The following is a 369,734-nucleotide window of genomic DNA, read 5'->3' on the forward strand; positions in this document are numbered from 1 at the left end:
CCTGTCCACCGACACCGCTCTGCCCAGCGGAGCCGCCGCGCTCGCCGACGGTCGGGGAGACCCGGTAGCCGGAGCCGACCACGGTGTCGATGACGCCGGGCTCGCCGAGCTTCTTGCGCAGGGTCATCACCGTGACCCGCACCGTCGTGGTGAACGGGTCGGCGTTCTCGTCCCAGACCCGCTCCAGCAGCTCCTCGCTGCTCACCACCGACCCGCGCGCGGCGAGCAGCACCTCCAGGACGCCGAACTCCTTGCGGGTCAGCTCCACCGGCTTGCCCGCCCGGGAGACCGTGCGGCGCGCCGGGTCCAGCTCCACATCGCCTGCGACCAGCACCGGCGGGGTCACCGGCGTGGCCCGCCTGGCCAGCGCGCGCACCCGCGCGACCAGCTCGGGGAACGCGAACGGCTTGGCCAGGTAGTCGTCCGCGCCCAGCGACAGCCCCTCCACCCGGTCGGCGACCGCGTCGCTGGCGGTGAGCATCAGCACCCTGGTCAGCGCGCCGGAGGCGACGATCTCGCGGCAGAGCTGGTCGCCGTGCATCCCGGGCAGGTCCCGGTCGAGCACCACGACGTCGTACCGGGTGATGGTGGCCTTCTCGTGCCCTTCGTCACCGTCCAGGGCGACGTCGACGGCCATGCCCTCCCGCCGCAGGCCGCGCGCGACGGCCTCGGCGAGGGCTTCCTCGTCCTCCACGATCAGAATCCGCACCACACAAAGGTGCCACACCCTCGGGGTGAGCGTCCCGATTGGGCATGATCGAGCCATGATGCTGCGCGCGTTGCGGGAACAGGTGGCCACCGCGTCCCGGCGGCTGGCGGCCGAGGGACTGGTCCTGGGCACGGCGGGAAACGTCAGCGCCCGCCAGGGCGACCTCATCGCGATCACCCCGACCGGCGCGCGCCTGGCCGACCTGCGCGCGGAGCTCATCACCGTGATCGACCCCGGCGGCGAGGTGGTGGAGGGCACGTTCGCGCCCACCTCCGAGCTGGACCTGCACCTGGGCGTCTACCGGCGCTACCGAGCCGGGGCCGTGGTGCACACGCACGCGCCGATGGCCACCGCGCTGTCGCTGGTCTTGGACGAGCTGCCGTGCGTGCACTACCAGCTCATGGAGCTGGGCGGCACCGTCCCGGTGGCCCCGTACCGGACGTTCGGGACCACCGAGCTCGCCGAGGCTGTGCTGGCCGCGCTGGACGGGCGGACCGCGGCGCTGATGGCCAACCACGGCGGCATCACCCACGGCCCGGACCTCGACGCGGCGCTGTCGCGCACGCTGCTGCTGGAGTGGGGCTGCGAGCTGTACTGGCGGGCCGCCACTCTCGGCGTGCCGCGCACCCTCGACCGCGCCCAGCGCGCCGACTACGAGCGCCAGGTCGCGGCCAAGGCCTACGGCACGGTCCGCAGGCTCCCCTGAGACGCCCGGCTCAGGTCGTGTAGTCGGCGTTGATCCGGATGTACCCGTCGGTCAGGTCGCAGCCGTAGACGGTGAACGCGCCGTCGGCGATGCCCAGGTCGACGGTGATGACCACCTCGTCGCCCTTGAGGTGCCTGGTCGCCGCGGCCAGGACCTCCTCTGTCGAGGGAACCGGGTAGGTCTCCACGTCGCCGAACCGGATCACGACCTTCGTCGGGTCGATGTCCAGGTCGTCCTCGCACTTGCCCACGGCCATGGCCACCCGGCCCCAGTTCGGGTCGGCGCCGTGGACAGCGGTCTTGACCAGCGGCGAGTTCACCACGGTCTTGCCGACCCGTTTGGCCTGCGCGTCGTCGCGCGCGCCGAGCACCCGGACCTCGATGAGCTTGCTGGCGCCCTCGCCGTCTGAGGCGATCAGCCGCACCAGGCTCAGCGCCACCTCGTGCAGCGCGGCCTCGAACTCGGCGACGTCGACCGGCCCGGCCGCGCCGTTGGCGAGGATGGCCGCGCTGTCGCTGGTGGAGGTGTCGGTGTCGATGCTCAGCGCGTTGAATGTGCGGTCCATCACCCGCCGGAACACCTGGTCCAGCACCGGCTGGTCCAGTTCGGCGTCGGTGAAGAAGAAGGTGAGCAGGGTCGCCATGTTCGGCTCGATCATGCCGACGCCCTTGGCGACCGCGGCGATGGTGGCCGCGCCGCAGCGCAGGACCGCGTGCTTGGCCACCGTGTCGGTGGTCATGATCGCGCGCGCGACCGCGGGCAGGTGGGCCTCCGGCAGCGGCCACGGCAGCCGGGTCAGCCCGGCCCGAACCCGGTCCATCGGGTACTGGCGGCCGATCACCCCGGTGGAGGCGATCAGCAGGTCGTCGGGGTCGAACCCGCCTGCCTCGGCGACTCGGGCGCGGACCTCACGCGCGTTGGCCAGCCCTTCGTCGCCGGTGGCGACGTTGGCGTTGCGGGAGATCACGACGACCCCGCGCGCGGCGCCCGACGCCGCGGCTTCCCGGCTGAGCAGGACGCTCGGGCCAGCGAACCGGGACCGGGTGAACACCGCCGACACCGCGGCGGGCGTCTCGGAGACCACGACCGCGAAGTCGTCGGCGTCGTCCTTGACGCCCAGGTTCGTCGTCCAAGCGCGAAAACCCTTCGGACCCGGTGACGCCACAGCAGGCTCCTTCCGCCGCACGCATGAATAGCCGAATACTTATTCAGCCGTACACATAATCATACCGTGCGGCGGAAGGGCCCCCGCTAGTTCAAATCCCGGTCTTGGGCGAGCACGCCCGCGGTCGGCTGGCTGATCAGGTCCGAGGCCCACCCGGTGACCCGCAGCGCCACATCCTGCGCGGTGAGCCCGAGCCGGACCAGGACCTCGTCGCGGGTGCCGTGGGTGTGGAACTCGTTGGGGATGCCCAGGTCGCGCAGCGGCACGTCGACGTTGGCGTCGCGCAGCAGCGCCGCGAGCGCCCAGCCGAACCCGCCGTGCCTGCCGCTGTCCTCGACCGTGACGACGAGCCGGTGGCCCGCGGCCAGCCCCGCCAGCTCGCCCGGGACCGGGGCCACCCAGCGCGGGTCGGCCACGGTGACCCCGATGCCCTGGTCGGCCAGCCGCTCCGCGGCCGCGAGCCCGAGGGCGGCGAACGAGCCGACCGTGACCAGCAGGACATCCGGGCTCTCGCCCTCGGCCGGGCGGCGCAGCACGTCGACCGAGCCGAGCCGCTCGACCGCGGCGATGTCCTCGCCCACGGTGGCCTTCGGGAACCGCAGGACCGACGGGCCGTCGTCGATGGCGACCGCCTCGCGCAGCTCCTCGCGCAGCGTCGCCGCGTCGCGCGGGGCGGCGATGTGGATGCCGGGGATCACCCCGAGGATCGACAGGTCCCACATGCCGTGGTGGCTGGGGCCGTCCGGGCCGGTGACACCAGCCCGGTCGAGCACCACGGTGACCGGCTGCTTGTGCAGGGCCACGTCCATCAGCAGCTGGTCGAAGGCGCGGTTGAGGAACGTCGAGTAGATCGCGACCACCGGGTGCAGGCCCGCCATCGCCATGCCCGCCGCCGAGGTGATGGCGTGCTGCTCGGCGATGCCCACGTCGAAGCAGCGGTCCGGGAACCGCTCGGCGAACGGGGCGAGGCCGGTGGAGCGCAGCATCGCCGCGGTGATCGCCACCACGTCCTCGCGCTCGGCGCCGATCTTGGCGAGCTCGTCGGCGAACACCGAGGTCCACACGGTGCCCTTGGACTTGCGGGGCTTGCCGGTGACCGGGTCGATCGGGTCGGTCTGGTGCATCTGGTCGAGCTCGTCGTTCTCGGCCAGCGGGTAGCCGTTGCCCTTGCGGGTGACCACGTGCACGATCACCGGCCCGCCGAAGTCCTTGGCCCGGCGCAGCGCGCCGTCGAGGACCTCGAAGTCGTGGCCGTCGACCGGGCCGAGGTACTTCAGGCCCAGGTCCTCGAACATCGCCTGCGGGCTCAGCGCGTCCTTGATGCCGCGCTTGGCGGCGTGCAGCGCGGCGTAGAGCGGCTTGCCGACCACGGGGGTGCCCTGCAGGACGCGCTTGCCGCCCTCCAGCGCGCGCTCGTAGCCGGGGCGCAGCCGCAGCGAGGCGAGGTGGTCGGCGAGGCCGCCGATCGTCGGGGAGTAGGAGCGGCCGTTGTCGTTGACCACGATGACGACCGACCGGTCGGTGCCTGCGGCGATGTTGTTCAGCGCCTCCCAGCACATGCCGCCGGTCAGCGCGCCGTCGCCGACCACGGCGACCACGCTGCGCCGCTCGCCGCGCAGCTCGAAGGCCTTGGCCAGGCCGTCGGCGTAGGACAGCGCGGTGGAGGCGTGGCTGTTCTCCACCAGGTCGTGCTCGCTCTCGTCGCGGCACGGGTACCCGGAGATGCCGCCCTGCTGGCGCAGGTCGTCGAACGCGTCGCGGCGGCCGGTGAGGATCTTGTGGACGTAGCCCTGGTGGCCCACGTCGTAGATCAGCGGGTCGTGTGGCGAGTCGAACACCCGGTGCAACGCGATCGTCAGCTCGACGACCCCGAGGTTGGGGCCGAGGTGGCCCCCGGTCCTGGTGACCTTGTCAACCAGGAACGACCGGATCTCGACGGCCAGCCGATCCAGCTCGTCGGCGGTCATCCGCCGCAGATCGGCCGGTCCGTGCACAGACTCCAGCAGGGTCACGCGTCGTCACCTCGTCCTGTGGTCAAACGGCTGGTCTCCTGCTCTGGGCCGAGTTCTCGCCACTAACCGGCTCGATCCAGACCTCGATCCAGTCTACGAGTGGCGGAAGGCCGCCACTCGGAGGCGTCGCCCACATCCGCACAATCGGCGCAATCCGCGCACAAGATCTCCCTATGCTCGGCCGGGTGCCCATCGCATTCGACACGACCGGCCTGCGCCAGACCGACCCGAGCACCTGGCAGGCCGCGGGCGGCGACGTCGTCCAGTTGCACTACTTCAACCTGGTCCCCGACCTGCCCGGCTCCCTGCGCGACCAGGCAGGCCTGCGCCGGGCGATGGCGGCGGCGTGCGCGGCCCAGGGCGCGGCCCTGGTCGAGGCGTGGGTGCTGGCGGTGGACTCGGTGCCCGCCCTGTTCCAGATCGTCAAGCTGCCGCAGCCGGGGCGACCGGCGGGGGTGACGTTCGTCGGCAGCTTCACGTTCCCGAAGGCCGCCTGCGGCGCGGTGCTCAAGCTGATCGCGGCCGAGGGGCCGGTCACCGGGACACGGGAGGCGGCGGTCATGGCCCAGGTGGGCCCGCAGGGCATGGTCATCGCGCACCCGTACGCCCCGGACCTGCCCGCGAGCGCCGCGGACGACCCGGCCTGGGACGCGCGCTTCCCGGACCACCCCCTCACCCGCGTCCGCGCCTGGGCGCACCGCACGGTCGCCACGGCCCGCGTCGACCCGGGCTTCGCCCAGCTGCCGGAGTTCGACCCGGCCCCACCGCCGCAGCGGGCGCACCCGGCCCCGCAGGCGGTCCCGGCTCCACCGGCTGCGCCCATGCCGCGGCCAGCACCCCTCCCACAGCGGGCACCCGTTCCGCAGCCAGCACCCCTTCCACCGGCCGCGCCCGTTCCACACGCCGCACCAGTTCCACAGCAGGCACCGGCCCCACCGGCACAGGAGGTCCCGCCGCGGACACAGCCTCCGCAGGTGCCCCCGCCGCAGGCGCAGTCCGCGCAGCCGCGCCCAGTCCAGCCCGATGCTCCGAAATCGCCCGCCGAGGTGGGCGACATGCTGGTGTCCGTGGCGCTCGGTCTGCCGCTGGCCGGGTATCTGCCGGTGTGGCACGACGGCGGGCTGGTGTCGTACTGGCGGATGAAGGACCCGGCCGCCACCCTGGCCCGGCTCGGCCGGGGCGTGGTCTCCCGCGCGGAGGTCGACACCCGCCGCTACCGGGAGTGCGCCATGCTCAACGCGGCCGGGGGCACGATGCTGCTCCTGGAGCGGTTCCGGTCCGAGGGCGGCGGCATCGCCGCGGAGAACCACGACCTGGAGCCTGCCACCGAGGAGCAGGCGCGGGCCGCGATCACCGATGCGGCGCTCGCCGAGCTGTACGAGTGGATCGGCGAGTGCGTGCTCGCCGCCGCCCAGCGCGGCGAGTTCCTCGCCGTCGAGTCCGGGGGCTGGACGGTTCCCCTGCGGCCGTGCCTGCTGTCCATGGTGCGCCCGCACCCGAACGGGCAGGAGGTGTTCTCCGTCGTGGAGGCGTCCCCGGTGCCGGTGGGCGCCCCGATCTGGGTGGACGACCAGCCGGTCGACGGCGACGGCCAACTGCTCGCGGCGCCGAGCGACGACGCCCGGCTGCGGGCCGTGGGCCACCTGACCAGGTTCGCGGTGGACGCGTGGGGCGTTCACCCGTTCGAGTTGGGACTGTCGTTCGGTCCCAACCCGACGATCTCCACGGCCGCCACCGGGTAGGGTTTCCCCGCGACACAGGGGGACGAACCGCGCACGGGGGGACAGCTATGACCGAGCCAGGCCCGGTGATGGAGCAGGCGGAACTCGCCAGGCTCACCAAGGAAGTCGGCCGCGCGCTGGTGCGCGCGGCGGGCCCGGACTGGCAGCGCATCCGCGCCGAATACCGTTCGGCGGGCAGACACATCGAGGTCGACGTGCTCGTCACCAGCGCGGGCGAGGACGCCCCGCACCCGGTGCGCCCGCCGATGGAGGTCGTGGAGGGCCTGGGCCGGATCCGGGCGGGCATGTACCGGCCGGGCCGGGGCACGTGGCTCAGCGCGGTGTACGAGATCGAGCCACCCGGCGCGTTCGCCTGCGAGTTCGAGCCGGACGTCGAACCCGCCTGGCGCCGCGTCCCGCCCCCGATCGGCTTCGCCGACGAGTTGCGGACCTTCCCCCGCTCGGAGGAGTTCATCCCGGACTGGTTCCGCGCCCGCGCGGGCCTGCCCCCCGCGGTGTCGAGCGAGACCCAGGCCGCCCACACCCCGCCCGGCGGCATCGAACTCCCCACCGCGGGCAAGCACGCCGCCGACGCTCCACAGCAAACCGACGGCCTCCCGACGGGCCAGCCGACCAGCGGTGGGCCCGGCAGCGGTCAACCAGGCAGTGGTCAACCAGTCGGTGGCCAGCACGGTCCCGGCCAGGCGGGCGGCGGCCACCCCGGCCCGGGCCAGCCGATCCCGGCTCACCACCGGAGCGGACAGCACGCGGGTGCCGGGCAGCCGGGCGGCTCGTGGCCCGGCGGTCCCGGCCGACCGCCCGCGGGTCAGCCGGGCCAGCACTCAGGCGGCCGCCCGCCCCAGGGACCGCCGAATCCCGGCGCGCCCAGCGGCCCCCCGCCCCGCCCGGACGGCGGCGGCAGGCACGCGAGCCCGCCGCACCCCGGCGGCAGGCCGCCACAGGGACCAGCGCCGACCCCCGGCCGCGGTTTTCCACCCCCGCAAGGGTTTCCGCCACCGGACGGCCCGCCCCAGCGGTTCACCCCGCCACCAGCCCAGTGACCTGACCACCTCGGTGGCCTGGGCAACCCAGTGACCAGACCAGCGCGGTGACTTGAGCAGCGCGGTGACCACCAGCACGGCGACTTGAGCAGCACGGCGACCCAACCAGTGCGGTGACCTGACCGGGGCTAATGACCGGCGAAGCCGCTGCCTGGCAAGTGCCTGCCGGGCGGTCTACCAGGGCAGCGGTTCCCCATGGCGGAAGAACCCGCCGGTGGGGCCGTTGTCGGGCAGGTCGGCCGCCCACAGGACGCTGGCGGCGCCGGACTCGACCGGGCCGCCGCCGGGGCCGCCCATGTCCGTGGCGACCCAGCCGGGGCAGACGGCGTTGACCAGGATGCCCTCCCCCGCCAGGTCCGCCGCGAAGGAACGGGTGATGGCGTTCAACGCGGCCTTGGTCACCGCGTAGGCGGGCGTCGACGCGCCCATGCCCGCCAGGGAGCCGCCCTCGCTGGAGACCATCACCACCCGGGCGGAGCGGGCGCGGCGCAGCAGGGGCAGGAACGCCTGGGTGCACGCCCAAGCGCCCAAAGCGTTGGTGCGCCAGGCTTCCTCGACGATCTCCAGGTCCGCTGTGGACGGTCGCTGGCCGGTGTCGTAGTGGATCGCGGCGTTGTTGACCAGCACGTCCACCCGGCCCACCTCGTCGGCGAGCTCAGCGACCAGGCCGCGCGGGTCGCCGGTGACGTCGAGCGCGCGGGGCAGCACCCGGCCCGTGATCCGGGCCGCAGCCGCCCGGCCGCGTTCGATGTCGCGGGAGCCCAGGACGACGGTGTCCCCGCGCGCGGCGAGGGCGCGCGCGACCGCGAAGCCGATGCCCCGGTTGGCCCCGGTGACGACCGCGACCCGGCTCACCGCCGCTCCAGCAGGGCGACGCATTCCACGTGGTGGGTCATCGGGAACGTGTCGAACGCGCGCAGGCGGGTCAGGCCGTAGCCGTGCTCGGCGAAGGAGGCCACGTCCCTGGCCAGGGCCGCCGGGTCGCACGCGACGTAGACGACCCGGTCGGGGGAGCGGGCGGCGATCGCCTCGACCACCTCGCGGCCCGCGCCCTTGCGGGGCGGGTCGAGCACGACCGTGCGGGGCGCGGGCAGGTCCGCGTCGGCGAGGACGTCCTCGACCTTGCCCGCGAATATCCGGGTCTGCGGCAGGTCTGCCAGGTTATCCGCGCCGTCTTCTGCCGCCCGGCGGGACGATTCCACCGCCACCACTGTCCCTTGTGGACCGACCTGTGCTGCCAGCACCGAGGCGAACAGGCCGACCCCGGCGTAGAGGTCCCACGCCGCGTCTCCCTCGCCCGCCCCGGACCACTCCCCGACGACCTCGGCCAGGACGTCGGCGGCGTCCGGGTGGACCTGCCAGAACCCGTGCGCGGACAGCCGCCACTCCCGGCGCGCCGCCCGCTCGACCACCGTGGCCGAGCCCAGCACCCGGTGCGGCGCCAGCACCGGCTTGCCGCTGCGCAGCCGCCCCTTGTCCGGCAGCAGCTCGCTGGCGTGGGTGCGGCCGGTGGCGTCCACCGCGACCTCCAGTTCCGCGCCCGGGGTCCACTCGCGGTTGGCCAGCACGTCGACCGTGCCCGGCGCGGCGATCACGCAGTCCAGCACCGGCACGACGCGGTGGCTGCGGTGCGCGCGGAACCCGACGCGGCCCCCGCGGTCGACGGCGAGCCGGGTGCGGGTGCGCCAGTGCGTCAGCCCGCCAGCCAGCTCCTCGACCTCGACGTCCCAGTCGAGCCCGGCGAGCCGCCGCAGCTGCTCTGCGACGACCGCCGCCTTGAGCCTGCGCTGCTCCGGCCCGGAGGCGTGCTGCCAGTCGCAGCCGCCGCAGCCGCCCGGCACGGCCACCGGGCACGGCGGGACCACCCGCTCGGGGGAGGGGGTCAGCACCTCGACCGCGTCGCCGCGGCAGAACGAGCCGCCCTTGTCCTCGGTGATCTCCACCACTACCCGCTCCCCGGGCAGCGCGTGCCGGACGAACACCACCCGCCCCTCGGCGCGGGCGACGCAGTGCCCGCCGTGGGCGACCGCGCCGACCTCGACCTCGAAGCGCTTGCCTGTCCAGTCCGTCACTTGTGTTTGTCCTTGTCGTCGTCCTTACTACTGCCATTGGCCTTGCTTCTATCCAAGGTGAATCCGCGACGGATGGCGCCGGGGGCGACCACCTCGCGGTCGGTGACCTTCTCCGACGACGCGAGCTGCCACGGCACGCTGGTCACCATGACCCCGGGCTGGAACAGCAGCCTGCCCTTGAGCCGCAGCGCGCTCTGGTTGTGCAGGAACTGCTCCCACCAGTGGCCCACGACGTACTCGGGGATGAACACGGTGACCACGTCGCGCGGGTTGTCGGTGCGCACCCGCTTCACATAGTCCAGCACGGGCTTGGTGATCTCGCGGTACGGCGACTCGATCACCTTGAGCGGCACGGAGAAGTTCTCCTTGTCCCACTCGGCGACCAGGCGCTTGGTGTCGACGTCGTCGACGTTGACGGTGATCGCCTCGATCACGTCCGGCCGGGTGGCGCGGGCGTAGGCCAGGGCGCGGCGGGTCGGCAGGTGCAGCTTGGACACCAGCACGATGGTGTGGATGCGCGAGGGCAGCACGAACACCCGCTCGCCCTCGGCGCGGGCAAGCTCCTCGTTGACCCGGTCGTAGTGCTTGCGGATCGCGGTCATCAGCGCGTAGATGGCGGCCATGGCCGCGATCGCGATCCACGCGCCGAGCAGGAACTTGGTGATCAGCACGACCACCAGGACCGAGCCGGTCATCGCCAGGCCGAAGCCGTTGATGGCCTGCGCGCGCCGCATCCGCCGCCGCTCCGCCGGGTCGGTCTCGGTGGCCAGCAGCCGGTTCCAGTGCCGGATCATGCCGGTCTGGCTCATCGTGAACGACACGAACACGCCAACGATGTAGAGCTGGATGAGCTTGGTGACCTCGGCGTCGAACGCGATGACCAGAACGATCGCGAACCCGGCGAGGCCGATGATGCCGTTGGAGAAGGCCAGCCGGTCGCCCCGGGTGTGCAGCTGCCGGGGCAGGTAGCGGTCCTGGGCGAGGATCGAGCCGAGGACCGGGAAGCCGTTGAACGCGGTGTTCGCGGCCAGCACGAGGATCAGCGCGGTCACGATGGTGATGAAGAAGAACCCGACCGGGAAGCCTTCGAACACCGCGCCCGCGATCTGGGCGACCATCGTCTTCTGCTCGTAGCCGGGGGGCGCGTTCACCAGCTGGGTGGCCGGGTCCTCGGCGACCCGCACGCCGGTGAGCTGGGCGAGCACGATCAGGCCCATCAGCATGACCACCGCGATGCCCCCCATCAGCAGCAGCGTCGTGGCCGCGTTCTTCGACTTGGGCTTGCGGAAGGCGGGGACGCCGTTGCTGATGGCCTCGACGCCGGTGAGCGCGGCGCAGCCGGAGGAGAACGCGCGCAGCACCAGGAAGACCAGGGCCAGGCCCATCAGGTCGCCGTTCTCCGCGTGCAGCTCCAGGTTCGCGCTCTCGGCTGGCATGTCCTCGTTGAGGACGAAACCGCGGAACAGGCCGTAGCCGATCATGCCCATGATCCCGACCATGAAGGCGTAGGTGGGGATCGCGAACGCGGCGCCGGACTCGCGGATGCCGCGCAGGTTGATCGCGGTGAGCACCGCGATCGCGAGGACCGCGAACTCGACCTTGTGGGTGGCCACGAACGGGACAGCCGAGCCGATGTTGGCCGCGGCCGAGGCGATGGACACCGCCACGGTGAGCACGTAGTCCACGAGCAGGGCGCTGGCGACGGTGAGCCCGGCTCGTCTGCCCAGGTTGACCGTGGCGACCTCGTAGTCACCGCCGCCGGAGGGGTAGGCGCGGACGTTCTGCCGGTAGCTGGCGACGACGGTGAGCATCACGACGACGACCACCACCCCGACCCACGGCGCGAACGCGTACGCCGACAGGCCCGCCACCGACAGCATCAGGAAGATCTCTTCCGGCGCGTAGGCCACCGACGACATCGCGTCGGAGGCGAACACCGGCAGCGCGATGCGCTTGGGCAGCAGCGTGTGCGCCAGTCGGTCGCTGCGGAACGGCCGTCCGACGAGCAGCCGTTTCGCCGCCGTTGAGAACTTGGACACGGAGGCACAGCGTAGGCGGTCCCGTCACCGTTTCGGAGCAGCCACCGGTAGGTTCCTCACTGTCACTCGGTGAGAGTGTCACTCGACGAGTGGACAGTGGACAGGAGGCTGGTCGTGCACGTGGTGATCATGGGCTGCGGCCGCGTGGGGGCCTCCATGGCCGCCGCGCTGGAGCGGCTGGACCACTCTGTGGCCGTGATCGACAAGGACGCCCAGGCTTTCCGCAGGCTCGGCGCCGACTTCCACGGCCAGCAGGTCGTCGGCACCGGGTTCGACCGGCAGGTGATGATCGAGGCGGGCATCGAGCGCGCGGGCGCGTTCGCCGCGGTCTCCAGCGGCGACAACTCCAACATCATCTCCGCCCGGGTGGCCCGGGAGACCTTCGGCGTCGAGCACGTCGTCGCGCGCATCTACGACCCCAAGCGCGCCGAGGTCTACGAGCGCCTGGGCATCCCCACGGTGGCGACGGTGCCGTGGACGACCGACCGCCTGCTGCGCACCCTGCTCCCCGACGGCGTCGCCTCGGCGTGGCGCGATCCGACGGGCAAGGTGGCGCTGCTGCAGGTCCCGCTGCACGAGGGCTGGGTCGGGCGCACGGTGAAGGAGTTCCAGGCCGCCACCGGCTGCCGGGTGGCGTTCGTGATGCGCTTCGGCACCGGCGTGCTGCCCGAGACCAAGACCGTGATCCAGGCCGACGACCAGCTCTACATCGCGGCGCTGTCGGGGACCCTCAGCGACGTCACGGCGGCCGCGGCGCAGGCGCCGGAGGAGGGACACTGATGCGGGTCGCGATCGCCGGGGCCGGGGCCGTGGGCCGCTCCATCGCCGCCGAGCTGGTCAGCGGCGACCACCAGGTCATGCTGATCGAGCGCGAGGCCAAGCAGTTCGAGCCGCACACCGTCGAGCAGGCCGAATGGGTCCTGGCCGACGCCTGCGAGCTGGCATCGCTGGAGGACGCGGGCTTGCAGCTGTGCGACTGCGTCATCGCGGCCACCGGCGACGACAAGGTCAACCTGGTCGTGTCCCTGCTGGCCAAGACCGTCTTCGCCGTCCGCCGCGTCGTCGCCCGGGTGAACGACCCGGCCAACGAGTGGCTGTTCACCGGAGCCTGGGGCGTCGACGTGGCCGTCTCCACCCCCCGGGTCCTGGCGGCCATGGTCGAGGAAGCGGTGAGCGTGGGCGGCCTGGTGCAGTTGCTGACCCTGCGCCAGGGCCAGGCGAACCTGGTCGAGATGACCCTGCCCGCGGACACGCCGTGGGCGGGCAGGCCCGTCCGCGAGGTCCACCTCCCCCGCGACGCCGCCCTGGTGACCATCCTGCGCGGCGGCCGGGTGATCGTCCCGCAGGCCGACGACCCGCTGGAGGGCGGCGACGAGCTGCTGTTCGTCGCCTCGGCGGACGTCGAGGGCGAGATCAGGAAAGCCTTGGGCCACTAACGGCGCGCGGTTAACGGCAAACAGTAAGAGACGCCTTCCGGCATCACGGAAGGCGGCCCTTACCTGTCAGCGGGTCAGCGGGTCACGCGGCGTCGACGCGCAGCTTGGCGATGCGCTCCTGGGTGGGCCAGCGGACGTTCCAGGCCCAGCCGAGCTTCTCGAACGCCCAGATGATCCGGGCGGAGATGTCGAGCTGGCCGCGCAGGACGCCGTGCCGGGCCGAGGTCGGGTCGGCGTGGTGGGAGTTGTGCCAGGACTCGCCGAAGCTCACCAGGGCCAGCGGCCAGAAGTTGGCTGCCTTGTCGCGGGACTTGAACGGGCGCTCGCCGATCATGTGGCAGATCGAGTTCACCGACCAGGTCACGTGGTGCAGCAGGGCGACACGGACGATCCCGGCCCAGAAGAACGCGGTCAGCGCGCCCCACCAGGACCAGGTGACCAGGCCGCCGATGGCCGCGGGGAGCAGCATCGACACGACGGTCAGCAGCGGGAACAGCTGGTCGACCTTGCGCAGGTCGGGGTCGGCGAGCAGGTCGGGGGCGAAGCGCTCGACGTTGGTGCGGTCGCGGTCGAACAGCCAGCCCATGTGCGCGTGCCAGAAGCCCTTGGCGACCGCGATCGGGCCGGTGCCGAACAGCCACGGGGAGTGCGGGTCGCCCTCTCGGTCGGAGAAGGCGTGGTGGCGGCGGTGGTCGGCGACCCATTCGGTGACCGAGCCCTGCGCGGACATCCCGCCCGCGACCGCGAGCAGCACCTTGAGCCACCGCTTCGCGCGGAACGAGCCGTGGGTGAAGAACCGGTGGTAGCCGATGGTGACGCCGAGGCCGGTGAACACGAAGAACGCGGCGCCGATGGCCACGTCCGACCAGCCGAGGCCCCAGCCCCAGGCGAACGGCACGGCCGCGGCCAGCGCCAGCAGCGGGATGGTCACGAACAGCTGGACGCCGAGCTGCTCCACGCCGCCGCGACGGCGGCCGAGCAGCGGTTTCGGACCCTGCGTGGGCGCGGGGGGAGTCTCAAGAGTGGTCGTCACTGGTTGGGTACCTCAACTTCTCCGGCGTCTCCCCCAAGACGTCCCTACGGTTACGTAACCGTAAGTCTACGCGACCGGGCTGGCCTTCGGGTGGCGGAAAAGTGACGGCCCCGAAACGGAACCGCGACCGGCGCGGACAGCACCGGCAGAGACAGCATCGGCGAGGACAGCACCGGAAAGGACAGCGCAGGAAAGGACAGCGCGGAGGCCGCCGCCCGGGTGGGCGGCGGCCTCAGGGAAGCGGTGCGGGAACGACCGCGCGGGAAGACCCAGGCGGTGAAGAACGGCGGAGCGGCCCCTCAGGCGGGCTCTCCGTACTTGGCGCGCAGGGCCGCCTCGACGGCCTCGTCGCTGTCCTCCGCGGACTCCTCAAGCTCGGCCATCCTGCGCTGCGCCCTGCGGACCGCCCACACGGTCACCGCCAGCGCGACGGCGAACAGCGGGTAGCCCATGGCGAGGCGGGCGAACGCGAGCCAGCCGGTGAGGTCTTCGTCGTAGAGCCACTTCTGCACGATGTAGCGCGCGGCGAAGACGGCCACGAAGGTCAGGGTGGCGATGTCGTACCCGAGGCGCGCGACCTTGTCCTGCCGCCAGCCCTGGCCGTAGCCGTTGAGGGCGGACCAGATGACGCCGACCAGCGGCCACCGCACCAGCACCGACAGGGCGAAGACGCCGCCGTAGACCAGGCTCGTCCAGATCCCGAAGAGGAAGAACCCCTTCGCCGACCCGGTCTGGTAGGCGATGAAGGCGGCGATGCCCACGCCGAAGAACCCGGAGATCGCCGGTTGCAGCGGCTCCTTGCGCACGATCCGCAGCACGGTGATCGCCATCGCCGCGCCCAGGGCGCTCCAGATGGCCGCCGTGAGCCCGAAGAACGCGTTCGTCAAGACGAACACCACGACCGGCACCGACGAGTAGATCAGGCCGCTGACGCCGCCCATCTGCTCCAGCAGCGTCGGCGCGCTCTCCGACGGCTCGACAGCGTCCGACTCGGCTGATTCGGCTGGTTCGGCGGAGTCTGGGCGGGCGGTCGCGGCAGCGTCGTCGCTGCCCGCGGGTTCGCCGGACTGGTTGACCTCAGCGGCCGGTTTCGTCATATGACCGGTTTCGTCATGGAGCCGTCTGCAGCTCGTAGTACGGGTTGTAGAGCACCTTGCGACCGTCGCGGACCGCGATCCGGCCGTGGGCCTTGACCGTGCGGCCGGGCTCGATGCCGGGTATCCGACGTCGCCCGAGCCAGACTAGTGTCACGCCCTCGGTCCCGTCGAACAACTCGGCCTCCAAGGTGGCCGCCGCGTCCCTCGGACACAACTCCACACTGCGTAAACGGCCGAACACGGTGACTTCTTCACCCGATCGGCAGTCGCACGCGCGCTGGGCGCCCTGCGCCTCGGCCCGCGTGGACAGGTCGTCCGCGTCAAGCTCTTCCACGTCCGTGGTGAGTTTCTTGACGAGACGGTGCCAGTATCCGTCCCCCTTGGTGCCGCCCATGCGCAGTCATCTCCTGTGGTGGGGGCCGGCCCCGACTACCGCCCCATGCACAATCAGCGTAACCGCGCGCCCCACTACCGGGACAAGGATCGGAACGTGAGTGTGACCCAGCCGCTGAACACCCGGCACACGGCCGTCCTCTTACCCGGAACGGGGTCGGACGACGTGTTCGTCCGGTCGGTTTTCAAGGCGCCGCTGGCCGTCGTGGGCGTGCCGGTCGTCACGCCTGTCCCGGTGCCCGGCCCGGACCTGGTGGGAGCCCATCTGGCGGCCCTGGACGAGGCAGCGGCGGCTGGCCCGATCATCGCGGGCGGCATCTCCCTCGGCGCCCACCTCGCGGCCTCATGGGCGGCCCGCAACCCGGCCCGGTGCGCGGGCCTGCTGCTGGCCCTCCCCGGCTGGTGCGGCGCCGCCGACGGCGCCCCCGCCGCGTTGGCCGCCACCTACAGCGCCGCCGACGTCCGCGCCCGCGGCACCACCGCCGCCCTCGCCTCGGCCGTGCGCGGCGTGGCCCCCTGGCTGGCCGAGGAGCTGACCCGAGCCTGGACCGCCTACGGCGACGGCCTGGCGGACTCCCTGGAGGCCGCGGCGGCCTGCCCCGCCCCGACCTCGGAACAACTGGCGGGCCTGGACGTCCCCACCGGCATCGCCGCCTGCACAGACGACCCGGTCCACCCGGCGGAAGTGGCCAGAACCTGGGCGGCGGCCCTCCCCACGGCGGAACTGTGCTCGACTCGCCTGGAAATCATCGGCGCGGACCCCGCCGCCCTGGGCCGCGCCGCCGTCCTCGGCTGGCTCCGCGCCCGCCTGCGCTACTGACCCACCGAACCCCGCGTGCCCGGGGAAGACGGTCGCGCCGCTCGGCCAGTTCGATCAGGGCGCGGGAACAGCCCCGCGTGCGCGGGGAAGACGACGGCGAGTTGCACCGGGTGCAGCACGCGTCCGGAACAGCCCCGCGTGCGCGGGGAAGACAGCTTTCGCACGGTCGGCCAGCAACAGCAACGCGGAACAGCCCCGCGTGCGCGGGGAAGACGGCCGGCGCGGCCGGCGGCAAGGGCGGCAGGCGGGAACAGCCCCGCGTGCGCGGGGAAGACACTTGTTGACCTGCGGGTTCACGAACCGAAACGGTGTTTCTCATTCACTTCTGTCGAGCCGAACGTCGCCACGGCTAGGGGAGCTACTGAACCTGGTTCTGGGCGGCGATGTGCTCGGCGATGGCCGGGGGCAGGTCGATCTGGAGTGGGGTGCGGACCGGCATCGGTGCCGAACCACGAACAACCACCGTGTTCCGCACCAGCTCACGCAAAGCTCTCGCGCTGGTCTCGGCGATCTCCGGGGGGCCCGCGACGACGCCGCGCAGCATCCAGCGGGGGCCGTCGACGCCGACGAAGCGCAGGGAGACCTCGCCGAGGCTGGCGATCAGCTCCTGGCCCCAGTCGCCCGCCGCGCTGCGGACCGTGGCGCCGTCGCCGCGCAGCTGCTCGGCGAGTTCCCCGCACACTTCGCGCCACAGGCCGCCGGAGCGGGGGGCGGCGTAGGCGTTGAGGGTGAGCTGGCCGACCCCGGTGAGCACGTGCACGGCGCGGACCGGGCCCGCGGGGTCCATCTCGACCTGGAGTTGGGCGCCGTCGGGGACCGGGATGCGGACCGAGCCCAGGTCCAGCCGGGGGAAGTCGTCGTCGGGGGCGTCGGCCTCGTCGTAGGGGCCGTCGGGGGCCTCGACCGCCGTCAGGTCGTCCTCGGCGTCGAAGTCGGCGTCCGCGTGCTCGGACACCCCCACCGGCTCTTCGGCCTCACGCTTGCGACGCCCGCGCCCGAACAGTGCCACTAGTCCTCCGTCCTGTGTCCCGACCCCGCCGATCCGGCGAGCGCATCGTGCCCGCCGGTCGACCCGTGTCCGCCCGCGCCGCGCTGGGTCTGTCCCAGTTCGGCCACCTCGCGGAAAACCGCGTGCTCGACCCGCTGGACCACCAGCTGCGCGACGCGGTCGCCGCGGCGCAGCGCGATGGGCTCACGCGGGTCATGGTTGATCAAACAGACTTTGATCTCGCCGCGGTAGCCCGCGTCGATCGTGCCCGGAGTGTTCACCACGCTGAGACCGAGCCGGGCGGCGAGCCCGGAGCGGGGGTGCACGAAGCCCGCATAGCCCTGGGGCAGCGCGATCGCGACGCCGGTGCCGACCAGCACGCGTTCCCCCGGGGCGAGCACGACGTCCTCGGTCGTCACCAGATCGGCCCCCGCGTCACCCGGTCGGGCATACGACGGGACGGGCACGTCCGGATCCAACCGGGTGAGCAGGACCTCCACGCTGGACACGAGCGGCGAGACTACCCTGGGTCCGTGACCGACACCTCAGGGACGGGCGCACCCACCGCGTCCGCGCCCACCGCGAAGGCGGGTCCGCGCTACGCCGAGCGGCTGCGGGTGACCTGGTACTGGTGGCCGCTGCCGCTGCTGGCCGCCGGGCTGCTCGCCGCCGAGATCCACATGGGCTACCCGGGCGTGCGGGCGTGGCTGCCCTACGCGCTGATCATGCCGCTGACCCTGCTGCTGCTGTGGCAGGCGGGCCGGACCACGGTGAAGGTGGAAGACGGCGAGCTGTGGGTGGCCGACGCGCACCTGCCGCTGGAGTTCGCGGGCGAGATGACGGCGTTCACCGCCAAGGACAAGCGCCACGCGCTGGGGGCGCACCTGGACCCGGCGGCGTTCGTGCAGCACCGCGGCTGGATCGGCCCGGTCGTGCGGGTGCGGGTGACCGATCCGGACGACCCGACGCCCTACTGGGTGTTCAGCGTCCGGGACCCGCAGCGGCTGGCCGCGGCGATGCGCGCGGAGCGCCAGAGCCGGGCTCAAGCGACAGAGCAGGCATAGGCGACAGGGCAGGCATAAGCAACAGCCGGGCGCCCGTTGTTCGGCCACCCGGCTGTCCCCCATGCGCGCGCTGGGCGCGCCTCGGCCGACGCCTGCGGTTGTGCGGCCGGTCGTCAGGCGAGTTTGTCAGGAGCAGTCGCGGCACACGTAGACGCCGCCGTTGTCCTCTGCCAGCCTGCTGCGGTGGTGCACCAGGAAGCACTTCGAGCAGGTGAACTCGTCAGCCTGCTTGGGCACCACGCGGACGGTGAGATCTTCACCGGACAGCGCGGACAGGTCCGCGCCGGGCAGTTCGAAGCTCTCCGCGGTGTCGGTCTCATCAACGTCGACGACGCCGGATTGAGTCTCGTTGCGCCGCGCCTTGAGCTCCTCAAGGGAGTCCTCAGCGAGATCGTCGGCCTCGCTGCGTCGTGGTGCGTCGTAGTCGGTCGCCATCTTCTTTCACCCCTGCGGTCCTTCAGGATGTGGTCGTGCCGCTGGTCAACGTTCCAGGGCCCCGGTTTGTGCCCGCCAATCACGTGACGGAGGTCTCGCTGGCCGCGTCAGGTTTGCAGACCCATCGGAATCGATTCGGCTGGGCGTCTTCGGCGACCGGAGCGGGCAGAGGGTAGCCCATGCGCGGCCCGCCCGTGCAGAGCATCACCCGGGAGGGTGTGTTTCGCCCGGCGCCCTCTCGGACAATCAGGGGATATGGCCTGGTCGGCGCGGGACGACCGCCCTCGCCCCGGACCCGCCCACGTGGTGCGATGCCGACGGCGACGACGGTTGGCGACCGCGCGGTCGCTATCCGCCGCGCTGGGCGGGGTCGCGTCCCGTCCCGGACCTTGTGCGGCACACCGGCCGGAAACGCATAGGCTGATCAGCAACGACAGTCGACGTCGGGGAGACCCGATCGGTGATGTCCACGGGGGTGGGGCATGGCGTCCGTAGGGAGGGCCCGCGCGTGGTGGCAGGAAACCTGAGCCGGGGCACGGCGAGATCACCCCAGCGGTACCGCAAACGGCGGCCGCTTCCCGCCATCGGCCTCGTCATCGTCCTCGGGGTGGCCGCCGCCGCCGTCTGGTACAACGTGATCCAGGCCGAGAAGGACGGCACCGAGGCGCTGGCGTGCGACCCGCCGCCCTCGATCGTCCCGGTCGAGGGCCAGTCGCTGCCCACCCTCGGCCAGGCCCTCACCCGCGACTCCCTCGACCGCACCCCGCCGACGCCCGCCGCCGACGCCCTGGTGCGGGTGGTCAACGCCAGCGGCCAGAACCGCCAGGCAGGCGCGGTCACCGAGACGCTGCGCGAGCTTGGCTTCACCCGCATCGCCCCGCCGGACAACGACGTGCTCTACCGCAACGGCTCGCTCAACTGCCGCGCGCAGATCCGCTTCGGCCAGCAGGGCATGAGTGCCGCGCGCACGCTGAGCCTGATCGAGCCGTGCGCGGAACTGGTCCGCGACGACCGGCAGGACGCCACGGTCGACCTGGCCATCGGGCGGATCTTCGACCACCTGCAGCCCCGGCCGGAGGCCCGCCGCGTCCTCGAACAGCTCAACGAGTGGACGATGACCAACCCCGGCGACCAGGGCGGCTTGGCGGCCGACGGCTCCACCGCGGCCCCGGTCGAGGCCTCCCTGCTGCAAGCGGCCCGCGCCGTCCGCTGCTGAGCGGCCATGCCCGACCTCGGAGTCGATGAGCCGCCCGACCGCCGATTAGCGGTCGGCTTGGAACTCGCCCGCGGCCCCGGTCAGGAACTCACCCTGGCACCCGGCCGCCGGGAACCCGCCTCGACTCTCGACCCCAGACTCTGTCCAGAACTCTGCCCAGCACCCCCCTGCCCAGCACCACCCCGCCCAGCACCACCCTGCCCAAGACCGCTCTGCCCAGCACCGGACACAGGACACGGCCCACCGCCCGGCGCGGAACCGTGTGTGGCACCCGGCTCAGAACGCGCCCATGCCGCAGTCGACCAGGGTCGCGCGCAGCGCGTCGGACACCGACGGCGCGCAGGCGAACACCGCGTCCGCGCCCAGGTCCGGCGCCTCGCCCGGCAGCGCGACCACCGCGCCCGCCTCGGCCGCGATCAGCGCGCCCGCCGCCCAGTCCCACCGGGACAGGCCGCGCTCGCAGTAGCCGTCGACCCAGCCCGCGGCGACCGCGCACAGGTCGAGCGCGGCCGAGCCGCAGCGGCGCACGTCCCGCACCTGCCCCAGCAGCGCGCCGACGGCCGCCGCCTGGGCCTTCCTGCGCTCGGACGAGTAGGCGAACCCGGTGGCCACCAGCGTCACGTCGAGCCCGGCGGGCTCGGACACCCGCAGCCGCTCGCCGTCGCGCCAGGCGCCCTGGCCCAGCGCGGCGGTCCACCGCCTGCCCGAGACCGGCTCCACCACCGCGCCCGCGACCGACACGCCGTCGACCTGGGCAGCCACCGACACCGCGTACCAGGGGTAGCCGTAGAGGTAGTTCACGGTGCCGTCGATCGGGTCGACGACCCAGGTCACCCCGGAGCCGGCCGCGCCGCCGTCCTCCTCGCCGAGCACGGCGTCGCCGGGGCGCGCCTGGGCCAGGCGGGCCCGGATCAGCCGCTCCGCGGCCCGGTCGGCCGCGGTGACCACGTCGGTGGCCGTGCTCTTGGTGTCGACGTCGCGGATGGCGCTGTTCCGGCTCGTCCTGGCCAGCTCGCCCGCCTCGGCCGCGACGGCGAGGGCGATGTCGGCCAGGGCCTGTTCGGTGGTGCTCACCCGGCCATACGACCACAAGTGAGCGGCTGCGGCTAATGTCTGCTGCGGACGCTACTGAATCGAGTAGGAAAGGACCCGGGGATGGGTGCAGCCCGCGGTTTCGGAGTGGACATCGGTGGTTCGGGCATCAAGGGATGCGTGGTGGACCTGGAGGCGGGGAAGCTCGTCGGGGAGCGCGTGCGCATCCCGACGCCGTCGCCGTCCACCCCTGACGCGGTGGCCGACGTCGTGGCCGAGATCGTGGAGCAGTTCGGCTGGACCGGCCCGGTGGGCGTGACGCTGCCCGCGGTCATCAAGCGCGGCGTCGCCTACTCCGCGGCCAACATCGACAAGTCCTGGCTGGGCGCCGACGCCGCCGCGCTGTTCACCAAGCGGCTGGGCAGGCAGGAGGGCGAGGTCGTGGTGCTCAACGACGCCGACGCCGCCGGAATGGCCGAAATCCGCTACGGCAGGCCGGACGACCAGGACGGCGTCGTGGTGCTGCTGACCTTCGGCACCGGCATCGGCAGCGCCCTGTTCCTCGACGGCAAGCTCGTGCCCAACACCGAGTTCGGCCACCTGGAGATCGACGGCCACGACGCGGAGACCCGGGCGGCCGCCTCGGTCAAGGAGGAGAACGACCTGTCCTGGGAGGAGTGGGCGCCCCGGGTCAGCCGCTACATCTCCGGCCTGGAGAACCTGATCTGGCCGGACCTGATCATCGCGGGCGGCGGGGTCAGCAAGAAGGCGGACAAGTGGCTCCCGCTGCTCGACGTGCGGACCCGGGTGGTGGCCGCCGAGTTGCGCAACGACGCGGGCATCGTCGGCGCGGCCGTCGCCGCCGAGTCCAACGTCGGGAGCTGACCGCCCGCCGGGTCGATCCGGCTGGTGAATCCCGCCCTGGCCCGGGGAAACTCCGCCCGGCCGACACTTCGACCTTGGCGTTTCCTCAGGCCACGCCGCGCGTCGCTACAATGGAACAGGTCCGCGGCTGAACAAGCCACCGGGCACTCCCCCGAACTCCGGCAGCGACCAGGCGTTTTCCACCTATCCGGGCCGCCGCCGTGATGGACAGTTGTGAAAGGGCGTACGTGGCAGCCGCACGAACCGCAACCCGACGCTCGAGCGCGTCGGCGAGCGCCGCCAAGACGACCAAGAGCGCGCAGCCCGAGGACGACGAGCTGACCGGCGCCAGCAAGACGACGGCGAAGAAGGCGCCCGGCGCCAAGTCCGCCGCGCGGGCTCCGAAGAAGGCCGCCGCCCCGAAGGGCGGCGCCAAGAAGGGCGACGGCCCCGAGGGCGACGAGCCGGACGACCCGGACAACCCCGACCTGTCCGACCTCGAAGAGGTCGAGGTCGAGCCGGTCGAGGAGGCCGTCGAGGAGCCCGAGGAGAAGGACCCCAAGGAGCCGGGCAAGGACGGCGACTTCGTCTGGGACGAGGAGGAGTCCGAGGCGCTGCGGCAGGCCCGCAAGGACGCGGAGCTGACCGCGTCGGCCGACTCCGTGCGCGCCTACCTCAAGCAGATCGGCAAGGTCGCCCTCCTCAACGCCGAGGAGGAGGTCGAGCTCGCCAAGCGGATCGAGGCTGGCCTCTACGCCGCGGAGCGGGTGCGCAAGTCCGAGGACGAGAACGAGAAGCTGCAGCCGCAGCTGCGCCGCGACCTGCGCTGGATCGTCCGCGACGGCGAGCGCGCCAAGAACCACCTGCTGGAGGCGAACCTGCGGCTCGTGGTGTCGCTGGCCAAGCGCTACACCGGCCGCGGCATGGCGTTCCTTGACCTGATCCAGGAGGGCAACCTCGGCCTGATCCGCGCGGTCGAGAAGTTCGACTACACCAAGGGCTACAAGTTCTCCACGTACGCCACCTGGTGGATCCGGCAGGCGATCACCCGCGCGATGGCCGACCAGGCCCGCACCATCCGCATCCCGGTGCACATGGTCGAGGTCATCAACAAGCTCGGGCGCATCCAGCGCGAGCTGCTCCAGGACCTGGGCCGCGAGCCCACCCCGGAGGAGCTGGCCAAGGAAATGGACATCACCCCGGAGAAGGTGCTGGAGATCCAGCAGTACGCCCGGGAGCCCATCTCGCTCGACCAGACCATCGGCGACGAGGGCGACAGCCAGCTCGGCGACTTCATCGAGGACTCCGAGGCCGTGGTGGCCGTGGACGCGGTGTCGTTCACGCTGCTTCAGGACCAGCTCCAGTCGGTCCTGGCGACGCTGTCCGAGCGGGAGGCGGGCGTGGTGCGGCTGCGCTTCGGCCTGACCGACGGCCAGCCGCGCACCCTGGACGAGATCGGCCAGGTCTACGGGGTCACCCGGGAGCGCATCCGCCAGATCGAGTCCAAGACCATGTCGAAGCTGCGGCACCCGTCGCGCTCGCAGGTCCTGCGCGACTACCTGGAATAAGACGAATCGGATTCATGAACACGGTCGGACGCCGCCCGCGGGACTCCCGCCGGGCGGCGTCTGTCGTCGCGGACGGGCGCCGGCGTCCCGCTGTGGCCGAAAACCGTGTTCGCCCGTGGTGAACACGGTCACCTGATCCACAGGTGTCTGATCGGTTTCCAGGCGGGGTATTCCCTGCGTAGACGCGGTTTCCAGCGGGTTTTCTGGGCCAACCGGGTTAATCAAGGGTTACGGAGTTTCACAGCAGGCGCGGGAACACTGCCAAAGGGCTCTGCGTCTGTAAGAGTAGGAAGTGCGAGCACGGCGGAGCTTCCCGCCTCCGTGACCCGCAGCCGATGAGGGCACCGGGCCATTCCGGTGCCGGGACGGAGGGAGAACTCCCATGACGACGACGACGCTCACCCGCCCCGAGCTGACCGCTGCCGACCGCTGTGACCGGTGCGGGGCCGCCGCACAGGTTCGCGCCGTACTTCCCTCCGGAGGAGAACTGCTGTTCTGCGGCCACCACGCTCGTGCGCACGAGGACCGGCTGCGCGAGCTGGCGGCCGAGCTCCAGAAGGGCTGATCTTCTGCCCTTGTCACTGCTGCTCGACGCAAGCGGGCGGGACCCCCAGCGGGGTCCCGCCCGCTTCGCGTTCCGCGCGTCCCGGGCAGTGGGTCAGACCATGTCGAGGACCGGCTCGAAGGCGAGTTCCGCCGCGCCGACCAGCTTCACGTCCGAGCCCATCGCCGAGGCCAGCACCCGGGTGCCGCCGATCGCGCGGCTGACCAGGCTGCGCCTGCCCACCTCGGCGCCGACCTCGGCCACCAGGGCCGGGGGGAGCGCGGTGAACAGGTCCCCGAGGACCACCAGTTCCGGGCCGAACGCGTTGACGATGTTGACCAGGCCCAGGGTCAGCCACTCGCGGAACTCGCCGAGCCGGGCGGCCGCCAGCTCCGGCCGCTGCGCCAGCGCCCGCAGCTCGGCGACGACCATGCCGCGCGGCGAGTGCTCCGGCAGGTCGAGCGCCCGGCACAGGGCCAGCTCCCCCACCTCGGTCTCCCAGCAGCCCCGGCTGCCGCAGTAGCAGGCGCGGCCCGCCGGGTTGACCACCATGTGGCCCAGCTCGCCGACGTAGCCCGCCGTGCCGCGCAGCGTCGAGCCGTCGGAGATGACACCGCCGCCGACCCCGATGTCGGCCGAGACGTACACCGCGTCCAGGGAGCCGCGCGCCGCGCCGCGCAGGTGCTCGGCGAGGGCGGCGATCTCGGCGTCGTTGGCGACCCGGACCGGGGCGGCCAGCGCCACCCCCAGCCGGTCGCCCAGCGGAATCCCGCTCCACCGCAGGTTGGGCGCCTCGTGCACGAAGCCGTCGCGGCGGCGGACCACGCCGGGCACGGACACCCCGACGCCGGTCATCCGCACGCCCAGGTCGTCGACCAGGACGCGGGTGGACTCGATGACGTGGGTGATCAGCTCGTCCGGGTCGCGGGCCCTGCCGTGCAGGTTCCAGCTGTTGCGGGCCAGCATCTCGCCGCCGAGGCCGACCAGCGCGATCGCCACCTGCTCGACCCGGATGTCCACCGCGAGCACCACCGCCGCGTGCGAGCGCGGCAGCACCAGCAGCGACGGCCTGCCCGCGCCGGAGCGCAGCCGGGGCACCCGCTCCTCCACCACGCCGGACTCGGCCAGCCCGTCGACCAGGGCTTTGATGGTGCTGCGGTTGAGGCCGAGCTCGGTGGCCAGCGCCGCGCGGGTGCACGGGCCGCCGACGTGCAGCCTGCGCAGCAGGGCGGTGCGGTTGTGCCTGCGCACCTCGTCGGGACGCGCTCCCGCCGTGGGTGAGCTGGTCACTGCCTCGCCTTTCCGGTCACTCCCCGCCTGCTCGCCCTACCGGCTCGCCGCCGAGGCCCGCCGCCGCGAGAGCGCGTCGACGGTCGCCGCGAGCAGCAGCACGAGCCCGGTGACGATGTTGACCACCGCGGCGGGCTGCTCCAGCAGGCCGAGCCCGTTCTCGACCACGGCGAGCACGAGCCCGCCGACCACGGCGTGGAAGACCTTGCCCCGGCCGCCGAACAGCGAGGTGCCGCCGATCACGGCCGCGCCGACGGCGAACAGCAGCGTATTGAGCCCACCCGCCTGCGGGTCGACCGACCCCACCTTGGACGAGTAGACGATCGCGCCCAGCGCGGCCACCGACGAGCACACCACGAACACGCTGGCGCGGATCTTGCCCACGTTGATGCCCGCCCGCCGGGCCGCCTCGGCGTTGCCGCCGACGGCGTAGATGTGGCGGCCGTAGCGGGTCCGGTTGAGCGTGTAGGTGCCGACGACGAGCAGCACCAGCACGATGGGCACCACATACGGCACGCCCCGGATCACGACGAAATCGTTGAGCGAGCGGTCGAGCGTAAGCGCGAACGTCGCGAGAGCGGCGAGCACGGCGACCGCGCCGACCTTGGCCAGCACGACCGGCGTCGGCGCGGTGACTAGCCCCCGGTTGAGCCTGCCGACGTGCTCGCCGAGGACCACCAGGGCGTACCCGCCCGCCCCGACGGCGAACAGCGCCCAGCTCCCGGCCACGGACATGGTGCCGTTGGCGACGGAGAACAAAACCGGCTGGGTGCCGATGCCGAACACCCCGCCCTCCCCGATGAACTGCAGGATCACCCCCTGCCAGGTGATGAACAGCGCCAGCGTCACCACGAACGACGGCATCCCGATCTTGGACACCAGGAACCCCGTGATCACCCCGATCGCCGTCCCCACACACACGGCGAGCAGCATCTCCACCCACGGGTTGGGCGCCACCCCCGACATGGCGACCCCCACCGCGACCAGCGACAGCGCCGCCCCCACCCAGATCCGCATCACCAGCGCCAGCACAGCCGCGACCACCAGACCGCCGACGAAGACAGAGAAGACGGTGCTGCCCATGCCGCCGAGGAGGTTGCCGGAGCGCACGTAGTGCATGGCCATCACCGCCGCGCACACCCCCGACGCCGTCCCCGCGGACAGGTCGATCTCCCCCAGCAGCAGGACGAACACCAGCCCCATCGCGATGATCATCTTGCCCGCGCCCTGGGCGAGCAGGTTGGCGGTGTTGTCCAAGGTCAGAAAGCTGTCCGAGAGCGCCCAGAACACCACCACCAACGCCCCAAGCCCCAACACGGCGGGCAGCGAGCCAAGGTCGCCACCCCGCAACCGGGCAAGGTAATCGCGGACGGCTTCCCCGGTGGACTGGGTGGTGGTGTCGATGCCGAAGTCGGAAATGGCGCCGCCCGGTTCGCTCCTGGGCAACGCGGCGGATGGTGTGTCGGTCATGTTCCCTCACGTGATGACGGCGAGTCGGCGGTCAGGCCCTCCGCGGTTATCCACAGGCAAGAGCTCGCGAGTTCGGCTGATCGCGGCGGACGTGTCCGGTGGCAATGACGCTTCCTGAGTTGTCCACAGGCAAGATCGTTCCCGCCTCGACTGTCGGTGCGCCCCGATAGACTGGAGCGGGGCGGCCCCCCGGGGAGGGTGGGGTTTGCCGTCGCGCGGGGGCGGGGTGAACGGTGGGGGGTGGAACGGTGCGGCGGGGTTGGGCGGGTTAGACGGTGGCGGTTTCGGGGCGGGCGAGGCCTAGGTCGCCGGAGCGGCCCGCGGTGATCAGTTCGACGATTTGGCCGTGGGTGACGTCGCGGGTGGCGACCTCGGCGACCATGCGACCCAGGTAGAGGGTGGCTATCCGGTCGGCGACCTCGAAGACGTCCGCCATGTTGTGGCTGATCAGGACCACGCCGAGGCCCTGTTCGGCGAGTCGGCGGACCAGGTCGAGGACCTGGCGGGTCTGGGCGACGCCGAGGGCGGCGGTGGGCTCGTCCAGCAGCACGACCTTGCTTTCCCACAGCACGGACTTGGCGATGGCCACGGTCTGGCGCTGGCCGCCGGACAGGGCCGAGACCGGGGTGCGGACCGACTTGACCGTGCGCACCGACAGCGACGCGAGGGTGTCCCGGGCGGCTTTCTCCATGGCCGCCTCGTCCAGGAGCCAGTCGCTGCCGCGTTCGCGGCCGAGGAACATGTTCTGGACGATGTCCAGGTTGTCGGCGAGCGCCAGGTCCTGGTAGACGACCTCGATGCCGAGGCGGGCCGCGTCGCGGGGGCCGCCGATCGACACCCGCTCCCCGGCGAAGCGCACCTGGCCCGAGTCCATCGGGTGGATGCCCGCGACGCATTTGACCAGGGTGGACTTGCCCGCGCCGTTGTCGCCGACGAGCGCGGTCACCTCACCCGCGCGCACGGTGAAGTCCACGTCGTGCAGCACGTGCACGGGGCCAAAACTCTTGTTGAGCCCGGTGAGTTCGAGAACAGGTTCGCTCATGGCGGCCTCCAGGGGCTGGGCCGGTCCGCGGACCCCGCGACCGCGGACCGGCGGGACGGGTCAGCTGATGCCAAGCCGCGCGCACACCGCGGCCAAGTCGCCGCCGCAGATGTCGCCCGCGGTGACGTAGCCCTCTTCCACAACCAACTTGGCGGTGTCCTTCGTGGTGAGCCGCGGTTCCAGCAGCACCGACTTGACCTTGCGGTTGCCCTTGGGGTCGTCGCTGGACTTGTCGGCGATCGAGTCGGCGGTCGCGGTGTCGTTCTTGGCCAGCGCCGCGGCGAGCCGGGCGGCGGCCTCGGCCTCCTGCTTGATCGGCTTGAACACGGTCATGTGCTGCTCGCCGCGCAGCACGGCCATCAGACCGTCCGGGGTGGCGTCCTGCCCGGTCACCGGGACCTTGCCCGCGAGGCCGTTCTTGCGCAGCACCGTGATCACCGCGCCCGCGAGCCCGTCGTTGGCGGCGACGACACCGTCGACCTTGCCCCCGTTGGCGGTGAGGATCTGCTCGAAGGTGACGCCGCCCTTCTGATTGTCCCACCCGTCGATGGGCTGCGACCGGACCAGTTTGAGCGCGCCGGAGTCGTAGAGCGGCTGGAGGACGTTGCGCTGCCCGGTGTGGAACAGGGTCGCGTTGTTGTCGGTCGGCGCGCCCTCGATCTCGATCACCTGCGCGCCCGGCTTGTCCTTGAGCGCGTCCGCGAGGCTGCGGCCCTGCACCTCGCCGACCTTCACGTTGTCGAAGGAGACGTAGTAGTCCGAGCCGCCGCCGAGGTTGAGCCGGTCGTAGTCGATGGTCGGGATGCCCCGCGCCTTGGCCTTGGCCGCGACCGCGCCGCCGACCTCGCTGTTGATCGAGGCGATCACCAGGACCTTCACGCCCTGGCTGATCATGCCGTCGGCGAGGGTGCTGAACTTCTGCACGTCGCCTTGCGCGTTCCGCACATCCGGGTCGAGGCCCTGCGCCCGCATCGCGGACTCGATCATGGGTTTGTCGAAGCCTTCCCAGCGGGCCGAGGTCGCGGTCTCGGGCAGGATGACGCCGACTTTGACGCCACCCGCCGCACCGGTGTCCTGGTTGTCAGCGGGTGGCGCGGCTTGGTTGGCGCCACAGGCGGTGAGAACGCCTAGTCCTGCGGCGAAGAGGGCCAGTTTCTTGCTGCGCATCAGTCGTCCCTTTCCAAGGCCGGGGGACGCGCCGCCTGGGCCCGGGCGACGGGTCGATATGTTGCGCCTCACAACATATGCGCCCTTGCCGGGTGACCGGAAGCACACTGGCTCGATTCAGATGCGGTCTTGCGGACACGTTTCGGCAACGGAGTCGACATCTGGGTGGCCTTGTTGCTCGATGGGGGCTTCTGCTGGGGCGTGGCTGTGGTGGTTGGCTCGATGGGCGCAGGTTCCGCCTGGCAGATGCTCGGGTTCGCTGCACCGCACCCATCGAGCACTGGGCGGGCCTCTGTTCGGCCTGGCAGGCGCTCGGGTGTGCTGCTCCGTCCCGTCGAGCACCTGGCAGGGCCGGGCTTGGTTGGCAGGGGGCGGATTTGCTTCTTGACCCCATCGAGCACCTGGCAGGGTCGGGTTCGGCCTGGCAGGAGGGCGGCTAGAGGGTGCGCCGCGCCTGTGGACAACTGGCGATCACGGGAGTGCGGAGGTCACCAGGAGCGGAGGGTGGCGATCCGCTCTTCCAGCTGTTCGACGGTGGCCATGGCGGTGGGTGGGCCGCCGCAGGCGCGGCGGAGTTCGCCATGGATGAGGCCGTGGGGTTTGCCGGTGCGGTGGTGGGCCATGCCGACCAGGGCGTTGAGTTCTTTTCGGAGGGCGGCCAGGCGTTCCTGGACCGACTGCGGCTGGGGCGGTTTGGGGGGTTCGGGTTTGCGCTCGGCCGCCGCCTTCGAGCGTTCGTCCAGTTGTTGGGACTGGCGTTGGCGGAGCAGTGCGCGGACCTGGTCTGGTTCCAGGAGGCCGGGCAGGCCCAGGTATTCCTCTTCCTCGGCCGAGCCCGCGAACGCGGCCGTGCCGAACGAGGAACCGTCGAAGATGACCTGGTCGAGTTCGGCTGAGGCACCCAGGGAGGTGTAGGCCTTCTCGTCCTCGCCGGGCTCGTCCTTGGTGCGGTTGGCGTCGGCGAGAAGTTGGTCGTCCCAGGCGTCGTTCTCCCGGTGGGGTTTGCCCAGGACGTGGTCGCGTTCGGCCTCCAGCTGGCTGGCCAGGTCGAGCAGGACCGGGACCGAGGGGAGGAAGACGCTGGCGGTTTCACCTGGGCGTCTGGCGCGGACGTAGCGGCCGATCGCCTGGGCGAAGAACAGGGGGGTGGACGCGCTGGTGGCGTAGACGCCGACCGCCAGGCGGGGGACGTCGACGCCCTCGCTGACCATGCGGACGGCGACGAGCCAGCGGGTGTCGGAGTCGGAGAACTCCTGGATGCGGCCCGACGCCTTCGGGTCGTCGGAGAGGACCAGGGTGGGCTCGTCGCCGGTCATCCGTTCGAGGATCTTGGCATAGGCCTTGGCCGTGGTGTGGTCGGAGGCGATGACCAGGCCGCCCGCGTCGGGGACGCCGCCGTTGCGCAGCTGGGTCAGGCGGGTGTCGGCCGCGCCGAGGACAGCGGGAATCCACTCCCCCGCCGGATCAAGAGCAGTGCGCCACGCGCGGGCTGTCTGTTCGGCGGTAAGCGGCTCTCCCAGGCGGGCGGTGAACTCTTCTCCCGCGCTCGTGCGCCAGCTTGCCTCGCCGGAGTAAGCCAGGAAGATCACCGGGCGGACCACGCCGTCGCGGAGGGCGTCGGCGTAGCCGTAGGTGTGGTCGGCCTTGCTGCGCAGGAAGCCGGCGCCGTCGGGCTCGTACTCGATGAACGGAATCGGCGAGTCGTCGCTGCGGAACGGGGTTCCGGTGAGCGAGAGCCTGCGGGTCGCCGGGGTGAACGCCTCCCGGACGGCTTCGCCCCAGCTCTTGGCGTCGCCGCCGTGGTGGATCTCGTCGAGGATCACCAGCGTCTTGCGCTGCTCGGTGCGGACCCGGTGCAGGCTGGGGTGGGCGGCGACCTGGGCGTAGGTGACGGCGACACCCCGGTAGTCGCGGGAGGTGGCGCCCATGGAGTTGGTGAAGTTCGGGTCGATGGGGATGCCCGCCAGGCTCGCCGACGCCGCCCACTGGTGCTTGAGGTGCTCGGTCGGCGCGACGATCGTCAGCGACTCGACGGTGCGGTCGGCCAGCAGCTCGGCGGCGACCCGCAGCCCGAAGACGGTCTTGCCCGCGCCGGGGGTCGCCACCGCGAGGAAGTCCTTGGGACGGCGGGTGAGGTACTTGGTCAACGCCCGGCGCTGCCAGTCACGCAGCGGGCGCGCCGCCGGGGCCTGCGCCTGGGAGTCGGGTTCCACCTCGGCCCGGGTCACGGGATGCCCCAGCTCCTTCCGCACGTCGTGAACGCTCTTGAACACACAGCTCGTCTTGACACAGTCGTCTTGCCACTGCCCGGCCCAAACAGACCGATGCCCCCAGCGGCTCCCGCCGGGCGGTCGGTGCGCGGCGGTTCGGACCCGGTGGAGGGCGATCGTGAGGATACCTTCCGGGGACCCATGATCGCCGCCGGTCGCGACACGTGGATAACGATCAGCACGTGGTCGCGCCGAACGGGCGGCCATGGACCATGCTTGTGACCGCGATGATCCCGCAGCCTGACCACCGGACCGGCCGCGACGGGACACCGGAGCGCCGCGCGCCGCGCCGGGGGCCGTCACGGCTGGTCGCGCGCACCCTGTCGAAGGCCTGGGACGGCAACCTGTTCTCCGAGGCCGCCGAGGCCGCGTTCTGGCAGGTGCTGTCGCTGCCGCCGCTGCTGCTCGGCCTGCTCGGCAGCCTCGGCTATGTGGCCGAGTGGTTCGGCCAGGACGTGATCGACGCGGTCAAGGCCGACATCATCGACATCTCGCGGACCGCGTTCAGTGGGAACGTGGTGACGCAGATCATCGAGCCGACCGTGAACGACGTGCTCACCGTGGGGCGCGGGGAGATCGTGTCGGTGGGCTTCCTGATCTCGCTGTGGGCGGGGTCCTCGGCGATGTCGTCGTTCGTGGACGCGATCACCGTCGCGCACGACCAGTACGGGGTGCGCAACGAGGTGTGGCAGCGGATCTTCGCGCTGCTGCTCTACGTGGCGAGCCTGGTCCTGCTGGTCGTCGGGCTGCCGGTGCTGGCGCTGGGCCCGGACCTGCTGCCGAACCTGCTGCCCTCGGCGTGGCGGCCGACGATCACCGCGTGGCTGGACATCGCCTACTACCCGATCATCGGCCTGCTGATCGTGCTGGCGCTGGCGACGCTCTACAAGCTGGCCCTGCCGCGCAAGCTGCCGTGGCACCGGGGGCTGCCGGGCGCCCTGCTGGCGATGGTGTTCTTCCTGCTCTCCAGCATCGGGCTGCGGCTCTACATCGGCTGGATCACCACCACCGGCTACACCTACGGCGCGCTGGCGACGCCGATCGCGTTCCTGCTGTTCGCGTTCTTCATCGGCCTCGCGGTGGTCATCGGGGCATACTTCAACGCCGCCATCCAGGAGATGTGGCCCGCCAGGATGACCCGGCGGCAGCGGCGGCGCTGGCGGCGGCTGGAGATGGAGCGCGCGGCGGAGAAGATCCGCACCAGCGAGAGCGAGCGCGCCTGGCGCGAGTCCGGGCGCCCGGCGGAGCCCGCCGACCAGGTGGGTTCGGCGGGCTCTGCCGATGGCACCGACTCGGTGCAGGCGCGCCAGGACCACAGCGGGTGACCACGGGCAGCAGAGGATGCCGAACACTCGAATCCCGCCTGCGACGCCTCGGCAGCACTCGTCGTCGCGCCGCAGCCGATCACCCTCTGTGAACCTGTCCGATTTGGACACTCGGCATCCGCTGACCGGGGTCATACTTTTGGTTGACGCGGAATAGATCAGGAAAGACGCCATGCCAAACGCGCCGCGAACCAGGAAGCCCAGTCGGACGAGCCAGAACTCCAACCCATCTGACTCACCTCTCCGGGAGGGCAGCGAGCACCCGCTCACTGCCCTCCCGGCACGTTTCCCCCACCGCGATCCTGCGCACACGCGGGGAGGCCACCTCAGCCACCCGCCCATCCTCGATCAAGGCCGAGTTCGACCACAGCACGGGCAACACCTCCTCGAAAACCGAGACAAGGGGGCTCACGCATTCGACAGAGAGATTGAGTACCGCCATCATCCCCAAACCGCTATGCCCGACGGTGATCTCCGCGAAATCCTCGATGACCCGATATTCAATCGGCCCACCATTCACACCCAAGGCGACCATAACTGCCCGCGGCAACGTCACACCCAATTCTCCTTGTCACACATCCACGATCGCACAATCACGCAACTCCCGAAACAGATTCGCCGCGACGGTCCACCGCACAGCGGGGTCTCCCCAAGGAACCAACTCCAGCGCGACCGGCACCGGAAACGGCCTCCCCGCCCGGTAGCGCACCCCCGAAACCCCCACGATCGGCGAACCACCCGCCCGAACAACAACATGCCCCCGCCGCAACGCGGGACACGCGCGCACAGAAACCCGAAGACAGGCTAGGCAAATCGGCGGTTCGGTGACCCCCATCCCCTCCGGCCACCCCGGCCAGTCACCCCGATGATCCTGGAGCACCCACAGCACACCATCGCCGGTCCGCTCGGCCGGACCCCCGCAAACCTGACACAGCAACTTCCGCATCGCCCGCCGCTGCCGCGCCGAATGAACCTTGCCGAACACCGGCCTGCCCCGCCCGGGACACAACGGCGTCCGAATCCACAACACCCCATTGCGGTCACGATCCCCGACAACTTCATCCGAATAAGCGACACCCACCCCACTGGAATGCGCCACGACCCGACTCGGCGGTGCTTCCTCCGCACTCCACATGGTGATGTAAGGAACGACAAGATCCCTCGACATCGCGTCGATTTCAGTGCCCATCACGGTCACCGCCGTCGCCCCCGCGCACCTCAACGGCGGCGAACTCCTTGTTCCGCCCACGCGGGCGAACACGAGTGCTTTCCTCGACCACACCAAGGATCGCGACCATCGCGACCACACCCAAGACAAGCATCACAACCATGCGTCACCTCCTGATCGAACGTGACGCTATGCACCAGCCGAGGTCGGTCCTTAACAAGCCGTTACGACCGGGGGAGCTTCACCCATTCGGGCTGATGCCCACGCGCCAGGCCAAGCCGCGCAACTCACGGCTTCCCGCGTTTCGCCGCGCGTTGGACAACAGGCTCCCGACCGCCTCACGCACGAACACGTTGTTCCTAACCATCTGCGGCGCCAACTTCTCGGCGCGGAGCAGCCCCGCCAACCCCTGCTCCTGAAACTTTCGCTCCGCCAGCAGACCACGGCCGTAGTCGATCCAGAACGCGGCCTGCCGTGACCTCGACACCCCGCCCGGGGTGAATCCGGACGCGATTTCGGCCACCTTGGCGCCCTCGCCCAACTCGACGCCGATCGCTACCCGCCAGATGCCGACATTCGTACGACCGAAGCTCATTTGCATCCAAGAACTCACGTCCGATTCGATCAGTTCGGCCAGAGCGGCCGCCTCAGCCATGTGTGTCAGCGCCTCGTCGGCTTGGCTCTCGACCGCGCAAGCAAGGGCAGCGGCGAGATGCGCCATCCCCTTCACCTCGACCCGGGCACCAGGCACATCGGCGGCGGCTACGGCGAGTTGGCGTTGCCTGGTCCGGTTGCCGCCAGTGAGCAGCTGCGCCCGCCGGTATGCGGCGTAGGCCAACCACACCGGGTCGTCCAACTGCTCCGCGACCTGCCGCATCCGCTCGACGGCGAGCATCGGCAAACCCGCCACCCCCAGATCGCGGGCCAAGGAGCCCGCTGCCCTGTAGGCGGACAACAACCCGACGAGGGCGTCGGTGCGGTGTTCCGTGCCGACCGCCGAAAGGAGATGCGCGATCAGGTCGGGCAGCAACTCAGCTTGCGCCGAGTAGTCCGCGTTCGGGTGCAGAGTCAGGTTCAACCTGTCCACATCAGCCTGCACCGCCTGCCAAGGGCGGTCGGGCACCTCGGGGAACTCCCCGACCGACCAACCGCTGAGCGCGTCACTCACCGCGGCCATCGCGGCGTGCGCGACCGCCGACGAAGCGTCCGAAGGCGCGTACGGCTTGCCCGTCAGCTCGGCAGGCGAGACCCGCAGCGCTTGCGCGATACCTTCGAGAACAGCCCGCTTCGTCACCGGGCGCACCCCACGCTCGATCATGCTGAGATAAGGACCGGTGATCCCAGCCAGCTCAGCGGCGGTCGTCTGACTCAGACCACGCCAAGTCCGCACCTCTCGTATACGCCGACCGATATGCGATTCCGACACGTCCATCAGCAAGCCTTTCACCAACGAGCCGTTACGACCGGGAGAGCGTCACCCATTCGGGCCGATGCCCACGCGCCAGGCCAACCCACGCAACTCACGGCTTCCCGCGCTCTGACGGGCGCTGGACAGCAGGCTCCCGACCGCCTCACGCACAAAGACGTTGTTCCGAACCTTCTGCGGCGCCAACTTCTCGGCGCGGAGCAGCGCCACCAACCCTTGCTCCTGAAACTTTCGCTCCGCCAGCAGACCACGGCCGTAGTCGATCCAGAACGCGGCCTGCCGCGACTTCGACACCCCGCCTGGGGTGAAACCGGACGCGAGTTCAGCGACCCTGGCGCCCTCGCCCAATTCGGTGCCGATGGTCACCCGCCAGATGCCGACGTTCGTCCGGCCGAAGTTGGTCTGCATCCACGGACTCACGTCCGGCTCGATCGACTCGGCGAGAGCGGCCGCCTCGGCCACGTGGGCCAGTGCCTCATCGGGTTGGCTCCTGGCCGCGCAGGCGAGGGCGGCGGTGAGATGGGCCAGCCCCTTCGTCTCGACCCGGGCACCGGGCGCTTCCGCGACAGCGACGGCGAGTTGGTGTTGCCGGGTCCGGTTGGCTCCGGTGAGCAGTTGCGCCCGCTGGTATGCGGCGTAGGCCAACCACACCGGGTCGTCCAACTGCTCCGCGACCTGCCGCATCCGCTCGACGGCGAGCATCGGCAGACCGGCCACCCCCAGATCATGGGCCAAATACGCCGCGGCCTTGTAGGCGGACAGCAACCCGACGAGGGCGTCGGTGCGGTGTTCCGTGCCGACCGCCGAAAGGAGTTGCGCGATCAGGTCGGGCAGCAACTCAGCTTGCGCCGAGTAGTCCGCGTTGGGGCGCAGGTTCGAGTTCAACCTGGCCACATCGGCCTGCACCGCCTGCCAAGGGCGGTCGGGCACCTCAGGGAACTCCCCGACCGACCAACCGCTGAGCGCGTCACTCACCGCGGCCATCGCGGCGTGCGCGACCGCCGACACAGCATCCGAAGGTGCGTAAGGCTTACCCGTCAGCTCAGCAGGCGAGACCCGCAGCGCTTGCGCGATACCTTCGAGAACAGCCCGCTTCGTCACCGGGCGCACCCCACGCTCGATCATGCTGAGATAAGGACCGGTGATCCCAGCCAGCTCAGCGGCGGTCGTCTGACTCAGACCACGCCAAGTCCGCACCTCTCGTATACGCCGACCGATATGCGATTCCGACACGTCCATCAGCGAGCCCTCCACCAAGGTGAAGACCCAGGGTAGCTGATCAATATGACAAGGCAGGGGACCAAACCCGCCATACTCTGAGATCCAAGTGAACGTCGACGGAAAGGGACAGCGATGTTCGATGACGCGGCCCACGTGGGCCGGACCATCGCCGCTCTCCGCAAGGCGTCGGGGCTCACCCAGCTCCAGCTTGCGAACAAGGTCAACGTGTCGCTCAGCCTGCTCCAGAAAGTGGAGGTGGGCGACCGGGCGGCGACGCATGGCCTGATGTCGGCCGTGGCTCGGGTCCTGCGGGTCCCTCTGGAGAGGTTGACGGGCCAGCCCTACACCGACGACCGCAAGGACGAGAAGACCCACCGGCACATCGACGCGCTGCGCGCCGTGCTCCGGCGCTACGACCTGCCGGACGAAGTGCCCGCCCGCACTGTCGCCGAGCTGGCGCGAGACGTCGACGGGATCGCGCGGCTTCGGCGGGACGCCGAGTACGCGAAGCTGGCGGCGCGGCTTCCTGCGCTGTTGGAGGAATTGGCCAGGGCGGCGCGCGAAAGTCCGGGGACCGACGTGTGGAGTCTGTTGGTCACGGCCTACCACGCCACCCACACATTGGTGTACCGCCTGGGATACGGGGACTTGGCCGAGGCCGTGGAGCACAAGCTCACCTGGGCCGCCGAGCAGACCGGCAATCCGCTCGCGGGGGCATTGGCGCAGCGGACTCGGTGTGTCAGTTTCCAGTCGGCAGGTGACTTCGCGGCGGGGCTGCGCCTGATGGACACAGCGCGGGATGAGCTAGACGACGAGTTGCGGAGCCGCCCGGCCGGTGACGTCATCACGGTTTACGGGAGTCTTCATCTCCGGTCGGTCACCCTGGCCTCACGCGCGGGCGACAGCGGGACCACCCGGGCGCACCTGGACGCCGCCCGGGAGTTGGCGGACCGGATCGACCAAGACCAGGTGCACTGGGGACTGACGTTCGGTTCGGCGAACTCGACCACCCACGAGGTGGCGGCGCACGTGGAACTCGGCGACGGGCCTGCCGCGATCGAGGCGGCGCACCGGTGGCGGGCTCCGCGTTCGATGCCGCGAACCCGGCGGGGCCACCACCATATCGACGTCGCTCGGGCGCACTTGGTCAACGACGACCGGGACGCCGCGCTGCGGTCGCTTCTGGAAGCGCGGCGGATCGCGCCGCAGTTGACTCGGCTGCACCCGATGGTGCGGGAGATGACGGCGGTCCTGGTCACCCTGCACCGCCGCTCGAACCCGGAGCTGACCAACTACGCGCACTGGCTCGGTCTCACCGGCTGACCACCCGCCCGCGCGACTCGGACCTATCGCGGCGGTCAGCGGCGAGGACGAGCCAGGAGGCCTCAGTCGTTCATCGACTCGAAGATCTTCTTGCACTCCGGGCAGACCGGGGAGCCGGGCTTGGGGCTCTTGGTGACCGGGAAGACCTCGCCGCAGAGTGCGACGACCATGTTGCCCATGACGGCGCTTTCGGCGATCTTGTTCTTCCGGACGTAGTGGAACATCTTCGGCGTGTCGTCGCCGGTGGTGTCTGTGCCCTCGGGGCGGGTGTCGACCTCGGGCAGTGTCTGGGTCGGTGCGCTCACCGTTCCATTGTGCAACATGCCCGGGCGATGCGACTCCGCAAGCCGGGGCGGCAGGCAGGATGCGCGCCATGCTGGGCGAAGCCTTGGCCAGCTTCGGCGCGGGTGGCGCGAAGGTCGACGCGCGCATCACTGATCGGGTGGTGCGGGCGGGGCGCGGGTCACGGTGCCGTTGGAGGTGCGGATGCCGTGGGAGACGACGGTCACGGCGGTGTTCGGCAAGCACCTGACCGGCATGGCCGTCGGGTTGCAGACGAACCTCGACCTGGCGGGCACTGGACGTCGTGAAGAAGTCCCGGGTCGCCAAGGGCGGCGGGCTGGGGCGCGCGGGCAGTCCTGTCTGGGCGAGTTCGCCGTGGAGTACGCCGCGATGGGGCAGACCAACTGGGAGCAGCGGATCGAGGGCCTGCCGCGGCAGGTGACCGCCCCGCGCGGCATCTTCGACTGACACGCGATGATGCCGGGGTGAGCGGACACCTGGTTCTGACCGAGGAAGTGGCCGACGCGCTGGCCGAGGGCCGCGGGGTCGTCGCGCTGGAGAGCACCCTGCTGGCCCACGGGCTGCCGCCTGGCCGCAACCACGAGGTCGGGCTGCGCCTGGAGCGCGTCGTCCGGGCGGCGGGGGCGGCGCCCGCGACGATCGCCGTGCTCGACGGGACGGCGCGGATCGGGCTGACCGGCAGCGAGTTGGAGCGGGTGTGCTCGCCGGAAGGCAGGCTGAACAAGCTGTCCCGCCGCGACCTCGGGCCCGCGTTCGCGCTCAACCGGGACGGCGCGACGACCGTGGCGGCCACCGCGGCGCTCGCCCACCAGGCCGGGATCGGGGTGTTCGCCACCGGCGGCCTCGGCGGCGTGCACCTGGCCGCGCCAGCGGGCGCGGCGTCCTGGGACGTGTCAGCCGACCTCGACGTGCTGGCCCACACGCCGGTGACGGTCGTGTGCTCCGGGGTGAAGTCCATCCTCGACATCGGGGCGACGGTCGAGGTGCTGGAGACCCGCTCGGTGCCGGTCATCGGCTTCGGCACGGACTCCTTCCCCGGCTTCTACCTGCGCGCTTCCGCCTACCGGGTGCCGTGGCGGGTGGACAGCGCCGCCGAGGCCGCCGCGGTCGTCGCCGCGCACCGCGACCGGGTGCCGGGCGGGGCGGGGGTGCTGCTGGTCAACCCGGTGCCCGTCGAGCACGAGCTCGACCGCGAGCTGCACGACCGGCTGCTGCGCGAGGGCATGGACCTGCTGCGCGAGCGCGACATCCGCGGCAAGGACGTCACCCCGGCGCTGCTCGCGCACTTCCACGACGGCAGCGGCGGCGCCAGCCTGACCGCGAACACCGAGCTGGTCGCCGACAACGCCCGGGTCGGCGCGGCGGTGGCCGTCGAGCTGGCCCACGCCTCGCGGCGATGAAGACGGGCGATCACGTCCACACCCCGCTCCCGGCAACGCCGGGGATCGCAGCAAGATAACCGTCGGGCCGGCTCACGCCTCGCGGCGATAAAGACGGGCGATCACGTCCACACCCCGCTCCCGGCAACGCCGGGGATCGCAGCAAGATAACCGTCGGGCTGGCTCACGCCTCGCGGCGGTAGAGGCGGGCGATGACGTCCTCGATCCCGGGCTCCTGCACGGACAGGTCGCGCAGCGGGACGGCGTGCGCGAGCGCGGCGACGACCTCGCCCGCGGCCACCCCGTCCAGGGCGAGGGTGACCCGGCGGCCGTCGGCCTCGACCGCGGTCACCACCGCGCCCGGCAGCGCCAGCCCGTCCGGCCACGGGGCGTCGAGGTCGGCGACGATGACGCGGCGGGAGCCGTAGCGGGCGTGCAGCTCGTCCAGGCCGCCGTCGTGCACGACGCGGCCGTGGTCGATGACGACCAGCCTGCGGCACAGCTTCTCGATGTCGGCGAGGTCGTGGGTGGTGAGCACGACCGTGGTGTCGCCCGCGGCGTCGAGTTCGGCCAGGAAGTCGCGCACGGCCTGCTTGCTGAGCACGTCGAGGCCGATGGTCGGCTCGTCGAGGAACAGCACCTCCGGGCCGTGCAGCAGGGCGGCGGTCAGCTCGCCGCGCATCCGCTGCCCCAGCGAAAGCTGCCGGACCGGGGTGGCCGCGAACTCGTCCACGCCGAGCAGGTCGACGCAGCGGGCGAGGCGGGCGGCGTGGTCGGCCGCGGGCACCCGGTAGATGTGGCGCAGCAGCTCGAAGGACTCCGCCAGCGGCAGGTCCCACCACAGCTGCGAGCGCTGCCCGAACACGACGCCGATGCGCCGGGCGAGCGTGGTGCGCCGCGCCACCGGCTCCAGCCCGCAGACCCGCACCTCGCCCGCGCTGGGGGTGAGCACGCCGGTGAGCATTTTGAGCGTGGTGGACTTGCCCGCGCCGTTGGGTCCGATGTAGCCGAGCAGCTCGCCGCGCTCGACGGACAGGTCCACACCGTCCACAGCGGACACCACATCCCGCTCCCTGCGGAACCGGCCGACCTTGCGGGAGACGGTGAAGTCCTTGCGCAGCCCCGACGCTGAAATGATCATGACCCTGTGCTCCGGTAGTGGCGGACGCCGGTGCGCCAGAACAGCGCGGCCAGCCCGGCGGCGATGGCGGCGGCCGCGGGCGAGCACCAGCGCAGCCAGTCCGGCACGCCCAGCGGGTCGGACCGGCCCAGCAGCGCCAGCGCGGGCAGGTAGGAGATGAACCCGAAGCCGAACGCCAGCGCGAACAGCTTGCGGAACCACTCGCCGTACATCGTGGACGGATAGCAGGCGAAATCCCGGCCGCCGTAGGTGAATCCGTTGGCGATCTCGCCGGACTCGACCCACCAGAACGCGACCGTGGCGCCCATGACGAACAGGCTGCCGAAGAACACCGCGCCCACCAGCGGCGCGGTCGCCGCGAGCAGCAGCCGCGCCGGGTCCCAGCCGATGTCGGCGACGAACAGGGCCACCAGGTAGAGCAGGAAACCCTGCACGACCCGCCCGATGCGGCGCAACGCGAAGTTGACCGCCAGCAGTTGGGCCAGCGACGACAAGGGGCGCAACAGAAGCGAGTCGAACAGGCCGGTGCGCACGTACTCCCGCAACCGGTCCGCGTTGCCCACGACGAGATCGGCGAGCGCGAACGACACGCCTGCCAACGCGGCGATCAGCAGCACCTCGGTCCCCCCGAACCCGCCCAGGCTGCCGGAAACGGAGAACAGCACGAACACCGTGCCGATATCGATGGCGAACACGGCCATGCTGCCGACCACATCGAGCGCGAAGGACGCCCGGTACTGCGTCTGACTGCGCACCTGCGCCCGGACCAGGTGCGCGTAGACCCGCGCCTTACCCACCCTGCACCACCAATCGCCGCACCGCGCGCGCCTGCACCCACCGGCACACCAGCAGCAGGCCCGCGCCCCACGCGGCCTGGCCCGCCAACAGCAGCAGAGAGTGCCCGACGCCGCCGCGCTCGACGGCGATATCGATCGGCGCTTGCAGCAACGCGGGCAGCGGGGTCCCGACCCACAGCGCGGTGGCCAGCCAATCCGGCAGAATCGCCAGCGGGAAAGCCAATCCGCTGCCGATGTTGGTGGCGAAACCCCAGAACATGGACACACCCCGGATGTCGAGCAGCCAGAACGCGGTCAGCCCGATCAGGTAGCGGCAGGCGAACCCGACGAGCACGGCGAGCCCGATGGAGACGGCGAACAACGGGTACGTGACCCAGTTTTGCGGAATATAGAAGGTGAAGGCCACGATTCCGACCACCAGCGGGGCGACGAACCGGGTCAGCATCGCGTACCCCGCGCGGCCGAACTCCGTCCACAGATACGTCCACAATGGATTGATCGGCCGCAGCAGGTCGGCCACCACATCGCCGGAGCGCACCCGCTCGGCCAGGTCGAGCATGGTCCACATGCTCACCACGGCCAGCAAACCCTGGCCCAGCCAGACAAAGGCGACCAGCTTCGGCCCGTCGTACCCGGCGACCGCGCCGCCGACCTCGGCGGCGACGGCCAGGAGGATGTAGCAGCGCAGGAACCCGAAGATCACATTGGTGAACGCGCCCGCGAAGGTGGCCTGCCGATAGGTGGCGTAGCGCCGGAAACCGGCCGCGGTCAACGCCCAGGGCACACGCGGCACAGCCTTCTCCTTCGGGGGACGTGGCCGGGGACAGGGCGGCCGAAGGAGGTTTCTACCCTAACCGCGGCGGGCGCGCGACCCGTTTACCGCGAAGGGAGCGACAGCGGCTGCCACCATGGCGACACCCACCTCATCCCCACACCTCCGCTGCTCGCCACAGTATCCAGGCGCGGGTTCCACAGACAGCGAATCCGGTTGTCGGATAATGAATTGACCTGTCCGGCGCGAAGGGAGCCCCATGGGCGCACGGCCGTCCGTCTTGGTCGTCGGCGACACCGCGCTCGATGTCGTCGCCCGGCACACCGGCCCGATCGCGCACGGCGGCGACTCCCGGGCGCGGATCACCTTCACCCCCGGCGGCGCGGCCGCCAACACCGCGGCCTGGCTGGCCCACCTCGGCGCCGATGTGGCGCTGGCGGCCAGGGTCGGCGCTGACGCGGCGAGCGCGCAGGTGCGGGCCGGGCTCACCGCGGCCGGGGTGCGCTGCGCGTTCACCGTCGACCCGGACGCCGCGACCGGCTGCGTCGTGGTCCTCGTGGACGAGACCGGCCAGCGCACGATGCTGCCCGACCGCGGGGCCAACGCGCGGCTGCGCGGCGCGGACGTGGACCCCGCGCTGCTCGCCGGGGCGCGGCACCTGCACCTGTCCGGGTATGTGCTGCTGGACGGGGCGTCGCGGCCCGCGGGGCTGGAGGTGCTGGCCGCGGCGCGGGCGGCCGGGCTCACCACCTCGGTCGACCCGCAGTCCGCCGAGTTGATCGACGACCCGGCCGCGTTCCTCGACGCCGTGCGCGGGGTGGACCTGCTGCTGCCCAACGCAGACGAGTCGCGCGTGCTGGCGGGCGCGGGAGACCCGCTGGACGTGGTCGGGGCGGTGGCGGTGACCGATGGGGCGGGCGGCGCGCGGTGGATCTCCCGGACGGAGACGGCGGCCGTGCCCGCTCACGCTGTGCGCTGCGTCGACTCGACCGGCGCGGGGGACGCCTTCGACGCGGGCCTGCTGGTGGCGTGGCTGTCCGGGGCCGGGCCGCGCGAGGCGCTGCTCGCGGGTGTGGCGGCGGGCGGCGCGGCGATCGGGCTGGTGGGCGCCCAGCCGTGAGTTCAGCCGTCGATCACGTGGCGTTCGGCGGGCTCGATCGCGGTCTTGTCGCGCTGGTAGCGGTTGACCCGCTCGGACTTGCGCGGCGGCCGGTCGTTGGCGATGAGGACCGCGATCCACGGCAGCGGAACCGACAGGGCGACGAAGCCCAGCGCCAGCCACCAGGTCTCGTGGAAGACACCGGCGAGCAGCAGGCACGGCAGCCGCAGGCCCATCATGATCATGTACTTGCGCTTGCGCGCGGCGAACTGCTCTTCGTACGACGGCGCGGCCTCGGTGATCAGAACCGGGGTGTCGTCCCGCTCGGAGCCCTTCACGACACCACCTCCACCGGCCATCCTCTCACCCCCACCGGCCAACTGCGCCATACGGGTAGAAGTCGGTAAAGAATTCACCTGACCCCGGTAGAAAGACCCCTATGACGGTCGAGGGGATCGACGCGCGCCCCGACGCGCTGACCCGCCTGCGGCACAGCCTGGCCGAGGCCAACCTCGTCCGCCACCTCCCCCGCGGCCGCCAGCGGATCCTCGACGTCGCGGGCGGCGGCGGCCGCGACAGCGTGCGGTTCGCCGAACGCGGCCACGAGGTCACCCTCCTCGACCCGGCGGGCGCCATGCTGGCAGGCGCCATGCGCCTGGCCGACGCGCACGGCGTCGCCGACCGCCTGCACGTGGTCCAGGCCACCGCCGAGGACACCCCGCACCTGTTCGCCCCGCACGAGTTCGACGTGGTGCTGTGCCACAACCTGCTCCACTTCACCGACGACCGCGAAGCGCTGCTGCGCGCCGTAACCGCGGCGCTGCGCCCCGGCGGCCTGCTGTCAGTCGTCAACCCCAACCCCGCCGCCGAGCCGTTACGCGCGGCCCGCCGCCTCGACCTGGACCAGGCCCTACGCGCCCTGGACTCCCCCACCACCCACGTTGCCCCCCTTGGCGTCGAGATCCCCGCCTGCGAAGCCGCAGCGGTCACCGCCGACCTGACCACCATCGGCGCCACCGTCCTGGCCCACTACGGCATCCGCTGCGTCGCCGACTACCTGGCCGAGGAAGCCGCGGCCGACCCGACCCTGCTGCCGGGCCTGGAACGCCTGGAACTCGCCCTGTCCGCCCGACTGCCGTACCTGCTGACCGCCCGGTACTTCCACCTCGTCGCCCGCATCACCGGGCCCGTTGGGTGACCTGGCCCGTCGGGTAACAAGGTCCCTTTGGCAACTCGTCCCCGCCGTCCCCGCCCGACCAAGTTCGCCGCGCCCAACCGCGCCACAAGCCAGCCGCCCCGCGACCACAAAGCCCACCCTCCCTGGGGTCCCTGGGGGCCACCCCGGGTCCAGTCTATCGGGGTGGGCCGACAATTCCGCGAGAACGATCTTGCCTGTGGATAACTCCCGACGGCCTCGGTGAAGTCCTGAAACCCTTTCCCCATCGGGGGAAGGAGTGGAGATGCCACGCAAGGTCGGAGAAGTCATCCGGCTCATCGAGTCTGACGGTTGGTACCTGGTGTGCACTTCTGGCAGTCACCGGCAATACAAACACCCGGTCAAACCCGGCAGAACGACCGTCGCGGGTAAGCCAAGCGAAACCTTGCACCCCCGGACCGAGAAGAGCATCCTGAGGCAGGCTGGGATCGAATGGAGGCTGCGGTGAATGGCTATGTGGTGGTCGTCGAACGAGACGAGACCGGTGGCTACAGCACATGGAGCCCCGACCTCCCCGGATGTGTCGCCGCCGCCGCCGAGTACGACGAGTGCGTCGCGTTGATGCGGGAAGCCGTCGCCATGCATGTGGCGGGGCTGCGTGAAGACGGGATGCCGGTGCCGGAACCCACCGCGGTGGCTTCGCTGATCCTTCCCGCGGCCTGAGCGGGTCCCGGTCGGACAGTTGATCTTGGGTCGGGTCATCCGACCGGTGTCGTGGGGGCGTGCGAGCATTCTCGCGTGCTTCCCCGACTCTCGAACGAGTTCTGCGACCGGCTGCGCGACGCCCTGCGGACCGTCGGCTACGACGCCGACGGGGTGGTCGCCGCGCTGGGCGACCAGGCGCACGCCGCGCTGGGGCGGGGGGAGCCGGAGCCCGCGCGGCGGGCCACCCGGGACGGGTCGCCGCTGTCCACGCTGGTGCGGCTGTTCCTCGTCGGCGACGGGCAGCCGGTGGAGCGGGTGCGGCGCGCGCTGGGCGGGGTCGACGTGGCCGAGGCCGCAGCGGCGGGGCTGCTGCGGGTCGACGGCGGGGAGGTGCGGGCGGGGCTCGACCTTCGCCCCTACGGCGACGACCAGGGGTCCTGGTGGGTGCTGGCCGACCTCGACGCGGAGCAGACCGGGCGGCCGGTCGGCGAGGACCATGTGCTCGGCATCGGGCACGCCTCGCTGAGTCTGGCGCGGGCGACGGTCCGCAGGCCGGTCGGGTCGGTGCTCGACCTGGGCACCGGGTGCGGGGTGCAGGCCCTGCACGCCAGCAGGCACGCCGACGCGGTCACCGCCACCGACCTGTCCGCGCGCTGCCTGGCGCTGGCCGAGGCGACGTTCCGGCTCAACGAGGTCACGGTGGAGACCGCGCGCGGGTCCTGGTTCGAGCCGGTCGCGGGCAGGCGGTTCGACCAGGTGGTGTGCAACCCGCCGTTCGTGGTGGGGCCGCCGAGGGTCGACTACGTCTACCGCGACTCGGGTCTGGCGGGCGACGACGCGAGCGCGCTGGTCGTGCGCGGCCTGCCGGGCGTGCTCGCCGACGGCGGCGTGGGGCAGCTGCTCGCCTCCTGGCTGCACCGCCGCGGCGAGGACTGGGCCGAGCGGGTGGCCGGGTGGCTGCCGGACGAGGGCGTCGACGCCTGGTTCGTGCAGCGCGACGTGGCCGAGCCCGCGCTCTACGTGGGCACCTGGCTGCGCGACGCGGGCATCGACCCGCGCTCGGCCGAGGGCTCGGCCAAGGCGTCGGCCTGGCTGGACTGGTTCGACGAGCACGACGTGGTCGGCGTCGGTTTCGGGTTCGTCACCCTGCGCGCGACCGGCGCGGACACCGAGGTCGCCTGTGAGGACCTGCGGCACGCCTACGACGACCCGCTGGGCCCCGAGGCGGGCGCGTGGCTGGACCGGGTGGCCTGGCTGCGCGCGCACCACGACCCGAAGCTGCTGCTGTCGGCGACGTTCGTCGTGCCGCCGACCGTGGCGCTGGAGCAGGTCAGCGAGCCGGGGCCGGAAGGCTGGCGGGAGGTGGTGCGCAGGCTGCACCGCACCGACGGCCCCGGCTGGCACCAGGAGACCGACGAGCTGGTCACCGCGCTGCTCGCGGGCTGCCGGGGGCACTTCCCGCTGGCCGACCTGCTGGCCCTGCTCGGCACGGCCCACGACGTCCCCGCGGATGCCCTGGTGGCCGCCGCACTGCCGGTCGTGGTCGACCTGGTCACGCACGGGATGCTGCTGCCCGTGGAGCTGTCGTGAGGGCTGTCGCGGCGCGGGTCACCCGCGCGTCGGTGGTGGTCGACGGCGAGACGGTGGGGCAGATCGCCGAGCCCGGGCTGCTGGTGCTGCTCGGTGTGCACGTGGACGACACGGCGGAGAAGGCAGCCGTCATGGCGCGCAAGTTGCACGAGATGCGGATCTTGCGTGACGAGCAGTCGTGCGCCACCTCGGGCGCACCGCTGCTTATAGTGAGCCAATTCACACTTTACGGTGAGACCCGCAAGGGCAGGCGGCCATCGTGGACGGCGGCCGCCCGACCTGAGCACGCCGAGCCGCTTGTCGAGGCGACCGTCGCCGCGCTGCGCGCCCGCGGCGCCCGGGTGGAGACCGGCCGGTTCGGCGCCATGATGGCCGTGGAGAGCGTCAACGACGGCCCTTTCACCGTATTGCTGGATATCTGAGCTCTACTCAGCGCCGCATTGTCGCCGTGGGACGGTCCTTTCACCCACTCGGCGGAAGCGGATCCCGTTCCCTGGTTGATCTAGCGGACTTCTCAGCTAAACCTCAGGTAAGCCTGAGCAACCGGACTTCCGACTGTGACGTCACACAGAGGGAAAGCGGGAACGAATCCACCGCCCGCCACGTTTTGACAATCAGAACCACCGCGACAGGGGGAGGGAGCACCATGACGGTCCCGCAACAGCGCGAGCCCGAGCAGCTCACCTACGAGGCCGACCTCGACGCACAGGGGCCTGCGGCCGACTTGGTGCGCGTCTACCTCAACGGCATCGGGCGCACCGCGCTGCTGACGGCGGCACAGGAGGTGGAGCTGGCCAAGCGCATCGAGGCGGGGGTCTTCGCGCAGCACATGCTCGACACCGCGCCCCAGCTCTCGCACGCCCGCCGCGCCGAGTTGCGCGCCCTCATCGCCGACGGCCACACCGCGAAGAACCACCTGCTTGAGGCCAACCTGCGGCTGGTGGTGTCGCTGGCCAAGCGCTACACCGGGCGCGGGATGCCGCTGCTGGACCTGATCCAGGAGGGCAACCTGGGCCTGATCCGCGCGGTCGAGAAGTTCGACTACACCAAGGGTTTCAAGTTCTCGACCTACGCGACGTGGTGGATCCGCCAGGCCATCACCCGCGGCATGGCCGACCAGGGCCGCACCATCCGCCTCCCCGTCCACCTGGTCGAGCAGGTGAACAAGCTGGCCCGGATCAAGCGCGACCTGCACCAGCAGCTTGGCCGCGAGGCCACCAAGGACGAGCTGGCCAAGGAGTCCGGCCTGTCCCCGCAGAAGGTCGCCGACCTGCTCGACCACGCCCGCGACCCGGTGAGCCTGGACATGCCGGTCGGCTCGGAGGAAGACGCCCCGCTGGGCGACTTCATCGAGGACGGCGAGGCCACCGACGCCGAGAGCGCCGTCATCTCCGGCCTCCTGCAGGACGACATGCGCCGCGTGCTGGCCACCCTGGACGACCGCGAGCAGTCGGTCATCCGCCTGCGCTACGGCCTCGACGACGGCCAGCCGCGCACCCTCGACCAGATCGGCAAGCGTTTCGGCCTGTCCCGCGAACGCGTCCGCCAGATCGAGCGCGAGGTCATGTCCAAGCTCCGCCAGGGCGAGCGGGCCGAGAAACTCCGCGCGTACGCCAGCTGAACCCCGGGAAAGCGGCGAGAGAACCCAGCCCACCAGGGCTTTCTCTCGCCGCTTTCCGACGTCACTCATATAGCGGAGTTGACATGTGATGGCAGTCACGGCAGCGTAGGGCCCGCGACACCACCACAGAACTTCGCGGCACGGAGGAGCTTCACACTCCGTGACCGCGCGCGACGGGAGGTCGGGGCGGCCGGGGGCCGCCCCGGCCTTCCGGCATTTCGGGGGTCACTCGCCCGTGCGGGGCGCGGTGACCTGCCGCGTCGGTCCCCGGATTCCCGAGAGGGCATGATGCGACCGTGCGCATCGGCGAGCTGGACAAGCTGTTAGTTGATCTCTTGAGCCAAGACCACCCGGAAATCACCGAGGTCGCCGCACTGGACAAGGGACACCGCCGCGTGCGCGTCGGGTTCGCCAGCGGGGCCGTGGCGACGATCATGGTCCGCGAGGTCCAGGGGCCGGGTGTGCCGTCGCACTCGCCGTATGACATTCCCAAGTCGGTGATCTGAGTGCGCCGAGACCGATTCGTGGACCACGTGCGGGACCTGCTGGCAGGCAGCGGCCACCCCGGTATCGCCAAGGTCGACCTGTACAAGATCGACAGCGGCGTGCGCGACATCGAGGTCACCTGCGCCGACGGCCGGGTCATCCGGCTGAACATCACCCGCATGTCGCCACCGGTCGGGGACAACTTCAGCGAGCCCGAGCCCGTGGTGACCAAGGCTGACGTGCAAAACGCTTGATCGGCCCGTCAGCGCCGGGTGTGCTTGCGGAGGACGTGCAGGTAGAAGGCCAGTGCCGCGGCGCCCAGGACGATGAGGATGACCGCGCCCACGGTCATCGTGGTGACCGAGTAGGTGCGGGTGCCGCTGTAGTCCGTGGCCAGCCAACCCAGGTCCATGGTGGCCGGGCGGGTCACGGCGATCAGACCGCCGACCAGCCAGGCCGCGCCCGGGAGCCAGCCGTAGAAGGGCCAGGCGGCCTCGCCGTGAGGTAGGGCGGCCAGGCCGATGAACAAGACGGGGGCGACGGTCAGGGCGAGCACCGCCGCGTAGGCGGGGTGGCCGTCGGCGCTGTCGAGGATGGCCGGGACGGCGAGCAGGGGGATGCCGAAGCCCAGCAGGCCCATGACCCACCGCAGGCCGCGGCCTTCCTTCTTCGTGCCCTCCTGGCCGGACGCCTTCGCCATGATCAACAGATTACCAAGGGGTGTCGGCCCGAGGGCGCCGCGGCGATGGTCTGGCATTTCTCGCGCGGCGGCGAAATACCACACATTCCGCCAGCGGTACATATAGCCTTCGTAAAGACACGGGGCCGAACGGTCGCACAGGCGTTGGGGCGAATGGCGTCCCAAACTGTGGCGCCTGGTTGACACCCCTCCGCGGCCTGGTAATCCTTACTGCTCATGAGCACCGGATTCGTCCTGGTTGGACGACTGCATGTGGACCTGCGCCAGCAGGCCAGCGCGCTCTGTACCGACCGCTGAGGTCTCTCTTATCAGCCCCCTGCGGGCCTTCTCTTCCCCTCCCCCCGGTTCCGGGGCATTCAGCGTGGCCTAGGGCCATTCGTCGCGGCGTGTGACGCCGGGGCGTTCTTTGGGCTGCGTATTCACGCACAACAGTGGAGTGTTTCATGCTGTGGAATTCGCCTTATCGGCGAAAAAGTCTGATAGGGGTGCTGGCGGCGGTCCTCGCTGTCGGGGCGGTGACGTACAGCGGTGAGAGCAACGCCGCGTACGCCGATGTCAAGACCTTCACCGACACGAAGACCGCCTCGGACGGCAAGTCGTACTGGGTCAAGAACCACCTGGTCACCGGGGTCGCCAACCGGGCGGCCGCGGCGGGGCAGCGCAAGAAGTGGCTGCTGGTGTGGGCCGGGGACGAGAACATCGCCGACACTCTCGTCAAGGACCTCAAGAACCTTCCCGGGTCGCTCACCGGCGGGCTGGGCAAGGTGACCAACGCGCTGCCGGGCCCGGACTTCCTCGCCGTCATCGACGCGACCGAGGGCTCCGACACCTACGGCAAGGTCGTCAACACCGCGACCGTGGGCCCGCTGGTGGAGAACGAGCCGCACCACATGCAGTACGTGTGGCACAAGGGCGACACCGTGTACGCGGGCGCGCTGTTCGCCGCGGCGACCTACGCCTTCGACGTGAGCGCGCTGCCGCAGTTGAAGCTCAAGGGCGTCAGCCTGCCCACGCAGACCCTGGGCGGGTCGGTCCCGGACGCGTACTGGACGCTCAAGGACGGCACCGCGTACGGCACCTACATGGGCGGCCCGGTGCTGCCCGGCCCGTACGTCTACCCCAACGGCCAGGTGGCCGTGGGCAACGGCTTCGCGGGCAGCCCCGGCGCGCTGATCCGGTTCGACCGGGACGGCAAGGTGCTCTCGCAGACCTCGGCGGCGACCCCGCAGGGCGACAACGAGAAGCTGTGCGCGAACCTGCCCCGGCTTGGCCAGGCCACCTGCGCCAACCCGCACGGCATCCAGGCCCGCGAGGACCTGAACACGCTGGTCACCAGTGACTACGCCGAGCCGCGCAACATCATTCTCGACCCGGTGAAGCAGCCGTCGCCGTACCTGCGCAGGCCGACCGTGCGGACCTGGGACATCACCGACCGCGACAACCCGAAGCTGCGCGCGGTGTCCTACCTGCAGGACGGCCCCCGAGCCGACCCGGCCGACCCGCTGCACAGCGAGAGCCGCGCGGTCATGGAGGTCACCGTGACCAACCTGCCCGGCCACAAGGGCGCCTTCGCCCAGACCATGCAGGGCGGCGCGGTGCACTACACCCCGGACATCACCGCTCCCGAGCCCAAGTGGGTCGAGGTCTTCGACGACGGCTCGGCCAACAAGGCGATCCACGCGGCCAACGACGACAACGGCGGCGGCTCCAACGGCGGCTGGATCCAGACCAGCCCGGACGACAAGTTCCTGTACCGGGCCATCTCCGGCCGCGCCAAGGGCGCGCTCGGGCCGAACGACCCCGGCACCACCGGCGGCGTCTACGTGCTCGACATCCAGAAGCTGGTCGCGGCGGGCACCGGCTTCACCTGCCGGGTGGACACCAAGGCCGAGGCGCGCAGCGGTGGTGCCGAGTCCGACTGCCCGACGGTGGCGGGCGCGCTGCCCATCAACCCGGGTCAGCCCGCGGCGGGTCCGCACTGGGGCGCGTACGACAACTTCGTCCTGGACTCCGACGGCCTCTACAAGGAGACCCTCTCGCCGGAGCGGATCGCGGTGTCGAACTACTTCGTCGCCCGGTCCGGCCTCGACGGTGACCACAAGGTGAACATCGTCAAGCTGAGCCCGGAGGGCAAGACCACCCTCGACACCGCGTTCAAGGACGAGTTCAGCGGGCAGGTCGGCATCAACTTCAACCGGCGCAGCTGGCCGCACGGCGACTTCGGCAACGCCAAGCCGCACTCGGAGCTGTTCGTCGTGGCCGACGCGGACGTGAAGTAGCCATGGAGCATCCCCACGGCGGTCTCGAAGCGGCCGATGTCTCGGCGTTGCCGCTGATCCTGCGCCTGGCCCTGCTGCTGGTGACGGCTTTCGTCGCCGGTGTCGGCCTGGTGCGGCCACGAGTGGCCACCCTGCCCCGTCACGTGACGGTCCTGACGGTGGCGCTCGCGGCGTCCTCGGCCGGGCTGGCGGCGCTGTCGGTCGCGGTGGCCGAGGTCAGCGTGCTCGGCGCGGCGGCGCACGTGGTGCTCGTCGCCGCGGTCGCGCTGCTGCTGGGCAAGCCGACGCCGGTTCGCTGGTTGTCGGTGGCGCTGGTGCTGTTGCTGGTGGTCGAGACCGCCGCGGGGCGCTCCGGGGTGGAGTTCGCGGCCGACACCGTCTACGTGGCCGCCGCGGTCGCGTGGTTCGGCGTCACCGTGCTCACCACCTCGGCGGTGAGCAGGCCGGGTCCGCTCTCGCTGACCCTGGGCGGCGTGCTCGTGGTCGCCGGGGCGGCGCGGCTGGCCACCTCCGGGATCGCGTTCGACCGCAGGGTCTACGAAACCGGGTTCGGGCTGGTGCTGCTGGCGGTGGTCGTCCTGCCGCTGGTGGCGACGGTGCTCGCGGCCGTGCTCAAGGGCACGGACCGGGCATACCGGTTCGGCGCGGCGGGCGTCGTCGCGGCGTTCGTCGGCTGGAGCGCGCTGGCCGCGATCCCGTCGCCCGCGGAGCTTCCCGAGCCCGGCGTGCCGGTCCTCGCGGAGGCTTCGCTTGCCGGACAACGGGTTCCGGTGCTGATCAGCCCGCACCGGCCCGGCCGCAACCTGGTGCACTTCCCGGCCAGCGCGGGCAACCGCGTCGAGGTGAGCGTGGCGGGCGGCCCGGCCGTCACCGCGACGCCGAGGGCCGGGGCCGAGGGCACCTGGGCCGAGGTCGACCTGCCCGCGGGCCGCGGTTCGGTCGTCGTCGGCCTCGGCGAGGCGCGCGACCAGGTCCGCATTGATACCGGCACTGACACCGGCTCCGACACTCGTGGCGCCGGTCCGGCGCTCGCCGCCGGGGCGGACGGGGCGGAGTGCGCGAGCGCCGCCCTGGGCGGCCTGCTCTCGGGCCGTCGCGACACGCTTACCGCGTGCCCGGCGGACACATTGTCCACTGAGGACGATCAGGCGCTGCGCAAACTGGTCGGTTTCCTGGCTTCGCGCGGGGTCGCGGGGATCACGGTGCGCGGCGACGAGTCGCCGCGCAGCACCCAGGCTGCCGAGACGATCCGCACGGCAGCCGCAGAGGCGAACGTGCGGGTCGACGCGGACCCGTTGCCCGACAACGCTCTCGTCGTGGTCTCGGGGTGGTCGGCGGCGCAGTCCGCGCTGACCACCGCCGCGGCCCAGCAGGCGGACAGCCCGGTGTACAGCTTCGGCCTGTACCTGGCGCCCTGGCTCCTGAACGCCCCGCTGGTGACCTCGGCGACCACCGTCTCGGTGCCGCTGCGGTTCGACCCCCGCGAACACCTCCCGGTGAGCTACGCCGTGGCGGTGGGCAACGGGTTCGGCGGGGAAAGCCCGACCGTGGCCGGTTTCCACGCCTGGCTCGGCGACCGGAAACCGTTGGCGGCGGGCGAAGTGCAGGTGTTCGCCGCCGCCCAGGTGACGGTCATGCCGATGGGGCCGGGCGAGGCGCACGCGCCGGGGATGCCGATGACCGAGGAACTGGCCGGGCAGTGGGTCCCGAAGGCGACCATTGTGCCGGTCAGTACGCCGCTGCTCAGCTAAAACCCTTACGCAACAACTTTTCTCAAGGAGACAACCGTGAAGACCTTCTCCAAGGCGGTCGCCACCGGACTCGCGGCGGCGGCGCTGACCGTGGCCGTGGGCGGCGTGGCGAGCGCGACAGAAGCCACCCCCGCCTCGGCGGACGCCGCCCCGATCTGGCTCGTGCCCGGCGTCGACCTCGGCGCGCTGCTCGCCCCGGCCACCGGGCTGCCCGGCGGGCTCGCCCCGGTGTTCGGCCTGCTCAACGCGATCGGCGCGTAAGCCCCTCCCCGAAAGGAAACTCCATGATCAAGAACCTCGCCCGCGCGGTCGTCGCCGCGGCCATGGCCGGACTGGCGTTCACCGGCGCGGCCGCCCCCGCGCTCGCCGACCCGGTGATCGTCGACGAGCCGGACACTAGCGACCTCAACGACACCTGGACCTTCGCGCCGCTGGGCGTGCCCGTCTTCGGCCTGATCCCGGTGATCCTGCGCGCGCCGAACGGCATCATCCCCGACTGACCACGAAGTCCATATCAGACTGTCCACTCAGGACGGGGCGCCGCCCGGCGGCGCTCCGTCCCTTTTCCCCGTCTGGAGTCCCCATGTCCACGTCGTCCCCGCCCAGATTACTCACTTTCCCGACTTCCCGACCCGCGCCTGCCGCGCCGAGCGAGGGGCCGGTGCGCGTGGTCCCGCTGACCATCGCGGCGCTGCTGGCCGCGGGGCTCACGTGGTACGTGTGGACCTCCTTCGGCGCGAAGTCCGGCACCCTGCTGGCCCTGGGCTTGGGCCTCGGCCTGGCGCTGTTCCACTCCCGGTTCGGCTTCACCTCGGCGTGGCGGCAGCTCATCGCCGTGGGCAACGGCACCGGCCTGCGCGCGCACACCCTGCTGCTGGGCACGGCGGCCACGCTGCTCGCGCTGATCATCTCCACCGGCGCGGGCCTGTTCGGCTCGGTCCCCAAGGCGACCGGCGGGCCGATCGGGCTGGCGCTGTTCGTCGGCGCGGTGCTGTTCGCCATCGGGATGCAGCTGGGCGGCGCGTGCGCGTCGGGCACGCTGTTCGCGGTCGGCGCGGGCCAGTCGGCGATCGTGCTGACGCTGGGCGGGTTCATCGCGGGCTCGGTGATCTACACCTGGGCCTTCCCGGTCTTCGACGGCTGGCCCGCGCTGGCCCCGGTCGTGCTGTCCGAGCACGTCGGCTGGTGGGGCTCCTGGCTGATCACGGTCGCCGCGCTGCTCGCGATCGTCGTGGTCACCCGGGCGGTGCAGGCCCGCCGCAACCCGCCGCCGGTCGACGCTGCGCCCACCGCGCGCGGCCTGGCCAGGATCGTGCGCGGCTCGTGGCCGGTGCTCGTCGGCGCTGCGGTGCTCGGCACGCTGGCCGCGGCGGTGTTCCTGGTCTCCGGCGGGATCTGGGGCGTGACGTTCGCGTTCGCGCTGTGGGGCGCGAAACTGCTGCAACTGGTCGGCCTGCACCCCGAGCTGTGGGACTTCTGGCAGACCCCCGCCAACGCCAAGGCGCTGGCGGCCTCGATCTGGACCGACAAGACCAGCCTCACCAACATCGGCATCATGATCGGCGCCGCGATCGCCGCCGCAGCGGCGGGCGTGTGGCGGCTGCACCGAAGCATCCCGTGGAAGACCGCGCTCGCGGCGGTGCTCGGCGGCATCCTGATGGGCGTCGGCGCACGCCTGGCCAACGGCTGCAACATCGGCGCCTACCTCGGCGGCATCTCCGTGGGCAGCCTGCACGGCTGGCTGTGGGGCGTGTTCGCGCTGGGCGGCACCTGGATCGGCCTGGCCCTGCGCCCCCTGTTCGGCCTGGCGAACCCCAAACCGAGCGACGGGGCCTGCTAGGTCTGAGACAGAACCGGAGACCGGAGACCAGCCCGGGTGGAAGGGGCGTGGCCAGGACCACGCGTGTAGCGGCAGATCCCGAGAGGCGTAAGGGGTACGTTTTGACCACCCCGGACGCGCGCAAGGGAGCCCGCTCATCGTGACCGCCACCACGAACTTCGACTACACCGACGTCCTGCCGCTCGCGCCGGACAACACCACCGAGTACCGGTTGGTGAGTCCGGACGGCGTGCGCGTCGTGGAAGCCGCCGGTCGGCGGTTCCTGGAGATCGACCCGGCAGCGCTGACCTTGCTGGCCAAAGAGGCGATCAAGGACATCCAGCACCTGCTGCGCCCCTCCCACCTGGCCCAGCTCCGCGCGATCGTGGACGACCCCGAGGCCAGCGGCAACGACCGGTTCGTGGCCATGGACCTGCTGCGCAACGCCTGCATCGCCGCGGGCGGGGTGCTGCCGATGTGCCAGGACACCGGCACCGCCATCGTGATGGGCAAGCGCACCGAGACCGTGCTCACCGGCGGGACCGACGAGCAGGCGATCGCGCGCGGGGTCTTCGAGGCCTACCAGGAGCTGAACCTGCGGTACTCGCAGATGGCCCCGGTGACCTTCTGGGACGAGAAGAACACCGGCACGAACCTGCCCGCGCAGATCGACATCCACACCAAGCCGGGCACCGACCCGAGCTACGAGTTCCTGTTCATGGCCAAGGGCGGCGGCTCGGCGAACAAGACCTTCCTCTACCAGGAGACCAAGGCCGTCCTGAACCCGACGCGGCTCGCGAAGTTCCTTGACGAGAAGCTGCGGAGCCTGGGCACCGCGGCCTGTCCGCCGTACCACCTCGCGATCGTGGTGGGCGGGCTCTCGGCCGAGCAGAACCTGAAGGTCGCCAAGCTGGCGTCGGCGCGCTACCTGGACAACCTGCCCACCGAGGGCTCCCCGCTCGGCCACGCGTTCCGCGACGTCGACCTGGAGCAGCAGGTGCTCGCGATGACCCGCGAGTTCGGCATCGGCGCCCAGTTCGGCGGAAAGTACTTCTGCCACGACGTCCGGGTGATCCGGCTGCCCCGGCACGGCGCGTCCTGCCCGGTCGGGCTGGCCGTGTCCTGCTCGGCCGACCGGCAGGCCAAGGCGAAGATCACCCCGGACGGCGTGTTCCTCGAACAGCTCGAACGCGACCCGGCGCATTTCCTGCCCGAGATCCACGGCGACGACCTCTCCGACGAGGTCGTCTCGATCGACCTGACCCGCCCGATGGCCGAGATCCGCGCGACGCTCTCGGCGCTGCCGGTGAAGACCCGCCTGTCGCTGACCGGGCCGCTGGTGGTGGCCCGCGACATCGCGCACGCCAAGGTCAAGGAGCGGCTGGACGCGGGCGAGCCGATGCCGCAATACCTCAAGGACCACCCGGTCTACTACGCCGGTCCCGCGAAGACGCCCGAGGGCTACGCGTCCGGCTCGTTCGGGCCGACGACCGCGGGCCGCATGGACTCCTACGTCGAGCAGTTCCAGGCCGCTGGCGGCTCGATGGTCATGCTGGCCAAGGGAAACCGCTCCAAGCAGGTCACCGAGGCCTGCCAGGCGCACGGCGGCTTCTACCTCGGCTCCATCGGCGGCCCGGCCGCTCGGCTGGCCCAGGACTGCATCAAGAAGGTCGAGGTCCTGGAATACCCGGAGCTGGGCATGGAAGCGGTCTGGAAGATCGAGGTCGAGGACTTCCCCGCGTTCGTCGTGGTCGACGACAAGGGCAACGACTTCTTCGCGGGCACATCGGCGCCGACACTACAGGTCACTTTCCGCCGGTAGACCGTCGCGAGTGGACACCACAAGGGGCCGCGCCTTGACGGGCACGGCCCCTTGGTGATGTGATCGTCGCGGTGTCGCGTGCGGTGACGGTTTCCGCCGCCGCATGGCGGCGCCGCGACCACTGGGGAATCACATCATGACAATTCAGCTCAACCACACGATAGTTCCGGCCAAGGACAAGCACGCCTCGGCCACTTTCCTCACCGAGATATTCGATTTGCCCGCGCCGGTCCCGGCCGGGTTCTTCCTCGCCGTCACGCTCGACAACGGCGTGACGCTCGACTACGCCGAGCCGCCGGTGGACTTCTCCCCGATGCACCTGGCCTTCCTGGTCAGCGAGGAGGAGTTCGACGGCGTCTACGGCCGGATCAAGGCCTGGGGCCTGGACCACTGGGCCGACCCCCGGCGGGAGCGGCCCGGCGAGATCAACACCAACGACGGCGGCCGCGGCGTCTACTTCACCGATCCGAACGGCCACTTCCTGGAAGCCATCACGGTGCCCTACGGCGGCTGGCCGAAGACCTGACCGCTACAGGGTGATCCCGCGGGCCCGCAGCCACGGCACCGGGTCGATCTTGCGGCTGCCGCCCTGCCACACCTCGAAGTGCAGGTGCGGGCCGGTGGACTGGCCGCGGTTGCCGATGGTGGCGATCTGCTGGCCAGCGCCGACGCGGGCGCCCTTGCTGGTGAGGATCTCGTTCATGTGGCCGTAGACGGTCACCGTGCCGTCGTCGTGGCGGATGCGGACCCACAGCCCGAAACCGCTGGCCGGGCCCGCGTCGATCACCACGCCGGAGGTGACGGCCAGGATCGGCGTGCCGATCTTGTTGGCGATGTCGACGCCGTAGTGGGTGCTGCCCCACCGGGCGCCGAAACCGGAGGTGAACCGGCCTTGGGCGGGCTTGACGAAGCCCGAGGCCGCTGGTTTCGCCGCGGCCGCAGTCGCCTGCCGCTTCTTGTCGGCGGCAGCCTTCTCGGCCGCGGCCTTCTCCGCTGCCGCTTTCTTGGCGGCGGCGGCCTTCTCGGCAGCCGCCTTCTCGGCGGCGGCCTTGTCCGCGGCGGCCTTCTCGGCGGCGGCCTTTTCCGCGGCGATCTTGTCCGCGGCGGCCTTCTCGGCGGCGGCCTTCTCCGCGGCGGCCTGCTGCTCCGCGGCGATGACCTGCTGGCGCGCCGCCTCGGCCGCGCGTGCCTGCTCGGCGCGCACGTCGTCGGCCCGCTGGAGCTTCCTGGCCTCGGCGATCGAGTCGCCGAGCGTGGCGCGGGGAGCGATGAGCGACAGCGCGGCCTCGGACTTGGGGGCCGCGGTGAGGGCCATCCGCAGAACGCCCTCGACGCCGTTGTCGGCCTCGGGAACGGCCATGGCGGTCAGGAGCGGGTGGCCGACGGCCACCACGGCGCTCGCGGCCATGACCGCGGCGACCCGGCGCTTGCGCGCGGATCGCGGTTTGCGGTGCCTGCCCCCGACGCCGGTGACCGGCGTCGGGCGGGCTGAGTCGCCCTGGGGTGATGCTGACATGGGGGAGTGCCTTCCGTCTCGGGGAGATCCGGTCGGGCACCGGGCGGGGGATCCCGGGTGAGCCAGTGCGGGATAAACCTGACTCGAGCCCTCGTAACCGAACCGTGACGTTCGCCGCGACGCTACCCTCAGCGACCAAAAAGGCAAACCTGATGTGATCTGGCTTAAAAATAGCCCGTCTTTAGGGTGATATACCCGGAGATCGACTACTCAGCGTGCTGACTAGATCGACTCGATGGTCATTTACCGCCTTGCACCAGCCATGACCTGCGCCATTGCCGTCCGATGCTTCCCCTGGCCAGCCGCCCGCGCTCCGCGCCCCTCGTCGCGCGGCAGGCGAACCGACGCGTTAAGGGGCAGTGACGGAGATCACTGTTTGTGCGGCGGCAGGGGCGCTGATCAGGGACCTTCGACCAGCACGACGGTGCGTGCGCCCAACTCGACCGCCAGCGGGACCGACACCGGCCGCTGGGTCAGCACCTGCGCGCACATCTGCCCGCCGTCGGGACCGCCCTGCGGCTGGGCCATCGGGTTGAGCGCGACGGTCACCGATGTGGTGCTCTCCTCGATCACCCGGCCCTCGACCAGGGTGCAGCTGTCGCGGGCGACCCCGAACAGGTGCAGGGACCGGCCGTCCGGGGCGACCCAGACCCTGCGGTCGGCGTAGGCGTCCGGCAGCGCCTTCGCGTCGACCTGCGCGGGCGGCAGCGGGCGGTAGTCGGGGCCTGCCTCGGTCGGGACCGGCGGCCCGCTCGGCAGGGGCTTGCCGGGCAGGGACTCGGTGGGCTCTGCCTGCTGGGGCTCGGTGGGCCGGGGCTGCGTGGACGACTCTTCCGGCCCGGTGGGACCGGCGGCGACCGGGGCCGCCCCGGCCGAGGTGGAGCCAAGAGCGCCCGATGTCGCCTCGTCGGCGCCCTGACCGCACGCGGCGAGGGCGAGCATGGCCAGGGCCGCGCCCGCCGTCAGCACTGAGGTCCTCATAGTGAGAGGACGGCGTCGAGGCCGTCCAGGTTGCACCCGGCCCCGGACCGTCCAGCTGACTGACCGGTCCTGGACAGGGCGGCGCCCCGGGCGGTGGAGCACAACCGCCCGGGGCACCCAGGGAAGGGTCCTTCTTATACCTCTTATATGGAGTACAACTTTTGGACGCGCGTTTGAGGTCTACCTCTAACACGAGAGCGCGGCTAAGAGGTGCGTTGCTCGCTCTTGAGCACGACCGTGCGCTCGCCCAGTGGCTGCTCCAACTCGACGGTCACCGTCGGGTAGCGAAGATCCATCGTGCACATCTCCGGTGTCGACGGCGTGGTCTCCACCAGCAGCAGCACGATCCGCCGCGGGGTCTGCTCGGCCACCTCGGCGCTCGCCTTGCCGCAGCCGCCCTCCTGGGCGACGACGCCGACGGTCTTGCCGTCGCCCTCGGTCCACACCTTCTTCGGATATCCCTCCGGCAGCGCGGTCGCGTCGATCTGCCCCGGCGGCACGGGCTTGTGGTCGCCGGGCGGTGTCCGGGCGGGCTGGCCCTCCGGCGCCTGCCCCGCGGCGGTCGGCGGGGGCTGCGCTGCCGGGTTCTGGGAATTGGGGGTCTCGTGGCCGGCGCAGGCGGTCAACACGGCGAGCAGAACGCCTGCGGCAGCGATGGTTCCTCGACGTGTCATGCCCAGGGGACGGATGGCGCGGACCTGGGGGTTGCACGCCCGGCGGGGAAAGGCTGGAAAGTCCCGCCCGGCTCAGACGGCTTCGATCTCGCGGCCAGCGAGCGGCGCGGAGCAGGCCGAGCACAGCAGCAGCACGGAGAAGGCGTGGTCGGCGCCCCGGTGGTGGAAGACGAGCGCCGGTCCCTCGGGAGCCAGGAACCAGCGCTGCCCCCACTCGATCGCGGACATGACAACCGGGAAGAACGCGCGGCCCTTGTCGGTGAGCCGGTAAGTGGAGCGGTCGGACCGGTCCGGGTCGCCGGAGACCTCCAGCACGCCGAGGTCGCGGAAGGTGCGCAGCCGGTCGGCGATCACCGTCGCGGGCGCGCTGAGGCGGCGCTGGAACTCCGAGAACCGGCGCGCGCCCAGGTAGGCCGCGCCCAGCATCGCCGCCGACCAGCGGTTGCCGATCAGCGCCCGGCTCTGCGGGAAGAACCCGGGGCCCAGGCTGGCCGAGCCGCTGGAGCGGCGGCGCATCGTGGTGTTCGGGGCGGTCCGGGGCCAGGACCCGCTTGGGCCGAACTCGCCGGTCACCTCCCGCGGCGGCACCGGCCGCCCGCACGTGCCGCACCCGAGCAGCGGGGCGAACAGCTCACCGCAGCCGCGGTGCCGCATCGCGGGCAGCCGCTCGGCCTGCCCGTCGGCCCATGTCGCCTCCCAGGCCCAGATGCTGACGATGATCGGCCACAGCGCGGTGCCCCGGCGGCTCAGGTGGTACTCGACGGCGTTCGGGTCGTGGCCAGGCCCGACCGGGACGAAGATGCCCACCTCGGTCATGCGGCGCAGCCGGGAGGTGAGCACGGCGGTGGAGACGGGCAGCACCGCCTGCCAGTCGTGGACACGGCGGGTGCCGTTCTGCAGCGCGTGCCGCAGGATGAGCAGGGTCCACTCGTCCGCGGCGACCCCGATGGCGAACGCGATGGCGTTGTCGCCGCCCGCGCCGAGCACGCTCGGCCGGTCGGGCGGGTGCATCATGAGGCACGCGGCCCGGCGGCGGGGCGCGCCGGGCAGTCGGGACCGGCGGCGTTCGTGTCGGTGGTCATGGTGATCAGGTAACCGTCGTCCTTGCTGCCGAACACCCCGGCGCCGTGGCGGTGGCGCCCTTCCCGGCCGGTCAGCAGGTCGTGCTTGACGACGCCGTCGAAGAGGAACCAGCCCGGCGCGCCGATGGCGGCATGGGTGTGCCGATACGGGCGACCAGCGAGCCGGGAGTTGATCATAGCGAGTTCCCGGCCCAGGCGGGCCCGGACGTTCCTCTGTGGCCGGTCCGGGCGCGCGGCATCGCCGCAGGCTGCGGCGGACTCGGTGCGGCAGAACGGTTTAGCGGCAGGGAGATTCGGGCGCCGGGGAACACGCCACGCTGTGGACCGTGCCGTCACTGGCGAGGACCCCCTTGCTCAGCCGTGCCGAGGCCGCCAGGCGCGCCCCCGTGCGACAGCCGGAAATTGAGAGTACAACTAGCGCCCCCGCCAGGCCAGACCGCCACGGCGCGCGCCCTCCCACATCGCGGAACCCGGCGGCCTGAGCACTCACCGGGATGCGCCTTTGCCGAAGGGCTTTTCCGGCCGAGATGACAAAAAACGAGAAGTTCGCCGAATGTCGGCATCTCGAGTTGCCGGGTCAGACATTAACGCACTACCGTCGAATTAGGTTGATCCGGGGCCTCGGTTCTCCACAGGAAAAGCCACTTAGTCCGCTTCAGTGTCGAGGAGGAATAAACGAATGGCGACAAGGACAACGGGAAAACGGCTGCCGTATCTCGCAGGCGGCGGCGTCGTCGCGGTGGTCGCGGCATTGTTCGCTCTCATGTTCGGTGTGGGATCGGCCGCCGCTGTTGACAAGGAACTGACCTACAAAGGCGCGTTTCCGCTGATCGGCGAGCAGACCGTGAGCACGGTCGTGCACGTCGACATTCCCGAGAAGGCCACCGCGGGCGAGACGCTGTCGGTGCCGTTCAGCATTGACGTCGACGCGGGCGAAGCCACCACCCAGGGCCTGCAACTGGTGGGCGCCAAGAAGCTCTCGGGCGGAATCAAAGCCTCGGTCACCCTGACCATCAGCGATGGCCAGTCGGTGCAGGTCCCGGTTGAACTCCCCATTCCGGAAACCGCGGTCCCCACTGAGGGCACGCTGAAGTTCACCGCCGAGGGCTCTGTCGATTTCACCGTTCCGGCAGGCGTCCCGGCCGGTGAGGCCACCACCAAGGTCGACCCGGAAGCGGTGACCCACGTGGTGACCGACAGCTCGCTCGGCGAGTTCGACGTGAACCTCTCGCTCGCCCCGCCGGAGCAGGACACCGTCCTGGGCAAGACCCAGGTCGGCTGACCCCGGGGTGATCCGCCGGGTGGGACACACCGTCGTGCCCCACCCGGCGGATCACCGCGTTTCCCGGCCGCGCGTTCCCCCGTCCGCCATGGTGACCAGCGCCGCTGGTCAGACGCCGCCTTTGTCCAGAAGCCGTTTGCCAGCCGCCGTTTCGTCAGAAGCCGTCCGGGATGGGCCGCAGGCGGCGCGGGCCGCTGTCGTGGCGCGACGGGGGCGGGCCGACCGTGATCCGGCCGCCGGTGACGAAGGCGCCCTCGGCGGAGGCCAGGATGGGCGCGACGGCCAGCGACCGCACCTCCGGCACGTCCTCGGCCAGCGCGGCCACCCGCAGCACCAACTGCTCCAGGGCGGCCAGGTCCGCCGGTTCGCCCCCGCCGTAGCCGACCAGCAGCGGCGCCGCCTTCGGCGCCCGCACCAGCGACGCGGCGTCGGCGTCGGTGAGCGGGACCGCGCGGTAGGCGCGGTCGCCGAGCAGGTCGCTGATCAACCCGGACAGGCCGAAGGACACCAGCGTGCCGAACGACGGGTCGTCCTGCAGCCCGATCGTGCACGAGTTTCCCTTGGGCGCCATCCGCTGCACGTACACTTCGTCCATTCCGGACACCGCGCGCAGGTCGGCGTACGCTGCCCGCACCGCGTCCTCCCCCGCCAGGTCGAGACGCACGCCGATCAGCTCGCTGCGGTGGCGGAACTGCTTGCTCGCGGTCTTCATCGCCACCGGCAGCCCGAGTTCCAGGCTCGCCGCGACCGCGCTGTCCGAATCGGACACAACGCGGAACGGCATGATGTGAATCCCGTAGCAGGACAGCACCCGCACCACTTGGTCGTCGGTCAGATCGATCTCGCCGCGCTCGCCACCGTCCTTTTGCGACAGTTCAGCTTCGCTGAGGGCGGCGGCGACAACGCCCGCCGCGCCTGCCGGGTCTAGGCCGTCCGGGCGGACGAAACTGCCCAGCGGCGCGGAGCGCCAGCGGGCGTAGCCGGTGGCGCGGGCCAGGGCGAGCGCGGCCCGCTCCGGGCTCGGATACGACGGAATCGACCCCCGGGTGGGGGCCCCGTCCGGGCCGGTCACCGCCAGCTCGGCCGGAATCCCTTCCGCGGCGAGGAAAGTGGACACGATCGGCTTCGTGCCCGCCTCGGCCAGGCCCGCGGCCGCCTCGCGCAGCGCCCGCGCGTACGCGGTGCCCGGGATGGCCAGCGGCGGCACGAACACCACGATCAGCGAGTCCACGTCCTCGCGGCGCAGCGCGTCGGCGACCGCGGCGGCGAAGTGGTCGGGCCCGGCCTGCGCGCCGACGTCGACCGGCTCGCCCGCGAGCGCGAGCCCCTGGGCGAGCGCGGCGTCGGCGGCGAGCAGCCCGATGGCCGAGGAGTTGCCGACCACCGCGACCCGCTCGCCGGGCGGCAGCGGCTGGTGCGCCAGCAGCAGCGCGGTGTCGAACAGCTGCGCGATCGACTCGACCCGGATGACGCCTGCCTGCTCGAACAGCGCCTGCACGCTGGCCTCGTCCACCGCCACCCCGGTCGCGGCGAGCGCGGGCAGCACCGTGTTGCGCCCGGACTTCACCGCCACCACCGGCTTGTTCCGCCCCAGCCGCCGGGCCAGCCGGGCGAACTTGCGCGGATTGCCGAACGACTCCAGGTACAGCAGCACGACATCGGTGTTCGGGTCGGTTTGCCAGTACTGCAACAGGTCGTTGCCCGAGACGTCGGCGCGGTTGCCCGCGGAGACGAACGTCGAGAGCCCCAGCCCGCGCGCGGCGGCGTCGGCGAGGATCGCCGTGCCCAGCGCGCCGGACTGGCAGAAGAAGCCGGTGCGCCCCGGGCCGGGCAGGGTCGGCGCGAGGGTCGCGTTGAGCCGCACCGCCGGGTCGAGGTTCACCACGCCCAGCGCGTTCGGGCCGACCACCCGCATCCCGTGCGCGCGGGCCTCGTCGACCAGCCGCCGCTCCGCGCCCCGGCCGTCCGGGCCGGTCTCGCCGAACCCGGAGGTCACCACCATCAGCGTCTTCACGCCCTTGGCCAGGCAGGCGTCCATGACCTCGTCCACGCTCGCCGCGGGCACGGTGACCACGGCCAGGTCCACCGGGTCCGGGATGTCGAGCACCGTCGGGTAGGCCCGCACCCCGCGCACCGACCGGTGCTCGGCGTTGACCGGGAACACCGGCCCGGCGAAGTCGGCGGCGAGCAGGTTCCCCAGCACCGCGTAGCCGATCTTGGTGTGGTCGGTGGACGCGCCGATAACCGCCACCGAGCGCGGGTGCAGCAGATTGTGCACGCTGCGCGCCTCGGCGGCCTGCTCCCGCGCCCAGGCGACCGCCATCGACGCCTCGGTGGGGTCGATGGCGAACTCCAGGTGCAGCACGCCCTCGTCAAACGCCCGGCTCACCTGGTACCCGGCGTCACGGAAGACGCGGACCATCTGCGCGTTGTCGGCCAGCACCTCGGCCTCGAACCGGCGCAGCCCGCGCTCGCGCGCGGCGGCGGCGAGGTGCTCCAGCAGGATCGAGCCGAGGCCGCGGCCCTGGTGGGCGTCCTCCACGACGAAGGCGACCTCGGCCGAGTCGGACTCGGCCAGCCGCTCGTAGCGGCCGACGGCGACGATGTCGTCCCCGAGCAGCGCGACGAACGCGACCCGGCTGTGGTGGTCGACGGTGCTGAAGCGGCGCAGGTCGCGGTCGGGGATGCGCGGATACGGGCCGAAGTAGCGCAGGTAGCGGGTGCGGGAGGAGAGCCTGCCGTGGAAGGCGCGCAGCGACTCGCCGTCGCTGGGCACGATCGGTCGCAAGTGGACTGTGCCGCCGTCGGCCAGCACGACGTCGGCCTCCCACCGGCGGGGGTAGTCGAACGGGTCGTGGGCGGCCATGTCGTCAGTCTCTCGGATCGTCCGGGTCGAGGCCGTGCAGCGGGAACACCGCGCGCCGCACGTCGCGGACCACGGTGTCCACCGCCTCGTCCAGCCCGCCGCCCCACGGCTCGAAGGAGGGGTCGCGCCCGTCGCCCATGGCCACCGGCAGCGTCGCGTTCGGCGCGACCGTGCGGACCGCGGCGGTCCACTCCGCCGGAACCAGCGTCTCGACCGGGACGTCGCGGTCGAGCACGGTCGCGATCAGGTGCGTCCACGAGCGGGGGACCACGCGCAGCAGCTGGTAGCCGCCGCCCCCGGTGGCCAGCCACTTCCCGCCCGCGTACCGGGTCGCGAGGTCGCGCAGGGCGCGGTAGGTCTCGCGGTGCCCGTCGACCGACAGCGACAGGTCGGCGAGCGGGTCTTCCTCGTGGGTGTCCACACCGCACTGGGTGACCAGGACCTGCGGCTGGAACGCGGCCAGCAGCGCGGGCACGGTGGCGTGGAAGGCGCGCAGCCAGGCGGGGTCGCGGGTGCCCGGCGGCAGCGGGACGTTGACCGAGGTGCCCTGCGCGCCGCGCCCGCCGAGCTCGGTGACGAACCCGGTGCCCGGCCACAGCGTCGCCGGGTGCTGGTGCAGCGAGACGGTCAGCACCCTGGGGTCGTCGTAGAACGCGGCCTGCACGCCGTCGCCGTGGTGGACGTCGACGTCGAGGTAGGCGACTCGGTCGAACCCGTTGTCCAGCAGCCAGGAGATCGCCACCGCGCAGTCGTTGTACACGCAGAACCCGGCGGCGTGGTCGCGCATCGCGTGGTGCAGCCCCCCGGCGATGCTCACCGCCCGGTCGACCTCCCCCGACGCGATCCGCCGCGCCGCCGCCAGCGTCCCGCCCACCACCAGCGCCGACGCGGCGTGCATCTGGTCGAAGACCGGGTTGTCCGCCGTCCCCAGCCCGTGCCCGACGTCCCAGGACGCCATCGGCGCCTCCCGGACGGCGGCCACGTAGGACACCTCGTGCGCCCGCGCCAGGTCGTCGTCGCCCGCGGCCTCGGGCGCCAGCGGGTCCACCCCGTCGAGCACGCCCAGCGCCCGCGCCAGGCGCATGGTCAGCTCAAGCCGGATCGGGTTGAACGGATGGTCCCCGCCCAGGTCGTAGCCGAGCAACGCGGAGTCCCACACGACGCTCGCGGTCGCGGCGCGATCACCCATGCCAGCACCCTAGTGGGCCGCCCGCTCCCCCGTCTCGACCGGACGGTCGGGATCGACGCACCAGTGTGACCAAGACCCCGCGTAGAGGGCGGCGGGCCGCTCGGCGGAGGTGACGCCCGCCACCTCAAGCGCCAGCACGACCGAGGCGGCGGTGACACCGGAGCCGCAGTAGGCCCCCACCGGCTCCCCCGTCCGCACACCCAGCCCGGCGAACCGCTCCGCCAGCCGCGCGGGCGGCAGCCAGCGCCCGTCCGCCCCCACATGCCCGGAGAACGGCGCGTTCACCGCCCGGGGGATGTGCCCGGCGCGCGGGTCGACCGGCTCGACGTCGCCCCGGTACCGCTCCGGCGCCCGCGCGTCCAGCAGCACCCCGACGTCGGCCATGGCAGACGCCCCATCGGCGTCGAGCACCGGCATACCACCCGGCCGCACCACGAAGTCGCCCGGTTCGGGAACCGGGGCGTCGGCGTCGACCGCGTGCCCCTCGGCCACCCAGGCCGCGTACCCGCCGTCGAGCACGGCGACGTCGCGGTGGCCCGCCCAGCGCAGCAGCCACCACGCCCGCGCGGCGACCGAGCCGTTGTCGGCGTCGTAGGCCACGACCGGCCGGTCCGCGCGCACCCCCGCCCGCCGCAGCACACGCTGGAGATCGGCCGGGTCGGGCAGCGGGTGCCTGCCGCCCGCCCCCGGCTCCGCGGCCAGGTCGGTGTCCAGGTCGAGGAAGACCGCGCCGGGGATGTGACCGGCCGCGTAGTCCGCCCGCCCGGGCGGACCGCCCAGCCGCCACCGCACGTCGAGCACGACCGGCCGCCGCGGCCCGTCGAGCGACGCCGCCAACTCCGCCGCCGACACCACAGGCCTGGGAAATACCGTCACCCCGCCATCCTGCCGGCTGCGCCCCTGGTCACTCGCTGCTACTGGCCGACTGCTCCGCCCAAGCGAGCGACTACCATACGAGGTGACGAAGGGGAACCGGCGTGAACGATCTCATTGACACCACAGAGATGTACCTCCGCACTATTTACGAACTCGAAGAGGAGGGCGTCGTCCCCCTGCGTGCCCGCATCGCCGAGCGCCTGGGGCAGAGCGGCCCCACGGTGAGCCAGACGGTCGGCCGCATGGAGCGCGACGGCCTGCTCGTCGTCGCGGGCGACCGGCACCTGGAGCTGACCGACCACGGCCGGTCCCTGGCCATCGCGGTCATGCGCAAGCACCGCCTCGCCGAGCGCCTGCTGGTCGACGTCATCGGCCTGGAGTGGGAGCACGTGCACAGCGAGGCGTGCCGCTGGGAGCACGTGATGAGCGAGGCCGTGGAGCGCAAGCTGGTCAAGCTCCTCGGCCACCCGACCACCTCGCCGTACGGCAACCCCATCCCCGGCCTGGACAAGCTGGGCGAGGGCGAGCCCGCCCCGCCGGTGGAGGCTGGCCTGGTGCGCGTGGACGAGGTCGCCCGGCGCGGCGGCGGCAAGGTCGAGATCCGCCGCATCGCCGAGCACGTGCAGCTTGACCCGGACCTGATGGCCGACCTCAAGGCCGTCGGCATCCTCCCCGGCAACGTCATCAGCGTCGGCCCGTCCAAGGGCGACGGCAACACGATCGAGATCACCGGCGCGGGCAACACAGCCGAGTTGGCGCCGACGGTCCTGCACGCGGTCCTGGCCCGCGGGCAGTGACTTCGGCCGACCGGGCCGCCAGCCAGTTCCGGCGGCTCCACGGCCGAGCCCCCGATGGGGTGTGGTCCGCCCCCGGACGGGTGAATCTCATCGGTGAGCACACCGACTACAACGACGGCTACGTCCTGCCGTTCGCCCTGCCGTTCCGCGTCGCCGTGGCCGCGTCGGCCCGCGCCGACGGCGTGCTGGCCGCGACGACCATCGGCGACGACGCCATCCCCCAGCGCGCCGCCCCGGTCCCGGTCGCGGACCTGGCGCCCGGGTCGGTCACCGGCTGGGCCGCGTTCCCGGCCGGGGTCGCCTGGGCGCTGCGCGGGCAGGGCTTCACCGGGGGCGCCGACCTGGTGGTCGTGGGCGACGTGCCCGCGGGCGCGGGTCTGTCGTCCTCCCACGCCCTGCAGTGCGCGGTGGCGCTGGCCCTGCTCGGCCTCGCCGGTGTCACGCCCGATGAGGACGGCTCCCCCACGCTCGCCGAGATCGCCCGGTGGGTGCAGCGCTCGGAGAACGACTTCGTCGGCGCCCCCACCGGTCTGCTCGACCAGACCGCCTCGCTGTGCTGCGTCGAGTCGCACGCGCTGTTCCTCGACGTCCGCTCCGGCGCCCGCGAGCAGGTGCCCTTCGACGCGGCCGCGGCGGGCCTGGAGGTGATCGTGGTCGACACCCGGGCCCGGCACTCGCTGGCGACCTCGGCCTACGGCGACCGCAGGCGCGGCTGCGAGCGGGCCGCGCGGCTGCTCGGCGTGCCCGCGCTGCGCGATGTGCCCCTCGACGGCCTCGCCGAGGCGTCCGCGGCGCTCCCGGAAGACCTTCGGCCGCTGGTGCGCCATGTGGTCAGCGAGAACGACCGGGTGCTGCGCGGCGTCGCGGCGCTGCGGGCGGGGTCGATCGCGGGCATCGGCGCCCATCTGAGCGCGTCGCACGCGAGTCTGCGCGAGGACTACCGAGTGTCCTGTCTGGAACTCGATGTCGCGGTGGACGCGGCTGTCGGGGCGGGCGCGCTGGGTGCCAGGATGACCGGGGGCGGCTTCGGCGGCTCCGCGATCGCGCTGGCGCCCACCGGTCGCCGGGACGATGTGCGCGCCGCTGTGCTCGCCGCCTACGCGGAACGGTCGCTGACTGCGCCGCGACTGTTCACGGCCGCGCCGTCGGCGGGCGCGGGCCGCGACCTCTGAAGCCGGGACCCCGCGAACCACAGTCGCAAGAACCACAGTCGCAAGAACCTCAACCACAAGAACCAGGACGAAGGCGAGGACCACGGTGAAGTTGCTCGTGACCGGCGGGGCGGGATATGTCGGCAGCGTCTGCGCGGCGCGGCTGATCGAGAGCGGCCACGAGGTCGTGGTCGTCGACGACCTGTCCACCGGCCACGCGGACGCGGTGCCCGATGGCGCCCGGTTCGTCCAGGCCGACATCGCCGATGCCGCTGGCTCGCTGCTCGCCGACGGCTTCGACGGCGTGCTGCACTTCGCGGCGAAGTCACTGGTGGGCGAGTCCATGCAGGACCCGGCCAAGTACTGGAACGGCAACGTCCTCACCTCCCTGCGGCTGCTCGACGCCATGCGGGACAACGGAACCCCGCGCCTGGTGTTCTCCTCCACCGCGGCCACCTACGGCGAGCCGGAGCAGGTGCCGATCCTCGAATCGGCCCCCACCCGCCCCACCAACACCTACGGCGCCACCAAACTCGCCATCGATCACGCGATCACCTCCTATGCCAAGGCCCACGGCCTCGCCGCGGTCAGCCTGCGGTACTTCAACGTGGCGGGCGCCTACGGCCGCTTCGGCGAGCGGCACACCACCGAGACCCACCTGATCCCGATCGTGCTGCAGGTGGCCCTGGGCGCCCGCCCTGCCATCTCCATCTACGGCGACGACTACCCCACCGCGGACGGCACCTGCGTCCGTGACTACATCCACGTCGCGGACCTCGCCGAGGCCCACCTGCTGGCACTCGCCCACACCGTCGAGGGCGAGCACCAGATCTACAACCTGGGCACCGGCACCGGCTTCTCCAACCGCGAGGTCGTCCAGACCTGCCGCGAAGTCACCGGCCACCCCATCCCCGCCGAGTTCGCCGCCCGCCGACCCGGCGACCCCGCCGTCCTGGTCGCCTCGGCCGACGCGGCCGCCAAACACCTCGGCTGGGAGCCCGAGCGCGCCGACCTGCGCACGATCATCGGCGACGCCTGGGAGTTCACCCGCGCCCGAGCCTGACGACCCGTCGCCTTCGCCCTGGCTCCTGGCGGGGAGCCGTGGTCGCCGGGCCGGCACGACTGCCAACCAGTCGCCCGGCCTGCGACCACGACGAACGACGGCATGGCGGATGCCCCGGCAGGCAAGCGGCCGCCCGACACGCCTTCACTCGCCACCGAACCGCGCGCTTCCATCCCCGTCCGCGCCTTGGCCGCTGATCCACGTGGCGGCACGGCCGCGCGGACCAGCCGCTCGTGCCTGACGCGGTGGCGATCGGCCTGGTGTCCAGGACCTGGGCACCGGCCAGCGGTCTGTTGTGGACGGCCGTCCGCCGTCCACAGACGCGCCCTGCCGGTGGGTTCAGCGGGACGCGGCTCCCGGGCCGACACCTAACCGGGCGCGCGGGTTCTGGCGCGGGCGGTGTGGGTGATGATGTGGCGGAGTTCCGCGGGCGGGATGGCGTGGTCCATCGACGCGCGCAGAAGCGCGGCGAGAGTGTGCCCGGGGTCCGCGTCGGCCGCGATGTCCAGGGCCATGCCTGCCAGCGCCCCATTCCCGCGTAGGTAAGCGCTGACCGCGAGCAGGCAGGCGGGTTCGGCGCGTTCCGGGGCGGGGATGGCCCGGACCAGGCGTGTCCAGAGCCGATCGGCCGCGCGGGCCCGGTCGGACAGGACGATGGCGAGGCAGGCGTCGCGGATGTCGTGGTGGCTCAGGGCAACCGCGAGCGCGGCCAGTTGGTCGTCGTCCAAGTCCGGATCGGTGGCGGCGGGGTCGGTGAGCACCCGCTCCTCGTGCGTGCGGTGGGCGGGGCCGGAATCCGCTGTGAGATCAGGAGATTCTCCGGCGGGCTCCGGGGCCGAGTGGAACGCGGCGAGGGTGGACTCGACCAGGGCCAGGTCTCGGATGAAGGCGGCCGGGTCTGCCGCGTCCGCGGCGAGTTCGGTGTCCACGATGGCGTCGATGAGCGCGGAGCGGCGGTTCAGGTCCGCCTCGGGGTCGGGAGCCAGCGTGTCGGCCAGGGCTTCGCGGGTCGGGTAGGTGACCAGGCCCGCGACGGTCAGGAAGGCCGCGATCGGAGAGGCCCCCGGGTCGGCGACCGTGCCCGAGCAGGTGGGATGGGTGTAGCAGCGCCAGTGTTCGCTCTCCGACGCCGTGGGCGTCCACAGCGCGTGGTCGACCGAGATGTCCTTGGTCGCGAAGGCCGCCGTCACCGCGTCGACCACATGTCTTTGGGGCGGGAAAGGCAGGTCTGGTGGCGCGTCGGCGTCCCCGCCGACGATCACGACGAACACCGAGCGGGCGCGGTGTTCGGTGATGACCGAGCTCAGGTGCTCGGCCAGCGATGCGGCGTCGGCTGCGGCCGGGAGGTCGGCGCGGATGATCGGGCCCAGGCACACGCTGTCTTCGCCGAGAAGCGTCACCAAGACAAGGGAGTCGGCCGGGTGGAAGCCCAGCAGGTGCGGGATGGCGGCGATGAGGTCGCCGCCGTCTTCGAGAGTGACTGTGGTGGTCGGTGGAGTCGTCATGAGTCCACTGTGCACAGGGCGGCTGGCTGGGAAAAGGTCTTCTCGTCCCCTGTGGATATATCCGGCCATTGTGGACAACCAGGCCCGACAGCGGGGAGAACTGTCGGGCCGGTGGGCTAGGTTGGGCGGCTCAGCCGCAATGCTCGAACGGGCTGGTGTAGCAGGCGGATCCCACCGAAGCGCCCCATTTCACGCACAGGTTCGCGGCGGACTTGGTCACCGGTCCCGCGTAGTAGGCGAACGACCCCGAGTCGGTCGTCCGGGTGCCGCCTTCGACCTCGGGGAACGCCGAGACCGGGGACGCCGTTCCGGTGGAGACGGACTTGATCGTGGCGACGCGGTTGCGGCCCGTCGCGCTGTCGTAGAGCAGGTAAGTGCGAGCGGACGTGCCAGCGCCGCGGAGTCGATCGCGTTTACCGGGCTGTGGTTAGTGCGAGGAACGTCGCCACGACCGCTGTTGTGCCCGCCAGCGATAAGAGGCCCGGAGTCCGCTCATCTGCCACGTCCGCGAACGTCGGAAACACCAGTGACCCGACCACGGAAAAGCGAGGAGTGAAGACTCCCGCCCCCCTGGAGAAGTGAACAAATCCGCAACCGCGAGTGAGCGTTCGACACCGCGCGACAGGACGATCGTCAGGAATCGACCGCGTCCACTGTGGACGTCTCGATCATGTCCAACGCCAAGCGGTAAGCCTCCGGCAAAGAGGCGCCTCGGTAGTCCGTCGCGGCGAGGCCGAGCAGCTGGTCGGTAGCGTTGACGGCCACCGTGTGCCGCAGCGTCTGAAACAGCGGGATATCGCTGCCGGAGTCGCCGAACGCCACGGTGTCCGCGTAGTCGAACCCGTGCTCGCGGCACAGCCGCTCGACGATGCGCGGCTTGGACTCCGGGGTGAGCACGTCCTCGTCGGCGACGGCGGCTTCCAGCGACAGCGGGTACGGGGTGGCGAAGATGTGGTCGAACTCGTGCTCGGCGAACAGGTTCGCGAAGAGATCCTGGGACATGGTGATCAGGCATGACACGCCGCCGCCCGCGCGGATGTCGTGCACGACCTCGCGGATGCCCGCCAGCTTCGCGCACGAGTCGTACGCCTGCCGGAACACCGACTCGGGCACCGGGCCCCACAGCCGCCGCACCTCCCGGGCGAACTCCAGCGTGCTGATCTCCTCGACGGCGAACCGCTCCTCCAGCGCGGTCAGCTCATCGACCGTGCCCAGCACCTCCGCGACGGCGAGCAGGCCGGAGGTCTCCGGCAGCAACGTGCCGTCCATGTCGAAGACGAACAAACGCCGCCGCACATCGGACATCGCACACCTCCACCGTCGATCGTAGGCGCGAACGTATTCCCTTGACGGGTCGTTTACCCCTCAGCCAAACTCCTCTGCGTGTCCGTGATCCTCGGCTGGCTGGTGCCGCTGCCCCTGTACGGGGAGGACCACGAGCGCGGCGACCTCGCCTGGTGACCACGCGGCCCGTCCGCGCCCGTCATCACACCCGAGAGGTCTGTTTTCATGCGCTCCTTCATTCGTGCCCTGCCCAAGGTCGAACTGCACCTGCACCTGGTCGGCGCCGCGTCCCTCGACACCGTCTTGGAACTGGCCCGCCGCCACCCCGAGCACGGCGTGCCGACTGACCGCGACGAACTTGCCCGGTTCTACGAGTTCACCGACTTCACCCACTTCATCACTGTCTACGGCTCGGTAGCGGGGCTGGTGAAGACCGGGGCCGACGTGACGACGCTGGTCTTGGGCATCGCGGCTGACCTGGCCGCGGTAAACACGCGCTACGCCGAGGTGACCGTGACCCCGCTCGGCCACCTGGTCACCGGAATCGATCCGGCCGAGCTTGCCGAAGCCCTCACCGAGGGGCGTAAGAGGGCGCTGTCAGAGCACGGCGTCGCGCTTGCCTGGGTCTACGACATCCCCGGCGGCCTGGAGACCGACGGCCAGGAAACGATCACCTGGGTGCTGCGGCACGCCCCCGAGGGCAGCGTCGGGTTCGGCGTCGGCGGGCTGGAGGTGGGCGTGCCGAGGGCGCGGTTCCGCCGGTCGTTCGAGCTGGCCGCAGGCGCGGGCCTGCACCTGGTGCCGCACGCGGGCGAGACGGTCGGCCCGGCGGAGATCTGGTCGGCGCTGCGGGACCTGCGCGCCGAGCGGATCGGCCACGGCGTCAGCGCGGTGGCCGACCCGGCGCTGCTGCGCCACCTCGCCGAGCACGGCATCCCGCTGGAGGTCTGCCCGACGTCGAACCTGCGCACCCGGGCCGTGCCGGACCTGGCCGACCACCCGCTGCCCCGCCTGCTGGCGGCGGGTGTGCCGGTCACGCTGGCCACCGACGACCCCGGCATGTTCCACACGGACCTGGACCGCGAGTACCTGCTCTGCCACGAGCGGTTCGGGCTCACCCGGGCGGAGTTGGCCGAAATCGCCCGAACGGGGGTGCGGGCGGCCTTCTGCGCGCCGGAGGTGAAGGCGGGGCTGCTGGCCGAGATCGACGCGGTGGCGCGCGCCGGTGAGTAGCCTCGCGACGTGACCAGTCGTGTGGATGCCCCGATCGTCGCCGTGACCGTCTATCCCGGACAGGCCAGGGTCACCCGGCGCGGCGCGCTGCGGGTGGCCGAGGGCGAGCAGCGGGTCGTGGTCGGCGGGCTCCCGCTGGGCCTGCACGCCGACTCCGTGCGGGTGAGCGGCCGGGGTCCGGCCACGGTCCTGGGCGTGGACGTCGCGCCCGAGCGCAACCCGCGCACGCCGGACGCCGCGCTGGCGGACCTGGCCGAGCGGCGGGACGCGCTGCGGGCCGAACTCGACGCGCTTACCGATCGGCAGACAGTGCTGGACGCGCGCGCCGAGCTGATCACGTCGCTGGCGCGGCGGTCGGGCGGCGCTTTCGCCCAGGCGCTGGCCAAGGGCGAGGCCGATCCGGCGCGGGTGGCCGGGGTGGGCGACGCGCTGGCGGGCCAGCTCGCCGACGTGCTCACCGAGCGCCGTGTGCTGGCCGAGGCGCGTCGGCGGACACAGGACGAGCACGACCAGGCGCAGCGGCGCGTCGACGACCGCGACGACGGCGCGCCCGACCGCACCGCGATCACCGCCGAGCTGGCGGTGTCCGAGCCGGGCGAGGTCGAGCTGGAGGTGTCCTACCTGGTCGACGCGGCGAGCTGGGAGTCGCGCTACGACGTGCGGCTAACCGGCGCCGCGTTGACGCTTACCTGGTACGGCCTGGTCACGCAGCACAGCGGCGAAGACTGGCCCGAGTGCGACCTACGCCTGTCGACCGCCCGTCCGGCGAACAGCGTCGACGTGCCGGAGCTGCGCCCCTGGTACCTCGACGTGCGACGGCCGCCGCCCGTCCAGCCCATGTCCGGCGGGTACGGCGGCACGCCCGAGATGGCCCGGGCCGCCGCGCCTGCCGCGTACGCGGCGACGGCGCCGATGGCCGAGTCGTTCGCCGTGGTCGAGCACGGGGTGGCGGCGGCGACCTACCGGCCCGCGCGTCCCGTCGCGGTGCCCGCCGACGGGACCTCGCACCGCACGACGGTCACCGTGGTCGAGCTGCCCGCCGAGGTCGGCCACGTGACCGTGCCGCTGCGCGGGCCCGAGGCGTACCTGCGGGCCACGGCGGTCAACACCTCCGAGCACACGCTGCGGCCCGGCCGGGCGTCGGTCTTCCACGACAGCGAGTTCGTCGGCGGCACCGACCTCGCGGCGTGGGCGCCGGGCGAGGAGGTCGAGCTGACGCTGGGCATCGACGACCGGGTCCGGGTGGAGCGCGAGCTGGTGCGGCGCTCGGCGGGCAAGGCCGTGCTCGGCGGCACCCGGCGCCAAGAGGCGAGCTACCGGGTCAAGGTAGGCAACTTCGGCCCGCGCGCGGCCAGGATCACCGTGGTGGACCAGGTCCCGGTCTCGCGCAGCGAGTCGGTGGTGGTCCGCGACGTCAGCCTGTCCCCGGAGCCCGCGGCGCGCACCGACCTGGGCGAGGTGACCTGGAAGCTGGATGTGGCGGCGGGCCAGACAGCCGAGATCCAGTTCGGGTTCCGGGTGGACATCGCCAAGGGGGCGGAGCTGTCCGGATGGCGTGAGTGACTCACAGTCGCAGGTAGCGCAGCACCGCCAAGACCCGTCGGTGGTCGCCCTGCGACGGCGGCAGGCCGAGCTTGGCGAAGACGTTGGTGACGTGCTTCTCGACGGACCCGAGGCTCAGCGACAGCGCGGTGGCGATGCCGCTGTTGGACCGGCCTTGCGCCATGAGGTCCAAGACCTCCCGTTCGCGCGACGTGAGCGTGGTGAGCGCGTCTGACCGTCGGCCGAACAACTGGGTGACGACCTCCGGGTCCAGCACGGTCTCCCCTGCCGCGACCCGGGTAAGCGCGGCCACGAAGTCGCCGACGTCGGCGACGCGGTCCTTGAGCAGGTAGCCGACGCCATCAGGGCGTCCGGCCAGCAGGTCGGCGGCGTGGCTGGTCTCCACGTACTGGGAGAACAGCAGGATCGGGCGGGACGGGTCCGCGCGCCGCAGCGCCACGGCCGCGCGCAGGCCCTCGTCGGTGTGCGTCGGCGGCATCCGGACGTCCACGACGGACACGTCGGGCGCGTGCTCGGCGACCGCGGCCGTGAGCGCATCGGCGTCGCCGACGGCCGCGACGACCTCGTGCCCGCGCAGGGTCAGCAGTTCCACGAGCCCGTCGCGCAGCAGCACGGAGTCCTCGGCGATCACGATCCTCATGCGCTGGTCCTCGGCAGGTCGACGCGAATCTCGGTGGGGCCGCCCACCGGGCTGGCGATGGCCAGCCGCCCGTCCACGGTGCGGACCCGCTCGGCCAGGCCAGCGAGGCCGGTGCCCGCGCCGATGGCCGCCCCGCCGGAGCCGTTGTCGCGCACCAGCAGCCGCAGGCCGTCGTCGCCCGCGTGGACGGACACCTCCGCCCGGGTCGCCCCGCTGTGCTTGGCGGCGTTGGTGAGCAGTTCGGCGGCGCAGAAGTACGCGATGGACTCGATGGCCGGGCTCGGCCGGTCCCCGATGTCGACGGTGAGGTCGACCGGGAGGGCGGATCGCGCGGTCAGCGTGGTCAGGGCGGGGGCGAGGCCGCTGTCGAGGGCGGGCGGGTGGATGCCCCTGGCCAGGTCGCGCAGCTCGACGAGGGCGTCCTTGGCGGTGGTGTGGGCCGAGGTGACCAGAGCGCGCAGGGTCTCGGTGTCGCCGCTGTCGATCGACTCCTTGGCGATGCCCAGCTTCATCGCGAGCGCGACCAGTTGGGCCTGCGCGCCGTCGTGCAGGTCCCGCTCGATCCGGCGCAGGCGCGCGGCCGAGTCCTCGACGGCGCTGGCCCGGGTCCGCTCCAGGTCGCGCACCCGGTCGGCCAGCGGCGGGCTGGTCAGCAGCGCGGTCATCAGCAGCCGGTCGAGGACGAGCGGGCCGCGCACCAGCCAGGGGGCGGCCAGCAGCAGTGCCACGCCGATCAGCCAGCGCACGACCGCCCACCCGTCGAAGGCGACCTCGGCGGGGAGGTCGAACACGGGCAGTCCCTCGGTGAACAGCGCCGCCCACACCGGCAGGGTCACCAGCGCGACCGCGTAGCCCCAGACGAAGACCGCGACGGCGGCGGTGAACACGGCCAACGGCAGCCGGATCACGCGATAGAGGACCGCGCGCCAGCCCGGGCCGTCGCGAAGCGCGTCGCCGAGCCAGCCGAAGAAACCTGCTCGGGGCTCGAATCGCGGCGGTGGGCGCAGCCTCGTGCCGAGGAGCGCGTTGGCGAGACCGCGATCGATCGCCCCGGACGCCCGGGCGGCCATGACGCCGAGGGCCAGCAGCGGCAGGCCGATGAAGGTCACCGACAGCGCCGTGCCCGCGACGAGGGCCACCAGGGTCAGCGCGAACCCGATGAGCGCGAGCGGCAGCCCGACCAGCGCGTAAGCCAGCTCTCCCATGGCCTGCCGGGTGAACGGGGCGCGGATGATGTGCATACGGTCAGCTTGCCTACCGCCGCTCGGCAGGACTATCCGGTGGGCCGCCGTCTCCATCTCGGGTTATCCCCCGCTACGGGGCGAACGCTTCCAGGGCGTCTTCCGCGCGGCGCATCGATTCGGCCGGGCCGGCGTCCGGGCTGCCGATTTCCGGGTCGAAGTTGAGGTCGACGAACAGCTCGGTGACGCCCTGCTCGGCCAGGTCCGCGAAGTCGGCGCGGATCTGCTCGAAAGTGCCGGTCAACGGCTGCCGGTCCGCGCGCGCGGACCGCACGCGCACCGCGCCCCGGCAGACCATGCGCAGCGCGGCCGGATCGCGACCCGCTTCCTCAGCGGCCGTGCGGATAGTGCGCACGGACTTACCGATGGAAGACAGGTCTGCCCGACTGCTGCTTACCCACCCATCGGCAAGCCGTCCTGCCCGTCGCAAGGCGGGTTCGGCGCCCGCGCCCACCAGGATCGGCGGCCCGCCCGCTTGGACCGGCTTGGGGTCCATTCGGGTCGGCGGGACGCGGTAGAACTCGCCGTCGTGGTCGACCACCTCGTCGGTCCAGAAGCGGCGCAGCAGCGGCAGGTACTCCTCCGCGCGCTTACCGCGATCCCTCTTGTCCACGCCGACGGCGGTGTACTCCTCATCGGACCAGCCGATGCCCAGGCCCGCGTCCAGCCTGCCCCCGGACAGCAGGTCCACCGTGGCGAGTTGCTTGGCGAGCAGCGGCGGGGCGAAGAACGGCAGGTTCAGCACCGCGACGCCGATCCGGATCCGGCTGGTGCGCGCGGCGAGGAAGCCCAGCGTGGCGACCGGGTCGAGCACGGCGCGATACGCCTCGCCCCAGCTCGCGTCCGGCGGCGACAGCAGCCGCTGGAACGTCCACAGCGAGTCGTAGCCCAACCCCTCGGCCTTGGCCGCGACCAGGGCCAGGTTGTCGACAGTGGCCCACGAACCGGACACGGGAGCGGCGAAACCGATCTTCACGGCGGCCACGCTAACCCACGGACGGACGGCTCGCCCGGAGTTCACCCGATGGCAGACTGGCCGCATGACCGAAGCCGCTGCCCCCGACCCGTATCTCTGGCTGGAAGACGTCACCGGGGAGGACGCCCTGGACTGGGTCCGGGCCCGCAACGCGGAGACCGCGGCCGAGCTGACCGGAAGTGAGCGGTTCGACACGATCCGAACTCGCCTGCGCGAGGTGCTCGACGCCGACGACCGCATCCCCTACCCGCGGCGGCGCGGGGAGTTCCTCTACAACTTCTGGCAGGACGCGACCCACCCGCGCGGCCTGTGGCGGCGCACGACCCTGGCCGAGTACCGCACCGGCGCTCCGGTCTGGACTGTCCTGCTCGACGTGGACGCGCTGGTCGAGCGGGAGGACGAGAACTGGGTCTGGAAGGGCGCCGCGGTGCTCAAGCCGGACTACCACCTGGCGTTGGTCGAGCTGTCCCGCGGCGGCGCGGACGCGACCGTGGTCCGCGAGTTCGACCTGCGCGGCGGCGAGTTCGTCGCCGACGGGTTCGTCCTGCCGGAGGCCAAGACCCGGGTCAACTGGATCGACGCCGACCAGATCTACGTCGGCACGGACTTCGGCGAGGACTCGCTGACCACCTCCGGCTATCCGCGGGTCGTCAAGCAGTGGCGGCGGGGGACGCCGCTGGCCGAGGCCGAGGTCGTCTTCGAGGGCAAGCCCGACGATGTCAGCGTCTACGCCTACCACGACTTCACCCCGGGCTTCGAGCGCGACTTCGTCGGCCGCTTCCCGGACTTCTTCAGCTCGGAGAAGTTCCTCCGCACCCCGTCCGGTGACCTGGTGCGCGTCGACGTGCCCGACGACGCGACCGCCGACATCCACCGCGAGTGGCTGCTGGTCAGCCTCCGGTCGGACTGGACGGTCGACGGGACCACCTTCCGGTCGGGGTCGCTGCTGGCGACCCGCTTCGACGACTTCCTCGCGGGCGGGCGGGACCTGGTCGCGCTGTTCGAGCCGGACGAGCGCACTTCGCTCAGCGGGTACTCCTGGACCCGCAACCACCTGCTGCTCAACGAGCTGTCCGACGTCAAGACCCGGCTGGAGGTCCTGACGCCCGGCCCGGACGGCTGGACGCGCGGCGAACTGCCCGGCGCGCCCGAGGTCGGCTCGGCCGAGGTGATCGACACCGACCCGGACCACAGCGACGAGTACCTGCTCAACGTCAGCGGCTACCTCCAGCCGTCGACCCTCTTGCGCGGAGAGGTCGGCGGAGAGGTGGAATTGCTGCGGCAGGCGCCCGCGTTCTTCGACGCCGAGGGCATGGCCGTCGAGCAGCACTTCGCGGTGTCCGACGACGGCACCCGGGTGCCCTACTTCGTGGTCGCTGGCCAGGACACCAGCGGCCCGACCCTGCTCTACGGCTACGGCGGGTTCGAGATCTCCCTCACCCCCGGTTACAGCGGCGGCCTCGGGCGGGGCTGGCTGGAGCACGGCGGCACCTATGTGGTCGCCAACATCCGCGGCGGCGGCGAGTACGGGCCCGCCTGGCACCGGGCGGCGCTGCGGGAGAACCGGCCGCGCGCCTACGAGGACTTCGCCGCGGTGGCCCGCGACCTGGTGGCCCGCGGGATCACCACGCCCGAGCGGCTGGGCGCGCAGGGCGGCAGCAACGGCGGCCTGCTCGCGGGCGTGATGCTGACCCGCTACCCGGAGCTGTTCGGCGCGGTGGTGAGCCAGGTGCCGCTGTTGGACCTGCGCCGCTACCACCTGCTGCTCGCGGGCGCGTCCTGGATGGCCGAGTGGGGCAACCCCGACGACCCGGACGACTGGTCTTACCTCAAGGAGTTCTCCCCGTACCACAACGTCAGCGACGCGGCGAAGTACCCGCCGGTGTTCTTCGTGACGTCCACCCGCGACGACCGGGTGCATCCGGGGCACGCGCGCAAGATGGCGGCCAAGATGATCGATCTCGGGTTCACGCCCCGGTACTACGAGAACATCGAGGGCGGGCACGGGGCGGCGGCGGACAACGCGCAGCGGGCGCACATGTCGGCGATCGTCTACGAGTTCCTCTTGCGCACTCTCGGCTGACGGCGGAAATCCGGTCGGTAGTGTCTACGCGGTGTTGGCGCTGCACTGTCTGGTCACTGCCGCCGGAGAGTTAGCGCTCTGGGCGGAGGATTCCGACCTGCCCACCCGCCGCGCGGGACGCGCGAGCCGAACTGTCGAAGAGCACCCGTTCGCCGTGCCCGCGTCCGTGCTGGCCGAGCGGGTCGCCGTCGCGGGCGCGGCGGACGAGTCGCGGGTGCTGCTGCCGTCGCGTCCCTCCGCGCCGGTCGCCTCACCCGAGCTGGTGCGCGATCCGCTGACCGCCCCGGCGACCCCGCGCGGCGCGGTGACGCTGCGGCCGTGGCGGGTGCCGACCGTGCGGCTGGCGCCTGCCGTGTTCGCCGCGAGCCCGGTGGCCGAGCGGGACGACGTGCGGGCGGGCGCGAGTGTGCGGTTCCTGTCCCAGGTGGCGGCCTTCGCCGAGGACCTGGTCACGCGAGGCCGGGTGCTGCCCTCGATCGTGAGCGAGAGCGGCAGGCCCGCCGCGCGCTGGCGGCCCACGCTGTCCGGGGTCGACTCGGCCCGGTACGCCCGGTTGCGCGACGCGCTGCCGCCGGTGCTGCGGGCGGTGCAGGTCGACCCTGAACTGCTCGACGGCAGGCCTGTCGACGACGTCTTGCATCCGGTGCTCGACGCGTTCGTCGACGCCGCGGCCCGAGCGCGGCTGACCGGTGTCCGGCTCGCCCCGCCGGGCCGGTTCACCGCGGCGGAGGCGGCCGCAGGCGCGCTGCTGCGGGGCCTGGTCGGCGACAACCCCCGGCTCGCCGTGCCGCCGGAGCGGGCCACGCGGCTGGCAAGCGCGGTGGACACCTGGCGGTCCGGCGCCGTGCACGACGGGCCGGTGCGGGCGTGCTTCCGGCTCCGCTCGCCCGACCAAGCCGAGGACCACCGCTCGGACGACTGGACGCTGGAGTTCCTGCTCCAGGCCGCGGACGACCCGAGCGTGCTGGTGTCGGCGGCGCAGGTGTGGAGCGGCGACCGCGACCAGGTGCTGCGGCGCTGGGTCGCCCGGCCCGCCGAGCTGCTGCTGGCCGACCTCGGCCGCGCGGGCCGGGTCTATCCCGACCTGGACGCCGCCCTGCGCGAGGCGCACCCGGTCGGGCTGCGGCTGGACACCGCGGGCGCGCACCGGTTCCTCTCCCGCGCGGCGGCGCTGGACCAGGCCGGGTTCGGGGTGCTGCTGCCGTCGTGGTGGCGGGCGTCGTCGCGGGTCGGGTTGAAGCTGACCACCACGAGCCGGGGCACGGCGGGAACGGTGACCCGCGACAGCGTTCTCGGCAAGGACGAGCTGGTCGACTACCGGTGGGATCTCGCCTTGGGCGACCTCACGCTCACCGAGGACGAGCTGCGGGAGCTGGCGGCGGCGAAGGTGCCGCTGGTGCGGGTGCGCGGGCAGTGGGTGCACGTCGACCAGCGACAGCTCGCGGCGGGCCTGGCGTTCCTCGAACGCTCGGGGGACGGCCGGATGTCGGTCGGCGAGGTGCTGGAGCTGGCCGGGATGCCCGCGGACGACGACGCGTTCCCCCTGCCGGTGGTCGACATCGGCGGCACGGGCTGGCTGGCCGACCTGCTCGGCGGCGCGGTCGAGACGACCCTGGAGCCGGTCGACACTCCCGAGGGCTTCACCGCCGACCTGCGCCCTTACCAGCGTCGCGGTCTGGCCTGGCTGGTCTTCCTGGACCGGCTTGGCCTCGGCGCGTGCCTGGCCGACGACATGGGGTTGGGCAAGACCGTCCAACTGCTCGCGTTGGAGGCATTGGCGCGGTCGGACACCGAGCGCCCGCCGACGCTGCTGGTCTGTCCCATGTCGGTGGTGGGCAACTGGCAACGGGAGGCGGAGCGGTTCACGCCGGGGCTGCGGGTGCACGTTCACCATGGCGCGGACAGGCTTACCGGCCCGCAGTTGGCCAAGGCCGTGTCGGATGCGGACCTGGTGATCACCACCTACGCCCTGGCCGCCCGCGACGCGGCGGCGCTGGGCAAGCTGACCTGGGACCGGATCGTGCTGGACGAGGCGCAGAACATCAAGAACAGCGCGGCCCGGCAGTCGCAGGCCGTGCGGTCGCTGCGCGCCCGGCACCGCGTCGCGCTTACCGGAACCCCGGTAGAGAACCGGCTCGCCGAGCTGTGGTCGATCATGGACTTCGCGAATCCCGGCCTGCTCGGCCCGCTGGCCAGGTTCCGCGCGCGGTTCGCGGTGCCCGTGGAGCGCCACAACGACGAAGACGCCGCCGCGCGGCTGCGCCGGATCACCGGGCCGTTTGTGCTGCGCAGGGTCAAGACCGACCCGGCGATCATCGATGACCTGCCAGACAAGCTGGAGATGAAGCAGCTCTGCAACCTGACCGCGGAGCAGGCGTCGCTCTACCGCGCGGTGGTCGACGACATGCTTGCCAAGATCGATGAGAGCGAGGGCGTGCAGCGCAAGGGCCTGGTGCTCGCCACCATGACCAAGCTCAAGCAGGTCTGCAACCACCCGGCGCAGTTCCTCGGCGACGGCTCCCGCATCGCGGGCCGCTCCGGCAAGCTCGCCCGGCTGGAGGACACGCTGGAGGAGGTGCTGGCCGACGGCGACCGCGCGCTGTGCTTCACCCAGTTCGCGGCGTTCGGCGGCATGTTGGTGCCCTATCTCGCCGCCCGGTTCGACACCGAGGTCGCTTTCCTGCACGGCGGCACCCCGAAGCGGCAGCGCGACACGCTGGTGGAGCGGTTCCAGTCCGGCGAGGGGCCGTCGATCTTCCTGCTGTCGCTCAAGGCGGGCGGCACCGGCCTGACGCTGACCGCGGCCAACCACGTCATCCACCTGGACCGCTGGTGGAACCCGGCCGTGGAGGACCAGGCGACCGACCGCGCGTTCCGAATCGGGCAGCGCCGGGACGTGCAGGTGCGCAAGTTCGTCTGCATCGGCACCCTGGAAGAGCGCATCGACAAGATGATCGAGCAGAAGAAGGCGCTCGCGCAGTTGGTCGTCGGCGCGGGCGAGAACTGGCTTACCGAGCTGTCGACAGCCGAGCTACGGGAACTGGTAACGCTGTCCTCGGAGGCTGTCGGTGAGTGAGTGGTGGCGCGAGAAGCCGACCAGGCCGATCCCGGTCGAGGGCGGGCTGCGGGCGCGGAGCCAGCGCGGCGACATCGCGCGGATGTGGTGGTCGCGGCGGTTCCTGGACGTGCTGGAGTCGCTGGGCATGGGCGGGCGCTTGGAACGCGGCAAGCGCTACGCGCGGGCCGGGCAGGTGCTGAGCCTGTCGCTGTCGACCAGCATCGCCGTCGCGCAGGTGCAGGGGTCGCGGCCGCGGCCCTACCGGGTGCGGATCGGGGTGAAGGCGTTCACCTCGGCGGACTGGGCCGAAGTGGAGCAGGCGCTCGCCGGGCAGGCGCTGTTCCTGGCGAAGCTGCTCGCCGGGGACATGCCGCAGGACATCGAGGCGGTGTTCGCCGATGTGGGGCTGCGGCTGTTCCCGGACAACTTCCAAGAGCTGTCGATGGACTGCTCTTGCCCGGACTGGGAAGTGCCGTGCAAACATCTTGCCGCTGCCTGTTACCTCTTGGCGGAGTCGTTCGACGCGGACCCGTTCCAGATCTTGGCTTGGCGCGGGCGCGGTAGGCAGGAACTGCTCGACAACCTGCGCGCGTTGCGGGACCGCGCGTCCGCCGCCGAGCCGGACGACGACGGCGAGCCGTTGTCCGCGCTGCTGGACACGTTCTGGGGCAGTGCTACCGCACCGTCGAGTATGCCGCCAGCGCCGATCGCCACGACTGCGCCGGACGCCCTGCTCGACGAGCTCGACCCGCTTCCGGTGACCATGCGCGGACGCCCCTTGGCCGAGTGGCTGCGGCCCGCTTACCGCGCGATGGCAAGCGAAGAGGAATCACCGTGAGTGGACGCCTCGACCGGCGGGTGGCCGCGGTCGCCGAAGAGTTGTTGCGCCGCAAGAAGGTCGTCGTTCCCCTCGATGTGCTCGCGGGTCTTGGCTGGCTGACCGCGCGAACCCTGCGGGAGTGGGAGTCGGGCAGCGCGCCGCACCTCGACCAGCTCGCCGCCGTGCCGCCGGAACGGCTCGCGGAGGCGGTGGCGCGTCTGCACGAGTGGGCGCGGGGCGAACGCCTTCCGGAGTCCGAAGTGGACTACGTGGCCGCCACCCGGGATCGGCGCGCCCTGCGATTCACCGCGTCGGGAGATCCGGTCGCCGAACGCGCTTACCGGACACAGTGGACCGATCCTGGTCTGTCCGCGGCCCGCAAGGCGAAACTAGCCGAACGCCAGGCCAAAGCGCCCGATCTCGCCGTGATCCTGCCCGACAAGCAGTGGTTCTGCGCGCAGTGCGGGGACACCGGGGACTTCCACTTCCTCGAAGACGGCGCGCCCCTGTGCCTGGACTGCGCCGACCTGGGCCACCTCGTCTACCTGCCTTCCGGTAATGCGGCGCTTACCCGGCGGGCGCACAAGGCGAGCGGCCTAGCGGCGATCGTGGTGCGGTGGAACAAGTCCCGCAAACGCTTCGACCGGCGCGGCCTGCTCGTGGACCGCGAAGCGCTGGAGGCCGCCGAGGACCAGTGCCTGGCCGACGAAGACGTCCGGGAGCGCCGCCGGGTCCGCGACCGCGAGCGCCGCGCCGCCCAGGACGTGGAGTTCCAGGCCGCGTTCGCCGCGCGCATCGGCGAACTGTTCCCCGGCCTGGCCGCCGACCGCGCGAAAGCAATCGCCGACCACGCGGGCACCCGCAGCAGCGGACGCGTCGGCCGGTCGGCGGCGGGCCGCGCGCTGGACGAGCACGCCGTCACCCTCGCCGTGGTCGCCGCCATCCGGCACGAGGAGACCGACTACGACGCCATGCTCATGGCGGGCGTGCCGCGCGCGGAGGCCCGCGAGCGCATCCGCGACGAGATCGACCGCGTCCTCACCCGGTGGCGCAGGCCCTGACCGCTACCCCACCTCACTGGCGGGCACGGACCACGTGTCACACGACGCGGTGGAGTTGCCGTCGAATCCGGCGCGCGCCCAGCGGGCCTGGTTGGCCGGTGTGCCGTGGCTGTCGGCGCCGCTGGTGTCCTCGAAGCTGCGCACCGACTCCTCGGCCAGGCCCGCGTCCACGCCACCCTGGCCCCCTACGGCGGCGAAGAACAGCCCGGCGAAGCAGTTCGCTTGCAGTTCCGCGCGCCGGGACAGCTCCAAGAACTCGTTCTCGTCCGCCCCCGCTTCCCGGTTCGCCGAGGCGCGCAGGATGCCGCTGAGCGCCTGCACGTGGTGGCCGTACTCGTGGGCCAGCACCGCCAAGTGGTACGCCGAGTCCTCACCCGCGTCCCGCAGCAGGCGTCCGCGGGGCAGGTAGATCGTGCGGTCGCGATCGCAGTAGAACGCGGTGGCCTCGTCCTCCGATGGGGTGAAGCCGCACTTCGCGCGCGGCTGGTCGTCGATGTTGAGCCGCGGGCTGGCGAACCGCAGGCCCGCCCCGGTCAGCACCGGCTCCCAGGCGCGGTCGAGGCAGCCGATGCCGATGCGGTAGTAGGCGTCCAGCTCGCCGGGATCGGTGCCCAACTCGGGCAGCGCGCAGTCGACCGCGGCCAGCGGGGCGCCCGGGGCCAGCAGCGGGTTGGCGGCGATGTCAGACAGGGAGACCGAGCCGGGGCGGGGATACTCCTCGGCCGTCTCACCGACCGCGAGCGCGGTGCCGGTCACCACCGATTCGCCGGACAGCACCCGGCCGAGCGCCGCGATCCAGAGCACCCCGACCAGCACGATGCCGAGCACGGCGACCAGAACGAGCGGCGAGTTCCGCCGCTCGGCCGCCACGACGACGACCTGGATCTCCGACATCCCGACCGGGCGCGGATCGTGCCGGGATTCGCTCATGCCCCACCCTCGCATCGCAGGCGAGGGCGATCGGTCCCCCCGAACCCACGCCCGGCCAGCATACTGGGCTCACCCAATGATCAGGACGACCTTTCCGCGCCCGTGCCCGGTCTCCACCTCGCGGTGCGCGTCCGCCGCCGCCGTCAACGGGTAGGTGGCGCGGACGTGCGCGCGCAAGAGGCCCCGGTCGTGGAGGTCGACCAGCGCGGCCAGGCGAGCGGCCGAGCGGACCCCCGTGATCCGCCGCGCGCCCAACTTCTCGGCCGACTCGAAGGCGACGATGGTCCCGTTGCGCTCGCCGCTGACCCCCAGTTCGGCCGACACCCGCGGCGCGTCGCCCCCGGCCGCGTCCAGCGACGCGTCGACACCCTGCGGCGCCGCCGCACGGACCCGTTCCAGCAGACCGTCGCCGTACGCCACCGGGATCGCGCCCAACGAGCGCAGGTAGTCGTGGTTCTCCGCGCGTGCGGTAGCCACCACCGTCACCCCACGCAACCGGGCGAGTTGCACCGCCATCGTGCCGACCGCGCCCGCGCCGCCGTGCACGAGCAGCGTCTCCCCCGCGCCGACCCGCAGGAAGTCCAGGGCGATGCTCGCTGTCTGCGCGCCCGCGGTGAACCCGCCCGCGACCTCCCACGGCATCCCCTCGGGTTTGCGCACGACCTGGTCGGCGGGCGCCACGCGGTACTCCGCGTAGCTGCCCAAGACCGCGAACCCCAGCACCTCGTCGCCCGCCGCGAGGTGGTCGACGCCCGCCCCCACGGCGTCGACCACACCCGCGAACTCGTTGCCCAGAATCTGCGGGAACACCACCGACGCGCCCGGCGGAGACCACCCGGTGCGCACGGCGACGTCGAAGGGCTGCACCCCCGCCGCCCTAATCCGCACTCGCACCTCGCCATGCCCTGGATTCGGGCGCGGCAGGGTCATCGGCCGCAAGACGCCTGCCGAGCCGTGTTCGATGATGGCCATCGCGGTCATCTGGTCGCTCATGGCACCATCGTGAAACCTCTAGCAATGCAGAGGTCAAGGGTGGGTGACCGCGGTCACGACGGCCTGCGGCACAGGCAGAACGGCTGCCCCGATGGGTCGAGCATGACGCGCCAGTTGCCCTCGCCGGGCTGGAAGTCCGGCTTCGTCGCGCCGAGTTCGACGCCGCGGGCCTCGGCCTGGTCGAAGTCGTCCACGTAGAGGTCCAGGTGGAACCGCTTGGGCGCGCCCTCGTCCGGCCACCGCGGCGGCGCGTAGCCCTCGATCCGGCCGAACCCGATCGAGGTGCCCTCACCGGTGATCATGGCGTAGTCGCCCTCGTTGTAGGTGATCTTCCAGCCCAGCAACTCGCTGTAGAACGCGGCGAGGCCCTGGGGGTCGTCGCAGTCGATGTTGACCATCATCAGGCTCGCGGTCATCGCGTCGCCTCCCTGTCCGGTGGATGAACGGCGCCGTCTTGGCACCGATGCGCCTTCGAGCATGGTTCAGCCGCCTAAATCGCGCACCCGCAGATCCGAGGCCACCGCGAACTCCCGCACCGCCTCGGCCACGAAGGCCCGCCGAGACACCCCCAGCACCCGCAACGCCCGGCCGTGATCGCCAACCACGACAAGGACAGCCCCGAGGAACAACCACCACCACACCACCCGCGCGGCCCGACTCACCGGCGCAGCCCTAAGACGATCGCGGTGAAAAGGCACGTGTCTTCGCTCATCCGCCAGAATCCGCCCCGCGACCTCACTGGTCAGCGCGTCACCCGCACCGTCCCGCAACACCCGGTAATACACCAACGCCACCACCTCCGCGATAGCCAAGACCATCAACTCCAACCGCAGCCCCAACCCCCGCCGCAACCATATGAACACCACATCACTCCAATGCGTTGCGATGGTCGACGCCCCCGCCGCCCGCAACAACTCCCCCAGCATCCGCGCGTGCTCGCGCTCCTCCTGCACAAACAACCGCACCGCCGCCGCGTAAGCCGCATCCCCCGCGCCCTCAGCCTTGCCGATCAGATTCCGCCCGTCCCCGTCCTCGCCGACCTGAAACCGCTGCACGCTCCGCACCACATCGGGATGCATCCGCACCCGCACAGCCCAGTCAGGCTCTGAACGACCCGCCCGCCGCTCAGCTTCCTCGGTGAACTCCCGCAGCCACTCCACATAGGTCATAAACCCGACAATGCCGGCACCGCACTGGCCAGAGCGTTGCCTTCACCCTTCCCTCACAGGTTCACTCCACGGTGACCGCAGAAGAACGGGCCGCGGGAACGCGAACGGGAACCGTTCAAACCCAGACCAAGCGAACCTCTCGGCAGACCACCATGACACCTCTTGCCGGAATACCGCGATACTCGATAAACCACGCCGAACCTGAGCGAACCGCCGACCACACCTTGGCGTTCTACCCAGAGCGCAAAGAGTTCACACCCTCCAACAATAACGCGAAGCGGCCCCATCGAATTCGCATGGGCTTTGAAACCAACCGAAGGCGGTTCCACTGAAATCACACACACTACTACCGCTGATCTCATTCGCCTGATCAAGGGGTATCAACCCGCCGGAAAGGATGCGGCAGATCAGGCGGGCCGGACGTTGTGCCGATCGTTGAGCGACACGGTAGTCCGGCACGAGTGGTTCAACCAGGCTACCCGACTGCTTCCCTTGAAGGCCAAACCGTCCTCATCCTGGACGACATTTACCACACTGGCTACACGATGGCAGGCGTGGCCAATGCCGCACGACTGGCCGGGGCCACAACGGTGCTCGGTCTCGTTGCGGCGAGAAATTCGCGCCACTAGCGCAACAGCACGACTTACCGCCGAAAAGCGGGGGCCTGCTGAACGCCGACCCCCGCCAACGGATGACTCGGTTATCGATCAGCTGCACCCGGAGGTGGAGCCGCAGCCTTCGCAGAGGTAGCAGGAGCCCGCGGGGCGCATCTTGGTGCCGCAGGTCATGCAGAGCGGGGCGTCGGCGGCTTTGCCGAGGTGCAGTTCGAGCAGTTCGGTGGAACTGTGGGCTTCGGTGATCTTGGGTTCGGGCTTGGTCTCGGTCGTGGTGGCGCGGGGGGCGGTGTCGATGGTCGTGCGCAGGGCTTCGAGGTCGACCTCGGTGGAGCCGTAGTCGGCGGCGACCTGGGCGGAGCGCTCGTCGGCGGTGAAGATGCCCAACTGGGCGCGCTTGTCGTAGGGCAGGTAGTCCAGGGCGAGCCTGCGGAACAGGTAGTCCAGCACGCTGGTCGCGATCCGCACGTCCGGGTCGTCGGTCATACCGGCGGGCTCGAAGCGCAGGTTCTGGAACTTCGAGACGTAGAACTCCAGCGGGATGCCGTACTGCAGCCCGACCGAGATCGACATCGAGAACGCGTCCATCACCCCGGCCAGGGTCGAGCCCTGCTTGCCCAGCTTCACGAAGATCTCGCCGAGACCGTCGTCCGGGTAGGAACCCGCGTGCAGGTAGCCCTCGGCGCCGCCCACGGTGAACGACACCGTCTGCGACGGGCGCTTCTTCGGCAGCCGCTTGCGCACCGGCCGGTACTCCACGACCTTCTCCGGCTCGGCCTTGCCGCCGTTGTTGGCGCCCTTGCCCGCCGACAGCGGCTGCCCGACCTTGCAGTTGTCCCGGTAGATCGCCAACGCCTTCAGGCCCAGCTTCCAGCCCTGGAAGTAGATCTCCTCGACCTCCTCCACGGTGGCCGCCTCCGGCATGTTCACCGTCTTGGAGATCGCCCCGGACAGGAACGGCTGCACCGCCGCCATCATCCGCACGTGCCCCGTCGGCGCGATCGACCGCTCACCCATCGCGCAGTCGAACACCTCGTAGTGCTCCCGGCGCAGACCCGGCGCGTCCACGACGTGCCCGTGCTCGGCGATGTGCTCGACGATCGCCTCGACCTGCTCGTCCTGGTAGCCCAGGGACTTGAGCGCGCGCGGCACGGTCTGGTTCACGATCTGCATCGAACCGCCGCCGACCAGCTTCTTGAACTTCACCAGGGCCAGGTCCGGCTCGATCCCGGTCGTGTCGCAGTCCATCATCAGGCCGATGGTGCCGGTGGGGGCGAGCACGCTGGCCTGCGCGTTGCGCCAGCCGTTGCGCGCGCCGATGGCCAGCGCGGCCTGCCACTCGCGGGTCGCCACCTTCTGCACGGCGGCGTCGTTGGCGTGGTACGTGCGGACCAGGTCGTTCGCCGCGGCGTGCTTGCGCATGACGCGCTGCTGCGACTCCGCGTTGCGGGCGTAGCCCTCGAACGGGCCGACGACGCCCGCCAGCTCAGCGGAGCGGCGGTAAGCGGTGCCGGTCATGAGCGAGGTGATCGACGCGGCCAGCGCCCGGCCGCCCTCGGAGTCGTAGGCGTGACCGGTGGCCATCAGCAGCGCGCCCAGGTTCGCGTACCCGATGCCCAGCTGGCGGAACTTGCGCGTGGTCTCCGCGATCGGCTCGGTCGGGAAGTCGGCGAAGCAGATCGAGATGTCCATCGCGGTGATGATGACCTCGACGGCCTTCGCGAACGTCTCCGCGTCGAACCGGCCGTCCTCACCCAGGAACTTCAACAGGTTCAACGACGCCAGGTTGCAGCTGGAGTTGTCCAGGTGCATGTACTCACTGCACGGGTTGGACGCGGTGATCCGCCCTGACTCCGGGCACGTGTGCCAGTCGTTGATCGTGTCGTCGTACTGGATGCCCGGGTCGGCGCACTCCCACGCCGCCTTCGCCAGCTTGCGGAACAGGTCCTTGGCCTCGACCTGCTCGATGACCTCGCCGGTCGTGCGCGAGCGCAGACCGAACCGGCCGCCGGTCTCCACCGCGCGCATGAACTCGTCCGAAACCCGGACCGAGTTGTTCGCGTTCTGGTACTGCACCGACGTGATGTCCGACCCGCCGAGGTCCATGTCGAAGCCCGCGTCCCGCAGAACCCGGATCTTCTCCTCCTCACGGGCCTTCGTCTCGATGAACTCCTCCACGTCGGGGTGGTCGACGTCGAGGACCACCATCTTCGCCGCCCGCCGAGTCGCCCCACCGGACTTGATCGTGCCCGCCGACGCGTCCGCCCCGCGCATGAACGACACCGGACCCGACGCCGTCCCGCCCGAGGACAGCAGCTCCTTCGACGAACGGATCCGCGACAGGTTCAGGCCCGCGCCGGAACCGCCCTTGAAGATCAGCCCCTCTTCCTTGTACCAGTTGAGGATCGAGTCCATCGTGTCGTCCACCGCGAGGATGAAGCACGCCGACACCTGCTGCGGCGAGGTCGTGCCCACGTTGAACCACACCGGCGAGTTGAAGCTGAACACCTGGTGCAGCAGCATCCAGGTCAGCTCGTGCTCGAAGATCTCCGCGTCGCCGGGCGTGGCGAAGTACTTGTGCTCGACACCGGCGGCCACATAGGACTTCACCACCCGGTCGATCAGCTGGCGCAGCGAGTGCTCACGCACCGCCGTGCCCACCGCGCCCCGGAAGTACTTGCTGGTCACGATGTTCGTCGCGTTGACCGACCAGAAATCGGGGAACTCCACCCCGCGCTGCTCGAAGTTCACCGAGCCATCGCGCCAGTTGGTCATCACCACGTCGCGGTGCTCCCACGTCACCTCGTCGTAGGGGTGCACCCCCTCGGTGGTGTAGATCCGTCGCATCCGCAGCCGACCCTGCGGCGAGCCGTTGCGCTCCGCCGCCTGGATCCCGACGGTCTCCGTCATGACCGTTCCCTCTCCCTCGTCACTGGCCTGTCCTGGTGCGGCCACGTCCGGGCTCCCCGTCCGATGCGGCCGAAGCTGCTGTTTCCGATCCCCGCCACGGGGATGGGACGACGCCGCGCGCCGCCGTGTCTGCCGTCTACTGCTCATCCTGTTGCGCCGCCTGGTCCGCCATGGCGGCCCGCAGGTCGGCGATCTCCTTCTCGAAGTCCTCGACTGAGGAGAACGACCGGTACACACTGGCGAACCGCAGGTAGGCGACTCCGTCGAGCTCCCGCAGCGGGCCGAGGATGGCCAACCCGACCTCGTGGCTGGGAACCTCGGCGCTCCCGCTGGCGCGAATGGTGTCCTCGACCTTCTGCGCCAACTGCTGGAGCTGGTCCTCATTGACCGGTCGCCCCTGACAGGCCCGCTGAACGCCGCGCACGACCTTGTCCCGGCTGAACGGCTCGGTCACACCGGAGCGCTTGACCACGGCGAGGATCGCTTCCTCAACCGTGGTGAACCTGCGGCTGCACTGCGAGCAGGAGCGCCTGCGGCGGATCACCTGTCCGTCGTCGACCTCCCGCGAGTCCACGACCCGCGAGTCGGAGTTGCGACAAAACGGACAGCGCACCGACTTCACCTCTCTCCGCTCGCCATCTTGGGCGACACCTCGCCCTCACCAGTCCGCGCGACCACCCATGGTGATCAATATGTGGATAACGCGTGGACAACCCACCCCAACTTGTGGAGTAACTACAGCGATGTAACCACAAGATGTTGGGGTCGACCGTATGCCTGGACCCCACATAACGCAAATCGGCGCGCGCCATGGAAACGCTTCGCGGTCACCACGCGACACAGCGACTCTGACCGCGAGGTGAACGGCGTCTTTCACTCGCCCGGGTGACCTAATCGCCGCTCAGACTCTCTTCCGGCCAGGGATGCCCACCGCACCGCCCGCACCCGCCCGCGACGGGTCCGTGGCCGAGGACCACACCCAGTCAGTGATCAATGACACCGCCGACGACATCGATCACCGCCCAGCGCCCCTCGCCACCAACGCTCCAACGATCAGGAGCCCTTCCCAGGGAACCGCTTTCGCCCTAGGACCCAGACACGCACGTCACGTGGAACACCGCCAACGAGAACCACTAGGCGCGCTATCGGGAGAACGGCACCGTCAGCGGCTGTCCCACCCGGACCGCGCCACCGTCTAAAGAGTTCAGTTCGCGGATGCGCTCGACCACGGCCGCCACATCGCTGCCCGGCGCCATCCGCTCGGCGACCTCGGACAGGCTCTCCCCCGGCCCGACCCGGACCACGGTCGTGGTTGGCGGGACCTCCGCGCCGCCTGTCATGGCCCCGGCGAACAGCCCGAGCCCGTACACGGCCGCCGCGACGACCACGGCGATCGCGACCAGCGCCGCGACCGAGAGCGGAGCCAGGCGCGGCGCGCAGTCGGGCGCCGCGACGACGTGCGCCGCGTTCGCCGCCCGCCCGCGCGTGGGCGGCCGGAGTCGCCCTTGACCCTCCCGGCGGACCGGGCGAAGAATCGGCCGCGCGAGGGCGGCCACGTGCGAAGACCGGCCCGCGGCCAGCTCGGCCGACTCGGATGCCAGCACCGCCGCCATCGCAACCTCCTCGAACTCCCGTTCGATCGAACGCTCGTGCGAATGTGTACCACTAGGCGGCGGCGAAAATCGATACCCCATCGGCGTGTCGCTCGAACAGGTGTTTGATCTCCGCAGGTCGGCGGACTACCGTCGAAGTCGGAGAAGATCGAAGTCGATCCACCACCGGGGCGCGATCGCGCTCCGGTACCGCAGGGAGGCAGTGCAGTGGCAGGCACGAGTGGTCGGAAGCCCCCGGGGGCGCCGAAGAGGAAGCCCTTGGCGAGCGGCAACGTGCGCGGTTTCCCCGACCTGGACCAGACGCCCGACGGCGCCGAGTTGCCGCTGCGCCAGCGCCAGGTGCTGGAGGTCATCCGCTCCTGGGTGCAGCGTTTCGGCTATCCGCCCAGCGTCCGGGAGATCGGCGAGGCGGTCGGCCTGACATCCACGTCGTCGGTCGCCTACCAGCTGCGCGCGCTGGAGGAGAAGGGCTATCTGCGGCGCGACCCGAATCGCCCGCGCGCCATCGGCGTGCTCCCGGTCGACGCGACGCCCGCCCAGCTGCGCGGCGAGCAGGTCGCCCCGGTGATCATCGAGCAGGTCGACCAGGGGCCCCAGCCGACCTACGTCCCGGTTCTCGGCCGGATCGCCGCGGGTGGGCCGATCCTGGCCGAGCAGGCGGTGGAGGAAGTGTTCCCGCTGCCCAAGGAGCTGGTCGGCGAGGGCTCGCTGTTCATGCTCAAGGTCGCGGGCGACTCGATGATCGACGCGGCCATCGCCGACGGCGACTGGGTCGTCGTGCGCCAGCAGCCCACGGCGGACAACGGCGAGATCGTCGCGGCGATGATCGATGGCGAGGCCACGGTGAAGACGTTCAAGCGCCGCGACGGGCATGTGTGGCTGCTGCCGCACAACGACGCCTACGAGCCGATTCCCGGCGACGAGGCCACCATCCTGGGCAAGGTCGTCGCGGTCCTGCGCAGGCTCTGACCGCGGGCACGCCGCGCGGCCGGGTCAGGACCTCCTGGCCGCGCGGCGGTGCATGACCAGCAGCACCGCGCCCACCGCGGCGACGGTGAATCCGATGGCGGGAAGCGTGGACAGGCCGCCCGCGTTGTCGGCGGCGGCAGGCGCGGCCGCGCCCCCGGGCCGTGCCGCGTCGTCGCGCGTGTCCTTGTGCGCCGCGGCAGGCGCCAGCAGCGCGGCCGCTCCCTTGACCACGCGGATCGGCGTCCCCACCCCCTCGGACGCGGAGACCAGCGTCCCGTCCGGTTCCAGCGCCACCGCTTCGCCCTGCGGCTCGTTGGGCAGCGGCACGCGCACGGCCTCCCGCTTGAGCGCCGCGACGACGTCTCCGTCGGGAGCCGAGTAGAGGTAGGCGTCGGTGTAGGTGCGCAGAGCGACGACTTTGCCGTCCGCGCTTACCGAGCCGCCGGTAACCACAACGGATCCGATCGCCGAGCTGATCGGGCCGCCTTGTGTGTCCGTGCTGCTGAACTGGATCGACGCGACGTTCTCCAACGCGGTCGGGCCCGGGGCGACCAGACCGGCGACCGGCCGGTACACGTCGGCTCTGCCGAACGGACTCTTGGTCACCAGGTAAGGCGTGCCATTCTTGTCGAGCAGCAACGCTTCGGTGTCGTGCGGACCGTCCGGGTAGGTCAACCGGAAGAGGGTGCTCTTTCCCGTCGGCGTGAGCGCGATAAGAGCGACTGTGGCCCGCTTCTTGTCGTTGTCGCCGGTGTCGGCGAGCCAGAATGTGCCGTCAGCGCCGCGCGCGAGGTCTTCGACGTCGAACGGGTCGGTGGGACCGTTGATCACCTTCTCCACCGCGCAGTCCTTGGTGAGGACGTAGACGCTGGATTTGGTGCCGCCGTCGTTGACCGCGTACCAGCGCTCCCCGTCCGCGACCAGCCCGGACAGCTCACCGAGCCGCTTGTCTGCCACCGTGCAGGCGTCGGAAGGTGCTTTCGGCTGCGCGGCCACCCCGGCCGCACCCACCAGACTCAGCCCGACGACGAGCGCCGCGGTCGCCAACGCTCGCACTGGCACCTTCCTTCCTCAGCCTTCTCCACCCACGGTAGCCGTACGAAGGCCGTCATGAGGGCAGACGTGTGCCAGCGCCTCGCGTTCACCCACAAGTGCCACAACGGCCCCGGTGAGACCGAGATCCCAACGGGGCCGTGCGTGGTCGTTCAGGTCAGGCGGAGGTGCCGTTGACGGCGAAGACCTCCAGCACGCCCGCCAGATCGGGGTTGACCCGGGCCCGCAGCTGCGTGCCCGCCTCGGTGTGCTCCTCGGTCAGGATCTCGCCCTCGCGGTGCACGCGGGCGACCAGTTCGCCGCGCGCGTAGGGCACGAGCACGTCGACCTCCTGTTCGGGCCGGGGCAGCAGCTCCCCGATCCGCTCGCGCAGCGCCTCGATGCCCGCTCCGGTGTGCGCGGAGACGAACACCGCGCCCGGCAGCAGATGGCGCAGCCGGGCCAGCGCGAGCTCGCTCGCCGCGTCGACCTTGTTGACCACCACCAGTTCGGGCGGCATCCGCACGTCGCGGCGGTGGCCGATCTCGTTGAGCACCTCGCGCACGGCCGTCACCTGCCACTCCGGCATCGGGTCGGCGCCGTCCACCACGTGCACCACCAGGTCGGCGTCGGCGACCTCGTCCAGGGTGGACCGGAACGCCTCGACGAGCTGGTGCGGAAGGTGCCGAACGAACCCGACCGTGTCGGTGAGGGTGTAGGTGTGGCCCTCCGGCGTCTCGCTGCGGCGGGTGGTGGCGTCCAGGGTCGCGAACAGCGCGTCCTCGACCAGCACACCCGCGCCCGTCAGCGCGTTGAGCAGGCTCGACTTCCCGGCGTTGGTGTAGCCCGCGATCGCGACGCTGGGCACCGAGTTCGTCACCCGGCGGCCGCGCTTGGTGTCGCGGACCGTGCCCATCCCCTTGATCTCCTTGCGGAGCTTGGAGATCTTCGCGCGGATACGCCTGCGGTCGGTCTCCAGCTTCGTCTCACCGGGACCACGCAGACCCACGCCGCCGTTGCCGCCGCCCGCCCGGCCACCGGCCTGCCGGGAGAGCGTCTCGCCCCAGCCGCGCAGGCGCGGCAGCAGGTACTGCAGCTGCGCCAGCTCGACCTGGGACTTGCCCTCCCTGGACCGCGCGTGCTGGGCGAAGATGTCCAGGATCAGCGCCGTCCGGTCGATGACCTTGACCTTGAGCCGGGCCTCCAGCTGCTGCAACTGCGAAGGCGACAGCTCGCCGTCGCAGATGACCGTGTCGGCGCCGGTCGCGCGCACGATGTCCAGCAGCTCGTTGACCTTGCCTGAGCCGATGTAGGTCGCCGGATCCGGCCGGTCCCGCCGCTGCACGAGGCCCTCCAGGACCTCGGAGCCCGCCGTCTCGGCCAGCCGCGCCAGCTCGGTGAGCGACGCCTCGGACTCCAGCGCGGACCCCTCGGTCCACACCCCGACCAAGACGACCCGCTCCAGCCGCAACCGGCGGTACTCGACCTCGGTGACGTCCTGGAGCTCAGTGGACAAACCTGCCACGCGGCGTAGGTACGACCGCTCTTCCAGCTCGAGTTCACCGAGGGAGAGCTCAGCCGGATCGGTCATCGCGCCGTGGTAACCCTGCTGAGTGTATTCCTCTGTCACCTGGTGAACCCGTCCTTCGTGTAGTTGCGAAATACTCGGCACCCCTTCGGTGTCCGGTGCTGCCATCGTCGCATGTTGTAGCGATCAATTCGACCCGGTTATTCCCCCGGATACCACGCGAGGTAGATGGCGGTGCGCTCGGCATCCGGTCGCGGCGGCCGCCGGGCGTACTCGTCGAGCAGGGCGCCCATCCGGTCGAGCAGCTCCGCCCGGCTCGCCTCGTCGACCTGCACGACCAGGCGCGACTGGTTCACCTTCGACAGGCCTGCCTCGGTCACATCGCTCAGGTAGGCCTGCAGCATCGCTTCGGCAAGCTCGATTCGCTCGCCGCGCCGGTAGTCCAATCCCCAGGACAACCCGGTCGAGCGATACGGAATCTCCTTCGCGCCCCGATTGCCCCGGCGTTCCGGTTCCGCGACCAGGAATCCGGCCGCGACCAGCTTGCGCACGTGGTGCAGCGTCGTCGCGGGGTCTTTCCCCAGGCGCTGGGCGATCTCCTTGTTCGTCAGGGGTCTCTGGTAGGTCAATCGGATGATCCTCAGCCGGATCGCGGATCCCAGCGCCTCCAACTCCACCTGGGTAGCGGGACGACCGTCGTCTCGGGCTTCGCTCACCCCTTCAGCCTAAGCCTGTGGACAAACTGATTGACAGTTTCCAATCACTGGGTGATCCTCGAGGGGTGACCACAGCACTGTGCTCCCATCCCGGCTTCCGCAAGCTCTGGGCTGGCGACACGATCGCCCAGTTCGGCACGGCGGTCGGCGCCATCGTGCTGCCGCTGCTCGCGGTGGCCGTCCTCGACGTGTCGTCGGGCGAGATGGGCCTGCTCATGGCGGCGGAGTCGGCCGCGTTCCTGCTGATCGGCCTGCCCGCGGGCGCCTGGGTCGACCGGGTGCGGCGCAGGCCGCTGATGATCCGGATGGACCTGGCGCGGGCGGCGCTGCTGCTCAGCCTCCCGATCGCGGGCTGGTTCGGTGTGCTGTCGCTGCCGCAGCTGGTGGTCGTGGCGCTGCTGGTCGGCGCGTGCACGGTGTTCTTCGACATCGGCTACCAGTCGTACCTGCCGTCCCTGGTCGGGCGGGAGCACCTGATGGAGGGCAACGCGAAGCTGCAAGCGAGCCACTCGGCGGCCCGGTTCGCGGGCCCGGCCATCGGCGGCGGGCTGACCCAACTCGTGGGCGCGGCGACAGCCCTGGTGAGCACGGGCGTGGGCTACCTGGCGTCGGCGCTGTTCCTGTCCCGCATCAGGGCAGAGGAACCGCCGCCCGTGCGCGCGGAGAAGCCGAACCTGCGCGCCGAGGTGACCGAGGGCCTGCGGTTCGTGTTCTCCGAGCGGAGCCTGCGGGCGATCGTGTCCTGCACCGCCACGTGGAACCTGTTCTTCGGCGTCCAGAGCGCGGTGTTCGTGCTGTTCCTGGTCCGCACGGTCGGCCTGACCGAAGCCGTTGTCGGCCTGGTCATGGCCCTGACAAGCGTGGGCGGCATCCTCGGCGCGGTCTTGTCAGCGCGGGTGATCCGCCTCGTGGGCCAAGCCCGGGCGATCTGGCTGGTCCCGTTGGCAGGCTCCCCCTTCGGCATCCTGATCCCGCTGGCCCGCCCGGGCTGGCCGGTCGGTCTCCTGGTCCTGGGCCTCCTGGTGTTCAGCTTCGCGAGCGTGGTCTACAACGTCGCCCAGGTCAGCTTCCGCCAGGCGATCTGCCCGGACCACCTGCTCGGCCGCATGAACGCCAACGTCCGCTTCATCGTCTTCGGCACCCTGCCCCTGGGCGCGCTCGCGGGCGGCGCGCTCGGCGAGTGGGTCGGCGTCCGCGCCACCTGTGGGTGTCCGTGGCGGGCTGGCTCGTGGCTTCCTTCTGGGTGGTGTTCTCGCCCTTGCGCACCATGCGAGACACCCCCACTCGATTAGGGACGGTCCCGCAGTCCTGACGAGACCGCACTCCTCGGAGCACGCTGCGCACGGCGATTGCCGGGCGGACGTGAGGCACAGCCGGACACGGGCGCCGGTCAGGCGTGGGCGTGCCACCAGTCCTGGTCGAGTTCGCCGCGTGCGACGAACACCGCTGGGCCGGTCAAGGTGCTGGTGTCCGGGCCGATGGTGACGCGCACGCTGCCGCCGGGCACGTGGACGACCGATTCCCCGGTGGTCGCGCCCTGGCTGGCGAGCGCACCCGCGACGGCGGCGACAGTGCCGGTCCCGCAGGAGCGGGTCTCGCCGACACCGCGCTCGTGGACGCGCATGCGAATCTCGGCGGGGGCGACGAGTTCGATGAACTCGATGTTGACGCCGTGGGGGAAGACAGCGGGGTCGTAGGCGGGCTGCTCGGTCAGGTCGAGGGCGTCGATCGGCGCCCCGGCCACGACGCAGGCCAGGTGCGGGTTGCCGACGTCGACGCCGAGGCCCTCGAACACCGCGCCCGCCACGGTCGTCGTGAAACGGCCGGTGCGGCGCACCTGGCCCATGTCCACGGTGACCGAGCCGTCCGGGCGCACCGTGACGGGCCGCACGCCCGCGCGGGTGCCGACCGGGAACTCCGCCGCCTCGACCAACCCTGCGTCGGAGAGGTACCGAGCGAAGACCCGCACTCCGTTGCCGCACATCTCCGCGATGGAGCCGTCAGCGTTTCGGTAGTCCATGAACCACACGTCGCCGTCGATATCGGCGGGCGCGTCGGGCAGCGCTTTGCTCCGCACGACCCGCAGCACCCCGTCGGCGCCGAGGCCCCGGCGCCGGTCGCACAGCGCGCGAACCCGCCCGTCGGTCAGATCCAGGTCACCATCCGGGTCGGGCAGCACCACGAAGTCGTTCTCCGTGCCATGCCCCTTGAGAAACGCGATCGCCACGCCCCAAGGCTACGGCCGCCCGACCCCGGCGACGCGGGCAGCCATTCCCAGCGCACATTCCCAGCGCACCGGGTTCCGACATCGTGTGCCGCCGGGGCTTGCCGGGCAGGCGGCTTCGCTCAGAAAGCCCGCGGATCATGTGGAGGCAGAGCAGGTCCTAGGCGCGGGCGAGGGCGAGAGCCGCGTCGACCAGGTCCTCGCGGCTCGCGTCGAGCCAGGTGACGCGGCGGTCGCGGCGGAACCAGGAGCGCTGCCTGCGGACGAAGCGGCGGGTGGCGCGGGCGGTCTCGGCCGCCGCGGCGGCGAAGTCGTGGTCGGTGTCGAGGGCGGCGAGCACCTGCTGGTAACCCAGCGCCCGGGAAGCGGTTCGGCCCTCGCGCAGGCCCTGGTCGGCCAAAGCCCGGACCTCGTCGACCAGGCCTGCCGCGAACATTCGCTCCACCCGGAGGTCCACCCGGGTGTCCAGTTCTGCGGGTTCGCGGTCGATGCCGATCAGCGCCATCCCGTAGCGGGCCGGGCCGGGGCGGGGCATGGTCGCCGAGAACGGCCTGCCGGTCAGCTCGATGACCTCCAGTGCCCGCACGATGCGGCGGCCGTTGCCGACCAGGACCGTTTCGGCGGCCACCGGGTCCAGCCTGGCCAAACGCTCGTGCAGCGGGCCGGTGCCGACCTCGGCCAGTTCGGCTTCCAGGCGGGCGCGCACGGCCGGGTCGGTGCCGGGGAACTCGAGTTCGTCGACGACGGCTTGGACATACAGTCCCGACCCGCCGACGAGGATCGGCGTCCGGCCGTGGGCGATCAGGTCTTCGATGACCTGGCGCGCGTGCCGCTGGTAGGCGGCGACCGAGGCGGTGTCGCGGACATCCAGCACATCGAGCAGGTGGTGCGGCACACCGCGCCGCTCGGCTTCGGTGATCTTCGCGGTGCCGATGTCCATACCTCGGTAAAGCTGCATGGCGTCGGCGTTGACCACCTCGCCGCCAAGCCGCTCGGCCAGGGCGACGCCGAGGTCGGACTTGCCGGTGGCGGTCGGGCCGACCACGGCGACCGGGCGGCTCACGCCGTCACCGGTTCCCACTCGGCGACGTGGTACGCCACGCCGAACGGCACGAGCAGCCGCGCTCCCGCGCAGCGCCACGGGCGGCCGTCGGCGCGGACGGCTCCCGCCAGCACCTGCCACGGCGCGCGGCCCGCCGCGCCGAGGTCGGCCGCGAGTCGCGCGTCGAGGCCGAGCAGGCCGTCGAGGTCGGCGGCGGCCAGCGCTTCGGCGACCCGGCCGTCGAACGCGACGGCGCGGTCGTCGGGCCTGCCGACGGAACGCTCGCCGTGCCGGTGCGAGCCGTCGCCCAGCACGAGCAGGCCGACGGGGGCCTCACCCGCCAGTTCGGCCGCGATGCGCGCGCCCGCCGCGGCGCAGTCCTCGGACGGCAGATCCGCCGGAACCACGCGGACCGTCGCACGCCGGGCCGCCGTCCGGCCGCGCAGCCACCCGGCGACAAGCGCGGGCAGCGGCAGCGCCGGATCGGGGGAGGCAGTGTCGGCGTCGGTGTCGGTGTCGGTGTCGGAGCCGAGGGTCACCCGCACGTCGACGCCGAAGCCGCGGAAGGTGCCCGCGGCGGGCGGTTCGATCCGGGCGTCCCGCTCACCCGCGCCGATGACGAACCAGTGGTCGGCCGCCGCGGTCAGCGACGTCGCCGCGGCGAGGCACGCGGCGCGCACCTCGGCCGCGTCCGGGTCGTCGCCGCCCACCAGTTCCGGCACCAGCAGGGGTGGGTGTGGCAGCACCGCGACACGGGAGATCACCGGGCTGAGATTACTGTCCGTCGAACAATCTTGGTTTTCACGACCCACGGATGGCGCTATTTACGGCACCATGATGACCATCGCGGCCCTCGGAGTACCGAGGCGGCTTCTGACCTGTTTGAATGCGCGCGGGTACCAGAAGCCGCACGGCCCGAGGGCTGTACGCACAGTGCTGGGCCCCGCGCGAGCGGGGCGCCCGTGGTGAACGCGGGCACGCAGGCAGGAGGAGCCGGCCATGACGGACAAGGACGAGAGCGCCAAGGCAGTGGCGGAGCACAACGGCGACGGCGTGGCTGAGCCCGCCGTGGACCAGGCCGAGGCGGCTGGCTCTCGCACCGACGCGGCGGCGACCGAGACCCCGGCGGCGGACACCGCGCCTACCGCCCCTTCGTCCGACGCCACGCCTGGGGAGACGCAAAACGGCAGCCCCGCCACCACCGGATCGGGTGAAGCCGCGGGCCCGGTCGCCATTCCCGACGCCACGCCCGCGGACACCGCGCGGGTGAGCGTCCCGCCGCCCGGCCCGGCCGCCGTGAGTCCCGCCGCGGTCGCGCCTGCCGCGGCCGCGCCAGAGGGAGCGCCGCCGCAGGTGGCGGTCGCGTCGTCGGACCCGGGCCGGTGGGGCCGGGTCGACGCCGACGGCGTGGTCTACGTGCGCACCGGCGACGGTGAGCGGGTCGTCGGGTCGTGGCAGGCGGGTGAGCCCGCCGAGGGGCTGGCTCACTTCGCGCGCCGGTTCGACGACATCCGCACCGAGGTCGAACTGCTGGAGGCGCGGCTGACCTCGGGGTCCGGCGACCCCAAGCAGGCGGCGACCAACGCCAAGCACATCAAGGACAGCCTCGCCGAGGCGAACGTCGTGGGCGACTTGGCCGCGTTGGAGGCGCGTATCGACTACGTGCTCGCGCACGCCGCGGTCGCGCTCGACAAGGCCAAGCACGCGCGTGAGGAGGCCAGGGCCGGGTCGGTCGCGCGCAAGCAGCAGCTGGTCGACGAGGCGGAGAAGCTGGCCGAGGAGTCGACGCAGTGGAAGGTCGCCGGTGACCGGCTGCGCGCGATCCTGGACGAGTGGAAGACGATCAAGGGTGTCGACCGCAAGACCGACGAGCAGCTGTGGCGGCGGTTCTCCAAGGCGCGGGACACGTTCAACCGCAGGCGTGGGTCGCACTTCGCGGACCTGGACCGGCAGCGGGCCACGGCCAAGAGCCGCAAGCAGGAGTTGGTCGAGGAAGCCGAGCGGCTTTCCGAGTCCGACGACTGGGGTCCCACCGCGGCCCGCTACAAGGAGCTGATGCTGGAGTGGAAGTCGGCCGGGCGCGCGCCCAAGGACGCCGACGACACCCTGTGGCAGCGGTTCCGGGCGGCGCAGGACGCGTTCTTCAGCCGTCGTTCCGCGGTGTTCGACGAGCGCGACGCCGAGTTCGCCGAGAACGCGAAGAAGAAGGAAGAGCTGCTCGCCGAGGCCGAGAAGATCAACCCCCAGGGCGATCTGGACGCCGCCCGGGCGCACCTGCACCGCATCCAGGAGCGCTGGGAAGAGATCGGCAAGGTCCCCCGGGAGCGCATCCGCGAGCTTGAGGGCCGGTTGCGCGCGGTCGAGGAGAAGGTCCGCACCGCGGCCGACGCCCAGTGGCGCCGCACCGACCCCGAGGCCGAGGCCCGCGCCGCCCAGTTCCGCGAGCGCGTCGCCCAGTTCGAGGCCCAGGCAGCCAAGGCCCGCGCCGCGGGCGACAAGCGCCGCGCAGAACAGGCCGAAGCCCAAGCCGCCCAGTGGCGCGAGTGGCTGGCCGCCGCCGAACAGGCAGTCGCCTCGCGCTGATCACCCGGCTCCACTGAGGCCACCTTTCCTCCGGGAAGGTGGCCTCAGTCGCGTTTTACGACGTCATCGCTTGGATCAGCGTGCGCAAACACAGCCCTGGCACGCATCCCGACACCCGCTTCATGCCAAAGCGCCGATTGCGCCCGCGCGCGGCATACCCCACCCTCCCCGGGGGGCCGCCCCGCTCCAGTCTATCGGGTCTGGGCGGCGACGGAAGGGGTACGCGAAACCTGTGGATGGAACGGGCCTATGTGGACAACCGGCACCGGGTCCGGGCGCACTTCTGGAATGGTGGAGCAGGCAGGTGTCGACTCAAGCGCCGAACCAAACCGGGAGTCAGGTGCGGGACGAAGCCGGGAGTCAGGCGCCGAACCAAGCCGGGCTCAGGCGCCGAACCGCACCGGGGGTCAAGTGTGGACCAAGCCGTTGCTCAAGCGCCGAACCAAACCGGATGTCAGGTGCGGGACCAGGCGGTGCGGAACCAGAGGACCGCCAAGACGACCATCGCGACCTCGGACACGACCATTCCGATGCCGGGGCCAGGGGAGGTCAGGCCTGCCGAGGACTGCCGGGACCAGATGGCCAACAGGCCGTCGACAGTGGCGAACCAGCCGCCCAGGGCGGAGGCCCAGGCCAGGGCCCAGCGGCGGGTGAGGAGGGTGAGGGTGGAGGCCGCGATGCCGAACAGCAGGGCGGTGGCGGCGAACAGGCGGGGGACCGCGCCCGCCTTTCCGGCGGCGTCTCCGGCGCCGAGCAGGACCTGCCAGCCTGCCGCGCTGCCCATCCAGGGCAGCAGGTAGCCCACGATCAGGACGAACACCGCGATCGACAGGACCACCGCGCGTCCGCCCAGTTCGACCTTGCGGGAGGAGGCGCGTTCGACGGCGTCGATCTCGTCGCGGAGGATGGCGAGGTTGGGGTCGTCTGGGTCGCTCATCCGACCGCACATCCTCCGGTTGGGGCGGGCAGCGGCGGTGGGGCGCCGAAGGCGGGCAGGCCGAGGCCGACGCCGGGGGTTTTGGGGCGGATGCCCGCTGCGAAGTGGTCGCCCGCGCGGGTGCGGCGATGCGACAGCACGGGGCCGTCGGCGACCAGGTGGTGCGGGGCGGCGTAGGTGACGACCGTTTCCACCACATCGCCGGGGCGGATGTCGTTGTCGCCGGGGGCGAAGTGGACGAGCCGGTTGTCGCGGGCGCGGCCGCTCATCCGGTGGGTGTCGGCGTCCTTGCGGCCCTCGCCGGTGGCCACGACGACCTCGACGGCGCGGCCGACCTGCTCCTTGTTCAGCTCCCAGGCGATGCCGTTCTGCAACTCCACGAGCCGGTCGTAGCGCTCCTGGACGATCTCCTTGGGCAGTTGCCCGGCCATGGACGCCGCCGGGGTGCCCGGGCGCTTGGAGTACTGGAAGGTGAACGCGCCGGTGAAGCGGGCCTGCCGCACGACGTCGAGGGTGGCCTGGAAGTCGTCCTCGGTCTCGCCGGGGAAGCCGACGATGATGTCGGTGGTGATCGCCGCGTCGGGCATGGCGGCCCGCACGCTGTCGATGATCGACAGGTACCGCGCCGACCGGTAGGAGCGGCGCATCTCCTTGAGCAGCCGGTCGGACCCCGACTGCAGCGGCATGTGCAGCTGGTGGCACACGTTGGGCGTCTCGGCCATGGCGGCGATGACGTCGTCGGTGAAGTCCTTGGGGTGCGGGGAGGTGAAGCGGACCCGCTCCAGGCCCTCGATGTCGCCGCAGGCGCGCAGCAGCTTGCCGAAGGCGTAGCGGTCGCCGAACTCGACGCCGTAGGAGTTGACGTTCTGCCCGAGCAGGGTCACCTCCAGCACGCCCTCGGCGGCCAGCGCGGCGACCTCGGCGAGCACGTCGCCGGGGCGGCGGTCCTTCTCCTTGCCGCGCAGCGCGGGGACGATGCAGAACGTGCAGGTGTTGTTGCAGCCCACCGAGATGGACACCCAGCCCGAGTGCGCCGAGTCGCGCCGCGCGGGCAGCGTGGAGGGGAAGACCTCCAGCGACTCCAGGATCTCCACCTCGGCGCGCCGGTTGTGCCGGGCGCGGTCGAGCAGCGCGGGCAGCGAGCCGATGTTGTGCGTGCCGAAGACGACGTCGACCCAGGGCGCCCGCTTGACGATCTCGCCGCGGTCCTTCTGCGCCAGGCAGCCGCCGACGGCGATCTGCATGTCCGGGTTGGCGGTCTTGGCCGGCGCGAGGTGGCCCAGGTTGCCGTAGAGCTTGTTGTCCGCGTTCTCCCGCACGGCGCAGGTGTTGAACACGACGACGTCGGCCTGCTCGCCCGCGGGCGCGGCGACGTAGCCCGCGTCCTCCAGCAGGCCGGACAGCCGCTCGGAGTCGTGGACGTTCATCTGGCACCCGTAGGTGCGGACTTGGTAGGTGCGCGCGCTCATCTCGGTTACCGAGGGTACGCCGGGCCCGCTCGCGCACGGCGAGGAGTCCCGATACCCATCGGTGACCATCCAACGATCGTTTTCCCCTGAATCGGTCCCCGCTGGTCTGGCACCATCAGCGAATGGCGCGCACCCGACGGTTCGACCGGCTCCGCGGAGCGCTGCTCGCGCTGCTTGCCGTGAGCGGGCTGCTGACGAGCTGCGACAGCCAGTTCGAGGGGGTGCGGCTGCGCGTCGCCGCTGGTTTCACCTCGGGCGTCTACAACAACCTGTCTCAGTCGCTGGCCACGAAGTGGCAGGAGCAGTTGGCCATAGACCGGCCGGAGGTCCTGGAGACCAGCGGCTCGCCGGACAACGTCAACAAGCTGCTCGCGGGCGAGGCGGACATCGCCTTCAGCGCGGCCGATGTGGCCGCGCAGCCGACGAATCGGGACCGCCAGCCCCGCGCGCTGGCCCGCATCTACGACGACTACCTGCACGTCGTGGTCCGCCGGGACGGCCCGATCCGGAACCTGGCCGATCTGCGCGGGATGCGGGTGGGCATCGGCTCGCCGGAGTCGGGGGTCGCGTTCATCGCCAAGCGCGTGCTCGCCATCAGCGGGCTGTCGGAGCCGGGCACGCTGACCCTGGAGAACCTGGGGCTCACCGCGTCGATCGAGGCGTTCAAGCTCGACAAGATCGACGCGTTCTTCTGGTCCGGCGGCCTGCCGACCAAGGGGATCACCGACCTGGCCGACGTGCTCCCGATCCGGCTGCTCGACCTGACCGACGACCTGCCCCCGCTGCGCGGCCGCTACCCGGTCTACAACTCCGCGTCGATCCCCGCGTCCACTTACCGCCTTCCCGGCGGCCCGGTGAACACGCTGGTCGTGTCGAACTTCCTGCTCGTCACCGACAAGATGTCCGACGATCTGGCTTACGCGCTTGTCCAGGGCCTTTTCGACGCCCGGCCCGAGTTGGCCAAGACCAATCCGGCAGCGCTATCGATAGACGTTCATTCCGCGATCGAGACGCACCCAGTCCCGTTGCACGCGGGCGCGGCCCGCTACTACCGAGACCACAAGATCTAAGAGGCCGCGGGCAGCTCTACCGTGACGCGCAGGCCGCCGCCATCGGGCAGGTCCAGCCGTAGGTCGCCCTCGGCGCGCGCCACGATCCGGCTCACGATGGCCAACCCCAGCCCGGAGCCGGGCACGTTCTGGTGCGTGGAACTGCGCCAGAACCGGTCGGTGGCCCGCTCCAGCTCGTCCGCGCGCAGCCCCGGCCCGTGGTCGCGGACCGAGAGCCGCACCCGCTCGTCGGCGACCGACACCGAGACCTCGACGGCGCTTCCCCGGCCGGTGAACTTGAGCGCGTTGTCCAGCAGCGCGTCGAGGATGCCGTCCAAGCCGCGCGCGGGCACGAGTGCCTTGGTCTCACCCGCGCTACCGGTGGTGCTTAGCGCTATCTCCCGCGAGTCAGCCACGACTCGCCAATCGGTGACGCGTTCGGCGACCACGTCGTCCACGTCGACGGGGACCAAATCGCCGCCCGCGTTCTCCGCGCGGGCCATGGACAGCAGCTCGTCGAGGATGCGGTTGAGCCGGTCGGCCTCGGCGGCGGCGGCGACCCGGTGGACCTCGGCCTCGCTGTCGACGTGGCCTTCCAGGTTGACCAGGCGCAGCTTGAGCGCGGTGAGCGGGTTGCGCAGCTGGTGGGACGCGTCGGCGACGAAGGCGCGCTGCGCGGCGAGGGTGTCGCCGACGCTGGCGGCCATCCGGTCGAACGAGCGGCCGAGCTTGCGCAGCTCCGGCGGCCCGCGTTCCTCGCCGACCGGCTCGACGTCGCGGCCGCTGACGACGGCGGCGACCAGCGCGCCGGTGGCCTCGTCCAGCCTGCGCACCGGGCGCAGAATCCACTGGACCACCGGCACGGCGAGCAGCAGCGCCAGCGCGAACGCCAGCACCCCGCCCGCGCCGATGATCAGCCACCACCACAGGATGCGGGTGCGGCTGCGGTCGGTGGGCGACACGGTCACCACCGCGCCCCGCACCTCGCCGTCGACCAGCACCGGGCCCGCCAGCACGAGCGGGCGGTCGTTCCAGGGCAGCAGCAGCGGCCCCGGCTCGGGACGCCGCCCGGCGAGGGCGGCCTGCACCCGGTCGCTGACATCCTCGCGGTTCAGGTCGATCGTCGCGGGCTCCCCCGCGCGTCCCGAGCCCACCGCCGGGACGCGCTCCTTGTCGACCACCAGCACGTCCACGCCATAGAGGCTCGAATAGGCCCGCAACTCCTCGCGCAACGACTCAGGCAGCCCATCGATCAGCGGGCGCTGCGCCAGGGAGGCGAACCGGGTCGTGTCGGTGAGCCGGTCGAGGAACAGCCGCTGCTGCTCCGCGCCCGCCACCGACAGCGCCAGCGGGACGCCGAGACCGAACACGAGCAACGCGACAAGGAACCAGACCATCCCCAACAGCCGTGACCGCATGACGCCTCTCCCCCGGTGCCGCCCCTCAGCCGAGTCTGCCTGGTTGCCCAGACAAGCGGTAGCCGACCCCGCGGACGGTCTCGATGAGCGCGGGCCTGCCGAGCTTGGTCCGCAGCGTGGCCACGTGGACATCGAGCGACCGGTTCTCCGCCGCGCCAGCGCGTCCCCAGACCTCGGCGAGGATCTGCTCCCGCCCGCACACCGCCCCCCGCGCGTCGACGATCATCGCGAAAACCTGGAACTCCTTGCGCGACAGCGCTACCGGCGCACCGTCCACAGTGACCTCGTGCCGGTCGAAGTCGACCCGCACGCCGCCGAGCTCGGCCACCCCGGTCGGCCCGCCGCGGTCGGCGCGGCGGCGGCGCACCGCGTGCACGCGCGCCACCAGCTCGTCCACGTCGTACGGCTTCACCAGGTAGTCGTCCGCACCCGCGCGCAGGCCCAGGATGCGGTCGTCCACCTCCCCGCGCGCCGAGACCACGATGACCGCGACGTCGCTGGCCGCCCGGATCTGTCGACACAGGACGATCCCGTCCACGTCGGGCAACCCGAGGTCGAGCAGCACCACGTCGACCTCGGACACCAGGTCGAGCACGCCCGCCCCACCGGCGAGCCGCTTGACGGTCAGACCGCGGCGCACCAGGGCCGGGGTCAGCGCGTCCGCGACCCGGTCGTCGTCCTCCACGAGCAGCACTCGCACGCGTGTCCCTCCGCTTCACCTGCGCCTGTGTGACAGAGTTGAGACCCTAAGTGTTGCTCAAGCGGCATGGACATCGGCGTGAGCCGGAGTAGGTTTCCGCCATCGCGTGCCAGCCGAATCGCCGCCAACCTGTGACGCAAGCGCTCGTGGAGGATTAGATGACCGCCTCTGACACCGCTCCGCTGATGATCCGAATGGAGGCGGTGGACAAGCACTTCGGCCAGCTGCACGTCCTCAAGGATGTCAACCTCCAGGTCCCGAAGGGGCAGGTCGTCGTCGTTCTCGGCCCGTCGGGGTCGGGCAAGTCCACGCTGTGCCGGGCGATCAACCGCCTGGAGCCGATCGACTCCGGCGTCATCGAGATCGACGGGAAGCCGCTGCCCGCCGAGGGCAAGGAACTGGCCCGGCTGCGCGCCGAGGTCGGCATGGTTTTCCAGTCGTTCAATCTTTTCGCGCACAAGACGATCGCGGAAAACGTGCTGCTGGCCCCGGTGAAGGTGCGCAAGCAGCCGGTGGCGGAGGCGCGCAAGACCGCGATGGAGCTGCTGGAGCGCGTCGGCATCGCCAACCAGGCGCAGAAGTACCCGGCGCAGCTCTCCGGCGGCCAGCAGCAGCGCGCCGCGATCGCCCGCGCGCTGGCGATGCGGCCCAAGGTGATGCTGTTCGACGAGCCCACCTCCGCGCTGGACCCCGAGATGGTCCAAGAGGTCCTCGACGTCATGACCACCCTCGCCAGCGAGGGCATGACCATGCTGGTCGTCACCCACGAGATGGGCTTCGCCCGCAAGGCAGCCAACCGCGTCATCTTCATGTCCGACGGCGAGATAGTCGAGGACAGCGCCCCGGACGAGTTCTTCACCGCGCCCAAGTCCGGGCGGGCGAAGGACTTCCTTGGCAAGATCCTGACGCACTGAGAAACATCCGATCGGCTGAACCGCAGCCGACGACATGAAGGAGCACACATGCGACTCCGGGGCCTTATGGTCGGCGCCGTGACCGCCGCTCTCGCCCTTTCGATGGCCGCGTGCGGTGAGTCGAACGACGCGGGCACAGCCAATCCGCCGGTCAACACCCAGGCGAACTTCGAGGCAGGCACGACGATGGCCAAGCTCAAGGACGCGGGCACGGTCACGATCGGCACCAAGGTCGACCAACCGCTGTTCGGCCTCAAGGAGCTCGACGGCACCTACACCGGCTTCGACGTCGAGATCGCGAAGCTCATCGCGGCGAAGCTGGGCATCCCCGCTGACAAGATCAAGTGGGAGGAAACCCCCTCGAAGGTCCGCGAAGAGGTCATCGAGCAGGGCAAAGTCGACTTCGTGGTGGCGACATACACGATCAACGACAAGCGCAAAGAGCGCATCTCCTTCGCGGGGCCGTACTACGAGGCAGGCCAAGACCTGATGGTCAAGAGCGACGACTCGGCCATCACCGGCCCGGAAGCGCTCAAGGCGGCCAACGCCAAGGTCTGCTCGGTCACCGGCTCCACCCCCGCCGAGAAGATCAAGCAGTATGTCGACCCGGCCAACCTGGTCCTGTTCGACGTGTACTCCAAGTGCGCCGACGCGCTGCGCACCGGCCAGGTGCAGGCCGTCACCACCGACAACGTGATCCTGCTCGGCCTGATCGCGGACTCCAACAGCGCGTTCAAGCTGGTCAACAAGCCCTTCACCAAGGAGCCCTACGGCATCGGCGTGAAGAAGGGCGACGTCAAGTTCTGCGAGTTCATCAACCAGACGCTCAAGGACGCCGCCGCCGACGGCAGCTACGCCAAGGCGTGGAAGGACACCGCGGGCAAGGTCGCGCCGGACGCCCCGGCGCTGCCCACTCTGGCCGCCTGCAGCTGATCGAGTGATCAAGGCTGGGGCGCTTGCCGAGTCGGCAGGCGCCCCACGCTCTAACCGGGCTCGGAGACCACGTGGACGTCATCTTCGACAACTTCTCGCTCTATCGCGACGGATTCCTGCAAACGCTCCGGATCTGCGCGCTCGCCGTGATCGGCTCGCTCATCCTGGGCACGGTCATCGCGGGATTCCGGGTGTCACCGGTCCCGCCACTGCGCTGGGTCGGCACCTCCTGGGTGAACGTGTTCCGCAACTGCCCGCTGACAGTGGTGCTGTTCTTCTGCGCCTTCGGGTTGCCTGAGATCGGCGTCAACGGGGCGTACTTCTGGTTCGGGATCACCGGCCTGGTGCTCTACACCTCCGCGTTCGTGTGCGAGGCGATCCGCAGCGGCATCAACTCGGTGCCCCCGGGCCAGGCCGAGGCGGCCCGCGCGGTCGGACTCACCTTCGGCCAGTCGCTGTCCACCGTGGTGCTGCCGCAGGCGCTGCGCACGGTCGTGCCGCCGCTGGGCAGCGTGCTCATCGCGATGATCAAAAACTCGGCTATCGTCGGCGCCTTCGGCGTGGGCGGGGACCTCTTCGCCGTCGGTGACACGCTCACCTCCGCCCGCGGGGAGGCCGCGCTGCCGGTGCTGATCGGCGTGGTGCTCGGCTACCTGCTGATCACGATTCCCGCCGGGGTGCTGCTCGGCTGGCTGGAGCGGAAGGTGGCGATCGCCCGATGATGAGCGAGCCTGCGAGCGAATCCATGACACAGCGCGCCAGCGAGCGAAGCCACCGAACCAGTGAGGTGGCCCGATGACCACGTCCGTCCTCTATGACGCCCCCGGACCGCGCAGCAAGCGCCGGGTGCTGATCAGCAGCCTGTTCGCCGGGGTCCTCTTCCTCGCCGTGCTCGTTCTCGTGGGCCTGCGCTTGGAAAAACAGGACCAGTTCGCAGGCGACAAGTGGGCGCCGCTGTTCGACCCAGGCCACCGGAGGTTCCAGCAGGTCTGGACGCTGCTCGGCGACGCGCTGGTGAACACGCTGACCGCCGCCGCGCTCGCGGTGGTGTTCTCCCTGATCATCGGCACGCTGCTGGCGGTCGCCCGGATCGCCGCCGGGAAGTCCTACCGGTGGCTCCTGGTCGGGTTCATCGAGCTGTTCCGCGGCATCCCCGTGGTCATCATGATCTTCTTCGCCGCCCGGGTGCTTCCCGAGTTGGGCGTCGACCTGCCGACCCTGTGGTTCCTGGTCATCGGCCTCACCGCGTACAACTCGGTCGTCATCGCCGAGATCGTCCGCGCCGGCGTGAACTCGCTGCCCAAGGGGCAGCGGGAGGCTGCGGAGTCGCTGGGCATGCGGCGCTCGCAGGTGCTGTCGCTGGTGCTGCTGCCGCAGGCGTTCCGGGCCATGCTGCCCGCGCTCATCAGCCAGTTGGTCGTGGTCCTCAAGGACACCTCGCTGGGCTTCATCATCAGCTACGACGAAACCGTGCGGACCGCCGGAATCATCATCCAGAACCTGAAGAACCCGATCCAGGTCTATCTGCTCGTCGCGGTCATCTTCATTTTGGTCAACTACGCGCTGAGCAGGCTGGCGATCTACGTCGAGCGCAGGCTGAGCCAGGGCAAGAAGGCCGTGGTGGTCGACGGCGAGACCGCGACCCTGCCCGCCAACGACGTCACCACCCCGGGGACCGGCGGCGGCTGACGCCTTTCCGCTCAGACTCACGGTGGCCGGTCCTCGCGAGGACCGGCCACCGTGGTCTTCTGGTCAGGTTTTCGAGCGCTTGAACAGCTTCGAGCCCAACCACACGATCGGGTCGTATTTGCGGTCGGCGACGCGTTCCTTCATCGGGATGAGCGCGTTGTCGGTGATCTGGATGTGCTCCGGGCACACCTCGGTGCAGCACTTGGTGATGTTGCAGTAGCCCAGGCCGTGCTCGTCCTGGGCCGCGGCCACCCGGTCGGCCACGTCCAGCGGGTGCATCTCCAACTCCGCGACCCGCATCAGGTAGCGCGGGCCCGCGAAGGCTTCCTTGTTGTCCTCGTGGTCGCGCACCACATGGCAGGTGTTCTGGCACAGGAAGCACTCGATGCACTTGCGGAACTCCTGCGAGCGCTCCACGTCGACCTGCCGCATCCGGTACTCGCCGGGGGCGAGGCCGGGAGGCGGGGTGAACGACGGGATCTCCCTGGCCTTGGTGTAGTTGAACGACACGTCGGTCACCAGATCGCGGATTACCGGGAAGGTGCGCATCGGCGTGACGGTGACTACCTCATCCTCGGTAAACGTCGACATCCGGGTCATGCACAGCAACTTCGGTTTACCGTTGATCTCCGCGGAGCACGACCCGCATTTGCCCGCCTTGCAGTTCCAGCGGACCGCCAGATCGGGCGCCTCGGTGGCCTGGAGGCGGTGGATGATGTCGAGGACGACCTCGCCCTCGTTCACCTCGACCAGGAAGTCGTGCAGTTCCCCGGCTTCCGCGTCGCCGCGCCAGACCTTGAACTTCGCCTTGTAGGCCACCTCAGGCCGTCCTTCCCGGGTGTGCGGCAAGTTCGCCGTCGGTGTAGTACTTCGCCAACTCGGGAAGCTCGAACAACTCCATCAGGTCCTGGCGCATCGGCTCCTGCTCCTTGCGCTCGATCCGGACGTCCGGCACTACCTGGTCGCCGTTAGCCGAACAAACCAGCAACGTGTTACGCCACTGCGAATCCATCTGCGGGTAGTCGTCGCGGGTATGGCCGCCGCGGCTCTCGGTCCTGGTCAGCGCTGCCCTGGCGACGCATTCGCTGACCAGCACCATATTGCGCAGGTCGATCGCCAGGTGCCAGCCCGGGTTGAACTGGCGGTGGCCTTCGACGGTGACGTTGGGAATGCGCGCCTTGATCTCGGCGAGGGTCGCCAGCGCCCGCTCGACCTCGTCGGCCTTGCGGATGATGCCGACCAGGTCGTTCATGGTTTGCTGCAACTCGTTCTGCAGCGTGTACGGGTTCTCTTCGACGCCGTCGACAGCCGGGTCGAACGGCGCCAGCGCCATCTTCGCCGCGGCGTCCACAGCGGACTGGTCGACCGTCGGCCTGCTGGACAGTGACTCCACATAGGACGCCGCGCCCAGTCCTGCCCGCCTGCCGAAGACGAGCAGGTCGGACAGGGAGTTGCCGCCAAGCCGGTTGGACCCGTGCATCCCGCCCGAGCACTCGCCCGCGGCGAACAACCCGGGCACGACCGACTGCGCGGTGTCCGGGTCGACCTCGATGCCGCCCATGACGTAGTGGCAGGTCGGGCCGACCTCCATCGGCTCGGCCGTGATGTCGACGTCGGCCAGTTCCTTGAACTGGTGGTACATCGACGGCAGCCGCCTGCGGATCTCCTCGGCGGGCAGCCTGCTCGCGATGTCGAGGAACACCCCGCCGTGCGGCGACCCCCGGCCCGCCTTCACCTCGGAGTTGATCGCCCGCGCCACCTCGTCGCGGGGCAGCAGGTCGGGCGTGCGGCGGTTGCTCTCCTGGTCGGCGTACCAGCGGTCGGCCTCCTGCTCGCCGTCCGCGTACTGGCCCTTGAACACCTCGGGGATGTACTCGAACATGAACCGCTTGCCGTCGGAGTTCTTGAGCACCCCGCCGTCGCCGCGCACGCCCTCGGTGACCAGGATTCCCTTGACGCTGGGCGGCCAGACCATGCCGGTCGGGTGGAACTGGACGAACTCCATGTTGATCAGCGTCGCGCCCGCGCGCAGTGCCAGCGCGTGTCCGTCGCCGGTGTACTCCCAGGAGTTCGAGGTCACCTTGAACGACTTGCCGATGCCCCCGGTCGCCAGGACGACGGCCGGTGTCTCGAACAGCACGAACCGGCCCGACTCGCGCCAGTACCCGAACGCGCCCGCGATCCGGTCGCCGTCCTTGATCAGCTCAGTGACCGTGCACTCGGCGAAGACCTTGATCCGCGCCTCGTAGTCGCCGGTCTCCGCGAAGTCCTCCTGCTGCAGCGAGACGATCTTCTGCTGCATGGTGCGGATCAGTTCCAGGCCGGTGCGGTCGCCGACGTGCGCGAGGCGCGGGTAGGTGTGGCCGCCGAAGTTGCGCTGGCTGATCCGGCCGTCCGCGGTGCGGTCGAACAGCGCGCCGTAGGTCTCCAGCTCCCAGACCCGGTCCGGGGCCTCCTTGGCGTGCAACTCGGCCATGCGCCAGTTGTTGAGGAACTTCCCGCCGCGCATGGTGTCGCGGAAGTGGACCTGCCAGTTGTCGTTGGCGTTGGCGTTGCCCATCGACGCGGCGCACCCGCCCTCGGCCATCACGGTGTGCGCCTTGCCGAACAGCGACTTGCACACCACGGCGACCCGCAGCCCGCGCTGGCGCGCCTCGATCACCGCGCGCAGCCCGGCGCCGCCCGCTCCGATGACCACCACGTCGTAGGAGTGGCGCTCGACCTCGGTCATTTCTTCCTCTCGCTGTCGGGGGATGGCGGTCTAGAAGAACCGCAGGTCGGAAATGGCGTCACTGGCGACGAGCATCACGTACAGGTCAGTGAGGACCAGGGTGCCCAGCGTCGTCCAGGCAAGCTGCATGTGGCGGACGTTGAGCTTGGAGATCAGCGTCCAGGCGCGGTAGCGCACGGGGTGCTTGGAGAAGTGCTTGAGCCGCCCGCCCGCGATGTGCCTGCACGAGTGGCAGGACAGGGTGTAGGCCCAGAGCAGGATCACGTTGCCGAGCAGGATGAAATTTCCCAGGCCGAGTCCGTGGGTGAAGGCCACGACCGCGTCGTAGGTGTTGACCACCGAGACGACCAGCGCGACGTAGAAGAAGTAGCGGTGCGCGTTCTGCACGACCAGCGGCAGCCGGGTCTCCCCCGAGTAGCCGCCGTGCGGCTCGGCCACCGCGCACGCGGGCGGCGACTGCCAGACCGAGCGGTAGTAGGCCTTGCGGTAGTAGTAGCAGGTCAGGCGGAAGCCCAGCAGGAACGGCAGGGCGATGAAGCCCAGCGGGATCCAGCCCGGCAGCTCCGGCAGCGGAGTGCCGAAGTGGCTGGATCCCGGCAGGCAGGAGTCGCTAAGACACGGTGAGTAGAACGGTGTCAGGTAGCCGTACTCGGCGGCCCAGTACCACTTCCCCATGAACGACCGGATGGTCGCGTAGACCACGAAGGCCAGTAACCCGAGGTTGGTGAGCAGGGGCGGGAGCCACCACCGGTCGGTCCGCAGGGTGCGCGCGGCGATCTTGGCCCGGTCGGGGGCGCCAACACCTGACGTCATCGTGTCCTCGTCGTTGAGAAGTGGGTGAGCCTGCTAACGCTGGTAGCCGCCGACTCCCTCGTCGTCGGCGCCCTGCCAGAGGGCCGGGTCGTACGGGGTGTCCGGAACGACCACGACCTCGGATTCCCGCGACCCGCGCGGCACCGGCGCGGTCGAGGTGGGCGAGAAGTCCCCCGCGTCGATGTCGATCCGCTCGATGTCGTTGTCGAGCCTGCGCACCGCCGGAATGTCGCCATACCGCGCGCGCAGGGCACCGACGCAGTGCCGCAGCTGGCCGATGGTCCGCTGCAGCTCGCTGATCTCCGTACTCGACATCTCGCACCTCCGTTACACCGGTCCGTTCGCCGCGCCGTGTCCGTACGCCTTCGTGAAGGACCGGACGCCGCTCGTCGCCGACTGTGCCTTGCAACGGCAGATGTGACAAGTACCACAAGCGGTGCGTCACCGGGTGATCGACCCACTACAGATCGGCATCGAGACATGTGATCTCACCCACACAAGATCCACGTCCACCCTCATCGGACCTGGTGGAAACCCTTGAACCACAACGATTACGGCGATTTTCGATCTACTGTGACACTGGCCACTGAGATCGACAGCGGAGCGCGCTATGGCGGGTGACGCGACGGCGAAAAAGACGGCACTTCAGTTCGGAACTTGTGCCCCAGGAACGCGCGCCGCCCGCCACCCCGGTACCGATCAAGTGCAGCCCCGGCCGGTTCGAGTGGCTGCCCTGGACGGTCGCCAACCGCCCTGCGACCTCAGCGCGGACGCGCTCCACCCAGAGCACGTAACGCGCACCCGTTGGACGCCCCTCGCCGTCCCCCCCGAGCCGACGCGGCTCATGGCACGAACTGGACCGTCGGCACACCTGCCGATGGCGCGAATGCCGTCCGGCGAGGCCGCGCAGTGCGCGCACCCGGCAAGCCCGCCGCGAGGCGACTGCCTGCCCCTGCCGCCGCGCACCTAACTCCGCGGTATGCGGGTGCGGCAGGCGCTGGGCGTGGTCATCTCCATCGACCCGGAGATCCTGCCGCTGGACGAGGGCATCGGCGCCAAGCGTCCGCAAGCCGCTCCTGGAAGGCAGGTGGGCCACCTGCCCGTCCCAGGTCCGCGCTCGGCCCGCCCCGCTCCCCCGGGGCCCTGCGCACACCCCGGGTTCCAGCCTCCCCCACCCTCGCGGCCCCGCCCGGACACTCGTGGCCTGCCCACCGTCCCGGCATCGCTGCTCGCTCCCGCGTGTGGGTCGGGCAGGGCGGTCGGGTCAGTCGGGGAAGGCGTCCAGAGTGGCGGTGTCGGCTCCCGCCGCGGCCAGTTCGGTGCGGACGACGCGGAAGGCCAGGCCCTCGGGGTAGCCGCGGCGGGCGAGCATGGCGACCAGGCGGCGGATCTTCACCTGGTCGTCCACGCCGCGCAGGCCGCCGAGCTTGCCGCGGACCAGTTGGGCGGCGCGGTCGGCCTCGGCGTCGCTGTCGACCGCCGAGACGGCCTCGGCCACGATGGCGTCGTCCACGCCCTTGCGGCGCAACTCCATGGCGAGAGCGCGGCGGCCGAGGCCGCGGTGCGTGTGCCGGGACCTGACCCAGGTCTCGGCGAACGCCTCGTCGTTGATCAACCCCGCCTTATCGAACTTGGCGAGGACCGACTGGGCGACGTCGTCGGGGATCTCCTTGCGGCGCAGCGCCTGCTCCAACTCCAACCGGGTCCGGTCGCGGGCGGCGAGCAGCCGGTAGCAGATGTCGCGGGCCTTGGCCGCCGGGTCGTCGGGATCGACGGCGCGGGCCGCGGACGATTCCCCGGGGGACGAGTCGGCATCGTCGCCCGACCCCCGGGTCCTGCGTGCGTACCTGCGATCGGACATTAGAACTCGACGGGCGCCGGAGCGGTCTCGTCGGCGTCGAGCTTGGCTCCGATGCCGAGCTTGTCCTTGATGCGCTTCTCGATCTCGTTGGCGACGTCCGGGTTCTCCAGCAGGAACTTGCGGGCGTTCTCCTTGCCCTGGCCCAGCTGGTCGCCCTCGTAGGTGTACCAGGCTCCGGACTTGCGCAGGATGCCCTGCTCGACGCCCATGTCGATCAGCGAGCCCTCGCGGCTGATGCCCTTGCCGTAGAGGATGTCGAACTCGGCCTGCTTGAACGGCGGCGCGACCTTGTTCTTCACCACCTTGACCCGGGTGCGGTTGCCGACCGGCTCGCCGCCGTCCTTGAGGGTCTCGATGCGCCGGACGTCGAGGCGGACCGAGGCGTAGAACTTCAGCGCCTTGCCGCCGGTCGTCGTCTCCGGGCTGCCGAACATCACGCCGATCTTCTCGCGGAGCTGGTTGATGAAGATCGCGGTGGTGCCGGAGTTGCTCATCGCGCCGGTCATCTTGCGCAGCGCCTGGCTCATCAGCCGGGCCTGGAGGCCGACGTGGCTGTCGCCCATCTCGCCCTCGATCTCCGCGCGCGGCACGAGCGCCGCGACCGAGTCGATGACCAGGATGTCGAGCGCGCCGGAGCGGACCAGCATGTCCGCGATCTCCAGCGCCTGCTCGCCGGTGTCCGGCTGGGAGACCAGCAGGGCGTCGGTGTCGACCCCGAGGTTCTTGGCGTAGTCGGGGTCGAGCGCGTGCTCGGCGTCGATGAACGCGGCGATCCCACCCGCGCGCTGCGCGTTGGCCACGGCGTGCAGGGCGACGGTCGTCTTACCGGAGGACTCTGGGCCGTAGATCTCGACCACTCGCCCGCGCGGCAGGCCACCGATGCCGAGCGCGACGTCGAGGGCGATCGCACCGGTCGGGATGACGGCGATGGGGGCTCGACCCTCGTCGCCGAGGCGCATCACCGAGCCTTTGCCGAAGTTCTTGTCGATCTGGGCCAGGGCGAGTTCGAGCGCCTTGTCCCTGTCGGGTGCTGGTGCCATCTTCGATCCACCTCGGTTGACTCGAGTCTGTTTCGTGCTCACGGGGCCGACGCTACGGGCAAGGGCCGACGATTCTCAGCAGGCGCCGCCGGTCTGTGGATGAACGGTGCCATTGTGGATGAACAATAGCGAACATCTGTTCGATCTGGGATACTGACCCGCCGGTGGTTCGGGAGGCGGTCAGCGGCGCTCGGCCGGGATCTCGAAGGCATCGCAGACGGCCTGCCAGATCTCTTTCGTGGGCAGTCCCGCCTCCAGCGCTTGATCGACGGTGCGTCCGCCCAGAGCGGCGAAGACGTGGTCACGGGCGATGGTGTCGGCGCGGGAGACGCCGAACTCCTCGGCGAGCATGGCTCGGAAAGCGGTGATGCGCATCGACGCCGAGTCTACGGACAGGCAGAATCATGGTGTGCTGCTGCTCGCGATCGACCCGCCCACCCCCGCGGAAGACCTCTGGCTGACCATCGGCGTGATCGGGGCCTGCGTCGCCGCGATCGTGGTCGGCCTGCGGGCGCTGCGGAACCGGAAGCGCTGACTCAGGTCCCCGGCCTGCTCAGGTCCCCGGCTGGACGTTGGCGGCGAAGAAGTCGGCCAGCGCGTCGGGGCTGACCCCGTCGCGCGTCCGCGAGAGCCAGCCGACCAGCGGCCGGTCCTTGACCGTGAAGACCAACACACCGCTGTCGCCGCTAACGCCTGCCCGGTAAGAACCGTCGAGGCCGTTGCCCCGCCAGTCGGCGAGGACGTGGTCGCCGTCGGTCTTCGCGCCCAGCTCCGCTTCGAGGATCCCCCGGGCCTCGTCCTGCGAGCCGACCTGGGCGTAGTCGACGCGGTACGACTCCGGCAGCGAGCAGGTGACGTCGGCCGGGCCGTCGCCGGGCGCGCACTGGCCGCCATCCGCGACATCGCCCGCGAGCTGGCGCAGGCACGGGGTGAAACCCTGGCCGTCCTTGGCGCCCTCGGTCCGGCACTCGGCGGCCGTCGGCAGGTCGTCGCCCGGTTTGATCAGGAAGAACCCGCCGACCGCTGCCAAGGCCACGACCACGATCGCGGCGACCACGAGCGGCACCTTCGATCGTCCGGGCTTGGCCGCCTGCTCCGGGCGCGGCGGGGTCGGGAAGTTGGCCTGCGGCGCCGGTTGCTGCTGCCGGGGCTGCTGATACGGCGGAAAACCCGGCGGCGGGGTGGGAAAACCGCCGGTGGGCAGCGGAGCCTGGCTGGGGAAACCGCCGGTGGGCGGTGGCTGGCTGGGGAAACCGCCGGTAGACGGGGCCTGGCTGGGGATGCCCCCGGTGGACGAGGGGACGTTGGCCGTGCGCAGGCTGATGCCCTCCTGGGTCACCTGGTGCGCGCCGAGGGCGACCGCGGTCTCTGGCTGGTCCAGACTGATCGGCACGACCCGCAACTGCTCGGCGATCAACGTCGCCACCAGCGGAATCCGGCTCGAACCACCGACCAGGTAAATGCCGACCAGACGGTCCGGGGTCGTGCCGGTCGCCCGGATGGTGCTCGCGAGCAGCTCGACGCTGCGCAGCATACTGGGCCGGATCAGCGCCTCCAGCTCGGCGCGGGTGACCAGCACGTCGTCGAACGGCTCCGGCATCGGCACCTCGGTCTGCGGGTGCCGCGACAGCGCCTCCTTGGCGGCCTTCACATCCTCCTGCAGCGCGCGGCGGGCCCGCCGGTCGCCGGTGGAGTCCGGGCGCAGCAGCCGCTGCCAGCCTCCCGGGTCGCGGTGCGAGACCGAGCGGCCGACGTGCTCGAGCAGCGTCTGGTCGACGTCCATGCCGCCGAGGTCGTGCAGGCCGTCTTCGGCGAGCACGGCGAACCCCGCTTGGGTGGCCGCGACAATCGCCACGTCGAAGGTGCCCGCGCCCAGGTCGTAGACGGCGAGCGCCTGGCCGGGCCCGAGCGGGTGGCCGAGGGAGGCGAAGTGCGCCGCGGCGGCGACCGGCTCGGGCACGAGCACCAGGTTCGAGCCCATGCCCGCTAGCCGAGCGGCGGATAGCAGGACATTCCGGCGAACAGGACCCCACTGGGCGGGATGGGTAAGACGGATCTCGTCAGGCATAGAGCCGCTGAGTTGGCGGGAGGTCTCTTCGACCACCCGGCGCAAGACCGCGGCGAACGCCTCGGTGACCGGGACGACCGCGTCACCGAGCAGCAGCGTGCCGTCGTCGACCCGCCGCTTCGGGTTCGGCTCGAACCGCGACGGGTCCAGCCGCGCCCGCCGCTCGGCGTCCCGGCCGACGACAAGCTTGCCGTCCTCGCCCGCGAACACCGCGGAGGGCATCGTGGCGGACCCGTCGACCTCGATGACCCGGGGCGGTCGCCCGTGGGCGGACAGGACCGCGACGGTGTTGGACGTGCCGAGATCGACCGACAGGACGCGCATCGCCTTATCTTCCTATCCGCTGCTGGCGGTCACGCGCGGGGCCGCGCGCCGACGGGTGGGTTGGCGCGGGTCCTCAGGAGGTCGCCTTCGGCTTCACGTAGTCCTCGAAGTAACTTTTGGCCTCGTCCGTGCCCGTGTTGGAACCGTCGAACTTGACCATGAAGCCGATGAGCGGACGGTCGTCGACGCTGAAGGCGAGCAAGCCGATACCGCCGATGTCGATCAGCCGGTACTCACCGCTCAGGCTTCCCCCGGTCCAGGTGGCCTTTTCCTGCTCCTTGACGGTGGAGGTCAGCGCTTCCATGAACTGCGGCACCTGGTCGGCCCCGCCGACCTGGTAGTAGATGACCGTCCAGTTGTCCTTGCTCGTGCAGGTGGAGGCCTGGATGCCGGGCAGAGTGGGCATCTGGCCGCTCCCGACGCTAGCCCCAGACTTGCACTTGCCCTCTTGGGCCACCACGCCCGCGATGTCGCGCATGCACTGCGTCATGCCCTGCTGGTCGGGGCTCTGTCCCTCGCAGTCGGCCGCGACTGCGGAGTTGCCCGAGGTGGCGATGATGACGCTGACGATGCCGATCACCAGCACGGCGACCACGGCGGTGGCGATGTACCAGGACTTGTTCGAGTTGGACCGGGGCTGGGCGGCGGCGGGACCCTGGTTCGCGAACCGCGGCGGGCGCTGCTGCGCGGGCGTGGGCCCCGAGGGCGGACCGGCGGGCACCGGGGCCGTTCGGGACGGCTGGCCCGGCATCGGCCGCTGGGGGCCGCTCGCGGGATACTGCTGCTGCACCGGGATCGCGCCGGACGGCGGGCCGGGGGGACCCTGCTGGGCGGGGAGCGCGCCGGACTGCGGGCCCTGCGGGGCGAAGCCGCCGGTGCGCGGCGGGACCATGGCGCGGGTGCGCTGGACGGCGTCGATGGTGCTGCTCATGTCGCCCGTGCGCATCGTGATGCCCTCTTGCGGCACGTGGTGCGCGCCGAGGGCGACCGCGGTCTCGGGCTGGTCCAGGCTGGTCGGCACGACCCGCAGCTGTTCCGCGATCAGCGTCGCCACCAGCGGAATCCGGCTCGAACCACCGACCAGGTAGATGCCGACCAGGCGATCCGGGGTCATGCCGGTGGAGCGGATCGTCGCGGCCAGCAGCTCGACGCTGCGCAGCATCCCGGGGCGGATCAGCGCCTCCAGCTCGACCCGGGTGACCAACACGTCGTCGAACGGCTCCGGCAGGGGGACCTCGGTCTGCGGGTGCCGGGAGAGGGCTTCCTTGGACGCCTTCACGTCCTCGCGGAGCGCGCGCTGGGCGCGGCGGTCGCCGGTGGACTCCGGGCGCAGCAGCCGCTGCCAGCCCGCCGGGTCGCGGTGCGAGATCTGGCGGCCGACGTGCTCGAGCAGCGCCTGGTCGACGTCGAGGCCGCCGAGGTCGGGCAGGCCCGCCTCGGCCAGGACCACGAAGCCCTTCTGGGTGGCCCCGACGATCGCGACGTCGAAGGTGCCCGCGCCGAGGTCGTAGACGGCGAGCGCCTGGCCGGAGGCCAGGGTCTGCCCGGGGAAGGACGCGAAGTGCGCCGCGGCGGCGACCGGCTCGGGCACGAGCACCAGGTTCGAGCCCATGCCCGCCTGCCGGGCGGCCGAGAGCAGCACGTTGCGGCGGACCGGACCCCACTGGGCGGGGTGGGTGAGGCGCACCTCGTCCGGCTTCTTGTTGCCGAGCTGGCGCGAGGTCTCGTCGGCGACGCGGCGCAGCACGCCCGCGAGGGCGTCGGTGACCGGGACGACGGTGTCGCCGAGCAGCAGGGTGCCCTCGTCGACGCGGCGCTTGGGGTTCGGCTCGAACCGGGCGGGGTCCAGGCGGGCGCGCCGCTCGGCGTCGCGGCCGACGACCAGGTTGCCGTCCTCGCCCGCGAACACCGCGGACGGCATCATCGACGATCCGTCGACGTCCACCACCCGAGGCGGGCGGCCGTGCGCGGACAGCACGGCGACCGTGTTGGACGTGCCGAGATCGACCGACAGGACGTTCACTGCTCTCCCCTCATCCCCGACCCGGATCGCGCTTAACCCCCAGGTTGCTGTGGCAGATGTTCCCATGAGCGGCACGCGCGGTGGGCCCGGTCTCCCAGATCCGCGCATGGCCGAGGTCACCCCGCCGTGCCGATTTCGCGGGCGCCGCGCTCGCCGCAGCTCAGGGCAGCCGGATGAATCCCTCCCGGACAAGCCAGTCCCGCGCGACCTCGACCGGGTCGGCGCCGTAAACGTCCACTTGGGCGCTCAGCCGCTGCATGGTGCCGTTGTCTAACCGCTCGGCGAGCGGCGCGAGCACGTCGCGCACACCGGGGTGCGCGGCGAGGAAATCGGTGCGCACTACCGGAGCCGCGTTGTACTGCGGGAAAAACTTGCGGTCGTCCACCAGCACGGTGAGGTCGAGCGCGAGCGTGCGACCGTCCGTGGACGTGATCTCACCGAAGGTGCACGCCCCGTTCGCCAGCGCCTGGTAGATCGCTCCCGCGCCGAAGATCTTCATGTTGGCAGGCGCGGCCCGGAACCCGTACGCCTGCTGCACTCCCGGGAAACCGTCGTCACGGCTGACGAACTCGGTCTCCACACAGAACACTCCCAGGGCCGGGTCCCGGGTGACGGCTTCGGCAAGCTGCGAGATCGTGGTGATGCCCAGTCGCTCGGCGACTTCCCGGCGCATCCCGAACGCATAGGTGTTGTTCAGCGGGGCGAAATCAAGCCACTCCAGGCCGTTGGCGCGGTCGAGTTCGCGGACGGCCTCGAATTGCAGGCGCTCGTCGGGAATCGGCTCGGTCTGGCCGAGGTAGCTGACCCAGGCCGTGCCGGTGTACTCCCACTGCACGTCGATGTCGCCGGTGAGCAGCGCTTGGCGGGCGCTGTTGGAGCCCTGGATGTTGGTCAGGTCGACCACGTCCGCCCCCGCCGCCGCGAGGGCGAACTCGGTGATGTGCCCCAAGACGATCTGCTCGGTGAAGTCCTTGGAGCCCACCACGATCCGCACACCGGCCAGGTCGGGCGGAGCCGGGAGCGATCCGGGCAGGACGTTCAGCGGCAGCGTGATGTTGCTGTCCAGCCCGCACCCCGCGAGCAGACCGCACACCGCGGCCAGGGCGGCGAGCCGGGTTCGCAGGCCGTTCATCGCAGCCCCTTCGGTCCGAGGCTGCGTTCGGCGAGCGCGCCGAGCCAGTCGACCAGCAGGGCCAGGCCCACCGCGAGGACCGCGCCGGTGATCAGGACGGTGGACCGGTTGAGCTTGTAGCCGGTGTCGATCAGCAGGCCGAGCCCGCCGCCGTTGACGAACGCGGCCAGCGTGGCGGTCCCGACCGCGAGCACCAGCGATGTCCGCAGGCCCGCCAGGATGAGCGGCACGGCGAGCGGCAACTCGATCCGCCGCAGCACCGCTCCCGCCGACATCCCGATGCCCCGGCCCGCCTCGACGAGGGCCGGATCGACACCGCGGATACCGACGACGGTGTTGCGCAGCACGGGAAGCAGCGAGTACAGCGCGATCGGCAGCACCGCCGCCCACAGTCCTTCCCACTCCGTCCACAGGAAGAACAACACCAGAACGCCCACCGAGGGTGCGGCTTGCCCGACCGTGGCCACGCCGAGCACGATCGGCGCCGCCCACCGCGCCCACCGCCGCGTGACCGCGATGCCGAGCGGCACGGCCACCACGACCACGAGCGCGGTCACCACGACCGAGATCACCAGGTGGTCCCAGGTGTCGCGGACGATCTTCGGTGGCGCCAGGTTGACCTTCTCGATGGAGTCGAGATCGCGGGTGGCCGCCCACAGCAGCACGCCGCCGACGAGCAGCAGCACGGCGACCGGTTGCCCGACCAGGCGCAGCCGGTCCGCCCGGCTCGCCTTGGCCCGCACCGCGGCGGTCACGACTCGACCTCCGCGTGCTCGTCCCGCAACCGAGCGATCACCGCGGTGACGGTCTCCAGGCCGATCGTGCCGAGGTATTCGCCGCGCGAACCGGTGACCACCGCGTTTCCGCCCTCGGTCAGGATCGCCTCCAACGCGTCCTGCAAAGTGCTCTTCAGGGACACCGAGTCGCCTACCGGTTTGCCGACAGCGGCAAGAGACGTGGCCGCGGCGAGATCGCGCGCGTGCACCCACCGCGACGGCCGGTTGCGCCGGTCGAGCACCAACGCCCACTGGGCGCCCCGACCCGTCATCCGAGTGCGAAGGTCGGCGACCGAATCGACCGCGCTCGCGGTGACCGCGCTGTCCCGATCGACCTCGACATCGCGCACCCGCAACAGGGTGAGCTGCTTGAGCGAGGCGCCCGCGCCGACGAAGCCCGCCACGGTGTCGTCCGCGGGATTGGCCAGGATCGCCTCGGGTGTGTCGTACTGCAACACCCGCGAGCGCGGCCCGAGCACGGCGATCCGGTCGCCGAGTTTGACGGCCTCGTCGAAATCGTGGGTGACGAACACGATCGTCTTGCCCAGTTCGGACTGCAGGTTGAGCAACTCGTCCTGGAGGTTGCCCCGGGTGATCGGGTCGACCGCGCCGAAGGGCTCGTCCATCAGCAGCACCGGCGGGTCGGCTGCGAGGGCGCGCGCCACCCCGACCCGCTGCTGCTGCCCGCCGGAAAGACTGCGCGGAAAGCGGCCAGCGAAGTCGTCGTCGAGTCCGACGAGGTCCAGCATCTCCCGGACGCGGTCAGCGACGCGGCTCTTGTCCCAGCCGAGCAGGCCGGGCACGACGCCGATGTTCTGCGCGACGGTCAGGTGCGGGAACAAACCGGCTTGCTGGATCGCGTATCCGATGCGCCTGCGCAGCTTGTCCGGGTCCATCGAGAGCACGTCCTCGCCGCCCATGGTGATGGTCCCGGAAGTCGGCTCGATCAACCGGTTGATCATCTTCATGGTCGTCGTCTTGCCGCACCCGGACGGTCCGACGAAGACCGTGATCCGACCGGCCGGAAGGGTCATGCTGACGTCGTCCACCGCCGGGGCTTCCTGGCCCGGGTAGCGCTTGGTGACGTGGTCGAGCCGGATCTCGACTCCAGTGTGCTCAGTCACGGATTCCCCTTGAGACGGTGAGTCGGGCGACGAGGACATAGAGGCCGTCGACGACGAGCGCGAGCACCACGATGCCGATCGTCCCCGCGAGCGCCTGGTTGGTCGCGTTGGCGCTGCCCGCGCGCGCCAAGCCGGAGAAGATCTCCGTGCCCAGGCCCGGTCCCTTCGCGTACGCCGCGATGGCCGCGATGCCCATCAGCAGCTGCGTGCTGACCCGGATGCCCGCCAGGATCGCGGGCCAGGCCAGCCGAAGCTCCACTCTGGTCAGCACGCGCAGCCGGTTCATCCCGATTCCCCGCGCCGCGTCGGTGATCGCGGGGTCGACCCCGGCGAGGCCGACGATCGTGTTGCGCACGATCGGAAGCAGCGCGTAGAGCACCAGCGCGACCACAGTCGGCGGCACGCCCAGCCCGAGCACGGGAATCAGCAAGCCCAGCAGAGCGAACGACGGGACGGTCAGGATGGCGCTGGTCAGCGCCGTCGCCAAGGCCGACCCGGTCGGGCTCCGATAGACCGCGACCCCCAGCGCCACACCCGCCACCGCGGCGATGGCCGTGCACTGGATCACCGCGCTCGCGTGCAGGGCCGCTTCGGGCAACAGCCGATCCCAGCGCTGCGCGATGAACTCCCACAGACTCATCCGGCCGCCTCCCCTCACTCGTCATCGGCAACCTTTCGTAGTCAAACGGACACGGACGCCACTCGTCCACCCAAACCGCCGCCGCCTGTGGATAACTTTGGCCTGTGGACAACTTCCGGCGAATGTCGGTGGAGTGGGTCACCATGGCTGCATGTCCACCGACGTGCTCGACCTGTTCACCCCGGCTACCAGGCAATGGTTCGCCGGGGCGTTCGCCGAGCCCACCAGCGCCCAGGCAGGCGCGTGGCGGGCCGCGGCGGCGGGCGAGCACGCCCTCGTGGTCGCGCCGACCGGCTCGGGCAAGACGCTCGCGGCGTTCCTCTGGGCGCTTGACCGTCTGGCCAAAGAGGGCGTGCCAGCCGATCCGAAGCGGCGCTGCCGTGTGCTGTATGTCTCACCGCTCAAGGCGCTCGCGGTGGACGTCCAGCGCAACCTGCGGGCCCCGCTGGCAGGCATCCGGCAAGCCGCCCACCGGCTCGACCTGCCCGAGCCGAGCATCACGGTGGGCATGCGCACCGGCGACACCCCGGCCGACGAGCGGCGCTCGTTCGCCCGGACACCGCCGGACGTCCTGGTCACCACCCCGGAGTCGTTGTTCCTGCTGCTGACTTCGGCGGCCCGCGAGTCGCTGCGCGGTGTCGAGACGGTGATCGTGGACGAAGTGCACGCGGTGGCGGCGGTGAAGCGCGGGTCGCACTTGGCGCTGTCGCTGGAGCGGTTGGACGCGGTGCTGGAGCGGCCTGCGCAACGTATCGGGCTCTCCGCGACCGTGCGGCCGGTGGCGGAGGTGAGCGCGTTCCTCGGCGGCGGGCGACCGGTGACCCTGGTGCAGCCGAAGATCGGCAAGACGGTGGAGGTGCGCGTCGAGGTCCCGGTCGAGGACATGGCGAGCCTGACCGAGGCCCCGGCCGAGCCGATCGACCCGGATTCGCCGGAGGCGCCGCTGCGTCCGTCGATCTGGCCGATGGTGGAGCGGCGCGTGCTGGACCTGGTGCGCGAGCACCGGTCCACGATCGTGTTCGCCAACTCGCGGCGGCTGGCCGAGCGGATGACCTCGCGGCTCAACGAGTTGGCGAGCGAGGAAGCGCAGGTCCTGGCGCGCTTTCCCGCCGAGGCGATCGGGCAGTCCGGGCTGGCCGCCGGGGCTGAGCCGGTGGTGGCGCGGGCGCACCACGGGTCCATGTCGCGCGAGCAGCGAACACTGGTCGAGGAAGACCTGAAGTCCGGTCGGCTGCCGTGCGTGGTGGCCACTTCCTCGTTGGAATTGGGCATCGACATGGGCGCGGTCGACCTGGTGGTGCAGATCGAGGCCCCGCCGACGGTGGCCGCCGGGCTGCAGCGCGTCGGCCGGGCCGGGCACCAGGTCGGCGCGGTCTCACGCGGGGTGATGTTCCCGAAGTTCCGCGGCGACCTCGTCTCCTGCGCGGTGGTCGCCGAGCGGATGGCCCAGGGCGCGATCGAGGCGGTGCGGTATCCGCGCAACCCGCTGGACGTGTTGGCCCAGCACATCGTCGCGATGGTGGCGTTGGAACCGTGGACGGTCGAGGAGTTGGCGACGGTGGTGCGGCGGGCGGCCCCGTACGCGTCGCTGCCGGACTCCGCGCTGCACTCGGTGCTGGACATGCTCGCCGGGCGGTATCCGAGCGAGGAGTTCGGCGAACTGCGGCCGCGGATTACCTGGGATCGGGTAAGTGGCGAACTCCGCGGTCGGCCGGGAGCGCAGCGGCTGGCGGTCACGTCGGGCGGCACGATTCCCGACCGAGGACTGTTCACCGTGATGACACCACCCGACGAACGCGGGTCGGGGTCACGGGTCGGCGAGTTGGACGAGGAAATGGTCTACGAGTCGCGGGTGGGCGACACGTTCCTGCTCGGCACGTCGTCCTGGCGCGTGCAGGACATCACCCACGACCGGGTGATCGTCACGCCCGCGCCGGGCCAGCCCGCGCGGATGCCGTTCTGGAAGGGCGACGCGCCGGGGCGCCCGCTCGAACTCGGCCGGGCACTGGGCAGATTCCTGCGCGAACTGTCCAGCGCGGACGCCGTGGCCGCGGGCGAGCGGACGGCGCGGGCCGGGTTGGACCAGTGGGCGAGCGACAATCTGCTGGCCTACCTGGCCGAGCAGCGCGAAGCGACCCGGCACGTGCCCGACGACCGCACGATCGTGGTGGAGCGGTTCCGCGACGAGTTGGGCGACTGGCGGCTGGTGGTGCACTCGCCTTTCGGCGCGCAGGTGAACGCGCCGTGGGCGCTGGCGATCGGGGCCCGGCTGCGGGAGCGGCGCGGGGTCGACGCGCAGATCGCGCACTCCGACGACGGGATCGTGGTCCGACTGCCGGACGCGGTCGACGACGCGGGGCAGGAAGTCGTGGCCGGAGTCGAGGACGTGCTGCTCGATCCGGACGAGGTGGAGCAGGTCATCGTCGCGGAGGTGGGCGGGTCGGCGCTGTTCGCGTCCCGCTTCCGCGAGTGCGCGGCGCGGTCGCTGCTGCTGCCCCGACGCGATCCCCGGCGGCGGACTCCGCTGTGGCAGCAGCGACAGCGGTCGGCGCAACTGCTGTCGGTGGCGGCGAAGTACGAGCGGTTCCCGGTTGTGCTGGAAGCGATGCGGGAGTGCCTGCAGGACGTCTACGACGTGGCGGGGCTGCGTGAGCTGATGTCGGACGTGCGGGCGCGGCGGGTGCGGATGGTCGAGGTGGAGACGCCGTCAGCGTCGCCGTTCGCGCGGAGCCTGCTGTTCGGCTACGTCGGGATGTTCCTTTACGGGGTGGACGTTCCGCTCGCTGAGCGGCGGGCGGCGGCGCTGTCGCTGGACAGCGCGCTGCTGGCCGAACTGCTGGGGTCGGAAGCGATCCGCGAGTTGCTCGACACCGACGTGCTCGACGAGGTGGAGCGGTCGCTGCAACGGCTTGATCCGCAGCGGCACGCCCGGCACGCCGAGGACGCCGCCGACCTGTTGCGCTTCCTGGGCGACCTGTCCGTCGAGGAAGCCGCGGCGCGTGGAGTCCGGCCGGAGTGGCTGGCGGAGTTGGAGTCCGCGCGGCGGGCGCTGCGGGTGCGGATTGCGGGCGACGAGCGGTACATCGCGATCGAAGACGCGGGGCGAGTGCGCGACGCACTGGGCACGGCGCTGCCCGTAGGGGTGCCCGAGGCGTTTACCGAGCCGGTAGCTGACCCAGTGGGCGACCTCTTGGCGCGGTACGCCCGCACCCATGGGCCGTTCCCCGCGGTCGAGGCGGCGGAGCGGTTCGGGTTGGGCGTGTCGGTGGTGACGGGCGTGCTCGAACGGCTGGCAGGCACTGGCAGGCTGGTGCGCGGCGAGTTGCGGCCGGGCGGCACGCACACCGAGTACTGCGACGCCGAAGTGCTGCGGCGGCTGCGGCGGACCTCGCTGGCGCGGCTGCGGGCCGAGGTCGAGCCGGTCGAGCCCGCCGCGCTGGGGCGTTTTCTCCCGACCTGGCACGGGATCGGGCGGCGGATGCGGACAGCGCCGACGGCCGACGACGTGCTGTCGGTGGTGGAGCAGCTGGCGGGTGCGCCGCTGCCCGCGAGCGCGCTGGAGTCGTTGGTGCTGCCGTCGCGGTTGCCGGGATACTCGCCCGCGCTGCTCGACGAGCTGACCGCGGCGGGCGAGGTGACCTGGTGCGGCACCGGGGCGCTGGCGGGCGGTGACGGGTGGGTCGCGCTGGCGCCGTCGGACGTGGCGGATCTGCTGCTGCCCGATGTCGAGGAAGCCGTGCCGGACACACCGCCGCACGGCGCCGTGCTGTCCGCTTTGGACGGTGGGGCGCTGTTCTTCCGGCAGGTGGCCGACCGAGCGGGCGCGGTGCTGCTCGACGGCGGGGCCGAGGCGCCCAGCGACCCGGATGTGATCGCGGCGCTGTGGGATCTGGTGTGGGGCGGGCTGGTCACCAACGACACGATCGCGCCGCTGCGGGCCCTGGTGTCCGGGAAGGGGGCCGCGCACAAGCCCCGGCGGACGGCGCCACGCGGTCGCTACGCCCGGCTGCGGACGGCCAGACCCGCCATGCCGAGCCGCACCGGGCCGCCGACCGTGGGCGGGCGGTGGTCGCTGGTCGTGCCGCGCGAGGAGGACCCGACCCGGCGGGCACACGCCCGAGCGGAGGCTTTCCTGGAGCGGCACGGGGTCCTGACCCGGGACGCGCTGGACACCGAGCGGGTGGCCGGCGGGTTCAGCGGGATCTACAAGGTGCTGCGGGCCATGGAGGAGTCCGGGCAGATCATCCGAGGGTATGTGGTCGAAGGGCTCGGCGCGTCCCAGTTCGCCGCACGGGGAGCCGTCGACCGGATGCGGGCGCTGTCCCGTTCGGACGGTGCCGATATGTCTACTGTGGACTTATCGGAGGCTGTGGTGCTCGCCGCTGCCGACCCGGCCCAACCGTACGGCGCGGCGCTGGACTGGCCGGAGCCCGTGGGCGTGGGAAAGCACCGCCCCGGGCGGAAGGCGGGCGCTCTGGCGGTCCTGGTCGACGGCGTGCCCGCGCTGTACGTCGAGCGGGGTGGGCGGACCCTGTTGTCGTTCACCGACGACGACAAGGTGCTCCGGTCGGCCGCCGAGGCACTTTCGCGAGCCGTGCGTGACGGCAGGCTGGGCGGCTTGTCCGTGCAGAAGGCCGATGGCGAGGTAGCCCTGACCTCGACCCTCGCCGAGGTTCTTCGCGACGCCGGATTCCGTGCCACACCGAAAGGACTACGACTACGAGCCTGATCACTCCACTATGGACACTGGTCGGCGAAGGCTGCCGTACCTGGCCTCGCTGGGCCGTACGGCCGTGAAGTCGCCCGCGCGGGAAGGGAAGGCTGGGGGTCGCCTTGGCGAGCCAAGCGACTCGACCGGCTGGTTCGGTGTGTCAGCGGGAGGTGAGGACGCAGAACTCGTTGCCCTCCGGGTCGGCGAGGACTACCCACGGGACGTCGCCTTGGCCGATGTCCCGGGGGACGGCGCCGAGCGCGCGCAGGCGGGCGACCTCGGCGGCCTGGTCCTCGCCCAGGTGGGTGGCGATGTCGAGGTAAACGCGATTCTTGACGGTCTTCTCGTCGTCCAGGCGGAGGAACTCCAGCCAGGGGCCGTGGCCGTCCATGGACCGCAGCGACGCGAGGGACAGGTCGTCGCGGACGATGAGCCAGTCGGTGGCGGCGGCCCAGAACGTCGCCAGGGCGGCGGGGTCGTGGGCGGCGACGACGATGGCGGCGATGGAACCGGTGTCCGCGTACTCCGGCCTGGGTTCGAGGACACAGAACTCGTTGCCCTCCGGGTCGGCCAGCACCGTCCACGGGACATCGCCCTGGCCGATGTCGACGGGGGTCGCGCCGAGGGTGCGGGCGCGGTTCACCAGGGCATCCTGATCAGCGGGCGAGGTGCTGGATAAATCCAGGTGCAGTCGGTTCTTGACTGTCTTGGGCTCCGGCACCGGCACGAACACCAAGTCCATGGCCCACCCATCCTCGGCGGGCGCCGCGACGTCGACCTCCTCCGCATCGGCGAAGCTGACCCGCCAGCCGAGGAGATCGGCCCAAAATCGGGCCAGGGCAGGCGGGTCGAGGGCATCGATCACGACGCTGACCATGCGGGTGGGCATGGCCGGACGCTAATACACCCAGCCAGCGCCGCGAAGGCGTCCACCGCACCTTTTCCCGGGCACCGAGGAAATCCAGCCGGTCAGCGACCAACACCCGGGGAAACGCAAGCGGTCACCGACTAACACTGCCGGGGATGACCAGCGCTAACACCTCCCGTTAGGCGATGCCGGAGCGGACAAGCGGCACACCCAGGCTTCCCGCACCCGCAATCCGATTCCGTCGACCGCGTCCCCGCCGGACGCTCCCACCCGCCAGTCAGGTGCCCGGTTTCGCCTCTCGACCAACCCAACAACCACCAGCCTGCTGTGTCGGCCGTGAGCGCCTGCATGAACAGGAATCCCGCCACCCAACGACTCCGCGCCTCACCAGCTAGCCCGCCCGCACTCCCCGCCACCTTCCTGAGCACCCTCCAAGACACCCCCCACGCCAAGGCGCACGTGGGCGGGGCGGGGCAGCCCCGGAGACGCCTGTCGTCCGGCCGTCGAAGTCGGACGAATCGCTGAACGGGCGCCTGTGGGAGACGGTCAGGTGCGGACGCGGGCGGGAAGAACGCGGAACTCGTTTCCCTCGGGGTCCAGCAGGACCGTGCCAGAACCGGTCGCCGGGAAGGAGTGCGGCCGGGCCGCGCCGAGGTCCAGGAGGCGGGTGACGGGGCTGTCGGCGTCGTCCGGGTCGGGGGCGATGTCGAAGCGGAGACGGTTCACGCCGCGTTTGGGCTCGGGGACGCGCAAGAACTCGATCCAGGGGCCGCTGGTCTCCGTCGAGCGGAGGGCGGCGGCGTTCTCGTCGGCGTGCAGGCGGGGCCAACCGGTGGCCGCGGTCCAGAACTCGGCCATGGCGGGCGGGTCGGCGGAGTCGACCACCAGCGCGGCCAGCGGGCCGGTGTGGTTGTAGAGGTCGCCGGGTTCGAGGATGCAGAACTCGTTGCCCTCGGGGTCGCGGAAAACCGTCCAGGGAACGCCGGGGCCTTGACCGACGTTGACCTCGCGGGCGCCGACGTCAACCGCCAGGGAGGTGAGCACCTGGTACTCGTGCGGGCTCTCCGTGGCGAGATCGATGTGGATGCGGTTCTTGCCCGTCTTGCGTCCGACGGCGGGGACGAACACCAGGTCGATACCGCATCCGCCCACGTCAGGGGCCACGAGGCGGTGGCTGCCGTCTCTTTCCGGCGTGGCCGTGCCGCCCAGCATGATGTACCAGAACTGGGCGGAGGTCGCCGGGTCGCTTGCGTCGATCACGAGGCTCGCCAGCCGGGTGGGCATACCAGACACCGTAGTCCTGTTTGCCCGCGGTCAGCCTCTCCACCTTCCCGCGCGTGCGCGAACCCACCACCGCGCACCCGACCCGGACCGTCCACACGGGACGGACGGGCCGGGTGCGCCGTCGGCTCACCGGGTCGCCAGGCGCAACAGCGCCCAGAGTTGGGCCAGCGCGTCCAGATCGCCCGAACGGGTGACGGCCGCGTCGAACACCGCTCTGCGCCCCCACAGCCACAGGTACAGCTCCTGCGGCTGCCCGCCGACCACGGCGTCGGCCGCGGCGGCCTCGGACACCTGCTCGGCGGAGGTGCGCTCCGTGGTCGCCTCCGCGAGCCAGGCGCGGCCCGCGGTGCGCACGGCCACCGTCGCGTCACGGGTCCCCGAGACACCCAGGGTGGCGAGCCGGTGGGTGAACCACGCGGTCAGCACCTCGTCCACGCCGTCGACCGCGACGTCCTCGGGCACGGGGACGATGAACCCGGCCACCGCGGCTTGGACGTCGACCCGGTGCACCGTGCTCTCGTGGGCCATGCGGCGGCGCCAGAAGCCGTAGCGCTGCTCCAGCGGATGCCAGGTGGCGCACGGCTCGTCGGGACCGTGCGCCGCCAGCTCGCCGAGCAGCGAGCGGAGACCGTCGCGCAGGTAGTCCTCCACGGACTCACCGCCGACCGGTTGACGCTGCCACCTGGTCGGGCGATCTCCGTCCCGAATCCAGGACACGACCATCCGGTAGACGCTGCCCACATGGCGCACCGTCTCCCCCAGCGTCAACCCGGGGCAGCCGGGGACCGGACGACCGTGGTCGGCGTTCTCCGCGGACTCGGCAAGCAGCATCCCCTCGGTTTCCAGCACGTCGAGCAGTCGGTCGGGATCGATCAGGGCCGTCATCGCCTGGCGCCGTGGACGGCGCGGTGGACCAGATCGACGAACTGCCCGGTCTGCCTGCACAGATCGTCGGCGGCGCGCGGGCCCACCCGGTTGGTGATGCCCGCCTGCACGGCGGCGCGCGTCGCCGAGCAGGAGGCGAAGAACGCCGCCCACTCGCGCATCTCGGGCGCCACCGTGGACATCAGCGTCCACACGCTCGTGGGCTTCGCGCGCCCGCGGTGCGGACGGCCGCGCAGGGCCAGCAGCGCCGCGGCGGCCCGCAACGCGCACAGGTAGGACTCGGCGAACCGCTGGGCCGGGTCGGCCTCGCGGGCTGCGGCGGCGAGCCCCTGCTCGGCCTGGTTGAGCAGGGACACGGCGGACGCCGGTGGGGCGGGGGTGACGGGGAAGTCCAGGGTGCTGGTCATCGGGGCCTCCTCGCGATCGGGACGTCACAGGTGACGCACGCGCCGTGGGGAAGCCGGCGGCGCCCGGTGGTGAGGCGCTTCCCCCGCCCCACCACCGGGCATTGTCGAACTAGTGTTCGACTTCTGTCAGCGTAACCCGTGGTGAGCAGGGGTTCAAGCGGGATAGGGGGTGGCCTGTGGACAATTCGCGGGCAGTGGTGGGATAAAGCGGTGAGCGAGCTAGCGAGCGAACGATCAACACAGTGCGTAGGCACCCGAGGCCACCGGCCTTGTGAGGTGGCCTGGTGAGCACACTCGAACACCCCGCCGTGGCCTACACGGCGGCCGCTCTGCGCGCGGCCGGGCTGCACGCGTCCGCCGACGGCATCCGCATCCTCGACGACAACGTGCGCACCGCCGCCCTGGCCGCCGAGGCGCTCGGCGTCGCGGTGGGCGCGATCGCCAACAGCCTGGTCTTCGCCGCCCGCCACGGCGCCGACGACCACCCCCTGCTCGCGCTCACCTCCGGCGCGCACCGCGCCGACACCCGGCGGCTGGCCGAACTCGTCGGCGCGGACGAGGTGCGCCGCGCCGACCCGGCGTTCGTGCGCAGGCACACCGGCCACGCCATCGGCGGCGTCGGCCCCGTCGGCCATCCCGCGCCGCTGCGCACCCTGGTCGACCGGCACCTGCGCCACTACGAGGTGGTCTGGGCCGCGGCCGGGCACCCGAAGTCGGTGTTCCCCACGACCTACGCCGATCTGGTGACGCTGACCGGGGGCGTGGCTGCGGATGTGTCCGGCGAGGAGGATGATCCCTCCTCGTGACCGCCGCTCCCTCACCCCAGGTCGCCCGCTTCGCCGAGCCGACGGCCGACGAGTTGCGGATCCGGCTGCGCGAAGCCCTGTCCCTCTACGTCACCGCGATGCGCTACCCCAAGGGCACCGCGGAGCAGCGCGCCCCCATGTGGCTCGCCCACATGCTGCGCACCGGCTGGCGCTGCGTGATCGCCTTCGACGAGGAAGACCGGATGGCGGGCGTCGCCTACGGCTACCAGGGCGCCCCCGGCCAGTGGTGGCACGAGCAGGTGCGGCGCGGGGTGACCGAGCACAGCGGCCCCGCGGTGGCCGACTCGTGGATGGCGGACTACTTCGAGCTGACCGAACTCCACGTCCGCCCCGACACCCAGGGCCAGGGCATCGGCGAAGAACTGGTGCGGCGGTTGCTCGCGGGCGCGGACAACACGCGGGTCCTGCTGTCGACGCCGGAAGGCCCGTCCCGCGCGTGGCGCCTTTACCGGCGACTCGGTTTCACCGACGTCCTGCGCGATTACCGCTTCGCCGGTGATCCCCGCCCGTTCGGCGTCTTGGGCCGCGACCTTCCCCTGTCGTAGCAGCGCGCCAGAAACCGCGACTGCCGATTTCGGCAATCAGAAAGCCGCCAGGCGCTCCCGCAGGGTGTCCAGGCCCATGGCGCCCATTTCCAGGGCCTGCTGGTGGAAGGTTTTGAGGTCGAAAGCGGCGCCCTGGCGGAGTCGGACGTCTTCGCGGGCCGCGAGCCACAGGCGTTCGCCCAGTTTGTAGGTGGGGGCCTGGCCTGGCCAGCCCAGGTAGCGGTCGATCTCGTCGTGGACGTGGGCTGGGTCGGTGATGGTGCGGGTGAGGAGGAACTCCAGGCCGAGGTCGGGGGTCCAGTGTTCGCCTTCGTGGAAGCCGTGGCCCCGGGGGATTTCCAGCTTGAGGTGCATCCCGATGTCGATGATCACGCGGGCGGCGCGGAAGAGGTGGGCGTCGAGCATACCCAGGAGGTTTCCGTCATCGGAGAGGTAGCCGAACTCGCGCATGAGGCGTTCGGCGTAGAGGGCCCAGCCTTCGCCGTAGGCGGGGACCCAGGCCAGGAGGCGTTGGAACTTGTTGAGGCTCGCGGCCTGCAGGACCGCCGTGGCGATCTGCAGGTGATGGCCGGGGACGCCCTCGTGGTAGACCGTGCTCACCTCGCGCCAGGTGGAGAAGTCTTCGCGGTCGGCGGGGACGGACCACCACATCCGGCCGGGCCTGCTCCAGTCGTCGGTGGGGCCGGTGTAGTAGGCGCCGACGCCGCCGCCGGGTGGGGCGATCTTGCATTCCAGGCGCATCAGGGGGTCGGGGATCTCGAAGTGGACGCCGCGCAGGTCGGTGAGGGCCTGGTCGGACAGGCGCTGCATCCACTCCTCAAGCGCCTTCTTGCCCTGGATGCGGTAGCGCGGGTCGTTGTCCAGCACCGCCGCGGCCTCGGCGATGGTGGCCCCGGGCGAGATGCGGTTCGCGACCTGTTTCATCTCGGCTTCCAGGCGGGAGAACTCGGCCCAGCCCCACTCGTACGCCTCGTGCAGGTCCAGGCGGGCGCCGGTGAACTCCCGCGACCAGAGCCGGTAGCGGGCCTCGCCGACCGCGTCTTCCTCGGGCGCCTGGGCGGCCAGTTCGTCGGTGAGGAACCTCGCCAGGTCCGCGTACGCCTCGGCGGCGGCGCGGGCGCCCGCGTCGAGGTCGGCGCGGAGGGCTCCGTCGGCGGTGGCGGAATCGGCGAGGGTGGTGAAGAACGACGAGCCGCCGTCGACGCCCGCCCAGGTGCGGCACTGCTCGGCGACCTTGGTGACCTGCCGCAGGGCGGCGACGTCGCCGCGGGCGGCTGCGGTGCGCAGCGACTCCTGGTAGCCGGTGAGGCAGTCCGGGACGGCGGCCATGCGGGCGGCGATGGCCGCCCAGTCGTCGGGGGTGTCGGTGGGCATCAGGTCGAACACCTGCCGCAGGTCCTGCGGGGGGCTGGTGATCACATTGAGCTGGGAGAGGTAGACGCCCGCGTCGTACAGCTCGGTCTGCAGGCCGACGCGCTCGACGAACACCGCCTTCGCGTTGGCCTCCGAGACGTCCGCCGGTTCGGCGCGCTCGACGGCGGCCAGCGCGTCGGCGGCGAGCACCCCGCGTTCGGCCACTCCATCGGGTGAGTAGTCGGGCAGCCGCCGATCATGCCCCGGCACGCCGAGATAGGTCGCGAGCAGCGGATCCGCCGCGGCGAGATCGTCGACGTAGGAATCGCTGATCTTGTGCACGCCGCCGTGCTGGGAGGACGCCATACACAGCACGCTACCCAACCTCCACCCAGACGCGGCAAGCGAATTGCCGCCGGACGCGAGCAAACCCGCACGCAGCCGGCAGGATGGCCCGGTGCACCAGGCCACCCGCAAGCCGATCCACCGTTTCCGCAGGTGGGCGGCGTTCCTCGCACTGAGTTCGCTCGCACTGCTGACCCTGTCGGGCTGCGTGCGGGTGCAAGCCGCGCTCGTGGTTTCGGACAACGACACGGTCTCCGGCCAGCTCGTCGTCGCCACGGTCGCCATCAAGCAGGACGACAGCGGCCCGGCCCTGACCATCCCGCCCGAGCTGCGCGGCAAGGTCCGCACCCAGGTCTACACCGCAGACGGCTACGTCGGGCAGACGATCTCGCTGCAGAGCCTGACCTTCCCCGAGGTGACCTTGCTCAGCGACGCCATCACCGTCGGCAAGCAGTACCGGGTGAGCTTCCGCCGCGCGGGCAACCTGGTGACGATGGCGGGGTCGGTCGACCTGAGCGAAGTGCCGAAGGACCGCGCGGACGTGCAGATCAAGGTGACGCTGCCGGGCACCGTCAAGCGCACCAACGGCGTCAACGACAACGGCACCGTCAGCTGGAAACCGAAGCCCGGCACCGTCACCGAGTTCAACGCCACGGTCGAGTACTCCGACCAGTCCGGCGTGTCGTGGACGAAGTGGGTGACCATCGTCGGCGCGTCCGCGATCGGGGTCGCGCTCCTGGTGCTGGCATTGGCGCTGTACAGCCACAAACGCAGCCTCCGCGCCGCGGCCGAGCCGCCGAAGTCGAGCCACTTCTGACGCTGGTCGGCACCGGTCAGCGCTTGCCGAGCTTGTACGCCCGGATGATCGTCTGCTCGACCGTTCCGCCCCGCGGGTCCTCCGCCGAGGCGGGCAGTGACACGGAATCCGCGCCCGGCGGGGGGTTAAGAGCGACGATGGAGCCGCCGATCAGCTCTGTCGGCTGCCAGGTAGTGCCCTCGTCGTAAGAGACTTCGACCGTCAATGACCGGGCTACGCCAGGGAAGCCGTCTTCGCGTTCGAGGGTCACGCCTAAGAGGTAGCGGTCTACGGAGACCGCGTTCTCGGCGTCCAGGAGGGCGTGGAAGCGGACTACCGACAACGGGACGCGTTCTTGGGCTGGGTCGGCGTGGAAGGCCCAGGCCGCCTTGACGTGGGTGGTGACGTCGAACAGGGGGTTTCGGGTCGCTTCTGTGGTGAGGCGGTAGTCGGCGGGGCCGGGGGAACCTTGAACAGGCCGCTGCCTGCGAAGGGACGTTCGCCGACCATCGCGCCGTCGCGGTGGAGGACGGTGGTGGCTGTCGTCACCGAAGAGAAGCCCGCGTTTCCGCCGCCGTCGCCGAAGAGGCCGATGTTGACGTTGCGGTGGTCTCGGGTGCGGGCTACCCAGGGGGCCTCGCCGCGCGGGAGGGCGGGGCCGAAGATGCCGACATTGACCACGTGCCCGTAAGTGCGGCCGGGACGCGGGCGCAGGGGCTCGGCGGCGAAGGTGGCGTTCAGGCGGGGACCGCCGGGGGCGACGGCCAGGAGCAGGACCGGGGACCAGAGAACGTTCTCCGTGTCAAGTACTCCGTGAGTTCGCCTTGGCGGGTCGCACGGCCGATGGACACGTCCGCGCGACGGCCCGCGGGGGACGCGGCGCTGGACAGGCGCATGGGGGTGGTGCCGGGGGCGTGGGCGCCGATGGAGGTGTGGGGGGGTGGCGACGTCCTCCCGACCCAAGGCATAACGGCGGGCTCAGCACCCTCCGGCACGAGCACACGGTCACCGGTAATGAGGGTGACCGTGTGGCCGGTGGGCTCGTCGGAAGGGCTTTCCGCGCCAGCGGTGGGCGTGGGCACGGCGCACAGCAGCGCCGCCGTCATCGTCACCGCGCGCAGCCGCATGAACGCCGGTACTCAGGGGCGGACTCGGCGAAAGACAAGCCCGTGCGGCGCGCGCCACACCCGCCGGACGGATCAGGCGCGGCTGGGAACCAGACCGAGCCTGCCGACGACCTCTTTGGTCGCCTTCGACCGGTTGAACGTGTAGAAGTGCACGCCCGGGACGCCCTCGGCCAGCAGGCGCTGGCTCATCTCGGTGACCAGGTCGATGCCCTCGGCGCGGAACGCCTCCGGGTCGTCGACGAGCGGGTCGAGCCGCGCGGCGATGCGCGGCGGCACCTGGGCTCCGGACAGCTCCACCGTCTTCGCCAGGATCTTCGGCGTGGTCAGCGGCATGACACCGGGCAGCAGGTGCGTCTCATGCCCCCGGGCGGCCACCCGGTCGCGCAGGCGCAGGAAGTCCTCCGGCTCGAAGAACAGCTGCGCGATGGCGAAGTCCGCGCCCGCGCGGAGCTTGCGGATCAGGTTGTCGGTGTCGAAGTCCAGGTCGGGCGAACGCGGGTGGCCGTAGGGGAACGCGGCCACCCCGACGCAGAAGTCGCCCAGCTCGCGCACCAGGCGGACCAGCTCGTCGGCGTAGTTGACGCCCTGCGGGTGCGGCACCCACTCGCCGTTGGGGTCGCCGGGCGGGTCGCCGCGCAGGGCCAGGATGTTCTTCACGCCCAGCGCCGCGTACCAGCCGATGACGTTGCGCAGCTCGGCGATGGAGTGGTCGACGGCGGTGAGGTGCGCCATGGACACCAGCGTCGTCTCGCGGGCGACGCGGCCGGTGGTGCGGATCGTGCGGTCGCGGCTGGAGCCGCCCGCGCCGTAGGTGATCGAGACGAAAGCCGGGTCGAGGCACTCCAGCTCGCGGATCGCGTTCCAGAGCAGCTGCTCGTCCGCCTCGTCTCTGGGCGGCATGAACTCGACCGAGAACACGGGCCTGCCGGTACGGATCCGCTCCACCACGGTCTTCATGACCCAAAGGGTAGCGAAGCGTCCGCTTGCCGGGATAGCTCTCCCAACCGCTGGGCAACCGCAGGCCCAGGTCACATTGCCGCCCCCCGACGCGGCGCACGAGGGTCTAACAGCGGACGATAGCGGGGTGCACGCAGCGCGGTTAACCCCGGTGATCGACAACTCCGGCGACTCCATCGGCCCGATCGATGACGCCCTGGCCGCTCACGTCGAGCGCGCCCTCGCCGACTACCTCGCCGAACGGCACGCGGGGATGGCCGAGGCCGCGCCGTCGTTCGGGTCCGCGGTGGAGTCGCTGGCCTCGTTCGTCCTCGGCGGCGGCAAACGGCTGCGCCCCACCTTCGCCTGGTGGGCATGGCGGGGCGCGGGCGGCGCTGGCAGCGGCGAGCAGGCGCACGCCGTGCTGCGGGCGGTGAGCGCGCTGGAGCTGATCCAGGCGTGCGCGCTGGTGCACGACGACCTGATGGACGCCTCCGCGATGCGCCGCGGCAAGCCGACGGTGCACGTCGAGTTCGCCGCGCGGCACCGGGCGCTGCGCTGGCTCGGCGAGCCGGAGCGCTTCGGCGCCGCCGCCGCGATCCTGCTCGGCGACCTGGCGCTGGCCTGGGCGGACGACATGTTCGCAGGCGCGGGCCTGGAACCGGTGCGGCAGGCCGCCGCGCTGTCGCCGTGGCAGGCGATGCGCGCGGAGATGCTGGCCGGGCAGTACCTCGACGTGCTCACCCAGGCCAAGGGCGACGAGTCCGCCGCGGCCGCGCTGAGCGTGGCCAGGATGAAGACCGCCGCGTACACCGTGGAGCGGCCGCTGCACATGGGGGCGGCGCTGGCGGGCGCGCCCGAGCACGTGATCGCCGCGCTGCGCGGCTTCGGCGCGGACATCGGGGTGGCGTTCCAGCTCCGCGACGACCTGCTGGGCATGTTCGGCGACACCGACGTCACCGGCAAACCCGCAGGCGACGACCTGCGCGAAGGCAAGCGCACCCTGCTCATGTCGGTCGGCCTGCGGCGCGCGGACGCAGCGGGCAGGCACGCGGACGCGAAGGTCATGCGCACCGCGCTGGGCGACGACGCGCTCGACGTCGACGCCGTCGAGCGGGTGCGCGGCCTGCTGGTCGAGGTGGGCGCGGTCGCCGAGGTGGAGAGCCGCATCGCGGACCTGGCCGACTCGGCGATGAGCGCCCTGCGCTCGGTGGACCTGGCCGATCCCGCGAGCGCGGTGCTCGACGGCTTGGCGGTCACCGCGACCAAGAGGACCAGCTAGTGCGCCGCCCGCACCCGCCCTGGGCCGGGGGTTGGCCCAGCCGGTTGGCTGACGGCGGCTTCCGGGAGCCGTGGCCAGGGGACAACGCGGCTCAAGGGCCGAACAGCGGCGATGCCACGGCCTTTTCACCAGCCCCCACCGCCCGCCCGACAAACCCCGCCCGCCCTGGGGGCCGACCCCTGCTCCAGTCTATCGGCGCTGGTCAGGACCGCATAGGGGCGCGGGAAACCTGTGGACAACCTCGGCCTATGTGGATAGCCGACACCGGCCGCGCGGCCGATTCCGGGACAATCAACGGCCCGCACGGGACGTTCGAGGTGATGCGGAGGGCCTGCTAGCGATGGGCGAGCGGCGAACCATTCCCGGCCGCACGGATCACGTGGTGATCGTCGGAGCCGGGTTGTCCGGGCTGTCCGCGGCGCTGCATCTGGCGGGGGCCGGGCGTGCGGTGACGGTGCTGGAGTCCGCCGACGGGCCGGGTGGGCGGGCCCGGCGGGAGAAGCTGGGCGGCTACTCGGTCGACACGGGCGCGACGGTGCTGACCATGCCGGAGTTGATCGACGAGGCGATGGCCGCGGTGGGCGCGTCGCTGGCCGCCGAGGTCGAGTTGGTCGATCTGCACCCCGCCTACCGGGCGCGCTTCGCCGACGGCAGCACTATCGCGGTGCACACCGACGCCGAGGCGATGGAGGCCGAGGTGCGCCGGGTCGCCGGTCCTGGGGACGCGGCGGGCTACCGGAAGCTGCGGAAGTGGCTGACCGCGCTGTACCGGGTGCAGCGCGACCAGTTCATCGGGGCGAACTTCGACTCGCCGTTCGACCTGCTCGGCGCGGACCTGGCGAAACTGGCCGCGCTCGGCGGATTCGGCAGGCTCGGGCCCGCGGTGGCCCGGCGGCTGTCGGACGAGCGGCTGCGCAGGCTGTTCTCGTTCCAGTCGCTGTACGCGGGCGTGGCGCCGAACCGGGCGCTGGCCGCCTACGCGGTGATCGCCTACATGGACACCGTCGCCGGGGTGTCGTTCCCGCGCGGCGGGGTCGGCGCGGTGGCCGAGGCGATGGCCGCGGCGGCGGGCCGCGCCGGGGTGCGGTTCCGCTACGGCACGAGCGCGGCGTGGCTGGAGCGCGTCGGGTCCCGGGCGCGGGCAGTGCGCACGACCGCCGGTGAGCGCGTCGAGTGCGACGCGGTAGTGCTGACCGCGGATCTACCCGCCGCTTACCGGCTGCTCGGTGTGGCGCCGCGCAGGCTGCTCCCGCTGCGCTTCTCGCCCTCGGCTGTCGTGCTGCACACCGGCACCGGCAAGACCTGGCCGGACCTGGGCCACCACACGATCTACTTCGGCGACGCCTGGGACGCCACGTTCGACGAGCTCACCCGCGAGGGCGTGCTCATGCGCGACCCGTCGCTGCTGGTCACCCGCCCGACCGCGACCGACCCGACGCTGGCCCCCGCGGGGCGCCAGCAGGTCTCGGTGCTGGCGCCGGTCCCGAACCTGCGCACCGGCCCGGTCGACTGGGCGCGCATCGGGCCGATCTACCGCGACGAGATAGTGCGCGTGCTCGAGGCGCGCGGGCTGACCGGGTTCGACGCGTCGATCGAGGTGCAGCGGCTGGTGACACCCGCCGACTGGGCCGCGGCGGGGCTGGCCGAGGGCACGCCGTTCTCGGTGGCGCACACCTTCGCCCAGACCGGCCCGTTCCGGCCGAGGAACCTGGTTCCGGGCGTGGACAACGTGGTGCTGGCGGGCAGCGGGACGACGCCGGGGGTCGGCATCCCGCCGGTGGTGATCTCGGGCAGGCTCGCCGCGCAGCGGATCGTGGGCCGTCTTCCGAGTGAGGGAAAGGTCCGACGGCGCGGCGAATCCGTCAGCGGACTGTGAGTTACCCCTGGGGTCTGTGACCCCTTACGGTGATAATTCACCCGACCGGGGACATGCGGGCGGTTTCCCTCCCAGCCCGGCACCGGGTGGGCGGCGACGGCGAGGCGGGGAGCGGCGAATGCGGCGACAGCGGCGGGCACGGCGGGTGGACGTGAAACGCGGCAGAGCGGGGGCCCTGGTGGCCTGCGCGGCGCTGCTGGCCACCGCGTGCAGCACCGCGGTCGACGGCACCCCGGTCGCGGCCGCGATCCCGCCGCTGACGGCCACCGAGGCGGTCGTCCAGTCGCTGCTCGACCTGGGCGAGGCGAGCCTGGTCCGCTACCAGGGCACGATGGACTCCGCCTCCGACGACGAGGTCACCTTCGACGTCACGGCCGCGGCCAGCGGCGAGGCCACCGGCTCGGTCACCCTCGGCGGCAAGCCCGCGACCGTAGTCGCGATCGACCGGTCCATCTACCTCAAGGCGGGCGCCGACTTCTGGGCCGCGCTGTCCGGGGTCGGCGGCGCCCAGGACAAGGGCACCGCGGTGGCCGACCGGTGGGTCAAGGTCCCCGGCGGCCTGATCGGCGTCGACTTCGCCGAGGTGTTCGCCCCCGAGTCGCTGTCCCAGGACGTGCGGGAGAGCCTGGGCGAGGGCGGTAGGCAGGCACTGTCGGATGCCGAGCGCGTGGACGTCAACGGTGCGCGAGCCATCAAGATAGCCACCGAGAGCGGCGCGGTTTACCTGGCCGAGAACGCTCCCCACGGCGTGGTGAAGATCGAGCAAGGCCGCGCGGGCAGCACAGACCCGACGACGGTGAAGAACCTGATCGCGACGGTGAGCGACGCCTCGCCGGAGGTGGCGAGGTTCTACCAGGACGTCACCAAGCAGGCCGGTGAGCTGACCGCGCCGGTCGACGTGCTGACCACCGTCGAGGAGGGCGCGCACACCTTCGAGGGCTGCGGGGCGGCGAGTTGCTCGATCGTCGTGCGGTTCACCAACACCAGCAAGGTCGCGGTGAAGGTGTCGGTGCGCGGGGCCTGGCAGGGCGACGGCGCGCCGCTGGGCGCGTGCGAGACCCAGGCCGGGCCGATCCCGCCCGGCCAGCCCGGGAACGCGACCTGCACGGTCAACTCCCCCGAATGGGTGCGGTTCTTCGAGCAGGCGAACTCGGTGCCCGGCAACCACCCCTACAGCGTCGAGTGGTCGACCGTGGTCCTCGCCGACGCGCCGGACCTGTCCCGGATCACCGCGCGGGCCGGGGCCAAGCCCGCCGACGCGAAGAACCCCAAGACCGAGGGCTCGCACGTCGTCTACTCGATCGGCTACTCGGGCGCGGGGATGCCGAAGGTGTGGAAGTACGGCGTGGCGTCGAGCAAGTTCTGGGCCGAGCACGCCGACGGGCAGCGTCGGGCGTGCCTGGGCAGCACCCAGTCGGTGTGCCGGGTGGACCTGGTCACCGCCACCGGCGACGCGGTGTCGGCGCACGGCCTGCTCAACGAACTGGTCGCGGGCTACCGGTCGTCCGATGGCGACTGCCCCGAGGGCCAGTGGGTGGGCTGTAAGCGCTGACACAGCGCCGCCCCGTCCAGCGGGGCGGCCCCAAGGGCGCGTGCGACGATCGCGACCGATGCGCGCCCACTCGACCATCCCCCAACGGGCTGACCCCCGCCCGGCCGACCCCAACCTGGCCGCCGATTACGCGGAGTGCCGACGAATCAACGCCCGGTACGGGCGCACCTATTTCCTCGCCACCCGGCTGCTGCCGCCGCCCCGCCGTCCCTCGATCCACGCCCTCTACGCGTTCGCGCGGGTGGCCGACGAAATCGTCGACACCCCCGGCCCGGACCCGACGACAGCGCTGACCGAACTGGACTTAGCGCTCAAAGGCGCGCTTACCGGCGAGCCGGTAAGCGACCCAGTGCTGCGCGCGCTCACCGACACCGTGCGCCGCCACGACCTGGACCCGGCGCTGTTCGCCGACTTCCTGGCGTCGATGCGGATGGACCTGACCGTCACCGATTACCCGGACTTCGCCGCCCTCGCCCGCTACACGCACGGCTCCGCCAGCGTCATCGGGCTGATGCTGCTGCCCGTGCTCGGCACCGTCGTGCCCCGCGCCGATGCCGCCCCGTACGCGAGCGCGCTGGGCACGGCGTACCAGCTCACGAACTTCCTGCGCGACGTCGGCGAAGACCTCGACCGCGGCCGGGTCTACCTGCCCGCCGACGAGCTGGCCGCCTTCGGCGTCGACCGGGAGCGGCTGGCGCGCGCAAGAGAAACCGGTACGCGCGATCCAGCCGTCCGACGCGCTATCGCGCACTTGGTGGCGCACGCGCGGTCGGTCTACCGGTTGGCCGAGCCGGGGACAGCCCTGCTGGACCCGGTGGCGCGGCCGTGCGTCGACACGGCTACCCGGCTCTACAGCGGCATCTTGGACGAGATCGCCGCCGCCGACTACGACGTGCTGAACCGGCGCGCCGTGGTCTCCGGCGCGCGACGGCTGTCGGTAGCGCTACCGGGCGCTGCCCGGTGCGTGGCGGCCCGGTTCGGCCTGCTCAGAAGGCGAGGGCCTGCGCGCGCCGCTTGACCTCCCGGCCGCGGTCGCCGCGCAGAGCGTCGACCGGTGTGCCGGGCAGGGTGTCGTCGGCGGTGAACAGCCAGCGCATCATCTCGTCCGGGCTGAACCCGGAGTCGTTGAGCACGGTGATCGTGCCGGTGAGGCCCTTGACGATGCCGTTCTCGTCGAGGAAGTCGGCGGGCACCATCAGCACGCCCTTGCGCCTGATGGCCAGCAGATGGTGGTCGCGCAGCGCCTGGTGCACGCGCGTGATGGGCTGGTCGAGACGGTCGGCCACGTCGGGCAGCGACAGCACCGGCACCTCGGGGTCGAGCACGTCGGCGGCCGCGGGAATGGAACTCACAGGACACAACGATGCCACACCCGCGCGCGGGAAGCAGTCCTCCGTCCACACGCACAAGCCCCTCCGCCCCCAGATTCCCGGGGGCACCCACACGCGGGCGTGACCCTCCGTACGATCCAGCACTGTGGAGGACAAGGGTCCGAGTCTCATCGGCGCGCTGCTCGAGCAGCGGTACCGCGTGGACGCGCCGCTCGCGCGCGGCGGCATGTCGGCGGTGTACCGCGGGCTCGACACCCGGCTCGACCGGCCGGTCGCGATCAAGGTGATGGACTCCCGGTTCGCCGACGACAAGACGTTCGTGGAGCGCTTCGAGCGGGAGGCGCGGTCCGCCGCGAAGATCCACCACCCGAACGTGGTGGCCGTGCACGACCAGGGCCTCGACGGCGCGCACGTCTACCTGGTGATGGAACTGGTCAGCGGCGGCACGCTGCGTGACCTGCTGGCCGAGCGCGGCACCCTGCCCGCGCCGCTGGCGGTGGCGATCATGGAGCCGGTGCTGTCCGCGCTGGCCGCGGCGCACCGGGCGGGCCTCATCCACCGCGACATCAAGCCGGAGAACGTGCTGATCGGCGCGGGCGGCATCGTCAAGGTCGCCGACTTCGGGCTGGTCCGGGCGGTGGAGAGCCCGGGCACCACGAAGAGCAGCGTCATCCTGGGCACCGTGTCCTACCTCTCGCCCGAGCAGGTCACCACCGGCGCGGCCACCTCGCAGGGCGATGTCTACTCCGCGGGCATCGTGCTCTACGAGGCGCTGACCGGAGCCCCGCCGTACTACGGCGACAGCGCGCTCTCGGTCGCGTACCGGCACGTCAACAACGACGTGCCCGCGCCGGGCTCGAAGGTGGCGGGCATCCCGCCGCTGCTCGACGAGCTGGTCGTCCGCGCGACCCGACGCGACCCGGCGGTCCGGCCTGCGGACGGCGCGGCGTTCCTGGCCGAGTTGCAGCAGGTCCGGGCGGCGCTGTCGCTGCCAAGGATGCGCGTCCCGGTGCCGACGCCCCCGCCGCCGGACGAGCCCGCGCCAAGGCCGTCCGCCCCCGCACCGGCTCCCGCACCCGCCACCCCACCGAGCCCGCCCGCGCCCGCCGCGGCGGTGCCCGCGGCCAGTGCGCCCGCGCCCGCCACCCCGCCCGCCGCCGCCGCCCCGCCCGCCGCCGCCGCGTCCAGGCAGGCCGCCGCGCCCCGGGCCGCCGCCGCGGAAGAGCCGACCGACGTCGTCCGCCCCGGCGACGAGCCGACGGAGACGGGCATGAGCCCGGTCGCGCCGCCCGAGGACCCCGAGGCCACGATCCGGGTGCGGATGTCCGACCTGCCCCCGGCGGTCTCCGGGCCGCAGCCCGCGACCGTGGTGCGGCCCGTGCCCACCGGGTTCAGCGCGGCGGGACCACAGGGCACCCGCGCGATGCTGCGCACCGACCTGGACAACGCGGCCGAGGCAGCCGCCAGGCAGCCGCAGACCGGCCCGCACTCGCGCCCGGTGCCCTCGGGGTACTTCCCGCTGCCCCCCGACCAGCGGCCCCCCACGCAGCCGCAGACCGGCCCGCAGCCCGTGCCGCCGGAGCCGCGCCCGCGCGGTCGGCGGCTGCTGGTGCTGGGGATCGTCGGCCTGCTGGTGCTCGGACTGCTCGGCGCGGGCGTCTGGTGGTTCTCCAGCGGCCGGTACACCGAGATCCCTGCGGTGGCGGGCAAGGACGCCACTACCGCCGAGGAGATGCTGCGCGCGGCCGACCTGGCCCCGCAGGTCACCACCATGCGGGACAACTCGGTCGACGCCGGGATCGTGATCAGCACCGACCCGGGCACGGGCGCGAAGGCGCTGCGCGGCGACCAGGTCAAGGTGCTCGTCTCGGCGGGCAAGCCGGTCGTGCCGGACGTGCAGGCAGGCGCCACCCGGGACGAGGCGGAACGCGCGATCATCGCCGCGCAGCTTCAGCCGCACATCGACGACGGCAACGACGTCTTCGACGAGAAGATCCCCGAGGGCAAGGTCGTCCGGCTCGACCCGGTCGCGGGCACGAAGCTCGACATCGGCCAGCGGGTCGTCGTGGTGCTGAGCAAGGGCCCCGGGCCCAGGACGGTGCCCGACGTGCGCGGCCGCGCCCGCGACGAGGCGTTCCAGGCGCTGCGCGACGCCGGGTTCGAGCCCTACGACGGCGCTCCCGAGTTCGCCGCGGACCTCGACGGCGGCCGGGTGATCCGCACCGACCCGCCCGCGACCACCAAGATCGACGCCAAGGCGAGCAAGCGGGTGGCCGTCGTGGTGTCCACGGCCGTCACCGTGCCCGACCTCAACGACAAGACCGCCGCCGAGGCGCAGGCGCTGCTGCAGCCGTTGGGCCTGACCATCGAGTTGCAGCCGTTCGCCAACCCCAACGGCAAGATCTTCACCCAGAGCCCGGCCGCGAACACCCGGGTCGCCAAGGGCACCAAGGTCTCGGTGTTCACCTCCCTGTTCTCCTTCTGACCTGTTCTCCTTCTGACCTGTTCTCCTTCTGGCCTGTTCTCCTTCTGACGCGGATCAGACGGATAAGACAGAACCGGCGAGCCCCCGAGGGGACTCGCCGGTTCTGTCTTATCCGCGTAAGAGGGGATTTACGAGCGCAGCATCTCGGCGACCAGGAAAGCGAGCTCCAGCGACTGCTGGGTGTTCAGCCGCGGGTCGCACGCGGTCTCGTAGCGGCCTGCCAGGTCGGCGTCGGAGATCTCCTGGGCGCCGCCGAGGCACTCGGTGACGTCCTCGCCGGTCAGCTCGACGTGGATGCCGCCGGGGTGGGTGCCGAGCCTGCGGTGGACCTCGAAGAAGCCCTGCACCTCGTCCACGATGCGGTCGAAGTGGCGGGTCTTGTAGCCGGTCGAGGACTCGTGGGTGTTGCCGTGCATCGGGTCGCACTGCCAGATGACCTGGTGCCCGGAGGCGGTCACCTTCTCCACGATCGCGGGCAGCACCTCGCGGACCTTGCTGTTGCCCATCCGGCTGATCAGCGTGAGCCTGCCCGCCTCGTTGCGCGGGTCGAGCCGGTGGACGTACTCCACGGCCATCTCGGGCGTGGTCGTCGGGCCGATCTTGAGGCCGATCGGGTTCGACAGCAGCTCGGCGAAGGCGATGTGCGCGCCGTCGAGCTGGCGGGTGCGCTCACCGATCCACAGGAAGTGCGCGGACAGGTCGTAGAGCTTGGGCTCCGGGCCGGACGAGTCCATCCGCAGCAGGGCCCGCTCGTAGTCGAGCAGCAGGGCCTCGTGGCTGGCGAAGACCTCGACGGTGTGCAGGGAGCTGTCCTCGACGCCGCAGGCCTGCATGAACCGCAGGCCGCGGTCGATCTCGGTGGCCAGCGCCTCGTACCGCTCGCCTGCGGGCGAGGTGCGCACGAAGTCGCGGTTCCAGTCGTGGACCTTGGTCAGGTCTGCCATGCCCGCCCCGGTGAGGGCGCGCAGCAGGTTCATCGCCGCGCCCGCGTTGGCGTAGGCGCGCAGCATCCGGCTCGGGTCGGGGACGCGGGCCTCCGGGGTGGCGACCAGCGAGTTGACGATGTCGCCGCGGTAGACGGGCAGGCCGAGCGCGTCGGTCTTGTTCGACCGGGGCTTGGCGTACTGGCCCGCGATGCGGCCGACCTTGACGACCGGCAGGCTCGCCCCGTAGGTCAGCACGACGGCCATCTGCAGCAGGGTGCGGATGTTGCCGCGGATATGCGGCTCGGTGTTGTCGACAAAGGTCTCGGCGCAGTCGCCGCCCTGCAGCAGGAACGCCTCGCCGCGGGCGACCTCGGCCAGCCGCTGCCCCAGGCGGTCGATCTCGGCGGGCACGGTGATCGGCGGCACGCTTTCGAGCAGGGTGCGCACCTTGCGCACCTGCTCGCCGTCCGGCCACTCCGGCTGCTGGGCAGCGGGGCGGGACAGGGCGTCGTCGAGTCGGGCGCGCAGCGCAGGAGGCAACGGTGGAAGCTCGGGCAGCGTGTCCACCGGCACATCCACAGTCCAGTTCACCCCCATAGCGTAAGAGGTGCGGCCAGTCCACCGGCAGCCGGGACACCTGTCCCACGTCGTGGACCAAGTGCCTGACAGGTGGTACGCGTTTGGGCGTAGGCACTTGCAGACGGCAGGATGCGCCGTGTGACCCCCGACACGGCCGAACGGCTGTTGGCGACCGCGGTGGACAACATCCGCCGGGATTACCCCGTCCACTGGATGCATTCGATCGACTCACCGGACGATCTGGTGCCGCAGCGGGTGCGCCATCCGGTCTTCGCGGGCTCGTTCGACTGGCACTCCTGCGTGCACCAGACGTGGCTCGCCGTGCGGCTGCTGCGCCTGTTCCCGGACCTCGACGGCGCCGCGGCGGCGCGGGCGGGCCTGGACGAGCTGATCACGCCGGAGGCCGCCGAGGTCGAGGCGGAGTTCTTCTGCGGGCCGGAGGGCGCGTTCTGGGAGCGCCCGTACGGCTGGGCGTGGCTGCTGCTGCTCGACGCCGAGTTGCGCGCGTGGCCGCAGGGCCTGCGGTGGGCGCGCGCCCTGCGGCCGCTGGTCAAGGTCGTGCGCGGCCGGTGGCTGACCTGGCTCGGCATGGCCCGCTGGCCGATGCGGGTGGGCACGCACACGAACTCGGCGTTCGCGCTGTCGCTGGGCGTCGACGCCGCCCGCGCGGTGGGCGACGCCGACCTGGCCTCGGCGTGCGAGGCCGCTGCGCTGCGCTTCTACTTATCCGACCGCGGCTACGGCGGCTTCGAGCCCAGCGCGGCCGACTTCCTCTCCCCCGCCCTGGCCGAGGCCGACCTGCTGCGCCGGGTCCTGCCCACGGCCGAGTTCGCCGACTGGTTCGACGCCTTCATCCCCGACCTGACCGCGCCGCGCTGGGCCGTGCTGCGCGACCCGGTCCCGGTGGACGACCCGGCCGACCCGCACGGCTCGCACCTGGCGGGCCTGGCGCTGTCGCGGACGTGGGCGTGGCGCGGCATCGCGGACGCGCTGCCCGAGGACCACCGCTACGTGCCGACCGCCCGAGCCGCGGAAGCCGCCCACCGCGCGGCGGGGTGGCGGTACGTGTTCGGCTTCGGCTACGCGGCCGAGCACTGGCTGGGCACTTTCGCCGCTTACCTCGACGTCGGTGCGCTGCGGTTTACCGAGCAGGCGGATAGCCGGGTTCCGGCAGCCCGCGTTCCAGCAGATCCCGCAGTGGGTTGAGCGCCGAGCGCCGATGCCGCTCGCCGCGCACGAACACCACTACCGCGACCGCGTTAAGCGCGGCGACGACGCCAAGAGCGACCGGCCAACCGAGATAAGACACGCCTGACGCCAGCAAGACAACGGTGGTGTTCGCGTATCCGGACAAGACAATGCAGACAAGCGCCACGTCCGCCCACCCCCGGACGCCGCCGTTGCGCATGGTCACCAGCACTAGGCGCAAGACCAGCGACGACAACAGGTGCTGCGCCAACTCGTTGACGTGGTTGCGCTTGTTCCAGCGCGGCGCCGCGGCCACAAACGCCAGGTAGCCCACGGAACCGAGCAGGTACGGCCAGGCGAACCACGGGTGCCAGCCGCCCGACCCGGCCAGGACCGCGCCGCCCGCGATCGCCGCGACGAGGGCGGCGACCGTGGCCACGGTGTTCGACCAGGCCAGGGCACTGGTCGAGGAGAAGTCCCCCACCGCGGCGCGGTGGACCTCGGCCCAGTCTCGCGCCCGCACCGGCTCCGCCGACCACAGCCGGGCCGCCAGAGCCAGGCGCAGACCGCGGTCGGTCGCCAAGTAGAGCCGCCGTTGCGTCTCCCAGCCACGACGAACGAAGGACTCGCCGATCGCCGCGTCGGTCTCCCACGGCTCCGCGACGCGCTCCCACCCCGGGAGCCGCCCCTGTTCGTCCCCGTTCCGCCAAGAGAGCCCTCTCGTCACCACGGAAGGCAGACCGCGGACCAGGCTCTGGAATCCCGCGCCGAATCCCAGGGCGAGCAGGGGAACCGCCAGCCGGGCATCGACACGGTCGATCGCCGCCGGAATCGACGCCGGGTGGGCGCGCTCCACCAGCATCGCCACCTGAGCGGCGATCCGGGCCACCGCGACCGACGACCGGCCGCGGAACGGCGCCCACACCCACTGGTGCGACGCCAGCGCTTCCGGGACGACGAGTTCGCCGAGGGCGGCCTCGATCTCGGCGTCGCCCAGCAGCCCGGCCAAGTGCCAGGCGGCCCGGGTCGCGCCCAGGTCGTGGTCCCAGATCCGCTCGGCGAGGACCACCGCGGCGGCCGGGGTGCCGATCGCGCCGAGCAGGTCGACCGCGGCCGGGTCGACCCGGGCGCGCGGCGCGGCGAGCGCGGGCACGGCCGCGTCGCCCATGGCGGCCAGCGCCGAGCGCGCCGCCGGGGCGGACAGGGATCCGGCCAGGATCTCCGCCGCGCGCGGCGAGTTGGTCGCGGCGAGCGCGGCCAAGACCCGGGGGTGCCCGGACCGCGCCTCGGCGGCCAGGAACTCGAAGACCGCCTTGCCCCGGGGTCGGGGGTCGGCCGCGACGATGCCGAACGCGAAGACGATGGCCGCGACGTCCGCGTCGTCGGCCAGCAGGCGGCGCTTGAAGTGGTCCAGGACCAGTCCGGTGACGGCGTCGGCCACCTCGTCGGCCACGACCCTGGCGTCGGCGAGGCACTCGAAGGCGAGCACCGGGTCCGAGTCGAACACCGCCTCGATCAGCGAACCGCTGTCGGTGGACACCGCGGCGCACCAGAGCTTCACGACCTCGCGCCAGCCGTCGGGGTCGGCGCGGTAGCGGTCCAGCAGGCCCGCGCTGTCGTGCTCGAAGGCGATAGCGGCCAGGTACTCCCGCAGACTCAGGTCGGCGAAGACGTAGCGGTCACCGCCGTCACCCCGCAGCAGCAGGCCGCTGTGGTCGACGATCTCGTCCAGCACCGCGCCCGCGGCGGCCGGGTCGAGGTCGACCTCGGCGGCGACGGCGGCGATCTCGGCGAGCACGTCCGCACGCGGCAGGCCGCGGTCGGCCGACTTGCCCTGCGCCAAGACCGCGAGCCGAGACATGACAGCCTTCTTGACCGCGCCCCGGAACACTGTGCGGTGGTCGGTAAGCCTGCCGAGCAGGAGATCCGTGGCCTCACGGTAGAAGTCCGCGCGCGAACGCGGCAGCACTGTCCTGGGATCGTTAGCGCCGCCGTAGAGGTAGGCGATCATCGTGAGCAGCAGCGGGTTCCGCGCCAGCGCCATGATCCGGGGCGCGGCCCGCAGCGCCGCCAGCAGCCCGTCCACTCCCCGCGCTCCCGGCCACTGGCTCAAGAACCGGCGGATGCGCCGGTCGCCGAGGTCGGCGATGTGGATCGTCGTGGCGAACTCCGGGAGCAACTGCCCGTGGTAAGTCGCCGTGCGGCTGGTCACCACGATCTGGCAGGAGGCGTGCCGGGCCGCGAATGCCCGCAACTCCCCGACGACCCGCCACCGCTCGTCGGACGGCACCGCGTCGAGGCCGTCGAACAGCAGGGCGAGCGCGCCGTCGGCCAGCGCGCGCCGCGCGAACCGGTCGGGCCTGCGGAAGCCGTCCCGCGCCAACTGGTCGGCGATGTGCTGCTCCAGGCTGAGAGCCGACCCCGCGCAGCGGCCCAGGTCGAGCAGAACCGGGGTCGGCGCCGCACTCCGCCCGGCCGGGTTCTTGGCCCAAGCGAGCATCGACTGCCGCAACAGCGTCGTCTTGCCCGAACCCGGTCGCCCCAGCACGACCGCGCGGTGCACGGACCTGACCAGGTCCGCGGCGTCGCGCGGCTCGGTCTCGCCGTTCTCGGTGGCCTGCGACGGCACAGAGACCGCCGCCGCGTCGAGCCCGCTGTCCGGGGCGAAGAGCACCGGCAGGCGCGCGTGCCTGGCCGCGATCCCCGCCCGGTACGCGCGCAGGGCGCGGCCGCGGGTCAGCCGGGTGCCCGCGAGCGCGTGGCCGACGCCCCGGAGCAGCCAGGGACCAGCGCGCTTGATCCCCTCCCAGAGCAGCACGAGCAGCGGCACGCCCACCACCCACGCCCACGCGTTGACTGTCATCGTGCCCAGTGCATCGCGGGCAGCGCCCGAACGCTACGGATCAGGCGGCTCGGCGCCGTCCCGGTCGGCCCACTCCAGCAGCGGCTCCAAGGAGAAGACGGCGTCATCGATGCCCGCGTGCAGATCGCCAACCTCGGCGACACGGGCAGGCACCGTGGCGATGGTGAGATCGCGCGGGTCGAGGTCGTCTATCTCAGCCCAGGTGACCGGCGTGGACACGGTTCCCTCCGGCACACCGCGCACCGAGTAGGCGCTGGCGATGGTGTGGTCGCGGGCATTCTGGTTGTAGTCCACGAACAGCGCGCGCGGATCACGGTCCTTGCGCCACCACGTCGTGGTCACCTCATCCGGCGCCCGACGCTCGACCTCCCGGGCAAAGGCCAGCGCGGCACGACGCACGTCGGCGAACCCCCACTCCGGCTTGATCCGGACATAGATGTGCAACCCCTTGCCGCCCGAGGTCTTCGGCCACCCGGTCGCGCCCAACTCGTCAAGCACCTCATGCGCCACCCGCGCGACCCGCCGCACAGTGCCGTAACCGCACTCGGGCATGGGATCGAGATCGATGCGCCACTCATCGGGCCGCTCGGTGTCCGCGCGGCGCGAGTTCCACGGGTGAAACTCCACAGTGGACATCTGCACCGCCCAGATGACATCGGCGAGCTTGGTGACCGCGAGTTCGTCGGCATGTCGGTTGTAGCGCGGGAAGCGCACCCGCACTGTCTCCAACCACGGCGGCGCGCCATGCGGAACGCGCTTCTGGTGCACTTTCTCACCGCTGACACCGTCAGGAAAGCGGTGCAGCATACACGGGCGGTCTCGCAGGGCGCGGACTATGCCGTCACCGACGCTGAGGTAGTACCAGGCGAGGTCGAGCTTGGTTTCCCCGCGAGCCGGGAAGTAGACCCGGTCCGGGTTGGAGATCCGCACGGTGTGGTCTCCGACTTCGAGTTCCACCGCTGGGGACTTGCCCGCCATGCCTCCCAACCTAGCTTCCACTTCCGACGGTTGTCGCGGTTGCCTGGCTCGACGGGGTGGTCCGGGGTCGGGTTTGCTCGATGCTTGGGTGCTGTGGGGGCTGGGTCCCGTGGGTTTGCTCGATGGGGTGGAGCCGGGTGCGTCCTTGTGGGGGGCGGGTGCCCTCCGCTGCCCTGCCGAGAACCTGGCAGGTCGGTAGGCCTGTCAGGTGGGTGGGTGTGCTCCTTTGGCCCATCGAGCACCTGCCAGGGTCGGGCTTGGTTGCCAGGCGGGCGCTCCCGCTCCCACCCGTCTGGCACCTGGCAGATTCGGGTGCCGATTGACGAGGGGCGGCAGTTTGCCTTGCGCGCAAGGGGTTGGCGGGCAGGCGCGGCAAGAAGAAACTGGCTTGACGAGGCGGGAAGGCTCGGCTGGCAGGCCCCAGCCCCACCCGGGCGCTCGACTGCCCCCACCGTGCCCTCAACGATCCACTTCGGCCGATTTCGCCGCCCCGCAGCCCCACCGCAAAGCCCACCCTCCCTGGGGGACCATCCCTGATCCATCCTATCGCCGCAGGTCAGCGCAGGGAAGAGAGTGCGCGGGGCCTGTGGATAACTCGCGATCATGGATACGAAGGCCGGGTCGTGGTGGCTAAGCGCGGGCGTAGGTGAGGACGGGGGCGAGTGGGAGGCCGCGGCGGAAGAAGCTGACGGCTACCAAGGGGGCCATGGCGCGGCACCAGCGGTCCAGGCGGTCGGGGTCGAGGGTGGTGGTCGCCAAGAGGGCGTCGCGGCGGGCCGGGATGTCGGGGGCCGACAGGACGTAGTCGACGGCGTCGAATTCGGGGTCGCCTAGGCAGGCTTTGGGGTCGAGGACGACCAGGCCGCGGGGGTCGCCCGCGTCCAGCAGGTTCTCTTGGTGCAGATCGCCGTGTAGGAGGACTGGTGGGCCCTGGGTGTCAAGCAGGTCGGCCAGGATGTGGGTCGCCCGGTCCATGTCCTGGGCGGTGACTGGGCCGGTCGGCGGGAAGCGGGGCAGGAACTCGGCGGTCGCGGAACGCAGGTCGCGGTGGGTGAGGTGTTCGGGGGCTGGGACGGCTGTGTGCAGGTCGTGGAGCAGGGCGCCGAATCGGGTGGGGGTGGGCCAGCCGACTGCGCCGGGGATCAGTTCCAGCAGCAGAGCGCCCACGGCGGTGTCGGCGGCGAGGATTTCGGGGACCCGGCCGCTGGGGGCGAACGCGCGCAGCACCTCGGCCTGTTCCGCGGCGAAGGCCGGGTCCGGGGACACCTTCAGCACCGCGGGCGTCCCGGCGCGGTGGACGCGCATCGTCACCGCTGACGCCCCTTCGGGGAACACCTCGCCTAGTTCCAGGTCCCAGGCCGCGGCCAGGTCGTTCAGCAGGTCCGGCAGCGCCGCCACCCAGGGCAGCACGGAATCGCCGAAGCGGCGGCGTAGTCGGTCCTCGATCAACGGGCGTTCCCCGGTCACACGGTGGGACGGTGGTCGGCCCACGGGTGCGCGCGTTCGTATTGGGCCGACAACGAAAGCAACCGCCGTTCTGAGTGCGCTGGGCCGACGAGTTGGACGCCGATCGGCATTCCCTTGGCGTCGCGGTCCACCGGCACGGCGGCGACGGGGAGGCCCAGCACGTTCCAGGTCGGGAAGTACGGGATGCGGGCGGAGACCTCGGCGAGGGTGCGGACGGCGCCCGCGTTGTGGAAGCGGCCGACCGCGGTGGGGGTGTGGGTCCAGGATGGCTGCAAGATCACGTCGTGGTCGGCGAAGAAGCCCGCCATGCGGTCCTGCAGGCCTGCCTCGGCCGCTCGTGCCCAGCGCAGCACACTGTCGGGCACGCGGCGGCCGAGGGCGGCGATTCGGCGGGTGCGCGGCTCCAGCCACTCCGGGTGCGGCAGGGCCGCGACGTCGTCGGCGACGCCGCGCAGGTAGCGGACGACGAACTGCGCTGAGGGCCGGGCGCCCAGGGGCGGGTCGACCACGGTGACGGTGTGCCCGAGGGCGCGCAGCCGGTCGGCGGTGTCGAGCACGGCGCGCCGCCAGACGGCGTTCATCGGCGGCTTTCCCAACGGTGTGCCCCACGCCAGCGCGATCCGCAGCGGCCCCGGGTCCAGGTCAACGGTCTCGCGGTAGCCGCCACCGTCCTCGGCCAGGACGTCGAGCATGGCCGCGGCGTCCGCGACCCGCCTGCCCAGTGGGCCGACGCCGCCCAACCCGTGCCAACTCTCGGCCGCCGGGGCCAGGGACACCAGCGCCCGAGTCGTCTTGAGCCCGAACACCCCCGTGGCGCTGGCGGGCATCCGGATCGAACCGCCGCCGTCGGACCCGGTGGCCGCCCCGACCATCCCCGCCGCGATCGCCGCGGCCGACCCGCCGGACGAGCCCGCCGGGGTGCGGTCGAGGTTCCACGGATTCCGGGTCGCACCGTAAGTCAGGGACTCGGTGAACGGCCACAGACACCGCTCGGGCGTCAACGTGCGGCCGACGAGCACCGCACCCGCGACCCGCAACCGGGCGATGGCGGCGCTGTCGTTCTCGGCGGGCGGGAACTGCGGCCTGCCGCCGAGCGTGGTCACGTCACCACTCACGTCCAGATCGTCCTTGACCGCGACCGGCACCCCGAGCAGCGGCGTGCGCTCCCCCGCCGCGATCCGGCGCTGCGCCTCCCGCGCCGCCGCCCGCGCGGGCTCGGCGTAGAGCACCCGAAACGCGTTGAGCGTCGGATTGAGTCGTTGCGCACGGTCCAGCACGGCCTCGGTCAGATCAGGCGCGGTGACCTCACCCGCACGCAGGGCACGCGCTTGGGCGTCCGCCCCGGCCCAGAGCAGTTCGTCCATGCTGGCACCTTACGTGGCAGCGAAAGCCTGCTTCCTGGCCTCGATGATGTGCACCACGTCCGGCCCCTGGTCGGTGGGGAAGATCCACTCACCGTCCTCGGGAAGACCTATTCGCACAGCCGGTCCACTATGGACAGTCATGGTCTGGTTGAAGACCCCGTGGACGTGCAGAGTGTGCGTGGCCGCGACGGTCGTCACCTCAGCCGAGGTGATATCCGCGAACGAGAACACCACGGAGAACCGGTCGCCACGGATGAATCGGTCCCGGCTCAGGGAGAGCGCCTTCGTTCCGACATTGAGCGTGAGCCGCCGGTCGTGCGTTGAGGCGAACGGCACCTCGATCGGCGAGTCCACGAGATCGCGGGTGTAGGGCTTGAGGACCTGATCCCGGCCGCGCGCCGCAATCCAGCGACAACAGAACCCGCCTGCTGCCGAACAGCCGATGAAGACAAGAGCGGCGGACCTCACGTCCCACATCATCAGCACGGTCAGATACACGCCGATGTGAAAACCCCCGACAGCGCCTGCCAACGCCGCGCCCGCGGTCCATGCCGCTGGGTCAAAGCGGGTTCGGGCGAAATAGATCGCGCATCCCACGAGCAGCAGACTCGGCGTGAACAACAGCCTGATCTCGAAACCGTCATCCTCGGCGAACCCGGCGACCAGCGCGGCGACGATCGGTGGCAAGGGCATGACCCATCGCAGGAAGACCACTGTGCCCCGACTCCGGCGCACCCGGTCGGCGACCTCGGCGGTCACCGGCCATGCCTTGTCCCGGGCCGCAGTCGCCCGACGCGCGGGGACGGCGAGGATCATGTTGTAGACGCCCCAGGCGGCGAAGACCAGCATGGCGATCGCCTCGATATAGGTGACGATCTGGTCAGTCGGCGCCATCGGCACCGGATCGGTCGACGTGCTCTCCCACGCCTCGTCGGTATGGGAAAGCGCGTAACCGCCCGTCACCGCCCCGCAAATCGTGGCGAACAGCCGAAGCGGTCCAACGAAAATATCCTCGTCACGCGCCGCGAGCCGCATCATGAGCCCGAGGAGACCCACGACGACCATGACGAACCCTGCGAAAGCCACCTGGATGCCGCTGTCATAGGAGTCCGACGGTCTGAACGCCCACAACCCGAGAATCACCACACCCGAGGCGAACACGCCCACATGGCTCGCCAACTTCAGTCTCCGCATGTCCCCCACCACTTCCACCCCGAACCGCCCTAACCGACGGACAGCCTATGCGACAGTCTCCCCGCGAACCGCTGATTCAAAGGAGGACGTATGGTCGATCCGTACGAGGTGCTGGACGGTATCGAGGAACGGGTCAACGCGATGCACCGGCAAGCACTGGCCGTGCGGGACGAGATGGCGACGGTGTCGGTCACCGAACGCAGCCGCGACGGCCAGATCACGGTGACCGTGAACCACATGGGGAACCTCACTGCGCTAGAGATCGGCTCGTCCGCGCGTTCGGACCCGTCGCTGGGACAGGACATCCTGCGCACCGTCCAGGCAGCGCAGAGCAAATTGGCCGACGCGATGCGCGAAGGCGTGCCGTCGGCCCAGGCGACGCCGGAAACCATGTCCTCGATCGTCGCGCAGATGCGCGAGATGTTCCCCGAGCCCGCACCAGACGAATACATGCGCGGTGGCGACCGGCCAGGAGACCAGGACACCTTCGCGTCCCGCTTCCTTCCGGACGACCCCGCGCCCGCCCCGCCGCCGCAGCCTCGACCCACCCGAGCCCGCTCGGATCAGGTATCCGATGACGACGACTACTACTCCAGTGGCGATTTCTTTCGCTAATCAAGGAAGGGACAAGAATGACCGACAGCGGAGGCTTTGATGTCAGCCCGGACGAGATCGCCGCACACGCGACAAAGGTCCAAGCCACTGCCGACCTTCTGGAAACGGCGCTCGATGCAGCACACAACCGAATGGCCAGCGAGTCCTGGGGTCTGTTCGGGATTCCACTCAGCTGGGTATGCAACGACGTCATGGAGTCCGCCACCAACGCCCTTTCCGAAGCCAGGGCCGCTGGCGACCGCCATGCGGCGGCAGTGCATGACTGGGCCAAGAGCCATCGGGTCAACGAAGAGTCGATAACCGCTCTGTTCAGGGGAAACCAATGACGGAAAACGACATCGTTCGCGATGCCAGGGCAGAGACGACGGCGGAGAAGACGCCTGTCAAGGCATTTCTGGAGGGCGCGGGCCTGCTCCAAGATGTCGTCGGCGGCGTCGAGACGATCGCCTCAGGCGACTGGGCCGGAGGACTCGCCGATTTCGCTGCGGGCTCGTTCGACATCAAGGGGGTGATGCAAGATCCGCTGGGTTCCGCGCTCAGCATGGGTTTCGGCTGGCTGCTGGAACACATTCCACTCCTCAAGGACCTTCTTGACCAGTTGGCGGGCAACCAGAACGAACTCGAACTGACAGTCAAGACCTGGGAGCAGATCAGCAAGCAAGTCCAAGCCACAGCGGAGGAACTCACTGACAGTCTGAACGGAAACTGCGCGAGTTGGGAGGGGCCTGCCGCCGACCAATACCGCGTGTGGGCGCAGGACCAGCTCAACGTCTACGTCGCGCTGTCCGACGCGGCGACCGGTGTGGCGTTCGCTGTCGACCTGAGCAAGGCGCTTCTCAACGCGGTGCGCGGCTTCGTTCGTGGGCTGATCGCCGACGTGCTCGCGAAACTGGTTTCCATCCTGTGCCGATACGTTCCACCCGCCTACCCCGTGGCAATGGCCGCCGAGGGGTTCCCGCTGATCATCAAGAACACCATGGCGGCCACCAAACTGGTGCGCGCACTGGTCGACGCGTTCGGGCGACTCGGCAAACACCTCGGCAAGCTCGGCGAACTGCTGACCAAGGCCACCAAGTACCTCAACCGCGGCATCCACGCTGTCGACATCGCGTGGCGGCGCGGGGTGCGACCGGAGGCGGCCAGGGTGCTCGGCCTGGGGCCGAAAAAAATCGCCACGGAGTTGGGTGTCCGACTTGGGACGGAGGTGGTCAAGGAGACCATCAAGTACGCGGGCCCGCGTACGGCCAACGACACCGTCGCGACGGCGGGCGAGAGCACCGACCCGGACAAGCAGGTCGACTGGGGTGAGACAGCGGCTAAGGAGCACCGTGACTACCAGGAGACCAGAGTCACCACCGAAACCGGGGGCCTGCGGATCACCGGCGAACTGTAGGCCGGTGATCCGCGGCGGCGGTGTCAGCCGAAGAACACCTCGGCCTCGGCGTAGCGCTCCAGGGGGACCGTCTTGAGTTCCGCGGTGGCCTCGGCCAGTTTCACCCGGACGATGTCGGTGCCGCGCAGGGCTACCATCACGCCGAAGTCGCTGTCGGCGACCGCGTCTACCGCGTGGAGGCCGAAGCGGGTGGCGAGGACGCGGTCGTAGGCGGTGGGCACGCCGCCGCGTTGGGTGTGGCCGAGGACGACGGCGCGGGACTCCTTGCCCGTCTTTTCCGCGATCTCCTCGGCGAGCCAGGTGCCGATGCCGCCGAGCCGGACGTGGCCGAAGGCGTCCTTCTCGCCGCTGGCGAGGACTTCGGCGCCGCCTTCCGGCAGGGCGCCCTCGGCGACGACGATGATCGGGGCGTACTGCCGCTCGAAGCGGCGCTGCACCCATTCGATCACCTTGTCGACGCTGAACTCGCGTTCGGGCACCAGGATCACGTTGGCGCCGCCCGCGAGCCCGGAGTGCAGCGCGATCCAGCCCGCGTGCCTGCCCATGACCTCGACCACGAGAGCGCGGTGGTGGGACTCGGCCGTGGTGCGCAGCCGGTCGATGGCCTCGGTCGCGATGTGCACCGCGGTGTCGAAGCCGAAGGTGTAGTCGGTGGCGCCGAGGTCGTTGTCGATCGTCTTGGGCACGCCGACGACGCCGACGCCGTCATCGGTGAGCCGCTTGGCCACGCCCAGCGTGTCCTCGCCCCCGATCGCGATGAGGGCGTCGATGCCCTGCTCGGCGAGCACGGCCTTGATTCGCTCCGCGCCGCCCTCGACCTTGTAGGGGTTGGTGCGCGACGAGCCGAGGATGGTGCCGCCCCTGGTGAGGATGTCCTCGACGTCATCGAGCCCGACCGGCCGGGAAATCCCCTCCAACGGCCCCTTCCAGCCGTTGCGGAACCCGACGATCTCCCAACCGTGCCCCTCGATGCCCTTGCGGACCACCGCCCGGATCACCGCGTTGAGACCTGGACAGTCACCGCCACCGGTGAGTACGCCGACCCGCATGAACGATCCTCCAACACCTCGCGACCGTGAGCGGCGTCACTACCGCCCACCGCCAGGGTGCCGGCAACTGAATCGGTGTAGCAAGGGGGGTCCCAGGAGATGGGCGCCGCGAAACGCTCATCCGGGTGAGCAACGACCGTCGCCACCGCCCGAAACGCCGCCGAAAATACGCGTTAGCACTTTCCGTCAAACTTGCACAGCTCGGTTTATTACGCCCGACAAAAGCTGCTCGCATTTTTCGACAGACCTTGTGGCGCACTTCCGGTACTGAGTAATTTCCGAACGATACCCATTTCAGGGGAAGGAGTCTCCGGTGCGCAGGAGTAAAATGGGGCGGAAAGCCCTGCTACTGGCCATGGCCGCCGTCACGGCAATGGGTGCGGCCACGGCGGCCTCGGGAAGCGCGGCCGCCCAGGACACCACGGCGCCACCGCCCGGCGCAGTCTCGCAATCGCAGGTCATCGGGACACGCCAGGCCCCAGACGGCTCGACCGTCACAACCGTCCGATTGGGACCGATCAAACTCGCCCCGCACACCGACGACGGCCCGGGCCACGGGCACCCCGAGGGCGAGTTCAGCCCGATGCACGGCCCGCACGAGCCGATGCACGGAACCCACACCCGGTCGCTGCAAATGATGCTTCCGCCGTGTGTCGCCTGCTTTGTCAACGGAATCAAACCCGACCTGGTTTACGCCGACGGCCGCCAAGCCAATTACGACACCAAGGCGATGCTGCACCACGCGGTGTTCTTCGACCGCTCACGTGCGGATGTCACCTGCTCCGGCGGCTGGGTCGCCCTGGCGGGCAGGCGGATCTTCGCCTCCGGCAACGAACGCACCGGCGGCACCCTGCCCGACGGCTACGGCGTCGCGCTCGGCGTGCTGCCGCTGACCTACGCCGCGCTGGAACTGATGAACCTCGACCACCATGAGCAGGAGGTGTTCCTGACCGTCGAGTTCAGCCACGTGCCGTGGTTCACGCCGGGTATGCGCGAGGTCACCCCGGTCTGGCTCGACAAGGACAACTGCCGCCTCTCCGAACACTCGGTCCCCGAGGGCGAGTCGCACACCAACTGGAAGTGGACCTCCACCGTCAAGGGGACCCTCAAGGGCGCGGGCGGCCACCTCCACGACGGCGGCGAGTCGGTCACCCTGACCAACAGCACCACCGGCAAGGTCCTGTGCGAGTCCCGGGCCGCCTACAACACGATCCCATCGTTCATGGGCCACATCGAGTCGATGAGCCGCTGCCTCGGCCAGGATCTGGGCACTATCGACAAGGGCGACGTGCTGGACATGGACAGCGTCTACCACACCCATTACGCCGACGACCACGCGATGACCATCATGATCGCGTACGTGCACGAACAGCGTTGACCCAGCCAGCGGACCGCCCTGCCCCTGCCAGAAGAACAGCCGCGAGCTACCGAGCGACGCGTTTGCGCCACTCGGCGTCGATGACCCGCCACCGGACGAGGTTGTGGCGGGCGTCGGCGAGGGCGTCGTGGGCGTCGTCCGGCGGCGGGGGCAGGGTGGGCTTGCCCGCGTCCTCCCAACGCTGGCGCAACTCCCGGGTGAACCGGGGAATCACCCGGGGCAGGGCGGGCATGGCGCCCCAGAGCTGGCCGAGGGCGACGTGGTCGTAGGCGGCGAACCAGGCCCACAGCTCGATCTTGTCCCGGGCGTGCGGCGGGGTCAGGAACTCCAGCAGCCGCCGCCGCATCTCGGCGCGGTCGCACCAGGCCTTGTCCGCCGGGGAGGGCAGCTTGCCCAGGACGTTGGCGCGGACCCAGGGGCCCGCCTTGGCCGGGTCGAACTCGGTGGACACGGCGTAGAACTCGCGGCCGTCCTCGTCGACGACACCGATCGACACCAGGTCGATGGTCAGCCCGTCCTCGATGAACTCGGTGTCGTAGAAGAAACGCACCGAGCAAGCCTAGGTCAGCCCGCCTCGGTGTCCGGGACGCGGTCGATGTCGCGCGCCGAGCGCCGCTCCCGCAGCGGCAGCGCGCCCTGCTCGTCGGCAGCCTGCGCCTCCTTGGCCTTGGCCGCGTAGATGTCGACGTACTCCTGTCCGGACAGTTCCATGAGGGCGTACATGATCTCGTCGGTGATGGAGCGCTCGACGAACCGGTCGCCGGAGAGGCCCTCGTAGCGGGAGAAGTCCAGCGGCTTGCCGACCTTGATCCGGATCGGGTACGGCTTCCACATCTTCGAGCCGATGGGGTTGGCCTTGTCGGTGCCGAACATGGCGACCGGGATCACCGGGACCCGCGCCTCCAGCGCGATCCTGGCCACGCCGGTCTTGCCCTTGTAGAGCCGCCCGTCCGGGGAGCGGGTGCCCTCGGGGTAGATGCCCATCAGGCGCCCCTCGCGCAGCAGCCGCACGCCGGTGTCCAGGGCGGCCTGCGCCGCGGACCCGCTGGAGCGGTCGATCGGGATCTGCCCGACCCCGGTGAAGAACCACTTCTTGAACCTGCCCTTGAGGCCGGGCGCGGTGAAGTACTCCATCTTCGCCGGGAACGTCACCCGCCGAGGCACCATCAGCGGCAGGAAGAACGAGTCGGACACCGCCAGGTGGTTGCTGGCGAGCAGCGCGCCGCCCTCGGCCGGGATGTTCTCCAGGCCCTCGATCCTCGGTCGGAAGAACACGTGCAGGAGCGGTCCCAGCAGGACCCTCTTCATCAGCCAATACAGCACTCGACAGCGCTCCCCGTTCGTCCGTGATCCGCACCCGAGCCTACGAACCCGCGACGGCCGCGCACAACGCCACGCGCGACACGTAACACCGCGCGACCGTAGCGAGATGCCGAAGTCATTCGGGTACACAACGACGAAACAAGGGGCGAAGACCCGCCGCACGACGGCTCGAGTTCGTGCGACGATGGCCACAACCCATGCTCGCCGGTGCTGATCATAGGAGGCGTCCGGTGCCCGCTATCGCAGGCGCGGAAAGCTACGCGCACGACGGGTCCACCGAGGTCGGTGTGCTGCTCAGCCACGGCTTCACCGGCTCGCCGTTCAGCATGCGCCCCTGGGCGGATCACCTGGTCGAACAGGGTTTCAGCGTGCGGGTGCCGCTGCTGCCCGGCCACGGGACGACCTGGCGGGAGATGAACCGCACCGCCTGGCCGCAGTGGTACGGGCAGGTCGAGGCGAGCCTGGCCGAACTGCGGGAGCGCTGCGAGACGGTGTTCGTCTTCGGCCTGTCGATGGGCGGGGCGCTGTGCCTGCGGCTGGCCCAGGAGCACGGCGACGAGATCGCCGGACTGGTGCTGGTGAACCCGTCGGTGATGACGCTGCGTAAAGAAGTGAGGTTCGTCCCGCTGCTGTCGCGGGTGGTGGCCTCGGTGGCTCCGATCAGCGACGACATCGCCAAGACCGGCGTGAGTGAGCACGCGTACGCGCGAACCCCGTTGCGCGCGCTCGCGAGCCTGGCCAAGCTGTGGGAGACGGTGCGCCGGGACCTGGCGAAGGTCACGCAACCGGTGCTGGTGCTGCACTCGGCGGTGGACCACGTCGTCGAGCCGGAGAACTCGGCCATCGTGCTGGCCGGGGTCTCCAGCGCCGACGTCACCGAGGTCGTGCTGGAGAACAGCTACCACGTGGCCACCCTGGACCACGACGCGCCGGTCATCTTCGACCGGAGTGTCGAGTTCGTACGGCGGGTGCGTGCCGAACGGGCAGGTGATCGGGTGTGAAAGGCCGTCCCGGCGACGGTCCCGAGGATGTGGACGCCGCCTTCGCGCAGATCGTCGCGGGCCTCGAACGCGACGGCGTCGGCAGGAACCTGCCATCCGAGGCCGAGGTCAAGCGCGACCACGCCGAGTCGCCCCGCCCCGGCGACGCCGACCAGCCCGCCGAGCCCCCCGGCCCACCGCCGCCGACGGCGTGGCGCGGCCACGACACCGAGATCGACTGGTCCGACGACAACGCCGACGAGCACTACGAGCCCCCGGAGCCGCCCCCGCTGCCCCGACTGCGGCCCGCGACGATCGTGGCGATCGCGCTGCTGGTCGCGGGCGTCGTCCTGCTGATCCTGCCCAGCGTCATCGGCCTCGGCGCGCGGATCGCCACCCCGATCGCGCTGCTGTCGCTGGCCTCGGGCATCGGCCTGCTCCTGCTGCGCGCCCGCAGGCATCCGCACGAGTACCCGGACGGCGACGACGGCGCCCAGGTCTGACCGGCAGTGACGGGCCGTGGGGCCCGTTGACCACATTGCCGGTGTGATTCACTCACTGACCGCACATGGTGACTTTGTGTATTAGCGGCTTTCGCTCGATCAGCGGATGATTCAGATTCTGTGAAATCAGCGCTCCACATCCGGGTACGTCATTATTGCCCCATTCACGACTGTGGAGGAACAATGCGACAGCCTACCCGTAAAATGATCTCCATCGCCGCTTCCGCGCTGGTTGGCATCGTGCTCGGCGCAGGCACCGCGCAGGCGCAGCCCAGTCCAGAGCAGCAGGTCATCCATCTGACCAACAAGCACCGGGCCGCTGTCGGCTGCGGCGCGCTCACCGCGAACCCGGCTCTGATGAGCGCGGCTAAACGGCACGCCGACCAGATGGCCAGGCACGATCATTTCAGCCACAACGGCGTACGCGGTGAAGATCCAGGGCACCGCATTTCGGCGGCCGGGTACCCAGCACAGAAGTGGGCGGAGAACATCGCTTACGCGCAGACGACACCGCGGGCCGTGGTGGCAGCGTGGATGAACAGTCCGGCGCACCGAGTCAACATGCTCGACTGCGCGTTGACCGACATCGGGGTGGGGCGGTCACTCAACAGCAAGAAACAGGTTTACTGGGCGCAGGATTTCGGCACGCCGATTGGGTGACCGCGTTTGCTGGGTGACAGGTGCGCCGGTTGGCTCGATTGGGCGCGGTGGTTTCTTCGGGCCCCTACGAAGGAAGATCTCTGCCGTGGAAAGACGGGTGGGTGCCTTCGGCTCCACGGCCACGGCAAGTTTAGGGATCTTCCTTCACCCCCGAAGCAACCACCGCACCCAATCGAGCACTTGGCGGGCGTACTGCGGCTTGGCAGGTGGGGCGACAGGCAAATTTGGGGCCCGCGAACACATCCCAACGCCCTTTTTCCGCCGCCCGAAACCCCACACGACAGACCCCACCCGCCCTGGGGGCTGACCCCGCTCCAGTCTATCGGAGTGGGCTGACAATCGGGGCGGGAACGATCTTGCCTGTGGATAACTCACGATCATGAGCGACATTCGCGGGCTGGGCGGGCACACTCCAGGTGGGCCTACGTCCGGAACCTACTCAGGTGAGCCCACGGGTCGGGAACCTTACTCAGGTGAGCCCACGAATCGGGAAACCTACTCAGGTGGGGCCTACGTCCGGGAACCCATCGTGCGCCCAGGTCCCTTGGGCTAAGGGGTGATCTCTCGGGATCTGGCGTGGGTCAGGCTGGCTGCCAGGGTGGCTGCGCCGACCATGCCCGCGTCGTCGCCGAGGTGGGCGGTGCGGAGGCGGGCCAGGGGGCGGTGGCCCGCGCCGGTGACGAGGGTTTGGAAGCGTTCTCGGGCTTCGTCCAGGAACAGGGGGGCCGACTCTGAGACGCCGCCGCCGAGGACGACGAGTTCGGGGTCGAAGGCGTCGGCGATCAGGGCCAGGCCTTCTGCCAGCCACTTCGCGAGTTCGGACATGGCAAGGCGGGCCACTGGGTCGCCGTCGCGGGCGGCCGCTGCGACCATGCGGCCGGTGATGGCGCCGGGGTCTCGTTCGGCCTCGCGGGCGAGGATGGTGGACCTTCCCTTGTGCCTGGCGAGCAGGCCGATGGCCGTGGCGCCGAGGGCGGTGCCGCTGCAGTAGCGCTCCCAGCAGCCGGACTTGCCGCATTCGCAGGGCCTGCCGCCCGGCACCAGCCGCACGTGGCCGAGTTCGAGGGCGACGCCGTGGGCGCCGCGGAAGACCTCGCCGTCGAGCAGGAGGGCGGCGCCGATGCCGGTGCCCAGGGCGACCAGCAGGCCGACCCGGGCCCCGCGCAGCGCGCCGAAGCGGTGTTCGGCTATGGCGGCGGCGTTCGCGTCGTGTTCGAGGACCACCGGCAGGCCGATCCGGGCGGTGATCCGGTCGGCCACTCTGGCGTCGCGCCAGGGCAGGTGGGGGGCGAACATGACCGACTGGCGGTCGGCGCCGACGAAACCGGCGACGGCGAGGCCGACGGCGCACACCCGGTGCCGGGACCGCAGCTCGCCGACCACCGCGCAGATGACGTCTTCCAGCTCAATCTCCCCCGGTGGGGTGGAGCCGCGGGCGGTGTCCAGCACGGACCCGTGGGCGTCGACCACCCCCGCCCGAACGCTGGTGCCGCCGATGTCGACACCGATCGTGATCACCGAGGTGTCACCGGGCTTTCCCTGCGGCGGACAGCGATGTGCTGCACGCGGGCCGAGGGCGGCGGCTCGGGCCGGAACCCGGGCATGTGCGGCTCCCCGGGCTCCCACCGGTCGGCGAGGACGGCGCGCAGGAGGGCGACGATGTCGGCGAGGCGGTCGATGCTCTTGGCGGCGAGGTCGTTCGACTCGCCGCGCAGCAGCGCGATGAACGCGCAAGTCGCACACGACTGGCACGCGCCGGGCTCCGCCTGCTCGTGCTCGGCGTGGGTGCTTCCGGCGACCCGGTCGAGCCACGGCCCGGCCCGCTCGGCGACGGCGGCGAGCAGCAGCACGAGTTCCTCGGCGAGCCGGGTCCCCGGGTCCTGAGAGGTGGTCACGGGCGGTCCTCCTCGCCGGGGGTGAAGCGCAGCAGCAGGCCCGCGCTGTCGGCCTCGGCGTCGGTCACGGTGTGGCGCCGCAGCATCAGCGGCAGGGCCACCAGTCTGCGCGTTCCGTCGACCGTGACGGCCAGATCGTCACCCACCCGGGCGAGATCCGGGTCGCTGCCGTCGGGCAGGGGGAGCGCGATGGCGAGCAGGTAGTCGTCCCCATCCTCGGTGACCGACAGCAGCGGCGCGCCAGGCGGCCTGCCGACGTCGAGGGGGTCGGTGTCGGCGTAAAGCTCGTCGGCGACGGCGAGCAGCGCGGCGGCGCCGACCGGCTCGGCGGCGCGGTGCTCGACCCGATGGACGGTGAGCGGCGTGGACGCGTCCAACTCGGCGAGCACCGCGTCCTGCTCGGCCCGGCGGGTCCGCAGCCACGCCGCGGCGGGCCCCTGCCAGCGGCGCGCGCGGGGCACGACGCGGTTGGCCACCAGGGCGTCCACGTGCACGCCGCGCAGCGCGAGGGCGGCCAGGGTGCGGCGGGTCTCGGCGACGGCGAGCCGCTCCGGGGTGAGCACGAGCCGCACGGTGGTCGTGTCGGCGTCGGTGAGCAGGGCGCGCAGGCCTGCCAGGTGCGTGGCGAGCGTGCCCACGGTGTCCGCGGCCGCGCGCACCTCGGCGACCAGCCGGGCGGCGCGCATCCGGTCGAGGTAGCCCGCGATGGCCTCGGGCAGGGCGAGCAGGCGCAGGGTCTCCGCGGTGGGTCCGCAGTCGACGACCACGACGTCCCAGGGGCCGGTCTCGGCCAGCCGCGCCACCTCGGTCAGCGCGAGCAGTTCGTCCACCCCGGGCAGAACGGTCAGCTCCTCGGCGTCGAGCGCGTCGAGCCCGATGCCCGCCACGACCCTGCGCAGGTGCTCGCGCAGGGTCGACCAGTGCCGGTCGACGAGGCCGCGCGCGTCGATGTGCGCGGCGTACAGCGAGGTGTCGACCTCGGCGGGCTCGGCGGCCAGCGCCATGCCGAACGCGTCGGCGAGGGAGTGCGCTGGATCGGTGGACACCACCAGCGCCTTGCGGCCGAACGCGGCCATGCGCGCCGCGGTCGCCGCGGCGAGGGTGGTCTTTCCGACCCCGCCCTTGCCGGTGAACAGGAGGATCCGCACAGTCCGGGCCCTCTCCGCCTCAGCCCTGCTCGACGCGGCGCTTGAGTTCCTTGAGCGCGGTGTCCATGATCACTTTCTCGGCCTTGCGGCGGAACAGCCCGATCATCGGCACCACCAGCTGCACGGACAGGGTGTAGGTCACCTTGGTGCTGTCGCCCTCCGGGGTCAGCGCGTAGCGGCCATGCTGCGCGCGCTGCATCTGGCCCTTGACCAGCTTCCAGTCGACGGCGAGGCCGTCGTCTGCCCACTCGTAGCGCAGCGTGTAGGTGTCCTTGAACGGGCCTGCGTCGAGGTTGAAGGTCACCTCTTCGCCGCGGCCCCGCGCGTCGCGGGAGGTCACTTCGGCCGAGGTGAACGCCTTGGCCCAGTCGGGGTACGCCGGGAAGTCCGCGATCACCGCCATGATCCGTTCCGGGGGCGCGTCGACGACGATGGACTGGGTGGACTCGTCGGCCATGCTCGGAGGCTACCCGCTCGCCGGGCCGGAGCCGGTACCAGCGCGGGCCGTGTCACCAGCGCAGGACGTACGGCCACCCGGTCCGCTGAAAATGCCCCACGTTCGCGCACTCGGTGCGCCCGACCCGCAGCCGCGCCGCCAGCGGCTGGTGCACGTGGCCGAACACCGACCACCGCGGCGCGTGCTCGCGGATCGCGCGCAGCAGCCCCGCCGACCCGATCTCCAGGCGGCGGGCCAGCACGTCGTAGGTCAGCTCCGGCACGTCCGGCGGGATGTGGCTGCACAGCACGTCGACCGGCCCCAGCGCGGCGGTCGCGGCGTCGAAGTCCGCCGCGGTGCGCAGGTACGGCCGGAACACCCCGCCCCGGCGCGGCCCGGCCCCCGGCGGCAGCAGCGCGCCGCCGACGAACCCGAACCGCAGCCCGCCGACCTCGGCGACCTCCCCGTCGAGCACCCGCACCCCGTCGCCCGCGAACTCCGCCCACAGGCCGGGCACGTCGACGTTGCCGGGCGTGGCGTAGGTGGGCGCGGTCATCGCCGCGAACAGCCGCTTGTACTGCTCGCGAACCGCCTCTTCGACCACGTCCGCTGCGTTCTCCAGGCCGGACCAGAGCCGCTTGGCGTACTCGGCGGCGTCGGTGTGCAGCCGCTCGCGGCGCAGCCGGGCGAACACGCTCACCTTCTCCGCGCCGAACACCTGGCCCATGATCCCGCCGCCGTGGTCGTGGTAGTCCACGAAGTCGATCAGGTCGCCGAGGACGACCAGGGCGTCTGCCCCCTCGCCCGACCGTGCCAGCGCCTCGGAATTGCCGTGCACGTCGGAGACCACATGAACCCGCACGGCAGCCAGGTTACGCCCGGGTAGGGGCGCAGCCGGGCGCTCTCCCGTCCTCCAAGACGGTCTTGAGCCGCAGCGCCAGCGCCTTCGCCGCGAGCTGGCGGCGGGTGCGCTCGCGGGCCATGGCCTTCGCGGGCAGCGGCTCCGGCGGATCGGCGCGCAGGAAGTAGTGCACGAGCGTGCCGTCGAGCACCGGCTCCAGCCAGACCTCCATGGTGCCGACCAGGGCGCCCCGGACCGTCCAGCGCAGGCCCTCGGCGCCGCGGTCCGCGTAGACCTCGGGCACCAGGTCCGGCCAGTACTCCCGCCAGGCCGACGGGTCGGCGAAGGCGGCGGCGACCACCGTGGGCGGCACGACGATGAAGGTCTCGTCGAAGACGTCGACTTCCGGCACCCGAGCAGCATGACACGGCCGTCGGGGGCCGTGTCCGCCCCGGGTCGGCACAGGTCTAGTTTCGTTGGTCAACTGGTGGGTAACACGCGGTATAAGAGCACGGAGGTTCGCGTGCGCGTGGTCAGTGTCGCGGCAAGCGCGACGGTAGCCGAGCAGGAAAGCCTCACTGACATGGTGTGGGCCAACGCGGACCGGTTCGCCGACGCCATCGCGTTCCGCCGCCGGGTCGACGGGTCGTGGATCGACGTGACCACCAAGGACTTCGCCGCGCACGTGCTCGCGGTGGCCAAGGGCCTGATCGCCAGCGGCCTCGAACCCGGCGACCGGGTCGCGCTGCTGGCCGCGACGCGCTACGAGTGGACGCTGGTCGACTTCGCGGTCTGGGCGGCGGGCTGCGTCACCGTGCCGGTGTACGAGACGTCCTCTGCCGAGCAGGTGGCGTGGATTCTCGCCGACTCCGGCGCGAAGGCCGTCGTGGTCTCCGACCCGGTGACCCGGGCCGTCGTGGACGGCGTGGTCGACCGGCTGGCCGAGGTCGTGAAGGTGTGGCAGCTGGACGTGCCCGGCGACATGACAGCGTCCGCGATCGACGAACTGGCCGCGTTGGGCGCGGAGTTGGACGACGAGGCAGCGCACGCGCGCAGGCTCGCGGTGCGCTCGTCGGACCTGGCGACCCTGGTCTACACCTCCGGCACCACCGGCCGCCCCAAGGGCGTCGAGCTGACCCACCGCAACCTGCTCGCCGAAGTCCGCGCCAACGTCGCCGCGTTCCCGCACCTGATGCGGCCGGGGAACTCGATGCTGGTGTTCCTGCCGCTGGCCAACATCCTCGCCCGCGCGATAGCCCTGACCTGCGTCTACACCCGCACCACCCTGGGCCACCTGCCGAACGTGCGGACCCTGGTCGCGGACCTGGCGGGCTTCCGGCCGACGTTCGTGGTCGCGGTGCCACGCGTGTTCGAGAAGGTCTACAACTCCGCCAAGCAGCGCGCGCACGGCGAGGGCCGCGGCTCGATCTTCGCCGCGGCCGAGGCGGTCGCCGTGGAGTACAGCGCGGCGATGGCCGGGTCGGGGCCGTCGACGGCGCTGCGGGCCAAGCACGCGGTGGCGAGCAGGCTGGTCTACGCGAAGCTGCGCAACGTCCTCGGCGGCCGGTGCGTCGCGGCGATCTCCGGCGGCGCCCCGCTCGGGGAGCACCTGGCGCACTTCTTCCGCGGCGTCGGCATCCCGGTCTACGAGGGCTACGGCCTGACCGAGACCTCGGCCGCGATCTGCGTGAACACCCGCGAGGACTTCCGGGTCGGCACGGTCGGCCGCCCGGTCGCCGGGGCCGCCGTGCGCGTCGCCGACGACGGCGAGATCGAACTGCGCGGCGACATGGTCTTCCGCGGCTACTGGCGCAACCCCGCGGCGACCGAAGAGGCGCTGCGGGACGGCTGGCTGCGCACCGGCGACCTCGGCTCCCTGGACGAGGACGGCTTCCTGCGGATCACCGGCCGCAAGAAGGAGATCATCGTGACCGCGGGCGGCAAGAACGTCGTCCCGGCCGTGTTGGAGGACCGGGTCCGCAAGCACCCGCTGGTCAGCCAGTGCCTGGTGGTCGGCGACCGGCAGCCGTTCATCGCCGCCCTGATCACCCTGGACGAGGATTTCCTGCCCGCGTGGGCGGCCGAGCACGGCAAGACCGCCAAGGACCTGACCGACGACCCCGACCTGCGCGCGGAAATCCAGACCGCTGTCGACGCGGCCAACGCCGCCGTCTCCCGCGCCGAGGCCATCCGCGAGTTCGTCGTCCTCCCCCGCGACTTCACCGAGGCGGCGGGCGAAGTCACCCCCAGCCTCAAACTCCGCAGGGACGCCATCCTCAAGACCCACGCCGACCAGATCGCCGCCATCTACGCCCGCTGACGCGCGGGCCGCTCGGTCAGTTGCCGCTGAACCGGTAAGTGGTCTCGCCGTCCAGCAGCTGAGCCAGGCGGGCGGCCCGGTCTTCCCAGCGCCAGGACTTCTCCATCCACAGCCTGCCCGCCGCGCCCATCTGGGCCGCGCGGTCCGGGTCGGCCAGGAGCCCGGTGATCCGGGCGGCGATCTCGGGGACGGCGCGGCCGTCGACCACGTGACCGGTCTCCCCGTCCAGGACGGTTTCCGGGGCGCCGCCGGAGTCACCGACGATCACCGGCAGACCGGTCGCGGCGGCTTCCAGGAACACGATCCCCAGGGCCTCCACGTCCAGCCCGCGACCGTGGGTCCGACACGGCATGGCGAACACGTCACCCGCCGCGTAGTGCGCGGGCAGTTCCTCCCACGGCACCGACCCGGTGAAGACCACATGCTCGGCGACTCCTGATTGCGCGGCCAACGCGGCCAGCCGAGCCCGGTACGGCCCACCGCCGACCAGCAACAACGCGGCGTCGGGCACCCGCTCGCGGATGGCGGGCAATGCGCGGATCAGGACGTCCTGGCCCTTGCGCGGCATCAACCGGGACACGCACACCACCACCGGCCGGTCCCCCAGCCCATGCCGCCCGCGAATCTCGGCCCGCGCCACCCGATCCGGCCTATACAGCTCCGTGTCGACCCCCGACGGCAGCAACTCCAACGCCGCCCGCCTCCCGAACGCGGCGGCGAACCGGCCACGGGTGTAGCGGCTGACATAGGTCACCACATCGGTGGTCCCCCCGATCCGCCGAACCGCCTGCCGCGCTCCCGGCAGCATGGACCAGCCGACCTCATGCCCATGGGTGCTGGCCACCACCCGCCGCGCCCCCGCCGCCCGCAGCGTCGGAGCAAGCAGGGCCAGCGGAGCGGCGGCGCCGAACCAGACGGAGTCGCACCCTTCCGAGCGCAGAATCTGCTTGGCCCGCCGGGCGACGTCGGGGGTGGGAAGCATCAGGCCACTGGTGTGCCGGACGACCTGGAACGGCTGAGCCGCGTCGAACTCCTGGTGGGAGCCGGAACGCGACTCCCACTTCGGGGCGTAGACGACCAGGTCTCGCGCCGGCAGCCGGGTGGCGAATGAGTGCAGGTATGTCTGGATTCCCCCGGGGCGGGGTGGGAAGTCGTTGGTGATGAGCAGGGTCCTCCGCACTGGGCCAACTTAGGCCCATGGTCGGTGGAGGCTGCTTGCGCCCCGTTGCTGCTCGGGCTTGGCTGCTGCCTGCTGGGTGGGGTGGGTGGCTTCGAGGTTGGATCTGGCTTCTGCGGGGGTTGGGTTGCGGGGTTGGCTCGATGGGGTGGAGTGGCAGATGCTCGGGTGTGCTCCTTGGCCCATCGAGCACCTGGCCGGTTAGGTGCGGCCCGCAGAGTGCCAGGCTTGCTCCGAACGGCCCCGCTTTGACCTATTTCGCCGCCCCGCCGCCCCCCACCGCAAAGCCCACCCTCCCTGGGGGACCATCCCTGATCCATCCTATCGCCGCAGGTCAGCGCAGGGAAGAGAGTGCGCGGGGCCTGTGGATAACTCGCGATCATCGCCCTCGTTCGGGTGATTTGCGGGCGCATTTTCGCGCTTGGGCAGCTTGTCCGAAAGCTGCTTCGGAATGTGGCAGGGTCAGCGGAAAGCGGCGCGCAGGTAGATCTGCCACTCGCGGAGGAGGACGGCGCGGTCCATGCCGATGGCGCGGCGCAGTAGGTCGTCGGTGTCCGCCGCCGACAGGGGGCCCGCGCCTGCCAGGTCTCGGTATAGGGCTACTAGGCGGGGTTCGCCTAGGCGGTCGGCGATGAAGCGGGAGAGGGACCACGCCTGTTGGTAGGCCAGGTCGAGGCTGCGGTCGCGGGCGCGGAACTCCCGGTCTTCGGGTAGGGCGGTGGGTGGGCCGGATTCGCGGACCTTGCGGGCCAGGTCTGGTGCGCCTTGGACCAGGCCTATTCCGCTGTCTCGGTATCCGACGTAGTCGGCGAAGCCCTCCAGGAGCCACATGGGAGAGCCGTCGACGGTGGCTACCCGGGCGGCGACGTGGGTGATCTCGTGGCGGAGGACGACGCGGAGGGAGGATACCGACAGGGCTCGGGAGCCTGCCGGGCTGAGGACGACCCGTTGGCCGGTCGCGGTGCCCTTGGCGGTGTCCACGCGGTCGGCGATGGCCACGGCGACCACCGCCTCCACCGGGAAGTCCGGGCCGACGAGGGAGCGCATCTCGGTGGGGCTGTCGGGCAGGATCAGGGCGACCCGCTGGGGCCAGGCCTGGCCCCAGACCTCGGTGACGGCCCGCACGGACGAGTCGAGTTCGCGGACGAGGCGGTCGACCATCGGTTTGCTGCCGGGGTGGGCCAGGACGATGCCGTTCGCGGTGCTGGTGACCTCGCAGGGGCCGAAGTCCCACGGGCCGCGCCAGCTGCGCCTGCCCAGGTCGTTGAGGGCGGTGTCCGACCGGAGGAACCAGCCGCCTGCGCGGCGGACGAACAGGTAGCCCATGGCGCGGGTGGTGGGGACCTGGTCGACGCCGCGCAGCGCGTAGCTCAGGTCAACCGCAGGCGCCCACAGTTCGGCTGCCGTCGGGTCGGCGGCGGGGGCGGGCAGGGTGGTCAGGTCGATGGTGTCGTCGGCGCGCACGGTGTAGGACCAGGCGTCGAGTGGGACGGTGGCCAGGTTGGCGAACAGGTCCAGCTGGGCCTGGAGGAACGCGGGGTCGGCCTGGGGGTCGAGGGTGGCCAGGAAGGCGGCCTCGTCGCGGCGGACCATGGCGCTGGCGCGGCGGTCGAGCAGCTTGACGATCGCGTCGGCGCGTTCGGCGTCGGCAGCGCCGACCGGCTGGGACGGCGGGGGCACCGCCCCCATGGGCTGGCCCTGGCCGGACTGCCCGCCGGGCGCGGAGGCGGGATCGGGCAGCGAGACCAGGGCGAGGCCGGTCAACGTGAGCACGGCGACGACCGCGCTCAACCACGTTCTCGCCCTCACCCCGATGGCCACCTGCGAATCCTAGGGCAGAAACGGCACTGGGACCGGGGTTATGCGACTCCGGTCCCAGTGCGGAAACACCCGCTCGCGTGACTACCCGACGATGCGCTTGGCGCCGAGGTAGTCGCGGCCGCCGCCGTCGATGGTGTCGGTCTTCACCGGGACACCCGTGGTGGAGGCGTGCACGATGCGCCCGTCGCCGATGTACATGGCGACGTGGTGGATCGTGCTGGCGCTGCCGCCGTAGAACAGCAGGTCGCCGGGGATGAGCTCGCTGCGCGAGACGGACTTGCCGTAGCCGAACTGCGCGCGGCTGGAGTGCGGCAGGCTCACGCCCGCGGCCCGGTACGCGTACAGGGTCAGGCCGGAGCAGTCGAACGAGCCCGGGCCCTCGGCGCCCCATACGTAGGGCTTGCCGCGCTGGGCCAGGGCGACGTCCATCGCGCGACCGGCCGCGCCGGGCGGGGCGAGGTAGACGCCGTCGTCCTTGGGACCGCCGAGGACGGCCAACTCCTTGACCGAAAGCCGGTTCTTGGCCTGCTCGACCTGCTTGATCTGTGCCTGGAGGTCATCGTGGGTCTTGGTGACGTCCGCGGTGAGCTTCTCCGCCGCCGCCTTGGCCTCGGCCGCGCGGCGCTGGCCGTCCTCGGCGAGCTTGCGGGCGTCGGTCGCGGTGGCCACGGCGCTGGTGTACTTCTCCAGCGCCTCCTGGTTGTCGGCGGCCAAGACGTTGAGCGCGGAGGCGCGCTCAAGGAAGTCGTCGGCGGAGGACCCGGTGAGCAGCGCGGAGATCTTGTTGAACCGCGCGCCCTGGAACGAGGCGCTGGCGAGCAGGTCGACCTGGCCGCGGAACTGCTCTTCGAGCGCCATGGCCTGCTTCTCGGTCTCGCCCGCGAGCGCGACGTCCGCGGTGGCCTTGTCGTACTCGGCGCGCTTGGCATCGAGGTCGGTCTTGGCCTTGAGGAGGTCCTCGTTGACCTTGCTGGCCTGTTCGCTGAGCTGCTGGAACTGCTGCAGGGCCTCGGATGCCGTGGTGGGTGGGGGAAGGGGGGCAGGAGGCTGTGCGAGTGCGGGCGTGGGCGAGAAGCTCACCACCGCGACGACGGCCGTGACACTCAGCGCACTACGCATTGCACGTTTGAGTCGATGCGACGACACGTCGCGCGTACTCCTTCGTCCGTCTTGCCGCCGACGGGGCGACCTTTCGCACCCGAGCGCCGCGTGCGGCGTACGGGTCCGAACCGGCGCGAGCGGGGTTGCCGCACGCTATCCGATCAAGGACGGCCCCACCGTGGGGGATCCGGTTCAGCCCCACGACAGGGCTGACTCGGCGGCGACCTCGCGTAGCCACCTCGGGGTGGGTGACTGCTGGCCGCGAGGTCTCGGACAGGTTACGAAAAGTGAGCCTCTCCGTCTACCAACCCCCTCGAAAATGGCTTGCGATTCGTACCGAAACACCAACGGAGCAGTCGCGACTCCACTCTGTGATGAGTACGACAGCGCAGTTCACTCGGGTGGTGAACCGCTCGGCGATCGAACCGACCACTCGTCGCCTCGTGGGATTCACCCGGGCGGATCACCCCCGATCAGGCGCTCTTCTCGATCGGAATCAGCCGCAATCGGGGCACCAGGCCCGCCCCCGCGAGCGCGTCGATCGCCCGCTGCTCGGACACGTCAAGCTCGATACTGGGCGGCGCGCCCAGCAGCACGGTGACCACGCACTCCTTGCACGCGTCGCCGCGAACCTCGCAGCTGTCGCAGTCGATGATCATTGCCCGGCTCCTTTCCGTGCCCGCCGATCTTCGTGATCCGCAGATTAGGAGAAGGCACCGACAATTTTCGCTCAGGCGTTCGAGACGGGTGTGCCCACCGGGCTGTCACGCCCCGACGAATTCCCAGTGCCACGGTTCCTCGCGGCCCCGGCCCGGTCGCGCCCACGGCGGATTCGACCACCCGAAAAAGCCCGCGTTGGCGACCATCCAGGCGTATTCCGGCGTGCCGAACGACTGCACTCCCCCGCACAGGTCGACCGCCATGCCCCAGCCGTGGTTGCTGGTGCCCGGCACCGCCGCCAGCGCGGGCTTGACCCCGTAGAGGCGCACCTGGGCGGCGAAGGTGCGGTACGAGTCGGTCATGCACAGCGGCTTGCCGAACGCCGAGGCGAACGCGGCCGACATCGCCCGGAACGCCTCGGCGGCGTCACAGCGCAGCAGGTGCGCGCCCTGCCCCGCCGGACACAGCGCGGCCAGCGGGATCAGCCCGTTCGGGTACCCGCCCCACGCCCCGGGCGCCTCGCCTGCCGCGCGCGGCGGCAGCTGCACGCCCCCGCACCGCCACGGCAGGCCGCCGTCAGTGGCCCGTGGCGGCTCCTGCGGCGGCCGCTGGGCGAGCGCGGGCCTGCCGATGCCCAGCACCGTGTCCCCGCCGGGCAGGTCCGTCACGACCACGCCCGCGAGCCGCGCGTCGGCGGCGAGCATCGTGCGCTCGTCCAGCACGATGCCCACGCCCTGGGCGCCGAGCCGCGCCGGGCCGAGGAAGACGATGTCGCCGGATCGCGCGTCGGCTGTCGGGACCGGGGTAAGCACGGCCATCTGTTCGCCGACAGACGGCGGCAACGGCACACCACCGGCCGCATAGACCGTGCGGACGAGGCCGTCGCAAGAGAACGCCGTAGGTCCCTCACCGCCCTTACCCGGCACATACGGTTTACCAAGAGCGCTTACCGCCGTGTCGACAGCCTTAACCGTCTCTTCCGGCAGCACTAACACTCGCTCACCGTCGGTCAGGATTACCTGTGCGACACCCGCCTGCGGCTTTCCGTCGGCCCCGGGCACCGATTGCAGACCAGGGGGCAGCCGCGTCGGATCGCGAAGCGCGGCCGCCTTGGGCGCGACGACGCCCACCGCGGCGAGCTTGTCGGTGTAGGCCTTCCAGTTGGCGGCCGTCTTCCGGTTGCGCTCGGCCTGCGCCTGCTGCTGGGCGACCACGGCCGCGTTGGTGTCGTCGACCTTGCCGCGCAGCTCGGAGGACACGGCCGCGGCCCGGTTCGACGCGTCTGCGGTGCGCCGGTCGAGGTCGGCCTTGCGTTCGGCGGCGGAGCGCTCAGCCCCGGTGGCGGCGTTCTCCGCTTCGATCGCCGCGCTCTGCCTGCGCACCGCGTCGGCGAGCCGGGCGTCCTGGTCGGCGCGCACCCGCCCGATCAGGCTGGTGCCCTGCAGGAAGTCCTCCGGACTGCCCGCGGTCAGCAGCACCTGCAGCGCGCTGGGCTGGGCCAGCGCGGAGTACAGCGCGGCCGAGTACTCGTCCACCTCGGTTTGCTGGGCAGCGACCACCCGGTCGGCGTCCGCGCGCGCGGACTTGGCCTCACCCACCCGCCCGGCCGCGGCCCGAAGCTCGTCCTCGGCGACCCGCACCCGGTCGGACAGGTCGGCGAGCTCACGCTGGACGTCGGTGGCGGTGCGCTGCAACTCGGCGACCTTGGGGTCGGCGAACGCCTCGCCCGGCCGCGTGTCAGGCGCCTGCGCGCCCGGCCCGACCCCGGCCTCGACCTGCGGCGGGTCGGTCGGCGGCTGCGTGGGCTGGCGGGCGCCCGCGACCGGCTGCCCGAGCAGAGTCGCGACCAAGACCAGTGCGGCTCCCGCCGCGATCGCGCCCCGTCCCCTCACCAGCACCCGCCCCTCCGCCACCGAAACGCCCGCCAAGGACCGCCCGCTCGATCAGATCCAGCTCATCTCAGATCCAGGCATGTGAAATCCCGGTTCATCTCAGATCCTGCCCAATCGGGCCAGCAGCACCGCGGAGGGAACCGGGTGCGCCCCGCGTCTGCGCACGGCGTCGGCGACCGCCCGGTCGGAAGTGACCACGACCACCGGCCGACCCTCCGGCTCCGCGGTGACCAGCGCCTTGATCACGTCGTCGGCGAGCACGCCCGGGTCGCTGAACAGCACCCGCACCCCGCGCGGCGCGGCCACCGGGACCGCGACCACGCCGGCACCGTCGAAGACCAGGGTGACCTCGGCCGAGGTGCGCGCCGACAGCGAGGCGAGCTGGCGGATCAGCCGGTCGCGCTGGTCGGCCAGGGACAGCTCCGGGTAGCCGGTCTTGGTGACGTTGTAGCCGTCGACCACCAGGTGCACCGCGGGCAGCGCCAGCAGCCGGTCGAGCGCGGCGGGGTCCTCGACCCGGCCCACGACGCCTTGGGCCGCGGTCGCGCCGCGGACCAGGTCGGCGGGCCGCGGCCCGCCGCCGCCGAGGGCCAGCTCGCGGCGCAGACCGGTGACGGCGCCGTCGAGGGTGTCGACCAGCAGCGCGAGCCGCACCTCGTCGGCCTGCCGGGCCTCGCGGGCGGACTGGCGGGCGATCTCGGCGTCGGCCTCGGCCCTGGCCGCGCGGGCGCGCTCGATCTCGGCGCGCTCGCGCTCGCGGTCGCGCTGCTCGGCGAGCGCGGCGAGCTCGACGCCCACCTCGGCGCGCAGCCGCTCGGCCTCGGCCTGGGCCGCGGCGGCGGCGTCCTTGGCCTCGCGCAGCCGGACCCCCTGCTCACGCAAGCGCTTGCGGAGCCGTTCCAGCTCGGCCTCGCCCTCTTCGCGGACCCGGTCGGCCAGGCCGGTGGACTCGGCGGCGAGCCCGCGCATCCGGTCGAGTTCGGCCTCGGCCTTGCGCAGCTTCGCGACCGCCATGTCCCGCTCGGCGCGCAGCGAGATATCCGACGCGCGCCGCGACACCAGCTCCAGGTAGTGCACCGCGGACTCCTCGCCCAGCAGCACCGCGGCCGCGGCCACCGCCACCGGGTCGTCGCCGCCGAGGTCGAGGCTGGCGGGCCGGTTCTCCCGGAACCACTCCACCACCGCCGTCCGGAAGCCGACGACGTCGCGCAGGCAGGCGATGATCGCCGACCCGCCCAGGCGGGCCCGCTTGGCCGGGGCGAACCGGGCCACCGCGCGCAGTTGCTGCGGCACGTCGACCTTGGGCAGCGCGCCCACGGCCTCCGCGCCCAGCTCCGCGAGCCGGGTGCGCACCTGGTCGGGCAGGGTCGCGAAGTCCACTCCGGATCCCGTTCGGGTGGCGGCCTCGTCCACCGGACCGTCCGCTGCGGACAGCTCGGGAATCGGGCCGGACTCATCCGGTCCGACCGGCAGGGACGACGGAGCCATTCTCTAAGGCTAGTCGCGGGCCCAAGAACCGCGGCGTCGATGCCCCTTCACCCGATCGAGCCCCCTCTCACCGCAACGGGTGAGCCCAACTGGAGCAGTCCGTGGCGCCGTTCGCGCGTCGGGGGAACTGTCGGTGGGGTGATCTAGCTTCGACGGTGATGAGCAGCGCACCAGAGCCCCGCGGCCAACTCGCGTTCGACGAGTTGGGCACGCCGCTTCGCGAGACGACCTTCGTGGTGTTCGACCTGGAGACCACCGGCGGCAGCGCGGAGGAGGACGCGATCACCGAGTTCGGCGCGGTCAAGATCCGCGGCGGCGAGGTGCTCGGCGAGTTCGCCACCCTGGTCGACCCCGGCCGGGGCATCCCGCCGGAGATCGTCGCGCTCACCGGCATCACCGACGCCATGGTCTACACGGCGCCGCGACTGGAGGCGGTGCTGCCCGCGTTCCTGGAGTTCGCCGCGGGCGCGGTGCTCGTCGCGCACAACGCAGGCTTCGACGTGGGGTTCGTCAAGGCGGCCTGCCGCCGGTTCGGATACCCGTGGCCCAAACCAGCGGTGGTCTGCACGGTCCGGTTAGGCAGGCGCGTGCTGAGCCGCGAAGAGGCGCCAAGCTGTCGGCTTTCCGCACTGGCAACGCTGTTCCGGGCCACCACCATGCCCACCCACCGCGCCCTGGACGACGCCCGGGCCACCGTCGACGTGCTGCACGCCCTGCTGGAACGGGTCGGCTCGCTGGGCGTGCGGTCGCTGGAGGAACTGCTCGACTACATCCCCGAGGTCACCGCGGAGCAGCGCCGCAAACGCACCCTGGCCGAAGGCCTGCCCAACGAGCCGGGCGTCTACCTGTTCCGCGGCCCCGCGGAGGAAGTCCTCTACGTCGGCACCGCCACCGACCTCCGGCGGCGCGTGCGCCAGTACTTCACCGCCAGCGAGACCCGGCGGCGGCTGCGCGAGATGGTCAGCCTCGCCGTCCGCGTCGACACGGTCACCTGCGCGCACCCCCTGGAGGCGGAAGTCCGCGAACTGCGTCTGCTGGCCGCCCACAAACCCGCGTACAACCGCCGCTCGAAGAACCCCCGCCACGCCTGGTGGATCACCCTCACCGACGAGCCGTTCCCCCGCCTGTCCCTGGTCCGCCGCCCGCGCGAGGGCGCGCTGGGCCCGTTCCGCAGCCGCGGCAGAGCCGAGGAGGCGATGCTGGCGCTGCAGGAGGCCACCGGCGTCCGCCCGTGCACCGTGCGCATCCCCGCCCAGTCCCCCAGCGCCCGCCCCTGCGCCCTGGCCGACCTCGACCGCTGCGGCGCGCCCTGCGCGGGCAAACAGAGCGCCGAGGACTACGAGCCTGCCGTCCACGCCGTCAACGCCCTGGTAGCAGGCCACGAACTCGACGCGCTGCACCGCCTGGAGCGCCGCATGACCGAGTTGTCAGCAGCCCAACGCTACGAACAAGCAGGCACCGACCGCGACCGCCTCCGCACCCTGATCCGCGCCCTCGACCGCGGCCAACGCCTCTCCGCCCTCGCCGCGATCGCCGAACTGGTCGCCGCCCGCCCAGACGCCGCGGGCGGCTGGGAGTTCGCGATCGTCCGCCACGGCCGCCTGGCCAGCGCAGGCGTCGCCCGCCGCGGCGTCCCCCCAATGCCGGTAGTGGACGCCTTGGCAGCCGCGGCCGAAACCGTCATCCCCGACGAAGGCCCCCTTTACGGCGCCCCAGCCGAAGAGGTCAGCGTCGTCCTCCGCTGGCTGGACAAACCCGGCACCCGATTGGTCCGCTGCTCCCACCCCTGGTCCGAACCCGCCCACTCCGCCGCCCGCTGGCGCACCTGGCTGGACCGCGCCGACCACGCGAAGAACACACTGACTCCACAGGACTGACACGATCGACGTGGAAACTACTCGCCTATCCACCGCTTGACAGGAGATCGGGAACGGCATAACGGAAAGTCAGCGGTGTGAGCAACGTACTGTCCACCTGCCACGGATGCGTCACGCGGAGAACACCAGCGGTGGCGGTCGGCGGTTCAGCTTTGCGATCCAGGGCGATGTCAGTCACGACGGCCAACATATTCTTCGGGTATTTCTCCAGGTGCAGTTCGACCTCCGCCTTGGTCAGCACTATTTCCGCACCGTTCGACGTGGTGCCCTTGACCTCGACGAACACGCGTTCGCCAGCCCGACGCGCATCGAGGTCGAATGAGTGCGTCGCGCCGACATCGGACACTTTGAAGCCCTGGGAGACCAGGTAATCAGTCGTCACGGAAACCGCGTGTTGCTCGATGGCACGGCGCTCCGCGGCGGTCAACCGATAGCCGAAGGATCGGTTACGACGACCGGCGGACTCATCCGCCGCTGTCAGCGCGTCAGCGATCTCCGCCGCAGGCTCGCCGGGGATGGCCAATGAACGATCCGCTTCGGCGTACAACTCTTGGAGTAGGTCCACAAGAAATGCGAGATCGTCGGCGAGGACTCCCTCGTCCGGCAACTCGTCCCGGTCATACGCGACCGCCGCGACGTTGCCGACCTCGTACGCGCGGCCCAGCCCCTTGTCCACGCCGAGGCTGATGGCCTCCGTCGACACGAAACCGTCGACGAGTCGATCGGCCAAGACCTGGCGCGCCCACCGCACCCGGCTCCGGAGTTCGGGCTCGGGGCGAGGAACGAAGGCTCCGTTCGTCCATTTCGTCGTGCCCTGGTTAAGCGAGAGGTATACGCGGTCGCCAGACGCACTGAACAGGTACACGACGTACCAACCGACCGTCGCTGACGGTGACCGGCTCTCCGAGTGCACCCGGACCCATGGGATGAAGGTTTTCTTTCCCGTTCCGTCACGGCCGCCGACCTTGAGGTCGTTGACGCCTCCACCTCGGAGCGAGATTCGTTCAGTGACCAGCGCGCGCAGGCGCTGGGGGATCTCGTGGCGAATCAGCCGCCCCCGCCGTGCCATCTCCGGCGTGTTGTCAGCGCTGTACTTCGACTGGAGGATCAGTACTTCGTGGAGAAAGTCGCGCATGGCGACCATAATGGCCGAACATCACTCGATCGAGTGGCGAAATCAACCGATCAGGTCACCAACTGACGTCGTCGTCCTTGTAAATGACCGGGGAATCAGCGAAGTCGTGGTCGTCCTCACCGGTCCCAGCCTGACGAGACCGCGTAGGCAGAGCAGGCTCAGCGACATCCTCAGCACCAGGAATCCGCTGCACCATCGCCCGATCTCCACCCAGCGGAACGAACGCCTCCGCGACACCGGAAGCCGCGCGCTGCCGAGCCTTACGGGTGGTAACCAGGATCTCGGCCGTCAAATCAGCAGCCGACTTGCGCATCGCGTCGTCGGTGAGGTGGAGGTCGGTCAGGGAGCCGTTGGGGGCGACGGTGACGGTGACCGTGCCGTCCGGAGATCGCTCGGTGGCTCCCGCTGACTCGATGTTCTTCTTGAACTCGGTGGCCTTCTGTTGCAGGTCGGCGACCTTGGCCTCGAAGTCCGCCAGCCACTCGTCCGGTGTCTGCACCTTGTGTCTCCTCAGCTCGCTCGGAGGGAGCGTAGCGCTCTACGCTGGCGCGGATAAGGAAGTCGAGCGGGAGGAAACTTGATGATCACGGCGATCGTGTTGATCCACGCCGCGACGGACAGTATTCCGGAGGCCGCGCAGGCGATCGCCGATATCGATGGGGTGGCGGAGGTGTACTCCTGCGCCGGTGGTGTCGACCTGGTGGCTGTGGTGCGGGTGGCTGAGCATGAGGAACTGGCCCGGTTGATCCCTGGGCGGATCAGCAAGGTCCCGGGGGTGTTGGACACCGACACCCACATCGCGTTCCGGTCCTACTCGCGGCGGGACACCGACGCGGCGTTCGACATCGGGGTCGACGAGGCCTGACCCTCGATGGGGTCTGATGTGGCGAAGACTGCGCGGACAGCGGTGTGGCCGTGGCCTGCCGCGAGCGACTGGTGGAGTAGGACGCGGGCTTTGAGGGGGTCGAGGAAACCGGCGGGGATCAGGCCACGGGCCAGCAGGTCGGACTCGGAGCCGGGGAACCCGTAGGTCCGGGCCAGCACTGGCCCCGCCCCGGTCCGCGAGGCCAGGACCACCGGCACGCGAGCGGCGAGGTCGGCCAAGGCTTCCACGGCCCGGGCCGGGACGTGGCCTGCGCCGAAGCCCGCGATGACCAGCCCGTCCACCTGCCCGGCGATGGCGGCCAAGGTCGCCCCGGTGTCGCCCAGGGTCATGGTGACCAGGGGAACCTCGACCGGCAGCGGGTTGTCCACGCGCACCAAAGGGGACCGGTGAGTCGGGCGGGCGAGGAATCGGGGCGTGCCTTCCACGACGTGGCCGAGGGGGCCGCTGTCGGGTGAGCGGAAGGTCGCGCCGCTGGTGGAGTGGGTCTTGCGGACGCGGGCGGCGGCGTGGATCTCGTCGGCGAAGACGACCAGGACCCCCAGGTCGGCGGCGGTGGGACTGGCGGCGGTCCGCACGGCGGCGAGCAGGTTCGCCGGGCCGTCCGGGCCCGCCAGGGTCGGGTTGCGCATCGCGCCGGTCACCACGATGGGGTTGGGGCGGGCGTGGCTCAGGTCGAGCAGGTAGGCGGTTTCCTCGATGGTGTCGGTGCCCTGGGTGACGACCACGCCGTCCGCCCCCGCGTCGAGCCGGTCCTCGATCGCGGCGGACAGCGCGGCCATGTCCTCGAAGGTCAGGGACGCGCCGGAAACGCGCCGGAAGTCCTCGACGTCGACGGTGATCCCGGAGTCGGCGAGACCGGGAACGGCCGCGACCAGTTGCGCCGCCGACAACGCGGGCACCACCCCCGCGTCGCCCGCCATGGCGATGGTGCCGCCGAGGGCGAACAGGACCACCCGGGCGGGCACGTCAGAACCGGCCCGCGAACAAGATCCGGGCGACCTCGGTGGTGGTCGCCTTGCCCTCGTCGTAGCCGCCCTGGCCGCGCAGGTTGTTCATGATCGCCAGGGTGTAGCGCTCGCCGGGGCCGACGAAGCCGACCGAGTTCATCACCCAGCCGCCGTCTTCCTCGGACCAGCCGTCCTTGTTGCCGGGCCTGCCGCCCGGTCCCGCGCCCCACACGCCCCACTGCTGGTTGGGCGCCACGGCGCGCATCTGGTCGAGGATGAACGCGCGGTCCTCGGCGGGCACGCGGTCCAGCACGTGGTTGATGAGCCGGTCCAGGTCGTCCGGGGTGCACTTCTGGAAGCCCCAGTACGGGAAGATCCGGCCGTAGCCGGGCTGCGGCCGCAGCGACGTCAGGCCGTACTGGGGGAAGGCCGCGTTGAACGTCAGGTGGTCCACGCCGCTGTACCGCAGCCACAGGGTCGTGGCCGCGTCGTCGTCCGACGAGTGCAGCATCGCGGTCATCAGCGCCCGGTCGACGGGGGTGAGCACGATCTTGCCCGCGCGCTGCCGGTGGAGCAGGTCGACGACCATGCCGAGCTTGATGGTCGACGCGGTCCAGGTCAGCTCGCCCGCGTGCTCGTTGCGCCACACCGCTCCGGTCGCCCGGTCGCGGACGACGACGCCCACCGTGCCGGGGCGTCCCGCCAGGTAGCGCTGGACCTCGGCGAACCGGCCGCGCAGGTCGCAGTCGAACCCTGAGCCGGGGTGCGCGCAGGCTTCCGCGGTGGTCAGCGGGGCGTCCGGCATGGCCGTCACAGGCGCCTCCCGGGGTGCGGCGAGCGGGGCGGTGCTGGACGGTGTCACCGACCCGGTCGGCTCGGACGCCCCGGCCCGCGCGGGCGCCGTGGACGACGTGGACGCCACCGCGGCTGGTGGTTCCGAGCCCGCGTCGGGCGTGCCGCAGCCCGCGGCGAGGGCGAGTGCCACCGCCAGCGCGCACACCGACCGGCGGTGTCTGATCACCGCCGCAGGCTACCGCGAACAGGGCATACGCGTCAGCGAACGAAAGTCGGAAAGGGGGCGGCGCCCGAACCGGGCGCCGCCCCCTTTCGGGACTGGCTCTTACAGCTTCTTCGTCGGGTCGTCGGTGGCGATGTGCTGACCGGTCTCCGTCGGCCCCGGCTCCAGCTCGGCGGGCGCGTGCCCGGCGTGCTGGGCGGCGCGGGCGCGGGCCAGCGCGGTCGTCTCATCGACCGGGTCGGGGGTGAGCCACGAGCCCTGCACCGGCTCGCCCGCGGAGCCGAGCTTGTTCATCTTCTTCGGCACCGGCGCGCCCTGGTACTCCAGCGGGATCGGGTGGCCGTGGTCGTCCACCGGGCCAAGCGGCTGGTGGATCTCGATGAACTCGCCGTGCGGCAGGCGCTTGATGATGCCGGTCTCGACGCCGTGCTCCAGCACCTCGCGGTCCGAGCGCTGGAGGCCCAGGCAGATCCGGTAGGTGATGAAGTACGCCAGCGGCGGCAGGACGAGCAGGCCGATGCGGCCCATCCAGGTCGTCGCGTTGAGGGAGATGAAGAACTTCTCCGCCAGCACGTCGTTGGCCGCCGAGAGCAGCGACACCATGAAGTAGGTGATCGCCATCACGCCGAGGCTGGTGCGGACCGGGACGTCACGCGGGCGCTGGAGCAGGTTGTGGTGCGCGTAGTCCTTGGTGAACTTCCGCTCGATCCACGGGTACGCGGCCGCGACGCCGGTCAGCAGCGGCAAGCCCAGCATGAACGGGAAGAACGGCGCCGGGATCGTGTAGTTCCCGAGGTAGACCTCCCACGCGGGCCACAGCCGGATCAGGCCGTCGGTCCAGCCCATGTACCAGTCGGGCACGGTGCCCGCGGAGATGTGCGCGGCGTTGAACGGGCCGAAGTTCCAAATCGGGTTGATCTGGAACAGCCCGCCCAGCGCGGCGGTGACACCGACGACGACGGCCATGAACGCGCCGCCCTTGACCGCGAACACCGGCATGATGCGCACGCCGACGACGTTGGTCTCCTTGCGCCGCACGCCCGGGAACTGGGTGTGCTTCTGGTACCAGACCAGCGCGAGGTGGACGCCGATCAGGGCGAGCAGGATGGCCGGGATCAGCAGGATGTGCACGGTGTAGAGGCGGGGCACGATGTCCTCGCCGGGGAACTCGCTGCCGAAGAGCAGCCAGTGCACCCAGGTGCCCAGCACCGGGATCGACAGGAGCAGGCCGGACATGATCCGCAGACCGGCGCCGGAGAGCAGGTCGTCGGGCAGCGAGTAGCCCGCGAAGCCCTCGGTGGCGCCGAGCAGGAACAGCAGGACGCCGATGACCCAGTTGACCTCACGCGGGCGGCGGAACGCGCCGGTGAAGAACACCCGGAACATGTGCACGACGAGCGACAGCATGAACAGCAGCGCCGACCAGTGGTGCATCTGCCGGGCGAACAGGCCGCCGCGCACGTCGAAGCTCAGGATCAGCGTCGACTCGTACGCCCGGGACATCTCCAGGCCGCGCAGGTTCACGAACGAGCCCTGGTAGACGACCTCCTGCATGGAGGGGTCGAAGAACAGCGCCAGGTACGTGCCGGTGAGCAGCAGGACGATGAAGCTGTAGAGCGCGATCTCGCCGAGCAGGAACGACCAGTGCGTCGGGAAGACCTTGTTCAGCTGGCGGCGCATCCCGCCCGCGAAGTGGTAGCGGTCGTCCGCCCACTTCGCCGCGCCGCCCGCGGCGCGGGTGGCGAGGTTGTTGGGCTTGGTGGGAGTTGTGATGGCGCTCATGACTTCCGCTCCCAGAAGGCGGGCCCGACCGGCTCGATGAAATCGTGCTTGGCGTAAAAGTAGCCAGTTTCCTCATCGACCGCGATGGGGAGCTGGGCCAGCTTGCGCGTCGCGGGGCCGAAGATGGGCTTGGCGTACTGCAGCGCGTCGAACTGCGACTGGTGGCACGGGCAGAGAATCCGGTTGGTCCGCTGCTCGTACAGCGAGGTCGGGCACCCGAGGTGGCTGCAGATCTTGGTGTAGGCGTAGTAGTCGCCGAAGTTGTAGTCTTCCTGGCCCTCGTGCTTGACGACCTTGGCCGCGTCCTCGGGGCGCAGCCGGATCAGCATGACCGGGTTGTCCGAGCGCTTGAGCGCCTTGGACAGGGCCACGTGGTCGCCGCGCTCGGAGTCGCGGAACGGGAACACCGTCTCCATGGCGCCCGTGTCCAGGTCGGACGGCTTGACCAGCACGACCTCCTCCGGGTCGCCGGTGGCCCGGCGCAGGAAGACCTTCTCGCCGTTCTCCGACTTCCAACCGGTGTGCCACAGCGAGTTCGGGCTGTCGGTCTGCGCCCACGGGTCGCGGACCAGGCCGCCGAGGGCGAACACGCCCACGCCCAGGCCCATCGCGCCCGCGCCCAGGCCCGCGCTGCGCTTGATCAGCGAGCGGCGGGCGATGGTGCTGCGGTTCCCCGCGTCGGCGAGTTCGGCCAGGATCGTGGCCTTGTCGACCTCGCTGGAGCCGCCGTCGTGGCGCTGCTGGACCGACACCTCGTGCGGGATGAACTTCTTGGTGTAGAGCAGCGCGCCGACGCCGACCGCGAAGACCGACAGGCCCAGCGTCACACCCAGCAGCGGGGTGTAGAACGAGTACAGGGTGTAGCCCGGGGTGCCCGGCGCGACGTAAGCCGAGGGCCAGAACAGGAACACGCCCGTGAAGGCCAGGCCCGACGCCGCGGCGATGAGGAACCACAGCGCGACGAGCCGCTCGGCCCGCTTCTCCGCGCGGGTGCCCTTGACCGGCCACGGGTCCGGGTACTCCACGATCTCGACGCCGTCGAGCTTCGCGCCGAGCTTGACCAAGTCCGCGCGCGACATCTCGGCCAGTTCGGCGTCGCTGGGCAGGTCGGGGTTGGTGGAACTCATGACTTAGCCCCAATCCAGAGGGTCATGCCGACCAGCGCGGCGATCCCCACGATGAATGCGATCAGGCCCTCGGACTGCGGTCCGAGTCCGCCGAGCGGGTTTCCGCCGGGGTTGTTGTTCCCGTCGGTCACCGACTTGACGTAGGCGATGATGTCCTTCTTCTCCTCCGGCGTGAGCTGCCGGTCGGAGAACTTGGGCATGTTCTGCGGTCCGGTCAGCATCGCCGCGTAGATGTGCTCGGCGGTGACGCCGTCCAGCGTCGGCGCGAACTTGCCGGAGGACAGGGCGCCGCCGCGGCCGGTGAAGTTGTGGCACGAGGCGCAGTTGAGCCGGAACAGGTCGCCGCCGCGCGCGGAGTTGCCGCCGATGAGCTGCTCGCCCTTCTCCTCGGGCATCGTCACCCCGCCGCCCTTGGACTGGACGAACGCGCTGATCGCGTCGATCTCCTCGGGGGTGAGCTTCGGGGGTTTGCGCTCGATCTGGGCTTCCTGGCGGACCGCGGGCATCCGCCCGGTCGCGGTCTGGAAGTAGGTCGACGCTTCGCCGACGCCGATCAGGCTGGGGCCGCGGTCGGCGACGCCCTCAAGGTTCGCGCCGTGGCAGCTGATGCAGGTGTTGTTGTAGACCTGCTCGCCCTGGCGCACCAGAGCGGAGTCGCCCTGCGCCTGGGCGACCGGCGGCTGGGGCGCGAAGGCCGAGTACAGGAAGCCGACCGAGGTCAACGCGAACCCGAGGGCCAGCGCGCCTGCCACGCGCCTGCGGAGTTTGCTGCGGCTCCGTGCTTTCTTCATCATTGAACGGCAACCCTTGCTGTCAGTGCGGGCTCGGCGAAGCTGTGGTGGGGAGCTGGCTTGGCGTCCTCGACATCACCAGAGGCATCACGGGACCAGGTAGATGACCGCGAACAGGCCGATCCACACGATGTCGACGAAGTGCCAGTAGTACGAGACCACGATCGCCGAGGTGGCCTGCGCCGGGGTGAACTTGCTCAGCCGGGTGCGGATGAGCAGGTACACGAACGCGATGAGGCCGCCGATGACGTGCAGGCCGTGGAAGCCGGTGGTCAGGTAGAACACCGTGCCGAACGCGCCGGACGGGATGGTCACGCCCTCCTGCACGAGGTTGTAGTACTCGTAGGCCTGGCCTGCGACGAAGATCGTGCCCATGGCCAGCGTCGCGATGTACCAGCGGCGCAGGCCGAACACGTCGCCGCGCTCGGCGGCGAAGACGCCGAGCTGGCAGGTGAACGACGAGGCCACCAGGATGATCGTGAACGGCAGCGCGTACGGCACGTCCAGGTGGACCGGCTCGCCGCCCTCCAGCGGGGGCGGCCAGACCCCCGTGCTGTTCTGCGCCTTGACGGTGAAGAACATGGCGAAGAGTCCAGCGAAGAACATCAGTTCGCTGGACAACCAGACGATGGTGCCGACGCTGACCATGTTCGGCCGGTTCAGCGAGTGCACACGCTGGCCAATGGAGGGCGCTGCTGCAGTCACGGGTCGCATTATGTCCTGCGAGAAGTCGAGTCGCCCTGTCGGGTCATGCGTAGACCACGTCACACTTGACGAACACACCGAAAGGCTGGGACATGGGGTTTCGCGATCGGGTTCGCACGCTGTTCACCAGCGGGAAACAGGCCGAAACGGCCCTGGACGACCCCTCGCTGACCGTCGTGGCCGCCTCTTTCGACCACGCTGAGGCGGCCTCGGCCGCGCTCGCCCGCGCGAGCGCGTGGCGGCCGACGGAACCGGTCGTGCTGCGCCACTATCTGACCTTGCCGCAAGATCGTTTGGCCGAGGCGGCGGGATTGATCGCTCAAGATGGGTACGAGCTGCGGGAAAACACGCCGGAAGACGGCGGTTTCGCCCGCGTTTTCGCGCTCCGGGCGCAGGTTCTGGACGCCCTGCGGTGCGCCCAGGAAAGATCGAGAATGGCCAGTCTGGCGCAGCGTCTCGGCGGCGAGGCGACCGGCTGGGACGCCATGCAGACCGGGGAACGTGAGACCGATAACATCGGGGCTCCCGCCCAGGTCTCCCGCGAAGGACGCCGCGCATGAGCACTGCACCGCTGAAGATCCTCGTGTTCAGCCACCGGCCCGAGGTGCGCGAGACCATCGTCACAGCGGTGGGCCGCCGTCCCGCCGCCGACATCGGCCGGGTGGCCTATGTGGAGGTCGGGACCGTCGCCGAGGTGCTGATGGAGATGGACGGCGGTGAGATCGATCTCGCCATCCTCGACGGCGAGGCGCAGCCCACCGGCGGCATCGGCCTGTGCAGGCAGCTCAAGAACGAGATCACCGACTGCCCGCCGATCGTGATCGCGGTGCGCCGCAAGGACGACCGGTGGCTGGCCACCTGGTCGCAGGCCGACGCCGTGGTGGTGCACCCGCTGGACCCACTGACCGCCGCCGAGACCGTCGCCGACGTGCTGCGCTCGAAGCGCCTGCCCGTGGCGCGGGGCTGAACCATGACCCCAGCCGCCACGACCCGCACCTGGCCGAGCCTGCTCAACCAGCTCATCGGCAAGACCGACCTCACCGCCGAGGACACGGCATGGGCGATGGACCAGATCATGTCCGAGGCCGCGACCCCGGCGCAGATCGCCGGGTTCGCCATCGCCCTGCGCGCCAAGGGCGAGACGCCCGCCGAGGTCGCGGGCATGGCCGATGGGATGCTCGCGCACGCCCGGCTGGTCCATGTGGACGGTCACGCGGTGGACATCGTCGGCACCGGCGGAGACCAGTCCCACACGGTCAACATCTCCACCATGAGCGCCCTGGTCACGGCGGCGGCGGGGGTGCCGGTGGTCAAGCACGGCAACCGGGCCGCGTCGTCGCAGTGCGGCACCGCGGACGTGCTCGAAGAACTCGGCGTCGTGATCGGCCTGCCGCCGGACGCGGTGGCGACCTGCGTGCGCGAGGTGGGCATCGGGTTCTGCTTCGCCCCGGTGTTCCACCCGGCGTTCAAGGTCGTCGGCCCGCCGCGCCGCGAACTGGGCATCCCCACCGCGTTCAACGTCCTCGGCCCGCTCACCAACCCCGCCCGCCCCAGCGCGGGCCTGGTCGGCTGCGCGAACGCGGCGATGGCCCCGATCGTGGCCGCCGTCTTCGCCAAGCGCGGCGCCAGCGTCCTCGTCGTCCGCGGCGACGACAACCTGGACGAGATCACCACCACGACCACCACGGCGGCCTGGGTCGTCACCGGCGGCACGGTCCGCGAAGACCGCATCGACCCCACCCGCCTCGGCGTCGCCCCCGCCCTCCCCGAAGCCCTGCGCGGCGGCGACGCCGCGTTCAACGCCCAGGTCGTCCGCGACCTGTTGGCCGGCAAAACCGGCCCGGTCCGCGACGCGGTCATCCTCAACGCGGCAGGCGCCATCGCCGCCTTCCGCGGCCTCACCATCGACCTGCACGCCGACCTCGAATCCGGCCTCGCCCAAGCCGCCCAGGCCATCGACTCCGGCGCCGCCGCGACCCTCCTGAACCGCTGGACGACCCGCTCGACAGAACTCGCGGGCTAAGACCCCAGATACGCCGCTGCCCCCTACCGGAACCGGTAGGGGGCAGCGGCGTTATCGAGTCAGGATCAGTCGTGGTCCGGGCGGGTGTGGTACTCGAAGACCAGGCCGCCGATGGTGATCAGGACGAGGACGACCGCGATGGTCAGCAGCCACACCTGCCAGAAGGCCATGGCGAAGCCCGCGAGCGCGGCGGACGCGGCGATCGCCACCGGCCAGTAGCTGCCGGGGCTGAAGAAGCCGAGTTCGCCCGCGCCGTCGCTGACCTCGGCGTCCGGGTTGTCCTCCGGGCGCTGCTCAAGGCGGCGGGCGATGAAGTGGAAGTAAGACCCGACGATGAGCGAGAGCCCACCGGTGAGGATCAGGGCGACCGTGCCCACGGGCTCCTTCGCCCACAGCCCGTAGACGATGGCCGAGAGAAAGAAGAAGCCGGTCGTGACATCGAAGAGCCTGGCTTCGACCTTCATGCTGTCCTCACATTCACCTGTCGTGCCGCGGTGTCCATGCGCAACCGTCTCAGTTGGACGCGGTGCGCGCGGTGCGGTCGGTGTTGAACGGCTTGGTGGTGACCGCGGTCGGGGAGCACAGCTCGCCGCAGTTCATCTCGGTCAGCGCCTCGGCGGCGGTGTAACCCTTGCCGGTCTTGGGGTTCGTCTGGGTGCGCAGCGCCATGTACTGGTCGAACTGCTCGGGGCTGATGGCCCGGACCTCGAAGTTCATCACCGCGTGGTAGGTGCCGCAGAGTTCCGCGCAGCGGCCGACGAACGAGCCGGTGCGGTCGATCGTGTTCTGGAACGTCGCGTCCTGGTTGTTCTTCTCCGGGTGCGGGAAGACATCGCGCTTGAACAGGAACTCCGGCACGAAGAACGAGTGGATGACGTCGCGGGCGCGCAGGTTGTAGTGGATCGTCCGGTTGGTCGGCAGGACCAGCAGCGGGATCTCCGCGGAGCTGCCGATGGTGCGGACGGTGTCGTCGCCCGGCGCGGCGGGCTTCTGCAGTGCGCCGTTGGTGTCCTTGTAGGACCTGTAGTCGAACTCCCAGTTCCACTGGAAGGCCAGCACGTCCACCGTCACGTCGGGGTCGTCGGTCTCGGCCTGCACGTAGTTCTGCGTGGTGGCGGTGAAGTAGAACAGCACCACCACGATGACGACCGGGATGCCGGTGTAGATCAGCTCCAGGAAGTGGTTGTACTGGAACTGCTTGGGCAGCTTGTCGCCGCGCTTGCGGTGCGCCACCACCGGCCACAGGATCAGCGCCCAGGTGATCACGCCGATGATCAGCGCCGCGACGACCGACCAAGTCCAGAACTCGCGCATCCGGCCCGCCTGCGGGGTGATGCCCTCCGGCCAGCCGAACCGCAGCACCTCGTCGGTGGAGCAGCCGGTGGCGCCGAGGGCGACCAGCGCGACGAGACCGGCGACCTTGGTCAGCCGGGCCACTGGCGTGCGGTTCCCGACACCCTTGGGTGTGCCCACTGCGCGACTCCTCCTTGAGGCGGTATCTCCACGCTCCCCGGTCCGCGTCCGCCGCCGCGGGCAGCGGCGTTCGGCGCTCCTGATAGAGCAATCGGGAGCCTAGCCCAGCGAGCCGCGCCACACCCCCGCAGGGGTGAGCGGATCTCGGTCACACTTCGGCCGGACGCGGCCATGTCGGGCGGGCCGACGCGGGCGGGCATACTGGCGTCTCCCCGCGAGATACCGGCTCGACACGAGAGGTGCGCGAAAAGCGTGTGCGGTCTTCTTGGCCTGGTCTGCCCTTCGGAAATGGATGCCACGGCGGCGCGCTCCGCGGTCGGCGCGGCGATGCGCTGCCAGCGCCACCGCGGCCCCGACGAGAGCGGGACCTGGACCGGCGGTGAGGCCGTCTTCGGCTTCAACCGGCTCGCGATGATCGACCTGGAGCACTCCCACCAGCCGCTGCCGTGGGGCCCGCCGGAGGCGCCCAACCGGTACACGCTGCTGTTCAACGGCGAGATCTACAACTACCTGGAGCTTCGGGCCGAGCTGACGCACCGGTTCGGCGCGCGGTTCACCACCGACGGCGACTCCGAGACGATCGTCGCGGCCTACCACTACCTCGGTGAGGCCGCGGTCACCCGGCTGCGCGGCATGTTCGCGTTCCTGATCTGGGACTCGGCGCGGCAGACGCTGTTCGGCGCGCGCGACCCGTTCGGCATCAAGCCGCTGTTCTACGCCGCGGGCCCCGGCGGGGTGGCGTTCTCCAGCGAGAAGAAGTCCATCCTGGAACTCGCGCCGCTGCTGGGGATCAAGCAGGAACTGGACCGGCGCTCGCTGCAGCACTACCTGACGCTGCAATACGTGCCCGAGCCCGCGTCGCTGCACAGCACGATCCACCGCATCGAGTCCGGCACGTCGTTCACGCTGACCCCCGGCGAGGAGCCGGTGACCAGGCGGTACTTCGTGCCGCGGTTCCGGCCGACCCCGGTGCACGGCCCGGCGGACGCCGAGGCGCTGTACTCGCGCATCGCCGAGGTCATGAGCGACTCGGTGCGGATGCACATGCGCGCGGACGTGACGGTCGGCTCGTTCCTCTCCGGCGGCATCGACTCCACCGCGATCGCCGCGCTGGCCCGCGAGCACAACCCGGACCTGGTGACGTTCACCACGGGCTTCGAGCGGCAGGGCTACTCCGAGGTCGACGTTGCCGCCGAGTCGGCCGCCGCGATCGGGGTCAAGCACGTGGTCCGCACGGTCTCGGCGCACGAGATGATGGAGGCCCTGCCGCTCATCGTCTGGTACCTCGACGACCCGGTGGCCGACCCGGCGCTGGTGCCGCTGTGGTTCATCGCGCGCGAGGCCCGCAAGCACGTGAAGGTCGTGCTGTCCGGCGAGGGCGCGGACGAGCTGTTCGGCGGCTACACGATCTACCGCGAGCCGCTGTCGCTGGCGCCGTTCGAGCGGGTGCCCGGGGCGCTGCGCAAGGTCCTGGGCAAGGTCTCCACGAAGATCCCCGACGGCACCCGGGGCAAGGACCTGCTGCGCCGGGGCGCGCTCAGCCTGGAGGACCGCTACTACGGCAACGCCCGCATCTTCCGCGACGACCAACTGCAGGCGGTGCTGCGCACGTTCGACCCGCGCGTCAGCCACAAGGACATCACCGCCGCGCACTACCGCGAGTCGGAGTCCTGGGACCCGGTGACCCGGATGCAGCACGTGGACCTCTACACGTGGCTGCGCGGCGACATCCTGGTCAAGGCCGACAAGATGACCATGGCGAACTCGCTGGAGCTGCGGGTGCCGTTCCTGGACCCGGAGGTGTTCCGGGTGGCGGCCGAGGTGCCGCTGGAGCAGAAGCTCACCAAGGAGACCACCAAGTACGCGCTGCGCCAGGCGCTGCGCCGGGTCGTGCCCGCGCACGTGCTCAACCGGCGCAAGCTCGGCTTCCCGGTCCCGATCCGGCTGTGGCTGCGCGAGGAGATGTACGACTGGGCCCGCGACATCGTCATGCAGTCGCAGACCGACGCGCTGGTCGACAAGAACGCCGTGATGCGCCTGCTTGAGGAGCACCGGGCGGGCACGCTGGACCACAGCCGCCGGATCTGGGCGCTGCTGGTGTTCATGATCTGGCACGGCATCTTCATCGAGCGCCGGATCACGGTGGTCCCGCCGGAGCCGCACTACCCGGTCAAGATCTGAGTCCGCGAGGGCCGTCCGCTTCGGGCGGCCCTCCGGTTTTTCTCAGGCCGACAGCAGTCCGGGCGTCGACGTCGTCGTGCGGGCGAGCAGATCGTCCAACGGCAGGTCGACCGCCGCCGCGATCGCCGCGACGGTGAAGAACGCGGGCGTGGGCACCCGCCCCCGCTCGATCTTGCGCAACGTCTCCACCGAGATCCCCGCCGCCGCGGCCACCTCGACCATGCTGCGGTCGGCCCGCGCCGCCCGCAGCAGGGCGCCGAGCAGTTCGCCCCGGTCACGCTCGTCCTGGCTCAGCGGTGGTCGCACCATGGGGCAATAGTAATACCGCTCCGGCCGGATCTACTGACGTCAGGGCGCTTGGCCCGGAAACCGGGCGACCCACTCCCATCCCGATCGCCGAGACCGCAGCCCGGGCAGCGGCCGCCCCTCAGGGCGAAACGGTACAACAATACCGGTATAGTTATCCGCATGATCGAGTTGAAGACACCCGGCGAGTTGGCCGCTATGCGGGCCGCGGGACAGGTTGTGGCGACCGCGTTGGCGGCGGTGCGGGACGCGGCGGCGGTGGGGGTGCGCCTGCTGGAGTTGGACGAGATCGCGCGGGACGTGCTGGCCACGCACAAGGCCAAGTCGTCGTTTCTGGACTACTTGCCAGGGTTCGCTCCGACGCCGTTTCCCGCGGTGATCTGCGCGTCGGTGAACGGGGTGATCGTGCACGGGATTCCGGACCGCACCAGGCTGCGCGACGGGGACCTGGTCAGCATCGACTTCGGGGCGAACATCGACGGCTGGCACGGGGACTCGGCGGTGTCGTTCGTGGTCGGGGCGGCGCGGGCGGCGGATGTGGCGATGATCTCGGCCGCGGAGCGGGCGCTGGCGGCGGGTATCGCCGCCGCGGTGCCGGGCGGGCGGCTCGGGGACATCGGGCACGCCGTCGGCAGCGTCGTCCGCGCGGGCGGGTACGGGATGCAGGACGACTTCGGCGGCCACGGGGTCGGCCGCGCCATGCACGAGCCCCCGGGCGTGCCCAACGAGGGCAGGCCGGGGCGCGGACTGCGACTGCGACCGGGGATGGTGCTCGCCATCGAGCCGATGCTGCACGCGGGCGGCCAGGACGACTACGCGGTCGACGGCGACGGCTGGGCCCTGCGCACCACCGACGGCAGCCGAGCCGCCCACGTCGAGCACACGGTCGCGATCACCGAAGACGGGCCGCGCATTCTAACCGCGCTGTGAGTTTCGCCGCCGTCAGTTGTCCACATACCCATTGGTGATCCACCGGCCTGCCGACCCTGTTCCTCCCGCTGACCTGCGCCGATAGGATGGATCAGGGACGGTCCCCCAGGGCGGGTGGGCTTTGTTGTGGGGCGCTTCGTCGTGGGGGCACTTCGTCGGGGGCGGCGGACGGCGGAGCGGGCGGGAAATAGGGACGTTCGATGAGCGCGGCGGTGCCGCTCGCCGCTCGGTGGGCAGCCCACGGGATCGGCTGCTTCCCACGGGCGCGTGGAAACAAGGACGCGGGCCTTCGGAGGTCCGAAGGCCCGCGTCCTCGACGGTGGGTCAGCCGGGCAGGACGGCTTCGATCTCGGCGGCGGCGTCCGGGCCGAAGGCGCCGCTGATCCGGGAGGTGGCCTCGGCCTTGCGGAAGGTCCACTCCTGGGTGCCGATGGTCTCCAGGACCAGGACGGCGACCAGGGAGCCAAGCTGGGCGGACCGCTCCAGGCTCAGGCCCTGGGTCAGGCCTGCGAGGAACCCTGCCCGGAAGCCGTCGCCGACGCCGGTCGGGTCGGCCTTGCTGGTCTCGGGGACGGCGCTGACGTGCAGGACGGAGCCGTCCTTGGCGACGATTTCGACGCCCTTCTCGCCCAGGGTGGTGATGCGCAGGCCGACGCGGTCCATGACCTCCCGCTCGGACCAGCCGGTCTTCTGGCGCAGCAGTTCCCACTCGTAGTCGTTGGTGAACAGGTAGTCGGCGCCGGTGATGAACGCCTGGATCTGGTCGCCGGGCATCCGGGCCATCTGCTGGGACGGGTCGACGCCGAAGCGGTAGCCGCGCTGGCGGCACTCGTCGGCGTGCCTGAGCATCCCCTCGGGGTCGTCCGGGCTGATCAGGACCAGGTCGAGGCCGCCGACGCGCTCGGCGATGGGGGAAAGCTCGATGAGCCGGGACTCGGACATGGCGCCCGCGTAGAACGAGGCGATCTGGCACATGTCGTCGTCGGTGGTGCACACGAACCGGGCGGTGTGGGCGATCTCGGAGATCCGCACGCCCGAGCAGTCGACGCCGTGGCGCTCCAGCCAGGACTGGTAGTCGGCGAAGTCGGCGCCCACCGCGCCGACCAGGACCGGCGACACACCGAGCACACCGAGCCCGAAGGCGATGTTGGCCCCGATGCCGCCGCGGCGGACGACCAGGTCGTCGACCAGGAAGCTCAGCGAGAGCCGGTGCAGCTGCTCGGCGACAAGCTGCTCGGCGAACCTTCCTGGGAAGTGCATCAGGTGATCGGTGGCGATGCTTCCGGTGACGGCAACGGGCACGAGGGCCCTCCCTGTCTAGGCGGGTCGACGGCGGTTCCGGCGTCGAACTCGGTCTGGGCGGCGATCATGGGTGCCGAACCACCCGCGGGGGTGGTCTCAGATCACCTTTGAACACTACCGTTCCGTAGCCCTGGGAACCGTCCGCCACTGGGCTTACCCTGCGGTGGATGAGCACACGAGAGCCAGACACCATGACCGAGCTGATCGCGGACTGCGCGTCCATCCCCACCGCTCTCAGGGCGGGCCCGGCGCCCCGGCAGCAGCCCCGCGCTGTCGGGACGTGGACGGTCAACGAAGCCTGTCACGCCCAGGTCGCCGACCTGGACGAGTACGTCTGACCCCGGTCCCGAAACGCCGAAAGGGCCACGATCGAGTGATCGCGGCCCTTGTTCGGCGTCCGGTGACGTCCGAGGATCAGTGGAACGAGTCGCCGCAGGCGCAGCTGCCGCCCGCGTTCGGGTTCTCGATCGTGAAGCCCTGCTTCTCGATGGTGTCGACGAAGTCGATCACGGCGCCCTGGACGTAGGGGGCGCTCATCCGGTCCACGGCGACCTTGAGGCCGTCGAAGTCGCGGAACAGGTCGCCGTCGAGCGTGCGCTCGTCGAAGAAGAGCTGGTAGCGCAGGCCTGCGCAGCCACCGGGCTGGACGGCGATGCGCAGGTGCATGTCGTCGCGGCCCTCCTGGTCGAGCAGAGCCTTGGCCTTGACAGCTGCGGCTTCGGACAGCTCCACACCGTGGGTCGTGGCCTCGGTGCTCGATTCCTGAGCGGTCGTCATCGTTCTCCCTAGGGAAGGTCCTACTCGGGCGTACGCCCGGCACAACAGTGTGGGCGCGGACTTTGTTCCGTGCTCTCTCCATGGTGACACAATCGAGCCCGAAACTGTTCCCGGTGCGACGCACCGTGCCCGTCTCCTGGCTTGACCGGGCACGACGCGCTCACTCAGAGCCACTGCCGCGCGACGTGCTCGGCCAGGTCGGCGAGGGTGCCCGCCGGATCGGCGAGCGCCGCGGCCACCGAGCCCGCGTGCTCGGCCACCGAGTACGCGGCCTCCACCCCCGCCGCGGCGGCCTGCCTGCGCCCGACGCCGACCTGCCCGGCCAGCACCAGGCACGGCACACCCCGCTCGGCCGCCGCGGCGGCGACGGCGGTCACCAGCTTGCCGCGCAGGGACTGCCAGTCGAAGCTTCCCTCGCCGGTGACCACCAGGTCGGCGTGGTCGAGGGCCTGGTCGAGCCCGGTCGCCGAGCGCACCAGCCGCGCCCCGGACACCGCCTCGGCGCCCAGCGCGAGCAGGGCGAACCCGAGTCCGCCCGCCGCGCCCGCACCCGGCTCGGCGCGCGGATCACGCCCCAGTCGGCTGGCGACGTCATCGGCCCACGCCGCCAACCGGGCCTCCAGCCGCTCGACCGCGGCCGGGTCGGCCCCCTTCTGCGGCCCGAACGTGACCGCGGCGCCATGCGGGCCGAGCAGCGGGTTCTCCACATCGACCGCCGCCACCAGCCGCGGCCCGAACAGGGCGGCGACGCCGGGCAAGTCCAGCGGCTCGCCCACGCGCTCCGACAAGGCGGCCAGTGCGCCCTTGCCGCCGTCGGTCGTGGCCGAGCCGCCGAGACCGACGACGACGGTGTGGGCGCCAGCCGCGCGGGCCGCGGCGATCAGCTCGCCGACGCCGTGGGTGGTCGCGGTCTCGCAGGCCGTGGGGCGTCGGGCGGGTGGGACCAGGTGCAGGCCGATGGCCTCGGCTGACTCCACATACGCGGTGCCGTCGTGGAAAAGCCAGCGCGCCTCGACGGGGTCGCCCAGGGGGCCGATGACGGTGCGCCGGTGGACGGCGCCGCCGAGGGCAGCGTGCAGGACGTCGACGAAGCCGGGGCCGCCGTCGGCCAAGGGGCGGGGGACGAGCCGGGCGGCTGGCGCGCCCCTGGCCCAGCCCGCCGCGATGGCCTCGGCGGCCTGCGCCGCGGTCAGCGTGCCGCCGAACGAGTCCGGCGCGATGACGACTCGCACGGCCGCAGCGTAGCGAGCGCGGGCCTTGTCATACCCTGTCGACGTGAGGTTCCTTCGCCGCAGCGCAGCCGACAGCCCCGACACCGAGCAGGTCGATGAGGCCGCCGTGACGGTGGGCGAGACGAACAAGGCGCGCACGCCGGGCAAGGGCAGGCCGACGCCCAAGCGCCGCGAGGCAGAGGGCCGCAAGCGCGGGCCGGTCCCGCCGCCGCCGAAGACCACCCGGGAGGCGATGCGCCGCGCGCGCGGCAGCAAGGAGGAGCGCAAGGCGCTCGCCGCCAAGCGCCGGGAGCAGCGCATCGAGCAGCGCAAGCGGATGAACGAGGGCGACGACCGCTACCTCATGCCGCGCGACCGGGGCCCGGTCAAGGCCTACATCCGCGATCTCGTGGACGCCAAGCGCAACCTGCTCGGCCTGTTCATGCCGCTGGCCGTCGTGGTGTTCGTCGCGCTGCTCGCGCCGTCGCTGGCGGTGCAGCAGTACGCGACGCTGGCGTGCCTGCTGATGCTGATCATGATGGTGATCGAGGCCGTCCTCAACGGCCGCCGCATCGCCAAGCTGGTGCGCGCGAAGTTCCCCAAAGAGAACATCCGCGGCTTCTCGACGGGCTGGTATGCCTTCGTCCGCGCCACCCAGCTGCGGAAACTGCGCGTGCCCAAGCCGCGCGTGTCCCCCGGCGACACCGTCTGAAGAGCCGTCTGAGACAGGTGGCCGGTTCTTAGCAAGGCGAAGTAGATTGCGGTCATGGAGTTTCGTCGCCTTGGCCGCAGCGGCCTGAACGTCTCTGAGATCTCATACGGTAACTGGATCACCCACGGCTCGCAGGTCGAGGAGGACGCCGCGCACGCCTGTGTGCGCGCCGCCCTCGACGCGGGCATCACCACGTTCGACACCGCGGACGTCTACGCGAACACCAAGGCCGAGTCGGTGCTCGGCCGCGCGCTCAAGGGCCAGCGCCGGGAGGGGCTGGAGATCTTCACCAAGGTCTTCTGGCCGACCGGCCCCGGCGGGCCCAACGACCGCGGGCTGGGCCGCAAGCACATCATGGAGTCGGCCAACGCCTCGCTCAAGCGGCTCGGCACCGACTACGTCGACCTCTACCAGGCGCACCGCTTCGACCGGACGGTGCCGCTTGAGGAGACCTTCCTCGCCTTCGCCGACCTGGTGCGCCAGGGCAAGGTCCTCTACGTCGGGGTCTCGGAGTGGACCGCGGAGCAGATCACCCGGGGCGCGGCGCTGGCGCGGGAGCTCAACGTGCCGCTGATCTCGAACCAGCCGCAGTACTCGATGCTGTGGCGGGTCATCGAGGAGCAGGTCGTGCCCGCGTCCGAGCGGGAGGGCATCTCGCAGATCGTGTGGTCGCCGATCGCGCAGGGCGTGCTGACCGGCAAGTACCAGCCGGGGGCGACGCCACCGCCGGGGTCCCGCGCGACCGACGAGGCCAGCGGCAAGGGCTTCATCGCCAACTGGCTGCGCGACGACGTGCTCACCGCCGTGCAGAACCTCAAGCCGCTCGCCGACGATGCCGGGCTGTCGCTGGCGCAACTCGCGGTGGCGTGGGTGCTGCAGAACCCGAACGTGGCCTCCGCGATCATCGGCGCGTCGCGGCCCGAGCAGGTCGGGGAGAACGCGAAGGCCGCGGGCGTCAAGCTGGACGCGGACCTGCTGGCGAAGATCGACTCGGTGCTGGACGGCGTGATCGAGCGCGACCCCAGCCTGACCGTCACCCCGTGACGCCCGCACGGCTGCCAGATGGAATCTGAGCAGGCACAAATCTGAGCAGGCACAATAGGTGCGTGCCTACCTATGAGTTCCGTTGCCGCGAGTGTGGATCGACCTTCGACGTGAACCGGCCGATGAGCGAGTCGTCCGCGCCCGCGCCGTGCCCGCGGGGGCACGACGACACGGTCAAGCTGCTCACCATGGCCGGGCTGGCAGGCAAGGCGGGCGCGCCTGCCGCCCCCGCTGGCGGTGGCGGCGGGTGCTGCGGCGGCGGCTGCTGCGGCTAGCACTGGAAAGCGAACGGCCCCCGCACTCACGCGGGGGCCGTCGCTGTGTCCAGGCTACTTCTTGGTGTAGTCGCGGAAGCCCTTGCCGGTCTTGCGACCGAGGCGGCCCGCGGTGACCAGGTGCTCCAGCAGCGGGGCGGGCGCGAAACCGGCCTCGTGGAACTCGTTGTAGAGGGTGCGCTCGATGGCGAGCGAGACGTCCAGGCCCACGACGTCGAGCAGCTCGAACGGCCCCATCGGCAAGCCGCAGCCGACCTTCATGGCGGCGTCGATGTCGTCGGCCTCGGCGTAGTGCGCCTCCAGCATCTTGACCGCGTCGTTGAGGTACGGGAACAGCAGCGCGTTGACGATGAAGCCCGCCCGGTCGCCGCAGTGCACCGGCTGCTTGCCGATTTTGCGGCAGATCGCGTCGGCGGTGGCCACCACGTCCGCGCCGGTGGAGATCGTCTCCACGATCTCGACCAGCTTCATGATCGGGGCCGGGTTGAAGAAGTGCAGGCCCACCACGTCCGCCGGGCGCGAGGTGGCCGCGGCGCACTCGATGACCGGCAGCGACGAGGTGGTGGTGGCCAGGATCGCGCCCGGCTTCACCGCCTTGTCCAGGGCGCCGAACACCTCCTGCTTGATCGCCAGCTCCTCGGCGACGGCCTCGATGACCAAGTCGCAGTCGGCCAGTTCCTCGAACTCCACCGCCGGCGCGACGCGGGCGAGCACAGCGTCACGGTCCTCTTCGGACAGACGCCCCTTGGCGACCTGGCGGTCGAGGGACTTGCGGACCTTGCCGACGGCGGCTTCCGCCTTCTCGGCGCTGCGGGCGCGCAGCACGACGTCGTATCCCTTGCGGGCGAACACCTCCACGATGCCGGTGGCCATCGTGCCGGTGCCGACCACGCCGACCCGCTGGATCTCGCGCACCGGGACGTCGCTGCCGCCCGCGGCGGCCGGGGTCAGCTCGTCGGCGACGACGGTCGGCGAACCCGGGCCGTCGTAGGTGTAGAAGCCGCGCCCGGTCTTGCGGCCAAGCAGGCCCGCGGTGATCATCTGCTTGAGGATCGGGGCGGGCGCGTGCAGCCGGTCGCGCGACTGCGCGTACATGGTGTCGAGGATCTCGTACGCGGTGTCCAGCCCGATCAGGTCGAGCAGCGCCAGCGGGCCCATCGGGTAGCCGCAGCCGTAGCGCATGGCGGCGTCGAGGTCCTCGCGGGTGGCGTACTTGGCCTCGTACATCGACACGGCGTGGTTGAGGTAGCCGAACAGCAGCGCGTTGGCGATGAAACCGGCGCGGTCGCCGATGACGACCGGCTCCTTGCCCAGCGTCCGCGCGAACTCGACCACATCGGCGACCACGTCCGGCTCGGTCATCACCGTGCGCACGACCTCGGTCAGGTTCAGAACCGGGGCCGGGTTGAAGAAGTGCAGACCCACGACCTTGCCCGGCCGTCCAGTCTGGACACTGATCTCGGTGATCGACAGCGACGAGGTGTTGGAAGCCAGAACGGCCTCCGGCTTCACGATCTTGTCCAGCTCACCGAACACCTTGGCCTTGAGCTCAAGCTGCTCGGGAACCGCCTCGATCACCAGGTCGGCGTCGGCGAGGTCGGCCAGCGCGGTGCTGTAGCTGATGCGCCCCAACAGATCCGCGCGCGCGGCCTCGTCCAGCTTGCCCTTGGCCAGCGCCCGCCCGGTGGAGTGCTCGATGTGGCCCCGCCCCCGCGCGACGGCAGCGTCGTCGACCTCCACCGCCACGACCCGCACCCCAGTGCGAGCCAGTACCTCGGCGATGCCCGCGCCCATCGTCCCGAGCCCGACAACGCCAACGGTGGAGAACTCACGCGCCACAGCTACCTCCGCAGTCACTTTGGACAGCACCCAAGACGCTACCTGCCGGTAACATCATCGCCTGATACTGCCATGCCCCTGGGCGAACTCCAGGTGAACTGCACCACTGGACCGGTTCACGGTGAAGTTGGGGTTACCGGGGTTAGCCCCTGGTGAGTACTTCGGTGCCGCTGGCCTGCCACTGGGCCTGGCTGTGTTGGTTGGCTCGATGGGGGCAGGCTTCGGGGTTGGGTGGGTTGCTCGACGGAGTGGAGTGGCAGGGGGACGAGTAGTGCTGCTCTGGCCCGTCTAGCACCTGGCAGAGTCGGTGCGGCTTTACGGGGGACGGGTGTGTTCCTTGGCCCAGGTTAGGCGCGGCTGGCAGATGCTCCGGTGCGCTGCTCTGCCCCATTGAGCAGTTGGCGAACACCGGTGCGGCCTGGCAGGAGGGCGGGTGTGACTGCGGCTTGGCCCGCGCGCCCAAGTGCCTTCGCCCACCCAAACCGACCCCCGAACGGCCTGTTTTCGCCGCCCCACGGCCCCCACCGCAAAGCCCACCCTCCCTGGGGGACCATCCCTGATCCATCCTATCGTCGCAGGTCAGCGCGGGGAAGAGGGGCCGCCGGGGCTGTGGATAACTCGCGATCATGAAGCCGGGGCGGGGTGCTGAGTGGGTGATGGGTGGCACGTTCACCCGGGAGTGGCAGGTGGGGGTCAGTCGCCGAAGTTGTGGGTGGCCAGGTCGCCGATGCGGCGTAGGGCCTCGGTGGCGTCGGGGCCGGTGGCGGTGACGGTCACCTGGTCGCCGCCGGTCGTGCCTAGGGAGAGGAGGGCCAGGACGCTGCGGGCGTTGGCGGAGTGGCCGCTGAAGGAGACGGTCACCTCGGCGTCGAGGCCGGTGAGGGTGCTGGCCAGGAGGGCGGCGGGGCGGGCGTGGAGGCCTACGGCGTTGGTGAGGACGATCTCCAGGCCGTCTTCTGGGTCGACGGGTTTGTCGGACGCGAGGTCGGTGAGGGCGGACGCGGCGGCGGACAGCACGGCGTCGAGGGTGGCTCCGCCTTGGGCGGCCACGGCTGCGGCGACCGCCCCTTCCACCAGTGGGGCGTCGACCACTACCGCGTCGGATGGGTCGCCGAGCATCTCGACGGCCAGGTCGGCGACCATTTTGGCGCTGCCGAGGTCGTAGAGCAGGACCACGCCCGCACCGGACTGGGCTTGGGCCACCGCGTCGGACACGGCGTCGAAGTCGGTGCCCAGTCCGCCCGCCAGACCGCCTGCCGCGATGAGGGGCACGTCCGGCGCCATCTGCCGGGCCAACTCCACCACGCCCTCGGCGAGCCGCCCGCTGTGCGAGACGACGACCACCCCGACGCGCCTCACGCTCCCGCCGCCGAGTCCGCGAAGGAGCGCAGGAGCAGGGCGGACGACCGTGCGCCGGGGTCCAGGTGGCCGACGCTGCGTTCGCCCAGGTAGGAGGCGCGTCCTTTGCGCGCGATCAGGGGCACGGTGGACTCCGCCCCGGCCTCGGCCGCGTCAGCCGCGGCGCGCAGCACCTCCGCCAACTCTCCTGCGACGGCGGCCGTCTGTTCGGCGGCGTCGGCGGCGGGGGTGAGGGCGTCGACCATCGTCTTGTCCCCGACTTCCGCTTTGCCTCGGGCGACCACCCCGCCGACTGCCGCTCGCAGGGCCGCGGCCACCGATTCGGGTGTCAGCACCGGGGCGTCGCCGAGGGCGGTGGCCGCGCGCAGGAACGCCGTGCCGTAGAGGGGACCGGCTGCGCCGCCGACCTTGGAGATCAAGGTCGTCGCCACCAGTTTCAGCACCGCGCCGGGGTTATCGGGAACTTCACCGTCCAAACTGGACACTACGAAACCGAATCCGCGCTCGAGGTTCTCGCCGTGGTCGGCGTCGCCGATGGCCTGGTCGAGGCGGACCAGTTCGTCGCGGTGAGTGGTGATCACCGCGGCCGCCGCGCGGATGGCTGCGGCCACCGCGGCCGCGTCGCAGGGCATCAGAGGCCCCAGCGGAGGGCGGGGGTGTGGACGGGGGCGTCCCACCAGCGCAGGAGTTCGTCGTCGAGGCGCAGCATGGTGAGGCTCATCCCCTGCATCTCCAGGCTCGTGATGAACGGCCCGACCAGTCTGCGCTCCACCGCGATTCCGCGCTCGGCCAGCCGTCTTTCCGCGATGCCGTGGGCCAGGTACAGCTCCAGCAGCGGGGTGCCGCCCATCGAGTTGGTGAACAGCAGAACGCGGTCGCCCTCGGTGAACGGCAGGTCGGACAGGATCGGGTCGAGCAGGGCGGTGACGATGCCGTTGGCGTCCGCCAACGCTGCGCGGCGCCTGCCGGGTTCGCCGTGGATGCCGATGCCGACTTCCATCTCGTCCCCGGCGAGGGTGAAGCTGGGCTCCCCGACGTGTGGCACGGTCGGGGCCGTGAGTGCCATGCCCATCGACCGGGTGTTCGCGATCACCGTGCCTGCCAGGCGTTCGCAGGTGTCGAGGTCGGCGCCCGCTTCCGCGGCGGCGCCGACGATCTTCTCCAGCGGCACCGTGCCGCCGACGCCGCGGCGGCCCGCGGTGTACAGGGAGTCCTGCACGGCCACGTCGTCATCGATCACCACCGTGCGCACGTCGACGCCGTCGGCGGCGAGCAGTTCGGCGGCGGTCTCGAAGTTGAGGACATCACCGGTGTAGTTCTTGACCACCAACAGAATCCCGGCACCACCGTCCACTTGCGACACAGCGGCCTGAACCTGGTCGGGGGTCGGCGAGGTGAAGACCGCCCCGGGGCAGGCCGCGTCGAGCATCCCTGGGCCGACGAAGCCGGTGTGCAGCGGCTCGTGGCCGGAGCCGCCCCCGGAGACCACCGCGACCTTGCCGCGCACCGGGGCGTCCGCCCGGGCCACCACGGCCGGGTCCTCGGTGACCCGCAGCAGGCCGGGATGCGCTGCGGCCAGGCCGCGCAGCGCGTCGGCGACCACGTCGGCGGGGTCGTTCACGATCTTCTTCATCGGGCCTCCCGACCAGGCGGAACCGCTCTCGTTCCTACACCCGGCAGGCCGCCCTGGCTAGCGGGAAGGCAGCCTCGGGATGAGCGCCTTGGCCACGGCCTGGGTCTTCGCGCAGGCGTCCTCGTCCGGCTGGGGCTCGTAGCGGCTGTAGTCGATGCTGACGACCTCGGCGATCTCGGAGTCCGCCGGGTACGGCACGTGCGCCCACTCCAGCCTGCACCGCACTCCCGAGTTGGTCTCGTGCTTCTGCTGCGCGGTCACGCCGCCGCCCAGGTTGACCGGGGTGGTCTCGGCCGCCTCGGCGAGGTCGTCGGGCTTGGTGCCGATCTTGAAGGTGATCGAGAAGGAGTTCCCGGCCGCGTTCCAGTCGCACGTGTGCAGACCGCTCGGCCGCGGTTTCGCGCCGTCGTCGATCACCGGTGTGAGCGCGGATTCGGGGACCAGCGTGCACGGCTCCAGATCGACCAGGGTGCCCTTGGCCAGTTCGAGCAGCGGGGCGTCGTCGCGGATGCGGTTGACCACGGTCTCCAGCAGCTTGCGGCCCGGGGTGCACAGGTCGCCCGGGCCGTCGCCGCCGGTCTGCACGGTGATGCCGCGCGCGGGGTCGCGCTCGGTGATGGCGGTGACGAAGCAGGCGGTCTTGTCGTTCAACTCGGACTCGCTCGCCTCCAGGCCGCCGATGGTCTTCGTGGTCTTGGCCTGGCTGCCGCTGGCCAACTCACCGAGGGTGAGGGTGAAGTTCAGCTCCTTGCCGTCGGTGTCCTTCATGTAGTTGGAGCACAGGACGTAGTCGCGGAGTCTGCTGTTCGCGGGCTCGCCGAACGCGGTGAGCGTCTCGGTGTCCATGAGCCCGCACGGGTTGACCTTGCGCAGGTTCTCGGCCTTGAACGGGTCGCCGCCCGAGGTCTTCGACGGGCCGGACGGGCCGTCGCCGGTTCCGCCGAGGTCGGCCGTGGCGGGCACGGTCGTGCGCTGGTAGGTGGTCTTCGCCAGGTCGACGCCCGAGCCGCAGCCCGCGAGCGTCACCGCCGCCAGGCACGCCGCGGCCAGTCGTGTTGAGCCCCTCACGGGCCAAACCGTAGTCACCCGGTCGGGCGACCGCGCGGCTAACCCACCAATCCGCAGCTCACGGGGTGTCCACTGCGTCCTTTCCCTGGGCGTCCTTTCCCTGGGCGTCCTTCCCCTGGGCGTCCTTCTCCGGCACCGTGAGCGGGCGCAGCACGACCCACAGGGCGAACAGCGCCGCCGCGACGAGCATGGCGACGCCCATCCACAGGTTGACGTTGATGCCGCCCGCCTTGTCCAGGTCCTCCTGGGAGGTGGCCGCGATGCCCATCACCGTCAGCACCAGGCCGTAGACGCCGAACAGCAGGGCCAAGATGCCGCGCAGGTCGAACAGTCCGGCGCGCTTGCGGTCGGTCATGGCCGTCCTCCCTCACCAGAAGATGATGTTGAGCGCCAGGGTCAGCGCGAGCACGCCCGCCGCCAGCACGCCGGGCTTGCGGTACCAGCCCGCGTTCTCCCCGGTCGCGTCGTGCCGGAGCTGGTCGCGCGGGGTCAGTGACCACACCAGCCCGACCAGCTCGGCCGCGGGCTTGGGCCGGGTCACCAGCGACACCGCGACGCTGACCACGATGTCGACCGCGAACGCCGCGCTCGCCGCCACGAAGCTCGCCCCCTGCCCGGCCAGGTGCAGCACACCGGCGCGGTTCAGCACGTCCACCGTGATCGCCGCCCCGGTGCCCGCGATCAGCCCGAGGCCGCCCGCGAGCGGGGTCATCCGCTTCCAGAACATGCCGAGGATGAACGTGGCGAACAGCGGCGCGTTGAAGAAGCCGAACAGGGTCTGGAGGTAGTCCATGATGTTGTTGAAGCTGGCGGCGATGAACGCGGTCCCGATCGCGGCGAGGCAGCCCAGGACGGTGACGATGCGGCCGACGCGCAGGTAGTAGCCGTCCGGTTTGTCCTTGCGCACATAGGACTGCCACAGGTCGTAGGTGAACACGGTGTTGAAGGAGCTGACGTTCGCGGCCATGCCCGCCATGAACGCGGCCAGCAGCCCGGTGATCGCGATGCCGAGCATCCCGTTGGGCAGCAGGTCGCGGATGAGCAGCAGGATCGCGTTGTTGTAGGTGACGCCGCCCTCCGCCGTGCCGCCGGATGCCTTGTACGCGGCCAGTTCCGGCGACAGCACGGCGGCGATCATGCCCGGGATGATGATGACCAGCGCGATGAACGTCTTGGGATACGCGCCGATCAGCGGGGTGCGCCGGGCGGCCGACATGCTCTTGGCCGACATCGCGCGCTGCACCTCGGCGAAGTTCGTCGTCCAGTAGCCGAACGAGAGCACGAAACCGAGCCCGAACACGATGCCCAGCACCGAGAGCGTCGCGCTGCCGATGCCGGTGATGTTGGTGCCCGGCCAGGAGTTCAGCTGCTCGGCCGCGGTGGCGGGACTGGCGGCGCGGATCTTGTCCACCAGCCCGTCCCACCCGCCGACCCGGTGCAGCCCGACGAAGGTGAGCGGCAGCAGCATCGCGACGATCACGAAGAACTGCATGACCTCGTTGTAGACGGCCGCGGAAAGCCCGCCGAGTGACGTGTAGGCCAGCACGATCGCGGCGGCGACCACGACCGACAGCCACAGCGGCCAGCCGAGCAGCAGGTTGACCACGGTGGCGAGCGCGAACAGGTTGACGCCCGCGATCAGCACCTGGGCGGTGGCGAAGCTGAGCCCGTTGACCAGGTGCGCGAACTTTCCGAAGCGGCGCAACAGGAACTCCGGGACGCTGCGGACCTTGGAGCCGTAGTAGAACGGCATCATCACCAGGCCGAGGAACACCATCGCCGGGATCGCGCCGATCCAGTAGTAGTGCATCGTCGGGATGCCGTACTGCGCGCCGTTGGCCGTCATGCCGAAGATCTCCACGGCGCCGAGGTTCGCGGAGATGAACGCCAGGCCGGTCACCCACGCGGGCAGCGAGCGGCCGGAGAGGAAGAAGTCGAGGCTGCTCGACACCGACCGCCGCGCGAGCGCCCCGATGCCCAGGACCATCACGAAGTAGACACCCAGCAGGATGTAATCGATGGGAGCCGCGTCCAGCCGCAGGTCGGCCTCGGCCAGTAGGTGCATACGTCCACCCGCCCATTCCCTCACCAGTGATCGGGATCAGCATGGCCCCGCGCGGCGGTCACCGCACGGCGACACGTCAGCTCCGACGCTTCGCGCTCCGGACAATCGACGCGCGGCCGGGCACGGCCACGCGGACCGGAAGGCTTCGGGAGTCGGCGGAATCGTGGAAGCGGCCCCCAACGGCGGCTCCTCGCCCGGCAGGTGTCAGCGGCGGACCGTGTCCTGATCGCCCGCGGTGACGAACGAGCGGATGGCCTCGGCGAGCTGCTCCGGCTGGTCCTCCGGGACCAGGGTGCCGCTGTCGGCGATCTCGACCAGACGCCCGCGCGGGAACAGCTCGGCGAGGCGCCTGCCGTGCTCCTGGGGCATCAGCCGGTCCTGCCCAGCCCAGACGACGAGGACCGGCCGGTCGAACCGGCTCTGGCGCTCGGCCCACTCAAGCAGGACGCGCTTGCCGGGCACCGACGTGACGTACTTGCGCAGGTCACGCCGAATGGTCGGGTTGGTCAGCGACGGGTTGAGCCAGCGGTCGAGAACGTCGTCGGGGATGCCGTGGACGGTCATCCCGCCCCACGCCTGCGGCCGGTTGCGCAGGAACCGCGACCGCAGCGGCAACAACGCCAGCGAGAGCGCGCCAGGCGCCTTCGCCGCCTTCGCCACCACCCGCGCCGCCCCCTTCGGCGGGTAGTTGTCGAACGCCTCGCAGGCGACCAGCACCAGCTTGCCGACCCGCTCGTCCAGGTTCTCCGACACCAGCAGCTGGCCGCCACCCCAGTCGCAACTGACCAACGTCACCTCCCGCAGATCCAACGCGGCGAGAAAGTCGGCGACGATCTTGGCCTGCCCGGGGAGACTGAGGTCGGCGTCGGGCCGCATCGGGACCCGGTGCCCGCCCAGCGGCAGCGTCGGCAGGACACAGCGCAGGCCGGTGAGGCCGGGCAGAACCTTGCGCCACAGGGTGTGGTCCATGGTGAGCCCGTGCAACAGCACCACGACAGGACCGTCGCCCCCGGTGTCCTCGTAGTGAATCCTGCCCGCGGGCACCATCACGTCCGGCACGAGGCGCCTCCCGGTGGGTGAGCGGAAACTGATCTACCACCAGGATAGGCACGACCCGCCCGGCCGCGCCGGGCGTTCAGAACAAGCGGAACTCGTCGGACTCGATGCCGCGCAGGGAGTCGTAGTCGAGGGTGACGCAGCGGATGCCGCGGTCCTCGGCGAGGACCTTCGCCTGCGGCTTGATGATCTGGGCGGCGAAGACGCCCTGGACCGGGGCCAGCAGCGGGTCGCGGTTGAGCAGTTCCAGATATCTGGTGAGCTGTTCCACGCCGTCGATGTCCCCGCGGCGCTTGATTTCCACGGCCACCGAGGCGCCCGCGGCGTCGCGGCACATGATGTCGACCGGGCCGATGGCGGTGGGGAACTCGCGGCGGACCAGGGAGTAGCCCTCGCCCAGGGTGGTGATGTGCTCGGCCAGCAGCTCCTGCAGGTGCGCCTCGACGCCGTCCTTGACCAGGCCGGGTTCCGCGCCCAGCTCGTGCTTGGAGTCGTGGAGGATTTCCTCCAGGGTGATGACCAGCTTCTCGCCCGCCTTGTTCTGCACCACCCACATGCCGGGCTCCTCGATGAGCCAGCAGGGCGGCGTCATCCAGTTCAGCGGCTTGTAGGCGCGGTCGTCGGAGTGGACCGACAGCGAGCCGTCGGCCTTGACCAGCAGCAGCCGGTTGGCCATCGGGAGGTGGGCGGTCAGCCGTCCGGCGTAGTCGACCTGGCAGCGAGCGATCACAAGACGCACGGGTGGCAGGTTAGTCCGGGGCGGGGGCGGGCAGGATCGGGGGCGTGGAATCTCTCGACTCGACACAGGTCTATGCCAATGCGTGGATGACCGTCCGCGAGGACGCCGTCCGCCGCCACGACGGCAGCGCGGGCATCTACGGCGTCATCGACAAACCTGACTACGCGCTGGTCATCCCGCTCGACGGGGAGCGGCTGATGCTGGTGGAGCAGTTCCGGTACCCGGTGGGCGCGCGGCGCTGGGAGTTCCCGCAGGGGACGGCGCCGAACCGGGCGGATGTGGACCCAGACGAGCTCGCGGCGCGGGAGTTGCGGGAGGAGACCGGTTTGCGCGCAGCGAGCATCGTCCGCATCGGGTCGCTGGATGTGGCACCGGGGATGACGAGCCAGCGGGGGCACGTGTACCTCGCCACGGGGCTGGAAGAGGGCGTGGCCGAGCGGGAAACGGAGGAGCAGGACATGCGCGCGGGCTGGTTCCCGCGCGCCGAGTTCGAGGCGATGATCCGCGACGGCCGGATCACCGACGCGCAGTCCATCGCCGCCTACACCCAGTTGCTGCTGCACGAGCACCACCAGTGACCGGCCGCGCGGACCGCCGCGCAGGCTCGGGCTCGCCGGGCAGGTGGTGAGCGCGGCGGTCAGCCCACCAGGCCCGCTTCCTGGGCCAGCACCGCGGCCTGCACGCGGGAGCGCAGGTCGAGCTTGGTCAGGACCCGCGACACGTGGGTCTTGACCGTGGCCTCGCCGATGCCGAGCTTGCGGGCGATCTGCTGGTTCGACAGGCCCTCGCCGACGCACACCAGCACGTCGGTCTCCCGGTCGGTGAGCTGGTCGAGGCCGGGGTTGCGGACCGCGGCCTTGGCCTCGGCCGCGGCGAAGGCGCTGATCAGGCGGCGGGTGACGCTGGGCTCGATGACCGCGTCGCCCGCCGCGACGATGCGGACCGACTCGATGAGCCGACGGGCGTCGACGGACTTCAGCAGGAAGCCCGCCGCGCCTGCGCGGAGCGCGCCGTAGACGTAGGAGTCCATGTCGAAGGTGGTCAGGACCAGGACCGGGCACACCCGCGCGGCCACCAGCCGCCGGGTGGCCTCGATGCCGTCGACGTCGGGCATCCGGACGTCCATGAGCACCAGGTCGGGCCGCAGCGCGGTGGCCTTGCGCACGGCGGCGGCGCCGTCCTCGGCCTCGGCGATCACCTCGATGTCCTCGGCGCCGTCGAGGATCATGCTCAGCCCGGCCCGGATCGCCGCGTGGTCGTCGGCCACCAGCACCCTGATCGTCACTCGCCCTCCACCGGAAGCTCGGCGCGCACGCGCCATCCCCGCTCGCAGGGACCCGCGAGCAGCACCCCCCCGACCGCCTGCGCGCGCTCGGTCATGGTGATCAACCCCGTGCCGGACGCGTTGAGCGCGCCGCCCGCGCCGTCATTGACCACTTGGACCACCAGCGTCCGGTCCGCCTGCCGCACGCTCACGTCGGCGGCCGCGCCCGGGGCGTGCTTGGCCGCGTTGGTGAGCGCTTCCTGAAGAATCCGGTAGGCGGACAGGTCGACAGCGGCGGGCAGGTCGGCGGGCACGTCGGTGTCGGCGCGCACCCGCAGCCCCGACGCCCGCGCCGACCGCAGCAGGCGGTCGAGTTCGCGCAGGCGGGCGGGTGAGGTCAGCTCGTCGTGGCCGTCCTGCGCGCGCAGCAGCCCGATCATCGCCCGCATCTCGGTGAGCGAGGCGACACTGTTCTCCCGCACCGACCGAAGCACCGTCCGCACCGTCTCCGGGTCGCCGTCCTGCAACGACAGCAGGGCCTCGGACTGGATGGCGATCGCCGACAGATGCCCGGCGATGACGTCGTGCAGGTCCCGCGCCATGCTCGCCCGCTCCGCGTTGACGGCCGCCTCCCGGTCCAGCTCGGCGATCCGGGCGAGCTGGTCGGCCCTGGCCCGCTCGGCCTCGGCGATCTCCCGCTGCTGCCGGACGTTCAACGCCCACCACACCGGCACCAACGGCAGCGGGCACACCCCAAGAAATATCAGCAACGACGTCCGCAGGTCGTCCGCGAGAACCAACGCCGCGACGAGCGTCCCCACCATGAACACCCCGGCGAGGACGACAAGCACCTGACTGCTGCGCCGAGACCCGTTGAGCACCGCCGCGTAGAGCTGGTCCCCCGCCACGAGCAAGACGGGCAGCGACACCCCCATCGCCGCGTCGACCGCCCACAGCGGCAGCGCCGCCACCAACGCGGGCACCGCCGCCCGCTCCCGCCCGAGTTGCAGCAGGCTCATCCCGCCGAGCACCAGCACCCGCGCCCAGTCCGGCCCCGGAAGCAGCCCCCCGTGCCCCACCAGCGGAAAATCCACCGCGAACAACACGCAGCCAAGCCCGAAGGTGAGCACCGCGTGCCACACCGGACTGCGCCACGGCCGCCGCCACGTCACACGCACCACCCCATCACAACACAGCCACCCACCCCCGTCGTCATCCGGAAAACGGTCCCCCGGGTCCCCCAAAGTGATGACCCACCCCCCACCACCACGCCGACGCGCACCCCCACCCACCCCCACCACACTCGGCCCCGTGGGGAACTTCTTCGACTGGATCACCGAAAACCCGATGGTCGCCCTGATCGCCGCCTGCGAGGTCGGCTTCTGGGTCCTGCTCGGCGCGGGCCTGCTGGCCCGCTACCTGCTGCGCTGGCGCAGAACCAGCGTCGCACTGCTGGTGGCCACCCCGGCCCTGGACGTGGTGCTGCTGACAGCGGCCGTCATCGACATCGGCAACGGCGGCCACGCCACCACCGCCCACGCCCTGGGCGCGGCCTACCTGGGTTTCAGCGTCGCTTTTGGTCACAGCATCATCCGCTGGGCAGACCAACGCGCAGCCCACCGCTTCGCGGGCGGCCCCCCACCCCAGCGCCCACCCAAACGAGGCCCAGAACGCCAGCGCCACGAATGGCGAGAATGGGCCAAGTGCCTCGTGGCCTGCTCCATCGGCGTCGCGGTACTGGCCCTGCTGTCCTTCGTAGTGGGCACCCCCGACCGCACCGAGGTCCTGTGGTCCTCCTGGATCCCCAGGCTGGCCACCATAACCGCCATCTGGTTCGCAGTGGGTCCACTATGGACACTGTTCGACCCCAAAAAGCAGACGCCTGAACCAATCCCCGAAGACCAGTCGGCAGACCAAGCCCCAAATGCCCAGTGGGAGCGGGCAGGACAACACACTCACCCTGCAACCGCACCGAAAGCTGCCAGATGCTCGGCGGGAGCGGGACAGGACACCCGCCCTCCTGCCAACGAAGCCTGACCCTGCCAGGTGCTCGATGGGGTGGAGTGGTTTCCTTGGGGGTGGAAGCCCACGATCAATCAGGCCACACAGCCGCCCGCTTCTCCAGAAACGCGGCCATCCCCTCCCGAGCCCCAGCCAGCTGGGAAGCCGCGGCCATCACCTCAACCGCGACCGCATAAGCATCCCCCTCAGGCCGATCCAGCTGCGCGTAAATCGTCCGCTTCCCCCACCCCTTGGACACCGCACTCCCCCGCGTCGCCCGCCGCACCAGCTCGGCCACCGCGGCATCCAACGACTCATCAGCCACGACCTGATTCACCAGCCCCCACCGCTCCGCGGTGACAGCGGTGATCACATCCCCGGTCAACGCGAGCTCCATCAACCGTTTCCGCCCAACCGACCGCGCCACCGGCACCGCGGGCGTGTGGCAGAACCACCCGCCCGCGCCCCCCGGCAACGCGAACCCGGCCGATTCCGAAGCCACCGCCAGATCGCAAGACGCGACCAACTGGCACCCCGCCGCCGTGGCCAGCCCATGCACCCGAGCCACCACCACCTGCGGCACCGCTTCGATGGTCCGCATCAACTCCGTGCACAGCAGCACCAGCTCCCGCACCCCGCCCAGATCCCGCGCGGCCACGTCACCGAAGTCGTGGCCTGCGCAGAACACCGGCCCCTCCCCCGCCAACACGATCCCGGTGGCGTCAGACTCCCCGGCCGAGCGGAACGCGGCCAGCAGTTCCGTGAGATGGTCGTACGACAGCGAGTTCCGCCGCGCGGGCCGGTTCATCGTGATCCGGACGACGCTGTTCTCCCGGGAGACCAAGATGTGCTGGTAGTCGGCCATCTCTCGACGGTAGCGCGCTCGACTTCCTCGGTCACCAGGTCGTTGTTGATCGCGATCGCCGCCCGGGCGCCCGCGCCAGCGGCCGTGACGACCTGCGCGAAGGGGTCCACGACGTTGCCCGCCGCGTAGACACCGGGGACGCTTGTCAGCCCGACGGCGTCGACGGCGACCCAGCCTTCCGGGGTCTGCGCGCAGCCGAGATCGAGCAGCAGCCCGGACCGGCCGACGAACCGCGGCCCGACGAACACCGCCGCCCGCTCGACGACCCGGCCGTCGGCCAACGACACGCCCCGCGGCCCGACGGCGGCCACCCGCCCGTCGACCACGTCGACACCGCGGGCCGCGAGCCGTCGCCGGTCGTCCGCAGGCACCGGCATCTCATTGGCGAAGAGCACGACGTCCGCCGACCACTGCCGGATCAGCAGGGCCAGGTGGACGTTCGCGAGCACGCCCAGAGCCTGGTCGCGGACCTCGTAGCCGTGGCAGTACGGGCAGTGCGCCACATACCGCCCCCAGCCCTCGCGCACCCCGGGCAGGTCCGGTAGCTCGTCCACCAGCCCGGTCGTGACCAGCAGCCGCCGGGCCCGCAGGTCCCGGTCGCCGACGCGCACGCGGAAGCCCGGCGCGACCGAGGTGACCGCGCCGTCGATCAGCTCCACCCCGTACCCGGCCACCTCCGCCCGCCCGATCGCGAGCAGGTCGGCGGGCGGGGCGCCGTCGCGGGTCAGGAAGCCGTGCGCTGCCGTCGCCGGGGCGTTGCGGGGCTCGCCCGCGTCCACAACCGCCACCGTTCTGCGGGCCCGGCCCAGCACCAGGGCCGCGTTCAGCCCGGCGGGCCCGCCGCCCACGATCACCACGTCGAACACTTTGGAATCCGTCATGGCCCCGACGGTCCGCTCATCCGTGCCGGAATGCCAAATCTCTTGCCGTTATGGCAAGCTGGGCGCATGGATGTCAGCCAGGTTCTCGCCGGGATCGGCGCACGGCTCAAAGCGGTCCGGCAGGAGCGCGGCACGACCCTGGCCGCGTTGGCCGCCGAGACCGGGATCTCGGTCAGCACCCTGTCGCGGCTGGAGTCGGGCAACCGGAAGGCGACACTGGAGTTGCTGCTGCCGATCGCCCGCGCGCACGGGGCCGACCTGGACGAACTGGTCGGCCTGGGCACCACACCGGACCCGCGGGTGCGCGCCGCCCCGAAGACGGCAGACGGGCGCACGTACTGGCCGCTCACCGCGGCGCCGGGCCAGCCGCGGGCGTTCAAGGTCCTGATGCCTGCCACGGACGACCCACCCGATCTGCGCACGCACGAGGGCTACGAGTGGCTCTTCGTCCTCAGCGGACGGCTGCGGCTGATCCTCGGCCAGCACGACCTGACCATGGCGCCCGGCGAAGCGGCCGAGTTCGACACCCGCGTGCCGCACTGGCTGGGCAGCGCGGGCGACGGCCCGGTCGAGGTGCTGATCCTGTTCGGACGCCAGGGCGAGCGCGTCCACCTGCGCACGCGGGGAACCCGGGGAAACTGACCACGGGCGCGAGAACACCGACGACAAGCACGGGAAGCCGACGGCAGCGCGGAAACACCGACGGCGGGCGCGGATACATTGACGGCGGGCGTCGATGGCCGCTGGGGAAAACGACCACCGACACCCGCCGGTTGCGAGCGTCCGACCGGCCATCGGGATGAGCCGGTCGGACGGCCCGGTTTCCCGGGCTGGCACGTCCAGTCTGCCGAGCCGCCGCCGGGAAGTCCTTGGCCGACAGTGCACAGTGCTTTGACACTCTGTCCACTCCGGCGGCGGCGCGCGCCCTACGCCAGCTTGTTCGCCTGGCGGATGACGCGCACGATCTCGGCCATGATCTCGGTCATCTCGTAGTCCTTGGGCGTGAACACCCGGGCCACGCCGTTCTCGATGAGGATCTTGGCGTCGTCCGGCGGGATGATGCCGCCGACGACGACCGGGACATCGCCTGCCCCGGCCGCGCGCAGGCCCTCGACCACCGCGGGCACCGCCTCCAGGTGCGAGCCGGACAGGATCGACAGCCCCACCACGTGCACGCCCTCCTGCACCGCGGCGGCCACGATCTGGTCCGCGGTCAACCGGATGCCCTGGTAAACCACCTCGAACCCGGTGTCGCGGGCGCGCACGGCGATCTGCTCGGCTCCGTTGGAGTGCCCGTCCAGGCCGGGCTTGCCAACCAGCATCCGCAGGCGCTCGCCCAGTTCCTCACCGGTCGCCTTGACCTGCTCGCGGACCTTCGCCAGCTCAGCGCCCGCCTCGCCGGACGCGGACGCGCCGGAGACACCCGTGGGGGCGCGGTACTCGCCGAAGACCTCGCGCAGGGCCGCGGACCACTCGCCGGTGGTGACACCCGCGCGGGCGCAGGCCAGCGTCGCCTCCATCAGGTTGGCGTCGGTCTTGGCCGCGTCACGCAGGGCGCGCAGCGTCTCCTCGACCGCGTCGGCGTCCCGGTCGGCGCGCCAGCGGGCGATCGCCTCGACGGCCTCGCGCTCGGCGACCGGGTCGACGGTCTCGATGGCCTTGGCGCCCTCGGCCTGCAGCGGGCTGGGCTCGGTGGTGTCGAACTTGTTGACCCCGACGATGGTCTCCTCGCCCGCCTCGATGCGCCTGCGGCGCTCGGCGAGGGAGCCGACCATCTGGGTCTTCATGTAGCCGCTCTCCACGGCCGCGACCGCGCCGCCCATGGCCTGCACGCGGTCGATCTCCTCGCGCGCGCCTGCCAGGATCTCGTTGACCTTGGCCTGGATGACCGGCGAGCCGTCGAACAGGTCCTCGTACTCCAGCAGGTCGGTCTCGTAGGCGAGCACCTGCTGCATCCGCAGCGCCCACTGCTGGTCCCATGGCCGGGGCAGGCCAAGCGCCTCGTTCCACGCGGGCAGCTGGATCGCGCGGGCGCGGGCCTTGCGGGACAGCGACACGGCCAGCATCTCCAGCACGATGCGCTGGACGTTGTTCTCCGGCTGCGCCTCGGTCAGGCCGAGGGAGTTGACCTGCACGCCGTAGCGGAACCGGCGCTGTTTGGGGTCGGCGATGCCGTAGCGGTCGCGGCAGATCTCGTCCCACAGCTCGGTGAAGGCGCGCATCTTGCACATCTCTTCGACAAACCGCACACCCGCGTTGACGAAGAAGGAGATGCGGGCCACCACATCGCCGAACTTGTCCTCGGGAAGCTGCCCGGAATCGCGGACCGCGTCGAGCACCGCGATCGCGGTGCACATCGAGTACGCCACCTCCTGCACCGGGGTCGCGCCGACCTCCTGCAGGTGGTAGCTGCAGATGTTGATCGGGTTCCACTTCGGCACGTTGGCGACGGTGAAGGCCACCATGTCGGTGATCAGCCGCAGGCTGGGCCCGGGCGGGAACACGTAGGTCCCCCGGGAGAGGTATTCCTTGATGATGTCGTTCTGCGTGGTGCCCGCGAGCTTGGCGACGACCTCGTGCCAGTCGCGGCCCTCGGCCTCGGCCTGCTCCTGGGCCACCGAGACGTACAGCGACAGCAGCCACATGGCCGTCGCGTTGATCGTCATCGAGGTGTTGGCCTCGCCGAGCGGGATCTGGTCGAACAGGGTGCGCATGTCGCCGATGTGGCTGACCGGCACACCGACCTTGCCCACCTCGCCCCTGGCCAGCTCATGGTCGGGGTCGTACCCGGTCTGCGTGGGCAGGTCGAAGGCGACCGACAGCCCGGTCTGGCCCTTGGCGAGGTTTCTGCGGTACAGCTCGTTGGACTTGGCCGCGGAGGAGTGTCCGGCGTAGGTGCGCATGACCCACGGCCGGTCGCGCTCTCGATCAGTGGGGTACGGCACCGAATAACCTCCGTGTTAATCAGTCCTTTTCGTAGATACTACTGGTCAGTAACACATTGTGGGGTCGTGCCATTGCTCACAGGTCCGGAGGAGGATGGGCGGCATGGACCTGCCCGCGCCGTATCTGACGCTGGTCGCGCTGCTGGTGGTCGGGCTGCTCGGCCTGGTCCTGCGGTGGGCGTTCGCCTCTGACAGCGACCGGCGCAAGGACTACGGGCTGCTGCGGGAGGTCGCGAAGGTGCCCAGTCCTGGAGCGGCTCGGTTCGTGGAGGAGCGGCTGCGGGAGGTGGGGGTGCGGGCGACGACTGTGCCTGCCGAGGACGGGGAGGGGCTGCGGGTGCTGGTGTTTCCCGGGGATGAGCGGGCGGCTATCGCTGCGTTGCTGGATGAGCGGTGAGGTTGGGCTGTCTGTGTGGGGCTGCTCGATGGGGTGGAGTGGTCCCGGGCTGGGTCGCGGGGTTGCTCGATGGGGTGGAGTGGTTTCTTCGGGGCCCCTATGAAGGAAGATCGCCCGTGTGAAAGAGGGTGGGAAGCCTGCGGCATCACACGCGCAGCCAGCTTAGCGATCTTCCTTCTCCCCCGAAGAAACCACTCCACCCCATCGAGCACCTGGCGGGCGTTTGTGGGCCTGGCAGGTGGGTGAGTTCCCGGCAAGGCTTGGCCTGGTGGCCTGGTGGCCTGGTGGCCTGGTCGGCTGGTCGGCTGGTCGGCCGGTGGGCTAGCGGATTGGGCTTACCTGCGGGCTAGCGGATTGGGATTACAACGCCTGCTGAGGTGCCGCCTCGGCGGGTGGGTTCGCCTACTGCCAGGACTTGGCCTCGGTGGGTGAACTCCAGGGCTGCTGCCGCGCCGATTTCTGCTTGTTCGGTGAAGGTGTGACCGAGGGTGCGTAGGCCGCCTGCTTGGGTGATGAACGCGGGCTCGGCTGTGGTGGTGGCGGTGTTGCGTTGGGTGGCTCGGGGGCTGGCTACCGCTTCGGGGAGGGGCATGTTGAAGTCGAGGCGGTTCACCAGGATTTGGAGGACTGTGGTGATGATGGTTGAGCCGCCCGGTGAGCCCAGTGCCAGGAAGGGTTTGCCGTTCTTGAGGACGATGGTCGGGGACATGCTCGACCGGGGGCGCTTGCCGGGGGCGGCGAGGTTGGGGTCGGGGGCGGAGCCCTGGGTGGGGGTGAAGTTGAAGTCGGTCAGTTCGTTGTTGAGGAGGAAGCCCCGGCCTGGGACGACGATGCCGCTGCCGCCGACCTGTTCGATGGTGTTGGTGTAGGAGACCACGTTTCCGCGTGCGTCGGAGACGACGAAGTGGTTGGTGTGCACCTCGTTCTCGTCGGTCTGGGGGGTGGTGGCCGTGGGGGCGCAGTCGGTGGCACCGGGGTTCCCGGGGGTGGCGGGAGCGGGGATGACGGTGGCGGGGTTGATCAGGCAGGCGCGTGAGCGGGCAAAGGCGTCGGACAGCAGTTGCCGTTGAGGGACGTCTACGAAGCGGGGGTCGCCGATGTAGCGGTTGCGGTCGGCGAAGGCGAGTTTGCTTGCCTCTAGGTAGTAGTGCAGGGCCTTGGTGCGGTCCAGGGCGCCCAAATCGACAGTCTCCAGGATGTTCAGCGCCTCGCCGACGGTGATGCCGCCGCTGGAGGATGGGGCCATTCCATAAATATCCAGGCCCCGGTACTGGATGTGGGTCGGCGCCTGGTCGATGGTGCGGTAGCCGCGCAGGTCCTCGACGGTCATCGTGCCCTTGGGTGGGGTGATGGTGGCGTCGGGGGCGAGTGGGGGGTTCTGAACAGTGGTGGCGACGTCGTGGCCGATGGGGCCGCCGTAGAAGGCCCGGGTGCCGTGGCGGGCGATCTCCCGGTAGGTGTCGGCCAGGTCGGGGTTGCGCAGCGTGGAGCCGACCTCGGGTGGGGCGCCGCCGGGCAGGAACAGCGCCGCGGTGGAGCTGAACTGCTTGAACCGCGCCTGGTTCTGCTCGATCTCCTTGCGCAGCTGCGGGGTGACCGGCCAGCCCCGGTCGGCGACCTTGATGGCGGGCTTGAGTGTCTCGGCGAGGGTGAGCCTGCCCCAGCGCCGCAACGCGCGCTCCCAGGTGGCGAGCATTCCGGGGGTGCCGACCGACAGGCCGCTGGTGACCGCCTCGGGGAACGCATACGGCTTTCCGGTGGCCGGGTTGATGAACATGTCCGGGCCGCCTGCGGCGGGGGTGGTCTCCCGACCGTCGATTGTGGACACTTCGCCGGTGCGGGCGTCGTAGTGCACGAAATATCCGCCGCCGCCGAGGCCCGCCATGTTCGGGTCGGTGACGCCGAGGGTCGCGGCGACGGCGACGGCGGCGTCAGCCGCTGTTCCGCCGCGCCGCAGCACATCCAGGCCTGCCTGGGTCGACTCCACGGTGTCCGAGACCACCGCCCCGCCATACCCCTTGGCGACCGGGGTCTTTTCCAGTGGCCGGGAGGCGGACGCGACCGACGAGGACACCAACCCGGTGACGGCCACGCTGACTGCGAACAGCACGCCTATTCCGCGGCGAACACGCATCACGACCTCTTCCCCTTGGCATACGCGGTGGTCCAGTTCTACTCGCCGCGCGGTGCCCCTGCCACCCGCCGAACACGGTGGAGCAACGGCATTAGCTGGCCCGAGGTAAGGCGTTCAGCCATTCAGCCGCATGGATCGCTGCGAAGGCGGCAAAAGGGGACTACGGCGAAAACGGGACTTGAGCGGGTCGCGCGGCCGGGTCAGGCGCCAGGGGTGATCGGTTCGGCGTCCACGCGGCGGACATCGGCGCCGAGGCGCTGCATGTTCTCGACGAACATCGGGTAGCCGCGGTCGATGTGGAAAACGTCCCACACCTGGGTGACACCCTCCGCGCACAGGCCCGCGAGGACCAAGCCGACGCCCGCGCGGATGTCGGAGGCCCAGACCGGGGCGCTGGACAGCTTGGGGACGCCGCGCACGACCGCGTGGTGGCCGTCGGTGCGGGCGTCGGCGCCGAGGCGGATCATTTCCTCCACGAAGCGGAAACGGGCCTCGAACAGGTTCTCGGTGATCATCGATGTGCCGTCGGCGATGGCGGTCAGCGCGATAGCGAAGGGCTGCAGGTCGGTGGCGAAGCCGGGGTAGGGGAGGGTGACGAAGTCGACCGCGCCGGGGCGGCCGTGCTGGGTGACGCGGAAGCTGTCCTCCGCCGTGGTGATCTCCGCGCCCGCGGTGCGCAGCTTCTCCAGCACCAGGTCGAGGTGGTGCGGGTCGACGCCCTTGACGGTGATGTCGCCGCGGGTCATGACCGCGGCGAACGCCCAGGTGGCTCCGACGATCCGGTCGCCGACGACCCGGTGTTCGGTCGGCTGCAGCGAGGTCACGCCGTGCACGGTGAGGGTGGAGGTGCCCGCGCCCTCGATCTTGGCGCCCATCTGCTGGAGCATCACACACAGGTCGACGATCTCCGGCTCGCGCGCGGCGTTGTCGATCACCGTGGTGCCGTCGGCGAGGACGGCGGCCATCAGGATGTTCTCGGTGGCGCCGACGCTGGGGAAGTCCAGCCAGATCTGCGCGCCGTGCAGGTTTTCCGCGTGCGCGACCACGCAGCCGTGCTCGATCTCGCTGCTCGCGCCGAGCTGGCGCAGGCCGTTCTGGTGCATGTCCAGCGGCCGGGAGCCGATCGCGTCGCCGCCGGGCAGCGCCACCACGGCCCGCTTGCAGCGCCCGACCAGCGGGCCGAGCACGCACACCGAGGCGCGCAGCTTGCCCATCGACGCCGAGTCGGCGCGGTGGTTGAGCTCGGCCGGGGTGGTGATCCGCGCGGTGTCGCCGTCGAGGTCGACCGCGCAGCCCAGGCTGCGCAGCACGTCGGCCATCAGCGGGACGTCCAGGATCTCCGGGCAGTTGGTCAGCGTCGTGGTGCCCTCGGCGAGCAGCGCCGCCGCCATCAGCTTGAGCACGCTGTTCTTGGCGCCGACGACCTCGACCTCGCCGACGAGCCGGGCGCCGCCGTGAACCTGGAAGTGCTCTGTCACGCGAGCAATGATGCCCCGCCGGGTGCGCGCGGCCACGCGCGGCCCTCAGGACCGCGGCAGGGTCCCGAACAGCTCCTCGATCTGGCGGGTGATCGCCGACTCGGTGCCCGGGGCCAGGGTCACCCAGTGCCGCGCGGCGCTGGGCCTGCGGGTGAACAGGTAGCGGTGGCGGTCGGTGTCGTAGACGCTGACGACGTAGCTTGCGCGGACCCGCCGCTGGAACCGGGGCGTGCGGGCGGCGCCGAAGTGCGCGACCCGCATGGTGTTCCCGACGACCTCGGCGAGCTTGCCCGCGTCCGCGCGCCCGACCCCGCGGGAGGCCAGCGCGGCGGCGAACACCGACGGGTCGGACCCGGCCCGCTTCGCCGCGGCGTCGAGGTCGTCGGCTGGCACCGTGACCGACTGCCCGGTCCCCGGCGGGCACGGCGGCAGCAGCGACACCGCGGTCGCGCTCGCCCGCGCCCGCGTCACCGAGCACAGGCCCAGCGCGCGCCGGTCGAGGACGGCGACGGTGGCCTGGGCGCCCCGGCCCGCGATCAGCGCGGAAACCCTGGGCTGGTCCAGGCGCGGGTGCAGCCTGCCGTCGAGTTCCCATTCCGGGCCTGCCAGGCGGCGCAGCCACTTCTCCAGCCTCGGGTCGAAGTCCCCCGGTTCGCCCAGCCCGCGCGCCGACAGCGACCGCCAGGCCGCGCGCCGCAGGTCGTCGCGCTCGGCGAAGGTGCGCCCGTGCGAGGGGATGTCCAGGATCGGGTGGAACGAGCCGAGGTCGAAGTGCTCCCACAGGAAGTCGTACTCCGGCCAGCTCAGCTCCACGGGTCTGCCCACAGTGGACTACTCCGCGCCGAGAACCGGCGGCGACACGTACGGGTCGCCGTCCCAGAAGTCGTCGTGGCGCTCGTGCAGGTACGCCGGGGCGACATGCTCCCGGTCTTCCTCGGCTGGCAGTCCCGCGCCGCCGCCCATCGGCAGCGCGCCGAGCCCGCCGCCCCTGGCCGCGCCCCGGCCCGCCGGTTCGCCCCGCCGCTGCGCTTCCCCGGCGACCGGCGCGCCCCGGCCCGGCTCGCCATGGCTGTGCTCGCCTCGGCTGTGCTCAGCCCGGCCCTGCTCGCCACGCTCACCGGCGAACGCTTCGCCGCCCCGGGCCCGACCCGCGCCACCGCGGTCCGGCTCGCCGCCACCCGCGCTCCGGTTCCGCTCGGCCGCGCCGAGAAGCGGGGCCTGGTCGCCCACACGGGCGACACCCGCGCTGTGCCGCCCCAACAGGTCACCCGACTGGGTCGCGCCCGGGGGAACGACACCGCTGGCCGAGGTGCTTCCGGTGCCCTGGTGGCCGGGATTCGGCTGCCGCGCCACCGGATCGGCGTCGGCCACGGCCGTGCCGTCCCGGTCCCCGGGCACCGCGACGCCGCCTCGGTCCTCGGCCGCGGGCCGAGCCTGGGCACGCGGTTCCGGGGCGGGTGGCTCGACGGCAGGCCCCGACCGCGTTCGCCCACTGCCCGTAGGTCCCACGAAAACCCCCTCGGCCGACCCGGCGACCGACGGGGCGGCCGGGGCGACCGCCACCGACTGCGGCGGGACGAAGGCGCCCACCGAGCCCACCGCCGCGTCGGACACCGTCGCGTAGGCGCGCATCAGCTCCACCGCCCGCTGCTTCGCCTCCTGCGCGGCCCGCTCCTGCTGGTCCTGGTCGGTCTGCCCGCCCAGCAGGTGCACGAACCCGGCGGCGATGCCGCCGAAGTCGGAGTTCGCCGTCGAGGTCACCGGCACCGGTTCGGGCATGTGGTTGGCGGTGTGCGCGAACGCCTCGCCGACGTCGCGGACGCTGGTGTTGGTCGCCACGCCCGCTTCCCCGGAGTCGCCTGCCCACTGCGCCAGCGGGCTGGTCCCGGCGGCCATCGCCTCGGCGGCCAGCCCCTCCCAGGTGACCCCCGCCGCCGCGAGCGCCTGCTCGGTGTCGGCGCGCGACTCGATCATCAGCGCGCTGAACTCCAGCCACGCCCGCTCGGCGTCGGCCACCGCGCCCGGCCCGTTCGCCTCGGCGTGGACCATGTCGAAGAGCTTGCGGTGGGTGTAGAACGCCCAGTTGTCCTCCGACGCCCCCGCGTCCCGCTCGATCCGCCCCGTCACGGCGCCACCAGCGTGGACATCGCCGACTCCGCGACCTGGTGCGCGTACTCGCACCGCTCCGGCACCCGGTCGGCCTGGCTCCGGTAGACGAGCACGGTCGCCAGCAGATATTGCCCATCGGCGGTGTCGACGGCCACCTCGCACCCCAGGTCGTCGAAGTCCAGCGTCAACTCGATGGCCGGGAAGCCGGACACCGGCTCGGCGTCCGCCACGACCGTGCGCCGGGTCCCGTCGAACCACGCCGAGAATCCCTCGGTGACCACCGTGGTCAGGTTGATGGCCGCCGCGTTCGAGTGGAAATGACAGCCAGGAGACCGATAGGCCTCCCGCACCTTCGGGCTGGTCGGCCGATCGATGTGCAGGCGCGCCCAGTCCGACTCCGGCAGCAGCGTGCACGGATTCTTGCCGTCCAACCGGATTTCGCGCGGACGCTCGGGCCTCGGCTGACTGTCCACGACGTCCTCGACGGGCACCGGCTGACCGGCCATCGCGGTGGTGCATCCGGTCATCGCGACACCCAGCAGCGCGAGCGCGGCGATCCGGCGTGCGCGGCGGCTCATTCGGCCGTCCGCGTGAGCGCTTGGCGGTTCTCGTCCTCGGCGCCCGCGTAGGCGCGGGCCATCTCGCTCAGGGAGGCGACCACGGCGCTCAACTGGTCCAGATATCCCTGAGCGGCGCGCACCGCTGATTCGCCGTTCGCCCCCAGCGCCGCCACTGTCTTGGCGCTGCGCGGATCGGCTCCCGGCGGCGGGATACTGGCCAACCGGTCGCGATTGGCATAGACGAAGTCGGCGACCTTGCTCCGACAATCCTCAAACCGGCGTTTCAATTCGAGAATCCGGTCTGGCTCGACGCGCATCGTCGCGACGGGCAGGCCCGCGCCCACCGGCCCGGCCACCTGCCCATCCGGGTAAAACGGCACAGCCCCACCCCCGTGAGTAACCGTCCGTACGCTCTACGGCAACGTCGACGCTAGCAATGACCGCCGCCAAGTCCGACGGTTGTGCGGAGAACCACCCAGACGGCAGACAGCTTGGCCTGCCGTCCATGCGCGGTCAGTAGGGTGAGCCCATGTCGGTTCGCATCAATCGGGTCTACACCAAGGTCGGCGACAACGGCACGACTGCGCTGGGTGACGGCTCCCGCGTCCCCAAGACCTCTCCCCGCCTGGCGGCCTACGCCGACGTGGACGAGGCGAACTCCGCGATCGGCGTCGCCATCGCGCTCGGGCGGCTCGGCGACGAGTTGGGCGAGGTGCTGCGGGCCGTGCAGAACGACCTGTTCGACGTCGGCGCCGACCTGTGCGCGCCGGTCGTCCCCGACCCGCCGTACCCGCCGCTGCGCGTCACCGAGCCCTACATCACGCGGTTGGAGGGCTGGATCGACGAGTTCAACGAGCGGGTGGGGAAGCTGACCTCGTTCATCCTCCCCGGCGGCACCCCCGGCGCCGCGCTGCTGCACGTGGCCCGCACGGTCACCCGGCGCGCGGAGCGCAACGCCTGGGCGCTGATGGAGGACGACCCGGAGCGCACCAACATCCTGGCGGCGAAGTACCTCAACCGGCTCTCGGACCTGCTGTTCGTCCTGGCCCGGGTCGCCAACCCGGACGGCGACGTCCTGTGGAAGCCCGGCGGCGACCGGGACTAAGAGGCCCAGGGAAGGCGCTGGCCGGGCGGGGCACTTTCCAGCCAGGAAAGGAAACCGGTCAGCGCGTCCGGGGTCATCGCGATCTCGACCTCGGGATGCGGCGGGCCGCCCAGCAGGTTCTCGACGCGCAGGACCCGGGAGCCCAGCGGCATGTTCGGCATCTCGAAGCGGCCGGGGTCGCGGCGCGCGGCGATCTCCAGGCCCGCCCGGTGGATGACGCGGTCGGGGCCTGCCCGCAGGCTCAGCGCGCGGAACCAGGCGAACTCGTCGCCCTGGTAGCGGCCGACGCCCAGGTGCCAGCCCTTGCCGGTGTCATCGATGCGGGTGCGCAGGGCGACGTGGATGCCGCCCGCGCGCAGCAGCCGCACGCGCCGGACGACCAGGAGCAGGAGAACGACCAGGACAGCGGCCAAGAGCGTCACGACCACCACGCTGATGTCCACTGGCCGCTCCCGCCCGCTAGGCCGTCATCAGGCGGATTGCTCGGCGGCGCGCAGGCGCGCTGCTGCCCGGTTGCGCTCGTCGGTGTCCGTGTGTCGCAGGTCCGAACGGGCCTGGGTCACGTCGATCTCGCCTGCGAGCTCCGCGGACTCGGCCAGGATGCTCACCGAGTCGGCCGTGACGGAGAGGAAACCGCCGTGCACCGCGGCGACCACGGTCTCGCCGTCGGTGGCGCGGATCTTCACCACGCCGCCGTCGACAAGCTGGCCGAGCACGGGCTCGTGACCGGGCATGATGCCGATCTCACCCTCGGTGGTCTGGGCGACCACGAACGTGCCGGTACCCGACCACAGGCGTCGTTCCACGGCGACCAGCTGGACGGACATCTCAGCCACGGGTGTCTCCTTCGGCTCGCGGTTCCCCGTCAGTCTAGTCGGACTGCCGTCAACCTCCCCAGCCAGGCCGGTGTCGGTTAGGGCATACGACACTTCGACCACAGGGGGTGACGACGATCGACGGGGATGACGAGTTCGCCGAGTTCGTCGCGCACAGGTCCACCGCGCTGCTGCGCACCGCGCCGAACTGCGGGTGCGCGCCCCTGACTGTATGCGCCGACCCAGCGTTGGCGTCAGAGCAGAGGCCGTCAGGATCGGGATGCTCGCGCGAGCAGGGTGCCGAGCTCGCCGGGGGTGGGCGGGGCGACGATCTCTATGGTCACCGAGCCGAATCCGTTGGCGCGCAACCGACTCTCCCACTGCTCGACCGGCAGGTGGTACTGGCGGATCAGCCGGTCCGCTGAGGGTGGGGTATCGCTGGCGGGCAGATGGGAGAAAACCAGGACACCGCCCGGTGTCAACGCTTCGCGGACGAGCGGGAGCAGTATCTCGGGGTCGGTGAACCAGACCGCGCCGAAGACTGAGTAGACGACGTCGTAGGTCGCCGGATTGGCGGCGAGGTGGTCGACGGCGTCGGCGGTCACGAACTCGATTCCCCCCAGCGCGCCCCAGATGTGTCGTGCCGTGGTGGTTCGGGTTGGAGCGATGTCGACGCCGACGCAGCGTGCTCCCAGCGTCGCGAGATGGGCGAGGTTGGCGCCGGTTCCCGAGCCCAGCTCGACCACTTTCCTGCCGTCTACCGGGCCGAGGACGGACTCGTCGGGGCCATGGTCTGGATATTGGGTCCAGTTGAGCCACGTGGCGGCCCCCACGGCGTTGGTCGCGCGGCGAGGACTCGCCTTCTGGGCGAAGCGTTCCCAGGCTTCGGCGGGTGTGGTCAACTCTCGTGCCTTTCTTGCGGGCGCGCCTCGCGTCCGCTGGTCGGACGCGAGGCGCGCATACGACGATCTACTTCTTCGTGGGGCTGTCGTGGCAGCACGCGTGGCACTGGTGGCAGTCCACGTCCTGCGCGCCCCACAGTTCGATGTCGAGCGGGAACCCGGCGGCGCGAATGGCTTGGATGGTGCCATGTAGCACCTTGGGTTGCCCGGCCCGCTCCTCCGGCAAGTGCGGCACGTGGTGCAGGTAGACCCCGGCGTGCTCCAAGCAGAAGTCCCAATACCGTGGGGTGTCCAGGACGAACGAGTGGACGCCCTTGTCCACTTGGGAAGTCGGCCCCATTGGCACGTCGGGGTTCTCCGCCGAAGTCACCAAGTACGCCACCGTCTGGCCGAAGGTGCGCTCGGCCAAGTCCCGATCCATGCCGTAATCACGCATGATCAACCGGACCTCCCGCTCCCACACCTCCTCGGACACGCACGTCCTGGGGTCTCGCAACGCGACACCGAGTGAGGTCATTCCAGTTCTCCCTTCGTTCGGATCACCGCGCCGGTCGACGCGGAGAATCAGGGGGCCCACAGCGTCGGGGCACGTCCCATGACCAGATGCGGCGCAAGCCGTTGACCCGGCTCTGGCAACATCAACAGCTCATCCACGACCTCGACCAAGCCGCCGTCGCGCTCCCACGTGATGCCACCCGTGTAGTCACAGCGCAGCGCGGCGGCGTCGGTGATGAACCTGACCCGGATGGCGTCCGCCCAGCCGTGTGGCCAAGTCCGCACGCCGTGCACCTCGACCACACGGCCGTCAACCACCGTGGGCAGGAAGACCCAACCGACTTCGCGCAGGTCTATAAGGCGTCGCAACTCAGGGAACGCGGCCACAGCCGCCGTCTCGGCGTTCACCGAGCAACCTCCCGAGACGCGGGCGCGTGAGGCACCGACCGGTGCGGCGTCGGGGGCAACCGCACCGGCCGAGTACAGGGAGCGACAGGAGCGGCGACCAGTCATGGCGCTGTCCCGCCAGGCCGACCAGATCCGAACCGCACAGGTCGTGCTGGATTTCATGCCATCGACACCACCGCTTCTCACAAATCGTGACGCTACGATCACGTGGCAGAATCGGGAACGGACCGACAGTGCGAGTGCGTTCTCCGCCAGCGCCTTCAACAAGGGGGCTCCGTTGCAGAGCAAGTCGCCAACTCTGACCCAGAGTCAGGGTGTACCCCTGACGGGCGTGGTCGCCGGGTTCGTGCTCAAACTGGCCCGCCGATCCGCATGTCTGACCCAGGAGAGCTTGGCCGAGTCGCTGCAGGTCGATGTGACCACCATTCAAGGGTGGGAATCCGGCCGTCGGCCATTGGCCGCAGTCCAAGCCGGGGACGTCCTTCGGCTCGGCTCCAGACTCGCGCACCTGGGTGCGCCTGCCTCGACCAGACGGCACCTGCGCGAAGCCATGGAGGCCGACTTGGTGCTATCCACCGGGGTCGCCGCAGCGGCGACCTGGGTCGGCCCAGAAGCTCACCCGCTGGCCGGGCATGTGCACCGACGGAGTCTGACAAACCTGATCACCTGGCCGCTGACCGGAGACTTGCCACCGCAACTGATCGAGTTCACCCCAAAGATTCCCAACCGTGGCCCCACAGCACTGCGGCCACGCCTGACAATCGAAGCGACTTCTCGGTTCCTCGACCACCTGATGACCGTGGTAGAGCACTGCAAGCGACCGCAGGACGCACTACTGCGACGCCAGGCCGTCTACCTGCTCGGCTTCGACAAACGCCCACATGTGGCCGACTGGCTCCGAGGTGAATGGGACCGCGCCAGCCGCCGCCCCGTGGCTGAGGGCGACGTCACGGCCCTGATGGAAGCTCGTTCGGCATCGGTCACCTTGGCCGCTACGGGCGATGGCGGACGCCTACACGATTTTCTCGGCGTGACCTCGGGTGCCTCAGCGGAGGTCGCGAACCTGAACTACTGGGCGCACTGGGTTGGCGAGTCCGCCGACGAGCACAGCACAGACGACTTCATGCGAGACGAAAATTCCGGCCAATGGCACGGTGTGCGGCTCCTGCGTCACCTCATCGATCGGCTAGTCCCCGACTCTGCGCACCTTCCGCTGAACCTGCACACGATGCACTCGCTTGTCGCGTCCCGACCCGCGCTGCTCACCGACAGCCCGCGCATCCGGCCCTTGCTGTCCGAAGCCCTGGACCGGATAACGTCGGCAGGCACCCTTACCCGTACCGGGCGCACCCAGGTAGCAGGACTGCACTACGCGCTCCGACTCGCTGAACGCTAGGAGAAACCGTGCCCGAACAGTCCACAGAGGCCGCCGCGGTCGCCGCTTTCGGTTATGAACTGGGCATCTTGAAGCGAATGCGACGCGCGGGCTGGTGGCACGTGGGCGTGCGCGACCCCGAGTCGGTCGCCGAGCACACGATGCGGGCAGCGCAGTTGGCCGCGCTGATCGCGGCGGAAGAGGGGGCCGACCCGGCGCGGGCGGCATTCCTCGCGCTCTGGCACGACGTGTCCGAGACCCGTACCGGGGACCTTCCGCACACCGCCAAGCCCTACCTGACCAAGCCCGATCCTCGCCGGATCGTCGCCGATCAGACCGAGCGTCTGCCTGCAGCGGGCCGCGACCTGGTTCGCGCGGCCGTGGACGAGTACGAGGACAGGCAAACCCTCGAAGCCCGTTGCGCCGCCGACGCCGACAAACTGGAGATGCTGTTGCAGGCCGTCGAATACCGCGACACCGGAGTCCAGCGAGTCGACGGCTGGATCGACTCCGCTCGCAAGGGGCTCACCACCGAGACCGCGCGTGGCATCGCGGAAGCGGCGGTCGCCCTCTCCCCCTTGGCATGGCGCGAGCGCTGACACACGCAGGCAAATACCGAAAGGGCCGGTGTCCGCGGTGGACACCGGCCCTTTCGGTCAGCTTGGCGGCGTTACTTCTTGCCGGTCAACTGCTGGTACTTGCGCTCCAGGTCGTCCAGGCCACCGATGGAGAGGAAGGCCTGCTCGGGAACGTGGTCGTACTCGCCCTTGGCGACCTTGTCGAAGGCCTCGATGGTGTCGGCGACCTTCACGAAAGACCCTTCCTCGCCGGTGAACTTCTGGGCGACGAAGAAGTTCTGGGAGAGGAAGCGCTCGATGCGGCGGGCGCGGTTGACCGTCACCTTGTCCTCTTCGGACAGTTCGTCCATGCCGAGGATGGCGATGATGTCCTGCAGTTCCTTGTACTTCTGCAGAATCCGCTTGACCTCCTGCGCGACCCGGTAGTGCTCGTCGCCGACGACGGCCGGGTCGAGGATGCGGGAGGACGAGGTCAGCGGGTCGACCGCCGGGTAGATGCCCTTCTGGGAGATCGGACGGGAAAGCTCCGTCGTCGCGTCCAGGTGGGCGAAGGTGGTCGCCGGGGCCGGGTCGGTGTAGTCGTCCGCGGGGACGTAGATCGCCTGCATGGAGGTGATCGAGCGGCCGCGGGTCGAGGTGATGCGCTCCTGCAGCTCGCCCATCTCGTCGGCCAGGGTGGGCTGGTAGCCCACCGCGGACGGCATACGGCCGAGCAGGGTGGAGACCTCGGAACCGGCCTGGGTGAACCGGAAGATGTTGTCGATGAACAGCAGCACGTCCTGGTTCTGGACGTCGCGGAAGTACTCCGCCATGGTCAGCGCGGACAGCGCGACCCGCATCCGGGTGCCCGGGGGCTCGTCCATCTGGCCGAAGACGAGCGCGGTGTCGGGAAGCACGCCCATCTCTTCCATTTCCAGGAAGAGGTCGGTGCCCTCACGGGTGCGCTCGCCGACCCCGGCGAACACCGAGGTGCCACCGAAGTTGCGGGCGATACGGGTGATCATCTCCTGGATGAGCACCGTCTTGCCGACGCCCGCGCCGCCGAACAGGCCGATCTTGCCGCCCTCGACGTACGGGGTGAGCAGGTCGATGACCTTGACGCCGGTCTCCAGCATCTTGGTCTTGCCTTCGAGCTGGTCGAAGGCGGGCGGGCGGCGGTGGATGCGCCAGCGCTCGGCGTCCGCGGCGTGGCCCGGCTTGTCCAGGCACTCGCCGAGGGCGTTGAACACGTGGCCCTTGACCGCGTCGCCGACGGGCACGGAGATCGCCTCGCCGGTGTCGAGCACCGGGGCGCCGCGGACGAGACCGTCCTGGGGCGCCATGGAGATGCAGCGCACCAGGTTGTCGCCGAGGTGCTGGGCGACCTCAAGCGTGATGGTCTTCTTCATCGCCTCAAGCTCGACGTCGACCTTGAGCGCGTTGTAGAGCTCCGGGACCGAGTCGCGCGGGAACTCCACGTCGACGACGGGACCGATCACCCGGACGACCCGGCCGGTGGCGGTGCTGGTGCGTGGTTCCTGAATGGCAGTCATCGCTAATCATCACTTCCTGCGGCAGCGAGCGCCTCTACGCCACCGACGATCTCGCTGATCTCCTGGGTGATCTGCGCCTGGCGAACCTGGTTGGCCACTCGCGTGAAGCTCTTGACCAGTTCGTCGGCGTTGTCCGTGGCGGACTTCATTGCCGTGCGTCGAGCGGCGGACTCCGACGCTGCCGATTCCAGCAGTGCCGCGTAGATCCGGGTGTTGACGTACTTCGGGAGCAGGTTGCCGAGCAGGGCCTCGGCGCTCGGCTCGAACGAGTAGGCCGGGGAAATCCCCGCGGACTCGCCGTACTCGATCTCCATCGGGCCGATGCGCTTGGCGACCGGCCGCTGGGAGAGCATCGAGCGGAACTCGGTGTAGACGATGTGCAACTCGTCCACGCCCAGCACCCCGTCGACGCCCGGCTGGTCGTCCACGTCGTCCTCACCGGCGAGGAAAGCGTTGATCAGCGTCTCGCCTGCGGCGACGGCGTCGCTGTAGGCGGGCCGCTCCGAGAAGCCGGTCCAGCTCTCGGAGACCTCGCGCTGCCGGAACCGGTAGTAGTTCAGGCCCTTGCGCCCGATCACGTACAGCACCGGGGTCTTGCCCTGCTCGCGCAGCAGCGACTGCAACTCCTCCGCGCGCTTGATGGCGTTGGCGTTGTAGCCGCCGCACAGGCCGCGGTCGGAGGTCACGACCAGCACACCGGCACGCCGGGTGCGCTCGCGCTGGGTGAGCAGCGGCGAGTCGAGGTTGCTCGCGGCCGTGGCCAGCGCGGTGAGCACCGAGGTGATCTCATCCGCGTACGGCTTGGACTCCGCGACCCGCGCCTGCGCCTTGCTGATCCGCGATGTGGCGATCAGCTCCTGCGCCTTGAAGATCTTCTTGAACGACTGGGCCGACTTGATCCGCTGGCGGATCTCCCGAAGTTGCGCCATGCCTACTCCTTCGGCGGCGCGGGCTTGTTGACCTTCACGGTCTCCTGCCCGACCTCGTCGGCGTCCAGAGCGTCGGCGGGGACGTCGCTGACGCCGCCGCTCTCGGCCGCGGTGAAGTTCTGGGAGAACGCCTCGACAGCCGCGATCAGCCGCTCTTCGTTGTCGTCGGAGAGCACCTTGTTCACCCGGATCTCGTCCAGGATGCCCGCGTGGCGGTGGCGCAGGTTCTCCAGCAGCTCGGCCTCGAAGCGGCGGACGTCGGCGACCGGGATCGCGTCCAGGTAGCCCTTGGTGCCGACGTAGATGGAGACGACCTGCTCCTCGACCGGCAGCGGCGAGAACTGGCCCTGCTTGAGCAGCTCCATCATCCGGGTGCCGCGGGCGAGCTGGGCCTTGGAGGTGGCGTCCAGGTCGGAGGCGAAGGCGGCGAACGCCTCCAGCTCGCGGTACTGGGCCAGCTCCAGACGCAGCGTGCCGGAGATCTTCTTCATCGCCTTGGTCTGCGCGGCGCCGCCGACCCGGGAAACCGAGGTGCCGACGTTGATCGCCGGACGCTGGCCCGAGTTGAACAGGTCGGCTTCCAGGAAGCACTGGCCGTCGGTGATGGAGATGACGTTGGTGGGGATGTAGGCGGAGATGTCGCTCGCCTTGGTCTCGATGATCGGCAGGCCGGTCATCGAGCCGCCGCCGAGCTCGTCGGACAGCTTCGCGCAGCGCTCCAGCAGGCGGGAGTGCAAGTAGAAGACGTCGCCGGGGTAGGCCTCGCGGCCCGGCGGGCGGCGCAGCAGCAGCGAGATCGCGCGGTACGCCTCGGCCTGCTTGGTCAGGTCGTCGAAGATGATCAGGACGTGCTTGCCCTGGTACATCCAGTGCTGCCCGAGCGCGGAGCCGGTGTAGGGCGCGAGCCACTTGAAGCCAGCGGAGTCCGAGGCCGGGGCGGCGACGATGGTGGTGTACTCCAGCGCGCCCGCCTCCTCCAGCGCGGACTTGACGCCCGCGATGGTGGAGCCCTTCTGGCCGATGGCGACGTAGATGCAGCGGACCTGCTGCTTCGGGTCGCCGGTCTCCCACGCCTTCTTCTGGTTGATGATCGTGTCGACGCAGACCGTGGTCTTGCCGGTCTTGCGGTCGCCGATGATCAGCTGGCGCTGGCCGCGGCCGATCGGGGTCATCGAGTCGATGGCCTTGAGGCCGGTCTGCAGCGGCTCCTCGACCGGCTGGCGCTGCACGACGGTGGCGGCCTGCAGCTCCAGGGCGCGCTGCTCCTCGGCGACGATCTCGCCGAGGCCGTCGATCGGGGCGCCCAGCGGGTCGACCACGCGGCCGAGGAAGGCGTCGCCGACCGGGACGGAGAGGACCCGGCCGGTGCGCTTGACCTCCTGGCCCTCCTCGATCTTGTCGTACTCGCCGAGGATGGCGGCGCCGATCTCGCGGGCGTCCAGGTTCAGCGCCACGCCGACCACGCCGCCGGGGAACTCCAGCAGCTCGTTGGCCATGGCCGAGGGCAGGCCCTCGACGTGGGCGATGCCGTCACCGGTGTCGGAAACCGTTCCGACCTCTTCCCGGTTGACGTCCGGGGAGTAGCTGGAGACGTAGTTTTCGATCGCACTGCGGATCTCGTCCGACGAGATCGTCAGCTCCGCCATGAAAGTTCCTGCTCTCGCTTCGTTCTGGGAAGACTAATGGGGGTCAGCCGGCAAACTTGCGCCGCAGCGCGTCGAGCCGTCCGGTGGTGCTGCCGTCGATGACCTCGTCGCCGACCTTGACGACCAGACCGCCGCCGAGGTCGGGGTCGACCTCGATGTGCAGTGCGATCGGCCGGGCGTAGATCCGCTGCAGGGATGCCGACAGGCTGTCCTGCTGCTCGGCGGAAAGCGGGCCAGCGGAGATCACGTGCGCCACCGAGCGCTCGCGCCGCTTGGCCGCCTGCGCGGCCAGCGCCTCCAGGCCCGCGACGACCTGCCTGCCGCGCGGCTGGCCGACCAGGTTCTCGACCAGCGCCGAGGTGGTCTTGTCCACCTTGGTCCCGATCAGCTCGCGGACCAGGGCGAGCTTGCCCTCGGCCGCGGCGGTCCGGTTGGCCAGCACCTGCTCCAACTCGGTCTGGTCGGCGATGATGCGGCCCAGCCGGAACAGCTCGTCCTCGACCGTGTCGAGGCGGCCGTCCCGCTCGGCGCGCACCAGCAGCGCGGTGGTGGCCAGCGACTCCAGGCCGTCCACCAGCTCCCGGGGGCTCGACCACCGGGCGGCGACCGCGGCGGCGACCACGGTCAGGGCCGACTCGGAGATCTTGCCGCCGAGCAGGTCCCGCACGAGCCGTTCGCGGTTCGCCGGATCGGTGGCGGAGTCGGCGAGCGTGCGCCGCAGGCCGATCTCCCGGTCCAGCAGCCCGACGACCGCGAACAGCTCTTCGCCGAGCGTGGCGGCGGCCGTGGCCCCCTCGACGACGTCGAGCAGGGTCAGCTCGACGGCGGCGAGGGCTTCCCGGCTCGCGGCTTGGAATGTCATCTCAGGCGTCCCCTAGCTCTTCGCAGGCGCCGAAACCGAGTCGAGCTCGGCCAGGAACCGGTCGACCGTTCCCCGGCGCCGGGCCTCGTCCTCAAGGGACTCGCCCACGACCCGGCTGGCCAGTTCGACGGCGTGGCGGCCGAGGTCGGCGCGCAGCTCGGCGACGATCTGCGCGCGCTGCGCCGCCAACTGGGCCTGCCCCTGCGCCACGATACGCGCGGACTCCTCCTGGGCCTGGGCGCGCAGCTCCTCCTTGATCTGCTCCGCCTCCGCCCGGGCGTCGTCCCGGATGCGCGCGGACTCGGCGCGGGCCTCGGCGAGCTGCGCCTTGTACTGCTGCAGCGCGGCCTCTGCCTCGGCCTGGGCCCGCTCCGCCTTCTCGATGCCGCCCTCGATCTTGGCGGTGCGCTCGGCGTAGAGCTTCTCGAACCGGGGCGCGACGAACTTCGAGATCACGAACAGCAGCAGCAGGAAAGCCACCAGACCGAGGATGACCTCGGCGAGGTGCGGCATCACCGGGCTCGGGGTTTCAGCGGCCAGGATGGATGTGTTCACCACGACGTCTCCCTGACGAAGAAGGGCTGGATCAGCCGCCTGCGATGAAGAACACGACCAGGCCGATCAGGGCGAGCACCTCGACAAGGACGAAGGTCGTCCACGCGATGCCCATGAGCTTGCTCTGGGCCTCCGGCTGGCGGGCCGTGCCGTTGATGACCGCGGCCCAGATCAGGCCGACGCCGATGCTGGAGCCGATGGCGCCGAGGCCGTAGCCGATGGCCGCGAGGCCCGCGTTGATCGAGGCAGGCGCCTCCTGGGCGAGAACAGCAACACTGCTCACTTGTGTATCCCTTTCCAACTCGGTCCGCGGGCACCCGCGGATCGGGGGCTTGATGTGGTCCCTAGTGCTCTTCCGCGAGTGCCATGCCGATGAAGTTGGCCGACAGGAGCGCGAAGATGTACGCCTGCAGAATCTGGATGAACGCCTCAAGGAAGGTCATCGCGATGGCGAACGCCCAAGCGACGAGTGATACCGGCTTGAGCGCCACTGGGGCGTGCAGGAGCAGGTATTCACCACCGAGGGTGAAAACCAGCAGAATGAGGTGCCCGGCGAACATCGCGGCGAAAACTCGGATCGCCAGCGTGACCGGGTTCAGAATGAACTTCTGCAGGAACTCGATCGGAGCGACCAGCAGGTAAATCGGACCGGGCGCGCCGGGCGGCATCGTGGCGTGCTTCAGGTAGCCGACGAAGCCGTGCCGCTTGAAGCCGACGTAGTGGTAAACCGGGTAGACCACCAGCACCGCCAGCGCCAGCGGGAAGCCGATCCGCGACATGGTCGGGAACTGCAGCACCGGGATGATCCCGAAGAGGTTGTTCACCAACACGAAGGTGAACAGCGTGAGAATAAGCGGCACGAAGGGCTTGAAATCCTTCGAGCCGATCTGCTCCCTGGCGATGGAGTTGCGGCCGAAGTCGTAGACCGATTCGGCGGCGAACTGCCACTTGCTGGGGATGACCTTCAAGTTCCGGGACGTGATCAGAAAGAACGCGGAGACGATCACGACGGACAAGACCACCAAGACCATCGGTTTCGTGACGTCACCGAAGATCGGCGGGAGAATGAAGTCCTTCACGCCGGGTGGACTGAACGTCTCACCCTCGGCCAGCACCAGCCTGCCCAACTCTGGGCTCCTTCCGGTTCTCCCGGCCGGCGTTCACTCCGCCGGGGGAATCGTCACGATCAGGTCGTAAGGTACCTGACGAAGTTGGCATGTCCGCAGCCGGCTACCTGATGGCCTGGTCAGCCCACCTGCGAGCTGACCGCAATACGCCAAACCGACCGCTGACGCAAACCCTACCAGGCGGTAACGAAGGAATCATCAGGTGTGTGGCGTGGGCCGCCGACGGACTACTTCTCGTCGCCGATGATGATTGTCGGCAGCTTGGTCCGGCGAAACGCGACCGCCTCGGCGGCGGCAGCCACGATCACCACGGCGATCATCGTGATGCCCAGCGACCGGCTGTGCAGCGCGTCGACGCCGCGCAGCGCGGTCATGACCAGCATCAGGACGAACAGCTTGACGAGCAGGCCGCCCAGCGACGCGGCGAGCGCGACCTGTGGCCCCAGGGCGGCGGTCTTGCGCATCAGGAACAGCGTCAGCAGCGACGAGCCGCAGGCGAGCGCGCCCCCCACCAGCGCGCCGAGCGCCCCGGGCGCCCCGTTCAGCGCGCCGAAGAGGACCACCCCCGCGACCAGGGTCGCCACCGACGGCCACAGCGCGGTGCGGAACATGGCGTCCGCCAGCGTGAGCAGCGACCGGGTGTGCGGGCCGGGCCGCGACTCGGCGGCCGTGCCTGCCTCGGCGGTCGCGCTTGTCTCGGCGGTCGCGCTTGTCTCGTTGTTCTCGCTCATCGTGGGTCCAGTCTAGAGCCGGGTGGGAGGTCGCCCGGCGGCAGGCGTCACCGGGACGAGCGGATGCGCGGCAGGTAGGAGATCACCGCGGTCAGCACCACGACGATCACGATTCCCCAGATGACGATCGAGACGTCGTAGAGGGTCACCGCGATGGCGCCGAAGGCGATCAGGCCCGCCCACAGGTAGATGAGCAGCACGGCGCGGCGCTGGGAGTGGCCGATCTCCAGCAGGCGGTGGTGCAGGTGCATCTTGTCCGCGGAGAACGGGCTCTCGCCGCGGCGGGTGCGCCGGATGACGGCCATCATCAGGTCCAGCACCGGGACGAACAGGACCGCGGCGACGATGAGCAGCGGGGAGAACACCGCGAGCGCGTCGGTGGCGCCCCACAGGGTGGGGTTGCCGCGGAAGGAGACGGTGGTGCTCGCCGCGGCCAGCATGAGGCCTATGAGCATCGAGCCGGAGTCGCCCATGAAGATGCGCGCGGGCTGGAAGTTGTGCGGCAGGAAGCCCAGGCAGGCCCCGGCCAGGGTGGCGGTGATGAGCGCGGGCGAGTAGTTGCCGACGTCGCCGCCGGACTCGTCGAGCAGGTGCATGGAGAACACGCAGGTCGCCGCGGCGGTGATGAGCCCGATTCCCGCGGCGAGCCCGTCGAGGCCGTCCACGAAGTTCATCGCGTTGATCATCGTGACGGCGAGCAGGATGGCCAGCAGGCCGCCCTGGTTCTGGTCCAGGATGAGCACCGAGCCGAAGACGCCCTCGTCGCCGCCCCAGGGCACCCACAGCACGAACCACTGGATGCCGAACAGCACCAGGATGCCAGCGCAGGTGGTCTGGCCCGCGAGTTTCGTGAGCGAGTCCAGCTCGAACCGGTCGTCCAGCATACCGATGCCGACGATGATGCCGCCGCCGATGAGCACGGCGGCGGGGTCGAACGAGTAGTCGAACGCGCGGCGCAGGACCGGCAGCTGGTGGGCCAGCAGCATCCCGCCGCAGATGCCCAGGTACATGGCCAGTCCGCCCAGCCGCGGCATCGGCACGACGTGCACGTCGCGCTGGCGCGGGTAGGCGACCGCGCCCATCCGGATGGCCAGCAGCCGGACCAGGCCGGTCAGCAGGAACGTCAGGACCGCGGTGATCAGCGCGACCAGCAGGTACTCCCGCACCGGAAGGCCTGCGGGCGCGAATCCGCTCGTGGGTGTCACGCCCGCTGGCTCCTCGGGTAGGCGGGGCGGGCCGCGGTCAGCGCGGCGACGGCCTCGACCAGCTCGGCCGGATCGGTTGCGGCGCGGACGGCGCGGCCGATCAGCCGGGCGATCTCGCGCATGTCGGGCTCGGTCATGCCCTGCGTGGTGACGCTGGGCGAGCCGAGCCGGATGCCCGAGGCGACCGAGGGCGGGGCCGGGTCGAACGGGACCGGGTTCTTGGTCAGCATGATCCCGGCCGCGGCGCAGCGGGCCTCGGCGTCGGCGCCGGTGACGCCGAGCGGGCGCAGGTCGAGCACGGCCAGGTGCGTGTCGGTGCCGCCGGAGACCGGGCGCATCCCTTCCTCGGCCAAGCCGTCGGCGAGCGCGGCGGCGTTGGCGACGACCTGGTGGGCGTAGTCGCGATAGGACTGCTCGGCGGCTTCTTTGAGGGCGACGGCTTTCGCGGCGATCACGTGCATCATCGGGCCGCCCTGGGTGGCCGGGGAGACCGCCTTGTCGATGGCATCGGCGTGCTCGGCGCGGCAGAGCACCAGGCCGCCGCGCGGGCCGCGCAGGACTTTGTGGGTCGTCGCGGTGACGACGTCGGCGAAGGGCACCGGCGACGGCGCCACTTCGCCCGCGACCAGCCCGATGATGTGCGCCGCGTCGACCAGCAGGATCGCGCCGACCTCGTCGGCGATCTCGCGGAACGCGGCGAAGTCGATGAGCCGGGGGTAGGACGTCGCGCCCGCGATGATCATGCGCGGCCGGTGCGCGCGGGCCAGGTCGCGCACCTGGTCGTAGTCGATCAGTTCGGTTTCCGGGTCCAGGCCGTACCAGACCGGCTCGAACCAGCGGCCGGAGAAGTTGGCTGGCGAGCCGTGCGTGAGGTGGCCGCCGTGGCGCAGGTCCATGGCCAGCACGACATCGCCCGGCTCGCAGAACGCGGCGTAGCAGGCCAGGTTCGCATTCGTCCCCGAGTGCGGCTGGAGGTTGGCGTGGTCGGCGCCGAAGAGGGCCCGCGCGCGGGCCGCGCCGATTTCCTCGGCCACGTCGACTTGGCCGCAGCCTGGGTAGTAGCGGTGGCCGGGGTAGCCCTCCGCGTATTTGTTCGACAGCGTCGAGCCGAGCGCGGCGAACACCGCGGGGCTGGTGAGGTTCTCGCTCGCGATGAGCTGCAGCCCGCCGCGCAGCCGGTCCAGCTCGCCGAGCACCACCTCGGCGATCTCCGGGTCCGTGCTGGTGAGGGCCGCGAAGTCAGGGCCCCAGAACGGCGTGGGCACGGGGGGTCGCATCTCCTGCGTGTCGAACGGCTGTCGGTAAACGGCTGACAGGTAAGCGGGCAATAGGCGGGCAGATCAGGTAGGGCACGCTACCGCGAGACGCGCACCTCGGCGCCCAACGCCTCGGAGACCGCGGCGACGCTGACCGCGCCCTCGCGCAGCACCACGGGCTCGTCGCCGCTGAGGTCGACGATGGTCGATGGCACCGGGTCGCCGGACGGTCCGCCGTCGAGGTAGACCGACACGGAGTCCCCGAGCTGGTCGACGGCCTCCTGCGCGGTCGCCGCGGGCGGTCGGCCGGAGCGGTTGGCGCTGGAGACCGCCATCGGCCCCACCTCGCGCAGCAGCTCGATCGCCACCGGGTGCAGCGGCATCCGCAGCATGACCGTGCCGCCGGTCCGGCCCAGGTCCCAGGCCAGCGACGGCGCGTGCGGGAGCACGATGGACAGGTCCCCCGGCCAGAACGCCTCGACCAGCGTGCGGGCCGACTGGGGCACCGAGAGGACCAGCCCGTCGATGGTCGACCACGAGCCGACCAGCACGCCGACGGGCATGTCCGGGCCGCGGCCCTTGGCCGCGAGCAGCGCGCTGACCGCGGTCGGGGAGAACGCGTCGCAGCCGATGCCGTAGACGGTGTCGGTCGGGATCACGACCGTGCGGCCCGCACGGACCGCGCTGGCCGCCGCGGCGAGGCCGTCTTCGCGCTGGCCGCGCTCGCTGCAGTCGTAGACCGTGGTCACGGCGGCGAGGATAGCGGTGTCGGTAGTCGGACGATCACGCGCCTCCGCCGCGAATCCCGCCGGTGGGCAGCTCCGCGCGGGCGCGCCAGCTCTGCCTGCGGAAGCGCACCACGATCAGGTAAAGCAGGGCGCTGCCGACGACGATCCCGGCGATCACCAGCGGCACGCTGCCTGTGACCCCGCCGATGGCGACCAGGGTCAGTCCGAAGGAGACGGCCAGCACCGCCAGGCTCACCGCGATCCCCTCCGGGCGCCAGTGCCAGCGCCGTCCCGAGCGCACCTCGGCCAGCAGCCGCTCCGCGCCCCGGCGCAGCTCCCGGTCGTCCACGTCGAGTTCGAGGATGCGCCGGGCGGCGTGCTCGCACAGGGCGAGCTGGCCCTCGCTGGTGAACACCAGGGTCTCGTCGCCTGCGCGGTGCCGGGCCTGGTCGGCGACCGAGCACCAGGTGCTGGCCAGGTAGTAGCGCAACACCGGGTCGTCCGAGCCGCCGTAGACGCGTTCCAAGTCCTCGGCGGCGGCAACGGCGTCCGAACCGGCCACTTTCGCCTGGGACAGTCCCAGGAACGCGAGCGCGTTGCCCGGGTCCAGCTCTTCCGCGCGGCGGTAGTGGCGGGCCGCGGCGCGCCACCGGCCGCGGGCGAGCAGCACGTCGCCGATGCCGACGTGGTCGTGCGGGTGCGCGCGCAGCGCCGCCGACCGCTCGAACTCGCCGAGCGCGTCGTCGAGCCTGCCCGCGAGCAGCGCGGACCTTCCGCGCGCGAACGCGTCCGCGGCCTCTCCCGCCCCCGGTTCGTCCTCGCCAGCGGTCAGTTCCCACTTGGCGATGACGTCCTGCCATGTACGAAGCATTGGATCACCCAAGAGGTCACGCTACCCTCGGTACGGCATACCGCAGGCCCGTGTCCAGGGAGTAGCCACGACCAGCCGCTTCACGCGCAGAGGATTCCAGCTCAGCTCACGCTGGCTGGCGTCCTCGCTTGTCGTCGCCTACGCGGCGGTCAGCGCGGCCGTCGGCGCTGTGCTGCTGGTCGCGCCCAAGGAACCCGAGCGCAACGCGCAGTCCATCGCCACCTACGACTACGCCGACTCGGCTCCGCCCGCGCGGACGGGCGAACCCGCGCCGTCCCCTTTGGAGGGACCCGCCGCGGACCCGCGCGTCGCGCCGAGCCCGTCGAAGGTGGCGCTGCCGGTGCCCGAGGGCTACCAGCGGGTCGCCGGACCCGGCGGCATCGTCACCACCATCCCGGACGGCTGGATCGTCACCCGGTCGAGCGGTCCGGGCGCCATGCAGGCCACCGACCCCGCCGACCCGACCCGGTTCATCCGCTACGGCGGCGCGCCCGCGCCCGCGGTGGACCTGGTGCGGTCCCATGTGGACTACGAGCGCGCGTTCGCGGCCACCCGGCAGCGGTTCCAGCGGCTGAGCCTGGGCACCGCGACCTACCACGGCGTCCAGGCGGTCGACTGGGAGTTCGAGCACGACACCGCCGCTGGCCGCCTGCACGTCCATTCGATGTACTGGCGGGTGGCCGGGACGGAGTACTTCCTCTACGCCACCTCGACGGTCGAACGGTGGGCCGAGACAGCGCCGGTCTACCGCACGATGGTCGAGAACGTCACGCCATAGGGCGGCGGCGGGCGGTGCTGAACCGGGGGCGGCCCGCCAGGTCCGGGTGGTCCTCGATGTCGGTGAAGACGCCCCGGTCCGCCAGCAGCGCGGGAACGGAATCGCCGTGGGTGTCGTCGTGTTCGATGGCGACCGCGCCGCCGGGGCGCAGCAGGCGGGCGGCCGCGGTGACCACCGAACGGATGACGGTCAGGCCGTCGGCGCCGGAGAACACCGCGTGCGCCGGGTCGTGGTCGGCGACCTCCGGGGGGACTTCGGTCCCGTCGGGGACGTACGGCGGGTTGCACAGCAGCAGGTCGACCTGGCCGTCGAGGTCGGCGAACAGCCCGGGGTCGGTGACGTCGCCGGAGTGGAGGCGAACCGGGGTGTCGCCTGCGGCGGCGCGGGCGTCGGCGTTGCGGCGGGCCCAGGACAGCGCGGCCGCGTCGATGTCGACCGCGTGCACCCGCGCGTCCGGGCGGGCGTTGGCCACCGACAGCGCGAGGACCCCGGACCCCGTGCACAGGTCGACCACGACCGGTGAGCGCACCTCGGCGAGGGTCGCCAGGCCCCAGGCGAACATGAGTTCGGTCTCCGGGCGCGGCACGAACACCCCTGGCCCGACCGCGACGGTGATCGCGCCCATCGCCGCGTCCCCGGTCAGGTGCTGCAACGGCTCGCGGCGCGCGCGGCGGGCGACCAGCGCCGCGAGCGCGTCGAGCACGGTCGCGTCGACCATCGGCACCAGCGGCAGTTTGCCCCGCTCGACGCCGAGCACGTGCGCGGCGAGCAGTTCGGCATCGGTGCGCGGCGAGGCGACGCCCGCGTCGGCCAGAACACGCTCCGCGGCGCCGATGGCCTGCCGGAGGGGGTGGTGCCTGCTCATGCCCGCCACCCTTTCACGGCCGCGCTCGGTGTCAGTCAGGTGTCCGCACTGGACTCGCGGGCGTCACCGTTGGACAGTGGAACCGACGCCACCGCGCAAGGGAAAGTGAGGAGAGACACCGTGAAGGCACAACCTGGTGACTGGCTCATCGTCGAACGCGGCGATGTGGACCACCACGCCCGCCGCGGCCGCATCGAGGAGGTCCGCGGGCCGGACGGGACGCCGCCGTTCGTCGTCCAGTGGAGCGACAGCGACCACACCGTGCTCGTCGCGCCCGGCCCCGACGCGCACGTCCTCACCGAGGCGGAGGCCACGAAATCCCGGTAGCGGCCCGACCGGACGCTGACAACGAGAAACCGATACCCGCCAGACCCCCGGATAGGGCCTAGCCCGCCGAAGTCGCCAGCCGTTCGGCCCGGTCGGCCTCGGCCAAGGCGTCGAGGACGCCGTCGAGGTCGCCGTCGAGCACGGCGTCGAGGTTGTGCGCCTTGTAGCCGACCCGGTGGTCGGAGATGCGGTTCTCCGGGTAGTTGTACGTGCGGACCCGCTCGGAGCGGTCGACCGTGCGGATCTGGCTGCGGCGCGCGTCGGACGCCTGCCGGGCGGCCTCTTCCTCCTGGGCGGCGAGCAGCCGGGCGCGCAGGACCTGCATGGCGCGGGCCTTGTTCTGCAACTGCGAGCGCTCGTTCTGGCAGGACACGACGATGCCGGTCGGCAGGTGCGTGATGCGCACGGCCGAGTCGGTGGTGTTGACGCTCTGCCCGCCCTTGCCGGACGAGCGGTAAACGTCGACGCGCAGGTCCTTGTCCGGGATGTCGACGATCTCGGCGGCCTCTTCGACGTCCGGGTAGACCAGCACGCCCGCCGCCGAAGTGTGGATGCGGCCCTGCGACTCGGTCACCGGCACCCGCTGCACGCGGTGCACGCCGCCCTCGAACTTCAGCCGCGCCCACACGCCGTCGGGGTCCGAGCCCCGGCTCTTGATGGCGACCGTGACGTCCTTGAACCCGCCCAGGTCGGACTCGGTGCCGTCGAGCACCTCGGCCTTCCAGCCGTGCCGCTCGGCGTAGCGCAGGTACATGCGCAGCAGGTCGCCCGCGAACAGCGCGGACTCCTCGCCGCCCTCCCCCGACTTGACCTCAAGCAGCACGTCGGCGGCGTCGTGCGGGTCGCGCGGCAGCAGCAGTTCGGTCAGCTTCGTCTCCAGCGCCGGAATCCGCGCCGCCAGCTCGTCGGCCTCCTTGGCGAACCCGGAGTCCTCCCTGGCCAGCTCCCGGGCGTCGGCCAAGTCGTCGCGCACCGCTTCCAACTCCCGGATGGCCTTCACCGCCGGGGTCAGCTCCGCGTAGCGGCGGCCCAGCTTGCGGGCGCGGTCCTGGTCGGCGTGCACAGCGGGATCGGCGAGCAGCTTCTCCAGCTCACCATGCTCGGCCAGCAACTCGTCCAGCGATGATGAATCCACCGGGAACACCTCACGATCGGGGATTTCGGGTCCGGACACGACGACGGCGCCCGCCCGGTGACCGGGCAGGCGCCGTGCGCGGAGCTACTTGGCGTTCTTGGTCCGCTTGCCGTAGCGGGCCTCGAAGCGCGCGACCCGGCCACCGGTGTCGAGGATCTTCTGCTTGCCGGTGTAGAAGGGGTGGCAAGCCGAGCAGACCTCGACGTGGATGTTGCCGGAAGACTTGGTGCTGCGCGTGGTGAAGCTGTTCCCGCAGCCGCACGTCACGGTGGTGCTGACGTACTCGGGGTGAATGCCGTTCTTCACGGTGGTCGCCTCTCAATCTGTGGCCGCCGGGTCCCCGAAAGCGGGGTGAACCGGAGCCGGACTCGACCTACTAGTGTGCCAGAGCGCTGACAGGTCTTGTAACGCGGTCCCACCTGCCGCTATTCCGCCGACCGTTCGTCGCCGCACGCCGACCTTCCGCCGCGCGGTTGGTTGACGGCTCTGGGACCCGGCGCACACTGGTCGCGTGTTGTACGCCGTAGGCAGACCGCTCTCGGTCTCCGCGTGGCTGGCCGCACCGGTGTTGTTCATGGCGGCTGTGCTGGGGCTGACCGCGTTCGGCGGTCTTCTGATCGATGCGCCGTGGCAGGTCGCGATCACCAGTGGGCTCTGGGGTGGTGGGGCCGCGATCACGGCTGCGCTGTCTCGGGCGGTGACTTGGCATTCGGGGCGGCAGCGGGTGCTGTTGGCTTTGCCGTATCCGGGGGTGTTGTTCGGGGCGGGGCTGGTCTTCGACCAGATCGTGGTGGCCACGCCTTATGCGGTCGCTGTTGGGGTGCCCGCTGTTTTGGTGCTGGTGCGGATGGCTTGGGTGCCTGGGCGTTCTTGGGTGTCTTGAGGCTTCCGCGGCGGTTGGCTGTGGGGTTGCTCGATTCTGCCGAACCCGACTGCCGCTCGGGCGCCGACGGACGTGGTGGAAGCGATCCTGGCGACCGCGGACAAGAATCCTCGCGGAAGGCTGGACAACAGCGAAGATCACGCTCATACCCAATGGGAAATACGCCGGGCTATCTGATCCACAACAGGCAGGCGAAGCACTCATGCGCAAAAGCGGGGGCTGTGTGTGTGAGTGAAACCCGCGACGCCTGGATTCCGACGAAAGGCATCGAGTGCCAGGGGCCAGGCAAGTCGAACACCGTCCCGTCCTGGTGACCGGTCACGCCCCTACGATGACCGAGTGCCCCTGGCCGAGGAAACCGCCGCGCGCCTGCGCGCCTTCCTGACCTCACTTGCCGGGCTACGCGCGCACCTGGACGGGATCGCGACCGAAACCGACCGAACCAGGGACGAAGTCGCGGTCCTGATCCAAGGCACAGGGAACCCACAGACCCAGCGGATTCCCGCCATGCTCACCGAAGCCCTACCGTGCACTCAGCCCTCCAAGCCGTAGAAACCATGATCGGGAACCGCCTGGCCAACCCCGGGCCGTCCAACGCCCCAACTCCGACCACCGCGCCCCGGCCCCCACCGGCACCGGCAAACGTGACCCGTGAACAGGTCGAGCGCCTTCGGGCCGAGTTGCCGCCGACAGTGAAGACTCGAAGCGGGCAGAAGACACACGGTCGGTGGATTGACCCGAACGGCAACGTCCACAACGAGGTCAGCGGCAAGGACGACAAATATCAAGCAGTTGAAGACTACTTCGATGAGATCAAAGTCAGTCAACGTCCGATGCGATCAGCCGATGTGGAAATGAAACCGGCTGTCCATATGCGCAAGAACGACATAAGATCCGCGACCCTAATAATCAACAACCGTCCATGTTTCGGAAAGTTCGGCTGTAACGCACTGGTTCCCGTGTTACTGCCCGAGGGGTACACACTCACCATCTATGACCCTGACGGATTCCAACGCACATATCACGGAGGGAAGACTTCACTATGGTTCCCCTAGAGGTCTACTACGCTCACGAACACGAAGACGATCCGATCGTGGTCACGACAGAAGCAGAGGTAGACGCCCTGATTGACCGAGTAAAAGCCGAATCTCCCAGCGACGCCCCGATCCTCATGCAAATCCATCCGGCCGACGGCAGCAAACAGGAGTTCGCGGTAGGCATACGCGGGGACGTAGGGGTCCTGTACTTCACCGGGCGCGAATGGCCGCACGGGGTTTACAGCGTCGGAGAGGGAGCGTACACCCACGATGAACTTGCGTACTTTTTCGCGGACCAATGGACTGGGTTCCCCTCGAACGCAGAGATCCCCCTAGATGATATTCGACGCGCGTTCAAGGAACACCTTGTAACCGACGGTGCTCGGCCAACCAATATTCGGTGGCAAGACAACACCACGGCCCCGTCCTAGGCCATGACCTCGTCTAGCGGCCAGAGCCTGCCGGGAGCATCCCGGGGACGTGTGTCTCCGGGACGCACATCCGGCCGCGCGGTCAACCTCCCCGGCAAGCGTGGGCCGGGGGGATTCCCGTCACGGGGTTGGCACACCCACCGGGGCACGACCCACACCTTTGACTGGACACGACGTCACCCGAAGCCCTACGACTGATCGACAGCGTGCACTCGGTCCCCCAAGGCGTAGAGACCATGATCGGGAACCGCTTGGCTAACTCCGGGCCAACCAACGCCCCCGCTCTCACCGCCACCACGCCCCGACGCACACCGGCACCGGCACCGGCACTGAAGGACAGTTGTGTGAAGGGCGTCATCCACGATGGTGATCACGGGCGCGTTCGTCAAGCAGCCCGCACGCAGCGGGTGCGGGCAGGCTGCTTGCGGTGAAGTCTGGTGTTGTCAGGCGTTCAAGCCGCGCACGAAGGCGTCCCACTGGCTGGAGCCGAAGAGCAGCACCGACTCGGTGCCGCCCACCTTGCTGTCCCGAGTCGCGACCTCGCCGTCGCCCAAGAACGCCACCTCAACGCACTCACCGTTGGGGCCGCTCCAACTGCTCTTGAACCAGCGGGCGTCGGCCAGCTTGTCACTGCTCATTGTTGCCGCATCTCCCTTGCCAGCTTGGCGATGTAATTCACCGACTCCACCTCGATCATCGAGGCTTCCCACAGGTCTGCGAACGCTTCACTGTAGCGCTTGATCTCGTTCGGCTTCTCCAGGAAGAGCGCCCCGGTCAAACCCTCGATGTAGACCGTGGACGGTTCGGAGGGAGCACCGTTCGCCACGGTCGGGAAGTCCAGCTTGATGAACGGACCGGTCGCGGCCGCCGGATGAAAACCGGCCGAGAACGGCATCACCCGAATTGCCACGTTGTTCCGCTGACTCATCACGACGAGATGCCGAAGCTGCTCGATCATCACCTCGATTCCACCGATCACTCGATCCGATCGGCGAGCGCGTGTTCGAGGAGAAGATCAGCGGCAAGCTCACCGTCGACGCCCGCCAAAACGGGCATCTTGACCTGAGGCAACAGGGAAGGTGCGGGCCGCCTGTGGATAACTCTCCACGTCTGCTTGGGCAAGCCGCAGGCCCGGCCCCCGAGAAGCGAGGGGGCCGGGCCTGTGGGTGTTGGGACTGGTAAGTCAGTCGTCGTTGCCTGCTGGGGTGGTTTTGGCCACCTGCATCAGGAACTCGATGTTTGTCCGGCTCTTGCGCAGGCGGTCGAGCAGGAGTTCGATCGCTGCCTGGCTGTCGAGGGCGTGCAGGACCCTGCGCAGCTTGACGGTGACCGCCAGCTCGTCCGGGGAGAGGAGCAACTCCTCCTTGCGGGTGCTGGACTGGTCGACGTCGACCGCCGGGAAGATGCGCTTGTCGGCGATCTTGCGGTCGAGTTTCAGTTCGGCGTTGCCGGTGCCCTTGAACTCCTCGAAGATGACCGTGTCACCGGCGGAGCCCGTTTCCACCAGGGCGGTGGCGAAGATGGTGAGGGAGCCACCGCCTTCGATGTTGCGGGCCGCGCCGAGGAAGCGCTTCGGGGGGAACAGGGCGGTCGAGTCGACGCCGCCGGAGAGGATTCGGCCGGATGCCGGGGCCGCGAGGTTGTAGGCGCGGCCAAGGCGGGTGATCGAGTCCAGCAGCACGACCACGTCGTGGCCCATTTCCACCAGGCGCTTGGCGCGCTCGATGGAGAGTTCGGCCACGGTGGTGTGGTCGCCCGGGGGGCGGTCGAAGGTGGAGGCGATGACCTCGCCCTTGACCGACCGCTGCATGTCGGTGACTTCCTCCGGGCGCTCGTCGACGAGCACGACCATGAGGTAGACCTCGGGGTTGTTGACGCTGATCGCGTTGGCGATCGCCTGCAGCACCGAGGTCTTGCCCGCCTTGGGGGGCGAGACGATGAGCGCGCGCTGGCCCTTGCCGACCGGCATCATCAGGTCGATGACGCGGGTGGTGAGGATGTGCGGCTCGGTCTCCAGGCGCAGTCGCTCGTTCGGGTAGAGCGGGGTCAGCTTGGTGAACTCGGGGCGGTTCTTGGCCGCGTCCGGGTCCAGGCCGTTGATCGTCTCCACGCGGACCAGCGGGTTGAACTTCTGCCGCTGCTGCTCGCCCTCACGCGGCTGGCGGACCAGGCCGGTGATGGCGTCGCCCCGGCGCAGGCCGTGCTTGCGCACCAGCGAGAGCGAGACGTAGACGTCGTTCGGCCCGGCGAGGTAGCCCGACGTGCGGACGAACGCGTAGTTCTCCAGCACGTCGAGGACACCGGCGACCGGCAACAGCACGTCGTCGTCGCGGACCTCGGTGTCGTTCTGGCCGGTGCCGCCCTCGACCCGGCCGCCGCGCCTGCGGCGGTCGCGGAAGCGACGGCCGCGACGGCCGCCGTCATCGTCGTCGTCGGGGCCGGTCGCCCGGTTGTCCTGCTGACGATCCTGCTGTCGCGTGTCCTGCTGGCGGTCCTGGCGGTCCTGGCGGTCTTGCCGCTCCTGGCGGTCCTGCTGCCGGTCCCCCTGCTGGCGGTTGCGGTCGCCGCGCTGGCGGTCGTTGCGGTCGCCGCGCTCGCCCCGCTCACCGCGGTCGTTGCGGTCGCCCCGCTGCTGGCGCTCGCCCTGCTGCCGCTCGCCGCCCTGCTGACGCTCGTCGACGCGGGCCGCGCGCCCGGACTCCGGCGCCTGCTCGGCGCCTTCCGGGCTTCCCGCCGACCGGCTGGCACCGCGACGGCGCCGGTTGTCCCGGCCGCCCTCGGTGTGCCGGGGGGCCTCCTGCGGGGCGTCCGCCTGCGGTTCGGCAGGCGCCTCAGCAGGCGCGGCCGCCGCGGCTTCGGCTGGCTGCTCGGCCTTCGCCCCGCGCGGCTCGCGCCTGGGCTTGGGCTCCGCGGGCACATCGGCGCCGTTGAGCGGCAGTTGCGTGGCGACGGCGCCGGAGCCGCCCCCCTGCCGCTCCTTGATGGCAGCGATCAGATCACCCTTGCGCATTCCCGCGGTGCTGGGAATTCCCAGCTCACCGGCCAGCTCGCGAAGCTCGGCGAGCACCATGCCGGAAAGACCCGCGCGACGCTTAGGTGTGCCGCCATTGGCACCCGTGCTCTGCGCCTTGTCGGACTGCGACTCGGCGGTGTCGCTGCTCAATAGATCGGTATTGGTCACACATGTCCTTCCTGACCGGTCCCCGCCTCCTACGTGGACCAGCGGACCGCCGTCCGTCGGAATGCGAGACGGCGTATCTCCCCACTGCTTGCTTGCCCTAGTCACGAGCCTGGCCGCGGAGCGGGCCAGCCGTAGGACTCGGTCGCCAACAGGGAGCATCTGGTCACCACGGTCGTCGGGAACCTGCGAGCCCCGGCCCTGACCTTGGAGAAGGACTGAGCCGATACCCCGGCAGATGATGCGACCCGGAAAGAGTTTCCGGGAACGACACCGGGCGCCCGTGCGCGCGGTGACTGAACGCCCCCGAGGGTAGACGGCCGTCACTCAAGGTGCAACAACCGGCCCGCTGCGCGTCGCACCGAGATGAGGGTGTGGCACGGTGATCTGAATCACGAGAGCCTTCAAGCGGTGCAACGCCGCGGTCACGAGGGGTATTCCCGGTCAGTCGAGCGGGTCGACGCGCACACCCGCGCGGTCCACCGAAAGCGGGGTCGCGGTGAACCCGGTGAGATCGACCCCGGCCGGGACGCGGCCGTCCGTGGTGAACGCGAGCACGGTCGGCCCAGCGCCCGACACCGCGGCGGCGACCCCGAGAGCGCGCAGTTCGCGCACCACGCGCAAGGTCCGCGGCCAGGCTTTTTCCCGGTAGTCCTGGTGCAGCGTGTCCGCGGTGGCGGGCAGCAGCAGGTCCGGGCGCGCGGCGAGCGCGTGCACGGCCAACGCCGCCCGGCCAGCGGCGAACGCGGCGTCGGCGTGCGGGACGACGGCGGGCAGCAGCCCCCGGGTGACGTGGGTGGCGGACTCCTCCGACGGCACGATCGCCACCGGCCGCAGGTCCGGGTGCGGCTCGACCCGCGCGGCGCGGAACCTCGGGCCCGGCTCGCACCAGGCGACGACCAGGCCGCCGAGCAGGCTCGCCGCGACGTTGTCGGCGTGCCCCTCGAACTCGGCGGCCAAGTGCAGCGCGTCGTCGTCCAGCGGCTTGCCCGCCAGCCCGTGGGCCGCGGCGATCCCGCCGACGATGGCCGCGGCCGACGACCCGAGGCCCCGGGCGTGCGGGATGACGTTCGCGCAGGTCATGGCCAAGCCGCCGGGGTCGAACCCGAGCCGGTCGCAGGCCGCGCGCAGCGCGCGCACGACCAGGTTCGACTCGTCGCGCGGCACGTCGTCCGCGCCCTCGCCGGTCACGGTCACCGCGAGCCCGGACGGCGCGCGCCGGACCTCGATGACGTCGTGCAGGCCCAGGGCGAGCCCGAGCGCGTCGAAACCCGCGCCCAGGTTCGCCGTCGACGCGGGCACCCGGACGCGGACGCCCGCGGTCACCGCAGGTCCAGCGCCGAGGCGACGGCGGTGGCGTCGACCGGCACCGGCTCGACCTCGACCAGGCCGCGCAGGGCGGTGTCGGGGTCCTTGAGGCCGTGGCCGGTGACCGTGCAGACGACCACGGACCCCTTGGGCAGCCGCCCGTCCGCCGAGGTCTTGAGCAGACCGGCGATGCTGGTCGCCGACGACGGCTCCACGAACACGCCTTCGCGCGTGGACAGCAGCCGGTAGGCGTCGAGGATCTGCTCGTCGGTGGCCGAGTCGAACAGGCCGCCGGACTCGTCGCGGGCGGTCACCGCGCCCGCCCAGGAGGCCGGGCTGCCGACGCGGATCGCGGTGGCGATGGTCTCCGGGTTGGCGACCGGCTCGCCGAGCACCAGCGGCGCGGCGCCTGCCGCCTGGAAGCCGAACATGCGCGGCGTGCTGTCGACCAGCCCGTCCTGGGCGTACTCGGCGTAGCCGCGCCAGTAGGCGGTGATGTTGCCCGCGTTGCCCACCGGGAGGCAGTGGATGTCGGGGGCGCGGCCGAGGACGTCGCAGATCTCCCACGCGGCGGTCTTCTGGCCGATGAGCCGCACCGGGTTGACCGAGTTGACCAGGCCGACCGGGTACTCCGCCGCGGTCTTCTGCGCCAGTTCCAGGCAGTCGTCGAAGTTGCCGTCGATCTGAAGAATGCGCGCGCCGTGCGCGACGGCCTGGGCGAGCTTGCCGAGCGCGATCTTGCCGCGCGGCACCAGCACCGCCGAGGTCATGCCCGCGCGCGCCGCGTAGGCCGACGCCGACGCCGACGTGTTGCCGGTGGAGGCGCAGATGACCGCCTCCAGCCCGTTGGCCAGCGCGTGGGTGATGGCCACGGTCATGCCGCGGTCCTTGAAGGAGCCGGTGGGATTGAGGCCCTCGACCTTGAGGTACACCGTGCACCCGGTCAGCTCCGACAGGTGCGGCGCGGGCAGCAGCGGGGTGTTCCCCTCCCCCAGGGTGATGACCTTGGCGTTCGGGGGAATCGGGACCCTGGACGGATAAGCCTGGATGATGCCCGGCCAGCCTGGCCGCACACCGGTGGGGATGGTCATGAATCCTCGCCTTCGACCCGCATCACGCTGACCACCTCGTGCACGAACGGCAGCCCCGCGATTTTGTCCACTGTGGAGCGCAGCGCGGCGTCTGGCGCGGAGTGCGTGACGACGACCAGGCTGGCGTCGGCAGCCCGGCCCTCCTGCCGCACCGCCGCGATGCTCACCTCGTGCTGGGCGAACACGGCGGCGACAGCCGCCAGCACGCCCGCGCGATCGGCCACGTCCAGGCTGATGTGGTACCTGGTCGACGCCTGCGCGATCGGGCGCACCGCGAGGTCGGCGTAGGCCGACTCGCGCGGTCCGCGCCCGCCGACGACCAGGTTGCGGGCCACCGCGACCAGATCGCCGAGCACGGCGCTGGCGGTGGGTGCACCGCCCGCTCCCTGCCCGTAGAACATGAGCTGTCCGGCGGCCTCCGCCTCGACGAAGACCGCGTTGAACGCCCCGCCGACCCCGGCGAGGGGGTGGTTGCGCGGGATCATCGCCGGGTGCACGCGCACCGCGACGGACTCACCGCCGTCGCCGCCGACGCGCTCGCAGATGGCCAGCAGCTTGATGGTGCGGCCAAGGACGCGGGCGGCTGCGACGTCCGACGGGGTGACCGCGGAGATGCCCTCGCGGTAGACGTCGCCCGCGGTGACCCGGGTGTGGAAGGCGAGCGAGGCCAGGATCGCGGCCTTGGACGCGGCGTCGTAGCCGTCGACGTCGGCGGTCGGGTCGGCCTCGGCGTAGCCCAGCCGGGCCGCCTCCTCCAGCGTCTCGGCGTAGCCCGCGCCGGTCTCGTCCATCGCGGAGAGGATGAAGTTCGTCGTGCCGTTGACGATGCCCATCACCCGGGTGATGCGGTCCCCGGCCAGCGACTCGCGCAGCGGGCGCAGCAGCGGGATCGCGCCCGCGACGGCGGCCTCGAAGTACAGGTCGACCCCGGCGGCGTCGGCCGCGGAGAACAGCTCGCCAGCGTGCTCGGCCAGCAGCGCCTTGTTGGCGGTGACCACGGACTTGCCCGAGCGCAGCGCGTCGAGCAGCCAGGTGCGGGTCGGCTCGATGCCGCCGATGACCTCGACCACCACGTCCACGTCGGGGGCGGTGACCAGCGCCGCGGCGTCGGTGGTGAGCAGCTCGGCTGGCACGTCGCGGTGCTTGTTGGGCCTGCGCACGGCGATGCCCGCCAGCTCGACCGGGGCGCCGACGCGGGCGGCCAGCTCGTGGGCCTGCTCGGTGAGCAGCCGCACGATCTGCGCGCCCACCGTCCCGCAGCCGAGCAGCGCGACCCTGATCGGTTTGGCGGCCTCGCTCGTCACGTCATCTCCAGTCGTAGCAGGTCGTCCACGGTCTCCCGGCGCAGCAGCAACCGCGCCTGCCCCCCGCGCACGGCCACCACCGCGGGCCGGGGCAGCCGGTTGTAGTTGCTCGCCATCGAGTAGCAGTAGGCGCCGGTCGCGGCCACCGCCAGCAGGTCGCCGGGAGCAAGGTTCTCCGGTAGCCAGCAGTCTCGCACCACAACGTCGCCGGTCTCACAGTGTTTACCCACGACCCGGGACAGCACCGCCGCCCCGCCCCGCTCGCCCTCGTCGCTGGCGCGGGAGACCAGCCGGGCGTCGTAGAGGGCGTCGTAGAGGGCGGTGCGGATGTTGTCGCTCATCCCGCCGTCGACGCTGACGTAGCGCCGCCCGGTGCCGTGGCCGAGCGCGACCTCCTTGGTGGTGCCGACCTCGTAGAGGGTCACCGTGCCGGGGCCGACGATCGCCCGGCCGGGCTCGACGGCCACCTTCGGCACCGGCAGCCCGGCCTGCTCGCACTCCTTGGTGACGATCGCGCGGAGCTGGTCGGCCAGCCACATCGGCGGCGGCGGGTCGTCCTGGGCGGTGTAGGCGATGCCGAGGCCGCCGCCGAGGTCGACGGTGGTCAGCGACTCCAGCGCCGCCGGGCCGTGCTCGGCGTGCAGTTCGGCGAGCAGGCCGATGACCCGGTGCGCGGCGACCTCGAAGCCGTCGGCGTCGAAGATCTGCGACCCGATGTGGCTGTGCAGGCCGACCAGCGACAGGTTCCCCGCCTTGATCACCCGGCGGGCCGCCTCGGCCGCGTCCCGCCCGGCCAGCGAGAAGCCGAACTTCTGGTCCTCGTGCGCGGTGGCGATGAACTCGTGGGTGTGCGCCTCGACGCCGACGGTGATCCGGATCAGCACCGGGGCGACGACGCCGCGGTCGCGGGCGAGCCGGTCGAGGCGGACGATCTCGTGGAACGAGTCGACCACGATCGCGCCGACGCCCGCGTCGAGCGCCTCGGCGAGTTCGGCGACCGACTTGTTGTTGCCGTGCAGGGTGATCCGCTCCGGCGGGAAGTCCGCGCGCAGCACCACGGCCAGCTCGCCGCCGCTGCACACGTCGATGCTCAGGCCCTCGTCGGCGACCCAGCGGGCGATCTCCACCGACAGGAACGACTTCGACGCGTAGTGCACCAGCGCGGGGTCGCCGAAGGCGGTGGCGTGCTCGCGGCAGCGGGCGCGGAAGTCGTCCTCGTCCATCACGAACAGCGGCGTGCCATAGGTCTCGGCCAGCTCGCGGACGTCGACGCCCGCGAGCCGCACCACGCCGTCGGCGCCGCGTTCGGCGTTGCGCGGCCAGACCCGCTGGTTCAGCTCGTCGAGCGCCGCGGCGTCCGCGGGTCGCTCGCCAGCGGTGTTGCCGGGCGGCAGCACGTCAGCGTGCCGCGGTCCTGCCGGGTGTGCCCTCATCAGTCCTGTTCCTACATTCGTTCCGGTGCGGTGATTCCGAGCAGCCCCAGCCCGTTCGCCAGAACCTGGCGGGCGGCGTCGCACAGCGCGAGCCGCGCGGTGGTCAGCGGTCCGGCCTGCTCGTCGCCCTGGGGCAGGACGCGGCAGGCGTCGTAGAACTTGTGGTACGCCCCGGCCAGTTCCTCCAGGTACCGCGCGACCCGGTGCGGCTCCCGCAGATCCGCCGCAGCGGCGACCACGCGCGGGAACTCGCCCAGGGTGCGGATGAGGTCGCCCTCGCGCGGGTGGACGAGCAGCGCCAGGTCCGGGGTCTCCTTCTCGGGCAACGGGATGCCGAGGTCGGCCGCGTTGCGCAGCAGCGAGGAAAGCCGCGCGTGCGCGTACTGGACGTAGAAGACGGGGTTGTCGTTGGAGCGCTTGCTCCACAGCGCGAGGTCGATGTCCACAGTGGAGTCGACAGTGGAGCGGATCATGGCGTAGCGGGCGGCGTCCACGCCGATCGCCTCGACCAGGTCCTCCATCGTGATCACCGTTCCGGCGCGCTTGCTCATCCGCACCGGCTTGCCGTCGCTGACCAGGTTCACCATCTGTCCGATGAGGACTTCCACGGTGCCCGGGTCGTCGCCGAACGCGGCCGCGGCCGCCTTGAGCCGGGCGATGTAGCCGTGGTGGTCCGCGCCGAGCAGGTAGACGCAGAGATCGAAGCCGCGGCGGCGCTTGTCCTGGAAGTAGGCGATGTCACCGGCGATGTAGGCGGGCTGCCCGTCGCTCTTGATGACCACCCGGTCCTTGTCGTCGCCGTACTCGGTCGAGCGCAGCCACCACGCGCCGTCGGCGAGGTAGAGGTTGCCCGACGCCTTGAGCTCGGCCAGCGCCTTGTCGACCGCGCCCGAGGCGTGCAGGGAGTCCTCGTGGAAGTACACGTCGAAGTCGGTGCCGAACTCGTGCAGGCTCCGCTTGATCTGCTCGAACATCAGGCCCACGCCGACCCGGCGGAAAGTCTCGGCGTCGGACCGCCCCAGCGCCCCCGGCTCCCGGCGCAGCACCTCGGCGGCGATGTCGGCGACATAGGCGCCCGCGTACCCGTCCTCGGGAGCGGGCTCGCCCTTGGCCGCGGCGATCAGCGAGCGGGTGAACCGGTCGATCTGGCTGCCCGCGTCGTTGAAGTAGTACTCCCGGGTGACCTCGCCGCCCTGCGCGGACAGCACCCGGCCCAGCGCGTCGCCGACCGCGGCCCAGCGGGTGCCGCCGAGGTGGATCGGGCCGGTCGGGTTGGCCGAGACGAACTCCAGGTTGATCCGGCGCCCGGCGAGCGCGTCGCCCCGGCCGTAGGCGGCCCCGGCTGCGCGGATCTGGGTGACCACCGCGCCCTGCGCCGCCGCGGCGAGCCGCAGGTTGATGAAGCCGGGCCCGGCGACCTCGGCCGAGTCGACGCCGGTGTCCTCGGCCAGCGCCCCGGCGAGCCAGCCTGCCAGGTCACGCGGGGTGACCCCGGCGCGCTTGGCGACCTGGAGGGCGAGGTTGGTGGCGTAGTCGCCGTGCTCGGGATTGCGCGGCCGCTCCACCGTGACCAGGGCCGGAACGACCCCGGTGTCGAGCCCGCGGTCGCCGAGAACCCGCACGGCGGCGGAACGAACCAGGTCAGCGAGCACGGCGGGAGTCACCCGGCAAGTCTAGGTAGGCGGGTCCCACGGTCCGTAGCCGGCTACGTTCCATAGACTCGGCGCCATGATGCGGTACGCGCGACACGCGGCGCTCGGCGCCGTCGCCTGCCTGGCCCTGACCGGCTGCGGCGGAATCGAGGAGCTGGGCGTTCCCACGGCGAGCGGCCCGCGCGGCTCCTCCTCGGACAAGCAGGCGGGCGCGTCCGGCGGGGGCAAGGAGTTCACCCCCAGCGAGGACAACCAGGACCCGACGCGGAAGATCGACGGCGTCGTGGAGGCCGAGTACGAGCCGGGCAAGCACGTCAAGGCCGACCAGCGGGTCGCCTACGACCGCAAGCCGCCGCTGGGCGGCGCGCACGACGGCATCTGGGCCGCGTGCAACGGCGTGATCTACCCGACCGCGATCCGCACCGAGAACCTGGTCCACTCGATGGAGCACGGCGCGGTGTGGCTCAGCTACGACCCGGCGAAGGTCACCGGCGACGACGTGGTGGCGCTGGCCGAGCGGGTGCAGGCCAAGCCGTACACCGTCATGTCTCCCTTCCCCGGCCAGCCCAAGCCGGTGTCCGTGCAGTCCTGGGGCAGGCAGCTTCAGGTGGACGAGGTGGACGACCCGCGCATCGACCAGTTCATCACCGCCACCCGCGCCAACCCGTACCTGAGCCCCGAGCCCGGCGCCTCCTGCGACATGGTCGACGCCGACCTGTTCGACCAGGACGCGCCGCCGCCGTTCGACCCCACTGCGCCCGGCCCGGACGCGGTGCCCCCGACGGGTGAATGACAGCGGTGTATGACGCGGTTGACACCCACCAGACACCCGGTCCTTAGAATGGCCTTCGCACCTGCTCCGGTGCAGCTCCCCGGCGGGAGCCCCCTCGACACCTGAGGTTCGAGACGTATGGCCAGCGGGACGAAGAAAAAGGGCAAGCCGAACGCGGTCAAGGCCGCGCGGGCCTCGGTTGTGGCCAAGAAGGGCAAGCCCTGGGGCACCATCGCCGCGGTGGTGGCCGTGCTCCTGCTGGCGGGCGGTGTGTTCGGCTACGCCTACGTCAAGGTGTCCGCCGCGGAGAAGTTCCTCCCGGCCGACGACAACAAGGACCCGTCGGAGAAGATCGCCGGGGTGGTCCGGCAGACCTACTCCCCCGGGCAGCACGTCGACGCCACCCAGCGGGTCGCCTACGACCAGAGCCCGCCGTTCGGCGGGCCGCACGACGGCGTCTGGGCCGACTGCACCGGCATCGTCTACCCGACGGCCGTGCGCAACGAGAACATGGTCCACACGCTGGAGCACGGCGCGATCTGGATCGCGTACAACCCGGACACGGTGACCGGCCCCGCGCTGGACAAGCTCAAGTCCCTGGTCGACAACAAGCCGTACATGGTGATGTCGCCCTACCCCGGCCTCGACCGCCCGATCTCGCTCCAGTCCTGGGGCCACCAGCTCAAGCTGGACAGCGCCGACGACGAGCGGATCGACCAGTTCATCAGGTCGCTGCGCACCAACGTCTACCAGCACCCCGAGCCCGGCGGCCGCTGCGACAGCAACGGGACCGGCTTCAACCCGGCCGCCCCGCCGCCGTTCGTGGCCGAGCAGCCCGGCCCGGACGCGATCGGCATGGACGGCAAGCCGGTCACCCCGGCCCCGCCCGCCGCCCCGACGAGCAGCGCGCCGCCCACGCAGTGACCGAGCAGGACCAGGCAGCCATGGGGAACCAGGCCGGGGACCGGGCCGACGAGGGCCAGACCGCGGGCACGGCCAAGCGGTCGGCGGTGGTGTACGCCGCGGCCGCGCTGGCGGTGCTCCTGGTGGGCGCGGCGATCGGGATGCTGATCACGCTGTCCGCCGTCGGCCGCGACGACCCGCCGGGCGCGGACTCGGTCGACGTCGGCTTCGCCCAGGACATGCGCACCCACCACCTACAGGCCATCACCATGGCCGGGTGGGCGCGCAACGGCAGCCAGGACGCGGAGATCCGGCAGCTCGCCTTCGACATCGAGTCCACCCAGCTCGACCAGAGCGGCCAGTTCAGCGGCTGGCTCACCGCGTGGGGACAGCCCGCGCTGGCCCCGATCGACCAGCCGCACATGCGCTGGATGGCTGGCGCGGCCCACGGCCACGGCGACGGGCCCGCAGGCACGGAGCAGATGCCCGGCATGGCCACCAGCGAAGAGCTGGCCCGGCTGCGCAACAGCACCGGCGCGGAGTTCGACGTGTACTTCCTGCAGCTGATGCTGCGCCACCACGAGGGCGGCCTGGAGATGGCCGCCTACGCCGCCGACCATGCCCGGCTCGGCTACGTCCGCAACATGGCCGCGAAGATCAAGCAGGGCCAGCAGGCCGAGTCGACGCTGCTCACCGACATGCTGACCGCCCGGGGAAGCAAGCCGCTGCCGTCCTGACTCACCAGGAAAGCTGCGCGCACTGCGAGGCCGGGCACTCGACCTGCAAGGTGGCGTGCTCGATCTGGTACTCGCGGGTCAGCAGCTCCCTGGCCTGGGTCAGGACCTCGCCCTGGTCGGCCCCGTTGGTGACGGTGAGGTGCGCCGAGACGACCTCCATGCCCGAGGTCAGCGTCCAGACATGCACGTCGTGGACCTCGGTGACCCCGGGGACCGCGCCCAGCCGGGACGTCATCTCGCCGACGTCGAGCCGCTCGGGGGCGTGCTGGAACAGGATGCGCAGCGCCCGGCGGGCCAGTGACCAGGTCCGCGGCAGCACCCACAGCCCGATCGCGACACCCACGATCGGGTCGGCCCACCGCCAGCCCGTCGTCAGCGTCACCACGGCGCTGACCAGCACCCCGACCGAGCCGACGAGGTCGGCCACCACCTCAAGGTAGGCGCCGCGCACGTTCAGGCTCTCCCGCGCGCCGTCCCTGAGCAGCAGAAACGACACCACGTTGGCGACCAGGCCCGCCGTCGCCGCGAGCAGCACCGGCAGACCGGCCACCGCGGGCGGGTCGGTGAACCGGCCGATCGCCTCGTACACGACGTACCCGGCGACCCCGAACAAGAGCACGGCGTTGGCCAGAGCGGCCAGGACCTCGGCCCGGTAGAGCCCGAACGTGCGGTTGGGCCGGTTTCGCGCCCGCCGCGCCGCGACGACCGCGGCCACCGCCAGCCCGACACCGACCACGTCCGTCAGCATGTGCGCGGCGTCGGAAAGCAACGCCAGCGACGACGTCGCGATCCCCACGGCGAACTCCACCACCATGATCCCGGCGGCGATGGCGAACGCGGCCCACAGCCTGCCCACCAACCGTCCGGAAGCACTGGCGGCGTCGGCGACGCCGACCCCGTGACCGTGTCCGTGCCCCACTGCCCCAACCCCGCTTTCCCGCGCCGACAACCGACATATTGTCTCATGCGCATACATGCAATACCACCACCCGTCGAGGCATGATCCGTCACTCGACCGAGCGGAGATCCGCGTTCGGACCGCCCCCGCAGGCCGCCGTTCTGGTAGACGGAAAGCAGGCTCACCAGCGAAAACCCCGATCGGAACGAGGTCAGGCGTGCGCCATCTCCCCCGCCCACGCCGCCCGCGGCCACTCTCCAGATCACACCGCCCCGCCCCATCCCCCTCCCCTCGGCACCCGCTTCTCATGCACCCCCGGCAGTTCCACCACCTGCTCAGCGGGAGCGTCGAGCACGTCCACCGCGTCCTTTCCGCGCGCGGTCAGCGCGTCAACCGCGCGCGGTTCCCATCCCCGATGCGCCCGGTCACGGCACTGGTTCTGGTGGCCCTGTTCCTGGGCGTCACACTGGCCCACCCGGAGACGCACCTGGCGCGCATCGGCAAGCCGGTTCTCCAGATCCCCGCAGCCGACCGGGCGGGGGAGGGGTTCTCCGACGGCTTCCCCGGAACCGTCGTCCAACTCGCCGTGCCCGAGCCACCCACCCTGACCGGCCCGTTCACCAGCGGCGGCGGCATCCCGCCCGCCCTGCTCGTCGCCTACCGGCAGGCCGAGACCCGACTGGCGGCCACCCACCCCGACTGCGGCCTGCGCTGGCACCACCTGGCCGCCATCGCCCAGGTCGACTCCGGACACGCCCACAACGGCCGGATAACCCCCACCGGCGACACCCTCGTCCCCCTCTACGGCCCGGTCCTGACCGGCAGCCCCGGCATCCCCCCCGTCCCCGACACCGACGCGGGCACCCTCGACGCCGACGACGTCTGGGACCGCGCGGTCGGCCCCCTGCACCTCACCCCCACCGCGTGGACCACCCACCGCCAAGACGCCAACGGCGACGGGGTGGCCAACCCGCACAACATCTACGACGCCACCCTGACCGCGGGCAACCACCTGTGCTCCGGGAACACACGGCTGCCCAACCCGCAAGACCTGCAAGCCGCCCTAGCCCGCTACAACCCCGCACCCCAGTGGGCGACCGCGGTGACGGCATGGATGCTCACCTACGCCGCACTCGCCTCCCCCGCCGCCCCGCAACACCAGTCCTCCGCTCCCCCACGCTCCGACCCCCCAGACCCCTACCCCCTGCCCGAGCCGATCCCCGACCCCAAACCCATCCCACCCCAACCGGCCCCCCAGCCCGAACCGGTCACCGAACCTGTCCCCGCGCCCGAGCCCACACCCACACCGCCTGCCCAGCCCACCCCCACCCCGGCTCCACCGACCCAGCCGGAACCCACCCCCCAACCCGAACCCAGCACCCAGCCGGAACCGGTGTCACAACCGACAGCTCAACTGACCGCCGAACACCCCACCACCACGCAGCCAACCGACACACCAACGATCACCCAGCCGACGACCGAACAACCGGCCACGCAGCCAATCGCCGCGCCACCGACAACTCAGCCCACCAACACGCAACCAACCACCCAGCAACCCGCCGCCGCCGCCGCCGAACAACCAACCACCCGACCGACCACCGAACAGGCCACCGCCGCGCAACCAGCCACCCGGCCGAGCACCCACGAGCCAACCACCGAGCAGCCGATCACTCAACCGGTCACCCAACTGGCAACTCGGCCCACCGAAGCCGCTGAGCCCATGCCCCGACCCATCGAAGCGCCCGCTCCCGAACCGGCCGCCCACAACGCCCTCGGCTCGATCGCGGCACATCTCCCGCCCGCCCTCTACGACCCTCACTGACCGCCGAACCGTCGATCTCCCGTGAACGACAAGAGCCGCCACGGTGTGACCGTGGCGGCTCTTGTCGTGGTGCAGTACGTGCCCCTGGCAGGATTCGAACCTGCGCTCCCGCCTCCGGAGGGCGGTGCTCTATCCCCTGAGCTACAGGGGCGTTCTGCGACGGGGAAAGTCTAGCGCACGGTGTCGGCGGGTCTTCACCACCCCGGTACCGGCGCCCGGCGCGGGCGAAAGGCCTGTTCCGGTCAGGGAAGGCGCAGGACGGCGGCCAGGACGCCCACGGTGCCGCTGAGGGCGCCGATGGCGACGTTGAGGATGTGGTGGGCGCGGGTGGCTCGGCGGTGGTTGGTGGCGAACAGGGCCACGGGGCCCGCGCAGGCGATGATGGTGACGAGGGTGGCCAGGTACGCCAAGAGCAGCCAGGTCCACATCGATGGGTCTCTCCTTCTCGGGGCTGTGGTGAAGCCCACCGGATTCGCTAGTGGGCGTGCTGCCACGCTAATGAGATGTGTTCCGGAATAGGAAGTTCAGTCTGGCAATGACCAGGCAACTTGCCGGACGCCTTCTCGCGGACGGGTGTGGAGAAACGAAACAGGGAACCGACCTGCCGATGTTGGACAAATACTGGACAGTTGCCGGAAACTTGCCAGCGCCCGCGGCCGGAACCAGCGGCAACTTGCCGAGAAGTTGCCACTTCGCCTGGTAGGCAAGGGATGCGCCACTGGCGTGGCAAGTCCGCGGCAAGTTCGCCGCCGGGTGGCGCGGTCAGATCCGGTCAGTCGCGGTCACGGCCGGGCAGTGGCAAATCGGTGGCAAGAATGCGCCGCGCGGACTTTTCGGCGGTGCGCGCGACAGTGCCGATCGGGGCCGCTACTATCTTGATCACTTTATTGCTGCTGGGGGATGAAAGGGAGCGACGCGGTGGCGGTGCCTGTCGAGGAGAAGCTCCACAAGGGGCCAGGTGTGCGGCGTCCCGATCTCACTGAATTCCTGACCGAGCCGTTCGCGGCCAGAATGCACGTCTTCGACGACGACCCGGCCGAGGTCGTGCTGGCCAAGGTCGTCTGGCAGGTGTCGGCGGTGGTCCGGCGGGTCACCCGCGACCCGAAGTGGATCACCGTCCTGGAGGCCATGTACAACCTGCCCCGGGACCCGGAACTCACCCCGCTCGGCCTCACCGGCCGCCTCACGCTGCTGCGGCGCCGCCACGGCACGGGCTGGGACACCAGCACCACGAACACCCGGCTGTCGGAACTGCGCCGCAACCACCTGTTCGGCCAACTCAAGGGCAAGTTCCCCTGGCCGCCCGAGCACGAGATCGAGCCGCTGGCCCGTCTGGAGGCCGAGTACGCGAGCCTGCGGAACGGGACCGGCGGCCACCAGACTTACCTGCTTCCCGAAAGCGCTTTCGGGAAGCTGATCGCCGGGCGGAACGGGGCCGGGCGGGGCGAGGTCGACCACGCCCTGCTCGCCCAGGCGACCCTGCACTTCGCCGTCTCCGCGCGCGGGAACCTGGTGACGACGACCACCGCGGACTTCGGCGAGAACCTGCCGGTGTTCACCGACGCGGGCCTGCTGCGGGAGTACCTGGCCGCGGTCCGCGCGCCCGCGTCCGACGTGCCCGCGGACGCCCCCGGCCGCAAGATCCTCGACATCCTGGTCTCGGCCGGGCGGATCGGCCTGGTGGTGAACCCGCTGGGCGGCCACGGCGCGCACGTCGGCCAGCACTGGTCGCCCGCGGACCTGGCGCGGCTGGCGCGCCGGTGACCCCCGACCAGCAGGGCTTCACGGTCGACCTCGCCGAACTGGCGGTGCTGGCGCGCACGGCCGACGACTTCGCCGACGCCATCCGGACCGCCTGGCAGCGGGACTGGTTCGAGGACGACAAGTGGCCAGACACCGACCCGCTCCGCACCGCGGTCATCACCTACCGGCGGAGCCTGCAGGCGGCGATGGAGCGGTTGGCCGGGGGGACCGAGCGGCTCGCCGAGCACCTTGAGGCCGTCCGCGCCGGCTACCAGGAGACCGACGCTGAGGCCGCGAGCGCGATCGAGCGCGTCCTGCGGGACCGATGAGGAGAGTGACGACCGATGGGGGCGCCGATTCCCGACGACCCAGCGCAGCCGCCGGGCGCGCGAAACCTGGTGCGCATCCTCACCGAGACGCTGGAGGTCCACGACGAGGCGCTGTCCGCAGGCGACAACCTCAAGGCGCGGCTGACCCCGCAGCACTACACCGGCGCGGCGCGCGACGCCCTGGTCGACACCGGGCTGGCGAAGCTCCAGGCGCAGTGGCGGCAGGTCGCCGACGTGCACGGCAAGGCGGTGGAGCGGGTCGGCGGCCACAACACGTTCCTGCACAACCTGCCCGACCTGTGGGCTGAGCCTGCCGACCGCCCCCGGCTGCACGAGTTGTGGGCGCGGCACACCGGCATGGTCGCCGACGACCTGCTCGCCTGGGCCGCGGAACTCGACCGGCTCGGCCATGTCGACTTCGCCGATCCGCCGCCGCCCGCCCCACGCCCCGACCCGGTGGCGCCCCGCCCTGAACCGCTCCCGGCGCCGCCTGTCCCGCCCCCGGCTCCGGTCCCCGTCGCCCGGCCCGACGTGCGGCAGGTCGCGGCCGAGTTCGCCCAGACCTACCAGGCGGCCGATCGCCTCCGCGACCAGATGCTGGCGGGCGGGCGCGCCGACCACCTCCGGTGGCCGGGCTAGGCGGGGCGAACCACGCGAGCAGACCGGCAACCACGACAACCGCCACCGACACCCCGGATCAACAGGAGGGCGCCACATGGCCGAGCACCCACACAGCGAGCAGGCGCGACGACCGCCGCCTGCGGCCGGAATGACCGGGGCGAACCACGCGGACACAGCCGACCGTCTCCGCGACCACAAGCAGGCCGCCAACCACGGCGACGATCACCGAAGGCCACGATGAGCAGGGCACACCACGTGGACACGCTCGACCTCCGCCACGGCCGGACGCCTGCGGGCGAGCATGGCGGCCACCTGCGGGGGCCGGGATGAGCGCGGCCGACGACCCGCGGCCGATCCGGCCCGTGCCGGTGGTCGACACCTCGTCCGTCGCGGTGGAGCGGGTGCGGACCGCGGCGGAGTTCGCCGCCTGTCTGGACCAGGTGCGGGTGCTGGCCGGCCCGCTGTCGCACCGGGAGATCGAAAGCCGCGGCGGCGGGCGGCTGCGGCGCACCAAGATCGGCCAGGTGCTCGCGGGGGAGCTTCCCCGCCGCGAGTTCCTGGCCGCCTACCTGACCGTGTGCGGGGTTCCCGCGGACGCCCACGAACCGTGGCATCGCAAGTGGACGTTCCTGATCTCGGCCAGGCTCCCCGCCGAGCCGGATGTCGCGACCGTCCATCGCGAACGCGACGCGGCGGTGGCCAGGGCACGGCTGCTTGAGCAGGAGGTGGCCGCCCTGCGCGCGACGGCCGTCGTGCCACCGGAAGCCCACGAGTCGTTCCGCAAGGAGATCCGCACCCTGCGCGCCGAACGCGACGCCGCCCGGGGGCAGGCGCGCCTCGCGACGCGGCAGCACGAGTCCACAGTGGAGCGGCTCAGGCTCGCCGAGGCCGCTCGGGACGAGGCGCTGAGCCGCCAGCGGCTGCTGGACAACGACCTCCAGGCCGCGGGCGCCACGATCGCGCGACTCACCGAGACGGTGGACCGGCTTCGCGCCCGACCGCGGCAGGCGCGGACGGAAAGCGCGTCCCCGCGCGAGCCGAGCGGGCAGAAGCGCCTCGCGCTATACACCCGCGAAGAAGCGGACGACCTTTATGGCACCACGTCCGACGCGCCGTCCCCAGTGATCGGAGACGGTGAGCCGATCGGCTGAATTCGCCGTCGACCGAACTGGTCGAAATCGGAACATAAGCCGATCTCCCTAGGGCACACTGCTCCACGCGCCTCCCGCCGTCCGACGTCGCACGAGCCGTGAACCACAGCTGACCTCGCGGTTTCCCGCCACCAGCCGCTGTTGGCCGACAGCGAACCTTGACGATCTCGACAGTCCGGCCGTTATCATTTCGTGACCACGTAGGTGTATTCAAACGGCCCCGCGCACGCACCTAACGATGGATAGTGGATCCGCCAGATGCGAGAAGGGGAGGCCATATGGCGATCCGATTTGTTCGACGCAGGCTGGACATGATTCCCAAGGGGGAGGCAGAGAGGGGGACCTCGGCCAGATTGCGCGTGCCGCAGGACCTGTTGGACCGGCACGGCGGACGGGTGCTCGACCCGGAGCGCGCCGAGGTCGCCGCGGGGTGGCCGCGGCCGCGGCCCACCGCGTACCGGCGGCGGGTGTTGTTGATCCCCAACGACATCCTCGGCGACGACACCCGGGTCGAGGCCATCAACGAGGTCATGGGCGCCTCGGGGCTGGCGCCGATCGACGCGGCGGCGGACCGGCGCGTCGCGCGGCCGGTCGTGCTGCGGCCCAGCGGCGACGGCGACCCGGACGACGTGGACTCGTGGGCGGTGCTGCAGCGGCTGCGGACCGCGGCCGACCGGGACGACTGCGTGCTGGACCGGGACGCGGTGGAGCGGATCTCGTTGGACCACTTGATGTTCAGCGCGGTCACCATCACCGGCACGCCGTGGGACACCAACGGCGAGGTCGTGGACGGCTCCTACCGCCGCTCGACGCGGGGGGCGTCGCGGGTGCCGGTGGCGCTGGCGCTGGAGCCGCCGGACCGCGGGAAAGTCGGCACGGACCGGCTCACCCGCAGACCGGTCATCGCGGTGCTGGACTCCGGGATCGGGCCGCACCCGTGGTTCGGCATCCCGGACCGGGCGACGCCGCCGCCGCGGGAGGGGTTCCTTTCGGTGCTGGACGAGGCGCAGGAGGCGATCCGGCAGAACGCCGTGCCGGGTTCTCCGTCGCTGTTGGACTATTGGGACGCTCCGGCGGAGTCCGACACGCTCATCCGCGACATCGACAGCAACATCGGGCACGGCACGTTCATCGCCGGGATCGTCCGGCAGGTCGCGCCGAAGGCGGATGTGCTGGCGGTGCGGGTGATGCACAGCGACGGGATCGCGCACGGGTCCGATGTGCTCGCCGCGCTGTGGGAGATCTCCCGGCGGGTCGAGCGCGCGCAGAACCCGGCGCTGGGCAGGCAGGACGAGATGGTCGACATCGTGTCGCTGTCACTGGGCTACCTGGACGAGACGCCCGCGGACGCCAAGTACACGACGCACGTCGCCGAGGTCGTCAACCGGCTGACCGAGCAGGGCGTGCTGGTGGTGGCCGCGGCGGGCAACCAGTCGACCAGCAGGCGCTACTACCCGGCGGCGCTGGCCGAGACCCCGGAGCAGCCGGGGGCGGGGCCGCAGGTGATCAGCGTCGGCGCGCTCAACCCGAACGCGACCAAGACCGTGTTCTCCAACGACGGCGACTGGGTCACCTGCTGGGCGACGGGCGCGGGCGTGGTCAGCACGTTCCCGACCGACGTCAGCGGGCCCCGGCAGCCCGACTTCGCCGACGAGCACCGCTGCGGGCTGGACCCGGACGATTTCAGCAGCGGCTTCGCGGTGTGGGACGGCACCTCGTTCGCGGCCCCGATGGCCGCGGCGGCGCTGGCCAACGCGCTCATCGAGGTCGGGGCGTGCGACACCGGCCTGGGCCTGGCCAACGTCGACCCGGACACCGTGGTCAAACGGGCCTGGGCGGCACTCGAGCGCTGCTATGAGCAGCACGCGGCCTAGCAGACCGGCCCATGGCGGCAAGCCCTTCACCGACTACGAAGGGCTTGCCGTCCTGCTCGAGAAGGCCCGGCGCGGCGACCGGCGCGCGCTGGGCCAGGTCGCGGTCCGGCTCACGCCGATGCTGTGGCAGGTCGCGCGGGCCCAGGGCCTGGACTCCGAGCGCAGCGCGGACGCGGTCCAGTCGGCCTGGCTGTCGCTGCTCGGCTCGATCGCCGACATCCGCACCCCGGTCGCGCTGACCGCGTGGCTGGTCACGGTCACCAAGCGGACCGCGTGGCGGATGCGCGATGATCACAGCGCCGAGACGCCGACGGCGGTGAGCCTCGATAACGTCCGAGACCCCGAACCCCAGCCGGAGGAACACGCCGTGTTCACCGACCGCAGGAGACGCCTGTGGGCGGCGGTGGCCCAATTACCCCGCCGCTGCCAGGATTTGCTGCGTTTCGTGGCCTTCGTCCACCGCCTCGATTACGCCGAAGTCAGCGCCGCGCTGGGGATGCCCAGGGGTAGCATCGGACCAGTCCGGGGGCGCTGCCTGGCCCGGTTGCGCACCGTGCTGCTTGCCGACGAGAAGGGGAGCTGGCGGTGACGGCCGACGGCGAGCTCGACGATCTCGACTGGGAGATCCTGCGCGAGATCCGCGGGCTCTGCGAAGCGCTCGACCCGGTGCCGGACGACCTGGTCGAGCGGGTCAGGTTCGCGATCGATCTGGCCGACATCGACACCGAGATCGAGGTCCTGCGGGCGACCGAGATGCCCATGGCCGCTGGCGCCCGAGGCGAGCACAGCCGGGTGATCACCTTCGACAGCCCCACCCTGACCATCATGGTGAAGATCGAGTCGAACGCCGACGGGTCGCTGCGGGTGGACGGCTGGCTGTCGCCGGTGGGCGGGCACGCCGTCGAGGCGCGCACCGCGTCCGGCCCGATCACCACCAGCTCCAGCGCGGACGGCCGGTTCTCCCTGGCCCGGGTCCCCGCGGGCATGGTCCAGTTCGTGGTGCGGCCCAGCGGCCAGACCGGGATCGTGAGCACCCCGACGATGAAGCTGTAGGCGCCGTGGACGACCGCGTGCGCGCACTGCACCGGCGCGCGATCGAAGTGGTCAACAGTGGCCAGCCGAAAGCCGGTGCGAGCCTGCTGCGCCGCGCGCTGGCCGAGTCGGGCTGGCCGGAGCGCACCTCGCCGCTGACCGCGCGGTTGTTGGGGACGCTGGCGGCGGCGGAGGTCGCGCTCGGCAACACCGGGGAGGCGCTGCGGCTGCTCGACCACGCCGACGACGTGGCCGCGCCGGAGGACCGGGCGCTGATGCTCTCGCAGCGGGCTCTGGTGTCGGTGCTGGTTGGCCGGATGGACGACGCGCTGGCGCACTTCGACGACGCGATCGCGGTGCTGCGCCGGGGCGAGGACCGGGCCGCGCTGGCGCGGGTGCTGCTCAACCGGGGGATGCTGCACCAGATCGCGGGGCGGGTGCGGCTCGCGCTGGCCGACCTGGACCAGTGCGCGCGGATCGGCGGCTCGCTCGGCGCCGTGGACGGGATGCCGCGCACGGTGGCCAAGGCGGTGCACGGGCGCGGGCAGTGCCGGGTGCTGACCGGGGACATCCCGGCCGCCCTGCGGGACTTCGACATCGCCGCCGCGGTCTACGCCGACCAGGGCGAGGGGATGCTGGTCGTGCTGGCCGCGGACCGGGCGCGGGCGCTGCTGGCCGCCGGGCTGCCCAGCGAGGCCGCGACCGAGCTGGACGCGGCGCTGCGGCGGTTCCCCCGGCTGCGGATGACCCAGGAGCACGCCGAGGCGGAGCTGACCATGGCGCGGGCGAACCTCGCCGCCGGGTACCACGCCGACGCGCGGCGGTGGGCGGCGCGGGCGCGGCGGCGGTTCCGGCGGCGGGGCAACCACACCTGGGCCGCGGTGGCGGAGCTGACCATGCTGCGCGCGGACTTCGACGGGGGCCGCCGCACCGCGGGGATCGCGCGGGGCGCGGCGCGGCTGGCCGAGCGGCTGCGCACGCTGGGGCTGCGCATCGACGCCGAGGCAGCCGCCCTGCTGGCCGCGCGGACCACCATCGCCCTGGGCGACCTCACCGAGGCCCGCGCGCTGCTGGCCGGGCGGGACCGGCCGGGCGCGCCGCTGGAGGTCCGGCTGCTGCGCAGGATCGCGCTGGCCGAACTGGGCGCAGCGGCCGGGGACCGGGCCACGACCTTCGCCCACGCCCGCCGGGGGCTGGCGCTGCTGCGCGACCACCGCGGCCGGTTCGGCAGCCTCGATCTGCAGACCGGCACGACGTCGCTGGGCGGCGAGCTCGCCAGCGCTGGGCTGGCCGCGGCGCTGGACAGCGGGTCGCCCGAGGTCGTCTACCGGTGGCTGGAGCGGACCCGGGCGCAGGCGTTCCGGTTCCGCCCGGTGCGCACTCCCGCCGACGAGCAGACCGTCGACGCGGTGGCCGAGTTGCGCCACCACGCCCGCCAGGCCAGGGCGGCGGAGCTCGCGGGCAGCCACGACCCGGTCGCCCAGCGCCGCTGCACCCAGCTCGAACGCGAGATCCGCGCCCGCGGCTGGCGGGTCGACGGCACCGGTGAGCTCACCACCGAGGCGAGCTTCGGCGAGCTCACCGCCGAACTCGCCGCCAGCGACAGCGTCCTGGTCAGCTACCTCACCGACGGCTCCCGGCTGCTGGCCCAGGTCGTCGGCGACGGCCGGGCCGCGCTGCTGCGCCTGGGCGACCCGGCCGCCGTGCACGAGGCCATCGCCCGGCTGCGCAGCGACCTCGACGCCGCCTGCGGCCGCTGGCTGCCCACCGGGCTGCGCCAGGCCATCGACCTGTCCATCCGCCACCAGGTGGCCACCCTCACCGAGCACCTGCTCGACCCGCTGCTCGACCTGGTCGGCGACCACAACCTCGTCCTGGCCCCCACCCGCGGCCTGTCCGCGGTCCCATGGAACCTGCTCGACCCGCTGCGTGGGCGCCCGGTCACCGTCACCCCGTCCCCGTCGACCTGGGTCACCGCGCACCGCGCGCCCCGGCCCAGCGGCCCGGTGCTGCTCGTCGGCGGCCCCAACCTCGACCACGCCACCGACGAGGTCGACCGCCTGGCCGAGATCTATCCCGACGCCACCGTGCTGGACGGCCCCTACGCCACCGTCGAGGCCACCCTCAAGGACATCGACCACCGCGGCCTGGCGCACTTCGCCTGCCATGGCCACCACGAGCAGGAAAACGTCCTGTTCTCCCGGCTCGACCTGGTCGACGGCCCGCTGATGGCCTACGACGTCCACCAGCTCGCCGCGGTCCCCGAGCACGTCGTGCTGTCCTCTTGCGACACCGGCAGAGCCGTCGTCCGCGCTGGTGACGAGATCCTGGGCTTCACCGCCGCCCTGCTCTACAGCGGCAGCCGCACCGTGGTCTCCGCCGTCGCCCGCGTCGACGACACGGCCGTCGTCGAGGTCATGACCGCCTACCACCGCGCCATCGCCCGCGGCGTCCCGCCCGGCCGCGCCATCGCCGAGGCCACCCAGACCGACACCCCGATGCCGTTCGTCTGCTTCGGCTCCGGCGACTGACCGACCGACTGGGCGCGACTACGCACAGCAGTCAAATACGTAGATCGGCCGATGTTCACCTGCCGGTAGGCAAGCCAGGGTTGCCCGAGGCGGGTCCGACAAGGCGTGCGTCCGGCCCGCGAGCGCGACGTCTCCGGTCGGGGAGCCGTCCACGTGAGTGATCCGAGGTGGCTGTGAAACGGAAGATCCTGGCGGCGGGGCTTGCCCTGTCCGCGGCGAGTGTGACAATGCTGGCGGTCGTGTCCCCGGTCGGGGCGGCGCCCGCCGCGGTCGCCATGAACGAGGCGAAGACCGCCAAGGTCTGGTCGGCCGAGGACATGCGCGCGGCCGTTCCGGTCGAGAACCTGATCGGCGACAAGCTCGGGAAGATCAGCAAGGCGGCCGAGCGGAAGCTGGGCACGCCCACGACGGTCCAGCCCACCGCGGTCGACCCGCTCGCGTTCCCCGACAAGGGCAGCGAGTGGACCGGCGGCGGCGCGGTGACCAAAACCGCGGGCCGGATCTTCTTCACCCTCGGCGACCGCAAGGCGGCCTGCTCGGGCAACGCGGTCACCAGCGCCAACCGCAGCGTGGTGATCACCGCCGGACACTGCGTGAAGCACCAGGGCAACTGGCACACCAACTGGGTCTTCGTGCCCGGCTACCGCGACGGGGCCGCGCCGTTCGGGCAGTGGCCCGCGAAGAAGACGCTGACCGTGCCGCAGTGGGAGAACTCGTCGGACATGAACTTCGACATCGGCGCCGCGGTGGTGGACCAGGTCGACGGCAAGAGCCTCACCGACGTCGTCGGCGGCCAGGGGATCGCGTTCAACCAGCCCAAGAACCAGGACATGTACGCATTCGGCTACCCGGCGGTGCCCTCGCCGCCGTACAACGGCGAGAAGCTCATCTATTGCAGCGGCAAGACCTCCACCGACTTCTTCATCACCCGCGACCACAAGATCACCTGCGGGATGAAGAACGGCGCCAGCGGCGGCCCGTGGTTCCTGAAGTTCGACGAGTCCACCGGTCTCGGGGTGCAGGCGTCGGTGAACAGCTTCGGGTACGTCTTCCTCCCCAACGCGCTGTTCGGCCCGTACTTCGGCAAGGAAGCGCAGACGCTCTACGACACCGCGCAGGCCGCATGACCTGACCTGGCGCTACACGCCTCGCCCCTCGCCCGTTCGGGCGAGGGGCGAGGCGTGGTCGGTTGCCATTAGGGTGGGCGGGCTGGTTCAGTCTGCGGGGTGCGAGTGGTGAGTGTCACGGGCGGCAACGCGGCCGCGGACGTCACCAGCTATGTCGGCCGCCGCGACCAAGCGTCCGCGGTGCGACGGCTGCTGGGGACCGCGCGCCTGATCACCCTCACCGGGCCCGGGGGTGTCGGCAAGACGCGGCTGGCCAGGCGGGTGGCGCAGGAAGCCGCGCGGGCGTTCCGCGACGGCGTGCGGTTCGTCGGCCTGGCCGAGTTGCGGGACGCGCCGCTGGTGCCCAACGCGGTCGCCGACGCGCTCGGCCTGCAACAGCGCTCCACCCGGGCGGTGGCGCGGCTGATCGTCGACTACCTGCGCGACCGGCAGGTGCTGCTTCTGCTGGACAACTGCGAGCACCTGCTCGACGCGAGCGCGGAACTCGCCCACGCGGTGCTGACCGAGTGCCCGCGCACGGTGATCCTGGCGACCAGCAGGCAGTCGCTCGGGCTCGCGGGCGAGCACCTCTTGCCGGTGCCCCCGCTGCCCGCTCCGGACGAGGAGACCACGCGCCCGGCCGAGCTGCCCGGATACCCGAGCGTCGAACTGTTCCTGGACCGGGTGTCGGCGACCTGCCCGTCGTTCCGGCTCACCGAGCACAACGCGGCCGACGTGGCCAAGCTGTGCCGGGACCTCGACGGGGTGCCGCTGGCGATCGAACTCGCCGCCGCGCGGGTGCGGTCGCTGACGCCCCGGCAGATCAACGAGCGGCTGGCCGACGGGCTCGGCCTGCTGGCCTCCGGGCAGCGCAGGCCGCAGCGCCACCGGACGCTGCGCTCGACCATCGACTGGAGCTACCGGCTGTGCTCGCCGCAAGAGCAGGCCGTGTGGGCGCGGGCGTCGGTGTTCGCCGGGACGTTCGACCTCGACGCCGCCGAGCAGGTCTGCGCTGGTCCAGACATCGAGCCCGGCGCGGTGCTGGACCTGCTGGAGGGGCTGTTGGACAAGTCCGTGCTGATCCGGGAGGACGTGGGCGACCACGCCCGGTACCGGATGCTGGAGACGCTGCGGGCCTACGGCTGCGAGCGCCTGGCGGAACTCGGCGAGGACACCGCGGCGCGGCGGCGGCACCGGGACTGGTTCGACCGGCTGACCGCGACCGCAGACGCGGAATGGGTGAGCCCGCACCAACTCGTCTGGACCCGCAGGCTGCACCACGAGCACGCCAACCTGCGGGCGGCGCTGGACTGGTCGGTCACCGAGCCGGGCGAAGCCGGGGTGGCGCTGCGGATGACCGCGCGCCTGGACGAGTACTGGGGGCTGCGCGGCTCCGGCCCGGAGTTGCAGACCTGGCTGACCCGGGCGCTGGCCGCCGCGCCGCCGGACCACCCGGCCCGCGCCCGCGCGCTGACGACCCTGGCCCTGTTCTCGGTGTGGCAGACCGAGTTCGACACCGCCGAGGCGCTGCTGAACGAGGCCGAGGGCGTGCTCGACCGCGACGCCGACCCGCTGGCCGCGCCGTTCGTCACCTCGGTGCGCGCGCTCTCGGCGGTGGTCCAGGTCCAGCCGAGCAGCCGCGACCTCGCCGCGGCGGCGGCCGAGGAGTTCCGCGCGCTCGGCGAGGTGCGCCGCGAGTTGCACCCGCTGTTCCTGCACGCCGTCGCGGCCGCGTTCATGGGCGACTTGGCGACCGGTCGGGCCGTGCTGCGGCGGATGGCCAAACTCACCGAGGAGTGCGGGGAAACCTACTACCGCAACATGTCCCAGTTCGGCGTGGCGGTGATCGAGAGCCAGTTCGGCGACGTGGACGCGGCCGCTGCCGCCGCTGCCGCCGCGCTGCGCGGCGACCTGAAGATCGGCAGCGGCCTGCCCGCGGCGTACAACATCGACGCCCTCGCCTGGGTGGCCACCCGGCGCGGGGAGTACCGGCGGGCGGCGAGCCTGTTCGGCGCGGCCGCCGCGGTGTGGGATTCACACGGCGTCGCACCGGACATCGCGGTTTCCGTGCCGCACAACCACAATCTGGCCATCGCCAAGGGAGCGCTCGGCGAGGCCGAGTTCGACGCGGCGTTCCAGATCGGCCGGGCGCTGAGCCCGGACGAGGCCTGGCACTACGCCCTCGGACAGCCTCTGCCGAGGGAGCCCGCCGAGCCAGCGGCGCCGATGACGCTGACCCGGCGCGAGCTTGAGGTCGCCGAACTGGTCGCGGAGGGACTGTCCAATCGGGCCATCGCCGCGAAGCTCGTCATCTCCGTGCGCACCGCGACCACGCACGTCCAGCACATCCTGACCAAGCTGGGGTTCGCGAACCGCGCCCAAATCGCGACCTGGGTCGCCCATCGGCGATCCGAGTTAGCCACGCCGGGCCGTCCACACCGGCATACGTAGCCCGAACAGCCCGACTACGTATTTCGGCGGACGCCCGGATCTCGTGCGCCAGCCCACACTGGTGGGACCGATCACCGGGCCGGACCGCACGTCGGCCGTGCCCGCTCCACGGAGGTAATCCATGCGTTTCACTCGAGCAATGGCGCTCGCCGTCGCCGCGGCGGCGTCCGGGGGCCTCATCGCCGCCGCCGCGCTGCCCGCGAGCGCGGCAGGCGGCAGGTACGTCGCCCTCGGCGACTCCTACGCCGCGGGCACCGGGGCGGGCAGCTACGGCAGCAGCGGAACGTGCGTGCGCAGCGCCAAGGCGCACCCGCAGCTGTGGGCCAACGCGCACCCCGACGTGCCATCCAAGATCGTCACCTGCGCGGGAGCCACGACCGCGAACGTGCTCAACAGCCAGGTTTCCGCGCTCACCGCGGACACGACCATGGTGACGATCAGCATCGGCGGCAACGACGTCGACTTCGCAGGTGTGATGACCACCTGCACGACCGGCTCCGACAGCCAGTGCGTCAGCAAGGTCAACCAGTCCGCGGCCAACGCCGAGACCGCCCTGCCCGCCAAGCTGGACAACACCTACGCCGAGATCAAGAAGCGCTCGCCGAACGCGCGGGTGATCGTCCTGGGCTACCCGCGGATCTTCGCGTCCGGCCAGGTCTCCTGCTCGATCAGCCTGGCCAAGCGGACCGCCCTCAACGACGCGGCGGACAAGCTGAACACGATCATCGCGGACCGGGTGCGGCGGGCCGGATTCGTCTTCGAGGACGTGCGCGACGAGTTCGCGGGCCACGGCGTGTGCTCGGCGGCGCCGTGGATCAAGGGCGTCAACTTCTTCAACCTCGTCGAGTCCTACCACCCCAACGCCACTGGGCAGGCAAAGGGCTACTACCAGGCCCTCACCAAGGCCGCGGGCTGAGTCCGAACGCCCTGGCGCGGGTCACGCGGGCGGGATCGGTTCCCGCGCCAGGGCTTTGGCCACCGAGTGCAGGTTGTGCGCCATGGTCTTCGCGGTCTGGTGCGACCACTCGTGGCCGTGGTCGGTGTCGGAGTAGTCCGGGCCGGGGCCGGGGCCCATGTTCCAGTACGTCCACGCCTGGCCGGGCACCGTGTAGCCGATGTCGCCGAGGGCGCCCGCGATCTCGCTGATCACATGGTGCGCGCCGTCCTCGTTGCCGGTGACCACGACGCCCGCGACCCGGTTGTAGGCGACCGGGCGGCCATGGTCGTCGGTCTCGGACAGCATGGCGTCCATCCGCTCGATCGCCCGCTGCGCCAGCGAAGACGGCCTGCCCACCCAGGTCGGCGACGCCACGATCAGGATCTCGGCGGCCAGCAGGTCGGCGTGCACCAGCGGCCACTGGTCGCCGTCGCCGAGGTCGGTCTGGACCCCGGGCGGGATGGCCAGGTCGGCGAGCCGGTGCACGATCACCGTGGCGCCGCGGCCTTCCAGCTCCGCGGTCACCACATCGGCGAGCCGCTGGGTGTTGGACGAGTCCGAAGAGGACTTCAGCGAGCAGTTGAGCACGACGACACGCATCGGGTCTCCTCCCATCTCTCAGCCGTTCTCGTCGGTCGTGGCGTGCGCGGCTCCGACCGGCTTGGACTCCGGTGAACCACGCTGTCGCAAGTAGACACTCAGAATCACCATCGACCCGATGGCCAGGAACTCCGACTGCCAGTTCTGCATGGTCCGGTTCCAGAAGTCGGCCGCACCGAGATACCGCGCCCAGGTCAGCGGTTCCTCGAAGTCCATGATCTGCTCGCTGTTGTAGGACGCCACGCCCGCGACCGACTGCGCCAGCCAGGACAGCAGGAACAGGCCCAGCATGACCAGCCCGAGCGACCGCGAGAACAGCGCGGTGCGCCACCCACCGGCGCGCGCCCAGGCAGGTGAGCGCTCGGTGGCGTAAGCGCCGACCTTCTGCTCCTCGTCGGTCTCGGTGCCGATGCGCTCGTCGGGCTTGGACTCCGGCGACCCGCGCTGGATCAGCCAGACCGTGGCCATGATGTACAGGAAGAACTGCAGGTACTCCGACTGCCAGTTCTCCGCGACGTCCACGGCGAAGTCAGCGGACGTCAGGTACTGGCCCATCGAGATGCCTTCCACGCCCCGGGCCACCAACTGGTTCACGATCATGGCGTGCCCCGACAGCGCCTGCCCCACCAGGGAACCAAGGAGCAGCAGGCCGAAGGCGATCGACAGACCGTTGTCGCGCAAGAAGGTTCTCATTGCTGGGCCAGTCCTATCGTGACGAAGTACGCCAGTCCACCCAGGACGAACACCAGGTACAGGATGAGCATCAGCCGGGCTGTCACGGGCCACCCACCTCACAGGTGTAAGGCTCGTCGGCGCGCGCCGACTGGCATCCCGCTCCGGTGACCAGCCACCGGTCGCCGGAGCGGATCAGGAACACGGTGTCCGCACCCGCGCGGACCATCGCCGCCTCACCCCACGCCTGCACCTCGCCCGGCGGCCCCGGCACCTCGGAGAGCGCGGCGACCAACTCCTGTTCGCAGTACTCGCCCACCGCTCCCCACTGTTCGAGCACCCGCGGCGCCAAACCCTCGCAGGCGGCGCCGGTGTCGCCCTGGGCGACCGCCGCGGAGAAGTCCCGCACCGCCGCCGCGACATCCGGCTCCGCGCTGGACCCGCACCCGGCCGCGAGGACCGCCACCAGAGCCGCCCCGACGCCGTATCCGAACACCGTCATAGAAAGCGGACTACCCACCGCCACTCGATCCACACTTGTCGGGCGAAACAGCACGACATCGGGCAAGCCGGAGCCGCTAGCCTCGCCCCCCGACACCCCGTGGTCGGACCCGCGCTCCCGCGCCCGAGGCAAGGCAAGGCGATGACCGAGTCCACTCTCACCACGACGACCGAACGCCACACCGACCGCGTGGTCGTCCACGCCAAGGGCGAGGTCGACATCGCCACCGCCCCCGTCCTCGCCGCCGCCCTCACCGCGGCGACCGGCACGGTCCCCACCCCCAGCGGCGTCATCGCGGACCTGACCGGCGTGACGTTCCTGGGCTCAGCGGGCTTGGCCGTCCTGATCGAGACCCACGACAACGCCCGCGCCCGCGGCGTTCGCACCGTCATCGTGGTCACCCCCGGCACCGCGGCGCACCGGTCCCCGCAGATAACCGGCCTGCCGGACGAGCTCACCACCGCGGCCACGGCGTCCGAGGCCCTCACCCACACCCCGACCCGCAACGGCCACCCCGCCCGCTGAGTCACCCCACACCCTCGGACCAAACCCCGGTGGTGGTGACGCAGACGCGTGACTAAACTCCAGAAAAAGCCGAATCTGCGGGTTCAGCTACCTGTCGCCCCAGCACCGGAGGCCCACATGGCTCGGTTCGCGCTCGCCCTGGCCGCCCTCGCCGTCCTGTCTGCCACCGGCTGCGCCGCCCGAGGGGAGACCGACTCCCGGCGCCTGACCGTGTTCGCCGCCGCCTCCCTGACCGAGGCCTTCACCCAGATCGGCAAGGACTTCGAGGCAGCCGTCCCCGGCACAAAGGTGACCTTCAACTTCGGCGGCAGCACCACCCTGGCCCGCCAGATCACCGAAGGCGCCCCCGCCGACGTCTTCGCCGCCGCCTCCCCCACCACCATGGTCCCCAACGCCGCCGCCACCACCTTCGCCCGCAACCGCCTGACGATCGCGGTGCCCAAGGGAAACCCCGGCAGGATCACCGGCCTCCCCGACTTCGCCGACGACACCCGCAAGATCGCCCTGTGCGCGGCCCAGGTCCCCTGCGGCGAAGCAGCGAAGAAGGCCTTCACCGCAGCGGGCGTCACCCCCGCCCCCGACACCCTGGAACAGGACGTGAAAGCCGCCCTGACCAAAGTCCGCCTAGGCGAGGTGGACGCGGCCCTCGTGTACCGAACCGACGCCAAAGCGGCAGCGGAAACCGTCGAGTCCATCGACTTCCCCCAAGCAGCCGCCGCCGTCAACGACTACCCCATCACCGTCCTCACCACCGCCCCCAACAAACCCGACGCGCAGTCCTTCGTGGACTACGTCCTATCGGACAGGGCCCGCGCGACCCTCACCCGGGCAGGCTTCGAAGCCCCATGAGTTATCCACAGGCAAACCGCACCCCCTTCCCCCTGCTGACCTGCGCCGATAGACTGGAGCAGGGCCCGGCCCCCAGGGCGGGTGGGGTTTGCTGTGTGGGGGATGCGGGGCTGCGAACAGGCAAAAGCGGATCGCCGGAACCGTGGTCGGCGGGGTCGAGTGCCCCTTGCAGGCGCGCGTTGCCAAGCCCGCACCGATCAGACGCTCCTGGCATGAAGCACCCCCGCCACCGACCAACGAGCACACCCGCTCCCCTGCCAGGCCGCGCCAGCCCTGCCAGGTGCTCGATGGGGTGGAGTGGTTTCTCCGGGGGTGCAGGAAGATCCCTGAACTCGCCGTGGTCGTGGGGCCGAAGGCTCCCCGCCCGTCTTTCCCACGACGGGATCTTCCTTCGCAGGGGCCCCGAAGAAACCACTCCACCCCATCGAGCAGACCACCGAACCCAGCCCCACCAGCAGAGCCCATGAAAGCCCGGCAATCCCGCCCAGCGGCACTGGTCATCCCAGCGGCGATCGGCCTGGCCTTCCTCACCATCCCCCTGGCAGGCCTACTCCTCCAGGCCCCCTGGAAAGACCTACCCCACCACCTCCTGACCCCAGAAATCCAAGCAGCCCTCAAACTCTCGCTCGTCTGCGCCACCCTCACCACGGCACTCTGCCTGACCCTGGGCATCCCCCTAGCCTGGCTCCTGGCCAGAGCCGACCTCCCAGGCCGAGGCTTCCTGCGGGCACTGGTGACCGTCCCCCTAGTCCTCCCCCCAGTAGTGGGCGGAGTCGCACTGCTGCTCGTCCTGGGCCGCCGAGGCCCCGTCGGCCATTACCTGGATTCCTGGTTCGGAATATCCCTGCCGTTCACCACCGCAGGCGTGGTCCTCGCGGAAGCATTCGTCGCGATGCCATTCCTGGTTATCTCGGTAGAAGGCGCACTCCGCGCCGCCGACTCCCGCTATGAAGAAGCCGCCGCCACCCTGGGCGCCTCCAAACTGCTCACCTTCCGGCGGGTGACCCTCCCCGCGATAGCCCCCGGAATCATCGCCGGAACAGTCCTCTGCTGGGCCCGCGCCCTCGGCGAGTTCGGCGCGACCATCACCTTCGCGGGCAACTTCCCGGGCGAGACCACCACCATGCCGCTGGCCGTCTACCTGGCCCTGGAAACCGACCCCGACGCGGCAGTGGTGCTCAGCGTCGCCCTCTTGGCCGTCTCCATCGCCGTGCTGGCCTGCCTACGCGACCGCTGGATAAGCGGGCCGCGATGACCCTCGACGCCGATCTGCGCATCACCCGCGACGCCTTCGCCCTCGACATCCGCCTCACCGTGCGCCCAGGGGAGGTAGTCGCACTGCTGGGGCCCAATGGCGCGGGAAAAACAACCGCGGTGCGCGCGCTCGCCGGACTCGATCACTTGTCCGCCGGACACGTCCGCGTCGGCGACCACGTCTGGGACCGGCCACCCAAGGTATTCGTTCCCGCCGAACGGCGAGCGGTGGGAGTCGTCTTCCAGGATTACCTGCTTTTCAACCACCTCTCAGCCCTGGAAAACGTCGCGTTCGGCCCGAGAGCGCGCGGCGTGCCCCGGGCGCGGGCGCGAACGCAAGCCCGCGCCTGGCTCGCCACCGTCGGCTTGGCCGAGCACGCGGGCGCCCGCCCGCGCACGCTGTCCGGCGGGCAGGCGCAGCGAGTCGCCCTGGCCCGGGCCCTCGTCACCCAACCCGACCTGCTGCTGCTCGACGAGCCCCTGGCCGCCCTCGACGCCAGCACCCGCCTGCACATTCGCGCCGAACTAGGCCGCCATCTGCGGGATTACCCCGGCCGCACCCTGCTGGTCACGCACGATCCGCTCGACGCCATGGTCCTCGCGGACCGGCTGGTCATCATCGAGGCCGGGCGGGTGGTGCAGGAAGGGCCGCCCACCGAGGTCGCCCGGCGCCCGCGCACCGACTACATCGCGCACCTGGTCGGCCTGAATCTGCATAAGGGCACGGCTGACGGGACCACGGTCGCCCTCGACGGCGGCGGCGCCCTGATCGTCGCCGAGCCCGCCGCAGGCCCGGTGCACGTGGCGTTCCCGCCGTCGGCGGTGGGCCTCTATCCGCGGCGCCCCGCAGGCAGCCCCCGCAACACCTGGCCGGTCACCGTCGCCGGTCTCGAACAGCACGCCCACACCGTCCGCGTGCACCTGGCGGGCAGCCCGTCGGTGCTCGCCGACGTGACCCCGGCGGTCGTCGCCGAGTTGCGGCTGGCGCCGGGAACCCAGCTGTGGGCAGTGCTGAAGGCGACCGAGATCCAGACCTACGCCCGCGGCTAGGGACGCGTTTCTTCCCTGACCCAGGAAAGGTAATCGTCGCTGCCCGCGACGATCTCGGTGGCGATGACCATCGGCACGTCGTAGCTGTGGTTGGCCTTGATGTGCGCGATCAGCGCGTCGAGCCGGTCGGCGGCCGTCTTCACCACCAAGCGCCACTCTTGGTCCCTGACAACCTTTCCGTCCCACCGGTAGACGCTGGTGATCGGGCCGACGATGTGCGCGCACGCGCCGAGCCGACTGTCCACAATGGCCGATGCGAGCGCATCGGCGTCGGCCGCGGAGTCGGTGGTCGTGACGACCTGGTAGAAGTCGGTGGCCATGGACGGAAAGCCTATCGGTCAACCGACGTGCAGGGCGCGCTTGGCGGTGAGCCGGGCGCGGACCGCGTTCAGCGTCGCGGTCCAGGGGTAGCGGTCCACCACCCGGTCGCCTTCGCGGGGCGGGTGCGGCTGGAAGCCGCCTTCGCCGAGCAGGACCGTGACCCCCGAGCGGCGCAGTTCGTCCACGCTGCGCAGGAAAACCCGGTTTCCCGCCATCGCCGTGTTGACGAACGGCAGCACGGCGATCGGCACCTTGAGCCCGGTCAGCTCGGCGAGTTGGGTGAGGACGTAGGTGTCGGCGACGCCGGAAGCCCATTTGTTGACGGTGTTGTATGTCGCCGGGGCCACCACCACGGCGTCCGCCTTGGGCAGGGCGGGCTGTCCCGCGCGCTGGTAGCCGGTGCGGACCGGGTGGCCGGTAAGCGCGGCGAGGACGTCGACGTCGAGGAAGTACTCGGCGGCCGATGGCGTGGCGACACAGTGGACATTCCAGCCGTCGGCCTGGGCGAGGGTGACCATGCGCTGGGCGTGCGCCGCGGGGCCCGCGCCGCAGATCATCAGGTAGAGCACCGGATTCCCGCTCAGTCGGCCCGTGCTGACCGCCTTCGCGGGCGAGCGTCTGTCGTTTCCGCCGGGTGTGTCCATGGCCCCCTCGCTCAGCGTCGCCTTCACTCTCCGAACCCTAGCGAGATGATCATCACTCAAACAGCGCTATTCGTGACCCTCCGTCGCAACCACCCGTTCGAGTCACGCCGACGCACGGACAAGCGTCCAGGACGGACGTACACTTTGATCATGCGGCGACCGGCGAGCGGGCTGGCGGCAACCCGCGATGATCGACGCCAGCGGCGTTATTCTCGCCAGATTCCCCACCCTTGCCGGGCTCGCGGAAATCCGACGCCGAATGGGGTTCGATAAGTGTTACACACCCGTATTAGCCCTGCGGTAAGTTAACCCAATGGGACATCGCGAGGATTTGTTGGTCGGCGCCAAACGCTGCCTGATCGAGAAAGGCTACGCGCGCACCACCGCGCGCGACATCGTGGCCGCCTCCAGCACCAACCTGGCGTCGATCGGCTATCACTTCGGCTCGAAGGAGGCACTGCTCAACCAGGCGCTGCTCCAGGCGAACACCGAGTGGAGCCAGGCGCTCGACGCCGCCATGGCCGCCGGGACGGGCGGCGGCCGGGGCATGGAGTCCCTGGAGCACTTCGAGGCGGTGTGGTGCCGGGTGGTGCGACTGCTCGCCGACCGCGGCGGACTGTGCGCGGCCAACTTCGAGATCTTCGCGCAGATCCAGCACGCCCCCGAGGTCCGCGAGACCCTCGCGGGCGGACTCGACGAGATCCGCCGCGGCCTGGCGAAGACGTTCCTCTGCGACCAGGCCGACGAGTCGACGGTCCGGGCGGTGGGGTCGTTCTACCAGGCCCTGCTGACCGGCGTGATGGCCCAGTGGCTCATCGATCCGGAGAACGCCCCCAGCGGCAACGACCTCGCGAAGGCGCTGCGGACCATCGTCCACGGAATCACCTCGGCAGCCCTAAGCCGCTAGACAATCGTATAAAGAAATACTCACCCTCTGGACCGAAAAGTGAACGGGGAAGGGCGGCTCTGCGCGCCCAGGATCAGGAGCCATGGCCTGCCGCCGCTTAAACTAAGCCAGAGTCCGTGGCCGGGCGATGATCCGCGCGCCGTGAGCCGGGATCAGCGTGATGTTGCGGGTCTTCTCCGGCTCTGGCGGCCCCACCGGCTCCAGGTCGTAGCGGACCAGGACCGCCTTGAGCACGGCCGCGGCCTCCTGCAAGGAGAAACCCGCGCCGAGGCAGCGGCGGACACCGCCGCCGAAGGGAATCCAGGTGCCCGCTTCCGGTTGGGCGCCGACGAAGCGCTCCGGGCGGAACTCACCGGGAGCAGGGTGGTGGTCGGCGTCCTGGTGGACCAGGCCGATGCTGGGGGTCACGACGATGCCCTTGGGCAGGAGGCGGCCCGCGATGACCGTCGGCTCGGTGAGCTTGCGGGCGACGCCGTAGATGACCGGGCGCAGCCGCATCGCCTCTTTGGCAACGGCTTGCAGGTAATCGTCGTCGCCGGTGTCGGCGGCTTCCTGTGCCTTGCGCAGGATCTCGGGGTGGCGGGCCAGTTCGTGAAACGACCAGGCCAACGCGGTTGCCGTGGTCTCGTGTCCGGCGAGCAGCAGCGTCATCATGTGGTCGCGCAACTCGACGTCGGAGGCGTCCGGGTCGGCGGTCAGCAGGCGGGAGAGGACATCGTTGCGCTCGGCCAGATCCGGGTGGGCGCGGCGGTCGCGGATCTCGGCGTAGAGCAGTTCGTCCGCCGCCAGAAGGTTCTCCAGGTCGCGCTTCCACGGCCAGAAGCGGTTCAGCCTCGGGTAACTCCAGCCCAGAACCGACACCACGCCGATATCGGTGACCTTGGCGATGAGCGGGCGCAGCTTCGCCAGCCGCTCGCCGTCGGCCATGCCGAACACGACCCGCAGGATGATCTCCAGGGTGAGCGCGTTCATCGGGCCGCGCACCGCGAACGGCGTGCCCGTCGGCCATTTCTCGGCGGCGTCGACGGCCAGTTCGTCCATCATCCCGGCGTACCCGCGCAGCGCGGCGCCGTTGAACGCGGGCATCAGGCGCTTGCGGGACCGCAGGTGCTCGTCCCCGTCGAGGATGAGCACCGAGTGCTCGCCCATGACCGGCGCCAGGACCGCGTTTCCCCGGCCCGCGTGGAAAACCGAGGCCGGGCCTGCGAACACCTCGCGGATGTCCTCCGGTTTGGACAGCAGCACCAGCGTGCGGCCCGCGGCCAGCCGAACGGTGAACGGGTCGCCGTAGCGCCGCAGCCACCTCGGGACGACCTTGTGCCGGGACCGCATGAACAGCACGGTCTGCACCACCCGCGGCAGCCGCGGCCCGTCGGGCAGGGCCTCGCGCGACACGACTCCGGCCGAACCCATGAGCACCCTCCGCGGCTGTGCCTACCGAAAGTAGGTTAACCCTGTATACCCGGTCCGGCAGGGGCGGGCAAGGAAGCGCGGTGGACCGAGACCGCGTAGTCGCCCCCGGTGAACGGGGCGCGGTCCCAGGTGGCGAACCGCTCGACCGGCGCCAGGCCCGCCGCCGCGGCGTGGGCGTCGTAGTCGGCGAGGGTGTAGCCGCGGTCGAGGCGGAAACCGGCGATCAGCACGCCGCCGGGCGCCACGTGCCTGCCCACCCCGGCGACCAGCGCGGCCTGGGTGCCGGGCGGGGTGAACAGCGGGACGTTGCCCGCCATCACCACCACGTCGAACACCCGCCCGAGGTCGAGGGCGGCCAGATCCGACCGCACCCAGGTGATCCCCGGCGCGAGCCTGCCCGCGGTGGCCAGCATGGACTCGTCCAGGTCCACCCCGATCACCTCGATGCCGTGGCGGGCCAGCTCGATGCCCACCCGCCCGGTTCCGCATCCCGCGTCGAGCACGGATTTCGGCGCGTAGGCGCGCACGAACGCGGCCTCGCCGTGCACGTTCTTTCCGGAGGCGGCGAGATCGTCGAAGCGGCGCTGGTAGTCGTCGCCGTCCCAAGTGGTGGTCACCGCTGAATCCTCTCAAACGCCAAAGGCCGCCCGCACTGGTGCGGGCGGCCTTTGACGCGGGTCAGTCGCCGGTCAGTCGCCCCGGCGCAGCAGAGCCGAGAGCGAGTACGGGCCGGGGCCCAGAACCGCGATCAGCAGGAAGATCCAGGCGAACAGCGCGGCCTGCTCACCCATGTTCTGCAGCGGCAGCAGCCCCATCGGCTGGTGCACGGTGAAGTACGCGTAGGCCATGGCGCCCGAGCAGAGCAGGGCCGCGGGCCGGGTCAACAGTCCCAAGAGGACCAACGCGCCCCCGCCGACCTCGATGACGCTGCCCCACCAGCCGGGCCACTCGCCGAAGGAGACGCTGCCGCCCTGGGTATCGATGCCGCCGAAGAAGCCGAAGCCCTGCAAACCGTGGCAGATGAACAGAAAGGCGACGACGATCCGGACGACGGACACGGTCGGCCCGCTCAGCCGCTCCAGGTCGACGGACTTGGCGGAGTTCATGACGCTCATGATGCTGATTCCCCTCAATTTCCTTGTGTGGTCAGGCGAAAACGCCGTCGAGCCAGGCCTGCCACGCCTTGCCCTCGGTTTCCTCGTCCGCGTCGGCCGCGAACAGGTGGTGCCCAAGCGACACCGGCGCGCCCCAGGGCTCGCGGCAGTAGAACCGGTAGAGCGCGTCGCCGGAGCGGATGCCGACGAACTGGCCCTCCAGGTAGTCGATCTCGCCGTCGACCGGCGCCAGACCGGGCACCGCGACGCGGACACGGTCGCCGGTCTCGCTCGTCTCGGTGATGCCGAGCGCGCGGCGCAGGACGTCGACGGAGCCAGGCTGGGTCGAGCTCTCCGGGCCGTCCGCGCCGATGTAGGCGGCCTTCCTGCCCGGGAAGTGCTTGACGTACTGGCCAAGGGAGTGCAGGTAGAAGTCCGTGTGCTTGCCCGCGCCGTCGTACTGGGTGTCCCAGTCGTCGGTGAAGATTCCACTGTGGACGTACCGGGCCACGCAGGTGCCGCCGTCGCGCGCCTCGATGACGTGCTCCAGGGCGTTGAACCAGCCGTCTTCGCCGTCGGTGCGGAACGACACCCGGTGCGGCGGGTCCCAGACGGTGACCCGGTTTCCCTCATCGTCCGGGGCGCCGTCCGCGGGCGGCGTCGGTGTCGGGAACAGCCACGCCGAGGTGTTCTCGGTGATGGCGGCGAAAACCTGCTCCGGAGTGGCCTCCAGGACGACCTCGCGGCGGATCTCGAAGGGCTTGGACATGACTAGGACTCCTTGGTGTTCTGTGCGGTCTTGAGACTCGGGTGCAACGCGACGATCACCCGGTGGTCGCGCCCGTTCGGCGCGTTCTCGGCGTGGTACTTGCGGGCCAGTTCGGCCACCGCCTCCTGCAACTCGCCCGCGAAGGCGGCGCGGTCGGCGGCGGTGGCGAAGCGGAGTTCGGTGTCGCTGGCGTAGGTGGCCAGCCGCTGCTTGGCCGCGGTGGCCCCGGCGATGAGCTCGCCGAGTTCGCGCACCAGCCGGGCGGCCAGGGCGAGCAGCCACCGGGCGGAGAGCTGGTCGGGCGACTTGGCCGGGTCGGGGGCGACCGCGGACAGCGCGTTCGGGGAGATGACGTAAGAGGCGGCGGTCGCGCGCAACACCCGCTCGGTGCAGTTGCCCTTGCGCCGCTCCTCGACCAGTTCCACGAGGCCGTGCCGCTCAAGCGCCCGCAGGTGGTAGTTCACCTTCTGCCGCGGCAGCCCGACCACCGCGGCCAGCGAGCTGGCCGAGCCGGGCTCCGCCAGCGCGGCCAGCAGCCTGGCGCGCACCGGGTCGAGCGTGACCTCGGCCGCGGCCGGGTCGTCGATCACTGCCACATCGAACATGGGAACAGCCTCACACCGACAACTTTTCTTGTCAAGGGTTAGTTTTGTTGTCGGCAGATCGGGTTGTCGGACCGGCGTCGTAAAATGCCCTGACCACGGACGATCCTGACCAGGCGGGAGACATGCCCACTTACGCGCTGCTCGTGCGGCCCGCGATGAACCGCGTCTACGCCGAGTCGGCGGTGGCCCTGACGACGGCCGAGCTGGCCGTCTTCGACCGGGCCGTCCTCGACGGCAGGATCAGCGGAATCGACCAGACCCGGATCGGCGGCGTCCCGTACGTCACCTTCGACGCGGAGTCCTTCGACAAGCGGGACGCGGACTACCTGGCCAACCTGTCCTCGGCCTACGCGCTGTTCGAGGTCCACGGCGACCTGCTCGCCCCGATCGAGCTGCGCCCCCTCGACCGCTTCGACGACGACCTGCTGACCATCCAGAAGTACGCGGGCAAGACCAACGAGCACTTCACCAAGCTGCTGTTGAACGTGACCCTGGCGTCCTCGGCGTTCGGGCAGCAGATGCTGGACCGGCGCCTGCGCGTGCTCGACCCGCTCTGCGGCCGGGGCACCACGCTCAACCAGGCGCTGATGTACGGCTACGACGCCGAGGGCATCGACATCGACGGCAAGGACTTCGAGGCCTACGGCGCGTTCATCCGGACGTGGCTCAAGCGCAAGCGGGTCAAGCACCACGCCGAGACCGGCCGCGTCCGCCGCGACGGCAAGCTCATCGGCCGCGAGCTGCGGGTCTCCCTGGGGGTCAACAAGGAGAGCTACAAGGCGGGCGACGCGCTCACCCTGGGCTACGTCAACGCCGACACCACCCGCGCGGGGGACTTCCACCGCCGGGACAGCTTCGACGTCGTCGTCGCCGACGCCCCCTACGGCGTCCAGCACGGCAGCCGGGCCGCGGACCTGCGCCGCAGCCCGCTGGAGCTCATCCGCGCCGCCGCCCCCGGCTGGGCGACCCTGCTGCGGCCCGGCGGCGCGCTGGGCCTGTCCTGGAACACCAACGTCGCCACCCGCGCCGACCTGCTCGCCGCGCTCGCCGACGCGGGCCTCGAACCCCTCGACGACGGCCCGTACCGCGACTTCGCGCACCGGGTCGACCAGGCCATCGTCCGCGACATCGCGGTGGCCCGCCGCCCCCAGCGAAGGTGACCGCAACCGATCCCCGCGGGCGGTGTTCTACTGGACATGCCTGACGACGCCCTGCTCACCGCCCTCACCGACGACCTCGACACGGGGTTCGCCGAACTGGTCCGCGACTACGAGCGAATCGTGTACTCGGTGGCGCTGCGGATCGGCGGTGGCGGGGACGCGGAAGACCTCACCGCCGAGTGCTTCCTGCGCGCCTACGGGGCCCTGCGCGGGTACGACCGGTCCCGCATCCTGGCACTGCGGCCGCGGGCGTGGCTGCTGACCATCCTGCTCAACACCTGGCGCAACACCGCCCGCTCCGCGAGCAGACGACCCCAGCAGACCCCATTCGCGACCCTGCCGGAACGGGCGATGGCCGGACCCAGCGTCGAGGACATGGTCGAAAACGGCGAGACCCGCCGCGAGCTGGGCGAACTGGTGTCGGGTCTGCCGGACAGACAACGGGTGGCGGTGGTGCTGCGGCACGTCGTCGGGCTGCCGGTGGCCGAGATCGCCGCCGTCATGCGGCTCCCCGAAGGGACCGTCAAATCACACATCTCCCGCGGCCTCACCCGGCTGCGCGAGGACTACGCCGCCCACGCGGCGACCGAGGCAAGGAAGGTGCCGCGATGAGCGCGGAAGACCGAATCGTCGAGGAACTGTCCAAGCTGCTCGCCACCCCGCCGTACAGCACGGCCGCGAAGGTGTTCGCCGACTGGACCATCGTCTCCAGCAGAATCGGGAAACTCTACGTGGCCTTCACCGACGCGGGCGTGAGCTACATCCGCACAGCGGAGTCCGTCCACCACGACGACAAGACATTCATGGAGATCTACCACCACTCGTTCCAGCGCCCCCTGCGCCGCGCCGAACGCCCACCCACAGGCCTGGCGCCCGCGCTGCAACGCCCCGCCACCGCCAAGAACGTCCCGGTCGACCTCCGCCACCTGACCCCGTTCGAACGCGAAGTGCTCGCCGCCACCCGCCGCATCCCCCCCGGCCAAACCCGCCCCTACGCCTGGGTCGCCCGGGAAATCGGCAGACCGCGCGCCGTCCGCGCGGTGGGCACCGCCCTGGGCAACAATCCCGTGCCGGTCCTGATCCCCTGCCACCGGGTCATCCGCTCCGACGGCCAACTCGGCCAGTACATCTTCGGCAGCGAGGTCAAGGAACACCTGCTCCGCGCCGAGGGCTCCAATGTGGACGAGACACTGGCCCTGGCCAAAGCCAAGGTCTTCTACCTCGGCAGCGACACCACCCACATCGTCTGCTACCCCACCTGCCCCGACGCCCGCAGAATCACCCCGCCCCACCGCCACGGCTTCCGCACCCTCCCCGAAGCCCTCGCCGCGGGCTACCGACCCTGCCACCACTGCAACCCAACGACGTGACACCCCACCCACTCGCCCCACTCACCCACCCGCCAGGGCCGCCCCCACGTGCCCTCCCCCGCCGCCACCCGGTGCCGCCGCCCCCAGGCGGGCGGCGGCACCGGGCCCGCCGATCACATCAGGATCTCCCCGACCCGCCAGTCTCGACGGCCTGTCCGACACGCCGACCGAGTCGATCAACACCAAGATCGGACCGCTCGCAGGGATGGCCCCCGCTGCCTTCTTCGTGGCTCCTGATCAAGGAGTCCTGGTCGCCAGGTCCGGCATGACTGACGCCCCAGTCGCACGCTCGTCACCGGCGCCGGGCGCGGCCTGGGCGCCGACATCGTCCGCGCGGCCATGGCCGCGGGCCACCGGGTGGTGGCGACCGGTCGCCGTCCCGACCGCGTCGAGCAGGCGCTCGGCGCGCACGACGACCTGCTGGCGACGCGGCTGGACGTGACCAGCCCCAGCGACGCGGACGCCGCCGTCGCCGCGGCCGTGCGGCGGTTCGGCCGAGTCGACGTCCTGGTCAACAACGCGGGCAACTCCTACCCGGGCTACTTCGAGGAGATCCCGCCCGAGCACATGCGGGCACAGATCGAGACCACCTTGTTCGAGCCGATGAACTTCACCCGCGCCGGGCTGCCGTTGATGCGTGGGCAACGCGGTGGGCACATCATCACGATCTCCTCGATCGATGGCTTGGCGGGCCTGGAGTTCTGCGCCGCCTACGCCACCGCCAAGTTCGGCGTCGAGGGCTGGATGGAATCGCTGCGCCACGACGTCGAGCCGTTCGGCATCCGCACCACCGTCGTCAACCCCGGGCTTTTCCGCACCGAGTTTCTGGCCGAACCCTCCAAGACCTGGCCGCGCCCCTCGACCGACGACTACGCCCAGCGCCCCGCGGCCCTGCTTCCGGCCTGGCAAGGCAAGAGCGGCGCCCAGCCCGGCGATCCGGCCAAACTCGCCGCGTCCCTGGTCACGCTCGCGGACGCCGCCGACCCGCCACCCCGTTGGATCGTCGGAGACGACGCCCTGGCGACCGCGGAAGCCAAGGCCAGACAGCTCTTGGCCCAGGTCGAGGCATCCCGCCGATCCGGCAGCGGCCTGAACCACCCCCCATTCGAGCGCCAGGAAGAGCGGACCGCCGAGACAGTCACCGCCCGCGGCCGTGCCCGCTGATCGGTCACCGCGCCCTGCCGGGAGAAAGGAAGCAGCGCTGACGGACACCGCGCAGCCGACAGCACGCCACGACAACCCCATGCCGCGCTTGGACCTGACCGCGCAGGAGGGCGGGGCGCTGCGCGATGTCGCGGAAGGACTGGCGGACGCCGGTCCTTCCCACACTCTCGACCAGCGGCTGGAAGCCATCGCGGTCCGCGCCCACGAACTGCCCACCCGGGTCCGCGCCGCGCTGACCGGCTTCCGGTTGACCGGCAGGCCCTACGGCGGGCTCATCCTGTCCGGTCTTCCCATCGACCAGGACCTGCTCGGACCGACCCCCACCGACGACACCAGCCCCCGGACTCGCCCGAACTGCGTTGCGCCACCGCCATGCTGCTGCTGGTCGGCTCGCTGCTGGGCAGTCCCATCTCCTTCCTCACGCAGCGCGCGGGCGAGTTGATCCGCGATGTCTTCCCCATGCCCGACCACGAGCAGGAAAAACTGGCCTCAAGCTCCACGACGACGCTGCACTGGCACACCGAGGACGCCTTCCACCCCCACCGCCCCGACTGGGTGGTGCTGGTCGGCCTGCGCAACCCAGACGACGTCAGCACCACCTTCGTCCCCGTCACCGACCTGGACCTCGCCCCCGACATTCGGCGGACCCTGTCCGAGGAACGGTTCACCATCGTCCCTGACGGGTCCCACTCACCGACCCTCGACAGCACCGGAGACAGCGCCCACAGCCCCAGCGCCGAGACCTTTCACCGCATCGTCGCGGAGACCTACCGACCACGGGAACTCGCCATCCTCACCGGCGACCCCACAGCGCCCTTCCTATGCCTCGACCCGCCCTTCATGCGGCGGCCACTGCAAGACCCCCGAGCCGAGACCGCCCTCGACACGCTGATCGATACCGTCGACCGATCCCTGCGTGAGGTCACTGTGCGGCCAGGACAGATATTGGTCATCGACAACAAACGCGCCGTGCACGGCCGCCGCCCCTTCCAACCCCGCTACGACGGCACCGACCGCTGGCTGCGGCGCGTCAAAGTGGCCGCCGACCTCCGCACGACCGAAGGACGCCGATTCGGCTCCCACGGCAGGGCGGTGGTGTGAGAACCCGCAGGCTCTCGCCCGCCCCCGCTGTCATCGCGAACAGAGGTGATGCGACCAAGGCGCGCGTCGTGGAACAGTGGTGCCGAGTGGACGTTCTGGATGCGAGGTGCGCCGGTGCTGGAGTTGATTCCCCGACGACGAGTCGAATTGGGACCGGGGGCGGTGCAGGTGCCGGACTGGGTGGACGCGGACACGCAGCGGACGCTGGTGGCGGCGTGTCGGGAATGGGCGCCAGGGTCGCGGCACACCCGGATGCCCAACGGTGGCGTGATGTCCGTGCGGACGGTGTGCCTGGGGTGGCACTGGCGGCCGTACCGCTACTCCCGCACGCTTGACGATGGGTCGCCGGTGCTGCCGTTTCCGGAGTGGCTGCGCGATCTGGGGCGGCGGGCGGTCGCGGCGGCCTACGGCACGGCAGGCGATTACACGCCGGACGTGGCGTTGGTGAACTTCTACGACACCGCCGCGAAAATGGGGATGCACCAGGACAAGGACGAACGCAGCCTCGCCCCGGTGGTCTCCCTGAGCCTCGGCGACACGGGTGTGTTCCGCTTCGGCAACACCGAGACCCGTGGCCGTCCGTGGACCGACGTCGAACTCCGCTCCGGCGACCTCGTGGTCTTCGGCGGAGAGTCCCGACTGGCGTACCACGGCGTGCCCAAGATCCTGCCCGGCACCGGAAACATCGGCGGACGACTGAACATCACCCTGCGCGAGTCCGGCCTGTAACCCGAGCGGACATGACCGAGAGCACGAAGCTCCGCTTACCCGCGCCACCACCGACACCCGAACCGCGCGGAGACCCAGCGGCCACCCCGAACCAAGGCGTCCAGACCACAAGCGACCCGAACCCAGGCTGCTCCTCCAGGCCCGTGGCTAGATGTTCACCAGCGCCCGACACCACGCCAGCGGCTACCTCCCCGCTGCACCACCCTCGCCTGCTTCCCGGGTCTGAGTCACCGCGCGTTGTGGAAGATGATTCCGAGCACACACCTCCGTCCTGTGTGGACCTTGCTCACGCCGTGGCGCATGGCGACCCTCCGGAACCCCCGCGCGCCAGGGACCGGGCGGTGGCGGACCGGGAACACGACCGCTTGGCCTAAGCCGGGGCGCGCCACCACGGCTCGGGATTGCTGCCGGGGCCGGTTCTCCACGAACACGCTTTCGCCGCCGGTGAAGTCTTGCTCAGGGGTGCTGAGCATGATCGCCACCTGTAAGGGGAATGTCAGGTCGCCGTAGACGTCTTGGTGCAGGCAGTTGTAGCCGCCGGAGTCGTAGCGCAGGAGCAGGGGCGTGGGTTTGTGTTGGCCCAGGGCGGCGCATTCGGCGAGGAGGGTGTCCAGGTCGGGCGGGTAGGCGCGTTCGGACAGTCGGGTGGCCCAGTGGTTCGCGAGGGTGGCCAGGGGTGGGTACAGGGTGGTGCGCAGCTTCGCGACCAGGGGCACCAGGGGGTCGGCGAAGTACTTGTAGGCGCCTTCGCCGAAGGCGTGGCGAGCCATGACGACGGTGCCGCGGAACACCTCGTCGTGGTCGAACAGCCCTGCCAGCTCGGCGCAGTGGTCGGGAGTCAGCAGCGGTGGGGTCAGGGCGAAGCCCGCCGCGTCCACTTCGGCGGTCACGGTGGGCCAGTCCAGGTCGGGCAGGTCGGGCAGGTCGGGCATGGGGCGCTCCTTCGTGGGTGTGGTTAGAGGAACACCGGCTTCCCGGAAATGGTTGCGTCGGATCGGGCTCGGGCCGACAGAATGCAGCCGTGCCCCTCTCCGCGCGACGGCTGCTTCGCGACCTCGACCAGCTTCCCCACCCGGCCCGCCAGCGGACGCTGGCCGCGACCGCGTGCGATCTCGACGCCGATGACCTGCGTGTTCTCCTTGACGGGCTGCACGCGGGCGACTCCTTCGCCCGAACCGTGGGACTGCGCATCGCGGTGGTCGCCGGTGATGTGGGGCATGTGGAGCGGTGTCTGGCCGGTCCGGAGACCGCGCTGCGGGGGCACGCCGTGGGCGCGGCTGTCCGGCTGGGTGTCCCGGCGGTGGCCGCCCAGGTGGACACGTTCCCCGCGGCTGTGCGGCGGAAGCTCTATGGCGCGGTCCGCGGGCTCCGGCGCACCGAGTTGGCCGATCCGCTGCTGCCCCGGGTCCGGGCGCGGTTCGGCGACGCCGAGGCCGTGGCGGTGCTGCCCGCCTGCTCGGGGCCGGTCGTGGCGGCAGCGCTACCGGAACTCTCTTATGCCGTCGGAAGCTGGGGCGCGCTCGCTCACCGGCACCCGGTAGTCGTCCTCGATCACATCGAAGCCGAGTTGGACAGCACGCCCCGAGCGCGGTGGCCGGAGATGGGGTTCCGGCTCGGGCAGGTCTTGGGCGCCGTCGCCGCGGCGGCGCCGGACCGGGTGCTCGCGGTGTTGGAGCGCACCGAGGGCCTGGGGATGCCGTCCGCGGTGGCGGGCGTCCTCGCCCGGCACGACGCGGCGCGGCTGCTGCGGGTGCTGCTCGACCCCCGCCGGGTGGGGCCGCTGCCGACCGGCCGGGCGCTGTGGCGGGCGCTGCTCGGCTGCGCCGACGCCGACCTCGCCGCGCTGGGCCGGGTGCTGCGCGGCGACCAGGTGCCCGGGTTCCTGCGCGTCCTGCCGCCCGCGCGCCGCGCGGCGGTCTACGCGGGCGTGCTCGGCGAACGCGACCTGGTCAGCGCCAACGTGCCGTTTTCCGTGTTGGACGAGTTGCCGCGCGCGGCCCGCGCCGCCGAAGCGGAGCGGCTGCTGGCGCTGCGCGGTGTCGCCGACGACCCGAAGGCGCGGCTCGCGGTGGCCGCGCGCACCGCGTGGGCGAAGGCAGCGCCGGTGCTGGCCGAGGCGACCCGCCGGTCCACAGCGGACGAACGCGCCGAGGCCTACCCGCTGGCCATCGCGGCGGCGGCCGGAACCCGCGACCCGGATTCGTTCGGCACGTTCCTGGCGTCGCTGACCAGGCTGCGCAACGAGCAGGAGCCGGTGCGGGCCGCCGCGTTGACGGCGCTCGCCGAGGCGCCACCGTGGCTGATCCGCGACGCCGACGTCCCCGTGGTCATCGGGCTGGTCACCGACGCGACCGAGGCGCGTGACCGGTCCTGGCTCAGCGACCACGCGATCCGCACGCTGTCCACCCGGCTCATCCGGGAGGGCGCGGTGAGTCGGCGGCAAGCCCTGGTCGACGGCGGTGTGGCGGCCCTGGAGCGGCTGGGTGAGACGGCTGCCTGGCTGGATCTGCACAGGTTGAACCACGCGCTGCCGCGCGGCGCCGAGCACGAGGTGTTCGCCGCGCTGCGGCCGCGGATCGACGCCGAGGCGCGGCAGGGCCGGTTCGTCGTCGCGCTCTCGCTTGCCGCGGGCCTGGGTAAGCGGGCGTGGGACATGCCCGAGCTACAGGCCTTCGTGGACCGCGCCCGCCGAGCCAAGGACGACCGGACCGTGGGTCAGGCGATCGGGCTATGGCTCGCGGCGCCCGCTACCCGCGGTGAGCGGGTCGAACAGGTGCTGCGCGCCGACCCGTCCACCATCACCTTCCACGCGGTCCGCAAGGTGATCGCGCGGCATCGGACCGACCTGCTGGACAACGTGTTCTCCGGCCCCCTGCACGGCCGTTTCCTACGGCGCGGTGTGCGCCACATCCCGTTCTTCCACGGCTGCTTCCACGCCTGGCTGCCTCGGCAGAACGCGCGATACGTCCGGCTCTTGGCCGATTTCGCGCGAAACAAGTCGGTGCCTCTGCACGAACGGGTGGCGGCGACCAGGACGCTGCGTGGAGTGCCTGGGTCCGCGGCCGCGCTGCGCCAACTGGTCAGAGCCGAGGAAGTCTCGATCGCCGAGTCGGCGATGGCGGCCCTGGCCTGGACCGACGAGCCCGCCGACGTCCTGCCCGACCTGATCGCGTGGGCGAACACCGACCGGGCGCGGGTGGCGGTGTACGCGGTGGGCCGGTGCGCGCGGTTCGTCATGCCGGAGCCGCTGGGCAGGATGCTGGAGCCGCTGCTGACCAGCCAGAAGGTGACCTCGCGCAAGGAGGCCGTGCGGCTGGCGGTCGAGCACCGGGTGCCGGGCGCCGCCGCCGTCGCCGCCGGGGTGTTCCGGGCGCCGTCGCAGCACCGCGACGTGCGCCGCGCGGTGGTCTCGGCGTGCCGTCTGCTGCTCGACGAGCCGGTCGCCTGGGAGATCCTGGCCGAGGCGACGACCGACGAGCGCGCGGTCGCGACGGCGGTGGTGGAGACCGCGCGGGACGCCGTGCCCGAGCGGCACCGCGCCCGCTACGCCGAGCTGGTGCGCGCGGTGGCCGCGTCGACCGACCCGGACACGGCGCTGCGCGGCCTGTCGGTGCTGCCCGTGTGGAGCCGCTGGGACACCGGCGGGCCCGGCGTCCTGGTCGACCTGGTCACCGACCTGGCGATGACCGCGACCTGGCGGCAGGCGGTGTGGGCGTTGGCGGCGCACGCGGGCACGACCGACGACCCGGCTCCACTCCTGGCCGCCGCCCGGGGCCTGCTGGCCGCCGGGGAGACCGGCGGCCCGGATCGCGACCTGCCCGCCCGGCAGCGGCTGCTGGAATTGGTCCGGGTGGTCGCGGACGCCGCTGTCGCGGGGCCGGGAAGGCCGCTCGCGGTAGCGCTGTCCGACCTGCTTACCGACGTCGAGGACTATCGGGATGCGGCCGTCACCCTGGCGCTTGCCGCGGCGCCGGTAGAGCGGGCAGATCCCGCGCCGCTGCTTGCCGCCCACGCGTTAGCCGTGACCCCGGTGCTGCGGTGGCGGGCGAGCCGGGCGCTGCGAACGCGCCTGCGCGAGGTCGTGCACCGCCTCCCGCAGGACGACCTGCCCGCGCTCGCGCACGCCCTGGCCGCGGACGCCCCGGCGTTCGCCTTGGCCGTGGCCCAGGTGGCGGGCACGGCGGGCGGCTGGACGGCTCCGCTGCGGGATGTGCTGGCCGGACTGCGCGCCCATCCGGACCAGGACGTGCGTCGAGCGGCACTGGACACGTTCACCGTCGCGGAGTGACCCGTGCGCCGTACGCGGCCATTGGCGGCGGTTCGGCGGGTGGCCCGCGGTCACCTTCCGGGTGATTATCGCGGCGGGGAGTCAACCTGAAAGAGCAGTTCGCCCCTCGGCCGCCTTGCTACCGTGGACGAGTCACCGACGGCGAAGGGAACCGAGAAATGCCGGAGCCAGTACTGGTCTCGATCGCCGCCGCGCTCGCGGCGAAATCCATCACCGGGGTCTATGAGCTGGTGAAGACCAAGTTCGCCAAGCGCGCCGAGGCCGCGGCGGCGCTGGAAGCCGCCGAGGGCGCCGCGCCGGATTCGGCCGAGGTGGCCGCGCTGGCCGACGAACTCGCGCGCGCGGAAAAAGCCGACCCGGCATTCCACACCGAACTGCGGTCGGAGTGGGCAAAGGTGGCGGTGCACCAGCAGGCCGAGCACGGCGGCGTCGTCAACCAGATCACCGGCAATGTCAGCGGCAAGGTGCTGCAGGCCCGGGACATCCAGGGCGGCGTGACCTTCTGAGCCCATGCCCTTCCGGGCCGCGGCGTTAAGCACGGGCGCGGCGGGGACCGCGGCGACGAATCGCCGCGGTCCGTCCCGGTGAAAAGTCTCCTCAGCCGGAGAACGCGGCCTTCTTCGCCTTCGAGCCGCCGTTGGACTTGGCCTTGACGGTGTGCGCCTCCTCGAAGGCCTCAACGACCGCAGAGGGGATGCGGCCCCGCTCGGAGATGTCGTGCCCGTTCTGGCGCGCCCAGTCGCGAATGGCCTTGGTCTGCTCCTTGCTGCGGGCGTCGCCTGCGGGCTTGACGGCCGAGACCACGGCGTTGCGCTTGACCCGGCCACCGGTGCGCCGGGCGGCGGCGACGAACTCGGCAAGCTGTTCGCGCAGCCTGGTGGCGTTGGCCTCATTCAGGTCGATCTCGTAGTTCGCACCGTCGAGGCTGAATTCGACCGGGCGGATGTCGTCGCCCGCCGAACCATCCAGGTCGTCGAAAAGCTGGACAATGGTCTTCTGAGCCATGAGGCACCTCACTGAACACGCGGCGTCATCGGGAATTGGATAGCGAGTGGCGAAACCACCCCCACGAACAGTACCCGCCAGTCACCCGATAGGCCAAATACTTCCCGTTCGCCGAATGCCCCGCGTGTCGCAGACCACTGGCGGACGGCCGGTGATTCCGGCGGCTTCCGCCATCGTTCATCGGCATTCGGCGTCCGCGAAACCTGACAAGGCCACTCACAGAAACCACACTTCCGGCCGCGGTTGTCCGCATCATCGGCTGAACCCGGAGCCGGACGATCACAGTAAGCCACCGCTGAAACCCCGAGCGCCGAGGGCGGCCCGGCATCCGATTTGGCCGGTCGCACCCCCGATGTTGTCACTGCGGCGCACGGAGTTTGGCACCCGAGGCAAGGGTTCGACCCGTGTGGAGCGCCCGCGGCGGCGGGGCGAATGGGTGCGGATAGGACGCCAACCGGGGTATTCGACGCACCCACGCGGTGTTCACCGATAGCCACCGAAATTGCCGAGCCGGGCATGTCCAGGCGAGGAAGGCTCAGTCGAGCCGAGCCCGCGCGATGTCCACCCGATCGGCGGCATCAGGCGGCGGCGTGAGGGTGACGCCCGCGTCGGTGAGCATCGTCAGGTCCAGCGCCCAAGTCTTGGCCGACCGCCTGCTCCACACTGCGAACGCGGCCTCCACACGCAGCGCCGCGTCGGCGTGGCCGCGCAGCCCGGCGAGCCCGAAATGGGTGGCGCGGTGGCAGTCGGCACACAGGCAGATCAGCCGCCGCAGCCGCTCCCAGTCGCGCGGGGAGACGCGCAATCGCTTCAGCCGACTACGAGATCGGTGCCCCGACCTGACGAAGTGAGGTTCCCATGTCCGAGACCCTGCCTTTCCTGGTGACGCTTGACGACGAGCAGGCGACCGGCGGCGACAAGGGCATTCTCGGCAAGCGTGACGAGCCTAAGGTGCGCCCCATCCCGATGGCGGTCCTCAAGGAGAACCTGCGCGCACCGTCGGCGGCCTGCGGGAGCTGTTCGACGAAATCCGCCGACGGCGAGGGCGCCACGATCGGCCACCGGATCGAGAAGAAGTTCATCAGGGAAGCCGACCCGGCGAGACCCTGCTGCGTTACCTGAGCGGCCACGGCATCCACCACAACGGCATCCACCACAACGGCATGGATCACCTCGTCCCGGAGGGCGCCATGTGCGAGGCGGACGGCTTCCCGGGCACGTGCGTGCCCATCTCGTTCGTCCGCAGGGCTGAGCAAGTCCCCGGCGCGGCTTCGTCGGCAAAGCCGACTCCTACCGGCAGGACCCGCTCGACGCAGGCTTCACCGACCTGGCCGGGGACGTGTTCGCCCCAGGCCGGTTGCCGGAACTGGTTCGCGCGCCGCGCATGGACGCCTCGTTCCTCACCGAGTCCGACCGTGAAGCGGGCCTGCGCTCGGTTCGCCTGGTCGCCTGCTCGAACGAGACGGCGCAGGAGATCCGGGAGTAGTCGCTCGGCTTCGTGCTGCTGACCGCGTACCGTCTGGCGATCTCCCCGGTGAACCTGCCGGAAGTGTTGGTGGATCACTTGGGCATTCGTGATCCCGCCGACCTTTCGGCTCTACACAAGACAAGTCGTACGGCTACATGGGAGAAACGCTGCCGCAGCAGGGTGTTGTGGCCCTCACGACGCCAACCTCCGCTTCCGCCTGGCCGAGGACCGAGTCCAGGAACTCCTTACCGGAGAACAACTCTCCGACTCCGTGGAGCATCGAGGCGATCGAGATTTCACTTTCCCATGCACTGAAAAGCACTTTCCGCATCGGACGCACTCACACAGGCAGCGCCCGAAAATCGACTACTCCGCGCCTGGAAGCTCGACTACACGAAACACAAGCTCCACGGAGGTGACGACGCGACTACAACAATACGGCTTTCAGATGTCTGATCCGGAAAGCCTGCCGGACCGATACGACACTGACGGGTTAATTCTTATCAGCATCAATATCAGCTTGACCCCGCCCAGGCTGGAGCACGAGGAAGCGGTCCCGCTTGACCACATCCTTCGGGCAGCAGGACATTTTTCGCACGGCCACCGCAGAAATTGCCCAATGACTGCGAAGACTAGGCCATGGCCCGCGTTGGCCGTACCGCCCGCGCGAACAGTCTCCAGAGACTTGACGCTTGTCAGCACCAAATTCGACGGCAAGCCTGCGAATGCTGCCCGCGAGGGGTGCGACCACGGCTGAGCTGGCGCGGCGACTGGTGGGATTCGGGATGAAGTTGCCTGCGGGGATTGAGTTTGTGGAGTCAGGGAAACGTCAGGAAGACGTCAGCCAAGAGTGGCAGAGTTGTTCTCAGCAAGGCAGTGAGGACAACAGAAAACGCCAGGAGAGGTGCCCGGAGCGGCTTATCGGGTTCCTAACGCGAGTCAGGAAGGGCCTCGGCCCGCGCAGGTTCGAATCCTGCCCTCTCCGCCGACCACCACCCCATTGCCCGTTCCGCCGGGGCCGCTTACCCCCCATGGCTTGCCCCGGCGGAACGGGCACTCACACGTCCAAGGACTGCCAGTCCACCACCGGTGCCGCCCAGTCTCGGATGGCGGCGAGTAGGCCTAGGCGGGCCGCTCGGATTGCCGGGTCTTCGGCCATCACCAGGATTTCGTCGAAGAATGTGTTCACCGGCACGGTGAGAACTGATGCCGCTGGGACGAACTCCGACAGGGTGGCGCCCGCGGCTTCTTGGGCCTTCACAAAAGCCTGGTGCAGTGCGGACTCCGCGGGTTCGGTGAGGACCGCCGGGTCGTAGCCGGATGCGGTGTCCTTCGGCACGATGCGGCGGACGCGCTGCAAAGCGGCGACCAGTGCGGCGAAGTCGGGGTCGCCGACCCGCTGGGCCAACTCAGCCAGGGTTTCGTCGGCCAGGGCGGGGGCTGCCGCCAAAGGCAGGACAGCCGAGACCTGGTCGTGGGGGTGACCCGCGTCCAACAGGTGCTGTTCGTACCGTCGGGTGACGAACTCGGCGACGTCCGCCAGGACCGTGTCAGGGACGTCGATGCCTTGGGCGCGCACGCGTTCCGCGGCGGACGACAGTCCCTTCGGGACGGTGATGGCGCGCAAGGTGGGGTGGGCGCGGAGGATGGACACGACTCCCGCCGCCGCGCGGCGGAGGCCGAACGGGTCGGAGCTTCCCGTGGGCTTCGCGCCGACGGCGAACAGGCCTGCCAGCAGATCGAAGCGGTCGGCCAGGGCCAGCAGGGCGCCGGGGATGGTGGCGGGGGGCTTGTCGCCGCCCGCGCGGGGGAGTTCCATGTCGAACAGGGCCTGGGCGACCGGTTCGGGCTCGCCCGCGCGGCGGGCGTACTCGCGGGCCATGGTGCCGGCCAGGCTGGTGAGTTCGATGACCATCTGCGAGCCGAGGTCGAACTTCGCCAACTCGGCCGCGCGGCGCAGCGTCGCGGTGTCCTCTTCGGACAGGTCGGCGTCGGCGGCGAGAGCCAGGGCCACGGCTCCGATGCGGTCGGCGCGTTCGGCGACCGAGCCGAGGCGTTCCTCGAAGGCGAGCTTGGCGATGCCCGCCTTCATGTCCGCGAGCGTGGTCTGCAGGTCGGCCCGCCAGAAGAAGCTCGCGTCCTCATACCGCGCGCGCAGCACCGCCTCGTTGCCCGCGCGCACTGTGTCGTGGTCGCAGGAGCCGTTGGCGACGGCGACGAAGTGCGGGAGCAGCGCGCCGTCCGCGTCGCGGACCGGCAGGTAGCGCTGGTGCTTGCGCATCACCGTGGTCAGGATCTCGGCGGGCAGGTCGAGGTAGCGCTCGGCGAAGCCGCCGAGGATCGCGTTCGGCTCCTCCACCAGGTTGGTGATCTCATCGATCAGCGCCGACTCGGCTTCGGCGTCGACACGGCCGCCGACCGAGGCCGCGAGTTCGCCCGCCGCCGCGACGATCCGGGCGCGGCGCTCGGACTGGTCGGCGACGACACCGTGCGCGGCGAGGAAGTCCAGGTAGCCCTCGGCCGTGTCGACGGTCAGGACCGGCTCCGGCGCGGTGCGGTGCACGCGGGTCGTGCGGCCAGCGGCCACAGTGGACACCGCGACCGGGACCTCGGTGTCGCCCAGCAGCGCCAGCAGCCACCGCACCGGCCGGGAGAACGACAGCTTCGGGTCGTTCCACCGCATGTTCTTGTCCGCGCGCAGTTCCGCGACGGTCTCGGCGAGGATGCCGCTGAGCACCTCGACCGCGCCGCGGCCGACGTCGGTGCGGGTGATGCCGACGTACTCCACACCGTCCACATCGAACCGGCGCAGCTCGCCCGGGTCGACGCCCTGGCCGCGGGCGAACCCGGCGGCGGCCTTGGTCGGGTTGCCCTCGGCGTCGAAGGCGGCCGAGGCGCGCGGGCCGCGGACGGTGCGCTCGGCGTCGGGCTCGGTGGGCTCGACCGCGGCCACGACGGCCACGACGCGCCGGGGGGTGGCGTGGGTGGTGATCTCGCCGTGCCCGAGCCGGGTCGCGGCGAGCTTGTCGGCGAGCGCGCGCCGCACGGCCGCGGCGGTGCGGGTGACCTCGTGCGGGGGCAGTTCTTCTGTGCCGATCTCGAACAGCAGAGTGCGCGCGCCGTCCACAGTGGAGAACACTGTGGGCGCGGCCACAGCAGCGGGCAGCTCCGCGGTGCCCAGCGGGTGGCCCAGCTCCGCGCGGCGCTCGGACCACAGCCCGGCGACCTCGCGGGCCAGGCCGCGCATCCGGGCGAACGCCTTCGCGCGCTCGGTGGTGCTGACCGCGCCGCGCGCGTCGAGGATGTTGAAGGTGTGCGAGCACTTGAGGACGTGCACGTGCGCGGGCACCGGCAGGCGCGCGTCGAGCAGCCTGCGGGCCTCGGCCGCGTAGTCGGCGAAGAGCCTGCGCTGGGTCTCGACGTCGGCGTCGTCCAGGTAGAACCGGCTCATCTCGTACTCGGCCTGGCCGAACGCCTCGCCGTAGGAGATGCCTGGCGCGTAGGCGATGTCCTTGAAGTGGTCGACGCCCTGGAGCGCCATCATGATCCGCTCGACGCCGTAGGTGATCTCCACCGACACCGGGTCGAGGGTCTGCCCGCCCGCCTGCTGGAAGTAGGTGAACTGGGTGATCTCCAGCCCGTCGAGCCAGACCTCCCAGCCCAGGCCCCAGGCGCCGAGCGCGGGCGAGGCCCAGTTGTCCTCGACGAAGCGGACGTCGTGGGCGTGGATGTCGATGCCCAGCGCTTCGAGGCTGCCCAGGTAGAGCTCCTGCGGGTTGCCCGGGTCCGGCTTGAGGACCACCTGGAACTGGGTGTGGGTCTGCAGCCGGTTCGGGTTCTCCCCGTAGCGGGCGTCGTCGGGCCGCACGCTGGGCTCGACGTAGGCGACGCGCCACGGCTCGGGGCCCAGGACCCTGAGGACGGTGGCCGGGTTGAGGGTGCCCGCGCCGACCTCGGTGTTGAACGGCTGCACCACCATGGCGCCCCGCTCGGTCCAGTACCGGGTCAAGGCGAGCAACGCGTCCTGCATGGTCAGCACGGCGGGAACCTCACTACTACGGATAAGGGGGGTGCTCCCGCAGTCTAGGCGGTGGGCCCGACAGCCTCCGTTCGCGCCCGAGATATGGCCGATCACGCACTACTTGAAGCATTGACCCACACCCGAGTGACAATTTTCCCCATTCGAGCTAGTTCATGATCACCAGCTTGGGCTAAGACACCGCCGAAATCGCCAGCGTGCAGTCACTCAAAGTAGTACGGGGTCGCCCGAAAAAGGGAGATTTAGCAATAAGGCAAGGAATTGGCGAAAGTCGCCCCGGTGATCCTTTAGACTGTTGTCACTCCCCGATGAAGACCCGGTCATCGAATCATCGTTGACACCCCCGCGGGTCGCTCATCGTATTCCGCACGTCCGTTCCGAATAACCAGGAGAACAGTTCCCATGACCTCTGTCGACGCCGCCCCGCAAACCCCGACCGCCGATCTGGACTCCGTCCCCGCCGGGAAGCCGATGAGCGAGTCGCGCCGCGAGCTCTCCCGCGTCATCTGGCGGGCCAACGAGAACATGTTCGGCTCGGGCAAGGGCACGATCATCCTGGAGATGATCGACGACGTGGCCTGGGCGACCGCGGCCCGGCACGCCGACGGCCACGCCGTCACCGTCTCCCTGGACGACATGACCTTCATCAGCCCGGTCTGGCCCGGGGATGTCGTCTCGGCATATGCCCAGGTCGAGGACACCGGCCGGACCTCGATGGACATCGGCGTCTACGTCAGCGCGCGCCGCATGAAGGGCTCCAACGACCCCGAGCCGGTGGCCGAGGCGCACCTGGTGTTCGTCGCCGTCGACGACAACGGCACGCCGCGCCCGGTCCGCCCGGTCACCCCCGAGACCGACACCGAGTACGCCCGCCACCGGGCGGTCGCCATCCGCCGCGAGCACCGCAAGGCCCTGGCCCGCGCGCTCGCCGAGGCAGCCTTGCCCGCGACGCGATGACCGGCGTCCTGCTGCCAAGAGGGCGGTTCGACACATCCGCGGTCGAGCAGGTGGAAATCGCGGTCGCCTTCGTCAAGGAGGCAATCAACGAGGGTGACTTCGCCATTCTTGACGACTTCGCCCACCCGGATATCCGCGACCTGTCGGATGTCCGAATATTCGGCGACGGAATAAACGGCCTGCGTTTGTCCATCGTCGCCGCGCGGCGGCTCATGCCGGATATTTATGCACGCATTGTCGCGGCCCGGCGCAGTGGCGCTGACACGGTCGAGACGCGTTTGGAGTTCACCGGGACCTATCGGGGGTCCAACCTGGCGCCCACCGGCAGACACGGGCGCCAGGCCCGCTGGCGGCAGCACCACCTGTGGTCGTTCCGCGGCGTGAAGGCCTGCGCTCACCTGGGCTGGATCGATCGCGCCGCGGTCCGAGCCGCACTCGGCAGCCCCTACTGATCGCCGGGTCCCCGGTCGGCCGTCCCGATCGGCCGGGGACCCGGCGCCCGGCGCCCCACACCTCACTCAACCTCAGCAAGGAGACCAGCATGTCCGAGCTCATGACCGCGGCCGAGCACCCGTGGTGGACCGCCCTGTCCAGCATCCCGCACGCGGGCCCCTGCCCGTCCTGGTGCACCCTGGGTGACGGGCACAAGTACGACAGTGACGGACCGGACGGCGCGATCCGCGCGCACTCGGCCGAGTTCGGCGCGCACCTGCCCGCGATGGGGGTGTGCCTCACCACGGTCGAGATGTGGCAGGCGGGCGAGGTGACCATCACCGAGCCCTCCGTCGAGGTCTTCGGCGACTTCTCCTTCAGCGACCCCGACGACGCCATGCCGCTGCTCACCGCCATCACGCGGGCCCGCGCCGCGCTCCGCGACCACCTCGCCTGCGCCGCGGAAGCGGGTGTCCAGGGGTGACCGCGCCGCTCACCCGTCTGCCCGCGTGCGGCGGCGCCGCCAGACGGGTGGCAGACTCCGCCGACCCGACGGCCAGCGGGCACATCCGCGTCGTGCGCGGGTTCGCGGCCGCCGAACCGGCATCGGCCGCGGGATGACCGACGAAGGTGCGCGACGGCGTCATCCGCGGCTTCGGACCCCAGTCACACCCGCGTCCCCACCGGCCCACGAGTATGCAACCGCTTCACAGAGAGAGACCATCCACTACGGACAGTGATCAACGACTGTCGCGAGTGCATGTATATGCACAAAGCTTGGCTCCTCAACGGGCGTTGCGGAGCTCCAGCGGGGTTCCCTCCGCTGTGGCGCACGGCAAGTAGCCCGCGTCCTTGAGGCGCAGCCGGGCGACGTCATGGGTCCGCGGGTAGTTCACGAACGCCGCCTGCAACGTGCCCTCGACGGGCTGCCCTCGGGTGTAGAGGTACTCGACCGTCCAAAAGGGATAGTCCGACTCGATGCCGCCCGCGTGTCGAACACCCGGTTGTCGAGCGTGAGGGCGTTGCTCTTGCGGGCTTCGGCGACCGACGGCGCGTCGGCGTAGCCGATGGCGCCGGGGATGGCGCTGATCTTGGCGACGACCTCGGCGTTGGAGTCGCGCTCGCAGCGGATGGTGCGGGCGTCGCGGTTGCGGTCCTTCGCGACGCACTCGTTGGAGGACAAGCCGTCCTCGCCGGTGCCCAGGACGCGGCGTCGAACAGCTCCAGGCCGACCGACGAGTTGACCACGACGTGGTAGACGACGATCGCCAGCTGGTGCGCGGTCAACCCGGTCTCGGCTCCGCCGTACCGGCCGTCCGACAGCGCCGCCACGCCCCCGCCCTCGACGGGTCCAGCGCGACGAGCGAGTCCACGCCGTCGATGCTGCCGGTGGGGCGGGTGTCGGTCCGGGTGTCCCCGCAGGCTTGGGTGTACTCCCGCGCGATGGACCGCATGGCGGGCATGAACACGCTGGAGCCCTCGACGCTCAACTCCCCCGACACGCACGCGACGCTCGGGTCGGACGGTGGGGCGGCGAACACCGTGCTCACCACCAGGAACACGGTCAGCGCCAAAGCCAACGCGCCGGTGAGGCGGGGCAGGGTGACCCGGCGCTCCCGCCTCTCGTCCTTGATCAGGCTGTTGTCGTGCAGTTTGCCGGTGGCCGCGATGTCCTTGCTGGTCTCGCCGTCCGGCGTGTCCTCCGGCTCCCGCAGGACCACGAAGAGCTTGAACTTCTGCTTGCGCCGCAACGACAACTGGTCGAGCCGCACGCCGTGCCAGCGTGGGTCAGCCTCCGGTTCGTGGGGTGGCACGGGGCGCCCATCCAGCGCGTCATGCGCTGGGATGACCGCTCCCGCACGGTGCGCAGGTTGTCCCGGTCCTCGCCGGGGACGACCGGGTCGGCGCCGTTGCGGAAGAATCGCGGTCCAGCCCGCAACTGCTCGCGGACCTCCGCCGCGCCCGCCTCCGACACCCGCGCGTTTCACACCACCCGCTTGCCGAAGGTGAAGCTGAGCGGACGGTCGAAGTCGTCGGGGGCGATGTCGTAGCCGCCGTTGTTGCGGATGCGGATCACCACGATGCTCATCCGGTCGAGCAGCGCGGCCAACGTCGCCAACTGCCCGCGCACCGGGCCGTCGTCGTCGTCCGGCTTCTCCGGGCCGAGGCCGATCTTCGAGTTGTAGAGCACCCGGAAGCTGATCCGCTTGCGCCGGACCAGGAACCGGTCGACGAACGGCGTCGCGATGAGCAGCACGATGCCCAGCACCAGGTTGCCAGGACCGAGGAAGTCCAGCACCACGCGTAACGCTTCCCGCACCGACCCCAACGCGCTCTCCCGCCGTCGAACTCCGTGGCACAGGGTAGGAGCGGAACCGGGCACGTCGAGCGGACGCGGCCGTCGGTTCATCCGGGGTTCAACCGCGCGTGGTGATGTGCTCCGCACTTTCGGGAACTTCGCGGACCGGTCGCACGACAATGACAGGTGTGGACTGCATGACCTGCCGCGAAGCCCTGTCGGCCCGACTCGACGGTGAACCCGAACCAGTGCCCGCCGACATCACCGACGCCCACCTGGCCGGGTGCCCGGTCTGCCGCGCCTGGCAGACCCGCGCCCAGGACCTCTCCCGCGCGCTGCGCGTGCGCGAAGCCCCCGTCGTCCCCGACCTGACCGCCGCGATCCTTGCCACCGGGCCGATCCCGGCGCCTCGGCGCGGCGCCCTGCCGCGAGTGCTGTTGGCGCTGGTGGCGATTGGGCAGTTGGCCTTGGCCCTGACGCAGATCGTCGGCGTTGGACACGCGGAGCACGGTGGGCCGCTGGCGAACCACCTGGCCAACGAGGGCATCGCCTGGAACGCGGCCCTGGGTGTGGGACTGGGATACGCGGCGTGGCGGCCTCGGGCTGCCGGGGCACTGATTCCGGCGATCGGCGGGTTCGTGGTGCTGCTGCTGGGGTATGTGGGGTACGACCTGATCGTGGGGTCGGTGCCGGTTTCCCGGGAGCTCAAGCACAGCCTGGTCGTGTTGGGGTTGGTGCTGCTGGTGATCGTCCACCGGCGGGTGGCCCGGGACCATCCTGGTGGTGGGGACGTGTTGGGGCGGCCTGGGCATTCGGCGGCCACGGCTGGGGTGGATGAGCACCGTGCCGACTCTTCTGAGCAGCCTCGGGGACGGCATCTGCGGCCTGCTGGGCGGCATCGGGCTGCCTGAGTTCGGCTCTGGGGCCTGCTCCAGGCTATCGGCGCAGGTCAGCGCGGGGAAGAGGGGGCGCTGCGCCTGTGGATAACTTTGACCACCGCCAGGTGCCAACCGCCGATCGTGGGGGTGTTGCCTGGCTGGTGTGGTGGTCAGGGGGTGGTGGTGACCTTGATGGTGTCCACGCCGTAGACGATGGAGGTCTGGCGGAACGCCAGTGGTTCGGTTGGGTTGTGTAGGCGTAGGTGGGGGAAGCGGCGGACCAGGGCGGGGTAGGCCGCGCGCAGTTCCATTTTGGCCAGTTCAGCGCCGATGCAGCGGTGGGCGCCGTGGCCGAAGGCGAGGTGGGGGGTTGGCTTGCGGTGGGGGTTGAAGGTGCGGATGTCCTCACCGAGGGTGTTGTCGCGGTTGGCCGCGCTCAGGGAGCAGACGACCAGGTCTCCTGCGGCTATGGGGGTGCCCGCGAGGTCCATGTCGTGTCTTGCGAAGCGGGGGAATGCCACCTGGACGACGGTGAGGTAGCGGAGCAGTTCCTCCACGAAGGGGCCCACGGCCTTGTCGTCGTCGCGGATGAGGGCGCTGGTTTCCTGGTCTTGCAGGAGGATCAGGGCGCCTAGGGCCAGCATACTGGCTGTGGTCTCGAAACCGCCGGTCAGGACGCCGTCCGCCAGGCCTGCCAGTTCGCGGTCGTCTATCTCGTCGCCGTGTTCGCGGATGATCATGCCGATGAGGCCGTCGCCGGGGTTGGCGCGTTGGGCTTGGACCACGCCTTCGAGGTAGGCGAGGGACTCGGAGATGGCGCCCAGGGAGGCCCCCGCGCCGCCGAAGAGGTCGAAGCGGGCCACGGCGAGGCGTTGGAAGGCCTCGCGTTCGGCGTAGGGGACGCCGAGCAGTTCGCAGATGGTGAGGGACGGGATGGGCAGGGCGAAGGTCTGCACCAGGTCCACCGGGTCCGGCGACGCCGCCATCTGGTCCAGGCAGTCGGTGACGATGGCGTCGATGCGGGGGGCCAGCCGGGAAAGCCTGCGCATGGTGAACTCCGGTGTCAGGAGTTTGCGCAGCCGGGTGTGGTCGGGCGGGTCGGCGAAACCGAGGCCGCCGGGAGTCTGGTCCTCGACGCCGACGATCTTGCCCAGGTGGGTGTAGTCGTTGCTGAACCCGGCGGTGTCGGCGAGGACGCGTTTGTTCTCCTCGTGCCCGGTCACCAGCCACAGGTTGATCCCGAACGGCACCGGCAGCTTCGTGACCGGCTGTTCCTCGCGGATGCGGTCCAGTTCCGGAACCGGCTCCAAGCCGTCGCGGCGCAGGGGGACCAGGGCCGCCTCCGGCAGCAGCGCCAGCGCGCGGGCGCCGACCCGGCGCAGCAGCATCCGCGCCACGGACCGTCGCAGCAACCACGACATGGCGTTGCGACTGACGCTCTTCATCAGGACCACGGCGACCTTCCCCCGAGATCGACGACGCCGCAGGGCCTGGGCGACCGTCGCCGCGAGCCTACCCAAACGGGGGATCCGTCGGCGGGGGTCACCCACCCCGTCTTGTGATACAGGCCACCCCCGGCGTCTCACGCCGGGGGTGGCCTTCACGCCAACCGGGCGGGGTGCCGAGACCCGGCTGGAAACGCGCTGAGCACCCGGGTTTTCCTCCCGCGTGCTCGGCCAGTCCACCTGCCGAGACAGGTGAGCCAGGCTCAGTCAACCCCGGCCCGCTTCGGCGGCGCCAGTCCCGTCACTCCGGCGTGGAACCCGGCCGGGGCAACGCCACACAGTGTCCTGTGACAGCGGCGGGCACGGCGAAGTCGGCCCGACTGAGCGAGCGCGTGACAGTTCCGATAATTCGCCTTCGTCGGCCGGTGGCAATTTCTCCGGGCACCGGAGCCGAATGGAGCAACACCCATTGCTGTCGGCGCTCACCAGGCAATATGCTCGATCGGACGGTCGGTGGGACGTTTTCATCTCCGGCCTGAGCGATTTCCTGGGGGATGGCCGATGAATCGTGGAAGATTTGCCACGAAGCGGTCGCTTGGGGCCTTGTCCAGCCTCCCCCGCGTGGACCCGTCCCGTGCGCCGCGCGGGACTCGACTCTGGGGAAAGGTGACACCTTGCGACGGAACACTCTTGCCCTCGCGGTCGTCGGCGCCATGGCGGCGACCCTGCTCGGCACCGGGACCGGCACGGCCGATCCAGCGTCGCTGACGTTGGGCCACCAGTGCCCGTTCCCGCTGATCGGCGACCAACCAACCACCCTGAAGATCGACACCGATCTGCCCGCGACGATGCCCGTCGGAGCCCCGACCGGGGAACGGCAGGTGACGACCACCCTCACGATCCCCTCCACCGGTTTGTCCCTGGTCGGCGCATCGGCGCTCACCGGGGAAGCCCACCTCACCCTGCACGCGAAGGTCACCTTCGGCTCGACCGTCATCCCCATCGCGGTCCCGGTCGACCTCGCCACCGAGGGCACCCCCAGCCTGAACCCGTCGACCACCCTGGTCGGCGCCGGCCGGTTCCCGTCGCTGGTGTTCCCCGAGAGCGGCGCAGCCGCCGTCGACATCACCGAGACCGACCTGGTGATGCGGCTCACGCCGAGGAAGCCGGACGGCTCGGACACCGGTCTGGGCACCTTCGACACGGTCTGCAGGCAGAACCCGGGCCAGCCCACCAGACTCGCCACGGTCTCGGTGGTGTTCCCGCCGATCCCCGCTCCCGCGACGCCCACCGGCCTGCGCGCCACCGCGACGACGGAGACCGCGGTGTCCCTTGCCTGGGACACGGGTGTGGAGCCGGCAAGCCGGTACGAAGTCCTTGTCGACGGCGCTCACACGGCCACCGCGACCAGCGCCACCGCGACGGTCACCGGCCTGACCGCGGGCACGACGTACGCGTTCCAGGTGCGCGCCGTGGACGCCAACGGCACCGCGTCGCCGCCAAGCGAACCGTTCACTGTCCGCACCAAGCTTGGCACGGCGGTCCATCCGTTCCACCTGACCGGCACGTCCCGAATCGCCGCGGCCGCCACCACCGTCGCCGTCGCGGGCGACCTGCGCATCGAAGCCGACCGGGACAGCGGAGAACACCGGCGCACCGATCTGACTTTGCGCCCCACCAAAGCGAACACCCGCCTCTTGGGCGTCCTCCCCGCGACCGCGGACGTCGTGTTCACTGTGGACGGAGCCCGCAGCGCGGTGGCCGAGGGAACCTTGACGGTGGCCGCGAACGTGACCATCGCCCTGCCCCGGGTCACCGTGCTCGGCTACGTGGTCAGCCAGTCCCCGACCTGCCGCACCGAAACCCCCGCGGAAATCACCCTCCGCTCAACCCCGGACTTCACCCCGACAACCGGCGGTTCTCTCGACGGCGCCTACACGATCCCGGCCTTCACCGGCTGCGGATCAGCGACGGGCCTGGTCAACACCCTGGCCGCGGGCCCAGGCAACACCGTCCGCCTGGCCCTCACTTCCCCCTGACCACCGATGGACACCGTGTGCCCCCGGACCGTTCCGGGGGCACACGCCTGTCAGGACACGCGGCTAGTTTGTCCACAAAGGACTATCGACTGAAGTCGTGCGGCGAAAGAACCAGCGCGGTCACGCGCCTGGGTTGCGGGCTCGGTCGGGGTGGCTTGCCAGGTCCTCTCGGCGGGACACGCCCAGTTTGCGGTAGATCTTGGTCAGGTGTTGTTCCACGGTGCTGACCGTGATGTGGAGGCGATCCGCGATCTCGCGGTTGGTGTGGCCCAACGCGGCCAAAGCGGCCACTCGGTGTTCGGCTTCGCTGAGGGTGGTGGCGGAGGTCGGTGGCAGGCTGGTCGGGTGGCGCAGGAGCCGGTCCACGAGGTTGGCGGCTCCGCAGGCGCGGGCTTCGTCGGCCGCGGCCTTGGCGACGCGCCGGGCGCGGGTGTGCTCGCCGCGTTCGGTGAGCTGTCTGCTCAGTTCGGCGAGAGCGACGGAGACGGCGAACCGGTCGCCCGCGGCGCGGAACTCTTCGGCCGCCTCGTGCAGCAGGCTGGGGCCGTGCACGCGGTCGGTGGCCGCCGCCAGCAGGCGCAGGGAGCGGCCGCGGGCGTGCCTGCTCGCCGACGCGGGCAGGTCCAGTTGCCTGCGGGCCAGGTTTCCGGCCACCCGCCTGCCGCCGAGGCGGATGTGGGCCTCGGCGAGGTCGGTGCGCCACGGTGCGAGCGCGGGCAGGTCGATGCCGTGCCGGGTCAGGAAACGGCCGCACGCCTGGAAATCGGCAACCGCGGCCAGCACCCGGTCGGTGGCCAGGTAGTGGTGGCCGCGCGCCCGCAGGTAGCGCACGCCGATCAGGGTGTCGACCATGGCGTCCGGGGCGACTTCGCGCAGCGCCGCGCTGTCGTGCGCGCCGAGCGCGGTGTCCGCGAGCAGCATCGTGGCCAGCGGCAACCCGATCAGCACGCCCCAGGCCCGCGCGGGCAACGCGCGCAGGCTTTCCTCGGCCAGCGCGCGGGCGGTGCGCAGCGCGCCGCGGCGCAGGGCGATGTCCGCGCCGACCGCGCCGAACAGCGCCACCCACGTCGTCGCGCGCCGGGACTTGGCCTGGCGCGACAGTTCCTCGCACCAGTGCGCGGCCCGGTCGACCTGGTCGGCGTGCAGGAGCGTGGTCAGCGCCGCGGCCAGGACCTCCACGGTCCAGTCGTCCAGCGGGCAGCCGTGCAGCACCCGTTCGGCGTCGCGGGCGGCCTCGGCGAGGTCGCCGCGCAGCAGCGCCGGGGTCAGCGCGGCGGCGGACCGCTCCCAGAGGGCGACCGACCCGCCGCGCGGCGGCTGCGGCCGCGGCAGGCGCGCGCCCCGGATCCACTCGTCGGCGAGCCGCAGCCCGGCGGCGGCGTGCGGGTCGGACTCCGCGACGGCGGCCAGCAGCGCCGGGACGGCCACCGGGTCGGCGTGCCAGAGCGCGTACCTGGCCGCGGTCGCCGGGTCCACGTCCTGCGGGCACGCGCGGCCAGCCGGGTTGTGCCGCCACTCGGCGCGGGCGAGGTCGGCGGCCACCGCGGCGCGCTCGGCCCCGGTCACCTCCGGCAGCGCGATCCGCAGGCACCGCACGGCGAACTCGGTGTGGTCGCGGCCGATCGCGGTGGCCGCGGCGGCGCGCAGCACCTCGACGCCCCAGCCGCCGCCGACGCGTCCGGCCGCGACGAGTTGGCGCGCGATCTCCCCCGGCGCGGCCGCGCGGCGGCGCAGCAGGTCGGCCGCGCGCAGCCGCAGGCGGGTCGCCTCGTCGCGGGACAGGCTGTCGCGCACCGCGTCCCGCACGACCTCGTGGCCGAACCGCCCGCCGGACAGCAGACCGGCGGCGGCGAGAATCCCGGTCATCCGCGACACCGTGGCGCGGCTGAGGCCGGTCAGGTCGGCGATCAGGCCCGGCAGCGGCTGCCCGTCGAGCACGGCCAGCGCCCTGGCCACGGCCAGCAGTCGCGGCCCCCAGCGGTGCAGGCAGCCCAGGACGGCTTGCCGGAAGGCGATGCCCACCACCGGTTCCCCGCCTGGGTCGGGGTCGGCGCGGTAGTCGGAGACCAGCGCGTGCGCCAGCAGCGGGTTGCCGCCGCTGAGCCGGTGGCACGCGTCGGCCATCGACGCGGCCGCCGCCTCGCCCAGTTCCGCCGCCAGCAGGTCGGCGACGCCGCGCGGGCTCAGCGGCCCGAGCCGCACCCTGCGGTCGGCGCCTGCGCTCAGCTCGTGGCCGGACCGCGGTTCCCATTCGGTGAGCACCAGCAGCACCCGCGCCTGGGCGCCGCGGTCGCGCAGCGCGGCGAGCACCCGCAGCGACGCGGAGTCCACGTGCTGGATGTCGTCCACGGCCAGCACCACCGGGGCCGTCTCGGCCGCGGCGAGCACCCGCTCGACGAACCCGGCCGCCGCGGGCAGCGGCAGACCCGAGGTCAACTGCCGCACCGCGCCCAGCGGGATGCCGCGCTCGCCGCGCGACCCCGTGGCGGTGAGCAGCAGCGCGCCGGAGTCGGCCACCTGGTCGGCGAACACCGCGAGCAACCCGGATTTCCCGCTGGCGAGCCCGCCGGTGACGGCGACGACCCGGCTCGCGCCGCGCGCGGATTCCGCGGCGGCTTCGGTCAGCGCCGCCAGCGCGGCCTCGCGTTCCACCAGAATCATGCGGCCATCCCTCCACCCCCCGCGAGCGGCGTTCGCGTTGCGCAATCTACTCCCGAGAACAGCGCGGGAGAAGCTGCCTGCCGTCGCGGCCAGGAGATTTTCCCGTTAACGACGGCATAATCGGCAACCGGGAAGAAAAAGCACCCGGAATAGGGGGCGATAGGGGTGAAGCCGGTCGACTGGCGGGAAAGCCGACGGCGGAGGGGGCGGCCATGGCAACATCGGGTGGAGGACCGGCAGGACCCGTGATGTGAAGGGACACCAGCGACCATGGCAGCAACCGCCGACACCGACGCCCTGTGGCTGCGCCGCTTCCACCCGGCGCCAGAGGCGCGCGCCCGCCTGCTGTGCCTGGCGCACGCGGGCGGCTCGGCGAGCTACTTCTTCCCGGTGTCACGGTCGCTGGCCCCGCGCGTCGAGGTGCTCGCCGCGCAGTACCCGGGCAGGCAGGACCGCAGGCACGAGCCGTGCCTGGAGACGATCGCGGAGATGGCCGACCAGCTCGCCGACGTGGTGGAGCCGTGGACCGACAAGCCGCTGACCCTGTTCGGGCACAGCATGGGCGCGTCGGTGGCGTTCGAGTTGGCGCTGCGGCTGCAGGAGCGCGGCACGGTCGTCAACGGCCTGTTCGCCTCCGGCAGGCGCGCGCCCAGCGCGTTCCGCGACGAGCGCAACCACCAACTGGACGACGCGGGCCTGATCGCCGAGATCAAGCGCCTCAACGGCACCGAGGCGCAGCTGCTGGACGACGACGAGATCCTGCGCATGGTGCTGCCCTCGATCCGCAGCGACTACAAGGCAGCCGAGACCTACCGCCCCTCCCCCGGCCCGAAGCTGCGGACCCCGGTGCGCGCCCTGATCGGCGACAGCGACCCCAAAGTCACCGCCGACGAGGCCAGGATGTGGGCCGACCACACCGAAAGCGACTTCGACCTGGAGATCTTCCCCGGCGGCCACTTCTACCTCAACGCCGCCGTCCCCACCGTGACCGAACGCGTCTCCCGACACATCGAACAGTCGGTGACTATCCTGGACCGATGATCGAGACGGTCTTCCGGACCGAGGACGTGCCCGCCGCCGATCGGCTGGCCTACTGGCGCGAGCTGCTCAGCCGCACGCACGCCCCGATGGACCTGACCAGCGACAACCCGGAATACTTCCACGCCTGCCAGCGCACGCTGAGCTTCGGCGCGGTGTCGGTGTGGCCGGTCACGTTCCACGCGGTGACCTTCCACCGGACGCCGAAGCTGATCCGCCAGTCCGACCCCGACGTCTACCACCTCTCCCTGGTCCTCAACGGCGCGGCCACGGCGTCCTGGGGCGACCGGGAGATCAGCTACGGCCCCTACGACCTGCACTACAACAGCTCGTCGCAGCCGTGCACCATCTGGACCGGCGGCCCTGCGAACGTGATCAAATCGGTGGGCGTCGAAGTCCCCAAGTCCCTGGTCCCCCTGCCCCGGCGCAGCGCCAACGACGTCATCGGCCGCCCGCTGTCCGGCCGCACCGGGATCGGCGCCCTGCTCGCGGGCTTCCTCGTCCGCCTGACCGAGAACACCTCCGGCTACCAGGCAGGCGACGAACCCCGCCTGGGCACGGTGCTGGCGGACCTGGTCGCGGCGCTGTTCGCGCACACCCTCGAAGCCGACCGCGCCCTGCCACCCGAGACCTACCGGCGCACCCTGCTGATGCGCGTCCAGTCCTTCATCCGGCAGCACCTGCACGACCCCGACCTGTCCCGGGACTCGATCGCCACCGCCCACCACATCTCGACCAGCTACCTGCACCGCCTGTTCCAGGAAAACGGCGAGACCGTCATGGGCTGGATCCGCCGCCAACGCCTCGAACACGCCCGCCGCGACCTGGCAGACCCCACTCAGCGGATGGTCCCGGTCCACCGGATCGCCGCCCGCTGGGGCTTCGTCCACCACGCCGACTTCACCCGTTCCTTCCGCACCGCATTCCACACCACCCCCAGTGAGTACCGCCGTGAAACCCTGCGCCCCACCGGCACCCGGGTCATCCACCGAGTCGATCGGATGGGGAACGGGGGCCACTGACATCACTCCCGACGCAGGCATCGACCGACCGGCCCACAGGCTCAAGCTCGACTGAAAGTACGTTCAAGACACCGTTCCGATTCGTAAACCCGCAGGTCAACAAGTGCCTTCCCCGCGCACGCGGGGCTGTTCCGCCTCGGCCGCGAGGGTGCCTGCCGAGTCACTAGATCAGCGTTCGTCCGCAGCGGCTAAGAGCTGGCCGGGTAGGCCTGCCGGGAGATCCGTGCGGCGGGTGACTTTCAACTTCCGGTACACGCGGGTCAAGTGCTGTTCGACAGTGCTGACCGTGATGTAGAGCTTGCCGCCGATTTCGCGGTTGGTGTGGCCCAGGGCCGCCAGGACCGCGACCCGGCGTTCGGCTTCGCTGAGGGTGGACAGGCCCGCGTCGTGGTCGGAGGGTTCGGGTAAGGGAGCGCGAGCCAGGGCCGCGCGGGAGACCAGGTCGCGGTTGACGGGGCCTGCTCCGCAGGCCTTGGCGAGTTGCAGGGCGCGGCGGGCCAGGGTGCGGGCCTTCTCGCCGTCGCCGGTGGTGTTGTGGGCTTGGCTCAGGTCCAGGAGGGCTCGGGCCAGTTCGCAGCGGTCGCCGCCCGCGCGGAGCAGTTCCACCGCCTCTTGCAGCAAGCCCACCCGGCGGTCCGGCGGCGACGCTGCGGCCAGGACGCGCAGGGACAGGCCGCGGGTGCGGGCGCCGTCGTTGCCGGGGCGGGTGAGCTGCTCGGCCGCCAGCGCCCGCGCGTCGTCGCGGTGGCCCAGCGCCAGCAGCGCCTGCGCCGCGCCCGACCGCCACGGGACCAGGGTGGGCAGGTCGAGGTCCCAGCCCGTCATCAGCTCGCCGCAGCGTTGGAAGTCGCCGAGAGCGGCGTGCGGTTTATCCGTGGCCAGGTAGTGCATCCCGCGTGCGTGCAGGTAGTGCAGACCGAACTGGGTTTGGAACATCGCGTCCGGAACAGGGGCACGCAGTAGCGCGGCGGCTTCGTCGTGCTTGCCCATGGCGGTGGCGGCGGCGACCCGGGTCGACAGCGGCACCCCGACCGCCACGCCCCAGCCCGGCCCGGTCAGCCGGTCGAACGCGACCCGGGCGTGCTCGGCCGCCGCGGGCAGGTCGCCTTGGCGCAGCGCGATCTCCGCGCGCAGGGCGCCGAGCACGGCCTGCCAGGTCAGCGCGCCGCGCGCGGTCGCGTCGGCCAGCAGCGCGGCGCACCAGTGCGCGGCGCGGTCGTTGCGGTCGGCGTGGACCAGCGCGGCCAGCGCGGAAAGCTGCGAGCCCAGCGTCTGCTCGCCGAGCCTGCAACTCTGCAGGATGTGCTCGGCCGCGGTGACGATCTCCGCGCGCGCGCCGCCGACCCGGACGCGGTCGAGCATCGCCGACGCCCGGGTCCACGGGTCGGCAAGGACCGGGGCCTGCTGGTCGGGCAGCGGCGCGGGCACACCGGCCACGACCGGCGGGTACAGGAACGCGAGCCAGTGGAAGACCAGGCTGAACTGTCCCGCCGCGGGCAGTTCGCCCGCGGCCGCCATGCCCGCGAGGGTGCCCGCCAGCTCTTCGGTGTGGCCGTACCAGAGCAGGAACTTGGCCAGGTGCACGGCGTTGTGGTCCGCCAGCCTGCCCGCCGACCGGGCGGCGCGCAGCGGAGCCAGGTGCCGGGCGGCGGCGGACGGGTCGCGCCGCCACTCCACGCGCAGCAGCAGGGTGGTGATGTCGGCGCGCTCGGCGTCGTCGGCGCACGCGCGCGCGGCCAGTTCCAGCCTGCGCACCGCGAGTTCCACCCGGTCCGCGACGAGGTCTTCCCGGGCGGCGTGCCGCAGCACCGCCACCGCCCAGGGCCCGCCGAGGTCACCGGAGTCGGAGAAGCCGCCCCGGTCGGCAAGTTCGGCGTGGTCCTCGCGCTCGCCGCCCGCGGCGCGGCCGTGGGCGGTGTCAGCGGCGGTGAGGTGGGTCGCGACCGCGTCCGCCGGAGCGCCCTGGTGGTAGAGCAGGTGGGCGGCGCGCAGGTGCGACGCTCCGCGCTCGGCCGGGGTCAGGGTGTCCAGGACGGTGGTTGCCGCCACCGGGTGGCGGAAGCGTTTGTCGTCGTCCAGCAGCCCCGCGGTGACCAGCACGTCCAGCGCCTGCGCGGCCGAGTCGGGGGTGATCTCCAGCAGCGCGCCCACCAGGTCGGGGGTTCCCGCGTCGCCGAGCAGGGCCACGGCGCGGGCGGCGGCGGGCAGCACGGGTTCCCAGCGGTGCAGGCAGGCGAGGACGCCCTGGGCGAACTCCCGGCCGACGGCGACCCGCGCGCGGTGTTCTGTGCCAGCCGACTGGTCGTCGATGAGTGCCTTGACCAGCAACGGGTTTCCGCCGCTCACCGCGTGCAGCGCCGGGGCCAGGGCACGCGCGGCGGCCGGGTCGAGCCGGGTGGCGAGCAGGTCGGCGACGCCCGCCCGGGTGAGTGGGGCGAGCCGCAGGTGGGTGGTGTTGGGCTGGCGGGTCACTTCGGCGCGGAAGGCCGCCTGGGTGGGCCGGGGCAGGGCCCATTCGGTGAGGACCACCAGGACGCGGGCGAAGCGCATTCGCCGGTGCAGGTAGAGCAGGGCCTGCTGGGACGGCCCGTCGGCGAACTGGACGTCGTCGACCTCGATGACCACCGGGCGGTCCTTGGCCAGGTCGAGCAGGGCGGCGCACACGCCGTCGAGCACGCGGGCGCCCGCGCGGCCGATCGCGACCGGGTCGGCCGTGGCCGTGGTGGCCTCGATGGCCGCGCTGCCGTCGCCGCTCAGCAGATCGCTGATGTGGTCGGCGACGGCCCTGGGTAACGCGGGGCTCTGGGCCAGTTGCGTCACCACGCCGAAGGGCACGGCGTGCTCCGCGCGGGCGCCGGTCGCGGTGAGCAGGATCGCCCCGTCGGCGACCATGTGCTCGGCGAACTCGGCGAGCAGCGCGGTCTTTCCGCTGGCCACGCCGCCGCTGACGAGCGCGACCCGGCCCCTGGCGCGCACGCAGTCGGCGTAGAGCCGAGTCAGAGTTGTCAATTCCCGGTGTCTTTCGATCAGCGCCATGCGTCGCCCTCGTCGTGTGCTCACAATTCCCCGTTACCAGAATCTATCGGCAGCGTCCGCACGTGTGGAAGTTTTGCCAATTGACAGAGTGAACAGTGTGGAACAATCAGGTGAGCAAGCGCCCGAATGGAGCAAGGAAAATGGCACGAATGCCGCACCAATTCCCCGGCCGTCGAATCAGCGGCGGAAAATAGGCTTCATTGCCCGCGGGCGCTGTGCCGGAGCCAGGCCAGTCCCAGGACCGGCAGCGCCAGCGGCACGAACCCGTACCCACGGCCGAACACCGACCAGACGGTGGCGTCCGGGAACGCCTCCGGCACGACCAGGCTCGCCGTGCCCACGGCCAGCACGCCCGCCAATTCCACCGCGCACGACACGACCGCGATCCGCCGCGACACCCGGCTGCCCTTGGCCAGGCCGACGGTGGCGATCACATAGACCGCGGCGGCGATAGCGGAAAGCAGGTAGGCCAGCGGCGCGCGGTCGAATCGGGTCGCGATCTGCACCGCCGACCGGGCGCAGGCGGAAAGCGCGAAGACCGCGTACACCGCGATCAGGAGCCTGCCGGGGCCGCCTCTGGTCGCGGCGCGCAGGTCAGCCACGGCCCGCCGCCGTCCATATCTGGTCGAGCCGCACGATCATGACCGGCACCACGAGCGCCCCGACGACCAGCACCGCCGTGCCCCACCGGGTGCGCTCGGCCAGCGACCAGAACACCGCGACGGGCAGGATCAGCAGCGCGCCCAGCAGGTAGCCCGCGAACGACAGCCCCGCCACCTCGTGCTCGGCGCCTGCCAGCTTGACGAACCCGGCGACCGCCTGCCCGAGCAGCCCGAGTTCCAGCAGGCCGAGCAGCCCCAGATAGAGCTGCCCGTCGCGGCGGTCCAGCGGGAGCGGGCGGTTGAGCAGCACCAGGACCAGCGCCCAGAGCGCGGCGCCCACGGCCACCCAGATCAGGGCGGTGGACAGCGGTTCGATCATCGCGGTGGACCTCGTGCGGGTGTGGCGGCCAGCGGGCTGCCCGAAAGCGTCGCACGCCGCACCGCACGCCACCCGATCGGGGCCACGCCGCCGTCACGTGGGCCACCACGTTGACGACGTACCGGTCAACGGACGCGGCGCCGGACTGGATGAGGTGACGATGCTGCCCGACGAGGTGCGCGGCCATCTGCTCGACTGCCTGACGGCTCCCGAGCGCCTGCCCGACGCCCTGCCCGCGCTGCGCGAGGCCGCAGCCGCGCTGCCCGCCGAGGAACCTGTGCGGTAGGCGGGTGCGCTCCTTCTTTCCCACTGGCAGCAGGCAAAGCGAGGGTGAGTGCCAGGCAGGTCGCGGGGCGGCCTGGCGGATGCGCGGGGTGCTGGGTGGGCAAACCGCCGGGTGGGTGAATCCGCGCGCGGCCAGACAGGTGGGGATCGGCCAGACAGATGGGAGACCATGCCTGCGGGCTTGGCAGCGGAGAAGACCTGTCGGATGGCCCAATAGCGGCAGGTGGGGGCAAGCGGCATCGCGTCGAACCGTGCCCTGCGAAGGAGCCTTTGTTCGCCCGTTTCGCCGCCCCACGGCCCCACACCAAAGCCCACCCGCCCTGGGGGACCGTCCCTGATCCATCCTATCGTCGCAGGTCAGCGGGGGGGAAAGAGGGGGCGGCTGGCCGGTGGATAACTCGCCGTCGTAGGGGACGTGGCGGGTTCCTTGGTGGAGGTCAGCGGGGCATTCGACGCCAGAGGGGGCGGGGTAGCAGGCGTAGGCAGAAGAACAGGGGGCGCAGGGGCCAGGGGACCCACACCTCTCCCCTGCCCCGCTGTAGTGCGCTCACCGTCGCCTTGGCCACCTGGGTCGGGGTGCTTGACAGGGGGGCGGGGGACATTCCGCTGGTCATCCGGCCCACTACGAAGCCGGGACGGACCAGGAGCAGGCGAACACCGCTGCCGTGCAGTGCGTCGGATAGGCCGCTGGCGAAGCCGTCCAGGCCCGCCTTGGCCGAACCGTAGACGTAGTTGGCCCGTCGGACGCGGATGCCCGCTACCGAGGAGAAGACCACCAGGGTGCCGCTTCCCTGCCGCCGCAGGAGGTTTGCCAGGTGGGTGAGGACGCTGACGTGGGCTACGTAATCAGTGTGCACGATCTTGACAGCATGTGCTGCGTCGCGTTCGGCTTGGGGTTGGTCGCCTAGGATGCCGAAGGCGAGCACCACCGCGTCGACGGGGGCGTGGGCGGACATGATGTCCGTCAACACCGCCTCGTGGGTGGTGAGGTCGTCGGCGTCGAACTCGACTCGGCTCACCTTGGTCGCGCCCGCCTGGCGTAGGGCGGCCTCTTCGGTGTCCAGGTCGTCGGATCGCCGGGCGGCCAGGACGACCGTGGTGGCGCCTGCCGCCACCAGGCGTCGGGCGACGGCTGTTCCGATCTCGCTGCGGCCGCCGAGGACCACCACCGTTGCGATCATTCCGCCCAGTGTGCCGTCCCCGCGGATGCCACGATCAGGCGGGCCGTTCACCACTTCGTCGCAGTGCAGTACAAGATCGAGTGATAGATCCACTCAATGACTACTGCAGGTCTGCACCGGGGCCGAATCGGGTGGTTTGACAGTGGTTATCACCAGCCCATTCGGGGACTGTACGGCCACAAAATTCCGGTGCTAGCTTCGACCCGTTCGACAACCGAAGGCGGCGAAACGACATCTCGAGCACTCAACGGCGATCTCGAGACGACGGCGATCCAGAGGCAGATCCATAAACGACACTGGGGCAGGGACACTGGGGGCAGGGCCAAACCGGCAGCCTGCGGCATCCCGGTTCCGCATCCTACCCGAAATCCCCCATTCCCCTTCCCCCGGACATGGCCGCCTGCCTGGCCACGCCCACAACCGGCACGCCCACCCACCCGGTCACCGGACGGACCCGCTCTCAAACAGATCTTCGGCAAGCACAAGCACAACAGGATTGGCGGTAGCACAGTGACCGATACCCTGCCCCCCATCGACCGCGACGGGGCCGCGCCACAGCAGAGCCTGGGGACCGCGGCGGCACGGAATCTGGCCACCACGACCAAATCCGTCCCGCAGATGCAGGAGATCACCTCCCGCTGGCTGCTGCGCGTCCTGCCCTGGACCCACGTCGGCGGCGGCACGTACCGGGTCAACCAGCGCCGCACCTACCTCGTCGGCGACGGCCGCATCACCGTGGACCGCACGAACGCACACGCCCGCGTTGTTCCCGGCGACCTGCGGGAACTGACGTTCCTGCGCGACTTCGACGATGACGAGGACACTTTCGCCACGATCGCCGGGCTGTTCACCCAGGAGGAGTACGCCCCGGGCGACACGCTGGTCGAGTGGGGCCACGCCGAGGACCGGTTCCTGATCATCGCGCACGGCAAGGTCGAGAAGCACGCCGCGGGCGAGTACGACGACGAGCCCGTGGTGGACGTCCTCGCCGACGGCGAGTACTTCGACCAGTGGGGCCTGGTCGAAGAGCGCATCTGGGACTTCACCGCCCGCGCGGCCACCAGGACCACCGTGCTCGCGCTGCGCCGCGCCGACTTCCAGAACCTGCTGGAGCGCAACGACGCCCTGCGCGCGCACGTCGAGGCCGTCATCGCGGCGGGCGTCGACGACAGCGGCGGCGAGGTCCCGATCGATCTCGCCGCGGGCCACGAGGGCGAGGTGGAGCTGCCCGGCACGTTCGTGGACTACGAGGAGTTCCCCCGCGAGTACGAGCTGAGCGTCGCGCAGACCGTCCTGCGCGTCCACACCCGCGTCGCCGATCTCTACAACCAGCCGATGGACCAGGTCGAGCAGCAGCTGCGGCTGACCATCGAGGCGCTGCGCGAGCGCCAAGAGCACGAACTGGTCAACAACCCCGAGTTCGGCTTGCTGCACAACGCCGACGTCCGGCAGCGCATCCGCACCCGCACCGGCCCGCCCACTCCGGACGACATGGACGAGCTGCTCGCCAAGGTGTGGAAGGACCCGTCGGTCATCCTGGCCCACCCGCGCGCGATCGCCGCGTTCGGCCGCGAGTGCAGCAAGCGCGGCATCTATCCATCCAATGTGGACATCGGCGGGCACAAGGTCCCGGCCTGGCGCGGCATTCCGGTGCTGCCGTGCAGCAAGATCCCGATCAGCGACACCCGCACGACCTCGATCATGCTCATGCGCACCGGCGAGGCGGCCCAGGGCGTGATCGGCCTGCACCAGGTCGGCCTCCCCGACGAGTACGAGCCCGGCCTGTCGGTGCGGTTCATGGGGATCAACGACAAGGCCGTCACCTCGTACCTGGTGAGCGCCTACTACTCGGCGGCGGTGCTGGTCCCCGACGCCCTGGGAATCCTCGAAGACGTCCAGATCGGCCTCTGACCCAGCGCCGCACCGATTTCCGACTTACCGATTGGCGGTATCACGCGTGACCGGTCTCCTCGACCCCGATGTCACCCAGCACCAACAGCAAAGCCTGAGCACCTCGGCCGCGCGCAATCTGGCCACCACCACCAAGTCCGTCCCGCAGATGCAGGAGATAACCTCCCGCTGGCTGCTGCGGATGCTGCCCTGGGTCGAGGCCAGGGGCGCCGCGTACCGGGTGAACCGGCGGCTGACCTACACCCTCGGCGACGGCCGGGTCAGCTTCACCAACGTCGGGGCCGAGATCTCGATCGTCCCGCCGGAGCTGCGGGAACTGTCGCTGCTGCGCGGTTTCGACGACGACGAGGCGCTGGCGGAGCTGGCGGGCCGCTTCACCCAGCGCGAGTTCGGCCCCGGCGAGGTGATCGTGCGCGGCGGCGAGCCTGCCGACACGCTGCACCTCATCGCGCACGGCAAGGTGACCAAGTTCGCCCCGGGCCACTACGACGACGAGGCCGCGGTCGCCATCCTCGCCGACGGCGAGTACTTCGGCGAGCGCGCCCTGATCGACCAGGACACCACCTGGGAGCACACTGTCCGGACGAACACGTCCTGCACGGTGATGACCCTGTCCCGGCAGGAGTTCCTGGCGCTGCAGGAGCGGTCCCCCGAGCTGCGCGAGCACGTGGAGCTGATCCGCGCGATGCCGCAGCCGCCGCGGAACAAGCACGGCGAGGCCGAGATCGCGCTGGCGGCAGGCCACCGCGGCGAGGTCGAGCTGCCGGGCACGTTCGTGGACTACGAGATGAGCCCGCGCGAGTACGAGCTGAGCGTCGCGCAGACCGTGCTGCGGGTCCACACCCGCGTCGCCGACCTCTACAACGACCCGATGAACCAGGTCGAGCAGCAATTGCGGCTGACCATCGAGGCGCTGCGCGAGCGCCAAGAGCACGAACTGGTCAACAACCGCGACTTCGGCCTGCTGCACAACGCCGACCTGCGCCAGCGCATCCACACCCGCGAGGGCGCGCCCGGCCCGGACGACCTCGACGAGCTGCTCTCCCGCAGGCGCCGGTCGGACTTCTTCCTCGCCCACCCGCGGGCCATCGCCGCATTCAGCCGCGAGTGCAACCGGCGCGGCCTCTACCCGGCCACCACCGAGGTGCAGGGCAGGCCGGTGATGGCCTGGCGCGGGGTGCCGCTGCTGCCCTGCGACAAGATCCCGATCAGCGACACCAACACGACCTCGATCATCGTCATGCGGACCGGCGAGTCCGACCAAGGGGTGATCGGCCTGCACCAGACCGGCATCCCGGACGAGTACCAGCCGGGCCTGTCGGTGCGGTTCATGGGCATCAGCGACAAGGCGGTCATGTCGTACCTGGTCAGCGCCTACCACAGCGTGGCGGTTCTGGTCCCCGACGCGCTCGGCGTTCTGGAAAGCGTCCAAATCGGACGGTAGATGTGATGACCGGACTGTGGTGATCGGGTACTGATCCCGTCGTTCACCCGCCAGGCCCACCTTGACGTTCCCGGCCGGTTCCCGGCCGGGAACGTCCACAAGAGACCGCAGAAGGGACCGAATCGTGCTGCCCACCGTCGAGGTGCAACCACCAGGGCATGGCTCCGCGCGGGAAGTGCTCGCGCACAGCCGGACCCTGTTGGACCCGGCCCTGCGCGCGGCCGTCGACACGCTGCCCGAGTCGATGCGCCACGTCGCCGGATACCACTTCGGCTGGTGGGACGAGCAGGGCCGCGCCGCGACCGCGGACAGCGGCAAGGCGGTGCGGCCCGCGGTCGTGCTCACCGCGGCGAAGGCCGTCGGCGGCACGCAGGCCGAGGCGCTCCCCGCCGCCGTCGCGGTGGAATTGGTGCACAACTTCACTCTGCTGCACGACGACGTGATGGACGGCGACCGCACCCGCAGGCACCGGCCCACGGCGTGGAGCGTCTTCGGCCTCGGCAGCGCCATCCTCGCCGGTGACGCGCTGCTCACCCTCGCCTTCGACGTCCTGGCCCGCAGCGACCACCCGAACGCCCAGGAGGGGGCCCGCATCCTGTCCGCTGCGGTCCTGGCCGTCCAGGACGGCCAGGCCGCCGACCTGGCCTTCGAGAAGCGCGCCGACGTCGGCCTGGCCGAGTGCGTGCGGATGGCCGAGGGCAAGACCGGAGCCCTGCTGGGCTGCTCGGCCGCTCTCGGCGCCCTGTTCGGCCGGGCCGCGCCCGACCAGGTCGACCACCTGCGCGGCTACGGCGAATGCCTCGGCCTCGCGTTCCAGCTCGTGGACGACCTGCTCGGCGTCTGGGGCGACCCGTCGGCCACCGGCAAACCGGTGTACTCGGACTTGGAGAACCGCAAGAAGTCCGTGCCCGTGGTGGCCGCCCTGGCCTCGGAGACCACCGCGGCCCGCGAACTCGGCTCGCTCTACCACCGCAAGGCGTCGCTCTCGGCGGCCGAACTGGTGCGCGCAGCGGAGCTCATCGAGCGCGCGGGCGGGCGGAGCTGGACCCAGACCCGGGCGAACACCCTGCTCTCCGACGCCATCGACCACCTCCGGGCGGCCCGCCCGACCCCGGACGCCGAGGCCGAGCTCACCGCCCTGGCCGAGCTGGCCTGCCACCGAGACCACTGATCCCCCCTTGTCCCCCTTGCGCCCTGGTCCCCCCTTGCCCGACCCGGCAGGCCGTCGCGCCGCCGTCACTGGTGACTGTCACATCCGAACTGTGCTATCCGAGGAGATCCGAGTCGATGACCGCAACTCCAGCGCTGGGCCCGTCCGACCCGCTGCCCGCGGGTGCCGTCCTTGTCGCCCGGGAGTTGCAAGGCATCACTGGCGCCGCTGAGGCCGATGCCGCCGTGCTCAGGTGTCCGGCCGCGGTGCTGGTGGAGGGCGAGTTGCGCAGACAGGGCGTGCGCAGCGTCGGCGGCGTCGTGGACATCACCGCGGTCCGGCAGAACATGGACACCACCTGGGTGACCCTCGGCGACGGCGGAACCGGCCTGGGCGTGGTCGTGCGCGGCGGCGACCGGCGGGCCCGGCTCGCGGCCCGCTCGGCGATGGGCGCGTGGCTGGCGGCCAGCGGCCCGCGCAAGGTGGTCCTGGCCGCGCCGCGCTCGTTCTGCGCCGGGATCGAGCGGGCCGTGGACGTGGTCGAGAACGTGCTGGAGCAGCGCGAGGGGCCGGTGTACGTGCGCAAGCAGATCGTGCACAACACGCACGTGGTGTCCGACCTGGAGTCCCGCGGCGCGATCTTCGTCGACGACCTGGACGACGTCCCGGACCACGCGACCGTGATCTTCTCCGCGCACGGCGTGTCCCCCGCCGTGCGGGCGGAAGCCGCCGAGCGCGGCATGGAGGTCATCGACGCGACCTGCCCGCTGGTCACCAAGGTGCACGCGGAGGCCCGCCGGTTCGCCGGTCGCGGCGACACGGTCGTCCTCATCGGCCACGCCGGGCACGAGGAGGTCGAGGGCACCCTGGGCGAGGCGCCGGAGCGCACGGTCCTGGTGGAGTCCGTGGACGACGTGCTGGCCCTCGACGTGCCCGACCCGCTGCGGGTGTCATACCTGACGCAGACGACCCTCGCGGTGGACGAGACCGCCGACATCATCGCGGCCCTGCGCGCCCGGTTCCCCGCCCTGCGCGCCCCCGGCTCAGACGACATCTGCTACGCCTCGACCAACCGGCAGGAGGCGCTGCGCGATATCGCCAGCGCCGCCGATTTGGTTCTGGTGGTCGGGTCGGCCAATTCGTCCAACTCGCTGCGGCTGGTCGAACTGGCCCGCCGCCAGGGCACCCCGGCCTACCTTGTCGAGGACGCCCGGGACATCCGGCCGGACTGGCTGATCAACAACCGGATCGTCGGCATCACCGCTGGCGCGTCCGCGCCGCCCCGCCTGGTGGACGAGATCGTCGAGGCGCTGCGCGGCCTGGGTCCCACCGAGGTCACCGAACACGAGACGAGCCGGGAGACCCTCCAGTTCACGCTGCCCGCGGGCGCTAGGAATGCGGGCAGGTGTCCCGATACTCCGAGATGAGCTGGCTCGGGCTCGGCGCCGGGCACAGGAACTTCTCATAACGCGTGTCGTCGTCCACGAAACGCTTCAACCAGGACACCGTGAAAGTGCCGACCGTCGGTGTGGCGGAATTGACGACGAAATGGTCCGCCTCGTTCATTTCCAGATAAGCTTTCTCGCCGCCGAGGCTCTGGTAAAACGGCTCGGCGTGCGCGCCCACCGAGGCGATCGCGTCCCGCTCGGCGCCGACCACCAGCGTCGGCACCCGCACCCGCGACCAGTCCTTGCTGGTGCTCCACGGCGCCAGCGGCACCGCCGCCCGCAGGCCGGGCCGCTTCGCCGCGGCGGACAGCGCCCCGCCGCCGCCCATCGAGTGCCCCATCACCGCGAGCCGCGCCGGGTCCACCCTGGCCTTGGCGGCACTGGACCCGGTCAGGTAGTCCAGCGCCGCGAGCAGCTGCGTTCCCCGCGACTCCGGCTGGTCGAACCGGGTGTTCGTGTCGATGGTGATCACCACGAACCCGTGCGAGGCGAGCCGGGGCCCCAGCCAGGCGACGGCGCTCTGCGACTCCACGTAGCCGGGGGCCACGGCGATCCCCGCGAACGTCCCCTGGCTGTCGTCCGACGGGTAGTAGACCGTGCCGCCGCCGAACCCGTGGCCCGCGGGCACCGCGGCCCGGGTGACGGCGAACGGCCCGGCGTCGGCGGCCAGCGCGTCGGCGGTCGGCTCTGGTCCCCGCTGGTACGGGTTCTCGTCGGCGAACGCCTCGGTGCCGACCAGCGTTCCCGCCGTGAGCAACACAGCGGTAGCCACACCTAGCGCGCGCTTTCCGAGTTGAGCGGAAAGAGACATGGCAGGGCTCCCCGACGTTGAGCGTCTCGTGATGTTCGCCCACCGTAAAACACTCGGACATGCCGGGGAAATGGCGCGGCCACAAGAGCTCACAAAGCGACAAACCGCAGGGCAGGGCTTGTCACGTAGGCCAAACGGCCTAGCGTGGTCGCGGGCCGATCCGGCTGGTCACCGCCAGCCGGTTGAACGCGTTGATCACCGTCACCGCCCAGACCAGCTGCGCGAGCTCCGGCTCGGAGAACTCGGCGGCGGCTGTGGCGTAGACCGCGTCGGGCACCCGGGTCTCGGCCAGCAGCGTGATCGCCTCGGTCAGCGCCAGGGCGGCCCGCTCACGTGCGGTGAACAGGCCGCTCTCCCGCCACACGGGCAGCGCGTGCAGCCGCCGGGTGTCCTCGCCGTGCCCGGCGGCCTCGCTGGTGTGCAGGTCGACGCAGAACGCGCAGCCGTTGAGCTGCGAGGCCCGCACCCGCACCAGCGCGACGAGCCCAGCGGCCAGCCCAGCCTCGACGGCCTGGCGCTCGGCGGTGACGTGCAGGTCGATCAGCTTCTGGTACAGCTCCGGTGCGGCCGACGTCACAGCCACCCGAGGGCGGGCCAGGTCGGTTCCCGGGCCACTCATGTCCACTGCCCGGTGCCGAAGGTGTCCTGGCCGCTGCGGATCAGCGAGCGAAGCTCCATCCGCCGGACCTTGCCGGTGCCGGTGCGCGGCACCTGGTCCCAGGTCAGCACGACCGGGTCGGCCAGGGCGGGCAGGTCGCGCAGGGCGTCGTGCCAGGCGTCCTGGTCGAGCACCCCGTTCTTGGTGACCACGACCGGGACCGGCAGCCTGCCCGGGGTGCCGAGCACGACGCACTCGACCGCGTCGGGCACCCGGTCCTCCAAGACGTCCTCCAGTTCGACGCAGCTTTGGCCGGGCAGGACGTCGACCTCCCGGTCCAGCAGCAGGTACGAGCCGCCGCGGGTGCGCACGCCGACGTCGCCGGTGTTCCACCACGGGCCGGACGCCTTGGCCTGCCAGCGGTCGCGTTCGCCCAGGTAGTCCAGGCAGCGGACCCTGGTGCGGGTGAGGACGAGGCCGGGGCGGCCGGTGGGCACGTCCTGGAACGTGCGCGGGTCGACCACGCGGAGCCGGACGCGGCCGGGGACGGGCCTGCCGAGGTTGCGGGTGGTGGGGTGCCGACGGTCGCGTTCGGCCACCGAGCGGCGGGTGAGCAGCCGGATGGTGAGCGGCCCGGTCTCGGTCTGCCCCCACACCTGCACCCACACCGGCCGCCGCCGGGTGGCGGCGAGGAACGCGCGGACCGTGGGCGGGTGCATGGCGTCGAACGTGCTGACGTAGAGCCGGACGTCGTGGAACGGGTTGTCGGCGCCCTCGGCCAGCGGCTGCCAGCGCACGAACGTCGAGGGCAGCGCCTCCAGGGTGGTCGGCGGGTGCGCGCGCAGGGTCGGCTCGGCCTCGTGCGGCTCCGGCTCCGCGATGACCACGACCTTGCGCGGCGCGAGCCACAGCACGCTCGCCGTCCACGGGATCGCCCGGCCGTGGCAGTACGCGATGGCGGAGCAGACCGTGTCGCGCTTGCGGCTGGACACGATCGGCAGCCGGGTCGCCTCGGCGGCGGCGATACCCTGGATCAGCGTGCGGGTGCTGTGCACGACCAGTTTGGGCATCCCGGTGGTGCCGGAGGTGTGGTTGACGACCAGCGGATCGTCGGCGTCGCGGAAAACCGGCGGCGGCGGCTCGTGGCCGCGCAGGTCGGCCAGCGGGAGGGTGCCCGGGTGCGGCCCGTCGAGGGTGACGGTGCGCCGGGCGAACGCGGTCAGGTCGGTCTCGTTGTCGCGGGCGTGGTCGAGCACGGTGCAGGTGGTCACCAGCAGCGCCGGGTCGAGCCGCTTGAGCAGGATTTGCGCGGTCTCCGGGGTGAGGTGGTCCGACAGCAGCGCCGGGACCGCGCCGATGCGGGCCGCGGCGCAGGCGAGCAGCACGTAGTCCCAGTGGTTCTCCTTCACCACCGCGACCCGGTCGCCGGGCCGCACGCCCGCGGCGTGCAGCCAGCCCGCGGTGGCGCGGACCAGGGCGGCCAGCGCGGGGATGTCGTAGCGGGTGCCGTGGCCGGGGGCGAGGTCGAGCGGCCTGCTCAGGTGCACCACGGTCTTGGTTCCGCGGGCGAGCAGGTCGTCGAAGAGCGTGCCCAGGTCGCCGGGCTTGCTTCTGCGACGGTCCGCGGCGGCGGTCTTCCACACTGCTTGTTTTCTGCTCTTCACGGCTATTGGACGTCCTTCCGGCCGATGACGGTGACCATGACCTGCGAAAGCCAGGTGTGCCGGGGGTCGGCCAGGTCGGCGACCGCCCTGTCTATGTCCATTTCGGACACAGAGGACTCCTTAACCGCGGCGAGCATCGCGGGCCGCAGGTGTTCGAGCCACAGGGCGAACCAGCGGCTTTCCGGGGTGCCGCCGCGCACGACCTCGGCGCGGCCGTCGGCGCGCACGTCGGACAGTCCGGCCGCGGTGACCAGGTCGACGTCGAGCAGGCCGCAGCGCGGGTGGTAGCCGGACTCGACCATGACCGCGTAGGCGGCGCGCTTGACCTCCGGGTGGAACGGCCCGGCGGCGTGGCTGAACAGCGACGCGGTGTCGGTGTCCTCCAGCACCAGGTGCCCGCCCGGGCGCAGCGCGGCGCACAGCGCGCGCACGGCCGCCGCCCGGTCGCCGAGGTGCTGCACGACCAGGCGGGCGTGCACGACGTCGTAGGCGGCCACCGGGAGGGCGCCGGTGCGGACGTCCACCTGGCACACCGCGACCCCGAGGCCGCGCAGCCGGTCGAGCCGGGAGGTGTCGATGTCGACCGCGGTCACGGCCGCGCCGCGCTCGGCCATCCAGGCGGCGATCGAGCCGCGGCCGGCGCCGACCTCCAGGCACCGCGAGCCGGGGCCGATGCCGAGCGTGGACAGCCGGGAGATCGTTCCCGGGTCCCACAGCCGCTCGCCGAGGCTGAGCCGTTCGTCCTCGCGCTGGAACGCGGTGCCGAACACGTACTGCGCGGTGTTTCCCGCGCTTCCGTTCGTTTCCACGGTCGCCGCGATTCCGGTGGCCGCGTCAGCCACGGGCCACCGCCGAGACGCCCGCGGTCCTCGGGACGGCCAGGCGTTCGGCGACCAGTTCCGCCGAGCGGACCGCGGCCTCGCTGCTCGGCCGCAGCAGCCACCAGTCGCCAGCGTACTCCACAGTGGACGGTGGGCGGCGGACGAAGTCGGGGCGCGCGGCCATGGCAGCGGGCGTCGGCATCGGCAGGCCGTGCCGGAACCGGGTGACCACGGTCGCGCGCAGCGCGTCGGCCAGTCCGGGAACGTAGCGCTCGGCCTGCTCGGTGAGGGTGGCGGCGATCTCGCCGTCGGTGGCGGACAGCAACTCCGCCGACACCGAGGGACCGGCGACCAGGGTGACCAGGCCGCGCTCTGGCGGCACCCGGCCGGGGTGCTTGCGGTCGTCGAGCACGATGCCCGCCAGTTCCGGGTTCTCCACCGTCGGGACCGCCAGCGCGAACGACTGTCCGCCGCCCGCAGGCGCGACCGGCCTGCCCAGCAGGCAGATCACCTTGATCATCGGCCGGAACTCGCAGGCGCGCACGTAATCGGGGGCCTGCGCGTGCACCGCCGCTGCGACCGGGGCAGGCACGGCGAGCACCACCGTGCGGGCGTTCACCACCGCGCCGCCTGCGAAGACGCGGGCGCCGGACCCGGTGGCGACGACCTCGTCGACGGTGACCCCGGTGCTGATCTCGACGCCCTCGGCGAGTTTGCGCGCCAGCACGTCCATGCCGTCGCGGAAGGTGCGGAACGTGCTGGTGGGCCCGACCGCGAGCAGGTGGCTGAGCAGCGGGCCCGCGCAGGCCCGTTCGGTGTCCCAGCCGAAGAACCCGCCGGTCAGCGGCTGGAACAGGTAGTCGTGCAGGTCGCCGCGGGTGACGTCGGCGATGGCGCGGTGGCCCAGCGGCGTCGCTTCGGGCGCGTCGGTGTCGTATTCCTTGCGCCGCAGGGCCGCCAGGCCCAGGAGCCGGACCAGGGCGAGCCGGGACACGCGCGACAGCGCGGCGCCCGCCAGCAGGCCGCGCGGGTCGCCGACGTGCGGGTGGGCCCGGCCCTCCCGCCACATCGCCAGGTCCGCGCCGATCGCCGGTACCTCCACTTCGGACATTCCGAACTCGCGGATCAGCCGCCACATGGCCGGATAGCCGCAGGAGCCGATCATCTCCGCGCCGGTGTCGATCAGGTAGCCGTCGCGGCGCAGGCTCGCCATCCGGCCGCCGACGTGCTCGGCGGACTCGAAGACGTGCACCGCGCGGCCCGCCGCGCGCAGCCGGTGGGCCAGGGCGAGCCCGGCCACCCCGGCGCCGACGACGGCGACATCCAGGTCAGAACTCACGGACGTGCCCCCAGGGCGATGGTCAGGTTGATGGCGATCAGGGTGGCGACGGTGGCCCGGTGCGCCCACAGGCCGAGCAGCCGGGCGCGCAGCAGGTCGCCGAGGCCGACGCCGCGCCGAAGCTGCGCGACGCGCAGGAAGACCGCGGGCGCCATGGCGATGGCGAACCACCACGGCGCCGCGCCGAGTCCGGCCGCCGTGACGATCAGGGCGATCTCGGCCAGGGTGAGCGCGACGATGAACGCCTTGTTCCCCTGCCGGGAAAGCAGGACGGCCGCGGTCTTGCGGCCGACGGCGGCGTCGCCGTCGGCATCGCGGGTGTTGGAGTAGACACCGAACAGCAGCGGCCCGAGTCCGAAAAGGACGGACTGGACGACGGCGAACTCCGACGGCGCGCCCGCGGTCAGCCCGACCCCGACGAGCACCAGCCCGACGCCGAACCCGGCGAGGAAGACCTCCTGCCAGCCGTGGTAGCTCAGCTTCACGCCCCAGGAGTACTGCACCGCCGTCACCAGGCACAGCGCCAGCAGCCCGACCGTCCACAGCGCGCTGAACGGCGCGAGCACGGCCGCCAGCGCCCACAGCAGCGCGCCCGCGCTCGCCGCGGCCCAGCCGAAGCGGATCGCGTCCGCCTCGGCCAGTTCCCCGGTGAGCAGCGGTTTGCGGGCGAGTTTGCGGGCCGGGGCGTCCGGGCCGTAGTTGGCCGCGTCGCTGCCGTCGCGGTGCCCGGTCACGTCGTCGAAGGCGACCGCCGCGCTCACCACGCACACCGTGCCGACACCGAACGCGGCGAGCGTGCCCAGCACCGCCGGGGTGAACCAGGCCGCGGCCCCGGCCAGCGACCAGGCCAGCGGGAGCGCCAGGTAGTAGTCCCACACGTCGAGCTTGGCCAGGCGCGCGTAGGCGCCGACTCTGCCGGGCGCGGCGGTCAGCGACAGGGTCGCGGTCATCAGGGTCCTCCGGGGAAATCGCAGACCGCGTCGGCGATGTGCTCGACCTGGGCGTCGGTCAGGTGCGGATACAGGGGCAGGGCGAGCGTGCGGGCGCAGGCAAGCTCCGCGTGCGGCCAGTACTGCCCGGGTCTGGCGTAGGGGGCGAACGCGGGCTGCGCTGGCAGCGGCGCGGGGTAGTAGACGTGGCTGCCGACGCCGCGGGAAGCGAGGTGGCGCTTGAGTTCGTCGCGCCGGTCGGCGAGCAGGGAGTACACGTAGAAGCAGCGGCCCTCGCGGCCGGGCGGCGGGGCCTGCACGCCGCGGTCGCCCAGCGCGGCGAACCGCTCGGTGTAGTAGTCGGCGATCTCCGCGCGCCGCGCCAGCCGGGCGGCGAGGCCGGGCAGCCGGTGCAGCTGGAAGTCGGCCATGATCTCGTCGAACCGGCTGTTGTAGCCGACCAGGTGGTGCACGAACCGGTTCTTGCCGTCCTGGCCGTGGTTGCGCAGCATCCGCGCCAGGCGGCCGATTTCCGGGTCGTCGGTGACGACCGCGCCGCCCTCGCCGATCGAGCCGAACGTCTTGACCTGCACGAAGGAGAACACCCCTGCCTCGCCCCAGCGGCCTGCCTGCAATCCGCGCAGCACCCCGCCCTGGGCCACGGCCGAGTCCTCGATCAGCCGCACATCGTGGCGGCGGGCGAGTTCGCGCATGGTGGGCATGTCGGCCATCACCGAGAACATGTGCGCGGGCATGATCGCCGCCGTGCGCGCGGTGATCGCCGCCTCGACCTCGTAGGGCTCGACCACCATCGTCCACGGGTGCACGTCGACGAAAACCGGGACGGCGCCGACGTTGACCACCGACGCGGCCAGCGGCGCGCAGCCGAAGGCGGGCACCACGACCTCGTCGCCCGGCCCGATGTCCATCGCGCGCAGCACCAGCATCAGCGCGGCGGTGCCGCTGCCGCAGGCCACCACGTCCGCGGCCCCGGTGTTCACCCGCAGCGCCTCCTCGAACGCCGCGGTGCGCTCGCCGAGGATGAACCGCTGGTCGTCGGCGAGGCCGACCCTGCGGACGGTCTCCAGCACCACGTCGCGCTCGCCGTCGAACAGGTCGGGCGGGAAGAACGGCAGCCGGGGCATGGACGCGGTCACGACCGGCTCCCGCCGTAGAACGCTCTGATCAACTCGCACACCCGGTCGACCTGCGCTTCGGTGAGGTCCGGGTAGAGCGGCAGGGCGACGGTGCGCGCGCAGGCCGCCTCGGCGTGCGGGAACTCCCCGGGCCGGTGGCCCAGATCGGCGAAGCACGGCTGCCGGTGCAGCGGGACCGGGTAGTAGGTCTCGGTGCCCACGTGGTGGGCGGCGAGATAGGCGACTAACGAGTCGCGGTGCTCCACTTCGACGGCGTAGACGTAGAACACCGGGTTCGTCTCGGCCTCGCGCTCGACCACGGTCGGCAGCCTGCGCACCCCTGGACAGCCGCGCAGGCGCTCGGTGTAGGCGCCAGCCAGCGCCGCACGGCGGGCGATGTCGGCGTCGAGCCTGCCCAGCTTGGCCAGCAGCACGGCGGCCTGGACGTCGTCCATCTTGCTGTTCAGGCCCGGGAGCACGGTCTCGTTGCCGATGCCGGGGAAGTGGTCGAGGGTGTGCCCGAACCGGCCGTGGTGGCGCAGCGCGGCCGCGGTCTCGGCGATCCGGTCGTCGTTGGTGATGACCGCGCCCGCGTCGCCGAGCGCGCCGAGGGTCTTGGTCGGGAAGAACGACAGCACCCCGCCCGCGCCGTGCAGGCCCGCGTGCGTGCCGTCCCAGCGCATCCCGATGGCCTCCGCGCTGTCCTCGACCACGGTCAGCGCGTGCCGCTCGGCGAGCCTGGTGACGGCCCCGAGGTCGGCGAGCTGGCAGAACAGGTGCACCGGCATGAGCATCCGGGTGCGCGCGGTGACCGCGGCCGCGGCGGCGGCAGGGTCGAGCGCGTAGGTGACCGGGTCGATGTCGGCGAACACCGGCCGCCCGCCCGCGAGCACCACCGAGGACGCCGAGGCCACGAAGCTGAACGCGGGCACGACCACCTCGTCGCCCGCCTCCAGGCCCGCCGCGCGCAGCAGCAGCACCAGCGCGTCGGTGCCGGAGTTGACCCCGACGACGTGCGCGGCGTCGACGACCCGGCCAAGCGCGGCCTCGAACTCGCCGACCGCGTGGCCGTGGGAGTACTTGCCGCGTTCGACGACGGCGGCGACATTCGCCTCGATCTCGGGCCACAGCGCGGCGAAGGTGGCCGCCTGGGTGAAAAACGGCACCCGCGCACCGGATGGGGTGGCCGTGCCGGGCTCCGCGAGCGTCGCGGCGTGCTCCATGCCTGTCCTTTCACCGACGGTGACCGTGCGCCGACGGCCGCCATCTGCGGCCCACGGCGGATTCACGGTGGGGTCACGACGCCGCGAACCCCGGTGGTCGCGGCGACGCCGACTGACGCCGACTCCCCGACGGTGGCCCCACTCGGCCCGCTGCCCAACCTATGCCGTGGCGCATCCGTTGAACCGCAACGGAAACAAAAGATCACACGGTCGTGTGGCCGTTCCCGTCCCACGTTGACACTGGTGGGCCGCGCGGCCAAGGTTGGCGCGGTCGAGCGGGGGGCCAACCCCGTCCCCTCTCTCCCTCACCAGCCCACCCTCACCCGAGACGAACCGCCGCGCAGGAGGCACGACCCATGCTGGGCACGCTCATCGTGGGACTGGGCCGATCGGGATCGGGGCTGCACCTGCCGGTGCTGCGCGGACTCGGCTTCGGCACCGGTCGCGCGCTCGGCAGGCCGCCGATCGTCGTGTTCGACCCGGCCCTGGCTGACGCCCCCGATCGCTCTGACGTCCTTGTCGCCCGCTCGCTGGCGCACGCCGCGACCGTGCTCGACCCGGCCCGCACGGTCGTGCACCTGTGCACCGGCCCGACCGCGCGGCTGCGCCCGCTCACCGAACTGGCCGAGCTGGGGTTCCGCCGGGTGCTGGTGGAGAAACCCCTGGCGATGGACGAGACCGAGCTTCGGGACGTGCTGCGGCTGCGCGAGCAGGCCGGGCTGGACCTGCTGCCGGTCGCCCAGTGGCGGTGCAGCGAGCTGACCGCCCGGATCGTCGGCGTGCTGCACGGCGGCAGGCTCGGCACGGTCCGGTCGCTGAGTTTCCAGCAACGCAAACCCCGCTTCGCCCGCACGTGCGCAGGCGACGACCACCCGTCGGCGTTCGACGTCGAACTGCCGCACTCGCTGTCGGTCGCGCTGCTGCTGGCGGGTCCGGCCGCGGTGACCGAGGCGGGCTGCGCGGACATGCTCGTCGGCGGCGCGGTGTTTCCCGGAATGGGCGGGGCGTGGCTGCGGCTGCGGCACGAGAACGGGGTGCTGACCGAGATCCGCTCCGACCTGACCGCCCCGGTGCGCGAGCGTCGGCTCACCGTCGGCCTCGACGCGGGCGCGCTCGTCGGCCACTACCCGATCAGCTCCGCGGACGACTACGCGCAGCTTTCCGTGCGCACCAAGGGCGGGCAGGTCGACTCGGTGTTCCGCGACGACGCGCTGGCCGCGTTCATCGCCCGCGCCTACCGGCACTTCGCCTGCGAGGAGCCGCTGCTCGACGAGCCCGCCATCGGCGCGTCCGTGGTCGGGCTCATCGCCGACGCGAAGCGGCTCGCAAACCTGGCCGCCCCGGTGGGGACCGCCCCATGAGGCGCGAGTCATTGGCACCGCCCGTGTTGGCCGGGATCGGCGACGAGGCGGGACCGGCGCTGGCCGACCAGGTGGCCGCGCTCGCGGAGCTGGGGTGGTCGGCGATCGAGTTGCGCACCGTGGACGGCGTGCGGATCGCCGACCTGGACGACGCGGCGTTCGACGCGGTGGCCGCCACCCTCGCCGAGCACGGCGTCAGCACGGTGTGCGTCGACTCCGCCATCGGCGACTGGTCCACCCTGATCACCGGCGACTTCGGCCGCGACCTCGCGCAGCTGCGCGCCCTTGAGCGCCGCTGCGCCCGGCTGGGCGCCCGGTACGTGCGGGTCATGTCGTACCCGAACGACGGGCTGCACGACGACGAGTGGGAACGGCGGGTGCTGCGCCGGATGCGCGAGCTCGCGCTGCGCGCCGAGCAGGCGGATCTGGTGCTGCTGCACGAGAACTGCGCGGGCTGGGCGGGCCAGGGCGCCGAGCACACGCTGCGGATGCTCGAAGAGGCGGACAGCCCGGCGCTGCGGCTGCTGTTCGACACCGGCAACGGGCTCGCCTACGGCTACTCCGCGCTCGACCAGCTCACGGTGCTGGCCGAGCATGTCGAACACGTGCACATCAAGGACGGCCTCGCCGGTCCAGTGTGGACACTTCCGGGCGAAGGCGAGGTCGACCTGATGGGATGCTTGAAAGTCTTGGCGGACAATGGTTACCGGGGCGCGTTGTCGATCGAGCCGCACCTGAGCCTGCGGCCGCACGATGGCGACGGGGGCACCGGCGCCGCCGAGGGTTTCGTCGCGGCCGGGCGGGCGCTGGCGCGGCTGCTCACCCGGGTCGGCTCGGCGCCGTGACCACTGTGCCCGCCGTGCCCGCCGTCGCCTCGCACGCCCGGACTCCCCGGACTCCCCGGACTCTCCTGACCGACGCGGACATCGACCTGCTGCTGCGACTGATCGACCTGCCCACCGCGGGCCCGCTGGAGACCGACGAACCCGCGCGGCTGTGGGAGGCGCAACGGGAGTACGCGCGCGCCGCCACCGGTTTCACCGTGGTGCACCACGAACCGGCCGACCGGTCGGTGCTGGACCGGCCGGGGGTGCCCACGGTCGTGCGCGCAGCCGCCGGGCCGGGTTTTCTCTACTGCCAGCCGAATCTCGTGCTGCGCCTCGGCCCGGCACAGGCGCGCACGGTGATGTTCAACGTCCACCTGGACACCGTCGCCTGCCACGAGCCGGGCCGCCGCGACGGCGCGGTGGTGCGCGGGCGCGGCGCGGTCGACGCCAAGGGGCCCGCGGTCGCGCTGCTCGCGGGCATCCGCGACGCTGTCCGGCGCGACCCGGCCATCGGGACCGAGGTGTCGGTCCTGGTGCAGGCGGTGTCCGGCGAAGAGGGCGGCGCGCTGGGCACATTCGGCACGCGCCCGTTGGTGGAGAGCGGTTTCGTCGGCGAGCTCAACGTGTTCTGCGAGCCGACCGGCCTGCGCTACCTGCCGCGGGCCACCGCGTCGGCCACCGCCCGCGTCCGGGTTGCTGGCCGCGGCGCCATCGACGACCGGCCAGGCGACGGCCACAACGCGACCGTGCTGCTCGGCTACCTCGCCCAGCACCTCGCCGCCGAGTTGACCGGCGACGGCGGCGGCCACGCGTGCGTCGCGGGCCTGCACACCGGGAACCTGCACAACCGCGTCTACGGCACCGGCGACCTGCTGGTGAACCTCGCCTACGCCGACGAAGCGGCAGGCGCGCGGCTGACCGCGCGGCTGGAGCACGCGGTCGCCACCGGCGTCGACCGGTTCCGCGCCGCGTTCGCCGCTGTCCCCGAACTGGCCCGCACCGCGGCCGACGCCGCCGCGGTGACCAGCGTGCACTGGGACAAACGCGACCTGCCCGCGCTCGCGGGCGACGACCCGTGGCTCGACGCGCTGATGGCCGCTGCCGACATCCCGGCCTGGCCCGCCACCGAGCCCGCGTTCACCTGCGACGCGATCTGGCTGGCCGGGGCGCCCGCCGCGACCGCGGTGCTCGGCCCCGGCGACCTGGCCGCCAACAACGCGCACGCGGACGGCGAGTTCGTCGCCATCGCCGACCTGGCCGCGTTCGCCGACCAGGTTTCCCGGCTGCTGCTCGCGTTCCGCGCCGCCCCCGGCAGACCAGCCACCCCCGGCTGACCCATCCCACCCGCCAGCCCGACAAGAACGGCTCACCCATGACCGACCTGGACACCGCCCCACGCACCCGGGTGCGCGTCCCGCATGACGACCTGCTCGGCTTCACCGCCGCCGTGTTCGCCGCGCACGGCGCGACCAGGGCGCGGGCGCGGACCGCGGCGGAAGCCCTGTGCCACGGCGACATCACCGGCACCACGTCCCACGGGCTGGTGAACCTGACCCGGATCTACCTGCCGCTGCTGGCCTCCGGCCGGGGAAGCGCCGAGACCGAGCCGCGCGTCCTGGCCGACCGCGGCGCGTCGGTCCTGCTCGACGGCCGCGGCGCGCTCGGGCTGTGGCTCGCGGCCGAGGCCATGGACCTCGCCGCCGGCCGGGCCGCCGAGCACGGCATCGGCCTGGTGTCCGTGCGCGGCGGGACGCACTTCGGCTGCGCGGGCTTCCACGCGCTGCGCGCCGTGGCGCGCGGCATGATCGGCGTGGTCGCGTCGAACTGCGGACACCAGCGGATCGCCCGGCCGCCGGGCGGGCTGGTGCCGATGCTGGGGACCAACCCGCTCAGCGTCGCCGCCCCCGCAGGCGAGCACCCGCCGTTCGTGCTGGACATGAGCACCACGGCGGTGCCCACCGGCAAGGTCCGCGCGGCCGCCCGCGCTGGCCGGGACATTCCGGCAGGCTGGCTCGCCGACGACCGCGGCGCCCCGGTCACCGACCCCACCCGCTTCGACCGCGGCGAGGCGCACCTGACCTGGTTGGGCGCGCCGGGTTCGGGCGAGTACAAGGGATTCGGGCTCGGGCTGATGGTGGAGGTGCTGGCCGCCCTCGTCCCCGGCTCCGGCCTCGGCCCGTCCCCCGCCGCCCTCACCGGCACCCGCCCCGCGGGCGGCACCGGACGGCACGCCAGCCGCGCCGCCGACGCCTCGGGTGTGCCAGGCGACGGAAACGCCTGCGGCGCAACCGCAAACCTCGCGCGCAGATCAGCGGATGACGATATCGGCTACCTCGTGCTCGCCGTCGCCCCCGCCGCCCTGCGGGACCCCGACAGCTACCACTACGACGCCGGGGCGCTGTTCGGGTCGCTGCTGGGCTGCCCGCCCGTCGAGCCGGGCGGGACGGTCGCCTACCCCGGGGTGCCCGAGGCCCGGCACGCCGAGGAGGCCCGCCGGTACGGGGTGCCGCTCAGCGCGGCGCTGCACGCCGAACTCGGCGCCGTCGCCGACCGGCTGAACCTGCGCCTGCCGGGAGCGTGCTGATGCGCATCGGCGTGATCGGGCTCGGCGTGATCTCCCGGTTCTACCTCGCCGCGCTGCGCGAGAGCGGCCCGCTGCGGCTGGGCGCGGTGTGCGACGTGCGGCCGGAAGCGCTCGCGCCCTACCGCGACGAGGTGCCGTGCTGGCGCGACCACCGCGACCTGATCGCCGCGGGCGGGCTGGACGCGGTCGTGGTGACCGTGCCCAACGACCAGCACGCCAGGGTGTGCCTGGACCTGCTCGACGCCGGGCTGCCGGTGTGCGTGGAGAAGCCGCTGGCGACCCGACTGGTCGACGGGCTGGCCATGGTCGAGTTGGCCGCGACGCGCGGCGCGGTGCTGTTCACCTCGTTCCACCGCCGCTACAACGCGCGGGTCCGGACCCTGCTCGACGACCTGCCGCACGGCGTGCCGGTGCAGTCGGTGCGGGTGCGCTACCTGGAGCGGATCGAGGACCACGTCGGCGACGACCGCTGGTACCTCGACCCGGTGCGCTGCGGCGGCGGGTGCGTCGCCGACAACGGGCCCAACGCCTACGACCTGGCGAGCCTGTTCCTCGGGCCGCTGCAAGTGGCCCGCGCCGAGATCCACCGCGACGACACCGGCGTGGACCGGCAGGCGGTGGTGGACCTGGAGAACGCGGGCGGCGCCCTGGCGCGGGTGGAACTGGACTGGAGCTACCCCGGCGAGGTCAAGGACGTCGAGGTCCGGCTCGCCGACGGCGGGCTGCGGCGCGCGGACCTGCTGGCCGGGTTCGCCGGGTTCAAGCAGTCGCTGTGGCACGAGTACGCGGGCGTGCTGCGCGACTTCGCGTCCGCCATCCACACCGGCGGGATAGACCGGGAGGGGTTGGCGGCGCTGGCATTGGTGGACGCGACGTACCGCGCGGCGGACAACAACCCGCGGGCGGCGCTGATCGGGGAAGGCCGAGGATGATCGAGAACGGTGACAAGCGGGCGGTGTCCGGGGTGCTGGTGAAGGTGCTGGTGCACCGCCGCGAGGACCGCGGGATGCGGTTGGAGGAATTCGCCAGCCGGTGCGTGCGCCAGGGCGAGGTGCACGAGTTGGTGACGACCGACCACACCGAGACCGATCAGAGCATCGATCGCGTGGGCTTCCTCGGCTTCGCCGAGATCTCGCACGGCGGCGTCATCGACCGCGGCGACGAGGTCCGCATCGGCGACCGGGTGGTCGGCACGGTCCTCGGCTTCGACGCCTGCCACTTTCCCAACCACTACAACATTCTGATCCGCCGCGAGTCCCCGGTGACCGGCGAGCAGATCGCCCTCGCACCGGAGTCGTCTGTCCACTTCGTCCAGTCGGGAGCCCGGTGAGGCTCGCGGTCGTCGCGGGCGGCAGCCTCGCGGGCCTGCTCGCGGCCCGCGTGCTGCACGAGTTCGCCGACGAGATCGTCATCGTCGAGCCGGACACGCTGCCCGCGGGCCCGGCCCACCGCGCCGGAGCCGCGCACGGCGACCAGTTCCACATCCTGCTCGGCATGGCCCAGCACCTGCTGTCGCACTGGTTCCCGACCCTGCTGGGCGACCTGGTGGCCGACGGCGCGGTTCCGCTGGCCGCCGGCGCCGACGGCCGGATGTTCACCGACGGCCGGATGCGCCCGCCGATTCCCGGGGACCGCTTGCTGCCGGTGCACCGGCCGCTGCTGGAGTGGCACATCCGCCGCGCGGTCCTGGCCCTGCCGAACATCCGCCTGTCCGGTGACCGCGTGGTCGGGCTGTGCGCGTTTCCCGGCCGGGTCACCGGCGTCCGGCTCGCCTCGGGCGAGCACATCACCGACACCGACCTGGTTGTCGACGCCACCGGCCGGTCGTCCCGCCTTTCCGACTGGCTGGTGCGGCTGGACTACCCGCCGCCGCCCAAGCGCAGGCTGAACCTGGACCTCGGCTACGCGACCACCCTCTACCACCGCTATCCGGGGCAGCGCCTGGACGACCTGCTGGCCGTCCACTCGGCCCGCTCCGCGAACTGGGCCGCCCCCGGGGTCAGCTGTGTCGCGCCGATCAGCCGGGACCGCTGGATCTGCACGGTCTCCGGCTACGGCGCCGACCGCCCGAACCGCGACCCGGAGGAGTTCACCACCCGCTGCCTGCGCGAACCGGCCGCGGCGTTCCGCGCGCTGGTCGAGGAATGCGTCCCAGCGGGCCCGGTCTCGGCTTACCGCTTCCCGCACAGCATCCGCCGCGACTTCCACGAGCTCACCCGCTTCCCGGCGGGCGTCGTGCCGGTGGGCGACGCGGTGGCGTCCTTCAACCCGATCTACGGCCAGGGCGTCCCCTCCGCGGCGCTGCACGCCTCCGCCCTCGGCGCGTGGCTGCGGACCGACGAGGACGCGCACGGCTATTTCCGCCGCGTGAAGGTCCTCGTGGACGCGGCGTGGCAGACCAGCGTCATCGAGGACTTCCGGCTCCCGCACGTCACCGGGCAGCGCCCCCGCGGCCACCGGATGCTGCGGGTGCTCAGCGGCGCGATCGACCGGGCCGCGATGACCGATCCCGTCGTCGCCCGCCGGTTCGCCGATGTCGTCAACATGCGCGCGCATCCGGCCGAACTCCGGCGCCCGGCCCTGCTGGGCCGGGCGCTGCTGGCCACCCTCACCCCGGCGTCGGGGCGAGGGTGAGGTGATCGCCGGACGTACCGCTGCCCTGGGGGATCGCCCCAGGGCAGCGTCTGGTCAGGGGGTTTCGGCGGCGCTGGTCAGCGCCCGAGCAACGGGATGTCGTTCTTGCCCTGGTGGTAGTCGCGAACCGCGTCCACCAGCTCCGCCACCGACAGGTGCCCGCTGCCGTCGGTGTCGAGGTCGTGGAAAGCCTCGTCCGCCTGGCGCTCGTCCACACCGACCGCCCGCATCCAGCGGTGGAACTCCGGCAGGCTGACCTCGCCGTCGCCGTCGGTGTCGCACAGGTCGACGATCGCCTCGATGGTCGGGCGCAGGTTGCGGTCGAAGCCCGCGTCGCCGCCGTCGATCAGCTCGCGCTCGGAGGCCTCGACGAACTGGTCGATGCTCACCCCGCCCGCCGCGTCGACGCCGGTCACCTTGGCCAGCTTGTCCCACAGGCCCAGGTACGCCGACATCAGCGCCCGCCCCTTGGCCGAGGTCTCCGGCTCGCCGAATGCCTGGAGGATTCGCCGCGACTCGGTTTCGTAATCCGATCGGTCGATCGTGCCGTCCCCATTGGAATCCCAGAGTTCAAAGCGACGCTTCAGGCGACTGTCCTGGACGCTAGCGGTCACAACCATGCTCCTTCGCATTCTGGTGGCGCGCCACCCCTTCGAGCAGCTCCGTGATCGACGGTAGCAACGACCGATACCTGTCCGACGCGTTCCACGCTTCCCTTTTCGGGTGTATCCCAATACCACCTATCGTGGCGACTGTAATCGAGCGCACGCCGCGGTGGCTGCCGTGCGCCGATCTCGCGGACCCCGCGCACGATAGGGATATCGGACGCTACTCGCCACTGACCGATAGGGTGAAAATAGATACCCGACTCAGCGACTGCGACGTTCCCCCGAAATGACCAACATGTGTCTCACAGGTCCGAATCCGCGAGGGGAAATCGTCATGCATAACCCGGAAGGCTGCACCGCTCCGCCGCTGGAGTCGCGCATCGTCACCAACGATGCCGACTCGGGACGGCCGCGCCGGGGCCGGAGCGGGCCGAGGTCCGGTCGCGGCACGCGCGTCGGCGCCGTCGGCAGCCGCGTCTGAGCCCGTGCCCCACCGGAGGAAGCAACAGCGCGCGGTGTCCGCCGACCTGGTGGTCGTCGGGCTCGGCTATGTCGGGCTGCCGCTGGCTGCCCGCGCCTGCGCGGCCGGGCTCACGGTGGTCGGCGTCGACACGGACCCCGCCGTGGTCGAGGGGCTGCGGGCAGGCCGCTCGCACGTGCACGGCACCGCGGACAGACACATCAGAGCCATGCTGCGGCAGGGTTTCACCGTCGACACCGGGTTCACCGCGGTGGCCACCGCGGACACGGTGGTGATCTGCGTGCCGACCGGCCTGGTCGACGGCGAACCCGACCTGCGGGCGGTGCTGGCCGCGGGCCGGGCGGTCGGCGAGCACCTGCGCGCGGGCACCCTGGTGGTGCTGGAGTCCACCAGTTACCCGGGCACGACAGAGGAGGTGCTGGCGCCCATCCTGGCCGCGAACGGGCTCGTGCCCGGCGTCGACTTCAACCTCGCCTACTCCCCCGAGCGCATCGACCCGGGCAACGACGAGTACGCGCTGGAGAACACCCCGAAGGTCGTCAGCGGGCTGACTTCGGTGTGCGCCAAGCGATGCGAGGCGTTCTACGAGGACCTGGTCGACTCGGTGGTGGTCGCGGCCGGGCTGCGCGAGGCGGAGACGGCCAAGCTGCTGGAGAACAGCTACCGCCTGGTGAACATCGCCCTGGTCAACGAGTTGGCCGTCTTCTGCGACCGCGTCGGCGTCGACGTGTGGGACGTGCTGCGCTGCTCGGCGACCAAGCCGTTCGGCTTCGCGTCGTTCTCCCCCGGCCCCGGCGTCGGCGGCCACTGCATCCCGGTCGACCCGCGCTACCTGGCCAACCGCGCCCGCGCCGAGGGGCTGCCCTGCTCGATGGTCACCACGGCGCAGGAAGTCAACGCGGGTATGCCCGGCTACGTCGCGCGCCGCGCCCGCGACATCCTGATCCGCGAGGGCGGCCCGGTCTACGGCGCCCGGGTGCTGCTGCTCGGCGTGACGTACAAGGCCGACGTCAGCGACCAGCGCCAGTCACCGGCGATCGGCGTCGTCCGCCAACTGCGCGCCTTCGGCGTCCAGGTCGCCTACCACGACCCGCACGCGCCCACCTTCACCGTGGACGGCGAGGCGGTGCCCGCGGAGTCCGAAGTGGAGCGTGCGGTGGCCGCGGCGGACCTGGTGGTGCTGCTGCAACCGCACCGCACCTTCGACCTCGGCATGGTCGCCCGCACCGCCCGCGCGGTCTTCGACACCCAGGGCCGCATGGACGGCGACCGCGTGGAACGCCTGTAACTATCCCAGCACAGGCCGGGGTCACGCCAAACGGCGAAGTAGGTGGGTGGCGCCGAGCCGTACACGTGCGGCCAAGCACCGCTCACAAGCTGAGCCCCCTATCCGCCCACCTGCCCACGATTCGACGGCCGGGCAGGACGAACCTGCCATGGCACACGTTCCTGAACAGGGGGTTGGCGAGTCGCCCTGCTGTGCGCCTGAGCGACGACGGACTGCCGGCTCTGCCAAAAACCGGGCTCTGCCTTCCGGATCGGTGCTGAACGTACTTGTCTGGAAATGACCTGAAGGAATCCACATCATCACCGGGAGGATTTTGATGAGGAGTATCGGAACGAAGCTCGCGGTGGCCGCCGCGGCGTTGGTCGCCGGACTTGCGACGTTCACCGCGCCCGCCTCGGCGGAGGCGCAGCAGAGCACGGCGGCCGTGCGGCAGTGCCAGGCGTTCAACGTGGGGCCGGACAGCGCCAGCGTGCCGGGAGACCGGCTCGACGACTACTTCGCGGGCGTGCAGGGCGGGTTCGCGAACGAGGAACTGCTGTGTGGCAACGGTCAGACCTACGGCGCGGTGCACATCGAGTTGAAGCACAACGTCGACAACTGGGACGTCACCCTCGAGTGCATGCGAAACGTTCTGGACCGTGGCACCTTCCGGGCCTACGACGGCAAGCGCGAGTGGCGCTTCCAGTGGGCTCCGGGGCGTTCCGCCAAGGTGATAGCGGGCATGAACGGTGTGATCACCGCGTACCCGGAGTGGGATAGCGGTTCCGCGGGCTCGTGGGACGAGTGCGGCCAGCAGTAATCTGCCGTGGTGAGGCGCCGCTGGATGGGCACGACGGCATCCAGCGGCGCCCGCTCCCACCGCGCGTTCCTCAGACCGGAAAGGAGTCGTATGGAGCGACAGGACCTGCGAGCCGGGGCGTACGTCCGCTGGGCGCCTCCGGACGGGACGACCGGCGTCGACCTGGTCGAAGGCGCACCGGGGATCATCACCGGACCGCACTGGCAGGACGTCGAGGTCAAGTGGTTCCTGCGGGAAGACGATCCGGTCTCCCAACACGTCTACAACTACCAGTGGCTGCGTGAGGTGGGCCCGCTGGAGTTTCTGGACGCCTGCGTCGCGGTCCGGGACCACGAGCGCCGCTGACCCCGTGAGTCACTCGGTGACGTGCCGCCTCGCCGCGCTCAGGACAGCGGCGAAGGCGTCGAGGCACGTGGCGGTGAGCCGCGTGCGGACAGGTTCGTGCGCCAAGGGATCAACATCGGCGGCAGGCACACCGAATCCGCCATCCGGTTGTTGTTGAGCGGCCAGGTACGCCACTGCGGCCGCGGGCACCGAATGGGCCAGCAGATCGAGTTCAGCGGCGGCGACCAGGAAGCAGGCCAGCAGATCCAGATCGCCGCGGCGCACCGCGATCACGATGCCCTGGTCCACGACCGCTGACCAGGTCTGCCGGGCGGTTCCGTCCGCCGCCCCCGCTCGCACGGCGATCTCCCGCAGCGCCGCCGGGTTTCCGGGCAGCGGCAGCCCCGGAGGCGGGCTCGCCTGGCGAACCGCTTCGCCAGCGCGTGGCGGGGGTGACCACCACCCCGCGCCGCTGCTCAACGCCGTCACCGCGAAGCGCGTGATATCAGGCGTTTCCGCCTCTGCTGCGCCTGCCACATTCCCGAGTGCGGTCTCCGGCACCTCCGTCTCGTGAAACAGTGCGGCTGTCAGCGCGAACGCGATGGTCGTGTGGTAGCAGGTGCCGAACCGGTAGGCCCGAGTCGTGTCACCGGTCGTGCGCGCCGCATCCGCGGCCCGATACAGCGGCCCGGGCACGGCGCCGTCCTCGTGCTGTGCGCCGCGGATCCGACGCCAAGCGGCGCGGGTGAATGCCGTGGTGCCGCCTGCCAGCAGGCTGGTGGCGACGAGTTCCGCGCCCAAGTCGAGGTTTCCCGCAGCCAGGTAGGCCCCGGCCAGGAGCTCCACGGGTCCATTGAGGACAGTGAGGTCCACCGGGCAGGGTGCCGCTCCGAAGCCTGTGGCATAAAAAGCGGCATGCGTGATGCCGTAGCACTCGACGTCGTTGAGCCGAAAGGCGTCGAGGTGCTGGCCGTCGAGCCAGTGCCGCGCCAGCCACGCCCGGTCCGGCAGGTGAGCGGCCGCGAACCCGCCGAGGTCGGCCGCGTGGCGCAACTCCAGCGCGCCCACCCCGGATGCCGTGGGTCGGGCGCCCGCGTCGAGCAGGCCCTGTGCCGCGCGGCGCAACGGGGGCACGGGCACGCCCAGTCGCTCGGCCAGAGCGAGAAACCAGACGTGGTAAGTGAACATGCCATCAGCCCGGTAGAGCCCGGCGGCGAACGACGGCCGCTCCAGCACGCGCTGGGTGATCCGCACCGCCCGTTCGGTGACCTCCCGGCCCACCCCGTCCTGGCGCCGCGCCAGTACGTGGCAGAGCTGGAGCAGTTCCAGCAGCGGCGCGGAAGGAAACGGGCGCTTGGGCAAGTGCCGCTCCCAGCATGGCGGGTCGAAGAACTCCGCGTTGTCGGCCAGCCAGCCCAGCGCGGCGCTGAGCGGGTCCCCCCGGGGCACGTGGTCGGGCGCCTCATTCTGCTGCCAGACCGGAAAACCCTGCACCAAACCGCGGAACCCGTCGTCGATCACCGGTCTCCCCCTCCGATCCGCCTGCCCAGGAACCAGACGAGCGCCAAGGCCAGTCCACCGACGACACCGGCGTCGACCCACAGCGGAACCGACCCCGGCGCGTCGATGAGGACTTGGCGAATGCCGTCGACCGCGTAGGTCATGGGGTTCGCCCACACCGCCCAGGCCAGCCAGCTCGGGCCAGACTCCGGCCGGAAGACCGACCCGGACAGGAACAGCAGCGGGTACATGGCCATCTGGACCACCGACTGCAACGTCGTGACCTGTGGGACAACGGTCGCCAAAGCGATGCCCGCCAGACCGAACACCGCGCCGGTCAGCGTGTACCCAAGGACGGCGGCGGCGAAGGTTGACAAGGTGAGTGGCACACGGAGCAACGGAGCGAACAGCAGCAGCACCGCACTCTGCGCGCCCGCGGACACCGCGCTGGCGGCGACCTTGCCCAATGGCAGGCACAACCTGGGCACCGGGGCCACCAGCATCTCGCGCAGCGCGCCGAACTCGCGGTCGAAGGCGTAGGTGAGCCCGGAGCTGACCCCGACGGTGACGATCTGGATGGCGACGATCCCGGGGAACACGAAGGTGCTGAACGGCACCGAGCCCACTGTGCCGATCATGCCGTCGAACCCGACGGCGTAAACCAGCACGAAGAACACGATCTGCGCGGCCTGTGCGGCGAGCGCGGCCGGGTGCCGGGTCTGCCGGTGCAGGTCCCGGCTCGCGACAACGGCGATGGCGCGCATGGAGTCCGACCAGGTGTGCGTTCGCGGTGTCGTCATGGCTCCCCCATCAGGTCCCGACCACGTCGGTCGTGGCGAAGTAGACGTCGTCCATCGAGGGTTCGCGCACGGACATCGTGCGGACCGGCACGGTGATGGCCCTGGCGACCTCGGCGACGTGCCGCTCAGGCCGCGCGCAGAACACCGCCAGCCCGGCCGCGTCCATCCGGGCGTCGAAACCGGCCACGCGCAGTTGTCCCAGCGCGGCGTCGTCGTCCTCGGTGGCGACGACAAGGGCGGCGGCGCCGGTCAATCCAGCCTTCAGCTCGGCGGGCGACCCGTTCCGCGCGATCCGTCCTGAGTGGACGATGACGACCTCGTCTGCGAACTCGGCCTCCTGTAGATAGTGCGTCGCGTACAGCACAGTCAGGCCGTGGTCGGCGCGAAGCACGCGCAGGTCGTTCCAGAGCGCGCGGCGGACGCTGGGGTCCAGTCCGCTGGTCGGCTCGTCCAACACGAGCAGGCGCGGCCGGTGCAGCAGGGCCCTGGCCACCTCCACCCGGCGAGCCAGCCCGCCGGACAGTTCCCGCACCAGGGAGCGCCGCCGGTCGGCCAGGCCGAACTGGCGCAGAACCTCATCGATCCGCTCGCGAGCGGCCGGTCGTCCCATGCCGAACAGCCGGGCGTGGAACCACAGGTTGCGCTCCACGGAGAGGTCCTGGTCGAGGGTCTGCTCCTGGAACACCACACCGATGTGCGTGCGAGCCCGGACCGGGTCGACCGCCGTGTCCACCCCGAACACCTCGACCCGGCCGGAGCCCGGGGCCGCGGCGGTGGTCACCACGCTGAGCAACGTGGACTTGCCCGCGCCGTTGGGGCCAAGCAGCGCCACGATCCGCCCGGGGCCGACAGACAGCGACACGCCGTTCACCGCGACGGTGTCGCCGTGGCGCACCACAAGGTCGGTCACCCGGATGGCGGGGATCACGCGTCCACCCCGGAATCCAGGCAGAGCCCGCGGAGCACCTCGTCCGGCGCGGGCAGCACCAGGGCGGAAACGATCTCCCGACTGGCCGCCTCGAAAGCGGTGCCCGGCACCGGTTCGACGACCCGGTGCCCGTCCGCGCGCAGCGTCGCCACGTTGCGCCGCACGGCGGGCCTGCGCCACATGCTCTCGTTCATCGCGGGCGCGACCGTGATCGGCTGCTCCACCGCCAGCAGGGTGCTGGTCAGCGCACTTGGCGCGAGACCGTTCGCCAGGCAGCCCAGCAGGTGCGCTGTCGCGGGCAGCACCAGCACCCGCTGCGCCCACCTGGCGAGCGCGACGTGGCTGCGCGCCTGCTCGGCCTCGGTGTAGACCTGGTCACACAGCGCGCGCAACCCCCCGGGCGAAACGAACGTCTCGGCGGACCTGGTGAGCAGCCCGACAATCTGTTTGACCCCGGCCGTCCGGAAAGCGTGCAGGTACACCGGCAGGCTGAAGGCGGCGACCGACCCGGTCACCCCGACCAGCAACCGTTCGGGCGGCTGCGCCATCTCCGTTCCTCTCAGCTCAACAGCAGGGCGCTGTCCCACGCCCAGCGATCGGGATCGGGTGCCGGGAGCAGCGCGCAGGCGACACCGGCTGCGCCCTCCAGCAACCCGGCGACGTCGAGGGCCCGGTGGCCGGACGCTTCCCGCCACCCTCGGGGCGAATCGGGGACCAAGTGGGCGAAGACGAACGGGGCGTCCGGATCGGCGAACGCCAACACCCGCTCGGTCAGCCGATCGGCGCCCGCGAGTAGCACCGGGTCAGCAGCGGCGGCGCCCACCCGGCGCAGCACCTGGAGGAACCCGGCGAACCCATGGCACACCGTCGGGCCGTCGAGCAGCCAGGACCGCTCGTCCCGGTCGAGGGCGGCACGCAGTGCCGAACGCGCGGCCAGCCCCCACTCGGGCTCGTCCAAGGCGGTGCCCGCCCGGTGCAGCGCGGCCGCCACCCCGGGCGCGCCGTAACACCAGGCGGTGCGGGTGAACACCGACGCGGGCCTCGGCCCGGTTTCCTCGTCCCAGCTGACGCGACACGGCCAGTAGGGGCCGGTTTCGTCCGCCAATCGCCAACGGAGCAGCCATTGGGCGATCCGGCGAATGGCGTCGCGCTGGCCCGGCACCTCGTGGCCGCGTTCGAGCGCGCGGGCGAGCAGTGCGAGCGGACCGGTGACGCCGTGCGCCATCCCGAGGTTGAAGTCGCCCATCGGGTAGGTCAGCGCGTCCTCGGCCACCGGCTGGAGGTCTTTCGGGACCCACCAACCCGGCACGGTCCGGCCCGCCACGGTGATCGGCGCGGTCAGGTCGACGAGGTGGCGCAGCGTTCGGGCGACCGCGGCCTCGGCTTCGCCGCCTTCCACCTCCAAAAGCAGGCGACCGGTGCCGGACAGACCGTTGATGACGTCATAGTGCGCCCACGAGACGCCTGCGGCGGTGCGTGCCTGGCAGTTGTCCAGCCTGCGGTTCTGGTCGGCCACGACCCAGCGGGCGAGGTCGCGGCGCAGGCGGGCGTAATTCGGCTCCAGTGCCAGGGTCGCGGCGAGCAGCGCGGCGGGCCCGGCGAACAGGCCGTTCGCCCCATTGCTCGCCAGCAGCTCACCCGCCCGCGCGATCTGCCGGTGCGCGACCGAGGCCCAGCGCTGATCGCCTGCGGCCAGTTCGGCGTGCAGCAGCGCCACCCCGGGAAGGCCGTTCGCCAGCGTCACCGGGCCCCACATGGACGCGCCGTAGACCGGTTCCCGGTTGTCCGGGCGGTCGGCGATCCGCGCGGTGCGGTCCGGATCGGACAATCGGTCCGCGACCAGCGCGACGGCTTCGGCGGCGGTCGGCGCCCAGGTGGCGTCGGTGGCGGCGGTCATCGGGTGTTCCTCCGTCGGGCGCGGTTGTCCTGCACGGCGCCCCGGGCGATGCCGAGCACCCGCTGCTCGCGTTCCGAGGAGCCACCGAACAGGCGGTTGCAGGTCATGTGCATGAGGCTCCCCACGATCCGGGCCTCTGGGGTGCGGCAGCGCCCTTCGGCGACCAGCCGCCGGATTACCTCGCCGTACTCGCGGGCAGCGGCGTCCCGGGCGGTCAGCGCCGCCAACGCCCGCGCGCCGTGCTCGTCCTCGACCAGTGCGGGCCAACCGCCCACCGGGTCGATTCGCCGCTGCCAGCCCGCGGCGTCTTTGCGGTAGACAGCGGGGAGGTCGCGTCTGCTCCCGGTGATCGACAGCCACTCGGCCGCGTGCTCGCCGGGATCGCCGGTGGAGACCCACTCGGCCGCGCTGGTGGGTGCGCCGAAGGCGTGTGCCAGCGCGGCGACCGAGACGGCGCCGACGGCGTCGGAGGTCAGCTCGTCGCCTGCCTGCTTCACCAGCTGGGACAGCGCGATGGCGGCCACACTGTCGGCGTGGAACAGGCGCTCGGCCGCGACCTGCGCGTCCGGACCGCCGTAGCGCTCCCATTCGGGTTCGTACTGTTCGAGGCTGTGCCCGCCGACCAGACCGGCCCGCTGCCAAGACGCCAGCAAGGCACTCATCTCCGGCAACGCGGTGGACCCCAGCAGGGCGGGGTCGCCGTGGAAGCGCAGGCGCAGGTGGTGGCCGTCCGCGTCGGTGTAGCGGATGAAGAACCAGCGGTCACCGCCGCCGCCGGCGGCGACGTCCACCAGGACCGGCACCTGCTGGGCGAGGAACTCGTCCTGGCTGTGCCGAGAGCCGCGGACCACCAGGTAGAGCCAGTCCCCCGCGAGTGCGGGCACGCCGGTGCGCGGCACCGCGTGCGCGACCTGCGGCGGCCGGGTCCCCCCGGTCCGCGGCGCCAGCGGCACGACCAGCTCGCACACGTGCCCCTGGATCTCGTTGTCGGGCGAGGATTGCCCGCCGTTGGCCAACTCCTGGGCGACGACCTCGTCGTCGCGGCGGATCTCGTCCCGCAGCAGTTCGAGGTGCCACGGGTGGTCGAGGTGCAGCAGGAGCCGCTGGTCGGTGCTGACCGCCAGTATCCGGTTCGGCACCCGCCACTGGCGCCGCCACTGCGCGACGCTGGCCGCCCAGGCCGCGCTGTCTTGGTCGAGGTGTGCGCGCAGCGCGTCCAGCCGCCAGGTGGCGGGCGCGAGAACCGACCGTCCATATCGGACTCTAGGCAGGAACGGAGCGGTGGCCATCGGCCCCCAGTTCCACGGCTCCCACAGCCGTTGCCCCTCCATCCCCAACTCCCACAGCAGGCGGATCGCGTTGGGCGCCTGCACCGCGGGGCTGACCATGTTCGGCAGCACCGGCACGATCTCCTGGCCGGTGGGCAGGTGCACGGCGAACATCCGCTCGAGGTTCGCCCCGACCCCGATCTCGGCGAGCGGCAACTCCTGGGCGTGCGGCGAGTCCGACAGGCCGACCGTGATCCGCCTGCGCGTGCGCGGGACGGTGTGCGCCAGGTTCGCCGCCTTGCCGGACTTGGGCGCGAAGGCCAAATCGACGGCGACCGCGCCTGCCACATGCTGCCTGCGGTCCGCGGTGCGCTCCCCCAGCTCGTCGGCCCACTCGGGCAGCAGGTCGAGAAACCGGCCGACTGTGGCGCCCGCGTGGTGTGACCCGGGGCTCGGCGACACCACCACCCGGAACTCGCCCGCGTCCAACTCCGCCGCCGACCCCGCGACCACGTGCACGTACAGCTCGCACGAGTTGGGCAGGTCGGCGGGATCGGCCTCGTCGTGCGCGATTTGGGCTACCTGGGCCTGGTCAAGCACGACCTCGGTGGCACCGTCGCGCAGCGCGGTCATCGCCAGCGCGGCGACCAAGCGGTCGCGCCGGGTGTTCACCGGTTCGGTCCACGGCTCGGCGACCGCCTCGCTTTCCGGCCACTCGTACCCGGCGGGTGCGCCGAGGGACCGGGTCGGGTCCAGCAACTCCAGCACCGGGACCAGCCGGTCCACGCCGTACCGCTCCAGGAAGCGCCCGTGGTACTCCCGCAGCGGACGCATGCCCAGCCGGGGCGGCGAAAGCCGCCACAGCACCTCGGCGGTGCGCTCGACCTCGTCGCGGACCCGTTCGGACAGGGTGATGTCGATGTCGAGCCGGGTGTCGACGTGCAGTGGGGTGCTGTAGTCGGTGATCTTGCGGGCGGCGGCGACCAGCTCCGTCATCTGGTCGCGCCCGGAACCCGGCGCGGCGGCGTCGAAGGCGGCCCGGCTGGTGTCGAGCCCGCGCAGGTCGTCGAGCACCGCCCGGGCCGCTGTGCCCGGCTCGGCCGCCCGGTCGAGCACTCCGATGACGTGGGCCAGCGGGTCGGCGCCGTCCAGCGCCGGGCGCAGTTCGGTGATCAACAGCTCCTGGTGCGCCAGCACCATCAGCAGGCGCCGGACGCGGGCGAGGTCGCCACCGGCGAACCGGTCGGCCAGATCGCGAGCCAGATCGCCGAACGGCACCGGGCGAGCCGCGCCATCGATGGCGGCGGCGACCACCGGGGTGCGCCGCACCGAGACGACCTGCCTGGTCTGCTGCCCCGGTGTCGCCCCCTTGCCGGACGGAACTTCCAACACAACGCGGTCGCCGCGCACGACCAGGTTCTGGTGCGCGCGCACGCGCAGCCCGCCCACCAGGCGTTCGTCGGACTCCAGCCGGTCGATGAGCCGGTACAACCAGTTCATGTCGATGTGCGTGCGGTGCCGGTGCCGATCACCCCACTCGATCTTGGTGACGGTGTCGAAGCGACCGCAGGCGACTCCGGCGAACAGTCCGAACGGGGTGGGCCGGGTGCGCATTCGCACGTCGTATCGCAGCACCGCGAGCGCGGCGCGGCGCAGCTGCTTCGGGCGCAGCCGATCGGCCCGGCCCTCAGCCACGTGGTCCAGCACGGTCGCCAGGCTCGGGCTCGCCAGCGTCACCGCCTCCACCAAGCGCGGGCTCGCCAGTGCCGCACGCAGGACCTCGACGTGGGCATCCGGTCCGCCGTCCGGCGGTGACCCGACGGCCAGCGGGGTGGCGACCCCGCCCAGCGCCGGAGCACGCAGCAGGAAGACCGGCCAGGCGCGGAACAACGGATCGGACATCGCGGGCTCCCCCTTGCGTCGAAGGATCGGTCGGACCGGAGGTGGCGCCGGGCGGCGGCGCACTGCCGCCCGGCGCCGGGGGAATCAGCAGCAGAAGCTGCAGTTGCTGCCGCCGCCGGGGCTCGTGCAGCCCGGGGTGCACAGCGACACGCTGGTCACCGCCGGGTCGACCGACATGGTGTCGACGCCGACCTCCAAATCGAGGTCGAACAGGTCGAGCTCCTGCACGACCGGCGTGGGCTGGATCTGGATCGCTGCGGTCACGGTTTTCCTCCCAGTTTTCGCGGACGACCGGGCCACGGATACGGCCCCGGCCGGGTGATTCACCCCGAAGCGACTATTCGGGGGGCAACGCGTCGCCGATGACCACGCAAGCAGAGCCGAACCCTCGGTTCAATCGATTGGGTGACACCTGGCAGAGCGGGCAGCGGAGCCAGCGGCCAACCCCGATCACCGACGGTGATCACCCGTGCTGACTCGCCGAATCCGTGAACCAGGCCGGAGTTCCCTGCTACACACAGGTATATGGGGTCCGACGAGCAGCTCATCGGCGCGATCGCGCGCGGCGACCAAGACGCGCTGCGCGCGTTGTACGCGCGCCACGCGACGGGGATGCTCCGGTTACTGCACCGGCTCACCTCTAACGCCGCTGTCGCCGAGGAGGTCTTGCAGGAAACCTGGCTGGCAGTCTGGCAGTCCGCGGGCGGCTTCCGCGGCGAGTCGAGCGTGCGCTCGTGGCTGTTCGGGGTCTGCAGGCGCCAGGCGCACAACCGGTTGCGGCGAAGCGCCTTCGTCGAGGTCGACTTGGCCGAAGTGGCCGAGCCCCCGGACCCGGACCCAGCCGTGGAGGACCAAGTGCTTGCCAGGGCCGACCACGAGGCACTCGTCTCCGCGATCGACGAGTTGCCGGAGCACCTGCGCGCGGCACTCGCCCTGGTGCTCACCGAGGAGATGACCTACCCGGAGGTCGCGGAGGCGCTCGGTGTGCCGGTCGGCACCGTGAAGAGCCGAATGTCGCACGCGCGGCGCAGGCTCGCCTTGGCCCTGGCTTCCGTGAAGGCGCAGGAAGGCGGAACACCATGACGCATCTGACCGATTCGGACCTGGTCCGGCTCGCCGCCCCGACGGCGCCCGTCGATCCGCATGTGGTGGAGTGCGCCTCGTGTTCGCTGCGGTTGGCCGCGTGGCGGCGCATCGCGCGCGCCACCGCGGCGCCGACCACCGCGGTCACCGCGCCCGCGTTCGACACCCTGATCCCGCGGTTGCCGCCACAGGCCGCCGCTCCTGCCCGGATCGCCGCTGCCCCCAGGCGCGGGCTCGGCCGGAGTTCGCGGCTGGCCGCCTGGATCGTCCTGCGGCAAGCACGGATCATGCCCAGATCGCTGGCGCCGCTGAGTCTGCTCGGACTGGTCCTGGCCACCGTGATCGGCCTGGCGACCCAGGACCCGGTGCTGGCCAAGCACTACTTCGGCGCGGTCGTGGTGCTCGTGGTGCTGCTCGGCGCGTGCGCGACCACGACCCGTCGCGGGGACGCGCGCAGCGACCTGCTGTGCTCGCTGCCGATCTCACCCGCGACGGTGTTCGCCTGCCGGGTGGTCTTGGTGCTCTGCGTCGACCTGGCCCTGGCATTGAGCGCGTCCGTGCTCGTGCACGTGTGGGGAAACGTCGCGCCGCTGACCGAGTTGGTCGGCGGCTGGCTCGGCCAGGCCCTGCTGGCCTCGGCCATCGCCGTGGCCTGCTCAGTGTGGCGCTCACCGCCGGTGGGCGCGGTGGCCGCGGCCACGACCTGGTTCGTCTGCTCGCTGACCACACTGCCCGGAGGTGAGCTGGCTGAACGGGCGGGCACCGCCGTGGGTCGGGTGTGGGGGACGACACCGTGGGGGCTGGCGCTCTCGGTGGTGCTGGTGGTCGCGGCTGTGCTGCGCAGCAGGTCCCTCCCCGACGACAGTTCCGCGAACTCGTGAACCTTCGGGCGGGCGGGCGCTACGTACTGTGCATGGCAGGGGGATCAGGGGGATCAGGGATTTCCGGGATTTCACTGTGGCGGCACGAAGCGCGCCGGGTAGGCGGGCCCGCGCTGTTCACCCCGGTGTTCACCGCGCTGGTGCTGGTGGCGGCGGCCGAGGGCCTGCACCGGGACGGCTTTCTCAAGCAGTTGCTGGTCACCTCGGCGCCCGCGCTGGTGATCGGGATGACCGCCGCCACCGTGGCAGGCGGCGAGCGGGCCTACGAACTGCTGCTGACCACGCCCACGCCGATCCGGAACACGGTCTGGCGCAGGATGGCGTTGCTCGGGTTCAGCGCCGCGGTCGGTGTGCTCGCCATGGCGGCCGGTCTGGAGTTGACCGGCGCGGGTCCCCCGAGCGCGCTGGACCTGCTGCTCATCAGCGCGTTCTCCGCCCTGCTGACGGCCACCGGGGTGTGGGCCGCGCTCGCGCTGCGCTCCGCGGCGGGCGCGGCCACTGTGGTTCTGGCGGTGTGGCTGGCCAAGTTGTTCGTGCTCGACCGCTGGGCCCCCGGTCCGGCGACGCAGGCGCTGCTCGTCGCCGTCCTGACCGGCTTGCCGCTGGCCCGCGCGGGCAGGCTCCTTGCCGACGGGGCCCGGCTGCTGGAAGGCGGACGGTGATGGCGGGGCCCACGGCCGTTCGCCCGCGGTCCGGCCCGCGCGGCGCGCTGCGCGGCTCGATCCGCTACGAGATGACCATGGCGCTGCGGGTGCGCGTGCTGTGGCTGTCCATGGTGCCGCTGACCTTGTTGGCGGCGCTGCTGGCGGTGGTCTCGCCGGTGGTCGTCGGGGCCGCCGACGCGGTCGAGCGGGTGGGCGCCACGGTGATCGTGGTGAACACGTTCGCGACCGTGGGCTTGGGTGTCGCGCTGGCCGACCGGTTGAGCAGGCACACCCGACCGGGGCTGGTCGATCTGCTGGACACGACGCCCACCAGCCGAACGGTCCGGATGGCGGGCACGCTGCTCGGGTCCGTGGCGGTCGGGATCGCCCCGTTGGCCGCGGTGGTGCTGCTCGGGGGCGGCACGGTCGCCGTGCTGGAGGGCGACCCGCTGGCGTTGGGCGCGGCCGTCCTGGCTGTCCTGGTCGTCCTAGTGCCCGCCAGTCTGGCGGTCGCCGCCTGCGCGAGCCTGCTTGGCCTGCTGCTGCCCGCCGTGGCCGCGCGGGTTCTGGTGGTCGTCATGTGGTTCTGGGCGACTCAGTTGAGCCCCAACCTCGTTCCGGTGCCATCGCCGACCGGCACTCTGCTGTCCCCGCTTGGCGGCTACCCGGCGGTGGCGTGGCTGGGCGTCCCGGACATCTGGGCGGCGCGTGGTCGCGACGGTCTGCTGAGCCCGGCGGCCACCGGGGGCAGCGCCGCGGCCAACGCGGTGCTTGTCGTGCTGACGGGAATGGTGTTCTTCCTGTTGTCGTGGCTGGTTGTGGAAATCCGCGCCCGCAGGGGCGCCCCGAGCAGTGGAGCCGACGGGTGAACATCGTCATCGACGGACTGCGCAAGGTCTACCGGGGCGGCAAGGTCGCGCTGGACGGCGTCGACCTGACCCTGGGCCAGGGCATGACCGGGCTGCTCGGTCCGAACGGCGCGGGCAAGACGACCCTGATGCGCATCCTCACCGGGGTGCTGCGGCCGACCGAGGGCCGGGTCGTCGTCGACGGGCACGACATGGCGACCACCGCCGGGGCCGCCGCCGTCAAGCGGATGCTCGGCTACCTGCCGCAGGAGCTGGCGCCCTACCCGGACCTGACTGCCCGCGAGTTCTTGGACTACATCGCCCTGCTCAAGGGAATCGATGACATGTCGGCCAGGCGAGCGCAGGTCGAGGAACTGCTGGCCGAGGTCGGGCTCGCCGACCACCGCGACCGGCGCGTCGGCGCGTTCTCCGGCGGTATGAAACGCAGGCTCGGTATCGCGCAGGCCCTGCTCGGGACTCCCCGGCTGATCGTCGTCGACGAGCCGACCAGCGGGCTCGACCCGCAGGAGCGAATGCGTTTCCGCGCCCTGCTCGCGGGTCTCGGCGGCGGCCGCAGCACCATCCTGTCCACGCACATCCTCGACGACGTCGCGCAAACCTGCCCGCAGGTGTGCGTGCTGACCGGCGGACGCGCGGTGTTCCACGGCACCACCGCGGGCCTGACCGCCGCCGCGAAGGGCAAGACCTTCCTCGTCCGCGGTGATCGCCCGCCCGCGGACGCCGTGCTGGTGAACGCGGTGTCCGGACCGGACGGCACGGAATACCGGCTGGTCGGGACGACCGCCCCAGCGGGCGCTGTCAGCGTTTCCCCAACCCTGGAGGACGGATATGTGGCTCTCCTGCAATCAATCGAACCGACAACGACGGGATAATTCACCACGTATGCGCACAAAGCCGGGATTCCGCACGACAACCGCGCTCGGCGCTGTGGCGCTGGCCCTGGCGCTCAGCGCCTGTGGCGCGGGCCGGAGCGATCCGAACACGGTGTCACCCGTGCCGCTCGCACCGCCGACTGGAGCGACTCAGCCGGTGACCGAGGCGAACTTCGGCTATCTGTGGCCGTTCACGGTCGATCGGGGCACGCTGGAGTGCCGTCAATCGGAGCAGACGGTCTTCATCGCTCCGGACGGCAAGGAGTACGCGCTCAACGACAAGGCCGAGCAGGCGGGCTTGCCTGATGTGGAGCCCATTCGGGCGGAGGGGGATCAGGGCGACAAGATCAGCCTGGGTTCGGTGACGAGCACAGCCTTGGCCCTGTGTGGTTCCCGATAGCCGAACGGAATCACCCTGACAGGCGCGCCGGTCACCGGTGCGCCTGTCGGCATTCCCAGACGGCACTGGTGGATTCGATGAGGGGGCGATGAACAGCACTGAAGCGGAGGCGTGCATGGTACCCGGCCCGCGACGGCGGGCCCGGACCGGAACAACACGACGTGGGGGAGTGGTTCTGATGGTTTCGAGCAGTGCGGCGTTCTTGGTGCACCACGGGTTGCGGGCCCAATTCCTCAGCAGATCCGCCTGCTTCGCCGACAATGGGATCGCGCTGCGCTTCGCCGACACCGAGGAGTTGTTCTCCGCGCCGATGGACGGCAGACCAGTGCTGGTGCCCGCGCTGAGCGGCGCCGACCACGAGCTGATCCGCGCCATCCGCGCGGTGCGGTGCATGGAGCCGGTAGTCGGAGTCGTCGACGACATCAACGGCCACCAGACGTTCGAGGCCATGCAGTCCGGGGCGTCCAGCGTGTTCAATGTGCGGTTGCCGTGGGAGCGGCAGATCGCCGTGCTGGACTTGCTGCAAGCCAGCAGTTTCGGCTCGGCGGAAACCCGACCGACGGCGCGTTCGGCCGAGAAGGTGGCCGCGGACTCAGCCGCGCTGAACCTGGACGCCGAGAACGCCGAACTGATCGAACTGCTCTGCGGCAACGCCCGGATCTCGACGATCGCCCAGCAGCTCTACTGCTCCGAGCGTTCGCTCTACCGGCGCATCCGGCGCCTCTACGAACAGGTCGGCGTCACCGGGCGGGCGGAACTCCGCCGCCGGTCGGCCAAGCTCACCGCGGTGTAGCCGGGCCTCGGGCGCCTGGCACCGCCCGGCGCCCGAGGCCCGTGCCGGTCACCGGACTCCGCTCCCCGCGGCTTCGACGATCCGGAAGAACCCCGACTCCAAGTCGCCGTCCACCGCCAAGCCCGCCAGCTCGCCCTCGTACCGGGTTTGGCCTGCCACCAACACCCCCACCCGGTCGCAGACGTGCCCGATCTCGGACAGCTGGTGGCTGGAGATCATCACCGTCGCTCCGGTTTCGGCAAGTGTCCTGATGAGACCGCGCATGTCCCTGATCCCCACCGGGTCCAACCCGTTGGTCGGCTCGTCCAGCACGATCAGCCTGGGGCGGGCCAGCAGCGCGATGGCGATCCCGAGCCGCCACCGCATTCCCAGCGAGTACTGCGCCACCCGACGGCTGCGCACGTCCCGCAGCCGCACTTGGTCGAGCACCTCCTCGGCGACCGAGACCGGCACGCCACGCAGCTTGGCGTGCACCCGAAGGTGCGCCACCGCGTCCAGTTGGGGCCACAGCCCAGGTGTCTCGATGAGGGCGCCGACGTCGGCCAGCAGGCGCCGGTGGTGCGGCTGCCCGAACAGACCGATCGTGCCCGCGGTGGGGCGTTGCAGGCCGAGGATGGTCTTCATCAACGTGGTCTTGCCCGCGCCGTTGGGCCCGATCAGGCCGTACACCTCGCCTTCACGGACGCTCAACTCGACGCCGTCGAGCGCGCGGTGCGTCCCGTAGTGCTTGTGCAGGCCAGTGATCTCCAGGATCGCCATCAGATCTCCTTGCGAGTCAGGTGCCAACTGCCCAGGGCCAACAGGACTGTCCCCACCGCCACGGACAAGCCCAGCGCGAGCGGGATGACGCCGGGGTCGGCGAGGGGGCTGCCCGCGGGCAGCGCGATGCCGTTCGGACTGATGCCCGCGATCGGCAGGATGACCCGCATCGGCCAGGCGAACGGAATCGCGAACCAGAACACCTTGTCGGCGGTCAACGCCCCCGCCAGCAGGCCGGCCACCCCGACCGTGACGCCTGGCCCAAGCCCCCAACGAACAGCGACGACCAACGCGAACGCGGTGCCCGCGAGCCCGGCGACCCAGGGCGCGTAGGCCGCGGCGGCGATCAAGCCCACGTCGGCTCCCAACTGCCCGTTGAGCAGCGCGCCGCCGGACAGCACGACGGCCAGGACAGTGCTCGACAGCAGGCTCAGCAACGACAGAGCGACGAACTTGCCGAGGTAGTACCGCCAGCGCGGCACGGCGTAGGACATCAGCAACCGCCAGGCGTCCTGGTCGGCGCGCACGGACATGGCCGCCGTCAGCCCTGCCGTCATCGGCACCAGCACACCCCAGAACTCCAAGGTGACCCGGCTGAACACCTGCCAGGTCTGCCCAGAGGCGCCTTCCGGCGAGAACAAGGACCCCAGGTAGAGCGGAACCGCGATCGCCACCGGGGCGAGCACGGCGTACCAGATCGGGAATCCCCGACGAAGGCGGACCAGCTCGGTGCCCACCAAAGTGACGACTGAGGGATTGTCCGCCGTCGCCGGGCGAGCCCGAGCGGCGGTTTCGGTGCTTGCGGTCATCGGCGCTCCCACTGCGTTCGAGGTTCCACTGCGTTCGAGGTTCCACTGCGTTCGAGGTTCGCCAGGTACGTAGCGGCGGCACCCCGGCGTGGTTCACGCGGCCGGAAGACACCTTCAGGCTGCCGGAGTCGGCAGCGGGCCAGGTGGGCCTGCGGGTGCGCCCGTGCTACCTGGTTATGGCTGTCGTGATCGGGCAAGCATCCGTACGAGATGGCCAGTGGCATCAATCCGACGGTCGCGGCGCGCGGGAAGCCGCGGCGCTGTGTGTCGAGCCGGAGCAGCACAGTCGCGAGCCCGCCCTGTCCGCGCTGTCCACGGACGGAACGCACCGCACTGGTACCGATGCGGATGCGGGCCGATCATTTGTCCACTTCGGACTGCGAGCCGCTGGGGTATCACGTCCGCGGTGAGCCGCGCGGAGGTCACCGTCGGCGCAGGCGGCGGCCGAACCCACCGATGGCGCCAAACCGCCGCCATGCGAACACGATCGGAGTCCGAGATCGCGGGCGGGGCACGCGATCTCGGACTCCGTCGCGGTTACTGGCTGGCGGTTGCCGACCAGGGGAAGCGAAGCGCCGGGGCGTGCTGGCTGCGCTGGTAGGCGGCGCAGAACCCGGCTTCGTCGCCCGCATACTGGGGGTCGAGCGCGACCAGCGCGGGCCGCATGGCGTTCCACACCCGCTTGTGGCCCTCGTTGGTGCTGTCGCCCCGGACGGTGATCACCATGTCGAGCCCGCGGTGGATCGACACCCGCTGCCCGCCCGCGCCCGCGGCCCAGGCGAGGCCGATGTCGTGGCGCTCGCCGGTGTGCGGGGTGCCGCTGTAGTTGTGCGTGGTCGCGTTGAACGGGGCGTGCGGGTGGCGCGGCCAGGTGCTGTACGGCGAGCACTCGGTGTCGTTGGTGCCGGACGAGTAGCGCCAGCCCTGGTAGGCGTTCATCTGGGTGAGGTAGCCGTAACCGGTGTTGGTGT

At 71.2% G+C, this 369,734-nt stretch carries 358 protein-coding genes, 1 tRNA gene and 5 pseudogenes (1 of these 364 only partly in view); 156 read left to right on the forward strand and 208 right to left on the reverse strand.

Going from position 1 to position 369,734, the window contains the following annotated elements; all coding sequences use genetic code 11:
• Window positions 1-709: the 5' portion of a response regulator transcription factor gene (locus tag BLS56_RS06080; protein ID WP_228771418.1), read on the reverse strand. The gene continues 17 nt to the left of window position 1, outside the view; the window shows 709 of its 726 coding nt (coding positions 1-709); the start codon lies at window positions 707-709; its stop codon lies off the left edge, out of view.
• Between the two features lie 25 nt (window positions 710-734).
• On the opposite strand from BLS56_RS06080, the gene BLS56_RS06085 reads away from it, so the two are divergent.
• Window positions 735-1,415 (forward strand): class II aldolase/adducin family protein, encoded by a 681-nt coding sequence (locus BLS56_RS06085; protein WP_324187500.1) that lies wholly within the window; start codon window positions 735-737, stop codon window positions 1,413-1,415.
• A 10-nt stretch (window positions 1,416-1,425) separates the two neighbouring features.
• On the opposite strand, the gene argJ is transcribed toward BLS56_RS06085, so the two are convergent.
• The gene (gene argJ / locus BLS56_RS06090; protein ID WP_091448945.1) at window positions 1,426-2,580 is read right to left on the reverse strand and encodes a bifunctional glutamate N-acetyltransferase/amino-acid acetyltransferase ArgJ; all 1,155 of its coding nucleotides are present in this window, start codon (window positions 2,578-2,580) and stop codon (window positions 1,426-1,428) included.
• A gap of 86 nt (window positions 2,581-2,666) precedes the next feature.
• On the reverse strand, window positions 2,667-4,592 hold the full coding sequence (gene dxs, locus BLS56_RS06095; RefSeq protein ID WP_091448946.1) for a 1-deoxy-D-xylulose-5-phosphate synthase: 1,926 nt from the start codon (window positions 4,590-4,592) through the stop codon (window positions 2,667-2,669).
• A gap of 185 nt (window positions 4,593-4,777) precedes the next feature.
• Between dxs and BLS56_RS31275 the strand changes: the two genes are divergently transcribed.
• The gene (locus BLS56_RS31275) at window positions 4,778-6,334 is read left to right on the forward strand and encodes a hypothetical protein (RefSeq protein WP_175482694.1); all 1,557 of its coding nucleotides are present in this window, start codon (window positions 4,778-4,780) and stop codon (window positions 6,332-6,334) included.
• Between the two features lie 47 nt (window positions 6,335-6,381).
• Window positions 6,382-7,374, forward strand: coding sequence for a hypothetical protein (locus BLS56_RS06105; protein ID WP_091448947.1), 993 nt, complete (start codon window positions 6,382-6,384; stop codon window positions 7,372-7,374).
• 174 nt (window positions 7,375-7,548) lie between these two features.
• Here the strand turns inward: BLS56_RS06105 and BLS56_RS06110 are convergent, their stop codons facing one another.
• Genes BLS56_RS06110 through BLS56_RS06120 form a run of 3 tightly spaced genes read right to left on the reverse strand, consistent with a single transcriptional unit; the run spans window position 7,549 to window position 11,485 of the window.
• Window positions 7,549-8,229 carry an SDR family NAD(P)-dependent oxidoreductase gene (locus tag BLS56_RS06110; protein WP_228771419.1) on the reverse strand — a complete coding sequence of 227 codons (681 nt, stop codon included), beginning with the start codon at window positions 8,227-8,229 and terminating at the stop codon, window positions 7,549-7,551.
• A complete protein-coding gene (locus tag BLS56_RS06115) occupies window positions 8,226-9,446 on the reverse strand; it encodes a class I SAM-dependent RNA methyltransferase (RefSeq protein ID WP_091448949.1) in 1,221 nt (406 codons plus the stop codon). The genes BLS56_RS06110 and BLS56_RS06115 overlap by 4 nt, the downstream gene beginning before the upstream one ends.
• The gene (locus tag BLS56_RS06120; RefSeq protein WP_091448950.1) at window positions 9,443-11,485 is read right to left on the reverse strand and encodes an APC family permease; all 2,043 of its coding nucleotides are present in this window, start codon (window positions 11,483-11,485) and stop codon (window positions 9,443-9,445) included. Before BLS56_RS06120 ends, BLS56_RS06115 begins: the two co-directional genes overlap by 4 nt.
• A 114-nt stretch (window positions 11,486-11,599) precedes the next feature.
• Here BLS56_RS06120 and BLS56_RS06125 point away from each other — a divergent pair, with 114 nt between their 5' ends.
• Both BLS56_RS06125 and BLS56_RS06130 read left to right on the forward strand, forming a co-directional pair.
• Window positions 11,600-12,265, forward strand: a complete 666-nt coding sequence (locus tag BLS56_RS06125) for a potassium channel family protein (RefSeq protein ID WP_091449269.1) — start codon at window positions 11,600-11,602, stop codon at window positions 12,263-12,265.
• Window positions 12,265-12,921: a potassium channel family protein gene (locus BLS56_RS06130; RefSeq protein WP_091448951.1), complete on the forward strand. Its 657-nt coding sequence runs from the start codon at window positions 12,265-12,267 to the stop codon at window positions 12,919-12,921. The genes BLS56_RS06125 and BLS56_RS06130 overlap by 1 nt, the downstream gene beginning before the upstream one ends.
• Window positions 12,922-13,003: 82 nt before the next feature.
• Here BLS56_RS06130 and BLS56_RS06135 read toward each other — a convergent pair whose 3' ends face one another.
• The 3 genes from BLS56_RS06135 to BLS56_RS06145 all read right to left on the reverse strand — a co-directional run bounded on the left by BLS56_RS06135 (window position 13,004) and on the right by BLS56_RS06145 (window position 15,445).
• Window positions 13,004-13,954 (reverse strand): acyl-CoA desaturase, encoded by a 951-nt coding sequence (locus BLS56_RS06135; RefSeq protein WP_091448952.1) that lies wholly within the window; start codon window positions 13,952-13,954, stop codon window positions 13,004-13,006.
• Between the two features lie 299 nt (window positions 13,955-14,253).
• Window positions 14,254-15,051 carry a DUF3159 domain-containing protein gene (locus tag BLS56_RS06140; RefSeq protein WP_091448953.1) on the reverse strand — a complete coding sequence of 266 codons (798 nt, stop codon included), beginning with the start codon at window positions 15,049-15,051 and terminating at the stop codon, window positions 14,254-14,256.
• 13 nt (window positions 15,052-15,064) lie between these two features.
• Window positions 15,065-15,445, reverse strand: a complete 381-nt coding sequence (locus tag BLS56_RS06145) for an OB-fold nucleic acid binding domain-containing protein (RefSeq protein WP_091448954.1) — start codon at window positions 15,443-15,445, stop codon at window positions 15,065-15,067.
• 96 nt (window positions 15,446-15,541) lie between these two features.
• Between BLS56_RS06145 and BLS56_RS06150 the strand changes: the two genes are divergently transcribed.
• Complete coding sequence (locus BLS56_RS06150) at window positions 15,542-16,264, forward strand: alpha/beta fold hydrolase (protein WP_091448955.1); 723 nt, start codon at window positions 15,542-15,544, stop codon at window positions 16,262-16,264.
• A gap of 358 nt (window positions 16,265-16,622) precedes the next feature.
• On the opposite strand, the gene BLS56_RS06155 is transcribed toward BLS56_RS06150, so the two are convergent.
• Both BLS56_RS06155 and dut read right to left on the reverse strand, forming a co-directional pair.
• The gene (locus tag BLS56_RS06155; protein WP_091448956.1) at window positions 16,623-17,273 is read right to left on the reverse strand and encodes a DUF3710 domain-containing protein; all 651 of its coding nucleotides are present in this window, start codon (window positions 17,271-17,273) and stop codon (window positions 16,623-16,625) included.
• A complete protein-coding gene (gene dut, locus BLS56_RS06160; RefSeq protein WP_091448957.1) occupies window positions 17,273-17,761 on the reverse strand; it encodes a dUTP diphosphatase in 489 nt (162 codons plus the stop codon). Before dut ends, BLS56_RS06155 begins: the two co-directional genes overlap by 1 nt.
• Before the next feature lie 24 nt (window positions 17,762-17,785).
• On the opposite strand from dut, the gene BLS56_RS06165 reads away from it, so the two are divergent.
• Window positions 17,786-18,316 (forward strand): DUF3093 domain-containing protein, encoded by a 531-nt coding sequence (locus BLS56_RS06165; RefSeq protein ID WP_091448958.1) that lies wholly within the window; start codon window positions 17,786-17,788, stop codon window positions 18,314-18,316.
• 126 nt (window positions 18,317-18,442) lie between these two features.
• Here BLS56_RS06165 and BLS56_RS06170 read toward each other — a convergent pair whose 3' ends face one another.
• Entirely contained in the window at window positions 18,443-18,751 is a 309-nt protein-coding gene (locus BLS56_RS06170; protein ID WP_091448959.1) for a DUF4193 domain-containing protein, read from the reverse strand.
• Between the two features lie 511 nt (window positions 18,752-19,262).
• On the opposite strand from BLS56_RS06170, the gene cei reads away from it, so the two are divergent.
• Window positions 19,263-19,967, forward strand: coding sequence for an envelope integrity protein Cei (gene cei, locus BLS56_RS06175; RefSeq protein ID WP_175482695.1), 705 nt, complete (start codon window positions 19,263-19,265; stop codon window positions 19,965-19,967).
• Window positions 19,968-20,243: 276 nt separating this feature from the next.
• Here cei and BLS56_RS06180 read toward each other — a convergent pair whose 3' ends face one another.
• Window positions 20,244-21,041, reverse strand: a complete 798-nt coding sequence (locus BLS56_RS06180; protein WP_228771420.1) for an inositol monophosphatase family protein — start codon at window positions 21,039-21,041, stop codon at window positions 20,244-20,246.
• Window positions 21,042-21,122: 81 nt separating this feature from the next.
• Here BLS56_RS06180 and ppgK point away from each other — a divergent pair, with 81 nt between their 5' ends.
• From ppgK to BLS56_RS06195, 3 genes are all read left to right on the forward strand, one after another.
• Window positions 21,123-21,884: a polyphosphate--glucose phosphotransferase gene (gene ppgK, locus BLS56_RS06185; protein WP_091448961.1), complete on the forward strand. Its 762-nt coding sequence runs from the start codon at window positions 21,123-21,125 to the stop codon at window positions 21,882-21,884.
• Window positions 21,885-22,111: 227 nt separating this feature from the next.
• Window positions 22,112-23,431: an RNA polymerase sigma factor gene (locus BLS56_RS06190; protein ID WP_091448962.1), complete on the forward strand. Its 1,320-nt coding sequence runs from the start codon at window positions 22,112-22,114 to the stop codon at window positions 23,429-23,431.
• Window positions 23,432-23,813: 382 nt separating this feature from the next.
• Window positions 23,814-23,996, forward strand: coding sequence for a DUF7455 domain-containing protein (locus BLS56_RS06195; RefSeq protein ID WP_091448963.1), 183 nt, complete (start codon window positions 23,814-23,816; stop codon window positions 23,994-23,996).
• A 93-nt stretch (window positions 23,997-24,089) separates the two neighbouring features.
• On the opposite strand, the gene BLS56_RS06200 is transcribed toward BLS56_RS06195, so the two are convergent.
• From BLS56_RS06200 to BLS56_RS06220, 5 genes are all read right to left on the reverse strand, one after another.
• Window positions 24,090-25,265: an ROK family transcriptional regulator gene (locus BLS56_RS06200; protein ID WP_228771421.1), complete on the reverse strand. Its 1,176-nt coding sequence runs from the start codon at window positions 25,263-25,265 to the stop codon at window positions 24,090-24,092.
• A 36-nt stretch (window positions 25,266-25,301) separates the two neighbouring features.
• A complete protein-coding gene (locus tag BLS56_RS06205; protein ID WP_091448965.1) occupies window positions 25,302-26,735 on the reverse strand; it encodes a sugar ABC transporter permease in 1,434 nt (477 codons plus the stop codon).
• 268 nt (window positions 26,736-27,003) lie between these two features.
• The gene (locus BLS56_RS06210) at window positions 27,004-27,777 is read right to left on the reverse strand and encodes an ATP-binding cassette domain-containing protein (RefSeq protein WP_091448966.1); all 774 of its coding nucleotides are present in this window, start codon (window positions 27,775-27,777) and stop codon (window positions 27,004-27,006) included.
• Window positions 27,778-27,837: 60 nt separating this feature from the next.
• Window positions 27,838-28,944 (reverse strand): sugar ABC transporter substrate-binding protein, encoded by a 1,107-nt coding sequence (locus tag BLS56_RS06215; RefSeq protein ID WP_091448967.1) that lies wholly within the window; start codon window positions 28,942-28,944, stop codon window positions 27,838-27,840.
• A gap of 488 nt (window positions 28,945-29,432) precedes the next feature.
• On the reverse strand, window positions 29,433-31,172 hold the full coding sequence (locus tag BLS56_RS06220) for a DEAD/DEAH box helicase (RefSeq protein ID WP_091449271.1): 1,740 nt from the start codon (window positions 31,170-31,172) through the stop codon (window positions 29,433-29,435).
• A gap of 269 nt (window positions 31,173-31,441) precedes the next feature.
• Between BLS56_RS06220 and BLS56_RS06225 the strand changes: the two genes are divergently transcribed.
• Window positions 31,442-32,539, forward strand: a complete 1,098-nt coding sequence (locus BLS56_RS06225) for a YihY/virulence factor BrkB family protein (protein WP_091449272.1) — start codon at window positions 31,442-31,444, stop codon at window positions 32,537-32,539.
• Between the two features lie 235 nt (window positions 32,540-32,774).
• Here the strand turns inward: BLS56_RS06225 and BLS56_RS06230 are convergent, their stop codons facing one another.
• The 4 genes from BLS56_RS06230 to BLS56_RS06245 form a co-directional block, all read right to left on the reverse strand.
• Complete coding sequence (locus tag BLS56_RS06230; protein ID WP_139190537.1) at window positions 32,775-33,095, reverse strand: hypothetical protein; 321 nt, start codon at window positions 33,093-33,095, stop codon at window positions 32,775-32,777.
• A gap of 622 nt (window positions 33,096-33,717) precedes the next feature.
• Window positions 33,718-33,870, reverse strand: a complete 153-nt coding sequence (locus BLS56_RS31280; protein WP_175482697.1) for a hypothetical protein — start codon at window positions 33,868-33,870, stop codon at window positions 33,718-33,720.
• 78 nt (window positions 33,871-33,948) lie between these two features.
• Entirely contained in the window at window positions 33,949-35,154 is a 1,206-nt protein-coding gene (locus tag BLS56_RS06240; protein WP_228771422.1) for a helix-turn-helix domain-containing protein, read from the reverse strand.
• A 27-nt stretch (window positions 35,155-35,181) separates the two neighbouring features.
• A complete protein-coding gene (locus BLS56_RS06245) occupies window positions 35,182-36,372 on the reverse strand; it encodes a helix-turn-helix domain-containing protein (protein ID WP_091449274.1) in 1,191 nt (396 codons plus the stop codon).
• Window positions 36,373-36,486: 114 nt separating this feature from the next.
• Here BLS56_RS06245 and BLS56_RS06250 point away from each other — a divergent pair, with 114 nt between their 5' ends.
• Window positions 36,487-37,677 carry a helix-turn-helix domain-containing protein gene (locus BLS56_RS06250; protein ID WP_091448970.1) on the forward strand — a complete coding sequence of 397 codons (1,191 nt, stop codon included), beginning with the start codon at window positions 36,487-36,489 and terminating at the stop codon, window positions 37,675-37,677.
• Window positions 37,678-37,739: 62 nt separating this feature from the next.
• Here the strand turns inward: BLS56_RS06250 and BLS56_RS06255 are convergent, their stop codons facing one another.
• Window positions 37,740-37,982 (reverse strand): DUF3039 domain-containing protein, encoded by a 243-nt coding sequence (locus BLS56_RS06255; protein ID WP_228771423.1) that lies wholly within the window; start codon window positions 37,980-37,982, stop codon window positions 37,740-37,742.
• Between the two features lie 163 nt (window positions 37,983-38,145).
• On the opposite strand from BLS56_RS06255, the gene BLS56_RS06260 reads away from it, so the two are divergent.
• Together BLS56_RS06260 and BLS56_RS06265 are read left to right on the forward strand one after the other, a co-directional pair.
• Window positions 38,146-38,427, forward strand: a complete 282-nt coding sequence (locus BLS56_RS06260) for a hypothetical protein (RefSeq protein WP_228771424.1) — start codon at window positions 38,146-38,148, stop codon at window positions 38,425-38,427.
• Window positions 38,428-38,444: 17 nt separating this feature from the next.
• Window positions 38,445-39,380 (forward strand): pseudouridine-5'-phosphate glycosidase, encoded by a 936-nt coding sequence (locus BLS56_RS06265; RefSeq protein ID WP_091448972.1) that lies wholly within the window; start codon window positions 38,445-38,447, stop codon window positions 39,378-39,380.
• 163 nt (window positions 39,381-39,543) lie between these two features.
• On the opposite strand, the gene BLS56_RS06270 is transcribed toward BLS56_RS06265, so the two are convergent.
• From BLS56_RS06270 to BLS56_RS06280, 3 genes are read right to left on the reverse strand one after another with little or no spacing between them, the layout of a single operon-like run.
• Window positions 39,544-40,500 carry an ABC transporter ATP-binding protein gene (locus BLS56_RS06270; protein ID WP_091448973.1) on the reverse strand — a complete coding sequence of 319 codons (957 nt, stop codon included), beginning with the start codon at window positions 40,498-40,500 and terminating at the stop codon, window positions 39,544-39,546.
• The gene (locus tag BLS56_RS06275; protein ID WP_091448974.1) at window positions 40,497-41,297 is read right to left on the reverse strand and encodes an ABC transporter permease; all 801 of its coding nucleotides are present in this window, start codon (window positions 41,295-41,297) and stop codon (window positions 40,497-40,499) included. The genes BLS56_RS06270 and BLS56_RS06275 overlap by 4 nt, the downstream gene beginning before the upstream one ends.
• The gene (locus BLS56_RS06280; protein ID WP_091448975.1) at window positions 41,290-42,090 is read right to left on the reverse strand and encodes an ABC transporter permease; all 801 of its coding nucleotides are present in this window, start codon (window positions 42,088-42,090) and stop codon (window positions 41,290-41,292) included. Before BLS56_RS06280 ends, BLS56_RS06275 begins: the two co-directional genes overlap by 8 nt.
• Before the next feature lie 238 nt (window positions 42,091-42,328).
• Here BLS56_RS06280 and BLS56_RS06285 point away from each other — a divergent pair, with 238 nt between their 5' ends.
• Window positions 42,329-43,189, forward strand: a complete 861-nt coding sequence (locus tag BLS56_RS06285) for a carbohydrate kinase family protein (protein ID WP_091448976.1) — start codon at window positions 42,329-42,331, stop codon at window positions 43,187-43,189.
• 2 nt (window positions 43,190-43,191) lie between these two features.
• Here BLS56_RS06285 and BLS56_RS06290 read toward each other — a convergent pair whose 3' ends face one another.
• Complete coding sequence (locus tag BLS56_RS06290; protein WP_091448977.1) at window positions 43,192-43,527, reverse strand: DUF3099 domain-containing protein; 336 nt, start codon at window positions 43,525-43,527, stop codon at window positions 43,192-43,194.
• A gap of 80 nt (window positions 43,528-43,607) precedes the next feature.
• On the opposite strand from BLS56_RS06290, the gene BLS56_RS06295 reads away from it, so the two are divergent.
• The 8 genes from BLS56_RS06295 to BLS56_RS06330 all read left to right on the forward strand — a co-directional run bounded on the left by BLS56_RS06295 (window position 43,608) and on the right by BLS56_RS06330 (window position 48,980).
• Window positions 43,608-44,366 carry a class I SAM-dependent methyltransferase gene (locus tag BLS56_RS06295; RefSeq protein WP_091448978.1) on the forward strand — a complete coding sequence of 253 codons (759 nt, stop codon included), beginning with the start codon at window positions 43,608-43,610 and terminating at the stop codon, window positions 44,364-44,366.
• Window positions 44,367-44,628: 262 nt separating this feature from the next.
• A complete protein-coding gene (locus BLS56_RS06300) occupies window positions 44,629-44,832 on the forward strand; it encodes a type II toxin-antitoxin system HicA family toxin (RefSeq protein WP_091448979.1) in 204 nt (67 codons plus the stop codon).
• The gene (locus BLS56_RS06305) at window positions 44,829-45,047 is read left to right on the forward strand and encodes a type II toxin-antitoxin system HicB family antitoxin (RefSeq protein ID WP_091448980.1); all 219 of its coding nucleotides are present in this window, start codon (window positions 44,829-44,831) and stop codon (window positions 45,045-45,047) included. Before BLS56_RS06300 ends, BLS56_RS06305 begins: the two co-directional genes overlap by 4 nt.
• 75 nt (window positions 45,048-45,122) lie before the next feature.
• A complete protein-coding gene (locus tag BLS56_RS06310) occupies window positions 45,123-46,619 on the forward strand; it encodes a DUF7782 domain-containing protein (RefSeq protein ID WP_091448981.1) in 1,497 nt (498 codons plus the stop codon).
• Window positions 46,616-47,041, forward strand: coding sequence for a D-aminoacyl-tRNA deacylase (gene dtd, locus BLS56_RS06315; RefSeq protein WP_091448982.1), 426 nt, complete (start codon window positions 46,616-46,618; stop codon window positions 47,039-47,041). Before BLS56_RS06310 ends, dtd begins: the two co-directional genes overlap by 4 nt.
• Before the next feature lie 224 nt (window positions 47,042-47,265).
• Window positions 47,266-48,240: a sigma-70 family RNA polymerase sigma factor gene (locus BLS56_RS06320; protein WP_091448983.1), complete on the forward strand. Its 975-nt coding sequence runs from the start codon at window positions 47,266-47,268 to the stop codon at window positions 48,238-48,240.
• Window positions 48,241-48,536: 296 nt separating this feature from the next.
• Complete coding sequence (locus tag BLS56_RS06325; protein WP_091448984.1) at window positions 48,537-48,746, forward strand: hypothetical protein; 210 nt, start codon at window positions 48,537-48,539, stop codon at window positions 48,744-48,746.
• Window positions 48,747-48,980, forward strand: a complete 234-nt coding sequence (locus tag BLS56_RS06330) for a hypothetical protein (RefSeq protein ID WP_091448985.1) — start codon at window positions 48,747-48,749, stop codon at window positions 48,978-48,980.
• Window positions 48,981-48,988: 8 nt separating this feature from the next.
• Here the strand turns inward: BLS56_RS06330 and BLS56_RS06335 are convergent, their stop codons facing one another.
• Entirely contained in the window at window positions 48,989-49,426 is a 438-nt protein-coding gene (locus BLS56_RS06335) for a hypothetical protein (RefSeq protein WP_091448986.1), read from the reverse strand.
• A gap of 443 nt (window positions 49,427-49,869) precedes the next feature.
• Between BLS56_RS06335 and BLS56_RS06340 the strand changes: the two genes are divergently transcribed.
• From BLS56_RS06340 to BLS56_RS06370, 7 genes are all read left to right on the forward strand, one after another.
• Window positions 49,870-51,705 (forward strand): selenium-binding family protein, encoded by a 1,836-nt coding sequence (locus tag BLS56_RS06340; RefSeq protein WP_228771426.1) that lies wholly within the window; start codon window positions 49,870-49,872, stop codon window positions 51,703-51,705.
• Window positions 51,706-51,707: 2 nt separating this feature from the next.
• The gene (locus BLS56_RS06345) at window positions 51,708-53,456 is read left to right on the forward strand and encodes a hypothetical protein (protein ID WP_091448987.1); all 1,749 of its coding nucleotides are present in this window, start codon (window positions 51,708-51,710) and stop codon (window positions 53,454-53,456) included.
• Between the two features lie 36 nt (window positions 53,457-53,492).
• Complete coding sequence (locus BLS56_RS06350) at window positions 53,493-53,717, forward strand: hypothetical protein (RefSeq protein ID WP_091448988.1); 225 nt, start codon at window positions 53,493-53,495, stop codon at window positions 53,715-53,717.
• A gap of 23 nt (window positions 53,718-53,740) precedes the next feature.
• Window positions 53,741-53,956 carry a hypothetical protein gene (locus BLS56_RS06355; RefSeq protein ID WP_091448989.1) on the forward strand — a complete coding sequence of 72 codons (216 nt, stop codon included), beginning with the start codon at window positions 53,741-53,743 and terminating at the stop codon, window positions 53,954-53,956.
• A gap of 83 nt (window positions 53,957-54,039) precedes the next feature.
• Window positions 54,040-55,296, forward strand: a complete 1,257-nt coding sequence (locus tag BLS56_RS06360; protein ID WP_091448990.1) for a YeeE/YedE family protein — start codon at window positions 54,040-54,042, stop codon at window positions 55,294-55,296.
• A gap of 139 nt (window positions 55,297-55,435) precedes the next feature.
• Window positions 55,436-57,097: a fumarate hydratase gene (locus BLS56_RS06365; protein ID WP_175482698.1), complete on the forward strand. Its 1,662-nt coding sequence runs from the start codon at window positions 55,436-55,438 to the stop codon at window positions 57,095-57,097.
• Between the two features lie 136 nt (window positions 57,098-57,233).
• Window positions 57,234-57,623 carry a VOC family protein gene (locus BLS56_RS06370; protein WP_091448992.1) on the forward strand — a complete coding sequence of 130 codons (390 nt, stop codon included), beginning with the start codon at window positions 57,234-57,236 and terminating at the stop codon, window positions 57,621-57,623.
• Between the two features lie 3 nt (window positions 57,624-57,626).
• Here the strand turns inward: BLS56_RS06370 and BLS56_RS06375 are convergent, their stop codons facing one another.
• The 5 genes from BLS56_RS06375 to BLS56_RS32710 form a co-directional block, all read right to left on the reverse strand.
• On the reverse strand, window positions 57,627-58,613 hold the full coding sequence (locus BLS56_RS06375; RefSeq protein WP_228771427.1) for a M23 family metallopeptidase: 987 nt from the start codon (window positions 58,611-58,613) through the stop codon (window positions 57,627-57,629).
• A gap of 399 nt (window positions 58,614-59,012) precedes the next feature.
• Entirely contained in the window at window positions 59,013-59,594 is a 582-nt protein-coding gene (locus BLS56_RS06380) for a hypothetical protein (RefSeq protein WP_139190538.1), read from the reverse strand.
• A gap of 203 nt (window positions 59,595-59,797) precedes the next feature.
• The gene (locus BLS56_RS06385; protein ID WP_091448994.1) at window positions 59,798-60,268 is read right to left on the reverse strand and encodes a hypothetical protein; all 471 of its coding nucleotides are present in this window, start codon (window positions 60,266-60,268) and stop codon (window positions 59,798-59,800) included.
• A gap of 72 nt (window positions 60,269-60,340) precedes the next feature.
• Window positions 60,341-61,282 (reverse strand): winged helix-turn-helix transcriptional regulator, encoded by a 942-nt coding sequence (locus BLS56_RS06390; RefSeq protein ID WP_091448995.1) that lies wholly within the window; start codon window positions 61,280-61,282, stop codon window positions 60,341-60,343.
• Complete coding sequence (locus BLS56_RS32710; protein WP_139190539.1) at window positions 61,279-61,686, reverse strand: carotenoid oxygenase family protein; 408 nt, start codon at window positions 61,684-61,686, stop codon at window positions 61,279-61,281. The genes BLS56_RS06390 and BLS56_RS32710 overlap by 4 nt, the downstream gene beginning before the upstream one ends.
• Before the next feature lie 343 nt (window positions 61,687-62,029).
• Between BLS56_RS32710 and BLS56_RS06400 the strand changes: the two genes are divergently transcribed.
• On the forward strand, window positions 62,030-62,632 hold the full coding sequence (locus BLS56_RS06400) for a DUF6801 domain-containing protein (RefSeq protein WP_091448997.1): 603 nt from the start codon (window positions 62,030-62,032) through the stop codon (window positions 62,630-62,632).
• Between the two features lie 154 nt (window positions 62,633-62,786).
• Here the strand turns inward: BLS56_RS06400 and BLS56_RS06405 are convergent, their stop codons facing one another.
• From BLS56_RS06405 to BLS56_RS06415, 3 genes are read right to left on the reverse strand one after another with little or no spacing between them, the layout of a single operon-like run.
• Complete coding sequence (locus BLS56_RS06405; protein ID WP_091448998.1) at window positions 62,787-65,498, reverse strand: bifunctional acetate--CoA ligase family protein/GNAT family N-acetyltransferase; 2,712 nt, start codon at window positions 65,496-65,498, stop codon at window positions 62,787-62,789.
• A 4-nt stretch (window positions 65,499-65,502) separates the two neighbouring features.
• On the reverse strand, window positions 65,503-66,687 hold the full coding sequence (locus tag BLS56_RS06410; protein ID WP_091448999.1) for an acetoin utilization protein AcuC: 1,185 nt from the start codon (window positions 66,685-66,687) through the stop codon (window positions 65,503-65,505).
• 9 nt (window positions 66,688-66,696) lie between these two features.
• Window positions 66,697-67,563 carry a sulfurtransferase gene (locus BLS56_RS06415; protein ID WP_091449000.1) on the reverse strand — a complete coding sequence of 289 codons (867 nt, stop codon included), beginning with the start codon at window positions 67,561-67,563 and terminating at the stop codon, window positions 66,697-66,699.
• A 101-nt stretch (window positions 67,564-67,664) separates the two neighbouring features.
• On the opposite strand from BLS56_RS06415, the gene BLS56_RS06420 reads away from it, so the two are divergent.
• The 3 genes from BLS56_RS06420 to galE all read left to right on the forward strand — a co-directional run bounded on the left by BLS56_RS06420 (window position 67,665) and on the right by galE (window position 70,574).
• Window positions 67,665-68,360, forward strand: a complete 696-nt coding sequence (locus tag BLS56_RS06420) for a metal-dependent transcriptional regulator (protein WP_091449001.1) — start codon at window positions 67,665-67,667, stop codon at window positions 68,358-68,360.
• A complete protein-coding gene (gene galK / locus BLS56_RS06425; protein WP_091449002.1) occupies window positions 68,357-69,532 on the forward strand; it encodes a galactokinase in 1,176 nt (391 codons plus the stop codon). The genes BLS56_RS06420 and galK overlap by 4 nt, the downstream gene beginning before the upstream one ends.
• Window positions 69,533-69,617: 85 nt before the next feature.
• A complete protein-coding gene (galE, locus tag BLS56_RS06430; protein ID WP_091449003.1) occupies window positions 69,618-70,574 on the forward strand; it encodes a UDP-glucose 4-epimerase GalE in 957 nt (318 codons plus the stop codon).
• Between the two features lie 368 nt (window positions 70,575-70,942).
• Here the strand turns inward: galE and BLS56_RS06435 are convergent, their stop codons facing one another.
• From BLS56_RS06435 to BLS56_RS06445, 3 genes and pseudogenes are all read right to left on the reverse strand, one after another.
• Window positions 70,943-72,079: a DUF4192 domain-containing protein gene (locus tag BLS56_RS06435; protein ID WP_175482699.1), complete on the reverse strand. Its 1,137-nt coding sequence runs from the start codon at window positions 72,077-72,079 to the stop codon at window positions 70,943-70,945.
• 130 nt (window positions 72,080-72,209) lie between these two features.
• Window positions 72,210-72,470, reverse strand: a pseudogene (locus BLS56_RS32110) (M23 family peptidase); the annotation flags it as partial.
• A 242-nt stretch (window positions 72,471-72,712) separates the two neighbouring features.
• Window positions 72,713-73,384, reverse strand: a complete 672-nt coding sequence (locus BLS56_RS06445; protein WP_091449005.1) for an HAD family hydrolase — start codon at window positions 73,382-73,384, stop codon at window positions 72,713-72,715.
• A gap of 204 nt (window positions 73,385-73,588) precedes the next feature.
• Between BLS56_RS06445 and add the strand changes: the two genes are divergently transcribed.
• Both add and BLS56_RS06455 read left to right on the forward strand, forming a co-directional pair.
• Window positions 73,589-74,596: an adenosine deaminase gene (gene add, locus BLS56_RS06450; protein WP_091449006.1), complete on the forward strand. Its 1,008-nt coding sequence runs from the start codon at window positions 73,589-73,591 to the stop codon at window positions 74,594-74,596.
• Between the two features lie 9 nt (window positions 74,597-74,605).
• Entirely contained in the window at window positions 74,606-76,159 is a 1,554-nt protein-coding gene (locus BLS56_RS06455; RefSeq protein WP_091449007.1) for a mucoidy inhibitor MuiA family protein, read from the forward strand.
• Between the two features lies 1 nt (window position 76,160).
• On the opposite strand, the gene BLS56_RS06460 is transcribed toward BLS56_RS06455, so the two are convergent.
• The 3 genes from BLS56_RS06460 to BLS56_RS06470 are packed head-to-tail and all read right to left on the reverse strand — an operon-like array spanning window position 76,161 to window position 79,016.
• Window positions 76,161-76,799, reverse strand: a complete 639-nt coding sequence (locus BLS56_RS06460; RefSeq protein WP_091449008.1) for a LuxR C-terminal-related transcriptional regulator — start codon at window positions 76,797-76,799, stop codon at window positions 76,161-76,163.
• Complete coding sequence (locus BLS56_RS06465; RefSeq protein WP_091449009.1) at window positions 76,796-78,097, reverse strand: sensor histidine kinase; 1,302 nt, start codon at window positions 78,095-78,097, stop codon at window positions 76,796-76,798. Before BLS56_RS06465 ends, BLS56_RS06460 begins: the two co-directional genes overlap by 4 nt.
• 16 nt (window positions 78,098-78,113) lie before the next feature.
• The gene (locus BLS56_RS06470; RefSeq protein WP_091449277.1) at window positions 78,114-79,016 is read right to left on the reverse strand and encodes a TIGR03619 family F420-dependent LLM class oxidoreductase; all 903 of its coding nucleotides are present in this window, start codon (window positions 79,014-79,016) and stop codon (window positions 78,114-78,116) included.
• Between the two features lie 64 nt (window positions 79,017-79,080).
• Between BLS56_RS06470 and BLS56_RS06475 the strand changes: the two genes are divergently transcribed.
• From BLS56_RS06475 to BLS56_RS06490, 4 genes are read left to right on the forward strand one after another with little or no spacing between them, the layout of a single operon-like run.
• Window positions 79,081-81,099: a prolyl oligopeptidase family serine peptidase gene (locus BLS56_RS06475; protein ID WP_091449010.1), complete on the forward strand. Its 2,019-nt coding sequence runs from the start codon at window positions 79,081-79,083 to the stop codon at window positions 81,097-81,099.
• A 31-nt stretch (window positions 81,100-81,130) separates the two neighbouring features.
• Window positions 81,131-84,175 (forward strand): DEAD/DEAH box helicase, encoded by a 3,045-nt coding sequence (locus tag BLS56_RS06480; protein WP_091449011.1) that lies wholly within the window; start codon window positions 81,131-81,133, stop codon window positions 84,173-84,175.
• Window positions 84,168-84,995: an SWIM zinc finger family protein gene (locus BLS56_RS06485; RefSeq protein WP_228771428.1), complete on the forward strand. Its 828-nt coding sequence runs from the start codon at window positions 84,168-84,170 to the stop codon at window positions 84,993-84,995. The genes BLS56_RS06480 and BLS56_RS06485 overlap by 8 nt, the downstream gene beginning before the upstream one ends.
• Window positions 84,992-86,038: a DUF2293 domain-containing protein gene (locus tag BLS56_RS06490; protein WP_091449012.1), complete on the forward strand. Its 1,047-nt coding sequence runs from the start codon at window positions 84,992-84,994 to the stop codon at window positions 86,036-86,038. Before BLS56_RS06485 ends, BLS56_RS06490 begins: the two co-directional genes overlap by 4 nt.
• Window positions 86,039-86,041: 3 nt before the next feature.
• On the opposite strand, the gene BLS56_RS06495 is transcribed toward BLS56_RS06490, so the two are convergent.
• From BLS56_RS06495 to BLS56_RS06525, 7 genes are all read right to left on the reverse strand, one after another.
• Window positions 86,042-86,968, reverse strand: coding sequence for a neutral zinc metallopeptidase (locus BLS56_RS06495; RefSeq protein ID WP_228771429.1), 927 nt, complete (start codon window positions 86,966-86,968; stop codon window positions 86,042-86,044).
• A gap of 69 nt (window positions 86,969-87,037) precedes the next feature.
• Complete coding sequence (locus tag BLS56_RS06500; RefSeq protein WP_228771430.1) at window positions 87,038-87,961, reverse strand: NADP-dependent oxidoreductase; 924 nt, start codon at window positions 87,959-87,961, stop codon at window positions 87,038-87,040.
• A 53-nt stretch (window positions 87,962-88,014) separates the two neighbouring features.
• Window positions 88,015-88,377 carry a VOC family protein gene (locus BLS56_RS06505; protein WP_091449013.1) on the reverse strand — a complete coding sequence of 121 codons (363 nt, stop codon included), beginning with the start codon at window positions 88,375-88,377 and terminating at the stop codon, window positions 88,015-88,017.
• A 66-nt stretch (window positions 88,378-88,443) separates the two neighbouring features.
• Window positions 88,444-89,130 (reverse strand): ferritin-like domain-containing protein, encoded by a 687-nt coding sequence (locus tag BLS56_RS06510; RefSeq protein WP_091449014.1) that lies wholly within the window; start codon window positions 89,128-89,130, stop codon window positions 88,444-88,446.
• 707 nt (window positions 89,131-89,837) lie between these two features.
• Window positions 89,838-92,654: a vitamin B12-dependent ribonucleotide reductase gene (locus BLS56_RS06515; RefSeq protein WP_091449015.1), complete on the reverse strand. Its 2,817-nt coding sequence runs from the start codon at window positions 92,652-92,654 to the stop codon at window positions 89,838-89,840.
• 136 nt (window positions 92,655-92,790) lie between these two features.
• Window positions 92,791-93,267, reverse strand: a complete 477-nt coding sequence (gene nrdR, locus BLS56_RS06520; RefSeq protein WP_091449281.1) for a transcriptional regulator NrdR — start codon at window positions 93,265-93,267, stop codon at window positions 92,791-92,793.
• Between the two features lie 529 nt (window positions 93,268-93,796).
• Window positions 93,797-94,267, reverse strand: coding sequence for a LysM peptidoglycan-binding domain-containing protein (locus BLS56_RS06525; protein ID WP_091449016.1), 471 nt, complete (start codon window positions 94,265-94,267; stop codon window positions 93,797-93,799).
• 258 nt (window positions 94,268-94,525) lie between these two features.
• Between BLS56_RS06525 and lexA the strand changes: the two genes are divergently transcribed.
• Window positions 94,526-95,236: a transcriptional repressor LexA gene (gene lexA, locus BLS56_RS06530; RefSeq protein WP_407640488.1), complete on the forward strand. Its 711-nt coding sequence runs from the start codon at window positions 94,526-94,528 to the stop codon at window positions 95,234-95,236.
• Window positions 95,237-95,260: 24 nt separating this feature from the next.
• Here the strand turns inward: lexA and BLS56_RS06535 are convergent, their stop codons facing one another.
• The 3 genes from BLS56_RS06535 to BLS56_RS06545 form a co-directional block, all read right to left on the reverse strand.
• On the reverse strand, window positions 95,261-96,292 hold the full coding sequence (locus BLS56_RS06535) for an SdiA-regulated/phytase-like domain-containing protein (RefSeq protein WP_407640495.1): 1,032 nt from the start codon (window positions 96,290-96,292) through the stop codon (window positions 95,261-95,263).
• Window positions 96,293-96,446: 154 nt separating this feature from the next.
• Entirely contained in the window at window positions 96,447-97,859 is a 1,413-nt protein-coding gene (hflX, locus tag BLS56_RS06540; protein WP_091449018.1) for a GTPase HflX, read from the reverse strand.
• Between the two features lie 137 nt (window positions 97,860-97,996).
• Window positions 97,997-98,512: an ArsR/SmtB family transcription factor gene (locus BLS56_RS06545; RefSeq protein ID WP_228771431.1), complete on the reverse strand. Its 516-nt coding sequence runs from the start codon at window positions 98,510-98,512 to the stop codon at window positions 97,997-97,999.
• A gap of 65 nt (window positions 98,513-98,577) precedes the next feature.
• Here BLS56_RS06545 and BLS56_RS06550 point away from each other — a divergent pair.
• Window positions 98,578-99,824 (forward strand): annotated as a pseudogene (locus BLS56_RS06550) (MFS transporter).
• A gap of 78 nt (window positions 99,825-99,902) precedes the next feature.
• Here the strand turns inward: BLS56_RS06550 and dapF are convergent.
• From dapF to BLS56_RS06565, 3 genes are all read right to left on the reverse strand, one after another.
• Complete coding sequence (gene dapF / locus BLS56_RS06555; protein WP_091449019.1) at window positions 99,903-100,739, reverse strand: diaminopimelate epimerase; 837 nt, start codon at window positions 100,737-100,739, stop codon at window positions 99,903-99,905.
• A 157-nt stretch (window positions 100,740-100,896) separates the two neighbouring features.
• Window positions 100,897-101,799 (reverse strand): tRNA (adenosine(37)-N6)-dimethylallyltransferase MiaA, encoded by a 903-nt coding sequence (miaA, locus tag BLS56_RS06560; RefSeq protein WP_091449284.1) that lies wholly within the window; start codon window positions 101,797-101,799, stop codon window positions 100,897-100,899.
• Entirely contained in the window at window positions 101,796-102,542 is a 747-nt protein-coding gene (locus BLS56_RS06565; RefSeq protein ID WP_091449020.1) for a class III extradiol ring-cleavage dioxygenase family protein, read from the reverse strand. Before BLS56_RS06565 ends, miaA begins: the two co-directional genes overlap by 4 nt.
• Window positions 102,543-102,777: 235 nt before the next feature.
• Here BLS56_RS06565 and BLS56_RS06570 point away from each other — a divergent pair, with 235 nt between their 5' ends.
• Complete coding sequence (locus BLS56_RS06570; protein ID WP_228771432.1) at window positions 102,778-104,361, forward strand: DUF349 domain-containing protein; 1,584 nt, start codon at window positions 102,778-102,780, stop codon at window positions 104,359-104,361.
• Between the two features lie 454 nt (window positions 104,362-104,815).
• Here BLS56_RS06570 and BLS56_RS06575 read toward each other — a convergent pair whose 3' ends face one another.
• Window positions 104,816-105,298, reverse strand: coding sequence for an Rv2732c family membrane protein (locus BLS56_RS06575; RefSeq protein ID WP_091449021.1), 483 nt, complete (start codon window positions 105,296-105,298; stop codon window positions 104,816-104,818).
• The gene (gene miaB, locus BLS56_RS06580) at window positions 105,295-106,767 is read right to left on the reverse strand and encodes a tRNA (N6-isopentenyl adenosine(37)-C2)-methylthiotransferase MiaB (protein WP_091449022.1); all 1,473 of its coding nucleotides are present in this window, start codon (window positions 106,765-106,767) and stop codon (window positions 105,295-105,297) included. The genes BLS56_RS06575 and miaB overlap by 4 nt, the downstream gene beginning before the upstream one ends.
• A 122-nt stretch (window positions 106,768-106,889) precedes the next feature.
• Between miaB and BLS56_RS06585 the strand changes: the two genes are divergently transcribed.
• Window positions 106,890-107,837 (forward strand): TAXI family TRAP transporter solute-binding subunit, encoded by a 948-nt coding sequence (locus BLS56_RS06585; protein WP_091449023.1) that lies wholly within the window; start codon window positions 106,890-106,892, stop codon window positions 107,835-107,837.
• Here the strand turns inward: BLS56_RS06585 and BLS56_RS06590 are convergent.
• Together BLS56_RS06590 and BLS56_RS06595 are read right to left on the reverse strand one after the other, a co-directional pair.
• Window positions 107,834-109,234: a sensor histidine kinase gene (locus BLS56_RS06590; protein WP_091449024.1), complete on the reverse strand. Its 1,401-nt coding sequence runs from the start codon at window positions 109,232-109,234 to the stop codon at window positions 107,834-107,836. The genes BLS56_RS06585 and BLS56_RS06590 overlap by 4 nt on opposite strands.
• 25 nt (window positions 109,235-109,259) lie before the next feature.
• Window positions 109,260-109,934, reverse strand: a complete 675-nt coding sequence (locus tag BLS56_RS06595; protein WP_091449025.1) for a response regulator transcription factor — start codon at window positions 109,932-109,934, stop codon at window positions 109,260-109,262.
• 185 nt (window positions 109,935-110,119) lie between these two features.
• On the opposite strand from BLS56_RS06595, the gene BLS56_RS06600 reads away from it, so the two are divergent.
• The 4 genes from BLS56_RS06600 to BLS56_RS06615 all read left to right on the forward strand — a co-directional run bounded on the left by BLS56_RS06600 (window position 110,120) and on the right by BLS56_RS06615 (window position 113,470).
• Window positions 110,120-110,848: an amino acid ABC transporter ATP-binding protein gene (locus tag BLS56_RS06600; RefSeq protein WP_175482727.1), complete on the forward strand. Its 729-nt coding sequence runs from the start codon at window positions 110,120-110,122 to the stop codon at window positions 110,846-110,848.
• A gap of 48 nt (window positions 110,849-110,896) precedes the next feature.
• Entirely contained in the window at window positions 110,897-111,781 is an 885-nt protein-coding gene (locus BLS56_RS06605; RefSeq protein WP_091449027.1) for a glutamate ABC transporter substrate-binding protein, read from the forward strand.
• Between the two features lie 71 nt (window positions 111,782-111,852).
• On the forward strand, window positions 111,853-112,503 hold the full coding sequence (locus BLS56_RS06610; protein WP_091449028.1) for an amino acid ABC transporter permease: 651 nt from the start codon (window positions 111,853-111,855) through the stop codon (window positions 112,501-112,503).
• Window positions 112,504-112,576: 73 nt separating this feature from the next.
• A complete protein-coding gene (locus BLS56_RS06615; RefSeq protein ID WP_091449029.1) occupies window positions 112,577-113,470 on the forward strand; it encodes an amino acid ABC transporter permease in 894 nt (297 codons plus the stop codon).
• Window positions 113,471-113,533: 63 nt separating this feature from the next.
• Here the strand turns inward: BLS56_RS06615 and BLS56_RS06620 are convergent, their stop codons facing one another.
• The 4 genes from BLS56_RS06620 to BLS56_RS06635 are packed head-to-tail and all read right to left on the reverse strand — an operon-like array spanning window position 113,534 to window position 117,329.
• A complete protein-coding gene (locus BLS56_RS06620; protein ID WP_091449030.1) occupies window positions 113,534-114,289 on the reverse strand; it encodes a succinate dehydrogenase/fumarate reductase iron-sulfur subunit in 756 nt (251 codons plus the stop codon).
• A 1-nt stretch (window position 114,290) separates the two neighbouring features.
• On the reverse strand, window positions 114,291-116,201 hold the full coding sequence (locus BLS56_RS06625) for a fumarate reductase/succinate dehydrogenase flavoprotein subunit (RefSeq protein WP_091449031.1): 1,911 nt from the start codon (window positions 116,199-116,201) through the stop codon (window positions 114,291-114,293).
• 30 nt (window positions 116,202-116,231) lie between these two features.
• Window positions 116,232-117,014: a hypothetical protein gene (locus tag BLS56_RS06630; protein WP_091449032.1), complete on the reverse strand. Its 783-nt coding sequence runs from the start codon at window positions 117,012-117,014 to the stop codon at window positions 116,232-116,234.
• Window positions 117,015-117,047: 33 nt separating this feature from the next.
• Entirely contained in the window at window positions 117,048-117,329 is a 282-nt protein-coding gene (locus BLS56_RS06635) for a hypothetical protein (protein ID WP_091449033.1), read from the reverse strand.
• 622 nt (window positions 117,330-117,951) lie between these two features.
• On the opposite strand from BLS56_RS06635, the pseudogene BLS56_RS32115 reads away from it, so the two are divergent.
• Window positions 117,952-118,071, forward strand: a pseudogene (locus BLS56_RS32115) (ABC transporter ATP-binding protein); the annotation flags it as partial.
• Window positions 118,072-118,278: 207 nt separating this feature from the next.
• Here BLS56_RS32115 and BLS56_RS06640 read toward each other — a convergent pair.
• From BLS56_RS06640 to BLS56_RS06650, 3 genes are all read right to left on the reverse strand, one after another.
• The gene (locus tag BLS56_RS06640) at window positions 118,279-118,875 is read right to left on the reverse strand and encodes a regulatory protein RecX (protein WP_091449034.1); all 597 of its coding nucleotides are present in this window, start codon (window positions 118,873-118,875) and stop codon (window positions 118,279-118,281) included.
• Window positions 118,875-119,915, reverse strand: coding sequence for a recombinase RecA (gene recA, locus BLS56_RS06645; protein ID WP_091449035.1), 1,041 nt, complete (start codon window positions 119,913-119,915; stop codon window positions 118,875-118,877). Before recA ends, BLS56_RS06640 begins: the two co-directional genes overlap by 1 nt.
• A 180-nt stretch (window positions 119,916-120,095) precedes the next feature.
• On the reverse strand, window positions 120,096-120,290 hold the full coding sequence (locus BLS56_RS06650; protein ID WP_091449036.1) for a DUF3046 domain-containing protein: 195 nt from the start codon (window positions 120,288-120,290) through the stop codon (window positions 120,096-120,098).
• Window positions 120,291-120,324: 34 nt separating this feature from the next.
• Between BLS56_RS06650 and BLS56_RS32715 the strand changes: the two genes are divergently transcribed.
• Window positions 120,325-120,450 carry a hypothetical protein gene (locus BLS56_RS32715; RefSeq protein WP_267463897.1) on the forward strand — a complete coding sequence of 42 codons (126 nt, stop codon included), beginning with the start codon at window positions 120,325-120,327 and terminating at the stop codon, window positions 120,448-120,450.
• A gap of 18 nt (window positions 120,451-120,468) precedes the next feature.
• On the opposite strand, the gene BLS56_RS06655 is transcribed toward BLS56_RS32715, so the two are convergent.
• The 6 genes from BLS56_RS06655 to BLS56_RS06680 form a co-directional block, all read right to left on the reverse strand.
• Entirely contained in the window at window positions 120,469-122,307 is a 1,839-nt protein-coding gene (locus BLS56_RS06655) for an Hsp70 family protein (protein WP_091449037.1), read from the reverse strand.
• Window positions 122,308-122,380: 73 nt separating this feature from the next.
• Window positions 122,381-124,330 (reverse strand): Hsp70 family protein, encoded by a 1,950-nt coding sequence (locus BLS56_RS06660; protein WP_091449038.1) that lies wholly within the window; start codon window positions 124,328-124,330, stop codon window positions 122,381-122,383.
• Between the two features lie 160 nt (window positions 124,331-124,490).
• Window positions 124,491-125,462 (reverse strand): glycine betaine ABC transporter substrate-binding protein, encoded by a 972-nt coding sequence (locus tag BLS56_RS06665; protein ID WP_091449039.1) that lies wholly within the window; start codon window positions 125,460-125,462, stop codon window positions 124,491-124,493.
• Window positions 125,459-126,217 carry an ABC transporter permease gene (locus tag BLS56_RS06670; RefSeq protein WP_091449040.1) on the reverse strand — a complete coding sequence of 253 codons (759 nt, stop codon included), beginning with the start codon at window positions 126,215-126,217 and terminating at the stop codon, window positions 125,459-125,461. Before BLS56_RS06670 ends, BLS56_RS06665 begins: the two co-directional genes overlap by 4 nt.
• Window positions 126,214-127,401 carry an ABC transporter ATP-binding protein gene (locus tag BLS56_RS06675; RefSeq protein WP_091449041.1) on the reverse strand — a complete coding sequence of 396 codons (1,188 nt, stop codon included), beginning with the start codon at window positions 127,399-127,401 and terminating at the stop codon, window positions 126,214-126,216. Before BLS56_RS06675 ends, BLS56_RS06670 begins: the two co-directional genes overlap by 4 nt.
• Window positions 127,355-128,002 carry an ABC transporter permease gene (locus BLS56_RS06680; RefSeq protein WP_091449042.1) on the reverse strand — a complete coding sequence of 216 codons (648 nt, stop codon included), beginning with the start codon at window positions 128,000-128,002 and terminating at the stop codon, window positions 127,355-127,357. Before BLS56_RS06680 ends, BLS56_RS06675 begins: the two co-directional genes overlap by 47 nt.
• A 151-nt stretch (window positions 128,003-128,153) precedes the next feature.
• Here BLS56_RS06680 and BLS56_RS06685 point away from each other — a divergent pair, with 151 nt between their 5' ends.
• A complete protein-coding gene (locus tag BLS56_RS06685; protein WP_091449043.1) occupies window positions 128,154-132,731 on the forward strand; it encodes an ATP-dependent helicase in 4,578 nt (1,525 codons plus the stop codon).
• Window positions 132,732-132,873: 142 nt separating this feature from the next.
• On the opposite strand, the gene BLS56_RS06690 is transcribed toward BLS56_RS06685, so the two are convergent.
• From BLS56_RS06690 to BLS56_RS06705, 4 genes are all read right to left on the reverse strand, one after another.
• The gene (locus BLS56_RS06690) at window positions 132,874-133,602 is read right to left on the reverse strand and encodes a VOC family protein (protein ID WP_091449044.1); all 729 of its coding nucleotides are present in this window, start codon (window positions 133,600-133,602) and stop codon (window positions 132,874-132,876) included.
• Window positions 133,603-134,127: 525 nt separating this feature from the next.
• Window positions 134,128-134,865 (reverse strand): VOC family protein, encoded by a 738-nt coding sequence (locus tag BLS56_RS06695; RefSeq protein ID WP_091449045.1) that lies wholly within the window; start codon window positions 134,863-134,865, stop codon window positions 134,128-134,130.
• 126 nt (window positions 134,866-134,991) lie between these two features.
• Complete coding sequence (locus BLS56_RS06700; RefSeq protein ID WP_091449046.1) at window positions 134,992-135,750, reverse strand: maleylpyruvate isomerase N-terminal domain-containing protein; 759 nt, start codon at window positions 135,748-135,750, stop codon at window positions 134,992-134,994.
• On the reverse strand, window positions 135,747-136,157 hold the full coding sequence (locus BLS56_RS06705; protein ID WP_091449047.1) for an SAV_6107 family HEPN domain-containing protein: 411 nt from the start codon (window positions 136,155-136,157) through the stop codon (window positions 135,747-135,749). The genes BLS56_RS06700 and BLS56_RS06705 overlap by 4 nt, the downstream gene beginning before the upstream one ends.
• Before the next feature lie 284 nt (window positions 136,158-136,441).
• On the opposite strand from BLS56_RS06705, the gene BLS56_RS06710 reads away from it, so the two are divergent.
• Window positions 136,442-136,963, forward strand: a complete 522-nt coding sequence (locus BLS56_RS06710; protein ID WP_091449048.1) for a YbaK/EbsC family protein — start codon at window positions 136,442-136,444, stop codon at window positions 136,961-136,963.
• Window positions 136,960-137,529 carry a GNAT family N-acetyltransferase gene (locus BLS56_RS06715; protein WP_091449049.1) on the forward strand — a complete coding sequence of 190 codons (570 nt, stop codon included), beginning with the start codon at window positions 136,960-136,962 and terminating at the stop codon, window positions 137,527-137,529. The genes BLS56_RS06710 and BLS56_RS06715 overlap by 4 nt, the downstream gene beginning before the upstream one ends.
• A gap of 36 nt (window positions 137,530-137,565) precedes the next feature.
• On the opposite strand, the gene BLS56_RS06720 is transcribed toward BLS56_RS06715, so the two are convergent.
• Complete coding sequence (locus BLS56_RS06720; RefSeq protein WP_091449050.1) at window positions 137,566-139,248, reverse strand: DUF885 domain-containing protein; 1,683 nt, start codon at window positions 139,246-139,248, stop codon at window positions 137,566-137,568.
• A 91-nt stretch (window positions 139,249-139,339) separates the two neighbouring features.
• On the opposite strand from BLS56_RS06720, the gene BLS56_RS06725 reads away from it, so the two are divergent.
• Window positions 139,340-140,044 (forward strand): LppM family (lipo)protein, encoded by a 705-nt coding sequence (locus BLS56_RS06725; protein WP_175482701.1) that lies wholly within the window; start codon window positions 139,340-139,342, stop codon window positions 140,042-140,044.
• 16 nt (window positions 140,045-140,060) lie between these two features.
• Here the strand turns inward: BLS56_RS06725 and BLS56_RS06730 are convergent, their stop codons facing one another.
• On the reverse strand, window positions 140,061-140,366 hold the full coding sequence (locus BLS56_RS06730) for a hypothetical protein (protein WP_091449052.1): 306 nt from the start codon (window positions 140,364-140,366) through the stop codon (window positions 140,061-140,063).
• A gap of 856 nt (window positions 140,367-141,222) precedes the next feature.
• On the reverse strand, window positions 141,223-142,107 hold the full coding sequence (locus BLS56_RS06740; protein ID WP_091449054.1) for a methylenetetrahydrofolate reductase: 885 nt from the start codon (window positions 142,105-142,107) through the stop codon (window positions 141,223-141,225).
• A 175-nt stretch (window positions 142,108-142,282) separates the two neighbouring features.
• Here BLS56_RS06740 and BLS56_RS06745 point away from each other — a divergent pair, with 175 nt between their 5' ends.
• The 4 genes from BLS56_RS06745 to BLS56_RS06760 all read left to right on the forward strand — a co-directional run bounded on the left by BLS56_RS06745 (window position 142,283) and on the right by BLS56_RS06760 (window position 147,814).
• The gene (locus BLS56_RS06745; protein ID WP_091449286.1) at window positions 142,283-143,368 is read left to right on the forward strand and encodes a polyprenyl synthetase family protein; all 1,086 of its coding nucleotides are present in this window, start codon (window positions 142,283-142,285) and stop codon (window positions 143,366-143,368) included.
• A 340-nt stretch (window positions 143,369-143,708) separates the two neighbouring features.
• Window positions 143,709-145,244 carry a phytoene desaturase family protein gene (gene crtI / locus BLS56_RS06750; RefSeq protein ID WP_091449055.1) on the forward strand — a complete coding sequence of 512 codons (1,536 nt, stop codon included), beginning with the start codon at window positions 143,709-143,711 and terminating at the stop codon, window positions 145,242-145,244.
• Between the two features lie 118 nt (window positions 145,245-145,362).
• Window positions 145,363-146,796, forward strand: a complete 1,434-nt coding sequence (locus tag BLS56_RS06755) for a hypothetical protein (protein ID WP_139190541.1) — start codon at window positions 145,363-145,365, stop codon at window positions 146,794-146,796.
• Between the two features lie 58 nt (window positions 146,797-146,854).
• Window positions 146,855-147,814: a phytoene/squalene synthase family protein gene (locus BLS56_RS06760; RefSeq protein ID WP_091449057.1), complete on the forward strand. Its 960-nt coding sequence runs from the start codon at window positions 146,855-146,857 to the stop codon at window positions 147,812-147,814.
• Here the strand turns inward: BLS56_RS06760 and BLS56_RS31290 are convergent.
• On the reverse strand, window positions 147,783-148,148 hold the full coding sequence (locus BLS56_RS31290) for an Rv2175c family DNA-binding protein (RefSeq protein ID WP_228771433.1): 366 nt from the start codon (window positions 148,146-148,148) through the stop codon (window positions 147,783-147,785). The genes BLS56_RS06760 and BLS56_RS31290 overlap by 32 nt on opposite strands.
• Before the next feature lie 124 nt (window positions 148,149-148,272).
• Here BLS56_RS31290 and BLS56_RS31295 point away from each other — a divergent pair, with 124 nt between their 5' ends.
• A complete protein-coding gene (locus BLS56_RS31295; RefSeq protein ID WP_175482703.1) occupies window positions 148,273-150,612 on the forward strand; it encodes a Stk1 family PASTA domain-containing Ser/Thr kinase in 2,340 nt (779 codons plus the stop codon).
• 128 nt (window positions 150,613-150,740) lie between these two features.
• Here BLS56_RS31295 and BLS56_RS06790 read toward each other — a convergent pair whose 3' ends face one another.
• A complete protein-coding gene (locus BLS56_RS06790) occupies window positions 150,741-152,129 on the reverse strand; it encodes a class II 3-deoxy-7-phosphoheptulonate synthase (protein ID WP_091449289.1) in 1,389 nt (462 codons plus the stop codon).
• 126 nt (window positions 152,130-152,255) lie between these two features.
• Between BLS56_RS06790 and BLS56_RS06795 the strand changes: the two genes are divergently transcribed.
• On the forward strand, window positions 152,256-153,323 hold the full coding sequence (locus BLS56_RS06795; protein WP_228771434.1) for a DUF2891 domain-containing protein: 1,068 nt from the start codon (window positions 152,256-152,258) through the stop codon (window positions 153,321-153,323).
• Here the strand turns inward: BLS56_RS06795 and BLS56_RS06800 are convergent.
• From BLS56_RS06800 to BLS56_RS06820, 5 genes are all read right to left on the reverse strand, one after another.
• Entirely contained in the window at window positions 153,259-156,168 is a 2,910-nt protein-coding gene (locus BLS56_RS06800; RefSeq protein ID WP_091449059.1) for an NACHT domain-containing protein, read from the reverse strand. The two genes, BLS56_RS06795 and BLS56_RS06800, sit on opposite strands and share 65 nt — an antisense overlap.
• Window positions 156,169-156,201: 33 nt before the next feature.
• Window positions 156,202-157,146, reverse strand: a complete 945-nt coding sequence (ligD, locus tag BLS56_RS06805; RefSeq protein WP_091449060.1) for a non-homologous end-joining DNA ligase — start codon at window positions 157,144-157,146, stop codon at window positions 156,202-156,204.
• 630 nt (window positions 157,147-157,776) lie between these two features.
• Window positions 157,777-158,613, reverse strand: a complete 837-nt coding sequence (locus BLS56_RS06810; protein ID WP_175482705.1) for a phosphotransferase — start codon at window positions 158,611-158,613, stop codon at window positions 157,777-157,779.
• Window positions 158,610-159,977: an amidase family protein gene (locus BLS56_RS06815; protein ID WP_091449061.1), complete on the reverse strand. Its 1,368-nt coding sequence runs from the start codon at window positions 159,975-159,977 to the stop codon at window positions 158,610-158,612. The genes BLS56_RS06810 and BLS56_RS06815 overlap by 4 nt, the downstream gene beginning before the upstream one ends.
• Window positions 159,978-159,986: 9 nt before the next feature.
• Window positions 159,987-161,171, reverse strand: a complete 1,185-nt coding sequence (locus tag BLS56_RS06820) for a hypothetical protein (protein ID WP_139190543.1) — start codon at window positions 161,169-161,171, stop codon at window positions 159,987-159,989.
• A 90-nt stretch (window positions 161,172-161,261) separates the two neighbouring features.
• Here BLS56_RS06820 and BLS56_RS06825 point away from each other — a divergent pair, with 90 nt between their 5' ends.
• From BLS56_RS06825 to BLS56_RS06835, 3 genes are read left to right on the forward strand one after another with little or no spacing between them, the layout of a single operon-like run.
• Window positions 161,262-161,786 carry a YbaB/EbfC family nucleoid-associated protein gene (locus tag BLS56_RS06825; protein WP_091449063.1) on the forward strand — a complete coding sequence of 175 codons (525 nt, stop codon included), beginning with the start codon at window positions 161,262-161,264 and terminating at the stop codon, window positions 161,784-161,786.
• A gap of 17 nt (window positions 161,787-161,803) precedes the next feature.
• Window positions 161,804-162,112, forward strand: a complete 309-nt coding sequence (locus tag BLS56_RS06830; RefSeq protein ID WP_091449064.1) for a type VII secretion target — start codon at window positions 161,804-161,806, stop codon at window positions 162,110-162,112.
• Window positions 162,109-163,179, forward strand: a complete 1,071-nt coding sequence (locus BLS56_RS06835) for a WXG100 family type VII secretion target (RefSeq protein ID WP_091449065.1) — start codon at window positions 162,109-162,111, stop codon at window positions 163,177-163,179. Before BLS56_RS06830 ends, BLS56_RS06835 begins: the two co-directional genes overlap by 4 nt.
• 23 nt (window positions 163,180-163,202) lie before the next feature.
• Here BLS56_RS06835 and BLS56_RS06840 read toward each other — a convergent pair whose 3' ends face one another.
• On the reverse strand, window positions 163,203-164,228 hold the full coding sequence (locus tag BLS56_RS06840; RefSeq protein ID WP_091449066.1) for a 6-phosphofructokinase: 1,026 nt from the start codon (window positions 164,226-164,228) through the stop codon (window positions 163,203-163,205).
• Window positions 164,229-164,541: 313 nt separating this feature from the next.
• Between BLS56_RS06840 and BLS56_RS06845 the strand changes: the two genes are divergently transcribed.
• Window positions 164,542-165,606: a hypothetical protein gene (locus tag BLS56_RS06845; RefSeq protein WP_139190544.1), complete on the forward strand. Its 1,065-nt coding sequence runs from the start codon at window positions 164,542-164,544 to the stop codon at window positions 165,604-165,606.
• Window positions 165,607-165,652: 46 nt separating this feature from the next.
• Here BLS56_RS06845 and BLS56_RS06850 read toward each other — a convergent pair whose 3' ends face one another.
• Both BLS56_RS06850 and BLS56_RS06855 read right to left on the reverse strand, forming a co-directional pair.
• A complete protein-coding gene (locus tag BLS56_RS06850; RefSeq protein ID WP_091449068.1) occupies window positions 165,653-166,156 on the reverse strand; it encodes a polyadenylate-specific 3'-exoribonuclease AS in 504 nt (167 codons plus the stop codon).
• Between the two features lie 14 nt (window positions 166,157-166,170).
• Window positions 166,171-166,929: a lysophospholipid acyltransferase family protein gene (locus BLS56_RS06855; protein ID WP_091449069.1), complete on the reverse strand. Its 759-nt coding sequence runs from the start codon at window positions 166,927-166,929 to the stop codon at window positions 166,171-166,173.
• Between the two features lie 230 nt (window positions 166,930-167,159).
• Between BLS56_RS06855 and BLS56_RS06860 the strand changes: the two genes are divergently transcribed.
• From BLS56_RS06860 to BLS56_RS06870, 3 genes are all read left to right on the forward strand, one after another.
• Window positions 167,160-167,930: an alpha/beta hydrolase gene (locus BLS56_RS06860; protein ID WP_091449070.1), complete on the forward strand. Its 771-nt coding sequence runs from the start codon at window positions 167,160-167,162 to the stop codon at window positions 167,928-167,930.
• Window positions 167,927-168,412, forward strand: coding sequence for a hypothetical protein (locus BLS56_RS06865; protein ID WP_091449071.1), 486 nt, complete (start codon window positions 167,927-167,929; stop codon window positions 168,410-168,412). Before BLS56_RS06860 ends, BLS56_RS06865 begins: the two co-directional genes overlap by 4 nt.
• 204 nt (window positions 168,413-168,616) lie before the next feature.
• The gene (locus BLS56_RS06870; protein WP_175482706.1) at window positions 168,617-169,072 is read left to right on the forward strand and encodes a CAP domain-containing protein; all 456 of its coding nucleotides are present in this window, start codon (window positions 168,617-168,619) and stop codon (window positions 169,070-169,072) included.
• Between the two features lie 549 nt (window positions 169,073-169,621).
• Here the strand turns inward: BLS56_RS06870 and BLS56_RS06875 are convergent.
• From BLS56_RS06875 to BLS56_RS06900, 6 genes are read right to left on the reverse strand one after another with little or no spacing between them, the layout of a single operon-like run.
• Entirely contained in the window at window positions 169,622-170,590 is a 969-nt protein-coding gene (locus BLS56_RS06875; RefSeq protein ID WP_091449073.1) for an ROK family protein, read from the reverse strand.
• Complete coding sequence (locus BLS56_RS06880) at window positions 170,587-170,967, reverse strand: hypothetical protein (RefSeq protein WP_091449074.1); 381 nt, start codon at window positions 170,965-170,967, stop codon at window positions 170,587-170,589. The genes BLS56_RS06875 and BLS56_RS06880 overlap by 4 nt, the downstream gene beginning before the upstream one ends.
• Window positions 170,964-172,115 (reverse strand): ArsA family ATPase, encoded by a 1,152-nt coding sequence (locus tag BLS56_RS06885; RefSeq protein ID WP_091449075.1) that lies wholly within the window; start codon window positions 172,113-172,115, stop codon window positions 170,964-170,966. The genes BLS56_RS06880 and BLS56_RS06885 overlap by 4 nt, the downstream gene beginning before the upstream one ends.
• Window positions 172,116-172,134: 19 nt before the next feature.
• On the reverse strand, window positions 172,135-172,572 hold the full coding sequence (locus tag BLS56_RS06890) for an SRPBCC family protein (RefSeq protein ID WP_091449076.1): 438 nt from the start codon (window positions 172,570-172,572) through the stop codon (window positions 172,135-172,137).
• Window positions 172,573-172,624: 52 nt separating this feature from the next.
• Window positions 172,625-173,413: a metallophosphoesterase family protein gene (locus tag BLS56_RS06895; RefSeq protein WP_091449077.1), complete on the reverse strand. Its 789-nt coding sequence runs from the start codon at window positions 173,411-173,413 to the stop codon at window positions 172,625-172,627.
• Between the two features lie 10 nt (window positions 173,414-173,423).
• Window positions 173,424-173,804 (reverse strand): polyketide cyclase / dehydrase and lipid transport, encoded by a 381-nt coding sequence (locus BLS56_RS06900; protein ID WP_175482707.1) that lies wholly within the window; start codon window positions 173,802-173,804, stop codon window positions 173,424-173,426.
• Window positions 173,805-173,915: 111 nt separating this feature from the next.
• Here BLS56_RS06900 and BLS56_RS06905 point away from each other — a divergent pair, with 111 nt between their 5' ends.
• Complete coding sequence (locus BLS56_RS06905; protein ID WP_407640489.1) at window positions 173,916-175,712, forward strand: AMP-dependent synthetase/ligase; 1,797 nt, start codon at window positions 173,916-173,918, stop codon at window positions 175,710-175,712.
• Window positions 175,713-175,728: 16 nt separating this feature from the next.
• Here the strand turns inward: BLS56_RS06905 and BLS56_RS06910 are convergent, their stop codons facing one another.
• The 6 genes from BLS56_RS06910 to BLS56_RS06935 form a co-directional block, all read right to left on the reverse strand.
• Window positions 175,729-176,892, reverse strand: a complete 1,164-nt coding sequence (locus BLS56_RS06910; RefSeq protein ID WP_091449078.1) for a glycosyltransferase family 4 protein — start codon at window positions 176,890-176,892, stop codon at window positions 175,729-175,731.
• A gap of 459 nt (window positions 176,893-177,351) precedes the next feature.
• The gene (locus BLS56_RS06915) at window positions 177,352-178,710 is read right to left on the reverse strand and encodes a hypothetical protein (RefSeq protein ID WP_139190545.1); all 1,359 of its coding nucleotides are present in this window, start codon (window positions 178,708-178,710) and stop codon (window positions 177,352-177,354) included.
• An 81-nt stretch (window positions 178,711-178,791) separates the two neighbouring features.
• Window positions 178,792-179,829 carry a C40 family peptidase gene (locus BLS56_RS06920; protein WP_228771435.1) on the reverse strand — a complete coding sequence of 346 codons (1,038 nt, stop codon included), beginning with the start codon at window positions 179,827-179,829 and terminating at the stop codon, window positions 178,792-178,794.
• 455 nt (window positions 179,830-180,284) lie between these two features.
• On the reverse strand, window positions 180,285-180,470 hold the full coding sequence (locus BLS56_RS06925) for a hypothetical protein (RefSeq protein ID WP_091449081.1): 186 nt from the start codon (window positions 180,468-180,470) through the stop codon (window positions 180,285-180,287).
• 105 nt (window positions 180,471-180,575) lie between these two features.
• On the reverse strand, window positions 180,576-182,369 hold the full coding sequence (locus tag BLS56_RS06930) for a D-alanyl-D-alanine carboxypeptidase family protein (protein ID WP_228771436.1): 1,794 nt from the start codon (window positions 182,367-182,369) through the stop codon (window positions 180,576-180,578).
• A gap of 93 nt (window positions 182,370-182,462) precedes the next feature.
• A complete protein-coding gene (locus BLS56_RS06935; RefSeq protein WP_091449082.1) occupies window positions 182,463-183,851 on the reverse strand; it encodes an NYN domain-containing protein in 1,389 nt (462 codons plus the stop codon).
• A 158-nt stretch (window positions 183,852-184,009) separates the two neighbouring features.
• Between BLS56_RS06935 and BLS56_RS06940 the strand changes: the two genes are divergently transcribed.
• Window positions 184,010-185,728 carry a DEDD exonuclease domain-containing protein gene (locus BLS56_RS06940; RefSeq protein WP_091449083.1) on the forward strand — a complete coding sequence of 573 codons (1,719 nt, stop codon included), beginning with the start codon at window positions 184,010-184,012 and terminating at the stop codon, window positions 185,726-185,728.
• A 25-nt stretch (window positions 185,729-185,753) separates the two neighbouring features.
• Here the strand turns inward: BLS56_RS06940 and BLS56_RS06945 are convergent, their stop codons facing one another.
• Complete coding sequence (locus BLS56_RS06945; RefSeq protein ID WP_175482708.1) at window positions 185,754-186,863, reverse strand: MrcB family domain-containing protein; 1,110 nt, start codon at window positions 186,861-186,863, stop codon at window positions 185,754-185,756.
• Between the two features lie 55 nt (window positions 186,864-186,918).
• Window positions 186,919-187,362 carry a YbaB/EbfC family nucleoid-associated protein gene (locus BLS56_RS06950; RefSeq protein WP_175482709.1) on the reverse strand — a complete coding sequence of 148 codons (444 nt, stop codon included), beginning with the start codon at window positions 187,360-187,362 and terminating at the stop codon, window positions 186,919-186,921.
• A gap of 81 nt (window positions 187,363-187,443) precedes the next feature.
• Here BLS56_RS06950 and BLS56_RS06955 point away from each other — a divergent pair, with 81 nt between their 5' ends.
• Entirely contained in the window at window positions 187,444-187,728 is a 285-nt protein-coding gene (locus BLS56_RS06955) for an Lrp/AsnC family transcriptional regulator (protein ID WP_091449086.1), read from the forward strand.
• On the opposite strand, the gene BLS56_RS06960 is transcribed toward BLS56_RS06955, so the two are convergent.
• From BLS56_RS06960 to ctaE, 6 genes are all read right to left on the reverse strand, one after another.
• Entirely contained in the window at window positions 187,674-188,714 is a 1,041-nt protein-coding gene (locus BLS56_RS06960; protein ID WP_228771437.1) for an asparaginase, read from the reverse strand. The two genes, BLS56_RS06955 and BLS56_RS06960, sit on opposite strands and share 55 nt — an antisense overlap.
• 1 nt (window position 188,715) lies before the next feature.
• Entirely contained in the window at window positions 188,716-189,717 is a 1,002-nt protein-coding gene (locus BLS56_RS06965; protein WP_091449087.1) for a serine hydrolase, read from the reverse strand.
• A 99-nt stretch (window positions 189,718-189,816) separates the two neighbouring features.
• Window positions 189,817-191,496, reverse strand: a complete 1,680-nt coding sequence (gene qcrB, locus BLS56_RS06970) for a cytochrome bc1 complex cytochrome b subunit (RefSeq protein WP_091449088.1) — start codon at window positions 191,494-191,496, stop codon at window positions 189,817-189,819.
• Window positions 191,493-192,623 carry a cytochrome bc1 complex Rieske iron-sulfur subunit gene (qcrA, locus tag BLS56_RS06975; protein WP_091449089.1) on the reverse strand — a complete coding sequence of 377 codons (1,131 nt, stop codon included), beginning with the start codon at window positions 192,621-192,623 and terminating at the stop codon, window positions 191,493-191,495. Before qcrA ends, qcrB begins: the two co-directional genes overlap by 4 nt.
• Window positions 192,620-193,417 carry a cytochrome bc1 complex diheme cytochrome c subunit gene (gene qcrC / locus BLS56_RS06980; protein WP_091449090.1) on the reverse strand — a complete coding sequence of 266 codons (798 nt, stop codon included), beginning with the start codon at window positions 193,415-193,417 and terminating at the stop codon, window positions 192,620-192,622. Before qcrC ends, qcrA begins: the two co-directional genes overlap by 4 nt.
• A gap of 84 nt (window positions 193,418-193,501) precedes the next feature.
• Window positions 193,502-194,128 (reverse strand): aa3-type cytochrome oxidase subunit III, encoded by a 627-nt coding sequence (gene ctaE / locus BLS56_RS06985; RefSeq protein WP_091449091.1) that lies wholly within the window; start codon window positions 194,126-194,128, stop codon window positions 193,502-193,504.
• A 56-nt stretch (window positions 194,129-194,184) separates the two neighbouring features.
• On the opposite strand from ctaE, the gene BLS56_RS06990 reads away from it, so the two are divergent.
• The 3 genes from BLS56_RS06990 to trpD are packed head-to-tail and all read left to right on the forward strand — an operon-like array spanning window position 194,185 to window position 196,142.
• Window positions 194,185-194,679: a hypothetical protein gene (locus BLS56_RS06990; RefSeq protein ID WP_407640490.1), complete on the forward strand. Its 495-nt coding sequence runs from the start codon at window positions 194,185-194,187 to the stop codon at window positions 194,677-194,679.
• A complete protein-coding gene (locus tag BLS56_RS06995) occupies window positions 194,676-195,086 on the forward strand; it encodes a hypothetical protein (RefSeq protein WP_091449092.1) in 411 nt (136 codons plus the stop codon). The genes BLS56_RS06990 and BLS56_RS06995 overlap by 4 nt, the downstream gene beginning before the upstream one ends.
• A 3-nt stretch (window positions 195,087-195,089) precedes the next feature.
• Complete coding sequence (trpD, locus tag BLS56_RS07000; protein ID WP_091449093.1) at window positions 195,090-196,142, forward strand: anthranilate phosphoribosyltransferase; 1,053 nt, start codon at window positions 195,090-195,092, stop codon at window positions 196,140-196,142.
• Between the two features lie 65 nt (window positions 196,143-196,207).
• Here trpD and BLS56_RS07005 read toward each other — a convergent pair whose 3' ends face one another.
• Together BLS56_RS07005 and ctaC are read right to left on the reverse strand one after the other, a co-directional pair.
• Window positions 196,208-196,606, reverse strand: coding sequence for a cytochrome c oxidase subunit 4 (locus BLS56_RS07005; protein WP_091449094.1), 399 nt, complete (start codon window positions 196,604-196,606; stop codon window positions 196,208-196,210).
• A gap of 49 nt (window positions 196,607-196,655) precedes the next feature.
• A complete protein-coding gene (ctaC, locus tag BLS56_RS07010; RefSeq protein WP_091449095.1) occupies window positions 196,656-197,615 on the reverse strand; it encodes an aa3-type cytochrome oxidase subunit II in 960 nt (319 codons plus the stop codon).
• 252 nt (window positions 197,616-197,867) lie between these two features.
• Here ctaC and asnB point away from each other — a divergent pair, with 252 nt between their 5' ends.
• On the forward strand, window positions 197,868-199,796 hold the full coding sequence (gene asnB / locus BLS56_RS07015; protein WP_091449096.1) for an asparagine synthase (glutamine-hydrolyzing): 1,929 nt from the start codon (window positions 197,868-197,870) through the stop codon (window positions 199,794-199,796).
• 42 nt (window positions 199,797-199,838) lie between these two features.
• On the opposite strand, the gene BLS56_RS07020 is transcribed toward asnB, so the two are convergent.
• The gene (locus tag BLS56_RS07020; protein WP_091449097.1) at window positions 199,839-200,105 is read right to left on the reverse strand and encodes a helix-turn-helix domain-containing protein; all 267 of its coding nucleotides are present in this window, start codon (window positions 200,103-200,105) and stop codon (window positions 199,839-199,841) included.
• A gap of 159 nt (window positions 200,106-200,264) precedes the next feature.
• Here BLS56_RS07020 and map point away from each other — a divergent pair, with 159 nt between their 5' ends.
• On the forward strand, window positions 200,265-201,032 hold the full coding sequence (gene map / locus BLS56_RS07025; protein WP_091449098.1) for a type I methionyl aminopeptidase: 768 nt from the start codon (window positions 200,265-200,267) through the stop codon (window positions 201,030-201,032).
• Between the two features lie 324 nt (window positions 201,033-201,356).
• Here the strand turns inward: map and BLS56_RS07030 are convergent, their stop codons facing one another.
• Window positions 201,357-202,292 (reverse strand): carbohydrate kinase family protein, encoded by a 936-nt coding sequence (locus tag BLS56_RS07030; RefSeq protein WP_091449295.1) that lies wholly within the window; start codon window positions 202,290-202,292, stop codon window positions 201,357-201,359.
• Window positions 202,293-202,501: 209 nt separating this feature from the next.
• On the opposite strand from BLS56_RS07030, the gene BLS56_RS31300 reads away from it, so the two are divergent.
• Complete coding sequence (locus BLS56_RS31300) at window positions 202,502-202,672, forward strand: hypothetical protein (RefSeq protein WP_175482710.1); 171 nt, start codon at window positions 202,502-202,504, stop codon at window positions 202,670-202,672.
• 76 nt (window positions 202,673-202,748) lie between these two features.
• Here the strand turns inward: BLS56_RS31300 and BLS56_RS07035 are convergent, their stop codons facing one another.
• Both BLS56_RS07035 and BLS56_RS07040 read right to left on the reverse strand, forming a co-directional pair.
• On the reverse strand, window positions 202,749-203,111 hold the full coding sequence (locus BLS56_RS07035; RefSeq protein WP_091449099.1) for a HesB/IscA family protein: 363 nt from the start codon (window positions 203,109-203,111) through the stop codon (window positions 202,749-202,751).
• A gap of 164 nt (window positions 203,112-203,275) precedes the next feature.
• Window positions 203,276-204,343 carry a glycerate kinase family protein gene (locus BLS56_RS07040; RefSeq protein WP_091449100.1) on the reverse strand — a complete coding sequence of 356 codons (1,068 nt, stop codon included), beginning with the start codon at window positions 204,341-204,343 and terminating at the stop codon, window positions 203,276-203,278.
• Between the two features lie 43 nt (window positions 204,344-204,386).
• Between BLS56_RS07040 and BLS56_RS07045 the strand changes: the two genes are divergently transcribed.
• The 3 genes from BLS56_RS07045 to BLS56_RS07055 all read left to right on the forward strand — a co-directional run bounded on the left by BLS56_RS07045 (window position 204,387) and on the right by BLS56_RS07055 (window position 206,353).
• Complete coding sequence (locus BLS56_RS07045; RefSeq protein ID WP_091449101.1) at window positions 204,387-205,034, forward strand: DUF3043 domain-containing protein; 648 nt, start codon at window positions 204,387-204,389, stop codon at window positions 205,032-205,034.
• Between the two features lie 54 nt (window positions 205,035-205,088).
• Entirely contained in the window at window positions 205,089-206,078 is a 990-nt protein-coding gene (locus tag BLS56_RS07050) for an aldo/keto reductase family protein (protein ID WP_091449102.1), read from the forward strand.
• Window positions 206,079-206,140: 62 nt separating this feature from the next.
• Window positions 206,141-206,353, forward strand: a complete 213-nt coding sequence (locus tag BLS56_RS07055) for an FmdB family zinc ribbon protein (RefSeq protein WP_091449103.1) — start codon at window positions 206,141-206,143, stop codon at window positions 206,351-206,353.
• A 54-nt stretch (window positions 206,354-206,407) separates the two neighbouring features.
• On the opposite strand, the gene BLS56_RS07060 is transcribed toward BLS56_RS07055, so the two are convergent.
• From BLS56_RS07060 to nucS, 9 genes are all read right to left on the reverse strand, one after another.
• The gene (locus BLS56_RS07060) at window positions 206,408-208,192 is read right to left on the reverse strand and encodes a 3-hydroxyacyl-CoA dehydrogenase family protein (protein ID WP_091449104.1); all 1,785 of its coding nucleotides are present in this window, start codon (window positions 208,190-208,192) and stop codon (window positions 206,408-206,410) included.
• Window positions 208,193-208,885: 693 nt separating this feature from the next.
• Complete coding sequence (dhaM, locus tag BLS56_RS07065) at window positions 208,886-209,551, reverse strand: dihydroxyacetone kinase phosphoryl donor subunit DhaM (RefSeq protein ID WP_091449105.1); 666 nt, start codon at window positions 209,549-209,551, stop codon at window positions 208,886-208,888.
• Entirely contained in the window at window positions 209,548-210,183 is a 636-nt protein-coding gene (dhaL, locus tag BLS56_RS07070; protein ID WP_091449106.1) for a dihydroxyacetone kinase subunit DhaL, read from the reverse strand. The genes dhaM and dhaL overlap by 4 nt, the downstream gene beginning before the upstream one ends.
• Entirely contained in the window at window positions 210,183-211,184 is a 1,002-nt protein-coding gene (gene dhaK, locus BLS56_RS07075) for a dihydroxyacetone kinase subunit DhaK (protein WP_091449107.1), read from the reverse strand. The genes dhaL and dhaK overlap by 1 nt, the downstream gene beginning before the upstream one ends.
• A 57-nt stretch (window positions 211,185-211,241) precedes the next feature.
• A complete protein-coding gene (locus tag BLS56_RS07080) occupies window positions 211,242-212,252 on the reverse strand; it encodes a DUF3558 family protein (RefSeq protein ID WP_139190546.1) in 1,011 nt (336 codons plus the stop codon).
• Window positions 212,253-212,310: 58 nt separating this feature from the next.
• Window positions 212,311-212,607 carry a hypothetical protein gene (locus tag BLS56_RS07085; RefSeq protein ID WP_091449109.1) on the reverse strand — a complete coding sequence of 99 codons (297 nt, stop codon included), beginning with the start codon at window positions 212,605-212,607 and terminating at the stop codon, window positions 212,311-212,313.
• 12 nt (window positions 212,608-212,619) lie between these two features.
• A complete protein-coding gene (locus BLS56_RS07090; RefSeq protein WP_091449110.1) occupies window positions 212,620-214,317 on the reverse strand; it encodes a sodium:solute symporter family protein in 1,698 nt (565 codons plus the stop codon).
• 204 nt (window positions 214,318-214,521) lie between these two features.
• Entirely contained in the window at window positions 214,522-215,376 is an 855-nt protein-coding gene (locus BLS56_RS07095; RefSeq protein WP_091449111.1) for an alpha/beta fold hydrolase, read from the reverse strand.
• A gap of 76 nt (window positions 215,377-215,452) precedes the next feature.
• Window positions 215,453-216,112 carry an endonuclease NucS gene (nucS, locus tag BLS56_RS07100; RefSeq protein WP_091449112.1) on the reverse strand — a complete coding sequence of 220 codons (660 nt, stop codon included), beginning with the start codon at window positions 216,110-216,112 and terminating at the stop codon, window positions 215,453-215,455.
• Between the two features lie 86 nt (window positions 216,113-216,198).
• Between nucS and BLS56_RS07105 the strand changes: the two genes are divergently transcribed.
• Window positions 216,199-216,690 carry an NUDIX domain-containing protein gene (locus BLS56_RS07105; RefSeq protein WP_091449113.1) on the forward strand — a complete coding sequence of 164 codons (492 nt, stop codon included), beginning with the start codon at window positions 216,199-216,201 and terminating at the stop codon, window positions 216,688-216,690.
• A 59-nt stretch (window positions 216,691-216,749) separates the two neighbouring features.
• Here the strand turns inward: BLS56_RS07105 and BLS56_RS07110 are convergent, their stop codons facing one another.
• Both BLS56_RS07110 and BLS56_RS07115 read right to left on the reverse strand, forming a co-directional pair.
• Window positions 216,750-217,397 carry a response regulator gene (locus BLS56_RS07110; RefSeq protein WP_228771438.1) on the reverse strand — a complete coding sequence of 216 codons (648 nt, stop codon included), beginning with the start codon at window positions 217,395-217,397 and terminating at the stop codon, window positions 216,750-216,752.
• Window positions 217,394-218,554: a sensor histidine kinase gene (locus BLS56_RS07115; protein WP_139190547.1), complete on the reverse strand. Its 1,161-nt coding sequence runs from the start codon at window positions 218,552-218,554 to the stop codon at window positions 217,394-217,396. Before BLS56_RS07115 ends, BLS56_RS07110 begins: the two co-directional genes overlap by 4 nt.
• A 169-nt stretch (window positions 218,555-218,723) precedes the next feature.
• On the opposite strand from BLS56_RS07115, the gene BLS56_RS07120 reads away from it, so the two are divergent.
• Entirely contained in the window at window positions 218,724-219,413 is a 690-nt protein-coding gene (locus tag BLS56_RS07120; protein ID WP_324187502.1) for a hypothetical protein, read from the forward strand.
• Window positions 219,414-219,468: 55 nt separating this feature from the next.
• On the opposite strand, the gene BLS56_RS07125 is transcribed toward BLS56_RS07120, so the two are convergent.
• Both BLS56_RS07125 and BLS56_RS07130 read right to left on the reverse strand, forming a co-directional pair.
• On the reverse strand, window positions 219,469-220,242 hold the full coding sequence (locus BLS56_RS07125; protein ID WP_091449116.1) for an enoyl-CoA hydratase-related protein: 774 nt from the start codon (window positions 220,240-220,242) through the stop codon (window positions 219,469-219,471).
• On the reverse strand, window positions 220,182-221,123 hold the full coding sequence (locus BLS56_RS07130; protein ID WP_091449117.1) for an NAD(P)/FAD-dependent oxidoreductase: 942 nt from the start codon (window positions 221,121-221,123) through the stop codon (window positions 220,182-220,184). The genes BLS56_RS07125 and BLS56_RS07130 overlap by 61 nt, the downstream gene beginning before the upstream one ends.
• Before the next feature lie 66 nt (window positions 221,124-221,189).
• Here BLS56_RS07130 and BLS56_RS07135 point away from each other — a divergent pair, with 66 nt between their 5' ends.
• A complete protein-coding gene (locus BLS56_RS07135; RefSeq protein ID WP_091449118.1) occupies window positions 221,190-221,765 on the forward strand; it encodes a helix-turn-helix domain-containing protein in 576 nt (191 codons plus the stop codon).
• A 284-nt stretch (window positions 221,766-222,049) separates the two neighbouring features.
• On the opposite strand, the gene BLS56_RS07140 is transcribed toward BLS56_RS07135, so the two are convergent.
• Window positions 222,050-224,068, reverse strand: coding sequence for a protein meaA (locus tag BLS56_RS07140; protein ID WP_091449119.1), 2,019 nt, complete (start codon window positions 224,066-224,068; stop codon window positions 222,050-222,052).
• A 103-nt stretch (window positions 224,069-224,171) separates the two neighbouring features.
• On the opposite strand from BLS56_RS07140, the gene BLS56_RS07145 reads away from it, so the two are divergent.
• Complete coding sequence (locus BLS56_RS07145) at window positions 224,172-224,465, forward strand: hypothetical protein (protein ID WP_091449120.1); 294 nt, start codon at window positions 224,172-224,174, stop codon at window positions 224,463-224,465.
• Window positions 224,466-224,811: 346 nt separating this feature from the next.
• Here BLS56_RS07145 and ggt read toward each other — a convergent pair whose 3' ends face one another.
• From ggt to BLS56_RS07175, 6 genes are all read right to left on the reverse strand, one after another.
• Complete coding sequence (gene ggt / locus BLS56_RS07150; RefSeq protein WP_091449296.1) at window positions 224,812-226,599, reverse strand: gamma-glutamyltransferase; 1,788 nt, start codon at window positions 226,597-226,599, stop codon at window positions 224,812-224,814.
• A gap of 200 nt (window positions 226,600-226,799) precedes the next feature.
• A complete protein-coding gene (murA, locus tag BLS56_RS07155) occupies window positions 226,800-228,077 on the reverse strand; it encodes a UDP-N-acetylglucosamine 1-carboxyvinyltransferase (RefSeq protein WP_091449297.1) in 1,278 nt (425 codons plus the stop codon).
• Between the two features lie 45 nt (window positions 228,078-228,122).
• On the reverse strand, window positions 228,123-228,902 hold the full coding sequence (locus BLS56_RS07160; protein ID WP_091449121.1) for an ESX secretion-associated protein EspG: 780 nt from the start codon (window positions 228,900-228,902) through the stop codon (window positions 228,123-228,125).
• A 6-nt stretch (window positions 228,903-228,908) separates the two neighbouring features.
• The gene (locus BLS56_RS07165) at window positions 228,909-230,204 is read right to left on the reverse strand and encodes a PPE domain-containing protein (RefSeq protein WP_091449122.1); all 1,296 of its coding nucleotides are present in this window, start codon (window positions 230,202-230,204) and stop codon (window positions 228,909-228,911) included.
• A complete protein-coding gene (locus tag BLS56_RS07170) occupies window positions 230,201-230,764 on the reverse strand; it encodes a DUF3558 domain-containing protein (protein WP_091449123.1) in 564 nt (187 codons plus the stop codon). Before BLS56_RS07170 ends, BLS56_RS07165 begins: the two co-directional genes overlap by 4 nt.
• A complete protein-coding gene (locus tag BLS56_RS07175) occupies window positions 230,761-231,126 on the reverse strand; it encodes a PE domain-containing protein (protein WP_139190548.1) in 366 nt (121 codons plus the stop codon). The genes BLS56_RS07170 and BLS56_RS07175 overlap by 4 nt, the downstream gene beginning before the upstream one ends.
• A 149-nt stretch (window positions 231,127-231,275) precedes the next feature.
• Between BLS56_RS07175 and BLS56_RS07180 the strand changes: the two genes are divergently transcribed.
• A complete protein-coding gene (locus BLS56_RS07180; protein WP_091449125.1) occupies window positions 231,276-231,851 on the forward strand; it encodes a cob(I)yrinic acid a,c-diamide adenosyltransferase in 576 nt (191 codons plus the stop codon).
• Here BLS56_RS07180 and BLS56_RS07185 read toward each other — a convergent pair.
• The 5 genes from BLS56_RS07185 to BLS56_RS07205 all read right to left on the reverse strand — a co-directional run bounded on the left by BLS56_RS07185 (window position 231,848) and on the right by BLS56_RS07205 (window position 234,471).
• Window positions 231,848-232,294 carry a DUF2550 domain-containing protein gene (locus BLS56_RS07185; RefSeq protein WP_091449126.1) on the reverse strand — a complete coding sequence of 149 codons (447 nt, stop codon included), beginning with the start codon at window positions 232,292-232,294 and terminating at the stop codon, window positions 231,848-231,850. The two genes, BLS56_RS07180 and BLS56_RS07185, sit on opposite strands and share 4 nt — an antisense overlap.
• A gap of 27 nt (window positions 232,295-232,321) precedes the next feature.
• On the reverse strand, window positions 232,322-232,687 hold the full coding sequence (locus tag BLS56_RS07190) for a F0F1 ATP synthase subunit epsilon (protein ID WP_091449127.1): 366 nt from the start codon (window positions 232,685-232,687) through the stop codon (window positions 232,322-232,324).
• 248 nt (window positions 232,688-232,935) lie between these two features.
• Complete coding sequence (locus tag BLS56_RS07195; RefSeq protein ID WP_091449128.1) at window positions 232,936-233,568, reverse strand: class I SAM-dependent methyltransferase; 633 nt, start codon at window positions 233,566-233,568, stop codon at window positions 232,936-232,938.
• A gap of 67 nt (window positions 233,569-233,635) precedes the next feature.
• Window positions 233,636-234,085 (reverse strand): glycine-rich domain-containing protein, encoded by a 450-nt coding sequence (locus tag BLS56_RS07200; protein WP_091449129.1) that lies wholly within the window; start codon window positions 234,083-234,085, stop codon window positions 233,636-233,638.
• A gap of 47 nt (window positions 234,086-234,132) precedes the next feature.
• Entirely contained in the window at window positions 234,133-234,471 is a 339-nt protein-coding gene (locus BLS56_RS07205; protein ID WP_091449130.1) for a hypothetical protein, read from the reverse strand.
• A 103-nt stretch (window positions 234,472-234,574) separates the two neighbouring features.
• Here BLS56_RS07205 and BLS56_RS07210 point away from each other — a divergent pair, with 103 nt between their 5' ends.
• Together BLS56_RS07210 and BLS56_RS07215 are read left to right on the forward strand one after the other, a co-directional pair.
• Window positions 234,575-235,867, forward strand: coding sequence for a helix-turn-helix transcriptional regulator (locus BLS56_RS07210; protein ID WP_091449131.1), 1,293 nt, complete (start codon window positions 234,575-234,577; stop codon window positions 235,865-235,867).
• A gap of 8 nt (window positions 235,868-235,875) precedes the next feature.
• Window positions 235,876-236,445: an HD domain-containing protein gene (locus BLS56_RS07215; protein ID WP_267463898.1), complete on the forward strand. Its 570-nt coding sequence runs from the start codon at window positions 235,876-235,878 to the stop codon at window positions 236,443-236,445.
• 71 nt (window positions 236,446-236,516) lie between these two features.
• Here the strand turns inward: BLS56_RS07215 and atpD are convergent, their stop codons facing one another.
• From atpD to BLS56_RS07275, 12 genes are all read right to left on the reverse strand, one after another.
• Entirely contained in the window at window positions 236,517-237,956 is a 1,440-nt protein-coding gene (gene atpD, locus BLS56_RS07220) for a F0F1 ATP synthase subunit beta (RefSeq protein WP_091449132.1), read from the reverse strand.
• Window positions 237,957-237,958: 2 nt separating this feature from the next.
• Window positions 237,959-238,885 carry a F0F1 ATP synthase subunit gamma gene (locus BLS56_RS07225; RefSeq protein WP_091449133.1) on the reverse strand — a complete coding sequence of 309 codons (927 nt, stop codon included), beginning with the start codon at window positions 238,883-238,885 and terminating at the stop codon, window positions 237,959-237,961.
• A 2-nt stretch (window positions 238,886-238,887) separates the two neighbouring features.
• The gene (gene atpA / locus BLS56_RS07230; protein WP_091449134.1) at window positions 238,888-240,531 is read right to left on the reverse strand and encodes a F0F1 ATP synthase subunit alpha; all 1,644 of its coding nucleotides are present in this window, start codon (window positions 240,529-240,531) and stop codon (window positions 238,888-238,890) included.
• Between the two features lie 43 nt (window positions 240,532-240,574).
• On the reverse strand, window positions 240,575-241,393 hold the full coding sequence (locus BLS56_RS07235; RefSeq protein WP_091449135.1) for a F0F1 ATP synthase subunit delta: 819 nt from the start codon (window positions 241,391-241,393) through the stop codon (window positions 240,575-240,577).
• Window positions 241,394-241,405: 12 nt separating this feature from the next.
• On the reverse strand, window positions 241,406-241,948 hold the full coding sequence (locus BLS56_RS07240) for a F0F1 ATP synthase subunit B (protein ID WP_407640491.1): 543 nt from the start codon (window positions 241,946-241,948) through the stop codon (window positions 241,406-241,408).
• A 31-nt stretch (window positions 241,949-241,979) separates the two neighbouring features.
• Window positions 241,980-242,231, reverse strand: coding sequence for an ATP synthase subunit c family protein (locus tag BLS56_RS07245; RefSeq protein ID WP_091449137.1), 252 nt, complete (start codon window positions 242,229-242,231; stop codon window positions 241,980-241,982).
• A gap of 61 nt (window positions 242,232-242,292) precedes the next feature.
• On the reverse strand, window positions 242,293-243,075 hold the full coding sequence (gene atpB / locus BLS56_RS07250) for a F0F1 ATP synthase subunit A (protein ID WP_175482712.1): 783 nt from the start codon (window positions 243,073-243,075) through the stop codon (window positions 242,293-242,295).
• Between the two features lie 227 nt (window positions 243,076-243,302).
• Entirely contained in the window at window positions 243,303-243,806 is a 504-nt protein-coding gene (locus BLS56_RS07255) for a hypothetical protein (protein WP_228771439.1), read from the reverse strand.
• A gap of 47 nt (window positions 243,807-243,853) precedes the next feature.
• Window positions 243,854-245,011 (reverse strand): glycosyltransferase family 4 protein, encoded by a 1,158-nt coding sequence (locus BLS56_RS07260; RefSeq protein ID WP_091449138.1) that lies wholly within the window; start codon window positions 245,009-245,011, stop codon window positions 243,854-243,856.
• Complete coding sequence (locus BLS56_RS07265) at window positions 245,008-246,276, reverse strand: serine hydroxymethyltransferase (RefSeq protein WP_091449139.1); 1,269 nt, start codon at window positions 246,274-246,276, stop codon at window positions 245,008-245,010. The genes BLS56_RS07260 and BLS56_RS07265 overlap by 4 nt, the downstream gene beginning before the upstream one ends.
• Before the next feature lie 89 nt (window positions 246,277-246,365).
• Window positions 246,366-247,016 (reverse strand): L-threonylcarbamoyladenylate synthase, encoded by a 651-nt coding sequence (locus BLS56_RS07270; RefSeq protein ID WP_091449140.1) that lies wholly within the window; start codon window positions 247,014-247,016, stop codon window positions 246,366-246,368.
• Between the two features lie 34 nt (window positions 247,017-247,050).
• On the reverse strand, window positions 247,051-247,866 hold the full coding sequence (locus tag BLS56_RS07275) for a tetratricopeptide repeat protein (RefSeq protein ID WP_091449141.1): 816 nt from the start codon (window positions 247,864-247,866) through the stop codon (window positions 247,051-247,053).
• Window positions 247,867-248,035: 169 nt separating this feature from the next.
• On the opposite strand from BLS56_RS07275, the gene BLS56_RS07280 reads away from it, so the two are divergent.
• Window positions 248,036-248,644 carry a hypothetical protein gene (locus tag BLS56_RS07280; RefSeq protein WP_091449142.1) on the forward strand — a complete coding sequence of 203 codons (609 nt, stop codon included), beginning with the start codon at window positions 248,036-248,038 and terminating at the stop codon, window positions 248,642-248,644.
• Here BLS56_RS07280 and prmC read toward each other — a convergent pair.
• Window positions 248,634-249,509 carry a peptide chain release factor N(5)-glutamine methyltransferase gene (gene prmC / locus BLS56_RS07285; RefSeq protein WP_091449143.1) on the reverse strand — a complete coding sequence of 292 codons (876 nt, stop codon included), beginning with the start codon at window positions 249,507-249,509 and terminating at the stop codon, window positions 248,634-248,636. The genes BLS56_RS07280 and prmC overlap by 11 nt on opposite strands.
• Before the next feature lie 120 nt (window positions 249,510-249,629).
• Here prmC and BLS56_RS07290 point away from each other — a divergent pair, with 120 nt between their 5' ends.
• Window positions 249,630-249,836, forward strand: a complete 207-nt coding sequence (locus BLS56_RS07290) for a DUF1918 domain-containing protein (protein WP_091449144.1) — start codon at window positions 249,630-249,632, stop codon at window positions 249,834-249,836.
• Between the two features lie 58 nt (window positions 249,837-249,894).
• Here BLS56_RS07290 and prfA read toward each other — a convergent pair whose 3' ends face one another.
• On the reverse strand, window positions 249,895-250,971 hold the full coding sequence (gene prfA / locus BLS56_RS07295) for a peptide chain release factor 1 (protein WP_091449145.1): 1,077 nt from the start codon (window positions 250,969-250,971) through the stop codon (window positions 249,895-249,897).
• Between the two features lie 84 nt (window positions 250,972-251,055).
• The gene (gene rpmE / locus BLS56_RS07300) at window positions 251,056-251,277 is read right to left on the reverse strand and encodes a 50S ribosomal protein L31 (RefSeq protein ID WP_091449146.1); all 222 of its coding nucleotides are present in this window, start codon (window positions 251,275-251,277) and stop codon (window positions 251,056-251,058) included.
• Window positions 251,278-251,482: 205 nt separating this feature from the next.
• On the opposite strand from rpmE, the gene BLS56_RS07305 reads away from it, so the two are divergent.
• The 4 genes from BLS56_RS07305 (at window position 251,483) to BLS56_RS32990 (ending at window position 253,322) form a co-directional block, all read left to right on the forward strand.
• A complete protein-coding gene (locus BLS56_RS07305) occupies window positions 251,483-251,854 on the forward strand; it encodes a hypothetical protein (protein WP_091449147.1) in 372 nt (123 codons plus the stop codon).
• Between the two features lie 339 nt (window positions 251,855-252,193).
• Window positions 252,194-252,406, forward strand: a complete 213-nt coding sequence (locus BLS56_RS07310) for a hypothetical protein (RefSeq protein WP_091449148.1) — start codon at window positions 252,194-252,196, stop codon at window positions 252,404-252,406.
• Window positions 252,407-252,411: 5 nt separating this feature from the next.
• Entirely contained in the window at window positions 252,412-252,909 is a 498-nt protein-coding gene (locus BLS56_RS32985; RefSeq protein WP_091449149.1) for a DddA-like double-stranded DNA deaminase toxin, read from the forward strand.
• Entirely contained in the window at window positions 252,897-253,322 is a 426-nt protein-coding gene (locus BLS56_RS32990; protein WP_091449150.1) for an Imm1 family immunity protein, read from the forward strand. Before BLS56_RS32985 ends, BLS56_RS32990 begins: the two co-directional genes overlap by 13 nt.
• A 443-nt stretch (window positions 253,323-253,765) precedes the next feature.
• On the opposite strand, the gene BLS56_RS07325 is transcribed toward BLS56_RS32990, so the two are convergent.
• The 8 genes from BLS56_RS07325 to argS form a co-directional block, all read right to left on the reverse strand.
• Complete coding sequence (locus tag BLS56_RS07325; protein WP_091449151.1) at window positions 253,766-253,960, reverse strand: DUF397 domain-containing protein; 195 nt, start codon at window positions 253,958-253,960, stop codon at window positions 253,766-253,768.
• Entirely contained in the window at window positions 253,957-254,301 is a 345-nt protein-coding gene (locus BLS56_RS07330) for a DUF5753 domain-containing protein (protein ID WP_091449152.1), read from the reverse strand. The genes BLS56_RS07325 and BLS56_RS07330 overlap by 4 nt, the downstream gene beginning before the upstream one ends.
• A 204-nt stretch (window positions 254,302-254,505) precedes the next feature.
• Window positions 254,506-256,503, reverse strand: a complete 1,998-nt coding sequence (gene rho, locus BLS56_RS07335; protein ID WP_175482714.1) for a transcription termination factor Rho — start codon at window positions 256,501-256,503, stop codon at window positions 254,506-254,508.
• Window positions 256,504-256,944: 441 nt separating this feature from the next.
• Window positions 256,945-257,826: a homoserine kinase gene (thrB, locus tag BLS56_RS07340; RefSeq protein WP_091449154.1), complete on the reverse strand. Its 882-nt coding sequence runs from the start codon at window positions 257,824-257,826 to the stop codon at window positions 256,945-256,947.
• Window positions 257,823-258,899, reverse strand: a complete 1,077-nt coding sequence (gene thrC / locus BLS56_RS07345; protein ID WP_091449155.1) for a threonine synthase — start codon at window positions 258,897-258,899, stop codon at window positions 257,823-257,825. Before thrC ends, thrB begins: the two co-directional genes overlap by 4 nt.
• Window positions 258,896-260,203 carry a homoserine dehydrogenase gene (locus tag BLS56_RS07350; RefSeq protein WP_091449156.1) on the reverse strand — a complete coding sequence of 436 codons (1,308 nt, stop codon included), beginning with the start codon at window positions 260,201-260,203 and terminating at the stop codon, window positions 258,896-258,898. Before BLS56_RS07350 ends, thrC begins: the two co-directional genes overlap by 4 nt.
• Window positions 260,200-261,636: a diaminopimelate decarboxylase gene (lysA, locus tag BLS56_RS07355; RefSeq protein ID WP_091449157.1), complete on the reverse strand. Its 1,437-nt coding sequence runs from the start codon at window positions 261,634-261,636 to the stop codon at window positions 260,200-260,202. Before lysA ends, BLS56_RS07350 begins: the two co-directional genes overlap by 4 nt.
• 11 nt (window positions 261,637-261,647) lie before the next feature.
• Window positions 261,648-263,300 (reverse strand): arginine--tRNA ligase, encoded by a 1,653-nt coding sequence (argS, locus tag BLS56_RS07360; protein WP_091449158.1) that lies wholly within the window; start codon window positions 263,298-263,300, stop codon window positions 261,648-261,650.
• A gap of 64 nt (window positions 263,301-263,364) precedes the next feature.
• On the opposite strand from argS, the gene BLS56_RS07365 reads away from it, so the two are divergent.
• The 3 genes from BLS56_RS07365 (at window position 263,365) to BLS56_RS07375 (ending at window position 265,700) form a co-directional block, all read left to right on the forward strand.
• Window positions 263,365-264,081, forward strand: a complete 717-nt coding sequence (locus BLS56_RS07365) for a DUF3105 domain-containing protein (RefSeq protein ID WP_091449159.1) — start codon at window positions 263,365-263,367, stop codon at window positions 264,079-264,081.
• A 117-nt stretch (window positions 264,082-264,198) separates the two neighbouring features.
• Entirely contained in the window at window positions 264,199-264,984 is a 786-nt protein-coding gene (locus BLS56_RS07370; protein ID WP_091449160.1) for a DUF3105 domain-containing protein, read from the forward strand.
• The gene (locus BLS56_RS07375) at window positions 264,981-265,700 is read left to right on the forward strand and encodes a DUF305 domain-containing protein (RefSeq protein ID WP_228771440.1); all 720 of its coding nucleotides are present in this window, start codon (window positions 264,981-264,983) and stop codon (window positions 265,698-265,700) included. Before BLS56_RS07370 ends, BLS56_RS07375 begins: the two co-directional genes overlap by 4 nt.
• A gap of 1 nt (window position 265,701) precedes the next feature.
• On the opposite strand, the gene BLS56_RS07380 is transcribed toward BLS56_RS07375, so the two are convergent.
• Window positions 265,702-266,619 carry a cation diffusion facilitator family transporter gene (locus BLS56_RS07380; protein ID WP_091449161.1) on the reverse strand — a complete coding sequence of 306 codons (918 nt, stop codon included), beginning with the start codon at window positions 266,617-266,619 and terminating at the stop codon, window positions 265,702-265,704.
• A gap of 286 nt (window positions 266,620-266,905) precedes the next feature.
• Between BLS56_RS07380 and BLS56_RS32720 the strand changes: the two genes are divergently transcribed.
• The gene (locus BLS56_RS32720) at window positions 266,906-268,420 is read left to right on the forward strand and encodes a lysozyme family protein (RefSeq protein ID WP_091449162.1); all 1,515 of its coding nucleotides are present in this window, start codon (window positions 266,906-266,908) and stop codon (window positions 268,418-268,420) included.
• 79 nt (window positions 268,421-268,499) lie between these two features.
• On the opposite strand, the gene BLS56_RS07390 is transcribed toward BLS56_RS32720, so the two are convergent.
• Both BLS56_RS07390 and BLS56_RS07395 read right to left on the reverse strand, forming a co-directional pair.
• A tRNA-Arg gene (locus BLS56_RS07390) sits at window positions 268,500-268,571 on the reverse strand.
• A 91-nt stretch (window positions 268,572-268,662) separates the two neighbouring features.
• Window positions 268,663-268,848, reverse strand: coding sequence for a hypothetical protein (locus BLS56_RS07395; protein ID WP_091449163.1), 186 nt, complete (start codon window positions 268,846-268,848; stop codon window positions 268,663-268,665).
• A 490-nt stretch (window positions 268,849-269,338) separates the two neighbouring features.
• On the opposite strand from BLS56_RS07395, the gene BLS56_RS07400 reads away from it, so the two are divergent.
• The 11 genes from BLS56_RS07400 to BLS56_RS07445 all read left to right on the forward strand — a co-directional run bounded on the left by BLS56_RS07400 (window position 269,339) and on the right by BLS56_RS07445 (window position 282,174).
• The gene (locus BLS56_RS07400) at window positions 269,339-270,184 is read left to right on the forward strand and encodes an SseB family protein (protein ID WP_139190553.1); all 846 of its coding nucleotides are present in this window, start codon (window positions 269,339-269,341) and stop codon (window positions 270,182-270,184) included.
• On the forward strand, window positions 270,181-270,492 hold the full coding sequence (locus tag BLS56_RS30475) for a type VII secretion target (RefSeq protein ID WP_175482715.1): 312 nt from the start codon (window positions 270,181-270,183) through the stop codon (window positions 270,490-270,492). Before BLS56_RS07400 ends, BLS56_RS30475 begins: the two co-directional genes overlap by 4 nt.
• A gap of 15 nt (window positions 270,493-270,507) precedes the next feature.
• On the forward strand, window positions 270,508-271,131 hold the full coding sequence (locus BLS56_RS07405; protein ID WP_091449164.1) for a hypothetical protein: 624 nt from the start codon (window positions 270,508-270,510) through the stop codon (window positions 271,129-271,131).
• A 308-nt stretch (window positions 271,132-271,439) separates the two neighbouring features.
• Complete coding sequence (locus tag BLS56_RS07410; RefSeq protein WP_091449165.1) at window positions 271,440-272,264, forward strand: hypothetical protein; 825 nt, start codon at window positions 271,440-271,442, stop codon at window positions 272,262-272,264.
• 359 nt (window positions 272,265-272,623) lie between these two features.
• Window positions 272,624-274,138, forward strand: a complete 1,515-nt coding sequence (locus BLS56_RS07415) for a S8 family serine peptidase (RefSeq protein ID WP_091449166.1) — start codon at window positions 272,624-272,626, stop codon at window positions 274,136-274,138.
• Entirely contained in the window at window positions 274,119-274,727 is a 609-nt protein-coding gene (locus BLS56_RS07420; RefSeq protein ID WP_091449167.1) for an RNA polymerase sigma factor, read from the forward strand. Before BLS56_RS07415 ends, BLS56_RS07420 begins: the two co-directional genes overlap by 20 nt.
• Window positions 274,724-275,191: a hypothetical protein gene (locus tag BLS56_RS07425; RefSeq protein ID WP_228771441.1), complete on the forward strand. Its 468-nt coding sequence runs from the start codon at window positions 274,724-274,726 to the stop codon at window positions 275,189-275,191. The genes BLS56_RS07420 and BLS56_RS07425 overlap by 4 nt, the downstream gene beginning before the upstream one ends.
• Window positions 275,192-275,208: 17 nt before the next feature.
• Complete coding sequence (locus tag BLS56_RS07430; RefSeq protein ID WP_091449303.1) at window positions 275,209-277,701, forward strand: CHAT domain-containing protein; 2,493 nt, start codon at window positions 275,209-275,211, stop codon at window positions 277,699-277,701.
• Between the two features lie 227 nt (window positions 277,702-277,928).
• Window positions 277,929-278,828, forward strand: a complete 900-nt coding sequence (locus BLS56_RS07435; protein WP_407640496.1) for a trypsin-like serine peptidase — start codon at window positions 277,929-277,931, stop codon at window positions 278,826-278,828.
• A 108-nt stretch (window positions 278,829-278,936) separates the two neighbouring features.
• Window positions 278,937-281,258: an ATP-binding protein gene (locus BLS56_RS07440; RefSeq protein WP_091449170.1), complete on the forward strand. Its 2,322-nt coding sequence runs from the start codon at window positions 278,937-278,939 to the stop codon at window positions 281,256-281,258.
• A 121-nt stretch (window positions 281,259-281,379) separates the two neighbouring features.
• Window positions 281,380-282,174 carry an SGNH/GDSL hydrolase family protein gene (locus BLS56_RS07445; RefSeq protein WP_091449171.1) on the forward strand — a complete coding sequence of 265 codons (795 nt, stop codon included), beginning with the start codon at window positions 281,380-281,382 and terminating at the stop codon, window positions 282,172-282,174.
• A gap of 21 nt (window positions 282,175-282,195) precedes the next feature.
• Here the strand turns inward: BLS56_RS07445 and BLS56_RS07450 are convergent, their stop codons facing one another.
• The 3 genes from BLS56_RS07450 to BLS56_RS07460 all read right to left on the reverse strand — a co-directional run bounded on the left by BLS56_RS07450 (window position 282,196) and on the right by BLS56_RS07460 (window position 283,969).
• The gene (locus tag BLS56_RS07450; protein WP_091449172.1) at window positions 282,196-282,795 is read right to left on the reverse strand and encodes a flavodoxin family protein; all 600 of its coding nucleotides are present in this window, start codon (window positions 282,793-282,795) and stop codon (window positions 282,196-282,198) included.
• Between the two features lie 18 nt (window positions 282,796-282,813).
• Window positions 282,814-283,488, reverse strand: coding sequence for a DUF6766 family protein (locus tag BLS56_RS07455; protein ID WP_091449173.1), 675 nt, complete (start codon window positions 283,486-283,488; stop codon window positions 282,814-282,816).
• Window positions 283,489-283,570: 82 nt separating this feature from the next.
• Window positions 283,571-283,969, reverse strand: a complete 399-nt coding sequence (locus BLS56_RS07460) for a hypothetical protein (protein ID WP_091449174.1) — start codon at window positions 283,967-283,969, stop codon at window positions 283,571-283,573.
• 141 nt (window positions 283,970-284,110) lie between these two features.
• Between BLS56_RS07460 and BLS56_RS07465 the strand changes: the two genes are divergently transcribed.
• The 4 genes from BLS56_RS07465 (at window position 284,111) to BLS56_RS07480 (ending at window position 287,647) form a co-directional block, all read left to right on the forward strand.
• Window positions 284,111-284,494 carry an anti-sigma factor antagonist gene (locus BLS56_RS07465; protein ID WP_091449175.1) on the forward strand — a complete coding sequence of 128 codons (384 nt, stop codon included), beginning with the start codon at window positions 284,111-284,113 and terminating at the stop codon, window positions 284,492-284,494.
• 117 nt (window positions 284,495-284,611) lie between these two features.
• The gene (gene modA, locus BLS56_RS07470) at window positions 284,612-285,343 is read left to right on the forward strand and encodes a molybdate ABC transporter substrate-binding protein (RefSeq protein ID WP_091449176.1); all 732 of its coding nucleotides are present in this window, start codon (window positions 284,612-284,614) and stop codon (window positions 285,341-285,343) included.
• A 463-nt stretch (window positions 285,344-285,806) separates the two neighbouring features.
• Window positions 285,807-286,598, forward strand: coding sequence for a molybdate ABC transporter permease subunit (modB, locus tag BLS56_RS07475; RefSeq protein ID WP_091449177.1), 792 nt, complete (start codon window positions 285,807-285,809; stop codon window positions 286,596-286,598).
• Complete coding sequence (locus BLS56_RS07480) at window positions 286,595-287,647, forward strand: ABC transporter ATP-binding protein (protein ID WP_091449178.1); 1,053 nt, start codon at window positions 286,595-286,597, stop codon at window positions 287,645-287,647. Before modB ends, BLS56_RS07480 begins: the two co-directional genes overlap by 4 nt.
• Here the strand turns inward: BLS56_RS07480 and cutA are convergent.
• Window positions 287,644-287,967, reverse strand: a complete 324-nt coding sequence (gene cutA / locus BLS56_RS07485) for a divalent-cation tolerance protein CutA (protein ID WP_091449179.1) — start codon at window positions 287,965-287,967, stop codon at window positions 287,644-287,646. The two genes, BLS56_RS07480 and cutA, sit on opposite strands and share 4 nt — an antisense overlap.
• A gap of 18 nt (window positions 287,968-287,985) precedes the next feature.
• The gene (locus BLS56_RS07490) at window positions 287,986-288,639 is read right to left on the reverse strand and encodes a flavoprotein (protein WP_228771442.1); all 654 of its coding nucleotides are present in this window, start codon (window positions 288,637-288,639) and stop codon (window positions 287,986-287,988) included.
• 286 nt (window positions 288,640-288,925) lie between these two features.
• Between BLS56_RS07490 and BLS56_RS07495 the strand changes: the two genes are divergently transcribed.
• Complete coding sequence (locus BLS56_RS07495; protein ID WP_091449180.1) at window positions 288,926-289,519, forward strand: TetR/AcrR family transcriptional regulator; 594 nt, start codon at window positions 288,926-288,928, stop codon at window positions 289,517-289,519.
• Between the two features lie 102 nt (window positions 289,520-289,621).
• Here BLS56_RS07495 and BLS56_RS07500 read toward each other — a convergent pair whose 3' ends face one another.
• From BLS56_RS07500 to BLS56_RS07520, 5 genes are all read right to left on the reverse strand, one after another.
• Complete coding sequence (locus BLS56_RS07500; protein ID WP_091449181.1) at window positions 289,622-290,932, reverse strand: cytochrome P450; 1,311 nt, start codon at window positions 290,930-290,932, stop codon at window positions 289,622-289,624.
• A 35-nt stretch (window positions 290,933-290,967) separates the two neighbouring features.
• Window positions 290,968-291,549 carry a class I SAM-dependent DNA methyltransferase gene (locus BLS56_RS07505; RefSeq protein ID WP_091449182.1) on the reverse strand — a complete coding sequence of 194 codons (582 nt, stop codon included), beginning with the start codon at window positions 291,547-291,549 and terminating at the stop codon, window positions 290,968-290,970.
• 72 nt (window positions 291,550-291,621) lie between these two features.
• Window positions 291,622-292,038 carry a DoxX family protein gene (locus tag BLS56_RS07510; protein WP_407640497.1) on the reverse strand — a complete coding sequence of 139 codons (417 nt, stop codon included), beginning with the start codon at window positions 292,036-292,038 and terminating at the stop codon, window positions 291,622-291,624.
• Window positions 292,039-292,078: 40 nt separating this feature from the next.
• On the reverse strand, window positions 292,079-292,795 hold the full coding sequence (locus BLS56_RS07515) for an SRPBCC family protein (RefSeq protein WP_091449184.1): 717 nt from the start codon (window positions 292,793-292,795) through the stop codon (window positions 292,079-292,081).
• Between the two features lie 2 nt (window positions 292,796-292,797).
• Window positions 292,798-293,400 (reverse strand): ArsR/SmtB family transcription factor, encoded by a 603-nt coding sequence (locus BLS56_RS07520; RefSeq protein ID WP_091449185.1) that lies wholly within the window; start codon window positions 293,398-293,400, stop codon window positions 292,798-292,800.
• A gap of 122 nt (window positions 293,401-293,522) precedes the next feature.
• On the opposite strand from BLS56_RS07520, the gene BLS56_RS07525 reads away from it, so the two are divergent.
• The 7 genes and pseudogenes from BLS56_RS07525 to BLS56_RS07550 all read left to right on the forward strand — a co-directional run bounded on the left by BLS56_RS07525 (window position 293,523) and on the right by BLS56_RS07550 (window position 298,924).
• The gene (locus tag BLS56_RS07525; RefSeq protein ID WP_091449186.1) at window positions 293,523-294,560 is read left to right on the forward strand and encodes a TRM11 family SAM-dependent methyltransferase; all 1,038 of its coding nucleotides are present in this window, start codon (window positions 293,523-293,525) and stop codon (window positions 294,558-294,560) included.
• A 36-nt stretch (window positions 294,561-294,596) separates the two neighbouring features.
• Complete coding sequence (locus tag BLS56_RS07530) at window positions 294,597-295,172, forward strand: RNA polymerase sigma factor (protein ID WP_091449187.1); 576 nt, start codon at window positions 294,597-294,599, stop codon at window positions 295,170-295,172.
• Complete coding sequence (locus tag BLS56_RS07535) at window positions 295,169-295,930, forward strand: methylated-DNA--[protein]-cysteine S-methyltransferase (protein ID WP_091449188.1); 762 nt, start codon at window positions 295,169-295,171, stop codon at window positions 295,928-295,930. Before BLS56_RS07530 ends, BLS56_RS07535 begins: the two co-directional genes overlap by 4 nt.
• A gap of 297 nt (window positions 295,931-296,227) precedes the next feature.
• A pseudogene (locus tag BLS56_RS07540) lies at window positions 296,228-297,094 on the forward strand (SDR family oxidoreductase); the annotation flags it as partial.
• A 79-nt stretch (window positions 297,095-297,173) separates the two neighbouring features.
• Window positions 297,174-297,536 (forward strand): hypothetical protein, encoded by a 363-nt coding sequence (locus tag BLS56_RS32130; RefSeq protein WP_228771444.1) that lies wholly within the window; start codon window positions 297,174-297,176, stop codon window positions 297,534-297,536.
• The gene (locus BLS56_RS07545; RefSeq protein ID WP_228771445.1) at window positions 297,467-298,195 is read left to right on the forward strand and encodes a TauD/TfdA family dioxygenase; all 729 of its coding nucleotides are present in this window, start codon (window positions 297,467-297,469) and stop codon (window positions 298,193-298,195) included. Before BLS56_RS32130 ends, BLS56_RS07545 begins: the two co-directional genes overlap by 70 nt.
• Before the next feature lie 114 nt (window positions 298,196-298,309).
• Window positions 298,310-298,924 carry an alpha-ketoglutarate-dependent dioxygenase AlkB family protein gene (locus tag BLS56_RS07550; RefSeq protein ID WP_175482716.1) on the forward strand — a complete coding sequence of 205 codons (615 nt, stop codon included), beginning with the start codon at window positions 298,310-298,312 and terminating at the stop codon, window positions 298,922-298,924.
• Between the two features lie 227 nt (window positions 298,925-299,151).
• Here the strand turns inward: BLS56_RS07550 and BLS56_RS07555 are convergent, their stop codons facing one another.
• Window positions 299,152-299,856: a 2OG-Fe(II) oxygenase gene (locus BLS56_RS07555; RefSeq protein ID WP_091449190.1), complete on the reverse strand. Its 705-nt coding sequence runs from the start codon at window positions 299,854-299,856 to the stop codon at window positions 299,152-299,154.
• An 89-nt stretch (window positions 299,857-299,945) separates the two neighbouring features.
• Between BLS56_RS07555 and BLS56_RS07560 the strand changes: the two genes are divergently transcribed.
• Both BLS56_RS07560 and BLS56_RS07565 read left to right on the forward strand, forming a co-directional pair.
• The gene (locus tag BLS56_RS07560; protein WP_091449191.1) at window positions 299,946-303,212 is read left to right on the forward strand and encodes a hypothetical protein; all 3,267 of its coding nucleotides are present in this window, start codon (window positions 299,946-299,948) and stop codon (window positions 303,210-303,212) included.
• A 158-nt stretch (window positions 303,213-303,370) separates the two neighbouring features.
• Window positions 303,371-303,718, forward strand: a complete 348-nt coding sequence (locus tag BLS56_RS07565) for a hypothetical protein (protein WP_091449192.1) — start codon at window positions 303,371-303,373, stop codon at window positions 303,716-303,718.
• A 91-nt stretch (window positions 303,719-303,809) separates the two neighbouring features.
• On the opposite strand, the gene BLS56_RS07570 is transcribed toward BLS56_RS07565, so the two are convergent.
• The gene (locus tag BLS56_RS07570; protein WP_091449193.1) at window positions 303,810-304,217 is read right to left on the reverse strand and encodes a histone-like nucleoid-structuring protein Lsr2; all 408 of its coding nucleotides are present in this window, start codon (window positions 304,215-304,217) and stop codon (window positions 303,810-303,812) included.
• 535 nt (window positions 304,218-304,752) lie between these two features.
• Complete coding sequence (locus tag BLS56_RS07575; protein ID WP_091449194.1) at window positions 304,753-305,022, reverse strand: hypothetical protein; 270 nt, start codon at window positions 305,020-305,022, stop codon at window positions 304,753-304,755.
• Between the two features lie 53 nt (window positions 305,023-305,075).
• On the opposite strand from BLS56_RS07575, the gene BLS56_RS07580 reads away from it, so the two are divergent.
• The 4 genes and pseudogenes from BLS56_RS07580 (at window position 305,076) to BLS56_RS31315 (ending at window position 306,670) form a co-directional block, all read left to right on the forward strand.
• Entirely contained in the window at window positions 305,076-305,339 is a 264-nt protein-coding gene (locus BLS56_RS07580; protein WP_091449195.1) for a hypothetical protein, read from the forward strand.
• A 217-nt stretch (window positions 305,340-305,556) separates the two neighbouring features.
• Window positions 305,557-305,703 (forward strand): hypothetical protein, encoded by a 147-nt coding sequence (locus tag BLS56_RS31310; RefSeq protein ID WP_175482717.1) that lies wholly within the window; start codon window positions 305,557-305,559, stop codon window positions 305,701-305,703.
• Between the two features lie 12 nt (window positions 305,704-305,715).
• Window positions 305,716-306,000, forward strand: coding sequence for a hypothetical protein (locus tag BLS56_RS33200; protein WP_456049123.1), 285 nt, complete (start codon window positions 305,716-305,718; stop codon window positions 305,998-306,000).
• A gap of 583 nt (window positions 306,001-306,583) precedes the next feature.
• Window positions 306,584-306,670 (forward strand): annotated as a pseudogene (locus BLS56_RS31315).
• Window positions 306,671-306,742: 72 nt separating this feature from the next.
• Here BLS56_RS31315 and BLS56_RS07585 read toward each other — a convergent pair.
• A complete protein-coding gene (locus BLS56_RS07585; RefSeq protein WP_175482728.1) occupies window positions 306,743-309,715 on the reverse strand; it encodes a glycine--tRNA ligase in 2,973 nt (990 codons plus the stop codon).
• Between the two features lie 411 nt (window positions 309,716-310,126).
• On the opposite strand from BLS56_RS07585, the gene BLS56_RS07590 reads away from it, so the two are divergent.
• The 4 genes from BLS56_RS07590 (at window position 310,127) to BLS56_RS31320 (ending at window position 311,734) form a co-directional block, all read left to right on the forward strand.
• Complete coding sequence (locus tag BLS56_RS07590; protein WP_091449197.1) at window positions 310,127-310,681, forward strand: acyl-CoA thioesterase; 555 nt, start codon at window positions 310,127-310,129, stop codon at window positions 310,679-310,681.
• The gene (locus tag BLS56_RS07595; protein WP_091449198.1) at window positions 310,678-311,133 is read left to right on the forward strand and encodes an ester cyclase; all 456 of its coding nucleotides are present in this window, start codon (window positions 310,678-310,680) and stop codon (window positions 311,131-311,133) included. The genes BLS56_RS07590 and BLS56_RS07595 overlap by 4 nt, the downstream gene beginning before the upstream one ends.
• A gap of 89 nt (window positions 311,134-311,222) precedes the next feature.
• The gene (locus tag BLS56_RS07600) at window positions 311,223-311,597 is read left to right on the forward strand and encodes a hypothetical protein (protein ID WP_091449199.1); all 375 of its coding nucleotides are present in this window, start codon (window positions 311,223-311,225) and stop codon (window positions 311,595-311,597) included.
• Window positions 311,594-311,734 (forward strand): hypothetical protein, encoded by a 141-nt coding sequence (locus BLS56_RS31320; protein WP_175482718.1) that lies wholly within the window; start codon window positions 311,594-311,596, stop codon window positions 311,732-311,734. The genes BLS56_RS07600 and BLS56_RS31320 overlap by 4 nt, the downstream gene beginning before the upstream one ends.
• A 271-nt stretch (window positions 311,735-312,005) precedes the next feature.
• Here the strand turns inward: BLS56_RS31320 and BLS56_RS32135 are convergent, their stop codons facing one another.
• The 3 genes from BLS56_RS32135 to BLS56_RS32145 all read right to left on the reverse strand — a co-directional run bounded on the left by BLS56_RS32135 (window position 312,006) and on the right by BLS56_RS32145 (window position 313,433).
• Window positions 312,006-312,296 carry a hypothetical protein gene (locus tag BLS56_RS32135; RefSeq protein ID WP_228771446.1) on the reverse strand — a complete coding sequence of 97 codons (291 nt, stop codon included), beginning with the start codon at window positions 312,294-312,296 and terminating at the stop codon, window positions 312,006-312,008.
• Between the two features lie 100 nt (window positions 312,297-312,396).
• Window positions 312,397-312,885, reverse strand: a complete 489-nt coding sequence (locus tag BLS56_RS32140) for a hypothetical protein (protein ID WP_228771447.1) — start codon at window positions 312,883-312,885, stop codon at window positions 312,397-312,399.
• A 212-nt stretch (window positions 312,886-313,097) separates the two neighbouring features.
• On the reverse strand, window positions 313,098-313,433 hold the full coding sequence (locus BLS56_RS32145; protein WP_228771448.1) for a hypothetical protein: 336 nt from the start codon (window positions 313,431-313,433) through the stop codon (window positions 313,098-313,100).
• A 176-nt stretch (window positions 313,434-313,609) separates the two neighbouring features.
• Here BLS56_RS32145 and BLS56_RS07610 point away from each other — a divergent pair, with 176 nt between their 5' ends.
• On the forward strand, window positions 313,610-314,323 hold the full coding sequence (locus BLS56_RS07610; protein ID WP_091449306.1) for a zf-HC2 domain-containing protein: 714 nt from the start codon (window positions 313,610-313,612) through the stop codon (window positions 314,321-314,323).
• Between the two features lie 137 nt (window positions 314,324-314,460).
• Here BLS56_RS07610 and BLS56_RS07615 read toward each other — a convergent pair whose 3' ends face one another.
• Window positions 314,461-315,735, reverse strand: a complete 1,275-nt coding sequence (locus tag BLS56_RS07615) for a cytochrome P450 (protein ID WP_407640492.1) — start codon at window positions 315,733-315,735, stop codon at window positions 314,461-314,463.
• Window positions 315,736-316,409: 674 nt separating this feature from the next.
• Between BLS56_RS07615 and BLS56_RS07620 the strand changes: the two genes are divergently transcribed.
• The gene (locus BLS56_RS07620) at window positions 316,410-317,774 is read left to right on the forward strand and encodes a fibronectin type III domain-containing protein (protein WP_175482719.1); all 1,365 of its coding nucleotides are present in this window, start codon (window positions 316,410-316,412) and stop codon (window positions 317,772-317,774) included.
• Between the two features lie 120 nt (window positions 317,775-317,894).
• Here the strand turns inward: BLS56_RS07620 and BLS56_RS07625 are convergent, their stop codons facing one another.
• Entirely contained in the window at window positions 317,895-320,435 is a 2,541-nt protein-coding gene (locus BLS56_RS07625; RefSeq protein ID WP_091449201.1) for a helix-turn-helix transcriptional regulator, read from the reverse strand.
• A 270-nt stretch (window positions 320,436-320,705) separates the two neighbouring features.
• Here BLS56_RS07625 and BLS56_RS07630 point away from each other — a divergent pair, with 270 nt between their 5' ends.
• Together BLS56_RS07630 and BLS56_RS07635 are read left to right on the forward strand one after the other, a co-directional pair.
• Window positions 320,706-321,476 (forward strand): thioesterase II family protein, encoded by a 771-nt coding sequence (locus BLS56_RS07630; protein WP_091449202.1) that lies wholly within the window; start codon window positions 320,706-320,708, stop codon window positions 321,474-321,476.
• Window positions 321,473-322,495, forward strand: a complete 1,023-nt coding sequence (locus BLS56_RS07635) for a helix-turn-helix domain-containing protein (protein ID WP_091449203.1) — start codon at window positions 321,473-321,475, stop codon at window positions 322,493-322,495. Before BLS56_RS07630 ends, BLS56_RS07635 begins: the two co-directional genes overlap by 4 nt.
• A gap of 168 nt (window positions 322,496-322,663) precedes the next feature.
• Here the strand turns inward: BLS56_RS07635 and BLS56_RS07640 are convergent, their stop codons facing one another.
• From BLS56_RS07640 to BLS56_RS07650, 3 genes are all read right to left on the reverse strand, one after another.
• A complete protein-coding gene (locus BLS56_RS07640) occupies window positions 322,664-325,531 on the reverse strand; it encodes a helix-turn-helix transcriptional regulator (RefSeq protein ID WP_091449204.1) in 2,868 nt (955 codons plus the stop codon).
• Window positions 325,532-325,728: 197 nt separating this feature from the next.
• Window positions 325,729-326,133 carry a hypothetical protein gene (locus BLS56_RS07645; RefSeq protein ID WP_091449205.1) on the reverse strand — a complete coding sequence of 135 codons (405 nt, stop codon included), beginning with the start codon at window positions 326,131-326,133 and terminating at the stop codon, window positions 325,729-325,731.
• Window positions 326,126-326,512, reverse strand: coding sequence for a hypothetical protein (locus BLS56_RS07650; protein ID WP_091449206.1), 387 nt, complete (start codon window positions 326,510-326,512; stop codon window positions 326,126-326,128). The genes BLS56_RS07645 and BLS56_RS07650 overlap by 8 nt, the downstream gene beginning before the upstream one ends.
• A 97-nt stretch (window positions 326,513-326,609) precedes the next feature.
• Here BLS56_RS07650 and BLS56_RS07655 point away from each other — a divergent pair, with 97 nt between their 5' ends.
• A complete protein-coding gene (locus BLS56_RS07655) occupies window positions 326,610-326,798 on the forward strand; it encodes a hypothetical protein (RefSeq protein ID WP_091449207.1) in 189 nt (62 codons plus the stop codon).
• A 436-nt stretch (window positions 326,799-327,234) separates the two neighbouring features.
• Here the strand turns inward: BLS56_RS07655 and BLS56_RS07660 are convergent, their stop codons facing one another.
• Window positions 327,235-327,978 carry an SDR family NAD(P)-dependent oxidoreductase gene (locus BLS56_RS07660; protein WP_091449208.1) on the reverse strand — a complete coding sequence of 248 codons (744 nt, stop codon included), beginning with the start codon at window positions 327,976-327,978 and terminating at the stop codon, window positions 327,235-327,237.
• 510 nt (window positions 327,979-328,488) lie between these two features.
• Between BLS56_RS07660 and BLS56_RS07665 the strand changes: the two genes are divergently transcribed.
• From BLS56_RS07665 to ispH, 4 genes are all read left to right on the forward strand, one after another.
• Window positions 328,489-329,889, forward strand: a complete 1,401-nt coding sequence (locus tag BLS56_RS07665; protein ID WP_091449209.1) for a family 2B encapsulin nanocompartment shell protein — start codon at window positions 328,489-328,491, stop codon at window positions 329,887-329,889.
• 46 nt (window positions 329,890-329,935) lie between these two features.
• Window positions 329,936-331,333 (forward strand): family 2B encapsulin nanocompartment shell protein, encoded by a 1,398-nt coding sequence (locus BLS56_RS07670; RefSeq protein WP_228771449.1) that lies wholly within the window; start codon window positions 329,936-329,938, stop codon window positions 331,331-331,333.
• Window positions 331,334-331,460: 127 nt separating this feature from the next.
• On the forward strand, window positions 331,461-332,504 hold the full coding sequence (locus BLS56_RS07675) for a family 2 encapsulin nanocompartment cargo protein polyprenyl transferase (protein WP_228771468.1): 1,044 nt from the start codon (window positions 331,461-331,463) through the stop codon (window positions 332,502-332,504).
• Window positions 332,505-332,620: 116 nt separating this feature from the next.
• Window positions 332,621-333,910 carry a 4-hydroxy-3-methylbut-2-enyl diphosphate reductase gene (gene ispH / locus BLS56_RS07680; RefSeq protein ID WP_091449210.1) on the forward strand — a complete coding sequence of 430 codons (1,290 nt, stop codon included), beginning with the start codon at window positions 332,621-332,623 and terminating at the stop codon, window positions 333,908-333,910.
• Here the strand turns inward: ispH and BLS56_RS07685 are convergent.
• From BLS56_RS07685 to BLS56_RS07720, 8 genes are all read right to left on the reverse strand, one after another.
• On the reverse strand, window positions 333,873-334,742 hold the full coding sequence (locus BLS56_RS07685) for an alpha/beta hydrolase family protein (protein ID WP_091449211.1): 870 nt from the start codon (window positions 334,740-334,742) through the stop codon (window positions 333,873-333,875). The two genes, ispH and BLS56_RS07685, sit on opposite strands and share 38 nt — an antisense overlap.
• Window positions 334,743-334,881: 139 nt before the next feature.
• On the reverse strand, window positions 334,882-335,361 hold the full coding sequence (locus tag BLS56_RS07690; RefSeq protein WP_091449310.1) for a carboxymuconolactone decarboxylase family protein: 480 nt from the start codon (window positions 335,359-335,361) through the stop codon (window positions 334,882-334,884).
• Window positions 335,358-337,004: an AMP-binding protein gene (locus tag BLS56_RS07695; protein WP_228771451.1), complete on the reverse strand. Its 1,647-nt coding sequence runs from the start codon at window positions 337,002-337,004 to the stop codon at window positions 335,358-335,360. The genes BLS56_RS07690 and BLS56_RS07695 overlap by 4 nt, the downstream gene beginning before the upstream one ends.
• A 2-nt stretch (window positions 337,005-337,006) precedes the next feature.
• Window positions 337,007-337,846, reverse strand: a complete 840-nt coding sequence (locus tag BLS56_RS07700; RefSeq protein WP_091449212.1) for a methyltransferase domain-containing protein — start codon at window positions 337,844-337,846, stop codon at window positions 337,007-337,009.
• A complete protein-coding gene (locus BLS56_RS07705) occupies window positions 337,839-339,164 on the reverse strand; it encodes an FAD-dependent oxidoreductase (protein ID WP_091449213.1) in 1,326 nt (441 codons plus the stop codon). Before BLS56_RS07705 ends, BLS56_RS07700 begins: the two co-directional genes overlap by 8 nt.
• Window positions 339,161-340,114: a UbiA family prenyltransferase gene (locus BLS56_RS07710; protein WP_139190555.1), complete on the reverse strand. Its 954-nt coding sequence runs from the start codon at window positions 340,112-340,114 to the stop codon at window positions 339,161-339,163. The genes BLS56_RS07705 and BLS56_RS07710 overlap by 4 nt, the downstream gene beginning before the upstream one ends.
• A complete protein-coding gene (locus tag BLS56_RS07715; RefSeq protein ID WP_091449312.1) occupies window positions 340,114-341,238 on the reverse strand; it encodes a DegT/DnrJ/EryC1/StrS family aminotransferase in 1,125 nt (374 codons plus the stop codon). The genes BLS56_RS07710 and BLS56_RS07715 overlap by 1 nt, the downstream gene beginning before the upstream one ends.
• An 8-nt stretch (window positions 341,239-341,246) precedes the next feature.
• Window positions 341,247-342,452, reverse strand: a complete 1,206-nt coding sequence (locus tag BLS56_RS07720; RefSeq protein WP_091449214.1) for a DegT/DnrJ/EryC1/StrS family aminotransferase — start codon at window positions 342,450-342,452, stop codon at window positions 341,247-341,249.
• 356 nt (window positions 342,453-342,808) lie between these two features.
• Between BLS56_RS07720 and BLS56_RS07725 the strand changes: the two genes are divergently transcribed.
• Genes BLS56_RS07725 through BLS56_RS07755 form a run of 7 tightly spaced genes read left to right on the forward strand, consistent with a single transcriptional unit; the run spans window position 342,809 to window position 349,858 of the window.
• Window positions 342,809-343,813, forward strand: a complete 1,005-nt coding sequence (locus BLS56_RS07725; RefSeq protein ID WP_091449215.1) for a Gfo/Idh/MocA family oxidoreductase — start codon at window positions 342,809-342,811, stop codon at window positions 343,811-343,813.
• Window positions 343,810-344,658 (forward strand): sugar phosphate isomerase/epimerase family protein, encoded by an 849-nt coding sequence (locus BLS56_RS07730; RefSeq protein ID WP_091449216.1) that lies wholly within the window; start codon window positions 343,810-343,812, stop codon window positions 344,656-344,658. Before BLS56_RS07725 ends, BLS56_RS07730 begins: the two co-directional genes overlap by 4 nt.
• Entirely contained in the window at window positions 344,655-345,974 is a 1,320-nt protein-coding gene (locus BLS56_RS07735) for a M20/M25/M40 family metallo-hydrolase (protein ID WP_407640493.1), read from the forward strand. Before BLS56_RS07730 ends, BLS56_RS07735 begins: the two co-directional genes overlap by 4 nt.
• Window positions 345,975-346,012: 38 nt before the next feature.
• A complete protein-coding gene (locus BLS56_RS07740) occupies window positions 346,013-347,224 on the forward strand; it encodes an Ldh family oxidoreductase (RefSeq protein ID WP_091449217.1) in 1,212 nt (403 codons plus the stop codon).
• Window positions 347,224-348,156 carry a Gfo/Idh/MocA family protein gene (locus BLS56_RS07745; protein ID WP_091449314.1) on the forward strand — a complete coding sequence of 311 codons (933 nt, stop codon included), beginning with the start codon at window positions 347,224-347,226 and terminating at the stop codon, window positions 348,154-348,156. Before BLS56_RS07740 ends, BLS56_RS07745 begins: the two co-directional genes overlap by 1 nt.
• Entirely contained in the window at window positions 348,153-348,554 is a 402-nt protein-coding gene (locus BLS56_RS07750; RefSeq protein WP_091449218.1) for a DUF6917 domain-containing protein, read from the forward strand. Before BLS56_RS07745 ends, BLS56_RS07750 begins: the two co-directional genes overlap by 4 nt.
• On the forward strand, window positions 348,551-349,858 hold the full coding sequence (locus BLS56_RS07755; RefSeq protein ID WP_091449219.1) for an FAD-dependent monooxygenase family protein: 1,308 nt from the start codon (window positions 348,551-348,553) through the stop codon (window positions 349,856-349,858). The genes BLS56_RS07750 and BLS56_RS07755 overlap by 4 nt, the downstream gene beginning before the upstream one ends.
• A 77-nt stretch (window positions 349,859-349,935) precedes the next feature.
• Here the strand turns inward: BLS56_RS07755 and BLS56_RS07760 are convergent, their stop codons facing one another.
• On the reverse strand, window positions 349,936-350,472 hold the full coding sequence (locus BLS56_RS07760) for an EF-hand domain-containing protein (RefSeq protein ID WP_228771452.1): 537 nt from the start codon (window positions 350,470-350,472) through the stop codon (window positions 349,936-349,938).
• 509 nt (window positions 350,473-350,981) lie between these two features.
• Here BLS56_RS07760 and BLS56_RS07765 point away from each other — a divergent pair.
• The 3 genes from BLS56_RS07765 to BLS56_RS07775 all read left to right on the forward strand — a co-directional run bounded on the left by BLS56_RS07765 (window position 350,982) and on the right by BLS56_RS07775 (window position 353,379).
• On the forward strand, window positions 350,982-352,235 hold the full coding sequence (locus BLS56_RS07765; protein WP_091449221.1) for a nucleotide sugar dehydrogenase: 1,254 nt from the start codon (window positions 350,982-350,984) through the stop codon (window positions 352,233-352,235).
• A 316-nt stretch (window positions 352,236-352,551) separates the two neighbouring features.
• Window positions 352,552-353,034, forward strand: a complete 483-nt coding sequence (locus BLS56_RS07770) for a hypothetical protein (protein ID WP_139190556.1) — start codon at window positions 352,552-352,554, stop codon at window positions 353,032-353,034.
• Between the two features lie 90 nt (window positions 353,035-353,124).
• The gene (locus tag BLS56_RS07775) at window positions 353,125-353,379 is read left to right on the forward strand and encodes a hypothetical protein (protein ID WP_091449223.1); all 255 of its coding nucleotides are present in this window, start codon (window positions 353,125-353,127) and stop codon (window positions 353,377-353,379) included.
• A gap of 9 nt (window positions 353,380-353,388) precedes the next feature.
• On the opposite strand, the gene BLS56_RS07780 is transcribed toward BLS56_RS07775, so the two are convergent.
• The 7 genes from BLS56_RS07780 to BLS56_RS30480 all read right to left on the reverse strand — a co-directional run bounded on the left by BLS56_RS07780 (window position 353,389) and on the right by BLS56_RS30480 (window position 361,917).
• Window positions 353,389-354,879 (reverse strand): DUF6895 family protein, encoded by a 1,491-nt coding sequence (locus BLS56_RS07780; RefSeq protein ID WP_091449224.1) that lies wholly within the window; start codon window positions 354,877-354,879, stop codon window positions 353,389-353,391.
• Window positions 354,876-355,658 (reverse strand): ABC transporter permease, encoded by a 783-nt coding sequence (locus tag BLS56_RS07785; RefSeq protein WP_091449225.1) that lies wholly within the window; start codon window positions 355,656-355,658, stop codon window positions 354,876-354,878. Before BLS56_RS07785 ends, BLS56_RS07780 begins: the two co-directional genes overlap by 4 nt.
• Window positions 355,659-355,668: 10 nt before the next feature.
• A complete protein-coding gene (locus tag BLS56_RS07790; protein WP_091449226.1) occupies window positions 355,669-356,586 on the reverse strand; it encodes an ABC transporter ATP-binding protein in 918 nt (305 codons plus the stop codon).
• Window positions 356,583-357,134, reverse strand: a complete 552-nt coding sequence (locus BLS56_RS07795; RefSeq protein WP_091449227.1) for a flavoprotein — start codon at window positions 357,132-357,134, stop codon at window positions 356,583-356,585. Before BLS56_RS07795 ends, BLS56_RS07790 begins: the two co-directional genes overlap by 4 nt.
• Window positions 357,135-357,145: 11 nt before the next feature.
• Entirely contained in the window at window positions 357,146-358,483 is a 1,338-nt protein-coding gene (locus BLS56_RS07800) for a lanthionine synthetase C family protein (protein WP_091449228.1), read from the reverse strand.
• Window positions 358,480-361,653 carry a lantibiotic dehydratase gene (locus tag BLS56_RS07805; RefSeq protein ID WP_091449229.1) on the reverse strand — a complete coding sequence of 1,058 codons (3,174 nt, stop codon included), beginning with the start codon at window positions 361,651-361,653 and terminating at the stop codon, window positions 358,480-358,482. Before BLS56_RS07805 ends, BLS56_RS07800 begins: the two co-directional genes overlap by 4 nt.
• An 84-nt stretch (window positions 361,654-361,737) precedes the next feature.
• Window positions 361,738-361,917 (reverse strand): gallidermin/nisin family lantibiotic, encoded by a 180-nt coding sequence (locus tag BLS56_RS30480; protein WP_228771453.1) that lies wholly within the window; start codon window positions 361,915-361,917, stop codon window positions 361,738-361,740.
• Window positions 361,918-362,178: 261 nt separating this feature from the next.
• On the opposite strand from BLS56_RS30480, the gene BLS56_RS07815 reads away from it, so the two are divergent.
• From BLS56_RS07815 to BLS56_RS07845, 7 genes are all read left to right on the forward strand, one after another.
• Window positions 362,179-362,736: an RNA polymerase sigma factor gene (locus tag BLS56_RS07815; protein WP_091449230.1), complete on the forward strand. Its 558-nt coding sequence runs from the start codon at window positions 362,179-362,181 to the stop codon at window positions 362,734-362,736.
• Complete coding sequence (locus tag BLS56_RS07820; RefSeq protein ID WP_091449231.1) at window positions 362,733-363,617, forward strand: hypothetical protein; 885 nt, start codon at window positions 362,733-362,735, stop codon at window positions 363,615-363,617. The genes BLS56_RS07815 and BLS56_RS07820 overlap by 4 nt, the downstream gene beginning before the upstream one ends.
• Window positions 363,618-363,649: 32 nt before the next feature.
• Complete coding sequence (locus BLS56_RS07825; protein WP_139190557.1) at window positions 363,650-364,279, forward strand: hypothetical protein; 630 nt, start codon at window positions 363,650-363,652, stop codon at window positions 364,277-364,279.
• Window positions 364,279-365,130, forward strand: coding sequence for a hypothetical protein (locus tag BLS56_RS07830; RefSeq protein WP_091449233.1), 852 nt, complete (start codon window positions 364,279-364,281; stop codon window positions 365,128-365,130). The genes BLS56_RS07825 and BLS56_RS07830 overlap by 1 nt, the downstream gene beginning before the upstream one ends.
• A complete protein-coding gene (locus BLS56_RS07835) occupies window positions 365,127-366,002 on the forward strand; it encodes an ABC transporter ATP-binding protein (RefSeq protein WP_091449234.1) in 876 nt (291 codons plus the stop codon). The genes BLS56_RS07830 and BLS56_RS07835 overlap by 4 nt, the downstream gene beginning before the upstream one ends.
• A 10-nt stretch (window positions 366,003-366,012) precedes the next feature.
• Complete coding sequence (locus BLS56_RS07840; protein WP_091449235.1) at window positions 366,013-366,402, forward strand: DUF2511 domain-containing protein; 390 nt, start codon at window positions 366,013-366,015, stop codon at window positions 366,400-366,402.
• A 178-nt stretch (window positions 366,403-366,580) separates the two neighbouring features.
• On the forward strand, window positions 366,581-367,195 hold the full coding sequence (locus BLS56_RS07845) for a helix-turn-helix transcriptional regulator (protein ID WP_091449236.1): 615 nt from the start codon (window positions 366,581-366,583) through the stop codon (window positions 367,193-367,195).
• A gap of 48 nt (window positions 367,196-367,243) precedes the next feature.
• Here the strand turns inward: BLS56_RS07845 and BLS56_RS07850 are convergent, their stop codons facing one another.
• The 3 genes from BLS56_RS07850 to BLS56_RS31325 form a co-directional block, all read right to left on the reverse strand.
• The gene (locus BLS56_RS07850; protein WP_091449237.1) at window positions 367,244-367,954 is read right to left on the reverse strand and encodes an ABC transporter ATP-binding protein; all 711 of its coding nucleotides are present in this window, start codon (window positions 367,952-367,954) and stop codon (window positions 367,244-367,246) included.
• Window positions 367,954-368,763, reverse strand: coding sequence for an ABC transporter permease (locus tag BLS56_RS07855; RefSeq protein WP_091449238.1), 810 nt, complete (start codon window positions 368,761-368,763; stop codon window positions 367,954-367,956). Before BLS56_RS07855 ends, BLS56_RS07850 begins: the two co-directional genes overlap by 1 nt.
• A 537-nt stretch (window positions 368,764-369,300) precedes the next feature.
• Window positions 369,301-369,734: hypothetical protein (locus BLS56_RS31325; protein ID WP_175482721.1), on the reverse strand; the 434-nt coding region annotated here is incomplete at its 5' end.

This window comes from Actinokineospora iranica (assembly GCF_900101685.1).
GTDB lineage: Bacteria > Actinomycetota > Actinomycetes > Mycobacteriales > Pseudonocardiaceae > Actinokineospora > Actinokineospora iranica.

Coding starts and splice junctions, on each gene's coding strand:
- BLS56_RS07035 (WP_091449099.1), bottom strand. CDS start 203,111: ATGACGACCGCTCAGGAATCGAGCACCGAGGCCACGACCCACGGTGTG.
- BLS56_RS07565 (WP_091449192.1), top strand. CDS start 303,371: ATGCCGGAGCCAGTACTGGTCTCGATCGCCGCCGCGCTCGCGGCGAAA.
- BLS56_RS06690 (WP_091449044.1), bottom strand. CDS start 133,602: ATGCCCACCCGCATGGTCAGCGTCGTGATCGATGCCCTCGACCCGCCT.
- BLS56_RS32130 (WP_228771444.1), top strand. CDS start 297,174: ATGCCGCGCTTGGACCTGACCGCGCAGGAGGGCGGGGCGCTGCGCGAT.
- BLS56_RS07590 (WP_091449197.1), top strand. CDS start 310,127: ATGACCTCTGTCGACGCCGCCCCGCAAACCCCGACCGCCGATCTGGAC.
- BLS56_RS07640 (WP_091449204.1), bottom strand. CDS start 325,531: ATGGCGCTGATCGAAAGACACCGGGAATTGACAACTCTGACTCGGCTC.
- BLS56_RS06685 (WP_091449043.1), top strand. CDS start 128,154: ATGTCCACCGACGTGCTCGACCTGTTCACCCCGGCTACCAGGCAATGG.
- BLS56_RS07535 (WP_091449188.1), top strand. CDS start 295,169: ATGAGCGCGGAAGACCGAATCGTCGAGGAACTGTCCAAGCTGCTCGCC.
- BLS56_RS06340 (WP_228771426.1), top strand. CDS start 49,870: ATGCTGTGGAATTCGCCTTATCGGCGAAAAAGTCTGATAGGGGTGCTG.
- BLS56_RS31280 (WP_175482697.1), bottom strand. CDS start 33,870: ATGGTTGTGATGCTTGTCTTGGGTGTGGTCGCGATGGTCGCGATCCTT.
- BLS56_RS07840 (WP_091449235.1), top strand. CDS start 366,013: ATGCGCACAAAGCCGGGATTCCGCACGACAACCGCGCTCGGCGCTGTG.
- BLS56_RS06720 (WP_091449050.1), bottom strand. CDS start 139,248: ATGGCGTCCTCCCAGCACGGCGGCGTGCACAAGATCAGCGATTCCTAC.
- BLS56_RS32985 (WP_091449149.1), top strand. CDS start 252,412: ATGATCGGGAACCGCCTGGCCAACCCCGGGCCGTCCAACGCCCCAACT.
- BLS56_RS06755 (WP_139190541.1), top strand. CDS start 145,363: ATGCGGCGACAGCGGCGGGCACGGCGGGTGGACGTGAAACGCGGCAGA.
- BLS56_RS07610 (WP_091449306.1), top strand. CDS start 313,610: ATGACCTGCCGCGAAGCCCTGTCGGCCCGACTCGACGGTGAACCCGAA.
- BLS56_RS07200 (WP_091449129.1), bottom strand. CDS start 234,085: ATGACCTCACTCGGTGTCGCGTTGCGAGACCCCAGGACGTGCGTGTCC.
- BLS56_RS07850 (WP_091449237.1), bottom strand. CDS start 367,954: ATGGCGATCCTGGAGATCACTGGCCTGCACAAGCACTACGGGACGCAC.
- BLS56_RS06385 (WP_091448994.1), bottom strand. CDS start 60,268: ATGACACGTCGAGGAACCATCGCTGCCGCAGGCGTTCTGCTCGCCGTG.
- BLS56_RS06210 (WP_091448966.1), bottom strand. CDS start 27,777: ATGAGCGAACCTGTTCTCGAACTCACCGGGCTCAACAAGAGTTTTGGC.
- BLS56_RS07480 (WP_091449178.1), top strand. CDS start 286,595: ATGACCCTCGACGCCGATCTGCGCATCACCCGCGACGCCTTCGCCCTC.
- BLS56_RS06250 (WP_091448970.1), top strand. CDS start 36,487: ATGTTCGATGACGCGGCCCACGTGGGCCGGACCATCGCCGCTCTCCGC.
- BLS56_RS06245 (WP_091449274.1), bottom strand. CDS start 36,372: ATGGACGTGTCGGAATCGCATATCGGTCGGCGTATACGAGAGGTGCGG.
- BLS56_RS06295 (WP_091448978.1), top strand. CDS start 43,608: ATGACGGTCGAGGGGATCGACGCGCGCCCCGACGCGCTGACCCGCCTG.
- BLS56_RS06285 (WP_091448976.1), top strand. CDS start 42,329: ATGGGCGCACGGCCGTCCGTCTTGGTCGTCGGCGACACCGCGCTCGAT.
- BLS56_RS07725 (WP_091449215.1), top strand. CDS start 342,809: ATGCTGGGCACGCTCATCGTGGGACTGGGCCGATCGGGATCGGGGCTG.
- BLS56_RS06335 (WP_091448986.1), bottom strand. CDS start 49,426: ATGGCGAAGGCGTCCGGCCAGGAGGGCACGAAGAAGGAAGGCCGCGGC.
- BLS56_RS06825 (WP_091449063.1), top strand. CDS start 161,262: ATGGTCGATCCGTACGAGGTGCTGGACGGTATCGAGGAACGGGTCAAC.
- BLS56_RS06630 (WP_091449032.1), bottom strand. CDS start 117,014: ATGACGTCAGGTGTTGGCGCCCCCGACCGGGCCAAGATCGCCGCGCGC.
- BLS56_RS07855 (WP_091449238.1), bottom strand. CDS start 368,763: ATGACCGCAAGCACCGAAACCGCCGCTCGGGCTCGCCCGGCGACGGCG.
- BLS56_RS07255 (WP_228771439.1), bottom strand. CDS start 243,806: ATGAGCGAGAACAACGAGACAAGCGCGACCGCCGAGACAAGCGCGACC.
- BLS56_RS07615 (WP_407640492.1), bottom strand. CDS start 315,735: ATGAAGAGCGTCAGTCGCAACGCCATGTCGTGGTTGCTGCGACGGTCC.
- BLS56_RS07730 (WP_091449216.1), top strand. CDS start 343,810: ATGAGGCGCGAGTCATTGGCACCGCCCGTGTTGGCCGGGATCGGCGAC.
- BLS56_RS07845 (WP_091449236.1), top strand. CDS start 366,581: ATGGTTTCGAGCAGTGCGGCGTTCTTGGTGCACCACGGGTTGCGGGCC.
- BLS56_RS06890 (WP_091449076.1), bottom strand. CDS start 172,572: ATGGCCGACGAGTCCACCCAGTCCATCGTCGTCGACGCGCCCCCGGAA.
- BLS56_RS06680 (WP_091449042.1), bottom strand. CDS start 128,002: ATGAGTCTGTGGGAGTTCATCGCGCAGCGCTGGGATCGGCTGTTGCCC.
- BLS56_RS06360 (WP_091448990.1), top strand. CDS start 54,040: ATGTCCACGTCGTCCCCGCCCAGATTACTCACTTTCCCGACTTCCCGA.
- BLS56_RS06145 (WP_091448954.1), bottom strand. CDS start 15,445: ATGGGCGGCACCAAGGGGGACGGATACTGGCACCGTCTCGTCAAGAAA.
- BLS56_RS06995 (WP_091449092.1), top strand. CDS start 194,676: ATGAGCACTGCACCGCTGAAGATCCTCGTGTTCAGCCACCGGCCCGAG.
- BLS56_RS07125 (WP_091449116.1), bottom strand. CDS start 220,242: ATGGCCGACTACCAGCACATCTTGGTCTCCCGGGAGAACAGCGTCGTC.
- BLS56_RS07745 (WP_091449314.1), top strand. CDS start 347,224: ATGCGCATCGGCGTGATCGGGCTCGGCGTGATCTCCCGGTTCTACCTC.
- BLS56_RS06510 (WP_091449014.1), bottom strand. CDS start 89,130: ATGACCTATGTGGAGTGGCTGCGGGAGTTCACCGAGGAAGCTGAGCGG.
- BLS56_RS07135 (WP_091449118.1), top strand. CDS start 221,190: ATGGATGTCAGCCAGGTTCTCGCCGGGATCGGCGCACGGCTCAAAGCG.
- BLS56_RS06815 (WP_091449061.1), bottom strand. CDS start 159,977: ATGGACGAACTGCTCTGGGCCGGGGCGGACGCCCAAGCGCGTGCCCTG.
- BLS56_RS06955 (WP_091449086.1), top strand. CDS start 187,444: ATGATCACGGCGATCGTGTTGATCCACGCCGCGACGGACAGTATTCCG.
- BLS56_RS06585 (WP_091449023.1), top strand. CDS start 106,890: ATGGCGCGCACCCGACGGTTCGACCGGCTCCGCGGAGCGCTGCTCGCG.
- BLS56_RS07405 (WP_091449164.1), top strand. CDS start 270,508: ATGGGGGCGCCGATTCCCGACGACCCAGCGCAGCCGCCGGGCGCGCGA.
- BLS56_RS06370 (WP_091448992.1), top strand. CDS start 57,234: ATGACAATTCAGCTCAACCACACGATAGTTCCGGCCAAGGACAAGCAC.
- BLS56_RS07410 (WP_091449165.1), top strand. CDS start 271,440: ATGAGCGCGGCCGACGACCCGCGGCCGATCCGGCCCGTGCCGGTGGTC.
- atpA (WP_091449134.1), bottom strand. CDS start 240,531: ATGGCGGAGCTGACGATCTCGTCGGACGAGATCCGCAGTGCGATCGAA.
- BLS56_RS07325 (WP_091449151.1), bottom strand. CDS start 253,960: ATGAGCAGTGACAAGCTGGCCGACGCCCGCTGGTTCAAGAGCAGTTGG.
- BLS56_RS06130 (WP_091448951.1), top strand. CDS start 12,265: ATGCGGGTCGCGATCGCCGGGGCCGGGGCCGTGGGCCGCTCCATCGCC.
- BLS56_RS06575 (WP_091449021.1), bottom strand. CDS start 105,298: ATGAGCGACCCAGACGACCCCAACCTCGCCATCCTCCGCGACGAGATC.
- BLS56_RS06800 (WP_091449059.1), bottom strand. CDS start 156,168: ATGACAGTCAACGCGTGGGCGTGGGTGGTGGGCGTGCCGCTGCTCGTG.
- modB (WP_091449177.1), top strand. CDS start 285,807: ATGAAAGCCCGGCAATCCCGCCCAGCGGCACTGGTCATCCCAGCGGCG.
- crtI (WP_091449055.1), top strand. CDS start 143,709: ATGGGCGAGCGGCGAACCATTCCCGGCCGCACGGATCACGTGGTGATC.
- BLS56_RS07170 (WP_091449123.1), bottom strand. CDS start 230,764: ATGAGCCGCCGCGCACGCCGGATCGCCGCGCTCGCGCTGCTGGGTGTC.
- BLS56_RS06290 (WP_091448977.1), bottom strand. CDS start 43,527: ATGGCCGGTGGAGGTGGTGTCGTGAAGGGCTCCGAGCGGGACGACACC.
- BLS56_RS07495 (WP_091449180.1), top strand. CDS start 288,926: ATGGGACATCGCGAGGATTTGTTGGTCGGCGCCAAACGCTGCCTGATC.
- BLS56_RS06640 (WP_091449034.1), bottom strand. CDS start 118,875: ATGTCCGATCGCAGGTACGCACGCAGGACCCGGGGGTCGGGCGACGAT.
- BLS56_RS07795 (WP_091449227.1), bottom strand. CDS start 357,134: ATGGCGCAGCCGCCCGAACGGTTGCTGGTCGGGGTGACCGGGTCGGTC.
- BLS56_RS07630 (WP_091449202.1), top strand. CDS start 320,706: ATGGCAGCAACCGCCGACACCGACGCCCTGTGGCTGCGCCGCTTCCAC.
- BLS56_RS07365 (WP_091449159.1), top strand. CDS start 263,365: ATGATGCGGTACGCGCGACACGCGGCGCTCGGCGCCGTCGCCTGCCTG.
- BLS56_RS06870 (WP_175482706.1), top strand. CDS start 168,617: ATGATCTCCATCGCCGCTTCCGCGCTGGTTGGCATCGTGCTCGGCGCA.
- BLS56_RS06625 (WP_091449031.1), bottom strand. CDS start 116,201: ATGACCGAGGTCGAGCGCCACTCCTACGACGTGGTGGTCATCGGAGCG.
- BLS56_RS07585 (WP_175482728.1), bottom strand. CDS start 309,715: ATGCAGGACGCGTTGCTCGCCTTGACCCGGTACTGGACCGAGCGGGGC.
- BLS56_RS07530 (WP_091449187.1), top strand. CDS start 294,597: ATGCCTGACGACGCCCTGCTCACCGCCCTCACCGACGACCTCGACACG.
- BLS56_RS07720 (WP_091449214.1), bottom strand. CDS start 342,452: ATGGAGCACGCCGCGACGCTCGCGGAGCCCGGCACGGCCACCCCATCC.
- BLS56_RS07785 (WP_091449225.1), bottom strand. CDS start 355,658: ATGACGACACCGCGAACGCACACCTGGTCGGACTCCATGCGCGCCATC.
- BLS56_RS07435 (WP_407640496.1), top strand. CDS start 277,929: ATGCTGGCGGTCGTGTCCCCGGTCGGGGCGGCGCCCGCCGCGGTCGCC.
- BLS56_RS06435 (WP_175482699.1), bottom strand. CDS start 72,079: ATGACGACTCCACCGACCACCACAGTCACTCTCGAAGACGGCGGCGAC.
- BLS56_RS06270 (WP_091448973.1), bottom strand. CDS start 40,500: ATGATCATTTCAGCGTCGGGGCTGCGCAAGGACTTCACCGTCTCCCGC.
- BLS56_RS07825 (WP_139190557.1), top strand. CDS start 363,650: ATGGCAGGGGGATCAGGGGGATCAGGGATTTCCGGGATTTCACTGTGG.
- BLS56_RS07455 (WP_091449173.1), bottom strand. CDS start 283,488: ATGAGAACCTTCTTGCGCGACAACGGTCTGTCGATCGCCTTCGGCCTG.
- BLS56_RS07085 (WP_091449109.1), bottom strand. CDS start 212,607: ATGACCGACCGCAAGCGCGCCGGACTGTTCGACCTGCGCGGCATCTTG.
- BLS56_RS06225 (WP_091449272.1), top strand. CDS start 31,442: ATGATCCCGCAGCCTGACCACCGGACCGGCCGCGACGGGACACCGGAG.
- BLS56_RS07580 (WP_091449195.1), top strand. CDS start 305,076: ATGTCCGAGACCCTGCCTTTCCTGGTGACGCTTGACGACGAGCAGGCG.
- BLS56_RS07750 (WP_091449218.1), top strand. CDS start 348,153: ATGATCGAGAACGGTGACAAGCGGGCGGTGTCCGGGGTGCTGGTGAAG.
- BLS56_RS06600 (WP_175482727.1), top strand. CDS start 110,120: ATGATCCGAATGGAGGCGGTGGACAAGCACTTCGGCCAGCTGCACGTC.
- BLS56_RS07830 (WP_091449233.1), top strand. CDS start 364,279: ATGGCGGGGCCCACGGCCGTTCGCCCGCGGTCCGGCCCGCGCGGCGCG.
- BLS56_RS07770 (WP_139190556.1), top strand. CDS start 352,552: ATGAGGAGTATCGGAACGAAGCTCGCGGTGGCCGCCGCGGCGTTGGTC.
- BLS56_RS06380 (WP_139190538.1), bottom strand. CDS start 59,594: ATGAGGACCTCAGTGCTGACGGCGGGCGCGGCCCTGGCCATGCTCGCC.
- BLS56_RS06495 (WP_228771429.1), bottom strand. CDS start 86,968: ATGAGCGAATCCCGGCACGATCCGCGCCCGGTCGGGATGTCGGAGATC.
- BLS56_RS07275 (WP_091449141.1), bottom strand. CDS start 247,866: ATGCTTCGTACATGGCAGGACGTCATCGCCAAGTGGGAACTGACCGCT.
- BLS56_RS06445 (WP_091449005.1), bottom strand. CDS start 73,384: ATGTCCGATGTGCGGCGGCGTTTGTTCGTCTTCGACATGGACGGCACG.
- BLS56_RS06650 (WP_091449036.1), bottom strand. CDS start 120,290: ATGCGCATCACCGCTTTCCGAGCCATGCTCGCCGAGGAGTTCGGCGTC.
- BLS56_RS06460 (WP_091449008.1), bottom strand. CDS start 76,799: ATGAGGATCGTGATCGCCGAGGACTCCGTGCTGCTGCGCGACGGGCTC.
- BLS56_RS07005 (WP_091449094.1), bottom strand. CDS start 196,606: ATGAAGGTCGAAGCCAGGCTCTTCGATGTCACGACCGGCTTCTTCTTT.
- BLS56_RS06515 (WP_091449015.1), bottom strand. CDS start 92,654: ATGACGGAGACCGTCGGGATCCAGGCGGCGGAGCGCAACGGCTCGCCG.
- BLS56_RS06475 (WP_091449010.1), top strand. CDS start 79,081: ATGACCGAAGCCGCTGCCCCCGACCCGTATCTCTGGCTGGAAGACGTC.
- modA (WP_091449176.1), top strand. CDS start 284,612: ATGGCTCGGTTCGCGCTCGCCCTGGCCGCCCTCGCCGTCCTGTCTGCC.
- prmC (WP_091449143.1), bottom strand. CDS start 249,509: ATGAGCAGGCACCACCCCCTCCGGCAGGCCATCGGCGCCGCGGAGCGT.
- BLS56_RS06820 (WP_139190543.1), bottom strand. CDS start 161,171: ATGCGGAGACTGAAGTTGGCGAGCCATGTGGGCGTGTTCGCCTCGGGT.
- BLS56_RS07690 (WP_091449310.1), bottom strand. CDS start 335,361: ATGAGTGGCCCGGGAACCGACCTGGCCCGCCCTCGGGTGGCTGTGACG.
- BLS56_RS06140 (WP_091448953.1), bottom strand. CDS start 15,051: ATGACGAAACCGGCCGCTGAGGTCAACCAGTCCGGCGAACCCGCGGGC.
- BLS56_RS06345 (WP_091448987.1), top strand. CDS start 51,708: ATGGAGCATCCCCACGGCGGTCTCGAAGCGGCCGATGTCTCGGCGTTG.
- BLS56_RS07180 (WP_091449125.1), top strand. CDS start 231,276: ATGTCGGTTCGCATCAATCGGGTCTACACCAAGGTCGGCGACAACGGC.
- BLS56_RS06500 (WP_228771430.1), bottom strand. CDS start 87,961: ATGAGCGACCAGATGACCGCGATGGCCATCATCGAACACGGCTCGGCA.
- hflX (WP_091449018.1), bottom strand. CDS start 97,859: ATGACCGATCCGGCTGAGCTCTCCCTCGGTGAACTCGAGCTGGAAGAG.
- BLS56_RS31300 (WP_175482710.1), top strand. CDS start 202,502: ATGAGCACACGAGAGCCAGACACCATGACCGAGCTGATCGCGGACTGC.
- BLS56_RS06405 (WP_091448998.1), bottom strand. CDS start 65,498: ATGGCCGCCCACGACCCGTTCGACTACCCCCGCCGGTGGGAGGCCGAC.
- BLS56_RS07515 (WP_091449184.1), bottom strand. CDS start 292,795: ATGTCCAAGCCCTTCGAGATCCGCCGCGAGGTCGTCCTGGAGGCCACT.
- atpD (WP_091449132.1), bottom strand. CDS start 237,956: ATGACTGCCATTCAGGAACCACGCACCAGCACCGCCACCGGCCGGGTC.
- qcrB (WP_091449088.1), bottom strand. CDS start 191,496: ATGAGCGCCATCACAACTCCCACCAAGCCCAACAACCTCGCCACCCGC.
- BLS56_RS06705 (WP_091449047.1), bottom strand. CDS start 136,157: ATGACCAGCACCCTGGACTTCCCCGTCACCCCCGCCCCACCGGCGTCC.
- BLS56_RS07555 (WP_091449190.1), bottom strand. CDS start 299,856: ATGCCCGACCTGCCCGACCTGCCCGACCTGGACTGGCCCACCGTGACC.
- BLS56_RS06205 (WP_091448965.1), bottom strand. CDS start 26,735: ATGACCGACACACCATCCGCCGCGTTGCCCAGGAGCGAACCGGGCGGC.
- map (WP_091449098.1), top strand. CDS start 200,265: ATGATCGAGTTGAAGACACCCGGCGAGTTGGCCGCTATGCGGGCCGCG.
- BLS56_RS07685 (WP_091449211.1), bottom strand. CDS start 334,742: ATGTCTCTTTCCGCTCAACTCGGAAAGCGCGCGCTAGGTGTGGCTACC.
- BLS56_RS06935 (WP_091449082.1), bottom strand. CDS start 183,851: ATGGCTCCGTCGTCCCTGCCGGTCGGACCGGATGAGTCCGGCCCGATT.
- BLS56_RS07395 (WP_091449163.1), bottom strand. CDS start 268,848: ATGTGGACCTGGCTGCTCTTGGCGTACCTGGCCACCCTCGTCACCATC.
- miaB (WP_091449022.1), bottom strand. CDS start 106,767: ATGAGCGCGCGCACCTACCAAGTCCGCACCTACGGGTGCCAGATGAAC.
- BLS56_RS06675 (WP_091449041.1), bottom strand. CDS start 127,401: ATGTCCTCGTCGCCCGACTCACCGTCTCAAGGGGAATCCGTGACTGAG.
- BLS56_RS07105 (WP_091449113.1), top strand. CDS start 216,199: ATGACCGTCCGCGAGGACGCCGTCCGCCGCCACGACGGCAGCGCGGGC.
- BLS56_RS07635 (WP_091449203.1), top strand. CDS start 321,473: ATGATCGAGACGGTCTTCCGGACCGAGGACGTGCCCGCCGCCGATCGG.
- BLS56_RS07210 (WP_091449131.1), top strand. CDS start 234,575: ATGGCGCTGTCCCGCCAGGCCGACCAGATCCGAACCGCACAGGTCGTG.
- BLS56_RS07805 (WP_091449229.1), bottom strand. CDS start 361,653: ATGTCCGATCCGTTGTTCCGCGCCTGGCCGGTCTTCCTGCTGCGTGCT.
- BLS56_RS07650 (WP_091449206.1), bottom strand. CDS start 326,512: ATGATCGAACCGCTGTCCACCGCCCTGATCTGGGTGGCCGTGGGCGCC.
- thrC (WP_091449155.1), bottom strand. CDS start 258,899: ATGACCATCCCCACCGGTGTGCGGCCAGGCTGGCCGGGCATCATCCAG.
- BLS56_RS06760 (WP_091449057.1), top strand. CDS start 146,855: ATGCGCGCCCACTCGACCATCCCCCAACGGGCTGACCCCCGCCCGGCC.
- BLS56_RS06925 (WP_091449081.1), bottom strand. CDS start 180,470: ATGATCATCGACTGCGACAGCTGCGAGGTTCGCGGCGACGCGTGCAAG.
- BLS56_RS07370 (WP_091449160.1), top strand. CDS start 264,199: ATGGCCAGCGGGACGAAGAAAAAGGGCAAGCCGAACGCGGTCAAGGCC.
- BLS56_RS07775 (WP_091449223.1), top strand. CDS start 353,125: ATGGAGCGACAGGACCTGCGAGCCGGGGCGTACGTCCGCTGGGCGCCT.
- BLS56_RS07820 (WP_091449231.1), top strand. CDS start 362,733: ATGACGCATCTGACCGATTCGGACCTGGTCCGGCTCGCCGCCCCGACG.
- BLS56_RS06505 (WP_091449013.1), bottom strand. CDS start 88,377: ATGACCGCGAGCCTGATGATGGTCAACATCGACTGCGACGACCCCCAG.
- ispH (WP_091449210.1), top strand. CDS start 332,621: ATGACCGCAACTCCAGCGCTGGGCCCGTCCGACCCGCTGCCCGCGGGT.
- BLS56_RS06920 (WP_228771435.1), bottom strand. CDS start 179,829: ATGCGTAGTGCGCTGAGTGTCACGGCCGTCGTCGCGGTGGTGAGCTTC.
- BLS56_RS07465 (WP_091449175.1), top strand. CDS start 284,111: ATGACCGAGTCCACTCTCACCACGACGACCGAACGCCACACCGACCGC.
- BLS56_RS06655 (WP_091449037.1), bottom strand. CDS start 122,307: ATGCGCGTCCTGTCGGTCGATCTCGGCACGTCCAACACCGTCGCGGTC.
- add (WP_091449006.1), top strand. CDS start 73,589: ATGCGCTCCTTCATTCGTGCCCTGCCCAAGGTCGAACTGCACCTGCAC.
- dhaK (WP_091449107.1), bottom strand. CDS start 211,184: ATGAAGAAGATCGTGAACGACCCCGCCGACGTGGTCGCCGACGCGCTG.
- BLS56_RS06635 (WP_091449033.1), bottom strand. CDS start 117,329: ATGTCGAGTACGGAGATCAGCGAGCTGCAGCGGACCATCGGCCAGCTG.
- BLS56_RS07130 (WP_091449117.1), bottom strand. CDS start 221,123: ATGACGGATTCCAAAGTGTTCGACGTGGTGATCGTGGGCGGCGGGCCC.
- BLS56_RS06605 (WP_091449027.1), top strand. CDS start 110,897: ATGCGACTCCGGGGCCTTATGGTCGGCGCCGTGACCGCCGCTCTCGCC.
- BLS56_RS07625 (WP_091449201.1), bottom strand. CDS start 320,435: ATGATTCTGGTGGAACGCGAGGCCGCGCTGGCGGCGCTGACCGAAGCC.
- cutA (WP_091449179.1), bottom strand. CDS start 287,967: ATGGCCACCGACTTCTACCAGGTCGTCACGACCACCGACTCCGCGGCC.
- BLS56_RS06410 (WP_091448999.1), bottom strand. CDS start 66,687: ATGGGTGATCGCGCCGCGACCGCGAGCGTCGTGTGGGACTCCGCGTTG.
- qcrC (WP_091449090.1), bottom strand. CDS start 193,417: ATGATGAAGAAAGCACGGAGCCGCAGCAAACTCCGCAGGCGCGTGGCA.
- BLS56_RS07235 (WP_091449135.1), bottom strand. CDS start 241,393: ATGACATTCCAAGCCGCGAGCCGGGAAGCCCTCGCCGCCGTCGAGCTG.
- BLS56_RS07525 (WP_091449186.1), top strand. CDS start 293,523: ATGCCCACTTACGCGCTGCTCGTGCGGCCCGCGATGAACCGCGTCTAC.
- BLS56_RS06375 (WP_228771427.1), bottom strand. CDS start 58,613: ATGTCAGCATCACCCCAGGGCGACTCAGCCCGCCCGACGCCGGTCACC.
- trpD (WP_091449093.1), top strand. CDS start 195,090: ATGACCCCAGCCGCCACGACCCGCACCTGGCCGAGCCTGCTCAACCAG.
- BLS56_RS06695 (WP_091449045.1), bottom strand. CDS start 134,865: ATGCCCACCCGGCTGGCGAGCCTCGTGATCGACGCAAGCGACCCGGCG.
- BLS56_RS07740 (WP_091449217.1), top strand. CDS start 346,013: ATGACCGACCTGGACACCGCCCCACGCACCCGGGTGCGCGTCCCGCAT.
- BLS56_RS06400 (WP_091448997.1), top strand. CDS start 62,030: ATGGCGACAAGGACAACGGGAAAACGGCTGCCGTATCTCGCAGGCGGC.
- qcrA (WP_091449089.1), bottom strand. CDS start 192,623: ATGAGTTCCACCAACCCCGACCTGCCCAGCGACGCCGAACTGGCCGAG.
- ligD (WP_091449060.1), bottom strand. CDS start 157,146: ATGGCGGGCAAGTCCCCAGCGGTGGAACTCGAAGTCGGAGACCACACC.
- lysA (WP_091449157.1), bottom strand. CDS start 261,636: ATGAGGGCACACCCGGCAGGACCGCGGCACGCTGACGTGCTGCCGCCC.
- BLS56_RS07600 (WP_091449199.1), top strand. CDS start 311,223: ATGTCCGAGCTCATGACCGCGGCCGAGCACCCGTGGTGGACCGCCCTG.
- BLS56_RS06700 (WP_091449046.1), bottom strand. CDS start 135,750: ATGACGGCCCTGATCGATCCCGACCGACTGCTCGACGTGCTGGAAACC.
- BLS56_RS07050 (WP_091449102.1), top strand. CDS start 205,089: ATGGAGTTTCGTCGCCTTGGCCGCAGCGGCCTGAACGTCTCTGAGATC.
- BLS56_RS07520 (WP_091449185.1), bottom strand. CDS start 293,400: ATGTTCGATGTGGCAGTGATCGACGACCCGGCCGCGGCCGAGGTCACG.
- BLS56_RS06390 (WP_091448995.1), bottom strand. CDS start 61,282: ATGATGCACCCGCCCGACCGGCCGAGCGTGCTCGGCGCGGGCGGCGAC.
- BLS56_RS07145 (WP_091449120.1), top strand. CDS start 224,172: ATGGACCTGCCCGCGCCGTATCTGACGCTGGTCGCGCTGCTGGTGGTC.
- BLS56_RS07445 (WP_091449171.1), top strand. CDS start 281,380: ATGCGTTTCACTCGAGCAATGGCGCTCGCCGTCGCCGCGGCGGCGTCC.
- BLS56_RS06525 (WP_091449016.1), bottom strand. CDS start 94,267: ATGGCGGCGGTGCTGGCATCCGAGTCGGCCGAGCTGGCCGCGGGCCGG.
- BLS56_RS07715 (WP_091449312.1), bottom strand. CDS start 341,238: ATGCCCCGGCTGCCGTTCTTCCCGCCCGACCTGTTCGACGGCGAGCGC.
- BLS56_RS06170 (WP_091448959.1), bottom strand. CDS start 18,751: ATGGCGACCGACTACGACGCACCACGACGCAGCGAGGCCGACGATCTC.
- BLS56_RS07710 (WP_139190555.1), bottom strand. CDS start 340,114: ATGACCGCGACCCTGTCGCTGACCGCCGCGCCCGGCAGAGTCGGCGCC.
- BLS56_RS07800 (WP_091449228.1), bottom strand. CDS start 358,483: ATGACCGCCGCCACCGACGCCACCTGGGCGCCGACCGCCGCCGAAGCC.
- BLS56_RS06940 (WP_091449083.1), top strand. CDS start 184,010: ATGAGCAGCGCACCAGAGCCCCGCGGCCAACTCGCGTTCGACGAGTTG.
- BLS56_RS07660 (WP_091449208.1), bottom strand. CDS start 327,978: ATGATCGCAACGGTGGTGGTCCTCGGCGGCCGCAGCGAGATCGGAACA.
- BLS56_RS06105 (WP_091448947.1), top strand. CDS start 6,382: ATGACCGAGCCAGGCCCGGTGATGGAGCAGGCGGAACTCGCCAGGCTC.
- ctaE (WP_091449091.1), bottom strand. CDS start 194,128: ATGCGACCCGTGACTGCAGCAGCGCCCTCCATTGGCCAGCGTGTGCAC.
- BLS56_RS06195 (WP_091448963.1), top strand. CDS start 23,814: ATGACGACGACGACGCTCACCCGCCCCGAGCTGACCGCTGCCGACCGC.
- BLS56_RS06590 (WP_091449024.1), bottom strand. CDS start 109,234: ATGCGGTCACGGCTGTTGGGGATGGTCTGGTTCCTTGTCGCGTTGCTC.
- BLS56_RS32720 (WP_091449162.1), top strand. CDS start 266,906: ATGCACCCCCGGCAGTTCCACCACCTGCTCAGCGGGAGCGTCGAGCAC.
- BLS56_RS06215 (WP_091448967.1), bottom strand. CDS start 28,944: ATGCGCAGCAAGAAACTGGCCCTCTTCGCCGCAGGACTAGGCGTTCTC.
- BLS56_RS07500 (WP_091449181.1), bottom strand. CDS start 290,932: ATGGGTTCGGCCGGAGTCGTGTCGCGCGAGGCCCTGCCCGACGGGCCG.
- BLS56_RS06300 (WP_091448979.1), top strand. CDS start 44,629: ATGCCACGCAAGGTCGGAGAAGTCATCCGGCTCATCGAGTCTGACGGT.
- BLS56_RS07815 (WP_091449230.1), top strand. CDS start 362,179: ATGGGGTCCGACGAGCAGCTCATCGGCGCGATCGCGCGCGGCGACCAA.
- BLS56_RS07020 (WP_091449097.1), bottom strand. CDS start 200,105: ATGGTGCGACCACCGCTGAGCCAGGACGAGCGTGACCGGGGCGAACTG.
- recA (WP_091449035.1), bottom strand. CDS start 119,915: ATGGCACCAGCACCCGACAGGGACAAGGCGCTCGAACTCGCCCTGGCC.
- BLS56_RS06945 (WP_175482708.1), bottom strand. CDS start 186,863: ATGCGCGACTTTCTCCACGAAGTACTGATCCTCCAGTCGAAGTACAGC.
- BLS56_RS06840 (WP_091449066.1), bottom strand. CDS start 164,228: ATGCGGGTCGGCGTACTCACCGGTGGCGGTGACTGTCCAGGTCTCAAC.
- dhaL (WP_091449106.1), bottom strand. CDS start 210,183: ATGCCCTGCGACGCGGCCGCGGTGGCCGCAGCCATCCGCGCGGCGGCC.
- BLS56_RS06570 (WP_228771432.1), top strand. CDS start 102,778: ATGACGGACAAGGACGAGAGCGCCAAGGCAGTGGCGGAGCACAACGGC.
- BLS56_RS06320 (WP_091448983.1), top strand. CDS start 47,266: ATGACGGTCCCGCAACAGCGCGAGCCCGAGCAGCTCACCTACGAGGCC.
- BLS56_RS07225 (WP_091449133.1), bottom strand. CDS start 238,885: ATGGCGCAACTTCGGGAGATCCGCCAGCGGATCAAGTCGGCCCAGTCG.
- BLS56_RS07030 (WP_091449295.1), bottom strand. CDS start 202,292: ATGCACTTCCCAGGAAGGTTCGCCGAGCAGCTTGTCGCCGAGCAGCTG.
- BLS56_RS07090 (WP_091449110.1), bottom strand. CDS start 214,317: ATGCACCTACTGGCCGAGGCCGACCTGCGGCTGGACGCGGCTCCCATC.
- BLS56_RS07450 (WP_091449172.1), bottom strand. CDS start 282,795: ATGCGTGTCGTCGTGCTCAACTGCTCGCTGAAGTCCTCTTCGGACTCG.
- BLS56_RS07460 (WP_091449174.1), bottom strand. CDS start 283,969: ATGACGGTGTTCGGATACGGCGTCGGGGCGGCTCTGGTGGCGGTCCTC.
- BLS56_RS07420 (WP_091449167.1), top strand. CDS start 274,119: ATGAGCAGCACGCGGCCTAGCAGACCGGCCCATGGCGGCAAGCCCTTC.
- BLS56_RS06465 (WP_091449009.1), bottom strand. CDS start 78,097: ATGGAGACGGCGGCCCACCGGATAGTCCTGCCGAGCGGCGGTAGGCAA.
- BLS56_RS06665 (WP_091449039.1), bottom strand. CDS start 125,462: ATGAACGGCCTGCGAACCCGGCTCGCCGCCCTGGCCGCGGTGTGCGGT.
- BLS56_RS06615 (WP_091449029.1), top strand. CDS start 112,577: ATGACCACGTCCGTCCTCTATGACGCCCCCGGACCGCGCAGCAAGCGC.
- ppgK (WP_091448961.1), top strand. CDS start 21,123: ATGGGTGCAGCCCGCGGTTTCGGAGTGGACATCGGTGGTTCGGGCATC.
- BLS56_RS07545 (WP_228771445.1), top strand. CDS start 297,467: ATGCTGCTGCTGGTCGGCTCGCTGCTGGGCAGTCCCATCTCCTTCCTC.
- BLS56_RS07570 (WP_091449193.1), bottom strand. CDS start 304,217: ATGGCTCAGAAGACCATTGTCCAGCTTTTCGACGACCTGGATGGTTCG.
- ggt (WP_091449296.1), bottom strand. CDS start 226,599: ATGCGTGTTCGCCGCGGAATAGGCGTGCTGTTCGCAGTCAGCGTGGCC.
- BLS56_RS06830 (WP_091449064.1), top strand. CDS start 161,804: ATGACCGACAGCGGAGGCTTTGATGTCAGCCCGGACGAGATCGCCGCA.
- BLS56_RS06355 (WP_091448989.1), top strand. CDS start 53,741: ATGATCAAGAACCTCGCCCGCGCGGTCGTCGCCGCGGCCATGGCCGGA.
- BLS56_RS06740 (WP_091449054.1), bottom strand. CDS start 142,107: ATGAAGACCGTGGTGGAGCGGATCCGTACCGGCAGGCCCGTGTTCTCG.
- BLS56_RS32990 (WP_091449150.1), top strand. CDS start 252,897: ATGGTTCCCCTAGAGGTCTACTACGCTCACGAACACGAAGACGATCCG.
- BLS56_RS07510 (WP_407640497.1), bottom strand. CDS start 292,038: ATGAACTCCGCCAAGTCCGTCGACCTGGAGCGGCTGAGCGGGCCGACC.
- BLS56_RS07120 (WP_324187502.1), top strand. CDS start 218,724: ATGGTCGCCCTGATCGCCGCCTGCGAGGTCGGCTTCTGGGTCCTGCTC.
- BLS56_RS07595 (WP_091449198.1), top strand. CDS start 310,678: ATGACCGGCGTCCTGCTGCCAAGAGGGCGGTTCGACACATCCGCGGTC.
- BLS56_RS06835 (WP_091449065.1), top strand. CDS start 162,109: ATGACGGAAAACGACATCGTTCGCGATGCCAGGGCAGAGACGACGGCG.